The sequence below is a fragment of the Streptomyces sp. HM190 genome (assembly GCF_009857135.1).
Classification (GTDB): domain Bacteria; phylum Actinomycetota; class Actinomycetes; order Streptomycetales; family Streptomycetaceae; genus Streptomyces; species Streptomyces heilongjiangensis.
This window is the reverse complement of sequence record NZ_CP047318.1, coordinates 5,676,513-6,137,885: the sequence shown is the minus strand read 5'-3', so window position 1 is coordinate 6,137,885 and position 461,373 is coordinate 5,676,513. Positions and strand designations below refer to the sequence as shown.

The window sequence follows — 461,373 nt, the reverse complement described above, 5'->3', positions numbered from 1 at the left end:
CAGGTCCGCGTTCGAGGACCCGGTGGCGTACCGCTTCCATCTCGGCGATGCCGGCGTCCATGTCGCCCGCGTCGACCATCAGACCGCCGAGCGTGAGGCGGGCGTTGAGTTCGATGTCCTCGGCGCCGACCATGCGGGCGTACTCCACGGCGCGCTGGGCGTCGGAGAGGGCATCGGGGCGGGTGAGGGGCACCGGGTCCGTCGTAAGGATCCCCACGACGGGCCCGCGGCCCCTTCGGATGGCGCCCTCCTCGGGCGGGTACGTCAGGTGTTCGGCAGACCCAGCAGGATGTCGGAGTACTTCAGGGCGGCGAGCACCAGTCCGATGAAGCCGACCGAGACACCGGCCCACGCGACCGACTTGATCCAGGGCGCCTGCACCTGGTCGGGGTCGCCGAAGGCGGGCCGGACCAGGACGGCGACGCCGACCAGCATCGCGACCAGGGCGAAGATCCCGGACACGAGGGCGTTGGCGTTCCACGAGTCGCCGTAGTACTGCTGGAGCATCGTGGCGACACCGGCGTCCTGCGCGGTCTCCAGCTGCCCGAACACCTGGTTGCGGGCCTGGGCCACGGTGCCGACCCAGCTGCCGGTCAGCGAGACGAGGCCGAGCACCACGGCGACGATGCCCGCGGCGCCCTGACCGACACCCGGTTGCGCCTTGGCGGCGGCCGGCGCGAGCTCCTCGTCGGCCGCATCGGACTCGCTGCTCTCGCCGGTCCCGTCCGTCCCGTCGACGTCGGCGTCCCGCGCTCCGGCGTCCGTCGCGGGGTCCCGCTCGGTCGCGTCCACCGGCTCGTCGCCGGTCTTCGTCTCGGCGCCGGTCCCGGCTGCGGCGTCGTCCACTGTCTTGGTTCCCATACCCCGCACCGTACGAATGTTGTCTGAGAGGTCTCTTAACGATCCCTGTGCACGGCACGCGCGCGTGCCGTACGCCACTCGGGCGCCAGGACGGACCATATCTCCAGGTCGTGCCGGACCCCCCGATGGGGATGGCGCTCGCGCTGCACGCCGTCCCGCGACATCCCCAGCCGCCGGGCCACGTTCAGGCTGGGTTCGTTCCCGGAGGCGGCGATCCACTCCACGCGGTGGATGCCGCGGACGTCGACCGCCCAGTCGATGAGGACGCGCATGGCGCGGGTGACGAGTCCGCGCCCCGTCCCGGCGGGTTCGAGCCAGCAGCCGACCTCGCAGTTGGCGTTGGCGGCGTCGAAGTTGAGGAAGAGGACCCCGCCGACGAGCTTCCCCTCCAGCCAGATGCCGTGCAGGGAGCCGGTGTCGGCGGCGCGCATGTCGGCGTACCGCTGGAGGACGGCACGTGCGGAGGAGACGTCCGTGGCGGTCGACCCGAAGGGGATGTACTGGTTGATGAACTCCCGCCCCCGCTCCAGATGCGCGAGGTACTCCTCGGCGTGCCAGGGGTCCAGCGGGCGCAGTTCGGCCCCGTCGTCACCCAGGGATATCGCGTACATCCTGCGGTCGCTCCTTCACCCGTACGTCCGTCGCGTCGGCGGTCCGAGGCCTCGTTACCTCTCCGGCGTCCCCCGCCAGTACGTCCGCCGCCTCGGCGTCCGTCGCGGCGGCCAGCCTCTCATGGGCGGCGCGGCACTCGGGCGGCTCGATGCTGATGCGGGGCAGGCGGCGGTCGAGCCAGCGGGGCAGCCACCAGTTGGCTCCGCCGAGCAGGTGCATCAGGGCGGGGACGAGGAGCGTGCGCAGGACGAACGCGTCGAGGGCGACGGCGGCGGCGAGCGCGATGCCGAACATGGCGATCACCCGGTCGCCGCTCAGCACGAAGGCGAGGAAGACGGAGATCATGATGACCGCCGCGGAGTTGATCACCCGGCTGGTCTCGGCGAGGCCGACACGGACCGCGCGCCGGTTGTCGCCGGTCTCCAGCCATTCCTCGTACATCCGGCTGACCAGGAAGACCTGGTAGTCCATGGAGAGCCCGAAGAGGACCGAGACCATGATCACCGGGAGGAACGGCTCGATCGGGCCCGCCCGGCCGAGGCCGAGCAGCTCGCTCCCCCAGCCCCACTGGAAGATCGCGACGACCACGCCGAACGCGGCGGCGACGGCGGCCACGTTCATCGCGGCGGCCTTCAGCGGGATGCCGATCGACCGGAAGGCGAGCAGGAGCAGCAGGCAGCCGAGGCCGATCACGGCCCCCACGAACAGCGGCAGCTTGCCGACGATGACGTCGGCGAAGTCGTCGTAACCGGCGGTCACCCCTCCGACGTGCACATCGAGCGAGGTACCGCTCTCGGCCCGCGGCAGCACCTCGTCGCGCAGCCGTTCGACCAGGTCGCTGGTCCTCTCCGACTGCGGGGAGGAGTCGGGGACGACGGTGAGGTACGCGGTGTCACCGCCGGTGTTGAAGGTGACCGGGGTGACCGCGGAGACGCCCTCGGTGGTGCGCAGGGTTGCGTCGAGGTTGTCGAGGGCGAGCTTGTCGGCGGCGCCGTCGACGTGGGTGACCAGGGTGAGCGGCCCGTTCACGCCGGGGCCGAAGCCGTCGGCGAGGAGGTCGTACGCCTGGCGGGTGGTGCTCGCCCTCGGGTCGTTGCCCTGGTCGGAGGTGCCCAGGCGCAGGCCCAGGGTGGGCAGCGCGAGCAGGGTCATGACGACGAGGGCGATCGCGCCGAGCTTCTTGGGGTGCCGTTCGACGAACGCCGACCAGCGGGCGGCGAAGCCCGTGGGCACTTCCGGCTCGGGCCCGTGCTCCGCCAGACGGCGGCGTTCGCGGCGGCTGAGCGCCCGCATGCCGATGAAGGACAGCAGCGCGGGCAGCAGTGTCACGGAGGCGGCGACAGTGAGGACCACGGTCAGCGAGGCGGCGATCGCGACCCCGTTGAGGAAGCCGAGCCGCAGGATCAGCATGCCCAGGAGGGCTATGCACACGGTCGCGCCCGCGAACACCACGGCCCGCCCGGTGGTGGCGACGGCGTTGCGCGCGGCCTCCTCGACGGGCAGTCCGCGTTTCAGTCCGCGCCGGTGCCGGGTGACGATGAACAGCGCGTAGTCGATGCCGACGCCGAGGCCGATGAGGGTGCCCAGCATGGGGGCGAAGTCGGCGACGGTCATGACGTGGCCGAGCAGGGTGATACCCGCGTAGGCGGTGCCGACGCCGACCAGGGCGGTCGCGATCGGCAGCACGCTGGCGGCGAGCGAGCCGAAGGCGAGGAAGAGGACCACGGCGGCGACGAGCACGCCGACGATCTCGGCGAGGTGTCCCCCGGAGGTCTCGGTGAGGCCGATCGCCTCGCCGCCCAGCTCCACCTGCAGGTCGTGGGACCCGGCGGCCTTCGCGGTGTCGACGACGGCCTCGGCCTGCGCCTTGTCCACGTCGCCGGCCGGACGGTCGAAGGTCACGCTCGCGTAGGCGGTGTGCCCGTCACGGCTGATCCGGTCGGCGCCGGCACCGTCGTACGGGTCGGTCACGGCGGCGACACCGGGCAGGCCGGCGATCTCGTCGAGGGTCCGGGTCATCGTCTGTTCGACGGCGGCGGCCCGCACGGAGCCGTGCTCGGTGTGCCAGACGACGGTGGCGTTGTCGCCGCTCACGCCGGGGAAGCCCGTGCTCAGGAGCTCGGTGGCACGGCTGGACTCGGTTCCGGGCGTCTTGTAGTCGTTCGAGTACGCGGCGCCCGCCGCCACCGCGCCGGCGGCGGTGCCGGCGAAGGCGAGGAGCCACAGCAGAACGGCGACGAGACGGTGCCGGACGCACCAGCGTGCTAGGGCTGCCACGGAACGTGCTCCTGGGGATGGGGGGCTCTTTGACCGCGTACAGCCCATTCGGGGCTGAACGGCAGGCAAAGAACACATGAGCGATCCCTGGCAACTGTTGCACCCGAAACTGATCGTTTGGGCCCTTTGAGGGTCTCCTCACATCAGATGCGAGGCAGCTCACAGGACAGATGACGTCACTCTGTCGCCCTGCGTCACACCCGAGCACACAGCGAAGGGCGGTGCGCGCCCCGACGCACCGCCCTTCGGGGTGTGCTCAGCCCTCGCCGACGCCCAGCTTCTCCAGGATCAGTTCCTTGACGCGGGCCGCGTCCGCCTGGCCGCGCGTGGCCTTCATGACCGCGCCGACCAGCGCACCGGCCGCGGCCACCTTGCCGCCGCGGATCTTGTCCGCGATGGCCGGGTTGCCGGCGATGGCCTCCTCGACCGCGGTGGTCAGGGCGCCCTCGTCGGAGACGACCTTCAGACCGCGCTGGTCGACGACCTCGTCCGGGGTGCCCTCGCCCGCGAGGACGCCCTCGATGACCTGGCGCGCCAGCTTGTCGTTCAGGTCACCCTTCGCGACCAGCTCGGTGACCCGGGCGACCTGCGCCGGCGTGATCGCCAGCTCGTCGAGCGCCTTGCCCGACTCGTTGGCGCTGCGGGCCAGCTCACCCATCCACCATTTGCGGGCGGAGGCGGCGTCCGCCCCGGCCTCGATGGTGGCGACGATCGGCTCCAGCGCGCCCGCGTTGAGGATCGCCTGCATGTCGGTGCCGCTGACGGCCCACTCCTCGCGGAGCCGGTTGCGGCGGACCAGCGGCAGCTCGGGCAGCGCGGACCGGATCTCCTCGACCCACGCGCGCGAGGGCGCCACCGGCACCAGGTCGGGCTCGGGGAAGTAGCGGTAGTCCTCGGCCTCCTCCTTCACCCGGCCCGAGGTCGTCGACCCCGTGTCCTCGTGGAAGTGCCGGGTCTCCTGGATGATCGTCCCGCCACTGCTCAGGACGGCCGCGTGCCGCTGGATCTCGAAGCGGGCCGCGCGCTCCACGGACCGCAGCGAGTTCACGTTCTTCGTCTCCGAACGGGTGCCGAACTTCTCGGTGCCGTGCGGGCGCAGCGACAGGTTCACGTCGCAGCGCATCTGGCCCATCTCCATGCGGGCCTCGGAGACGCCGAGCGCCTTGATGACCTCGCGCAGCTCCCGGACGTACGCCTTGGCGACCTCCGGCGCGCGCTCCCCGGCACCGACGATCGGCTTGGTGACGATCTCGATGAGCGGGATGCCCGCGCGGTTGTAGTCGAGGAGGGAGTGCGAGGCGCCGTGGATACGGCCGGTGGCACCACCGACGTGGGTCGACTTGCCGGTGTCCTCCTCCATGTGGGCGCGCTCGATCTCCACACGGAAGACCTCGCCGTCCTCCAGCTGCACGTCGAGGTAGCCGTCGAAGGCGATCGGCTCGTCGTACTGGGAGGTCTGGAAGTTCTTCGGCATGTCCGGATAGAAGTAGTTCTTCCGGGCGAAACGGCACCACTCGGCGATCTCGCAGTTCAGCGCGAGACCGATCTTGATGGCGGACTCCACACCGGTCGCGTTGACGACGGGGAGCGCGCCGGGCAGGCCGAGGCAGACAGGGCAGGTCTGCGTGTTGGCGTCCTGACCGAGTTCGGTCGAACAGCCGCAGAACATCTTCGTCTTGGTGCCGAGTTCGACATGGACCTCAAGGCCCATGACGGGGTCGTACGACGCGAGTGCGTCCTCGTACGACACCAGGTCGGTCGTGGTGGTCACGGTGAAACTTCCCTCTCAGCCCAGCAGGACGTCGTCGTCGCCCAGCCGCTTCAGCTCGCGGTAGAGGATGGCGAGGCCGGTGACGATGGCGACGGCGGACACGGTGGCGTCGATCAGGACCAGGGTGTCCTTCTCGGCGCGGGCGGTCTTGAGGCGCTTGGCGACACCGATCGCGCCGAACGCCGTGGCGGCCATGGACAGATACGTGCCGGACTTGGACTTCTTGAAGCCCTTGGCCTTGGTCAGTGCACTCACAGCGACGGAGCCTCCTCGAGCAGCGGGTGCCCCCACCTTTCCACGAAGGCGGCCTCGACAGCGGCGCCGACCTTGTAGAGACGGTCGTCCTTCAGGGCCGGGGCGATGATCTGGAGCCCGACCGGCAACCCGTCCTCCGGCGCGAGACCGCAGGGCAGGGACATCGCGGCGTTGCCCGCGAGGTTGGTCGGGATGGTGCACAGGTCGGCGAGGTACATCGCCATCGGGTCGTCGGCGCGCTCACCGATCGGGAAGGCGGTGGTCGGCGTCGTCGGGGAGACGATGACGTCCACCTTCTCGAACGACTTCTCGAAGTCGCGGGTGATGAGCGTCCGGACCTTCTGGGCGCTGCCGTAGTACGCGTCGTAGTAGCCGGAGCTGAGGGCGTACGTGCCGAGCATGATGCGGCGCTTCACCTCGGCGCCGAAGCCCGCCTCACGGGTGAGGGAGGTGACCTCCTCGGCGGAGTGCGAGCCGTCGTCGCCGGTCCGCAGGCCGTAGCGGAGGCCGTCGAAGCGGGCGAGGTTCGAGGAGCACTCGCTCGGCGCGATCAGGTAGTACGCGGCCAGCGCCAGGTCGAACGACGGGCAGTCCAGCTCGACGATCTCGGCGCCCAGTTCCCGCAGCAGCTCGACGGACTCGTCGAACCGCTGGACCACACCGGCCTGGTAGCCCTCGCCGCGGAACTGCTTGACGACGCCCACGCGCATCCCGGCGACCGAGCCGTTGCGGGCGGCCTCGACGACCGGCGGGACCGGCGCGTCGATGGACGTGGAGTCCATCGGGTCGTGACCGGCGATGACCTCGTGCAGGAGCGCCGCGTCCAGGACCGTACGGGCGCAGGGCCCGCCCTGGTCGAGGGAGGACGAGAAGGCGACCATGCCGTACCGGGAGACGGCCCCGTACGTCGGCTTCACGCCGACCGTGCCGGTGACGGCGGCCGGCTGGCGGATCGAGCCGCCGGTGTCGGTGCCGATGGCGAGGGGCGCCTGGAAGGAGGCGAGGGAGGCGGAGGAGCCGCCGCCGGATCCGCCGGGGATCCGGGTGAGGTCCCAGGGGTTGCCGGTCGGGCCGTAGGCGCTGTTCTCGGTGCTGGACCCCATGGCGAACTCGTCCATGTTGGTCTTGCCGAGGATGACGACGTCCGCGTCCTTCAGCCGCTTGGTGAGGGTGGCGTCGTAGGGCGGGATCCACCCTTCGAGCATCTTCGAGCCCACGGTGGTCGGGACGCCGACCGTGGTGAAGATGTCCTTGAGCGCGAGCGGGACACCGGCGAGGGGACCGAGCTTCTCGCCCCGCGCCCGCTTCTCGTCCACGGCACGGGCCTGGGCGAGGGCGCCCTCGCGGTCGACGTGGAGGAAGGCGTGCACCTTCTCGTCGACGGCCTCGATCCGGGCCAGGTGGGCCTCGGTGACCTGCACGGCGGTGAGTTCGCCGGAGGCGATCCTCGCGGCGATCTGAGCCGCGGTGAGCTTGATGATGGCGTCGGTCATGACGTGATCAGTCCTCCCCCAGGATCTGCGGCACCTTGAAACGCTGCTGCTCCTGGGCCGGGGCGCCGGAGAGCGCCTGCTCGGGGGTGAGCGACGGACGGACCTCGTCCGCGCGCATGACGTTCGTCAGCGGCAGCGGGTGCGAGGTCGGCGGGACGTCTTGGTCGGCGACCTCGCTGACGCGGGCGACCGCGCCGATGATGTCGTCCAGCTGGCCTGCGAAGTGGTCGAGCTCTTCGGGCTTCAGCTCCAGACGCGCCAGCCGGGCGAGGTGGGCGACCTCCTCGCGCGTGATGCCAGGCATGCAGCGATCCTCTGGGGTGAGTGCGATGTGGTTTGGCGCCAATCCTATGGGGCGGGCCGGTGTGACCGTGCACGGGTTTGCTGCGCGGGCTCGGCCGGGCGCCTACGGGGTGGGGGCACGGATGCGTTGGCGGGTGCGGGTGGTGTGTGGTTTCCCGCGCAGTTCCCCGCGCCCCCGATAAGCGACCGGGGCTGCGCCCCGCGCTTTTCAGCTGGAGGGCGGGTCGCAGGCCCGTTCCCTGTCAGGGGCGCGGGGAACTGCGCGAACGGCCCCCACGGACCCGCACCCGCCGAACGGACAGCGCACCCCCGAGCTGTGAGGCGCCCCGGTCCCTCCCTCGTGCGCGCCCGGTGGCTACTCGTCCGCCGTCGCTGCCGGCAGGGCCGCCGCCGGGCGCTGCCAGCCTCGCGACCCCCGGGCCCGGAGCCACGCCGTGGTCTCGTCCGGCGGCATCGCCGCGGCGACCAGCCACCCCTGGACGGCGTCGCAGCCCAGATCGCGCAACCGCTCCCACGTCTCGTCGTCCTCGACGCCCTCCGCGACGACCAGCAGGCCCAGGGAGTGCGCGAGGTCGACGGTGCAGCGCACGATCTCCGCGTCCTCCGTGTCGACGGCGAGCCGCGCCACGAACGAACGGTCGATCTTCAGCTCGCTCACGGGCAGGCGCCGCAGGTGGACCAGCGAGGAGTACCCGGTCCCGAAGTCGTCGAGCGACATCTTCACCCCGTGCCCGGTCAGCCCGGCCAGGGTGTCCGCGGCCCGCTGCGGGTCCTCCAGTAGCACGTGTTCCGTGATCTCCAGTTGGAGCGCTCCCGCGGGAACTCCGTGCCGGGCCAGCCGCGCGGCGACCGCGCCCGCGAAGCCGGGGGTGTGGACGTCACGGGGCGACACGTTCACGGCGACCGGTACGTGCAGTCCCTGGGCGCGCCAGCGGGCCACCTGTCCGAGGGCCGTCTCCAGGACGTACTCGGTGAGGTGCGGCATCAGCCCGGAGGACTCGGCGATCGCTATGAACTCGTCCGGCGGCACCTTCCCCCGCTCGGGGTGCACCCAGCGCACGAGCGCCTCCAGTCCGGCCACCTGTCCGTCGAAGCGGACCTTCGGCTGGTAGTGCAGTTCGACCTCCTGCGCGTCGAGCGCGCGCCGCAGGTCGCCGAGGAGGCCGAGCCGGTCCGGGGTGTTCGAGTCCCGCTTGGACTCGTAGACCTCGACGCCGGTGCGGTCCCGCTTCGCCTGGTACATCGCCACGTCCGCCCGTCTGAGGAGCCCTTCCGCGTCGAGCGCGTGGTCGGGGAAGACGGCGAGCCCGGCGCTGGCCTCCAGGACGAGGGTGAGCCCGTCGAGGTCGAGCGGGGAGCCGAGCGCGGCGACGAGGTTGCGGGCGACACGGGAGGCGGAGGTCGTCGAGTCGGCGACGGGCAGCAGGACGGCGAACTCGTCGCCGCCGAGCCGTGCGGCCTCCGCCCCGCGCGGCAGCGCGACCCGCAGCCGCTCGGCGATCTGCAGCAGCAGCCGGTCGCCCGCGAGGTGCCCGAGGGTGTCGTTGACGGACCGGAAGCGGTCGAGGTCGATCAGCATCAGGGCGGAGCGCGCGCCGATGCGTTCGGCGTCGTCCAGGGCGGTCCAGGTCCGTTCCAGCAGCCACTGGCGGTTGGGCAGGCCGGTGAGCGGGTCGCGGAGCTGTTCCTCCGCCCGGGCACGCGCGATCCACAGGGTGGAGTCGAGCGCGATGAGCGGGATGGCGAACAGCGGCAGCAGCAGGGGCTGGGCCGCGGCGACGACGCAGATCAGGGGGGCGATGCCGAACAGCGCGACGGCGACGAGGCCCTGCCGGACCAGGGCGGTGCGGGCGACCGTGGGGAGACCGCCGCGCGGTGCCGCCAGATACCACAGCAGGGCGCGGGTGACGGTGAGGTAGGCGACGGCGACGAGCGCCACCTGGGGCGCCGCGTACAGGTTCCAGCTCTCCGGGTCCCAGGGCTGCTCGACCGAGGGGACGCGGCCGAAGAGGCGGAGGATCAGGGCTCCGGCGCCGATGCCGAGGATGTCGACCGCGCCGTGCAGCACGCCCTGGCGCCAGCGGCCCCGGCGGGCGATGCCGACGAGGACGACGACGGTGAGGCTGACCATGCCGGCCGGCAGCCAGCCGTAGAGGATCAGGACGGCGAGGGTGAGGGCGGCGCCGGAACCGGTGCCGCCCCACCAGCGGGCGCGGCCCATGGCGACGAGGTGGCCGACGATGACGCCGGCGAGCAGGGCGAGGGCCCAGCCGACCGCGCCGGACGGGAAGAGCGCGTGCTGGCCGGCGAACGCCCGGTAGAACCCGGCGCCCAGGATCGCGCCGGCGAGGCCCACGACAGCGGCGGGCAGGGCGGGCCAGGACAGTGGGCGTTCGGTGTCGTGGCCGGGCAGGCCGTGGCCACGGCCGTCACCGAGCGTGCCCGTGGCGCGTGGGGCGGTGCCGGTGCCGACGGTGAGCTGCGCCGGGGCGGGGACGAGAAGGCCGGGGCCGGCGGCGACCGCGCGGCCCGGCGACTGCTCCGATCGGGGGTGCGCCGTCGGCTCCCGGTCACCGACGCGCTCTCGGGTTCCCTCGAACGGGCGTCCCCCCATGAGCAGGGAGCGCCCCCATCGCCAGGCCCCGGACACACGGCGCGGACGCAGCCGTGAGCCCGGGGCGACGCTCTCGGTCGGTTCCATTCCCGTCCCTCTCACAGCCGGCGGTGCCCACGCCACGCGGCCCGTCGCTCCCGACAACCCTGGGGCGGCACCGCGTCCGAGAACCCGCCACGCGACCGGGCACGGCAGGCGCACACCTCAACAGTAGGCCGCACAAGGCTTTCACGGGCAACGGTCTACGTCGGTTGCCCGAATGCGACCGGCCACCCATATGCATCTGGTATGCGCCGAACGGGTGGCCTTCAACCCCTACTCCTCGGTCGGAAGCGCCACTTCCGACGCCGCTTCCGGTCCTTGTTCGAGCAGCACCGCGAATCCGTCCTCGTTCAGGACCGGAACCTTGAGCTGCATCGCCTTGTCGTACTTGGACCCCGGGTTGTCGCCGACCACGACGAACGAGGTCTTCTTCGAAACGGAGCCGGTCACTTTCGCTCCCCGGCTCTGCAGGGCCTCCTTCGCGCCGTCGCGCGTGTGGTGTTCGAGGGTGCCGGTGACGACGACGGTGAGCCCTTCGAGGGGGCGGGGTCCCTGCTCCTCGCCGGCGCCCTCGTCCTCCATACGGACGCCTGCGGCCTTCCACTTGCGCAGGATCTCCTGGTGCCACTCCACCGCGAACCACTCCTTCAGGGAAGCGGCGATGATGGCGCCGACGCCCTCGGTGGCGGCGAGCTGCTCCTCGCTCGCCTCCCTGATGGCGTCGATGGAGCGGAACTCGCGCGCGAGCGCCTCGGCGGCCACCGGGCCGACGTGCCGGATCGACAGACCGGTGAGGATGCGGGCGAGCGGCCGGTTCTTGGCGGCCTGGATGTTCTCCAGCATCGCGAGCGCGTTCTTGCGGGGCCCGCCCTCCTTGTTGGCGAAGACCAGGGCCTGCTTCTCCTCGCCGGTCTTCGGGTCCCGCTTGGGCAGACCGCTGTCCTGGTCGAGGACGTACGCCTTGATGGGCAGCAACTGCTCGATGGTGAGGTCGAACAGGTCGCCCTCGTCGAGGAGCGGCGGCTCGGACGGCTCCAGGGGCTTGGTGAGCGCGGCGGCGGCCACGTAGCCGAAGTGCTCGATGTCGAGGCACTTGCGGCCGGCGAGGTAGAAGAGACGCTCACGCAACTGGGCCGGACAACTGCGGGAGTTGAGGCACCGCACGTCGATGTCGCCCTCCTTGGCGGGCGCCAGGGGCTCACCGCACTCCGGGCACTCGGTGGGCATCACGAACGGGCGGGTCTCGTTCTCGTCGCGCAGCGACACGACCGGCCCGAGGATCTCGGGGATGACGTCACCGGCCTTGCGGATGACGACCGTGTCGCCGATGAGGACGTTCTTGGCCTTCACGACCTCCTGGTTGTGCAGGGTCGCGAACTCGACCTCCGAACCGGCCACGGTGACGGGCTCGACCTGTGCGTACGGGGTGACCCGGCCGGTACGGCCGACACCCACCTTGATGTCGATGAGCTTGGTGTTGACCTCCTCCGGCGCGTACTTGTACGCGATCGCCCAGCGGGGTGCGCGGGCCGTGGATCCGAGACGTCCCTGGAGCCGGATCTCGTCGAGCTTGACGACCACGCCGTCGATCTCGTGCGCCACGGAGTGGCGGTGCTCGCCGTAGTGGGCGATGAACTCCCGTACGCCGTCGAGGTCGTCGACCACCCTGTTGTGCTCGGCGGTGGGCAGGCCCCATGACTTGAGGAGGTCGTACGCCTCGGAGAGGCGGGTGAAGCCGCCGTCGAAACCCTCCAGGGCGCCGATGCCGTGGACGACCATGTGCAGCGGCAGGGTGGCGGTGACCTTGGGATCCTTCTGGCGCAGTGAACCCGAGGCGGAGTTACGGGGGTTGGCGTACGGCTTCTCGCCGGCCGCCACCCGGCGTTCGTTGAGGCCCTGGAAGGCCTCCATCGGGAAGTAGACCTCGCCCCGGATCTCGACGAGCCGGGGGACGCGGTCGCCCTTCAGCCGGTGCGGGATCTCGGCGATGGTCATGACGTTGGGCGTGATGTCCTCGCCGGTCCGCCCGGTACCCCGGGTGGCGGCCCGGGTGAGCCTGCCGTCCTCGTACGTGAGGTTGACCGCGAGGCCGTCGATCTTGAGCTCGCACAGCAGGTGGTAGTCGGAGGTGCCGACGTCCTTGGCGACGCGCTCGGCCCAGGCGGCGAGGCCCTCGTCGTCGAAGACGTTGTCGAGGGAGAGCATGCGCTCGCGGTGCTCCACCTCGGCGAGGTCGGTCTCGTACTCGACGGCCACCTTCTGCGTCGGCGAGTCCGGCGTGCGCAGCTCGCTGTACTCGTCCTCCAACGCCTCCAGCGTGCGCAGGAGTTCGTCGAACTCCGCGTCGCTGACGATGGGGTCGTCCTTCACGTAGTACCGGAAGCGGTGCTCCTCGATCTGTTCGGCGAGCCGCGCGTGCTTCTCGCGGGCCTCGGCGGGCACCGCTGCCTCGGCGGGTACCGATGTGGGCTGTGCGTCCTTGTCGCCGGCCACCGTGTTGTCCTCCCATTACTCTGGGTTGTCCGCGAGGGATCTCGCCGCCTGGACGCAATGGGCCAGCGCCCGGCGCGCGTACGCCGGGGAGACCCCGGCGAGGCCGCACGACGGAGTGACCGTGACGGCGTCCGCGAGAAGCCCCGGATGCAGCCCCAGCCTGCGCCACAACGTCCTGACCCCCATGACGCTACCGGCAGGGTCCGACAATGGGCCCTCCGTGGTGGGCACGACACCGGCCAGCAGTCTGGTGCCGCCCTCCACGGCTTCCCCGATCGCGTCGTCGTCACGCTCGGTGAGCAGCGCGAAGTCGAAGGAGACGGCGGCGGCGCCGGCCCTGCGGAGGAGCGCGAACGGCACGTCGGGGGCGCAGGAGTGCACGACGACCGCCCCGGGGTCGGTGTGGACGCCGATGACGTCACGGAGGGTGGCCTCGATGTGCTGGCGGTCCACGGCGCGGTGGGTGCGGTAGCCGCTGGCGGTCTTCACCTGGCCGCGCAGGACGGCGATCAGGGAGGGTTCGTCGAGCTGGAGGACGACGCGGGCGCCGGGGACGCGGCGCCGTACCTCCGCGAGGTGCAGACGCAGGCCCTCGGCGAGCGAGCCGGCGAGGTCCCGGCAGGCACCGGGGTCGGAGAGCGCCGCCTCGCCGTTCTTCAGCTCCAGCGCGGCGGCGAGGGTCCACGGGCCGACGGCCTGCACCTTGAGCGGGCCTTCGTAGCCCTGTGTGAACTCCTCCAGCGCGTCCAGGTCCTCGCCGAGCCAGGAGACCGCGCGGCGGGTGTCCCGGCCGGGCCGGTCGCCGAGCCGCCAGCCGCTGGGCTCCACGCGCGCGTACAGCTCGACCAGCAGGCCGGCGGTGCGTCCGATCATGTCGGCGCCGGGGCCGCGGGCGGGGAGTTCCGGCAGGTACGGCATGCCCGTGTCCGGCCACTCGAAGGTGCCGGTGACGGTCTTGGCGGCCTCTCTGGCGTCGCCGCCGGGCATGGAGCCGATGCCGGTGGCGGGGCCGAAGTCGAAGAGTTCGTTCACACGTCGAAGCGTAGGTGTTCGGGGGCCGGGGTTTTCCGGGGGCTGCCGTCCCCGGACCCCCGCGGTGGTCCGGGGGCTGGTTCGGCTGTGTGGGTTCGTGCGGGTGGGTGGGGGCTTGTCGCGCAGTTCCCCGCGCCCCTGAAGCTTGGGCCCGCGGCCCGGCCTTCGGCTGAGGAGCACGGGGCGCAGCCCCGGTCGCTTCTCAGGGGCGCGGAGCGGTGACACATGCGGCTCCGCCGCGTGGGCGCGAACAACCCCCACCCACCCGCACAGCCAACGCACCCCCGGCCCCGAGCCACGGGGCGTCCCGCAGCGGCCTCAGCGACCGGGCCGGACCGTCAGGTCGTTGACCTCGGCGTCCCGGGGGAGGTCCAGGGCCATGAGGATCGTCGTGGCGACGGACTCGGGGGCGATCCACCGGGAGGGGTCGTACTCCTTGCCCTCCTGCTGGTGGACCTTCGCCTGCATGGGGCTGGCCGTGCGGCCGGGGTAGACCGTGGTGACGCGGACCCCGTTGCCGTGCTCCTCGTGGCGGAGGGAGTCGGCGAGGGCCTTCAGGCCGTGCTTGGAGGCGGCGTAGGCGGCCCAGTCGGCGTAGGCGTGCAGTCCCGAGCCGGAGTTGACGAACACGACGTGGCCGCGGGCGGCGCGCAGTTGGGGCAGGAAGTGCCGGGTCAGTTCGGCGGGGGCGATGAGGTTGACGTTGAGCTGGTGGCGCCAGGTCTTGGGGGTGAGGTCGCCGACCCGGCCGAGGTCGATCACCCCGGCGATGTGCAGCAGGGAGTCCACGCGGTCGGGCAGGGTCTGGTGGGAGAACGCCCAGGAGAGCTTGTCCGGGTCCGCGAGATCGCCGACCAGGGTCTTCGCCCCGGGGAACCGCGACGCCAGTTCCTTCGCGCGACCGGCGTCGCGCGCGTGCAGCACGAGGTCGTCGCCGCGCTCGTGCAGACGGCGGGCCACGGCCTCGCCGATGCCGGAACCCGCTCCGGTGATCACATGAGTAGCCATGCGGTCATGCTCGCATCACCCCGGGGCGGCCCGGGTCCGCGCCCCGTTCACTCCATGCCCTGGCACTCCTCCAGGTACGCCATCGCCCCCACCGGCTCCTGCGCGAAGAAGACCAGCTCGGTGAGGGGGCGGGGCAGGAAGCCCTCGCTCTCCATGCGGTGGAACTGCTCCTTGAGGCCGTCGTAGAAGCCCGCCGTGTTGAGGAGCACCACGGGCTTGTCGGTGTGGCCGTGCTTCTTCAGTTCCAGGATCTCGGTCGCCTCGTCGAGCGTGCCGGTCCCACCGACCATGATCACGACCGCGTCGGCCTTCTCCAGGAGGATGCGCTTGCGTTCGGCGAGGTCGCGGGCGACGACCATCTCGTCGGTGCCGGTCCGGGCCTTGGCCGCCAGGAACTGAACGGAGACGCCGAGGAGCCGGCCGCCCGCCTCCTGCACACCGTCCGCGACCACCTTCATCAGCCCGACGTCCGAGCCGCCCCACACGAGGGTGTGGCCGCCCTTGCCGATGAGTTCGGCGAACTCCCGCGCGGGGCGGGTGTAGCGGTCGTCGAGGTCGGCGGCGGAGAGGAAGACGCAGATGTTCATGGGTCCACGTTAGGACGTGCCCCCGGTGTCCGGGTCCGGTGCGTCAGCGGTCGCCGGGGCACGGGTCAGGCGGATCTTCGACTGGCGGTGCGGGAGCTCCTCCCAGTCGTCCATGAAGCGGGCGGTCAGGCCGTACTGCGCGGCGAGTTCCACCAGGGTGTCGGTGCGGTAGTAGAAGTCCTCGTGCAGCACCTGGTGCTCCTTGCCCTCGGTGCGGCCGTAGGTGAAGTCGAAGAAGCCGCCGGGGGCGAGGAGGCGGCCGACGTGGGCGAAGCACTGTTCGATGACGTGCGCCGGTGAGTGCGAGAACACGCTGTGCGCGTGCACGACGTCGAAGTGGGCCTCGGGCAGGAACTCGAAGGTCAGGTCGGCGACGAGCACGAGGTAGGGCAGTTTCGACTGCAGCCCCTGCCGGACGAGGGTGCGCTGGGCCTCCAGGAGGATCGCCGGGGAGATGTCGATGCCGTAGTAGTTCCCGGCGTCCAGGTGGTCGATGAACAGACGTCCGGCGCGCAGGTTCCCGCAGCCGATCTCCAGCATGCGGTGCCGGGGTTCCAGGCCGTGCCGCAGGAGGTAGTCGAACTGCATCCGGCCCACTCGCTCCCACTTCTCGACCGAGGGGTTGTGCCCGACGGCGGCCTCGGGGCTGCGGGCGGTGTCGGCGGCCATCACGGCCCGGTAGTACGCGATGTGGTCGCGGTGCTTGAGCCGAAGCCAGGTGTCACGTGCCACCCGGCGGGCGTGCGCCGGCACGCGCTCGGGGTGGCGCAGGGCGTAGCGGACCCGGTGGGTGAGGCTGCGGCGGTTCCTCGACGCGTCGGCCGGGTCCGACGGATCCGCCGTCGGCTTCCCGGACGGCCTTCCGGCCGGGTCTGTGGCTGTCACGACGACCTCCTGGGCCTCCTGCGGCCCCTGGGCCGTGTCTGAGGGAGCACTCACCAGCAGCCTGCGCCGTCCTCGGGCGGATGGCTACTCGGAGGGAGGCGTTCGGGACGGGGAGCCGCGATGGCCGGGGCGCGCGCCCCTCAGACGGCGCCCGCCCTCGCGCGCGTGGTAGACGCGATCGTCGCCGAGCCGACCACACGCGTGCCGTCGTAGAGGACGATCGCCTGGCCGGGGGCGACGCCGCGGACGGGCTCGGTGAAGCGGACGTGGAGGTCGCCGTCGACCAGCTCGGCGGTCACCTCGGTCTCGCCGCCGTGGGCGCGGAGCTGGGCGGTGTAGGTGCCGGGGCCGGTGGGCGCGGCGCCGCACCAGCGGGGCCTGATCGCCGTGAGGCCGTCGACGTCGAGGGCCGCGGCGGGGCCGACGGTGACGGTGTTGTCCACCGGGGAGATGTCGAGGACGTAGCGCGGCTTGCCGTCGGGCGCCGGGGTGCCGATGCGCAGGCCCTTGCGCTGGCCGATGGTGTAGCCGTACGCGCCCTCGTGGGTGCCGAGGACGGTGCCGGACTCGTCGACGATGTCGCCCTCCGCCTTGCCGAGGCGGCTCGCGAGGAAGCCCTGGGTGTCGCCGTCGGCGATGAAGCAGATGTCGTGCGAGTCGGGCTTCTTGGCGACCGACAGGCCCCGGCGCTCGGCCTCCGCGCGGATCTCGTCCTTGGTCGTCACGGTGTCGCCCAGCGGGAACAGGGCGTGGGCGAGCTGCCTCTCGTCGAGCACGCCGAGGACGTACGACTGGTCCTTGGCCATGTCGGAGGCGCGGTGCAGCTCGCGTGTGCCGTCGTCGTGGACGATCACCTTGGCGTAGTGGCCGGTGCAGACGGCGTCGAAGCCGAGGGCGAGCGCCTTGTCGAGGAGGGCCGCGAACTTGATCTTCTCGTTGCAGCGCAGGCAGGGGTTGGGGGTGCGGCCGGCCTCGTACTCGGCGATGAAGTCCTCGACGACGTCCTCACGGAAGCGGTCGGCGAGGTCCCAGACGTAGAACGGGATGCCGATGACGTCGGCGGCGCGGCGGGCGTCGCGGGAGTCCTCGATGGTGCAGCAGCCCCGGGCGCCCGTGCGGAACGACTGCGGGTTCGCGGAGAGCGCCAGGTGGACGCCCGTCACGTCGTGCCCGGCTTCCGCGGCGCGGGCGGCGGCCACGGCGGAGTCGACCCCGCCGGACATGGCGGCGAGGACACGGAGGGGGCGGGGGCGCTGCGAGGTGTCAGTCATAACCCCTCCAGGGTACGGGGCGCCGGGAACCGGAGCCCGCGCGTATCCGTTGACGGCTCGTGGGCACCAGAAGGGCGTCCGGGGACGGTGCTTCCCGGAGCAGGGGCAAGGACGGGGACCGGCGCGTGGGCCGCCGGGCCCTGCTGATCGGCACGGCCGTGGCCGCCGTGGGTACGGCCGTCGTGGCACGCGACGAGCTGACGCGCGCGTGGTGGCGGGTGCCGGGCGTCACCAAGCCGCGCAAGGAGGGTGAGGTCGACTACGCGGGCGCGAGGTGGGTGGCGGCCTCGGACGCGAACTGGCGGCTGGCGGACCGGCCGGACGACTTCGGCATAGACATGGTGGTCATCCATGTCACCCAGGGCAGCTTCGCCAGCGCGGTGCGGGTCTTCCAGGATCCGAAGCACGGGGCGGCGTCGCACTACATCGTCCGCAAGGACGGCCATGTCACCCAGATGATCCGCGAGCTGGACGTGGCGTACCACGCGGGCAACCGCGACTACAACGAGCGCAGCGTGGGCATCGAGCACGAGGGCTTCGTCGACCGCCCGCAGGACTTCACGGACGAGATGTACGAGGCGTCCGCCCGTCTCACGGCCCGGATCTGCGCGCGCTACGACATCCCGCTCGACCGCGAGCACATCATCGGCCATGTCGAGGTGCCGGGCACCGACCACACCGACCCGGGCGAGCACTGGGACTGGGACCGCTACATGAAGCTGGTGCGCGCCGCGGCGGCGAAGGGTTCGGGCGCGGCGACGACCTGAGCCGTCCGGGCGGGCGGCGGCGGGCAGTCGGCGCGCCCGGCGGACTCCCGGAGCAGGCCGTGGGCGGCGTCGTGGGGCCGCGGGCCGGGCCCGGCCGGACATCCACCGCGCCTCCCGGCGGCGGGCGGCGCGGGCCTCAGGTCAGGCCCGCGGTGCGGGCGCGTTCGACCGCGGGGCCGATCGCCTTGGCGACCGCTTCGACGTCGGCCTCCGTGGAGGTGTGGCCGAGGGAGAAGCGGAGGGTGCCGCGGGCGAGGTCCGGGTCGGCTCCGGTGGCGAGGAGGACATGGCTGGGCTGGGCGACGCCGGCGGTGCAGGCCGAACCGGTGGAGCACTCGATGCCCTGGGCGTCGAGGAGCAGCAGCAGGGAGTCGCCCTCGCAGCCGGGGAAGGTGAAGTGCGCGTTGGCGGGCAGCCGGTCCACCGGGTCACCGCCGAGGAGCGCGTCCGGTACGGCCGTGCGGATCGCGTCGACCAGACCGTCGCGCAGGGCACCGATCTCGCGGGCGAACCACTGCTGTTGCTCGGCGGCGAGACGGCCGGCGACGGCGAAGGACGCGATGGCGGGGACGTCGAGGGTGCCGGAGCGCACGTGGCGTTCCTGGCCGCCGCCGTGCAGTACCGGCACGGGGCTGTACTCGCGGCCCAGGAGGAGCGCGCCGATGCCGTAGGGGCCGCCGATCTTGTGGCCGGAGACGGTCATGGCGGCGAGGCCGGAGTCCGCGAAGCCGACGGGTACCTGGCCGAAGGCCTGGACGGCGTCGGCGTGCAGCGGGACACCGAACTCGGCGGCGACGTCGGCGAGTTCACGGACCGGCATGAGGGTGCCGATCTCGTTGTTGGCCCACATCACGGTGGCGAGCGCCACGTCGTCGGGGTCGCGGGCGATGGCCTCGCGCAGAGCCTCGGGGTGGACGCGGCCGTAGGTGTCGACGGGGAGGTACTCGACAGTGGCGCCCTCGTGCTCGCCGAGCCAGTGGACGGCGTCGAGCACGGCGTGGTGTTCGACGGGGCTCGCGAGGACCCGGGTGCGGGCCGGGTCGGCGTCGCGGCGGGACCAGTACAGCCCCTTCACGGCGAGGTTGTCGGCCTCGGTACCGCCGGAGGTGAACACGACCTCGCTGGGGCGGGCTCCGAGGGCCTCCGCGAGGGTCTCGCGGGCCTCCTCGACGGTACGGCGGGCTCTGCGGCCGGATGCGTGCAGCGAGGAGGCGTTGCCGGTGACGCTCAGCTGGGCGGTCAGCGCCTCCGCCGCCTCCGGGAGCATCGGGGTCGTCGCCGCGTGGTCGAGGTAAGCCATGGTGTGCCCGATTCTACGGGGGCGCCGGGCGCCGGCCTCGGCCGCTACGGCGGTGGGGGCGCCCCCCGGCCATGACGGCGACCACGGCGACGGTGGCGCGGCGGTAAGGGTGCGGGGTGTCCTCCCGTCCGGCCGGTCCTGTGCGGTGCGCGCGGTCCGGGCCGGTGCGGTGCGCAAGCTCCCGCCTGTGCGGTGCGCGAGCTCGCGGCCGGTGCAGCTCAGAAGCTCCAGGAGACCGTGTTCGTCGTCTGGGTCAGAACGGCCAGGATCACCAGGTCGGCCACGCCCAGACCGAGGCCGAGGAACGCCCGGCCCCGCCTCGTGGTGCCCCGCTTCAGGGCGAGGGCGGCCAGCACGATGGCGATCGGGCCGAGGAAGAGGTTGAGCACGAGGAGGCCGAGAAGCCCGAGGACGAAGGACGCGACGGCCATGCCGTCGGCGTCACGGCCCCGGTGGCGGGCGGCGGGGCGGGTGTGCGGTGCTGCGGTCAGCTGCATGGTGCGGTCAGCTCCCTGGGGGTGGACGGGGTCCGACGGATGTCCGGAACAGGTCAGTTGGTGGTCCGGCCACGGCGGGCGTGGCGCTCGCGGTAGGCGAAGACCGCCAGCCAGGCGCCGATGACGGCGGCGGCGGCCAGGGAGACGGAGAGCGGAACGTGGGCCACGGTGCCCAGGACGATCCCCAGCAGCAGGAGCGCGGCGACGAGGAACAACATGGCGTGAGCGCCTCTCGTTTCGGGTCGGTCTCAGGTCGGCGGTTCGTCGGGGCGTTTCGGTGAACGGTTGTAGTTACACTTGTTCACTGACTTTGAAGTCTAACGCGTGACTCGGCTTTGCAATGACAGAGAACAGTTGTTAACTGCATGGCATGAGTCACACGTTCGGCGTCCGGCAGGCGCAGAAGCAGCGGACCCGGCAGGCGCTCATGGACGCCGCGCTCGCCCTGCTGGAGGAACAGAGCCTCAGCAGCCTGGGCCTTCGCGAGGTCACCCGGGCCGTGGGGGTGGCGCCGACCGCGTTCTACCGGCACTTCCGTTCGACCGCGGACCTCGGTGTCGCGCTGGTCGAGGAGGCGCTGGGGAGCCTGCACCCCGTCCTCGGGGATCTGATGTCGGCGGTCGGCGACAATGACGAACTGATCCAGCGCGCCGTCGAGCTGATCGCCCGCCATGTGGACGCGTACCCCGCTCACGTCCGCTTCATCGCGCGCGAGCGGCACGGCGGCGTCCAGTCGGTGCGGGAGGCGATCCAGGGCCAACTGGCCCGGTTCACCGAGGAGGTCCGCACCGAACTGGGAAAGCGGCCCGAGACCGCCGGCTGGAGCGACGACGACCGGTCGATGCTCGCCGGTCTGTACGTCGACCAGATGCTGGCGACGGCCTCCCTGTTCCTGGAGGCCCACGACGGTCCCGAGGCGGAGCGCGACCGCGTGACGCGCCTCGCGGGCAGCCGGATGCGGCTGATCAGCATCGGCTGCCGCCACTGGCTCGACTGAGCGGCGGGTCAGTCGTCCTCGGACGCCGTCGCCGACGCCTCCTGGCCCGGCGCCCCGCTCGGCCCCTGTGCGCCGACCCCGCCCGGCTGTCCGCCGCCGGGACCGCCGCAGCCGCCACCCCCGCCGGGGCCACCTCCCTGGCCGCCACCACCGGGCGCCCCGGACAGGGCACCGGAGGGCACGCCCGACGGGGCCCCCGAGGGAGCCTGCCCGTTCGCGGACGGCGCACCGGAAGGAGCACCGGACGGCGCTCCGGAGGGGGCGTCGGAAGGAACGCCGGAGGGGGCTCCCGACGGGGCCTGGCAGTTCTGCTGCCCGGAGGTGCCGCTGTTCGGGGTGGACGAGGAGTCACCGGAACCGCACGCCCCCAGGAAGAGGGGGGCGACCGCCAGCAGGGCGGCGGCGGGGACGAGACGCGCACGCTTCATGGGAACCAGCTCCAGGAGAGACGAGGGTGCGGGGCGCGGGCATCGAACCAACGCGCCTTGGGCCTCTCCTGGGTGAGCGCTGTGCCCGCCCTGTGCGGGTGGCAAAGCACACCCCAACACCCGTGCCCGACCTGCACGTTCACCCCTCGGGCGGGTACGGCGGCCGGTACAGGGCCGTGACAGAGCGGGCGGCCCCGGGGGCGGGCCGGGGCCCGCTCAGCCCGCGAGCCGGGCGCGGGCCAGTTGCCGCGACTGGGCGACCAGGCGGTCGGCGCTGTCCCAGACCTCGGCGTCCTCCTCCAGGAAACCGCCGGCGAGGTTGCGGGTGGTGATGGAGACCCGCAGCGGTCCGGGCGCCGGCCGGCACCGGACGTGCACGGTCAGCTCGACCGTCGGGACCCAGCCGGAGATGCCCAGCTCGAAGGCGGTCGGCGGCAGCGCGTCCACCGCGAGGAGCAGCGAGAGGGGGTCGGGGTCCCGGCCGTCGGCGAGTCCGAACCAGGCGCGCATCTCGCCGTTCCCCGACGGTGCGCCGAGGGCCCAGCCGAGGGTCGACGGGTCCAGCTTGAGGAACAGCCGGTCGGCGATGGCGGAGCTGCCGGGCACCGGGGCGGGGGCGTCCTGGGGGCCGAAGCACTGCTCGATCGGCGGCATCGCGGGCGGTTTCGCCGTCGTACGGACGTCGTCGGGGAGGGAGCCGAGGTCGCCGTAGGAGGCGAGGACGCGGATCCGCTCGGTCTCGCGGCCCTCCTCGTCGTACTGGAAGAGGGACGCCTGGCCGGTCGACAGGGTCCGGCCGGTGCGGACGACGTCCGTGCGGATGACGGCGGGGCCCGGCTGGGAGGCGGTCAGGTAGTACGCGGAGACCGTGAACGGGTCGGCGTGCGGGAGGGTGTCCGCGAGGGCGCGGCCCAGCACGGCCAGGAGGTAGCCGCCGTTGACGGCGCTGATGATCGTCCAGCCGGCGGAGAGGTCCACGTCGTAGACGCCGGGTTCCCGCCGGGTGACCGCGGTGTCCCGGTCGAACTCGCTGTCGCCGACGGTGGCCTGTACGGAAGCTGCTTCGGGCATGGATGAACCGTACAACACTGCATTACTAAGCGGTAGCTTTTACGAAAGGCGCGGATGGCCCCGCCCGGTGCTCAGCCCTCCTCCACCGCGGCCGAGCGCCGGTTCCAGGCCCGCGGCGCCCGCCAGTGGTACCGCATCGCCAGCAGCCTCAGCGCGAAGGCGACAGCCGCCGCGAAGGCCGAGGTGAAGGGGTTGAGCGCGTCGTACCGGATACAGAGGACGACCAGGCAGGCGCCCACCATCGCGGGCACCGCGTACAGGTCGCGGTCCCAGCGCAGCAGGGAGGGCACCTCGTTGGCGAGCACGTCCCGCAGCACACCGCCGCCGACGGCCGTGGCGAGGCCGAGGGCCGCCGAGGCCGTGAGCCCCAGCCCGTACTCGTACGCCTTCGTCGTGCCGGTCACGCAGAACAGGCCGAGACCGGCCGCGTCGAAGACGTTCACGCCGTTCTGGATGCGCTCGACCTCCGGATGGAGGAAGAACACCAGCAGGGCGGCGAACAGCGGGGTGATGAAGTAGCCGAGGTCGGTGAAGGCGGCCGGCGGCACGGCTCCGATGACCAGGTCCCGGAAGAGGCCGCCGCCGAGCGCGGTGACCTCGGCGAGGACGGCGATGCCGAAGACGTCGAAGTTCTTGCGCACGGCCAGCAGCGCGCCGGAGATCGCGAAGACGAAGATGCCGATCAGATCGAGCGCGTGCTGGACGGACGGCGTGAACAGTTGCTGGAGCACCCTCACATTGTGACGCAACAACGAGCCCCCGCCTTTCATTGCAAGGCAGGGGCTCGCTCTGGTCTTACTTGTTACTTGTCGCCGGTCTCCTTGGCGACCTCGGTCTCCTTGGCGACCTCGGCGACCTCGGTTTCCCCGGTACCCGCGGTCCCCGTGGTGTCCGCGGCCGCGGCCTCCGCCGCCGCGACCGCCGCGGACGTCTCCGCCGACTGGGCCAGCACCTCGTCCGGCACCAGCTCGCCGGCCTCCTTGGCGGCGGCCAGCAGGACGACGTCCTGGGGCTGCTGGTCCTCGAAGTTCTCCGGGTGGTGGCAGGCGACCCGCTGGCCCGGCTTCAGCTCGGCCAGCGGCGGCTCGGTGGTCCGGCAGACCTCCGTGGCCTTCCAGCACCGGGTGTGGAAGCGGCAGCCGCTCGGCGGCGCGATCGGCGAGGGGACGTCGCCCTTGAGGAGGATGCGCTCGCTCTTGGCGCCGCGCCGCCTCGGGTCCGGGATCGGCACCGCCGACAGCAGGGCCTTGGTGTACGGGTGCATCGGCGCCTCGTACAGCGCGTCCCGGTCGGCGAGCTCGACGATCTTGCCGAGGTACATCACCGCGATGCGGTCCGAGACGTGGCGGACGACGGAGAGGTCGTGCGCGATGATCACGTACGTCAGGCCCAGCTCGTCCTGGAGGTCGTCCATGAGGTTGACGACCTGCGCCTGGATGGACACGTCCAGCGCGGAGACCGGCTCGTCGGCCACGACCATGCGGGGCTTGAGGGCGAGCGCGCGGGCGATGCCGATGCGCTGGCGCTGACCGCCGGAGAACTCGTGCGGGTAGCGGTTGTAGTGCTCGGGGCTGAGACCCACCAGCTCCAGGAGGCGCTGGACCTCCTTCTTCACACCGCCCTCGGGCTCGACGCCCTGGAGCTTGAACGGCGCCGAGACGATCGTGCCGATGGTGTGCCGGGGGTTCAGCGAGCCGTACGGGTCCTGGAAGATCATCTGCACGTCGCGGCGCAGCGGACGCATGCCCGCCGTGCTGAGGTGCGTGATGTCCTGGCCGTCGAACTCGATGCGCCCGCCGGAGGGCTCCAGGAGCCGGGTGATGAGCCGGCCCATGGTCGACTTGCCGCAGCCGGACTCGCCGACGACTCCGAGGGTCTCGCCCCGGCGCACCTCGAAGTCGATGCCGTCGACGGCCTTGACCGCCCCGACCTGCCGCTGGAGCAGGCCCTTCTTGAGGGGGAAGTGCTTGACCAGGCCCTCGACCTTGAGCAGCGGCTTCTCTTCGGCGCGCGGGGCCGGCACGGCGGCCCGGGTCTCAGTCTCGCTCACAGCTTCGGCGCAATCTCTTCGTTCCAGATCCGCGTGCGGTCCTCCTGCGACAGGTGGCAGGCGGTGAAGTGCCTGCCGCCGACCTCACGCAGTTCGGGGCGCTCGGTGCGGGTGACGTTGTCCTTGGGGACGTCCGCGTAGGGGCAGCGCGGGTTGAAGGCGCAGCCCGAGGGGACATTGATGAGGCTGGGCGGCTGGCCCTTGACCGGGATGAGGCGGTCGGTCTGCTCGCGGTCGATACGGGGCATCGAGCCGAGCAGGCCCCAGGTGTAGGGATGCTGCGGCTGGTAGAAGATGTCGTCGACCGGTCCGCGCTCCACGCAGCGGCCGCCGTACATCACGAGGATGTCGTCGGCGATCTCGGCGACCACGCCGAGATCGTGCGTGATGATGATGACCGCGGAGCCGAACTCCTTCTGCAGGTCGCGGATGAGGTCCAGGATCTGCGCCTGGACGGTCACGTCCAGGGCGGTGGTCGGCTCGTCGGCGATCAGCAGTTCGGGGTTGTTGACCAGGGCCATGGCGATCATGGCGCGCTGGCGCATACCGCCGGAGAACTCGTGCGGGTAGCTGTTGACCCGCTTGTCCGGCTCCGGGATGCCGACGCGGTCGAGGAGTTCGACGGCGCGCCTGCGGGCGGTCTTCTTGTCGACGTCGTTGTGGACGCGGTACGCCTCCACGATCTGGCTGCCGACCGTGTAGTACGGGTGCATCGCCGACAGCGGGTCCTGGAAGATCATCGCCATCTCGCGGCCGCGCAGCCGGCGGACCTCGTCGGGTGAGGCGGAGACCAGTTCCTTGCCGTCGAGCCAGATCTCGCCGGACATCCGCACGTTCTTGCCGCGCGCCCCGAGCCGGTGCAGCCCCATGATGGCCAGCGAGGTCACCGACTTGCCGGAGCCGGACTCGCCCACGATGCCGAGGGTGTTGCCCTTCTCCAACTGGAAGGAGAGGCCGTCGACGGACTTGACCAGGCCGTCGTCGGTCGGGAAGTGGACCTTGAGGTCACGCACCTCGAGGAACGCGTCGGGGGCGGCCCCGCTGCGTACGGGCTCGCCGACGGCGGCCCCGGTCTTGGACAGTTCGGTCACGAGAGCCTCACCCGCGGGTCGATCGTGGCGTACAGCAGGTCCACCACAAGGTTCATGAAGACGACGAAGAACGCCGCGAGCAGGGTCACCCCGAGGATCGGGGGCAGGTCGTTGGCGGTGATCGACTGGACCGCGTACTCGCCGATGCCGTGCAGGGAGAACACGGTCTCGGTGATGACGGCACCGCCGAGCAGCAGGCCGATGTCCATGCCGAAGACCGTCACCAGCGGGGTCAGCGCGGCCCGCAGACCGTGCCGGACGACCACCTTGCGCTCACGCAGGCCCTTGGCCCGCGCGGTGCGGATGAAGTCCTCGTTCATCGTCTCCAGCATGCCCGAGCGGGTGAGCCGGGCGTAGATGGCGGAGTAGAGGAGGGCCAGCGAACACCAGGGGAGGAAGAGGGTGTTGGCCCACTGCGAGGGGTTCTCCGTGAAGGGGACGTACGTCCTGCCGAAGATCTCCAGCTTGTAGCTGAACAGCAGCAGCGCCAGCTGACCGGTGAAGAACATGGGCAGGGACACGCCCGCGAGCGCCACGCCCATGGCGGAGCGGTCGAACAGCGAGCCCGGCTTGAGCGCGGAGATCACACCGGCGGCGATACCGCCCAGCAGCCACAGCACGGCGGCGCCGACGGCCAGCGACAGGGTGATGGGCAGCCGCTCGGTCAGCTGGGGCCAGACCTCCAGGTGGTCCTTGAAGGAGTAGCCGAAGCAGGGGGCGTTGCACTGGACCGTGGTGGGACCGAGGTCGTAGGTGGCGCCGGAGACGATCCCCTTGATGAACTCCCAGTACTGGACGTACACCGGCTGGTCCAGGCCGAGGTTCGCCTTGACGGCGGCGATGTCCGCGGGCGTGGGGTTCTTGCCGATGTACTGCTGCGCCAGCTGGTCGGCGGTCTGCCCTGCGAGCTTCGGCAGGATGAAGAAGATGCCGAAGGTGACCGCGGTGACGACGAGCAGCAGGATCACCGCTGCGATCGTCCGGCGGATGATGTACGAGATCACGAGGACCGGCGCCGGCGCCCGCGGGTGACGAACCCGCGGGCGCCAATGCCTTCACCTGCCTTCCGGGGCTACTGCTTGGTCGTACCGATGTTGAGGTAGTCGTACTGACCGCTGAAGGCGGACGACGACACCACGTTGGTGGCGTACGGCGAGCGGTACAGCAGGACCTTGAAGTAGGTCAGCGGCACGATGGCGGCCTGCTCCATGACCTTCTTGTCGACCTGGGTGTACGCGGCGGTGCGGGCGGCCTCGTCGGTGTTGCCGATCGCGTCGTCGAGCAGCTTGTTGATCTCGGGGTCGTTCAGCTCCGACAGGTTGGTGTTGCCGGACTGGCCGATGGCCTTGCCGTGCACGATCTGCTGCAGGAAGCCGTAGCCGGTCGGCCAGTCGGAGCCCCACTGCATCATGATCAGGCCGATGTTCTGCTTCTTGTTGAACTTCGGCACGCCCGCGTAGTCGGAGAAGTACTTGCCCGACGGGAACTGCTTGATCTCGGCGTCGATGCCGATCTTCTTCAGCGCGCCGACGATCGCGGTGGCCGCGTCGACCTCGCCCTGGCGGTCGGTACGGGCGGAGATGGCGGTCTTGAAGCCCTTCTCCTGGCCGCAGGCCTTCAGGTGCTCCTTGGCCTTGGCCTCGTCGCCCTTGTTGCCCTCGGTGGCGTAGAGGTCGTACTTCTCGTAGCCCGGGATGTCGGTCGGCAGGACGGTGGAGGCGATGTCACCGCGGATCGGGCCGCCCATGGCGGTCTGCACGGCGACCTTGTTGATCGCGTACTGCACGGCCTTGCGGCACTCGACGTTGTCGAACGGCTTCAGCTCGGTGTTGATCGCCGTGTAGATGAGGCGGCCGCCGAGGGCGTTGTCCGTGTTGGCGAGCTTGTCCTTGTCGTTGACGAGCTCCGCCTGGGTCTGGGCGTCGACACCCGTGCCCTGGATGTCGATCATCGTGTCGCCGGCCATCACGTCCTTGTCGATGGTGGCCTTGTTGACCTTCAGGTTCACGACGATCTTGTCCGGGTACTGCTTGCGCAGCGGGTCCGTCTTCGCGTCCCACTCGGGGTTGCGGGTCAGGACGATCTGCTTGCCCTCGTCGTACTTCTCGAACTTGTACGAGCCGGTCGACACGACCTTCTTGGTGTAGTCGACGCCCGTGTCCTTGGCGCGCGGCACCGGGGCGGTCTGGGGCTGGCTCGCCAGGAAGTCGAAGTCGGCGAAGGGCTTGTTGAGCTTGAAGACGATGGTGTTGTCGTCCGGCGTCTCGATGGACGCGATGCCCTTCTCGCTCTTGTCCTTGTACGGGCCCTTGTACTTGTCCCCGCCCTCCAGCAGCTGCTGGAAGTAGTTGGGGCCGGAGGAGAGCACGTCACGGGCGAAGTTGGAGCGCTCGACCGCGTACTTGACGTCCTTCGAGGTGACGACCGTGCCGTCCTCGAACTTCACGCCCTGGCGGATCTTGTACGTCCAGGTCTTGCCGCCGTCGCTGGGCACGCCCGCGGCCTCGGCGAGGTCCGGGACGAGCTCGTTGCCCTTCTCGCCGGGGCCGGGCTTGAAGGTCATCAGCGGACGCGCGTAGAGGCGGCTGAAGTTGAACCCGTACGCGTAGTACATGTTGCCCGGGTCGAGGGACTCGGGTGCGTCGGAGCTCGCGTAGGTGACCGTGCCACCCTTCTTGGTGGACGCGTTCACGACGCCCTTGGTCGCGGCGTTGGCGCCCGCGGCCTTGGTGCCGTCGTCCGGGCTGTCATCGGCCTTGCTGCAGGCCGACAGGAGCAAGCCGGCACTGCTGACGGCCGCGATCGCGGCCATTGCTGACCTTCGCATGATGGTCTGTTTCCCCTTCGTAGTTGGGCAGTTGAGCAGGACGCGACGGGTGCCCGCGACCGCAGACGTCAGCGGCTGCGGGGGTCGAGGGCGTCCCGGAGGCCGTCACCGAGGAGGTTGAAGGCCAGCACCGTGATGAAGATCGCGAGGCCGGGAACGATCATGTACTGCGGGTCGACCTGGAAGAAGTCGACCGCGTCGTTGAGCATGCCGCCCCAGGAGGCCTGCGGCGGGCGGATACCGACACCGAGGAAGCTCAGGGAAGCCTCGAAGATGATGTTGGTCGGGATCAGCAGCGTCGAGTAGACGATGATCGGCGCGACGAGGTTCGGCAGCAGCTCCCGGAACAGGATGTACGGCCCGGCGGCCCCCATCCCGCGGGAGGCGTCGATGAACTCCCGTTCCCGCAGGGCCATGGTCTGGGCGCGCACGATGCGTCCCATGTAAGGCCAGTTGAAGAACCCGATCACGAAGATGAGCACCGAGATGTGCAGGGGAAGCCCTTCGAGGCCGAAGGCCCCGCCCTGCAGCGTGGCGGAGATGGCGATGGCGAACAGAAGCAGCGGGAACGCCAGGAAGGTGTCCATCAGCCGGCTGATGATCGAGTCGACCCGGCCGCCGTAGTAGCCGGCGAGGAGGCCGAGCACGGTGCCGATGGCGTTGGAGAGGAGGGTCGCACCGAAGGCGACGACCAGGGAGACCCAGGAGCCCTCCAGGATGCGCGCGAGGATGTCGCGGCCGAACTTCGGCTCCACACCGAGCGGGTGGTCCCAGCTCATGCCGCCGAAGTCACCCTTCGGCAGGGAGGTGTTGGGGTCGATCAGGTCCTGGTTGAAGGCGTTGGGGTCGAGTCCGAGCAGCGACTGCAGCGGCCGGGAGAGGGCCGCGATCAGGATCAGCAGGACCACCACGACACCGCCGGCCACCGCCACCCTGTCGCGCTTGAAGCGGGTCCAGGCGATCTGGCCGAGTGAACGGCCCTCGATCTTCTTGGCCTCGACACCATCCAGCACGGCCTCGGGCTGTGCCTCGGCCTGCGATCCGGTCGTCTCCATGGGTGCGGTCATCGTCCCTCGTGCTTGCCCGTGCCGGTGGTTGCCGACTGTGCTTGGCGGCCGCCCGGGTCTGCGGTGCGGTCCGTTGCCACTACTGCCGTCGTTCTCTCACGTCGTTCCTGCCCATGCCCCGGTGTCGACGTCGCTGTCTCGCCGGGCCGTTCGGGGAGAGGTGTGTACGGCGCTGAACACCGCCGCATGAACAGCACGTTCGGCCGACCCCCCACCGCTCTGGGGGAGTCTTCAACGGTGGCGCGATCAGGCACCAGACCCGGCGGCGAATGTATGCGTAACCGTGATGTGGCCAGCAGGGTTCCGGAATCCGAACACCGCATGCGGGTGAGCGGCACCGGGCGGGCTGTTACAAGTGACCCAGGTCACAGAAGGAGGACGCCATGCCCGAATCACCCCAACCACCCCCTTCGGGTACGCGGCAATTCGGGCGAAGAACACATGCCGTCGGCCTCTCGCCCGGTCATTCCGCGGGTATTTGAGGTTCGCCTGAGCATTGTTTCGTAACAGAGTCCCCTGCCCGTTGCGAGCCGTCTCGACGGCCCACTAACTTCTTTCCCGCCGGGGCAGTCAGACCCACTCCCCCGGGCACGGGAATGAATGGACAGGGTCAACGGGGAAAACGGGGATACAAATGAATCTGCGCAACAGGCGTGCTCTTTCCGCGACGTTCGCGACGACCGCGCTCGTCACCGGTGCGTTCACGGCCCTGCCGGCCACGGCGAGCGCCGCCGACCAGGCCCCCATGCGCTGCGAGGGCTACACCTACTCCAAGGTGATCAAGCTCGGCAAGCCGTGGTACGCCTCCCGCGGACCGGTCGTCAGCAAGCGCAACAGCAGCTCCAGCAAGTCCACCCTGGTCTACTCGATCAAGACCACCAAGACCCGCACGACGACCTGGGGCGGCGAGGCCAGCGCCAGCGTGGGCTGGGGCATCGCCCAGGTCGAGGCCAAGACCAAGTACGAGGTGGCCAAGTCCGTCGCCAAGGGCCGCACCGTCACCAACCGCATGACGGTCGACCCGGGGAAGCGGGGCTACACCCAGCCGATGGTCGAGTACCAGAAGTTCCAGGTCGAGCGCTGGCGCGAACTCGGCAACTGCAAGCACGACCGGATCGAGATCGTCGGAATTCTGAAGGGAATCACTTCTTCCCTGCACTTCGCGGAATGCCAGACACGAAAGGCCTCCTGCACACCGAAGCCGTAATTCCAGGCCGGTTCCGAAAAGGAGGAAATGAGCCGCGTTCACCGGCACGGGGGCAGGTGAGCGCATGAGGGAGCCCCCGGCTCCGGGAAGGTTCGTCGTCGAACCGGACCGGAGCCGGGGGCTTTCGCCGTGCCGGGTCAGTAGCCGCCCGGGTAGCCGTACCCCCCGGCGGCCGGCGCCTGGGCGGGGGCGCCGTGTGCCTCGCGGTCGTAGAAGGGGCGGGCGGCGGCCCGCAGCCACATCGCGACCGGGTCGTACTCGTCGGACATGGCGACCGTGGAGACGGGCAGCCCGTCCGGGACGGCACCGACGGACTGCTGCATCATCGCGCGCACCGAGTCGACGGCGGGCGGCGAGGTGTCGTACACGTCGAGGCCGATCGCCAGGTAGGGCGCGCCGAGCGCGGGCTGCACCCAGGCCCGGCGCAGCGAGCGCACGGCCGGGGTGCGGTGGGCGTTCTGCGTGAGCAGGGCGTAGAACTGCGGGATCTCGATGGCCGGTTCGGACAGCCGCAGCGGACCCGCGGGCTGCCGCTCCAGGCCCGTGGCGATCCGGCGCAGGTCCAGCCAGGGAATCCCGACGCCGCCGCCCTGGGCGTGCGGGTTGAGCCAGAGCCCGTAGTGGTCGGGGTAGAGCGTGCGGGCCACGTCGAGGCCGTCGACGACCTCGTAACTGCGGCTCCAGCCACTGGCGGAGAGCTCCTGGGCGGAGGTGACGCAGGGCGCGTAGTTGAACCCGCCCACCTCCATGTTCCCGTACTGGGCGTCCGGGGAGCCGGCCTGGCCGTGCCACAGCAGCATCCAGACCTGGCCGGTGGCGGGGGTCGCGAGGGCACGCAGCAACGCCTCGTAGGCGTCGTAACGCCCCGGCGTCACCTGGCGCAGCATGTGCTCGACCTGTCCGGTCGCCGTGCCGCTCGCGCTCACGTCAGCCGCCCTTCGGTTTGGAGCTGGTGGTGTCGGACCCTGGTATGTGGAGAACCAGCTTAGGTGGTGTGCGGGTCGAGCCGGTCAGGGCTCGGGGCTTGCCGTGCGTCGCGGACCCCGCTGTCGTCGTGGCTGGTCGCGCCCGGTCGGGGCCTGGTGTCACCGGCCGGGGTCCGGTGTCAGTAGCCCTGCTGGTAGAAGGGGCGGGCCTTCTCGCGGAGCCAGTCGCCCACCGGGTCCTGGGCCACGTCGAGGAAGACCAGGTTGACCGGCCAGGCCACCGGTTGCCTGCCGAGGGCGCGGCCGAGGGCGTCCAACGGGAGGGTGCGGTCGGCCTCCCAGGAGACCAGGTCCACGCCGATGAACATCACGGGGTCGGCGGTCTCGATCGCGGCGAGGCAGCGGCGGGCGGTGAGGACGACACCGGTCGCGGCGAACTCGACGGAGGCCGCGGCGAGGAAGTCCACCGGGTCGTCCTGCCAGTCCGGTTCGAACAGGCGGACCCGGGCGCCGGTCACCGACCCGTCCAGCGAGGTCCGGGCGGCCCGGCACAGCTCGGCCACGGCGGGCGGCGGCAGCGGGATGCCCACGACACCGTCCGGGTTGAGGGCGAGGCCGACCTGCGGGGGCAGTCCGCGGGCGAACTCGACGGCCGGGGCGATCGTGTACGACATGTGGTTGCCGACGACCTGGCGGAACTGCTCCTCGGAGCTGAACACCGGCACGTACGCCTGGCCGCCCAGCTCCATCGTCGGCAGGTCCAGCTCGCGGCTGTGCGCTCCTCCGCCCTCGGGCAGCGGCACCCACACGAAGCTGCGGGCCAGCACCTCCACGATGCGCGGGCCGGCACCCGGCACCCCGAGGGAGGCGGAAAGCACCTCCTCCAGCTCGTTGCCGGGCCATCCGCCGTGTCCGTGGGGGTGTGCCTGTGCCGGGAAGTCCGCCGGGAAGTCCATCTGCCGCCTACCGCTTTACTCCGTGATGCTGTTGTCCCTGCACCTTAATGCCCCCCGCCGACGAAGGGGACGGCCCGGCGGCCCCCTTCCACGGCGCCCGGCCCCTGCTCGTGACAGCGCCCCGGCCCGGTGCTCAGCCGTGGAAGCAGATCCGGTCCAGCGCGTCCGCCGCGGCCCGGTCGATCAGCACCACCGACCCGCAGCCCTCCGGCAGGCGCCCCTGCTCCACGGCCCGCAGCAGCCGGGTCATCGCCCCGCGGTGCCGGGCGAAGGCGTACCGGGACACCCCGCGGCCCCGCTCCCGCTGTCCGTCCCGCGCCTCGCCGGGGGTGACGTCGAGCAGCAGCAGATGGAGGGTGCCGCCCCGCCGGACGGCCTCCCGGGCGAGCCAACGCCGCACCCAGGCCTGGGTTCCGCAGTCATGGACGACGACGCCCTCGCCGGAGCGCAACGCGCGCCGCAGCCCGGCGTAGTGCGCGAGGCGCACGAACGGCCGGTACACGGCGTACGGCAGGGCGCGCGCCAGACGCGCGTCGAAGCGGTCTCGCGTGTCCTGCGAGTCGATCCGGAGCCCCGGGACCGCGCGCCGCATCAGGGTCGACTTGCCGCTGCCGGGCAGCCCGGTGACGACCACGAGGTCGGCCGCCGCGAACGACAGCACGCGCGGGCTCCGCCCGGAGCGCTCCCTGAGGTCGCGGACGACCGCCCTCGGGAAGGGGCCGCAGGCCGCGGCGGCCGGGCCGGCGGGCTGCTCGGGCAGGGCGATGCCCGAGGTCGTCGCGTACGCCGTGGTCCTGTTCACCGTGATCGTCCTCCCCAGGGGTCGGGAGACCCATCCCCACAGACTGTAAAGAGAAGGTAATGCCCGATCCCTCCTGATTCAGTCCTCGTATGGCCACAAGAGTGCTACGGACCGCGGTGTCTGTCCCTCGAATTCACGCGGTCCCGGGGGCCGGGGCGTCCGGACCGACGCCTCCCCCACCCGGGAACCTCCCCCTGCCGTGCCGCGCCGATGCGTGCAATGATGTGCGCGCCAACTGCATACCGGCCGCTTGAATCCGCGCGGGAGAGCTCCCAGCAGTCCTCGCTGGGGCGCCGAAGGAGCAAGTCCCTCCCTTGAATCTCTCAGGCCCAGATACCGCGCGGGCGAGGCACATCTGAAAAGCGAGCCGCTGCGCCAGTGGCTCCACCCAAGGTGCAAACCGCGACCACCGGTGCGTCATCAGGACGTACGGTCGAGGTGAACCTCTCAGGTTCCGATGACAGATGGGGAGGAACGTCCTCGCCTTCCCCCACGCTCGGCTTCGCTCGCGTGGGAGGGATCCCCGTCGCCCTGGGAGCAGAACCGATGAGCAGTAGCCCCACCGCCGGACCGCGCCGTACCGCGCTCGATGCCCTGCATCGCTCGCTCGGCGCGACGATGACCGACTTCGCGGGCTGGGACATGCCCCTGCGCTACGGCTCCGAGCGCGACGAGCACCACGCCGTCCGCACCCGGGCCGGGCTGTTCGACCTCTCCCACATGGGCGAGATCACCGTCACCGGCCCCGAGGCGGCGGCGCTCCTCGACTACGCCCTCGTCGGGAACATCGGCGGTGTGGGCACGGGCCGCGCCCGCTACACCATGATCTGCCGGGAGGACGGCGGCATCCTCGACGACCTGATCGTGTACCGCCTCGCGGACACCGAGTACCTGGTCGTCGCGAACGCCTCCAACGCCCAGGTGGTGCTGGACGCCCTGGTGGAGCGCGCGGCCGGGTTCGACGCCGAGGTCCGCGACGACCGGGACGCGTACGCGCTGCTCGCGGTCCAGGGCCCCGAGTCGCCCGGCATCGTCAAGGCGCTCACCGACGCCGACCTCGACGGTCTGAAGTACTACGCGGGCCTGCCCGGCACGGTCGCCGGCGTCCCGGCGCTGATCGCGCGCACCGGGTACACCGGCGAGGACGGCTTCGAGCTGTTCGTGAAGCCGGAGCACGCCGTCGAGCTGTGGCAGGCGCTGACCAAGGCGGGCGAGGGCGTCGGCCTGGTGCCGTGCGGGCTGTCCTGCCGGGACACGCTGCGCCTGGAGGCGGGCATGCCGCTGTACGGGCACGAGCTGACCACGGAGCTGACGCCGTTCGACGCCGGACTCGGCCGGGTGGTGAAGTTCGAGAAGGAGGGCGACTTCGTGGGCCGCGCGGCCCTGCGCGAGGCCGCCGAGAACACCCACCACGAGCCGCCGGTCCTCGTCGGCCTGATCGCCGAGGGCCGACGGGTCCCCCGCGCCGGGTACCCCGTCGTCGCCGACGGCAAGGTGATCGGCGAGGTCACCTCCGGCGCCCCCTCCCCCACACTGGGCAAGCCGATCGCGATGGCGTACGTCGACGCCGTGTACGCCGCCCCGGGCACCGCCGGGGTCGCGGTGGACATCCGCGGCAGCCACGAGCCGTACGAGGTCGTGGCCCTGCCGTTCTACAAGCGGTCGAAGTGACACCGTAGGAGTCGGCTCACCGTCGTTCAGAAGCGGCATGGCGTGGTCGTGCACTACGGCACGGCAGCGCACCCGAGCGTGACAAAGGGCACATCCGCCCTGCTCAACAGCGGTTTCAGTAGTCCCTCATTCACCACCACTCCCCCGCGTACAGGAGAATTCAGGCCATGAGCAACCCCCAGCAGCTGCGTTACAGCAAGGAGCACGAGTGGCTGTCGGCCGCCGAGGACGGCGTCTCGACGGTGGGCATCACGGAGCACGCGGCCAACGCGCTCGGCGATGTCGTCTACACCCAGCTCCCCGAGGTGGGCTCCACGGTGACCGCGGGCGAGTCCTGCGGCGAGCTGGAGTCGACGAAGTCCGTCAGCGACCTGTACTCCCCGGTGAGCGGTGAGATCACGGAGGTCAACGAGGACGTGGTGAACGACCCGTCGCTGGTGAACACCGCGCCCTTCGAGGGCGGCTGGCTGTTCAAGGTACGGATCGCGGAGGAGCCGGGCGACCTGCTCTCCGCCGACGAGTACACCGCCTTCATCGCCGGCTGAGAGGTCCCCGCACCATGTCGCTTCTGAACACGCCCCTGCACGAGCTGGACCCGGAGGTCGCGGCCGCCGTCGACGCCGAGCTGCACCGCCAGCAGTCCACCCTGGAGATGATCGCCTCGGAGAACTTCGCTCCGCTCGCCGTCATCGAGGCCCAGGGCTCCGTCCTCACCAACAAGTACGCCGAGGGCTATCCCGGCCGCCGCTACTACGGCGGCTGCGAACACGTCGACGTCACCGAACAGATCGCCATCGACCGCGTCAAGGCCCTCTTCGGCGCCGAGTACGCCAACGTCCAGCCCCACTCCGGCGCCTCCGCCAACCAGGCCGCCCTCTTCGCCCTCGCCCAGCCCGGCGACACCATCCTCGGCCTCGACCTCGCCCACGGCGGCCACCTCACCCACGGCATGCGCCTGAACTTCTCCGGCAAGCAGTTCACCGTGGTCCCCTACCACGTCGACACCGCGACCGGACTGGTCGACATGGCCGAGGTCGAACACCTCGCCAAGGAGCACCGCCCCAAGGTGATCATCGCGGGCTGGTCGGCCTACCCGCGGCAGCTGGACTTCGCGGAGTTCCGGCGGATCGCCGACGAGGTCGGCGCGTACCTGTGGGTGGACATGGCGCACTTCGCGGGCCTGGTCGCCGCGGGCCTGCACCCCAACCCCGTCGAGCACGCGGACGTGGTCACCTCCACCACCCACAAGACCCTCGGCGGCCCCCGCGGCGGCATCATCCTCGCCAAGCAGGCCTTCGCCAAGAAACTGAACTCCTCCGTCTTCCCCGGCTTCCAGGGCGGCCCCCTGGAGCACGTGATCGCCGCCAAGGCCGTCTCCTTCAAGGTCGCCGCCGGTGAGGAGTTCAAGGACCGCCAGCGCCGCACCGTCGAGGGCGCGCGGATCCTCGCCGAACGCCTCACCGCCCCCGACGCCCGCGAAGCCGGCGTCAACGTCCTGTCCGGCGGCACCGACGTCCACCTCATCCTGGTCGACCTGCGCGCCTCCGAACTCGACGGGCAGCAGGCCGAGGACCGGCTCCACGAGGTCGGCATCACCGTCAACCGCAACGCCGTCCCCGACGACCCCCGGCCCCCGATGGTCACGTCCGGCCTGCGCATCGGCACCCCCGCCCTCGCCACCCGCGGCTTCACCGCCGCCGACTTCACCGAGGTCGCCGACATCATCGCCGAGACCCTCAAGCCGGCCCCCGACACCGAAGCCCTCAAGGCCCGGGTCAAGGCCCTCACCACCAAGCACCCGCTGTACCCCACCCTGGGCACGTGATCCGCGGCGGCGGCCGGGACCGACCGAACCCCGGCCGCCGCTCCGGGACGTGACCCGGGTTCACCGGCACCACCGTGCCGTCCCTTCTTCCGGGGCAGCGCGCACACTGGCAGTGAGCGCGGTGCCCCGCTCCCCCCTCGCACCAGCCCCGTTCTGAGGAGTCACCGTGGCCATCTCGGTCTTCGACCTGTTCTCGATCGGCATCGGCCCGTCCAGCTCCCACACGGTCGGCCCGATGCGGGCCGCCCGGATGTTCGCGCGCCGACTGCGCAAGGAGGAGCTGCTGGCGGCCACGGCCTCCATACGGGTGGAGCTGTACGGCTCCCTGGGCGCGACCGGGCACGGCCACGGCACCCCCAAGGCGGTCCTGCTGGGCCTGGAGGGAGCCTCGCCGCGCACGGTGGACGTGGAGTCGGCCGACGACCGCGTGGAGTCCATCAGGGAGTCGGGCCGGATCCGGCTGCTCGGCGACCACGAGATCCCCTTCGACTTCGACAAGGACCTGGTCCTCCACCGCCGCAAGACACTGCCGTACCACGCCAACGGCATGACCGTGTGGGCGTACGACGCGTCGGGCGCGGAGCTGCTGTCCAAGACGTACTACTCGGTCGGCGGCGGCTTCGTCGTGGACGAGGAGGCGGTCGGCGCGGACCGCATCAAGCTGGACGACACGGCCCTGAAGTACCCCTTCCGGACGGGCGACGAACTGCTGCGCCTCACGAAGGAGACGGGCCTGTCGATCTCCGCGCTGATGCTGGAGAACGAGCGGGCCTGGCGCACGGAGGAGGAGATCCGCGAGGGGCTGCTGGAGATCTGGCGGGTGATGCAGACATGCGTCGCGCGCGGCATGTCCCGCGAGGGCATCCTCCCCGGCGGTCTGCGGGTGCGCCGCCGCGCCGCCGTCTCGGCACGGCAACTGCGCGCCGAGGGCGACCCGTTGGCCCACTCCATGGAGTGGATCACGCTGTACGCGATGGCCGTGAACGAGGAGAACGCCGCCGGCGGCCGTGTGGTGACGGCCCCGACGAACGGCGCGGCCGGCATCATCCCCGCCGTCCTGCACTACTACATCAACTTCGTCCCCGGGGCCGACGAGGACGGTGTCGTCCGCTTCCTGCTGGCCGCCGGGGCCATCGGCATGCTCTTCAAGGAGAACGCGTCGATCTCCGGCGCGGAGGTCGGCTGCCAGGGCGAGGTCGGCTCGGCCTGCTCGATGGCGGCCGGCGCGCTCGCCGAGGTCCTCGGGGGCAGCCCCGAACAGGTCGAGAACGCGGCCGAGATCGGCATGGAGCACAACCTCGGCCTGACCTGCGACCCGGTCGGCGGCCTCGTCCAGATCCCCTGCATCGAACGCAACGGCATGGCCGCGGTCAAGGCCGTGACCGCCGCCCGCATGGCGATGCGCGGCGACGGCTCCCACAAGGTGTCCCTCGACAAGGTCATCAAGACGATGAAGGACACGGGCGCCGACATGAGCGTCAAGTACAAGGAGACGGCCCGCGGCGGGCTGGCGGTGAACATCATCGAGTGCTGAGGGGCGCCTCCCCTCGGTTCGCTCGCCCGGTCACCTCCGCCGCGCGGAGGACCGGCCCGGGCGGGTCGTCCGGTGGGGCGTCCGGTGGCAGGGCACCGGTTCGGGGGGCGGGGGGTGGCGTGAGGGCCGCCGTCAGTTCGGCTCTGCGGCGGATGCCGAGTTTGCGGTAGGTGCTGGTCGGGTGGGTCTCGACGGTGCGTCGGGCCAGATGGAGCAGCTCCGCGATCTCCGTGTTCGTGCGGTTCTGCGCGCCGCATCGCCTCGGCGGCCCGCCGGTGGGCGCGTTGGCGTGCGGCGCTGCTCCAGCCACCGAGCACCGCGTCCGGCAGCAGCGGATGGGCGTAGCGGGGTCGGCCCTCGGCGTCCGGGCGGAGCAGCCCGAGGCGGGTCACGACGGTGAGCCGGCCCGGGACGCGGCCGGGGTCGTTGCCCGCCGTACGGGCGGGCAGGTCGGCGTCGGCCGTGGCGGGGCCGTCCTCGTCCAGCGCGGCGAGCGCGCGGGCGACCCCGGTGGTGGCGGGGCCGGCGCTGTCCAGCCACCAGGTCACGGCGGCGGCGTACGAGCCGGGGTACAGGGCGGCGCAGGTGTCGGGCAGGGTGTCCTGGTCGGAGGACTGGAGGTCGTCGAGGGGGGCGCTCAGCAGCAGGGGGTTGCCCGCGCCCGCCCGTACGCAGGCGGCGCCCCACTCGGCGCGCTGTCGCCGGCCCGCGCCGAACGGACCAGCTCCGCGGCGGAGTCGGGGCTTCGGCCGGATCCTCTCCTGGGTCGTCGGCGCCCTCGTGCTCGCCCTGATGGTGACGCTCGCGTTCCACGCCGACGACGCCGTCCAGACGACCCGGGACCACTTCGCCAAGCGCGCCCCGATCGGCCCGGACCGGGTGAAGGCGTCCCGCTCGTACCCGGGCCACGGCGCCCGGCTCGCCTTCGACCCGTTGAACAACACCTGGTGGGGGCCGGGTGTCACCCAGAGCGGCGAAGGGGAGTGGTTGGAGGCCCGGTTCGACCCTCCCACACGGCTGCTGGACGTGATCATCACGCCCGGTGTCTCGACCAAGGTGGACCAGCTGTCGCAGTCGGCCCGCCCGCACCGCATCGAGGCCGTGACCACCGCCGCTGCGCCGCGCCGACGGCTCGAAGAGCACGAGGATCATCAACCTCGACCAGGGGGCCGGCGGCCGGCGCCGCACGTTCCGCGTCGGCGAGGTCACCGCCGTCCGCTTCGTCCTGCGCTCCGCCTACGGTGCCGACGGCAAGAAGACAGGTGTCGATCGCCGAGATCGAGTTCTTCGGCCGCTCCAACAGCAACACCTGACCCACCCTCCGGGCGGCTCCGCTCCCGTCGCGGGTGCCGCCCGGCGCGACGCGGCGGGAGCTCCTGACCGCGAACGGCGAAGGGGGCGCCCGCCGCGGTGTGCGGCGGGCGCCCCCTTCGCCGGGGCACGTCACTTGTTGAGGTACGTCCAGAACTCGTCGAACGACAGGAGCTTGTCGCCGTTGAGGTCGCGGCTCTTGATGATGGCCTCGGCCACCGCCTCGGTGACGTTCCAGTCGCCCTCCTGGGCCAGGGCGGTCTTGAACTCGGCGGAGGTGATGAAACCGTCACCGTTCGTGTCGATCCGCTGGAACTGCTTGCGTGCTTCCTCGATGTCCGCCACCGGTCCGCCCCTTCGTCGTGCTCTTCATGCGTGTACCGCCATCGTTGGCGCGCCCAGATTAACCGGCGCGCCGTTGACGCGGTGCGGCGCCCACCCAGGCGGCATCACCGGTGCCCGCCCGGTCGGCGGGAGGACCAGGACCGAGACGACGGGCTCCCGGACGGGGGCGGCGCCGGCAGGTCACCGGAAGATGCCGGTGTGCCCGAGGGAGTAGCGGCCGGGCTGCGGGTAGACGGCGAGGCCGTGCGGGCCGCTGCCGACGGGGATGCGGGCGAGCTGCTTCCCGGTGCGGGTGTCGATGGCGTACACCTCGGAGTCGTAGCGGCCGGAGAGCCACAGGACCTTGCCGTCGGCGGAGACGCCGCCCATGTCGGGGCTGCCGCCGTCGGGGAGGTGCCACTTCTTGGTGAGTTCGTTCCTGGTGAAGTCGAAGACGGAGACGGTGCCCTCGCCGCGGTTGGAGACGTACATCTCGCGGGAGTCGCGGCCGACGTACAGGCCGTGGGTTCCCTTGCCGGTGGGCAGCAGCTTCGGCTCGGCGAAGGTGTCGCCGTCCAGGACCCACATGCCGTCGGCCATCATGTCGGCGATGTAGAACCGCTTGCCGTCCGGTGAGATCTTCACGTCCTGCGGCATGGCCCCCTCGAAGGGCAGTTTCTGCTGGCCGACCACCTTCATCTTCTCGGTGTCGACCTTGAGCAGTTCGCCGCTGAACTCGCAGGACACGATGAAGTACCTGCCGTCGAGCGAGAAGTCGGCGTGGTTGACGCCGTAGCAGCTGACCGGTTCGGTCTTGACCCGCTTCATGGTGTGCGGGTCGCGGAAGACGAGTTCGCGGTCGAGGGAGGCCATGACGACGGCGTACTTGCCGTTCGGGGTGAAGTACAGGTTGTACGGGTCGTGGACCTCGACGGGCTTGCCCGCCTTGCCCGTCCTGGGGTCGATGGGAGTGAGGGTGTGGCCCCGGTTGTTGTTGACCCACAGGGTCTTCAGGTCCCAGGACGGCACGACGTGCTGGGGCTGGCGGCCCACCGGGATCGTCTCGATGATCTCGTACGTCTTCGGGTCGATGACGGAGACGGTGTCGGACTCGCTGTTGGGGACGTACACCCGCGACGGGAAGTCCTTGACGACCGGGGAGAGCCGGCCCGGGCGGTCGGCGGCGTAGACGTCCTTGGGGTCGAGGACGGGTGGCATGCCGTGCAGGCCCTGTGCCTCCGACCGCTGTTTCTTCTTCCGCTCGGCGGCTTCGGCCGCGGCCCGGTCGGCACGGTCGGCCCGGATCCGCCGTTCCTGCTCGTCGGTCCCGGTCCCGCTGCCGCAGGCGGCCACGGCGGCGAGGACGGCCGCCGCGAGGAGGGCACGCTGGACGAGAGGGCGCTGCATGAGGGAGGTGCGGGGCGTGGTCACGCGCACCTTTATAGGGAGGTCGGGCTGGATTTCCGGCGATTGGCCCGTTCGGCGGAGATCCGCGCCGCGGGACGGCGGACGGGGGCCCGGCCCGCGGCCCGGGGGTCAGTACGGCTGTCCGGCCCGGGGGTCAGTACGGCCGACCGGCCCGCGGGGCGGTACGGCTGTCCGGTCCGCGGGTCAGTACGGCCGACCGGCCCGCGGGGCAGTACGGCCGACCGGCCCGCGGGGCAGTACGGCTAGCGGTCCGCGGGGCAGTACGGCTAGCGGTCCGCGACGCGCATCTCGAACCAGGTGGTCTTGCCGCGTGGCAGCAGATCCACGCCCCACCGGTCCGCCAGTTTGTCGACGAGGAAGAGTCCGCGTCCGCTGATGTCCATCTCCTGCACCGGCATCAGACAGGGCAGGCCCCGCGAGGGGTCGCGGACCTCGACGCGGATCCATCCGCGCCGCCGTCTCATCCGCAGTCCGAAGACCCTGGCCCCGGTGTGCCGTACGGCGTTGCCGACCAGTTCGGAGACGAGCAGGACGGCGTCCTCGGTCATCTTGGGCGAGAGCCGCCATTCACGCAGGACGACGACCTGGACGAGCCGACGGGCGGTGGCGGCGGACTCGGGGCGGGACGGCAGCGGAACCTCCGCCTCCGTGGGGTCGCCGAACAACTCCAGTGCCTTCAGCGCCCGTTCGTCCTCGATCGCAGGCGACCAACGCGCCGCGGTCGCACTCCCGTGCCGCCGCGGCTGTTCGATACCCTCCAGCCCCGCCATGCCCCCATCATGGCCGCCCGGAGCGCCCTTCGTGGCCGTTCCGGAGGAATACAACCCCCGGAACCAACCATTCCGGGGGTTCCGGATGTCATATGCCAAAGGCATCCAAGGCCCCTAGGAACCCCTCCCGACCTGCGCGGATTCCCTGAACTTCGGTCAGTGGACGCGGACTTGGCCGGACTGTCCTTACGACTGCCTTAAGGCTCCGCTCATCCGCCCCATCGGGGGACGCGGGTAAGACATCGCGTCAACTGCAAGGGGATCGACGGAAGTCACGGACCGGATTACGGGCCGTCAGACGAACTTCGCCTTGCCCGGACCCTCCTCCACGAAGCTGCGCATGCCGCGCTCCCGGTCCTCGGTGGCGAACAGACCGGCGAACCAGTTCCGCTCGATCGCGAGCCCCGTCTCCAGGTCGGTCTCCAGGCCCGCGTCGATCGACTCCTTGGCCGCCCGCAGCGCGATCGCCGGCCCCCGGGCGAGCCTCGCGGCCCACTCGTGCGCGGCCCGGTACACCTCGCCGGCCGGGACGACCCGGTCCACGAGGCCGAGCGCGAGGGCCTCGTCGGCCTTGACCATGCGGCCGGTGAAGATGAGGTCCTTGGCCCGGGAGGGGCCGATGAGCCGGGACAGACGCTGGGTGCCGCCCGCGCCCGGGATCACCCCGAGCAGGATCTCCGGCTGGCCGAGCTTCGCGTTCTCCCCGGCGATGCGGTAGTCCGCGCACAGCGCGAGCTCGCAACCGCCGCCCAGGGCGTAGCCGGTGACGGCCGCGACGACCGGCTTGGGGATGCGGGCCACCGCGCTGAAGGAGTCCTGCAGGGCGCGGGAGCGGACGACCATCGCCGCGTGGTCCATCGCCTGCATCTCCTTGATGTCCGCGCCCGCCGCGAACACCTTCTCCCCGCCGTAGAGGATGACGGCGCGTACGTCGTCCCGGCCCGCCGCCTCCTCGGCGATTTCCTTGAGGCGGTCCTGGGTGGCGACGTCCAGGGCGTTCATCGGGGGGCGGTCGAGGCGGATGGTGCCGACGCCTTCGGCGACTTCGAGATGCACAGTCATGCAGGCAGGTTAACGGGGACTAACGACAGCGGCTCCGGTGTGCTGCGTCACAGCACACCGGAGCCGCGCGTCCGACCGGAAGGGCTACGCCTTCCACTTGTCCCAGGACATGTTCCAGCCGTTGTAGCCGTTGTCCGGGGCGACGACGCGGTCGTTGGAGTTCTTCACGACGACGACGTCACCGACCATCGAGTGGTCGAAGAACCATGCGCCCGGGGCCTTGCGGTCGTAGCCGCCGCGGGTGTCGCGCAGACCGATGCAGCCGTGGCTGGCGTTGTAGTTGCCGAAGGCGTCGCCGCCCCAGTAGTTGCCGTGGATGAAGGTGCCGGAGTTCGTCAGGCGCATGGCGTCCGGCACGTCCTTGATGTCGTACTCGCCGCCGTAGCCGACGGTCTCGCCGTTCATCCGGGTCACGCGCAGGCGCTCGCTGATGACCATCTGGCCGTTCCAGGTCTCCATGCCGGGCTTGCCGGTGGTGACGGGGATGGTCTTGATGAGCTTGCCGTCCCGCTTCACCTTCATCGTGAGCTTCTTGACGTCCACGACGGAGACCTGGCTGCGGCCGATGGTGAAGGAGACCTTCTTGTTCTGCTCGCCGTAGACGCCGTCGCGCCCCTCGACACCGTCGAGGTTGAGGTCGACGGTGACCTTCGTGCCGGCCGCCCAGTACTTCTCCGGACGGAAGTCGAGGCGGTCGTTGCCGAACCAGTGGCCGGCCACCTCGACGGGCGGCTCGGTCTTGATGGTGATGGCCTTCTCGACGTCCTCGGGGGCGGTGATGCCGCGGGTGAAGCGGATCGAGAACGGCATGCCGACGCCGACCTTCGAACCGTCCTCCGGGGTGAAGATGCCGACGAAGGTGTTCTTCGGGGTCAGCGTGGTGAAGGACGACTCCTCGGCCGCCTCACGCCCCTCGGCGTCCTTCGCGATGGCGTGCACCTTGTACTCGGTGGCCGAGTTGAGGTGGATGGACGGCGTCCAGGTGGCGCCGCCGTCGGTGATCTCGCCGGCGATCTTCCTGCCCTTGCCGTCCTCGACGGTGACCTCGGACAGCTTGCCCTTGGTGGCGGTGACCTTGAGGGCCCCGCTGGTGGCCACGTCCTTGGCCTTGTTCTTGGGGGCGATGGAGACCACCGCTTCCGACGGCGCCGTGGCCGCCTTGCCGGAAGCACTCTTGTCCGAGCCCTTGGCCTTGTCGCCGTCGGAGCCGGAATCGGACCCCCCGCCGCCGCCCCCGCACGCGGTGACGGCCAGCATCAGCAGGCCCAGCAGCAGCGCCAGGACCCCCGTACTCCCCCGTGTCCGCGCGCCAACCGACGCCCCCGATATCGGTCGCCCGTTCACCTTGCTGTTCTCCCCTCGCACGGCCTTGAGCAGGCCCGCACCCCTACGCGCCGCACGCGCGTCCGGACGTACATTAACCAGATGATCGGATGGGATTGACCCCGACGAATGTCACCGTTCAGTCCCAACTTGAACGATTCCGATCACCGGCCGCCGGTCCGGCCCCACCCCAGGTCGCCCGCCCCGCGCGTACGGCTATGTCGGTTACCTCACCGCGGCACCCGCTTTCCACGCCTTCCACCCCATGTTCCACCCGCCGAGCCCGTTGTCGGGAGCGACCTTTTTGTCGTTGCTGTTGACGACCTCGACGACGTCCCCGACGAGGCTGCGGTCGAAGAACCAGCCCGCGGGAGTGCTGGAGCTGCCGCCCTTCACGTCGCGCAGACCGATGCAGCCGTGACTGACGTTGGCCCGGCCGAAAACGCCCGGTGCCCAGTAGTTGCCGTGCAGGAAGGTGCCGGAGGTGGTCAGGCGCATGGCGTGCGGGACGTCGGGGATGTCGTACTCGCCCCTGCCGTCCGCCTTCTTGAAACCGACGGTGGCGCCGTTCATCCGGGTCACCTCCAGCATCTCGGTGACCACCATCTTCCCGTTGTACGTCGTCGTGCCGGGTGCCCCGGCCGTGACGGGCAGGGTGGCGAGCACACCGTCGCCGCGCTCGACCCGCATGGTGTGCAGGGCCGCGTCGACGACGCTGGCCTGGTGGCGGCCGATGGTGAACGAGAACGTCCGCTGCTGCGCTCCGTACACGCCGGGCGCCCCCTCGACGTCGCGCAGCCGCAGGGCGACGGTGACCTTCGTCCCGGGCCTCCAGTACGTCTCGGGGCGGAAGTCGAGGCGGCCCCGCCCGAACCAGTGCGGACGGATCTCGACGGCAGGCTCCGCGGTGACGCGGACGGCGCGTTCGACGGCCGCGCGGTTCTGGATCTCCCGGTTGAACTCCAGGGAGACGATCATCCCGGTGCCGACGGTGGACCGGTGCTCCGGGGCGACGTACGCGACGAACCGCTTGCCGGGAACGTACGTGCGGAACGTGACGTGCCGGGCGGAGCGGCGGCCGTGGGCGTCCAGCGCGACCGCGTCGACGGTGTACTTCGCGGCCAGCGCGAGCTTCCGTGAGCCGGTGGGGCGCCAGGTCAGCCCGTCGGCGGACACCCGCCCCGGAACGGGTGACTCCTGGGCGTCCTGCGACTTCACCACCTTGACGGACTCCAGGCGCCCACTGGGCACCCGTACTTCGAAGCGCTGCTCCGGGCGCACGCCCTTGCTGCCGTCCTCAGGGGTGACCCGGATCGTGTCGTGGGGAGCTTTCTCACTGGTCAGTGGGGGTGGGGAGGTGCATCCGGCGACGGCGGCCAGCAGACCGGCCGCGACCAGGACGGCGGCCGGCGAGGCACCCGGGCGGCGCGCGTGCGTCTGTGCGTGGTTCACGTGCGGCCCAACGACGGCGCACGCCCCCGGGAAACGTGAGTGCGAGGCGCGCTCTGGGCAGAACCATGGAAGACCCGACGGGGAGCAGGGACCTGCCCGTCAGCACGAGGGGGGGCGTTGTGCGGGGCTGTCACAGCACCCCCTGGGGCGGCGGGTCCCGGGGCCGGGCCACCCGGCCCCGTTTTCGCGTCGGCCCACCGAGTCGCGGGAGGCCGTGGTGTCGAGCGCAGCCGAGCAGGAGGCAGTGGAGGACAGGCGCGGGGTGCCGCCCGCGCGTCGAGCCGTCGTGCTCGACGGCAGGCCGGTCGGGGCGGGGCAGCCGCCGCCCGTGTGGCCCGGTGCCCCGACACCGCTCGGGGCGCGCTTCCGGGTGGGACCGGACGGGGTCGCCGGGACGAACTTCGCGCTGTGGGCGGGCGGGGCGGAGGCCGTCGAGCTGTGCCTGTTCTCCCCGGACGGCGAGGAGACACGGCTGCGGCTGACCGAACTCACGCACGAGATCTGGCACGGCTTCGTGCCCGGTGTGCTGCCGGGCCGGCGGTACGGCTACCGGGTGCACGGCCGCTGGGACCCGTGGACCGGCGCCCGCTGGAACCCTGCGAAGCTGCTCCTCGACCCGTACGCACGGGCCGTGGACGGCGAGTTCAGCCTGCCGCCGGAGGTGTACGGGCACGTACGGGACTGGCCCGAGCAGCATGTCGCGGACACCGTGCGCGACGAGCGGGACTCGGCGCCGTTCGTGCCCAAGGGCGTGGTCGTGCACGACGACAGCCCCGACGACGAGTGGATGGACGACCGGCGCCCCAAGACCCCGTGGGCGGACTCGGTCATCTACGAGCTGCACGTCAAGGGGTTCACCAGGCTCCACCCCGGCATCCCGGAGGAGCTGCGCGGCACCTACGCGGGGCTCGCGCACCCGGCGGCGATCGAGCACCTGGTGAGGCTGGGCGTGACGGCGGTGGAGCTGCTGCCGGTGCACCAGTTCGCCCACGAGGACCATCTGCTGCGGCGGGGCCTGCGGAACTACTGGGGCTACAACTCCATCGGCTACTTCGCGCCGCACGCGGCGTACGCGGCGTCGGGGACCGCCGGGCAGCAGGTCGGGGAGTTCAGGCGGATGGTGCGGGCGCTGCACGCCGCCGGGATCGAGGTGATCCTCGACGTGGTCTACAACCACACGGCGGAGGCGGACCAGCGCGGCCCGAGCCTGTCGCTGCGCGGGATCGACAACCGCGGCTACTACCGCCTCCAGGGCGACGCCCGCCACTACGCGGACTACACGGGCTGCGGGAACACGCTGCACGTGGTCCAGCCGCACGTGCTGCGGCTGATCACCGACTCGCTGCGGTACTGGGTGACGGAGATGGGGGTGGACGGCTTCCGTTTCGACCTCGCGGCGGCGCTGGCCCGTTCGATGCACGACGTCGACATGCTCTCCCCGTTCCTCGCCGTCATCGCCCAGGACCCCGTGCTGCGGCGGGTGAAGCTGATCGCCGAACCGTGGGACGTGGGCTCGGGCGGCTACCAGGTGGGCGCCTTCCCACCCCTGTGGACCGAGTGGAACGACCGCTACCGGGGCGCCGTGCGGGACTTCTGGCGGGGGGCGCTGCCGGACGTGCGGGACCTCGGCTACCGGCTGTCGGGCTCCAGCGACCTGTACGCGTGGGGCGGACGGCGGCCGTACGCGTCGGTCAACTTCATCACCGCGCACGACGGTTTCACCCTGCGGGACCTGGTGTCCTACGAACGCAAGCACAACGAGGCGAACGGGGAGGGCAACCGGGACGGCTCCGACGACAACCGGTCCTGGAACTGCGGCGTCGAGGGCGAGACCGACGACGAGCGGGTGCGGGCGCTGCGGCGCCGGCAGCTGCGGAACCTGCTGACGACGCTGCTGCTGTCCACGGGTGTGCCGATGCTGGTCGCCGGGGACGAGATGGGGCGGACCCAGGGGGGCAACAACAACGCGTACTGCCAGGACAACGAGATCGGCTGGCTCGACTGGGGGCTGCTGGAGGACCCCGGCTGGAAGGCGCTGTCCGACCTGACGGCCCGGCTGATCGCCCTGCGCCACGAGCACCCGGTGCTGCGCCGGGGGGCGTTCTTCTCGGGGCGGGCGCACTCGGCGGACGGACTGCGCGACCTGGCGTGGTTCACCGCACGGGGCGAGGAGATGACCGAAGGGGACTGGTACGCGCCGGCCGCGACCCTCGGCATGTACCTCTCGGGCCGCGACATCCCCGGCCGGGACGCGCGCGGCGCGCCCGTCCTCGACGACAGCTTCCTCGCGGTGCTGCACGCGGGCGACCGGCCCGTGGACTTCGTGCTGCCGGGGGTGCCGTGGGCCGAACGGTACGAGGTCGTCGTCGACACGTCGCGGGAGGAGCAGGCGCGGGAGCCCGGGGTGGTGCACCGGGCGGGGGCGGCGGTCGCGGTGCCGGCCCGGACCGTGCTGCTGCTGCGCGTGGCGGGACGGGGCGGCCGGGCGGCAGCACCGAGGAGGGAAGAGGGAGGAGGCGGAGTGGTGGACGGTCTTAGGACCGATGACCGACGGCGGTCCGGCCAAAACTCGGTGGGCGATGTCAGTGGCGATCCGTAGGCTCGCTGCTGATGGCCACGACACGTGCAACCGCCGAGGAACCCGACCAGAACCAGGACCCCGAGCAGCCCCCGGAACCCGCGCCGCGGACCGCCCGGCAGGCCGAGGGGCGGTCCGCCGTACGCAGCCTGCTGCGGCTGTGGCCGTACGTCCGGCCGGTGCGGGCGCGGCTGTCCGTGGCCGCGGCCGTCGCGATAGTCGCCTCCTGCGTGGGCCTGGTCATCCCGCTCGTCCTGAAGTGGATGGTGGACGGGCCGGTCGCGGACCGCGACCCGGCGGGTGTCTGGCTCGGCGCGCTGTACCTGCTGCTGCTCGGGCTCGCCGAGGCGCTGTTGTTCGGCCTGCGGCGCTGGCTCGTGGCGCGGCCGCTCGCAGGGGTCGAGGCGTCGATGCGGGCCGACCTCTACCGCCATCTCCAGCGGCTTCCGGTCGCCTTCCACGACCGGTGGGCCTCCGGGCAGCTGCTGTCGCGGGGCACGACCGATCTGATGCTGCTGCGGATGTTCCTCGCCTTCCCGCTGACGTTCCTTCTGGTCAACGGGGTGACGATCCTCGTCGGTGTGATCATCATGCTGTTGCAGGACTGGACGCTCGGCCTGGTGATCCTCGGGCCCGCCGTGCCCGTCATCGTCACCTGTGTCGCCTTCGAGCGCAGGTACGCGGCGGTCGCGCGGCTCGCCCAGGACCAGGTGGGCGATCTGACGACGGTCGTGGAGGAGAGCGTCCTCGGCATCCGGATCATCAAGGGGTTCGGGCGGCACCGCAGCCAGGCGCGGGCGTTCCGCGAGCTGTCCCGGACCCTGCGGGGCACGGAGCTGCGCAAGGCCCGGCTGCTCTCCGCGATCTGGGGCGTCATCATCACCCTGCCCGAACTCGCCATCGGGGCGGCACTCGTCGTGGGCGTGGTGCAGGTGGCGGACGGCACGCTCTCCGCGGGGACGCTGGTGGCCTTCCTGTCGACGGCCCTCGCGCTGCGGTGGCCGGTGGACTCCATCGGCTTCCTGCTGGCGATGAGCCAGGAGGCGGCCACCGCGACCGAGCGGTACTTCGAGGTGATGGACGCCGAACCGGAGGGCGCCGACGACACCGCGGGCGCCCGGGGGCCCGCGGCGCGGACGGTGCGGGGCGGCCTGGAGTTCCACGGCGTACGGTTCCGCTACCCCGACGCGCCCGCCGACGCGCCCCCCGTCCTCGACCGCGTCGACCTGCACATCCGCCCCGGCGAGTCGATGGCGCTCGTCGGCGCGACCGGCTCGGGCAAGACGACGCTCACCGCGCTCGTGCCCCGGCTGCACGAGGTGACCGAAGGCCGGATCACCCTGGACGGCGAGGACATCGCCACGATGCCGCGGGAGGAGCTGCGGGCGAAGGTCTCCGTGGCCTTCGAGGAGCCGACGCTGTTCTCCGCGACCGTCGGGGAGAACGTCCTGATGGGCGCCGGCCCGGACGCCGGACGGCCCGAGCTGGACCGCGCCCTCGCCATCGCGCAGGCCGACTTCGCGCACGCCCTGCCCGACGGCACCGCCACCCAGGTGGGCGAACAGGGCCTCAGCCTCTCCGGCGGACAGCGGCAGCGGCTGGCACTCGCGCGGGCCGTCGTCGGACGGCCCCGCTTCCTGGTGCTGGACGACCCGCTGTCGGCGCTGGACGTGCACACGGAGGCCGCGGTGGAGGCGGCGCTGCGCCGGGTGCTCGCGGAGACGACCGCCCTCATCGTGGCGCACCGCCCGTCGACGGTGCTGCTCGCCGACCGGGTGGCACTGCTGTCCGGCGGCCGTGTCGCCGCCGTCGGCACCCATCAGGAACTGCTGCGGACGAACGCCGAGTACGCCCATCTGATGTCGGGCACCGAGGACACCGAGGGGGACGCGCGATGACGGCGCCGACGACCACCGCGCCGAACAGGGACCCGGACGACGACGAACGCCCCGTCGAGCAGGGGGTGACGGACCCCTTCGACCACGACGACCTGCCCACCCCGCCGGGAGCCACCCTCGCGCTGCTGCGGTCGCTGCTCGCGCCGATGAAGGCGCGGGTCGCGTTCACGAGCGTGCTGCTCCTGCTCCAGCAGGCGGCGGTGCAGGCCGGTCCGCTGCTGGTGGCCTACGCCATCGACCGTGCCGTACCGGCGTTCCGGGACGGCCGGCACGGCCCGCTGGTCACCGTGGGCGTCGCCTACCTGGTGTGCGCGCTCGCGGCCGGCGGGCTGCAGTTCGCGTTCATCGGGGCGTCCGCGCGGGTCAACCAGGACGTGCTGCTCGATCTGCGCGGCCGGATCTTCCGGCACGCGCAGGCGCTGAGCATCGACTTCCACGAGCGGTACACCTCGGGCCGGCTGATCTCGCGTTCCACCACGGACGTCGAGTCGCTGCGGGAACTGCTCGACGAGGGCCTGCAGGAACTCATCACCGTGCTCCTCGCCTTCGTCTACATCTCGGCGATGCTGCTCTGGCTGGACCTCGGCCTCGGGGCGGCGGCGCTGGCGTCGTTCGTGCCGCTGTACGGGCTGGTGCGGCTGTACCAGCGGCGGGCGGCCGGGGTGTACGCGGCCCGGTCCACCGCGATCGCCGCGGTGATCGTGAAGTTCGCGGAGACCATGAACGGCATCCGCCCGGTGCGCGCGTTCCGCCGCGAGAACGCGAACGACGCCGAGTTCCGGCGCCTGAACAGCCACCACGAGCGCACGAACGGCGACGCCATCCTGGAGATGGCCCGGTATGTCGTCGGCTCCCGGGTGGTCGCCAACATCACGGTCGCCGCGATCGTGCTGTGGGGCGCCTACCGGGTGGCGTCCGAGTCCCTCGCGCTGGGTGTGCTGGCGGCGGCGGTGCTGTACCTGCGGCGGCTGTACGACCCCATCGACCGGCTCGGCATGTTCCTCAACTCCTACCAGTCGGCGGCCGCCTCGCTGGAGAAGATCGCGGGGCTGCTGGCCCAGCGGCCGTCGGTGCCCGAGCCGAGGGAGGCGAGAGAACTGCCCGCCCGGGTCCGCGACATGCCGGGCCGCGAGGTCGTCTTCGACGGCGTACGGTTCGCCTACCGCACCGGCGGCGAGGTCCTGCCGCGTTTCGACCTCACCCTCGCGGCGGGCAGCACGGTCGCCGTGGTCGGCTCCACCGGCGCGGGCAAGTCGACGCTCGCCAAGCTGCTGGCCCGCTTCTACGACCCGTCGTCCGGGCGGATCCTCCTCGACGGGGTCGACCTGCGCGACCTCGCGATGCCCGAACTACGGCGCGGGGTGGTGATGGTCACCCAGGAGGCGTTCCTGTTCTCCGGCACGGTCGCCGAGAACATCGCCATCGGCCGCCCCGACGCCACCCGCGAGGAGATCGAACGCGCCGCGAAGGCCATCGGCGCCCACGATTTCATCAGCGCGCTCCCCGACGGCTACGACACCGACGTACGCAAGCGGGGCGGGCGCATCTCCGCCGGGCAGCGCCAGCTCGTGGCGTTCGCCCGCGCGCTGCTCGCCGACCCGGCCGTCCTCATCCTCGACGAGGCCACAAGCTCCCTCGACATCCCCGGTGAACGGGCCGTGCAGCGCGCCATGTCCACGGTCCTGCAGGGCCGTACGGCCGTGGTGATCGCCCACCGGCTGTCGACGGTGGAGATCGCCGACCGCGTCCTGGTCATGGAGCACGGCCGGATCGTCGAGGACGGCACCCCCGCGGAACTCGTCGACGGCAAGGGCCGCTTCGCCGACCTCCATCAGGCGTGGCGGGACAGCCTGGCGTAGTGCGCTCACGGCACCCGGCGGCCACGCGCGCGGGGTGACGACAACCACGGAGCAGAGCACGTCCGGAGGACGACACGTCGCGCGACACCTCGTGCGCACGTCCGGCCGGCGGGAGGATCGGGGGCCGATGATCGACGCGTACGAGGACCCGGGTGTCCCCGACCGCAGGAGCGGGGCCCGCTACCTCTGGTGGCTGGTCCGGCAGCAGGCGGGCCGCTCCGCGCTCGGCTCGCTGATCTCCTGTGTGTGGATGGTGCTGCTCGCGGCGACGCCGTACATGCTGTCGCGCGCCATCGACGAGGGCCTCCAGCCCGGCGACCACCGCGCGCTGGTCGGCTGGTCGGCCGGCCTGTTCGGGGTGGGCGCGTTCAACGCCTGGCTGAGCATCATGCGGCACCGCACCATGACCCGCGTGCGGATGGACGCCAACTTCCGCACCGTGAAAGTGGTGATGGGGCACGCCGTCCGGCTGGGCGCGGCGCTGCCGCGGCGGGTCGGCGCCGGTGAGGTCGTCACCATCGGCGTGGGCGACGTCAACACGATCTCCTCGTCGCTGACGGTCATCGGGCCGGGAGCGGGCGCGCTCGCCGCGTATCTGGTGGTCGCGGGGCTGCTGTTCGCCGTGTCCGTACCCATCGCGACGGTCGTGCTGCTCGGGATGCCGCTGATGGCCGTGCTGGTGGGGCCGTTGCTGCGGCGGCTGCAGGGCACGGAGGCGGAGTACCGGGAACGGCAGGGGGTGCTGACCGCGCGGATCGCGGACCTCGCGAGCGGGCTGCGCGTCCTCAACGGCCTCGGCGGCAAGGGCCTCGTCGCCGACGCGTTCCACCGCGACTCGCAGCGGCTGCGGGCGCAGGGCTACCGGGTCGGCTCGGTGACCAGCTGGCTCCAGGCGCTCGGGGTGGGGCTGCCGACCCTGTTCCTCGCGGTGGTGACCTGGCTGGCGGCGCGGCTGGCCGCCCAGGGTGCCATCACCGTGGGCGAGTTGGTGTCGGTGTACGGGTACGTGACCGTGCTGGTGCGGCCGGTGTCGTACTTCGTCGACTGGGGGTACGAGGTGAGCCGCGGGGTGGTGGCGGCGCGGCGCGTCATCCGGTTCCTGGACCTGGAGCCGCTGCCCGACCACGGGACGCGGGACGCGCCCGCCGAGCCGTCGGCGCTGCACGACCCCGAGTCGGGCGTCCGGGTGCTGCCGGGCCGGCTGACCGCGCTGGCCGGCGACCGGCCCGCCGACACGGCGCTGGTCGTGGACCGGCTCGGACGGTACATGCCGACGGCCGCGACCTGGGGCGGCATCCCCCTCGACGAGATCCCGCTGGCGCGGGTCCGGGAGCGGATCCTGGTCGCCGACCACGAGGCGGACCTGTTCGCGGGGCGGCTGCGGGACCTGCTCGGCGGCCCTGCGGAGCCGTCCGACGCTCAGATCGCGGCGGCCGTGCGCGCGGCGGTCGCCGACGACATCGTGCAGGGCCTGCCGGACGGGCTCGACTCGGCGGTCGACGCCCAGGGACGCAACCTCTCCGGGGGCCAGCGGCAGCGGGTGCGGCTGGCGCGGGCGCTGCTGGCCGACGCGGAGATCCTGCTGGCGGTCGAGCCGACGTCGGCGCTGGACGCGCACACGGAGGCGCGCGTGGCCCAGCGCCTGCGGGAGGCCCGCGAGGGCCGCACCACGCTGGTCACCACCACGTCCCCCCTGGTCCTGGACCACGCCGACACGGTCATCCACCTCGTCGACGGCAAGGTCAACGCCACCGGCACCCACCGCGACCTCCTGGCCGCGGAGCCGGGCTACCGCGCGCTGGTGGCGCGGGACGCGGGTGAGGACGGGGACGAGGCAGGGGAGGCGAGGGCCGGGGCCTCTGCGGAGGGGGCGAAGACGAAGACGGAGAAGCAAGCGGAGCGGCGCGTGGAAGCGAGCGCGGGCACGGACGAGGTGGCCGCAGAGGAGGCCGTACGGTGACGACGCGCTCCCCCGAGGACCCGAAGCGCCCAGCGCCCACGGCCTCCGCCGAGGACTCCCCCACGCACACGGCCTCCGCCGAGGGTTCCGCCCGCGCGGACACCTCGCCCACCGGCGCGGCCGTGGCGGGCTGCGCCGTCGGCGGCCCCTCCCCCCGTCTCCCGGTCGCCCGGCCCGTCGATGTGCGGCGGGCCGCGGTACGGCTGGTGAAGGGGGACGGGCGGGCGTTCCTCGCCGTGCTGGCGTTGAACGGGGCCGCGGCCGGAACGGGGCTCGCCGGGCCCTGGCTGCTGGGGCGGATCATCGACGTGGTCCGCGGCGGGGGCGGCGTCGGCGCGGTGGACCGGCTGGCCCTGGCGATCCTGCTGTGCGCGGTGGCGCAGCTGCTGCTGGCCCGCTGGGCCCGTTACGTGGGGCACCGGTTCGGGGAGCGGATCCTGGCGCGGGTCCGGGAGGAGTTCGTGGACCGCGCCCTCGCCCTGCCCGCGTCGGTCGTGGAGCGGGCCGGCACCGGCGACCTGACGGCACGCGGTACCGCCGACGTGGACATCGTGGGCAAGACCCTGCGCGACTCGGGCCCCGAGCTGCTCATCAACAGCGTGCAGGCGCTGTTCCTGATCGGCGCGGTCTTCGCCCTGGACCCGCTGCTCGGCGTGTGCGGGCTGGGCGGCCTCACCGGCATCTGGTTCGTGCTGCGCTGGTACCTGCGCCGGGCGCGAGCCGGGTATCTGGCGGAGGGCGCGGCCGGCTCCGAGGTCGCGGAGATCGTCGCGGCCACCGCGTCCGGCGCCCGGACGGTGGAGGCGCTGCGGCTGGAGCGGCGGCGGATCGCCGCGAGCCGGGACGCGCTGGAGGTCTCCCGGCGCCGGCGGTTGCACACCCTGTTCCTGCGGACGGTGTTCTTCCCGGGCGTCGAGGTCTCCTACCTCGTGCCGGTGGTGACGGTGCTGCTGGTCGGCGGGATGCTGCACGACCGCGGTGCGATGAGCCTGGGCGCGGTGGTCGCCGCGGCCCTGTACCTGCAGCAGCTGAGCGGGCCGCTCGACGAGATCCTCATGCGGATCGAGCAGTTGCAGTCCGGCGGCGCCTCGTTCGCCCGTGTCGAGGGGCTGGCCCGCGCGCCGCGGGCGGTGCCGTCCCGGTCACCGGAGCCGGCGGACGACCGGATCGACGTGACCGGGGTGCGGTACGCGTACGAGCGGGGCGGCGAGGTGCTGTGCGGGGTCGACCTGACCGTACGGCCGGGTGAGCGGCTGGCCGTGGTCGGCCCGTCCGGCGCGGGGAAGACCACGCTGAGCAGGCTGCTGGCCGGGATCGACGCGCCCACCGAGGGCTCGGTGACGGTGGGCGGGGTTCCCGTCGTCGGCCTGGGCCCGGAACGGCTGCGCCGTCAGGTCGTCCTGGTCACCCAGGAGCACCATGTGTTCCTGGGGACGGTCCGCGACAACCTCCTCATCGCCGAACCCTCCGCCATGGACGAGGAGTTGTGGGCCGCGCTGACGGCCGTGGGCGCCGACGGCTGGGTCCGCGACCTGCCCGAGGGGCTGGGTACCCGCCTCGGTACGGGCGGTCACCGTGCGGACGGGTCCCAGGCCCAGCAGCTGGCCCTCGCCCGGGTGGTCCTCGCGGACCCGCACACGCTCATCCTCGACGAGGCGACCGCTCTGCTCGACCCCGCCACCGCCCGCCACACCGAACGCGCCCTCGCCGCGGTCCTGGAGGGCCGCACGGTCATCGCGATCGCCCACCGCCTGCACACCGCGCACGACGCGGACCGGGTCGCCGTGATGGAGGACGGGCGGCTCGCCGAACTGGGTACCCACGACGAGCTGGTGGGCGCGGGCGGAGCGTACGCGGCGCTCTGGGAGAGGTGGCACGGCGAGCGCACCGGCTGACGGAGCCCGGCCGCCCTGCTCCGGCGGGCCGGTCCGGGGCCCCGTCAGGCGGGCCGGTCCGGCACCCTCTTGGTCGACGGTCCAGCCAACGACCCGTATATCGAACATGACCCTCCGGTCAACGAACGATTTCCGGCCAACTTCTTGACGCGCTCCTGACAGGTGGCGCGATCTCCTGCCACGCTGCCCACATCCGCGTCACAGCAACCTCACAAGCTCCCCCTCCGTGCCGCGGAGCACCTCCCACGCATGTGGTTTCGCGTTCCACCCCTTGTTCTGCCCGGGCGGTCACCAACCGCCCGGTCTCCCCTGGCCGCGCGAACCGCGGCCATGCAGAAGGAGTCAGTGTTGAGACGCCAGTCCCACAGACGCACCTCCCACAGCGACATCCGCTCCCGCTCCACCCAGCGACGCGCCGCCGCGGGCGCGCTCGTCGCCGTCAGCGCCCTGCTGGCCGCGGCCGTCCAGTCGGGCGCCGCCACCGCCGCCCCGGAGAAGGCACCGTCGGCCGCGGGCAAGGCCAACCCGGGCGCGGTCTCCGTCAAGCTCAGCCCCTCCCAGCGGGCCGAGCTGATACGTGAGGCCAACTCCGGCAAGGCGGAGACGGCGCGGGAGCTGAACCTCGGGGCCAAGGAGAAGCTCGTCGTCCGCGACGTGGTCAAGGACCGCGACGGCACCGTGCACACCCGGTACGAGCGGACCTACGACGGCCTTCCCGTCCTCGGCGGCGACCTGGTCGTCGCGACCTCGAAGGCGGGCGGGACCGAGGGCATCGTCAAGGCCACCAAGGCCACGATCAAGGTCGCCTCGCTGAAGCCGGCCCTCGCCGCCGCGAAGGCAGAGAAGCAGGCGCTCGGCGTGGCGAAGGCCGAGCACGCCAAGGGCGCCGAGGTCAACCGCGCCCCGCGCAAGGTGATCTGGGCCGCGAGCGGCAAGCCCGCCCTGGCCTACGAGACGGTCGTCGGCGGCTTCCAGCACGACGGCACCCCGCAGGAGCTGCACGTCGTCACGGACGCCCGGACCGGCGAGAAGCTGTTCGAGTGGGAGGCGATCGAGACCGGCACCGGCAACACGGTGTACTCCGGCACGGTCGACCTCACCACCACGCAGTCGGGGTCGACGTACAACCTCACCGACGGCGCGCGCGGCGGCCACAAGACGTACAACCTGAACCGCGGCACGTCCGGCACCGGCACCCTGTTCTCCGGCCCGGACGACGTGTGGGGCAACGGCAGCCCGTCGAACCTGGAGTCGGCAGGCGCCGACGCCCACTACGGCGCGGCGCTGACCTGGGACTACTACAAGAACGTGCACGGCCGCAGCGGCATCCGGGGCGACGGCGTCGGCGCCTACTCCCGCGTGCACTACGGCAACAACTACGTCAACGCGTTCTGGTCCGACAGCTGCTTCTGCATGACGTACGGCGACGGCTCGGGCAACTCCAACCCGCTGACGTCGATCGACGTGGCCGCGCACGAGATGACCCACGGCCTCACGTCGAACACGGCCGGCCTCAACTACTCGGGCGAGTCCGGCGGTCTGAACGAGGCCACCTCCGACATCTTCGGTTCGACGGTCGAGTTCTACGCCAACAACACCTCCGACGTCGGTGACTACCTCATCGGCGAGGAGATCAACATCAACGGCGACGGCACGCCGCTGCGCTACATGGACAAGCCGAGCAAGGACGGCTCGTCCAAGGACGCGTGGTACTCGGGCATCGGCTCGATCGACGTGCACTACTCGTCGGGCCCGGCGAACCACTTCTTCTACCTCCTGTCGGAGGGCAGCGGCCCCAAGACCATCAACGGCGTCAGCTACAACTCGCCCACCTCGGACAACCTGCCGGTCACCGGCATCGGCCGGGACAAGGCGGAGAAGATCTGGTTCCGCGCGCTGACCACGAAGTTCACGTCCACCACCAACTACGCGGCGGCCCGTACCGGCACCCTCGCGGCGACGGGTGAGCTGTACGGCACCACGTCCGCCGAGTACACGGCGGTGCAGAACGCGTGGGCGGCCATCAACGTGGGCACCCGGCCCGGTGGCGGCGGGGGCGGCGGTACGTCGTTCGAGAACACGGCCGACGTATCGATTCCGGACAACGGCGCGGCGGTCACCTCGCCGATCACCGTCTCCGGCCGGACGGGCAACGCGCCCTCGAACCTCGCGGTGGCGGTCGACATCGTCCACACCTACATCGGTGACCTCCAGGTGCAGTTGGTCGCCCCCGACGGCACGGCGTACACGCTGAAGGGGTACGGCACGGGCGGCAGCTCGGACAACATCAACACCACCTACACGGTGGACGCGTCGTCCGAAGTCGCGAACGGTGTGTGGCAGTTGAGGGTCCAGGACAACGCGGCCCGCGACACCGGCTACATCAACAGCTGGAAGCTGACCTTCCCGTAGGCAGCGAGGCGGCCCGTCGCGCACGGGACGTGAACCGACAGGGCGCCGCCCCGAGGGGATCCACCCCCTCGGGGCGGCGCTCCGCTTTGCCGATCTCCGGGGCCCGCTTGATCAGCTCTTTGCCTTGTCCGCAGCGGATTTACAAGGCGGCAATATTTCTGGACAGCTGACTTTCAGCCAACATCACGTGAACCTCCTGACATGTACGCGTCCGGGTGTCACTCTTCACTCAACCGCCGCACTCGTAACTTCAGTTCACCGGCCGGCGACCCCACGCCGGACCGGTCTCCCCCACCAAGGAGCATGAGTGACTCCGTTCTACGCGCGTCATAAGCGGACCACGCTGGCCATCGCGACCGCCGTCGCCGCCGGTGCCCTGCTGACGACCGGTCTGACCACCGGTGCCTCCGCCCAGCCCGCGCCGGCCGCCGACACGGCGCGTCCGGCCGGTGCCCCGGTCCTGCTGACGCCGGCCGCCCGCACGGCCCTGATCAAGAAGGCGGACGCGGCCACCGCCGAGACCGCCGACGAGATAGGTCTCGGCGCCAAGGAGGAGCTGGTCGTCCGTGACGTCCTCAAGGACGCCGACGGCACGGTCCACACCCGCTACGAGCGCACCTACGGCGGCCTCCCGGTCCTCGGCGGCGACCTGGTCGTCCACGAGACCAAGGCCGGCGTCGTCAAGAGCGTGACCAGAGCGACGAAGGCCACCGTGAAGGTCGCCGACCTCACCGCGGACGTGACGAAGGCCGCCGCCGAGAAGCAGGCGCTGAAGGCCGCCCAGGCCGAGGGCTCCAGCAAGACCGCGGCCGACAAGGCCCCGCGCAAGGTCGTCTGGGCCGCGAGCGGCAAGCCCGTCCTCGCCTACGAGACGGTCGTCGGCGGCTTCCAGCACGACGGCACCCCGCAGGAGCTCCACGTCATCACCGACGCGGAGACCGGCAAGAAGCTGTACGAGTGGGAGGCAGTCCAGACCGGTACCGGCAACAGCCAGTACAACGGCCAGGTCACCCTCGGCACCACCCTGTCGGGCTCGACGTACAACCTGACCGACGCCGGGCGGGGCGGCCACAAGACGTACAACAAGGCCCGCGCCACGTCGTCCTCCGCCGGCACGCTCTTCACCGACGCGGACGACATCTGGGGCACCGGCAGCGTCTCCAGCTCCTCCACCGACCAGAACGCCGCGGTGGACGCCCACTACGGCGCGCAGGTCACCTGGGACTTCTACAAGAACGTCCTCGGCCGCAACGGCATCAAGAACAACGGCGTGGCCGCGTACTCCCGCGTCCACTACGGCAACGCGTACGTCAACGCCTTCTGGTCCGACAGCTGCTTCTGCATGACGTACGGCGACGGCGCGGGCAACGTCAAGCCGCTGACCTCGCTGGACGTCGCGGGCCACGAGATGTCCCACGGTCTGACCTCCAACACCGCGGGCCTGAACTACTCCGGCGAGTCGGGCGGCCTGAACGAGGCCACCTCCGACATCTTCGGCACGGCCGTCGAGTTCTACGCGGCCAACACCAAGGACCCGGGCGACTACCTCATCGGCGAGAAGGTAGACATCCGCGGCAACGGCACCCCGCTGCGGTACATGGACCAGCCCAGCAAGGACGGCTCGTCGGCCAACTACTGGTCGTCGTCCCTGGGCGGCCTCGACGTGCACTACTCGTCGGGCCCGGCGAACCACTTCTTCTACCTGCTGTCGGAGGGCAGCGGCGCCAAGACCATCAACGGCGTCAGCTACAACTCCCCGACCTCCAACGGCGCCACGATCACCGGCATCGGCCGCGCCAAGGCCGTCCAGATCTGGTACAAGGCGCTGACCACGTACATGACCTCGACGACCAACTACAAGGGCGCCCGCACGGCGACCCTGAACGCGGCGCGTGACCTGTACGGCGCGAGCAGCGCCGAGTACAACGCGGTGAACGCGACGTGGGCGGCGGTCAACGTGACCGCGTAGCACACCAGGCAGCACACCAGGCGGCCCTGAGGGCGGTACCCGGAGAGAAGGCGACTCCGGGTACCGCCTTAGGCTTTGGCCCCATGTCCCACTCCGACGGCTCACACCCCCTCCCGGACGGCTTCACCTACGAGGCCGTCGGCGCGACCCGCGAGGGCCGCTGCCCGCCCGGCTTCCACGAGATGCAGGTCCGCACCCGCCTCGGCGAGGGCACGGCCCTGTTCGAACGGGCGGCGCACGCGGTCCTCACGTGGGGGATGCACCGCGCACTGGGCGTGGGCCTCCACACGGACGCGCCCGAGGCCGCGCCGGGCGTCGACGTCACGGTCACCCTGGGCGGCGTCATCAAGGCCCCGTGCCGCGTCGTCTGGACGGTGGACGAACCCCGCCGCAAGGGCTGGGCCTACGGCACGCTCCCCGGCCACCCCGAGACGGGCGAGGAGTCCTTCGTGGTCGCCCGCACCGGCGACGGCACGGTCTGGCTGACGGTGACGGCGTACAGCCGCCCGGCGAAGTGGTACGCGAAGGCGGGCGGCGCGGCGACACGGGGCCTGCAACACGCGTACGCGCGGCGGTGCGGGGTGGTGCTGCGGAGGCTGGCGGGGGATGCGAAGGAGTGACCGCGCGGGCACCCCGCCCGAGCAGTGGTCCCGCCGTACCCGCGCGACGGGGACGAGAGGACGCCACGCGGCACGTACGTGCGCAGCACCGCGCCCCGCACAGACGGTGTCCGTGCGGGGCGGGCACGGACACGACGAACAGGCCGGGGCACCCCCGGCAGGGCGCGCCTACCGCATCAACACCCCCGCCCCCTCCCCCGTCTCCTCCGACGGCACCGCCAGCAGGCCCAGTTCGGCCGGGGAGGCGAGCAGGCGGTGGGCCGGGAGGATGCGGACCGTGTAGCCGAAGGGGCCCGTGCGGTCCAGGGCCAGCGGGCCCTCGTAGATCCAGCGGCCCTCGTCGTCGGGCCCGCTGGTCGGCTTCAGCGGGACGCTCGACGCGTCCGTGATCCGGTCCTCGGAGTCGACGCGGCCCGACACCGCCTGGACCTCCACGTCGTCGGGGGCGAGTTCGCCGAGGTCCACGCGGACGCGCAGCATCAGTGTGGCGCCCAGTTCGGCGGTGCTCGTCGGCAGCGCGGACGCCTCCACGTGGTCGACCTTGACGCGGTGCCAGGCACCCCGGACGCGTGCCTTCCACCCCGCCGACTCCCGCGCCGTGTCCGGGTTGAGCGCGCGGTGGGCGCGGGCCGCGGGCGCGTACAGGCGGTCCACGTACTCGCGGACCATCCGGCCGGCCAGCACCTTCGGGCCGAGATGGGTGAGGGTCTGGCGGACCATCTCGATCCAGCGGTCGGGCAGTCCGCCCTGGCCGCGCTCGTAGAAGCGGGGCGCCACCCGCTGCTCCAGCAGGTCGTACAGGGCGGCGGCCTCCAGGTCGTCCCGGCGGTCGTCGTCCGTCGCGGTGCCGTCGGCGGTGGGGATCGCCCAGCCGAAGTCGGGCCGGAACCATTCGTCCCACCAGCCGTCCAGCACCGACAGGTTGAGGCATCCGTTCAGCGCGGCCTTCATCCCGCTGGTGCCGCACGCCTCCAGTGGCCGCAGCGGGTTGTTGAGCCACACGTCGCAGCCGGGGTACAGCTTCTGCGCCATCGCCATGCCGTAGTCCGGCAGGAACACGATCCGGTGCCGCACCCGCGGGTCGTCGGCGAACCTGACCAGCTCCTGGATGAGGCGCTTGCCGCCGTCGTCCGCCGGGTGGGCCTTGCCGGCGACGACGATCTGGATCGGCCGCTCGGGGTGCAGCAGCAGCTCCATGAGGCGGTCCTGGTCGCGCAGCATCAGCGTCAGCCGCTTGTAGGAGGGGACGCGGCGCGCGAAGCCGATGGTCAGGACGTCCGGGTCGAGGACCCCGTCGATCCAGCCGAGTTCGGCGGTGCCCGCGCCGCGCTGGCGCCAGGAGGCGGCGAGGCGTTCCCGCACCTCCAGCACCAGTTGCTCGCGCAGGCTCCGGCGCAGTTCCCAGATGTCGCCGTCGGGGATGTCGGCCACGGCGTCCCAGCGGTCCGAGCCGCCGACCGTCATGGCGTCCTCGGTGCGTTCGGCACCGACCTGCCGGGAGCCGAGGCGGAACACCTCGGGCGCCACCCAGGTCGGGGCGTGGACGCCGTTGGTGACGGAGGTGATGGGGACCTCGTCCGCGTCGAAGCCCGGCCACAGGCCCGAGAACATCTCCCGGCTGACCTGGCCGTGCAGCAGGGACACCCCGTTGGCGCGCTGGGCGAGCCGCAGCCCCATCACCGCCATGTTGAAGACGTTCGGGTCGCCGCCCGAGTACGTCTCCATGCCGAGTCCGAGCACGCGTTCGACGTCGATGCGGGGCAGTTCGGCGTCGGGGCCGAAGTGCTGGGCCACGAGTTCCCGGTCGAAGCGGTCGATGCCGGCCGGGACCGGGGTGTGGGTGGTGAAGACGGTGCCGGCGCGGGCCGCCTCCAGAGCGGCGTCGAAGTCGAGCCCCCGGTCGCACAGCTCGGCGATGCGTTCGAGACCGAGGAAGCCGGCGTGGCCCTCGTTGGTGTGGAAGACCTCGGGTTGGGCGTGGCCGGTGAGGCGGCAGTACGTGCGGACCGCCCGGACACCTCCTATGCCGAGCAGCATCTCCTGCAGCAGCCGGTGTTCGCTGCCGCCGCCGTAGAGCCGGTCGGTGACACCCCGCTCACCGAGGTCGTTCTCCTCGACGTCGGAGTCCAGCAGGAGCAGGGGGACGCGGCCGACCTGGGCCTGCCAGACGCGGGCGTGCAGTCGGCGGCCGCCGGGCAGCGCGAGGTCGACGCGGGCCTGGGAGCCGTCGGTCTCCTGCAGCGGCACCAGGGGCAGCTCGTTCGGGTCGAGCACGGGGTAGTGCTCCTGCTGCCAGCCGTCCCGGGACAGCGACTGCCGGAAGTAGCCGTGCCGATAGAGCAGGCCGACGCCGATCAGTGGCACACCCAGGTCGCTGGCGGCCTTCAGATGGTCGCCGGCGAGGATGCCGAGGCCTCCGGAGTACTGCGGCAGCGCGGCGGTGATGCCGAACTCGGGCGAGAAGTAGGCGATGGCGGCCGGCGGCTCCGAGGTCTGCGTCTGGTACCAGCGGTCGCCGGTGACGTAGTCGCGCAGTTCGTCGGCGACCACGGTGAGCCGGCGCAGGAAGCGCCGGTCCTCGGCGAGTTCGGCGAGGCGCCGGGCGGGGACGGAGCCGAGAAGGCGTACGGGGTCGCCGCCGGACGCGGCCCAGCAGTCGGGGTCGACCGACTGGAACAGGTCACGGGTCTCCGCGTGCCAGGACCAGCGCAGATTGCGCGCCAGCTCGCTGAGGGGCTGAAGGGCTACGGGCAGGACGGGTCGGACGGTGAATCTGCGGATGGCCTTCACAGAGGATTCCACCTTCACGCCAGGACGTACGGGCCAAGGGGACGCACCTGTTGCGTGCGACCGGTCGTCACCACGACGGTAGCGGCGCGGGCGGGCGGGTCGGCAAGAACGGCGCGTCCCTCGGTATGCAATTACGGCGCATCCGTACCCCGGCCCCCCGGCCGCGCAGTCCGGTCCTGCGGGTTCAGTCCTGAATTCGTCGCGGCCCGCCCCTGTCCCCGCACGGGCGGTATGGCCGATTCCACACCTCTGTGCGGCCTTGTGGCGCTTCACCCCGCACGAGAGCCAGCCGAGTGGCGTACCGGCCGACGAGGCGGGGATCCCTGTCCATGCACTGTCGGGCGGGGGCGGGAAACAGGCGTCCGCGCCGGACCGGGGGCCTCACGGCGGTCGCGCCGCGATGCTCCCGGTCGGCCTCGCACCGGCGCACGCCGCCCCGGAGGGACGTGTCCTCGGAGCCGGGGCCACGGGTCCGTCGGCGGCAGCCACCTCGTGGCCCTCAGGCCGGGGACGCCGGCCCCACCGGAGGAGGGGAAGGACGTCGCCCGTCCGTACGAGGCGAAAACACGCCACGTGGACAGCCGGATCGTCAACGGCCACGCCGCGAGCCCCGGTGGGAATCAGGCCAGACGACTCGCGGCGGACCCGCGGGGGCCTCCGGTCGCGTCCGGGGTGACGTATACGGTCGCCGCGGGCGATGACGCCGTCGCCGCGTCCCTCTCCTCACCCGCCCGGGTGAAACAGGCGATCGCGGTCGGCGCCACCGGAAAGAAGGACATCCACGTCACCTTCTCCAACTGGGGCACCCGGCTGGACCTGTTCGCGCCTGGGGTGTCCGCCACCTCCGCGTCCCACCGGAGCCGCACCGGGGCCGCGACCTCGCCGGGTACGACCGCGGCGGCGGCGCACGCCACGGGCACAGCCGCCCCGCACCTCGCCGACCACCCCCCGGCGACACCGGCGCAGGTGGCCGAAACACCGGCGAAGGGTGCGGTTTCGGGCAAGGTCAAGGACAGATTTCCGGGCTCTGAGGGCCGGATCCTCCTGGTCGGCGTCCCGTAGTCTCCGGTAACACCACAGGTGAACGTCCCTTTACCCAAAGCGACTAGAGTGACCGGCCTCGACCCCCTCGGACGAGGCCGGTCTTGTGTGTAGACATACGCGTGAGTAGTTAACAAAGTGCCGGAATGCTCACCCGCACTGTGTGGGAAGGCTCCACCGGTACATCCCGCTGGCCCCACCTCCCCACACCCTCATCCGCCCACCCACGTTGACGCGGACAGGAGCGGTCATGCCCGCCACGCACCACTCGTCAGCACCCCCGACGACCAGTACCACCCCAGCGCACACCAGCACCCCCGCCGCGGCCACCCCGAGCGCCGCACGCACCGCACGCCGGGCGCACACGGGTCCGCCCGCGCCGTCGGCCTCACCCCCGGACACGGCGACCGTCGGCCGGATACCGGTTCTGGACGTACGGCCCACCGTCCACCACGGCCGCCGGCCCGCGAAGGCCGTGGTGGGCGAGGAGTTCGAGATCTCGGCGGTCGTCTTCCGCGAGGGCCACGACGCGGTCGCCGCCAACGTCGTCCTGACGGACCCGGAGGGCCGTCCGGGTCCGTGGACGCCGATGCGGGAACTGGCCCCCGGCACGGACCGCTGGGGCGCCACCGTCTCCGCGCCGAGCGAGGGCCGGTGGACGTACGCGGTGGAGGCGTGGGGCGACCCGGTCACCACCTGGCGCCACCACGCACGGATCAAGGTCCCGGCCGGCATCGACACGGAGCTGGTCCTGGAGGAGGGCGCCCGGTTGTACGAGCGTGCCGCCGCCGGGGTCCCGGAGGCCGGCCGCGCCCGTGGTGCCGTCCTCACCGCCGTGGACGCGCTGCGGGACACCGCCCGGCCGGCGTCGTCCCGGCTGGCTGCGGCGTTGACGCCGGAGGTGGACGAGGTGCTGGCCCGGCATCCGCTGCGGGAGTTGGTCACCTCCTCCGACCCGCTGCCCCTGCTGGTCGAGCGCGAACGCGCCCTGTTCGGCTCCTGGTACGAGTTCTTCCCCCGCTCCGAGGGCACCGCCGAACAGCCCCACGGCACCTTCCGCACCGCCGCCCGACGCCTGCCCGCCATCGCCGCCATGGGCTTCGACGTCGTCTACCTCCCCCCGATCCACCCCATCGGCACCACCCACCGCAAAGGCCGCAACAACACCCTCTCCCCCACCCCCGACGACGTCGGCGTCCCCTGGGCCATCGGCTCCCCCGAGGGCGGCCACGACACCGTCCACCCCGACCTGGGCACCCTGGAGGACTTCGACCGCTTCGTCGCCCGGACCCGCGAGCTGGGCATGGAGGTGGCCCTGGACTTCGCGCTGCAGTGCTCCCCCGACCACCCCTGGGTCGACAAGCACCCCGAGTGGTTCCACCACCGCCCCGACGGCACCATCGCGTACGCGGAGAACCCGCCGAAGAAGTACCAGGACATCTACCCCATCGCCTTCGACGCCGACATGCCCGGCCTGATCGCGGAGACGTGCCGCATCCTGCGGCACTGGATGGACCACGGCGTGCGGATCTTCCGCGTCGACAACCCCCACACCAAACCCGTGCTGTTCTGGGAACAGGTCATCGCGGACATCAACCGCACCGACCCCGACGTGATCTTCCTCGCCGAGGCCTTCACCCGCCCCGCGATGATGCACACCCTCGCCGCGGCCGGCTTCCAGCAGTCCTACACCTACTTCACCTGGCGCACCACCAAGACCGAACTCACCGAGTACGCCACCGAACTCGCCGGCGACGCCGCGAGCTACATGCGCCCCAACTTCTTCGTCAACACCCCCGACATCCTCCACGCCTTCCTCCAGCACGGCGGCCGCCCCGCCTTCGAACTCCGCGCCGTCCTCGCCGCGACCCTCTCCCCCACCTGGGGCGTCTACTCCGGCTACGAACTGTGCGAGAACACCCCCCTCAAACCCGGCAGCGAGGAATACCTCGACTCCGAGAAGTACCAACTCCGCCCCCGCGACTGGGACACCGCCGAACGCGAAGGACGCACCATCGCCCCGCTGCTCGGCAAGCTGAACGAGATCCGGCGGCGGAGCCCCGCGCTGCGGCAACTGCGCGACCTGCACTTCCACCACGCCGACCAGGAAGCGGTGATCATCTATTCGAAGCGGGCGGGTTCGAACACGGTTCTGGTGATCGTGAACCTCGACCCCCACCACACCCAGGAGGCCACGGTCTCGTTGGACATGCCGCGGCTCGGCCTCGACTGGCACGAGTCGGTGCTGGTGCGCGACGAGCTCACCGGCGAGGTCTACACCTGGGGCAGGAGCAACTACGTACGTCTCGAACCGGGCCGCACGCCCGCCCACGTACTGACCGTCCTGCGACCGTCCAACCCGCAGACCGGGGGGTCACCCACACGATGATCGTCAACGAGCCCGTTCCCGACACCTTCGAGGACACGCCGCAGAAGGACCGGGACCCGGAGTGGTTCAAACGCGCCGTCTTCTACGAGGTCCTCGTCCGTTCCTTCCAGGACAGCAACGGCGACGGCATCGGCGACCTCAGGGGCCTGACCGCGAAACTCGACTACCTGCAGTGGCTGGGCATCGACTGCATCTGGCTCCCGCCCTTCTTCAAGTCCCCCCTCAGGGACGGCGGCTACGACGTCTCCGACTACACCGCCGTCCTGCCCGAGTTCGGCGACCTCGCCGACTTCGTGGAGTTCGTCGACGCCGCCCACCAGCGCGGCATGCGCGTCATCATCGACTTCGTCATGAACCACACCAGCGACCAGCACCCGTGGTTCCAGGAGTCCCGCAAGGACCCCGACGGCCCCTACGGCGACTACTACGTCTGGGCCGACGACGACAAGCAGTACCAGGACGCCCGCATCATCTTCGTCGACACCGAGGTCTCCAACTGGACCTTCGACCCCGTCCGCAAGCAGTACTTCTGGCACCGCTTCTTCGCCCACCAACCGGACCTCAACTACGAGAACCCCGCCGTGCAGGAGGAGATGATCTCGGCGCTGCGGTTCTGGCTGGACCTGGGCATCGACGGGTTCCGGCTGGACGCCGTGCCGTACCTGTACCAGCAGGAGGGCACCAACTGCGAAAACCTTCCGGCGACGCATGACTTCCTGAAGCGGGTCCGCAAGGAGATCGACGCCCACTACCCCGACACGGTGCTGCTGGCCGAGGCGAACCAGTGGCCGGAGGACGTGGTCGACTACTTCGGCGACTACACCAGCGGCGGCGACGAGTGCCACATGGCGTTCCACTTCCCCGTCATGCCCCGGATCTTCATGGCGGTCCGCAGGGAGTCGCGCCACCCCGTCTCCGAGATCCTCGCCAAGACCCCCGCGATCCCCTCCCACTGCCAGTGGGGCATCTTCCTGCGCAACCACGACGAGCTGACCCTCGAAATGGTCACCGACGAGGAGCGCGACTACATGTACGCGGAGTACGCCAAGGACCCGCGCATGCGCGCCAACATCGGCATCCGCCGACGCCTCGCCCCCCTGCTGGACAACGACCGCAACCAGATCGAACTGTTCACCGCCCTGCTGCTGTCCCTGCCCGGCTCGCCGATCCTCTACTACGGCGACGAGATCGGCATGGGCGACAACATCTGGCTCGGCGACCGGGACTCGGTCCGTACGCCGATGCAGTGGACCCCGGACCGCAACGCGGGCTTCTCGTCCAGCGATCCGGGGCGGCTGTTCCTCCCCACGATCATGGACCCGGTCTACGGCTACCAGGTCACCAACGTCGAGGCGTCGATGTCCTCGCCCGCGTCGCTGCTGCACTGGACCCGCCGCATGATCGAGATCCGCAAGCAGAACCCGGCCTTCGGGCTCGGCACCTACACGGAGTTGCCGTCGTCCAACCCGGCCGTGCTGGCGTATCTGCGGGAGGCCCCCTCGACCGGGGACGGCGGGGACGACCTGGTGCTGTGCGTGAACAACTTCTCCCGGTTCGCGCAGCCCACCGAACTCGACCTGAGCGCCTACGTGGGACGCCACCCCGTCGAACTCATCGGCGGAGTGCGTTTCCCCGCCATCGGGGAACTCCCCTATCTGCTCACCCTCGCGGGACACGGCTTCTACTGGTTCCGCCTGCGGAAGGACGCCGTGTAACCGACCGGAACCCCGGGCGGGCCGGTTTCCCCCGGCCCGCCCGGGGCACGCACACAGGAACACCCCGCCCCCGGGGAAAGGACGCGACGCCATGTCGGAAGCCGCCACGCACTCCACCGCGACAAGTCCTGGTCCGCAGCCCGCCGCCCCACCGATGCCCGGGCTGCTCACCTCGCTGGAGCCACTGCTGAGGGAGTGGCTGCCACGGCAGCGGTGGTTCGCGGGGAAGGGGCGGCCGGTGGCCGGGTTCGGGCTGGTGGCGGCCACCGAACTGCTCCCGGTGGGCGGGCGGTCCGACGACTCCCGGTCCGGCGGCGCCAAGGCCGGGCTGCTGCACCTCCTGGTCCGCGCCCATCAACCGCTGGTGCCGTCGCAGGGCGCTCCCGTGCAGCCCGGCGACTGCTACCAACTGCTCATCGGGATCCGCGAGACCCTGCCGCCCCGTCTGGCGCCCGCGCTGATCGGGCACGTCACCGACGGGCCGCTGACCGGACGGACGGTGTACGAGGCGCTGCACGACCCGCGTCTGGCCGACGTCCTCCTCGAAGCGCTCCGGACGCAGGCCCGCATAGGGGACCTGCGCTGCGCGCGGGACGCCCGGCTCGCCGTACCGGAGGGACTCGTGCCCCGTCTGGTGACGTCGGAGCAGTCCAACTCCTCGGTCGTCTACGGGGATACGTTCATTCTGAAGCTGTTCCGCCGGGTCGTGCCCGGCGCCAACCCCGACCTCGAACTCCCGCTGGCGCTGTCGCGCGCGGGGTGCCCCCGCGTGCCGGCGCCGGCTGCCTGGATGACCGCCGACCTGGGCCCGGCCGCCGCCCAGGAGACCCATGTCCTCGGGGTGCTCCAGCCGTACCTCAAGGGCGCGGCCGACGGGTGGGAACTGGCGCTGAGCATGCTCGCCAAGGGCGAGGACTTCACGGGCGAGGCGCGGGCACTGGGCCGGGCCACCGCCGAGGTCCACGCGGCTCTGGCCGAGGCGCTCCCCACGGTCACCCTGGGCCGGCCCCAGGTGGAGTCGCTGGTCGCCGGGATGACGGAGCGTCTGGAGGCCGCGGCGCAGGCGGTACCGGCGCTGCGTCCGTACGCCTCCGGTCTGCGCACCGCCTTCGACGCCCTCGCCGCCCTGGCCGCCGAGGGTCACACCTGGACGGCGCAGCGCATCCACGGCGACCTGCACCTGGGCCAGTGCCTGAGGTCACCCGTCGAGACCGGCGCGCGGCACGGCGGCGGGGGCGAGTGGTCCCTCATAGATTTCGAGGGCGAGCCGTCGAAGCCGCTGGCCGAGCGCCGCATGCCGCAGCCCGTCGCCCGCGACGTCGCCGGCATGCTCCGCTCCTTCGACTACGCCGCCCACTCCCTGCGGCCCCCGGCCGCCGACTGGGCGTCCGTCTGCCGGGCCGCGTACTGCTCCGGGTACGCGGACGTCTCCGGGACGGACCCGCGGACCGACCCCGTGCTGCTGCGCGCGTACGAGACGGACAAGGCGGTGTACGAGGTCGTCTACGAGGCACGGCACCGCCCCGACTGGCTCTCGGTGCCGCTGGCGGCGATCCACCGCCTGGCCACCGACACCGGCCCCGCCGCGACCGTGACCTGACCCGAGCTGACCCGTTTGCCCTGTCCGAGGGCCGAGCAGCCGCTCCGCCCACCCGTCACCACCCTGCACGACCCGCCGAGGAGGCCGTCCCTGTGACTCCCCGCCCGCCGTCCGACGACAGTACGCAGAACACCGGCAGCGACGCCGCTCAGGCGCCGGCCCCGGTGAAGAAGACGGCTGCCCGGAAGACGGCCACGAAGAAGACCTCGGCCACGAAGACGACGGCGAAGAAGACTGCGAAGAAGACGACGGCGACGCCCTCGGCGAAGACCGCGAAGAAGGTCCCGGCCCAGAGGACGACGGTCCCCCCCACGCCGGCGGAGCCGGACGCCCCGGCCCCGGCCGAGGAGACCACGGCGCCCGGGACACCGGCGAGGAGGACGGCAGCGAAGAAGGCCCAGGCCAGGAAGAGCGCGGCGACGAAGAACCCGCCGAGGGAAACGCCGGGCATCAGGACCGACGCCGGCGCCGGCACCGCCGAGACAGCGGCGCCGACGAAGACCACCGCCAGAAAGACCCCGGCGAGGAAGGTCCCGGCGAGGAAGAGCACGACAGCGAAGAGCACGGCTCCCGAGACCCCGACCGCCGAGACCTCGGCCCCGAAGCCTCCGGCCGCCGAGTCTCCGGCTTCGGAGGCCATGGCTTCCAAGGCGACGGCTTCCAAGACGACCACTTCGAAGACCACGGCCAAGAAGACCACCGCCGCGAAGACCACCGCCAAGAAGGCCGCGGCAAAAAAGACCGCCGCGAAGAAGGCGGTCGCGAAGAAGGCGGTCGCGAAGAAGGCCATGGCAAAGACGACCGCGGCGGAGACAACCGCGGCCAAGAAGGCCGTAGCCACGAAGGCCGTACCCAAGACGACCGCGGCGAAGACGACCGCGGCCAAGAAGGCCGTAGCCACGAAGGCCGCGGCGAAGAACGCCGTGGCAGAGACGACCGTGGCGAAGAAGGCCGTGACCGAGACGACTGCGGCCGAACCCGCCGCGGCGAAGAAGGCCGTGACGAAGAAGGCCGCGGCGAAGAAGGCCGCGGCAGACAAACCCGTGGCGAAGAAGGCCGTGACCACGTCGGCCGGGGCCAAGAAGGCGGCGGTCAAGAAGTCCGCCGCGAAGAAGGTCGTCGCGGGTGACCAGCCTGCCGTTCCCTCGCAGTCGGGTGCCCCGACCCGGTCGGCCGTTCCCCCGCAGCCGGTGGCCGAGCCGGTTCCGTCGGCCTCGCCCGACGAGCCCTCCGTCTCCGCGCAGCCGGCCGTGCCGGCACAGGCGCAGGCGATCGCCGGGCCGGGCTCCCACGCCGAGAAGGCCGAGAAGGCCGAGAGGTCCGAGAGGTCCGAGAGGTCCGAACCCACCGGGCGGGCGGAGCCCATCGAGCCGGCCGCCGCCGTCCGGACGGCCTTCTCCCCCGCCGTGGACGGGGCCGACCGGGAGCGGTTGCTGGCCGGTACCCACCATGAGCCGCACGCCGTGCTGGGCGCGCATCCGGTCGCCGAGGGCGTGGTGTTCCGCGCGTTCCGGCCGTTCGCTCGGGGGGTGACCGTCGTGGCGGGCTCGCTGCGGGCCGAACTGCACGACGACGGCGAGGGGTTCTTCTCGGGGCTGCTGCCGCTGCGGGACGTACCGGAGGCGTACCGGCTGCTGATCGCGTACGAGGGGAGCACCCAGGAGACCGAGGACGCGTACCGCTTCCTGCCGGCCGTCGGGGAACTGGATCTGCACCTGGTCAACGAGGGCCGCCACGAGGAGCTGTGGCAGGCGCTCGGGGCCCGCCCGATGACCCACCAGGGCGTGACCGGCACCCGCTTCACGGTGTGGGCGCCGAACGCGCGGGGCGTACGGCTGGCCGGGACCTTCAACTACTGGGACGGCACCGGCTACCCGATGCGCGCGCTGGGCTCCTCCGGGGTGTGGGAGCTGTTCGTGCCGGAGATCGGCGAGGGCGAACTGTACAAGTTCGAGATCACCCGCCCGGACGGTACGCGGACGCTGCGCGCCGACCCGCTGGCCCGCCGTACGGAGATCCCGCCGAACACCTCGTCCGTGGTGCACGCGTCGCACTACGAGTGGGGCGACGCCGAGTGGATGGCGCGGCGGGCCGAGACGCCCGTGCACGAGGCGCCGTTCTCCGTGTACGAGGTCCACCTGCCGTCGTGGCGCCCCGGCCTCACGTACCGCCAACTCGCCGAGCAGCTCCCGGCGTACGTGAAGGACCTCGGGTTCACCCATGTCGAGCTGCTGCCCGTCGCCGAGCACCCCTTCGGCGGCTCCTGGGGATACCAGGTCACCGGGTTCTACGCGCCCACGGCCCGCCTCGGTGACCCGGACGACTTCAAGTACCTGGTCGACTCGCTGCACCGGGCGGGGATCGGGGTGCTGATGGACTGGGTGCCGGCGCACTTCCCGCGGGACGACTGGGCCCTGGCCGAGTTCGACGGGCGTCCGCTGTACGAGCACCAGGACCCGGCGCGGGCCGCGCACCCCGACTGGGGGACGCTGGAGTTCGACTACGGCCGCCGCGAGGTGCGCAACTTCCTGGTGGCGAACGCCGTGTTCTGGTGCGAGGAATACCACATCGACGGGCTGCGCGTGGACGCCGTCGCCTCCATGCTCTACCTCGACTACTCGCGTGAGCCGGGCCAGTGGACGCCGAACGAGCACGGGGGCCGGGAGAACCTCGACGCGGTGTCCTTCCTCCAGGAGATGAACGCGACCGTGTACCGGAGGGTGCCCGGGGTCGTGACGATCGCGGAGGAGTCCACCGCGTGGGACGGCGTCACCCGCGCCACCCACCACGTCGGCCCCGGCGGCTTCGGCGGCCTCGGCTTCGGTCTGAAGTGGAACATGGGCTGGATGCACGACTCGCTCGGCTACATGGCGAAGGAGCCGGTGCACCGCAAGCACCACCACCACGAGATGACGTTCTCGATGGTGTACGCGTACAGCGAGAACTACGTCCTGCCGATCTCCCACGACGAGGTCGTGCACGGGAAGCGTTCCCTGGTGTCGAAGATGCCGGGCGACTGGTGGCAGCAGCGGGCCGACCACCGCGCGTACCTGGGTTTCATGTGGGCGCACCCCGGCAAGCAGCTCCTGTTCATGGGGCAGGAGTTCGCCCAGGGCGCGGAGTGGTCGGAGGCGCACGGCCCGGACTGGTGGCTGCTCGACCCGGCGTACGGCGCCGAGGCGGACCACCGGGGGGTGCGCGACCTCGTCCGCGACCTCAACGGCGTGTACCGCGCCACCCCCGCGCTCTGGCAGCGCGACACCGACCCGGCCGGTTTCTCCTGGATCGCGGGTGACGCGGCCGACGACAACGTCCTGGCCTTCCTGCGTCTCGACGCGGACGGCACGCCCCTGCTGGCCGTCTCCCACTTCAGCCCGGTGGTCCGCCGGGACTACCGGCTGGGTGTGCCGGAGGACGTCCCTGCGTGGCGGGAGGTCCTGAACACGGACGCGGAGTCGTACGGGGGGAGCGGTGTCAGGACACCGCACCCGGTGAAGGCGGAGCCGACACCGTGGCACGGCCGCGCGGCGAGCGTCCGTCTCACCCTGCCGCCCCTGGCGACGGTCTGGCTGCGCCCGGCGTAGGGGCTCGCCACGGCTCGGGGGTGCGGGTGGCTGTGCGACCGCGCTCCCGAGCCGTACCGCGCTCACCCCCCGCCCCTCCGCCCGCCGAACATCATCCGCCGCAACGCCCCCAGCAGCCCGCTCCCGCCCCGCCCGGACGGCTCCGCCGCCACACCGGCGAGCGCGGCCCCGTCGTCCCCCGCACCCGCAGCCACGCCCGCGCTCGCGCCCGGCCCCCCGGCCCGGCCCGCGACCGGCGCCCCCGCGCTCAGTTCGTACCGGACCGGCAGCAGCCGCAGCCCTCGCACGACCGGCCCGGTGCGCCACGGCAGCTGGTCCGGCGGCAGCGTGAGTTCCGCGCGGGCGAAGTGCTCGAAGATCCGGCCCACCGCCGTGGTGACGATCATCCCGGCCAGCTCGCGCGCGGCGCTGGGGCACTGGTGCGGCCCCGCTCCCCATGCGAGGTGCGCCCGTGTGCTGACCGTGGAGTCGACGAGGTGGGAGGTGCCGATGGCGAGCAGGTCCCGGTGCGCGGCGGCGACGGACGGGGACACGATGTCGCCGGCCCGGATCCAGAAGTTCCCGAGCCGTACGTCCCGCCCGGCGAACCGGAAGCACAGGTTGGCGGTCGGCGGGTTCACCAGCGCGGCCCGGTTGACGGTCTCCCCGAGCTGCCCGGTCGCCACGCTCCGCCGGACCGTCGCGTTGCCGCGCAGCACCTCCAGCAGGGTGTTGCAGACCATGTTGCCGGTGATGTCGTTGAGGTAGACCGCGTTCATGAACAGCTCACGGCCGAGCTGTTCGTCGGAGAGCGACGGGTCGGACAGCAGCATGTACGACGTCAGGTCCTCCCCCGGCCGCGACCGGCGGTGCGCCGCGAGCCGGGTCATCGCGCCCAGCGCGCGCTCGGTGGCGGGTCCGGCGTCCGGCCCGCCGTCGAGCATCCGCCACAGGTCCATGACCATCTCGTCGCCGAGTTCGACGGGGCAGCCGAACAGCTTGGTGGTGACCATGAGGAGCAGGGGCCGTGTGTACTGCGCCGCGAGGTCGGCGAAGCCGCTCGTGCCGGACTCCGCGGCGAGCAGGGCGATGAGGTCGTCGGCGTACTTGGCGACGGCGGCCCGCAGTTCCCATCCCTCGGGGCTGTGTCCGTCCTGGAAGGGCCGCATGGCCGAGTGGTGGGTCAGCCGGGCGGCCCGGTGCTCCTCGTCGTCGAGGAACATGGTCTGCCGCACCTCGTACCCGGCGAGCAGCGGCCAGTCCCTGGGCAGTCGGCGTTCCGCCCGCGCCCGCCAGTGCCGTACGTCGCGCCGCCAGACGGTGTCGTTGCGGAGGACTTCGAGCACCTCGCGGTAGTCGAGGACCAGCCACACCGGAACGCCCATCAGCCCGACCGGAGCGACGGGACCGTATGTACTCCGCAGTCGCTCGTAGACGCTGCCCGGGTCCGTGTCGAACTCCGAGGTCAGCAACGGCTCCACGGGCAGCGAGTCGAGCGTGGGACTGCCGGCCGGAGCGGCCGCGAACGGATGAGTTTCCATGAGCGACACGCATACCGCATGGCACCTGCACGAGCAGTGACGATGGAGCGAACTGTTACGGCTTGGTGATCCCCGATGTACATGTGGTGACGGTGGCCTCCACCTGGTCTTACCGGTAGCACCCCCTTGGGTGCGGGCGGGCCCGGTCGAGTGCGCCCCCCGATTTTTCGGGGGCCCCGGCCCGGCTGCCGCGGGGCCCCGCCTCGCGCGGTGCCGGCGGCGCACCGGCGGGGCCCCGCGCCCGTCGTCCCCCGGTTCGTCCGGTCAGGCCGCCGCCAGTGTTTCCCGCAGGGCCCCCGGCAGGGCTTCCGTGTGGACGACGCCGAGTGCCTGGGTCGCCCGGGTCAGCGCCACGTACAGGTCGCTGGTGTCGAACCACCCGGGTTCCACGACGAGGACCGAGTCGAACTCCAGCCCCTTGGCCTGCCGGGGGTCGAGGAGGACGACGGCCCGGGTGAGGTCCGGTTCCGCGCCGGCGGTGACGCCGTCGAGGCGGGCCGCGAGCGACCGGTGCAGGGCGCGCGGCGCGATCACCGCGAGCCGGCCCTCGGCGGGGGTGAGTTCGGCGGCGGCCTTGGCGACCTCGGCGGGCAGGTCCCGGGTTGCGGCGCGGCGCGCCCAGGGCCGTACGCCCGTGGACCGCACGGAGCTGGGCGGCTCGAAGTCAGGCCGCTCGGCGCGGACGACGCCGGCCGCGACGTCCATGATCTCGGCGGGGGTGCGGTAGTTGACGCCGAGCCGGGTGTGCTTCCAGCGGTCCTCGACGTACGGCGCGAGGATGTCGGCCCAGGAGCCGACGCCCGCGGCCTCCGCCGTCTGGGCGGGGTCGCCGACGAGGGTCATCGAGCGGGTCGGGGAGCGGCGCATCAGCAGCCGCCAGGCCATCGGCGACAGTTCCTGCGCCTCGTCGACGATGATGTGCCCGAACGCCCAGGTCCGGTCGGCGGCCGCCCGTTCGGCGGCGCTGCGGTGGTCCTCCTCCTCGTGCCGCTCGGCGAACCGCTCGGCGTCGATGATGTCGTGCGCGGACAGCACCTCGGAGCCCTCGGGGTCACTGTCCTCCTTGTCCTCGAACTCGTAGGTGCGGGACGCGTACGACACGTCGAGCACGCCCTGCGCGTACGCGATCCGGGTCTCCCGCTCGCGTTCGGCTCGGACCCGCGTGAAGCGGTCGTCCTCGCCGAGCAGTTCGGCGGCCTCGTCGAGGAGGGGCACGTCGGCGACGGTCCAGGCGCGGGTGACCGGGCGGCGGACGGCGTCGGCGTCGTCCTCGGGGAGGAAGCGCTCGGGCTCGGCGAGGAAGTCGGCGATCAGACGGCGGGGGGTGATCCGTGGCCACAGCCGGTCGATGGCGGCCCACACCTCGGGGTTCTCCGCGAGTTCGTCGCGGATCTGGGTGATGTCGCTGGCGTCGAGGAGGTTGGAGCCGTCGTAGGGGTCGGTGCCGATGCGCTCGGCGACCATGTCGGTGAGGGTGTTGAGGATGTGGCCCTCGAAGTGCTCGCGGGCCGCGTTGTGGGGCAGCTTCGCCTCGCGGGTGCGTGCGCGGGCGACCCGGACGAGGTCGTCGTCGAGCATGAGGACCTCCCGGTCGTGCTCGATGGCGATCACCGGGTCGGGCAGCGCCTGCCGGTCCCGTACGACGGCCGCGAGCACCTCGGCCATGTCGGCGCGGCCCTTGACCCGGGCGGCGTCCGGGGTGTCTGTCGCGGTGGCCCGTACACCGGGGAACAGCTCGCCGACCGTCGACAGCAGGACGCCCGTCTCGCCGAGGGAGGGCAGCACCTCGCCGATGTAGCCGAGGAAGGCCGGGTTGGGGCCGACGATGAGGACGGCACGCCTGGCGAGGAGGTCCCGCTGCTCGTACAGCAGGTACGCGGCGCGGTGCAGGGCGACGGCGGTCTTGCCGGTGCCGGGGCCGCCCTCGACGACCAGGACGCCCTGGTGCGGGGCTCGGATGATGCGGTCCTGCTCGGCCTGGATGGTCTGCACGATGTCGCCCATGCGGCCGGTGCGGGCCGAGTTGAGGGCGGCGAGCAGGACGGCGTCGCCGGTGGGGTCCTCGTACCCGGTGCGGGTCTCGTCACCGAGGTCGAGGATCTCGTCGTGCAGGGCGGTGACCCGGCGGCCCTCGGTGGTGATGTGCCGGCGGCGGCGCAGCCCCATCGGGGTGTGGCCGGTGGCGAGGTAGAAGGGGCGGGCGACGTCGGCCCGCCAGTCGATGAGGATCGGGGTGCGCTCGGTGTCGTCCTCCCGCAGACCGATCCGGCCGATGTGGTGGAGGCCGCCGTCGGCGAGGTCGAGCCGTCCGAAGCAGAGGGAGCCGTCGACGGCGTTCAGGGCGGCCAGCAGGCCCGAGCGTTCGGCGACCAGGATGTCCCGCTCCAGGCGGGCCTGCCTGGGCGTGCTGCTCTGCGCCAGCGCGTCGGTGACGGAAGCCTCGGTCTCACCGCGCAGCGCGTCGACCCGCCGGTACAGCGCGTCGATGAATTCCTGCTCACGCCGCAATTCATCGTGCGAAAAGCCGGTGTTTGACAATTCCACTCCCGCCCGCATATACTGTGCTCACTGAACTTCTTTGCGACTCCTCATTCTTGAAGTCGCGAATTGCTCAATATACGCAAGAAAAGCCCCCGAGCACAATTGCTCGGGGGCTTTTCCGTGCGGTCTCCCCGGTCTCCCGGTCTCGCCGGTGTCAGAGTACGTCGGCGAGTTCTTCGAGCAGCCGCCGCTTCGGCCGGGCCCCGACCATCGCCTTCACCGGCTCACCGCCCTTGAACACCATGAAGGTCGGCATGGACAGCACCCGGTAGTGGTTGGTGGTCTCCGGGCTCGTGTCCACGTCCAGCTGCACCACCTTCAGCCGCTCCCCCTCCTCCGCCGCGAGGGCGCTCAGCACCGGCCCCATCTGCCGGCACGGCGGGCACCAGTCGGCGGTGAACTCCACCAGTACCGGCAGCTCCGCCCCGATCACCTCCGCCGCGAAATCCGCGTCCGTCACCTCGGCCACTCCGGCAGCCCTGATCACAGTCCGCCTCCTCCCAGTTCGCACTCCGGCTCCGGACCGCCCGGAACCTCCGCCTCGGCCGCCAGCCGCTCCCGCGCCCACTCCGCCCTCGCCAACTGCTCGCCGACCTTGGCCCGTACGGCCGCCAGCTCGCCGATCAGCGCGTCCAGCTCGTCCAGCTTCCGCCGGTAGACCGCGAGCGACGCCGGGCACGAGTCGCCCTCCGGGTGCCCGGCCCGCAGGCACTCCACGAACGGCCGCGTCTCCTCCAGGTCGAACCCGAAGTCCTGCAGCGTGCGGATCTGCCGCAGCAGCCGCAGATCGCCCTCGTCGTACGACCGGTACCCGTTGCCGCTCCGTCGCGCGGGCAGCAGCCCGCGCGCCTCGTAGTACCGCAAGGTCCGTGTCGTGGTCCCGGCCCGTGCCGCCAGCTCACCGATGCGCATGACCCGACGCTAATCCTTGACCCCGGCGTCAAGGAAAGAGAGGAAAGAGAGGAACGAGAAGAGCCGAGCGGCCAGGTCCACAGGGGGAGGACCTGGCCGCTCGGTGCAGGGGGCCTGCTTGTGCGGTGGTGGTGCCCGTACGGCCGGGTCTACGGGGGGAGGGCCCGGCCGTACGGGGTTCACAGGGGGCTGCGGTTGGGGCCGCGGGCCCCCCGGGGGCGCGGGGCACTCACTGCGCAACCAGCCGCACTCGACCTGCGGTCGGGAGCCGGCCTCACAGCACCGCGGCGTTCCCGTCCGGCGCCCCGCGGGAGCGCTCACGCCTTGGCGAGCTGCTTCTCCCCCTCGGGCTCCGCCTCAGCCGGCGCGGCCACCCCGTGGTCGTCCAGCAGCGTCGCCTCGTCGAACGGCGCGCGTCCGGCGAGCACCTCGTCGACCCGGGCCTTGTCGATCTCCTTGGTCCAGGTGCCGATCAGGACCGTGGCGACCGCGTTGCCCGCGAAGTTCGTGAGGGCGCGGGCCTCGCTCATGAAGCGGTCGATGCCGACGATGAGGCCGACGCCGTCCACCAGCGCGGGCTTGTGGGACTGCAGACCGCCCGCGAGGGTGGCGAGACCGGCACCGGTGACACCCGCCGCGCCCTTGGAGGCGACCAGCAGGAAGAGCAGCAGCGCGACCTGCTCGCCGATGGCCATCGGCGTGCCCATGGCGTCGGCGATGAACAGGGACGCCATGGTCATGTAGATCATGGTGCCGTCGAGGTTGAAGGAGTAGCCGGTCGGGACGGTGATGCCGACGACGGGCTTGCTGACACCCAGGTGCTCCATCTTCGCGATGAGGCGCGGCAGCGCGGACTCGGAGGAGGAGGTGGACAGGATCAGCAGGAACTCACGGCCCAGGTACTTGAGGAACGTGAAGATGTTCAGCCCCGCGACGATCTTCAGCAGCGCGCCGAGCACGATGAAGACGAACAGGAAGCAGGTGATGTAGAAGCCGATCATCAGCACGGCGAGGCTCTTGAGGGCGTCCAGGCCGGCCGAGCCGGTCACGGCCGCGATCGCGCCGAACGCGCCGATCGGGGCGGCCCACATCACCATCGCGAGGATGCGGAAGACGAGGCGCTGGATGTGCTCGATGCCGCGCAGGATCGGCTGGCCGGCGTTGCCCATGGCCTGGAGCGCGAAGCCCGCGAGGAGCGCGACGAGCAGGGTCTGCAGGACCTCGCCGCCGGTGAACGCGGAGACGATGGTCGTCGGGATGATGCCGAGCAGGAACTCGGTGGTGTCCTTGGCCTCCGGCGAGACCTGCGCCTGGCCGGTCTCCTTGATCGCGTCGGTGACCGCGAGGCCCGTGCCGGGCTCGACGATGTTGCCGACGACCAGACCGATGCCGAGGGCGACCAGCGACATGATCAGGAAGTAGACCAGTGCGATGCCGCCGACCGCACCGACCTTGGCGGCCTTCCGTACGGAACCGATACCGAGCACGATCGTGCAGAAGATGATCGGCGAGATCATCATCTTGATCAGGTTCACGAAGCCGGTGCCGATGGGCTTCAGCTCGACCGCGAAGTCGGGGGCGATCAGGCCCACGGCGATGCCGAGGGCCACGGCCACGATCACGGCGATGTACAGGTAGTGCGTGCGGTCCCGCTTGGCGGGTGCGGTAGGTGCCGTATGGGTGGTGCTGGCCACGGCTGCCCTCCTCGTCGACGACGTCGTCGGCTGGTCGTCCGGCGTGCGGCTCACGTCCGGGGGTGTGCGGGAGACGGTCTCCCAGGGGCGGGAGTGGGGGCTCCCTGGCGGGGAACTCGGCGAGTTCCCCGGCAGAAGGGGAACCCTGCGGGTTCCCTGACGGCGGGAGTCGGGGCTCCCGGTGGGAGCGGCTCCCGGGGGGTGGGGGAACCGGTCTCCCGGCGGCTCGGGTGTGGGGTCCCGGACGGGAGTCGTGCTCCCCGTGTCGTTCATGTGCTGGACATGTCCGACGGGGTGACTATCTCCCGCTCTGTGAGGGCGGTCACCCTTCCGTTCATTTAGTTCACGCTGACGCGTCCGTGCAGACTGTTGCCATGCGCGTCGCGTCCCTCCTCAGACCCCGCAGCCTGGCCGGTCAGCTGTTCGCCGTACAGGCCGTGCTGATCGCGGTCGTCGTCGCGGGATGCGCGCTGTTCACGTACGTCAGCGACCGGAGCCAGGCGGAGGACGCGGCGGGCCGCCAGGCCCTGGCCGTCGCCGCCGCGGTCGCCGACGCGCCCTCGGTGCGGGCCGCGATCCACACCGACGATCCGACCGCGCTGCTCCAGCCGTACGCCACCGAGGTGCAGCGGCACGCGGGCGTCGACTTCGTGACGATCATGACCCCGGACGGCATCCGCTGGACGCACCCCGTCCCCGAGCGGATCGGCCGGCGCTTCGTCGGCCACATCGAGCAGGCGCGGCAGGGCGGCACCATCACCGAGACCTACACCGGCACCCTCGGCCCGTCCGTGCGCGCGGTCACCCCGATAAAGGAGGACGGGCGGGTCATCGGCCTGGTCAGCGCCGGGATCAAGGTGCAGGCGATCAGCGACCGGGTCCAGGGGCAGGTGACGGCCCTGCTCGGGGTGGCGGCCGGGGCGCTCGCCCTCGGCGGTGTCGGCACGTACGTCGTCAACGCCCGGCTGCGCCGCCACACGCACAACATGAACGCCGCCGAGCTGAGCAACATGCACGACTACCACCAGGCCGCGCTGCACGCCGTGCGTGAGGGGCTGCTCATGCTGGACGGCCAGTACCGGGTGGCGCTCATCAACGACGGCGCGCGGGAACTGCTGGGGGTGACGCAGGACGTGATCGGCCGCTCGGTGGCGGACCTGGGCCTGCCGGCGCCGCTGACGGGTGTCCTGCTGTCGTCCGAGCCGCGGGTGGACGAGGTCCTGCTGACCGCCGAGCGGGTCCTGGTCGTCAACACCTCGCCCGTGTCGGGCGGGCAGCGCCGGGGCACCGTGGTCACCCTGCGGGACGTGACCGAACTGCAGTCCGTCATGGGTGAGTTGAACTCCGAACGCGGCTTCACGCAGGCCCTGCGCTCCCAGGCCCACGAGGCGGCCAACCGCCTCCACACGGTCGTCTCCCTCATCGAACTGGGCCGCTCCGACGAGGCGATCGACTTCGCGACCGCCGAGCTGGAGCTGGCGCAGGCGCTGACCGACCAGGTGGTGGCCGCTGTGACGGAGCCGGTCCTCGCGGCGCTGTTGCTGGGGAAGACGGCACAGGCGAACGAGCGGGGCGTGGAACTGGTGGTGTCGCAGGACAGCCGCATCGACGACGGTCTGCTCCCGCGGTCCCTCCCGGCGCGGGACCTGGTGACGGTGCTGGGCAATCTCATCGACAACGCGGTGGACGCCGCGCAGGGGACGACGGGGGCACGGGTGACGGTGACGGCGTACACGGACGGGGCACGGGGGCCGGCCGGCGGGCCGGACGACCCGGCGCGGGGCCCGGTGCTGGTGCTGCGGGTCAGCGACACGGGCGCGGGCGTGGACCCGGCGTACCGGGACTCCGTCTTCGAGCGCGGCTTCTCCACGAAACCGTCCGGTCCCGGCGGCCGGGGCCTCGGGCTGGCCCTCGTCCGCCAGACGGCGCGCCGCCACGGGGGCACCCTGACCGTGGCGGAGGCGCCCGGGGGCGGGGCGGAGTTCGAGGTCCGGCTGCCGCTGGGCGCGACCGAGGCCGAGGCCGGCCGGGCGGACGCGGCCGACCCCGCCGCGGTCACCCGGCCCCTCCAGGTCCGGACCGACCAGAGCCACCGGGACCGGGGCCCCCGGGCCGCCGTGACCGATGCCGTGCCGGGAGGCGACGACGTATGACCGGTGCGGATCCCATCAGAGTCCTCGTCGTCGAGGACGACCCAGTCGCCGCCGACGCCCACATGATGTACGTCGGCCGCGTCCCCGGCTTCACGGCGGTCGGCAAGGCCCACACGGGCGCGGAGGCCCGCCGTGCCCTGGAGCGCATGCCGGTGGACCTGCTGCTCCTGGACCTGCACCTGCCCGACGTGCACGGTCTGCAGCTGGCGCGCTCGCTGCGCGCCGCCGGACATCACGCCGACGTCATAGCGGTGACCTCGGCACGGGACCTGACGGTCGTCAGGGAGGGCGTCTCCCTGGGGGTCGTCCAGTACGTCCTCAAGCCCTTCACCTTCGCGACGCTCCGCGACCGGCTGGTGCGCTACGCCGAGTTCCACGCGGCGGCGGGCGAGGCCAGCGGCCAGGACGAGGTGGACCGGGCACTGGCCACCCTCCGCGCGCCGGGCCCGGCAGCCCTGCCGAAGGGCCTGAGCGCGCCCACCCTGGAACGGGTCACCGTAGCCCTCCGGGACGCCTCGGAGGGTCTGACGGCCGCCGGCGTCGCCGAGGCCGTGGGCATCTCCCGGATCACGGCCCGCCGCTATCTCGAACACCTGGTGGACGCGGGCCGGGCACGCCGCGAACCGCAGTACGGGCAGGTGGGGCGCCCGGAGTTGGTGTACCGCTGGGTGCGCAAGGAGTAGGACGCCCCGGCCGGGGCCGCTGCACACACATGGACCTGACTGGACCACTGCTCGTACCGTCACCGGGCACCCATCCTGGGCACAACTCGTAGGGTCCGTCGTTCGGATCACGCCGACCGCGCGCCACGGCAGCACCCTGGCGACCGCGGCCCGGGGGTGATCAGAACGGCAGGCGCCTGCCGGCAGGAGGGTCGTGCCCGTGCGCCCCACCGCACCCCCCTCCGCCGTTCCCCTCCGCCTCTCCGGGGCCCTCGCGGTCACCGCGCCCGGTGCTCTCGCCTGCGTGGCCCGCCGGTCGGGCGGTGGCTTCGCCCTGGGCGGCGCGGTCAAGGGCTGACCCGGTCGGGGGAGCGGGCGGTACGGCCGTGCCCCACACCAGTCACTCGAACCACAGGGATCACAGAACCCGGAGGTTCGCACCATCCGTGATTGTGGCCGAACAGCCCGTAGTCACCGCAGCCCCGCGCCCCTACGGTGTGCGCGTGCACCGACGCTCAGCCCGTGAACGGCAGCCCCAGCTCCCGCACCGTCGCCCCACACGTCCGAGCCCCGATCCCCTACCGGGCCCGGCCCCCGGCCCCGACCCGTACGGGACCCCGGAACACCAGGCCCCCACCCCACCGTTCGACGCCGCCGCCGCCCGCAGACTCCGCGCCGCCCTCGGCATGGGACCCGAGCACGTCGCCTACGGCATGCGGTCCGCGTACGGCCTCCCCTATGTCACCCCGGACCTCGTGCACGCCTGGGAACGCGGCACGGTGGCCCCGACGAGCCCCGAACTCACCGCACTCGCGGGCGTGTTGTGGTGCTCACCGAGTGAACTCATAGCAGCGCCGCGGACCTTGCGCGAGCACCGCATGGCCCAGGGAACCGCTCCCGAGGACGTGGCCCGCGCGCTCGGCATGGACCTGAACGCCTACCTCCACATGGAGGAGACCGGTGAGTGGCGCGGCAGCGAACGGCAGGCCACCGCCCTCGCCGAGCTGCTCGACCTCTCGCTCCCCGAGCTGGTCGTCGTCACCGGACGGCAGGCACGCCTCACCGAGCTGCTCCACGACGCGGTAGGCACCCGCTGGCAGGCGTACGTCCGGCCTACCGCCAAGCTGCTGTCCCTCGACCGGCGCCTCCTGGAGGACGTCCTCCAGGAGATGCACCTCGACTACCAGGGAAGGATGAGCGCCAGTCCCACCTGGGCCAACGGCACCGCGGCGACCGACGCGGGCGCCGCCGGCCGCGACTACCTCGAACGGATCACCGATCACTTCTGGTCACTGGTCCGCCGGGCGGCGGCCTACTAGACCGCGCGTCCCCGACCCGTGCGTGGGGGACGCGCGCCCCCGGCCACGCGTCGCACGGCGGACCGGACGCCGCCCCGCGCGCCCCGCCGGGCCGGGCGGCTAGAAGACCGACTCCGCCTCGTCCATCCGGTCCTTCGGGACCGTCTTCAGCTCGGTCACGGCCTCCGCGAGCGGCACCATCACCACGTCGGTGCCGCGCAGCGCGGTCATCCGGCCGTACTCGGCGCGGTGCGCGGCCTCCACCGCGTGCCAGCCGAAGCGGGTGGCGAGCACCCTGTCGTACGCGGTCGGGGTGCCGCCCCGCTGCACATGCCCGAGGATGACCGGCTTGGCCTCCTTGCCGAGGCGGCGCTCCAGCTCGTACGCGAGGGCGGTGCCGATGCCCTGGAAGCGCTCGTGGCCGAACTGGTCGATCTCGCCGTGGCCGTAGTCCATCGAGCCCTCGGCGGGATGGGCGCCCTCGGCGACGCAGATGACGGCGAACTTCTTGCCGCGCGCGAAGCGCTCCTCGACCATCTTGACCAGGTCGGCCGGGTCGAACGCGCGCTCGGGCAGACAGATGCCGTGCGCACCGGCGGCCATCCCGGACTCCAGGGCGATCCAGCCCGCGTGCCGGCCCATGACCTCGACGACCATCACCCGCTGGTGGGACTCGGCGGTCGTCTTCAGGCGGTCCATCGCCTCCGTGGCGACCCCGACCGCCGTGTCGAAGCCGAAGGTGCGGTCCGTCGACGAGATGTCGTTGTCGATCGTCTTCGGCACGCCCACGACCGGCAGGCCGGCGTCACTGAGCATCCGCGCCGCGGTGAGGGTGCCCTCGCCGCCGATCGGGATGAGGACGTCGATACCGAACCGGTGGGCCATGTCCTGCGCGTTCTCGCACGCCTCGCGGAGGCGGTCGCGCTGCAGGCGGGAGGAGCCCAGGATCGTCCCTCCGCGGGCCAGGATGCCGCCGACGTCCTCCAGGTCGAGGGTGCGGTAGCGGCCGTCGAGCAGGCCGGCGTAGCCGTCCTCGAAGCCGATGACCTCGTCGCCGTAGTGGGCGACCGCTCGGTGCACGACCGACCGGATCACTGCGTTCAGGCCAGGACAGTCGCCGCCTGCGGTCAGAACTCCGATGCGCATCGTGCTGTGTCTCCTGCTCGTCCTGCTGGGTGCTGGTACTGGTGAGCCGATCCGATTGTTTCACGCCTCGCAGGGGGTGACGCGCCCGCGAAACCCGCCGCCGGTCGCCCGGGAGCCCCTCCCCCACCCTGCCGACCTGATGGGCGCCTTATCCACCCCCGGAGGTATTGTCAAGAGGGTTTCCGTCCGCCGCGGCGGTGCTTTCTGCACCCCCGTCCCACCCAACGGAGACACTGCCCGACGGCGCTGAAGAACCCCTTGAGCGACACTCGCGGCACCACCGAACCACCCGCCGAGCCCGACATGCAACCGAACCCGACATGAAACGGAGAGCCCACGTGACGCGCAGCGTGTACGTGACCGGGATCGACCGCGGCGACGGCCGCCAGGTCGTCGAGCTGGGGATCATGGAGCTCCTGACCCGCCAGACCGACCGGGTGGGGGTGTTCCGGCCGCTGCTGCACCACGGCCCGGACCGGCTCTTCGACCTGCTGCGCGCCCGGTACCGGCTCTCGCAGGACCCGGCCGGCGTGTACGGCATGGACTACCACGAGGCGTCCGCCCTCCAGGCCGAGCGCGGCACGGCCGAGCTGGTCGCGGCGCTCGTCGACCGGTTCCACGCGGTGGCGCGGGACTACGACGTCGTGCTCGTCCTCGGCACCGACTTCGCGGACACCCAGTTCCCGGACGAGCTGTCCCTCAACGCCCGTCTCGCGAACGAGTTCGGGGCGTCGGTGATCTCCGTGGTCGGGGGCCGCAAGCAGACCGCCGAGTCGGTGGTCGCCGAGACGCACAACGCGTACCGCGCGTACGAGGGCCTCGGCTGCGACGTGCTCGCGATGGTCGTCAACCGGGTCGAGCCCGCCGACCGGGACCTGATAGCCGAACGGCTCACGGACGCCCGGCACCCGCTGCCCGTGCCGTGCTACGTCGTCCCGGACGAGCCCGCGCTGTCCGCGCCGACGGTCGCGCAGATCACCCACGCGCTCGGCGGCAAGGTCCTCCTCGGCGACGACTCGGGGCTCGCCCGTGACGCCCTGAACTTCGTCTTCGGCGGGGCGATGCTGCCGAACTTCCTGAACGCGCTCACCCCCGGCTGCCTGGTCGTCACCCCCGGGGACCGCGCCGACCTGGTCGTGGGCGCCCTGGCCGCCCACAGCGCGGGCACCCCGCCGATCGCGGGGGTGCTGCTGACCCTCAACGAGCGGCCCAGCGACGAGGTACTCACACTGGCGGCGCGGCTCGCGCCCGGCACCCCGGTGGTCGCCGTGGAGGGCGGCTCCTTCCTCACCGCCTCCGAACTGTTCTCCATGGAGGGCAAGTTGAGCGCGGTCACCCCGCGCAAGGCGGAGACCGCGCTCGGCCTCTTCGAGCGGTACGTCGACACGGCCGAGCTGCGCACCCGAGTCTCGGCGCCCAGCAGCGACCGGATCACCCCGATGATGTTCGAGCACAAGCTGCTGGAGCAGGCCCGTGCCGAGCGGCGCCGGGTCGTCCTCCCCGAGGGCACCGAGGAGCGGGTGCTGCACGCGGCGGAGGTGCTGCTGCGGCGCGGGGTCTGCGACCTCACCCTCCTCGGCCCCGTCGACCTGATCCGCAAGAAGGCCGCCGACCTGGGCATCGACCTCGGCGACAGCATGCTGGTGGACCCGGCGACCTCCGCGTGGCGGGACTCCTTCGCGGAGAAGTACGCGCAGTTGCGCGCCCACAAGAACGTCAGTGTCGAGCTGGCGTACGACGTGGTGTCCGATGTGAACTACTTCGGCACGCTGATGGTCGAGGAGGGGCTCGCCGACGGCATGGTGTCGGGGTCGGTGCACTCCACGGCCGCGACCATCCGGCCCGCCTTCGAGATCATCAAGACCAGGCCGGACGCGGGCATCGTCTCGTCGGTGTTCTTCATGTGCCTCGCCGACAGGGTGCTGGTCTACGGCGACTGCGCGGTGAACCCGGACCCGAACGCCGAGCAGTTGGCCGACATCGCCGTCCAGTCCGCCGCGACGGCACAGCGGTTCGGGGTGGAGCCGCGGATCGCGATGCTGTCGTACTCCACGGGGACCTCCGGTTCGGGCGCCGACGTCGACAAGGTGCGCGAGGCCACCGAGATCGTCCGCGCCCGGCGGCCGGACCTGCTGATCGAGGGGCCGATCCAGTACGACGCCGCCGTGGAGCCGAGCGTCGCGGCGACCAAGCTGCCGGGCTCCGAGGTCGCCGGGCAGGCCACCGTGCTGATCTTCCCGGACCTCAACACCGGCAACAACACCTACAAGGCGGTGCAGCGTTCGGCCGGCGCCCTCGCGGTCGGGCCGGTGCTGCAGGGCCTGCGCAAGCCGGTCAACGACCTGTCCCGGGGCGCCCTCGTCCAGGACATCGTCACGACCGTCGCCATCACCGCCATCCAGGCCCAGACCCCCGCGGCCCCGTGACCCGCACCGACGACAGAAGGCACACCACCACCGTGACCGCCACCCGCGTCCTCGTCCTCAACTCCGGTTCCTCCTCGGTGAAGTACCAGCTCCTCGACATGCGGGACAGCACCCGGCTGGCCGTGGGCCTGGTGGAGCGCATCGGCGAGCAGGGCTCCCGGCTGAAGCACACCCCGCTGACCGACGGGGGCGGGAGCCGGGAGCGCTCCGTTGCGATCGCCGACCACGCGGCGGCCCTGAAGGCCGTCGCCGAGGAGCTGGCCAGGGACGGGCTCGGCCTCGACTCCCCGGAACTGGCGGCCATCGGGCACCGCGTGGTGCACGGCGGGCAGAGCTTCACCGAGCCGACGGTCATCGACGACGCCGTGCTCGCCGAGATCGAGCGGCTGATCCCGGTGGCGCCGCTGCACAACCCGGCCAACCTGATGGGCATCCGCACGGCCCGCGCGCTGCGCCCGGACCTGCCGCAGGTCGCCGTGTTCGACACGGCGTTCCACACGACGATGCCGGAGTCGGCGGCGCGCTACGCGATCGACGTGGCGACCGCCGACGCCTACCGGGTGCGCCGCTACGGCTTCCACGGCACCTCGCACGCGTACGTCTCGCGGGCCACCGCGGCGCTGCTGGGCAAGGCGCCCGAAGAGGTGAACGTGATCGTGCTGCACCTCGGCAACGGGGCGTCCGCGTCGGCCGTGCGCGCGGGGCGGTGCGTGGACACCTCCATGGGGCTGACGCCTTTGGAGGGGCTCGTGATGGGTACGCGCTCCGGAGACATCGACCCGGCCGTCATCTTTCATTTGATGCGCGTTGGCGGAATGTCCACGGATGAGATCGACACTCTCCTCAACAAGAAGAGCGGTCTGATCGGGCTGTGCGGCGACAACGACATGCGGGAAATAAGCCGGCGTATCGACGAGGGCGACGAGCGGGCCGAGCTCGCCTTCGACATCTACATTCACCGGCTGAAGAAGTACATCGGCGCCTACTGCGCGGTGCTCGGCCGGGTGGACGCGATCGCGTTCACCGCGGGCGTCGGGGAGAACGCGGCGCGGGTGCGTCAGGCCGCTCTCGCGGGCCTGGAACCGCTGGGACCGGCGGTGGACGCCGACCTCAACGCGGTGCGGAGCGACGAGGCGCGGCTGATCTCGCCGGCCGGTGCCCGGGTCGCCGTCGCGGTGGTGCCGACGGACGAGGAACTGGAGATCGCGGCACAGACGTACGCCCTGGTCGACAGATGAGCAAAGCAGTCGGGAAATACACGCCGGTAACACGATTGAGCGCATAGCCGCCCATGTGCATTCCGCCAGACGGAATATTCCGCAGCGAAACAAACCGATAGGATCGTCCCATGCGCCGTTCGAAAATCGTCTGTACTCTCGGCCCCGCGGTCGACTCCCACGAGCAGCTTGTCGCCCTGATCGAAGCCGGCATGAATGTGGCCCGCTTCAATTTCAGCCACGGCAGCCACGCCGAGCACCAGGGCCGGTACGACCGGCTCCGGGCCGCGTGCGCCGAGACCGGCAAGGCCATCGGTGTCCTCGCCGACCTCCAGGGCCCCAAGATCCGTCTGGAGACCTTCGCCGAGGGACCGGTGGAGCTGGTGCGCGGTGACGAGTTCACCATCACCACCGAGGACGTGCCGGGCGACAAGCACATCTGCGGTACGACGTACAAGGGCCTGCCCGGCGATGTCTCGGCCGGCGACCAGGTCCTCATCAACGACGGCAACGTCGAGCTGCGGGTCATCGAGGTGGACGGCCCGCGGGTGCGCACGGAGGTCGTCGAGGGCGGTGTCATCTCGGACCACAAGGGCATCAACCTGCCCGGCGCCGCGGTGAACGTGCCGGCGCTGTCCGAGAAGGACGTCGAGGACCTCCGGTTCGCGCTGCGGATGGGCTGCGACCTGGTGGCGCTCTCCTTCGTGCGGGACGCCGACGACGTGCAGGACGTCCACAAGGTGATGGACGAGGTGGGCCGCCGGGTCCCCGTGATCGCCAAGGTGGAGAAGCCGCAGGCGGTCGAGAACATGGAGGACGTCGTGATGGCGTTCGACGGCGTGATGGTCGCCCGTGGCGACCTGGCCGTCGAGTACCCGCTCGAGAAGGTCCCCATGGTGCAGAAGCGGCTCATCGAGCTGTGCCGCCGCAACGCCAAGCCGGTGATCGTGGCGACCCAGATGATGGAGTCGATGATCACCAACTCCCGTCCGACCCGCGCCGAGGCGTCCGACGTCGCCAACGCGATCCTGGACGGCGCGGACGCGGTCATGCTGTCGGCGGAGTCCAGCGTGGGCGCGTACCCGCTGGAGACGGTCCGCACGATGTCGAAGATCGTCTCGGCGGCCGAGGACGAGCTGCTCGCCAAGGGCCTCCAGCCGCTGGTGCCGGGCAAGAAGCCGCGCACGCAGGGTGGTTCGATCGCCCGTGCGGCCTGCGAGATCGCCGACTTCCTCGGCGGCCGGGCGCTGGTGGCCTTCACCCAGTCCGGTGACACCGCCCGCCGGCTCTCCCGCTACCGCGCGTCGCAGCCGATCATCGCGTACACCACCGACGAGTCGACCCGGAACCAGCTGGCGCTCAGCTGGGGCGTGGAGTCGCACGTGGTGCCGTTCGTGAACAGCACCGACGAGATGGTGGACCTGGTCGACCACGAGATGCTCAAGCTGAACCGCTTCACCGAGGGCGACATCGCCGTCATCACGGCCGGCTCGCCCCCCGGCGTGCCGGGCACCACGAACATGGTCCGGGTGCACCACCTGGGCGGCGGCGCCCGCGACTGACGCCGCCGACGCCGTACGACAGCACCGAGGGCGCCCCTGCGAACAGGGGGCGCCCTCGGTGTGCTGCGGCTCCCGGACGGGTCCTGTGCGGCGCCGGCGCGGCGCCGGCGGGCTCAGTCGGTGGTGAACTGGTGCAGCCCGGGCACGGTGAGCGTCCCGCCGAACTGGCCCGCCTGGACCACCTTCACCTTGGTGAAGTAGATCAGCGGGATGTTCAGCGGCGGCGGGTGCTTCGGGTCGAAGGTCACCGGGATCAGACCGAGCAGGTTGCCGGAGATGCTCTCCGTGTACATGATCGTCTTGCCGTCGCGGATCGTGGACGTGCTGCCCTTTCGGGCCTGCACGTGGTAGGTGACGCCGGCCTGCTTGTCCTCGACCGTCTGGTGGAGGTCGCCGATGTCGGTGCCGTCGGAGATGACGTACTTCAGCACCTCCTTGACCGAGCCGTCGGCGGTCCGGACCTTGACGATGCCCTTGTAGTCGGCGCCCTTCAGCAGCAGGGAGCTGGCGTTGAGGTACCAGGGGTCGTTCGGCAGGGCGGGTATGCCCTTCTCGACCCCGCTCTCGTCCTCGGTGGCGACCGGGCAGTCGTCGGCGTTCACCTGGTCGCCCGGCGACGGGGTGGGGCTCGGGGTCGCGGTGGCGTCGGCGGCCGTGTCCTCGGCGTCGTCCTTCGCGTCCTTCGCCGCGTCCGTGACGTCCTTGGCCTTGTCGGTCACCGTGTCGGTGGCGTCGTCGGCGGTGTCCTTGGCGTCCTTGCCGGCCTTCCCGGCGTCGGATCCGGTGTCACCTGCGGTGTCGCCGTCGGTGTCCGCGGAGGCGGAGGGGGACGGGGTGGCGGACGGCTCGGGCGTGGTGTCCTCGGTGTCCTTCTCGGGCACGAAGATGTCCTCGAGCGCGTCGCCGATGTCCTCCAGGACGTTGCCGCCACCCGCTTCCTCGGCGGAGGGCGTGGGCGACGGGGTGGCGTCGGAGGCGGACGTGTCGGCGGGGTCCGTGGTGGACTCGTCCGCGTCGCCCTTGTCGTCGGAACCTGAATCCGACGAAGAGGAGTCGCCGTCCGCGGACTCGCCGCCGGACGCCGGGTCACCGCCGCCGGTGGAGGTGTCCTCGTCCTTCGCGCCGTCGTCCGTGGACGTGTCGTCGCCCTCCGGGGCGGAGGCGGACGGGGTGGGGGTCGGTGAGGCGGACGAGTCGGTGTCCTCGTCGGCGGCTTCCAGGGCCGCGACGCAGTCCTTGTACTCGTCGGCCGTCAGGCTCTGCTTCGTCGGGTCCTCGGCGCGGGCCAGGGTGGGCGTGAAGCCCATGCCCATGAGGACCGCCGTCGGCATCGCCGCCAGGGCTATCGCCTTGCCCGCCGGCATGTTCAGCCGGGTGAGAAGGGGCTTCTTGGGCGCCGCGTGCCGCGGTCCGGTTCTCGCACGGGACTCTCCCACCGAAGTCCCGTGGGTCACCTTGTCAGCCGGCACTGTGCCTCCCGTTCGTCCCGTTCGTGGGGGTGGTACCTGACAGGTCGTCGTCCTCGCCGCGCGCCGCCCCGTGCGTCGAGTCCGCCGTCGCGGGCCCGGGGGCGTCGCCCTTGACCAGGGGCACCGCACCTTGTTGTGCCGTGTGCTCCGGGGCCGTGCCCTGGGGAGCCGTGTCCGGCGCGGCCGCGGCGCGCGTCGGGGTCTTGTACGTGGACGACACCCGCTCCTCCTCCTGGCCGGGCGCCCAGGCGATGGCCAGCGCACCGCCGATCAGGGAGAGCAGGAAGCCGAAGCCGAAGCCGCCGAGGTTGGAGACCGGGATGGACACGAGCGCCAGGAGGATCGCCGCCGTACCGGCGAAGGTGCGTACGTGCCGCTGGAACCACAGACTGATCCCGAGCACCACCAGCAGCACGCCGATGATGAGGGAACCCGCGCCGCCCGTCGTCGACATGGCGAGCGTGAGGTGACCGATCTGCAGGTTCGCGTACGGCAGGTACATGATCGGGAAACCGCCGAGCAGTACCAGCAGGCCCGCCCAGAAGGGACGCGAGCCCCTCCAGTCGCGGAAGCGCCGCCGAAAGGCGCGGAGATAGTCTTCGTTCTGCCCCGTTGACTCGGCGCTCATGGACAACAGCTCCCTGGAACGGTGTTGCTGTGAGAGGTTCGCGTACGGCACGTGGTTCGAGGCGCGCGTACGGCCACTCACGTACGGAGGTCGCGCGCGGGGTGCCCCGCGCCGCGAGAGGGACGGGCGGGCGAAGAAGCGCAGGCCCCCTCACCCGCCCAGGGAGTGCTCAGTAGCACTCCACGGTGCCCTTGTGGAGCGACATCTTGAGGTTGCTCAGCTTGAAGGTTCCGGCGGTGGTCGCCCACGCCGTCTGCTTCACGTCGCTCAGCGTGGCCGAGTCGGCCTGCTGGGCGAACCCGTAGGGGTTGGCCTGCTCCGAGCCGCCCTTCATGCCCGGACCCTTGTTGGCGTCCTTGGCCGCCACACCGATGTCGATGCCCTTGAAGACGGCATCGGCCGAGAGGTCCTCGACGTCGATGTAGAGGTTCTCGGCCTCGACCTTCTTGCCACCGGTACCGGCGGTCAGCTTGAGGCTGACGCTACCGAGCAACGGGACACCGGGGGTCACGACCGACTGGCACATGTTGGTGATCGTCGCGCTCTTGAACGCCGAGACGGCGACGGGGTGAACCGTCTTCTCGCCCTTGAGGGTGTAGCCCTCGTCGAGCGCCCCGTACTGCGAGAAGCCCTGACCTTCGAGCTGACCCGCCGTCACCTTGAACGACTGTCCCGACACACTGAACGACGCGGCGAGAGCACCCTGCGCGAGGGCGACACCTATCGCTGCCGTGGCGGCGACGCTGGGCACCATGACCACAGCGAACCGCTTCCATCTGGTCCCGCCACGCACCTGGGACTCCATATTTCCTCCTTCTCGGACGTACATCTCCTGCCACCGGCTCGCCCCTTGACGGCGGCTCGGCCGGACAGGGATGGGAGAAGTGCTACGTCCTCGGGAATGGGGAGCGCCCGCGCTCGGTGGCACCGAAGCGCCCGAACTCACCGGCGATCACCCCCGAGCGACAACCACTGGTCGCGCCTGACACGCATCACGCACAACCTGCTGGACAGGCTCCACCGTTGAGGCGGAGACCCCCCTGCCCAAGAGACGGCGCCACTGTCACCGGCTCTACTCGGTGGGGACCCAGAAAACCCGTTGACCCGACTGGCTGGCGGGGTACGGGACAGGACCGAGCGTCGCCGATCGTGGTGCATTCTGGCCGCCCCCGCAAGGGGGTTCGTTACTCGCTAGTAACGGACGGATAACCGAACAACGACCCAATGGCATCGGCAAGCGACCCTGGGTCGCCCCGCGTGAGGCGACAGACTGGTTGACAGCCGGACAGAGTCCGACACATCGGCGCGGTTCTCTTACTGCCAGTAACAGCGGCCTGGATTACCAAGATTTGGCAAAGGGCGGCCGGGATGTCGCCGTGTCGCCAAATCTCCCGGTCCGGCGACGCGCGTTACGGCACCTCACAGCCGTGCGCCCACGCCGAGGCGTGGGCGCGGAGGGCGAACCGGGGCGGGCCGGTTGCGGCGCGCCCCGGAACCCGGCTCAGAACAACGCCCGCGCCAGCGCCCGGCGGGCCGCGGCCACCCGCGGGTCGTCGGACCCGACGACCTCGAACAGCTCGATCAGCCGCAGCCGCGCGGTCTCCCGGTCGTCACCCGCCGACCGCCGGACCGTCTCGACGAGCCGCCCGAAGGCGTCCTCCACATGGCCGCCCACGAGGTCGAGGTCGGCCGCGGCGATCTGCGCCTGCACGTCGGCGGGCTTCTCCGCGGCGGCCTTGCGCACCTCATGCGGGTCCATGCCCTGCACCCGCTGCAGCAACTCGGCCTGCGCGAGGCCCAACTTGGCCTCGATGTTGCCCGGGTCGTCGCTCAGCACGTTCTTGTACGCCTGCACCGCGCCGCCGAAGTCGCCCGCGTCCAGGGCCTGTACGGCGGCGGCGAGCAGATGGTCGTGGGGGCCGGCCGGGACCTGCGGGACGGACTCGGCGGCACCGGGCTCGGCGTCGGGGTCGACCACGAGGCCGGTGAGGCCGAAGCGCTGCTCGGCGACCTGGACGAGCTGGTCGAGGGTGGCGCGGATCTGCTGCTCGGGGGCGGCACCCTGGAAGAGGGGGAGGGCCTGCCCGGCGACGACGGCGAACACCGCCGGGATCCCCTGGATCCCGAACTGCTGCATCAGCATCTGGTTCGCGTCGACATCGATCTTGGCGAGGACGAACTTGCCGTTGTAGTCGACGGCCAGCCGCTCCAGCACGGGGCTGAGCTGCTTGCAGGGCTGGCACCACTCGGCCCAGAAGTCGATGACGACGGGCACCTCGGTGGAGCGCTGGAGGACCTCCGCCTCGAACCCGGCCTCATCGACGTCGATGACCAGGTCGGCCGGGGAGACGGCTCCTCGACCGCCCTGCCGGGCCGCTTCGGCCCGCGCCTGCTCCGCCTTCGCCTTGGCCTCCTGGGCCGCCTTCACCGCGGCGAGGTCGACGACTCCGCTCATGGACATGTTCCGTGGCTGCATGAGTACATCCTCCCCCCTCCGGGCGCACGCGTGAAAAGCGTCGCGGAACCGACCGTCCTCCTCGGGCTCCGGCTTTCGCTACGACCCGTAGCGTAACTGCGCCCGCGAGTCGTATGTACCCACTCCCCGGTGATCTGCCTCACGGCACCGGGCGCGACATGCCTGGGCGCCGAAGAACGGCCGGATATGGTCGGCGGCATGCAGAGCCGCACCCCTGCCTCCCGCGCCACGGGGCGCCCGCGCAGCGCCGCGGCGGACGCCGCGATCCTGGCGGCCACCCGGGAGGCCCTCGTGGAGCTGGGCTGGTCGAAGCTGACGCTGGGCGACGTGGCGACGCGCGCCGGGGTGGCCAAGACGACCCTCTACCGCCGCTGGGCGGGCAAGAACGAGCTGGTGGTCGACGCGGTGGCCGAACTCTTCGACGAGCTGGAGATCCCCAACCGGGGCAGCCTCGCGGCGGACATCGAGGGCGTGGTGCTGCAGTTCGCCGCGATCCTGGCCCGCCCCGAGGCACGCAGCGGCCTGATGGCCGTCATCGCCGAGTCGACCCGTGACGACGCGCTGCGCGAGCGCATCCGCACGTCCATCGTCGAACGTCAGAAGCGGCTGGTCCTGGAGGGCCGCACCCGCGCCCAGGCCCGCGGTGAACTCCCGCCGGAGTCCGATCCCACGACCGTCGACCTCATCTTCGACGTCGTGGCGGGCGCGGTGGTGCACCGCACCCTGGTGAGCGCGGAACCGGCCGACGAACGGTGGGTCCGCGCCTTCACCAGGCTCCTGCTGGTGGGCCTGGGCGGGGCTGCGGGCTGAGGGGGATGCGCGCGACCGGGCCGGCGGGCCCACCCACGCGCATCCCCGTGCGCGAACACCCCCTAGCGCCGCGGCCGGCAACGTTTGCCCGTCAGGGAGCGGCGTCCGGTGCGTGCTCCCGGCGTGCCGGGCGCACGTCCTCGTACGGGATGTACTCGAGCTTGCGCCCGGTGCGGCGAGAGCACGCACCGGACGTCGCGACGGGGCGAACGTTGCCTGCCGCGGCACTAGAATCCCGCGGGCTCCGTGTAGACCCCCCACTCGTCCCGCAGGACCCCGCAGATCTCGCCCAGCGTGGCCTCCGCGCGGACCGCGTCCAGCATCGGGCCGATCATGTTCGACCCGTCCCGCGCGGCGGCGAGCATGGCGTCCAGCGCACGTCGCACCGCCGCGTCGTCACGGGCGGCCTTCCGGCCGGCCAGCACCCGCACCTGCTCGCGCTCGACCTCGTGGCTGACCCGCAGGATCTCCAGGTCGCCGGTCACGGAGCCGTGGTGGACGTTGACGCCCACGACGCGCTTCTCGCCCTTCTCCAGGGCCTGCTGGTAACGGAAGGCCGACTCGGCGATCTCTCCGGTGAACCACCCGTCCTCGATGCCCCGCAGGATCCCGGAGGTCATCGGCCCGATCGGGTGCCGTCCGTCGGGGTGGGCCCGCAGCCCGCGCTCCTTGATCTGTTCGAAGATCTTCTCCGCGTCGGCCTCGATACGGTCCGTCAGCTGCTCGACGTACCACGAACCGCCCAGCGGGTCGGCGACGTTGGCGACGCCCGTCTCCTCCATCAGCACCTGCTGCGTGCGCAGGGCGATCTCGGCGGCCTGCTCGGAGGGGAGCGCGAGGGTCTCGTCCAGGGCGTTGGTGTGCAGGGAGTTGGTCCCGCCGAGGACCGCGGAGAGCGCCTCCACCGCCGTGCGCACCACGTTGTTGTACGGCTGCTGCGCGGTCAGCGAGACACCGGCGGTCTGGGTGTGGAACCGCAGCCACTGGGCCTTGTCGGTCCGCGCCCCGTACACGTCGCGCATCCAGCGGGCCCAGATCCTGCGCGCCGCGCGGAACTTGGCGATCTCCTCGAAGAAGTCGACGTGCGCGTCGAAGAAGAAGGACAGTCCGGGCGCGAACACGTCGACGTCCAGCCCGCGGCTGAGCCCCAGCTCCACGTACCCGAAGCCGTCGGCCAGGGTGTACGCCAGCTCCTGCGCGGCCGTGGCCCCGGCCTCACGGATGTGGTAGCCGGAGACGGACAGCGGCTTGTACGCGGGGATCCGGTCCGCGCAGTGCTCCATGAGGTCGCCGATGAGCCTGAGGTGCGGCTCGGGCTGGAACAGCCACTCCTTCTGTGCGATGTACTCCTTGAAGATGTCGGTCTGCAGGGTGCCGTTCAGCACGCCCGGGTCGACGCCCTGCCGTTCGGCGGCGACGAGGTACATGCAGAAGACGGGCACGGCGGGCCCGCTGATGGTCATGGACGTCGTGACGTCCCCGAGCGGGATGTCCTGGAACAGGACCTCCATGTCGGCGGCGGAGTCGATGGCGACGCCGCAGTGCCCGACCTCGCCCAGCGACCGGGGGTCGTCGGAGTCCCGCCCCATGAGGGTGGGCATGTCGAAGGCCACCGACAGCCCCCCGCCGCCGTTGGCGAGGATCATCTTGTACCGCTCGTTCGTCTGCTCGGCGTTGCCGAACCCGGCGAACTGCCGGATCGTCCAGGTCCGTCCCCGGTAGCCGGTCGGGTGCAGCCCTCGCGTGAACGGGAACTCCCCCGGCCACCCGATCCGGTCGAACCCGTCGTACACGTCCCCGGGCCGGGGGCCGTACACGGGCTCCACCGGATCGCCGGACAGCGTGGTGAAGTCGGCCTCGCGCTTGCGCGCGGCGTCAAACCGGGCCTGCCAACGACGGCGACCCTCCTCGATGGCGTCAGCGTCCATGGGAACCAATTTACTAGGACGTCCTAGTAAATGATAGTGACGCAGGTCAGGACGCGCCCGCGGGGCGCGCGGAAGCACCCGTTACGCTCAACGGCATGAAGAAGAGCGTCTTGACCCGCTACCGAGTGCTGGCCCTCGTCACGGCCGTGCTGCTGATCCTGCTCACGGCGGGCGTGATCGGCAAGCGCGTGCTGGGCCTGGACGGCTTCGACACCTTCGTCACCGTGGTGGGCTTCGCCCACGGCTGGCTGTACGTGCTGTACCTGGTCTTCGCCTTCGACCTCGGCAACAAGATGAAGCTGCCGGTCGGGCGCCTGCTGTGGGTCCTGCTCGCGGGCACGGTCCCGACCGCCGCCTTCTTCGTCGAGCGCCGGATCACCCGCGAGGCCGAGCCGCTCGTCATCGGGGACCCGGCGACCGAGACCGCCGCCGCCTGACCCGGCGGCCACCGCTCAGTCCTCCTCGAAGTCCCCCGCCGCCACCCGCAGCGGGCGGAGCATCGCGAAGATCTCCGCGCACTCCTCGGCGTCATAGGCGCCGAGGCCGAAGTCCATGGCCATGAGGTCGCGGGTGGCGGCGTCACAGACCTCGCGGCCCTTGTCGGTGATCGAGGCGAGGGTGCCGCGGCCGTCGTTGGGGTTGGGGCGCTTGTCCACGAGACCCGATCTCACCAGGCGGTCCACCGTGTTCGTCACGGACGTGGGGTGGACCATGAGGCGCTCACCGATCTTGGACATCGGCAGCTCGCCCTTCTGCGAGAAGGTGAGCAGCACCAGCGCCTCGTAGCGCGCGAAGGTCAGCCCGTACGGCTTGACGACCGCGTCGACCTCCGCCAGCAGGATCTGCTGGGCGCGCATGATCGAGGTGATCGCGGCCATGGACGGGACGTTCCCCCAGCGCTGCTTCCAGTGCTCGTCGGCGCGCGAGATGGGGTCGAAGGAGAGGCTGAGCGGCTTCGGCACGGCATCGACCTTACCGGCCGGTCACATGCTGGTCAGCCCCGTCTCGCGTTTCGGTCGCCCGGCGGGACCGGCGGCCCTCCGCGGGCGGTGTCGCAACCGGGCCGACCCATCACCCTGTGTGACCATGGGCGGCGGATCATCACGACACGTCACCGCCCTGGGAGCAGAGGGAGCGCCATGTCCCGGCCGACCCGTACGTCGCTCGCCGTCCTCTCGGCCCTCACCGCGCTCGCTCTCGCGGCGGGCTGCTCGTCGACGGGGGCCCCGGCCGGGAGCGACACCGGCGACCCCTCCGCCGACGACGCCACCGAGAGGGCCGGTGACGCCGTACGGGCCGCCGCCGGGTCCCCCTTCTGGGTGGACCCGGCGAGCCCCGCGGCCCGGCAGATCGAGCGCTGGGAGGACGAGGGCCGGGCGCGGGACGCCGCGCTGCTGCGCCGGATCGCCGACCGGCCGATCGCCCTGTGGCCGGCCGGCGACGACCCGGTGCCGGTGATCGCGAAGGCGGTGCGGGCGGCGGGACGGGAGCACCGCGCGGCGGTCTTCGTCGCGTACAACATCCCGCACCGCGACTGCGGCCGGCACTCGGCGGGCGGCGCCGAGGACTCGGGGGCCTATCTGCGGTGGATCGACGCCTTCGCCGGCGCCCTCGGGGGGAGCGACGCCCTGGTCGTCCTGGAACCCGACGCGGTCGCCCACATCGTGGACGGCTGCACCCCCGGCGCCTACCACGCCGAGCGCGAGGGGCTGCTGGCCGAGGCCGTCGACCGGCTGAAGGAGCGGCCCCGCACCAAGGTGTACCTCGACGCCGGGAACCCGGCGTGGATCGCCGACCCCCGCGACCTCGTGGCGCCGCTGCGCCGCTCCGGCGTCGGCCGGGCCGACGGCTTCGCCCTCAACGTCTCCAACTTCCAGACCGACGCCACCACCAAGGCGTACGGCCTCCGGCTGTCCGCGGCCCTCGGCGGCAAGCACTTCGTCGTCGACACCAGCCGCAACGGCAACGGCCCCCTCGACGGCGAGCGCGGCACCGCCTGGTGCAACCCGCCCGGCCGGGCCCTCGGCACGGCGCCCACCACGGACACCGGCGAGCCGGCCCTCGACGCGTACCTGTGGATCAAGCGCCCCGGTGAGTCGGACGGCCAGTGCCGGGGCGGCCCGGCGGCGGGCACCTGGTGGCCGGACTACGCCCTCGGTCTGGCCCGCAACACGAAGGCGTAGCCTCCGCCACGCCACCCGCCGCCCATCACCCCGCCACCGCGCCACCGCGCCACCCGTCAGCGTGCCCCCCGCCGCAGCGCCACCCGTCACCGCACCTGGACCCACTTGGCCACCGACGGTGTGCCCCTCGCGTCCGTCACGAACAGCATGTACCAGCCCGGCGGGACGAGGGTCCGGTCCTCCGGGACGTCGACGGTGATCGAGTCGGGCGTCCGGGTGACCTCCAGCGCGATGGACCGCTGTTCGACGTCGGTGGAGTGGGTGACCGCGCTGGGCCGCATCAGCCGGGCCGCGACGATCCGCTCGGGGTGGGCGGTGGCGAAGGTGGCACGGCCCTTGGCGTCGGTCTCCTGGGGGCCGTCGCCGAGGACGGGACGGTCCTTGCCGTACTTGTGCAGTTGCGGCGGGGTGTAGACCTCCATGCGCTGCTCGAAGTGGCCCAGCTTGGTGTTCTGCTGGTCGTCGAAGAGCGGGTCGGAGCCGAAGGTGGCGACGCGGCCGTCCGGCAGGAGCAGTGCCTCGGAGTGGTAGTTGCGGCCGACGCGAGGGGCGGCGGCGCCGCGGAAGGCATTGGTCCGGGGGTCGTAGAACTGCGCCTTGAGGATGTTGCTGGCGCTGCGGCCCCGGTAGTCGCGGGAGCCGTTGGAGGTGAGGACGGTGTCGTCGGGCATGATCACGCTGTTCAGGTAGCGGGTGCCCTGGGGGAGGTCGGGGCCGTCCCGGAAGGCCGGGTCGTCCTTCGTCAGGTCGACGACCGCCGTGCGCGAGGTCGACTTCCGTGACTCGCCGACGCCTCCGCCGCCGAGGATCATCACCTTCTGGTCCTGCGCGGGCGGCAGCAGCACGGAGGCCGAGGTCTCCGTCCGGTCGGCGTCCGTCAGGCCCGGCACCTGCTCGAACGTGTTGGTCCTCGGGTCCCACAGGCCCGGCACCCGGCCCGCGTCGGCGGGGCCGTACCCGGCGTTGGAGGCCGGGTAGAACAGCTTGCCGCCCTTGGTGAGGAAGAGGGCCGGGTAGGTGGGGAAGTACCGCTTGGGTCCCGGCGTCCACTTCCTCGTCGCCGGGTCGTAGATCTCGTTGTCGCCGGGGTCGACCACCCCCACGTCGTCGAGGCCGGACACGGCGAGCACCCTCCCGTCCTGCAGACCCACCAGCGTCGGGTACCAGCGGGCCTTCGCCATGGGGGCGACGGGCACGTACCGCTCCGCCACCGGGTCGAACTCGTAGGCCGCCCTGATCCCCTGGAAGTCCTGCTTGTCCAGGGTGATCTTCTCGGAGAGGCCGTACGTGTCGGCGGCGGCCCGGCCCTTCAGCCCGACGATCTCGTACTGGGCCTGCCGGTCGGTGACGAACCGCGGGCCCTTGCCGACGGCCTCGACGAAGACCCGGGCCTCGCTCGCGGTGACCTTCGTCCGCCACGGCCGCATCACGCCGGCCGCGTCGTAGGTGATGTCGAAGGAGCGTTTCGCCTTGGGGACGGTGACGTCGAAGCGGCTGACGTACTCGGTGCCGGCGGGCGAGCGGAAACGGGTGCCCTTCGCCAGGAACACGTCCTGGTCGGGGTTCTCGTTCTTGACCCGCATGCCGCCGCCGGCCCGTTCGACCTCGCCGTCCAGCAGTTCGTAGCGGGCGGTTCCGCCGGCCACCAGGAGCCGGCCGGAGGGCAGTTGGGCGTGGCCGGCGCAGAAGAAGTCGACGGGGGTCGGGATCTTCTTGAAGGTGTTCCTCACCGGGTCCCACAGGACGGTGTCGAAGGACCCCGCGTCGAATTTCTTCTGCTCGTTGCCCGAGCCGGCGACGATCAGCACCTTGCCGGTGTGCAGCAGTGCCGCGTGGATGGCGTTGGTACGGAACTCCCGCGGGATGTCTACCTGGGACCAGGAGCCGTACCGGGCCCGGTAGCCGGGCTGGGCGATCTTCCACTCGTGGTACCGCTGCTCGGCGAAGCCGATCACCGCCGGGGCGTTCAGCGCGGCGAGGAGGGTGACGCCTGCGATGCCGAGGGCGGTCCTCTTGGTCTTCTTCGAGAGGGGGTGCGCCATCGCCTAGCTGCCTCCTGTCGTGGTGCCGGAGACCGAGGGGGCCGGGGTGGGTGCGGGGGCGGGAACGGGCTCGGTGCCGTCGCCGGTCCTGGCCGTGGCCACCGGGTCCACGGCGGTCACGGTGTCCAGGGCGTCCGCGGCGTCCACGGCGTCCACCGGGTGGGCCGTCCGCCGCGTCCCACGCCCGGTGTCCGCCCGGCGCTCCCTGTACCGGGTGACGGCCCAGACCCCGACGGGCGCCAGCGAGACGGCCGTGGCGAGGACCGCCCAGGTGCGCATGGCCACATGGCTGTGGTCGAGCAGGAGCGAGGCGGTCAGCGACGCGGAGAGCACGGCCGCCCAGAACAGGTGGATACGGAAGGTCAGCAGCCGGTCGGGGCTGGCGTCGTGGCCCTTCGGGGTGACGACGAAGCGGCAGGGCAGTCTGAGCAGCGCGGCGCCGAGGGACTTCAGGTAGATGGGCGCGCAGAGCGCCGACATGGCCATGCCGGCGAGCCCGCCCGACCCCTCCGGCTCGTGCGGCGAGACGTTGTGCCTGCGGTTCCACAGGTAGAGCCCGACCTGGAGGGCGGCCGCGTCGCTGTAGAGCATCAGCCACACGGAGGCGGTGACCTGGGTGCCGGACGCCCCGAAGCACAGGAACAGCACGCAGCTGAGGATGCCGAGCAGCCAGTTGACGGCCGTCATCGGGTAGTAGACGAGCATCAGCGTGTACGAGAAGAGGCGGCCCCACGGCATCGTGAACGGCGCCTTCCAGTACTGCTTGAGCAGCGTCTCGTACGTGCCCCGCGACCAGCGCATCTGCTGGGAGAAGAAGTCCGTCCAGGAGGCGGGCCCCTCGCCGACGGCCAGCACGTCCGGCGTGTACACGGACCTCCAGTACGCGCCCGTGGCGGGGTTGCGGCGGCGGTGCAGCTCGAAGCCGGTGGCCATGTCCTCGGTGATCGAGTCGCGCAGTCCGCCGATCTGCCGCAGCGCGGCGACGCGTACGACGTTGTTGGTGCCGACGAACATGGGGGCGCGGTAGCGGTTGCCGGCGCGCTGGATGAGGGCGTGGAAGAGGAACTGCTGCGACTCGGCGGCCTTGGTGACGGGGGCGGTGTAGTTGCCGTACACCTGGGGGCCGACGACGAACGCGACGTCCGGGTCGCGGAAGTACCCCATCATCCGTTCGAGGAAGTTCGGCAGCGGTACGTGGTCGGTGTCCACGGAGGCGAAGAACGCGTACGCCTCGCCGTGCGCGGCGATCCAGGCGTTGTAGTTCCCGTGCTTGGTGCGGGCCTTGTGGGGGCCCTTGGGGCGGTTCCACTCGGCCCTGCCCCTGCGGGTGAAGTGGCGGACGCCGAGTTCCGCGCAGAGCGCCCTGGCCCGGTCGTCGTCGCCCTCGTCGAGGAGCCACACGTCGAGGTGGCCGTCGTGCCGTATTCGGGTCGCGCCCTCCAGGGTGGCCCGGACCATGGAGAGGGGTTCCTTGCCGGGGACGTAGGTGGTGAGGAAGGCCACGCGGGTGCCGGGTTCGGGGACCACGGGGACGGGGTCGCGGGCGACCATCGTCGCGTGGGCGATCGAGACGACGTTGACGACCATAAAGAGTTCGATCAGCCCGATCGCCGCGAGCATCGCGATGTCGAGGCCCACCAGCCAGGCGGCCGCGCCCTCGCGCTCCACCCGGTGCGTCGGCCAGACGAGGTAGACCAGCAGGGCGCCCGTGAGGAGCGGCGCGAGCGTCATCAGCAGGACGGCGCGTATGCGGTGCGGTTCCTTCGCGAGGAGCTTGGTGTACCGCACCCGGTGGACCGGCCCCGACGGCTCCGTGAGCGGTCCCGCCAGACGGCTGTGGGTGTCGTAGTCGTAGCCCTCCGGTCCCACAGGGCCCTCCCGCGATCGAACGAGGCGATACCTCTACGAAAGGGGGCATGTGTCAGGGCGTCGATCCGGAGGGGGCCGAACGGAGGACGTCACCGCGGGTGCCGCGGCGCATCGCCCCCGGGCACGGGAGAACCCCGGCCCGCGGGACCGGGGTTCAGGGGCCGGCGTTCAGGCGCCGGGGATCAGGGGCGGGCGGAGGTGGCTCCGGCGTGCGGAGGCGGTCTACTCGGCGAGGTGCCGCTCGATCGTCTCCACCTTGGAGGTGAGGCCGTCGGTCACGCCGGGGCGGATGTCCGCCTTCAGGACCAGCGAGACCCGCGGGGCGCGCTCCTCGACGGCGGCGACGGCGCGACGGACGACATCCATGACCTCGTCCCAGTCGCCCTCGACGGAGGTGAACATGGCGTCGGTGCGGTGCGGCAGACCCGATGCGCGGACGACCCGGACGGCCTCGGCGACGTACTCCCCCACGTCCTCGCCGACGCCGAGCGGCGTCACGGAGAAGGCGACGATCACGCGTTCACGATCCCTTCCTTGCGGGCGCGGGAGGCGATCACCGCGTCCTCGGCCTCACGGCGCAGCCTGCGCTCGGCGTAGAAGCCGCCGCCGGGCACCACGGAGAGGGCGAAGTACAGCGCGGCGGTCGTCAGCGGCCACTTCGCGCGGTTCCAGGCGTCGGCCCAGAAGAGCAGGTACAGCAGGAACAGGATGGCGTGGACCCAGCCCATGACGGGCACCGCGTTGAACTCCGTGGTCCGCTTCAGCACCGAGCAGACCAGCAGCAGCAGGAAGGAGACGGCCTCGGGGGCGGAGACGAGGCGCAGTCGGCGGAGGGCGGAGGCGGTCTTTATGTCCACGGGTCACCTTCGGGTGGGGTGGCGGGCGGTCGTCGGGCTTTGTGAACGCATGCACAAGCGCTGTCCATTCTGGCATCCGTCAACCTGCCGCCTGCCCCAGGGGTCCCCTCAGGGTCGAGATCACCCTCTGGACCCTGTCCTGTCCGGCCATCGGCCGGTTACCGTCACCCCGTGGCAATGTTCCGACTTCAAGGCAGCAAGGTGCTCGCCGTCGACATGACCGGGGACGCCGTGAAGGCGAAGAACGGCTCGATGGTCGCGTACGACGGTCAGATGTCGTTCAAGAAGCTGAGCGGCGGTGGTGAGGGTCTGCGCGGGATGGTGACGCGGCGCCTCACGGGTGAACAGATGACGTTGATGGAGGTCACCGGGCAGGGAACCTGCTGGTTCGCGGACCGGGCCTCCGAGATCAACCTCGTGAATCTTCAGGGGGACAAGCTGTACGTGGAGTCGAGCAATCTGCTCGCGACGGACTCCGGGCTGCGGACGGGCACGAGCTTCACGGGGCTGCGTGGCGCCTCGCAGGGCAACGGCCTGTTCACCACGACGATAGAGGGCCACGGCCAGGCGGCGATCATGTCCGACGGCCCGGCCGTGGTGCTGCGCGTGAGTCATCAGTACCCGCTGACGGTGGACCCGGGGGCGTACATCGCCCACCAGGGCAACCTCCAGCAGTCGTTCCAGTCCGGTGTGACGTTCCGCACGCTCCTCGGGGAGGGCGGCGGCGAGGCGTTCCAGATGCGCTTCGAGGGCGACGGCCTCGTCTATGTCCAGCCGAGCGAGCGCAACACGATCGCGGGAGACGTGTGACATGCCCTTCCGTGAGATCAACTCGAAGATGATCGAGGCGACCGTCCTGCCCGGCCAGCGGCTGTTCAGCCAGCGTGGGGCGATGCTCGCCTACAAGGGCGAGGTGTCCTTCACGCCCAACATCCAGGGCGGCCAGGGCGGTATCGCGTCGATGATCGGCCGCCGCGTCGCGGGCGAGGCGACCCCGCTGATGACCGTCGAGGGCAGCGGCACCGTGCTGTTCGGGCACGGCGGCCACCACATCCAGGTGATCAACCTGACCGGTGACACGCTGTACGTGGAGGCCGACCGGCTGCTGGCCTTCGACGGCACCCTCCAGCAGGGCACGATGTTCATGGGCTCGCAGGGCGGCGTCATGGGCATGGTCCGCGGCCAGGTGACCGGGCAGGGCCTGTTCACCACCACCCTCCAGGGCCACGGCGCGGTCGCCGTGATGGCGCACGGCGGCGTCATCGAGGTCCCGATCACCCCCCACCGTCCGGTCCACGTGGACCCCCAGGCGTACGTCGCCCACCACGGCGACGTGCGCAACAAGCTGTCCACCGCGCTCGGCTGGCGCGACATGGTGGGCCGCGGCTCCGGCGAGGCGTTCCAGCTGGAGCTGAGCGGAAACGGCGTGGTGTACGTCCAGGCCTCGGAGGAGAAGCTGTGAGCATGTACGGGGCCCCTGTCGCCGGCCCGACCGTCTTCGACCCGATGACGCTGCCGAGCGACGACAACGTCAACAACTACACCTTCTGCGTGGAGCTCAAGGGGAGCCAGTGGTTCCTGCAGAAGGGGAAGATGATCGCCTACTACGGGCAGATGGAGTTCAACGGTGTCGGGCACGGCCGCCTGGACCGTCTCGTCCGTACGTCCTTCCATTCGCCTCTGCACGCGAGCGACTGGGTGGTCGCCGAGGGCTCCGGGAAGATGCTCCTGGCCGACCGGGCCTTCGACGTCAACTCGTACGACCTGGACGAGGGCAACCTGACCATTCGCTCCGGCAACCTCCTCGCTTTTCAGCCAAGTCTCGCGCTGAAGCAGTCCATCGTTCCGGGGTTCCTGACGCTCATCGGGACCGGCAAGTTCGTGGCCGCCTCGAACGGGCCCGTGGTGTTCATGGAACCCCCCATCCGGGTCGACCCGCAGGCGCTGGTCGGGTGGGCCGACTGCCCCTCCCCCTGCCACCACTACGACCACGGGTACATGACGGGCGTGATGGGCGGTCTACGTGCACTGACGGGCATCGGCGGCGCCTCCGGCGAGGAGCACCAGTTCGAGTTCGTCGGGGCGGGCACGGTGCTGCTCCAGTCGTCCGAGACGCTGATGGCCGAGCAGGCGATGGGCACGGTTCCACACGAGCCGGGCGTACCCGGCGGCGGAGGGGTACCCGGGCACCACGGACAGCAGGGCGCCGCACCGCGCCTTCCCGGACAGCTGGGTGATCTCCAGCGTCGCTTCGGGCTGTGAGCGGTAGTCTGCGGAGTGTGACATCGAACGTGTGCGCGCTGTCATGTTCCGACCCGCACCACCACAACCCTCGCTAGTTCATCTTTCAACCTTTTAGGTAGACTTCATTCATGGAGACCGAGACGGCCACGCGCTGGCTGACCGATGCGGAGCAGTGCGCCTGGCGCACCCATCTGGACGTCAACCGACTATTGACGCACCAGCTCGAAAGGGATCTGCAGCCGTTCGGCCTGACAATGAACGACTACGAGATCCTGGTGAACCTGTCCGAGTCGGAGGGCCTGCGGATGCGGATGAGCGACCTCGCCTCCGCGACCCTCCAGTCCAAGAGCCGCCTGTCGCACCAGATCACCCGCATGGAGAACGCGGACCTGGTGCGCCGGGAGAACTGCGAGTCCGACCGGCGCGGGCTGTTCGCCGTGCTCACCGAGCACGGACTGGAGACCATGCAGCGGGTCGCGCCGCACCATGTGGCGTCCGTGCGGCGGCACTTCATCGATCTGCTGCCGGAGGACGCGCTGCAGGAGCTGCACAAGGCGCTCACACCGGTCGCGGAGCACCTGCGCAGCCATCGCGGCAAGCCGTAGCGCTCCGCCGGAGGGCCGGAAGACCACGGGCGCTGGGGCTGCGGGTGGGTCGGCCGCGGGGTGCGTCGTGGCCGGTCGCGCGGTTCCCCGTGGTTGCGTGGGGGCGCAGTGTCCCGAAGAGGGTGCCCTCAGGTCGCCCTGGGGAGCCGTAGCTCGAACAGGGCGCCGCCTCCGGGGGCGTCGCCGACCGTCAGGGTGCCTCCGTGGCGGTGGGCGATGTCCCTGGCGATGGCCAGGCCCAGACCGGCGCCGCCGTCGTCGCGGGCCCGGGACTCGTCCAGGCGGACGAAGCGTTCGAAGATCCGGTCGCGGTCGGCGAGGGGGACGCCCGAGCCGTCGTCGACGACCTGGAGGACGGCCTCGCCGGCCTCGGCGCGCAGGGTGACGGCGACCCGGTCGCGGGCATGGCGGGCGGCGTTGTCCAGCAGGTTGCCGAGGACCCGGCAGATCTGGCCGCGGGAGCCGCCGACCTCCAGCGACGCCACGCTGTCGAGGGCCACCCCCGGACGGGAGTCCACCTCCTCGCGGACGACCCGCGCGAGGTCGAACCGCGCGTCCTGCGGCGGCCGCTCCCCCGCGTCGAGGCGGGCGAGGAGCAGCAGGTCGGCAGCGAGGCTCTGCAGCCGCACGGTGTCCTCCAGGGCCCCGTCCAGGTCCAGCAGCTCCGGGTGCGCGGCGCCCACTTCCAGCTGGGTGCGCAGGGAGGCGATGGGGCTGCGCAGTTCGTGCGAGGCGTCGGCGACGAAGGCCCGCTGGCGTTCGACGGAACTCTCCAGCGCCGCCAGGGTCTCGTTCGTCGTACGGGCCAGACGGGCGACCTCGTCGTGGGTGTCCGGCTCGGGGACGCGCCGCGAGAGGTCCTCGGACGCCGTGATCGCGGCCATCTCGGCGCGGATGCCCTCGACGGGCCGCAGCGCCCGCCGGGTCACCAGGTACGTCACCCCGCTGACCGTCAGCAGCAGCAGCGGCAGCCCGATCAGCATCGTCGTGAGGGCGGTGTCCACGGCGTCCTGCTCGACGGCGAGCGGCGCGCCCGCGTAGACGGTGAGCGGGACCCCGCCCTTGGTGATCACGTCGACGGCGGCGAACCGGTAGTCGGCCGTCTCCCCCTCCACGGTCGCGGTGCCCTCGCCGTACCAGGTCTCGTCCGCGACCTCACCGGACTTCAGGCGGTCCTCGTCCTCCGCCTCGTGGTCGCCCTCCGCCCGGTCGTCGGCGTCGTCGTTGGTCTCGGAGTTGAGCCGCTCGGAGGCGACGGCGCTCACGCTGATGCCCTCGACGTCCTCGCCGGCCACGACCGGCTTCTGGTCGCGGTCGAGGATCTCCACGGGGTTCTCGTCGCCGTCCGGCAGGTTCAGCTTGTCGTACGCGAAGCCGTGGGCGAGCGCCGAGGCGGCGCTGCGGGCCACGGAGTCGGCCTCGGCGTCCGCCTTGTCGACGAGGGTGAACCGCAGCGAGAGCAGCACCGCGGCGCCCGCGGCGACCAGGGCGACGGCCACGACCATGGTCGCGGCGAGCGTGGCACGGGCCCGCACGGAGCCCAGTCGGCGCCTCACGGGCGGACCTCCAGTCTGTATCCGGCGCCGCGGACGGTCTTGATGAGCGTCGGGCCCAGCTTGCGGCGCAGGGTGCTGACGTAGACCTCGACGATGTTCGGGTCGCCCTCGTAGGCGAAGTCCCAGACGTGCTCCAGGATGTCGGCCTTCGACACGACCTCACCGGCTCTGAGCACGAGCTGTTCGAGGACGGAGAACTCCTTGGCGGTCAGGGTGACCTCGTCGCCGGCGAGGAACACGCGCCGGGCGGCGGTGTCGACCCTCAGATCGCCGACCGTGTGCACGGGCGAGGCCCCGCCGGCCGGGCCGCGCCGCCTGAGCAGCGCCTTCACCCGGGCGACGAGGACCACGTAGGAGAACGGCTTGGTGAGGTAGTCGTCGGCGCCCGTGTCGAGCCCCTCGGCCTCGTCGTACTCGCCGTCCTTGGCGGTGAGCATCAGGATCGGCACGTCGTGGCCGGCGGCGCGCAGGGCGGCGCACACGCGGTAGCCGTTCATGCCGGGCAGCATGATGTCGAGGATGACGAGGTCGTACACGTCCTCGCTCGCCCGGTGCAGGCCCTCCACGCCGTCGTGGACGACGTCCACCGCGTAGCCCTCGGCCGTCAGCCCCTTGGCCAGGGACACCGCGAGCCGCTTCTCATCTTCCACGATCAACAGACGCATGCGTTCAGCTTGGCAAAACGAACCTGAAGCGGTCTTCAGGGGGTTTCAGGTGCGCTTCAGCGTCGCTCGGCCAGATTGGTCGACGTCGAAAGCAGACGAGGCACCCGAGCCAGCCGCGACCGGCGACACCACCGTCACCGGTTGCCACCCGTCGCATTCCGGAGGAATCCCATGAAGCGCAACATCGTCATCGCCACCGTAGCGGCCGCCGCCCTGATCGGCGGAGGCACCGCGACCGCCATCGCGGTCGCGGGTGACGACGAGGCGCCGGCGAAGAAGACCGTGACGGTGTCGAACGACGGCGACGACCGCGACGACGCCCAGGACACCGACGACACCGCGCGGGACAGGGCCGAGGACAAGGCGGAGGACAAGGCGGAGGACGCGGCCGAGGACAGGGCCGCCCGCGACACGGACGAGGACGCCGAGGACAAGGCCGAGAACGCGGCCGAGGCAAAGGCCGCGCAGATCACGGCCGCCGACGCGATCAGGGCGGCGCTGAAGCACACCTCCGGCACGGCGGTCTCCGCCGACCTGGACGACGAGGGCACGACCCATGTGTGGGACGTCGACGTGCTGACGAACGGCGGCGCCTGGCACAGCGTCCGGATCGACCCGGCCACCGGGAAGGTCCTCGGCTCGCACACCGAGCAGGACGACGACGGTGACGACGCCGCCGAGACCGCGCAGATCCGGGGCGCGCTCAAGGGCGGCTCCGTGACCGCCGCGCAGGCCGCGGAGGCCGCCGCAGCCAAGGGCACGGTCACCTCCGTCGACCTCGACGAGGAGAGCCGGGACAGGGCCTGGGAGGTCGACACCACCGCCGCGAACGGCACGGGCAGCGACTGGCGCGTGGCGCTGGACACGGGGAAGGTCACGGCCGACCGCACGAACGACTGACCGCCGGATGCCTTCCGGGCCGTGGTTCGACTGCGGCCCGGTGAGGGGTGGTCGCGCCCAGGCGGCGGAGCCGCGTGGGTCACCGCCCCGCGCCCCTGAAAAGCAACCGGGGCCACGCCCCGTGCTTCTCAGCTGCATTTCAGCATGAAGGGCGGGCCGCAGGCCCGTCCCCCTTCACGGGCGCGGGGAACCGCGCGAGAACCCGCGACGCACCCGCACCCGCCGACGCACCCCCGGCCCCGACCCAGGAGGCGCCCTCATCCCTCCGTCAGGCCGGCGACCAGCTCGTCGGCCGCCCGGTAGGGGTCCAGCGTCCCCTCCACGATCCGCTCCGCGAGCGCGCTGAGGCGGCGGTCGCCGTGGAGGTCCCCGATCCGCTCCCGCAGCGCGGTCACCGCGATCGTCTCGACCTCCCGCGCCGCCCGCGCGAGCCGCCGCTCGGCGAGCACCCCGCGCTCCTCCATCCACGCCCGGTGCTTCTCCAGCGCCTCGACGACCTCGTCGACGCCCTCGCTCCGCGCCGCGACCGTCTTCACGATCGGCGGCCGCCAGTCGCCGGGGCCCCGCGAGTCCCCGAGCCCGAGCATGTGGTTCAGCTCGCGCGCGGTGGCGTCGGCGCCGTCCCGGTCGGCCTTGTTGACGACGTAGACGTCACCGATCTCCAGGATCCCGGCCTTGGCCGCCTGGATGCCGTCGCCCATGCCGGGCGCCAGCAGCACCACGGAGGTGTCGGCCTGGGAGGCGATCTCCACCTCCGACTGGCCGACCCCGACCGTCTCCACCAGCACCACGTCGCAGCCCGCCGCGTCGAGGACGCGGATCGCCTGCGGCGCCGCCCAGGCCAGGCCGCCGAGGTGGCCGCGGGTCGCCATGGAGCGGATGTAGACGCCGGGGTCGGAGGCGTGCTCCGACATCCGGACGCGGTCGCCGAGCAGCGCGCCCCCGGAGAACGGCGAGGACGGGTCCACCGCCAGCACGCCGACCCGCTTGCCGGCCTTCCGGTACGCGGTGACCAGCGCCGACGTGGACGTGGACTTGCCCACGCCGGGCGAGCCGGTCAGTCCGACGACGTACGCCCCGCCGGTCAGCGGGGCCAGCGCCGCCATCACCTCGCGCAGCTGGGGGGACGCCCCCTCCACCAGGGAGATCAGCCGGGCGACGGCACGCGGCCGCCCTTCCCTGGCCTGGGCCACCAGCGTGGGCACGTCCTGCATCACAGCTCCGTTCCGAACAGCCACGTACACCTGGGAGGAGAAGGCCTCAGGCCTTGGGTACCCGCACGATCAGCGCGTCACCCTGACCGCCGCCGCCGCACAGCGCGGCCGCGCCGACACCGCCGCCGCGCCGCCTCAGCTCCAGCGCGAGGTGGAGGACGAGACGGGCACCCGACATACCGATCGGGTGACCGAGGGCGATGGCGCCGCCGTTGACATTCACCTTTTCCGGGGACACCCCGAGGTCCTTCATTGACTGTACGGCGACCGCCGCGAAGGCCTCGTTGATCTCGATGAGGTCGAGGTCCGCCACGTCCAGGCCGTCCTTCTTCAGGGCGTGCCGGATCGCGTTCGACGGCTGCGACTGCAAAGAGTTGTCCGGTCCCGCGACGTTCCCGTGGGCGCCGATCTCGGCGAGCCACTGAAGGCCCAGCTCCTCGGCCTTCTCCTTGCTCATCACGACCACGGCCGCGGCACCGTCGGAGATCTGCGAGGCCGAGCCCGCGGTGATCGTGCCGTCCTTGGCGAACGCCGGGCGCAGCCTGCCCAGCGACTCCGCGGTGGTCTCGCCGCGGATGCCCTCGTCCTGGCTGAAGACCACCGGCTCGCCCTTGCGCTGCGGGATCTCCACGGGGGTGATCTCCGCGTCGAAGATCCCGTTCTTCTGCGCGGCGGCCGCCCGCTGGTGGGACAGGGCGGAGAACTCGTCCTGCTCCGGACGGAGGATGCCGAGGCGGGTGTTGTGCTTCTCCGTGGACTCGCCCATGGCGATGCCCTCGAAGGAGTCCGTCAGCCCGTCGTGCGCCATCGCGTCGAGCATCTGGATCGCACCGTACTTGTGGCCCTCGCGGGACTTCGGCAGCAGGTGCGGGGCGTTGGTCATGGACTCCTGGCCGCCGGCGACGACCACGTCGAACTCGCCGGCGCGGATCAGCTGGTCGGCGAGCGCGATGGCGTCCAGACCCGACAGGCACACCTTGTTGACGGTGAGGGCGGGCACGTTCATCGGGATGCCCGCCTTGACGGCGGCCTGGCGCGCCGGGATCTGCCCCGCCCCGGCCTGGAGCACCTGGCCCATGATCACGTACTGCACCTGGTCGCCGCCGATCCCCGCACGGTCGAGGGCGGCCTTGATCGCGAAGCCGCCGAGGTCGGCTCCGGAGAAGGACTTCAGCGAACCGAGCAACCGCCCCATGGGCGTACGCGCGCCCGCGACGATCACCGAGGTCCTGCCGTTCGTTCCAGTCATGAGGTGCGATCCCCTTCCAGCCTGCACGGCCGAGGAGTGAACGAGGGTTTACTTCGAATGTACTGAGTGGCACTCCGTGCCGTCACCGGGCGGTGAGTGTGATCGCTGGCACGTTGCGTAACGGCGCGAGGAGCGCTGCACTGACACCATGCTGACGCGAATCGACCACATCGGGATCGCCTGCTTCGACCTCGACAAGACCGTCGAGTTCTACCGGGCGACGTACGGCTTCGAAGTGTTCCACTCCGAGGTCAACGAGGAGCAGGGCGTGCGCGAGGCCATGCTCAAGATCAACAGCACGGACGACGGGGGCGCCTCCTACCTGCAGCTCCTGGAGCCGACCCGCGAGGACTCCACCGTCGCCAAGTGGCTCGCGAAGAACGGCGAGGGGGTGCACCACATCGCCTTCGGTACGGCGGATGTGGACGCCGACGCGGCCGCGATCAAGGACAAGGGCGTACGCGTCCTGTACGAGGAGCCCCGACGCGGTTCCATGGGGTCACGGATCACGTTCCTGCACCCGAAGGATTGTCATGGAGTACTGACAGAACTGGTCACTTCGGCGGCAGTTGAGTCACCTGAGCACTGACCCCCGTACATATGGGCCGGTAGGGTTGGGGGCGGCCGTCCCCTTCACCGGGCGACGGCCCGGGTCCTGCCGCCTTCCGGCGACGGGACTCATGGGCCGGGGTCCAGGTTTCGGGGGACGAGGGTGAGGGCGGCAGCCCGTGCTCCGCCGTTGATCTGACACCATTCCCCGGGGGCCCCGTTCGCCGGTTGGACGGAGCTCGTTTGCCAGAGGTTGCGACCAGGGGACGGATGGGACCGCGCAGTGCGGGGCTACGAACGCCAGGAGCGAGAGCCGGCGGCTGACGTCGACCACCTCTCTCGGTTCGAGGCCGAGATGGAGCGGCTGAAGACCGAGCGGGAAAAGGCGATCCAGCACGCCGAGGACCTCGGCTACCAGGTCGAGGTGCTGCGCGCCAAGCTGCACGAGGCGCGCCGCACCCTCATGTCCCGGCCCGCCTACGACGGCGGCGACCTCGGGTACCAGGCGGAGCAGATGCTCCGCCAGGCCCAGATGCAGGCCGACCAGATCCGCGCCGACGCCGAGCGCGAACTGAGCCAGGCCCGGGCGCAGACCCAGCGGATCCTCCAGGAGCACGCCGAACAGGCCGCGCGTCTCCAGGCGGAGCTGCACCAGGAGGCGGTCACCCGCCGCCAGCAGCTCGACCAGGAGCTGTCCGAGCGCCGCCAGACCGTCGAGTCCCACGTCAACGAGAACGTGGCGTGGGCCGAGCAGCTGCGGGCCCGCTCCGAGCAGCAGGCCCGCCGGCTGGTCGACGAGTCCCGCGCCGAGGCCGAGCAGGCGCTGGCCGCCGCCCGCGCCGAGGCAGAGCGGCTCACCAACGAGGCCCGCCAGCGCCTCCAGAGCGACGCCGAGGCCGCCCGCGCGGAGGCCGACCAGATCCTGCGCCGCGCCCGCGCCGAGGCGGAGCGGCTGCTGAACGCGGCGTCCACCCAGGCCCAGGAGGCCACCGAGCACGCCGAGCAGCTGCGCTCCTCCTCCGCCACCGAGTCCGACAGCGCCCGCCGCCGGGCCGCCGAGCTGAGCCGGGCCGCCGAGCAGCGCATGTCGGAGGCCGAGACGGCGCTGCGCGAGGCGCGGGCCGAGGCGGAGAAGCTGGTCACCGAGGCGAAGGAGAACGCGGCCAAGGCCCTCTCCACCGCCGAGGCGACCAACGAGCAGCGCACCCGTACGGCCAAGGAGCAGGTCGCCCGGTTGGTCGAGGAGGCCACGAAGGACGCCGAGGCGACCAAGGCGGCCGCCGAGGAGGTCGTCGCGGACGCCAGGGCCGAGGCGGAGAAGCTGCTCGCCGAGGCGGCCGAGAAGGCACGCTCGATCACCGCGGAGGAGTCCGCCTCCCAGCTCGCCAAGACGGCCAAGACCGCCGAGGACGTGCTGAACAAGGCGTCCGAGGACGCCCGCAGGACCACCAAGGCCGCCGCCGAGGAGGCCGAGCGGATCCGCCGGGAGGCCGAGGCCGAGGCGGACCGGCTGCGGGCCGAGGCGCACGACCTCGCCGAGGAGCTCAAGGGGGCGGCGAAGGACGACACCAAGGAGTACCGCGCCAAGACCGTCGAGCTGCAGGAGGAGGCGCGCCGGCTGCGGGGCGAGGCCGAGCATCTGCGCGCCGACGCGGTCGCGGAGGGCGAGCGGATCCGCTCCGAGGCCCGCCGTGAGGCCGTCCAGCAGATCGAGGAGGCGGCGAAGACCGCCGAGGAGCTGCTCGCGAAGGCGAAGGCGGACGCGGACGAGCTGCGGCAGACGGCCACGGCGGACAGCGAGAAGGTCCGCACCGAGGCCATCGAGCGCGCCTCGGCGCTGCGCCGCCAGGCCGAGGAGACGCTGGAGCGCACCCGCAAGGAGGCCGAGCGGCTCCGCGCGGAGGCCGAGGAGCAGTCCGAGGAGCTGAAGGCCGAGGCCGAGCGCGCCGTCCGGGAGCTGCGCGAGGAGGCCGAGCGCGGTATCGCGACCCGTGAGGCGGAGGCCGCCGAAGGGCTGGCCCGGCTGCACACGGACGCCGAGCAGCGGCTCACCTCCGCGGAGGAGGCGCTCACCGACGCCCGCGCCCAGGCCGAGCGGATCCGCCGCGAGGCAGCCGAGGAGGCCGACCGGCTGCGCACCGAGGCAGCCGAGCGCATCCGCACGCTCCGGACGCAGGCCGAGGCCGAGGCCGAGCGGCTGCGGGACGAGGCCGCGTCGGACGCGTCCGCGTCGCGGGCCGAGGGCGAGGCCGTCGCCGTACGGCTGCGGTCGGAGGCCGCGGCCGAGGCGGAGCGGCTGAAGTCGGAGGCGCAGGACACCGCGGACCGGGTGCGTGCGGAGGCACAGGCCGCCGCCGAGCGGCTCGCCACGGAGGCCACGGAGACCCTGGCCGCCGCGCAGGAGGAGGCCGCCCGGCGCCGCCGCGAGGCCGACGAACTGCTCGGCGCGGCCCGCCAGGAGGCGGACCAGGAGCGCCGGCGGGCCCGCGAGCAGAGCGAGGAACTTCTGGCCTCGGCGCGCAAGCGCGTGGAGGAGGCCGAGACCGAGGCCGTACGGCTGGTCGAGGAGGCCGAGCGGCGGGCCACGGAGATGGTGTCGGCCGCCGAGCAGCACGCCCAGCAGGTACGGGACTCCGTCGCCGGGCTGCACGAGCAGGCCCAGGAGGAGATCGCCGGGCTGCGCAACGCGGCGGAGCACGCGGCGGACCGTACGCGCCGGGAGGCCGAGGAGGAGGCGGACCGGGTCCGCGCCGACGCCTACGCGGAGCGGGAGCGGGCCACCGACGACGCCAACCGGGTGCGCCGTGAGGCCCGTGAGGAGACGGACGCGGCGAAGGCGCTCGCGGAACGCACCGTCGCGGAGGCGATCGCCGAGGCGGAGCGGGTGCGTTCGGAGGCGTCCGAGCACGCCCAGCGGGTCCGTACGGAGGCCTCGGACACGATCGCGCGGGCCGACCAGGACGCCACGCGCACCCGTGCCGAGGCGCGCGAGGACGCCAACCGCATCCGGTCGGACGCGGCGGCGCAGGCCGACACCCTCATCACCGAGGTGACCGCCGAGGCGGAGCGGCTGACGCGGGAGACCAACGAGGAGGCCGAGCGGGTCCGGGCGGAGTCCGTCGCCCAGGCGGAGCAGCTGATCGCCGAGGCGACCGACGACGCGGAGCGGCTGCGGGCCGAGGCCGCCGAGACCGTCGGGTCCGCGCAGCAGCACGCGGAGCGTCTGCGGCACGAGGCCGAGCGGGTCAGGTCCGAGGCGGAGGCGGAGGCGGAGCGCCTCACGTCGGCCGCCCGCGAGGAGGCCGACCGTACGCTCGACGAGGCCCGCAAGGACGCCAACAAGCGGCGCTCGGAGGCCGCCGAGCAGGTCGACACGCTCATCACGGAGACCGCGGCGGAGGCCGACAAGCTGCTCGCGGAGGCGCAGAAGCAGGCGCTGAAGACGACCGCGGAGGCCGAGGCGCAGGCCGACTCCATGGTGGGCGCGGCCCGCACGGAGGCCGACCGGCTGATCTCGACGGCGACCGTGGAGGGCAACACCACGGTGGAGAAGGCCCGGCAGGACGCCGACGAGCTGCTGGTCGGCGCGCGCCGGGACGCGACCGCCATAAGGGAGCGGGCGGAGGAGCTGCGCGAGCGGATCACGTCGGAGATCGAGGCTCTGCACCAGCGGGCCCGCCGTGAGTCCGCCGAGACGATGAGGTCCGCCGGGGACCGCTGCGACGCCCTGATCAAGGCCGCCGAGGAGCAGTTGGAGAAGGCTCAGGCGAAGGCCAAGGAGATCGTTTCCGAGGCCAACTCCGAGGCGGGCAAGGTGCGTATCGCCGCCGTGAAGAAGGCCGAGGGTCTTCTGAAGGAGGCGGAGCAGAAGAAGTCCACGCTCATTCGTGAGGCCGAGGAGCTGAAGGCCGAGGCGATCCGGGAGGCCCGCCGTACGGTCGAGGAGGGCAAGCGGGAACTCGAGGTGCTGGTCCGGCGCCGCGAGGACATCAATGCGGAGATCTCCCGTGTCCAGGACGTGCTGGAGGCGTTGGAGTCTTTTGAGGCCCCGTCGGGTGGCAAGGACGGTGGAGTCAAGGCGGGTGCCGCGGCGGGTGCTACCCGATCGGGTGGCAAGTCGTCAGACGGCTAGCGGAGACGGGCTGTTGCGGGTATGGTCCGGCGCCGCCCGACCCAAAAGAAACCCATTTGTGTTCTTCCTGTGCTCGCCAAGGGCTTGATGCAAAGTTTCTGGCAAGCCTTCCGAGGGTCGGCCACTCAAAAGGGGTGTCATTCTCCAGATCAAACGTGCATCTGCTCGATGACACGCCGCTTCGCCCCCTAGGATTCCATCTATCACCTCACCGGTCTCATTCGACAGGAACCCCATGAGCGACACTTCCCCCTACGGCTTCGAGCTTGTGCGGCGTGGGTACGACCGCGCTCAGGTGGACGAACGTATCTCCAAGCTCGTCTCCGACCGTGACTCCGCTCTCGCCCGCATCACCGCGCTGGAGAAGCGCATCGAGGAACTCCACCTCGAGACGCAGAACGCCCAGGCGGCGGTCACCGACGCGGAGCCCTCCTACGCCGGTCTCGGCGCCCGCGTCGAGAAGATCCTCCGCCTCGCCGAGGAGGAGGCGAAGGACCTGCGCGAGGAGGCCCGCCGCGCCGCCGAGCAGCACCGCGAGCTCGCCGAGTCGGCGGCCCAGCAGGTGCGCAACGACGCCGAGTCGTTCGCGGCGGAGCGCAAGGCCAAGGCCGAGGACGAGGGCGTCCGGATCGTCGAGAAGGCCAAGAGCGACGCTTCGCAGCTGCGTGCCGAGGCGCAGAAGGACGCGCAGTCGAAGCGCGAGGAGGCGGACGCCCTCTTCGAGGAGACCCGCGCCAAGGCCGCGCAGGCCGCCGCGGACTTCGAGACGAACCTCGCCAAGCGGCGTGAGCAGTCCGAGCGTGACCTGGCCTCGCGTCAGCAGAAGGCCGAGAAGCGCCTCGCGGAGATCGAGCACCGCGCGGAGCAGCTCCGTCTGGAGGCGGAGAAGCTGCGCACCGACGCCGAGCGCCGCGCCCGCCAGACGGTGGAGACCGCGCAGCGTCAGGCCGAGGACATCGTCGCGGACGCGAACGCCAAGGCCGACCGGATCCGTTCGGAATCGGAGCGCGAGCTGGCGGCTCTCACCAACCGCCGCGACTCCATCAACGCCCAGCTGACGAACGTGCGCGAGATGCTCGCGACGCTCACGGGTGCGGCCGTCGCCGCGGCGGGCACGCCGGCGACCGACGACGAGCCGATCTCCCGTGGCGTCCCGGCGCAGCAGACCCGGTAACACCGCTGTGTGACGGCGCCGTCCGTGGGTTCTTGAGGGCCCGCATCCTCTTCGGGGGGTGCGGGCCCTTCGGTGTGCGAGGGAGGCGAGGGCCGCCGGGTGGCCCGGTGGCGGGTGCGGAAGGACCGGTGACGGCCGCGGGTGACCCGGTGGCGGGAGCCCGGTGGCAGGGCCACGGGTCCGTTCCCGCGTGGCCGCATGAGCGAGGTCGAGGGGCTGACCAAGCGGTGCGGGGAGAAGGTGGCGGTCGACCCCTCTCCCTCGCGGTCCGGCCCGGCATGGTGACGGGCTTTCCCGGGCCGAACGGCGCGGGGAAGTCGACGAACGAGCATGCGGATGCCCCTGGGGCTCGACCGGCCGACCGCGGGCGACGTGCGGATCGACGGCAGACAGGGCGCCGTGGGTGCCGGCCGCGCTGCTCGGCGTCCTTCTGTCACCGAAGGGACGCGACGCGTGACCGAAGGGCTGACCTGGCGAAACGTACATGCCAAGTCGGCGACTGCGTGACCTGCGTGGTTTTACTTGCTCTTGAGCGGAACCGTCAAGGCCCGGATAAGCTCCTAACCCTTACGGGGGCGTGCGCCCCGACGTCCTGAGACGAGACGTCCTGAACCGTTCGATGGGTGCGGAGCATGATCGAGGCAGTCGGCCTGACTAAGCGCTACGGCGCGAAGACAGCCGTGTACAACCTTTCCTTCCAGGTGCGGCCGGGGGCCGTCACCGGCTTCCTGGGGCCCAACGGCTCCGGCAAGTCGACGACGATGCGCATGATCCTCGGCCTGGACAACCCCACCTCCGGGCAGGTGACGATCGGCGGCTACCCGTACCGCAAGCTGCCGAACGCCGCCCGCCAGGTCGGTGCCCTGCTCGACGCCAAGGCGGTGCACGGCGGCCGGTCCGCCCGCAACCACCTGCTGTCCCTGGCCCAGCTGTCGGGCATCCCGGCCCGCCGGGTGGACGAGGTGCTCGGCGTGGTCGGCCTCCAGGACGTGGCCAGGAAGCGCTCCAAGGGCTTCTCGCTCGGCATGGGCCAGCGGCTCGGCATCGCCGCCGCCCTCCTCGGCGACCCCCAGGTGCTGCTCTTCGACGAGCCGGTCAACGGCCTCGACCCCGAGGGCATCCTCTGGGTGCGCAACCTGATGAAGGCGCTCGCCGCGGAGGGCCGGACGGTCTTCGTGTCCTCGCACCTGATGAGCGAGATGGCGCTGACCGCCGACCACCTGATCGTGATCGGGCGCGGCCAGCTGCTCTCCGACATGAGCGTCAAGGACTTCATCTCGGCGAACTCGGCCGACTTCGCGCGGGTGCGGACCCCGGACACCGAGCCGCAGCTGCGCGAGAAGCTGTCGTCCGCGCTGACCGAGGCGGGCGGCCAGGTGCTGCCCGAGCAGGACGGCGCGCTGCGCGTCATGGGCCTGCCGCTGCCCCGCATCAGCGACCTCGCGCACGAGGCCGACGTACGCCTGTGGGAGCTGTCGCCGCACCAGGCGTCGCTGGAGGAGGCGTACATGCGGATGACGCAGGGCGCCGTCGACTACCGCTCGACGATCGACCAGAAGGCCGGGCTCCAGCAGCCGCTGCCGCCCGGCGTACAGCCGCCGATGCCGGTTCCGGGCGCGGGCCAGCCCGGCTGGTACGCGCCGCCGGCGCCGCAGGCGGGCGGTCAGCACTTCGCGCCGCCGCAGGCCGGCCCGTACGGGGCTCCGGTGCCCGGTGCCGCGCCCGCCCCGGCGCCGGGCGCGGCACAGCCGAACCCGTACGCCCAGGCCGCGCCCCAGGCCCCCGCGGCCCAGGCCCCGGCCCAGCCGGCCGCCGCGCCCGCCGCACCGGCTCCCGCACAGCCGGCCGCCACCCCCGCCGCGCCGGCCGCCGCCCCCGCGCCCGCCGCCGATGTCGACCTGACCAAGTCCGAGGACGCCCGATGAGCACGCCCCAGCCGCAACTCGCCCCGCAGCAGCCACCCGCCGGCCCCTGGCAGGGCGCGCCGGGCACGTCGTACACCTCGCCGATCCCGGTGGTGCGCACGCACCTCGGACACGCGATCGTCTCCGAGTGGACGAAGATCAAGTCCGTGCGCTCGACGATGTGGACACTGGGTGTCTTCGTCTTCCTGCTGCTCGGCCTCGGTCTGCTGTTCGCCGTGATCGCCGCGTCCGCGGACATGAACCTGGAGGGTGAGTCCCCCCTGGGGCTCGGCCTGTTCGGGGTGATGATCGGCAGCGTCTGCATGATCACGCTCGGCGTGCTGACCACCGCCTCCGAGTACGGCACCGGCATGATCCGGACCACGCTGACCGCGTGCCCGAGCCGCAGCCGGGTGCTGGCCGCCAAGGCCATCGTGTTCTTCGGACTCGCGTTCACGATCACCCTCGCGGGCACCTCGCTGGTCGCCTTCCTCCAGGTGGCGATCCTGGAGGGCAGCAACGCGGGGGACCCGAGCGGTGAGGAGTGGCTGAAGGCGACCGTCGGCGTGAGTCTGTTCCTCGCGCTGTTCGGCCTGCTGTCGCTGCTCGTCGGCTCGCTGATCCGCCACTCGGCGGGCGCGATCACCATCATGCTGGGCGTGTTCCTCGCGCCGCTGGTCATCGCGATCTTCATGTTCGCGGAGTCGCTGCGGGACGTGCAGGAGTTCCTGCTCAACTACTCGATCCCGAGCCAGCTCGGCGTCTTCTACGGTGCCGAGCTGGGCGCCTCCGCCCCGTCCGGGTGGGACCCGCTGTGGATCATGCTGGGTCTGGTGGCCGCCGCGTTCGCCGGGGCGTTCGTCCTGTTGGAGAAGCGCGACGTGTAACCGCCGGGCGGGCGCCCGGAGTCGGCGCTCAGAACCTCGGCGCGTTACGGGACCGCTGCACCCGCGTGGTGCGGCGGTCCTTCGCGTTCCAGCAGGCCTTGTGCCAGTGGCGCCGTTCGTCGACGCCCGAGTGCTCGGGCCAGGCCACGACGTGCGGGACCCCGGAGGGGATCATCTGGTCGCAGCCGGGGCACCGGTAGGTCTTGCCCGCCGCGCTCGCGCCCGCCACATGGCGCACGCTCCACTCCTCGCCCTGCCAGGGTTCGCTGGACTGCCAGCCGCCGTACCGGCCCGAACGGTCGTCGTCGGCGCTCCGAGCCGACGGACCCGACCGGCCATCGCCCTTGGGACGGTTGCGACGCGGGGACACGGGACACCTCACGGGGCTATACAGGGAGCAGGGTTCGCATCCAGCCTACGCGGGCCCGACGGGGGCACGCGTACGGCACCAATCACCTCAGAACGCGCCTCCGCTCCCAGCATTCTGCAGACAATCGGCAAATCTCGCCGCCAGGCCGTGTCTTCGTCACGTGTCAGAGGGTTATGCCGGGTGGGGGAGCTCCCGAGCAGGAGCCGAGGAAGCAGGAAGTGCCATGCGTGTAGGAACATTTGTACTGGGAGCCCAGTTCCCCGGCCAGGGGCAGGGAGAGGCTCTCCACCGGGCGGTACGGACCGCGGACGTGGCCGAGGAGGCCGGACTCGACTCGGTCTGGCTGGCCGAGCACCACTTCGTGCCGTACGGGACGTGCCCGTCGGCGATCACCCTCGCCGCGTTGCTGCTGGGGCGCACCCGGCGGATCCGCGTCGGCACCGCCGTCAGCGTGCTGCCCACCGTCCACCCCGTCGCCCTGGGCGAGCAGGCCGCCCTGCTGCACGTGACGTCAGGGGGACGCTTCTCGCTGGGCGTCGGACGCGGCGGCCCCTGGGTGGACCTGGAGGTCTTCGGCGCCGGACTGGGGGCGTACGAGGAGGGGTTCCCGGAATCTCTCGATCTGCTGCTGCGCTGGCTGCGGGAACCCTCGGTCTCGGCCTCGGGGGAACGATTCAGCTTCCGCGAGGTCCCCGTGGTCCCGAGGCCCTCGCAGGACCTGGACGAGTCGCCCGGCCCCGAGGTGGTGGTCGCCTGCACCTCACCGGCGAGCGTACGGCTGGCGGCCGAGCGGGGGCTGTCGATGCTCCTCGGGATGCACGTCGGGGACGAGGAGAAGGCGGAGATGGTGGCGATGTGGCGCACCTATGCCCGGGCCGCGGGCCGGTCGGCGGAGGAGATCGCCGGCGCGGCCCATGTGTCGGCGGGCGTCTGCCAGATCGCGGACCGGCGCACGGACGCCGTGGAGGCGCTCACCAAGGCGATGCCGGGCTGGCTCAAGCAGGGGCTGGAGGCCCATGTGACCGTCGACGGCCGCGCCCGCGCCATGCGGGACCCGGTGGCGTACACCGAACTGCTCTGCGGGCTGCACCCGGTGGGGACGCCGCGGCTGTGCGTGGACCGGCTCGCGGCGACGAGCGAGCGTACGGGCATCTCGCGCTTCGCCCTGCTCGTCGAGGGCTCCGGCGATCTGACGGCGACGGAGGAGAACGTACGGCGACTCGGTGCCGAGGTGCTGCCTCACCTCGGCTGAGCCGTTCCGTGCCGTGCCAAGTGGAGCTGTGCCGTGCCGTGCCAAGTGGTGCCGTGCTGTTGTGCAAGGTGGTGCCGTGCCATGTCGTGCGGTGCCATGTCGTGCCGGGTGACCTGCCGCCCCGCTCTACTGATGCACCTCCCCCAGTCGGAGCGGCAAGCCGTGCTGCCTCACCGCCTCAGCAGTCCCGGAGTTCCGGGGACTGGTTGAGGAGCTGGCCCCGGATCGAGGTGAAGCGGGCGAGCCTGTCGTCCACGGACGGGTCCAGCGGGAACACCGCCACCCGGTGGCAGTTCTGGAAGGCCAGCCGTACACCGAAGTGCCGCTGCAGGGCGCCGCGTATCGCGTCGCTGGCGAGCGCGCGCAGCAGTTGTCCGCGCGCCTGCTCGTCCGGCGGGGGCGTCTGGTTGTCGGCGAACTCTCCGCCTTCGACCTTCAGCTGGACCACCAGGGAGCTGATCATCTCCCACGCGTAGGGCAGGGAGGTCCGGACGCAGTCGACGAAGGCGGCTTCGTCGACCTCGCCTCGCTCGGCCTGTTCGAGTAGGGCCGGTGAGACGTCGAGCGACATGGGTACTCCTCTCGCACCCCCACAACAACAGGGGTTGACGGACAGGGTCGGGGTTCGCGTTACCGAACACGCAGAGTGCACGGTTCGCGACCTCCCGTTTCTACGGTAAGCAACCGAACGTGACCGCACCAGGAGATTGCGCGCACCGACCACACACGAGACGCCCACAATCAGCCAATGCCGAAAGGGAGTTGACCGCGGCACATGCCACGGGACGCGGACGGCCCCCTGCGCGCACCAGGTGGGGTGACGCAGGGCGACGGGCGTCGACGAGGTCGTCACGGCAGTCGAATCGCGCGCACCCGCCACCGTCGAGTAGCGTTGCCGACCATGCGTCTCGTCATTGCCCGCTGCTCCGTCGACTACGCGGGCCGGCTCACCGCCCACCTCCCCTCGGCCCCCCGTCTGATCCTGGTGAAGGCGGACGGCAGCGTCTCGATCCACGCGGACGACCGGGCCTACAAGCCCCTCAACTGGATGTCGCCGCCGTGCACCTTGAAGGAGGACGCCGCGTCCTCCGACGGCACGCCCGGCCTGTGGACCGTCATCAACAAGGCGGGCGAGAAGCTCATCATCACCATGGAGGAGGTCCTCCACGACTCCTCGCACGAGTTGGGTGTCGACCCCGGTCTGATCAAGGACGGGGTGGAGGCGCATCTCCAGGAGCTGCTCGCCGACCGCATCGAGACCCTGGGCGAGGGCTACACCCTCATCCGCCGTGAGTACATGACGGCCATCGGCCCGGTGGACATCCTGTGCCGGGACGCGGCGGGCGCGACCGTCGCGGTGGAGATCAAGCGGCGCGGCGAGATCGACGGCGTCGAGCAGCTCACCCGCTACCTGGAGCTGCTGAACCGCGACCCGCATCTCGCGCCGGTCCGCGGCGTCTTCGCCGCGCAGGAGATCAAGCCCCAGGCCCGGGTGCTGGCGACCGACCGGGGCATCGACTGCCACGTCCTGGACTACGACGCCCTGCGCGGTATCGAGGACGACAAGCTGCGGCTGTTCTGAGCCAATTCACGCAGAAGGGGCCGGATCCGTGGAACGGACCGCCCCCTTCTGCGTGACCTGGCGGGTGACCTGGTGGTCGGAACCTCAGGAGGTGGAGCCGCCGGACGTCTCGGCGCCGCTCTCCGACGCGCTCGCGGAGACGCTGCTGGACGGCGAGGTGCCGCTCGTCGTCGCGGCTGTCGTCCCGCCCTCGGCACCGCCCGTCGTCCCGCCGGTGGTCGTCCCGCCCTCCGTGGTGCCCCCGGTGGTGCCGCCGTCGGCCGTACCGCCGTCCGCGGCGCCACCGGTGGTCGTCCCGTCGGTGGTCGTCCCGCCGTCCGTGGTGCCCCCGGTGGAACCGTCCGTGGTGCCGCCGGTGGGGCCGTCCGTGGTCCCACCGTCGGCCGTACCGCCGTCCGCGGCGCCACCGCCCGTCGTCCCTCCGCTGCTCCCGCCGCCGGTCGTCCCGCCGCCGGAACCGCTGCCGGAACCGCCCGTGGAGCCACCGTCGCTCGTGCCGCCGTCCGACGAACCGGACGACTCGGAGGGCGACGGCTCGTCGTCCTCGGACGGCTTCGCCGACTCGCTGGGTGTCGGGTCGTCCGCCGTGCCGAAGGCTCCGTCCGGGCCGGGGTCGCTGGGCTCCGGGAGTACTCCGGGACCGTCGTCGCCCTCGCCCTGCTTGGCCCGGTCCGCGTCGAGGCCGCCGTCGTCGGCACCCTCGCTGGCGGAGGGGTTGACGCCGATCCGCTCGGCCGGGGTGGCGTTCCGGTCGGAGGTCGCGCCGAGGGTCACCACGGTGCCGAGCACGGCGGCGAGCAGGGCGCCCGCGCCCGCGGCCACCAGGTTGCGCCGGGCGCCGCCGACGAACCCCTTGAGCACACCGGCCCGGTGCGCGGCGGAGCCGGTGCCCTGGCGGTCGGTGACGAGGGTGGACTCGCCCGTGGACGGGGCGGGGCCGGCGACCGCGCCGAAGGCGGCCGGGACGTACCCGGAGGGCACACCGCCGTGCGGGGCGGCCGGCTCCTCGTGCCGGGCGCCGGGCACCTCCTCCCCCGCCGCCGTGCGCCCGCCGGGCGGGGTCGCCCCGGAGCGGTCGGCGACCAGGGCGAGGGCCCTGCGGCCGGCGACGGTGCCGCGCTTGTCGGCGAGAACGCCGCGCAGCCCGATGGACGCCTCCAGTTCGGCGTGGGCCTCGTCCAGCCGGCCACGGCACAGCGCGAGGACACCCAGCTCGTGGCGGAAGTACGCCTGCTCGCCGGTCTCCTCGGCGAGGCGGGCCGCCTCGACGCCCGCCCGGAGCGCCCGCTCCCAGGCGTGCCAGTTCAGGGCCGCCGCGAACGCGGGCGCCGCCTGCCGGGCGAGCCGCACCGCGGCGCTGCCCTCCTCGTCCCCGGAGGGCTCGGTGCGCGGCCCGAGGGTGGCGAGCGCGGCGAGCAGGGCGTCCGCCTCGGCGGAGACCCGCTCGGGGGTGACCGAGGGATGCCCGGCCCACCAGGCGTAGTGCTGGGCGGCCGTACGGGCCCTGTCCTCGGCGCCGTCGCCGTATCCGGCGGTCTCCAGCTGGGTCCGCACGCCCGCCGCGAGCCGGTAGCGCGCGCCGACCGGGGTGACCAGGGCGCAGCCGACCAGCTCGCCGAGGGCGGCGTCGGCGTGGGTGTCGCCCACGAGGGCGGGCAGATGCGCCTGGTGCGGGACCTCGCCACCGAGGGCGACGGCGAAGCGCAGGGTCTCGCGCGCGGAGGCGCTCAGCCGGGAGGCGAGCAGCGCGGCGGGCGCGGCGCCCTCGGCGAGCGAGGGCAGCGGTGCGTCGTGCCCGTCCTCGGCCGGTGCGCGGGGCACGTCGGTGGGCGGTATCTCCTGGAAGACCCCGAACTCGTCGACGGCGTCCTCGCCGGCCCGCTGCCGGTCCCGTTGCCGCAGCAACGCCCCGGCCTGGACGAACCGCAGGGGCAGCCCTTCCGACTCGAACCAGAGGTCGCCCGCCCAGTTCGACTCGTCCTCGGTGAGGTCGCGTCCGACGGCGCGCTCCAGCAGGTCCTCGCTGCCCGCCCGGTCGAAGCCGCCGAGGACGATCTCCTCCAGGGGGGCGTCGGGCGACGGCAGGGGCGTGTCGGGGGTGGTCGCGATCAGGAAGGCGCACTCAGGGGTCGCGTCGAGCAGGTCGTCCAGCTCGGCGCCGCCGAACTCCAGGTCGTCCAGGACCACGACCGCGCCGATCTCCCGTACGAGCGCGAGGAACTGGTCTCGGCCGGGCCGGTACGCGGGCGCGCTGTGCACGGTCGCGAACAGGTCGTGGAGCAGGTCGTCCGCGGTGCGCCGGAATCCGGAGAGCCGGACGACGCCGTCGGGCGCGAGGTCGGCGCAGTCGGCGGCGACCGCGTCGAGGAGCGTGGTGCGACCCGAGCCGGGGGCGCCGGTGAGGCGGACGGAGCGGCCCCGTGCGAGCAGCCGCACCAGCCGTCCCCGCTCGTCGTCCCGGTGGAGCAGGGGCAGCTTCGGCAGGGTGGGGCCCGGGGGCGCCGGGGGCCGGGCGGCGCGGTCGATCTCGGCGCGGTCGGCCGGGGCGTGCTTCCCGGGCCGGTCGGGCAGCTCGCCGGGCGGGCAGTTCTCTATCTCGCTGCCGTCCACGGGGTTGACGGTGAGCAGGAAGTCGCCCGAGACCACCTGGACGGTGCGGGCGAGCGCCGGGGCGTGCCGGTCGAAGTCCTGGGACAGTGCCTCGCGGGGCGGGCGCCTGCCGGGTGTCTGTGCGTCGTCGTGGCCGTGCTCGTCGGATGCCCGGTTCGTCGGGTCCATAGGTTCTAGCCCCCCAAAAGCGTCTCGTGTGCTGGAGCCCCTCCCGGCCTTGCCGCACACCGCGCTGTCGCTTCTGGTCCGGAACCCGCTCGAGGGTTGCTGGCAGCGGGCAGCCGAACCCTAAACCTTCGCACAGTATCTCCGACAGTCCGGGGTACCGCGCCGCCCGAGACATCACGGTCTCGTGAGAATTGGGCGTGTGGTGCGTTTCGCCCCCATGGTCCGCAGGGCCCCCGGGAGCAGGCATGACGACCGGGTGTCCCGTGTACACGGAGCCATACGTACGAAACCGCACGCCTGTTCACACCCGGGGCAGTGACTCCAGTCCGATGCCGCCCTCGATCGCCAGGATGCGGTGCAGTCGCGTGGCCACGAGCAGCCGCTGCATCTGCGGCGGCACACCGCGCAGCACCAGCCGCCTTCCGCACCGTCCCGCCCGCCGGTGGGCTCCCATGATCACGCCGAGTCCGGTGGCGTCCCAGGAGTCCAGCTCTGACAGGTCGAGCACCAGGTCGCCGGCTCCGTCGTCGACGGCCGAGTGCAGGACCGTACGGGCGTCCGCCGCGCTGCGTACGTCGAGGCGGCCCCCGACGACCAGCTCGGCGTGGTCGCCCCTGATGTACATAAGCGCTCCCGTGAGTGCGTCTCGTACTCCGTGATCTGGGTGATGCAACGTCTGACGGTGTTCGACACCGTCAGGTTGCCGTCCGTGAGCGAACCGATACCGAATTCACCTCAAGGGGTGACGCCCTGGAGGCCCTTGCGTTCACCCGGGCGGCGTGGGCCGCCCGGGACGCGGGTGTCGGCGTCAGTGCTTGTAGAACCCCTGCCCGCTCTTGCGGCCGATGTCACCGGCGTCCACCATCCGGCGCATCAGCTCCGGCGGGGCGAACTTCTCGTCCTGGGACTCGGTGTAGATGTTGCTGGTGGCGTGCAGCAGGATGTCGACGCCCGTCAGGTCGGCGGTGGCCAGCGGCCCCATCGCGTGACCGAAGCCGAGCTTGCAGGCGAGGTCGATGTCCTCGGCGGTGGCGACACCCGACTCGTACAGCTTGGCGGCCTCGACGACCAGCGCGGAGATCAGACGGGTCGTCACGAAGCCGGCGACGTCGCGGTTGACGACGATGCAGGTCTTGCCGACCGACTCGGCGAACTCCCGCGCGGTGGCGAGCGTCTCGTCGCTCGTCTTGTAGCCGCGGACGAGTTCGCAGAGCTGCATCATCGGGACGGGTGAGAAGAAGTGGGTGCCGACGACGCGCTCCGGGCGCTCCGTCACCGCCGCGATCTTGGTGATCGGGATGGCGGAGGTGTTGGAGGCGAGCACGGCGTCCTCGCGGACGATCTTGTCGAGCGTCCGGAAGATCTCGTGCTTCACCTCGAGCTTCTCGAAGACGGCCTCGACGACGATGTCCGCGTCGGCCGCCGCGTCGAGGTCGGTGGTGGCGGTGATCCGCCCCAGCGCCGCCTCGGCGTCCTCGGCCGTCAACTTGCCCTTGGTCACGAACTTGTCGTACGAGGCGTTGATGCCGCCGATGCCACGGTCCAGCGCCTCGTCGGTGACGTCGCGCAGGACGACGTCCCAGCCCGCCTGCGCGGACACCTGGGCGATACCGGACCCCATGAGTCCGGCTCCGATGACGGCGAGCTTCCGTGCCACTGTGCGACTCCCCTGGTACGCGCTGTTGATGTGTTGCCTCTCGGCGGACACTAGCGGTCGTGAGGGCCTGTGTGACCGCTTAGTAACGCGAGTCACGTCTCAATGGACGGACATCACACCGGCAGCGCTCACACGGAGGGGCGGACGGCGTAGTTGAGCACCTTCTCGCTCAACAGGCCCTCCATCTCGTCCAGGAGGAGCAGCACTTCCCGGGAGACCTCGCCGGGATCGCGCCCGGCGAGCATCCGGCGGCCGACGACGGCCATCGTCGTCTGGTGGACCCAGTTGATCTGACCGGCGATCAGGGTCGGCGCGGGGTCGTCGGGCTCGGCGCCGGTCTCCTCGCGGAGGACCCTCTCCAGATTGTCCTGGATCTCCTGCTGGATGCTCCACAGCCGTGAGCGCAGCGCGGGCGCCTCGTGGATGACGGCCATGAAGCGGTCGTACCCCGTCATCAGACCGACGTTCGGCGAGACGGCCTCGACCTCGGCGCGCAGCTCCCGCAGCACGGCGGCGACGGCCGACTCGCCCGGGTCGCGGCCGCGCACCCAGCGGCCGAGGCGCTCGACGATGCCCGCGCTGCGGTCGAAGAAGAGGTCCTCCTTGGAGGGGAAGTAGTTGTAGACGGTGTTCACCGAGACGTCGGCCGCGTCGGCGACGTCCGCCACCGTCACCGTCACGAAGCCGTGCTCCAGGAACAGGCCGGTGGCGATGTCCGAGATCCGCTGCCGCGTCTCGCGCTTCTTGCGCTCCCTGAGCCCCTCCGTCATGCGTCCATCCTAGGCACCCTCTTGATCATTGGGATGTCTGAAACTTTGGGGCCATTGCAAAATTTGAGGGACTCTGTTTTTCTGGGGCCATGCCCATCATCAGTACGGCCGGTCTGGCCCGTACCTTCCAGACGAAGCGCGGCCCCGTTGAGGCCGTGCGCGGAATCGACCTCACCGTCCGCCCCGGCGAGATCCTCGGCTTCCTCGGCCCGAACGGCGCCGGGAAGACCACCACCCTGCGGATGCTCACGACCCTGCTGCCCCCGACCGGCGGCGCCGCCACGGTCGCGGGCCACGACCTGGCGGACGACCCGGCAGGGGTCCGCCGGGCCTGCGGCTACGTGGCGCAGTCCGGCGGGGTGGACCCGCAGATCACCGTGCGGGAGGAACTCGTCACCCAGGGGCGGCTCTACCGGCTGACCAAGGCCCAGGCCGCCCGGCGGGCCGAGGAGTTGGCCCACGACCTCGACCTGGCGGAACTGCTCGACCGCAAGTGCGCCGCGCTCTCGGGCGGGCAGCGCCGCCGCCTCGACATCGCCATGGCGCTCACCCACCGGCCGCGGGTGCTGTTCCTCGACGAGCCGACGACGGGACTCGACCCCGGCAGCCGCGCCGACCTGTGGGACCTGGTCCGCCGGCTGCGCGACGAGCACGGCACCACGGTCTTCCTGACGACGCACTACCTCGACGAGGCGGACGCCCTCTCCGACCGGCTCGTCGTGGTCGACGACGGGCGGATCGTGGCCGAGGGCACCCCGAGCGCGCTCAAGCTCCAGTACGCCGGGTCGATCGACGCCTCGCTCCAGGACGCCTTCCTCGCCATCACCGGCCGCGGCCCCGCCCCGGCCGACCCCGCCCCCGTAGCCGTTTAGGACCCCCCGATGCTTCTGCACGACACGGCACTGATCTTCGGGCGCTACGCCCGCCAGACCCTGCGCTCCCGCTTCGCGATGCTCTTCGGCGTGCTCATGCCGCTGCTGTACCTGCTGTTCTTCGGCCCGCTGCTCACCGGCCTCCCGCTCGGTTCGCGCGGCAGTTCCTGGCAGGTGCTCGTACCGGGCCTGCTGCTCCAGCTCAGCCTCTTCGGGGCCTCCTTCTCCGGCTTCATGATCATCCTGGAGAAGCAGTCCGGCGTGCTCGAACGGATGCGGGTCACCCCGGTGAGCCGGCTGGCGCTGCTGCTGGGCCGGGTGCTGCGGGACGCCGCGGTCTTCGTGTGCCAGGCGGTGCTGCTGGTCGTCGCGGCCCTGTTCATGGGGTTGCGCGCCCCGCTCGCCGGCGTCCTGCTCGGCTTCGTCTTCGTGGCCCTGCTGACGGTCTCGCTCGCCTCGCTGTCGTACGCGCTCGCCATGAAGGCCCGCTCACCGCACGAGTTCGGTCCCACGGTGAACGCCCTGACGATGCCGTCGATGCTCCTGTCGGGCCTGATGCTGCCGATGTCCCTGGCCCCCGGCTGGCTCGACCTCCTGTCGCACCTCGTCCCCTTCCGCTACCTGGTGGACGCGATGCGGGACGCCTACGTCGGCCTCTACACGACCTCGTCCATGCTGTACGGCGTCCTCGCCGCGGTCGGTCTCTCGACGCTGGCCGTGACGGTGGGCACACGGGTCTTCCGGACGGCCGGTGCCTAACTACGCTGGCCACATGGTCAATCTGACGCGCATCTACACCAGGACCGGCGACAAGGGCACCACCAACCTCGGCGACATGAGCCGGGTGCCCAAGACCGACCTGCGGATCTCGGCGTACGCGGACGCCAACGAGGCGAACGCGGCGATCGGGACGGCGATCGCCCTGGGCGGTCTGGACGGGGAGATCGTGGAGGTCCTCACCCGCGTGCAGAACGACCTCTTCGACGTCGGCGCCGACCTGTCCACGCCCGTGGTCGAGAACCCGCAGTTCCCGCCCCTGCGCGTCGAGCAGTTCTACGTCGACAAGCTGGAGGCCGACTGCGACCGCTTCAACGAGCGGCTGGAGAAGCTCCGCTCCTTCATCCTGCCGGGCGGCACCCCCGGCGCGGCCCTCCTCCACCAGGCCTGCACGGTCACCCGCCGCGCCGAACGCTCGACCTGGGCCGCGCTGGAGGTCCACGGCGACACCATGAACCCCCTCACCGCGACCTACCTCAACCGGCTCTCCGACCTGCTGTTCATCCTGGCCAGGGCCGCCAACCAGGAGGTCGGGGACGTCCTGTGGGTGCCGGGCGGCGAACGCTGAGCCCCTGACACCGGCGCAAGGACGGCAAGAGACGCCAAAGGACGTCAAGGGGCGCGGGGAAGCGTGCGCACCACCACGCACGACCCCGCGCCCCGCGCTATCGCAGCCCCGCCCGCTCCTTCTCCCCCGCGGTGTCCCTCACGCCCTCCGGCGCCTTCTTCGGCCAGATCGTGTAGGCGAGGGCGACCAGCCCGTGGATCCCGGCCGCGCGAAGCGCCGTCCACTGGAACGACCTCAGCGAGGCGGCGTTCCCGTCGTCGCCGACGTACCAGACGGCCGCCTGGAGCAGTGCCAGCGCGACACCGGCCGCCACCACGGTCCGCAGCCAGAGGGCACCCTCGTGCCGGGCCCTCGCCGCGCCGTACTTCGGCGGCCCCGCCGGCTTCGGCCCGCCCGCGAACCGATGTGCGGCATGGCCGTCCAGCCAGCGGATCATGTAGTGGCCGTAGCCCACGGTGAACCCGATGTAGAGCGCCGCCAGCCCGTGTTCCCAGCTCGGTTCCGCGCCGTTCTTCAGGTCGATCGCGGTCACCACGAAGAGCACCAGTTCCAGCACGGGCTCGCACAGCAGCAGCACCACACTCGTCCGGCGCCACCTCAGCAGATAGCGGACGGCCAGGGCGAGCGCCAGCAACGCCCAGAACCCGACCTCGCAGGCGATGATCAACGCGACGATCACGACTCGCTCCTTTCGTTCACCCTTCCAGGCTCCCGACAGGGGCGCCCGGAATCGTCGTCGGCGATGACGAACCCGCGGTACATCGAAAGATGCAGTCCAGGACCGTCCCCGGGCATCAGGCGGCGAGCAGCCGCTCCGTGTTGGATGGGGACATGGCCGTACGACCGCCCCGCCCGCACCCCTTCGACGTGCGCGCCGCCCTCGCCGGACTGCTCGGCGGTCTGCTGCTGTGGGGGATGCAGCTCGCTCCCCGTCCCGCCGACGGCGACCTCGTGCTCCTCGAAGGCCGCTGGTGGATCCTGCTCCCCCTGGTCGTGACGGCGGCCTGCGAGGCGGTGCGCCGCACCCTGCCCCGCACCGCCCTGCTGGTCGGATGGGCCGCGCTGACGGTGGACACGATCACCCAGGGCAATCTGGTCACGGTGGTGATGTTCACCGACCTGGTGTACGCGGCCGTGGTCTACAGCCCGCCCGGCACCGCCCGCCGCGTCCTGTGGATCTCCGGGGCGCTCACCGTGGTCGGCACGGTGGTGCCGGTGGCGGTGTGGCGGGTGCCGGAGGCGGTGCTCGTCGGCGCGGTCGTCGGCCTGGTCGCCTTCATGCCGGCCGCGACCGGCTCGATCGTCCGCAACCACCGCGACGCCGCCGACGCGGCCCGGCTGCGTGCCGAACAGACCGCACTGCTGGCCGAGATGGACCGGGCCCAGGCCGTCGCGTCCGAACGCGCCCGGATGGCACGGGAGTTGCACGACATGGTCGCCAACCACCTGTCCGCGATCGCCATCCACTCCACGGCCGCGCTCTCCCTCGACGACCCGGACACCTCCCGGCAGGCCCTCGGGGTCATCCGCGAGAACAGCGTCGAGGGTCTCGCCGAGATGCGCCGACTGATCGGCATCCTCCGCGACAGCGGCGACGACGACGCGCCGGCCGCCGCCCCCACCCTCGACGGACTCGGCGCGCTGGTCGAGGGCGCCCGCACCAACGGCCTGGACGTCACCCTCGACGTCGACCACGAGGACACCCTGCCCGCACCCGTGGGTCTCGCGGCCTACCGCATCGTCCAGGAGTCCCTCACCAACGCCCTCAAACACGCCTGCCCCGGCCGCGTCACAGTGACCCTGCGGCAACCGGACCGCTCCCTGCACATCGAGGTGACCAGCCCGTACGGCGACCGGCACGACCCGAGCGCCCCCGGATCGGGCGCCGGCCTGGTCGGCATGCGGGAGCGGGTCGCGCTGCTCGACGGCACCTTCGACGCGGGCCCCGAGAGCGCGGAGCACGGCAAGATCTGGGCCGTACGCGCCACCCTCCCGGTCACCGAAGGAGAACCCGCATGATCCGCGTCCTCGTCGCCGAGGACCAGTCCGCCGTACGCGCCGGGCTGGTCCTCATCCTGCGCAGCGCGCCCGACATCGAGGTCGTCGGCGAGGCGGCCGACGGCGAGCAGGCCGTGGCGCTCGCCCGGGAGCTGCGCCCCGACCTGGTGCTGATGGACGTTCAGATGCCGCGCCTCGACGGGGTGTCGGCGACCCGCCAGGTCGTCGCCGAGGGCCTGGCCGACGTCCTCGTCCTGACCACCTTCGACCTCGACGAGTACGTGTTCGGGGCGCTGCGGGCGGGCGCCGCCGGGTTCCTGCTGAAGAACGCCGAGGCGAAGGACCTCGTCGCGGCCGTGCGGACGGTGGGGCGCGGCGAGGGACTGATCGCCCCGGCCGTCACCCGGCGGCTGATCGCCGAGTTCGCCGCCGGGTCGTCCGGTGAGCCGTCGGCCGACCTGTCGGTGCTCGACTCGCTGACCCGACGGGAGCGCGAGGTGCTGTCCTGTCTCGGTCAGGGACTGCCCAACGCGGAGATCGCGGTGCGGCTCGACATGGCGGAGGCCACGGTGAAGACCCATGTGAGCCGACTGCTCGGCAAGCTCGACCTGCGCAGCCGCGTCCAAGCGGCCGTACTGGCCCAGGAACTGGGGATCTGACCCCCGCAGGGGTGTCGGGCGGGGCGCCCGGCGACATGTGCGGCGGTGCCCGGCGGGGTGTCCGGGGAGCTGTCCGAAGAGGCGCACTGGTCCAGACCCATTGACCTATGGTCCAGACCTTTCTATTCTCGCCGCACTGCGCCACGTCATGCTCATGCTCACGACACCCCACAAGGAGGCGCGTCATGCGCTTCAGGCACAGACTCGCGGCGGGCTTCGCCGCCCTGCTGCTTCCCCTGACCGGCCTGACCGGTCTCGCAACCACGGCCCACGCCGCGTCCGCTTCCACGACGGCCACCGCCACCTACACCAGGACCCAGGACTGGGGCAGCGGCTTCGAAGGAAAGTGGACCGTCAAGAACACCGGCACCACCACGCTCAGTTCCTGGACCGTCGAGTGGGACTTCCCCTCCGGAACGTCGGTCACCTCGGCCTGGGACGCCGACGTGACCTCCTCCGGCTCCCACTGGACCGCCAGGAACAAGTCCTGGAACGGCTCGCTCGCGCCCGGCGCCTCCGTCTCGTTCGGTTTCAACGGGAGCGGCTCAGGCTCCCCGGCGAACTGCAGGCTGAACGGCGGCAGCTGCGACGGCGGCCCCAGCGTCCCCGGTGACGCGGCGCCCTCCGCGCCCGGCACCCCGACCGCGTCCGGTGTCACCGAGACCTCGGTGAGGCTCAGCTGGAGCGCCGCCACCGACGACAAGGGCATCAAGAACTACGACGTCCTGCGCGGCGGCAGCAAGGTCGCCACCGTCACCGGCACCACCTACACCGACACCGGCCTGACCGCCGGCACCGACTACTCCTACACCGTCCAGGCCCGCGACACCGCCGACCAGACCGGCCCGCTCAGCGGCGCGGTCGCCGTCCGCACCAGCGGCGGGGTCGTCGACCCGCCGCCCGGCTCCAAGGTCAAGCTCGGCTACTTCACCGAGTGGGGCGTCTACGGCCGCAACTACCACGTCAAGAACCTGGTGACCTCGGGCTCCGCGTCCAAGATCACCCACATCAACTACGCCTTCGGCAACGTCAAGAACGGCCAGTGCGTCCTCGACGACTCCTACGCCGCCACCGACAAGGCGTACACCGCCGACCAGTCCGTCAGCGGCACCGCCGACACCTGGGACCAGCCGCTGCGCGGCAACTTCAACCAGCTGCGCCAGCTCAAGGCGAAGTACCCGCACATCAAGGTCCTGTACTCCTTCGGCGGCTGGACCTACTCCGGTGGCTTCGGCCAGGCCGCGCAGAACCCGGCCGCGTTCGCCAAGTCCTGCAAGGCCGTCGTGGAGGACCCGCGCTGGGCCGACGTCTTCGACGGCATCGACATCGACTGGGAGTACCCGAACGCCTGCGGCCTGACCTGCGACACCTCGGGTCCGGCGGCGTTCAGGAACCTGATGTCGGCACTGCGCGCCGAGTTCGGCCCGGACTACCTGGTCACCGCGGCCATCACCGCCGACGGTTCCTCCGGCGGCAAGATAGACGCGGCCGACTACGGCGGCGCCGCCCCGTACCTCGACTGGTACAACGTGATGACGTACGACTACTTCGGTGCCTTCGACAAGGACGGCCCGACCGCCCCGCACTCCCCGCTCACCTCGTACCCCGGCATCCCGCAGGCGGGCTTCAACTCCGCCGACGCCATAGCCAAGCTGAAGTCGAAGGGCGTCCCGTCCGCGAAGCTGCTGCTCGGCATAGGCTTCTACGGCCGCGGCTGGACCGGCGTCACCCAGTCCGCCCCCGGCGGAGCGGCGACCGGCGCGGCACCCGGCACCTACGAGGCGGGCATCGAGGACTACAAGGTCCTGAAGAACTCCTGCCCCGCCACCGGCACCGTCGCCGGCACGGCCTACGCGTACTGCGGCGGCAACTGGTGGAGCTACGACACACCCGCCACCATCGGCACCAAGATGACCTGGGCGAAGAACCAGAACCTGGGCGGCGCGTTCTTCTGGGAGTTCAGCGGCGACACGAGCAACGGAGAGCTGGTGACCGCGATCAACGACGGTCTGAAGTGACCGGCTGAGAAAGACCGGGCGGGTGGGTGTGGCGCTACGCCACATTCACCCGCTGTCCGGGTGGGGCCGCCTCCAGCCACGCGAGGAAACCGGTCAGCGCGTCCTCGCTCATCGCCAGTTCCAGCCGCGTGCCGCGGTGCAGGCAGACCAGGATGACGTCGTCGGGCAGGAGCACGAGTTCCTCGCCGTCCGGGGTGCGACGGCCGGCGACCTCGATCGCCGAGCGCTCCAGGACACGCCGCGGGCGGGGCGAGTACGAGAAGATCCGGAACCATTCGATGCGGTCCCCGTTGTAACGGGCGATGCCGTAGCCCCAGCCCTTGCCCTTCTCCTCGCCGCCCACGGGTTTCTCCGGGGCGTCCCACCGCAGGCTGCAGTTGAAGGTTCCACCGGAGCGCTGGATCAGCCGGCGGCGCAGTCCGAAGACGACGAGCCCCACCACCACGAGCGCGATCACCGACCCGCATACAGTCAGAGCGAGGACCATCGACACCGACCTCCTCGTCTCCTAGGTAATGGAACGTAAAAAACACCCGTATTCACCTCAGCCGCGGCCGGTTCAGGATGGAAACATCCTGAACCGGCCGCGGCTGAGACACAGCATCACACGGCGCACCCGTTCAGCGCGCCGACACCGTCCGCAGTCGGACGTCCGCGCGGCGCTCGGCGGCGGCGTCGCCCTCCGCCTTCGCCCGCTCCAGCTCGCGCTCCACGCGCTGGACGTCGATCTCGTCGGCGAGCTCGGCGACCTCGGCCAGCAGGGACAGCTTGTCGTCCGCGAACGAGATGAATCCACCGTGCACGGCGACGACGACGGTGCCGCCCTCACTCGTACGGATGGTCACCGGGCCCGACTCCAGCACACCGAGCAGCGGCTGGTGACCGGGCATGACGCCGATGTCGCCGGACGTGGTGCGCGCGACGACCAGGGTGGCCCGGCCCGACCAGACCTCTCGGTCGGCCGCGACCAGCGCGACGTGCAGCTCAGCAGCCAAGGTGGCTCCTCGGGTCACCACCCGGCGGTTCCGCCGGGTGTTGGGTTCAATTCTAGAGGGAGTACAGAGAGGGGCGGGACGCACCCCTAGAGGTGTGGTCTCGCCCCCCACTGTTCACGAGTTGCCGGGCGTCAGCTGACGCCGAGCTCCTTCGCGTTCTTCTTGAGGTCCTCAAGACCACCGCACATGAAGAACGCCTGCTCCGGGAAGTGGTCGTACTCGCCGTCGATGATCGCGTTGAACGCGGCGATCGACTCGTCCAGCGGCACGTCCGACCCGTCGACGCCGGTGAACTGCTTGGCGACGTGGGTGTTCTGGGACAGGAAGCGCTCCACGCGACGGGCACGGTGGACGACGAGCTTGTCCTCCTCGCCGAGCTCGTCGATACCGAGGATCGCGATGATGTCCTGCAGGTCCTTGTACTTCTGCAGGATGCTCTTCACGCGCATGGCGGCCGTGTAGTGGTCCGCCGCGATGTAGCGCGGGTCGAGGATGCGGGACGTCGAGTCCAGCGGGTCCACGGCCGGGTAGATGCCCTTCTCGGAGATCGGACGGGAGAGAACCGTCGTCGCGTCGAGGTGGGCGAAGGTGGTGGCCGGGGCCGGGTCGGTCAGGTCGTCCGCGGGGACGTAGATCGCCTGCATCGAGGTGATCGAGTGACCACGGGTCGAGGTGATGCGCTCCTGGAGGAGACCCATCTCGTCGGCCAGGTTCGGCTGGTAGCCCACCGCGGAGGGCATACGGCCGAGCAGGGTCGACACCTCGGAACCGGCCTGGGTGAAGCGGAAGATGTTGTCGATGAAGAACAGCACGTCCTGCTTCTGCACGTCGCGGAAGTACTCCGCCATGGTCAGACCGGCGAGGGCCACGCGCAGACGGGTGCCCGGGGGCTCGTCCATCTGACCGAAGACCAGCGCGGTCTTGTCGATGACGCCGGACTCCGACATCTCCTCGATGAGGTCGTTGCCCTCACGGGTGCGCTCACCGACACCGGCGAACACCGACACACCGTCGTGGTTGTTGGCGACGCGGTAGATCATCTCCTGGATGAGCACCGTCTTGCCGACGCCGGCGCCGCCGAACAGACCGATCTTTCCACCCTTGACGTACGGGGTGAGGAGGTCGATGACCTTGACGCCGGTCTCGAACATCTCGGTCTTCGACTCGAGCTCGTCGAAGTTCGGGGCCTTGCGGTGGATGCCCCAGCGCTCGCCCGTGTACTCCTCGTCGACGTTCAGCACCTCACCGAGGGTGTTGAACACCTTGCCCTTGGTGAAGTCGCCGACCGGCACGGTGATGGAGGCGCCGGTGTCGGTGACCGGGGCCTGGCGGACCAGACCGTCGGTGGGCTGCATGGAGATGGTGCGGACCAGGCCGTCACCCAGGTGCTGGGCGACCTCCAGGGTCAGCGTCTTCTTCTCACCCTCGTTCGCCGGGTCGGAGACCTCGACGTGCAGGGCGTTGTAGATGTCGGGCATCGCGTCGACGGGGAACTCCACGTCGACGACCGGGCCGATGACCCGGGCGACGCGGCCCGTGGCAACGGCCGTCTCAGAAGTCGTCGTCATTACTTGTCACTCCCCGCGGTCGCGTCGGCAAGGGCTGCGGAGCCACCGACGATCTCGCTGATTTCCTGGGTGATTTCGGCCTGGCGGGCCGCGTTGGCAAGGCGGGAGAGCGTGTTGATCAGCTCGCCCGCGTTGTCGGTCGCCGACTTCATCGCGCGGCGGGTGGCGGCGTGCTTGGAAGCAGCCGACTGCAGCAGCGCGTTGTAGATACGGCTCTCGACGTAGCGCGGCAGCAGGGCGTCGAGGACGTCCTCCGCCGACGGCTCGAAGTCGTACAGCGGCAGGATCTCGCCCTTCGGCCTCTCCTGCGCGACCTCGTCGAGGCTGAGCGGCAGCAGACGCGCGTCGAGCGCCTGCTGCGTCATCATCGACACGAACTCGGTGTACACGATGTGGAGCTCGTCCACGCCGCCGTCCGCCGTGTCCTTCTCGATGGCCTCGATCAGGGGCGCCGCGACCTTCTTCGCGTCCGCGTACGAGGGCTCGTCGGTGAAGCCCGTCCACTGGTCCGCGATCTTGCGCTCACGGAAGTTGTAGTGGGCGACACCTCGGCGGCCGACGATGTACGTGTCGACCTGCTTGCCCTCGGACTCCAGCCGTGCCGTCAACTGCTCCGCCGCCTTGATGGCGTTGGAGTTGAAGGCACCGGCCAGACCCCGGTCACTCGTCAGCAGCAGCACTGCGGAACGCGTGACCGTCTCGGCCTGCGTGGTCAGCGGGTGCTTGGTGTTCGAACCAGTCCCCACCGCCGTGACCGCGCGGGTGAGCTCGGTCGCGTACGGCGTGGAGGCCGCCACCTTGCGCTGCGCCTTGACGACGCGCGAGGCGGCGATCATCTCCATCGCCTTGGTGATCTTCTTGGTCGCGGTGACGGATCGGATGCGACGCTTGTAGACCCGGAGCTGAGCTCCCATGAGTCAGGTCCCTTCCTTACGTCACTTGGAGACGTTGACGGCCGCCGGAGCGTCCTCGCCGAGCAGCTTGCCGTCCGAGGTCTCGAACTGCTTCTTGAAGTCGGCGATCGCGTCGGCGACAGCGGTCAGCGTGTCGTCCGAGAGCTTGCCGCCCTCCTTGATGGAGGTCATGAGGCCCTGCTCCTTGCGGTGCAGGTACTCCAGCAGCTCCTTCTCGAAGCGGCGGATGTCGGCGACCGGGACGTCGTCCATCTTGCCGGTGGTGCCGGCCCACACGGAGACGACCTGGTCCTCGGTGGACATCGGCTCGTACTGGGCCTGCTTCAGCAGCTCGACCATGCGCTGGCCACGCTCCAGCTGGGCCTTCGACGCGGCGTCCAGGTCGGAACCGAAGGCGGCGAACGCCTCCAGCTCACGGAACTGGGCGAGGTCCACGCGAAGACGGCCGGAGACCTGCTTCATCGCCTTGTGCTGGGCGGAACCACCGACGCGGGAGACGGAGATACCGACGTTCAGCGCGGGACGCTGACCGGCGTTGAAGAGGTCCGACTCCAGGAAGCACTGGCCGTCGGTGATGGAGATGACGTTGGTCGGGATGAACGCCGAGACGTCGTTGGCCTTGGTCTCGACGATCGGCAGACCGGTCATCGAGCCCTTGCCCATGTCGTCGGAGAGCTTCGCGCAGCGCTCCAGCAGACGGGAGTGCAGGTAGAAGACGTCACCCGGGTAGGCCTCGCGGCCCGGCGGACGGCGCAGCAGCAGCGACACGGCACGGTAGGCGTCGGCCTGCTTCGAGAGGTCGTCGAAGATGATGAGGACGTGCTTGCCCTCGTACATCCACTGCTGACCGATGGCCGAACCGGTGTACGGCGCCAGGTACTTGAAGCCGGCCGGGTCGGACGCCGGGGCGGCGACGATGGTCGTGTACTCGAGCGCGCCGTTCTCCTCCAGCGCGCGACGGACCGACGCGATGGTCGAGCCCTTCTGGCCGATGGCGACGTAGATGCAGCGGACCTGCTTGTTCACGTCGCCCGAGCGCCAGTTGTCGCGCTGGTTGATGATCGTGTCGACGGCCAGGGCGGTCTTGCCGGTCTGGCGGTCACCGATGATCAGCTGACGCTGACCGCGGCCGATCGGGGTCATCGCGTCGACGGCCTTGTAGCCCGTCTCCATCGGCTCGTGCACCGACTTGCGCTGCATGACCGTGGGGGCCTGCAGCTCGAGGGCGCGGCGGCCGGACGTCTCGATCTCGCCGAGGCCGTCGATCGGGTTGCCGAGCGGGTCGACGACGCGGCCGAGGTAGCCCTCGCCCACGGCGACCGACAGGACCTCGCCGGTACGGGTGACCGGCTGACCCTCCTCGATACCGCTGAACTCACCGAGGACGATGGCGCCGATCTCGCGCTCTTCCAGGTTCAGCGCCAGGCCGAGGGTGCCGTCCTCGAACCTCAGCAGTTCGTTGGCCATGGCCGAGGGAAGACCCTCGACCTTCGCGATGCCGTCGCCGGCAAGGGTGACCGTACCGACCTCCTCGCGCGAGGCCGCGTCCGGCTTGTACGACTGGACGAAGTTCTCCAGCGCGTCCCGGATCTCCTCCGGCCGGATCGTGAGCTCCGCCATCTGGGTTCCCTGCTCTCCTTGTTGGGCCCGAAGTTTCAACTTGGGGGTCTGGGGGCGACCCCCAGGAATCCTCTGCACGGCCCAACCGGGCCGTAGGTACGTACTGCGTGTGAAGTTGCTCAGCTCGCCAGGCGGCGGCCGGCGTCCTCGAGTCGGTCCGCGATCGAACCGTTGATGACCTCGTCTCCGACCTGCACCCGGATCCCGCCGAGGACACCGGGGTCCACATCGAGGTTGAGGTGCATCGGACGGCCGTAGAGCTTCGCCAGGGCGGCGCCGAGACGCTGCTTCTGGGGGTCGCTCAGCGGGACCGCCGAGGTGACGACGGCGACCATGCGGTTCCGGCGCTCGGCGGCGAGCTTGGACAGGGACTCGAGTCCCGCTTCCAGGCTACGTCCCCGCGGCGCGATCACCAGACGCGTCACCAGACGCTCGGTGGTGACCTTGGCGCGGCCGCCGAGCAGGCTGCGGAGCAGTTCGCTCTTGGCCGACGCGCCCGCGGCGCGGTCGGTCAGCGCGGACCGCAGCCCGGTGTTGGAGGAGACGATCCGGCCGAACCGGAACAGCTCGTCCTCGACGTCGTCGAGCGTGCCCGACTTCTGCGCGGCGGTGAGGTCGGCCAGGGCGGCCAGCTCCTCCAGCGCGTCCACCAGGTCGCGCGACTGCGACCAGCGGGAACGCACCAGACCCGCAACCAGGTCGGCGGTGGTCCCGCTGACCTGGCCGCCGAGGATGCGCCCGGCCAGGCCGGCCTTGGCCTCGCCGGCCTGCGCCGGGTCGGTGAGGACCCGACGCAGCGACACCTCGCGGTCGAGCAGCGCGGTGACGGCGGCCAGCTCGTCGGCGAGCGCGGTCGCGTCCACGGACGTGGAGTCCGTCAGCGCGTCGAGACGCTCACGTGCGGCTGCCAGGGCCTCGCGGCTCGCTCCGTTCATCGCGTCGCCTCGGCCTTCTCCTCGAGGTCGTCGAGGAAGCGGTCGATCACGCGGCTCTGCCGGGCGTGGTCCTCCAGGGACTCACCGACGAGCTTGCCGGCCAGGTCGGTGGCGAGCTTGCCGACGTCCTGGCGCAGCGCGGAAGCGGCGGCCTTGCGGTCGGCCTCGATCTGGGCGTGACCGGCGGCGACGATCTCCTCACGCTGCCGCTGGCCCTCGGCGCGCATCTCGGCGATGAGCGCGGCGCCCTGCTCCTGCGCCTCCTGGCGCAGTCGCGCGGCCTCGTGCCGGGCCTCGGCGAGCTGAGCCTTGTACTGCTCGAGCACGCTCTGGGCCTCGGTCTGCGCGGCCTCAGCCTTCTCGATACCGCCCTCGATGGCCTCGCGGCGCTCTTCCAGAACCTTGTTGATGTTCGGGAGAAGCTTCTTGGCGAGGAAGCCGAAGACGATGACGAAGGCGAGCAAGCCGATGACGAGCTCAGGGATCGGCGGAATGAGAGGGTTCTCTGCTTCCCCCTCGGCCGCCAGGATGAGCAGCTGGCTCATGTCGTTGCCTTTCGTCTGGTTTGGTCGTCAGCCTGAAGAGATCAGGAGCCGTAGACGAACGGCATAACCAGACCGATGAGGGCGAGCGCCTCACAGAAGGCGAAGCCGAGGATCTGGTTGGCACGGATCAGGCCGGCGGCCTCGGGCTGGCGGGCCAGAGCCTGGGTGCCATTGCCGAAGATGATGCCGACGCCGACGCCGGGGCCGATGGCGGCGAGACCGTAGCCGATGGAGCCAAGGGCCTTGAGGTCACCGGTGACAGCGGCGAGAGTCGAGGACATGCCAGTTCTTCCTTCTCTTTCAAGGACCGGTGGGGGTTGGCCACCGGACGTCTTCGGGGGTTTTCGAGAGGTGGGCGCTCAGTGGTGCTCGGCGAGGGCGCCCTGAATGAAGGTGCAAGTCAGGAGCACGAAAACGTACGCCTGAAGGGCCTGGACGAAGAGCTCGAAGGCCGTCATCACGATGACCATGATGAAGGAGACACCCGCGTAGGCGATCCCGATGCCGTTGAGCAGGTACCAGCTGGCAATCGTGAAGAGGAGGAGCAGGGTGTGGCCGGCGAACATGTTCGCGAAGAGTCGCACCGCGTGGGTGAAGGGCCGGACCAGCAGGTTCGAGAAGAACTCGATGAGCATGGCCAGCGGAAGCACCGGGCCGAGTTCCTTGTTGTAGCCCGTGAAGTTCTTGAACGCTCCGACGAAGCCGTGCCGCTTGAAGGTCAGGGAGACCCACAGGATGTAGACGATCGCTGCGAGCACCGCCGGGTAGGCGATGATCGCGGTGACCGGGAACTGGGCGACCGGGATGATCGACCAGAGGTTCATCATCCAGATGAAGAAGAAGAGGGAGACGATCAGTGGAACGTACTTCTCGCCCTCCCTCTTTCCGATCGTCTCGTACACGATCCCGCGACGAATGAAGTCGTAGCCGGCTTCGGCGACCATCTGCAGCTTGCCCGGGACAACCTTCGGCTTACGGAAGGCTGCCCAGAAGAAGCCGACGACGACGATCGAGCCGAGCAGCGCCAGCAGCATCGTCTTGTTGAAGTAGATCGCGTCGTCCTGGTGCCCGATGATCGGCTCAAACAGGAACGAGTGCAGGCCGGGAGCCGGGAAGCCACAGCCGTCGAAGATGTGGCAGTCGGTCTCGAAGGCGAGCACCTGCGTCGGGTCAGCACTCACCGCGGGCTCCTTCAGCGTGGCGCATGGGTACGGCAACCTCGTTGTGTCGGCGCGGCGCGCAGCCGCGGGTCGGCACTGGACTGGTGTTACGGATGTGGGGGCGGCTGTGGGGCATCGAGCCTCGCACCAGGCCAGGCGTCAGCTCGATCGCCCGCGCCCGCGATGCCGCAGTTGGCACCGGACGATAGCAGGATCTCCTACGGTCACTTATCCCGGCCCTACCCCTCACGACGAATGCCCCGACTTTTCGGCCTTCGCGCCGGTCGAGGAGTCGGGTTCGACGTAGAGGATCTTGGCCTTCATGTGTGCACGAGTCTGAGCGACGATCCACACGAGGGTGGTGCCGACCAGCGTGAACGCGAAGGCGCGGGGGTGGAAGAGCGTGGTGTTCTTGAACGCGGCCAGGAAGATGAACAGCAGCAGAATCTGCGCCGCGTAGAGCATCAGGCCCATCGCCTGGAACAGGTGAGGAAGCGATTTGGCGGTGCGCTGCAGAACGTAGAGCCCGATTCCCATGAAGAGGATCGTGATCACCGCGGCGACGATGGCGCCGATCGCCCCCTTGCTCCCGACGACCGGACCGCTGATGACGGCGGCGATCACGCCGGCGGCAGCCGTGGGTACGGCAGCCTGAAGGAGGATCCGGGCGTCATTGGACGGCATGGCGGCAACTCCGCTTACTAAGGGGGCAGGTGTCGTCATGGACGAGCGTAGTCCCCGGGGGCGAGCGGAATTCTCACGCCGGTGGGCCGTCGCACTGCGACCCATCGGCTCCATCCGGGGTTCTCGTGAACCGTATCACAAACTATTTGATGAGGTCTTTACCTGAATGGCGTGCGCGGTGTCACACATGAGAGTGAACGCGCCCGTCCGTGCGGAAACAGTGCCGACTTGTCTGGTATAAGGATGGTTTGCCCTCCCAGTTTCTTGCATGCCATCGGCAAAGGCTTAGTCAGATTCTTACCTTGGCGTCAGCGGTGAACGGAGTCGCTCCCCGTACGACGGACGGCCGGGGGACGTGTGCGGTGCCACACGTCCCCCGGCCGTCAGGGCTCACTCCCCAAAGGGGCCTGGTCAGGCCTTCTTGATCTTGCCCTTGAGCTTGCCGTCGATGTAGCCGGCCCAGCTGCGGCCCGCCTGGATCTTGAAGCACTGGTTCTTCTTCAGGCTCTTGTCGAAGGTGTAGTAGTCGCCCTTCTTCTTCTTGAACTCCTTCCAGCCCGTCAGCGACTTCCAGTCCTTGCCGCAGGTGATGAGGCGAATGCCGATGCCGTGGTCGTAGGTCTTCTTCGTGATCGTGAACTGGACCTTGCCGGCCGCGGTGGTCTTGAACTTGGCGTCGTCCTCGACCTTCTGCGCCTCGTTGGTGTTGAAGTTGAACGGAAGCACCTTGGTGGCGGGAGCGGCCGACGCCTGCGTGGCCGTGAGGCCGAGCGAACCGCCGAGCGCCATGACGACGAGGGTGGTCGCGATGGACTTGCGCATGTGTCCCCCATGAGTGGTTGGTTCACGGGGGCTTCGGGCCCGCACGGCCATGTCTCCGGCGGTCGTCCCCCGCTGTCGGCCACGACCTTTCCAGGGGACCGGGGAGCGCTCAATTGTCCTTAGGTGACGTGCACTTGAGGACCCTGCCCTTCAGGGCGACGCACGGATGAGACGCCGAGCCGTCAGCGCCGCGCCCCCGCGGGGCTCGGCTCCTCCTGCTCCGTGCGCCCGCCGATCGCCGTCGCACCGTTGAGGGACGGCGTCCAGTCGGCGAGCGCGGCCGGCGGTTCCGCGGTGGGCTGCGCGGTGGGGCGACGGCGGCGGTAGCGCGGCGGTACGAACGCCTCGGCCCAGCGGGGCGCGCGCGGGGTGAAGCGGGGCAGCAGCAGCAGGAAGAGGCCGACGCCGCTGAGGGCGGCGATGCCGAGGACGATCCACATGGACGCCGCGTTCACCGTGTAGGCGAGGGCGCCGAAGGCGATGACCGCGGACCAGAAGTACATGATCAGCACCGCCCGGCTGTGCGAGTGGCCGATCTCCAGCAGCCGGTGGTGCAGATGCCCCCGGTCGGCGGCGAACGGCGACTGGCCGCGCCAGGTGCGGCGCACGATGGCGAGGATCAGATCGGCCGCCGGGATCGCGATGATGGTCAGCGGCATCAGCAGCGGGATGTAGACCGGCACCATCTGGAACACGGTGTCGCGTTCCGAGCCGAACAGCTGCATGGCGTCCGGGTCGACCTGCCCGGTGACGGAGATCGCGCCGGCGGCCAGCACCAGACCGATCAGCATCGAGCCGGAGTCACCCATGAAGATCCGCGCCGGGTGCATGTTGTGCGGCAGGAAGCCCAGGCACATGCCCATCAGTACGGCCGCGAAGAGGGTGGCGGGGGCCGCGGCCTCGATGCCGTAGCTGTACCAGAGGCGGTAGGCGTACATGAAGAACGCCGCCGAGGCGATGCACACCATGCCGGCCGCGAGACCGTCGAGCCCGTCGACGAAGTTCACCGCGTTGATCGTGATGACGACCAGGGCGACGGTCAGCAGGGTGCCCTGCCACTGGGTCAGCGCGACGATGCCGACGCCCGGAACGGGCAGCCACAGAATCGTCAGACCCTGCATGACCATCACGCCCGCGGCGATCATCTGCCCGCCGAGCTTGATCAGCGCGTCGATCTCGAACTTGTCGTCCAGCACGCCGATCAGCCAGATCAGCGCCGCCCCGGACAGCAGCGCGCGCGGTTCGTTGGAGTCGGCGAAGACCTCGCTGAGGTTGGTCAGGTGGTCGGCGACCAGCAGACCGGCGCACAGCCCGAAGAACATCGCGATGCCGCCGAGGCGCGGCGTGGGTTCACGGTGCACGTCGCGCGCACGGATCTCCGGCATGGCTCCGGCCACGATCGCGAACTTCCGCACCGGCCCTGTCAGCAGGTACGTCACCGCGGCCGTGATGCAGAGCGTCAGGAGGTATTCACGCACGGGCTTCCCCACAGGTCTCGCTGGCCATCTCAGCCCCACACCCTAGCGATGCACGCATATGGTTGAGGACTTCCGGGTAGCGACGATGGTTGCACGTGATGCTGTGTGCAGGGGTGCGTCTACCCCACCTCAGTGCGGATACGGCGGAAATCTTCCGGCCAGGTCCCGTACTTCTTCACGCGTCCGCCTGCCGTCGCCGCCGTCCCTGAGCACCCGTGCGAGGAGCCCGGCGAGATGCGTCATCTCCGCCTCGCCCATGCCCTGGGTGGTGAGCGCCGCCGTGCCGAGCCGCAGGCCACGGGCGTCGCCGTGCGGCAGCGCACAGCAGTCCAGCACGATCCCGGCCGCCGCGAGCCGGCCGCGGGCGGCACGGCCGTCGAGGCCGAACGGCGCGGGGTCGACCACGAGGAGATGGGTGTCGGTGCCGCCGGTGATGACGACGAGCCCCTCCCTGGCGAGCCCCTCGGCCAGGACGCGGGCGTTGGCGACCACCTGATGGGCGTACCCGGCGAACGCCGGAGTCGCCGCCTCCCCGAACGCGACGGCCTTCGCCGCGATGGAGTGCATCTGCGCCCCTCCCTGGGTGAAGGGGAACACCGCCCGGTCCACCCGCTCGGCCAGCTCGCTCCCGCACAGCAGCATCCCGCCGCGCGGCCCGCGCAGCACCTTGTGCGTGGTCGCGCAGACGATGTCCGCGTACGGCACCGGACTGGGCGCCGCTCCCCCGGCCACCAGCCCGATGGGGTGGGCGGCGTCGGCGATCAGGAAGGCCCCGACCTCGTCGGCGACCTCGCGGAAGAACGCGTAGTCGAGATGGCGGGGGTAGGAGATCGAACCGCACACGATGGCCTTGGGGCGGCGCGTACGCGCGAGGGTGCGCACCTGCTCGCGGTCGATGAGCCCCGACTCGGCCTCGACGCCGTAGCCGACGAAGTCGAACCAGCGGCCGGAGAAGTTCGCCGGCGACCCGTGGGTGAGGTGGCCGCCGAAGTGCAGGCCCATCGCCAGCACGGTGTCACCGGGGCGCAGCAGGGCCGCGTAGGCGGCCAGGACGGCCGAGGAGCCCGAGTGGGACTGGACGTTGGCGTGTTCGGCCCCGAAGAGTGCCTTGGCCCGCTCCACGGCGAGCCGCTCGGCGACGTCGACGATCTCGCAGCCGCCGTGGTAGCGGGCGCCCGGATAGCCCTCCGCGTACTTGTTGGCCAGCGGCGATCCGAGGGCCGCCAGCACCGCGGGCGAGGTGAAGTTCTCGGCGGCGACGAGCTGCAGCGTCGTCGACTGCCGGTCCAGCTCGCCGAGGAGGATGTCGGCCAGTTCGGGGTCCTGCCGTCGCAGGGCATCGGCCTCGAGGACAGGGGTGACCGACATGGTGGGCTCCGGGCGTCGACGGTGACGTACGACCAATGTAGGCCCCTGTGTCCCAGGACGCCCGGTGTCGTCCCGCTTCCTACGCCCGGGCGGGCACCCCGGTCAGCGCGGTCACCACCGGATCCAGCGCCTGGTGTATCTCGTCGCCCACGGAACGGAAGAACGGCAGCGGGGCGCCGTAGGGGTCGTGGACCTCGTCCGCGTCGGCCGTGGGGGCGAGGAGCCACCCGCGCAGCGCGGCGGCGGCACGCACCAGGGCACGGGCCCGTACGACCATGCCCTCCTCCAGCGGCGGCAGGGTGGCCGGGTCTATCGCCCGGACGAGGCGGGTGAACTCCTTCAGGGTGAAGGTGCGCAGCCCCGCCGAGTGGCCCATCGAGATGACCTGGGCCCGGTGGTCGCGGGTGGCGGTCAGCACGAGGTCGGCCATGATCACGTGCTCGTCCAGCAGCTCCCGCCCGGTGAAGCCGGAGGCGTCCGCGCCGAAGTCGGCGAGGACGGCCTCCGCGTTAGCCTCCATGGGCGCGCCCTCGTGCCCCCAGGTCCCGGCGCTCTCGACGACCAGTCCGCCGCCCAGCGGGTCCCCGAGCCGGTCCGCCAGGGCATGGCGGGTCAGCCGCTCGGTGATCGGCGAGCGGCACACGTTGCCGGTGCTGACGTGGAGGATGCGAAAGGTGTCACGCGGCAGCCCCGTGAAGGTCCGCGTCTCTTCCCCGTCCCATATGCCACGCCCCGCGTCAGGGGCCGTCAATTCGCCACCTCGAGGTCGGGTACGACCTTGCGCAGCTCCTCCGCCGACAGGGCACCCGCCCGCAGCAGCACCGGCACCTTGCCCGTGACGTCGACGATGGACGACGGCACGTTCCCGGGGGTGGGGCCGCCGTCGAGGTAGACGGAGACGGAGTCGCCCAGCATCGCCTCGGCGGCGTCGCAGTTCTCCGGCGCCGGGTGGCCGGTCAGGTTCGCCGAGGAGACCGCCATGGGGCCGACCTCGGTGAGCAGCTCGATGGCGACGGGGTGCAGCGGCATCCGGACGGCGACCGTGCCGCGGGTGTCGCCGAGGTCCCACTGGAGCGACGGCTGGTGCTTGGCGACGAGGGTGAGCGCGCCCGGCCAGAAGGCGTCGACGAGCTCCCAGGCCATCTCGGAGAAGTCGGTGACGAGGCCGTGCAGGGTGTTCGGGGAGCCGATGAGGACGGGGGTGGGCATGTTGCGGCCCCGGCCCTTGGCCTCCAGCAGGTCGGCGACGGCCTCCGAGGTGAAGGCGTCGGCGCCGATGCCGTAGACGGTGTCCGTGGGCAGCACCACGAGCTCGCCCCGGCGGACGGCGGATGCGGCCTCACGCAGACCGGTGGCGCGGTCGGTCGCGTCGTTGGTGTCGTATCGCCGTGCCATCTGGCGGGCCTCCTCGTACACGTAATGCTGGGCTTGGTGAGAAACAGCCGTGGGGGGCGTGCTCATCAGGGCAGCGCCTTGCGGGCGGTCGCGAACCGCGGCCGGTTGTTGAGGTCGGGGTGGTCGGCCGCGTCGGCCCAGCCCCGCTCCTCGGTGAAGATCCACGGCACCTGGCCGCCCTGGGTGTCGGCGTGCTCGACGACGACGACACCGCCGGGGCGCAGCAGCCGGTGCGCCGTGCGTTCGAGGCCGCGGATCAGATCCAGGCCGTCCTCGCCCGAGAACAGGGCGAGTTCGGGATCGTAGTCGCGGGCCTCCGGTGCCACGTACTCCCACTCCGTGAGCGGGATGTACGGCGGGTTGGAGATGACCAGGTCGACCTGGCCGTCGAGGTCGCGGAAGGCGTCGAGGGCGTTGCCCTGGCGCAGGTCGACCCTGGAGCCCGCCACGTTCTTGCGGGTCCACACCAGGGCGTCCTCGGACAGTTCCACGGCGTGCACGCGGGAGCGCGGCACCTCCTGGGCGAGGGCGAGCGCGATGGCGCCGGAGCCGGTGCACAGGTCGACGATGCAGGGCTCGACGACGTCCATCGCCCGGACGGCGTCTATGGCCCACCCGACGACGGACTCGGTCTCCGGGCGGGGCACGAACACCCCCGGCCCCACCTGCAGTTCGAGGTAGCGGAAGTACGCGCGTCCGGTGATGTGCTGGAGCGGCTCACGCTGCTCGCGCCGCGCGATGACCTCCCAGTACCGGGCGTCGAAGTCGGAGTCCTTCACGGAGTGCAGCTCGCCCCGCTTCACGCCGTGCACGAACGCGGCGAGCTCCTCCGCGTCGTTGCGCGGCGAGGGCACGCCGGCGTCGGCCAGGCGCTGGGTGGCCTGGGCCACCTCTGCGAGCAGCAGGTTCACGCAAGTCCTCCGGTACTAGGTACGTCGTACTGCCTTACGCGGCCGCCAGCTTCGCCGCCGAGTCCGCGTCGACGCAGGCCTGGATCACCGCGTCGAGGTCGCCGTCCAGGACCTGGTCCAGGTTGTACGCCTTGAAGCCGACGCGGTGGTCCGAGATGCGGTTCTCCGGGAAGTTGTACGTGCGGATCTTCTCGGAGCGGTCGACGGTGCGGACCTGGCTGCGGCGGGCGTCGGCGGCCTCCTTCTCCGCCTCCTCCTGCGCCGCGGCGAGCAGCCTGGAGCGCAGGATACGCATCGCCTGCTCCTTGTTCTGCAGCTGGCTCTTCTCGTTCTGGCAGGAGGCGACGACTCCGGTGGGAAGGTGCGTGATGCGCACGGCGGAGTCGGTGGTGTTGACGGACTGCCCGCCGGGCCCGGAGGACCGGTAGACGTCGATGCGGAGGTCGTTCGGGTTGATCTCGACGTCGATCTCCTCGGCCTCCGGGGTCACGAGGACACCGGCGGCGGAGGTGTGGATGCGGCCCTGGGACTCGGTGGCGGGGACGCGCTGGACGCGGTGCACACCGCCCTCGTACTTGAGCCTCGCCCACACGCCCTGGCCGGGCTCGGTGGCGCCCTGGCCGCCCTTGGTCTTCACGGCGACCTGGACGTCCTTGTAGCCGCCCAGCTCGGACTCGGTGGCGTCGATGATCTCGGTCTTCCAGCCGACGCGCTCGGCGTACCGCAGGTACATGCGCAGGAGGTCACCGGCGAACAGGGCGGACTCGTCGCCGCCGGCGCCGGCCTTGATCTCCAGGATGACGTCCTTGTCGTCGCTGGGGTCGCGCGGGACGAGCAGGAAGCGCAGCTTCTCCGTCAGTTCCTCGCGCTGCTTCTCCAGCTCCTTGACCTCGGCGGCGAAGTCCGGGTCGTCGGCGGCCAGTTCGCGGGCCGTCTCGATGTCGTCACCGGTCTGCTTCCAGGAGCGGTACGTGCCGACGATCGGGGTCAGCTCCGCGTACCGCTTGTTGAGCTTGCGCGCGTTGGCCTGGTCGGCGTGGACCGACGGGTCGGCGAGCTTCTTCTCCAGGTCGGCGTGTTCCCCGACCAGGTCCTGGACCGCCTCGAACATCTCCGGCTCCCTGTACGACGTGATGAATGGGCTGCACCGCAAAGCGCCGGTCCCGGAAGCCCCCGGACGGGGGCACCGAGGACCGGCGCTTGGGGCTCGCTACTTCTTGGCAGCGGCAGCCTTGCCGAAGCGGGCCTCGAAGCGGGCCACGCGGCCACCGGTGTCGAGGATCTTCTGCTTGCCCGTGTAGAACGGGTGGCACTCGGAGCAGACCTCGGCGCGGATGGTGCCGCTCTCGATCGTGCTACGGGTGGTGAACGACGCGCCACAGGTGCAGCTGACCTGCGTCTCGACGTACTCGGGGTGGATGTCGCGCTTCAAGGTGTCTCCTAGTTTCGGGAGGGCGCCGGGTCGCCGCCGCGGGATGCGGGAGCGTGAACCGGAGCCGACGTACCAGTCTGCCAGGACTGGCCGCATCTCCCAAAACCAGGGGGTGCCGCCAGGTATTCCCGGGGGGGGTGCCTCGGCCTTCGCGGCCCGCCCGAGTGCCGCGTGATCGCCGTGGGCCGCTACGGGGACGTGGGGGCCGGTCGCGCGCTTCCCCGCGTGCCTTCAGTTCCCGGCGGTGACGACGTCCCCGGCCGTTCCCGTAGCCGTGCCCTTCGTGGCCGACTTCGGGATGGGCCGGTCGGCCTTCAGGGCCGCCCACACCCGCTGCGACTTCGCCTCGTCGACCAGGACGCGGTTGGGGTCGGCGGGGTCGTACTGGACCGGCATGGTGACCATGGACATGTTCTTGGCGCCGATGCCCTTGAGGCCGCCCGCGAAGGAGGCGAGATCCTTGACCGTGTCGAGGTCGGAGTCGGTGGTGACGGCGTCCGTGGCGGTGTCGGCGAGGTCGTAGAGCTTCTTCGGGCTGCTGAAGACGCCGACCTCCTTGACCTGCTCCAGCAGCGCCTTGACGAACGCCTGCTGGAGCTGGATGCGGCCGAGGTCGGAGCCGTCGCCGACGCCGTGCCGGGTGCGGACCAGCCCGAGGGCCTGCTTGCCGGTGAGGGTGTGCTCGCCGGCCTTGAGGTTCAGATGGCTGTCGGGGTCCTTGATGTCCTTGGTCGTGGTGATGTCGACCCCGCCGAGGACGTTGATGAGCTTCTCGAAGCCGGCGAAGTCGACCTCGATGTAGTGGTCCATGCGGATGCCGGTCATGGACTCGACGGTCTTCACCGCGCACGCGGCGCCACCGGTGGAGTACGCCGAGTTGAACATCGCCAGACGTGCCGCCGGGTACGTCCTGCCGTGCGTGTCGGTGCACTCGGGCCGCGCCACCAGGGTGTCCCGGGGGATGGAGACCACGCTGGCCTTCCTGTGGCCCTCGTAGACGTGCACGATCATCGCGGTGTCGGAGCGGGCACTGCCGTCGTCGGCGCCACCGCCCAGCTTCTTGTTGCTGCCGGAGCGGGTGTCGGAGCCGAGGACGAGGATGTCCTGCGAGCCGTTGTCGACGTCGAGGGGCCGGTCGGTGCCGAGGGCGTGGTTGATGTCGACGCTCTTGATGTTGCCGTTGAGCTTGAAGTACAGGTAGCCGACCCCGGTGCCGCCCAGTACCAGGACGCCCGCGGCGGTCCACAGGACGGCGAGCGCCGCCCTGCTGTGTCCCTCGCGCGGCCTGCGGCGGCGGCCCCTGGGCGCGCGGTGGCGGCCGGCGGTGCCGGACGGGTCCTGTGCGGCGGGATCCAGTGTGCTCTCGGCGGACATGTGTTCCTCGGTCCTCTTTCCCGGTCGGTTACCCCCTGCGCTCAGGCCCAGGCCTGCTTGGGTCGGATGTGGCCGTACCGCTCATGGTCACTCCGATCGGTCAGACGGAGTATTCCGGGAAAGGGTTGCACGACGAACGGTGCCCGTCGCGCAAGGGGCGACGGACACCGTTCGTGCCGGACGAGCCCGGTGGGACCGGGCTCACCTGGTGTTTCAGCCGAGCAGGTCGTACTGGGCGTAGCTGGTTCCGACCGAGACCCGTGTGCTGAAGATCTCGCTCGTGGCCTTCGAGGTGCCCTTGTAGAGGTACATCGTGCCGGACGGCTTGCGGGCCAGGAGGTCCGCGCGGCCGTCGCCGTTCACGTCACCGGGGGTGACGAGCGTGTTGTAGGCGCTCCAGTCGGAGCGGACCTTGATCTTGGTGGCGAAGGCGCCCGTGCCGGCCTTGCCGGTGCCCTTGAACAGATAGATGTCCGAGCCGGTCTTGGTGCGCGCGATCAGGTCCGCCTTGCCGTCCCCGGTGAAGTCACCGTGACCGAGCACCGCGTTGTACGCGTTCCAGCCCGTGCTCACCTTGACGCGGGTCGAGAAGCTGCCGTCGCCCTTGCCCGGGTAGATCCACAGGGCACCCGCCGAGTCGACGGAGAGCAGGTCGGGCAGGGCGTCGCCGGTGACGTCGCCGGGGGTGACGATCCGGGTGCGGGTGGCCCAGTTGTCGAAGATCTGCGTGGTCGTCCAGGTGCTGGACGACGCCGTGCGCCGCCGCCAGAACACGTCACCGTCGGAGGCGCGGCGCAGGACGTAGTCCTGGTGGCCGTCCCGGTTCAGGTCGGTTTGCTGGACGAGGTTGTAGCCCTTCCAGCTGCCCTCGGCGGTCAGCGCCTTGCGGTCGCCGAGCGCGGAGCCCGTGGAGGCGCGGACGTAGCCCGTGCCGGTCTCCTTGTTGCGCAGGAGGACGTCGGCCTTGCCGTCCCGGCTGATGTCGGTGTCGTCGACGCGCGGGTAGGTGACGCCGACGTACTTGCTGACCTTCGCGAAGACCGGGTACGCGCCCTTCTCGACGCAGTCCACGACGCCCCACGAGACGACGCCGATGACCTTGCCGCCCACGACGAGCGGGCCACCGGAGTCGCCGTTACAGCTGGCGGTGGTGGTGGCGTCGGTGCCTCCGGCGGGCTTGCCCGCGCAGAACATGTTGCCCTTGACGAAGTAGCCGCCCCAGGTATTCCCGCAGGTCGTGTCGCCGACCACGGGCAGCGTCGCCGTCTTCAGCGTCTCCGAGATGTCGTCGCTGGTGGAGCTGGTACGGCCCCAGCCGTAGACCTTCGCGCTGGTGCCCGCCGCGTACGAGGACGTGTCGGTCGACGTCGTCATCCTGATCGGCGTGGCCTTGACCGGCTTGGCCAGCGTGAGGACGGCGACGTCGTTGTTGATCGTGTCCTCGTTGTACGAGGAGTGGTTCCACTGGCGGGACACCCTGGTGGGCTCACCGCCGTGGTAGTCCATGTGGTTCAGCGTGCCGTCGTCGTTGTAGACGCCGGTGGGCAGCCGGTCGGTGCCCGTGACGACGACACCCCACGTGGCCCAGTTGTAGTTGTTCTTGTCGACGCAGTGCGCGGCGGTGAGGATCTTCGTGGGCGAGACGACCGAGCCGCCGCAGAAGAAGCCGAGGCCGGTGGTCTCGTCGTAGTACCAGAGCTGCGCCATCCAGGGCGCCGCGCCGATGGTGGTCTCGGAACCACCGATGATCTTGGCGTCCGGCTTGAGGCCGTCCGCTTCGGTGCTCGTCGACGACTCGTTCGCCGACGGGGACGGCTTCGCCGCCGTGTCACCGACGGTGTCGTCCGCCGCCATCGCGTTCGCGATCCGTACGTCCAGCTCGCCGCTCCCCGACGAGCCGGCTCCGTTGGCCGCACCGGCCGATGACAGGAGCAGCGCCCCGGCTATCGCGGTGGCGACAGCTCCGGACAAAGGTCTGGCCACTCAAGTCCCCCCTGAGAGCTCAAGAATCAAAAAAGACAGACGAAGAACCGTGATCGTACATGCGTCTCATACGAAGAACCGGGGCCACCCTCCTTTGGGAGGGTGGCCCCGGTTCTTCGCTGTCGCGCGACCGGTGGTCCGCGGTCGGGCTAGTCGCCGTTGCCCGGTGCGGGCGTCGTCTTCTGAATCTGCATCAGGAACTCGATGTTCGACTTCGTCTGCTTCATCTTGTCCAGCAGCAGCTCGATCGCCTGCTGCTGGTCCAGTGCGTGCAGCACCCGGCGCAGCTTCCAGACGACCGCCAGCTCCTCGTTGCCGAGCAGGATCTCTTCCTTGCGGGTGCCGGACGCGTCCACGTCCACCGCGGGGAAGATGCGCTTGTCGGCGAGCTTCCGGTCGAGCTTGAGCTCCATGTTGCCGGTGCCCTTGAACTCCTCGAAGATCACCTCGTCCATGCGGGACCCGGTGTCCACCAGGGCGGTGGCGAGGATGGTCAGCGAGCCGCCGTCCTCGATGTTGCGGGCCGCGCCGAAGAAGCGCTTCGGGGGGTACAGGGCGGTCGAGTCGACACCACCGGACAGGATGCGGCCGGAGGCCGGGGCGGCGAGGTTGTACGCGCGGCCCAGACGGGTGATCGAGTCCAGCAGCACGACGACGTCGTGGCCCAGCTCCACCAGGCGCTTGGCCCGCTCGATGGCGAGTTCGGCGACCGTGGTGTGGTCCTCGGCCGGACGGTCGAAGGTCGAGGAGATGACCTCGCCCTTCACCGACCGCTGCATGTCGGTGACCTCTTCCGGACGCTCGTCGACGAGGACGACCATCAGGTGGCACTCGGGGTTGTTGTGCGTGATCGCGTTGGCGATCGCCTGCATGATCATGGTCTTGCCGGTCTTCGGCGGGGCCACGATCAGACCGCGCTGGCCCTTGCCGATCGGCGACACGAGGTCGATGATGCGGGTGGTCAGCACACCCGGGTCCGTCTCCAGACGGAGGCGGTCCTGCGGGTACAGCGGGGTCAGCTTGTTGAACTCCGGGCGGCCGCGGCCGTGTTCGGGCGCCATGCCGTTGACCGAGTCCAGGCGGACCAGCGCGTTGAACTTCTCGCGGCGCTCGCCCTCCTTGGGCTGGCGGACCGCGCCGGTGATGTGGTCGCCCTTGCGCAGGCCGTTCTTGCGGACCTGGGCGAGGGAGACGTACACGTCGTTCGGGCCCGGCAGGTAGCCGGAGGTGCGGATGAACGCGTAGTTGTCGAGGATGTCCAGGATGCCCGCGACGGGGATCAGGACGTCGTCCTCGGCGAGCTGCGGCTCGGCCGCGCCCATCTCGTCACGGCCGCGACGGCCACGGCGGTCGCGGTAGCGGCCGCGACGGCCACGGCGGCCGCCCTCGAAGTCGTCGTCGTCCTGCGGACCGTTGTCCCGCTGGCGGTCCTGGCGGCCGCCGCTCTGCTGCTGGCCCTGCTGCTGGCCGCGGTCGCGCTGCTGCTGACCGCCGCCCTGCTGCTCGTCGCCCTTGCCGCGGCGGTCGCCGCGGTCACGGTCGCGGCCACGCTCACGGCGGCCCTGGCGGCCCTGGCGGCCGTCGGCGTCGGCGGCGTCGCCCTTGGCCTCGGCCTGCGGCTGGGCCGGCGTCTCGGCCTTGGGCTCGGCCTTCGCCTCGGCGGTGACCGTCTCGGGGCTGCCCGCGTCGGCGGTGGCCCGGCGACGGCGGCGCTCGGTGGGCGCCTCGTCCCCGCCGGCCGGCTGGCCGGGGATCTCGATCTGCTGCTGGGCGGTGGCCTTCTCGGTCTTGTCGACCTTCTCGGCGGGCGCCTCGGCCTTCTTGGCGGCCTTGTCGGCCGGGGCGGCGTCCTCGCCCGTGCGTGCCTTCGAGGTGGTCCGGCGCTTGGGCTTGGTCTCGGTGGCGGCCTCGGCCTTGGGAGCCGGGGCACCCCCTCCCGCCTGCGCCTCCTTGATGACCTCGATCAGCTGGCTCTTGCGCATGCGCGCGGTGCCCCTGATGCCGAGGCCGGATGCGACCTGCTGCAGCTCGGCCAGCACCATGCCCTCGAGGCCGGTGCCGCGGCGCCGCCGGGAGCCGGCACCGCTGGCAGGCGCGGCGTCCGTGGCGGGCGCGGCAGCGGTCTCCTCGACACGTGCGCCCATCAGATCGGTGGTGTCGCTCACGAAGGGTCCTTCCCTGGAGCGGACGTCGGCCTTCTGGCTCGGCGACCGGTTGTGCTGTCCGGCTTCGGCCCTGTTCGGGTGGGCCGTGCCGGGGCGGTGGTCCGCCAAAGCGGCGGAGGAAAAACTTGCTGGTGATTCGGCGCTTACGGGGCCGTGGCACTCGGTCTCTGTGTCACGCGGCTCGGTCACGCCGGTTCCGTAGCCTGCTCGGCAGACCGCTCAGTGCCTGCGTACGGCGTACAGCTTGACGTACGAAGCACAGTGCGGCTGGGGAGACTCCCGGAAGAATGGTTGTCCCGGACGGGGACGACAAGCACCATGCCATGGCTGGGGCAGGTGCAGACTTGAGATTAACACTACCGGATCCAACAAACATTCCCCCTCTCGAAATCCGGCAACCGTACGCCCCCTATGCGTCGCCGCTGTCGGCGCCGCTGCCGGCGGCGGTGGTGGTGAGCGGCAGGACGCACGCCCCACGGGCGTCGAGGTCCAGCCGGTTGGCGGCCCAGTCGGCGCCCGCGAGGTGGGCCACCTTGTCGGCGCTGGCCTCGTCGGCCAGGGCCAGGACCGTGGGTCCGGCGCCGGAGATGACCGCCGGGACGCCGTCGGCCCGCAGTCGCTCGACCAGGGCCGCGCTCTCCGGCATGGCGGGCGCCCGGTATTCCTGGTGCAGCCGGTCCTCGGTGGCGGGCAGCAGCAGTTCGGGACGCCTGGTCAGGGCCTCCACGAGCAGGGCGGCCCGGCCGGCGTTGGTCGCCGCGTCGACGTGGGGGACGGTGCGCGGGAGCAGTCCGCGTGCCGTCTCGGTGAGCACGGGCTTCCCGGGGACGAAAACCACCGGAACGATGGAATCGGCGGGATCCATCCTGATGGCCCGCGCGGATCCGCCTTCCATCCAGGAGAGCGTGAAGCCGCCGAGGAGGCAGGCCGCGACGTTGTCGGGGTGTCCCTCGATCTCGGTGGCGAGTTCGAGCAGCGCGGCGTCGTCGAGGCGGTTCTCCCCGCCTATGGTCACGGCGCGGGCGGCGACGATGCCGGCGCAGATGGCGGCGGACGAGGAGCCGAGGCCGCGGCCGTGCGGGATGCGGTTGGCGCAGACGATCTCCAGGCCCCGCGGCTGGCCGCCCAGCAGGTCGAAGGCGGTGCGCAGGGAGCGGACGAGCAGATGCCGCTCGTCGCGCGGGAGGGTCTCGCTGCCCTCCCCCGCGATGTCGACGTGCAGGCCGGAGTCGGCCACCCGGACGACGACGTCGTCGTAGAGCCCCAGCGACAGACCGAGGGCGTCGAAGCCCGGGCCGAGGTTGGCGCTGGTGGCGGGGACGCGCACCCGTACGGCGGCGGCGCGGAACGCTGGACCGGCCATCGCTCGATGACTCTCCTTGAGCTGCGTGTTTGACGATTGTCGAATGACATTCGATGACGTACGCGGGAACCCGGCGGCCGTCTGAGGACGGCGCGGCGCCGCACCTTGCGGGGCATATGCAGCGGGCGGGTTCGGTACAGCCTATCGAAGGTGGGTTCTGTGGCGACATAGGGCGCACAGGAGGCGCACGATGCGTGTCGTAAGCCCCCTGTGCACCCCCTGTCGGGTCCTGTCAGGGTTATCCCCCGGGAAACGGCGTCTACGCGCGGCTCACTGGCCGTTTCGAACCGTTGCCGTGCGGTCAGGCGAGACCGAGGCGCTCGGCCGCCGTCGCCGCGTCGACGGGGACGGTGACGGGCTGCGGGGCGCCCGCGACGGCCCAGTCGGGGTCCTTCAGGCCGTTGCCGGTGACCGTGCAGACGATGGTCTGGCCCGGGTCGACCTTGCCGGCCTCGGCGGCCTTGAGCAGACCGGCCACGGACGCGGCGGAGGCGGGCTCCACGAAGACGCCCTCCTGTGCGGCCAACAGCCGGTAGGCGCGCAGGATCTCACGGTCCGTCACCTCGTCGATGGCGCCGCCCGACTCGTCCCGCGCGGCGAGGGCGTACTGCCAGGACGCGGGGTTGCCGATGCGGATGGCGGTGGCGATGGTCGACGGGTCCTTGACGACCTCGCCGCGCACGATCGGCGCGGAGCCGGAGGCCTGGAAGCCCCACATGCGGGGCGTCCGCGCGGCGACGCCGTCGGCGGCGTACTCCTTGTAGCCCTTCCAGTAGGCCGTGATGTTGCCCGCGTTGCCCACCGGCAGGACGTGGATGTCGGGCGCGTCGCCGAGCATGTCGACGATCTCGAAGGCGGCGGTCTTCTGGCCCTCGATACGCACCGGGTTGACGGAATTGACCAGCGCGACCGGGTAGTTGTCGCTCAGTTCCCGCGCGAGGGTGAGGCAGTCGTCAAAGTTGCCGTCGACCTGGAGGATCTTCGCGCCGTGAACCAGCGCCTGGCCCATCTTGCCGAGCGCGATCTTGCCCTGGGGCACCAGCACGGCGGAGACCATGCCCGCGCGGACGGCGTAGGCGGCCGCGGAGGCGGACGTGTTGCCCGTGGAGGCACAGATGACGGCCTTCGCGCCCTCCTCCTTCGCCCGGGTGATGGCCATAGTCATACCGCGGTCCTTGAAGGACCCGGTGGGATTGGCGCCCTCCACCTTGAGATGGACCTCGCACCCCGTGCGCTCGGAGAGCACCTGCGCGGGGACGAGGGGCGTGCCGCCCTCGCGGAGCGTCACGACCGGCGTGCTGTCGGAGACGGGCAGCCGGTCCCGGTACTCCTCGATGATTCCGCGCCACTGGTGGGTCATTGCTGGCTACTCTCCTTCAACCCGCATGATGCTGGCGACACCCCGCACGGTGTCGAGGCTGCGCAGCGCCTCGACGGTCCCGTTGAGGGAGGCGTCGGAGGCGCGGTGGGTGACGACGACGAGGGAGGCCTCGCCGTCCCCGTCCTGTCGTCCTTGCTGGCGCACGGTGTCGATCGACACGCCGTGCTCGGCGAACACGGTCGCCACCTGGGCGAGAACACCCGGTTTGTCCGCCACGTCGAGGCTGATGTGGTAGCGCGTGACGACCTCGCCCATGGGCGAGACCGGCAGGGCCGCGTAAGCGGACTCGCCGGGTCCGGTGGCGCCCGCGAGCCGGTTGCGGCAGACCGCCACGAGGTCGCCGAGGACGGCGGACGCGGTGGGCGAACCGCCCGCTCCGGGGCCGTAGAACATCAACTGGCCTGCGGCGTCCGACTCCACGAACACCGCGTTGTACGCACCGCGTACGGAGGCCAGCGGGTGGGTCAGCGGGATCATCGCCGGGTGCACCCGCGCCGTGACGGAGCCACCGTCCGCGGCCCGCTCGCAGATGGCGAGCAGCTTGATGGTGCAGCCCATGTTCTTGGCGGAGGCGAAGTCGGCGGCGGTGACCTCCGTCATGCCCTCACGGTGGACGTCGTCGAGCCGGACCCGCGAGTGGAAGGCGATCCCGGCGAGGATCGCGGCCTTCGCGGCGGCGTCGAAGCCCTCGACGTCGGCGGTCGGGTCGGCCTCCGCGTAGCCGAGCGCGGTGGCCTCGTCCAGGGCCTCCTGATAACCGGCGCCCGTGGAATCCATCTTGTCGAGGATGAAATTGGTGGTGCCGTTGACGATGCCCATCACCCGGTTGATCTTGTCCCCGGCGAGGGACTCGCGCAGCGGGCGGATCAGCGGAATGGCGCCGGCGACGGCGGCCTCGTAGTAGAGGTCCTTGCCCGCCTCCTCGGCGACCGCGTGCAGGGCGGCGCCGTCCTGGGCCAGGAGGGCCTTGTTCGCGGAGACGACGGAGGCGCCGTGCGCGATGGCGGTGGTGATGAGGGAGCGGGCGGGCTCGATACCGCCGATGACCTCGACGACGACGTCGATGTCCCCGCGTTTGACGAGGGCGGTGGCGTCGGTGGTGACGAGGGCCGGGTCGATGCCCTCACGGACCTTGGAGGGCCGGCGCACGGCCACGCCAGCGAGTTCGACGGGGGCCCCGATCCGGGCGGCGAGGTCGTCGGCGTGCGTCGTCATGATGCGCGCCACCTCTGAGCCGACAACCCCACAGCCCAGCAGCGCCACCTTCAGCGGACGCGTACGCATCATCCGACCTCGTTTCCTCATACCGAATACGGTGGAACCAGTCTCACTCACCGGACGGGGGTTTCTGCCCTTCGTCCGGATCGTGAGACATCTATTTCATTTTCACGGGGCCGTCGGACGGAGATCTTTCGGCACCGCAAGGCCCGGCATGCATTATCCGCCCCGCCACGGTCACGGCCGGTCCCGCGTCACCCGTCGTCGGGAGGGAGAAGGTCCTCCTACGCTCCCGACCCGTCGGTCGCGGCACGTCTTCCTCCGTCACCCGACATCGAGACGCAGCAGATCCTCCTCCGTCTCCCGGCGGACGATCACGCGGGCCTCCCCGTCCCTGACCGCGACGACGGGCGGGCGCAGCGCGTGGTTGTAGTTGCTCGCCATGGAACGGCAGTACGCGCCGGTCGCCGGCACCGCGATCAGGTCACCCGGTGCCAGGTCGGCCGGCAGGAACGCGTCCTTCACCACGATGTCACCGCTCTCGCAGTGCTTGCCGACCACCCGCGCCAGCATCGGCTCGGCGTCGGACGTGCGGGACACGAGCGCGACGCTGTACTCGGCGTCGTACAGCGCGGTCCGGATGTTGTCCGACATGCCCCCGTCGACCGAGACGTACGTCCGCAGTCCGTCCAGCGGCTTGATGGTGCCGACCTCGTAGAGCGTGAAGGCGGTCGGCCCGACGATGGCCCGCCCCGGCTCGACGGAGATCCGCGGCGTACGCAGCCGCGCGCCCTCGCACTCACGGGTGACGATCTCGGTGAGCGCCTTGGCGATCTCGTGCGGCTCACGGGGGTCGTCGGCGCTGGTGTAGGCGATGCCGAGACCGCCGCCGAGGTCGATCTCGGGCAGCTCGACGCCGTGCTCGTCGCGGATGTCCTTGAGCAGCCCGACGACGCGGTGGGCGGCGACCTCGAAGCCGGAGGTGTCGAAGATCTGGGACCCGATGTGCGAGTGGATCCCGATGAGCTCCAGCCCGTCCAGCTTCAGCGCCCGCCGGACGGCCTCGGCGGCCTGCCCGCCGGCGAGCGGGATGCCGAACTTCTGGTCCTCGTGCGCGGTGGCGATGAACTCATGGGTGTGTGCCTCGACGCCGACGGTCACCCGGATCTGCACGCGCTGCCGCTTGCCGAGTTCCTGGGCGATGTGCGCGACCCGCACGATCTCCTGGAAGGAGTCGAGGACGATACGGCCGACGCCGGCCTCGATCGCGCGGTGGATCTCCTCCGTGGACTTGTTGTTGCCGTGGAAGGCGATGCGGTCGGCGGGCATGCCGGCGGACAGGGCGGTGGCCAGCTCGCCGCCGGAGCAGACGTCGAGGTTGAGCCCCTCCTCGTGCAGCCAGCGCACGACGGCGCGCGACAGGAACGCCTTGCCGGCGTAGAACACGTCGGCGTCCTGCCCGAACGCGGTGCGCCAGGCGCGGGCGCGGGCGCGGAAGTCGGTCTCGTCGAGGAAGTAGGCGGGCGTGCCGAACTCCTCGGCGAGCGCCTTGACGTCGACCCCGCCGACGCGGACGACGCCGTCGTCCCCACGGTCGACGGTCTCGGCCCACACCTTGGGGTCGAGGGTGTTCAGATCGGCGGGCGGGGCGCTGTAATGCCCCTCCGGCAGCACATCGGCGTGACGGGGCCCGGCGGGGTGTGCGGAACGACTCATGACTGGTCTGACTCTCTCTGCCTATCTGGACTCTGTGCTCGCGGGGCCTGGGGCGGGGGCTTGGGGCCGGGGCCGAGGGCTTGGGGCCGGGGGCTTCGGGCCGGTGGGCTTGGGCTCGGGCTTTCGACTTGCGCCTTGGGCCCTGTGGACTTGTGGCCTTGAGCTTTTCGGCCGGCCTTCTGGCTCGGGGACGGTGGGCCTGAGATCCGGGCCTGTGGTCCGGAACCTGTGACCCACGCTTGTGATGCGGGTTCTTGGCCTGGGACGAGGGCTTGGGGACCGGGGCTTGGGGCCGTGGCTCGCTCAGAGGTATTCGGGTGCGTCGATGCCGAGCAGGGACAGGCCGCCGGCCAGCACCGTCCCGGCGGCTTCGGCAAGCGCCAGCCGGGCCCGGTGGGCGGCCGAGGGTTTCTCGTCGCCGCGCGGCAGCACCGTGTGCTGGAAGGCCAGCAGGGCGTCGGCGGTGACGACCAGGTGCCGGGCGAGACGATCGGGCGTTCGGTGGGTCGCGGCGCGGAGAAGGACGTGGGGGTACTCGGAGATCGCGGTGAGGAGGGGGGTGGCGGGGTCGGATACGGCTGCGACGTCGGGGGTGGTGAGCGCCGCGGCGTCGGGGGCGGTGAAGGGTGCGGCGACGACGCTGTGGTCGATGCGGTCGATGCGGTCGACATGGTCGCGGTCGCCGCGGTCCGCGACGACGCCGGTGATGTGGCCGAAGCCGTCCGACGCGGTGGCGTCGAGGCGGCCCGGGGCGCTGGTGAAGCCGAGGGCGGCGGCGTTACGGGTGAGCGCGCGGGCTCGGGCGTGGGCGTAGCGGACACGGAAGAGGGGGTTGCCGGCGCGCTGCACGAGAAGGTCGGCGGTGATCCGGGGCCGGTCGTGGGCGGCGGGGTGCAGCAGGGCCCAGCGAAGAGCGTCGGGGCCGAGGGGGGTGGGGTCCTCGGGGGCGGGGACGGGCCGGAGGTCGATCGGCTCGGGGGCGGAGATGGGCCGGACCGGGTGAGGGACGTCCAGGCCACGATCTTGTGGTGAGGGGAGGTCGGCGCTCTCCGGATGGCCGGCCAGGGCGGCACATACGTCAGACGCGTCGGACGGGACGAGGCCGGAGGACGCGCCGGACGCCTCAGACACCTCCGTCGCACCCGGCGGCTCGGCCGTATCCGTCGCACCCGGCGGCTCGGTCATACCCGCTGTGTCCGGTACCCCCACTGTGTCGGATGCACCCGGCGTACGCGCCGTACCCGGCGCATGAGGCTCCGCCCCCGGAGTCGTCATCCGGGCCCTGACGTGATGGACCTCGACACGACCTCCCTGGCTGGCGACGATCCGCCCCACCGCGTCGGCGACGACCTCCGCGCGGATGTCGTAGGGGATGCGCAACCGGAGAACCTGCCCGGCGAGGGCGTCGCTGTGACCGTAGGGGAGGTCGTCATCCCGCCGATCGAGAACCTCACGTACGAGGGAGGCGACGGCGTTCCGGTCTAGGTGGATGTTGAGGAACCCGGGCCCGGTGATCTCGACGGCGGCGACGCCCTCGGTCCGGCTGAGGTGGGGCCGCAGGATCTCGGCGACCTGCCGGGGCGGCCGCCCGGCGGGCCGGGCCAGTTGCAGGGCGATGTTGGTGGCGTAGTCGCCACTGCCGCCGGGCCCGGGCGGAGTGACCACCGCCCGTGCGGGCACGGCCACGCTCAGCTCCCCTTGATCCACGGCACGACGCACCGCGTGCAGCACGGTGCGGGAGAGCTCGACGGGGGTCACGGGGACAAGCGTATGGGAGGAGGGGGGTGGGTATGCGAGCAGGTTTCCGGTGTGGTCCGGGATGTGGACAGCCGTGGATGGATGGGCGGGCGAGGAGGCGGGACGGGGGGACGGGACCCGGGGTGGTCGGGGAGCCCGTCGGCGGGGGCGGGCCCGACAAGCGCGCCGGGCTCGAAGGGTACGAGGACGGGGCGACCAGGACGACGACCAGCACGACCTGACGGAACGAGCCGACGCCGGTCAGCTACCGGACCGCCCGGCGCACTCCGCACCCTCACCCCCACCGCCGCCACCGACAACGCCACTCGTGCCGCCGGAGGGGGCGGTGGCACTGGTGTCGGCGCCGGCACCGATCCCTAACTGCATGGAGGGATCAGACTCTCCGCGCTCGACCAACTGCCTGACGAGGGAGACGAGTTCGTCGGGCTCGAAGGGCTTGGCGAGGAAGGCGTCGACACCGACGTCGAGCCCGGCCTCGACCTCGTACTGGGTACAGGCACTGACGATGGCGAGGGGCAACCGCTTGGTGCGGGAGTCACTGCGGAGACGGGCGGCGGTACGCAGGCCGTCGAGCCGGGGCATCACCACGTCGAGAGTGATGACATCGGGGCGCACTTGATGAACGACATCCAGACACTCGGCACCGTCGGCCGCGGTCACCACCTCGAAGCCCTCCAGCTCGAGGTTGACCCTGATCAGCTGCCGGATGACCTTGTTGTCGTCCACAACAAGCACCCGACCGGACACGCCTGGCACAACTCGAGAGTAGGTCCGCACGCACCGCCGCGTCCGGGTTTTCCCCACTTCCGCCCCCTGCGGGCGACCTCCCCCTGCTCAACCCCACCCCCACACCCCGATAACCGTTCATGACCTGCCCCACGGAGCTGGTAGTGTTCTACCCGTCGCCGCCGAACAAGGCGCCCGACACGCCCCCGTAGCTCAGGGGATAGAGCAACGGCCTCCGGAGCCGTGTGCGCAGGTTCGAATCCTGCCGGGGGCACCTTGCATGAGGTGCCCAAAGACCCCGTCACCAGCGGAAACGCTGAGGCCGGGGTCTTCGTGTTTGTGCAGCCGTGTGCCGCTCGGAGCGGCTGTATGTCGGACGCTGTGGACTATGTGTGGACTGGCCGCAGGCCAGGAATCCGCAGGTCAGCCCCGGAAAACGCCGAGGCCCCCGGACGGGAGTCCAGGGGCCATCATGCCGCAGGTGTGCGTGAGGAGTGCGTGGATCAGAGCCCGGCGCCGGGCCGGTCCTCCTGGTCGTCATCCTCGCCGAGGAGTTCGGCGATCCGCCGATTGGCGACGTCCTGTCGACCGTCGAGGCACTTGGCGTACCGGCTCAGGAGCACTTCGACGCTGTTGCCCGCGCGCTCCGCGACCTCGGTGGGGTCCACGCCGGCGTTGAGCCAGGAGGAGAGCGCAGCGTGCCGCAGGTCGTACGGCCGAGCGGCCAACGGCGAGGCCACCTGCTCCGGCGTGAGCGCCAGGTGTCGAGCCTCGTCCCACACGCGCCAATAGGTGGTGGAGGCGACCACTCCCCCGCGCTCGTTGGCGAACATCCGCCCGTCCTTGGCAGTGCCGAACTCCTCGATGTGAGCGAGGAGCATACGGACGAGGCGAGGCGGGATTGGGACGATGCGGGTTTCGTTCGCGGGGCGGTTCTTGAGGCCACGGTTGTCGTGAACTTCCCCGGTTCCGGTCCAGCGCTTTCCAACGGTGGGGCGGGTCTTCTCCAGGATCAGAGAACCCCACCCCGTTTCCGGCAACGTGCAGTCGGGGCGGCGCAGGGCCACGGCTTCCGCCGGCCGGAGCCCACCGAAGTACATGCAGGCGAAGAGCGCGACGAGACGGCGCCCACGGGCCCGGCGATAGCCACCCACGTACGAAACAGCGGCGAGGAGGTCTCGGGCTTGCTGAGGGTTCACCACCACCCGGCGGTCTACTTCCTTGGTGACCTTGGGCAGCTTCCACTTCACCAGCGTGACGGGGTTCTCGGGCAGCTCCCCCAGTTCGACCGCGTAGGCGAGGGCGTTGAAGAGGACTGCTCGCTTGCGCCGCACCGTCTCGGCAGCCGCCGGTTCCCCGGAAAGCCTGAGCTTGAGCGAGTCGAGGACGCGACGGATGTCCGCCGGATTCTTGAGCGTGGCCAGCGGCAGCGAGGCTTTGGCCACCCACCGAAGAGCGTTCGCGATGTCTACCGGAGCCTCGTCCTCGTCCCCGGCCTGGACTACGAAGGCCCAGCCGCGCAGAGCACGCCGCAAGATGTCGTCGGCCGGGCGCCCAGGCCGATCCCCCAGAAGTTCCGTCGTGACGAGGGTCATGGTCTCGTTCAGACTGTCGCGGGAGTTCGGAGCGGCGTGCGGCCACTTCATGGCGACGTACGCCCGCGCGAAGTCGTACCAGGTGCGGGACTCTTTGGCAGGTGCCATGGAGTCCGGCAGCCCGGTTTCCGTGTCGAACGCCTCGCCCTTCTGAGCAGCCCGGAGGAGCTTTGCGCGGAAGTTGTCGGCGAGTGCCTTCGTTCGGAAGGTCTCCGAGAACGGCGGAGCATCAGCGACCTTCCACCGGACGTCGTAGGACGGCGTTTTGTACGGCCGCTTACGGATGCTCCACACCTTCACGTCATGCGACTTCACGCCGCCTCCCCGAGTCCGTGAAGCCACGCGGTGAAGTCGCTCCGCCACACGCGGAGTTCGCCGTTCGGAAGCTTGATCGCCTCCGGAGCCTGCCCCAGCTCACGCCAGCGGTAGAAGGTGCGGCGGGAGACTCCGCCCAGCTCGGAGAGGATCTGTGGGACGGTCATCAGTTCGTCTCGTCGGCGATCCATGCCGAGTCTCCTTCCGTGTCGGGGGTGGCGTCGGGCCGACGCGATGTCGCGAACCAGGTCTCAGCAGCAGTCAGGCCAGTGCCGGCGAACCGCCAGTGGGAGAGGACGAGGACGGTGTCCGGGTCGGGTAGCGGGTGGCCTGCTTCGGCGGCGCGGGCGCGGGTGAGGGCTTCGTTGTAGTCGGCGCGTTCCTGGCGGAGGGCTCCGAGGGTGACGGAGTAGGCGCGGGACTTGGTGGAAAAGTGGCCGCGGAAGCCGAGCATGTGGGCCCACTTGCGCAGGCGCAGGGCTTCGAGTTCGGGGAGGGCGCCGAGGTGCCAGCAGGTGAGGATCAGCTGTCGGGCGTGGTCGGTGACCTGGGCCCCGATGAGGTCGGTGATCGGGTTACGGATGGGGCGGTCGAGGGTGCCTGCGGTCTCGGCGCCCTTGGTGGCGTACTTCGCGATGTACGAGGCGACGGCGCGGCTCGACAGCTCTGAGGTGCCCGCGAAGTCCGCCGAGCGGATGGGGCGGATGTCGAGCTGTTTGCCGAAGCGGAAGGTGTAGGGGCGTCCGTCGAGGAGGGGGCCGGGGGTCTCTGTGAGGCGGGCCGCTGTGCGGATGGCGTCGGTGAGGAGTTCGGTGGTGGCCCAGGGCGGTGGGGTGTCCTCGGCGCCTTCCGGGCCGTCGAGGCGGATCACGGCGTGGAAGTGGACGGCGCCACGCCGCTGGTACTCGGCAACCTTGGCGTAGGAGACCTTGACGCTGTGGCGCAGCGCCGTGCGGGTGATGCCCGCTCGTGAGGCGAGTTGTTGGCGCAGGTAGGTGGTGAAGCGGGCCCAGAGTGCACCGGCGTGGGCGTTCCACAGGACGGCGGCGCGGTAGTCGTACCGGTCCGGGTCGAGTGGCGTGCCGAGTGCGGGGTCGTCGTCGGGGTGGGCCCGGCCGCAGCGGCATCGGCCGCCGGTGGGGCGGTTGTGGACGGGGCCGAAGGAGGGGGCGGTGAAGGTGGCGAAGACGCGGGGGTGTTGGGCGACGGCCGGGCCGATGCCCTTGCCGCCGCTCAGTCCGGCTGTGACGAGGTGGAAGGTGTCTTTGCGGTACACCTCGGCGCAGGCGGCGCATCTGGTGGCCCGGCGGTTGTTGCAGCGGATGAGGAGCTGTCCGGCCGGAAGGTCGTTGTCAGTGATCTCCCGGACGATCTCTCCCGTTGCGGCGTGGACGTCGAGCCGGTGGCCCTCCATCCGTACGGGCCGCTTGCAGCCGCCCAGGCGCTGGATCTGCCGGGCGTAGGCGCCGAGGTCGCCGTAGCGGGCGAGGGCGGCCAGGTGGCGGATGGCTCCGAGGGGAGCCGGGGGACGCATGTGCGGGTTCCTCCTTGCAGGGATCGCGGGTCTGGCGCGCCCGACCCATCTGTCGAGGGGGCTAGACAGTATGGGTAGGGCCGGGCGCGTGGAGTCGTCGCGTCAGCGGTCGCGGCGGGTGAGGAGAGAACGGATGACGACGGCGCACACGGCGGTCGAGGTGGCCGTGACGGCGACGGCGAGGAGCATGGAGACGAGGACGGCGCCGACGACCAGGACCACGGCGGTGCCGCCGCCGACGAGGGCGAGCGCGGTGCCGGGAGTGAGCTGGACGGCCGGACGGGACGGCGCGGGGGCGGCGGGTGCTGGCTGCGCGGTCAGGGCGGCCGGGGTGGCGACGGTCGACTCGATGACCGCAGGCGGTGTCACCAGGCCGGTGGGCTGAGGCATGGTCGGGATCTTGGGCCGGAGCATGAGCGGGTCTCCTTCTCGGTTACTTGACGAGGGAGTTGATGACGGGGGCCAGCAGGCTGTCGGCGATGAGGTAGCCGCCGAGGAGCAGCACGGTGATGAGCCACCAGGGCGGGCGGATGAGCTTGACGCCCAGGACCCCGATGCAGAGGAGGGCGAGCCAGAGCGGTACGTCCATGAGGGGTGGTCTCCTGTCAGGCCGAGCAGCGGTGGGTGCGGGCGGCGAGTTCGGCGGCGGCGCGTGAGTCGTACTCGGCGGAGAAGTCGCACCGGGGCGCGGTACAGGCGGCCAGGTGGCGGTGCTTGCCGCGTTCGAGGTAGGAGGCGACGTTCACGGGGCCGATACGGCGGACGTTGCGGAAGCGGCGATGCATGGCGGTCCCTTCTCAGAGGTGAGCGGCGACGGACGCGGTCATGGACGGGGGCAGGCCGAGCCGGGCGCGTACGGCGTCGGGGTCGGCGGGGTGGCCGGTGGCCGAGCGGTGTTCGTCGGCGAGCTCCCGGACGCGGTCGACGAGAGCGGGAGGGAGAGCGACGGCGGGAACGGCCGCCGGGACCCGAGCAGGGGTGGAGTCGATCACCGGGCCGGCGACGGTGGTTGGTTTGCTGGTGGTGGGTTCAGGGGCGGGGTCGGTGGCCGGGAGCGCGACCGGGTCGGGCATGTCGACGGTCGTCGGGGCGGAGCGTGATTCCTCGTGCGGGTCAGTCGTCGACGAGGCCGGGACCTCGGGCGCTTCCTGGGGGTGGTGTGGTGTGTGGGCGAGGAGCGTGCCGCCGAAGAAGGCGACGGCCGGCCAGCCCGCGACCAGGACGCGGAGCCAGGCGGGGACGTGGTCGAGGTCGAGGAGCCCGGCGGTGGCGACGTTGGCGCCGAGGGAGGCGGTCAGGGCCACCAGGAACCACAGCCGCGGCCCCCCGGCCCCCAGGCCCGCTCGCTGTGCCTGCCGCATCCGGCGCCAGGCGGCGACCAGCAGTAGGTCGACGCTGACGGGGTAGGCCCAGGCCTTCCAGCCGCCCTGTCCGGCCGCTTCGGCGAGGTCGTGCAGGTGGGAGAAGGACAGGGCACCGGCGATGACGGCCTGGACGATCACGGCGTCGACCCGCAGGCGCTTGACCATGGCGGTCATCGGGTTTCCTTCCGGTTATTGGCATGGGAGAGGTAGGGACGTGGCGCGAGACGGTCGCGCCGACCGGGTGAGGAAGGGGCTACTCGGTCACCGGCTGGGCGGTGGGAACGGCAGCGGTGGCAGAGGACGGGACGGCGGACTCCACGGCGACGGCGGGCCGGAAGGAGTCGAGCCGGGGCAGGTCCGGCATCAGTGCGGCGGTATCACGGCACACGGCCGCCGCTTCGGCGAGGGTGAAGTGTGGTGCGCGGACGCGGGACCAGCCGCCAGAGGAGTCACCGACGACGGCGACGCCGGGGCGTTCGGCCGGGATGGCGGTAGCAGCGAGGGCCGCTTCCGGGGAGATGTCGGCGAGTGCCATGTTCGCCGAGGCTTCATCGTTGACGCGGTGGCAGACGCGGCCGGTCAGCTGGGCACGGAGCATGGTGGCCCCCTTGCCGAGTTCGGATCCGAAACGCTGCCCGCACACCTCCAGGTAGATGCCGGCCGCACGCCCGAGCTGGGCGAGGCGAATCAGCTTGGTGACCATGGCGTCTCGTCGCTTCTCGTCGTCCCGGTTCGCGGCGAGGAACAGTTCCGCCACTTCGTCGACGACGACTACGACCGGCACCGGCCGTACGGCTTCCGGCAGCCCCCACACATCCGAGGTGAGCACGGCGTCCGGATCGGCCCCACTGCCCGCACCACTACGGAGCCCGATGAGCCGGAATCGTGCCTCCATCTCGTCCACCAGCGCGTCCAGGAGTTCGTCAGCCCGGTCGGGAGTGTCGGCGAGCGCGGACAACCGTGGTGCGAACGGGGCGAGTTCCACGCCCCACTTGCAGTCGATGCCGACGAGCACGACCGACTGCCGGGCCAGACCGCACAGCAGATTGCGCAGGTAGACGGATTTGCCGGACTGCGTGGCGCCGAGGATCAGTTCGTGCGGCACGGTGCGGAAGTCCCGTACGTGCCACTCACCGTCTTCCCGCAGCGCCAGCGGCAGGCGAAGCGGATCGGACCCCGGCCGACGCCGGGCCGGCTTGACCTCGGCGAGCACGTCCCAGCCGACGAGCCTCAGTTCGAGCCGCCCCGGCTTTGTGGTGCGGACGTACACGGCATGGACGCCCCAGGCGTGCCGCAGCCGGTCGGCGGAGGCCATGAAGTCCTCGGGAGCCTGACCCGCCGCCATACGCAGCCGCATCACGAGACCGGACCCGGTCGGCAGCGGGAACGACCGCCGAGGCGGTACCGGCGCGGCCTGGCGCCCGACCATCCGGGCGGTGGCCCGACGGACGGCCGAGGCCGGGACCGTCAGACCACACGCGTCCATCGTGTCCCGGTACGACACGAGCACCCTCAGCGCGGCGACCGGATAGCCGAGGAGCCACCAGAACACGACCGGCATACGACGGCGCACGACCAGTAGCGCGACCAGGACCAGCAGGACCGGCAGCAGAATCGATAGCGGAACCCGGAATCCCTCCGTCACGGCGATCAACCCTGAACCGGAGCCGGGGCGTTGACCATGACGGCGTCGGCCCGGTAGGCGATGCCGTGCCGGGCGCGCCCCCCGAACTCGCTCTCCCAGGGCCGAGCGACCAGACCGGACAGGATGACCGGGGCGCCCATGACCAGACCGTCACCGATGCCCTGCTCGGGAACGGTCACCTTGATCATGTCCGAGCCACCGGCCGCGATGAACACCAACTCCACGGTCATAAGCCGCTGGTTGGTCACCGGGTCAACGGCCACCTCACCGGTCTGCCGGTCCCTCACCTTGACCTCCGGCAGCTTGGTGATGAGCAGCGTCGCGGCCGAGGTGTCCACGGGGATGACACGCATTGTCTGTACCTCACAGGGTCGTTGATGCCCACTCGCTGAGCAGCACCATTCCAACTGGATACCCCCCTAGACAGCATGAAGGGAGGGTGACCGCCGCCTGAACTGTCTAGGGGGGTCTACAGCTAAGGTAAACGACCGTCGCTCGAACTGTCTAGGGGGGTATACGAGTTGGGTCGCGGCCTCACCGCTCGCGTGAGTTGCGTGCGTCAGTCCAAGGCCCAGTGGAGGGCGGTCGCGTCGTCGCGAGCCTTGCCCCGCGGCCAGCGCCGGCCCTCTGGGTCGCCAGCCTCGGCTTCCCGTACACGGCGGATCAGCTCATCCGGCCCCGACGAGTCGAGGAGAGACAACGTCTCGCTCCAGTCCGCGAGTTCGAACCGGTCGACGAGTCGCGTGGCACCGTCGCTCATCAGCGTCACGGACGCCAGCGAGTCCAGCGGCACCGTCCCGGTCAGAGCATGCTCGGCCGCCCGTGGATCGGGGCCGGCGATCCAGAAGCCGCCCGGCCGGTTGCGGAGCCCGGTAAGGGCATCCCGGTACTCGGCGAGCGCGGCAGTGTGTTCCGGCGATCCGGTGGGCAGTTGGTCGACGGCCCCGCGCAGCCGCTTGCCGACCTCGTCCAGGCGCCGGTCGGTGACGACGGTCGTACGGCCTTCCCTGTCTGCCAGCAGCAGGGAGGAGTCGCCGAGAACGAGGTACTCAAGAGCTCCCCCGCCGAGCCGCGCGGCGACGACCGTACTGGTGGGACTGGCCCGGTAGGCGAGGTCGCAACTGTCCTCGTGCAGCGACCGGACGAGACTGATCGAGTCGGCGAGGCAGTCGGCGAGCGGCCTGGCGGGATGCGCGGTCATGCTGCGCAGCAGCAGAGCGCCCAGGGTTGCGGAGAACCAGGCGACGCCGTGCGTGCAACCGGTCTCAGCCCCGCCCACACCGGCACCGTCGAGGACAACGGCCGCGCCGGGGGCGGCAGCGGCGAAGTCCTCGTTCTCGCGGTCGGGTTCGGCGGGCAGTGTGGTGAGGGCGAACCTCACCCCGCTGCCTCCGTCGCCTCTTCGTCATGCCGGTAGAGGGGGCAGAGCAGCTCGGCGGACTGCGGTTCGCTGGTCTCCGGGTCGTACTCGACGCCGACCAGCGTGGAGAACCGGCGGTCACCGACCTGGCCCCACAGCGTGTTCAGGTCGCTGGCGAGCAGCTGCACGACGCCGAGAGAACCCTGAGTGTGGATACCGGCGATGGCGAGCAACGAACCGTTGCCGTCCGGGCGCGGCAGCCGGCCGAGGTATCCGACGTCGTACGGCCGGGCCGGGTCGCTGTCCTGGCCCGACCGGTACACGGTGCCGGTGCGCCGGTCCACCACCGTCCAGGGCCCGTCTTCCGCGCGCTCCCAGCTCAGAACGGGATCTTGTGCGTACGTGTCCCACATCTCCTGGGACATACGCGGCCCACAGACGACGACCAGGCCGTCTCGATTGAGGTCGATCTCTCCACCGACCGACACATGCTCCGAGGCGACTTCGAGCCCGTATGTCCGCGCGAGGTCTTCCAGCCGCTTGCCGGAGCTGACGTCGTCCATGGCGACGACCGTCCGCCCGTGCTCGTCATCACGCCGCAGAGGCGTAGCGACGACGACGGAACCCCGGCCGAGGAAGGCCCCTTCCGGCGCCGGACCGGTGTGCCGGATCTGGTGAATGCGCCCGCGGCTCAGGCCCGCCTTCTCGGCGATCTGCGCATACGACAGCCCTTGCGCGTGCAGGTCCTGGACCACGCGTCGACGAAGGCGAGCCAGCTCGGTCACCTCCTGCTGTGCATCAGCCAACCGGGTCGTGACCTCGCGCAACAGCCGGTACGGATCATCAATCGCCATGATCCGCTGCAACTCGTCCGACATGACTTCACCTCCTAGCACTAACCAGGAGTCTAGGGCCCTAGACGGAATGGGCGGGAGACGGCGTCCCGTACTTACGCCGACCACGTAGAACCGCGACCGTCTGCCGGGCACCCCCCGAGGGCTCACCCGTCACCGCCCGCGAGGCGACCAGAGACGACCGTCGAGGCGGACGCGATCACACGCCCTCCCGCACCAGGTCCGCCCACACGGTCCGCCCGTCGGGCCAGCTCTTGATACCCCAGTCCTTGGCGCATGCGGCCACCAGCGCCAGACCGCGACCACCCTCATCCCGGTCCGTCACGTCACACAGGTGAGGCTCGCGTTCACCGCCCACATCGACTACCTCGATGCGCACAAGGTCACTGTCGTCGCCGAAGCTGACGACCACGACGAACCAGCCGCCGGCCGCGCCGCTCAACGAATGCCGCACAGCGTTTGTCGCAAGCTCACTGACGACCAGGACCGCGTCGTCGACCGGTCCTCGCTCCTCCAGCAGAGCAGCGACGAAGCGTCGAGCATGACCCACCTCCTCGGCCAGGCCGGGAAAGGCGCGGCACCACTTGGTACGCATGGGAGATCCCTCACTCTACGTCTAGGGGGCTAGACAGCGCAACGGCAGAGTATTCCCATGACGGAGCAGCAAGCTAGGCATCTAGAGGAATTATTCCTCTATCGAGTGAGGGTGTCTCCCAAGCTGCGGAAGTCCGCCATCGAACGCACCAACAGCTCCCGCACCTCGTCGCCGAAGACGGCCGCTTCCTTGAAGCGGGCGAACGTCTCCTCGTAAGCGGCCAGTTCAGCGGAGTCAGCCGACACACGCTCACGGTCGAAGGTCTCGACGACAACGGCCCTCTGATCGCACAGGGTGAATCCGTGCCGAGGCAGCACCGGCACCCGCCGACGCCACGGGATGACACCGAGCCGCACCGTGTCCAGGCTCTCGACAGCCAGCAGCCGGTCGAGCTGGGCGAGCATGAGCGCAGGAGTCCCCGGCCAGGTACGCAACACGGCTTCGGTCAGCACGAACACCGACTCCCGACCCGGCTCGTACAACACGCTCTGCCGCTCGATGCGGGCAGCCACCGCCCGACCGATGGCATCAGGCGTCGAGTTCGGCACACTCGCGAAGACATGCCGGGCGTACTCCGCGGTCTGAAGCAGGGCCGGCAACACAACGCACTGGAACGACCTCACCAGCTGCGCGGACCGCACTTCTTCGTCAACGGTGCTGGCGGCGCCCGCAGTTGTGCCCTCTGCCTGTTGGTCAGCACCCGGAGCGGCCATCACAGCATGCAGCAGCTCACGAACCTCACGAGCGGTCGACTCATCGAGACCGAGAGCGCCTGAGAGGCGGTCGAGCACATCAACGCTCGGAACCATGCGGCCGGTCTCGACCTTGGACACAGTCGGCTGTCCTACCCCGGCACGCTGCGCTAGGGTGTGTGTCGAAAGTGGATCTTGAACGTGAGATGATCTTGCTTCGTGGCACGTGGAGATCTGACGGACGCGCAATGGGCGGTGCTGGAACCGCTGTTGCCGAAGGGCAAGAAGCCCGGACGGCCGCCGACGTGGGCCAGGCGGCAGCTGATCGACGGCATACGGTTCCGGGTCCGTACTGGCGTTCCGTGGCGGGACCTGCCCGCCGAGTACGGGCCGTGGGGCCGGGCGTACGACTTGTTCCGGCGGTGGCAGCGGGACGGCACCTGGCATCGGATCTTCACCGCGCTCCAGGCCCGGGCCGACGCGAAAGAGCTGATCACCTGGGACATCAACGTCGACTCCACGGTGTGTCGGGCCCACCAGCACGCCGCCGGGGCAAGGAAAAAGGGGAGCTGCAGAAGGAGCCGCCCGGCGGCGTCGGCGTCGAGCCCGACGACCACGGCCTCGGCCGCTCGCGCGGTGGCCTGACCACCAAGCTGCACCTGGCCGTCGAACAAGGCCAGAAGCCCATGTCCATCGTGATCACGGCCGGCCAGCGGGGCGACTCCCCGCAGTTCGAGCCTGTCCTGAACAAGATCCGCGTCCCGCGTCTTGGCCCAGGCAGGCCGCGCACCCGGCCCGATCGTGTGCGCGCCGACAAGGCGTACGCCTCCCGGAAGAACCGCGCTTACCTGCGGCAGCGCAGGATCCGCTGCACCATCCCGGACAAGGCCGACCAGGCCCGCAACCGCAAGAAACGCGGCTCGCGCGGCGGCCGACCGCCGAAGTTCGACCCGCAGGACTACAAGGCTCGGCACGCGGTCGAGTGCGGCATCAACCGCCTCAAAAGGCACCGGGCCGTGGCCACGAGGTACGACAAGCTCGCGGTCCGCTACGAGGCGACCGTCCTCGTAGCGGCCATCAATGAATGGCTGTGACCAGCACATTCGATACACGCCCTAGCGCAGCACCCGTCAACCCGGCTTCTGCCCGAAGTTCCCGAAGACGCGCACCAAGCGCCCGCATCCGCTCCCGCCGCTCACTCCCCATGCTCAGGGTTCTACACCACGGGGCAGCCCGGCACAGAAAAGCCGATCACGGCCACCGTCAACCATCAGCTGGGATCGAACTGTCAAGCATCTACCGGGACCGGACACGGCCCCAGCCCTCTCCGTGATTCAAACTTTCTCTACTGGTTCAAGGCGGCTCGCTTCGCTCCCCGCGCGCGGCCCGCCCCCCGGCCGGGCCTGCGCTCCAGTCTCCGCCCCGCTCCAGCCCGGCCGGCGCCCGTGCCGCGCACTAAGCAATCAGCCGCCTGATGCCAGAGAAGAGGTGCGTCGTGGCTGGGGCGGTCGACTCCACGGCTTTACGGAGCCACTTTGGCGCGAGCCTCGAAGATCATGGCCCCAACGTCGTGCTTTACCGGGCAGGTCCACAGACTGCCCGACGCGCCGGAAGCTTACGGGGCCATGATCACTCGCGCCAAAGCAGCGCCACCCCAAAGCCGCTCCGCCGACCGCGCCTACAGGAGCCGGCCCTATGGCAGCATACGATTCACAATCGTTTCCGTGAGACCGATCGTGGAGCATCACGCTGCGATGTCGGTCCGTGGGGTTTCGGGTTCTAGCCCTCAGACTCATAGATCAGCGACTGGCCTGTGACGGCTTCAATCTGTTCCACGAGCAACGTCAAGCGCTCCTGAAGGAACAAATTGTAATCCAACCGTTCCAGGCCGCTTTCCTCGCCATCGTCCACGAGGTGAGAGCTCAAGACGTCGACATACTTGTGACGATCGAACTCTTCCTGCGCAGCAACAAATTCACCAAAAGGCCTATCCTTGATCAGGCGGCGAAGCGATTTATCGATCATAAGCCGGTTCAGGATCAGCTCCGAACTATGCCCCTCCGGGTTATTTCCCGACAGATCGAGCCATACCTTCGGGAAAATTCGGGCACCATCTAGAATGAAACCTGCAGGATCCAGATTTGTAATCGCCTGCGCTGTGAGGAAGTCCTTCGCCCCTGACTGGATGAGGAGCGTCACGAATCCCCTGAAGAGGGCCTTCCTGTTGGCTCGCGCGCTCAACAAATCAAAGTCGGTGAGATTAAATTCGCTGACAGCTTCGGGAGCCTCCTGAGAGTCCCCAACGACCCATCCACGCAGAAGCTTATAGTCAGCCCCAGCCTGACTATTCGCGCCTTGATCAAAATTCTCGGTGAATACTGTGCACCAATAGTATTGGCGAAGTCGTTCCCGAGCCAAAGCCCGGTACTGAGATCTTAGTTGGGCCACCTCGGGGTATACGGCAGCCATCGGAACCACAGTCATACTGTAGGGCAACCACTGTGCGGAAATAACGCCACACTCGCGCTTAAGCATATCGAGAACATCTGCGAAAGCAGCTACAGTCGCGTTCCAGTGCTCCCCTACGCTCGATGCATCGAGGCGGTTAAGAACATCGAAACGCTGGGCAGATCCGCGCGATCGAAGCGAAATCGCCTGGAGCACGCTATACGGGTCAACTGCGAAGTCTACGAGCAGTGGATATTGCTGGCATGCAGTATCCCACATATCCCTTAGGTGAACACCGGTAGGGTAGTACTTGGCAGTCAAGAGCTCAAATGGCCCAAGAACCTTTCCAGACTTGTTCAAAGTCTCGAAGATATTGCACACCGCTACGAGGGATGTGCTTGCTGGTAGATCGACAACTGGAAAAGCGTACGACTCCAAGGGTTGTAGATATGTATCTCTGAACTGATTCAGCACCTCTTCCAGCTGATCTGCAGCATCACGATCCTCTTCCACCGATCGCGCCAACTTCTTAAACCATGGGCGTAGTCGCTCATACGCCGCAACGGGAAATACACCCTTGGAAATCTGCCACTCTTCATCGAGCGGATTGAAGCGCATCCTGCCACTCAAGTCATATGCCAGGAGCGCACTATCTAGGTCAACGTCCTCCAGGTTCAGCAGGGTGCCTCGACTTCTATCAATAAAGGGCCAAACCTTCATGAAGAATTGATAGTCACCGGAACCAGTGAGCGCTTGATACAAAGCAGTCAAACGCTGCTGACCGTCAAGGACTAGACGCTTTGGCTCCTTTTGAGGATCCGGAGCTCCTTCGAACGGTCGGCTGCCGAACTTAACGCTTGTTGACTGCTCCCAGGTCAGCAGCGTGCCAGCCGGATAACGAGAAATAATTGACTTCAGAAGCTCCACTGTGCGCTTAGGGTCCCAAACAAAACTGCGCTGAAAATCAGGGATTGCGATCGTGCCTTTATGAATCGAAGCGACCAGCGATCCGATGGATTCCGGGGTCGCCTTGAATACTGGGTCCTCTTTGAACATAGACGACATGGGATCTCCTTTTGTACGGTCTTAGCAGTTGCGTGGCGCGATAGACAGCAGGGCCTCTCGCAAGGCACTCATGGACTGATATCTATCCTCCGGCTCCTCGGCTGCACAACGGACGATCACATCCTTATAGGGCTCCGGCACTCCCTTTAGCCGCAAATATGGCCCCGGAGGGTTTCCCGTAAGGCAGTACATCAAGATCTTTCCGACAGCATAGACATCAGCCGGCGGCCCCGCTTCGTGAGCATCATCGAACTGCTCTGGCGCTGCGTAAAACCAGGTACCAAGCAAAGCCTTAGCTTGGGTCATCTTGATGCTTTCGGAGTGAATATTTCGGCAATAACCAAAGTCGGACACGAGCCACGAGTTATTGATGTTAAGAACGTTTGACGGCTTGAGGTCGCGGTGAATAACACCCTGCTCGTGGGAGTATTCCATAGCATCAATAACCTGATGAATCACTTCAAGCGACCAGGAAGCATCTCGCTTGGGTCCTTTCAGGCAGTCCTCGAACGTTTCATCCGCAAGCGGCATCGCATACCACGGATGGTGCACCTTTCCTGAGTACGCAAGAACGGGAGTAATGTTCGGATGACTTAGTTCCTGCTGCGTCTTAACTTCCCTAATGAAACGAATCCGCTCCTCTTCGGCTTCCGCAGATTTTGGTCTTTTTTCGCCTCGCACCGTCAAGTATTTAAGTGCTACGTATTGGCCGGTGTCCATATCTCGACCCCGCCACACGGCCGCTTGCCCCCCTGACTTAATTTCCTTGACCTTCTTATATGCGGGCATCTGCATCCTGTTATCGAATTTTTCGACCCATAGAGAGTCGTTTCATGAGTGATGACGTACGTGCAATCGCCTGGTGTGGACCGACTCGTTGAACCCCCTTGCGCAGCGAGTCGCGATGAGCTTGCCAATCCCAGACTAGCGGCATATGGGCCAGAACACGGTCGAAGCGAGGAACGAGGCCGTAAGTGGCGCAATAGCTTGTACTGTACACCCCCTTTTGTTGCCTTATGATCTCTTACGTCCATTTACGGCACACTGTTCGTCTGGGCATCGCCATGGCTTCCAAGCCCGAGCCGGCGCGGTGCCATCAAGTCGCGAAACTCCTCCGAGGTCGCCACGAAACTATGTGGCGAAAGGCACCGCGTGCGAGCACCATGAGCGCATGACGGAAGAACAGCATTCGGATGACCTACCCGACCATGTACTGCACATGGGCCGCTTCCTGGACACCGCGCAAGCATGGCCCGAAACGACTTGGTTCGGACGGGCTATGGCCCTACTGGGGTTCGGCGCGTTCAGGGTCGAACGCTTCCCATTCGAGGATACGTTCGAGAATGAGCTTGCAGCCGCAGTGGCGCTAGCCAGGGGCTACAGACAGTTGCAAGCAGCATGGGTAGTCACAAGTCATGGATTCCTAGCAGAGGCACGCAACTTGCTGCGGTCTGTGTACGAGTCCGCAGGCCTAGCACGTGTATTGGCGAAAGACCCGAAGCTGGCTGATCAGTGGCTTCGAGATGGGAAATGGTTTCCTGACGTACGTGTACGTCAGTGGCTCAGTGATGTACGCCGAGATTCCGCCGAAGAGGTTGAAAAGTACCAACATTTCTATACCGAGGCGTCGGCTTGGGCGCACCCAACTGCTGAATCCTGCATGATGCAGATCTCAGTAGAAGAAGATCATTTTTACCTTGATCCACATATTATGTTCGACGAAGCCGCCTGCAAAGAGACTGTTGCCTTGCTTGCATCGACGACCCTGTTTGCATGTTTCGCCTTTCGAAACGCGGTTGTTGACGAACGCGCCATTGACCCAGCTTGGCGAAAGGACTTGTACGACCTCGCTCAGGAGATGTCGGACGAACCCATGCCCCACCTTGAGCGCGATTGGGGGGCCGAACAGGCCCATTACGACGCTGTCATGGCAAACCTACGTGATCGGCGCTACCTCAAAGGGCAGCTCCGCACACATCCGAGGGCATACGCCAACCTCAAGCCACCAGAGTCCGATTAGGTTGAAGTCTGAGGGCCGTCCACGATCGCCCGGCACCTGTGAATAAATTGCTGCAGCCACGTCGTGGGTAGATGGAGCAGCCGAAGTAGGGCCCCTCCCCCTCAGTCACGCAGTAAGTGCCTGTTTCCGGATGCAGACTCGCGTCTCCTATCGCACTCAGCTAACGAGGAGTTTGAGACGTTCATGCAGAAGCGGGTAGCTCTCGACGCGCGGGGGGACGACCGGCTGCTCAGGCGGCGGAAACGGGGGCACCCAGTTGATGGCAGTCGTCACATCATCGACCAGTCTTGCCATGTCGGTGTCGTCCAGCGCCACCACGAAGCCGCGGTGATCGAGAGCGGTATCACGGCACCGAGCGAGAAATCGGTCCTTTTCCGCGAAAGATCGGCAGGCAAGAATTCCGAACTTCCCGCGCAACGGAGAGAACCGGGACGACAGTTGGTCGAGTTCAGGATTGGCCACTTCGCGCCCATAGTTCTTGCACTCGACGAAGACATATTGAGCTGGAATCTTATGGCGAGTCAAGTAAGCAAAGAATCCATCCTTCGCATTGTTGGTATAGGTAATGTCAATCCTCTTCCTCCCTTCGTGGATCTCGTGCTCCATTTCCGGCATGATGAGTGACGGGTAGAACAAGGCAGTGAGAAGGGCCTCGACGCGCGCATGATAGTTGTTTGCTTCCGCGTTGCCAGTAGGGGTGTCGACCACAGCTTGCAGGAGTGCCGCATAGTCAGGCTTTGGGGTGCTGTTCGCCTCGCTCAACTCCGCGTGGGAAATCACCTCGGGAGCAACCTGCGCCTTGATTTCCTTGTAATGATGGTATACCGATGGACGTTGCAGGGTTTCTCGCGTCACGTCGGGCTTAGTGGACCCGTATTTTTCCTCCACGTCCTTCTTGTATACCTTCTTCTTTCCACCCTTTAGTACCCTCACCAACTTGCTGCGCGGATCCGCCTCCTCTTCCGACTGCAGCGTCGGAACCAGATGATTTCGATAATACTCCGACCGCGACAGGTGCAGGTCGCGGCGCACGATCGCCTTCGGGACAAGCAAGAGCTTGTGCCCGTCGGCAATAGGCAGTCTGGTTAGGCCATTTTCCCACTTGAGAGCCTGAGCGTTCCATACAGGCCCGCTATCGACGCCCTCCTCTAGCGGGATGCCAAAGGCCGTTGCCATTTGATGCGTGTATGTGATCAGCGGTCCGCGAATAATGTTCGTCGTAATGTCTGAAACAATATCCTTATCGACTTTATCGATAAAAAAGGCAGTGTCTTCCAGGTCTTCAATTAGCCCCGATTGAGCGGCCTGGCTTTTGGCCAGCTTCAAGGCGAACTCTTCTCGCATCCATTTACCAAAACCCCTACCAGCACTCTTGCCCTTCGAGATACCGAGATGGGTTTCGTTTGGTTCGCCCAGATTGCCAAGAAGATAGTCTGCTCGAACTTTGTCACCATGCCGCACCGCATCGAGAACGCTATCGAAGAACGTGGTCAGCATTTTGATGCATTCTTTCCCCCAGTCATCAGACAAGTGACGGATCGTACTCGGGTCGATGTAGACAGGGACATCCATGACCGTGTCTACATCAACGAAATCCAGCGTTCCCTGTCCGCGATTGAGGTTGTAGTACTCCGAAACTCGCATGCCGCCCCCCAAGGTCAACCTTGCGCTGATTCATGTGCTGTACCCAGTCGTTCACTCTGTGTAAACCATCACCGGGATGGGTTGCAGGACCCTGCCTACGGCAGGGTCCGAGCGGGACTACTGCGGAGCGTGGGAGGGTCGGAAAGCACGAGACGCGAGGATGGTGGTGCATCCGGCATGGACTGCAGTCCCTAGCCAGGAAGATTGATCTCGGATGAGCCTGTGGGGCTTGCGGTTGTCTCTGACCATGCTCCGTGCGGGCCGGCCAGCCACGGCAAGTCAGGGACCTACACCTTGTGGACTACCTGTGGACTGGTTCGCCCCCACGATGGGGGCACTAGGGCTGTGACAAGCTTCTTTTCCCGAAACCGACGGGCCCTCCGGAGCCGTGTGCGCAGGTTCGAATCCTGCCGGGGGCACCTTGTATGAGGTGCCCAAAGACCCCGTCACCAGCGGAAACGCTGAGGCCGGGGTCTTCGTGTTCGTGCAGGCGTGTGTCGCCCGGAGCGGCTGCATGTCGGGTGTTGTGGACGCCCTCGAAGTCGTGGTTGCCCCGCGCCGGTTCCTCTTCCTGCGTCGGCCGGAACGCCGCCGTCAGATCACGCTGGTACGGGGCGGTGTGGGTCCATGGGTTGTCGGCTATCGGCGTCCCCTCTTCCATCTGGCTCGTTCACTCAAGAGCGGATGTAAAGGACAGGGCTGGCAGGCCAGCCTGACGGCGGCGGTCAACCCTGGGTGGTTGTCGTGGTCTACTCGCATCGTCGACCGTCTGGCGAGCTCCGGCCTCGTTCGAGGACGTCATGAGCTGGGCTCGCCCCGTCCCGGGGTGACCGACGAAGGTCCTGCCTCGTAGAGCACGACGCATGGGATCTTCCGCCGGCGTCCTGGCCGATCGCCCGGGAGGGCAGTCGCAGCGCAGGACACCGTCTCGTTCGGTCAGACGAGGTCGCAGCCTTGGGGTCGTGGCGATCACTCCGAGTCGTGCCCGCCTCTTGGACCGCATTCGCCGGCCTCGTTGCGACGGATGAAGGCAGGGGTAGGCAACGAACCGAACCGTGGTTTGGCTCATGCATGGAACCGAGCCGGCGAAGCGAACGTTTCTGCTGGTCAGCGGCCCGCATTCCTGATCACTCAGGGCAGTGAACCGAGTGCGCCTGCCGGAACGGACCTGCACGGGGGCCGGTTGTTTCAGGTGCTCACCAGGAGATCATCAGAGGGAGACCGTCTTGGTCATGCACTACGTCACCCGGCTTGCCACGACTCTGGTCGCCGCGGGGACCCTCATCCTCACCAGCCCGACGGGCGCGCACGCCACCGCGATCGGGTCAACACCCGTGCGGACCTTCGAATACACCGTGGGTGGTCTGACGATGAAGGTACCGACCGGATGCATGTTCACCCACATCATCCGAGGCAGCGGAAGAAGGATCACGTACCAGAACGCCGGCGTCGACTGTGCCTTCGTCGGGGCCCTCAGCAGCGGTTTCTGTAACTGGCGCATCGATTTCACCTACGCCGATACGAACAACCGCACCTACCGCACTTCGCGCGGCCGGACGCACAGCGAATGCAAGATCGACCCCATGCGCAACAACTCTCGCCAGACTCTGCCTCGTTATGGCAAAGCGTGCGCCCACCTCCATGTCAACGGGGTGCGGCGCGTCAGCCAGTGCCATCACATCACGAAGTGAGTCGTTCATGACTGAGCAGCGACAGGGGCAGGACTCGGATCGGGTGTTGGGAACACAGCGCCGTCGTGCGGGGATCGTCGCGTTCCTCTTGGGTCTCGTCGTCACCTTGGCTTTCTTCGCCTTCTTTCCCGGGCTGCCTCATGTGATCGACTGGGGTGCCATTCTCGTGGCCCTCGCCGTGGGCGGCGTCGCTCGATGGGCCTGCCTCGCATGGGTGACCAAGGCGACGAAGAAGCCCGAACGCAGGTGAGCGTCTTGATGAGGGCCAGCCGCTCGCCGCGAAGCAGGTACCTCGTTACCTCATATCCAGCAAAGCCCGCCGGATATGAGGTTCCACTTGCAGCCAGGAGGGCCGAGGCCTCGCTTGTCGGCCCGGCGGACAGATGTTCATCCATCAGTGGCTGGGCGGTTACGGCCGCCCAGTTCGGTGACGATGCGGGCCCGGGCGGGTGCCAGGTGCGTTTGAAGTCGGCGGGCGCTCCGCACGGCAACGGAGGAACGCACATGCTAGCCCCAAGCGACTCATTCCTTGCCTGTGCGATGACCCAATGGGATATCGGCTGGCATGTGCGAGAGGATGGGTCGTGATGGGTGGCTGGGGCCGCGTGTTCTGAGGATCTCCGAGGCCGCGGCGTGAGTGCGGGAGGAGTGGGGGCATGGTGGCTCGTTCGTGGGGGGCGGGGTGGTTGCTTCGGTGCGGGGCTCTGGTCGGAGCGGTCGTGTTGGTGGGGGCTGCCGGGTGTTCCTCCGGGAAGGGCTCCGGGGCGGGTGGGGGGGCCTCGGACGGGGTCTCCGGGGAGGTCACCGTGTTCGCCGCCGCCTCGTTGAAGGAGAGCTTCACCGAGTTGGGGCAGCGGTTCGAGAAGGATCATCCCGGTGTGAAGGTGACCTTCAGCTTCGGGGGGAGTGACGCCCTGGCCGCGAGCATCAGAGGTGGGGCGCCTGCGGATGTGTTCGCTTCGGCCAGCGCCAGGACCATGAAGATCGTGACGGACGCGGGGGGTGCCGTCGGGGCGCCCGCGACGTTCGTGCGGAATGAGTTGGAGATCGCCACCCTGCCGGGCAATCCCGAGGGCATTTCCTCCCTGAAGGACCTCACCAAGAGCGGTCTCAAGGTCGTGCTGTGCGATGTGGAGGTGCCATGTGGCGCCGCCACACAGAAGGCTCTCGACGTGAGTGGGCTGCGGCTCACGCCCGTGTCCTACGAGCAGGACGTCAAGGCCGCCCTCACCAAGGTCGAGCTGAAGGAGGCCGACGCCGCGGTCGTCTACAAGACCGATGTGATCGCCGCGGGTGACAAGGTGGAGGGCGTGGAGTTCCCCGAAGCCGCAGACGCAGTCAACGACTACCCGATCGCCCTCCTCAAGGACGCCCCCAACGCGGACGCCGCGCAGGCGTTCATCGCGCTCGTACGGTCCGGTGCCGGGCAGGAGGTTCTGAGCGACGCCGGGTTCCTGAAGCCGTGAACTCCGACCCTCGCCACGGCCCCGATGCCGGTGCCGGCCCTGTCCTCGGCCCCGGTTCCGGTGCCGGTGCCGGTGCCGGTGCCGGTGCCGGCCCTGGTGCGGGCGGGGCCCGGGCTCGGCGGGGGCGTGGGGTGGTCTCGCCGCGGCGCGGTCCCGTGCCGGTGCCGTTGCTCGTGCCCGCGCTCGTCGGGCTGGCGTTCCTGGTGCTGCCGCTCGTCGCCCTGCTCGTACGGGCCCCCTGGTCGAACCTTCCCGACCAGCTGACCAGCCCCGAGGTGTGGCAGGCGCTCCGGTTGTCGCTGGTCTGTGCCACCGCGGCAACCGCCGTCAGTCTCGTGCTCGGGGTGCCCTTGGCGTGGCTGCTCGCGCGGGTCGAGTTTCCCGGGCGGGGGTTCGTACGGGCGCTCGTCACGCTTCCGCTGGTGCTTCCGCCGGTGGTGGGCGGTGTGGCGTTGCTGATGGCGCTCGGACGCAACGGCCTGGTCGGGCAGTGGCTGGAGTCGTGGTTCGGGATCAGTCTGCCCTTCACCACGGCGGGGGTCGTGGTGGCCGAGGCGTTCGTCGCCATGCCGTTCCTCGTCATCAGCGTCGAGGGGACGCTGCGGGCCGCCGATCCCCGGTACGAGGAGGCCGCCACCACGCTCGGGGCCTCCCGGTTCACCGCGTTCCGGCGGGTCACGCTGCCGTTGATCGCGCCCGGGATCGCGGCCGGAGCGGTTCTCGCGTGGGCGCGGGCGCTCGGTGAGTTCGGGGCGACGATCACCTTCGCCGGTAACTTCCCGGGGCGTACCCAGACCATGCCGCTCGCCGTCTACCTCGCCCTCCAGAGCGATCCCGAGGCCGCCATCGCCCTCAGCCTCGTCCTGCTGACCGTGTCCGTCGCGGTCCTCGCGGGGCTGCGCGACCGTTGGATGAGTGCCTCATGAGGGGCGGGAGGGAGAGGGGAGGGGCGGCTCCGCCGGTGGCGGGGAGCGGGCGGGGAGGAGGGGCGGCTCCGTCGGTCACCGGACGGTCGGTACGGGTTCGCGAGTGGCGGACGGCCACCTGTCATGCCTCGCAGGCCTCCCTTGCCTCGTATGCCTCGCATGCCTCGCATCGGCTGGGGCTGGGGCCGCCGGCGCGGCTCGTGAGCGGCCGTAAGGGCTCCGGAAGTCCGGGGCACGCGGCCGTGTGGGGAGCGGGGCGAGCCTCGGGAGCAGGGGTAGGAGCCGCGCCGGCGTGAGGCGAGGCTCCGGGATCGAACAGGGGGAAGGGTTCATGGCTGGCGGCGGTGGTTTCGGCGGGAGCGGGCGGGACGGGGGCGGGGCGGCTGCCCGTGGGGACGGCGAGAACGGGGACCGCGAGAACAGGGACCGCGAGAGCGGGTCGACCGCCGACAGCTTCGGTGCGCGGGGGAGGGACGAGCAGCAGGAGCTGGGCACCCCCGGCCCCAGCGACCGGGAGCCGCGCTCCAGCGGGGCGGCGAGTGTCCGCTCCCGTGACGGGCTGGATGCCCGGCTCGTCGTCCGGCGTGGGGCGTTTCGGCTCGATGTCGGGCTTCGGGGCGTGCCCGGGGAGGTCGTGGCGCTGCTCGGGCCCAACGGGGCCGGGAAGACCACCGCCCTGCGGGCGTTGGCGGGGCTCGTGCCGCTCACGGACGGGTATCTGCGGCTCGACGGGGCCGCCCTGGAGCGTACGCCGCCCGAGGCGCGTCCCGTCGGGGTCGTCTTCCAGGACTATCTGCTCTTTCCGCATCTGACCGCCCTCGACAACGTCGCCTTCGGGCCGCGTTGCCAGGGGTCCTCCAAGGCCGAGGCGCGGGCGCTCGCCGCCGAGTGGCTGGAGCGGATGGGGCTCGCCGAGCACGCCGGGGCCAAGCCCCGCCGGCTCTCCGGCGGCCAGGCCCAGCGCGTCGCCCTCGCCCGCGCCCTCGCCACCTCTCCCCGGCTGCTGCTCCTCGATGAGCCTCTCGCCGCGCTCGACGCCCGTACCCGCCTCGACGTACGCGCCCAGCTCCGGCGCCACCTGGCGGACTTCGAGGCCGTCGCCGTGCTCGTCACCCACGATCCGCTCGACGCGATGGTGCTCGCCGACCGGCTCGTCGTCATCGAGGACGGGCGCGTGGTGCAGGAGGGGACGCCGGGTGACATCGCCCGGCATCCGCGGACCGACTACATCGCCCATCTCGTCGGGCTGAACCTCTACCAGGGCGTCGCCGACCGGCACGTCGTCCGGCTCGACGGCGGGCCGGCGATCACCACCACCGAGGACCTCACCGGGCCGGTCTTCGTCACCTTTCCGCCGAGCGCCGTGACGCTCCACGGCGAGCGCCCCACCGGGGTCAGCGCACGCAACCTGTGGCGCTGCGAGGTCGCCGGCATGGAGACCCACGGCGACCAGATCCGCGCCGACCTCACCGGTGAACTCCCCCTCACCGCCGACCTCACCACGGTCGCAGCCGCCGAACTCGGCCTCCACACAGGTGCCGAGGTCTGGGCCGCGGTCAAGGCGACGCAGACACACGCCTATCCGGCCTGAGCCACAGACAGCCACGACAACGGCTACGGCTACGGCTACGGCTACGGCTACGGCTACGGCTACGGCTACGGCTACGGCTACGGCTACGGCTACGGCTACGGCTACAGCAACAGCAACAGCAACAGCAACAGCAACAGCAACAGCAACAGCAACGACGACGGCAACGACGACGGCAACGGCAACGGCATTGCTACCGCGGGACCCTGGGGCGTACGGCGCCCGGCGGGCGCCCGGTGCTACGCTCGCCACGCCTCTCGTGGGGGAAGCCGGTGGGAATCCGGCGCTGACCCGCAACGGTGTGCGTGCGGACCCGACGGTCCGTGCGCGAGCCCGATTGCCCGTGAGCGGTGCGACCCGTCGACTGCTCGCCGTGGACTGCGAGAGGGGACCGCGCGGCCGTCCGGTCGCACGGGCTGTCTCCTTGCGTGAGGTTCCGCAGGCGGCCCGGAGGACCGAGGACCGGCCCGATCGTGCGTCAGAGCCCCACGGACAGCCACAGCACCACGGGCAGCCCCAGCCCTCACCACCATGACGGCCCGAGCCGTCCCCGCGGCGGTTCCGGCCCTGGTTCCCGGCCGCGCCGGCTGCCGCTGCCCCCTCTCGTGCTCGGGCTGGCTCTCGTGCTGGCCGGGTCGGTGGTGTGCGGGGTGGGGCTCGGGGCGGCGGGGATCGCCTGGGCGGACGTGGTGCGGTTCCTGTGGGCCGGGGGGACCGGGGGGAGTGTCCGTGCCGCCGACGTCGCCGCGTACACGATCGTCTGGGAGATACGACTGCCGCGCGTGGTGCTCGGGGCCGTCGTCGGGGCAGGGCTCGCGGCGGTCGGGGTCGCCGTGCAGGCCATGGTGCGCAACGCGTTGGCCGATCCGTTCGTGCTGGGCATCTCCTCCGGGGCCGCCGTGGGCGCCAACGCGGTGATCCTGCTGGGGGCGTTCGCGGGGCTCGGGGTGTGGGCGCTGTCGGTGTCGGCGTTCGGGTCGGCGCTGCTGGCGATGGCGCTGGTGTACGGGGTGGCCAGGTCGGGGACCGGGCTCACGCCCCTGCGGCTGGTCCTCACGGGGACGGCGCTGGCGTACGGGTTCGAGGCCGTCACCACGGTCATGGTGTTCGGGGCCGCCCGCGGCGAGGCCGCCCGCGCGGCGATGATGTGGCTGCTGGGCAGCCTGGGCGGGGCGACCTGGGCGCAGGTGCCGATCGCCGCGGCCACGGTCGTCGCCGGGTGGATCTGGCTGCGCGCGCGGGCCGAGGCGCTCAACGCGCTCGCCATGGGTGACGAGACCTCCGCCGCGCTCGGGGTGCGGCCTGAGCGGCTGCGGCGGGAGCTGTTCGTGGTCACCGCCGCCGTGACGGGAACCGTGGTCGCGGTGAGCGGGGCCGTCGGGTTCGTCGGGCTGATGGTGCCGCACGTGGTGCGGATGGTGGTCGGGGCGGACCACCGGCGGGTCCTGGCCGTCGCGCCGCTCGTCGGGGCCGTGCTGCTCGTCTGGGCCGATGTGCTGTCCCGGCTGCTGCTTGCCCCCGCCGAACTGCCCGTGGGGGTGATCACCGCCGTGGTCGGGGTGCCGGTGTTCCTGCTGCTCATGCGGCGCGGCGGCTACGCGTTCGGGGGGCGGTGACCGTGCGGTACGACGATGGGCGGAGCGACGGCGGGCAGCACGACGCCGGGCCGGGCGACGCCGAGCGAAGGGACCTCGCACGAACCGACGGAACGCGAACCAACGAAGCGCGAACCGACGATGGGCAGCACGACGCCGGGCCGGGCGACGCCGAGCGAAGGGACCTCGCACGAACCGACGGAACGCGAACCGACGGAACGCGAACCAACGAAGCGCGAACCGACGGAGTGCGGACCGACGGGATGCGGACCGACGGAGTGCGGGGAGACGGTGTGAAGGAGAACGGTGTGCGGGGCATGGTGCCCGGTGGTCCGGAGGCGGGCGCCGATGGGCTCGGGGGCGGGGCGGGGGTGCCGCTCGGGATCGAGGGGGTGAGCGTCGAGGTCGCCGGGCGGCGGATCGTCGAGGACGTGCGGCTCGCGGTGGACGGCGGGACCCTCGTGGGGCTCGTCGGGCCGAACGGCAGCGGCAAGTCGACGTTGCTGCGGTGCGTGTACCGGGCGTTGCGGCCGGCCTCGGGGGTGGTGCGGATCGGCGGTGACGACGCGCACGCCCTGCCCGCCCGGGAGGCGGCGCGTCGGCTGGCCGCGCTGCCGCAGGAGTCGGCGTCGGAGTTCGACTTCACCGTGGCCGAGGTCGTGGGCATGGGGCGGCTGCCGCACCGGGAGCGGACGGCCGCCGGGGACCGCGAGATCTGCGCCGGGGCGATGGCGCGCACGGGGGTCGCGCATCTCGCCGACCGGGGGTTCCTCGGGCTGTCCGGTGGCGAGAAACAGCGGGTGCTGATCGCTCGGGCGCTCGCCCAGCGGCCCCGCGTGCTCGTTCTCGACGAACCGACCAACCACCTTGACGTCGCTCACCAGTTGGACGTCCTGTCCCTGGTACGGGACAGCGGGCTGACCGTGCTCGCGGCTCTGCACGATCTCAATCTGGCCGCCGCGTACTGCGATGTGCTGTACGTCCTCGACGGCGGCCGGGTGGTCGCCTCCGGCGCACCGCACGACGTCCTGCGGCCGGAACTGCTCGCCGAGGTGTTCGGGGTCCGTGCCCATCCCGTACGGCACCCCGGGACCGGCGCGGTGCAACTCCTCTTCGACCGGCTCCCCCGGTCCACCGACACCCGCACCACCAGCCGCCACCCCGCCGCGTTCCCCCGTCCCCACTCGCCCTCCCGTCCCTGAGGATCTTCATGCGCTCGTCGTTCGTCACCGCGCTCTGTCTCGTCACGACCGTCACCGTCGCCGCCACCGGGTGCGGGGCGGCCGTCGAGGCGGGCGGGGGCACCCCGGCCTCCTCCGTCACGCTCACCAACTGCGGGAAGAAGGTGACGTACGACAAGATCCCGGAGCGGGTGGTCACCAATGACGTGGGGATCACCGAGCTGATGTTCGCGCTGGGGCTGGAGGACCGCATGGCGGGCTTCGCCATGCCCGACGACAAGGGCGATCTGAGCGGCGTGCCCTGGAAGGAGGGCTACGACAAGGTCGCGTGGCTGTCGAAGGACCAGCTCACCAAGGAGAACGTCCTCGACGCGCGCGGCGACTTCGTCTTCGCCGGCTGGAACTACGGCTTCCGCGAGGAGGCCGGCTTCACTCCGCAGGCCCTGGAGAAGCTCGGCATACCCTCGTACGTCCTCACGGAGTCCTGCCGCAACGGCCGTACGGAGACCTCGCGGGGCATCATGCCGCCACTGGAGGCGCTGTACACCGACCTCACCAACCTCGGGAAGCTGTTCGGGGTGGAGAAGCGGGCGGCCTCGCTCGTCGCAGGGTTCAAGGAGGAGGTCGCCGCCGTGCGGGCCGAGGCGCCCGAGGGAGCGGCGCGGCCGAAGGTGTTCCTGTACGACAGCGGGGAGGAACAGCCCTTCACCTCCGGCCGGTACGCCGCGCCCGAGCAGATCATCAGCGAGGCGGGCGGGGTCAACGTCATGCACGACGTGGCGGACTCCTGGACCACGGTGGGCTGGGAGAGCGTCGTCGCGCGGGACCCCGACGTCATCGTCATCTGCGACTACGGGGACGTGAGCGCCGAGCGGAAGAAGAAGTTCCTGCTGTCGTACGGGCCGTTGCGGAACGTCTCGGCGGTCAAGAACCGACGCATCTACGTCCTCGACTACGTCGACCTGGTGGAGAGCCCGCGGAACCCTTCCGCCATCGCCCGGCTCGGGAAGTACCTGCGCGGGGTGAGCAAGGGAGCGGTGAGCGGCTGAGCGGGGGGGCAGGGGCCAGGGCGGGGGCGGGGAACGGCGGCGGGGAACGGCAGCCGCCCGCGCAGCAGTTCGGTCGGCTTCGGCCGGTTTCCCGTCAGACGGCTCCGCGCCGGTGGGGCGGGGTGAAGACGTACAGGTCGAGGATCGGGGGCATCGGGGCCACGCCCGGGCCGCCCGCCCGCACCCACGTGACGATGTCCTCGGTCGCGTCGGGGTCGTTGACGAGGCCCAGCCAGACGGGGCGGGCGCCGGCGGCGCGGCCCGCGGCGGAGGGCTGGACGACGACCACGTTGGCCTGGTCGCAGACGTCCAGGCAGGTGGAGACGCGGGTGGGGACGGTCTGCCGGAGCCGGGAGGTCTGGGCGTCGTGGTCGACACCGGGGAGTTTCGGGGTGCCGCAGCAGCAGTCGCGGCAGACGACGACCCGGCTGGGTGCGGGAGGCGACGGAGTGGTCACGGACCGACCCGGATGATCTTCACTTGGGCGAGTCTACTGGGCGCGCTCGGACGGGCGGGTCACGGCAGCGGCTGCTCCGCCCAGATGATCTTACCGTCGGGGGTGTAGCGGGTCCCCCAGCGTTCGGTGAGCTGGGCGACGAGGAAGAGGCCGCGGCCGCCCTCGTCCTCGGTGCAGGCCCGGCGCAGCCGGGGGGAGGTGCCGCTGCCGTCGAAGACCTCGCAGATCAGGGAGCGGTCGCGCAGCAGGCGGAGCTGGACGTGGCCGGCGGCGTGGCGGATCGCGTTGGTGACCAGTTCGCTGGCGATGAGTTCGGTGGTGAACGCCAGGTCGTCCAGGCCCCAGGCAGCCAGCTGCTCGGTGACGGCCACGCGGGCGTGGGAGACGACCGCCGGGTCGCCGGGCAGCTCCCACTGGGCGACCCGTTCCGCGCCCAGCGCGTTCGTGCGGGCGACGAGCAGGGCCACGTCGTCGCACGGCCGGGTCGGGAGCAGTGCGTCGAGGACGGCGTCGCAGGTGTCCTCCGGGGCCCGTTCGGCACCGGACAGGACGGCACGGAGGCGGTCCAGGCCGGTGTCGATGTCCCGGTGCCGGTCCTCGACCAGGCCGTCGGTGTAGAGGACCAGCCGGCTGCCCTCGGCCAGTTCCAGCTCGACCGTCTCGAACGGCATGCCGCCGAGGCCGAGCGGCGGCCCGGACGGCAGGTCGACGAAGTCCACGTGCCCGTCGGGGCCGACGATCGCCGGCTGGGGGTGCCCGGCGCGGGTGAGGGTGCAGTGCCGGGAGACCGGGTCGTAGACCGCGTAGAGACAGGTCGCGCCGATGATGCCGGAGTCCTCGTGGGTGTTCTCCACCGCCCAGCCCTCACCCCGGTCGAGTCGGGCGACCAGATCGTCGAGGTGGGTGAGGAGGTCGTCCGGGGGCAGGTCCAGGGAGCAGAAGTTGTGGACGGCGGTGCGCAGTCGGCCCATGGTCGCGGCGGCGTGCAGCCCGTGGCCGACGACGTCCCCGACGACCAGCGCGACGCGGGCGCCGGACAGCGGGATGACGTCGAACCAGTCGCCGCCGACGCCCGCCTGCGCGGGCAGATAGCGGTACGCGACCTCGACCGCGCTCTGCTCGGGGCGGCCCCGGGGCAGCAGGCTGCGCTGGAGGGCGAGGGCGGTGTTGTGCTCACGGGTGTAGCGGCGGGCGTTGTCGACGCAGATCGCCGCGCGGCAGGCCAGTTCCTGGGCGAGCGACAGATCGTCGTCCTCGAACGGGGCGGGCCGGCGCGAGCGGTAGAAGCTGACGACGCCGAGGGTCGTGCCGCGGGCCCGCAGCGGCACGGTGATCAGGGAGTGGATGCCCGCCGCGAGGGCCTGTTCGAGGCGGGTGGGGTCCTGGGCGAGCCAGCCGCCCGCCTCGGCCAGGACGGGTTCGAGCACCGACCGGCCGGTCTCCCAGCTGCGAGCCTGCGGGGTGGAGGCCACGTACTGGACGCGGTCGCCGGCCTCGTACAGATGGGAGTCGCGGTGGATGGCGCCCAGGGCGACCCGGCGCAGCGCCATCCCCTCCCCCAGCGGCTCGGGCTCGTCGCCCAGCAGGACGGAGTCGGGCAGGTCCACGGCGGCGAAGTCGGCGAACCTCGGCACCGCCACCTCCGTCAGCTCCTCGGCGGTACGGGTCACGTCGAGCGTCGTGCCGATCCGGGTCCCGGCGTCGTGCAGCAGTTCCAGTCGGCGGCGGGCGAGCACCGCCAGCCGGCCGACCCCGGGTTCGCCGACGAGGAGCGGCCAGGCGTCGGCGACCGGATCGGCACCGGGATCGGCGGGCGCCTCGTCGCCGGCTTCGGGCGACGGGGCGAGGTCGAGGGCCGGGCCGGGATCAGGATCGGGATCGGGGCCGGGCCGGGTCGCCGCCGCCGGGGGCTGCGGCACGTGCGGGGTGACCTCGCTCAGGGCGACGGCGGGGCGGCGCGCCGTCGCCGCCGACGAGGGGGACGGCGGGGCTGGGGGAAGCGGGGCGAAGGCAGGTGGGGAGGAGGCGGCCGAAGCGGTGGGCACGGCCGGGGTGGCGTCGGCGGTCGCGGCTGGTGACGCGGCCGGTGCGGCCTCCGCGGTCGGCGTGCTGAGGGTCGGTGCGGTGGGGGTCGGTGCGGTGGGGGTCGGCGGAACGAGGCCCGGCGGCATGGCCGGCACGGTCGTCGGCGGGGGCGGGCCCGGCTTCGGCCCCGGGGTCACGATCGGGTTCGGCCCCGCCGGTGTCACCGGCGCGACGGGCGGCGTCAGCCCGACCGGTGCCACCGACGCCCCCGGCGGCGGCGCCGGTGTCGGAGTCGCCGGCGACGCGACGGGCGATGTGAGGAACGAGGTCACCAACGGCACGGGCGGGGTCAACGCCCTCGCCTGCGCCGCTTCCGTCGGGCCCGGCGGCGCCGTCAACTCCGCCGCGCCCGCGGGCATCGTCCCTTCCACGTGCCGTAGGTGGGGACCGCCCAGGACCCGGGCCTCGACGACGACTCCGGTCTCGCCCGACGCGCCCCTGACCGGGCGGCGCAGGAGGGTGGCGACGCGGCCGTCGGGGAGGGTCACCTGGTCGAGGGTGAGGTGGGGGGAGGCGATGAGTTCCTCGGCCTTCTCCCGCAGGACGGCCAGGTCGACGCGGCCCAGGGCTTCGCCGCCGTGGCCGTTCGGCGCCCGCGTCCGGGCGGGGCCGCCTGGCTGGCGGGGCCACGGCTCGGTGGGTGGCGCGGCCCGGTGGTACGCGGCGAGCAGGGCCCGCTCCCGGTCGGTGGCCTGTTCCAGGAGGCGCGACTCGATGTCGTGGGCGGCCTCCCGGACGAGGCGCACCATGGCGGGGTCGCCGTCGTCGCGGAGGCAGGTGAGGTCGAGGATGGCCTCGATACGGCCGCTGAGCGGGTCGCGGACGGGAACGCCGGCGCAGGCGAACGGGGAGAGGCAGTCGGCGAAGTGCTCACGGCCGAGCACGTACACCGGCCCGCGCTCGGCGAGGGCGGTGCCGACGCCGTTGGTGCCCGCGGCGGCCTCCGAGGCGCAGAAACCGGGGGCGAAGTTCACCTCGTCGAGGCGGCTGAGGAGCCGGCGGTCGCCGCCGTGCCGCTGGACCACGTGGGCCTGGCCGTCGCAGAGCAAGATGGTCATGCTCACGTGGGAGAGGGAGGCGGCGAGCCGGGAGAGCACCGGTTCGGCCGCGCGCAGGAAGGGATCCTCAAGGGCGGGATCGGAGGCGTAGGGGATCAGCAGCCGGTGCGGTTCGAGCCCCGCGGAGCGGCAGCGTTTCCAGGAGTCGAGCACCGGGTCGCGCACGTCTGCGTCGACCCGCGCACCGGCGAGGAAGCGCTCGTGCGCGGCGACGAGCCCACCGATGTCGTCCCAGGCGACGGACAACGGGATCACTTCCCTCGCCTGGAGGTCTCCCCGTCGCTCGCCGCGACTCGGCGCACGCCCCGAGGGCCTGCCAAGCGATACCACCCTAGACCTCACGTGACGTGAATCACAACATCGTGGGCGCACGGGCACGGGAGAATGCGAAACGCCTGTACGGACGCCTGACGGTGGCTCCGGCGGCGGTGGGAATTCGGTTCCCCCACACGTGAGCGTCACATCCGAAGGGAACGCTCCTGTCATCCCCCTCGTTCTTGTCACGCCCTGCCTCCGCCGGTCCGGTCCCCGTCCGCCCGGCGGCGACACGGAAGGACGACGTGCCCTTTGTATCCGCTTCCGCTCGACGCGCCGCTCCCCGCGCGGCCCGCCGCCACTGACCCCGAGCCCGAGCCCCCCTGCTCCGCGCTCACCCTCCCCACGAACCTCAGGAGCCGCGTCCCCGGCGGACTCCGCAGACTCGTCCCCGCCCGGTCCGCCGCCACCGCCCGCCGGTTGCGGCTCACGCTCACCCTGCTGCCGCTGCTGCTGCTCGGGGTGTGGGCCGCGGTCGACTGGCGCACCGTGTACGACGGTGCCACCCGGCTGATCTCGGCCGACCCGCGCTGGCTGCTGGCCGGAGTCCTCTTCACCGCCCTGTGCTCGGTGGCCGCCGCGTTCGTCCGGCAGGGCGCGGTGCCCGAGCGGCTGCCGCCGGGGCAGTTGATCGCGACCCAGTTCGCGGCGGGCGCCGCGGGCCACGCGCTGCCGGGCAACATCGGCGCGCACGCGGTCGTCCTGCGCTTCCTGCGCGGCCGGGGCATACCCCTGCCGCGGGCCACGGCCTCCCTCGCCCTGTACTCGGCGGTGAAACCGGTCGCCAAGACGCTGGTGATCCTCGCGTTCCTGGTCGCCTTCCCCGGCACCCTGAAACTGACCGAGCTGCTCCCGAGGGGCGAGACGCTGGCGTTGGCCGGCGCGATCACCGGGGTCAGCCTGGCCGCCGTGGTCACCCTGATCACGACCGTACGGCCGCTGCGGCAGCCGCTCATCGGGGGGCTGCGGACCGCGCTGACGGACACGCGGGTCGTGCACAGCCGGCCCGTCAGGGCCCTCGCGCTGTGGGGCGGGGCCGCCGCGTTCCCGTTGTGCCAGGGCGCGGTCGTCGCCTCTGTGGGGACCTCCCTCGGGCTGCCGCTGTCCTGGCCCCAGATGGTCTTCGCCTACCTCGTCGCCAGCACCGCCGCCGGTGCGGTGCCCGCGCCGGGCGGCCTCGGCCCGGTGGACGCGGCCCTCGTCTTCACCCTGGTCGCGTTCGGCGCGCCCGCGGCGGTCGCGACGACCACGGTGATCGGCTACCGCGTGCTGACGGTGTGGCTGCCCCTGCTCCCCGGCGCGCTGGTGCTGTCGGCGCTGGTACGGGCGAAGGTGCTGTGAGGGCCTGACGAGCCCGAGGGTCCGGGCGGAGGACGGCCGGCCGCCGCGCGCCCCGTGCCGCCCGCCGGTGCCGCCCACCCGTGCCGCCCGCCGGTGCCCCCGGCCGGTCATCTCAGGCAGGGCATCTCAGGCATGCGTCTCAGGCCGGGCGCTTGCGGGGCGTCGTCTTCTTGGCCGGTGTCTTCTTCGCGGTGCTCCTGGCGGTCGCGGACTTCGCCGTCGCGGACTTCTTCGCCGTGGACTTCGCCGTGGACTTCTCGGCCGTCGTCTTCTTGGCGCCCTGGGCACTCCGTGCCCCCTGCGACGACTTCGCCGTGGACTTCTTGGCGGAGGCGGCCGACGGCGCCGACTTCTTCGCGGTGGCCGTCGACTTCTTGCCTGCGGGTTCCTTCGGGGTGCGCATGGGGGTCACCTCGGCGACGTCCTCGCCGCGGGACTCCTTGGCGGCGCGGACGCTGTTCTCCAGGGCCGCCATCAGGTCGAGCACCTTGCCACCCGTGTCCGGCGCGGGCGCGGTCGGCGGCTCCTCACCGGAGGCCTTCGCGGCGATGAGTTCCTCGACGGCCTCGCGGTAGTCGTCGTGCAGCTCGGTGAGGTCGACCTCGCCGAGCGTCTCCATGAGGGCGTCCGCGAGATCGAGTTCCTTGTCGCGGACGGTGACGCCGGCGTCGGGCGCGACCCCCTCCGTCGTACGGATCTCGTCGGGCCAGAGCAGCCCGTGCATGGCGAGGACGTCGTCCACCACACGGAGCATCCCGAGCCGCTCGCGCCCGCGCAGGGCGAACTTGCAGATGGCGACCTTCCCGCTGCGCTTGAGCGCCTCCCGCAGCAGGGTGTACGGCTTGGCGGCCGGCACGCCGTTCGGTGCCAGGTAGTACGCGGCGTCCACCTGGAGCGGGTCGACCTTCTCGGCCGGGACGAAGCCCTCGATCTCGATGGTCCTGGCGGTCGGGATCGGCAGCGACGCGAGGTCCTCGTCCGTGATCGGGATCATCGTCCCGTCCGCGTCCTCGTACGCCTTGCCGATCTCCCCCTGGGTCACCTCGCGCTCCTCCAGCTCGCACACCTTGCGGTAGCGGATGCGGCCGCCGTCCTCCGTGTGGATCTGCCGGAAGGAGACGGCGTGGCTCTCGGTGGCGTTCACGAGCTTGATCGGGATGCTGACCAGGCCGAAGGAGATGGCGCCGTTCCAGATGGATCGCACGAGCAGCACACCCCTTTCGAATGGTTTCCACCGAATCATCCACACCGTATCCCCGGCCGGTCACCCCCGCCCGCCGACCGTCACCCGCTCTCGGCCGGTGCACCTTGCACCCCTTTCACGCGGTTTCGCGCCATCCCGTGCGATTCTCGTTGCATGACGCCGATCACCGAGGTGGGGGGCCACCGGGTCGCCCTGTCGAATCTGGAGAAGGTCCTCCATCCGGCGACCGGCTTCACCAAGGGCGAACTGCTGCACTACTACGCCACCGCCGCGGACGCCCTCCTGCCCCATCTGCGGGACCGGCCGGTGTCGTTCCTCCGTTACCCTGACGGCCCCGGCGGCCAGCGGTTCTTCACCAAGAACGTGCCGCCGGGCACCCCCGAGTGGGTCACGACCGCCGAGGTGCGGCGGATGGAGGGGCCGTCCCGGATGGTGCTGGTGCAGGACCTGGCCAGCCTGATGTGGGCGGCGAACCTCGTCACCGAGTTCCACACCCCGCAGTGGACCGTCGACTCGCCCGACGAGGCCGACCGGATCGTGTTCGACCTGGATCCGGGGCCGCCCGCGAGCGTCGTGGAGTGCTGCGAGGTCGCCTGCTGGCTCCGGGAGCGGCTGGCGGCCGACGGGATCGACGTCCTCGCGAAGACGTCCGGGTCGAAGGGGCTGCATCTGCTGGGCGCGGTGCGCGGGTCGTCGTCCGGGCGGGTGACGGAGTACGCCAGGGAGCTGGCCGTGGAGGCGGAGCGGGCGATGCCACGCCGGGTCGTCCACCGGATGACGCGGAGTCTGCGTCCCGGGAAGGTGTTCGTGGACTGGAGCCAGAACGCCGCCCGCAAGACGACGGCCGCCCCCTACACCCTGCGGGCCCGCACCGAGCCCACGGTGTCGGCGCCGGTCACCTGGACCGAGGTGGAGGAGTGCTCCTCCCCCGGCCGGCTGGTCTTCCGGGCACCCGACATCGCGCCCCGCCTGGCGGACCACGGCGACCTGCTGGCCGCCCTGCTCGACCCGGCCGCCGCCCGCCCCCTGCCCTGAGGCCGACCACCCCCGCCCGCCCCCTGCCATCAGGCCGACCATCCCCGTCCCCGGCCAACAGCCACCAGCGGGCGGTTCCGGCGGTTCCGGCGGTCAGACCCTCGTCCAGGTGCCGCGGTCCCTGGCCGCCGCGTGCAGGGCCTCGATGTCGGCCGGTTTGAGCATGCCGCCGGCGCGGGCGAGGTCGGGGACGTCGGCGTCGGTCAGGACGCGGGCCTCGCGCGGGGGCGCGCCGACGCGCAGGTCGGCGGGTTCGACGAGGGCGAGGACGGGGCGGACCTCGGCGGTGAGGGCGTAGGAGGCCCGGTCGGCGTCGGCGCGGAGCCGGCGCAGCAGGGGGCGCGGCTCGTGGCGGCCGAGGGCGACGAGGGGGTCGGAGACGGTGACGCGCTGTCTGCGGGCGTAGAGGGAGTGCACGCAGTACAGGCCGCCGGGGCCGATCACCAGGTGGTGGATGCGGTCCCCGCCGGGCAGCGGCACCGAGTGCAGCGTGCGCCAGCCCGCCCCCTCCAGCCCGTCCAGCAGCGCCCCGATCGTCTGCTCGGCCGTGAGGGCCCGGCGGCGCGGGTCGGGGCGCAGCCGGTGCGGTGGTCCGGGGGCGCGGTCGAGGTCGACGAGCAGGGCCTCGCCGGGCCGGTTGGGGGCGAGATCGTCGTCGGGGTGCAGACTCAGCCGGGCCAGTTCGGCGGCGGTCGGCACGGGCGGCGGGCCCACCGTGACGGGGCCGGTGACGAAGGGGTGGAGGGCGGCGAGCACGTCCGCTCTCGACTCCTCGCTCAGGAGGTTCACCCGGCCCGTCCCACGGTCGTACCAGGCGACGTTGCTCCCGTCCGTCCGGCACACGTACAGGCGTTCCTGTCCGTGCCGCCGGGTCGGTACGACGCGCAGTCCGTTCATGCACCATCACCCCCGACCATGGGAACAGGCGGGTGCCCCGTCGGCAAGAAGCCGGATACCTTTGGGTGGGACGACCCGTCGTCAGGGGCTTGGGGAGGCCGCCGTTGCCGCCGCTCAGAAAGCAACCCGACGTGCCGGCTCCGCTCGAACCGTGGAGCGAGGTCGTGCCCGGCCTGTGGATGGGCGGGCACGAGTTCGCGGGACGGGCCGGCACCTCAGACGTCGCGCGCGCCGTCGTGGGGGACGAGTTCGATCTCGTGCTGTCGCTGCTGCGGCTCCCCGGACACGGACCGGCGGACGACGTCGAGCACCATGTGTGGCCGATCCCGGACGGACCGCTCGACGGTACGCAGCTGGCGGGCGTGATACGGCTGGCACAGGCCGCGTGCGACGCGCTGGAGGACGGCCGGAAGGTCCTCGTCCGCTGCTTCCACGGCTACAACAGGTCCGGTCTGGTCGTCGCGCACGCGCTGATCCGCGACGGGCACTCCGCCGAGGAGGCGATCCGGCTGATCCGCACCCGCCGTTCGCCGTGGGCGCTGCACAACGAGCTGTTCGTGGAGTACCTGCACACCGGCCTGCCGACCGTCCGCCTCCTGGAGGAGCTGGAGGAACTCTCCTAGGGGAAGCCGCCGGCGTCCGGATCGCGCCGGCTTCGGGGCCGGTGCCCGCGGGCCGCCGGTGAGCGTGCCGCCCGCGCCCCCGCGTGAGCCGAACGGCAGGCTGAGGGCGGATCGAGCCACGCATAAGGTGTACGGGACCGTAAGCCGCCCTTTCGTACCCAGGAGTCCCGTGTTCCGCAGCCGGACCGCGCGCGCGGCCGTCGGCGCCGCGTTCGCCGCGGCCGTCATGGTGCCGTTGACGGGCTGCAGCGACTCCGGAGGGCTGGTGAGCGCGGGCGCGACGTCCAGCGCGAACGGCCCGACCCGGCTGTGGCCCGGGCAGCCGCCCGCCTCCTCCCCCGCCTACGACTTCGGCGAGGCCGAGACCGAGGTGGTCAAGGGGGTCACCGCCCCCGGCGACGACATCCGGAAGGTGGACCCGGTGGCGGTCGTGCGCGCCGAGATCGCCGCGCACCCGGACGTGTACACGGACTCCACCGCGCTGTACCGCGGGACGGTCCGGCGGATGGCCGACTGCGCGCCGGGCGGTGACCGGGAGGAGTGCCCCGTCCTGGAGGCGTACTACCGGGACCTCACCGGCGACGGGCACGACGACATGGTGCTGGGTTTCCGGCTGCTGCCGGGCAACCAGACGGCCGTGCGGGTGTACACCCTCCGCACGGGCCGACTGGTGCAGGTGCTGGCCAGTGACGACGCGGTGGTCGCGGTGGAGCTGGCCGGCCGAACGGTGATCATCCGCTCGCCGGCGGCGATCGTCGGCTACGAGTACCGCACCCAGTGGAACTGGGACGACGAGCAACGGGCGATGCTACTGACCCGGGACGAGATCCTCCGGGTGGGGGGGCCGGGGGGACCGTCCGACGGACCCGCTCCGTCCCGCTCGCCGTCCCGGTCGTCGTCCGCGTCGTCCTCGCCGTCCGCGTCGTCCTCGCCGTCCGAACGACCGACGGAGAGCCCGTGACGTCCGCCGGAGGGCCCGTGACGTCCGCCGGAGAGCCCCTGGGGCGCGCGGCCGGGAGCCTGTCGCGCGCCGACGAGGCGCCGGGGAGCCGCGCAGGCGGGCCCGGTACGCGCGGAGGCGGGCCCGGTACGCGCGCTCCGGGGAGGCGTCCGGGGCTGCGCCGCCGGGCCGCCTCGCTCACCTGGAAGGCGCTGGCCTTCATCACCGTCATGTGCTGCGGTCTGGCCGCGCTGCTCGGTGCCCTCGTGCACGTCTCCGTGACCAACCAGACGGTCAGCGACGCCCGCTCGCGGGCCCTCGGGCGGCTGGAGAGCGCGACCCGGGCGTACGAGGCGGGGAACCGGCTCCCGCCGGACGCCGGGGTCGATCCGCCGGGGCTGCCGAACGCGCTGCGCGCGCTCGCGGAGAGCGGGCGGCGCGGCACGATGGTCGGCGTCGTCGACGGCCGGCCCACGATGTGGGCGGCCACGCCCGCCGACGGCCGCGCGCTCGCCGTACGGCTCGACTACGCGCAGAGCGCGGCCACGATCGAGGCGCTCGACCGGGCCATCCTGGGCTCGTCGGCCCTGGCGATCGGGGTGACGCTGACGCTGGGCGCGCTCGGCGTCACCCGTGTCACCCGGCGGCTGCGCACGACCTCCCAGGTGGCGCGGCGGATCAGCGCGGGCGACCTGGACGCCCGGGTCGGCGATCCCCGGACGACGGATCCGGCGCGGTACCGGGACGAGGTGGCCGCGGTGGCCGCGGCGCTCGACACGATGGCGTCGACGCTCCAGCGGAAGCTGCTCAGCGAACAGCGCTTCACGGCGGACGTGGCGCACGAGCTGCGGACGCCGCTGACGGGGCTGCACGCGGCGGCCGAACTGCTGCCGCCGGGGCGTCCGACGGAGCTGGTGCGGGACCGGGTGGCCGCGCTGCGGACGCTGACCGAGGACCTGCTGGAGATCTCCCGCCTGGAGACGGGCAGCGAGCGGCTGGACCTGGAGGACGTCCGGTTGGGCGTGCTGGCGGAGCGGGTGGCGGCGCACGCCGGGGCCGGCACAGAGGTGCGCGTGGTGGCGGACACCTGTGTCGAGACGGACCGGCGGCGGCTGGAGCGGGTGCTGGGGAACCTGGTGGCCAACGCGCACCGGCACGGGGCGCCTCCCGTGGTGCTCACCGTGGACGGGCCGGTGGTGACCGTACGGGACCACGGGGGCGGGTTCCCCGAGTACCTCGTCACCGACGGGCCGCAGCGGTTCCGCACGGAGGGCTCCGCCAAGGGGCACGGGCTGGGGCTGACGATCGCGGTGGGGCAGGCGGAGGTGCTGGGGGCGCGGCTGGAGTTCTCGAACGCCTCCGACGGGGGAGCGCGGGCCGTGTTGCGGCTGCCCGTGCGCGAGGGCTGACGGCTCGTCGGGGTGCGGCCCTGCTCCGATGGCCCAACGCAGAAGGCGCCCCGTTCCGCCTCCTCCTAACGTGGCGATTAGTCAGCTTCGCCCCCTTTTCTGGAGGAGCATCACATGTCCCTGCGGATCCTGCTCATGCGTTTCGGCATAGCCGCCGCCGGTGGCGCTCTCATGGCGCTCGCGGCCACCACCCCCGCCGCCGCCGGCGACGAACGGCCCGTCGGCCACGACAAGAAGACCGTCAAGGGGCAGGTGACGGCTCGCACCGGACTGATCCTGCGCAGCGCGCCGAACCGCGGTGGCGCGGTCATCCGGGTCGCGCCCTACGGCGAGGTCGTCAAGATCTTCTGCAGGACCACGGGCCAGACCGTCGACGGCAACCGCTACTGGTACCTGCTCACCGACGGCACCTGGGCCTGGGGTTCGGCCCGCTACATCGACACCTGGAAGACGCCACGCTGGTGCTGAGTTGAACGACACAACGCACAATACATCCCCTTTGGGTAAGTTCCGGACATGACCATCAAGGCCGGAACGACCCTGGCGGCGGGTCCGGCGGACCCGTCCCCGCCCGCTGTTCGCCTCCCCCGGCGCAGAGGCGTCGAGTTCAGCCTCGTCGTCGTGGCCGTCCTGCTGTCCGTGTACGGCTACTGCGCCGTCGGCCTCGCGAAGAACGGCACCGTCCCGCCCGGCGCCGCCGATTACGGCGCCGGGCTCGGCGTGCTCGCGCTGCTGGCCCATCTGGCGGTACGGCTGCGGGCGCCGTACGCCGATCCGCTGCTGCTGCCGATCGCGGTGCTGCTGAACGGGCTGGGGCTGGTGCTGATCCACCGGCTGGACCTGGAGACCCCGGCCGATCGGGCGGCGCCCGCCCAGTTGAACTGGTCGGCCCTGGGGATCGGGCTGTTCATCGTGGTCATGGTGCTGCTGCGGGACCACCGGGTGCTCCAGCGCTACGCGTACGTCTCGGTGGTGGGCGCGCTGGTGCTGCTGGCGCTGCCGATCCTCTTCCCGCCCGTGAACGGTGCCCGGATCTGGGTGCGGATCGCCGGATTCTCCCTCCAGCCCGGGGAGTTCGCGAAGGTGCTGCTGGCGGTGTTCTTCGCCGGGTATCTCGCCGCCAACCGCAACGCGCTCGCGTACGCGGGGCGCCGGATCTGGCGGTTCAAGCGCCTCCAGCTGCCGACGGGGCGGGTGCTCGGACCCATCGTCACCATCTGGCTGCTGAGCGTCGGGGTGCTGGTCCTGGAACGGGACCTGGGCACCTCGCTGCTGTTCTTCGGCCTGTTCGTCATCCTGCTGTACGTCGCCACGGGCCGCACCGGCTGGATCGCGGTGGGGATGCTGCTCGCGGGGGTGGGCGCGGTCGCCGTCGGCCGGCTGGAACCGCACGTCCACGTCCGGGTGGAGGACTGGCTGCACCCGTTCGCGTCCATCGAGGCCGGGCACGGCCCGAACCAACTCGCGCAGTCGCTCTTCGCGTTCGCGGCCGGGGGGCTGCTCGGCACCGGGCTCGGACTCGGCGACTCGATCCTCATCGGCTTCGCCGCCAAGTCGGACTTCATCCTGGCCACGGCCGGCGAGGAGCTGGGCCTGGTCGGGCTGTCGGCGATCTTCCTGCTCTACGCCCTGCTGGTGGAGCGCGGCTACCGTACCGGTCTCGCACTGCGCGACCCCTTCGGACGGCTGCTCGCCATCGGCCTGGCCTCGATCATCGCCCTGCAGGTCTTCGTGATCGCGGGCGGTGTGACCGGGCTGATCCCCCTGACCGGCATGGCGATGCCGTTCCTGGCCCAGGGGGGCTCCTCCGTCGTCACCAACTGGATCATCGTGGCCCTGCTGATGCGGCTGAGCGACTCGGCCCGCCGGCCGTACGACGACGCGAGGGAGACGGGCGCGTGACCACGTACATCCGCCGGGCCGCCGCGCTGTGCGCCCTGCTGCTCGTCGCCCTCCTCGTCAACGCCACCCGTGTGCAGGTCTTCCAGTCCGGCGCCTACGACGACCATCCCGCCAACCGTCGCCCCGAGATCGCCCGTTGGAGCCAGCCGCGCGGGAACATCCTGGTCGGCGGCCGGCCCGTCACCGGTTCCAGGGACACGGGAGAGCAGCTCCGCTACGAACGGACCTACCGGGACGGCCCGTTGTACGCGCCGGTCACCGGCTTCGCCTCGCAGGTGTACGGGACGACGCTGCTGGAGCACGCCGAGAACCCCCTCCTCGACGGCAGCGACCCGCTGCTGTCCTTCCTGCCCCTGTGGAACGACATCACCCGCGACCAGAACCCCGGCGGCGAGGTCGTCACCACCATCGACGCGGCGGCGCAACGGGCGGCCTACCGGGGGCTGGGCGCCCGCCGGGGCGCGGTCGTCGCCCTCGAACCGGCCAGCGGTCGCGTCCTGGCCCTGGTCTCCCGCCCCTCGTACGACCCCGGACTGCTGTCCGGGAACGGCCCCTCGGTGGCGCGGGCCTGGGCGCGGCTCAACGGGGCCGCGGGCAAGCCCATGCTCAACCGGGCGGTCCGGCAGACCTATCCGCCGGGTTCCACCTTCAAGGTGGTGACGGCCGCCGCCGCGCTGGACGCCGGGGTCGTCGAGGACGTCGACGCCCCCACCCGCTCCCCCGACCCCTACACCCTGCCGGGCACCACCACCTCCCTCTCGAACGAGGTCGACGGCTGCGAGAACGCCTCGCTGCGCTACGCCTTCGAGTGGTCCTGCAACACGGTGTTCGCGAAGCTCGGCGTGGACGTCGGCCTCGGCACCATGCGGGACACCGCCCGCGCCTTCGGGTTCAACGACCCCGGGGTGCGCATCCCGTTCTCCGTCGCGCCGAGCAGCTTCGACACCCGGATGGACCGGGCCCAGCTCGCGCTGTCCTCCATCGGGCAGTTCGACACCCGGGCCACGCCGCTGCAGATGGCCATGGTCACGGCGGCCGTCGCCAACGGGGGCGTCGTCAGGGCGCCGTACCTCGTCGAGCGCACCACCACGGCCGACGGCCGCACCGTCGCCACCGCCGGCAGCCCGGCGCTCCGCCAGGCCATGACCCCGACGACCGCGCGGCGGCTGCGCGAGCTGATGCTCGGCGTCGTCACCGACGGCACCGGCGGCAACGCCCGCTTCCGGGGCGCCGCCGTCGGCGGCAAGACCGGCACCGCCCAGCACGGCATCGGCAACTCCGGTACGCCGTACGCCTGGTTCGTCGGCTGGGCCCAGTCCCATGACGCGCGGGAGCCCGAGGTGGCGGTGGCGGTGGTCGTCGAGGACGCGGACGCGGTGCGGGGCGAGATCAGCGGGGGCGGCGACGCGGCCCCGGTCGCGCGGGACGTGATGAGGGCGGTGCTGAAGAGGGCCGGATGAGGCACGGGCGCGCGGGGCCGACGGGTGCGACCATCTCCCGCGCCCTCTCGGCTCGCCCGTGCCGAAGGACCCGGTACGCGGCGTCCGAGCGCTTCTTCACCGACCCTTCCGGTCATCCTTCGCACCGCCGTCGCCGCACCCGCCCGGCCGGGCCGACGGCGCCGTGCGCACCCCGCCGGTAGACATGTCGTCAACAAGTCGTGCGCAGGGGATTGACGCCCTTGCTGACAAGTAGTCTCATAAGCGGTGACCGCCGGTAACTGACCGAAAATCCCCGTACGACGAGGTGGGAACAGCCATGACGACGGTGACCTCGGTGTCCGAGGCGGAGGTGCTCCGTGACGCCCTCGGCCTGCTCAAGGACCGGGAGCAGGTGGCCGAGCGCCTGCTCGCCTCCTCGGCGAAGCACTCCTTCGACCCGGACAAGGAGCTGGACTGGGACGCGCCCTTCGAGCCGGGGAAATGGTTCTGGCCGCCGGAGCTGGTGTCGCTGTACGGGACGCCGATGTGGAAGCGCATGTCGCAGGAGCAGCAGATCGCCCTGTCCCAGCACGAGGCGGCCGCGCTGGCCTCGCTCGGCATCTGGTTCGAGATCATCCTGATGCAGCTGCTCGTACGGCACATCTACGACAAGGCGGCGACCAGCGCGCACGTGCGCTACGCGCTGACCGAGATCGAGGACGAGTGCCGGCACTCGAAGATGTTCGCCCGGCTGATCAGCAAGGGGGACACCCCGTACTACCCGGTGAGCCGGCTGCACCAGAACCTGGGGCGGGTCTTCAAGACGATCTCCACGACCCCCGGCTCGTTCACCGCGACCCTCCTCGGCGAGGAGATCCTCGACTGGATGCAGCGGCTGACGTTCCCGGACGAGCGCATCCAGCCCCTCATCCGCGGGGTGACCCGGATCCACGTGGTCGAGGAGGCACGGCACGTGCGGTACGCCCGCGAGGAGCTGCGCCGGCAGATGGTGACGGCGCCCCGGCTCTCCCGCAGCTTCACGCGGGTCACCTCCGGCGAGTTCGCCCGGGTCTTCTCCATCGCCTTCATCAACCCCGAGGTCTACACGAACGTCGGCCTCGACCGGCGCGAGGCGCTCGCGCAGGTGCGGGCGAGCGCGCACCGCAGGGACATCATGCAGACGGGGGCGCGCCGGCTGACGGACTTCCTGGACGACATCGGGGTGCTCCGGGGTGTGGGGCGGCGCATGTGGCGGTCCTCGGGGCTGCTGGGGTAGGAGGTGGGGCGCCCGAGCTCGAAGGCGCCCGACCCCCACCACGCGACTACGCTGCCGGTATGACGTCCGAGGCCCCCACCCGCGCGTACCGCCGCCTGAGCGTCGAGGAGCGGCGCAGCCAGCTGCTCGACGCGGCCCTGGAACTCTTCGCGCACAACGCCCCGGAGGACGTCTCCCTCGATGACGTCGCGGAGGCCGCCGGGGTCTCCCGCCCCCTCGTCTACCGCTACTTCCCCGGTGGCAAGCAACAGCTCTACGAGGCCGCCCTCCGCTCGGCCGCCGAGGAGCTGGAGCACTGCTTCGACGAGCCCGCCGAGGGCCCCCTGACCGCCCGGCTGTCCCGCGCGCTCGACCGGTACCTGACCTTCGTCGCCGGGCACGACGCCGGTTTCAGCGCCCTGCTCCAGGGCGGCAGCGTCGTGGAGACGTCACGGGCGACGGCCATCGTGGACGGGGTGCGGCGGGCCGCGGCGGAGCACATCCTGCGGCATCTGGAGGTCGCGGAGCCGGACCTCCGGCTGCGGATGACGGTCCGGATGTGGATCACCGCCGTGGAGGCCGCCTCCCTCATCTGGCTCGACGAGGGCAAGCAGCCGGACGTGGCGGACCTGCGGGACTGGCTCGTGGAGCAGTTCGTCGCCTGCGTCACCGTCACCGCCGGCCGGGACCCGCAGACCGCGGCCGCCGTGCGCGGCGCCCTCGCGACGGAGGTCGCGGACGGTGCCGTCGGCGCCCTGGCCCGCCGTGTCCTGCCCGTGGTCGGTGACGCCGCCCACCTGCTGTGACGCCGGTGCTGTGACACTGGTCGGGTGAAGACTCAGGACACCCCTTTCGTCGGCGGCCCCCTGGACGGGCGCGTCCTGCCGGTGCTGCTCGGCATCACCGGGCACCCCCCGAAGACGTACCGGGTCCCCCTGCCCGACCCCGCGGGGGGACCCGACACGGTGCTCGTGTACCGCAGGGTCGACGCCGGGCGGGGCGGGTTCATGCGGCAGCTGTGGACGTACGAGTACGACCCGGACGCGGACCCGGCCCGCGGCCCGAGATGGCCGTGGTCGACGCCGCGACGGCAATCCGCCACGCCGCCCGAGCGGCCGCCGTCCCCCGACGAGTGACCTCCGCGGGCCGGACGGCCCACCCGGCGCGCGCCCGCCCGCGGCTCCTCCCATCCTGCCGGTGCGAGATGGACGGCCCATCCGCGCACCGGAGGTGATGACGTGTCAGGAAAGGTCCTGCGTCTGGTCCGTACGGCGACGGCCACGGCGGTCGCGGCCGGCACACTCCTCACGACGGCGTCCGTCCAGGCCGCGGCGGCCCCGCCGCCGGCGCCGCCGGTCGACTCGGCCGGACCCGCTCCCGACGGCGACACCGCGGTGCCCCCCGCCGCCGGCGACACCGCGGCCGGCGAGGGACGCTCGGTGGCCGCGCTGCTGGCCGACCTCCGGCGGCTGTTCCAGGAGGCGGAGGAGGCCACCGAGGCGTACAACGCCACCGAGGAGGAACTGCGCGAGCAGCGGGCGGAGGTCGCGCGTCTCGACCGGCGGCTCAGCGCGGCCCGGCTCTCCCTGCACGACAGCCGGGGCGCCGCGGGACGGCTGGCCCGCCAGCAGTACCAGAACAGCACCACCGACCTCTCCCCGTACGTGCGGCTGCTCCTCGCACGCGACCCGCACCGCGCGCTGGAGCAGGGCCATGTGATCGGCCAGGTCGCCCAGGAGCGCGCGCAGACCGTGGAACGGATGACCGGCAGCGAGCGGACGACGGACACGCTCGCCCGCCGGGCCCGCGCCGCGCTGGACCGCCGGCTCAGCCTCACCGAGCGCCGCCAGAAGGAACGGGACGCGGTGCGTGGCCGTCTCGGTGAGGTCGAGCGGCTCCTCGCCTCCCTCACCACCGAGCAGCTCGCCGGGATCGAGCGCCTGGACCGGGACACGACGGCCGAGGCCCAACGCAAGCTCGTCGCCTCCGGCGCGCTGAGTTCCGTGCGGCCGCCGACCCGTACCGGGGCGAAGGCGCTGCGCTACGCGGTCGCCCAGATCGGCAAGCCGTACAAGTGGGGAGCCGAGGGCCCGAAGGCGTACGACTGCTCGGGGCTGACCTCGCGTGCCTGGTCGCACGCCGGGCACCGCATCCCCCGCACCAGCCAGGCCCAGTGGGCGGGTCTCCCCCGCATCCCCCTGACCGAGCTGCGCCCCGGCGACCTGGTGCTGTACTTCCCGAAGGCCACCCATGTGGCGCTCTACCTGGGCAAGGGCCTGGTCGTGCAGGCGCCGCGCCCCGGCACCACCGTCAAGGTCTCCCCGATCGCCGCCAACCCCCTGCTCGGCGCCGTACGCCCCGACCCCGGGGCCAAACCCCTGAAACGCTTCGCCCTCCCGAAACTCCCGGGGACGGCGAAGAAGGGCCCTGACACGGGCTACGACACGCCGTGAGGGGTGCTGCTAGCCGCCCGCGACCTCCGAGAGGTACGCCTCGGTCTTCTCCGCCTCGAAGAAGTAGTTCTCGAAGTCCGCCGGGTCGTCGAAGCCGTTCGCGAAGCGGTCGGCCACGCGGGGCAGGGCGCCCGCCGCGCCGATGAGGGTCAGCACGTGCTCCGGCGGCTCCCCGAGCATCACGTTCGTCCACTTCGTCGCCGGACCCGCCGTCTGCGCCCAGAACCGTTCGAACGTGCGCCGCATCCACGCCTCGTCGAACTCCGCGTCGCCGTGGTCCAGGATGGCCCGCAGATAGGCCGCCGCGCACTTGGACGCCGTGTTGGCGCCCTGACCGGTGAGCGGATCGTTGGTCACGACCACGTCGGCGACGCCGAAGGCCAGCCCGCCGCCGGGCAGATGGGCCACCGGCTGCCGCACGACGGGGGTGTACCGGCCGGCCAGCACCCCGCCCGCGTCGGTGAGTTCGACGCGGCTGGTCCGCGCGTGCTCCCACGGGACGAACCGCTCCATGAGGTCCAGGGTCAGCGCGAGGTGCTCGGCCGGGTCGGTGACGCCCTGGAAGACGTCCACGGGGCCGCCGGGCACCCCCTCCCAGAAGAGCAGGTCCGCCCGTCCGGACGTGGTCAGCGTGGAGGTGACGAGGAGTTCACCGACGCCGGGCACCAGGTTGCAGCGCGCCACCTCGGTGTCGGGATGCTCGGGGCGGGGCCCCAGACCGTGCACGTACGCCGCCGCGAGGGAACGCTGCGGCCGGGTGAACGGCGAACGGGCGGCGTCACGGGCGAACATGGAGACCAGCTCGCCCTTGCCCGCGGCGACCAGGACCAGGTCGTAGACGCGGGCGAAGTAGTCGAGGTCGGAGACGGCCGCGCCGTGGATGACCAGTTGGCCGCCCCGCTGGGCGAACGTGTCCAGCCAGCCGGCCATCTTCACCCGCTGGTCGACGGACTGGGCGTACCCGTCGAGCCGCCCGACCCAGTCGACGAGGCGCTCGGCGCCGGGGCCGGAGACGGAGACGCCGATGCCCTCCATCCGCGGCGCCTGCGACTCCCAGAAGTTGAGTCCGAGGTCCCGCTCGTGCTGGAGGGCGGTGTGGAACATGCACTGCGTCGACATGACCCGCCCGTAGCGGATCTCGTCCGCCGTACGGTTGGACATCAGCGTGACCTCGTACCCGTGCGCCTGGAGGCCGAGGGCGAGCTGGAGCCCGGACTGGCCGGCTCCGACGACGAGTATCTTCCGCATCCGGACTGGTCTCCTACGCCTCTGTGTGCCCCGCGCGCCCCGCCTGGGCTACTCGGGGCTGACGGATATCGCGTGACCGCAGAGCGCGAGCAGGGTCTCCAGCACCGAGGCCCGGTCCCGCGCGTCCATGATCATGACAGGTACGTGAGCGGGCACGGTCAGCGCGTCCCGTACGTCCTCCGGCTCGTAGCGGTCGCTGTCGTCGAACTCGTTGACGGCGACGATGTAGGGCAGGCCGCAGCTCTCGAAGTAGTCGAGCGCGGGGAAGCAGTCGGTGAGGCGGCGGGTGTCGGCGAGGACGATGGCGCCGATCGCGCCGCGCACCAGGTCGTCCCACATGAACCAGAACCGCTCCTGGCCGGGCGTGCCGAACAGGTAGAGAACCAGGTCGTCGTCGAGGGTGATGCGGCCGTAGTCCATGGCCACGGTGGTGGTGATCTTCTCCGGGGTCGCGGAGAGGTCGTCCGTGGCGGCGCTGGCCTCGGTCATCAGAGCCTCGGTGCGCAGCGGGGTGATCTCGGAGACCGCGCCGACGAGGGTGGTCTTGCCGACACCGAAGCCGCCCGCCACCACGATCTTGGTGGCGATGGGGGCGCGGGACAGGTCGGCCTGCCAGGGTTTCAGGTCCTCCTCGGGCTCCGGCTCGTACCGGGGCACGGGCACCCCGGCCAGGCGGTCGAGACCGCGGGAGGCGGCCCGGGCGAAGCCGCCGGGCCGGGGGGCGTCGACGGTGACGCCCGGGGTGACACCGGGCGAGGCGTCGGGGGTGACGCCAGGCGAGGCGGCGTCAGAGACGGCGGAGTCCACTCAGCACCCTTTCCAGCAGAGCGCGGTCCGGCTGTCCCGGGCCGTGACCTGTTCCGTACACACGGATCTTTCCCTGGTCCGCGAGATCGCTGAGGAGGACGCGGACCACGCCGAGCGGCATCTTGAGCAGCGCGGCGATCTCGGCCACCGTCCGCATACGGCGGCAGAGTTCGACGATGGCCCGCATCTCGGGCATCACCTTGCCGGTGAGGGATCCTCCCCCGCTCCCCGACGGGTGGGCGGTGGCCCCGTCCGGCTCCGGCCGGTCGGCCGGGGCTTCGAGGACGGCGACGAAGGTCTCGACGTGGAGCACATGCCCGAAGCGGGTGCGGCCGCCCGTCAGGGAGTAGGGGCGTACGCGGGCGGGTTTGCGGTCCCCGCCGCGTACCGGGAGCCTTTTGTGAGGGCTCCGCTGCGGGCCCGGCTTCCGCGCCGAGCCCGGCTTGGGGGCGCGCGCCCTCGTCTTCTTGGCGCCGCTCATCGCCTGCTCCCGGCCGCCTCGATCTCCTCGGCCTCCAGGGACTTGCGCAGTTCGCTGCGGAGTTCGGGCGTGAGGACGTGTCCGGCACGGCCGACGAAGAGGGCCATGTGGTAAGCCACCACGCTCATGTCGCAGTCCGGGGAGCCGTGGACGCCGAGCAGCGAGCCGTCGCTGATCGACATCACGAAGAGGCTGCCCTCGTCCATCGCGACCATCGTCTGCTTGACCCCGCCGAACTCCATCAGCTTGGCGGCGCCGATGGTGAGGCTGCCGATGCCGGAGACGATGGTGGCGAGGTCGGCGGCGGAGCCGCGGGGGCCCTGGGGCCGTTCTCCCTGGGCCTCGCGGGCCTCGGCGTTGCGGCCGGGGTCGGAGGAGAGCAGGAGCAGACCGTCGGAGGAGACCACCGCGACCGACAGCAGTCCCGGCACCTCCTCGACGAGGTTGGTCAGCAGCCAGTGCAGGTTGCGGGCTTCACTGCTCAAGCCGAAGGTACTGGGCGCGGTCAACTGCTTGCCTCCTCGGAAGTGCCCCCCGTGGTGTCAACTGCCTCTGTCCGGTACTCCTGTGGCTCGGGTGCCCGTGTCTCGCCCGACTGCTCGGCGATCTCCGCCTCGACGTCACGGCGTCCCTCCCTGGCCCCCTGGTGGAACCCGCCCAGGCGACGCCTGAGCTCCTCGGCGTTCACGCCCCCCGCACGCGGCTTGGGGGCCGTGGGCACGGGCGCGGTGATCCTGGGCGTGCGCTTGGGCAGGCCCTTGTCGGTGAGGCGCGGGGCCTTCGCCGAGGTGCGCGCCGCGTCCCCCTCGTCGGCGGCGCGCTCATGGGTGTCGGGGCCGACGCCGTACGGGTCGTCGGTGTCCTCGTCGGCGGCCGGCTCCGGGGCCACGGGAGCGAACAGCTCCATGGTGGTCTCGGAGACGGACTCCGTCGGGGCCGCCGGCGCGTCCTCCCGTACGTCGTCGTCCTCGTCGTCCCCGGCCGGGTCCGCGTTCCCCGCGCGGGCGGCCGTGTCCGTGTCCGTGGTCGCGTCCGTGGTCGCGTCCGTGTCCGTGGTCGCGTCCCCGTCCGGGGCGGGTGCGGTGTCCTCGTCGTCCGCCGCGTCGGCCCCGTTCCCCGCGTGGGTGGTGTCGGCGGCGTCCCGGGTGAGCAGCGCGCGTTCCGCGGCCTCGATCAGCGGGTCGCCGTCGCCCTCGGGCTCGCGGACGGTGACGGTGCGGGCGGGCAGGGCGCCGTCGTTGGTCTCGGCGGCGATGCCGGGCAGCGACAGCACGGGCCCCGCGGCGGGTGGCGGCCCGGCGGCGGGCGGGGCCGGTGTCGTGGCCAGCAGCGACGTGGGCAGGACGACGACCGCGGCGGTGCCGCCCGGCGTCTGCTCCTGCAGCCGGACGCGGGTGCCGAGCCGGTGGGCGAGGCGGGCCACGACGTAGAGGCCGAGGCCGAGGCCCTCGCCGTCCTCCTGGTCGTAGGGGGCCTCGGGGTCGAAGTCGGTGAGGCGGGCGTTGAGTTTGGCGAGCCGGTCGGCGGGGATGCCGATGCCGCCGTCCTGGACGGTGACGGTGACCTCGCCGTTCTCCATCAGCCAGCCGGAGACCTCGACGCTCGTCTCCGGCGGCGAGAACGTCGTGCCGTTCTCCAGGAGTTCGGCGAGGAGGTGGCTGAGGTCGTCGGCGGCGAACCCGGCGATGTGCGCGCTCGGCGGCAGCGCGGCGATGCGGACCCGCTCGTAGCGCTCGATCTCGCTGACCGCGGCGCGGACCACGTCGACGAGTGGGACGGCTCCGGCGTGGTGCTGGACGTGCTCGTGGCCGGCGAGGACCAGGAGGTTCTCGCTGTGACGGCGCATGACGGTCGCGAAGTGGTCGAGCTTGAAGAGGGTGGCGAGCCGGTCGGGGTCCTGCTCGCGCTCCTCCAGCGACTCGATGACGGCGAGCTGCCGTTCGACGAGGCCGAGGGTGCGCAACGCGAGGTTGACGAACGTGCCGTTGATGCTGTGCTGGATCCTGCCCAGGTGGGCTCCGGCCTCGGCGAGTTCGGCGCGCAGCCGGTCGCGTTCGTCGGCCATGGTCTGACGCTGGCCGATGAGGTGCTTGCGGTCGCCCTCCAGGGGCGCGAGCCGCTCGTGCAGGGCGAGGGCGTGCGCGTGGAGCGCGTTGACGGAGCGCACGACCTGGGCGAACTCGTCGTTGCGGCCGGTGAACTTGACGGGTTCCTCGGCCAGGGGGTCGCCGGCGACGCGGGCGGAGCCGATGCGCAGCACCGCGAGCGGGCGGGTCAGCGAGCGGGCCATGCCGGTGGCGACACCGACGGCGAGGAGCATCAGCGCGCCGAGGAGGGCGACCCGGATCTCCAGCGCGGTGACGTCGTCGTCGCGCAGTTGGGCGAGGTCCTTGGTGCGCCGGTCGTAGAGGGAGGACTCGGCGCCGCGCATCAGGTCGACGCGGGCGGAGAGCGCGGCGTCGACCTTGGCGGCGCTGGTGGTCTTCTCGTCGTCGGCGAGGGAGGGCTGGTCGGTGAGGCGCGCGAGGTACTTCTCGGCGGTGTCGGCCTCGGGGCCGGTGACCGTGGCGTCGTACGAGGAGCGGGCGGTGGTGGGCGCGGTCTCGCGGAAGTGGGCGAGGGCGGCGTCGGAGCGGACGCGGGCCTGCTGGGCGGCGGCGCCGAGGGCGTCGCGCATCTTGTCGTCGGCGGCGGTGGAGCCGGTCGTGGTGGTGGGCAGCCCGGTGGCCGGATCGATGACGGTCTGCGTGGTCCGCGGAACGCTCAGCGCGGCGACGAGGAGGCCACGGGCGGCGGCGGCCTGCTGGACGGCGGTGTCGAGTTCGGCGAGGGCGTACGCCCCGCGGCCCGCTCGGGGCGGAATCCGCTGGGCGAGCTCCTCGGCGAGGGAGTGGAGTTCGGTGACGACGGCGGTGTACGCCTGGTGCGCCTCGAGAGCGGTGCTCGTGCCGGACAGCGCCGCCTTCCGTACGGCGGCGATAGTGCGGATGTCCTGGCGCAGCGCGGCGGAGGTGTCGCTGTCGGCGCTCAGCTCCGCGACCTGGCGGTCGACGCGGTCGGTGGGCTGCTCGTCGGGGGCGGCCGACCCGGGCCGCCCGGCGGCGATGTACGCGGTGACCTCGTCGCGCTCGTCGGCCAGCGCGTGGGCGAGGGTGAGGGTCTCCTGGGTCTGCTCGGCGAGCGTGACCAGGGACTGGGTGTCGTGCAGTTGCGCCGAGGCGGCGAGCACCGAGGGCGATCCGGCGCCCGCGATGGCGGCGGCCACCACGGCCACGGCGATGATGAGCCGGTTGCGTACGTGCGCCTTGCGCCCGGTGCCGACGGTGGGGGCCTGCTGCGCCGTCCCCTGCTGGTTCGGGGAGGCCGCGGAGGCCTTCGAAGCTGCCTTCTTGCCTGCGCGCCGAGGCCGCGTCTTCTGCACCGGTGCTCGCATTCCTGACTCGTGTACCCATGGGCCCGGGTGACGTTCCGTCAACGTGTGAGCGTCCCCCCGGTACGGCTCCCGACCCTCCCAGTGCCGGTGGGTGGTGGGTCCGCATCATCAGTCCCGCCACCCGAAGGAGTGAACATCGCCGGGGAGTTGGCGGGCAAGTTCCACCGGCTCGTGCCGATGCCCCGGACGGTCGGCCGGTTGGACGTCGGCGACGGGCTTTGGCAGTATTCGCCGCCGCGCTTCCCCACATGCGATCATTCCATGCCAAACCCGGCGCCCGGCCTGGAGGGTGCGGGTCGCACGGCGACCATTGTCGGCCTTTCGCGGATCTTGTGGAGGGCTCGTGCAGACTGGCCGAATGCGTACGGAACTCGTCTCCGAGCCCGGCCATGCCGCCCGCCCCAACGAGGACTTCGCGTCGGTCGCGCTTCCCGCCGGGGGACAGGGCGGTGCCGTGGTCCTCCTCGACGGCGTGACGCCGCCGCCCCCCTCCTACGGCTGTCGACATTCGGTCGCATGGTTCACCTCCCGTCTCGGTGGCGCACTGACCGAACTGTCCCTTTCGGAACGGGATTCACCGCTGACCGCCGTCCTTTCACAGGCCATCACTCGTACCGCTCGGGCGCACGCTCAAACCTGTGACCTTTCTCACCCGAGGACCCCACAGGCCACAGTGGTTCTGGCGCGGTGGTCGGAGGAGACGCTGGAGTACCTGGTGCTCTCCGACTCCGCGCTGCTGTTCGAGGGGCAGGACGGCCTGGTGACCACGGTGCTGGACGACCGTCTGTCCCGGCTCCCGCGCGCCTTCCTCGCCACGGCCGCGATCGCCGACTCCACGGTCCGCAACAAGGAGGGCGGCTTCTGGACTGCGGCGGCCGATCCGGCCGTGGCGGCGCGGGCCGTGACGGGGGCCGTCCCGCGCGAACGGGTGCGGTCCCTGGCCGCCCTGACCGACGGGGCGACCCGCTGGGTGGACATGTTCCGCGAGGGCGGCTGGGAGGACTGCTTCACGTATCTGCGCAAGGAGGGCGCGGCCGCCCTGGTGGAGCGGGTACGGGACCTGGAGGACGCCGACACCGAACGCCGCTTCCTCGGCCGGGCGAAGACCCACGACGACGCGAGCGTGGTGTACGCGGAGCTGTGAGCGGGTCAGGCGCAGGCGTCCGGTCTCGGTCAGGGGTGCATTACGGTGGGGCACGAGGGCCTTTCGGTCAGGTGCAGACGTCGCAATCCACACCGAACCGGAAGGCCCTCACCTGTTCAAGATCCCTCAGCCGAGAACCTCACCCGCCCACAGCCTCCCGGGACAGAACACCTAGCCCTCGCCGCCCCGGTTCAGCTGGTGCAGGAGCCGCGCGAGTTGGGCGACCTCGTCCCGGTCCCAGTCGGCCAGCTGGCGTACGTACGCCACGCGCCGGGCGTCCCGCACCGCGCGGAACCGCGCCCGCCCCTCGTCCGTGAGGTGGACGAGCCAGGCACGACCGTCGGCGGGGTCGGGTTCGCGGGCGATGAGGCCGAGGTGTTCGAGGGCGCGCAGCTGCCGGGACATGGTGGCCTTGCCGACGCCGATGTACGCGGCGAGTTCCGTGGCGCGCAGCCGGCCCGTCTCGTCGAGCCGCGCAAGAAGGCCGTACGCGGCGGACTCCAGGTCCGGGTGGACCGCGCGGGCCATCTCGCCGGACGTGGCGCGGGCACGCCGCAGCAGGACCGTCAGTTCCCGCTCCAGCGCGAGGAACGCCTGGTCCATGCCGCTGGTCGGCATCCCGGGCCCGTCGTCGCCCCGGCCGCCGTTTCCGCCCTCGTCCTGCACGTCAGCGCTCCTGATCCCGGTTCCGCGTCGCCGAGGAGTCGGCGACGGTCCTTGCCGCTTGCGGACCGCCGTCGCGGGCGGCGCCGTCAGTATTCCGCAGGTGAGGGGTGAGGCGGACCGCCGGGAACGCGCGTGGCACGGGTGGCGCCCGCGGCCGGGCGCCGAAAAGGGAGAGGCCCGGGCCTCCCTCACGGGACCCGGGCCTTCCCTCGTCCGGCGGATGTCCGTCACGTCACCGCCGGAGTCTCGCGGGGCCGCCCGTGTGCCGGGCGGCCGTACCGCCGTGCGGCGTCAGGCGGCCGCCGGGACCGCCACCTCCGCGGGGGCGAGGGCCAGTTCCAGAACCTGGCGGACGTCGGTGACGGCGTGGACCTCCAGCTTGTCGAGGACCTCGGCGGGGACGTCGTCCAGGTCGGGCTCGTTGCGCTTGGGGATGATCACCGTGGTGACCCCGGCCCGGTGCGCGGCGAGCAGCTTCTGCTTGACGCCGCCGATGGGCAGGACCCGCCCGGTGAGCGAGACCTCACCGGTCATCGCGACGTCCGTGCGGACCAGCCGTCCGGACAGCAGCGAGGCCAGGGCCGTCGTCATGGTGACACCGGCGCTCGGTCCGTCCTTGGGCACCGCGCCCGCCGGGAAGTGGATGTGCACGCCCCGGTCCTTCAGGTCGGCGACGGGCAGTTCCAGTTCGGCACCGTGCGAGCGCAGGAAGGAGAGCGCGATCTGCGCGGACTCCTTCATCACGTCGCCCAGCTGCCCGGTGAGCGTCAGTCCCGCCGCGCCCGTCTCGGGGTCGGCGAGCGACGCCTCGACGTAGAGGACGTCGCCGCCGGCGCCGGTGACCGCGAGCCCCGTCGCCACGCCGGGAACGGCGGTGCGCCGCTCCGCCGGGTCCTGGGCGGACTCGGGCACGTGGTGCGGGCGCCCGATCAGGGCGCGCAGGTCGGCGTCGGTGACGGTGAACGGCAGCTCCCGCTCGCCCAGTTCGTGCTGGGCGGCCACCTTGCGCAGCAGCCGGGCGACCGACCGCTCCAGGTTCCGCACCCCCGCCTCGCGGGTGTACTCCCCGGCGAGCTTGCGCAGCGCGCTCTCGTCGAGGGTGACCTCGTCGGCGTCGAGGCCGGCCCGCTCCAGCTGCCGCGGCACCAGGTGGTCCCGGGCGATGACGACCTTCTCGTCCTCCGTGTAGCCGTCCAGCCGGACCAGTTCCATCCGGTCGAGCAGCGCCTCGGGGATGGCTTCGAGGACGTTCGCCGTGGCGAGGAAGACGACGTCGCTCAGGTCCAGCTCGACCTCCAGGTAGTGGTCCCGGAAGGTGTGGTTCTGCGCGGGGTCGAGCACTTCGAGCAGCGCCGCGGCCGGGTCGCCCCGGAAGTCGGAGCCGACCTTGTCGATCTCGTCGAGCAGGACGACGGGGTTCATCGAGCCCGCCTCCTTGATGGCGCGGACGATACGGCCGGGCAGCGCGCCCACGTAGGTGCGCCGGTGGCCGCGGATCTCCGCCTCGTCCCGTACGCCGCCGAGGGCGACCCGGACGAACTTGCGGCCCATGGCGTGCGCCACGGACTCGCCGAGGCTGGTCTTGCCGACGCCGGGCGGCCCGACGAGGGCGAGCACGGCACCGCCGCGCCGGCCGCCGACCACGCCGAGCCCGCGGTCGGAGCGCCGCTTGCGCACGGCGAGGTACTCGGTGATGCGTTCCTTCACGTCCTCCAGACCGGCGTGCTCGGCGTCCAGGACGCCCTTCGCGCCCTGGATGTCGTACGCGTCCTCGGTCCGTTCGTTCCAGGGCAGTTCGAGCACGGTGTCGAGCCAGGTGCGGATCCAGCTGCCCTCGGGGGACTGGTCGCTGGACCGCTCCAGCTTGTCGACCTCCTTGAGCGCGGCCTCCCGGACCTTCTCGGGCAGGTCGGCGGCCTCGACCCGGGCGCGGTAGTCGTCGGACTCCTCGCCCTCCTGTTCGCCGTTCAGCTCGCGCAGTTCCTTGCGGACGGCTTCGAGCTGGCGCCGCAGCAGGAACTCACGCTGCTGCTTGTCGACGCCCTCCTGGACGTCCTTGGCGATGGTCTCGGCGACGTCCTGCTCGGCGAGGTGGTCGCGGAGCTGCTGGGTGGCGAGCTTCAGCCGGGCGACCGGGTCGTCCGTCTCCAGCAGCCGCAGCTTCTGCTCGGTCGTCAGGAACGGCGAGTAGCCGGAGTTGTCGGCCAGCGCGGAGACGTCGTCGATCGCCTGCACCCGGTCCACGACCTGCCAGGCGCCGCGCTTGCGCAGCCAGCTGCTGGCCAGCGCCTTGTACTCGGTGACCAGTTCGGCGACATGGCCGGGCAGCGGCTCCGGCACGCTCTCCTCGATCCGGGTGCCCTCGACCCACAGCGCGGCCCCGGGCCCGGTGGTCCCGGCCCCGATCTTCACCCGGCCGCGCCCCCGGATCAGCGCGCCGGGGTCGCCGTCGGCCAGCCGGCCCACCTGCTCGACGGTGCCGAGCACACCCGTGCCCGCGTACGCGCCGTCGATCCGCGGCACCAGCAGCACCCTCGGCTTGCCGCGTTCCGCCCGCGCCGCCGCCTGCGCGGCCTCCACCGCGGCCCGTACATCCGTGTCACTGAGGTCCAGCGGCACCACCATGCCGGGCAGCACGACCTCGTCGTCGAGCGGCAGTACGGGCAGGGTGAGCGGTGCGGACATCGAAGCCATGATCTCTCCCTCGGCATTCAAGTTGAGCTATGCCGACTCAATGCACATGAGTCCCCGGATGTTCCCGGGAAGCCGGATCGTTCGCTGTGAGCGATCAGGGGCGGCCCGGCCGCGCGGGCCCGGGGCCCCGGAAGGCCTGGTCCGCGCGACGGGCCCGTGCCGGACGGCTCGGGCCGTCCGCGGCCGGATCGGCCCGCAAACAGTCAGACAGCGGCCTTCGCCGGAGACGCCGGGGGCGGGGCCGGGGGCGCAACCGCCTCACGGGCCGCCGCGTGCCGCCACCGCCGCGCCCACGGCCACGTGGCCACCCCGATCCCGAGGGCGATCAGATGCCCCCAGTTCGTCATCGGGTCCGTGAACGCCATCAGGTCGTCCAGGAGCATCCAGCCGAAGGCGAGCAGCAGCGGCAGGCGGGACCACCAGGGCAGCAGGCCGGCCAGCGCGCCCACGCTCGCCGCCACGCCGAAGCTGATCCCGTGGTCGAGGCGGTGCAGGGAGCTGCCGGGCAGCTCGCCGGCCAGCACGGCGAGACCGACCGGGACCTCGGTGGCGAGGGTGGCCAGGACGTGCCCCAGCAGGAAGACGGCGGCCGTCCGGCGGCCGCCGATCCGGCGTTCCAGCGCGGTCAGCACCAGCACGAGGCCCAGCACGTACGGCGACGCCACCCCGCCGGCGATCCACAGCGCGCTCCCCACGAGCACCGGCACGCGGGCGCTCGCGAGGTGCGCCACGTCCGTGCTGAAGCCCTGGTGGAGGGCGTGGACGACGGTCGGGTCCGCGTACTCGGTGACGAGCGAGGTCACCACCAGGACGGCCAGGTACCAGAAGGTGAAGGGCGTGCCGGTGGGGGTGGGGAACAGCCGCCACGGGCGCGGGAGGGAGCCGGGGGCGGCGGTGCGGGCGGGGCGCGCCCGGCGTTCGGGGACGGCCGGGCCACGGGGACTCCGGGACGCCGGGGGCCGGACCTGTTCGCGACCGGACCCTGACCGGCCGTCCCCTCCCCCGCCCCGTTCCGGCGTCGCCGCGCCCGGCTGGCGCGGGATTCCGTCCAGGAACGGCCCGGCGGCCGGCGGTTTCCCGTCGGTCCGGTCCGGCCCTGCCCCGGTCTCCACGCCGTCCACGATGAAGCGCCACCTCCGTTTCGCTCCACTTTCGACATCCCGGCACGCGCTGTCTGTGACCTGCGCCACCTTCACGGGGACTCGGGCGCCGACCGGTTCGGCGGCGAGGGGTGCCCCGACGTCGTCGTGGAGCTGGTGGGTTCCGGCCGGATCGCGGAGGAGCGGATCGATGCCTCCGTACGCCGGTTGCTGCGCGAGAAGTTCCGGCTCGGCCTCTTCGACAGGCGCTACGTCGACCCGGACCGGTCGAATGGCGCTACGTCGACCCGGACCGGGCCGAGGAGACCGTGGGCGCGTCCGGGTTCACCGCCCTCGGCGCCGCCGTGCAGCGCCCCTCCCTCACGATCCTCACCAACCGCTCCCTGCTGCCCCTCACCGACCGCCCGGACCTCTCCGTCGACGGCGTCGGCGTGCAGACGGCGTCCCCGTACGGCGACGTCGTCGCCGATCCGGCCCACGCCGATGTCCCCGTAAAGCGGTTGCGGGCACCGCACGGCGAACAGCCCGGCCAGGCCGAGCCGTTCCTCCCCCCGGCACGCGGCGAGAAACGGCTGCGGGAGGTCCTCGCACTACCGGACGGCGTGCCCAACGTCGTCTGCGTGAACCTGGAACGACCCGCCGTACTCCCGGAGATCGCGGCGAGGGCCGCCGCGCTCGTCGCCGGCCACGGGGCGTCCGACACGGCGTTGCCCGACGTGGCCTTCGGCCGGGCACGAGCCGAAGGGCGCCTCCCCTTCGAACTCCGGTACCCCACGGTCCCGGTGGAGGCGTCCCCGCCGGACGTACCGAACGGCGCCGAAGCCACCCTCTTCCCGTGCGGGCACGGCCTGGAGATCTGAACGACGCCCCGTCGCGACGGGCCGACGCTCCGCACACGCCGAGCCCCGGTGGGGCCGTCGTCATTCAGCCGCCGTCGCGCGCGGGACGGGTGAAGATGGGGGGATGACCACCATCGACGTCCCCGAAGTCATCGACCGGCGCGAGGGCCCCTACGGCGAGGTAGTCCTGCGGCGGCACGGGGAGCTGTTGCAGATCATCGCCAACGGGTGCTTCCTGATGGACACTTCCGACGGGCGCTCGGAGCGGCTGCTGGTCGACGCCGCCCTCGACGCCCTGACCGGACGCTTTCAGCCGAGCGTGCTCATCGGCGGCCTGGGAGTCGGCTTCTCGCTCGCACACGCCGCCGCGAACCCGGACTGGGGCGCGATCACCGTCGTGGAACGCGAACCGGCCGTCATCGACTGGCACCGTGCGGGACCCCTCGCCGCACTGTCCGCGGAGGCGCTCGCCGACCCGCGGACCCAGATCGTGGAAGCCGACCTCGTCGCGTACCTCGACGAGACGTGCGCCACGTTCGACGCGCTCTGCCTGGACATCGACAACGGGCCCGACTGGACCGTCTCCGACAGCAACGAAAACCTGTACTCACCGGCCGGATTGGCAAGCTGCGCAAGGGTGTTGAACCCAGGCGGCGTTCTGGCCGTGTGGTCGGCGCGGCCGTCACCGGAATTCGAGGAAACCTTGGGGAATGCCGGGTTCCATCAGGTGCGTACCGAAGAGATCCCCGTTGCCCGAGGCGTTCCGGACGTGGTGCACCTCGCGGTCCGACCTGGATAGCCCTGGCGTGGTGACTGCCCGTACCCTGCTTGCCTGGCGCCGATCATTCAAGCGTCAATCGCAGTCATGCGCAGTCAAGGGATCACCCCACGGATTCCGGAAAGCAACTCAGGGGCGGGCGATGGAGCAGACACACACCTCCCACAACGGCACGACGGCGACCCCGGGCGCGCAGCGCCGGGTGCTCGTGGTCGAGGACGACCCGACGATCGTCGACGCCATCGCGGCCCGCCTGCGCGCCGAGGGTTTCGTCGTACAGACCGCGTCCGACGGCCCGGCGGCCGTGGACACGGCGGAGGCGTGGCAGCCCGACCTGCTGATCCTCGACATCATGCTGCCCGGCTTCGACGGCCTGGAGGTGTGCAGGCGCGTCCAGGCCCAGCGGCCGGTCCCCGTGCTGATGCTCACCGCGCGGGACGACGAGACGGACATGCTGGTCGGGCTCGGCGTCGGCGCCGACGACTACATGACCAAGCCGTTCTCCATGCGTGAACTGGCCGCGCGCGTCCACGTGCTGCTGCGCCGGGTGGAGCGGGCGGCGCTCGCCGCCACCACCCCGCGCTCGGGCATCCTGCGCCTCGGCGAGCTGGAGATCGACCACGCGCAGCGCCGCGTCCGGGTGCGCAGCGAGGACGTCCACCTCACTCCCACCGAGTTCGACCTGCTCGTGTGTCTCGCGAACACGCCGCGTGCCGTACTCTCGCGCGAACAGCTGCTCGCCGAGGTCTGGGACTGGGCGGACGCGTCCGGGACGCGCACCGTCGACAGCCACATCAAGGCGCTGCGGCGGAAGATCGGCGCGGAGCGGATCCGCACGGTGCACGGCGTCGGGTACGCCCTGGAGACCCCGACCCCCTGAGCCGCGCCCGCATCGCGCGCTTCGTTACTCGCGTAGGCACAGGGGACTGGTGGCGATATGAGCGGAGTCGGCGACCCACGGCCGGGGAGCCTCGGTGACGCGCAGTCACGGAAGGTCGCGGGACCGCTGGGCGGTCTGCGTCCCTTCTCGATCAAGACGAAACTGGGCACGCTCGTCGTCGTCTCCGTCCTGATCACCACGGGTCTGTCGATGATCGCCGTGCACACCAAGACGGAGCTGCGCTTCATCACGGTGTTCTCGATGATCGCCACACTGCTGATTACGCAGTTCGTGGCGCATTCGCTCACCGCTCCGCTCGACGAGATGAACGCGGTCGCCCGGTCCATCTCGCGCGGCGACTACACCCGGCGGGTCAGCGAGAACCGCCGGGACGAACTCGGCGACCTCGCCCACACGATCAACCTGATGGCCGACGAGCTGGAGGCCCAGGACCGGCAGCGCAAGGAGCTCGTGGCGAACGTCTCCCACGAGCTCCGCACGCCGATCGCGGGCCTGAGGGCGGTGCTGGAGAACATCGTGGACGGCATCGCGACCGCCGACCCCGAGACGATGCGGACGGCGCTGAAGCAGACGGAGCGGCTGGGCCGGCTGGTCGAGACGCTGCTGGACCTCTCCCGCCTCGACCACGGCGTGGTCCCGCTGCGCAAGCGCCGTTTCGAGGTGTGGCCGTACCTCTCCGGGGTCCTCAAGGAGACCCAGATGGTCGCCAGCGCGCGCGGGGGCATGACCTCCGGGTCCGGCAGCCACACCCGCAAGGACGTCCACCTCCACCTCGACGTCCACCCTCCGGAGCTGACCGCGCACGCCGACCCCGAGCGCATCCACCAGGTGGTCGCCAACCTCATCGACAACGCGGTCAAGCACAGCCCCCCGCACGGCCGTGTCACCGTCAAGGCCCGCCGCGGGTCCACGCCAGAGTCCCTGACCCTCGAAGTGCAGGACGAGGGCCCCGGCATCCCGGAGTCCGAGTGGCACCGCGTCTTCGAACGCTTCAACCGCGGCGCGGTGAGCCGTCCGCACGGCCCCGGCAGCGACGGTGGCACCGGTCTCGGCCTGGCCATCGCCCGTTGGGCGGTCGACCTGCACGGGGGCCGCATCGGGGTCGCCGAGTCCCCCAAGGGCTGCCGCATCCAGGTGGCCCTGCCGGGAGCGCCGCCGCCCGCACGCTCACCCCAGGCGTAGGGCTCCGCCGCGGAAGGGTTCGGGGCCCCGAGAGGTGGTCGGCCGGCCGCGTCGCCTTCGTGGTCGTTCGCCACCGCGCGACCGCGGACGCCCCCGTACCGGCCGCCTCCGGATCACGGGGTCCGGGCGACGGCCCCGATGCCCGCTACCCACCGAGCCATGGCTGAATCCCCTTCCCCCTTGCCAGATTTCGCTCACCCTCCCAGGGCTTACTTCTCTGCCAAGTTGACGTAAAGTTCGAACCGGAGCCACAAGATCCACGCTCGATCCGCGTCGACGGACACGTGTGATCAGGTGCGTTCAGCCGGTCGGCCGCGCGTTCATCGCCGCAGGCCCCGCCCGACGCATGTCCGATCTGTGCTCACCGCCCCCATTCCGGACCGGAACCCCGCTTGTTTCCCGCCATTTCCAGCCCCGAAACGCGCTTTCCGATGTGACTTACGCGACGATGAAGGGGCTCGACCTGACCTTCCCGGCCACGGGGGCGTAGCCTTTATTCCCGCTGTCCATCACCTTGTGAAGCGGAAGAGGGCGGTTGCCGCCGTGTCGCCACAGTCCCCCAGTAACTCGAGCATCTCGACCGACGCAGACCAAGCGGGTAAGAACCCCGCCGCGGCCTTCGGTCCCAACGAATGGCTCGTCGACGAGATCTATCAGCAGTACCTCCAGGACCCGAATTCGGTAGACCGAGCCTGGTGGGACTTCTTCGCCGACTACAAGCCGGGGGCTGCCGCCGCCCCGGCTCCGGCGGGTAGTGCGGCCCCGGGGGCCCCAGCGGCCACCACACCCGCGGCACCCGCCGCTCCGGCCCAGGCCGCCCCCGCGGCTCCGGCCGCCCCCGCCGCGGCCGCGCCGAAGCCCGCCGCCGCCCCGGCCCCGGCGAAGCCCGCGGCCGCCGCGCCCGCCAAGCCGGCCGCCGCCCCCGCGAAGCAGGCCGCGCCGGCCGCTCCCGCCGACGGCCCGGAGCTGATCACGCTGCGCGGCCCCGCCGCCGCCGTCGCGAAGAACATGAACGCGTCGCTGGAGCTGCCCACGGCCACGTCCGTGCGCGCCGTGCCGGTGAAGCTGCTCTTCGACAACCGCATCGTCATCAACAACCACCTGAAGCGCGCCCGGGGCGGGAAGATCTCCTTCACGCACCTGATCGGCTACGCGATGGTGCAGGCCATCAAGGCGATGCCGTCGATGAACTGGTCCTTCGGCGAGAAGGACGGCAAGCCGACGCTCGTCAAGCCGCCGCACGTCAACCTCGGTCTCGCCATCGACCTGGTCAAGCCGAACGGCGACCGCCAGCTCGTCGTCGCGGCGATCAAGAAGGCCGAGACGCTGAACTTCTTCGAGTTCTGGCAGGCATACGAGGACATCGTCCGCCGCGCCCGCGACGGCAAGCTGACGATGGACGACTTCACCGGTGTCACGGTCTCCCTGACCAACCCCGGCGGCCTCGGCACCGTCCACTCCGTGCCGCGTCTGATGCCCGGCCAGTCCGTGATCATGGGCGTCGGCTCCATGGACTACCCGGCCGAGTTCCAGGGCACGAGCCAGGACACCCTGAACAAGCTCGGCATCTCGAAGGTCATGACGCTCACGTCGACCTACGACCACCGGGTGATCCAGGGCGCCGCCTCCGGCGAGTTCCTCCGCCAGGTCGCGAACCTGCTGCTCGGCGAGAACGGCTTCTACGACGACATCTTCGAGGCCCTGCGCATCCCCTACGAGCCGGTCCGCTGGCTCAAGGACATCGACGCCAGCCACGACGACGACGTCACCAAGGCCGCCCGCGTCTTCGAGCTGATCCACTCCTACCGGGTCCGCGGCCACGTCATGGCCGACACCGACCCGCTGGAGTACCGCCAGCGCAAGCACCCCGACCTCGACATCACCGAGCACGGGCTCACCCTGTGGGACCTGGAGCGCGAGTTCGCGGTCGGCGGCTTCGCCGGCAAGTCCCTGATGAAGCTCCGCGACATCCTCGGCGTCCTGCGTGACTCGTACTGCCGTACGACCGGCATCGAGTTCATGCACATCCAGGACCCGAAGCAGCGCAAGTGGATCCAGGACCGCATCGAGCGCCCGCACACCAAGCCGGAGCGCGAGGAGCAGCTGCGCATCCTGCGCCGCCTGAACGCGGCGGAGGCCTTCGAGACCTTCCTGCAGACGAAGTACGTCGGCCAGAAGCGCTTCTCCCTGGAGGGCGGCGAGTCCGTCATCCCGCTGCTCGACGCGGTCATCGACAGCGCGGCCGAGTCGCGCCTGGACGAGGTCGTCATCGGCATGGCCCACCGCGGCCGCCTCAACGTCCTCGCGAACATCGTCGGCAAGTCGTACGCGCAGATCTTCCGCGAGTTCGAGGGCAACCTCGACCCGAAGTCGATGCACGGCTCCGGCGACGTGAAGTACCACCTGGGCGCCGAGGGCACCTTCACCGGCCTCGACGGCGAGCAGATCAAGGTCTCCCTGGTCGCGAACCCCTCGCACCTGGAGGCGGTGGACCCGGTCCTGGAGGGCGTCGCCCGCGCCAAGCAGGACATCATCAACAAGGGCGGCACGGACTTCACCGTCCTGCCGGTCGCCCTCCACGGCGACGCGGCCTTCGCGGGCCAGGGCGTGGTGGCCGAGACCCTGAACATGTCGCAGCTGCGCGGCTACCGCACCGGCGGCACGGTCCACATCGTCATCAACAACCAGGTCGGCTTCACCGCGGCCCCCGAGTCCTCCCGCTCGTCGATGTACGCGACGGACGTGGCGAGGATGATCGAGGCCCCGATCTTCCACGTGAACGGCGACGACCCGGAGGCCGTGGTCCGCGTCGCGCGGCTCGCCTTCGAGTTCCGCCAGGCGTTCAACAAGGACGTGGTGATCGACCTCATCTGCTACCGCCGCCGCGGTCACAACGAGTCGGACAACCCGGCCTTCACCCAGCCGCTGATGTACGACCTCATCGACAAGAAGCGCTCGGTGCGCAAGCTCTACACCGAGTCCCTCATCGGTCGCGGCGACATCACCCTGGAAGAGGCCGAGCAGGCGCTGCAGGACTACCAGGGCCAGCTGGAGAAGGTCTTCACCGAGGTCCGCGAGGCGACGTCGCAGCCGGCGTCCGCCCCGTCCCACGACCCGCAGGACGGCTTCCCCGTCGCGGTGAACACCGCGATCACGGCCGAGGTCGTCAAGCGCATCGCCGAGTCCCAGGTCAACGTCCCGGACCACATCACCGCCCACCCGCGTCTGCTGCCGCAGCTCCAGCGCCGGGCGTCGATGGTCGAGGACGGCACGATCGACTGGGGCATGGGCGAGACCCTCGCGGTCGGCTCCCTCCTGCTGGAGGGCACCCCGGTCCGCCTCGCCGGCCAGGACTCGCAGCGCGGCACCTTCGGCCAGCGTCACGCGGTGATCATCGACCGTGAGACGGGCGAGGAGTTCACGCCGCTGATGTACCTCTCCGAGGACCAGGCGCGCCTGAACGTCTACAACTCGCTCCTGTCCGAGTACGCGGCGATGGGCTTCGAGTACGGCTACTCGCTGGCCCGTCCCGACGCGCTCGTGATGTGGGAGGCGCAGTTCGGCGACTTCGTCAACGGCGCCCAGACGGTCGTGGACGAGTTCATCTCCTCCGCCGAGCAGAAGTGGGCGCAGACCTCCGGCGTCGTCCTGCTCCTCCCGCACGGCTACGAGGGCCAGGGCCCGGACCACTCCTCGGCCCGTCCCGAGCGGTTCCTGCAGCTCTGCGCGCAGAACAACATGACGGTCGCCATGCCGACCCTCCCGTCGAACTACTTCCACCTCCTGCGGTGGCAGGTGCACAACCCGCACCACAAGCCGCTGGTGGTCTTCACCCCGAAGTCGATGCTGCGCCTGAAGGCCGCCGCGTCGAAGGCGGAGGAGTTCACGACGGGCGGGTTCCGTCCGGTCATCGGAGACGACTCGGTCGACCCGGCCGCCGTCAAGAAGGTCGTGTTCTGCGCCGGCAAGGTCTACTACGACCTGGAGGCCGAGCGGCAGAAGCGCGGCGCCACGGACCCCGCGGCCGCCGAGACGGCGATCATCCGCCTGGAGCGCCTCTACCCGCTGCCGGGTGCCGAGGTCCAGGCGGAGATCAAGAAGTACCCGAACGCCGAGAAGTACCTGTGGGCCCAGGAGGAGCCGGCGAACCAGGGCGCGTGGCCCTTCATCGCCCTCAACCTGATCGACCACCTGGACCTGGCGGTCGGCGCCGACGTCCCGCACGGCGAGCGTCTGCGCCGCATCTCCCGCCCGCACAGCTCGTCCCCCGCCGTGGGGTCGGCCAAGCGGCACCAGGCGGAGCAGGAGCAGCTCGTGCGTGAGGTGTTCGAGGCGTAGGCACCCTCGACGGCATCCGTACGCGGCCGGGCCGCACCCCTTCCGAGGGGTGCGGCCCGGCCGTTTTCCCGCACTTATCCTTGACCCATGTACTTCACGGACCGTGGCATCGAGGAACTGGAGAAGCGGCGCGGCGAGGAGGAGGTCACCTTCGAGTGGCTCGCCGAGCAGCTGCGGACCTTCGTCGACCTGAACCCGGACTTCGAGGTGCCGGTGGAGCGGCTGGCGACCTGGCTGGCGCGACTGGACGACGAGGACGACGAGTAGGTCGCGTCGCGGGCGGGGGCGATCGCTGGGGCCCGTCAGCCGGCTGGGCCCCTGCGGGGCCGGAGACGGTCACGGAGCGCGTGGGCTGACGCGGGGCGCGCGGGCTGACGCGGGGCGCGCGGCGTCACTCGCGGGGCACGGGGTCGGTCACGGGCGTGGGGTCAGTCGCGACGCGTGGGGTCAGTCGCGGGGGCGGGAGAGGTCGTACATCAGGCCGAGGGCGCCGTGGGCGACCAGGAGGGCGCCCGCCGCCGTCCAGCCGCCGCTGCGGCGGCGCAGGCCCCAGGCCGTCAGGGGCAGGCCCGCGAGGAGCTGCGCGGTGGCGAGCGCGCGGGCCCGTGACGTGCCCGCCCAGGGCAGCCAGGGGCCGAGACGGCCGCGTTCGAGCGCGTCGAGTTCCATGCGGACGGCTCCGCGCCAGCCGGTCCATTCGATGCGCTGGGCGTCGGGCTGGACGCGGGCGACCTCCCGGAGGCGGTCCGCGGGTTCACCCGGCGTGAGACCGGGCGGGAGGGCCAGACCGGCCCGGGCGAGGACCCCGAGCAGGCCCAGCAGACGGGCGCGCGCGTCCGCCGCGGGGTCGGTCTTCGTGAGGTCGTACAGGGGCTGCGCGTCGAGGACCGGGTCGAGGCCCAGCCGCGCGGCGAACGTGCGCATCGCCTCGTCCTCGCCGACCGGGGTGCCGTTGGCGAGCCATACGTAGCCGACGGTGCGGCGGAAGCCCGCGGCCAGGGTGTAGCCGCTGCGGTCCGCGTCCCACCACAGGGCCAGGACGGGCCAGGGAGCGCCGACCGCGAGCGCGGTGGCCCAGCCGGTCAGGACCCGGTCGACCGGCTCCAGTCCCTGCAGCCAGGGCTTCCCCTCGGGCACGAGGGCGCTCCACTCGGGGCCGGCCGAGGTGAGCAGCATGCGCTCCCCGAGCAGCTGCGCCACGGGGGCGACGGATTCCCGGTCCGCGCGGCAGAGCAGCAGCGCGCCGGCCGCGGGCGCGGGTCGGGGGCGCGGGGATCCCGGTGTGCTTTCCGTCGGCATGACCCCACGCTAGGGCGATTTGCCCAGGTTCATCCTGCGGGATCGCCAGAACGGGTGTCTTGACTTCCACCGGGCGCGATATATCGTGAATGACGTGAGACGCGATATGGCGCGTTGCACTGTCCGGTTCGGTCCGCCTCTGCCATGGGCTTCGCCTGTCGTGCGATCCGGCCGCCGCGAGGGTTCTTCTCCCGCGAGGCCGGTCCGCGACGAGGTCGCTCCGTCGCGAGGTGGACCGAGGTGGTCCGTCATGAGGTGGGCTTGTCATTGGGGGTCAGCACATGTCCAAGTGGTCCGTCGCCGAGCCACGCAAGCTCACGTTCGACGAGCCGGTGAGGGCGCTCCAGGTGCGCGTCGTCAACGGAACGGTGAACGTCGTGGGCACCGACGAGAGTTCCGCCCGTCTGGAGGTGTCGGACCTGCAGGGTCCGCCCCTGACGGTGACGCAGAAGGACGGCACGCTGACCGTGGCGTACGACGACCTGCCGTGGAAGGGCTTCCTGAAATGGCTCGACCGCAAGGGCTGGCGCCGTACCGCGCTGGTCTCCCTCGCCGTTCCGGCGGGCACCCGTGTCGAGGTGGGCGCGGTCGGCGCCACGGCCGTCATCTCGGGGGTGGCCGGGCGGACGGAGGTGAAGGGCGTCTCCGGCGACACCACTCTGGTGGGCCTGTCGGGACCGGTCCGGGCGACGACGGTCTCGGGGAACGTGGAGGCGCAGGCCCTCACCGGGGAGCTCCGCCTCAGCTCCGTCTCCGGTGACCTGACCGTCATCGAGGGGTCCTGCCCCACCCTCAAGGCCGACTCGGTGAGCGGCTCGATCATCCTCGACCTCGACCCGGTGGGCGGCCCGACCGAGGTCGGTCTCACCAGCGTCTCCGGTGAGATCGCCATCCGCCTCCCCCACCCCGCCGACGCCGAGATCGAGGCCAACACGGCCAGCGGCACCATCTCCAACGCCTTCGACGACCTCCGCGTCAGCGGTCCCTGGGGCGCCCACAAGATCACCGGCCGCCTCGGCAAGGGGAACGGGCGGCTGAAGGCCACGACCGTCTCCGGTTCCATCGCGCTCCTGAGCAGACCACCGGCGGAGGACGAGCCCTGGGACGAGGCCGAGAACACCGACGAGGGGGGCGGCCCCTCCGGGACGGCCGGCACCGATTGCAGGGCCGACGGATCGGTGAGCGCGGACGCCGGCGCGGGCGTATCGACGGGCGCCGGTACGGGCGTACCGGCGGACGGTGGCGCGGACGCGGACGTGGCTGAGGCCGTGCCGGACACCCCGCCGACCGACCCGTCCGACGCCGTGCCCGACAATGCGACTGCCGATACCGCCGCCGGACCGTCCGCGACCTCAGCGGGCCACCAGGTCCCCGACGGCGACGGCACCACCGGCTCCCCGTCCGGCTCCCCCTCCGGCGGCCCGGCCGATGGCACGCGCCCCAGCACGACCGACAAGAAGGTGCTCTGACATGCCTCCCGTCTTCGCCCACGGACGCCTGCGGTTGTATCTGCTGAAGCTGCTGGACGAGGCCCCGCGCCACGGTTACGAGGTGATCCGGCTGCTGGAGGAACGCTTCCAGGGCCTGTACGCGCCCTCCGCCGGCACCGTCTACCCCCGCCTCGCCAAGCTGGAGGCGGAGGGCCTGGTCACCCACACCACCGAGGGCGGCCGGAAGGTGTACGCGATCACCGACGCGGGCCGGGCCGAACTCGCCGACCGCAGCGGGGAGCTGGCCGACCTGGAGCTGGAGATCCGCGAGTCGGTGGCGGAGCTGGCCGCCGAGATCCGGGCCGACGTACGGGGCGCGGCGGGCGACCTGCGCCGCGAGATGCGGGCGGCGGCCTCCGCGGCACGCCGGGCGCCGGGCGCCGGCACCGGGGAGCACGGACCGCTCGGGGAGTTCGGCGCCCCTGCCGACAACGAGGCGTGGCGCGCGGCGAAGGAGGAGATGCGCCGCGTCAAGCAGGAGTGGAAGGAGCAGGCCCGGCGCGCCAAGGACGAGAGCCGCCGCGCCCGCGAGGAGGCCCAGCGGGCCCGCCGCCAGGCAAGGGAGGCCCAGGAGCGGGCGCGCACCCAGGCCCAGGAGGAGCTCCAGCGCATCGCCAAGCGGGTCCAGGACCACGTCCAGGACCACTTCTCCCGCGGTGACTGGCCGACCGGGGTCCGCGAGGGACTGACGGAACTGGCCAAGGAGTTCGGCGAGTTCGGGAAGGACTTCGGAAAGGAGTTCGGCAAGGACCTGGGCTTCGGACGCACGGGCACGGAGTCCTGCCCGGACGCGGCGGGCGCGACGGGCCCCCGCGCGGGAGCCGGTACGGCGCCGGGCGGGCCCGGGAGGGCGACGGAGGCGGAGACGGCCGGTACGGGCACGCGGTCCGGCCCGGGCGACGACGTGAGCGCGGGTGCGGCGAGAGGCGGCTCCGGCGTAGGGGAGCCGGACTACTCGACCACACCCGAGGACTTCCCGGGCGCCTATGAACCCTCCTGGGTGCACGAGGCGCCCACGGGCGACCCGGCCCGCGATCTCGACCGGCTCCTGGACCGCTTCCGCGACGACATCCGCGACGCGGCCCGCGACCACGGGGTGACGGAGGACCAGCTCCGTGACGCCCGCCGCCACCTGTCGACGGCGGCGGCCCGCATCGGAGCGGCGCTGCGGGCGGTCAAGGGGTAGCGGCCAAGGGGAGAACGGGAGGCCCTCGCCCGCGCGGCGGGGCCCCTCCCCCGCGTCAGCTCGCCCTGGCCTCCCCCGCCCCGTCCAGCACGCGTTCCAGGGACGCGTAGGTCACTCCGTGGTCGGCGAGGACCTCCGCGGCGACACCGGGGCGGGTGGTGAGGGCGAGCAGCAGGTGCTCGTCGCCGATGTGGCGGTCGCGGTGGGACTGGGCGACGCGGAGGGAGCGGGTGAGCACGTCCTTGGCGTCGCGGGTGAGGGGCCGGTGACCCGAGCGTCGAGCCCGCGCGCTCCTGCCGCCTCGCCCACCGCCTCCGCCACGCTCGGCACCGCTCTCGATACCGCTGTCGGCGCCACGGGCTGCGCCGTCGTCGTCCCGGCGCAGCCCCGGCTCCAACGCGCCCCTCCCATGGGCCTCCTCGACGCGGGAGACGATCTGCGCGAGGTCGATACCGAGGTCGGACAGGGCGTCGGCGCGGGTGAGGCCGCCCCTACGGCGGGCGTCGGCGAGGGCCTGTACGACGGGGCCACGGTCGTCGGCCAGGCCCAGCGAGGCGAGGGCGAACGCGGCACGGCTGGCCCGGCGGTCCGGCAGGGCGAGCAGCAGGTGCTCCTCGGTCACCTTGTCGGCGCTGGAGCGTTCCGCGTGGCCGCCCGCGCCGAGGACCACGGCACGGGCATCCTTCGTGAACCGTTCGAACATCAATGCCTCCCGTACTTCTTGTGCACGGCCTGTCTGCTCACACCGAGTTCCTTGGCGATCTCCTGCCACGACCAGCCCTGCCGGCGCGCGCTGCGCACCTGCACCGACTCCAGTTGCTCCAGCAGCCGGCGCAGCGCGGCGACGGCCCGCAACCCGATCCGGGGGTCGCGGTCGCCGGCCCGCTCGGCGAGATCCGTTGCTTCGGTCATGCCGTCAACTTAAGTTGACACAGGGCGGCTGTGAACGTTGATTGACATGACGACGGCCGGCCCGGGGAACCGGGCCGGCCGTGGTGACGCTCGTTCAGCAGGAGCGAGACCGTCAGGAGTTGGTGAGCACGATCTTGCCGAAGAGGTCGCCGGACTCCAGGCGCTCGAAGCCCTCTCGGGCGCGGTCGAGGGGCAGCACCTCGTCGATGACGGGGCGGACACCGGTCGCGGCGCAGAAGGAGAGGAGGTCCTCCAGCTCGTCCTTGGTGCCCATGGTGGAGCCGACGACCTTGAGTTCGAGGAAGAAGATGCGGGTGAGTTCGGCGTGGGAGGGGCGGTCACCACTGGTGGCACCGGAGATGACGAGCGTGCCGCCGGGGCGGAGCGACTTCACCGAGTGGGACCAGGTGGCGGCGCCGACGGTCTCGATGACCGCGTCGACGCGCTGCGGCAGTCGCGCACCCGACTCCAGCGCCTCGACCGCGCCGAGTTCCAGGGCCCGCTTGCGCTTGGCCTCGTCGCGGCTGGTGGCGAAGACACGCAGGCCGGCCGCCTTGCCGAGCACGATCGCGGCGGTGGCGACACCACCGCCCGCACCCTGGACGAGCACGGAGTCGCCCGGACGGACGCCGGCGTTGGTGAACAGCATGCGGTAGGCGGTCAGCCAGGCGGTGGGCAGACAGGCGGCCTCCGCGAAGGAGAGTTCCGCGGGCTTGGGGAGGACGTTCCAGGTGGGGACGGTGACCAGCTCGGCGAAGGTGCCCTGGTAGCGCTCGGTGAGGATCGAGCGGGGCTCCTCGGGGCCGACACCGTGGCCGCTCTGTCCGATCACCGAGTGCAGGACGACCTCGTTGCCGTCCTCGTCGACACCGGCGGCGTCACAGCCGAGGATCATGGGCAGCTTGTCCTCGGCCAGACCGACGCCGCGCAGGGACCACAGGTCGTGGTGGTTCAGCGAGGCGGCCTTCACCTTGACGGTCGTCCAGCCGGGCCTGGACTCAGGGGCCGGGCGGTCGCCCAACTCCAGTCCGTTGAGCGGGTTGTCACGGTCGATACGGGCGGCGTAGGCAGCGAACATGGGCCCGACCATAGGTGTACGCAGCACCCGAGGGAACCGCACAAGGCTGTGACACGCGTCCCGCGGAGGTCTGCGCCCAGCGAACCCCCGGGAGATCCGCGGGCTGGTGAGGGCTGGTCGCATGGTTCCCCGTGCCCCTGAACAGCGCGCGGGGCGGTACGGACGCGGCTCCGTCGCGTGGGCGCGCCCTTCGACCCGCACCCGCACCCGCACCCGCACCCGCCGACGAACCCGCACCCCGAGCCACCAGGTGCCCAAGTCCGCCCCGGCAATGGGGCGGCCCCGCCCCCCGCACACGATGCTGCACGCGGGGACGGGGCCGCCGGACTCACTCGGCACTCGCCTCAGCGGCGAGCGACTCCCTCCGCCCGCGCGGCCGCGGCCACGGCGGCCGTCACCGCGGGAGCGACCCGCTCGTCGAACGGGGACGGGATGACGTAGTCGGCGGCGAGGTCGTCGCCCACGACCGCGGCCAGCGCCTCCGCCGCCGCGATCTTCATCCCCTCGGTGATCCGCGACGCCCGCACCTGGAGCGCCCCGGCGAAGATGCCGGGGAAGGCGAGGACGTTGTTGATCTGGTTGGGGTAGTCGGAGCGCCCGGTCGCGACGACCGCCGCGTACTTGTGGGCCACGTCCGGGTGCACCTCGGGGTTGGGGTTGGCCATGGCGAAGACGAACGCGCCCTCGGCCATCGAGGCCACCGCCTCCTCCGCGACCGTACCGCCGGAGACGCCGATGAAGACGTCGGCGCCGGCGAGCGCGTCCTCCAGGGAGCCGGTGATCCCCGCCTTGTTGGTGAACCCGGCCACCTCGCGCTTGACGTCGGTGAGGTCCGCGCGGTCCGCGGAGATCACGCCCTTGCGGTCGGCCAGGGCGACGTCGCCGATGCCCGCCTCGATCAGCATCTTGGCGATGGCCACACCGGCCGCGCCGGCACCCGAGATGACCGCCCGCAGCTGACCGATCTCCCGCCCGCTGAGCCGCGCCGCGTTCCGCAGGGCCGCCAGCGTGACGACCGCCGTACCGTGCTGGTCGTCGTGGAAGACCGGGATGTCCAGACGCTCCTGGAGCCGCTTCTCGATCTCGAAGCAGCGGGGCGCCGAGATGTCCTCCAGGTTCACGCCGCCGAAGGAGGGGGCGAGCCGGACGACGGTCTCGACGATCTCGTCGACGCCCGTGCAGGCGAGCGCGATCGGCACCGCGTCGACCCCGCCGAACTGCTTGAACAGGATCGCCTTGCCCTCCATCACGGGCAGGGACGCCTCGGGGCCGATGTCGCCGAGGCCGAGGACCGCCGTACCGTCGGTCACGACGGCGACGACGGAGGACTTCCAGGTGTAGTCGTCGACCAGCTCGGGACGCTCGGCGATGGCGGTGCACACCCGCGCGACGCCCGGCGTGTAAGCGAGGGACAGGTCGTCCTTGTCACGGATCGGCACCGTGCTCTGCACGGCCATCTTGCCGCCGCGGTGCAGCGCGAAGGCGGGGTCGAAGGAGTCGGGGGCGCCGAGGGAACTGAGGGGCTCCCCGTTGCCTTCCTGGTCCGTACTGCCGTCGCCGCTGTCGGTGCGAGGATTGACGATCTCCGCTGCCACTTTTGTTTACCCCTTAAGTCTTCAAGGTTTGAGGGTGACCGCTCCCGGTTCGGGAGTGGGCGGGCACCGCGTAAGGCCCAGGCCAACCGGTACGTACGGCGACGCGTATGGGCTCAGACGCGACGGGCGCGCCGCACACGCGCCCTGGGCCCCGGATGAGGGGTGTAAGGAACCTTCTTACCGGACGGACGGTGCCGACGACGAGTTCAGACCCGTTCATACCGTGAAGGTCACAACTCGAAGGTCATTTGCGGCCCGATGGGGGCGCCATGACTCGTCGACGAATGACCGGACAAGTCCGATCAATCCCCGACAGGCCCCCTACAGCCAGGTGTACGGGGGTTCATGGCCGACCGCATCCTGAGATGCACCGAAGATCTTCCGGCCGGAAGAGAAAATCTCCGCACAAGATCCGGCGCGATCGCACGGTCTGCAGCGGTTCGTAGGCCATTCGGGGATCACCCGTTATCCGATTTTGACATAGCAGGTCATCTGAATGCACATACCCGAATGGCAAGATGCCGTAATCACACGAGGTCGCGACACTCGAGGGCGTGTGTCATCCGTCGACCCATCGGCAACTCCACCCATCCCGCCGGAGGAACCCACCATGACCGCAAGCACCACCAGTCGTACGACCGGCCTGCGCTCCCGGACAGCCGCGGTCGGCGCGATCGCGGTCGCGGGCGCTCTGCTGCTCACCGGCTGCGGTGACCAGACCAAGGACGACAAGGGCAACGGCTCGGGCAGCACCAAGGCCGGTTCGGCCCCGCTGGCCGACAAGCTTCCCTCGGAGATCCGCAGCAAGGGCGTCATCCGTGTCGGCTCGGACATCGCGTACGCGCCGGTGGAGTACAAGGACGACGCGGGCAAGGTCGTCGGCATCGACCCCGACATCGCCGCCGCGCTGGGCAAGCAGCTCGGCGTCGAGTTCAAGTTCGAGAACGGCACCTTCGACACCCTCATAGGCGGCCTGGCGGCCAAGCGGTACGACGTCGCCATGTCGGCCATGACCGACACCAAGGACCGCCAGGAGGGCGTCGACTCCGAGACCGGCAAGAAGGTCGGCGCCGGCGTGGACTTCGTCGACTACTTCACCGCCGGTGTCTCGCTGTACACCAACAAGGGCGACGACCAGGGCATCAAGACCTGGGACGACCTCTGCGGCAAGACGATCGCCGTGCAGCGCAACACGTTCTCGCACGACCTCGCCAAGGACCAGGCGAAGAAGTGCAAGGACGACGGCAAGGGCACCCTCAAGATCGAGGACTTCGCCACCAACCCCGAGGCCGAGACCCGTATGCGCGCCAAGGGCGCGGACGTCGTCTCCGCCGACTACCCGGTCGCCGCCTACTCGGTGAAGACCTCGGGCGGCGGCAAGTACTTCGAGATCGTCGGCGACCAGGTCGAGGCCGGCCCGTACGGCATCGCCGTCGCCAAGGACAACACCGAGCTGCGGGACGCGCTGCAGGCCGCGGTCCAGGCGATCATCGACAACGGCGAGTACGAGAAGATCATCAGCAAGTGGGGCGTCGAGGACGGCGCCGTCACCGAGGCCAAGGTCAACGGCGGCTCCTGATCCTCCGTCTCGGTACTGAAAGGCTCCACCCGTGACTGTTGACGTCAACAAGACGGACGGTCCCGCCGACACACCCCCCGCCGGCCCGGAGGCCATCAAGGCCATCCCGGTCCGGCACCCGGGGCGCTACGTGTCCGCGGCCATCGCGCTCGGCCTCCTCGGCTCGATCGTCTACGCCTTCGCGCAGGGCAACATCAACTGGGGCGCGGTCCCCGAGTACTTCTTCAACGACCGTGTCATCGAAGGCCTGCTGAACACGCTCCTGCTCACGGTCGTGTCCATGCTGATCGGCATCGTGGGCGGCATCCTGCTCGCGGTGATGCGCCTGTCGAAGAACCCGGTGACGTCGTCGATCGCCTGGTTCTACATCTGGTTCTTCCGTGGCACGCCGGTCCTGGTCCAGCTGTTCGTCTGGTTCAACCTGGGCATCGTCTTCACGTACATCAACCTCGGACCGATCTACAAGGACTACTGGTCGGTCTTCATGACGCCGCTGCTGACGGCGCTGCTCGGCCTCGGCCTCAACGAGGCCGCGTACATGGCGGAGATCTGCCGTGCCGGTCTGCTGTCGGTCGACGAGGGCCAGACGGAGGCGTCGCACGCCCTCGGCATGAGCCACGCGAAGACGCTGCGCCGGATCGTCATCCCGCAGGCGATGCGCGTGATCGTGCCGCCCACGGGCAACGAGGTCATCAACATGCTCAAGACGACCTCGCTGGTCTCGGCGGTGGGGTACATGGATCTGTTCAAGGTGGCCCAGGACATCGGGCAGCGGGCCGGTTCCGTCGTGGAGATGTTCTTCCTGGCCTCCGCCTGGTACCTGATCCTGACCAGCGTCTTCAGCGTCGGCCAGTACTACCTGGAGCGGTACTACGCGAAGGGCTCGACCCGGTCCCTTCCGCCGACGCCGGTCCAGCGCTTCAAGGCGGCCGTGCTGCCCGCGCGCCGCCCGAAGGGAGTCTCGGCATGACCGCCATGGTGAAGGCCGAGGGCATCCACAAGTCCTTCGGCGCCGTGCAGGTCCTCAAGGGCATCGATCTGGAGGTGCAGACGGGCGAGGTGTTCTGCCTCATCGGCCCGTCCGGCTCCGGCAAGTCGACGTTCCTGAGGTGCATCAACCACCTCGAGAAGATCAACGCCGGCCGGCTGTACGTCGACGGCGAGCTGGTCGGCTACCGCCAGAAGGGCGACAAGCTGTACGAGCTCAAGGACAGCGAGGTCGCGCTGAAGCGCCGGGACATCGGCATGGTGTTCCAGCGGTTCAACCTGTTCCCGCACATGACCGCCGCCGAGAACGTCATGGAGGCGCCGGTCCAGGTCAAGGGCGTCAGCAGGGCCCAGGCCCGCGAGCGGGCCCGGGAACTGCTGGAGAAGGTCGGCCTCGGCGACAAGGCCGGCAACTACCCCTCGCAGCTCTCCGGCGGCCAGCAGCAGCGCGTGGCGATCGCCCGGGCGCTGGCGATGGAGCCGAAGCTGATGCTGTTCGACGAGCCGACCTCGGCGCTCGACCCGGAGCTGGTCGGTGACGTCCTCGACGTCATGCGCGACCTCGCCGAGTCCGGCATGACCATGGTCGTCGTCACCCACGAGATGGGCTTCGCCCGCGAGGTCGGCGACAGCCTGGTCTTCATGGACGGCGGTGTGGTGGTCGAGTCCGGCAACCCGCGTGACGTGCTCACGAACCCGCAGGAGGAGCGCACCCAGTCGTTCCTGTCCAAGGTGCTGTAGCACGGAGCGGACCGCGCCGGAGACAGTCGCGGGGAAGGGGCGGTACGGGGTCTGCCGTACCGCCCCTTCCCCGTGCGTGGGGCCGACCCGGGGGCTACTTCACGGCGAGCAGCAGGGTGTCGGAGGGCGAGCACCACACGGGGCGGGCCTCCGCGAAGCCCTTCTCGCGCAGGACGCGGGCGTGCCAGGCAGGGGAGGGCATGTCGCCGTCGGCGTGCTCGCCGTAGATCTCGAAGCGGCGGGCCGTCGGCGCGGCGAGGACCGGGTCCTGGGCGGCGAGCTGCCACCATTCGGCCCAGTCGACGGCGCCGTTCGCCTTGGCTTGTTCCATACCCGCGTGGCGGTGGGCGCGCTCCGCCGCGTTGATCCGGGGAGTGGTCTCGTCGACCATGTGGTCCGCGTTCATGAAGACTCCGCCGTCGCGGACCAGCTCCGCGACCTGACCGTAGAGGGCGGCGAGGGGTTCGCTGTGCAGCCAGTGCAGGGCTGTGGCCGTCAGCACGGCGTCGTACGAGTCGTACGGCAGTTGGGTGGGCCAGTCGGGGTCGGCGAGGTCGGCGGTGACGAAGGTGACGCGGCGGTCGCCCTCGAAGGTGCCCTCGGCGATGGTGAGCAGCGCGGGGTCGAGGTCGACGCCGGTGCTGACGGCCTTCGGGAACCGCGCGAACAGTCTGGACGTGATGGATCCCGTACCGCAGGCGAGGTCGAGGACGCGGGGTTCGGGGCCGACCAGGGCCTCGACCATGTCGAGCATGACCCGGAACCGCTCCTCGCGGTCGGGCATGTACCACTCCTGCTGCCGGTCCCAGCTGCGCTGCCAGCCCTGCCAGTCGGTGCCGTACGAGGTTCCGCTTCCGGTGCCGGTGGTCGTCGTCATGGGAGCCCCTTCTCGCGGTACGTCGTAATACCCTGAAAGCACGATCAGTTGTTACCTGACCTGCACCACGACGATAGAGTGCCCCCCGTAAGGACTACAAGTGGAACTGGCCTATTACTCGGATTACGCCGTGCGCCTCGTGAACAGCGAGGAACCGCTCCGGGGCAAGGACACGCTCACCTCGGTGGAGGCCGTCCGCGACCTCTTCGGGGTCAACCAGTCGGCGGCCAGGCGGGCGACGGACGCCGACGTCACCCGGTTCCGGTCGGTGCGGGCGCGGCTGCGCTCGGTCTTCGAGGCGGCGGACGGCGGCGACGAGACGCTCGCCGTGGACCTGTTGAACTCGCTGCTGCTGGAGTTCCCCGTGAGTCCGCAGATCTCCGGCCATGACTTCCGGGACGACGACGGCCGCCCGCTGTGGCACATGCACCTGGCGGACCATCCCTCGAACGCGACGGCCGGCTACGCCGCCATCGCCGCGATGGGGCTCGCCTTCCACCTCACCGAGTACGGCGTGGACCGGCTCGGGCTGTGCGAGGCGGCGCCGTGCCGCAACGCCTACCTCGACACCTCCACCAACCGTTCCCGGCGCTACTGCTCCGACCGCTGCGCGACCCGCGCCAACGTGGCGGCCTACCGCGCCCGCAAACGCCTGGAGGCGGACCGGTCGCAGAACACCGGCCGGGCCGCCGAGAACGCCCAGCGGGCCACCGCGAACGGCGAGCGCTGACCGCCGGGCCGGGGCCGGTAGCGGAACCGGACCTTGCCGAGCACGAGTTCGTCGGGGACGGTCCCGTAGTCCGTGCTGTCCCCGCCGGCGTACGCGTTGTCCCCGAGGACCCACCAGCCGCCGTCGCGCCGCTCGGCGACCCGCTTGACGACGAGGAGGTCCTGCTGGAAGGGGTGGCGCAGCACCACCACGTCACCGATCCTCAGCCGCGCCCCGTAGTGGACGAGCAGCAGGTCACCGTGGTGCAGCGTCGGCACCATCGACGGTCCCGTCACCTCGGCCACCCCCAAGGGCAGAACGGCCCTCGCCCGCTCGCTCTCCTGCGCCGGCTCCGGCATCCCTCGGCACCTCCCCGGTTCGATCCTCCACCAGTCCCAGTCTGACCCCGGACTTTTGTCCTAAGCCCATGGGGGCACTCGCGAAAACCTCTCTCGCAGGGAGTAATGTCCCACCTGAGAAGACGATCACGAGGAAGGAATGCTCCATGCTTTCCCGCCTGTTTGCCCCCAAGGTCAAGGTCAGCGCGCACTGCGACCTGCCCTGCGGCGTGTACGACCCGGCCCAGGCCCGCATCGAGGCGGAGTCGGTGAAGGCCGTGCAGGAGAAGATGGCCGCCAACGACGACCCGCACTTCCAGGCTCGCGCGACCGTCATCAAGGAGCAGCGCGCCGAGCTCGCCAAGCACCATGTGTCGGTCCTGTGGAGCGACTACTTCAAGCCCCCGCACTTCGAGAAGTACCCGGAGCTGCACCAGCTGGTCAACGACGCCCTGAAGGCCCTCTCGGCCGCCAAGGCCTCCACCGACCCGGCGACGGGCCAGAAGGCGCTCGACTACATCGCCCAGATCGACAAGATCTTCTGGGAGACCAAGAAGGCTTGATCTTTGATCACGCCATGTGACCTGCGATTTCCTTGGTCGCCAGGTCAACCGGTCCGCACCCGGTCCGCATGCCGCCGAGCACGGCGTCCATGACGGTCCGGGTGCGGTCTTCTTCGCCCGGCCACAGGTGTGCGTAGATCCGCAGCGTGATGACGGCGGACGCGTGGCCGAGGACCAGCTGGACCTGCTTGACGCTCGCTCCGCCGGCGATGAGGGCGGAGGCGTAGAAGTGGCGCAGGTCGTGGGTCACCATGTGCGGGAGTTCGACAGGCTTACGGCCCTCGCGCTCGGCCGCCTCGTTCTCCGCTGCTTGGAGCGTCCTGCGGGCGCAGTTCCACTCCGTCTTCCAGCGGCGGTAGTTGAGCGGCTCTCCTTCCTCCATCGTGAACAGCCACTCCTTGGAGGGGCGTGCGGCAAGGTGCGCGAGGAGGGCGTCGGTGACCACCTCGCCGACCGGGACGGTGCGTCGGGACTTGGCGGTCTTCGGTGGGCCGATCTTCCCGGACTGGAGGCGCTGTCGCTCGACGCGGATCGTGCCGGCCTTGAAGTCGACATCCGAGACCTTGAGGCCGAGCAACTCGCCTATTCGCAAGCCTGATCCGGCGAGCGTGACGATCGCCGCGCGGATGTACGGCGGCATCACGCGGGCCATGGCCTCGACCTGCGCGACCGTGGGCGGGGTGACCTCCTCGTCCTGCATGGGCGGAAGGGTGATCCGGCGGCAGGGGCTGGACGCGATGACCTTGTCCTCCACGGCCGCTGTCATGAGGCGTACGAGGACGTCGTAGACGTTTCGCACACTGCCGGGGCCGAGCAGCTCGGACAGGCTCTTAAAGAGCACCTGGAGGTCGTTGCGGCGTATCGCCGCCATCGCGCGGGAGCCGAGCGCCGGGACGAGGTGGAGCCGGAGCGCGTTGTCGGTGATCCGCTCGCCCGCCTCGCTTGCGATGAGCGACTCCTCCCACTTCTTCGCGTACTTCTCGAACGTGATTCGTCCGGCCTGCGGGTCGACGTACTGGCCGGTCACGATGCTGGCCGTGACCTCGTCGATCCAGCGCTGGGCGTCGAGTTTGCGGTCGAAGTGGCGGGCGTGCTCCTTGCCGTCGAGGTCGCGGTAGCGGGCCCGCCATTTGCCATTGGGGCGCTTCTGAATGTTCGCCAAGTGGCTTCTCCCTTGGGTTGGTTATCGGTGGTAGCCGCCGCCCTCGATGTGCTCGGTGAGGGTGCGGGCGTCGCGCTCATCACCCATGAGGCGAAGGCACTGCTCATGGATGGCCCGTGAGCTGTCGGGGTGGGCCTGGATGTACTCGGCGATGCCGACTACGGCGTGGTGCAGGTGATCCTCAGCGTCGCGTGTCTCGTAGTACGCCTCGACGGCTTCCTGGACGAGCCGTCTGCTATCGAGGTCCAGCCCTTCCAACGGCGGAGACATCAGCTCTTCGAGGGGCAGTTCGAAGACGCGGGCGAAGGCGAGGGCTTCGTCGACGTTGATACGTCGGCGTGGGGTGCCGTTCTCGATGCGCCAGACCGCGGTCTGGTTCATCTTGACGCCGGCCTTGGACACCCGATCTGCCAACTCGGTCGTGCTCCACCCCCTGACCTCGCGCTCCAGCGCCACCCGCGCGGCGATGTTGCCTTCGCTGTAGAGCAGCGGCACCTCACCGCCGTCGACCTTGTCGCCTGTCATCGGACCTCCATCACGACCATCACTTTCCCAATTGAAACATACGCTTGCCGATTTGGTTAACCGGCGATCGTCGAGTACAAATTATGCAGACCGGATTGCTAGCTAGTCGATTGGGAATGCATGCGATACCTGACCACCGCCGAGGTCGCCGAGCGCTACCGCACAGCGGAGAGCACCGTCCGCTACTGGCGCCAGATCGAGAAGGGCCCGCGCGGCATCAAGATCGGCAAGCGGGTGCTGTACCCCGAGGCCGAGCTGCTGCGCTACGAGCGGACTCTCATCGAAGGCCGAGACGAGTGGGGTCTGGCCTCCTGAGCCGTCGGAGGCTCCGGATACAGCAACGGCCCTCGGCGCGCCAACGCCAAGGGCCGGAGATTCCTCTGCCGATCACCCATCCCTGAACGAACGAGTTGGTGAGGGGCGGGACCTTGCCCGTCCTACCCCTCACCGGAGAGGAACGTCTATGGAGGACTTTATGTCCCCCACCACGACGAACACATCCCCCGCTGCCTGGCCCACGACAGCGGTCCCTGGCGGTGGCACCCCCTGGCGCCTCCGGGACCAGGACTCCGCTGATGCGGTGTCGGGGGACCGTCCCCGCGACGCACCCGGTCCTCTGTCACCGCAAGTCGCGGTCCCCGTATCCACATCTGCTGGAAACGTGCAGGCCAGCAGCGTGACAACGGGGACCGGTCCCCGAGACACGGGAGTTACACCAGGGGACCGCAATGGGGACCGGGGCGTCGGTCCTCGTCTCTCACCGGGGACCGACAATCCCGTGGAGGCCGAACAGCACGAGATCGCACCCGTCGATGGCAAGGTAGGCAACGGAGTCCATGAAGGCGCGCGGGCGCAGGTAACCGCTGACGGGGTCGCGCTGCTGGACGAATTGCTGGCAGCGATCGGCAAGTACGTGGTGCTGCCCAGCGAGGAGGCTCTGACCGCGGTCACCCTGTGGGTGGCGGCCACGCACATCCAGACGGCTCTACAACACGCGCCGCGTCTGGCGGTGGTGAGCCCGACGAAGGGGTGCGGCAAGTCCCGGGTTCTGGACGTGCTCCACGAGACCGTGCACCAGCCGATGATGACGGTGAACACCTCCCCGGCGGTCATCTTCCGGATCATCGGCAAGAACCCGCCCACCATGTTGGTGGACGAGGCGGACACCATCTTCGGCCCCAAGGCGAGCGGTGACAGTGAGATCCTGCGCGGCCTGCTGAATGCCGGCCACCAGCGCAACCGGCCCGCCTGGCGGATCTCAGGTCCGGATCACAAACCGACCCCGTTCCCCACCTTCGCCATGGCCGCCATCGCGGGGATCGGCGACCTGCCGGACACGGTCATGGACCGGGCGGTCGTTCTGCGGATGCAGAAGCGCAAGCCGGGCGAAAGGGTCACCCCTTTCCGCTCCCGGTATTCGGTGCCAGAACTCAACGCGCTACGTGACCGGCTGACCGCATGGCTGGGTCCGCTGCGCGGGCAGGCAGCCCGCATGGTGCCGCACATGCCGGTGGAGGACCGGGCCGCAGACACCTGGGAGCCGCTGGTCATCATCGCCGACCTGGCCGGCGGCCAGTGGCCCGCCCAGGCTCGTGCCGCCTGCCTGGCCATAACCCGCCACGAGGCGGCCCAGGACGAGCAGAGCAGCCTGAAGACGCGGCTCCTGCGCGACATCCACCGCATCTTCGCGCAGGCGGAGAACCCCGAGGCCCTGTCCACCCAGGATCTGGTCGCCGCGCTGCTCCAGGATGCCGAGGCCCCGTGGGCGGAGCACGGCACCAAAGGGCTGAACGCCTACCACCTGAGCAACCTGCTGCGGGACTTCAACATCAGCCCGGCCAACTACCGGTTCGACAAGGGCAGGCAGGCCAAGGCGTACATGCGTAACCGCTTCCTGGACGCCTGGGCCCGCAACTGCCCCGACCTCGTCGAGGCGGCACCCGAGCCCGAACGCGGCGCTGCCCCTGCCCGCATGGCCCAGAGCAGGCCGCCCGCCGCCCCGGCGGGGACGCTGCCTGTCGGCCCGCCTGGTGGCCCCGCCGGGCTCAAGCGCGCCCTCTGATCCCACCGGGGTCCGTATCACTGCGTCGCATCCGTCCCCGCGCAGGTCAGCGCGGGGACGGACTCTCTCGCCGGGACGGAGTTCTCCGTACCTGCCCGCGTGTCCGTACCTGTGCTGACCAGGCATGCGACGGATGCGACGGACGTGACACAGCCCCATCCCTCGCTGCACCGGAGCACCAACATGGACACTGCGAACGACACGAACCCCTCTTCTCCCCGCCGCTGGGGTTGGTTCAACCGGGACCGACGAACAGCAGCAAGCTGGAGCGAACGAGCCCCTAACGGGGCTTCGTCCGCGCTTGCCTCCGCCCCTGGGGTGGCGGAGGGAAAGGGGGCCGGGCGCCAGCGGGCGCCCGAGCCTGAGGAGGGGGTGAACGACCCCCGCACCGCGTCTGCCGCCGACAGCGCCGAGCAGCCCGTCACCGACTCCGTCACGCCACATGCCGAGCCGTCTGCCCGTCAACCGCCCGCCGCCGTCGAGCAGCCCTCGTGGCGTGAGTCCGACGCCCCGGCACTGCCCGCGCGGATGAACCGCAAGCGCACCACCGAGAAGCGTGACCAGGAGAAGAAGATCCGCTTCACCCCGACCGCGGTCCGCCTCATCGATGCCGAGGCCAGGCGGCGCCACCAGAAGTTCGCCAGCTTCGTCGGCGACGCCGCCCTCGCCGTCGCGCTCGACAAGGCGGGCATGGTCGGCAGCCCGGAGGACGACCCCATCCGCCCGCTGGTGGAAGCCATCGAAGCGCACACCAAAGCGCTGAATCGGATCGGCACCAACCTCAACCAGGTCGCGGCAGCCATCCATTCCGGCGCGATACCCGAGCGCGCCGAGGCTGTCCTCGAACGCATTGAGCAGGCCGCCCAGGCCAGTTACGCACTGATGGACCGGCTCCTGGCGGAAGGGGTTGGTCATGGTTCCTGACGTCTCCACCGGCGCCAGCACGCTCGGCCTGATCAACTACCTCTTCGGCAAGGGGCGACGCGACGAACACACCGACCCCCACATCGTGGCCGCCTGGGACTTGGCCGGCGCCCCCGACCCCGGCCGCGACCCCTCCGCCACCTACACCCAGCTCGCCCGACGCCTGGACCATCACGTCGACCTGCGCACCCGGGAACTCGGCGGAAAGCAGCCACCGCAGCATGTGTGGCACTGCCCGGTGCGCACCGCGCCCGGCGACCGCTACCTCACCGACGCTGAGTGGGCCGAGGTTGCCCGCCGCGTCGTAGCCGCCACGGGCATCGCCCCCGAGGGAGACGACAAGGCGTGCCGCTGGATCGCGGTCCGGCACGCCGACGACCACATCCACATCATGGCCACCAGCGTCCGAGCCGACGGCCGCCGCCCCCGTACGAACCGGGACGGCTGGCGGGCACAGCGCGAATGCCGAAAGATCGAGGCCGAGTTCGGACTGCGCCGCCTGAAGTCCGGCGACCTCACCGCCCCGCGTACCCCGACCGGCGCCGAGCGGGCGAAGGCGGAACGCCAGGGCCGGGATGAGACCGCGCGGGAGTGGCTGCGCGAGCAGGCGTACGCGGTCGCCGCCGCCGTACGCAGCATCGACGAGTACTTCACCGTGCTGCGCTCCCTCGGCATCCAGGTCAGGCCGCGCATAGGCCCCGAGACCGGCGAGGTGACCGGCTACAGCCTGGCCGCTCCCAGCGACACCACCCAAGGTGAGCCGGTCTGGTACGGCGGCTCACGGCTCGCTCCCGACCTGTCCTACAACCGCCTCTGCGAACGCCTTCCCACCCAGGATCTGGCCGACCGCCCCGAGCAGGCGGTAGACCCAGCCGAACCGTGGCACCGCGCCGAGACCGCCGTCCGCGACGCCCACACCGCCCTCGACTCGGGCGACGACGCCGCGGCCCAGGGACATCTGGATGCCTTCGGCGACGCCCTCCACAACCTGGCCCTCACCGCCAACGGCGGGCACCGAGCCGAACTGCAAGCCGCGGCAAGGGCGTTCAACCGTGCCCGCCGCTCGGCGATCCGAGCCGATCACCAGGCCGCCACCGCCCTACGGGAAGCCGCCAAGGAACTCGCCTACGCCACGCACGATCCGGGCGGACTCGCCATCGCCCTGATCTTCGCCGCTCTCCACGTGGCGCGCGCGGCCGCCAAGTGGCATGAGCAGCGCGGCCACGAGCAGCAGGCCGCAGCGGCCGAAGAAGCCTTCCGCCATCTGCAGGCCGGTTACCAGCAGGCCGCCCAGCCGGTCTTGGCGGATCTCGCCCGTCGCGCACCGCGCGCCACAACCGCCAGCCGCTTCGAGCAGGATCTGCGTGCAGTCCTCCCCGACCACGCCGACCGCGTCCTCGCCGATCCCGCCTGGCCGGCCCTGACCACGACCCTCGCCCGCGCCGAGACCGCCGGCCACAACCCCCGACGGCTCTTGGCCGAAGTCGCCGCGCGGCGAGAACTCGACACCGCCGATCGCCCCGCCGAGGTCCTCAATTGGCGCATCGCCGTGCAGCCGAACAGGCGTGCTCAGGCGGCTCGCAGGCTGAGCACCCGCATGACCGAACCCGTGACGCCCACACCACAGACCACGCCCACGCCGGTGAGCGAACGGCTTACGCAACGCGGCCCACGGCGATAGCCAAGTCGGCTGTCAGCGACGGCAGACGAGGATGCCGCCCAGGCACGTGACCTCGAAGGCCCCATGCCGGGCAATGTGATCGACGAGGATCTCGCGGGCCCGCTCGATCGTGGCCTCGAAAGGCACGTCGTGCTGGTCCGCCCAAGCCCGGTAAGAGGCCATGTGCGCGATGACCGGCTCGGGGTCCTGGACCGTGATGATGCCGGGCAGTTCGATCGTCTCCACGCGGCCGAACTCCTCGCCCAGGAAGGCCGGGGCCTTCTGCAGAGAAAAGCGGGCGCTGAGCGAGATGCGGGCCGGGCCGCGTCCGGTACCGAGGACGTCGCCCGCCGCCCGCTGCCACAAGTCGTCGAGTTCGGCCTTGTCCCGGTCGCTGTTGGTGGAGACGATCACCGCCCCGTCACGAGCCACGACGCGGGACAACTCCCTGACCGCCTGCGGGATGCCCGGGACGTGGTACAGCATGTGCAGCGCCAGGGCCGCGTCGACGCTCGCCGTGGCCAACGGCAGGCGGGTGGCATCCGCCACGGCGACCGGGCCGGGCACGCTGGCGAGGATGCCGGGGGCGATGTCCAGTCCGAGCAGGGCCAGCTCGGGCCGATCGTGACGAAGCCGCTGGATGAATTTACCGTTGCCGCAGCCGATATCGACCACACGCCCGCGTACGCCGCTCAGCTGTTCGGCGACGATGCCAGGCAGGTCGTATCGGGGTACCTGCCACTGGTAGAGCGACTGGCGGGCAGCCAGGTCCCGGTCGCCGTTATAGGCGCTTCCGGCAAGGCGGCTCCGGTCGGTGACAGCGGCGTCGTGTGCGGCAGACCGTTCGGTCACGTCGGCAGCTCCGGTGGGTGGGCGGCGGGTGAGGCCGCGAGGACGGCCGTGTGCTGGAGTCGTTCGCTTAGGTGCGCGGCGTGCGCGGCTCCACCGTACTGCGGCCCTCCCAGCTCCCGGCCCAGAGCGGTGAGCCGACGCACGATGCTGGCCGACATGCGCTCGGGCGGGGAGTCGAGGACGAATCCGAGCATCGCTTCGGTGCCGTCCAGGTCGCCCAGGAGCAGGTGACCGCGGGCAAGATCGACATGGGCGGCGAGCAGGTCGCCGACCGACTGATCATCGTCCTCGGCACTGCGGTAGAGCCTGATCGCACTGTCCGCGCTGACGATGGCCTGCTGGACATGCTCCCTCCCGCCCACGGCCAAGTGGCTCGTGCCCGCGTACGCGAACTGCTTGGCGGCCGGGAAGGCGAAGATGCCCGGCACCTCGTCATGGCCGGGCATCGCCTCGCGGGAGCGCTCGGCATCCGCGAGGGCGGCCACCGCGCCCACCCGGTCTCCGGCTATGGCCAGCGCACGCGCCTCCAGGCTCGCCAACCGGGCTCCGATGCTGCCGGGAGCCCGGTGGTGGCGGCCGGCCTGCGCCAGCCTCGCCGCCTGCTCGTACCGCCCGGTCCAGTAGGCGATCAGGGACTCCACGGCCCGTACCCAGGCCAGCATCCCCTCGTGCCCGGCTGCCTCTGCACACGCCCGAGCGGTACGAGCGTGAGTGGCAGCGGAGTCGTAGTCGCCCAGGTCCAAGCAGACGTGCGCGGACAGCCCGCACAACCGTGAGGCCGCGACGTACAGGTCAGCAGTCTGCCGGGGATGCTGGCGCCCGCGCAGTAGCTCGAACGCCCCGTCCCGCAGCCGCTTGATCTCGATGTACAGCTCCATCAGCGGATGGCTGACGTAGGCGCGAGCGAGCCGAGCGACATCGGCCTCCAACTGCTCGACGACGAACTCATCTGCGTTGCGCTGCGCGATGAACCGGGCGAAGTCCGCCGACATCGCCGCGTCCGCCGCCGACATAGCGCCTGATCGCGAAGGCACCACAGTCCGCGCCGGAACGGTCTCCGCAGCCTTGTCTCCACCATGGCGGCCCTTGCTGACCGCCACAGCACGGTCGAGCACTCCGATGTCGACGCCGAACACCTGCGCCAGATACCTGCGGGTGTATGGGACCGGGATGCGCGCCTCGCGCTCGTAACGCCCAATCTCCTTACCGGTCTTGGCGGCCCGCCCCTCCAGGGCGTTGTATTCGTCGGCCACCCGCTGCTGGGTCCAACCACGCCCAGTGCGCAGCCGGATGAGCAATGCGCCAATCCCCGTGTCGCCCATCCCATCTCCCAGGAGCATGCGAACTCTGGCCCCCATAGTGGCCCCCCGCATGGCCCCCACGCTGGCTCCCGACCCAAACGAGCGACGGCGGTTGGCTGTTGACCATGCCCAGCAGACTGCCCGGCGAGCCGGACACCCTCGCACCGGAACAAGCCCTCGACGGCGCCGTCGAGCACGCATCGATGCTCTTCGACCGACGCCGGACCACCCCAGGCGCCGCCCGCTCCTTCGTCGCCGAGACCCTTACCCAATGGGGCCGGACCGAACGCCTCGACGACATCTGGCTGTGCACCTCCGAACTCGCCACCAACGCCGTCCTGCACGGAGCTCCTGCAGGCGGTCAGGTCCTCGTACGAGTCGAACTGCACACCACCGTGCTGCGCATCGAGGTGCACGACGGCGGCAACGGCACACCCACCAAGCAGGAGCCACGGAGCACCACCGACGACGGCCGCGGCCTCCTGCTGGTCTCTGCCATCGCCGACCACTGGGGTGTTGCGAAGCGCCAGGGCCCCGGCAAGTGCGTCTGGGCCGCCTTCCACCACAGCGCGGTGCCCACATGCTGACGCCTGCCCGCACCGAGTCCTTCGCGCCTCCCGCCGGTCTGATCGCCTCCCTGGCCACCACCACGTGGTTGGACACCACTCCGACCGGCGCCACTGTGTGCTGCCTCCTTCTGGTGCCCCAACCGCCCCGCAGCTGCTACGAGACGCCGGCCGTCATCGAGCAACGCATGCGCGCCGTTGCCGAAGCTCTACGCCTCGGCCCCGCCACCACACCCCCGCCGGACATCGGGCCACGCCTACGTCTGATCGCCCCGGCTGAAGTGGCCCTGCGCTTCGACGGCACCCCCTACCGCAAACGCATCCCCACCGGCCGCCCCTGGACTCTGCTGCTTGGCCAAGGAACCCCGGCGGCCATCGTCCTCGGCCTCGACCCACTCTCCCGCAGCGCCACCCCTGCGGAGATCGACACCCACCTGGACAGCGCCACGCTCCGCCAGCGCCTCCTCTTCGGTCACACCCGAACCGAATGAACCCCAACCCACCCCAGGGGGACATCCCGTGACGACCCACCCCGTCTCACCGAACACCGTCCTGGCCAACGCCCTCCACCATGCCGAGGACGTCCTGACCCCACGCATCCTGGCCACCCCACCGGAGCGGATCGTGCTGGTCGTCGGCACTCAGATCAACGGCGCCCCGCACATCGGCACCTCCCTCGTGCAGTCCCTGGCCTTCGCCATGGCCGCCCGCCTGCGCGACCGCTTCGGCATCCCCACCGAGGTTCTGTTCAGCGCTCTCGACAACGCCCCCTACGAACTGACCACCGACCCGGTCAGCGGCCACCGATACCAACGCGCCTACGCCCAGGCGCTCGGTGACCAAGCCCTGACCGACCTCGTCACCGCCCTCTACCAACCCCTGTTCACCGCGCTCTCTCGGTGCCTGGGTATCCCTCACCGGATCGAGACCTACAGCCAGCAGCAGGCCGGCGAGCACTTCCGCCGCACATGGCTCCGCCTCCTGCCCCGCCTCGACGCCGCCCGCTGGTGGCTCGCCCCCTCCACCGGCACACCGCACCTGCGCGTCCCCTGCCCGCACCCCGACTGCGGCTGGGCCGAGAAACACGCCGAACGCACCCGAGTCCACCTCACCGACCGCGAGACCGCGCAAGTCGCTGCCGTATGCCTCCACCACGGCCCCTACCAGGCAAACATCACCCCAACCGGAGGCGCCTACCTCGACCTGGCCACCCTGTACCGCAATGCGGTCAAGGAACTCTCCGTGTCCAACCCCCACGGCACGCTGCACGTCATGGTCAAGGGCGGCGACTGGGTCTTCGGCTCCCACCTGGTCGACGAAGCCCTCCAAGCGGTCGGCCTCACCCGCGCCCAGCTGCCTGCCCGCCTGTTCTGCCCGCAGGTCGTCACCGACACCGGTGCCAAGCTGTCCAAGTCGCTGATCCGCAAGGGCCGCGCTCCTCTGCCCGAGGGTGCCACCGACTGGATGCTCGACACCCGTCAGTGGCCCGGCACCATCGCGGAGTACGCCGAGCAACTGCTGGCCATGACCGATACCTTGCTGTCCGACCCCCGCCACTTCTTCCGTGCGTACTCGGCCGCCGAGATCGGCCGCATGATGACCGCACCAGCCACCAGGAGCGTTACCGCCCCATGACCGACACCACCGCCCGCGTCTACGAACTCAACCTCTACCGCCAGTACTTCGACCTCGTCGCAGCAGGCACCAAGACCATCGAGGTGCGGGTGAAATACCCGCACCTCACCGATCTCGGTGCAGGCGACATCATCCGCTTCCGTATCAAGGGCACGGACGAAACCTGCAAGGTGAACGTCAAGCGGGTGACCGAATACGCCAATTTCGAAGCCCTGCTCGACGGCGAAGGACCGGCCAACATCAATCCAACCGCTACTCGCGAACAGCAGCTCAACAACATCCGATCCATCTACCCACCCAAGAAGGAAGCCCTGGGAGCTCTGGCCATCGAAATCGAATATACCGCTGTTCACTAGCCTCGAACTTTCGTGATGGGCCGTCGACGAAGTCGGCGGCCCATTTCGTTGTCGGTGGTGGAGGGCGGCCAGGCTGAGGGCCCGGGTGTCGTCTCGGGTGGACGCCGGGTTCCACTGCTCCGGGCTGGATCCACTTCTCGCAGGGACGGGTGAGTCCGTTGGTCATCCGGGGTTCGGCAGGAGTGCGAGCCGTTCGAGGGCGTCGGTGATGTCACGGGCCCAGGGCCAGTGGTGGGCGAGGCGGAGGATGCGGCGCCGGCCGGTGGTGACGAGCTGTCCGGCCGCGGAGAACAGGCGGAGCCGCAGGCGACGGGGTTCCCAGAGTCGGGCTTTGCCGGTCAGAGCGAGCATGGGCATCCAGGCCAGCAGGTCGAGTGCGATCTGGACGATCTCCAGCCAGACTTTGTTCTGCGCGGTGTGGTGGAGGGGCAGGTTGCGCAGGCCGGTGGACCGGGCGGCCCGGATCCGGTCCTCCGCCCGGGCCCGCAGACGGTGACGCAGCTCGAGCTCGGCGATCGGCCGACCGGTCGTATTGGTGGCGAAGCAGGTGATCCGCATGCCGTCCGCGTCCGTGATTCTCAACTGGGCGCCGGGGTGGGGTCGTTCCTTGCGGACGATCAGCCGCATGCCGCTGGGCCAGCCGTCCAGCAGCTTGCCCGTGAGCTCGGCGACCCAGGCTCCGTCGCGGACCTGGCCGCCGGCCTCCACGGCCGGTGTCCAGGCCGGGCCGGGGATCTTCAGCACGTGCTGGTGGATCGCCTCGGTGATCACCATGCCGACCGAGTAGGACAGCCATCGGCCTCGTTTCGCGAGCCAGGACACGAAGTCATGGGTGCCGCCAGCGGAGTCCGTGCGGATCAGCGTCCGCCGTCCTCGCCGGTACTTCTTCGGCAGTTGAGCCAGGGCCCGTTGGGCGGTGGTGATGTGGTCGGCGGCCGTGTTCGAGCCCGCGTTTCCCGGTCTGAGGAGAGCGGCGACCGGCTCTCCGGTTCCGCCCGGGCCGTGGTCGACGAAGGCCGTCAGGGGGTGATGGCCGTAGGTCTTCTTCCAGGTCGCGGCCGCATCCTCTTTGTCGGAGTGCGCGATCACGAGAACGCCGTCGAGATCGACCGTGACCTGTCCATCGGCGTCGGGGGCGTTCTTGCCCGCCAACGACCAGACCCGGCTGCGGACTTCGGCCCGTGCGGACCGGATGGCCTGCAGGGCTTTCTCGTCGGAGCCGGCGAGGGTGTCGATCAGGCGGGAGACCGTCGGGTCGGAAGCGACCGGCCCGAAGACAGCCGGCTCACACCTCAGCATCGCGACGTCCGCGAGGCAGTCCCCGCCCAGCGCGACCGCCAAAGCAAGGTCCAGGAGGATCTTCCCAGGATCGTGGACGGCCCGCGGCTTGCGCCAGGACGCCAGGGCTGTGGATATCGCCTGGTCAAGGCCGATCTTGCGGACCGTCTCCAGCAGCAGGACCGCACCGGCCTGCGAAGCCACCCGCCGACCGTCTGCCTGGACACGGACACGCGGGTACGACGAGATAGGCTCTCTCACCTGGAAAGTGCTCTTTTCCTTGCAGCCAACAGGACCCTCAGCAAGTCCCATCGTTGCAGGTCAAGGGCACTTTCCGCGTTTCTGATCAACTCCTGGACAGCTCACCTCGTGAAAGCGCGAGGCTAGCCTCGGGCGGTGCGGCGGGAGTTTGCACCGCCGACCACCCTCACTGGTGACGATGAGCATAGTGCCCACCTGACCAAGCCGTGTGGCAGGTCGAGTGCGGCTGAATATGAAACCAACAGGGCTCCTGTGCTGCGGAGTTGAGACGTCGAACACGTTCCTCAACAGCACGGGACCCTATCCGTTGCGCACCCCGACCTCACACCACCCCTGCCACCCGATCAGTGGCCACACTGGAAACGCTCACTGACGGCGCCAGGCCAGGACTCATCCCGCTCGCTGGCGTTTGGGCGACCCCTTCCACGGCGTGTGATCAGCTTTCTGTCTCTGGCTGTACCGGTCAGCCGCAGGCCGGGAGCGCTTCACCATTCCAGCATCGACTTGACCAGTATCGGTGGCGTGAACCGCTTCAGCTCTCCTCCCGCCGACGCCGCGCGGCCCGGTAGACCAGCATGCGCGCGACGATACTCGTGGCGTACTCGACGTCCTCGGCCTTCGGCATCTCCTTGCTCTTCCCATGCACAACGTCGTTGCGCAGTTTGCGAAGCTGCCAGAGCATTTTTATTTCGTCAGGCGTGTAAGTGACGCCGTCCACGTCTAGCGCCTTCATCAACTGTCGCCGCAGCGGTGGACTATTGAGATTGGCAACGAAGTCGTTGATTCGACCCTTCTGCTCCGGCTTCAGAGTGGCCGGAATGTTCGCCTTGATCGCATCGAGTTCCACCTGTGCGAACATGCGCTCGACTGCTGTTCCACTGGCATAGAACTCGATCGCTTCGAACAAGGCGAGCACACGGGCGAGCAGATCGGATTCATTTGCGGCACGAGCGAGGGCGAGAAACGCAAGACGCTCCTGCAGTGTCAGCCTTGGAACATCGGCATGGAATCTTCTGCCATCAGGCGCTAGAGAAATAGAGTGCGGCTGCGGAAGTAGTCCCGGACGGCGAAGCCAGAACCGGCCGGTTTGCATGCCTCGTATGGCCACCCAGTCCTGCCTGGTCAAGCGGGCGAGCGAATCCTTCCTGCTGAAGTGGAGCGTCTCACCTGACGGCAGTGCGGCGTGGCCGTAGCGGAGGTAGGTGGTCAGCCAGGCAAGCGCAAAATCGATGGTCGCGACACCTCGTTCCTCTGCGGTCAAGGCGAGCGTCGTCGTGACGAGCGCGAGCGCATATGCCTGTGCATCAAAGCCTTCGTATTTACCGTCTGAAGTGTCGAGGCCCGCGAGGATTCGCGATGCTGTGTCTGGCGGAATGAAATGTACCCCCGCGAAGCCTGTGGGCTTCTCCGCGACGATTCCGCTGACCGGCACGATCACTTCGAAGGTTTCTCGCGGCAAGGCGTCGAGTCCTTCGATGCTGAGTTGGTCGTCGCGCATCCCTCCGGATCGAGCCAGAGTATATATAAGCTCGGGGCCATTGAATCCACGATATGTAAACGTGTTTAGGACTGCCTCGGACAGCGAAAGCATTCCAAGCGCCTTCACGGAGACTCCGTCGGCATCCGGCTCGGCGGCCGCCACAGTTCCCGTGAATCGCGGAATAACTGTACCCTCCTGCTCTACCGCTACACCGAGACCGGCAAAGTAGTCCGGAGTTGCTGCGCTACGCTCAAGGTCGAGGTTTACCCGGGCGTCATTTCCGGTGTTTATTGCAGCGTTGACTTGCCCGTCAGTGAACGCCGTAGACACATCCACCGGCCCAAATCGGATCGCCCAGCGTCTCTGTGCCTTGAGAAGTCCGAATGCGTCCAGGTCAGGCTTCTTTGCCATCTTCGCTCCCTCTTGCCGACAGGGCATCCGCAAAGACCTGCGGTGCATGCAGAAGCTCACCGAGAACAGAAAGCGCGAGAGGTGCGACGAGGGCCGTCACAGCGACCTCCGGAAGCACGCCCTTGGCTGTTCGTTGAGCGGCGACTTCAACGAGACGAAGCGCATTCGCGTGATCTGCACGTGGCACGTACCGCGCCAGCCGCTCCAGAAGGTCGTCCGGTACGTCATCCCGCTCAGCTGCGGCACGGTGGAAAAGGGCCAGCCGCACGTGCATCACGGAGGCTTCCATATCGCCTCGACCATATGCGATGGTCGCCAACCTCATCTGATCGAATGCCGTCGCCATCGATCGCGAGCGGGCCTCTGGGGCACCATCTAGGAGTTCAGCTGTGTTCCTGCTAACGCGTAGGAGATGGGCGGCCCGCTCGCGCACGAGGGAGAAGGCTCCAGCTTCCCACCACGTTTCGGTTTCGGCAGCGCGTCCCCTGGAGAAGGTCCGCCGTGCTGACGGCTCGCGCATGGCGACAACGGCACCAAGCAGCAGGGTAACCGCCTCGATCTCTGCAAGGCGTGCCTGCAGCACGCGCTGGTCCCGATCACTGTTGTAGCTGTAGCGCGCCGCCTCGTGAGGTGGAGTCGGGAAGGCGGGAAGGCCGGGATCGACTCCGGCCTCTTGAACGGCTCGGTCATAGGAACTCGCGCGCCTCTGGACTGCTGACAGGAGGCTTGCGTAGCGTGCCTGGGTCTCTTGCTGAGCTTCCGTCAGAAGGGCCCGGTCCATCGCCGTCGACCACGCTCTTTCTAGCTCATCGGAGAACTCCGTGGCGTGCTTTGCGAGTGCATCGAGGTCCTGGGCTTGGTCGTCAAACTCCTTGGCCTCCTGAGCAGGTGGGGACGAGCCCTCATCGCCAACGCCCACCGGATCGACAACTTGCGCCGCTTGAGGCGGTCGGGGGTCCGACGCAGGCGGAGGAGCTGAGCGAATTTGTGAGCCCGAGGTCGATTTCAGAAACTGTTGGGTGAACGACAGTGCGCGATGTAGAAGGACACCTTTGTCTAGAGGCAATGCCACGACATCCATGGTCATCTTTCGCTTGCTGCCAGCTTCCCCTTCCATAGGTCTCCACCGGAACAGGCACGCGCGACCGTCAGGGACCTCTGCGGCAAGCTGGCGCAGGCGGAGGGAGTGGTTGTTGATGAGTGATGCGTATGTCTGAAGCTGGCGACCGATGAGCCGCTGTGCGACGACGACACCGCTGAAGAGTGATGCCATCAGGTCCAATCCGGGGCCAACTCCGTCTACTGCGGTGGCAAGCTGGCTGAGTGCTTCGGATTCGATGCCGATGCCCCCGCCCAACGCAATGAACGGGCCGGTATTGAGCGAACCGACGGCTACCAGGAGCCGAAAGGGCGGACGAGCGGTTTCCTCGGAGATCGCAGCCTCGATCTGGGCGAGCTGCTCGCTTGCCTCTCCGAAGTCCTGCTCGGCTGATCGCCTCAGCCCGTCCGAAAAGTCTGCAGCGATAGCGCCGAGGGCCCGTGCAGCCGAATTCATCTCGATCGCACGTCGCTCGGGAGTCGACTGACGCTTGAGAGCTTTGTCAAGCTGCTGATATGCATCGACGAGCTGGGCGTATCCGGTCGCAGCCGCGAGTCGCTCGAGAAACCTGCTCGACTCCTGTGCCTGCTCGGCATCCTCGCGACTCAATTCGCGTAGAGCCGCGAAGCTGACCTTTGCCCCTGGGTTGGTGGGCGAAACTTGTGCGCCCAACTGCCACGGGATATCACCTGCGTCCATCCGCCCAGTCTGCCACGCGCTCGCCAGGGCCCGGCTCAGATTATCCGGATAATCAAGCGGTGGTTGGCCCGCCACGTAGGAACCTTCGTCGAGAGCTCCTCCCAACGTCCGCTGCCAGCTACGTCCAGCGCTCGCACGCGGCCATTTTCGGCTTCGAGTACTCAAGCTGTAGGTCGTGATCATGGTTGTCTCGCCCGGGCGAGTGTTCGAAGTCCCAACTCAGCAGCCCGGGAGCCTTGTCGGGGGTTGAGGAACATCCGTGTCAGATCGTGCGCTAGGCCCTGGTGGGCGGCTGACGGGGCGTCGACTCCCGGACCCGTCTGAAGTCGTCCCGCGGATAACGCCCTATTATCTGCGGCATCACTGATCGCGACCTGCGGCGACGTCCGCGGGGCCGTGCGCGAAGCGACCCCGATATCTGCGGCAAGGAGGAGACCGTGCCCGCAGTCGTGCAGCTGCCCGCCGGGAAGACGTTGACCGTCCGCACCGCGGCGGACGCGTTCCTCGACTCGCTCGACAACCCGAACACCCTGCGCTCGTACGGCATCGGTGTCGGCAAGACCGCCGAACGCCTCGGCGTGACCCGGCCGCTTGCCTCGGTCGCGGACGACGAGATCGGCGAGACTCTCGAACTGCTGTGGGGCACCTCCGCGGTGAACACGTGGAACGCCCGTCGGGCCTCCGTGCTGTCGTGGCTGGGCTGGTGCGCCGAGCGCGGGTACGACGGCCCGGCGGTGCCGGCCTGGGTGAAGCGGCTCACCCCGCCGGACTCCGAGACCCCGGCCCGTTCGAAGTTGGCGGTCGACCGACTGATCGCCCGCCGTGACGTGCACCTGCGGGAAAAGACGCTGTGGCGGATGCTCTTCGAGACGGTCGCGCGGGCGGAGGAGATCCTCGGCGTCAACATTGAGGAGCTGGACCTGGCCGGGCGCCGGGCCCCGGTGAAGGCCAAGGGGGCTCGGCCGCGTACCCGGCGCCGGGGTGCCCCGCGCGCGGAGTTCGTGCTGGAGCCCGTGTACTGGGACGCCGGCACCGCCCGCCTGCTGCCCCGGCTGATCAAGGGCCGCACGCGCGGACCGGTGTTCGTCACCCACCGCAGGCCGGGCCCCGACAAGGTTCTCAGCTCCCGCGACGTCTGCCCGGACACCGGGCTGGTGCGGCTGTCGTACGGCCAGGCCCGCGCCCTGCTGGACGCGCACACGGCCATCGGCGGTGTGCCGGGAACGGGCTGGGACCTGCACGAATACCGGCACTCTGGCCTCACCCACCTCGGCGAGGCCGGGGCCAGCCTGCCCATGCTCATGGCGAAGTCGCGGCACAAGAAGCCGGAGAACGTCCGCCGCTACTTCCACCCCTCGGTAGAGGCGATCGCAGAAGTCACCAGCCTGCTCGCACCCGGCGACAGTCGACGCTGAGCCTGGCTCGGCGGCTGGGTTTTGACGACACCTGCTGATTCAATCGAGCCCGCCAGATGGCCGCTCTTGTGCTCACTCTGCGCTCCGTTCATCGGGCGAGAGGCGGCCTGAGGCCCGCCACCCCGGTGGCGGGCCTCAGGGGGAGAGGAATGGCGGAACGGCGACGAGCGAGCTGAGCGGCTATTGGACCGTCGGCTCGACGTAGGTGTTGTCGAACCAGTCGATGAACTCGCGGACGGTGCCGATCTTGGCGACTCGGGCATGCAGGGCCTTCTGGTCGTGTCCGGCCAGGAACCAGCCACCGGCGACCGGTTCACCACAGCCGCAGCCGCACAGGCGGCTGTCATGCGAGGAGTCGAAGTAGGTGATCGGGTTACGGGTCGCTTCTACGGGAGGCTTCCCGCCGACGTAGGCGTCGTAGACCGCGTCGCCCGGCTTGAGGAACCTGCCCTCCATGGCCTTGCGTCCTCCGGCGACCGGAACCAGCCTGTCGATTTCGATGGCCATACGTACCTCACCTTCGCAGGAGAGCAGCGCGTACTGTTCCTTCTCCGCTCGCTCGCCGAGGACCCAGCAGCCTCGGTTGGCACGGAAGAGGGCTTCGTCACCCATGTTCGGGTCCCAGCCGACGTGTTCGCGGCCCAGCTGGTCTTCCTGTGGGTTGACGTAGCGCATCCGGCCGAGCGTGATGTGAATCATGATCCGCCCCCAATAGGTGGATACCCAGGGCCCCTTGCCCTGTCGACTATTGGCCATCCTGGCAGATCACCGAGATACCTTCAACCCCAAGGATGCAAGGGCTTCGGTTATGTTGGGCGAGGGCCTGTCGGTACGTCGCGAGTACACGATCCCTGCCCGAGCGACTGTTCTGGCAGGGATCACGACCTCATTCCCCCTACGAACTGACCAGGTCGCGGATGGGATCGAGCTTCTATTACGGCGTCAGCACTTCACCGTGACCCGCCCGGACGTCGCGCTGGTCCGGGTGCAGAACGGCGTTGATGATTCGGGCGCGGGCGCCACCGTCGTTCTCGTACGGGTGAGCCGCGGCCGAGGGCCGGTGCGCCCCCCACTGCGCGGCGAGGGGGGTTACTGGGGGTCGGTGACGGTCACGTTGTAGGTGAGCGTCCACGGCTGGTGCCCCTCGCGGCGGCAGCGCACCCACAGCCGCACCGGGGCACCGGCGTACCGTTCCCGCCAGTACGAGGGATCGTTCCAGGACGGGGCGAAGGACTCCTCCAGGGCGTACTTGAGCCAGCCACCCAGCTCCAAGGGGACGGCGGGCACCATGCGGCCGTTGGGAGAGGCGTCGTTGATGCCCGGCTTGAACCGGTACGGACCCCAGATGGTCTCGTCGATCTGCTCCTGAGTGAGTTCGCCGGCCAAGTTCGCGGTGTGGGTGTACCCGTCGTCACGGATCTCGACCTCGACCGCGTCCAGGCGTTCCAGAGCAGGCGGCCCCTCGAAGGTCAGCAGCAGGCTGGCCTGGTTGGTGCTTGGCCCGAGCCGGGTGATCGTGACATCGAAGCGTGGCGTCATCTCGTGGTGCCACCGCTCCCGCTCGACCTGCGCCACCGAATCGGCAGTCGCATTCGCCCGGTCCGCGGCCCGGTTGGACGCGTGGGCCGCCTGGTTCGCGGTACGGCCGATCCGCAGCGCGATGACCGCTGTACCGAGTCCGGCCAAAGCGGATACCGCGCTGAGGCCGTCGGCCCAGGACACATCTGCCATGACCAGGCAGGTTATCCCCCGTCAGCCGGAGCTGTTGCGCTTATGCGCGACTTCCCTCACAGGCTCAGGCAGGCCGTGAGCCAGTGCCTCTCACTTGGCTATGACGTCCTTCACGCAGAGTGTCCGGATCTCGGCATCGCTCACATCGACGCCGTCGGCGCCCCCTACCTTCAGGACGGACTTGTACTGAAGGGCTCCGGTCGCTTCGGGGACGAGCGCACACTCCGACGCGCTGTCTCCGTCGATGACCTGGACAACCTGGACGGTGGCACCGGGATCGTCGCAGGGAACGGTGATCGGCTCGGCCCGGTCGGCGGCGATGCAGTCGCCCGCCGCTGGCACCGGCTGGTCGTTCGGGTCACTGCCCTCGTCAGTGTCCGCGAAGAACGCTCCATAGACAAAGCCGGCCGCCAGCAGGAGGAACACGGCGCCTGCCACGAACAGCTTGCCCCCGTGCCATACGAGGCGGACCAGCCGTCTGAGTCGTCGTCTTCGGGAAGGTATCTCGGTAGATGATGAGTCCATAGCGACGGATTCTGGCACCACGAGGTCTTGGTTGCGTAGCAGGTCGGACGCACGATCGCGGGGCCTTGCGCGAAAGCCCGGTTGCGGGCTGTGCCCTGGTGGTTCCGCCGAGCACGCGCAGGGCGGTGTCCGCGATTCGCGGACACCGCCCCCTCGGACTCAGTGGTTCGCCGAGGCATCCGGCACGAGGTAGCCCAGCACCCCCACGCCGAGGCCGGCTATGCCCAGGAAGGCGCAGCCTCCGGTGCCGACGGCTGCGAGCGGCGTCGCGCCGAGTGCGAAGACGGAGACTCCGCTCCCCAGGGCCAGCACGGCGGCCAGCAGTAGGACGACGGTCACGCCCATGATCTTGACGTTCAACGAATTCCCCTCCGGGTACGAAGGGGTGGCCAGTCCGATGCCCTCGCGGCAGCCGAGCCCGACCACCCCTGTTGGCAACGTGATGACAGGTGTGATCAACACGAGCACGGCCGACTCGCACCCGAAAGGCGCTGGCTGCCTGCTGTCGTCGCTCCGCACGGACCTGTACGGCTGCCTTCGGACCCACAGGAAAACCTCTTGGCGCACTCCCCTTAATGTCGGCGGGGAACACTGCCAATTCTACGTGCCAGCACCGACATTGAGGGGGCTGGTACGCGGGCTGACGGGGGCACAGCTTCCGGAGTCCGCGTGATTGCAGCCGTTCCGGTCCTGGCTGTACGTGAGGATCCAGAGGTCTGGTAGCTGGCCGGTGCACCGAGGGGGTCCGTGAAACCGTCGACGCCCCGGGCAGCGAGACGGCCCACGGAGCCCCATGGGTCACTCAGCGTCCGCGACGTCCGGGTCGCGCAAGAGCCGCAGACCGCCGGGCAGCTCGGGGAGCTGGAACGAGTACCGGCCGTGCATGTTGATGTGGTGCCGCACGAACGGGGAGAGGCGGGCGACGTCCTCGTCGCGGACGTCGAAGCCGTCCGCGCGCAGCTGGTTGACCGCGGCGTCCATGTACCTCGTGGTGAAGAGTACGAGGGCGTTGAGGACCAAGCCGAGGGCGCCGATCTGATCCTCCATTCCGTCCTGGTAGCGCTGGTACAACTGCCCGTGCCTGCCGTGGAAGATCTTCCGGGCCAGGGAGTGGCGGCCCTCCTGGAGGTTGGCCTGGCTCTTGATCTGCCTGCGGTAGCCGGGCTCGTCCGCGAGCCGCAGAATGTGCAGGGTCTTGGAGATCCGCCCGTAGTGCGCGATCGCGTCGCCGAGCGGAGTAGGCCGCCCGTCCCGCGACAGCATCCGGATCACGTCGTACGCGCGCACGGCACCGGTGTGGATGGAACCGACGATCCGCAGAATATCCTCCCAATGGCGTTCGATCCGGGCGAGATCTACCCGGCCGCGAGCCGCGTCCTGGAAGGCGCCGTAGTCGGCCGCGCGGTCGATGCGCCACATCTTCTGGTCCGGCAGGTCGGCAAGCTGCGGCGCGTACGCGAACCCGGTCAGGGTCAGCAGTCCGAACACGATGTCGGAGTACGAGGCGGTGTCGGTGACGATCATCTCGGGGCGCTTGCCGCCGTCGCGGTCGTAGAGGACGTCCAGCACGTACAGCGAGTCGCGCGGGGTGCTGGCCACCACCTTCCCGCCCAGCCCCGCCGCCTGATCATTTATCATGTTCAGCCAGGTGGCGCCGCCCCGGCGGCCGAAGTACTTCGGGTTGGGCCGGGCGTACACGCTGGGGACGGGGACGACGAACCGCATGCCGTCCACGGAAGCGACCAGGCCACCGCCCCAGACTTGCGCGAGTGGGATCGACGCCTGGTAGTCGATCAGCGTGGCGTTCGCCGCCCGGTACGTCGCGAGGCGGAGATAGGTCTGGTCGATGTGGGACAGACGGCCGTACTTCAGCGGGTCGGCGGCGCCGATGACGGGGGTGTAGCCGACGTTGCAGCTGTGCGCGACCAGCAGCGCGGCGATCGTCACGTGTAGGTCCTTCAGCCTCGCCTCGCTGCCGGTGACCGAGGTGAACGCCTGGCCGGCGCCTGTCCACGAGAACACCTCCAGCAGGGCTTCCGGCAGGTCGACGCGGGGCAGCATCGCCTCCACCGCCTCCCGCAGGTCCCGGAGGGAAGCGGGTTCGGCCTCCGGCTCCAGTGCGGCGAAGTGCAGCCGCCCGTCGTCGTCGAACACGATCTGGGCGTTCGTCGGCACCCGGGCGGCAACCTCCCGGTAGGTGCCGTCCAGCATCGCGGCCCGCGCGGCCAGGTGCTCCCCGGCCGTGGCGGGCAGGTTGAGCGAGGCGAGCACGGTGGGCTTGGTCTGCTGCCACGCCTCACCGTCGAGGAGCTTGGCCCGCGGGTCGCCCCACTTGGAGGAGTTCTTCGCGAACACCTGCTTGCTCCGCAGCATCCGGTGCAGCTGCTCCAGCACGCAGAATGCGTACGCCTTCCAGTCCACGGTGCCCGGCTCCAGGTGCGGCGCGGACAGCACCAGCCGCCGCCACGACCCGGCCAGAAGACCGGTGTCGATCTCGGCGGGGCCGACCTTCTTGCGGCCCATCAGGTCCGGCAGCGACTTCAGCGCGTTCAGGACCGGCAGGCCCTCTGGGGTGGCGTCGAAGTCGACCACGTCCACCAGCAGTTTCAGGAACGGCCGTACGACGGCGAACCGGATGACCAGCTGGGTCCGCCATGCCTCGTCCGCGTCCGAGTCGAGCGGCGGGGTCAGCTCGAACAGCGCAGCGATCGCCGCCGCCAGCTCGTGCCGCGGCACCACCTGCTCGATCCGCGCCCACATCGCCTCCAGCGTCTCCACCTCGGGCGGGCTGACCTCCCCGGTGTCCGTGTCGACCTGCTCGGACGTGGTGTCGAACACGATCTGGAACGCGGTGGCCAGCTTCGCCGAGGCTCGCTCCACCCGCGGCAGGGTCTTCAGCTTCTCCTTCATCGTCTCCCGCTCGGCCCTGGCCAGCAGCTTCGTGGCGATGAGCACTTCGAGCAGGTCCAGGGCGTCATCGACCGCACGGGACGTCAGGTAGACGGCGGTGGCCAGCAGCGTGGCCAGGCGCCGGGAGTCGCCGTGCCTCCTGAGCAGCGACGCCTTGCCATCGATCCCGTACCGCGACAGCTCCGCGAGGCGCCGCGGCGGTATCGCGGACACGTCCACCTCACCCATCCCGAAGGCTGTGATCTCCTCCGCCCTCTGGAGCGCCCACTTCATCTGCGGCCCGGAGATCCGCACCGGGCCCCGCCGCAGCCGGTCCAGCTCCGACACCCGGGCGCCCGGCGGCACGCTCAACAGGGAGTCGAGCACCGCCCGCTGACCGGTGCTCAGCAGGCCGTACAGGGTGTCCCACAGCCGGTTGTTCGCCGCCTCCCTCACCGTGCCCACCAGCCGGGCCAGGCGGCTCGCCCCGGGCAGCAGCACCCGGCGCTCGCCCAGCCACCCGCCCGCCGCGTCGAACAGCGACTTCGGCCCGTCGCCTGTCGTCCAGGCCCGCGCGTCCAGCCACTCGCTCAGTTCGTCCCGCACCTCGGTGAAGTCCCGCCAGCCCCCGGCCTCCTGGATCTCCCCGGCGTGCGTACGCGCCGTCCCGTCCCGCTCGCCGTACTCCTTCAGACACGACGCATCGACGATCCCCAGCTGCTCGGCCAGGTACTCGGCAACCTCCGTCGGCACCTGCCGCGGGTCCGGCATGAACCGGCCCAGGTACCGCACACTCGTCAGCTGGACCGCGAACCCGAGCCGGTTGTGCGCACGCCGCTTGGCCTGCACCTTCTCCAGATCCGAGTCATCCAGGAAGAAGTACCGCTCCAGCTCCGCACGAGACGGCGCTCCGTTGAACGCCGCGTACTGGGCTGCCTGTTGATCTGACAAGAACTCGACCGCCACCAGGACCTCCGAAGATCGACAACATCGACCCGCGAAGGCTCCGCCGTACGATCAGCTCAGGTCAAAGCGCCGAACAGGACCCCGAGGGCTTAGCGCACGATCTGACACGGATGTTCCTCAACCCCCTTGTCCGTTGCGCACCCCGACCTCACATCGCCCCCGTCACCCGATCAGTAGCCGCAATGAAAACGCTCAGTGATATCGCATCAGTCCCGGCCCAGTCCGCACACAGTCCGCAGAACACCCGATCAGGACCGTCAGCACCCATCGCAGCCCAACACCAAAAGGCCAGGTCAGTACCCCACAGGAAAGATCCCCGCAGGTCACCGACCCGGCCCATTACTAGGAGACCAAGAAGGCCTGATCTCAGCCTAGTAGGCCGTCTGACCTGCACTTTTCGCCGGTCTGACTGTCTACCTGTCCGCACCCGGCCCGCAGGCCGCCGAGCACGGCGTCCACGGCGGACCGGGTGCGGTCGTGTTCGGCGGGCCCAGGCCGCGGGCCGCCGACCGTGACGCGGTGGCGGGTCGGCCCCCGGCCCCCGCCGGGGGTGTCACTCCGGGAACACCGGGCGTCTCCGGGGTCACCGCACGCGCCCCGGCTACGCGACTCCGCGCCCCGGCCAGATCGCCGACGCGTCGTCGCGGGTCGGGTCCGGGAGTCGTACGGGGCGGGTCGGAACCGGGTGGGGGACGCCGTCGGTGGTGGCCGCCCAGGGTGCGGGGTGCCCCGAGTAGCACAGGGTCGTCAGGGCGAAGACGTCGTCGGCGTAGACCTCCACGTACTCACCGACCGTCAGGATCCGCAGGCGGGACGGGAGTTCGGACAGCACGGTCTCGTCCAGGGTCGTGCCGTCGGGGCCCGTCACCCGGAGGTTCTTGCCGTCGCAGCCGACGGTGAGGGCGGGGCGGGCGGAGCCGGGGGCGTCGGTGCGCAGGGTGATCTCGACCGGGCGGCCGGACAGGACGATGTCGCCGACGGCGTGCGGGTGGGCGCCGTCCGTCTCCGCGCCCAGCCAGCCGTCGAGGCCCGGCCACCACTCCAGGCGCGGCGCCGCGTCCTCCGGCACGACCAGGGACTTGGGCTGGGCCAGCATGCCCCGGCAGCGGTCGCCCGTGTCGGTGAGGCCGACCCGGCGGGGGGTGGTGTGGAGGACGACGCGGGTGCCGTCGGGGGCGGGGACGACGCGGGGCGCGTAGGCGCCGGTGGGGCCGAGGGGGCCCCGGCGGGTCCACGGGCCACGGAGGGTGGGGGCCGTCCAGGACTCGAAGCCGCGGGTGGCGCCGATGGAGCCGAGGAGCAGCCAGCCGCCGTCGTCGAGACGTTCCAGGACGGGGCATTCGAGTTCGTCGACGTCTCCGGGTGAGATCAGCGGCGGGTGGACGGTCCAGTGCTCCAGGTCGGGCGAGGTGGCGAGGGCCACGCAGCCGCTGACCTCGACCGGGAGCGAGGCGTCGCTCGCGCAGACCACCATCGCCCAGCCGTCGCCCTCGTCGTCCCGCACCACGAACGGGTCGCGCCAGCCCATGCGGTCGGCGGTGCGGTACCAGCGGGGGTCCGCCTCGACGACGGGCCCGGTGCCGTGGCGGCGCCAGCCGGTGCCGTCGGTGCGGTCGGAGTACGCGAGGCCGACGGACTGCAACGGCCAGCCCTCGGGGGTCAGTCCGCTCACTCCCGTGTAGAACATCGCCATCCCGGAGCCGTGCCGGAAGGGATGCATCGTCCACACGGCCTGCTGGTCGAAGCGGCCCGGCAGCCCGTTGCCGAAGGCGGTGCCCCGGGTCCGCCAATCGACCAGGTCGGTCGAGGTGGCCCTGCCGTAGGAGGTCTCCATCCTCAGGTGGTCGAACTCGGCGGTCCACGGCCCCTGGAGATGCAGCACCGCGTAGGTCCCGTCGTCGTCGCGGAGCAGGGCGAAGTCGTTCACACAGAGGCCGGGCGGGGCGTATCGCATGCACAGTTCCTGTCGACTCGCAGCGCCCAAACGCGTGCGCTGACCATGGACCATCTAGGTCTCGCTTGAGAATCGGCCCAAGTAAAACTGAACGCAAACGCTTGCGCAACAACGAGGTCGGGTTTACGGTCACGTCACCCACAGCTCACACCGCCGTGAAGACGTGCAACCGACGGGAGAAGTCCGCCGTGACCGTCAGCATCACCGATGTCGCCCGCGCCGCCGGGGTCTCGGCGTCCACCGTGTCCCGCGCCCTGCGCGGCCGGCCGGGCGTGTCGGACGAGGTCCGGGCGCAGATCACGGCCGTCGCCACCCAACTCGGTTACACGGCCTCCCGCTCGGCGTCCAGCCTGGCCAGCGGACGCACCTACACCATCGGGGTCGTCGCCCCGTACATCGGCCGGTGGTTCTTCGGCACGGTCCTCGACGCGGCGGAGCAGGTGTTCAGCGCCGCCGGGTACGACGTGCTGCTCTACAACCTGGGGTCGGCGGAGGCACGCAAGCGTTTCTTCACCAGGATGCCGGTCCGCAAGCGGGTCGACGCGGTGCTGTCGCTGTTGATACCGGACGAGGAGGAGTCGGCCGCGCTGCGTTCGCTCGGTGTGCCGCTGGCCTCGACGGTGGGCGGTGCCCGGCCCGGTTTCACGGTGGTCGGCATCGACGACCGGGCGGGCGCCGAGAGCGCCGTACGGCATCTGGTGAACCTCGGCCACCGCCGGATCGGCATGATCTCCGGGGCCAGCGGGCCCCTGCACTGGACCACTCCCGTCGACCGTCGCGCCGCCTACCTGCACGTCCTCGCCGAGGCCGGGATCGAGCCCGACCCGGCGCTGGAGGCGGACGGCGACTACACGGTGGAGGGCGGTGAGCGGGCGATGACCGAGCTGCTGGCCGCCAGCCGGCCGCCGACCGCGGTGTTCGCGCAGTCCGACGAGATGGCGATGGGCGCGTTGCGCGCGCTGCGGCGGCACCGGCTGCGGGTGCCGGACGACGTGTCCGTCGTCGGCTTCGACGACCACGAACTCGCCGACGTGGTCGGGCTGACGACCGTGGCCCAGCCGGTCGCCGGGCAGGGCGCCGAGGCCGCGCGGCTGCTGCTGCGGCAGCTCGACGAGCCGGATGCCGCACCGCGGGGCCGGGTGGAGATGCCCATCCGCCTCGTCCTCCGGGAGACCACGGCACCGCCGCGCCCGCGCGGACCGCAGTGACCGACTCCCGGCCCCGCTCCTCTCTGTACTCGCCACTCCTCTCTCCCCTCTCCGTACTCGCCACTCCCCACCTCCCCTTCCAGAACCCACCCCCGCACCCCGCACCCTCGTCCCGCACGGAGGCACAGTCCATGAGTTCCAGCAACCGCTCGACCAGCAGAAGGATCCGCCGTACGGCCTCCACGGGCCTGGCGCTCGTGCTTCCCCTCGCGGCCCTGGCCGCGTGCGGCGGGGGCGGCGGTTCGGACGCCTCCGCCGAGGCCGGCAGCGGCGAGGGCACGATCAGCGTCTGGGCGCACCAGGGCCAGAAGAGCGAGGCCGCTGCGCTGCAGAACGCCGTGAAGTCCTTCAACTCCTCGCAGGACAAGGTCAAGGTCGAGCTGAAGCTGATACCGGAGACCGACTACACCAAGACGATCACCGCGACCGACGCGTCGGAGCTGCCGGACGTCCTGGAGTTCGACGGCCCGACCATGGCGAACTTCGTCTACAACAAGAAGCTCGCCCCGATCGACGACTTCGTCTCCGCGAAGACCCTGTCCAACGCCACCGACGCCAGCAAGGCGCAGGGCGAGATAGCGGGCAAGCACTACGGGCTCGGCATGTTCGACTCGGGCCTCGGCATGTACGGCAGCAAGAAGCTGCTCGACGCGGCCGGGGTGACGTACCCGAAGGGCGTCGACGACGCGTGGACGGCGGACGAGTTCGACGCCGCGCTGAAGGCACTGAAGGCCAAGGACTCCGACGGCAAGGTCCTCGACATCCAGGAGGGCAACGGGCTCGCCAACGAGTGGGGCACCTACGGCTTCGCCCCGATCGTCTGGTCGGCGGGCGGCGCCCTCCTCAAGGACGGCAAGGCGGAGGGAGCCCTCGACTCCCCGGCCGCGGTGTCGGCACTGAAGACCTTCCAGTCGTGGAAGAGCACCATCGACCCCAACACCGACGGCAACGCCTTCGCCAAGGGCCGGGTCGCGCTCAGCTGGGTCGGCCACTGGATGTACCCCGCGTACAGCGAGGCCCTCGGCGACGACCTGGTCGTGCTGCCGCTGCCCGACTTCGGTGACGGCCCCAAGACCGGGCAGGGCTCGTGGTCCTGGGGCATCGGGGCCGACTCCAAGAACGCCAAGGCCGCAGGAGCGTTCATGGACTTCCTCCTCGACGACGCCAACGTCACCGCGATGACCAAGGCCAACGGCGCGCCCCCGGCCACGAAGTCCGCGCTCGCCGCGAGCGAGCTGTACAAGCCGGGCGGCCCGCTCCAGCTCTTCGCCGACCAGCTCGCCAAGCCGTGCGGCGACAGCGACATCAGCAAGTCCTGTGTCGCCGTGACCCGCCCGGTGACCGCCGGATACCCGGTGGTGACGGAGAAGTTCAGCCAGGCCCTGAACGCGGTCTACGGCGGCAGCGACCCGAAGGACGCCCTGGCCAAGGCCGCTCGCGCCATCGACCGGGACTTCTCGGACAACGCCGGCTACGAGATCCCGTAAGCACGCGCCCCGTCGGACCCATCGAACGGGGCGGGCGCGCCCCCGCGGCCGCCCGCCCCGCCGGGAAGAGGACCCCGTGACAACCGTGGAACCCGCGCACACCGCGCCGTCCGGCCGGGACCAGGCGCCCCACCCGACCACCGCCCCCGCCCCACCGGCCCGCCGCCCCGCCCGCAGCGGCCGGGAGTGGCTGCACGGACTGCTGATGTCCGCGCCCGCCGTCGCCGGACTGGTCGCCTTCGTCGGCGTGCCCTTCTGCTACGCCGTGGTGCTCTCCTTCTACAACGTGCGCCTCGGCTCACCGCTGGAGCCCACCTTCTTCGGCGTCGAGCAGTACCGGCGGCTGTTCACCGACCCCGATCTGTCCGGCCCGTTCCTGCGGGCCCTGCTGAACAACCTGACCTTCGCCGTCGTCGTCGTACCGCTCCAGACGGGCCTGGCGCTCGGCCTCGCGATCCTGCTCAACCGCAAACTGAAGGCGATCGGTCTGTTCCGGTCCTTCTTCTTCATGCCGGTCGTCTTCCCGATGGCGCTGGTCGCGGTGATCTGGCGGCTGATCCTCGCCCGCAGCGAGCAGGGCATGCTCAACTCCGCCCTGGACGCGGTGAGTCTCGGCAACTGGGGCGCGTTCGACTGGCTGGGCGACGGCCTCACCGCGATGGCGTCGGTCATCGTGCTGTCGGTGTGGCAGGGCGTCGGCTTCCAGATGGTGATCCTGCTCGCCGGGCTCCAGCAGATACCGGACGAGCGCTACGAGGCCGCCCAGCTCGACCGGGCCTCCCGCTGGCAGCAGTTCCGGCACGTCACGCTGCCCGGCATCCGGGGCACCCTCGTGTTCGTCGCGCTGCTCACGTCGGTGCTGTCGTTCCGCGTGTTCGACCAGGTCTACGTGCTGGTCAAGGGCGGCGGGCTCGACGAGGACGCGGCCCGCACGGTGATGTACCAGGCCGTGACGACCGCCTTCGACCAGAACAACATCGGCCAGGCGTCCGCGATCACCGTCGTGTTCTTCCTGATCGTCGTCGTCCTGACCCTGATCCAGCGCCGCATCGTCCGGCCCGACAACGAGGACTGACTCAGCCATGAGTACGAGCACCGCCACCGGTCTCTCCCGCGGGCCCCTGCGCCGTTTCCTCGACTACGCCGTCCTCTCCGTCCTGGCGTTCGTCTTCGCGCTGCCCGTCCTGTACCTCCTCCTCGGCAGCCTCAAGCCGTCCGAGGAGGTGCTGAACGGCCTGTCCGGCTTCCTCCCGACCCATCTGTCCTTCGACAACTACGCCGCCGTCCTGGACAACCTGAACTCCGACAGCACCGGCTACTTCTGGCAGTTCATGGGTGTCTCGCTGCTGCTGGCGTTCGTGGTCGTCACGGGCGGCCTGTTCGTCAACTCGATGGCGGCGTACGGGCTCTCCCGGCTCAGGTGGCGCGGCAGGGAGGCCGTGTTCACCCTGGTCCTGCTGCTGATGCTGGTGCCGTTCGAGTCAGTGGCCGTACCGCTGTTCTACCTGTTCAACGACCAGCGGAACACGCTCTTCATCCAGGCGCTGCCGTTCCTCGCGAACGCCTTCTCGATCTACCAGTTCCACACGTTCTTCCGCACGATCCCACCGAGCATCGAGGAGGCGGCCCGGCTCGACGGGGCCGGCCCGTGGCGCACGTTCTTCGCGATCATCGTCCCGATGTCGAAGCCGGCGTTCGCCTCGGTCGCGATCCTGACCTTCCTCACCCAGTGGGGTTCGTTCCTGTGGCCGGTGCTGATGGTCTCCGATCCGTCGGTGCGGCCGCTGCCGCTGGAGATGAGCGTCTTCCAGGGCCAGCAGCCGCCCGACTGGGGCCAGATCCTCGCCTTCGGCGTCCTCCTCGTCCTGCCCGTCCTGATCGTCTTCGCGTTCTTCCAGCGCTGGTTCGTCCAGGGCGTGGCCAGCTCCGCCGTGAAGGGGTGAGCGCCGGAGCGGTGATCGCGCAGCCGCCCGGCCGGACGGCGGACAGGTCGCGTGAGCGCCCGCGTGTCAGTGGCGGGTGTCATCCTGGGGACATGAACCGGGATGATCTGGTGCGGCTGCGGCGGGCGCGGGACCGCATGGACCGCGAGTACGCGGAACCCCTCGACATCGACGCCCTCGCGCGCACCGCGCTGATGTCCCCCGGCCACTTCCAGCGCAGCTTCCGCGCGGCCTACGGGGAGACGCCGTACGCGTATCTGATGACCCGCCGCATCGAGCGCGCGAAGGCGTTGCTGCGCCGCGGGGACCTCACCGTGACCGAGGTGTGCCTGGCGGTGGGCTGCACCTCGCTCGGCTCGTTCAGCGCCCGCTTCACGGAGCTGGTGGGCGAGACCCCGAGCGCCTACCGGGCCCGCCCGCACGAGTCGGGGGCCGCGATCCCGGCATGTGTGGCGAAGCGCCTGACACGCCCCTCCCGACAGCGCGTACGCACGGCCGAACCGGACGAGGCGCCCTAGCGTGGGCACATGGATACGAACAGAGCGCACGGCCCGTACATCAAGCTCTCCCAGTGTTTCCTCGCGGTCGACGACCACGACAAGGCGCTCGCCTTCTACCGGGACGTCCTCGGCATGGAGGTCCGCGGCGACGTCGGCTTCGAGGGCATGCGCTGGGTGACCGTCGGCTCCCCGCTCCAGCCCGACGTCGAGATCGTCCTGGAGCCACCGGGCGCCGACCCCGACATCTCCCCCGCCGACCGCGAGACCATCGCCCAGCTCCTCGCCAAGGGCGTCCTCCGTGGCGTCAACTTCACCACCGACGACTGCGACGCCCTCTACTCCCGTGTGGAGGCCTCCGGCGCGGACGTCCTCCAGGAGCCCATGGACCAGCCCTACGGGGTTCGGGACTGCGCGTTCCGCGACCCCGCGGGGAACATGCTGCGCTTCATGGAGCCGCGGAAGTCGGGGCAAGCGGGGACGTCCTCGAAGTACGGGGCTCAGGGGGGCTGAGGCTCCCGGCAGCTCACGGCGAAGCTGGGGAGCCGGGGCTGAGGGCGCTGCGGTGGGCGGCAGGGAAGAGGGCGGCGCGCCGTGGCAGCGGGAGAGGGAGAGCGAGAGCGAAAGGCGTGGGGGCAGGAGTGGCGTGGGTGACGAGAGAGGCATGGGCGGCGTGACGGGTGGGGCGATCCGGTGGACGTACGCCTTCATCGACCGGCCGGAGTCCGGGTTCGAGCAGGCGTGCGCGTTCTGGAGGACGGTGACGGCGACGGAGCCGTCCACGCCGCGGGGTGAGCGGGGCGAGTTCGTGACGCTGCTCCCCGCACGGGGCGACGCGTGTGTGAAGGCCCAGGCGGTGGACGCGGGCGACGGCGGCGCCCATCTCGACTTCTCCGTGGCGGACGTGCCCGCGTTCGTCGACCGGGCCGTCGACCTCGGTGCAGGGGTCGTCGCCGGGCACACCGGCTGGGCGGTGCTCCGCTCCCCCGCCGGACAACCCTTCTGCGCGGTGCCGTGGCACGGGGAGAGCGTCCGGCCGCCGGTGGTCGAAGGGAGCCGTCTGGACCAGGTGTGCCTGGACATCGCACCGGACGTGTTCGCCGCGGAGGTCGCGTTCTGGGCCGCCCTGACCGGCTGGGAGTCGTACGCCGGTTCGCTCCCGGAGTTCCACGTCCTGCGCCCGCCCGCGGGTCTCCCCCTGCGCATCCTCCTCCAGCGCCTGGCCGGCTCCGCCCCCGCGTCGGCTCACCTCGACCTTGCCTGCGCCGACCGGAACACCACCCGCGCCCGCCACGAGCACCTGGGCGCCACGTTCGTGGCCGAACACCCCCACTGGACGGTGATGCGGGACCCGGCGGGCGGCACGTACTGCCTCACCGCCCGCGACCCGGATTCCGGGGGCCTGCCGGCCGGCTGAGCGGCCGGGTGGCTGGCGGCCGGGTGGCGGGGTACCCGAGCGGGCCCGGGCCAAAGCGCCCGCGAGCCGGTCTCGGTGCACCGGGGTCGGGCGTCAGTGGCTCTCGGGCCCGTCCGTCACGGGCCGGATCACCACGGGGTACTCCTCGGCCCCGGCGGGCTGGGGGCACTGGGCGACGCGGGCCGCGATCTCCGTGACGCGGTCCAGGCTCGCGCAGTCCAGGAGCCAGTACCCGGCGAGCACCTCCTCGGTCTCCGCGTACGGCCCGTCCACGACGGCGGGCTCGCCGTCGGCGCCGAGCGTGACGAGGCGGGTCCGGGTGGGTTCGGCCAGCCCCTGCCCGTCGATCGCCCCGGCGCTCGCGGTGAGGTCCTCGTTGACGGCGGTCATGCGGGCGTACATCCCCTGCACGTCACTCCTGCGTCCAGGACGGGGTGCGTCCAGGACGGAGCGCCGCCGATGCATTGCCGCCGATGGCCGCGTGGTCCGCCTGCGTGCCCTGGACCATCATCAGGTACTCGATGAGGCCGCTCCTCGTCTTCCTCGGTTCGGACCGCCCTCGGCGGGCGGCTCTCCCGGAGGAGACCTCGGAGCCGTGCGAAACTCGTCAGCACACCCGCGCGAGGTCCTTCCGCCGCAGCGAAGTCACCCGGTTCCCGGTTCCTGTACGGCCGCGACGCCCGAGGCGCAGGGGCCCGTCACCCGTCGGTGAGGTCCTCGACCTGCTCCGCGTCCTCCGGGGCGGCGGCATTCGCCGGGCGCACGCCCTGCGTACCGGTCGGGCCGTGCGCCCCCTGGGCCCGAGGGTCGACGGCCCGCGCACTCCGCGCGGTGGCCTCGTCGGGCTCGACGTTGCTGTCGGCATACGCGTCACACTTCGGGTTCCTGCACGGCCCCGGACCCCACACGGGGACGAACGCGCCGAGCGTCTTGTGCCGCCGCACGATCGTGGCCACTGGCTGTCCGCAGTCCGGGCAGACATGCTCGTCGGTGCCCATCTCCTCAGCGTAGGGCCGACGGCCGCCGTGCGCTCCCCGCCGTGCTCCGCCGAACCCCCGGATCGCCGCTTCCTGGGGTACGTCCGCAGCACGGCCCCGTTGCCGAAGGCACGCACCCCGGTCAGCGTGCACTCGGTGACGTCGAAGCCGGAGCCGAACATCGGCATCCCCCGTCCCTGGCACGACGGGGTACGTCTTGATGATCAGCTCGTCGATGTCGTCGAGCACCACCCTCGCGAGGACGGAGCTCGCGCAGCCAGATCACGAGGGGGCCGTCCTCCGCCTTGAGCTTCCCGACCTTGCCGACCGGGTCCGTCCAGGACATGAGCGGGCCCCGCACACCGTGGGGATGTGCGGGACCCGCGTCCGACCGGAGGCACCGACACCGTGCGGGGTCAGGTCGGCGCGGTGCCGATGCCTCCGGAGCCTGTTCTCAGCTGCTGCGACGTGTCACGAACTCGGCCAGCGCGAGCAGACCTCCCGCCGCCTCCGGGTCCGGGACCGCCCGGGACAGCTCGTGCATGGCCCTGGCCATACGGTCGGCCGCCTGGGCCTGGGCCCAGTCGCGCCCGCCCGCACGCTCGACGACGAGCGCCGTCCGCTCCAGCTCGCCCTCCTCGTACGGCTCCCCGTACAGCGCGGCGAGTTCGTCCGCCTCCGGAGTGCCCGAGGCGAGCGCCGCGACCACCGGCAGGGACTTCTTGCGGGCGACGAGGTCCGCGCCGGCCGGCTTGCCGGTACGGCTCGGGTCGCCCCAGATGCCGATCACGTCGTCGATGAGCTGGAAGGCGAGACCGGCCTCCCGCCCGAACGCGTCGAGAGCCTCGACCTCCTCCTCACCGGCCCCCGCGTAGAGCGCCCCGAGCGCACAGGCACAGCCGAGCAGCGCGCCCGTCTTCGCCTCGGCCATGGCGAGCACCTCGGGGAGGGTGACCTCCTCCGGCCGCCGCTCCTCCATCGCCGTGTCCGTGTGCTGACCCGCGCACAGCTCGACGACACAGGAGGCGAGCCGGGCAACCGCCGCGGCCGACGCCGGATGCGGGTCCTCCGCGAGCAGCCGCAGGGCCAGGGCCTGCAGCGCGTCCCCGGCGAGGATCGCGTCGGGCACCCCGAACACGGTCCACGCGGTGGGCCGGTGCCTGCGGGTGGCGTCCCGGTCCATCACGTCGTCGTGCAGCAGGGTGAAGTTGTGCACCAGCTCCACCGCCGCGGCGGCCCGGACGGCGGCGGACTCGCGTCCGCCGAGCGCCTCGACCGCCGCCAGTACCAGCGCAGGCCGGATCGCCTTGCCCGCGTTGCCTGCCGCCGGGGTGCCGTCCGCCTGCTCCCAGCCGAAGTGGTAGCGCGCGACCCGGCGCATCGAGCTGGGCAACGACTGCACGGCCCGGCGCAGTACGGGGTCGACCGACAGCCGTGTCCGTTCCAGGATCTCGGCCGCCTCCTGCCCGTCCGGCGGGCTGGCGGCGCCCGGTCGTGCGGGCCCGCTCCCGCGGCCGGCGGGAGTCACCGCTCCCGTGGGATCCGGGGCTCCCGTCGGGTCCGGAGGGATAGTGATGTGGCTCCGCCTTTCCAGGATGTCGATGTCCCGGGCGCCGCCCTCCAGGGTCTCGACCGGGCTCTGCTGTGTCTGCGTCATGCGCTCACCCATGGCATCGCCTCGAAGGAGGCCGCGGACGGCGGCGGTTCGGATGAGGTCACCGCCAGCGGCCGATCTCGACGTTCTCCAGAACGCCGAGCGCGTCGGGGACGAGGACCGCGGCCGAGTAGTAGGCCGTCACGAGGTACTTGATGATCGCCTGTTCGTTGATGCCCATGAAGCGCACCGACAGGCTGGGCTCGATCTCGTCGGGGATGCTCGCGGCGCGCAGGCCGATGACGCCCTGGTCCTCCTCCCCGGTACGCATGGCGATGATCGAGGTGGTCCTGGCCTCGGTCACCGGGATCTTGTTGCAGGGGTAGATAGGCACACCGCGCCAGGTGGGGATGCGGTTGCCGGCGATGTCGACGGTCTCCGGGACGAGTCCGCGCTTGTTGAGCTCACGGCCGAACGCGGAGATCGCGCGCGGGTGGGCGAGCAGCAGCCTGGTACCCCGGCGGCGGCTGAGCAGCTCGTCCAGGTCGTCCGGGCTGGGCACGCCGTCGTGCGGCTGGAGCCGCTGGTCGTACTCGCAGTTGTGGAGGAGACCGAAGTCCCGGTTGTTGATGAGCTCGTGCTCCTGACGCTCCTTCAACGCCTCCACGGTGAGCCGGACCTGCTGCTCGGTCTGGTTCATGGGCTGGTTGTAGAGGTCCGCCACGCGTGTGTGGATGCGCAGGACGGTCTGGGCGACGCTCAGTTCGTACTCACGGGGCGCGGCCTCGTAGTCGACGAAGGTGTGCGGGATGTCGGGCTCACCGCTGTGGCCGGCGGCGAGTTCGATCGCCTTCTCGCCGTACTTGTTGGTGCGCTGCTCCGGGATGGAGCGCAGCTGCTGCAGGTGCTCACCGAGGCTCTCGGAGCGCTCCGCGACCTGGTCGACGGCCTGGCGCGGCAGGACGAGCACCGTGCACGCGGTGACCGCGCGGGCCGTGTACTCCCAGATCGCGTCGGCGTCGAGCAGCGCCTGCTCGCCGAAGTACGCCCCGTCGGCCAGCACTCCGAGCACCGCGTCGTCGCCGTAGGGGCCCGTGCCGATCTTCTCGACCTTGCCGTGCGCGAGGAGGAACACCTCCTCCGCCTGGCTGCCGAACTCGGCGAGCACCGCGCCCGCCGCGAACTCCCGCTGCTCGCACCGCTGGGCCAGCTCGCCCAGCACGTCCACGTCCTCGTAATCACGCAGGGCCGGCAGTTCACCGAGCTCCGCGGGGATGACGGCGACCTGGTCGCCCGTCTTCACAAAGGTGATGCGGCCGTCCCCGACCGCGTAGGTGAGCCGCCGGTTCACCCGGTACGTGCCACCCTGCACGTTCACCCAGGGCAACATGCGCAGCAGCCAGCGGGAGCTGATCTCCTGCATCTGGGGCGCGGACTTGGTGGTGGTGGCCAGGTTCCGGGCAGCGGCCGTGCCGAGACTCTGCTGCGGCCGGTCCTGCTGCGTACGGACCTCTTCGCCTACCGACATACGGATTTTCCCCTCCGGGTGTGCACTGATCGCGGTCACCGATCTCGCCACCAGCCTGACATCACGGAGCGTGCCGATGCTATTACCCGAAAGAGCGGGAATGGATCTTACGAAGAGTGGGCATATCGGAGGACTTTGTCTACCCGCGCCGGCTGTTTCGGGAGATGACCGGATCGGCTCGCACGCAATACCGACACCTGACCTCCGCACGCAGACCTGGGTACAAGCCTGCGTACGAGGCGGCCGTACAAGCGGCCGTCGCACCGTACGAAGGAGTCGGTCATGGCCCCACCCATGTCCGCTGCCAGATTTCTCAGCATCCTCAAGAACGAGGGCGTCACGGTCGTCGAGGTCGGTGACTGGGAGCATCACAACCGCAATCACAAGGGGCCGTGGGGCCCTGTCCACGGCGTGATGATCCACCACACGGTCACCTCCGGCAGTGAACGCACCGTCCGCATCTGCCGCGACGGCTACTCGGGGCTCCCCGGCCCGCTGTGCCACGGCGTGATCACCAAGGACGGCCGCGTCCATCTCGTCGGTTACGGCCGCGCCAACCACGCCGGCAGCGGCGACGACGACGTCCTGCGGGCCGTGATCGCCGAGACCGCGCTCCCCCGGGACAACGAGGCGAACACCGACGGAAACCGCCACTTCTACGGCTTCGAGTGCGAGAACCTCGGCGACGGTCTCGACCCGTGGCCCGAGCGCCAGCTCGAAGCGATCGCGCGGGTGTCCGCCGCCGTCTGCCGCCATCACGGCTGGACGGAACGTTCCGTCATCGGCCATCTCGAATGGCAGCCCGGGAAGGTCGACCCCCGCGGATTCACCATGGCCTCCATGAGGAGCCGCATCCGCGACCGCCTCCAGTAGCCCCTCACCCCGCGCCCGTGCGCGTCCCTCGACGACGGGCGCGCGCGGGCATCGAGGCTGAGCGGGCACGCACGCGGGCGTCGGGGCCGGGCGGCCGATCACGGACAGATGTCCGACAATGGCCGCGTGAGCAGCCCCGACCCCACCTCCGCCCTGCACCCCCGGCTGCCGTCCCCCCTCCAGGAGATCGTGGACGACCGCTTCGCCCAGCACGGCGTCCGGCTGCTCCTGAAGCGCGACGACCTGATCCACCCGCGGCTCGTCGGGAACAAGTGGCGCAAGCTCGTGCCCAATCTGACCGCGGCGGCAGGCAGTTCGCTCCTCACCTTCGGGGGCGCGTACTCGAACCATCTCCGCGCCACCGCCGCCGCCGGCCGCCTCCTCGGCCTGTCCACCGTCGGCGTGGTCCGCGGCCAGGAACTGGCGGACCGCCCCCTCAACCCCTCCCTGGCCCGCTGCGCCGCGGACGGCATGCGCCTGCACTTCGTCGACAGATCGACGTACCGCCACAAGTCCGACCCGGCCACGCTGGCCGCCGTCCTCCGCGCCGCCGACGCCGAGGGGGCCTACGTCGTCCCCGAGGGCGGCAGCAACGCCCTCGCCGTTCGGGGCTGCCGCGAACTGGGCGCGGAACTGCGCGGTCGCGCCGACGTCGTGGCCGTCGCCTGCGGTACCGGCGGCACCCTCGCTGGCCTGGCCGCCGGTCTGGGCCCCGACCAGCGCGCTCTCGGGATACCCGTTCTCAAGGGCGGCTTCCTGGAGGAGGAGATACGGCGGCTGCAGGAGAGCGCCTTCGGCTGCCGCCGCGGCCACTGGGACCTCGACGACCGCTTCCACTTCGGCGGCTACGCCCGCACCACACCCGTCCTGGACGCCTTCGCCGTCGACTTCGAGTCCCGCCACGGACTGCGCGTGGAGCGTCTCTATGTCGCCAAGATGCTCTACGGACTTGTCTCCCTGACGGAGGAGGGCGCCTTCCCGCGCGGGACGACGCTCGCCGCGGTGATCACGGGCAGCCCGCTCCCCGTGTGAGCGCCGGGGAGCCCTCCTGGCAGGGGGACCTTCCAGGCGCCTTCAAGCCGCACGTCCCGGCAGCTGGTGCCGCGGCAGGCAACGTTTGCCCGTCGAGGAGCGGCGTCCGCTGCGTGCTCTCGGCGTACCGGGCGCACGTCCTCATACGGGATGTACTCGGGCCTGTGCCCGGTGCGGCGAGAGTGCGGGCCGGGCGTCGCGACGGGGCTAACGTTGCCCGTCGCGGCACTAGGAGACTTCGCGGTAGGCCGCGGCCTCCTCCAGGTCCAGTCTGCGCAGCAGTGTCCGCAGCATCTCGTCGTCGATGTAGCGGCCGTCCCGCAGCGTGACGAACACCTCACGTTCGGCGCCGATCATCTCGCGGGAGAGCCGGCTGTAGGTGTCGTCGCTGGTCTCCCCGGTCACCGGGTTGACGGCGCCGAGACGTTCCCACACGGCGTTGCGGCGCCGCTCCAGGACGGTGCGCAGCCGGTCGACCAGCGGCGGCGGCAGGGCGTTGTGCTCGTCCGCCAGGAGTTCGTCGAGCCGCGCCTCGGCGATCCGGGAGGCCTGGGCCTGGGCGTTGGCCTCGGCGAGGGTCTCGGCCTGCACGTCACGCCCCGGCAGCCGCAGGATCCGGATGAGCGGCGGCAGTGTCAGCCCCTGGATGACGAGCGTCCCGATCACCGTCGTGAAGGTCAGGAACAGGATCAGGTTCCGCTCGGGGAAGTCCTCCCCGCCGTGCACGGTGAGCGGGATGGAGAACGCGATGGCCAGCGAGACGACGCCGCGCATACCGGCCCACGCGATGATGAAGGGCCCCTTCCAGGTCGGGTTCTCCTCGCGGGCACGGATCCGCGCGGACAGCATCCGGGGCAGGAAGGTCGCCGGGTAGACCCAGACGAACCGGGTCACGACCACGATCAGGAAGACGGCCACGGCGTACCAGGTCGCGCGCAGCCCTTCGTTCTCGCCGAGCCCTTCCAGCACGACCGGCAACTGGAGCCCGATGAGCGCGAAGACCGCCGATTCGAGCAGGAAGGCGACCATCTTCCACACGGCCTCCTCCTGGAGGCGGGTCGCGAAGTCGACCTGCCAGTTGCGATAGCCGAGGTAGAGGCCGACCACGACCACGGCGAGCACTCCGGAGGCGTGCACCCACTCGGCCAGCCCGTACGCGACGAAGGGGATCAGCAGGGAGAGCGTGTTCTGGAGCAGCGCCTCCTTCAGGTGGGTGCGCAGCCAGTGGATCGGCATCATCAGCAACAGGCCCACCGCGACGCCGCCGACCGCCGCCACCAGGAACTCGACGATCCCGCCGGCCCAGCTCGCGCCCTCCCCGATCGTTGCGGCGAGGGCGACCCGGTACGCGGTGATCGCGGTGGCGTCGTTCACCAGGGACTCGCCCTGGAGGATGGTGGTGATCCGCGACGGCAGCCCGACCCGCCGGGCGACCGCCGTCGCCGCGACCGCGTCCGGGGGCGCCACCACCGCGCCGAGCACCAGGGCGGCCGTCAGTGGCAGCCCGGGCACGATCAGATAGGCAGCCCATCCGACCGCGAGGGTCGCGAACAGGACATAACCGACCGACAACAGCGCTACCGGACGCAGTTGGGCCCGCAGGTCGAGATACGAGCTCTCGGTGGCGGCCGTGTACAGCAGCGGGGGCAGGACCAGAGGCAGGACGATCTCGGGGTCGAGTTCGTAGTTCGGCACGCCGGGCACGTACGACACGGCGAGCCCGGCGGCGACCAGCAGCAACGGGGCCGGCACCGGCGTGCGCCGGGCGGCGCCGGCGACCGTCGCACTACCGGCGATCAGCAACAGCAAGGGCAGGAAATGCATCGCTTTGCGCCGCCTTCGTTTTCCGCGCGAGCTTCCGCGCACCCGTCGTAACCTGGCCATCATGAAACAGTGCACGCACGCGGACGCACTGCCGCAGCCCGAGCCGGCCCCGCTGACCGAGACCTGTCCCGAGTGCGAGGCCGCCGGGACACACCCGGTGCAGTTGCGGAAGTGCCTGGAGTGCGGGCACGTGGGGTGCTGCGACTCCTCGCCGATGCGACACGCGACCGCGCACCACAAGGAGACCGGCCATCCCGTGATGCGCACCTTCGAGCCGGGGGAGACCTGGCGCTGGTGCTTCGTCGACCACGTGCTCGTATGAGGGCGGGAAAACGAACAGGGCCCCGGTGAACACGCCGACGACGTCGCACGACGGAACCATGTCACGCCGTGACACGTCGACGTACTCGTGTGACACGGTTCGGCGGTCGGACGCCTGGGTACGTCAAAGCGGCGCGCGCTCTTCCTATTTGAGGTCCACAGACCCCTAGCCACCGAGCGTGTTCATGTGCTTACTATGAGTGACGGCGTGGGGCTGGGTCGCCGGGACCCCAAGGACACGGCGCTCGGGAGCGCGATAGCGTCACCGCTGAACCACATAGCGCGTTACCCCGGGGGGCGACCCTCGGCCCCTGAAAGAGCTTGTACCACCTTGGAGGTGAGGGTGTCCCAGATCGCAGGCGAGCCCGGGACCCAGGACTTCGTGGAAGTCCGGCTGCCGGCCGCGGGTGCCTACCTGTCGGTGCTGCGTACGGCGACGGCCGGCCTCGCGGCCCGTTTGGACTTCACCCTCGACGAGATCGAGGATTTGCGCATCGCGGTCGACGAGGCCTGCGCGATCCTGCTCCAGCAGGCCGTGCCCGGCTCGGTTCTCAGCTGTGTCTTCCGCCTCGTCGACGATTCACTGGAGGTCACGGTCTCGGCCCCGACCACGGACGGTCACGCGCCCTCGCGCGACACCTTCGCCTGGACCGTGCTGTCGGCCCTCGCGGGCAAGGTCTCCTCCGCGGTCGCCGACGACAAAACCGTTTCGATCAGCCTCTACAAACAGCGCGGCGCCGGACCCGGGCCGGCGTGAGGAACGGGGACGGGCCGGTGCGGGACGAAGAACGCGGCACACGGGGACTTCCCGCGAAGGAGGTCGGCCCCGTCGGGCCGGCACACCTGACGGACGGCGTCGACGGCATTCCCGAGCAGGCCCGGCCGCACCCGGAGGACGACTCCTCGACGGCGGCCGGACCCTCGCGGTGGACGGAGCCGGCCGAGGAAGAGGACGAGGCGCCCTCCGACGTGCGACGGGAGCCGGAGGACGTCGCACGGAGCACCACGTCCTCACGAGGGCGGACTGGGGCCTCCCCCGCTCGAGCACAGTCGAGCGCTGGGGGAACGGTGACGGCGGGCGGGACTATGAGCGAGCACGAGCGACACGACGAGCTGGACGCGCGGATCGCGCGCAGCGCGCAGCACGATCCTCAGGACCGCAGCGGGGCGCGCGCCCTGTTCGTCCAGCTGCGCTCCCTGCGGGAGGGCAGTGCGGAGTACGCGGAGCTGCGCAATCAGCTGGTCCGGATGCATCTGCCGCTCGTGGAGCACCTCGCGCGCCGGTTCCGCAACCGCGGTGAGCCGCTGGACGACCTGACGCAGGTCGCGACCATCGGTCTGATCAAGTCGGTCGACCGTTTCGACCCGGACCGCGGGGTGGAGTTCTCCACGTACGCGACTCCGACGGTCGTCGGCGAGATCAAGCGCCACTTCCGCGACAAGGGCTGGGCAGTGCGGGTGCCACGTCGGCTGCAGGAGCTGCGCCTGGCGCTGACCACGGCCACGGCCGAGCTGTCCCAGCAGCACGGCCGTTCCCCGACGGTGCACGAGCTGGCCCAGAAGCTGGCCATCTCGGAGGAGGAGGTCCTGGAGGGCCTGGAGTCCGCCAACGCGTACTCCACGCTGTCACTGGACGTGCCCGACACCGACGACGAGTCGCCGGCCGTCGCCGACACCCTGGGCGCCGAGGACGAGGCGCTGGAGGGGGTCGAGTACCGGGAGTCCCTGAAGCCTCTCCTGGAGGACCTCCCGCCGCGCGAGAAGCGGATCCTGCTGCTGCGGTTCTTCGGCAACATGACCCAGTCGCAGATCGCCCAGGAGGTCGGCATCTCCCAGATGCACGTCTCGCGTCTGCTGGCCCGGACGCTGGCCCAGCTGCGGGAGAAGCTGCTCGTGGAGGAGTGACAGCCCTCTCCCGCGGAGCCACGGGCGGCACCGCGATCCCGCCCTCGGTCCGGCACCGCGGGGCGGTGGGACGCGGTGGACGTCCCCCTAGTGCTTGTTCTCCTCCGCCCGGCCGGGCCCTTGGATGCCGAGGGCCTGGGTCGTCGCCGGGTTGATCAGCAGCACCAGCGCCGTGATCGCGACGACGGCCAGGACGATTCCCGCGGGGATCGCGACACTGTCCGCCCGGAGCAGGTTGTACGCCACCGGCAGCGCCATGATCTGCGTGATGACGGCGGGCCCCCGGCTCCAGCTGCGCCGCAGCAGCAGTCCGCGCGCGGCGATCAGCGGCAGCAGGGCCAGCGCGATCAGGGTGAGGCCCCCGGTGACGCCGGTGCTGAGGTCACCGGAGTCACCGGTGAAGCCCACGACGAGCATGGCACCGCCGCCGACCAGCAGGGCGATCCCCTCCAGCCCGGCCAGTGCCGCCGCGGCGGTCAGCCGCCCGGGGCGGGGCGCGGCGTCGGAGGTGTCCGGCGTGGGGTTCTGCTGAGGGCTCACCCCTGAAGGGTAGCCCCGGCGCCCGGACGCACACCGGCGCCCCGCACGCCCCCACGTGCTCATCGTCACTACACGATCTCCCCCTTGATCCGCACCTCGGTATGGGACGAGTACCGCTCAGTAGGTACGCTGCAACGCATGCGTGCACTTCTCGTGGTCAACCCGGCGGCAACCACCACAAGCGCACGTACGCGCGATGTCCTGATCCACGCGCTGGCGAGCGAGATGAAGCTCGAGGCGGTCACCACCGAGTACCGCGGCCACGCCAGGGACCTCGCCCGCCAGGCGGCCGAGGGCAAGGACGACATCGAACTGGTCGTCGCGCTCGGCGGTGACGGCACGGTCAACGAGGTCGTCAACGGCCTGCTGCACCAGGGCCCCGACCCGGACCGTCTCCCCCGCCTCGCCGTGGTCCCCGGCGGCTCCACCAACGTCTTCGCCCGCGCTCTGGGCCTGCCCAACGATGCCGTGGAGGCCACCGGCGCCCTGCTGGACGCCCTCCGGGAGAACCGCGAGCGCACGGTCGGGCTGGGCATGGCCTCGGGCACCCCGGGCACGGAGGACGAGGCGGTCCCGTCACGCTGGTTCACGTTCTGCGCCGGCCTCGGTTTCGACGCCGGTGTGATCGGCCGGGTCGAGCAACAGCGCGAGCGTGGAAGGAAATCCACACACGCTCTTTACCTTCGTCAGGCATTCCGGCAGTTCCTGGAGGAGCCTCACCGCAGGAACGGCACGATCACCCTGGAGCGGGCCGGCGAGGAGCCGATTTCCGATCTTGTGCTGTCCATAGTCTGCAACACGTCCCCGTGGACGTTTCTCGGCAATCGCCCGGTGTACGCGTCACCTAAGGCTTCGTTCGATAAAGGCCTCGACGTGCTCGGTCTCAGCCGCATGTCGACGGCCGCACTTGCCCGATATGCCACGCAGTTGCTCACTTCGTCCCCCGAGCGTGGACCCCATGGCAAGCACGCCACCACTGTGCACGACCTGACCGACTTCACCTTGCATTCGAAGGCGCCCCTCCCCCTCCAGATGGACGGCGACCACCTCGGACTGCGTACGAGCGTGACGTTCACAGGCGTACGCCGTGCACTGCGTGTGATTGTGTGAGCGGAACGGGCAAAAGTCCTTCCACTCGAACGTTTAGGCCAGGATCCACCCCATGGAAGTACGGCTGTGACACAGTCGACACCGAGGAATCAAAAAAAACTTTCCGGAAGGGGTTGTATCCGCCGCTGAGGTTTGCGAGTCTCTACGTGGCGCTCGGGACAGCCCGCAACACCGGCTCAAGCAAGCGCCAGAACCCCTCCTCACATCACAGGACCACACCAGTCCGTCTGGTGATCGGCCCTTCACTTGTTGAGGGATTCGTGAAAGCGTTCACATTCACAAGCAACGTGCATGTAAGACCAAGGAGAGGTAGCAGCCATGGACTGGCGTCACAACGCCGTTTGCCGCGAGGAAGACCCCGAGCTCTTCTTCCCCATCGGCAACACCGGTCCTGCGCTGCTGCAGATCGAGGAAGCCAAGGCTGTCTGCCGTCGCTGCCCGGTGATCGAGCAGTGTCTGCAGTGGGCGCTTGAGTCCGGCCAGGACTCCGGCGTCTGGGGTGGTCTCAGCGAGGACGAGCGCCGCGCCATGAAGCGCCGCGCCGCCCGCAACCGGGCCCGTCAGGCCTCCGCCTGACAATCCCACCCAGCAATAGCCTGAGCTTGGCGGCGCGTACAGCGAGTACGCATCTCCCGCTCCCGAGCCGCAGCGCGCAGTGCCCCCGGTGCGCCTAATCAGCGACGAGCCCGAGCCCCGGACCACAGGATGGTCCGGGGCTCAGTGCTGTCCGCCGCGGACCAGCAGCCGGGGCGGGCTACTCAGGTGGCGCTCGTACGGCACCGCCCCCGGCGCGCCCCTACTTCTGGGCGCGGACCGGGATGTCGAGGATGACCTGCGTCCCCTGCTCGGGTGCCGGGACCATGTCGAAGGTGCCGCCCAACTCGCCCTCCACCAACGTCCGGACGATCTGCAGGCCGAGGTTGCCGGAACGGTGCGGGTCGAAGCCCTCGGGCAGGCCCACGCCGTCGTCCTGGACGGTGACGAGGAGGCGGCTCTCCTTGGTGGTTCCGCCGCGCACGGCCGACACCTCCACGGTGCCGGTCTCGCCCTCGCGAAAGCCGTGTTCGAGGGCGTTCTGCAGGATCTCGGTGAGGACCATGGACAGCGGGGTGGCCACCTCCGCGTCGAGGATGCCGAAACGTCCGGTGCGCCGGCCGGTGACCTTGCCCGGTGAGATCTCGGCGACCATGGCCAGCACCCGGTCGGCGATCTCGTCGAACTCCACCCGCTCGTCCAGATTCTGGGACAGCGTCTCATGCACGATCGCGATCGACCCGACCCGCCGCACGGCCTCCTCCAGGGCTTCGCGGCCACGCTCCGACTCGATGCGCCGGGCCTGGAGCCGCAGCAGCGCGGCGACCGTCTGGAGGTTGTTCTTCACCCGGTGGTGGATCTCCCGGATGGTCGCGTCCTTGGTGATCAACTCGCGTTCGCGACGGCGCAGTTCGGTGACGTCCCGCAAGAGCACGAGCGAACCGATGCGCGGCCCCTTGGGCTTGAGGGGGATCGCCCGGAACTGGATCACGCCTTCGTTCGACTCGATCTCGAACTCGCGCGGCGCCCAGCCGCTCGCCACCTTCGCCAGCGCCTCGTCCACCGGCCCGCGGGACGGGGCGAGTTCGGCGGTAGTACGCCCGAGGTGGCAGCCCACGAGGTCGGCGGCGAGACCCAGTCGGTGGTAAGCGGACAGGGCGTTCGGGGAGGCGTACTGGACGATGCCGTCCGCGTCGAGCCTGATCAGACCGTCACCGACCCGCGGTGAGGCGTCCATGTCGACCTGCTGGTCGGGGAACGGGAACGCGCCGACGGCGATCATCTGGGCCAGGTCGGACGCGCTCTGGAGGTAGGTGAGCTCCAACCGGCTGGGGGTCCGCACGGTCAGCAGGTTGGTGTTGCGCGCGATGACGCCGAGGACCCGGCCCTCCCGGCGGACGGGGATGGACTCGACCCGTACGGGCACCTCCTCACGCCACTCCGGGTCGCCCTCCCGCACGATCCGGCCCTCGTCGAGCGCGACGTCCAGGAGAGGGCGGCGGCCACGTGGGACCAGGTGGCCGACCATGTCGTCCTGGTACGAGGTGGGCCCGGTGTTGGGGCGCATCTGGGCGACGGAGACATAGCGCGTGCCGTCGCGGGTGGGGACCCAGAGGACGAGGTCGGCGAAGGAGAGGTCGGAGAGGAGCTGCCACTCCGACACCAGCAGATGCAGCCACTCCAGGTCGGAGTCGCTGAGGGCGGTGTGCTGGCGGACGAGTTCGTTCATGGAGGGCACGTGTGCGAGCGTACCTGGCGGTACGGACATGCCTGGAAACGGCGGGCTGCGCCCCGCTGGACGCCGGCCCGACGACTACCGCCCGGGCCCCGGAAGCACCCGCGGGCCGCGGCGCCTGAGAGGGACCCTCAACCCTCCCGGCACCGCAGCCCGGAGCAACATCGGCCGTGGGGTGTGCGGTCCCGCGACCGAAGGATGAGGAGCCGGAGCAGTCAGGGCAGAGAGCGCCGGTTCCTCGGTCCGTCTTCCTGTGCGGGGAAGACGGAGGTCTGTGACGGTGGTGCTCACAACTGATCGTCTACGCGGGAGCGCTGATCGATCAGATGCCTATCACGCCATTCTTGACTAGACCACTGCGTGTGTCCATGCGTTGGCGGATGTTTGTTGGTGTTCCCTGGCCGGCCGTATGTCGAGGGCGGGGCAAGGTTCCACAGGTAGCGTAGCCCGGTTCCAGGGGGTGCCGGACCGGAATGCCGTTGGCCGCCGAGCGGAATTCCATGGTCAGGCGAAGTTCGCGCACCGCTTCTCCTGGGCGAGCGGGCCTCGGGGCGGGGTGAGCACGGGTCTGGGCGAGTGGCTTTGCGGCTGGCAGGCAGGGGGCGGGCGCCTCCGGCCGGGCGGCCGGGCCTCACGACGGGGCGGTGTCACGGAGGCGACGTCGCGAGGGGGCCGAGGTGCGTCACGCCTCACGCGTCGGACATGGGCCGGGGCGTCGATGTGGCGGCGCGGGTGGAGCGTGCGGGGCGGGGCCAGACCGCCATCGCCAGTTCGGCGACCGCCTCCAGTTCCTGCCTGGTCGCGCCGTCCCGCGCCTGCTGCGACATGCCCTGGATGATCACGCCGGTATGGCGGGCGAGCGCGGAGACATCCGTGTCGGCGGGCAGTTCACCTGTCGCGATGTCCGCTCTTATGCGGCTCTCGAAGACGGTGATCCACGCGTTGCGCTTGGCGCGGAGGGAGTCCTCCACCTCACGGCTGGTGCAGTTGGTGGCGGCGTGGACCACCAGACAGCCGTGGGGATGGGCGGGGTCCGTGTACGCGACGGCGGCCTCGCGCAGTATCCGCTCCACGGCGGCCCGCGCGGTGGGCTCCTCCTCCAGGGCCCGGTCGGTGAACGAGCCATACCGGCTGTCGTACTCGCGGACCACCTCTTCGAAGAGGGACCGCTTGTCGCCGAATGCCGAGTACAGGCTCGGGGCACCGATGCCCATGACACGGGTCAGGTCGGCGACCGAGGTGGCCTCGTAACCGTTCTCCCAGAACGCCAGGACCGCTTTCTCCAGGGCGGTCGCACGGTCGAAGGAGCGAGGGCGGCCGCGCTGCTTGCTCTCCTTGGTCACCATGGGGCCGATTTTATAGCGGACACTAGACAAACGTCAGCGGCCGGGCCTACGGTGATTTCTGTAGCGACCGCTAGGAATTACGAGGAGGGGGCCGACATGAGTGCACCCACAGACGGGACACTGCTCGCCACCGGGGACGACAGGGGTATCGGGCGAGGCGTCGCCGCGCGACCGGGACGTGGCGGCGCACGAGCAGCGGCACACCGCGACAGGGGTGACGGCGACCACACCACCACCGCCTCGCCGGATCCGGTAGGGACGACAGGGTCGCGACCTGGAAGGACGGCCGCACCCACGTGACGCGGGACACATCCGTCAATCGCCCGCTCTGCTGATAGATTGGTCTAAACCACACACTATCTCCCCACTCCCAGTGGAGTTCCCCTCTTAAGATCGGCAGGGCCAGCGTGGAAGTTGTCATCGTTCCGGATGCCAAGGCGGGTGGCGAACTCATAGCCGAGGCGATGGCGCAGTTGCTCCGACGGAAGCCCGACGCGCTGCTCGGCGTCGCCACGGGGTCGACCCCGCTGCCCGTCTACCAGGCACTCACGGCGAAGGCACGGTCCGGTGCCGTGGACGTCTCCAGGGCTCGGATCGCCCAGCTCGACGAGTACGTGGGGCTGCCGGCCGACCACCCCGAGTCGTACCGCTCGGTGCTGAGCCGGGAGGTGCTGGAGCCGCTGGGACTCGGCATGGAGGCGTTCATGGGGCCGGACGGCACCGCCGTGGACATACCGGGGGCCTGCGCGGCGTACGACAGGGCCCTGGCCGAGGCGGGCGGCGTGGATCTGCAGCTGCTCGGGATCGGGACCGACGGCCACATCGGGTTCAACGAGCCGTGCTCGTCCCTGGCCTCCCGGACCCGCATCAAGACGCTCACGGAGCAGACCCGCATCGACAACGCGCGGTTCTTCGGCGGGGAGATCGAGCAGGTGCCGCACCACGTCATCACCCAGGGCATAGGCACGATCCTGGAAGCACGCCACCTGGTGCTGCTCGCCACCGGCGAGGGCAAGGCGGACGCGGTCGCGGCCACCGTGGAGGGACCGGTGGCGGCGGTGTGCCCGGCCTCGGCGCTGCATCTGCACCCGCACGCCACGGTGGTGGTGGACGAGTCAGCCGCGTCGAAGCTCAAGCACGCGGACTACTTCCGGCACACCTACGACAACAAGCCCGACTGGCAGGGCATCTGACGCGGCCGGTACGCGCGAAGGCGCCATGGCCCGGGAAGGAGGGGCCGTGGCGCCTTCGTGTTGTGCGGCTGGGGCCCGCCCGCCTCACCGCCGGCAGCGGGGGACCTCTCCCCCGGCGGCCGCTCCGGGCACGTCGGACGGCGGGGCGCGCTACCGGGCGCTCATGATGACCTCGGCCGCCGCCCGTCCGCAGACGCGCGCCGCTCCGTGGGTGGCGATGTGGAGGGCGCCGCGGGGCGGTGACTGGGGGACGCCCATCTCGACGACGATGGTGTCGGTGCGGGTGGCGAGGAGGACGTCGAGGGCATCGCCCATCCAGGGATGGCGGTGCTCGTCGCGGACCACGGCGACGATACGCCGGGTGCCGGCCGCCGCGAGGGCGGAGGCGCCGGCGCTGTCGCCCGCGAAGGTGCCGGTCTCGGTGCCGGGGAGGAGACGCGCGAGTTCCGCGCCCACACCCCAGGGGGTCTCGTCGCCGACGGCGATGTTCGCCACCGGGGTGAAGGCCGCGACGTACAAAGGCTGGGCGGGGGGCTCGTACGGCTGCCGGGCGAAGGTCGCCCTCAGTGCGCGCCGGGCGGCGACGAGCCCGATCTCGCCCAGATCCGGGCGCCCCGCGTCCGCTTCCCTCGCCTCCGCTTCCCCGGCCGCCCGCCGGGTCCACTCGGCCAGGGCCCGGACGCGGCTCGCCGCGTCCGCGAGACGCTCCTCGGGAAGGGTGCCCGACCGCACGGCGGCGACCAGGGCGTCGGCCAGGCGCCGCACGGTGTCGTCGTCGGCGAGGCCGCCGCCCACGCAGATGGCGTCGGCACCGGCGGCCAGGGCGAGGACGCTGCCGTGCTCGATGCCGTACGTACCGGCGATGGCCCGCATCTCCATGCCGTCGGTGACGATGAGGCCCTCATGGCCCAGCTCGGCCCGGAGCAGGTCGGTGAGGATGCCGTGGGACAGGGTCGCCGGGCGGTCGGGGTCGAGGGCCGGGACGAGGATGTGGGCGCTCATGACGGCGCGGGTGCCGGCGGTGATGGCGGCGTGGAAGGGCGTCAGTTCGCGGGACTTGATCAGAGGGCGGTCCGCGTCGATGCGGGGCAGGGCCAGATGGGAGTCGACAGCGGTGTCACCGTGTCCCGGGAAGTGCTTGGTGCATGCGGCGACCCCGGCGGCCTGGAGACCGGTGACATAGGCGGCCGTGTGACGGGCGACCAGATCGGGATCGGCGCCGAAGGAGCGGACGCCGATGACGGGGTTCGCCGGGTTGGAGTTGACGTCGGCGGAGGGAGCCCAGTTGAAGTTGACGCCGCATTCGGCGAGGCGGCGGCCGAGGGCGAAGGCGACGTCCCGGGTGAGGTCGGGGTCGTCGACGGCGCCCAGGGCGTGGTTGCCGGGGACGGAGGAACCGGTGCGGACCTCCAGGCGGGTGACGTCGCCGCCCTCCTCGTCGATCGCGACCAGGACGTCCTCGTGCTCGGCGCGCAACTGGGCAGTGAGGGAGGAGAGTTGTTCGGGAGAGGTGATGTTGCGGCCGAAGAGGCCGACGGAGGCGAGGCCCTCACCGAGGCGGCGCAGCAGCCAGTCGGGGGCGGTGGTGCCCGTGAAGCCGGGCTGGAGGACGGTCAGCGCGTCCCGGGTGAGGCCGTCCTGCCCCGAGTGGGAGCCGGTCGAGCCGGTGGCGAATGTCGTCATCGGGTGGTTATCCCTTCACGGCGCCCGCGGTGAGGCCCGCGGCCATCTTGCGCTGGACGAGGAGGAAGAGGACGACGATCGGCACGGCCATCATCGTGGAGCCGGCCATCATCGGGGCGTATTCGGTGCCGTGTTTGGTGGTGAAGTTGCCGAGCCAGACGGTGGCGGTCTGGTTCTGCTGGCTCATCAGCATCAGGGCGTACAGGTACTCGTTCCATGCCTGGATGAAGGCGTAGACCGAGGTCGCCACCATGCCGGGCGCGAGCAGGGGGAAGACCACGCGGAGGAAGGCGGTGGTGCGGGAGCAGCCGTCGACCATGGCGGCCTCCTCCAGCTCACGCGGGATGTTGACGATGAAGCCGCGCAGGGTCCACACCGTGAACGGGAGGATGAACGTCAGATAGGTGATGACGAGGCCGGTGAGGCGGTCGTACTGGCCCAGGTCGTTCAGGAGCAGGAAGACCGGGATGATCATCGCGACCAGCGGGACCATCTGGACGGCCAGGATGCCGACGATCACCACCTTGCGGCCACGGAAGGCGAAGCGGGAGATGGCGAGGGCCGCCAGCATGCCGACGACGATACCGATCACGACGACCGTCAGGGACACCACGAGGCTGCGGCCCACGGGGCCCCAGAAGTCGGCGATGTCCAGCGCGCGGCTGAAGTTGGAGAGGGTGACGGACGTCGGCAGGAGGCTGGGGTCCGGGTCGATGGCGTCCTCGGCCGGTTTGAACGCGGTGTTCAGCATCCAGTAGACCGGGAAGCCTGCGGTGACGAAGACGAGGAGGCCGAGGAGGTTCCAGCCGAGCCTGGACCCGCGGCGACCGCGGGCGGTGGCTGTGCTCATTCGACCTCTCCGATCTTCAGCATCTGGCGCATGTAGACGCCGATCACGCCGAGCAGCAACAGCACGGTGAGAAGCGCGATCGCGGAGCCCTGCGCGTAGTCGTTGACCACGAAGGCCCTGTCGTACGAGTAGGTGGTGAGCAGTTGGAACTCGGCCTCCGGGTGGCCGTTGCGCATCACGAAGACCTGCGGGAAGACCCCCATGTCCCAGATGACGGAGAGCGTCGTGAGCATCACGACGATCGGCTTCAGGATGGGGAGGGTGACATAGCGGTAGACGCCCCACGCGCCGGCGCCGTCCAGGCGGGCGGCCTCCTCCAACTCCTTCGGCACCTGGGTGAGTCCGGCGCTGAGGGTGATGACCACGAACGGCACGGCGCCCCACACCACGAGCAGGGTGATGACGGCGAGGCCCTCGGGGCCGCTCGCGAACCAGTTGTGGCCGATCATGTCGACGCCGGGGAGCTTGCTGAGGAGTGCGTTGAAGATGCCGTAGTCGGAGTCGAACAGCCACTTGAAGACGGTGGTGGCCACGATGATCGGCATGCCCCAGCTCGCCACGAGCGCGATGTTGATGAGGGTCTTCACCCAGCCCGAGACCCGCTGGAGCAGGAGGGCGATCAGCATGCCGATGACCATGGTGAACACGACGCAGGCGGCGGCGAAGACGACGGTCCGTACGACGACCGTCCAGAACTCGCCGTCCCCCAGCACCTTGGCGAAGTTGTCGAAGCCGACCGACTCCGCCGGCTGGAAGCCCCACAGCTGGGACTGGCCGAACTTCTGGAAGGAGAGCGTGACCAGACGGACCAGGGGGTAGCCGAGGACGACGGCGAGGACCAGCAGGCAGGGGGCGAGGAGCGCCCAAGGGACCGCTGCTCCGCCGGAACGCTTCGGGCCGGGGGCCGAGCTCGCCGCGGCGGGTGGTCCTGGCGGCGCCTGCCGCGGTGGCGGCACCTTGGTCGGAGTGGTCGTGTCTGCGGCACTCATCGCGCGCTCCTAAAGCAAATGAAGAGGGAGCCGATCAACGCCCCGCCGGCCTCGCCCCGTCCGGAGCCGGACGGTGAGGCACCCGAGCAGGGGTGCGGGGAGCCGCGCGACGAGCCACGACGCACGGGCGGCGCCCCCACGGCCCTTCGCGGCACCGGCGTGGGATCCGCCGGTCGGCTGAGGGCGCCCACGGACCGAATCCGTGGCACCCCCGGTCGGGCCCGGCGTCCGTGGACCCGGCCCGAGCGGGGGTCGACCATCACTTGGTGTTGATGACCTTGTCGATCGCGGCGTCCGCCTCCTTGGCGGCCTGCTCGACCGTCTTCTTGCCGGTGCCGATGTTCTGGAGCATGGTCTGGAGGATCTGGGCCTTCTCGACCTGGCCCCAGCCGGGCGCCATCGGGACGAACCAGTTGGACTCGGCCGCGGTGGCGGGGACCGCCGTCGCGGGGTCGTCCTTGAGGGTGGCGAGGTCGGTCTTGTTGTTGGGCAGGTTGCCCTTCTCCATCAGCCCCTTCTGGCCGGCGGGGCCGGTGAAGGCGTTGATCCACTCGGCGGCGACGTCCTGTGCGTCGGACTTCACGGGGACGGCGAGGTCGGAGCCGCCGAGGAAGACGGGCAGGTTCTTGCCGGACGGGCCGGGCATCACGAAGTTCTCGACATGGCCGGCGAGCTTGCCGGTCTTGTCGTTCTCCTTGGCCGCGGCGGTCGCGCCCTCCCACGCGGGGGAGAAGATCATGCCGGACTTGCCCTGGCCGTAGACGATGTACCGGTCGGACTCGTCCTTGGTCTTGTCGCCGTGCATGTAGCTGTCGACGACGTTCTCGAACTCCTTGAGGCCCTTGACGGACTCCGGGGAGGAGAGGTTGGCCTTCCACTGGCCGCCCGACTCGACGGCTATGGAGCCGCCGGCGTCGTAGACGAAGGACATGGCCGCGTACCAGTCACGGGTGGGCTGGTACCAGGCACTGAACTTGTCGCCCTGCTTCTTCTGGAGCTTGTCGAGCGCGGCGGTCAGCTCGTCGTACGTCTTCGGCGGGGACTTGACGCCGACCGCGGCGAAGACGTCCTTGCGCCAGTTGGCGACGCGGCCGCCGGCGTAGTACGGGACACCGTAGGTCTTGCCCTCGTAGGTCACGGAGGCCTTGAGGCCGTCGAGCCAGGCGCCGGAGTTGTCGAACTTCGCCGGATCCACGGGGGCGAAGGCACCCTTGACCATGTAGGCGAGCATCTCGGTGTTGCCCATCTCGACGACATCGGGGGCCTTGTCGGTGGCGAGGACGGCGTCCAGCTTGGCGTTCTTGTCGGGCCAGCCGTAGTACTCGTGCCTGATCTTGATGCCGGGGTGCTTCTTCTTGACCGCCGCGTCCGCGGCCTTGACCAGATCCGGCCAGTTGTTCTGCGCGTCGACGGTGAGCCAGACGGTCAGTTCCTTGGTGTCGGCCGCCTTGTCCGAGCCCCCGCTCTCGCCCCCGCACGCCGCGACGGAGACCATCAGGCCCGCCACACAGATCGCGGTTGTCAGCTTGCGCTTCACGCCACCCTCCTCAGGGATGCCATTCCTCAGGGATGCCACAAACCCCCCTGCTCCCCGCGGTGACAGACGTACCGCCCATGGGGCCGGGACCTGGACCAATGGTGTAGACCAGTACGCCGGAGCTTGGCTCAGACCAATCGACGTGTCAAGGGTGCGCGAACCAGCCCCCACCAGCCGTTATGCGACCTACATATGCAAGAACCTTTATGTAAGAAGCCAGCGAAAACCGAGCGCTTGAGTCACACTCTTCGGGTAGACCACTGCACCTTCTCGGAAGAGATCCGCGGAGCCCTCTCCGTGGACTAGACCAGCGAGGGCTCTGCGGGTATACAGAAGGATCACGCCACTAGGAGCCGGGAAGGCGGAGCATGAGCACCGACGTCAGCAGTGCGGAGAACGAGAACGGGGCGAACGTCCGTACCGCGCGTGTGCCCAAGTACTACCGCCTGAAGAAGCACCTGCTGGACATGACCGAAACCCTGCCGCCCGGCACGCCGGTCCCCCCGGAGCGGACACTCGCCGCCGAGTTCGACACCTCGCGCACGACCGTGCGGCAGGCGCTGCAGGAACTGGTGGTCGAGGGTCGCCTGGAGCGCATCCAGGGCAAGGGCACGTTCGTCGCCAAGCCGAAGGTCTCCCAGGCCCTGCAACTCACCTCGTACACGGAGGACATGCGCGCCCAGGGCCTGGAACCGACGTCCCAGCTGCTGGACATCGGCTACGTCACCGCCGACGACACCCTCGCCGGGCTGCTCGACATCACGGCGGGCGGACGGGTCCTGCGGATCGAGCGGCTCCGCATGGCCAACGGCGAGCCGATGGCCATCGAGACAACCCATCTGTCCGCCAAGCGGTTCCCGGCCCTGCGCAGGTCACTGGTCAAGTACACGTCCCTGTACACCGCGCTCGCCGAGGTGTACGACGTCCATCTGGCCGAGGCCGAGGAGACCATCGAGACCTCGCTGGCCACCCCGCGCGAGGCCGGACTGCTCGGCACGGACGTGGGCCTGCCGATGCTGATGCTCTCCCGCCACTCCGTGGACAAGGAGGGCCAGCCGGTGGAGTGGGTGCGGTCCGTCTACCGGGGCGACCGCTACAAGTTCGTGGCGCGCCTCAAGCGCCCGCAGGACTGACCGGTCCGCGGCGCCCGGCCCCCCGCGGCGGCAGCCGATCCCCCGCACCAGCCGCCGTCCCGTGCGCCGGAATGGACGCACGGGACGCAATACCTCCGCAACTCCGTTATGCGAACAGGGGTTACGCGCAGCGGAGCAGTCCCTTAGATTTCCTGCGCATTGCTCAGGTGATCAGTGAGGGGACGGAGCCCTGGTATGTCCAATGCGCCCGACGTGAAATCACCGGAGACACCGGCGGTGACACCTGTCAGAGTAGTCATCGCCCTGTTCCTGTTCGCCCCGTTCGTGGCGATGCTCTGGGTCGGTTCGTACGCCAAGACGGATCCCGCGTTCATCGGTATCCCGTTCTTCTACTGGTACCAGATGGCCTGGGTGCTGATCTCCACCGCGCTCACGGCCGCCGCCTACGCCCTGTGGCAGCGTGACCAGCGCGCCCGCAGGTCCGCGCGGTCCGAGGACGGGGGTGTCGCGCGGTGAAGGACGGCGTGAACGGCGTGGCACTCGCCGTCTTCATCTTCTTCTTCCTGGCCGTCACGGTCATGGGTTTCATGGCCGCCCGGTGGCGCAAGGCCGAGAACGAGCACAGCCTCGACGAATGGGGGCTGGGCGGAAGGTCGTTCGGCACCTGGATCACCTGGTTCCTGCTCGGCGGCGACCTCTACACCGCGTACACCTTCGTCGCAGTACCGGCGGCGATCTACGCGGCGGGCGCGGCCGGCTTCTTCGCGGTGCCCTACACGATCCTCGTGTACCCGCTCATCTTCACGTTCCTGCCGCGCCTGTGGTCGGTGTCGCACCGGCACGGGTACGTGACCACGTCGGACTTCGTCCGCGGCCGCTTCGGGTCGAAGGGCCTGTCGCTCGCGGTGGCCCTGACCGGCATTCTGGCGACGATGCCCTACATCGCGCTCCAGCTCGTCGGCATCCAGGCCGTGCTGGACGTGATGGGTGTCGGCGGCGGTGAGAACACCAACTGGTTCATCAAGGACCTGCCGCTGCTGATCGCCTTCGGCGTCCTGGCCGCGTACACCTACTCCTCCGGCCTCCGCGCCCCCGCGCTGATCGCGTTCGTGAAGGACACGCTGATCTACATCGTCATCGCGGTGGCGATCATCTACATCCCGATCAAGCTGGGCGGCTTCGACGACATCTTCGCCAAGGCGAGCGAGGCGTACGGCCAGACCAACCCGGCGACGGGCGCGCCGCGCGGGGCCCTGGTCCCAGGCGACGCCAATCAGTGGACGTACGCGACCCTGGCGCTCGGCTCGGCGCTCGCGCTCTTCATGTACCCGCACTCGATCACCGCGACGCTGTCCTCGAAGAGCCGCGAGGTCATCCGGCGCAACACCACGATCCTGCCGCTGTACTCGCTGATGCTGGGCCTGCTGGCGCTGCTGGGCTTCATGGCGATCGCGGCCGGGATCAAGGTGCAGAACGGGCAGCTGGCGATCCCGCAGTTGTTCGAGACCATGTTCCCGGACTGGTTCGCGGGTGTGGCCTTCGCGGCGATCGGCATCGGCGCGCTGGTACCGGCGGCGATCATGTCCATCGCCGCGGCGAACCTCTTCACGCGCAACATCTACAAGGACTTCATCAAGCCGGACGCCACCCCCGCGCAGGAGACGAAGGTCTCCAAGCTGGTGTCGCTGCTGGTGAAGGTCGGCGCGCTGGTCTTCGTGCTGACGATGGACAAGACGGTCGCCATCAACTTCCAGCTCCTCGGCGGCATCTGGATCCTCCAGACCTTCCCGGCCCTGGTCGGTGGCCTCTTCACCCGCTGGTGCCACCGCTGGGCCCTGCTCGCCGGCTGGGCGGTCGGCATGATCTACGGGACGGTCGCCGCGTGGAACGTGTCGTCGCCGACCCAGAAGCACTTCGGCGGCTCCTCCGCGGAGATCCCCGGCATCGGCGAGATCGGCTACATCGGCCTCACGGCGTTCGTCCTCAACGCCGTCGTCACCGTGGTCCTCACCTTCGTCCTCCGGGCGGCCAAGGCCCCCGACGGCATCGACGAGACCAAGCCGAGCGACTACACGGCCGACGCGGGCGACGCGGGCGTCCAGGTGGAACTGCCGCCGGCGACGGCCGGTTCGAGTCACTGACGCTCTGACGCGCAGACCCCGCGCCCCCGGGCAAGGGCCTGGTCCTTTCCCGCGGGCCGAAGGCCCGGAGGGGGCGCGGGGAACTGCGCGAGCGACCATGACGAACCCGCACACGCCGGGCAACCGGACTCCCGTGTGCGGAGGCGACCGTGGGACCTGAAGGGGACCCGAGGGGCACAGCTCTCGACGACGAGGACAGCGGCGGCAGGCGCGCCCCCGGCTACCCTTGCCCCGTGACCGTCCGCTCACCGATCGTCCTGGACAGCGACCCCGGTATCGACGACGCCGTAGCCCTGCAGTACCTCCTCGGGACGGGCCTGTGGGACCTGAAGGCCTACACCTCGGTCGGCGGCAACCTCCCCGCCGACGCCACCTACCGCAACGCCCGCTCCCTGGCCCGAGCCCTCCGCATCGACGCCGACGTCCCCGTTCACCGGGGCGCGGGCCGCGCCCTCTCCCGCCTTCCCTACCGCGAGGCGACCGCCTTCCACGGCCGGGCGGGCCTCGGCGAGGAGTCCCTGCCCGACTCCACCGCCCCGCACCCCACGGAGTCCTCCGCGCAGGCCCTGCTGCGCCTGTCCCGCGAGCACGAGGGCGAATTGACGGTGTGCGCCACCGGCCCGCTCACGAACGTCGCGATCGCCCTGCTGGAGGATCCCGGGTTCGCCCGTCGCGTCGCGAAGTTCGTGTTCATGGGCGGCGCCGCGCAGGTACCGGGGAACGTCACCCCGGTTGCCGAGTTCAACATCTGGTCCGACCCGGACGCCGCCGAGATCGTGCTCTCCTCCGGCATCCCCTTCACGATGGTCGACCTGGACGCCTCCCACCGCTGGCTGTTCCGCCCCGCGGACCTCGCGGCGCTGGAGGCGGCGGGCCCGGGCACGGCGCTCGCCGCCCGGCTGATGCGGACGTACACGAAGGCCTACACCCGCCACGGCGGGGACGGCACGTGTCCACTGCACGATCCGCTGGCGGTGGGAGTGTGCGGGGACGAGGCGTTCGTGGCAACCGCCGAGGGGGCCGTGATCGTGGAGTGCGCGAGCGAACTCACGCGCGGCCAGACCGTGTTCGTACCGGTCGGCGCCCGGCGCGTCCACTACTCCGAATCCCCCTCCTTGACGGCTCGCCTCCGCGTCACCGGCCGCGTCGCCCTCGGCCCGGGGCCCCGCGACTTCAGCGACCACTTCGTGACGACGCTGCCGCACTGGCCGGCTCTGCCCTGACCGACCCGCCGCCGCTGCCGCCACTGCGCCCACCCGACTCGGCCTCAGCCGCTGCCCCGCCCACAGCCGCCAGCCGCCAGCCGCCAGCCGCCAGCCGCCAGCCGCACGGACTATCACATGATCAACCGTCCCTGTGGACAACCGCGGACCTGCCCCCCGCCTCCTCGTGCAGACTGCGTTCCATGGACATCACGATCAGGCCCCTCTCCCCCGACGAGTACACCGACCTCGGCGACATCACCGCGCAGGCCTACCTGACGGACGGACTGCTCGACTTCGGCGAGAGCGACGCCTACCTCGGCGAACTGCGGGACGTGGCGAAGCGGGCCGTCGCGGCCGAGGTGCTCGTCGCCGTGGCGGAGGGGCGGGTGGTCGGCGGGGTGACCTTCGTCCCGGACGGAGGCGCCATGGCCGATATCGCCACCACCGGGGAGGCCGAGATCCGGATGCTGGCGGTCGATCACGCCGCCCGCGGCCGCGGCATCGGCGAGGCCCTCGTACGTGACTGCGTCGAGCGCGCCAGAGCCGTCGAGGGCTGCGTACGGGTCGTGCTCTCGACCCAGCGGGCCATGCACTCCGCCCACCGCATCTACGAACGCCTGGGCTTCGTTCGCACGCCGGCCCGCGACTGGAGCCCCGTCCCGCACCTCCCGGACCTGACGCTGCTCACCTATGAGTTGACGCTATGACACGCTCCGAAGTCGCCGCGACACAACATCTGGTGGTGGACCGGCGGCCCAACACAAGATGTATGCTCATGCTCGCTGTCGCCGCAGGGGAATCCGGTGCGAATCCGGAACTGTCCCGCAACGGTGTACTTGCGTGTCTTCGCACGCGAGTCCAGTCCGAGGACCTGCCGACAGTGCGCCCGGCCGTCCGGTCCGGGTGCCCTGACGTCCGGGCCTCGTGGAATGGGCCGGTGGACGCGACGCCCCCGTGCGCTCGTGTGCTGCTGCCTGCCTTCCGCGCGGCCCCGTGCCGAGCGAGGGAGAGCCCCCACGTGACCATCGCGCCAGCCGACCCGGTTTCAGCCACCCCGGCCACCGCCGGACCGGCTTCCGCCACCCCGGCGACGGAGACCGACGGTCCCGGTGCCGCGTTGCTGCGGACCCTGACCGAGCTGACCGCCGACCTCCCCGACGCCGACCCCGGCCGGGTCGCCGCCGCCGCGCTGCGCGGCCGGTCCACGCGGGCGGACGAGACGGAGCTGCGCGAGCTGGCCACGGAGGCGGCCGCCGGCCTCATCTCCGAGGACCCCGCCTACTCGAAGCTGGCCGCCCGCCTGCTGACGATCTCCATCCGCGCCGAGGCCACCTCCCAGGGCGTCACGACGTTCACGGAGTCCGTCGCCGTGGGCCACCGGGAAGGGCTCGTCGCCGACCGCACGGCGGAGTTCGTGCGCCTGCACGGCGAACGGCTCGACGCGCTCGTCGACCCGGCCGCCGACGACCGGTTCGGCTACTTCGGGCTGCGCACGCTCCACAGCCGCTACCTCCTCAGGCACCCGATCACCCGCAAGGTCGTGGAGACCCCGCAGCACTTCATGCTGCGGGTGGCCAGTGGTCTCGCCGAGGACGACACGGCGCGGTCCGTGGACGAGGTCGCCGCACTGTACGGGCTCATGAGCCGCCTCGACTACCTGCCCTCCTCCCCCACCCTCTTCAACTCCGGTACGCGGCACCCCCAGATGTCGTCCTGCTACCTCCTCGACTCCCCGCTGGACGAGCTGGACTCCATCTACGACCGCTACCACCAGGTGGCCCGCCTCTCGAAACACGCCGGCGGCATCGGCCTGTCGTACTCCCGCATCCGTTCACGGGGTTCGCTGATCCGGGGCACCAACGGGCACTCCAACGGCATCGTGCCGTTCCTGAAGACGCTGGACGCCTCGGTCGCCGCCGTGAACCAGGGCGGCCGGCGCAAGGGCGCGGCAGCGGTCTACCTGGAGACCTGGCACTCCGACATCGAGGAGTTCCTGGAGCTGCGGGACAACACCGGTGAGGACGCCCGCCGTACCCACAACCTGAACCTGGCGCACTGGGTCCCGGACGAGTTCATGCGCCGGGTCAACGCGGACGAGCAGTGGTCGCTGTTCTCCCCGGCGGACGTGCCCGAGCTGGTCGACCTGTGGGGCGCGGAGTTCGACGCCGCGTACCGCAAGGCGGAGGCGGACGGGCTGGCACGGAAGACCATCCCGGCCCGTGACCTGTACGGCCGCATGATGCGGACGCTCGCGCAGACCGGCAACGGCTGGATGACGTTCAAGGACGCCGCCAACCGCACCGCCAACCAGACCGCCGAGCCGGGCCACGTCGTCCACTCCTCCAACCTGTGCACGGAGATCCTGGAGGTCACCGACGACGGTGAGACGGCGGTCTGCAACCTGGGCTCGGTGAACCTGGGCGCCTTCGTCGACGTCACGACCGGGGACCTGGACTGGCGGCGGCTGGACGAGACCGTCCGCACGGCCGTGACCTTCCTGGACCGGGTCGTCGACATCAACTTCTACCCGACCGAGCAGGCGGGCCGGTCCAACGCCAAGTGGCGCCCCGTGGGCCTCGGCGCGATGGGCCTGCAGGACGTCTTCTTCAAGCTGCGGCTACCGTTCGACTCGGCCGAGGCGAAGGCCCTGTCCACCCGTATCGCCGAGCGCATCATGCTCGCCGCGTACGAGGCGTCCACCGACCTCGCCGAGCGCAACGGCCCGCTGCCGGCCTGGGAGAAGACCCGGACGGCCCGCGGTGTGCTGCATCCCGACCACTACGGCGTGGAGTTCACCTGGCCGGAGCGCTGGGCGGCCCTGCGCGAGCGCGTCGCCGCCGTCGGCATGCGTAACTCGCTGCTCCTCGCCATCGCGCCCACGGCGACCATCGCCTCCATCGCCGGTGTGTACGAGTGCATCGAGCCGCAGGTGTCCAACCTGTTCAAGCGGGAGACTCTCTCCGGTGAGTTCCTCCAGGTCAACTCCTACCTGGTGAAGGACCTCAAGGAGCTGGGCGTCTGGGACGCCCGCACCCGTGAGGCGCTGCGCGACTCGAACGGCTCGGTGCAGGACTTCGCGTGGATCCCCGCCGACGTCCGGGCCTTGTACCGCACCGCCTGGGAGATCCCCCAGCGCGGACTGATCGACATGGCCGCCGCCCGCACGCCGTATCTCGACCAGGCCCAGTCGCTGAACCTGTTCCTGGAGACGCCGACCATCGGCAAGCTCTCCTCGATGTACGCGTACGTCTGGAAGTCGGGGCTGAAGACGACGTACTACCTGCGCTCGCGCCCGGCGACCCGTATCGCCCGCGCCGCCCAGGGCCAGGGCCAGGCGCGGACGCAGCTCCCCACCCAGTCCGGGAAGACCATCCCCGTCCAGCAGGCCGCCGACCCGGATGCCGTCGCCTGCTCCCTTGAGAACCCCGAGTCCTGCGAGGCCTGCCAGTGATGTCCAGCACCCAGAACCTTCTCGACCCCGGCTTCGAGCTGACTCTGCGCCCCATGCGCTACCCGGACTTCTACGAGCGCTACCGGGACGCCATCAAGAACACCTGGACCGTGGAGGAGGTCGACCTCCACTCGGACGTCGCCGACCTCGCGAAGCTCAGCCCCGCCGAGCAGCACCTGATCGGCCGTCTGGTCGCCTTCTTCGCGACGGGCGACTCGATCGTCGCGAACAACCTGGTGCTGACGCTCTACAAGCACATCAACTCGCCCGAGGCGCGGCTGTATCTGTCGCGGCAGCTGTTCGAGGAGGCCGTCCACGTCCAGTTCTACCTGACGCTGCTGGACACCTACCTGCCCGACCCGGAGGACAGGGCGGCGGCGTTCGCGGCGGTGGAGAACATCCCGTCCATCCGGGAGAAGGCCGAGTTCTGCTTCCGGTGGATGGACTCGGTGGAGAAGCTGGACCGTCTGGAGTCCCGGGCGGACCGCCGCCGCTTCCTGCTCAACCTCATCTGCTTCGCGGCGTGCATCGAAGGGCTGTTCTTCTACGGTGCCTTCGCGTACGTCTACTGGTTCCGCAGCCGGGGTCTGCTGCACGGTCTGGCGACCGGCACCAACTGGGTCTTCCGCGACGAGACGATGCACATGAGCTTCGCGTTCGACGTGGTCGACACCGTCCGCAAGGAGGAGCCGGACCTCTTCGACGACGAGCTGCAGCAGCAGGTGACGGACATGCTGCGGGAGGCCGTGGAGGCCGAGCTGCAGTTCGCCCGCGACCTGTGCGGTGACGGCCTGCCGGGCATGAACACCGACTCCATGCGGCAGTACCTGGAGTGCGTCGCCGACCAGCGGCTGACGCGGCTGGGCTTCGCGCCGGTGTACGGCTCGGAGAACCCCTTCTCCTTCATGGAGCTGCAGGGCGTCCAGGAGCTGACCAACTTCTTCGAGCGGCGCCCGTCCGCGTACCAGGTCGCGGTGGAGGGCACCGTCGACCTGGACGAGGACTTCTAGAACCCGCGAGCCGGCTCCGCCTCGGGGGGAGGGGCCGGCTCGCCCCGGTCCGCCGGGGTCACGTGAGCGTCGGGCAGCGCCATCCCCTTCTGCTCCCGCTTCTGCTTCCAGGCGGCGCCGGTCCAGTCGGCGAAGGCACCGCTCGGGGGCACTGCAGGCGGAGAAGGTACTGCTGCGAGTGACGCCGTGCGCGGGACAAGGGACGCGGGACGCGTGTCGCACGCCTGTGAGATCAAACCGTGCGGGCGAAGCGTCGCGAGGCGGAAGCGGAGGCGGGGCGCTCGGATCGCGCCCCGTCGATCGCGGCCTGGCGTTCCGTCGCCTCCCTGAGCTGCCGGTCCACGCGCCGGTCATGGGCGACGCCGACGAGGGCGGGCAGCACGACCAGGGCGAGCATGGCGACGACGACCAGTGTTCCGATGAGCGCTTGCAGCTGTGTGGTGTTCATGGACACCACTGTCGCGCGGAACACTCCTGACAAACAGTGGCAGTACTGCCGCGCACCCTTCAATTACTGCCACTTCCGGGGCACACTGGAGGCATGCTGACCAACGTGGCGGCCGTCCTCATGGACGGCGTGCACCCCTTCGAACTCGGTGTCGTCTGCGAGGTCTTCGGTCTGGACCGCAGCGACGAGGGTCTGCCCGTGTACGACTTCGCTGTCGCCTCCGCGGAGGGTCCGACCCTGCGGACGCACGCCGGGTTCACGATCTCGACGCCGTACGGTCTGGACCGGCTCGACGAGGCCGACCTGATCGTCGTCCCGGCGGGCGAGAGCTATGTGCGCCGCATCTATCCGGCGGACCTGCTGGACGCGCTGCGTCGCGCCACCGACCGGGGCGCCCGGGTGCTGAGCGTGTGCTCGGGGGTGTTCGTGCTCGGTGCGGCCGGTCTGCTGGACGGCCGGCGCTGCGCGGTGCACTGGCGGCACTCGGACGAGCTGTCCCGCCAGTATCCGCGCGCGGTGGTGGAGCCGGACGTGCTGTACGTGGACGAGGACCCGGTGATCACCTCGGCGGGCACGGCGGCCGGCATCGACGCGTGTCTGCACATCGTGCGCAAGGAGCAGGGGCCGGAGGTCGCCAACAAGATCGCCCGGCGGATGGTGGTGCCACCGCACCGGGACGGGGGCCAGGCCCAGTACATCGACCGGCCGCTGCCACGCTCGCAATGCGACACGGTCGGCGAGGTGCTCACGTGGATGGAGCGCCATCTCGACGAGGAGGTCACCGTCGAGCAGCTCGCGGCACGCGCCCACATGTCGCCGCGAACGTTCGCCCGCCGCTTCCAGCAGGAGACGGGGACCACGCCGTACCGCTGGATCCTGCGCCAACGGGTGCTGCTGGCACAGCGGTTGCTGGAAGCGACGGACGAGACGATGGACGCGATCGCCTGGCGCACCGGTTTCGGCACGGCGTCCACCCTGCGCCATCAGTTCGTCCGGGCCCTGGGCACGACACCGCAGGCCTACCGCCGTACCTTCCGGGGTCCGGAAGCCGCCGCCTGAGACGGCGCCGGGCACGCCTCCGGGCGGTCGGCTGCCGCCCGGAACGCGCGCCCGGGATGTGTCCGTGCGGTGGTTCAGTCGTTCGCGACGACGGGGTAGCGGGGCTCGTTCTCGGCCATCTGCCGCAGTGCGTCCTTGCGGTCGCGCTTGGACAGCCGGTCGATGTACAGGTAGCCGTACAGGTGGTCGGTCTCGTGCTGGAGGCAGCGCGCGAAGTACCCGGTGCCGCGGACCTTGATCGGGTTGCCCTTCTCGTCCTGGCCGGTGACCTCGGCGTAGTCGGGCCGGGCGAGCGGCATGTACGCGGTAGGCACCGACAGGCAGCCCTCGTTGCTGTCGTCCAACCGGCGCTTTTCGGCAGGCAGTTCGACGAGCTTGGGGTTGCAGACCACGCCGACGTGGCGGTTGCCCTCGTCGTCGGGGCAGTCGTACACGAACACCTTCAGGTCGACGCCGATCTGGTTGGCGGCGAGGCCCACGCCCTCGGCGGTGCGCTGGCTGGCGAACATGTCGTCGACCAGCTTGGCGAGTTCGTCGCCGAACTCCGTGACGTCCTTGCACTCCTTGTGCAGGACGGGGTTCCCGACGACGGTGATGGGCAGCGAGGTGCCGCGCTCACGGTACGCCTGCTCGCGCTCCTCGCAGTCCTCCGTGTCGACGACGAACCCGTCGTCGTCGACGGGGAGCACGCCCACGTGCTGCTGTTCGGTCTCCTGCTGAGCCATGACAGACGTACGCCTTCCTCACAAAACAAGGGCTGAGTTGCTGATACAGGGTACGGGCAGCGGCGGAGCGAAGCGTCGGCAACCGCGTGACCGGCCGGATGCGGCCCGTGCCCCGGCGTACGACTGCTCGGGCTTCTAACAGACCTCTTCGAGATCCCGCCAGTCCCTGGAATCAGGGCTGTCGGCGACCCATCCGTCGAGCAGCCCCCGGACCAGCGACGCCGGGGCGGCGATGCCGCACTCCCGCTCGGGCACCCACAACTGCCCGTCCGTGACGTGCCCGAGCGGCCCGGGGTGCCCCGGCTCGCTGTGGTCGTGCGGGTCCATGTGGTCCCCGTCACCCTCGTCGGACGGCATCCGGGACTCCGAGCAGAGCCGGCACAGTAGCCGTACCGACGACGACCAGTCCTCGGCAGCGAAGCCCGCGTCGGCCGCGAGCCGTTCCAACGCGTCCCGGTCGGCCTCCGTGGCGGCCTCCAGCAGCACCACCCAGGTCGGCACCGGCGACGGCGCCCACAGTTCGATCTCGTCGAAAACCGGGTAGGCGTGTCCGGCGGCCGTGGTGCGCTCGCCGTGCGGGACCCCGTCGTGGAGGACGACCTCGCCCCAGCGCCGCCCGGACGACGGCAGCGGAATGGAGAGCACCTCCATGCGCGCCGGGTCGAGCCTGCGCCCCCACACGACCTCGGCCTCGCCCTCCGGCGACAGCCGCACGGCGGCGCTGCCCAGGTCCATGCCGACCGGCTCCCCGGTGTCCGCGACGCCGCCCCCGGGCTTCGGCCGGGCCGCGCCGCCGGGCACCCGCAGCCCGTACGCCTGCCAGGCCCGGCGCGCCAGCGGCCAGTCCTGCAGGGCGGTGGCGGCGATGCCCACGTTCCACCAGTCGGGCGCCCCGGTCTCCCGGTCGAGCAGCGCGACGGCCCTCAGGCCGGCCGCCCTGGCCTGCTCCCAGTCGTGCCGGAACTTGTGCAGCAGGGCGAGGTTGAACCAGGACTCGGACAGCCACGGTTCCAGGTCCGCGGCACGTGTCAGCAGTGCGCCCGCGTCCTCGTAGCGACCGTCGCCGATGAGCGTGAACGCCCGGTCGGTGGCCTGCCGCCACGAGGCGGAGGGCCGATGCCGTCCCTTGCCGAAGATCCTCACGATTCCCGCCTGCCAGTTACGGTTCCCGCCTGCCGTTTCCGTGGAGTGGGCCGGCCGTCGCCCCCGGTTCACCCTCTCCCTCGCATCCAACCACGGACGGAAGGAGAGCCGCTCATTACCCATGGGTTACCCCACCACGGGCAAGGTCAGACCGTCTCGTGCCACCACCCTGGCAAGCGATTCGACCACCTCTGACTGATAGTCGTGTGCTGTCGCGAGCCGCAGGTCCTCCAGTGCCCTGAGCGGCCCCGAGGGGCCTGCTTCCCGGGTCTTCTCGTCGTATGCGTTCACCGCCCGGACGATTCGTGCGCCGAGCGGCTGGTCACGGTACGGATCGGCCTGACGCTCCACCACCACGGCGACCTCGGTGGCCACCCCGGTCTGCCGGACGACCGCCCCGCCCATCCGCGCGATCCGGCGCTGTTCGGCCGTAGGCAGACCGGCGGTGGCGCCGGCCGGCACCGGGTCGACCAGGCTGAGCTGCCCGATGTCGTGCATGAGGGCCGCGTACTCCAGCACGGTCAGCTCCCGCTCGCCGAGCCCCAGCTCCCGCCCCACCTCACGACTGAGCTCGGCGACCCTGCGGGCATGCCCCGGCGGGGTGTACCCGGCGATCTCGGTGGCCCGGGCCAGGGAGGCGATGGTCTGCCGGTACGTGGTCCGCACGGCCGCGTAGCGCCGGAACGACAACTGGGTGAGCAGCAGCGGAAGCGAGAACACGGGCAGCGCCCACAGCCCGGCCACCCCGACCGCCACGGCCATCACGACCCCGGTCGCGCACACCGCCGAACCGATCCCGAGGAGCCCTCGCAGTTCGTCCCGGAGCAACGGCCCGTACGGCCATCGCGTCCGGGCCCGCGCCAGGGCCGCCGCCAGGACCGCGTCGCACAGGGCGGTCACCACGAGCAGCCCGACGAGCAGCAGCACGCGCGCGTGCCCGCTCCAGCCCGAAAGCAGCCCGCTGCCGTGCAGGGGCTGGAAGCAGACGGCGGCGAAGGCGACGGTGAGCACGCGCCGGGTGAGGTGGTCGGCGGTGGTGACGCGCCACCATGCCCCGTGGGGCAGGCGCCCGAGCAGCGCGCCGACGGCGACGACGGCCACGACCTGCGGCACCCCGTGCTCGGTCGAACGCCCCGCGCACTCCCCCAGCAGCGCGTACGCGAGCCCTCCGGCCGCGCCCAGCGGCGCCTGCTCCCTGCCCTCCGCCCCGCGGTGGCGGAACAGTTCCCCCGCCGCCACGAGCGCCCCGAACGCAAGAGCGACTCCGGGCTCGTCGAGGCCGTACCAGAGGGTGTGCCCGAGGCCGGCGAGCACGAGCAGGGCGGACAGGCAACGGAGGAGGACGGGAAGGAGCGGGGCCGGGAGCACCCTCGGAGAACTCACCTGCCACGCCTCCCTGCGGCATCCCGCCCGACGGCGCCCCGATCGGCCGTGCCCCCTGCGCGCTCGCCAGCGGGTGCCGCCGGCGCCGGTACGTTCCGGCGGGGCTCGGTGGTCACCAGGGGCTCCCAGCCGCAGCGGGACAGCGCCCGGCCCAGCGCTCCCACCATCACGGGGTCGAACTGTGTGCCGGCGCAGCGCTCCAGTTCCTGCAGCGCGGCGGCGACCGGGCGGCCCCTGCGATAGGAGCGGGTCGAGGTCATCGCGTCGAACGCGTCGGCCACCGCCACCAGTCGCGCGAACTCCGGGATGTCGTCCCCGGCCAGCCCGTAGGGGTATCCGCTCCCGTCCATCCGCTCGTGATGGTGCAGGACCGCCGCGCGCGCCTCCCCGAGGAAGGAGATCCCACGCACCATCTCGTGCCCGTACTCGGGATGCAGTTCGACGATCCGGCGCTCCTCCGGGGTGAGCGGCCCGTCCTTGCGCAGCAGCCGCGTCGGCACCCCCAGTTTCCCCACGTCGTGGAGGATCCCGGCGAAGCGCAGCGTCTCGGCGCGCTCGTCGCCCATGCCCAGCTCACGGGCGATCATCAGGGAGGCCTGCCCTACCCGTTCGCTGTGGCCGCGCGTGTAGGCGTCCTTGATGTCGACGGCCTGCACGAGCGCCCGGATGGTCGCCTGGTGCGCCGCCCGCTCGCGGTGGTACTGCGCGAAGACCCAGCACGACACGTACATCGGCAGCAGGACGAGCAGCGCGGCGACGGGCCCGTACGGGCTGCGCCAGAGCACGGCCATCATCAGCCCGACGAGCCCGTGCGCGGTGACGGGTGCCAGGGCACGGAGGAGCAGGCCCCGCCAGGCGGCGCGCCACGGCACACGCTCGGCGAGCACCAGGATGCCGCCGTCGAGGAGGGCGAGCACGGCGCAGAACGTCAGCACGGCCGCCCCGGCGGGCAGCAGCGCGTCGGGGAAGTCGGGACCGACGACCGCGTCCGGGCCGCCGAGCGCCCCGTACGTCCAGGAGGCGGCCCAGACGGCGAGGACCAGCTGCGCCGCGCGCCAGACCCGCCGCAGTGCGCGCGGCCGCTGTTCGACGCGGGACACCAGCGCGCCCGGCACAGCGACGAGTGCGGCGACGGGGGGCGGCAGCAGGAAGGCGCCCGCGAGGAGCACCGGGAAGAAGGTGCCCATGCCCCGGGGAGCGAGGTGGCCGACGAATCGGCATCGGGTGATCTGCTCGCACCCGGCGTACAGGGCGGCGAGCAGGGCCACCGCCCACCAGGGGGTCCTGGGGCCGGGGAGGCCGGTGAGACAGACGAGGGCCGCGAGCACGGTACAGGCGACGTACACATGTGCCCATGCCGGAACCGATCTCATGGCGCCCCTCCCGAGATTCAGCTTCCGGAGCGTAGGGGCGAGTCGGCCCGGCCGGGGGTGACTACGGGCGAATCCCCTGGGCCACGAGGGCTTGATTAACTCATTCGAGTGAAATGGGTTCTTGGAGGGAGGGGAGAGGGCGGGAGCGTGCGGGGAGGCGTGTGGGGTCCGCCTCGGCCCGCCCCGTCCGCCTACGCCACCTCAGCCGGAGACGTCCGCCGCGAGGGCCTTGGTGAGTTGTTCCACGGTCGCCGGGGACTCGCGCTGGAACGCGGCGATGTCCAGGCAGTCGTCACCCATGACGGTCAGCAGGGTCCTTTCGCCGACCGCCACGACGATGACATGGCCGGCTCAGCAGCGGATGACCACCTCGCGGAGCGCGCCGGAGCCGGACTGGTCGGCGGCACTGAGGAATGGGGGCAGCAGGATGGACACCGAGACCGCACTCAAGGAAGCCATGACGGTCGACGGTGCGATCGGCGTGGCGCTGGTCGACTACGAGAGCGGTATGGCGCTCGGCACCCTCGGCGGGGGACAGCACCTCGACCTCGAACTCGCGGCCGCCGGGAGCACCGAGGTCGTGCGGTCCAAGATGCGCACGCCGGCCTCGCTCGACATGGACGACGTGATCGAGGACATCCTCATCACGCTCGGCGAGCAGTACGATCTGATCCGCCCGCTGAGCAGCAGCAAGGGCGCACTCTTCCTCCACCTGGCGCTCGACCGTCCCGCGGCAGTCTCGCCCTGGCCCGCCACAGTCTGAAGCGCGTGGAGACCGGCCCGGAGGTCTGATCTCCCGGCAGCGCACATGACCGAGCCCGTTCCGGGGCGGGCCTGACGGCCGCGCCCCGGAACGGGCTCGGTTCACGCGTGATCGCTTCGCACAGACCGCTTCACACGACCTTCGGGCGTACCCGCTGATGCGTGGGCGGCGCTCAGCTCTCCTGCGGTGTCGCAGGCGACGCCGTCACCTCCTGGTCGGGGACCGCCTGCCCGGAGCGGATCAGATCGATCCGCCCCATGACCTTGGCACGCAGGTCGGTCGGCACGTCGTCCTGCCCGCAGCACCGCTTGACGAGCTTCTTGACGGCCTGTTCGAGACCGTACTTCTCCAGGCACGGCGAGCACTCCTCGAAGTGGTGCTCGAACTTGGTGCAGTCGGCGTCGGGCATCTCACGGTCGAGGAACTCGTAGAGATGATCGAGGATCTCGCTGCAATCCGTCTCGTGCGGCTCTCCGCAGCTCATGAGCCCGAGCCTTTCGCTTCGTTCGACTCTCCGGCGCCGGCCGGGACCAGCCCGCGGTCACGGGCGTAGTCCTCGAGCATGCCGCGCAGTTGACGGCGGCCCCGGTGCAGCCGGGACATCACCGTACCGATGGGTGTCCCCATGATGTCGGCGATCTCCTTGTACGCAAAGCCCTCGACATCGGCGAGGTACACGGCGATGCGGAATTCCTCGGGGATCGCCTGCAACGCTTCCTTCACGTCCGAGTCGGGCAGGTGATCGAGCGCCTGCGACTCGGCCGAGCGCAGACCCGTCGACATGTGCGACTCGGCGCGCGCCAGCTGCCAGTCCTCGATCTCCTCGGCCGCGCTGCGCTGGGGCTCGCGCTGCTTCTTGCGGTACGAGTTGATGAAGGTGTTCGTGAGGATGCGGTACAGCCAGGCCTTCAGGTTGGTGCCCTCGCGGAACTGGTGGAAGGACGCGTACGCCTTGGCGTACGTCTCCTGTACCAGGTCCTCGGCGTCGGCCGGGTTGCGCGTCATGCGCAGCGCGGCCGAGTACATCTGGTCGAGGAATTCCAGCGCGTCCCGCTCGAAACGAGCGTTGCGGTCCGCGGCGGTCTCCGTGCCCTCGGGGTGCTCCGCCTGGCCCCGTTCGGTCCCTGCGTCGGTCCCAGTGACCGGACCCACCTCCTCCAGTGTCTGTGCGGTACCGAAACCGGTACCACCAGATTCGGAGGATAGACGACGATCCGCACCCGCCGCCGCCCGAACAGGGGCGCCCTTGGCCGCGTGCAACACCGTCCAGTCAAGGTCAGCGCGGCTGCTGCGGGTCGGGCAGATGGTCGAACCCATGCGGCGGACTTCCTCTCCTACGACGGTCAGCACGGTCTGTCGCACTGTCTGATGCGCACAACAGGGGACCGCCGCGCGGCATTCCCGCCTTCGCACCGACTCCTTACCGAGTGACCCGTTCCACTCGCTCCGGGGTGACCTCAGCGGGTGCGGGACAACGACGCGATCCACTCCACGACACCGTCGGTGATCACCTTCAGCGCCGCCTCCTGACCGAGGGGGGCCCGCTTCGGTACGGCGAACCCGTGGTCGCCGTGCGGTACCTCGACGAGCGTGTGGGGGCCCTCGGGGAACCCCTCCGGCCTCCCGAACGTGTCGGTCCCGCCCTGCACGACCAGTGTCGGCACCCCGGCGCCGAGCAGTTCGCCGGCGCGGGACTTCTCCGGCTTGCCCGGCGGATGCAGCGGGAAGCTCAGCGCGAGCACGGCCGCCGCGTCGAGTTCCTTCGCGGTACGGCAGGCCACCCGGGCCCCGGCGCTGCGCCCGCCCGCGATCACGGGCAGCCCCGGCCCGACGAGCGCGGGCCACACGCCCCGCCAGCCGACGTCCAGGGTCTTCGGCGCGGGCGCCAGCTTCTTGCCGGCCACCCGCCAGGGCTGCTCGACGAGCGCGACGGTCACCCCGTGCGCCGGGAGGACGGCGGCGAGGGCCTGCAGATCACGCGCCTCGACGCCGCCGCCCGCGCCGTGGCCGAGGGCGAGGACCCATCGGGCGTCGCTCGCCTCGTACCAGGTGACCCGGGCCGTTCCCGCGTCGGTGTCGATCTCTTCTCTGATGCCGTTCACGTCAGAAGAGTGTGCCCTCCTCGGGGCCCTCCAGCTCCTTCAGCAGCTCCGGAGCGTTGTTGCGGACGTTGCTGACGGCCGTGGAGACGGGGTAGGCGCGCATCAGTCCGGGGGGCGGCGGCTCCAGCAGTCCGCGCAGATCGTCGGGATCCGTGCGGACCGGGTCCAGCCAGCTGTCCCAGCGGTCGGGCGTCAGCATCAACGGCATCCGGGGGTGGATCTCGGCCAACGTGAACGGGCCGTCGGCGGGCGCCACGGCCAGCGGCGTCGTCTCGGCCTCCGTGGTGATCACCGAACAGGTGACCCACCAGGCCTGGGGGTGGTCGTCCGGCAGGGTCCTGTCCCGCCAGAACTCGTACAGCCCGGCCATGGCGAACACGGATCCGTCGGCCGGGAGCACGAAGTACGGCTGCTTGCGCGGCCGCTTCTTCTTCCCCTCGACCTCCAGGTCCCGCTCGTGCTTGCCGGTGACCCACTCGTAGTAGCCGTCGGCGGGCAGGATGCAGCGCCGGGACGCGAAGGCGCGACGGTACGAGGGCTTCTCGTGGACGGTCTCCGCGCGGGCGTTGATCATCCGGGCGGCGCCCTCGGGGCTCTTGGACCAGGAAGGAACGAGCCCCCACTTCAGCTTGCGCAACTGGCGGACCGGCCGCTTGTCGTCGGAATCCTTGAGGGGGCGGTCGAGAACCGCGTAGACCTCCTTGGTGGGGGCCACGTTGTAGTCGGGCTCCAGGGTCTCCTCCGGCTCCCACTTCTCGATCTCGAAGATTCCCGCGAGATCCTCCGGCCTGCGACTCGACGCATACCGCCCGCACATCTCGAACCACCCCTCCGACCCGCGCAACCACCGGATCCTCCACCCGGACACGTCCAAGGGTGGCAGACCCCCGCCGGGGCACGGCGCGCACAGGCGTCCACCAGGCGTCCACAGGTTCCCCTGTCAGAGTCCCTGTCGATGCCCCTGCCAGTGCCCTGCCAGTGACCAGGTCAGCGGTCGTACGCCGACCAGGGCAGCGCCCGGCACGGACCGCGCCCCGCCTCCACCACCACCGCTCCGACCAGCCGTTTTCCCCGCAGGAACGATCCCCGGCACGCGGGCGTCTCTCCTACCGTCCACCGCCGAGTGCCACACTTCCAGATCCGACGCGACCCGGAGGAGATACCGCCGACCATGGAAAGCACCGCAGCCACCTCGCTGGCCAGCCTGTGGGACGAGGTCTTCGGCACCCAGCCCGACCCCGACACCTGGGTCGTCATCGCCACCGCGGTGGCCGCGCTCGCCGTGGTCGTCCCGCACGGCGTCTGGCGGCTCTCGCGCAACGCGATCACCATCGCGCACGAGGGCGGCCACGGCCTGGTCGCCCTGCTCACCGGCCGCACCCTGACCGGCATACGCCTGCACTCCGACACCAGCGGCCTCACCGTCAGCCGCGGCAAGCCCACGGGCCTCGGCATGATCCTCACCGCGGCCGCCGGCTACACCGCTCCCCCGCTGCTCGGTCTCGGCGGCGCCGCCCTCCTCGGCTCCGGGCGCATCACGCTGCTGCTGTGGCTGGCCACGGTCCTCCTGGTGGCCATGCTGATCATGATCCGCAACGCGTACGGCGCCCTCACCGTCCTCCTCACCGGCGGCACCTTCGTCGTCGTCTCCTGGCTCGCCGGCCCCCAGGTCCAGGCGGCCTTCGCGTACGCCGTGGTGTGGTTCCTCCTCCTGGGCGGTGTGCGCCCCGCCTTCGAACTCCAGGCAAAGCGCCGCCGGGGCGGAGCCGGCGACTCCGACGCGGACCAGCTCTCCCGTCTGACCCATGTGCCGGCGACGGTGTGGCTGCTGATGTTCCACGTGGTGTCCGTGTGTGCGCTGCTGGGCGGCGGAAGGTGGCTCCTGAGGCTGTGACCGTCGTACGACACGGCTCAGCCCGGTCGGCCGCGCTCGCCCTCGAACCTGCGCCGAACGCACGCGCACGCGAGGAGTGACGCACGTCAACCGGCTGAGCCCGGCAGCGCGCACCCCCACTAAAGTGGGGCCCATGACCCTGAACGCACAGCCCGCCCTCTGGCCCGCCCCGCACGCGAGCGGAGCCGTCGACGCGACGGTCCACGTGCCCGGGTCCAAGTCCGTCACCAACCGCGCCCTCGTCCTGGCCGCCCTCGCCAGCGAGCCGGGCTGGCTCCGCCGCCCCCTGCGCTCCCGTGACACCCTCCTGATGGCTGCCGCCCTGCGTGCGATGGGCGTCGGCATCGAGGAGACGGTGTCGTCCAGTTCCTCGGCCACGAGCGGCTCCGCGGTCTCCGGGGAGGCGTGGCGCGTCCTGCCCGCGGGGCTGCGCGGCCCGGCCACCGTGGACGTCGGCAACGCCGGCACGGTCATGCGTTTCCTGCCCCCGGTGGCCGCCCTCGCCGACGGCCCCATCCGCTTCGACGGTGACCCGAGATCGTACGAGCGCCCCCTGAACGGTGTGATCGACGGCCTGCGCGCGCTCGGCGCCCGGATCGACGACGACGGCCGCGGCGCCCTGCCGCTGACGGTGCACGGCAGCGGCGCCCTGGACGGCGGCCCGGTGGAGATCGACGCCTCGTCGTCCTCGCAGTTCGTGAGCGCGTTGCTGCTGTCCGCGCCGCGCTTCAACCAGGGCGTGGAGGTCCGGCACATCGGCTCGACCCTGCCCTCCATGCCGCACATCCGGATGACCGTCGACATGCTGCGCTCGGTCGGGGCCCAGGTGGACACCCCGGAGTCGGGCGGCGAGCCCAACGTCTGGCGGGTCACGCCGGGCGCGCTGCTCGGCCGTGATCTGACGATCGAGCCGGACCTGTCCAACGCCCAGCCGTTCCTGGCGGCCGCCCTGGTCACCGGCGGCAAGGTCGTCGTCCCCGACTGGCCCACGCGCACCACCCAGCCCGGCGACCAGCTCCGGGAGATCTTCACCGAGATGGGCGGCTCCTGCGAACTCACCGAGTACGGGCTGGTGTTCACCGGCTCCGGCGCGATCCACGGCATCGACGTGGACCTCGGCGAGGTGGGCGAACTGACTCCCGGTATCGCGGCGGTCGCCGCCCTCGCCGACTCCCCGTCGACGCTGCGCGGCGTGGCCCACCTCCGGCTCCACGAGACGGACCGGCTGGCCGCGCTCACCAAGGAGATCAACGAACTCGGCGGCGACGTCACCGAGACCGCAGACGGCCTCCACATCCGCCCGCGCGCCCTGCACGGCGGTGTCTTCCACACCTACGACGACCACCGCATGGCCACCGCCGGTGCGATCATCGGCCTGGCAGTGAAGGACGTCCGGATCGAGAACGTGGCGACGACGGCCAAGACCATGCCCGACTTCCCCGAACTGTGGGCCGGGATGCTCGGGAACTGACGGGCGGACGACGATCATGCGCCGCTACGGCAAGCACACCGACGAGGACGACATCCGGACCCGTCCCAACCGCAAGGGCAACCGCCCCCGCACGAACATCCGTCCGAAGCACGAGGACGCCGCCGACGGCATGGTCCTCACCGTCGACCGGGGCCGGCTGACCTGCCTCGTCGAGGACCGGATCGTGATCGCGATGAAGGCCCGCGAACTGGGCCGCAAGGCCGCGGTCGTCGGCGACACCGTCGCACTCGTCGGGGACCTCTCCGGCAAGAAGGACAGCCTCGCCCGCATCGTCCGCATCGCCGACCGCTCCTCGGTGCTGCGCCGCACGGCCGACGACGACGATCCGTACGAGCGCGTCGTCGTCGCCAACGCCGACCAGCTCGCCATCGTCACCGCCCTCGCCGACCCCGAGCCCCGCCCCCGCCTGATCGACCGCTGTCTGGTCGCGGCGTACGACGGCGGCCTCGAACCCCTCCTGGTCCTGACCAAGTCGGACCTCGCCTCACCCGACAAGCTCCTGGAGCTGTACGGAGCGCTCGACATCCCCTTCGTGGTCACGAGCCGTGCGGAGCTGGAGCAGGGCGCCGCGGCCGACCAGGTACGCGCACACCTCGACGGCAAGATCACGGCGTTCGTGGGCCACTCGGGCGTGGGCAAGACGACCCTGGTCAACGCGCTCGTCCCCGAGGACCGGCGCCGGACGACCGGCCGTGTCAACGCGGTGACGGGACGAGGGCGGCACACCACCACCTCGGCGCTGGCCCTGCCCCTCGCGGACTCCGACGGCGGCTGGGTGGTGGACACCCCCGGCGTCCGCTCCTTCGGCCTCGCCCACATCGACCCGACGCGGGTCATCCACGCCTTCCCTGACCTGGAGGCGGGCACCGAGGGCTGTCCGCGCGCGTGCAGCCACGACGAGCAGGACTGCGCGCTGGACCAGTGGGTCGCCGACGGGCACGCGGACCCGGCGCGGCTGTACTCCCTGCGCAGGCTGCTCTCGACTCGCGAACGGCGGGAAGGCGACTGACCACCGCGTTGTTTGCGTTCCCCTCCACCCGGTAAGTGCATAATCGCACCAAGTCCGATCGAGACCGGACGACACCTGAAGAGATCAGGCGATATCGAACGAAGCGGTCACGGGACACGGGGACACGGGAGGACGAGACATGGCGTGGCTGCTGGTGGTCGTGGCGGGCCTGCTCGAAACCGGCTTCGCCGTCTGTCTGAAGCTCTCGCACGGTTTCACCAGACTCTGGCCCACGATCGCCTTCTGCGTCTTCGCCCTCGGCAGCTTCGGCCTGCTGACCCTCTCCCTGAAGAAGCTCGACGTGGGCCCGGCCTACGCGGTCTGGACCGGCATCGGCGCGGCCGGCACGGCGATCTACGGGATGATCTTCCTCGGTGACGTGGTGTCCACCCTGAAGATCGTCTCGATCAGCCTGGTCATCGCGGGCGTCATCGGCCTCCAGCTCTCGGGCTCGGCGCACTAGCCGTACTGACCCGCGCGTCGGGACAGGGGCGCGTGGACACCCGCGGGCGGGGCTCGTGGGCAGATGGCCCGTGGACACATCGGTGCGCGGGCGCAACGAGCCTGGCGTCGGTTGGTCGGCTAGCCGAGAGGCCTGCTCAGTTCGCGCGGCAGTGCGGTCCGTACCAGAGCGGTGACCCCGCCCTCGCCCGGCGGTGCCGCCACACAGGACAGGGCCAGCCGGACGGCGAGTTCGCAGGAACGGGCCAGCTCCACCGTGTCCGCCCCCGCGGCGCCGGGCGGCGACAGCGCGGCGACCGCACGGTCGCGGACGAGCGCCACGAAGTCCGACGGCGCGGGCAGCGGCCCGTCGGCGCGGCGCTGCGCGGGCACCACGGAGGACGAGGGCACCGCCGAGAGCGTCGGCGCCGGCAGACGCTCGCTCCAGCAGCCGGTGAGCATGGCCCGTACGAGCAGGTTGCTCCGGGAGGCCGCCACGGTCCACTCAGCGGTCACGGCGAGCCGCTCCCGGCTGTCCACGGGGGTGGCCAACGCCCGTTCGACGCCCGCGAGATAGCCGTCCGCCTCCCGGCGGACCAGGGCCCGGGCGAGCCCTTCCTTGCTGCCGAACTCGTTGTACAGCGTCTGCCGTGACACTCCGGCCACCGCCGCCACGTCCACCATCCGCACGGTGGACCACGGACGGCGCACCAGCGCCGTGAAAGCGGCGTCCAACAAGGATTCCCGCGCTGCAGGCATCATCGCCTCCCTGATACGAGCGGGCGGCTCCGGCCCTCAGATTTGACGCGCATCAAGCCACTGTCAAGGGTTCGCGAGAGCGCCCACCGGCGCACTCCGGCCAACATGCGCGGGCCGATGGGACACCCGGAGGATCCGTCGCGTCGGCACCGGGCGGCGAGATCGCGTCGACGCCGTACCACGACCGGCGCCAGGGACCGCACGGCGGCACTCCGCATCGCCCGTGGCGCCGGAGCCCTCCGGGCACCCCCGCCCCGGGCCCCCTGTGGCCCCGCACCGACCTCGGCGGATACCGTTCGCACCATGGCCGACTACCTCGACGACCTCCGCTTCGCCCACGTCCTCGCGGACGCCGCCGACGCGAGCACCATGTCCCGCTTCAAGGCCCTCGACCTCAAGGTGGAGACGAAGCCCGACATGACTCCGGTGAGTGAGGCCGACAAGGCCGCCGAGGAACTCATCCGCGGCCATCTCCAGCGCTCGCGCCCCCGCGACGCGATCCTCGGCGAGGAGTACGGCGTCGAGGGCACCGGCCCCCGCCGCTGGGTCGTCGACCCCATCGACGGCACCAAGAACTACGTGCGCGGTGTGCCCGTATGGGCCACCCTGATCTCCCTGATGGAAGCGGGCGAGGGCGGCTACCAGCCCGTGGTCGGCGTGGTCTCCGCGCCCGCCCTCGGCCGCCGCTGGTGGGCGGCGAAGGGCCACGGCGCGTTCACCGGACGCAGCCTCAGCTCGTCCTCCCGCCTCCATGTCTCCCGTGTCTCGAAGCTGTCGGACGCCTCCTTCGCGTACTCCTCGCTCAGCGGCTGGGAGGACCGCGGCAGCCTGAACGGCTTCCTCGACCTGACCCGCGAGGTGTGGCGCACACGCGCGTACGGCGACTTCTGGCCGTACATGCTGGTGGCCGAGGGCGCGATCGACCTCTGCGCCGAGCCCGAGCTGTCGCTGTGGGACATGGCCGCCAACGCGATCATCGTCACCGAGGCCGGCGGCACCTTCACCGGACTCGACGGCCGCCCCGGCCCGCACAGCGGCAACGCGGCCGCCTCCAACGGCCTGCTCCACGACGAACTGCTGGCATACCTGAACCAACGCTACTGAATCGCTGGTTCGCTTGCGGCTGCGGAGCGATCCCGAGGCGCCCCTGAACTGACCACGCGCGCCCCCTTGTTGACCCTCTCTTTGCCTGGGAAGCTGACAGTCCCCCCACTTGTGAACTTGTGCAGTACTCAACAGGCGCGCCGGTGCGCCGTCATGACGACTGCCATGGTTCTCCAGGAGGTGACCGCACTCCATGCTCGTCCGCGACGCCATGAGCACGGTGGTACTCACCCTCGGCCCCGACCACACGCTCCGCCAGGCCGCCGCCCTGATGTCCGCACGCCGGGTGGGCGCGGCCGTGGTCCTCGACCCCGACGCCGGCGGACTCGGCATCCTCACCGAACGCGACGTCCTCAACTCCGTCGGTCTGGGCCAGAGCCCGGACATCGAGCGGGCGCACGCCCACACCACCAACAACGTCGTGTTCGCCGCGCCGTCCTGGACGCTGGAGGAGGCCGCCCGTGCCATGGCGCACGGCGGCTTCCGGCATCTGATCGTGCTCGACGAGGCGGCGCCCGTCGGCATCGTCTCGGTCCGCGACATCGTCCGCTGCTGGGCGCCGGCGCGACAGCACGCGCCGGCCTGACCCCGACCGGGCCGGGACCCGAAAGAGTCCCGGCCCGTCCCGACGACAAGCGGTCCAACCCTGGTCGGCCACTCGGAGCCTGAACAGCGACCACCAGGCGCATGCCGAGGTCCGGGGGCTGTACACCGCCTCTCCGGCTGAAATCCAGCACCATCCCTCACACCAGATCCTACCTTGGACAAAATCCAAGTCAGTATGTGTTCCAAAGTCACACCTGTTCGGAATCTGTCCCACCTGCTGTTACGCTGACCTGTATGAGTGACCTTCTGGAGCGGCTGCGCGGACGCGGATGGCGTATGACCGCGCAGCGTCGTGTCGTGGCCGAGGTCCTCGACGGTGAGCACGTCCACCTGACGGCCGACGAGGTACACGCGCGCGCTGTGGCCAAGCTGCCGGAGATCTCCCGGGCGACGGTCTACAACACCCTGGGCGAGCTGGTCTCCCTGGGCGAGGTGCTCGAGGTGGCCACGGACAAGCGCGCCAAGCGCTACGACCCGAACGCACACCGTCCGCACCACCACCTGGTCTGCGCCCGGTGCGGCACGATCCGCGACGTCCACCCGACCGGCGACCCTCTCGCGGACCTGCCGTCCTCGGAGCGCTTCGGCTTCACCGTCTCCGACGTCGAGGTGACCTACCGAGGCGTCTGCCCGAACTGCGTGACGGCGTAGCCCCGCCACCGGCATCACTGCGTTTCAGACGACGCCGCACCAACGCTTCTTCGGTCGCGGCCTCTCGCGCGCCGTCGTGGCCACACACAGCCACACACCGAAGGCCCGGAACCTGATCGGTTCCGGGCCTTCGGCCTTCAGTAGCGGGGACAGGATTTGAACCTGCGACCTCTGGGTTATGAGCCCAGCGAGCTACCGAGCTGCTCCACCCCGCGTCGGTGAATGCAACCTTACGTGGCCCCGTCGACCAGCGCAAATCGCTTGAGCGTCAGGGGACGGGACGCGCGGACGTCACGCCTTCCCGCCCTCACGCCCGCGCCCCGCCGACGCCAGCCGCTCCTGCTCCTGCTCCTGCTCCTGCTCCTGCTCTACTGTCACGAAGAGCCACCAGAAGGGCCCTGGCTAGGCCGACAGCTCCTGCCGCAGAGCGTCCCGCAGCCGCGCCGCCCGCTCGGTGACCTCGGCCGGCCCGAGCGCCACCGCGCGGTCGGCCCACCGCTTCCCCTCGACCAGCTCACCCCGACGCGCGTAGACGAGGGCGAGCCGCAACGCGGCCCGCCCGTGCCCCGCGTCGGCGGCACGGGCCCACCACACGGCGGCCTCCGGCTCACTCCCCTCACGCGCCAGCAGCAGCCCCAGGTTGAACGCGCCGTTGCGCGAACCGGCCTCTGCGGCGAGGCGGTACCACCGCGCCGCCTCGACGACGTCGCCCCGCCCCGCGGCCAGCATCCCGACGCGCACCTGCGCCCGCCGGTGCCCCTGCGACGCGGCCCGCTCGTACCATTCCTCGCACTCGTTCTTCTCGCGCAGGGGCTCCCCCAGCTCATGCGCGGGCGCGGGCGGACGGCGCGCGTCGAGCACGGCGGCGAGCCGGTAGGCGGCCTCCGCGCTGCCTCCGCCCGCGGCACACCGCAGATGGCGCTCGGCGGCCCGCTCGTCCCCCTCCCGCAGGCGCGCGATGGCGACCTGGAGCGCCGCCTCGGTGTGTCCGGCGGCGGCCGCCCGCTCGTACCAGACGAGCGCGGTCGCGTCGTCGCCCCGCCCGGCGTGCAGGATCCCGAGGTTGAACGCGGCGTCCACGCTGCCGGCCTCCGCGGCCTTGGAGAACCACGGCTCGGCACCGGCCGCGTCGCCGACCTGGAGCAGCAGGATCGCCAGCGCGTTGGCCGCCTCCCGATGCCCGGTGTAGGCGGCCTGCCGGTACCACTGCTCGGCCTGCGCGGTCCGCCCCTGCTCGGCGCAGAGCAGCCCCAGGTTGTACGCGCCGTTCACGTCGCCCGCGTCCATCGCGGCCCGGTACCAGCGCTCGGCGGTCTGGGGCTCGCCACGCTCGGCGTGCAGCGCCCCGAGGGCGTTCGCGGCGTTGCCGTCGCCGTCCTGGGCGGCCCGCAGCCACCACACGGCGGCGCTCTCGGTGTCGCCCGCGTCGCGCAGCAGGAACCCGAGCGCGCAGGCGGCCCTCGGCTCGCCGTCCTTGGCGGAGGTCAGGTACCAGCGGCCGGCCTCCTTGAGCTCGCCGCGCCGCTCCAGGATCGCGCCGAGGTGCAGCGCGGCCCGCCGGTGGCCGCGTGCGGCGGCCTGGCGGTACCACTGCTCGGCCTCCTCGGCGGCGGTCGGCGCGACACCGTTGTCAGCCGCCGGCTCCCCCGCCCGCATGGCGGAACGCCCTTCGCGTGCGCCGTTCCGCCCGTCCCGGTCGGGGCCGCCCCGGCCGTTGCGTGCGCCGTCGCGACCGTCCCGCACGGCCTCCCTGGTGTCCCGAGCGGGCCGCCCCGCCCGCGCGTCCCGGACGGCCTCGCGGCTCCCGCCGCCGAGGTCGAGCGCGGCACGGGAGATTCGTCGCCCCTCACGGACCGCGGCACGCTCCTCGCGCTCTGCCCGGTGGTCGAGCGTCCTGGCGAGGCGGTACGCGGCCTCACGGTGGCCGCGTTCGGCGGCGAGCCGCATCCACTTCTCGGAGGCGGCGTCGCTGCGGTGTTCGAGCAGGTCGGCGAGGGCGTACGCGCCGAGCGCGTGCCCCTGCTCGGCGGACTGGCGCAGCCAGTACTCGGCGGCCGGCTCGTCGCCGCGCTCGCGGTGGTGCCGTCCGAGCGCGTGAGCGGCGGCCGCGGAACCGGCGACGGCGGCGATCCGCCACCATCCGGCGGCCTCGTCGGGGTATCCCCGCTGGTGGAGCAGCACGCCCAGGTTGTTGGCGGCCGCGCGGTCCCCCGCGGCGGTGGCGGCACGCAGGTACGGCTCGGCCCCGTCGAGGTCGCCACGGCGCAGCAGCATGGCCCCGAGGACGCTCATGGCCTCGGGGTCGCCCGCTTCGGCGGCGAGCCGCTGACGCGCCTCCTCGACGGCTTCCCCGGCCTCGTCCACATCCACGGCCGGCGCGGAGTCACCCGCGGGGCGTGGACGGCCGATGGTCATCTCGGACTCGGTGGTCAGGACGGACTCCCCCGACGGCTCGGACTCCGTGGGCAGCACGAGGTCGGCAGACAGCGCAACGTCGACAGACTGCGCAAACCGCCCTGTCTCCAACAGAGTTGCCTTGTCCCCCATAACGTCCATCGTCGCACCACCTGCAACCTGGGTACACCTGGTATACCGCAGCCATTGAGGTCACTACAGCGTTTTGTCGACATGCCCACAGAGCGACAAGTCAAACACAGATCTCCTCATGTCCCCAGGCAACACGTCGAAGGCCCGGATCCTTTGGAGGATCCGGGCCTTCAACTTCAGTAGCGGGGACAGGATTTGAACCTGCGACCTCTGGGTTATGAGCCCAGCGAGCTACCGAGCTGCTCCACCCCGCGCCGTTGCTCTGCAACCGTATCACGGCGCGGGATGGAGCCTTCCATCACCCGCTGCCTGAGCCGTCGTCGGCGTTCTTGTCGCCCTTGTCGGTCTGGTCGCCCTTGTCGGTCTGGTCGCCCTTGTCGTTGCTCGCGCTGCCTCCGGTGCCGCCGGCCGCGTCGGCCTTGGACTGCGCGTCCTCGGCCCGCTTCAGCGCGTCCTCGAGGTCCTGCTGGGCGCGGCCGTACGCCTCCCAGTCGCCGTCCTTGAGGGCCTTCTGCCCCTCGTCGAACGCCTTCTGAGCGTCCTGCAGCGCCTGTTGGACCGTCGGGTCGCCCGACGTCGGCGGCTCGTCGGTGCCCCCGCCACCGTCCTCCGTCGGCGGCTCGGGGGTCGTCGAACCCTCTGTCTCGAACACCTTGTTGAGCGCGGCGTCGAGGGTGTCCTCGAAGGCCGTGTTGCCTCCGTAGGTGACGAGAACCTTGCGCAGCAGCGGGTACTTGAGGCCGCCACCCCGCACGTAGACGGGTTCCACGTAGAGCAGTCCGCCGTCGAGCGGGACCGTCAGGAGGTTGCCGTACTCGACCTCCGAGTCACCGCGCTTGAGGAGGCTGATGGTCTCGGCGATGTCCTGTTGGGAGTTGAACTGGCTCTGGACCTGCTTGGGGCCGTCGATCGCCTCGCTCGTCGGCACCTTCAGGATTCTGATCTTGCCGTAGTCCTTGGTGCCCGCCTCGGCGTTGACCGCCATGAAGCCGCTCAGGTTGTCCCGGCCGTTCGGCGTGAACGTCGTGGTCAGCGAGAAGGCCTGTTCCTGCTGCCCCGGCATCTTCATGCTCAGGTAGTACGGCGGTACCGCGCTGCCCGAGGTGTTGGTCGGGTCGTCCGGCACCTGCCACACCTCGCTACCGCTGAGGAACGTGTCGGCGTCCTTGACGTGATAGCGGGTCAGCAGCTCGCGCTGGACCTTGAACAGGTCCTGCGGATACCGCAGATGGGCCTCCAGCGCCTTGGAGATCTCCGTCTTCGGCTCCACCGTGTCCGGGAACGCCTTCATCCAGGTCTTCAGGACCGGGTCCTGGGTGTCCCACTGGTAGAGCTTGACCTCACCCGTGTAGGCGTCGACGGTCGCCTTCACCGAGTTGCGGATGTAGTTGACCTGGTTCTGCTGGGCCACCACCGCGCGCTGGCTGTTGTCGGCGGTCAGCGAGTCGGCAGTCGTGTCCCCCAGCGTGGTGCGGGAGGCGTACGGATAGCCGTTCGTCGTCGTGTACGCGTCGACGATCCACTGGATCTTCCCGTCGATGACGGCCGGATAGGCGTCACCGTCGATGGTCAGCCAGGGGGCGACCGCCTCGACGCGCTCCTTGGGCGTGCGGTTGTACAGGATCCGCGACCCCTCACCGATAGCGCCGGAGTAGAGGATCTGCGGCTCGCTGAACGCCGCCGCGTAGGCCGCCCGGTTGATCGGGTTGGAGAGGTTGACCCCGCTGTCGCCCTTGTACCTGGTGGTCTTCTCACCGTTGTCGTCGGAGTAGTCGATCTCCGCCTGGGGGCCGCCGACGATGGAGTACTGGGTGGTCTTCTCGCCGTAGTAGATCCGCTGCTGGTAGTCGCCGAGGTCGCCCTTGGACGGCAGGTCGGACTCCGTGAAGACCGGACGGCCGCCGGAGGTGGCCTCGGTGCCCTTGGCCGCGACCACGCCGAAGCCATGGGTGTAGCGGAAGTGGTCGTTGATCCAGTTGTTCTTGGGGATGCCCGCGAGGTTCAGCTCACGCAGACCGATGACCGTGTCCTGCTCCGCGCCGTCCTTGCCGCTGTACCGGTCGACGTCCAGATTCGCGGGGAACGCGTAGTAGTTCCTCATCTGCTGGAGCTGCTGGAACGTCGGCGAGACGATGTTCGGGTCGAGCAGGCGGATGCTGGCCGTGTTCTCGGCGTCCTCACGGAGCTTGTTCTTGTCCGAGGTGGTGCCGGTGCCCGCGTACTCCTGGACGTCGGTTCCGTCGATGCCGTAGGCCCGACGGGTCGCCTCCAGGTTCTTCTCGACGTACGGCGCTTCCTTGGCCTGCTCGTTCGGCTGGACCTGGAACTTCTGCACGATCGCCGGGTACAGCCCGCCGATGAGGATCGCGGAGAGCACCATCAGGCCGAAGCCGATGACGGGCAGCTGCCAGGTGCGCCGCCAGATCGTGGCGAAGAAGAGCAGGGCGCAGATGACGGCGATGCAGAACAGGATGGTCTTGGCCGGCAGATAGGCGTTCGCGTCGACGTACCGCAGACCCGTCCAGTTGCCCGTCGCCTTGAAGTCGCTGGACTTCACCGCGAGGCCGTACCGGTCGAGCCAGTAGGCGACCGCCTTCAGCGCGACGAAGACACCGAGGAGCACCGAGAGGTGTCCGGTGGCCGCGGCCGTCGCACGCGCGCCCGGGGAGGTGACCCTGAGGCCGCCGTACAGGTAGTGGGTGAGCGCGGCGGCGATCACCGAGAGCACGGCGGCGGCGAAGCCGAAGCCGAGCAGGAACCGGTACCAGGGCAGGTCGAAGGCGTAGAAGGAGACGTCCAGGCCGAACTGGGGGTCCTTCTGACCGAAGGGCACTCCGTTGACCCACATCAGCCATGTGCGCCACTGCCCGGCGGCGGAGGCGCCGGCGATGAGGCCGACCAGGGAGGTGATCCCGAGGAGCAGCCACTTCTTGTAGGGCGCGATGCCCATGCGGTACCGGTCGAGGCTCTGCTGCTCCATCGACATGGCGCTCAGCGGCGGGCGCAGCCGGTGCGCCAGCCAGATGTTGAAGCCGACCGCGGCCGCCATCAACAGGCCGAAGACGAAGAAGAGTCCGATCTTCGTCCACAGCGTGGTCGTGAAGACGGACGAGTAGTTCACCGACCGGTACCAGAGCCAGTCCGTCCAGAACCCCGCGAACATGACGAACGCCATGCCGAGCGCGGCAAGGACGCCCAGCGTCATGAGCAGGGTCCGGACACGCCGGGACGGTCGGCCGACTCTGATCCGCGGCCCCGTCGGGCCTCCGCCGCGGTCCGGCATCTGGAAAGCCAAGGTGCGCACCTCGAAAATCGCTGTCGATGACGTCGGGACCGCGTCTACGGCCCCTTCAGCGAGCCCCCTGGTCGTAGGAGCCTCACCTATTGCAACTTACTCACGCTTTACTCGGTTCCCGCTTCGGGTAACGAACGAGGCAGGATTGTGACCATGTCCAACACTCCCATGGCAGCGAACCCGCTCACCCGGGCCGTACTCGAGATCGACGAGTACGCCTCGGGCCTCGGCTGGGACCAGCCCGCTCGCCTCTTCGCCCTCGTAGACACCGCGCGCCTCAAGGCACAGGAGCCCGCGCTCGCGGCACAGCTCGGCCTGGAGGACGAGTCCGAGAGCAGTGGCTTCACCCCGATCGAGCAGGACGAGATCCCCACCGGCAAGGCGCTGGACGAGTTCCTCGGCACGATCGCCTGGCCAGACGCGGTGGTCGGCTGCGCGCTGACCGTGGAGCGGCTGATGCTGCCGCCGTCCGTCGAGGCGTCCGTGCCGGACCATCTCGACGGGGCCCGGCTCACCGAGTGGGTCGCCTCCCACCCGGAGCGCCAGGAGGTCCGCATGACGGTGGCGGTCCTGCGGGACGGCTCCCGCGACTCCGCGCTGCGGCTGCGCGAGAAGGACTCCCCGACCGAGGTCCTCACCGGCCCTGAGCTGGTGCCGGGACTGGCCGAGGCGCTGACGGCGACGTTCGCGGACTGACCGCGTTCGCGGACCGGTCAGGGCTGGTGAGGGCCGAGATCGGCCAGTGCGGATGAGGGCTGGCCGGTCCTGCCAGGGCCGATCGCGGTCCTGATCCACTGGGCGGCCGCGCGGCGGCCGCGCGCGGCGGCTACGAGGCGCGCGGTCGTCAGCCCTGGGTGGTGCACTTCGGCAGGTCGCCGGTGTTGCCGGAGCGGATGTCCTTCAGGGCGCCGAGGGCGTCCTTGATGGTGTCGACCTTGACGAGGGTGAGTCCGTCGGGGGTGTCCTTGGCGGCCGCGGTGCAGTTGTCCTTGGGCGTCAGGAAGTACTGGGCGCCCTTGCCGCGCGCGCCGACCGTCTTCATCTCGATGCCGCCGATGGGGCCGACCTTGCCGTTGTCGTCGATGGTGCCGGTGCCGGCGACGAACTTGCCGCCGGTCAGATTGCCCGGCGTCAGCTTGTCGTAGATACCGAGGGCGAACATCAGACCGGCGCTCGGGCCGCCCACGTCGGCGAGCTTGATGTCGATGGTGAACGGGAAGGTGTGGTCGGTCCCGGCGGAGATCCCGACGATCGCCCGTTCCTCGCCCGAGTCGTCGGACTTGGCGGTCGTGATCGTGATCTTCCGGGTCTCCGTCGCCGTGGTGTTCTTCTTCTCGGCGGCTGCCTGCGCCTTGGCGGGCACGATGACGAAGTCGACGTTCTCGCCCGGCTTGTGCTTGGTGACCTGTTGCGCGACGTCCTCGGGTGCCTTGATCGCCGTGCCGTCGACGGACTTGATCACGTCACCGGCGTGCAGCTTGCCCTCGGCCGGGGAGCCCTTGACGACGGTGGAGACGATCACCCAGGACTTCACGGGAATGCCCAGTTGCTTCAGGGCGGCGACCTTGGCGCTCTCCTGGGACTGGCTGAACTCCTCGGCGTTCTCCTGGGTGGACTGCTCCTCGGTCTTGCCGTCCGGGTACAGCGTGTCGTGCGGGACGACCTTGTTGTCGTGTGCCAGCCAGCCGTAGACGGCCTCGACGAGGTTCATCTTGTAGTCGGCACTCGTGACCCGGACCGTGGTCATGTTCAGGTGCCCGGTCGTCGGATACGTCTTGTGCCCCGAGATCTGCAGCACCGGCTCACCGTCGTGCTTGCCCAGCGTGTTCACCGTCGGCCCCGGCGACATCTCCGAGTAGGGCACGGGAATGAGCACTCCCGCGCACAGGATCGCGATCAGCATCAGGGTGGAGGCGAGCATCGTCGCGGTGCGGCGTGGCATGGAACGACAGTACGGGACAGGCCCGTAAGTGCACTGTCGGGGCCGCCGTCCGGGTCGGCGGCGAGCGGGAGGCGACGGCCGGGGTGATCAGGCGCGCGGGAGGGTCCCGATGCGCAGGGCGGGCGGAGGTCAACCGCCGGTGTGGGACCTCTCCATGGCCTCACGGAAGCGTGTGTAGCCGGCGAGCTCGGTGCCGTCCTCGATGCTCTTGCGATTCCGACTGGCCCAGCCGCCCCACAGTCCGGCGCCGATCGCAGCCACAAGTGGAATCAGCAACCAGGCGAGCGCCGCCATGCCGACCTCCCAACCCCATTCACCTGACCGCAACTGACTGATCAGCAGATTATCCGTCCGCACCGTCAACGCTCACGCTGGGGGGCGGGTTACGCAACCGGAACGCGAATGGCCCCCTCGCGGTCACGCCACACGGGTGTTCTCGAGCCCCCGACCCGGGTTCTCCGAGGCTGTCGGAAGCGGCTCAGCAGGCGCCGACCCACTCCTCCGTGCCGTCGGAGAACTTCTGGTGCTTCCAGATCGGCACCTCGTGCTTCAGGTCGTCGATGAGCCTGCGGCACGCCTCGAACGCCTCACCGCGGTGCGGGCACGACACGGCCACGACCACCGCGAGATCCCCGACCTTCAGACTCCCCACCCGGTGCACGGCCGCGAGCGCCCGCACCGGGTAGTCGGCGACCACCTTCTCCGCGACGCGCCGCATCTCCGCCTCGGCGGTGGGATGACACGAATAGCCCAGCTCCTCGACATCGGCTCCCCCGTCGTGGTTCCGCACCGTCCCCACGAACAGTGCGGTCCCGCCGGCGGCGTCGTCCCCGACGGCCCGGAAGACCTCGTCCACGGAGAGCGCGGTCTCCCGGACACCGATCAGCTTGACGGGCGCCTCGGCCCTCTGCTCACCGGGATGATCGTTCATCGATGTCATACCTCCATCGTGCCCCACCCGCCACCGGCCCGACATGGTCGGATCGGCAGGCACGCACGCGTACGTGATGGTCACGTCCTACAGGGCGCACACCTTCGTGTCGGGTCGCACCCTCGTCCCGGCCGTCCCACGGACAACAACACCGCCGTTCACAGCCGGCGTCGAGCCTTCCGCGCCCGCCGTACCAGCGCCGCCGTTCCCAGCAGCGCGACCGTCGCGCCCGCGGCGCCCGCAGCCGTCGCGTCCTTCCGGCCGAGCCGGCGTCCCGCCAGGGTGTGCCGCCCGGACACCTCCTCCAGCAGTTCGGCGAGCACTTCCTCGTTCGTCCACCGCGGCCGCCACCCGGCCTCGTGCAGCCGGCTCCCGCTGACGACCCACGGGTACATGGTGTACGCCAGGTCCCCGGCCGGCGACGGGGTGAGCCCGATCCGGTGCAGCCGGGCCGCGGCCCCCAGGGCCACCGCCGACGGCAGCTCCATGCGCCGGATCCCGCTGAGCTCCTCGACCTCCTCCTGCTCCAGCCAGCCCTCGCACCCGACGGCCAGCTCCCCGTCGACCTTCTCCAGGACGGCGTACTCCAGCGCCCCGCACAGGTCCTCGACATGGCAGAACTGCCAGGCGGGCCGCGATCCGGCCACCACCAGCAGCCGAGGCGACTCGAAGTACCTGGTCAGCGCGGTGTCCGTACCGCCGACGAGGACGGCGGGCCGGACGACGGTGACGTTGAGGCCCGGGTGGGCGCGTGGCGCCCGGCGTGCGAGACGCTCGATCTCCAGCAGGTCGCCGACCCCGGTGGCCTCCGCGGTCGCCCGCAGCTCGGCGTCCTCGGAGAGCGGCAGCTCGTTGTCGGGCAGCGCCCCGTAGACCATGGCCGACGTGCACAGCACGACCCGGTGCACCCCGGCGGCGGCGGCCGCCGTGAGGACGGTCTGCGTGCCCCGCACGTTGTACGCGCTGCGTGCCGCCGGATCGGTGCCCAGGTCGAGGTCGACCGCGAGGTGCACCACCACGTCCGCGCCGCGCAGCTTGTCGGCGATCGCCGGGTCCCGCACGTCCAGGATGTGCCACTGGGCGGCCGCGCACTCCCCCCGCCGCTCGTCGATCGCGATGATCTGCCGGACGCCGTCGGACGCGGCGAGCCGCTCGGTGAGCAGCGCGCCCACCCCGGACGCGGCGCCGGTGACCGCGACGACGGGTCCGCGCGGGGCGGAACTGGTTGAGTGGTTTCGCGCTGCGCGAACCTGCGGATCTGGGGAACTCACCGGGCGTCTCCAGCGGTTGTCTTCAGTACGAACGCGGGTGACGCGTCCGTACCAGGTGGCATCCATCCTGCCGCAGGCCATCGGTCGGCGGAGCACCGAGGCCCGAACCCGCCACGGTGTCTAGGCTGGGTGGTGTTCGGGCAGCCGTGCCGTCGGTGGAGCCGACGGCCCTATCAGCCGAGGAATCCCGTGAGTGACACCCCATTCGGATTCGGCCTTCCGCCGGAGGAGCCGGACGACGGCGACGAGGGCAAGAAGAAGGACCAGCAGAGCGGTGGTGGTCAGGGGCCTGCCAACCCGTTCGGCTTCGGCTTCCCCGGTGCCGGCGGCGCCGGTGCCGACAATCCGTTCGCCGCGATGTTCGGTTCCATGAACCCCACCGACCTGGGCGCCGCCTTCCAGCAGCTGGGCCAGATGCTCTCCTACGAGGGCGGCCCGGTGAACTGGGACATGGCCAAGCAGATCGCCCGCCAGACGGTCGCCCAGGGCACCGCCGACGGCACCAAGGACTCCAGCGTCGGCCCCGCCGAGCGCACCGCCGTCCAGGAGGCCGTCCGCCTGGCCGACCTGTGGCTCGACGACGCGACGTCCCTGCCGTCCGGTGCCGGCACCGCCGTGGCGTGGAGCCGCGCGGAGTGGGTGGAGGCGACCCTGCCGGCCTGGAAGGAGCTCGTGGACCCGGTGGCCGAGCGCGTCGGCGGCGCCATGGGGGACATCCTGCCGGAGGAGATGCAGGCCATGGCGGGCCCGCTGATCGGCATGATGAAGTCGATGGGCGGCGCCATGTTCGGCCAGCAGATCGGGCAGGCCGTGGGCGTGCTCGCGGGCGAGGTCGTCGGCTCGACGGACGTCGGCCTGCCGCTCGGGCCCGCCGGCAAGGCCGCGCTGCTGCCGGTCAACGTGGAGGCGTTCGGCAGGGACCTGGGCATCGGCCAGGACGAGGTGCGGCTCTACCTGGCGCTGCGCGAGGCCGCCCACCAGCGGCTCTTCGCACATGTGCCGTGGCTGCGCTCGCACCTGTTCGGCGCCGTCGAGGGCTACGCGCGCGGGATCAAGGTCGACACGGCGAAGCTGGAGGACGTGGTCGGCCAGTTCGACCCGCAGAACCCCGAGGAGCTGCAGCAGGCACTCCAGCAGGGCATGTTCCAGCCGGAGGACACCCCGGAGCAGAAGGCCGCCCTGGCCCGTCTGGAGACGGCGCTGGCGCTGGTGGAGGGCTGGGTCGACGCGGTGGTGCACGCGGCCGCGAAGCCCCGCCTGTCGTCAGCGGACGCGCTCCGTGAGACGCTGCGCCGCCGCCGTGCCACGGGTGGCCCGGCCGAGCAGACGTTCGCCACGCTGATCGGGCTGGAGCTGCGTCCCCGCCGGCTGCGCGACGCGTCCCGGCTGTGGGCCTCCCTGACCGACGCACGCGGCGTCGACGGCCGGGACGCGCTGTGGGCCCACCCGGACATGCTGCCCAACGCCTCCGACCTGGACGACCCCGACGGCTTCGTCCACCGCGAGCAGATGGACTTCTCGGAACTGGACAAGATGCTCGGCGAGGCGGCGTCCGGGTCCGGCGAGAAGCCGGACCTGAAGAAGAAGGACGACGACACCGAGTGAGCCTGCACGACGACGTGGTCCTCGTCCTGAAGAGGTACGGGGACCAGCCGGAGCTGCGCCAGGTCTATCTCGACCATCTGGCCGAGCACCCGGACGGCATCTGGAAGGCCTGCGCGGCCGGGCACATCACGGCGAGCGGGCTGGTGATCGACCCCGAGGGCGGGCGGGTGCTGCTGACGCTCCACCGGAAGCTGCGCATGTGGCTCCAGATGGGGGGCCACTGCGAGCCCGAGGACACGACCCTCGCGGCCGCCGCCCTGCGCGAGGCGACGGAGGAGTCCGGCGTCACCGGGCTGACCCTGCTGCCGGGCGGGCCGGTGCGCCTGGACCGCCACCCGATCCCGGCGCCCTGCCACTGGCACTACGACGTCCAGTACGCGGTGCTGGCTCCGTCGGACGCCGAGCACCAGGTCAGCGACGAGTCGCTCGACGTGCGCTGGTTCCCGTACGCCGAGGTGGCGGACGTGGCGGACGAGTCGGTCGTACGGCTGCTGGAGGCGGCGCGGGCGCGGGTGTGACGGCGCGGACCCCTCACCGGGACAAGAACGCCGTAAGGGGGCGTCCGCCGTGGCGTACGCCCCCTTACGTATGGCTCAGGTCCGCGCCATGCCCCCGGGGGTCAGTTACCGCTGCCCCCGAGGTTGTTCCCGCTCAGTCCGCCCGCGCCCATGCCGAACTGCCCGAGGACGCCGGACGCGCGGACGTGCTGCGGCGGCAGCAGCTCGCTCGGCTGCACCAGGACGTGTCCGCTGCCGGAGAAGTGCATCTCCCAGCCCTCACCGGTGGAGCCCCGGCGGCGCCACACGGCGGACGTCGAGGTCGGCGCCTGGAGCTGGGTGCGCAGCGAGGTGGACCAGGCGATGACGGCGTCCGAGTCGACGCAGATGTTCTTCTCGGGCGTCACTTCGAGCGCCAGCGGCTCGCCGGAGGTCATCAGGACGACCTTGCCGCCGCCGGACAGCTCCAGGTTGTACGCCCCCGCCGAGGCGACCTCGACGGCGCTGTCGACGGCGACGATGCCCACGTTCAGCGAACCGTCGAAGGCCAGGACGGCGGAGGAGTCCACGGTGATGCCGTGGCCGACGTCCATGATGTGCAGGTACTGCGCGAAGTTGGCGAGATACACGATCCCGTTGCCCTTGCAGCGCATGAGTTCCAGGCGTTCACCGGTCATCCGCTCCGCGTTGCGCCAGCTGCGGTTGCGGTACTGGCTGTCGAAGTCGACCTGGCCCTCGAAGGCGACCATGGCGCCCTGGCGTGCCAGGACGGGGCTGCTGCCGATGGTGACGTCCGTCTTGAGCAGCTGCGGGTTCTGCAGCGTGTAGCGCTCGGTGTGCTCCACCGGGATGTGCGCGAAGAGTGTGCTGTGCATGGTGTGCTGTTCTCCTCTCGGCCCCGGTCAGCCGCGGACCTTGAAACGGTCACCGGTGTCCTCGCTGGGCTGGACGACCACGAAGCCCTGTCCCTTGAACCCGATCTGGAAGGCCTCACCGCTGCCCCGGCCGATGAGTGCTCCGGCCTTGATGGTGCGGCGGGCCTTCATGTCGAGGCCGTCGGTCCAGGCGATCAGCGCGTCCGGGTCGACGTACGTCTCCCGTTCGGCGCAGTCGAGGGAGATCGGCACGCCCCGGCTGACCAGGGCGACCCACCCGGTGCCCCGGACGACCAGGTTGGTCAGGCCGGAGCCGGAGAGCTTGGCGAGGCCCTTGACCGGTTCGATGGTGAGCTGGAGGGAGGCGTCGCAGGCCAGCAGGGTGGGGCCGTTGACGGACAGCGCCTCGTTGTTCAGGTGGACGACGAGGACGTCGCCGCCGTAGTCGGCGAGGTAGAGGTCGCCGTCGCCGCGGCAGAGCATCAGCCTGCCGCCCTCTCCGGTGACCATCTCCTCGGCGCCGCGGCGCAGCGAGGCGGGCGCGGCGTCGAACTGCACGAAACCGTCGTAGGCGATCATCGAGCCGGCCTTGGCCAGCAGGTCCTGGCCGGTGACCATGGTGACCTTGAGCGTCTTGGAGCTGTGCACGCTCATCCGGACGCCGGTGGCCGCGGAGCGGTGCGCGTGGAGTGTCTGGAGGTCCATGCTCTGCCTCACACCTCGAAGGGCTGGACGACGACGAAGTTGCCGGGGGCACCGCGGAACTGGAGGTTGATCGCCTCCTGGGTCTGCCGGGCGTACCCGGAGCGGCGCAGCCTCAGCGAGGTCGTGGTGACGGCCTGCGCACCGGCGGACCAGGCGATGACGGCGTTGCCGTCGACGTAGGTGGCGGGGCCGACGGGCAGGACGACGGGGACGCCGCGCGTCTTGACGACGACCGCTCCGGTGCCGGAGAAGAGCATGCTGAACAGGCCGCCGCCGGGCAGACCGGCGCCCTCGATGCGGCGGATCTCGGTGTCGAGTGCCTCGTCGAAGGCGAGGACTCCGCGCGCGCTGGTGTAGAGCTGCTCGTTCTGGAGGCGGATGACGAAGAGCCTGCTGCCTTCGTCGGCGAGGAACACCTCGCCGTCGCCGGAACACCGCATGAGGGCCATGCCCTGCCCGGTGAGCTGACCCGTCAACTTGCCGAGCAGGCCGGAACCCTTGTGGGCGAAGTCGAGGTCGCCCTGGTAGGCGACCATGCTGCCCTGCTTGGCGAGGATGTTGGCGCCCTTGGTGAGGGTGGCCCGCACCATCTGCGGGTTCTGCTCGGTCCAGCGGTCACCGACGGGTGCCTCGGAGTACTTCGTCAGCACCGCGCGCAGTCCGGCCTCCGGCGGAACGGGGGCGAGCTGCGTCCCGCCGCCGAACGGCTGTCCCTGTCCCGGGAAGGCCGCCGGGGCGCCCGGAGGCGTGAACGGGCCGCCCTGCGGTGCCGCGCCGGGCGGCGGCGTGAACGGGCCGCCCTGCGGCGGGGCGCCCGGAGGGGTGAAGGGTCCGCCCTGCGGGGCGCCGGGCGGCGTGAAAGGGCCGGCCGGCGGTGCGGCCGGGGGCGGGACGGTGCCGCCGGGCGGTGTGTACAGCGGCGCGGCGATGGTCGGAGCGGCGTGCACGGACGGGGAGGACGGCGGGGGCGCGTAGCCCTGGGACGGGGCAGGTGCCGGTGCGGCGGGGGCGCCGAACGCGGGCGGGGCGAAGCCGGGAGCCGCGTCCGCCTGCGGCTGCTGGGGCGGGGCGGCCGGCTCCTCCTCGGCGACCTCGCCGCCGAAGTTCTTCAGCAGCGCGTCCAGGCCGCCGTCGAAACCCTGGCCGACGGCCGCGAACCGCCAGACGTCCTTCAGGTAGAAGTCGCCGAGCATCACGGCGCGCTCGGTGGAGAACTCAGAGCCGTCGAACGGGTACCGGGCCACCTCCTCGCCGCCCGCGACGATACGGAGGTATCCGGGGGAGATCTGCGACATCTGGCCATGGCCGTCGATCGTCGCCGTGAACGACAGCTTCTGGATCTGTGGCGGGATCTTGTCGAGCGTGACCCGGAAGGATTCCGTGTCGCCCGCCTGGGAACCCAGGAGCTGGATGGATTCCTCAGGGGTCTTCGGCTGGTTGAAGAAGACGAAGTAGCGGTCGTCCGAGAGACGTTCGTCGGCGTCCAGCCCGAAGCAGCTGATGTCGAAGGTCAGCCCGGGGGCGGAGATCTGTACGCCTACGTACAGATCCGTACCCGCGGTGAGGTCACTGATCTTGGCCTTGTGGCCGCGTTGGAATTCCCTGGCCATGCGTAACGACCGTCCCCCATCCCGAAAGTGAGTGCGCCTGCGAGTGCGTCGCGCCAGGCTAACCGCAAAGTCCGAGACCGTACGAGGCTGGTACAGACCCGGTACAAAAGCGCACCTTCGAGCCACCTGCCGGGAAACGCCCACGCAGGCGTGAAGTGTCGTTCATGTCACGTGCGGGCGCCCCGTGCCCGGCGTCACTCGTCGTCGGCGGCGGAGAGATGCGGCAGCCGGTCGGCGGCGACCACCCCTTCGAGGTATCCGCGAGCCCGTTCCGTGCGCGGGTACGCCTCCAGGAGTCGCCAGAAGCGCGGCCCGTGACCAGGCACGAGAAGGTGGGCGAGCTCATGGAGGAGGACGTAGTCGACGACGTACTCGGGCATGCCCTGCAGCCGGTGCGACAGCCGAATGCTGCCCTCGGCGGGGGTGCACGAGCCCCAGCGAGTGTTCTGGTTGGTGACCCAGCGGACGGAGGAGGGCCGGGCGCGCCCGCCGAAGTACTGGTCCGACAGGCGGGCGGCGCGTTCGGCCAGCTCGCTGTCGCCGAGGCACCGTTTGCTCTCCTGCGCCGCCAGCTTGTCGAGCATGACGGTCACCCAGCGTTGCTCCTCCGCCTCGGACATCCGGGCAGGGATCAGTACGACGGTGCGATCGCCCTCTCGGTACGCGGAGACCGTTCTGCGCCGTCGCGCGCTCCTGCGGACCTCGATCGCGCTCGCCCCCGAGCCGCTTGGCGGCTGGCTCGTCGTGCTGCGCTGTGGCTTTCCGGCGCGGTGCAGTGGGTCGGCGGGCACGCCCCGACGTTACCCGCTGCACAGGGGGGAAGTCCCGCCTCCGGGACGGTTGGATGTCGATCCGCACTCCGAGCGCCTGATTTGTACGACGAACGCCGCCGCCTGTGGACAACTCTCGACACGCATCGTCGCGGTCCGTGCATGCTGGCACTCGTCGGCGGACCGGGCACTCGCCCCGCCGACTCATGGGGATCCACTTCTGACTACGGGGGGCCGATCATGCATCCGATGGTGAAGCCCGCGCTCCGGCGCGGTTGGCGGGATCTCAACACCGTGCAGTTCGGTCTCGCACCGGCGCACGCCATGGTCCTGGGGCCGATGGACACGACGACGGGCAGTTTCCTCGACCTCCTCGACGGAACGCGCGGGCTGCCGCTCCTGCGCGAGGAGGGGCGTTCCATGGGGCTGCCCGACGGTCACGTGGACAAGATGGTGGACCGGCTGGCCGCTTCCGGCCTGCTGGACGACGCCACCGGCGGCGGCCCGGCCGCGGACGCCCTGCGGCGCAGGCCCGAGGTCCTGGACCGGCTGCGACCCGATGCCGCCACGCTCTCCCTGGTCACCCCCGCCCCGGGCGATGCCATGCGGCACCTGGCCGCCCGTCGCTCACAGAGAGTGCAGGTTCGGGGTGCGGGCAGGGTCGGCGCGGTGCTCGCCTCCCTGCTGTCGGGAGCGGGGGTCGGCGAGGTCGACGTCCGAGACGTCGGGCGGGTCGAGCCGTGGGACGTGGCACCGGGCGGTCTGCCCGTCGAGTCGATCGGCGAACGCAGGGACGTCGCGGCACGCCGGGCCGCCCGCCACGCGGCCCCCGACCGACCGCCTCGGCGCCGCGGCGGAACCCGGCCTCCCGCGGACCCGGCCGAGGACAGGCCGGCGGACCGCCTTCACGACGAGCCCGGCTTCTCCCTGGTGGTCCTCGCCCCACGCGACCCCGTCGACGTCCAGGCCCCCCGTACCACCGCCGCCGAGCCGCTCATCGCGTCCGGGACACCCCACCTCTACGCCGGCGTCGTGGAGGGCACGGCTGTCGTGGGCCCCCTGGTCCTGCCCGGAGAGACGGGCTGCGCGGGCTGCCTGGAGCAGGGGCGCGCGGACCGCGACGAGAGCTGGCCGCGGCTGGTCGCGCAGTGGCGCTCCGGCCGCCCCCGCCGGGTGGAGGCATGCGACATGACGCTCGCCGCGACGGTCGCGGCGCTGGCCGCAGGGCACGCCCTGTCCTTTCTCGACGGGCACACACCGTCCAGTGCGGGTGCCCGCTGGGAGGCCTCTCTACCGGGGCTCGACTGGCACGCGCGCCCGGTCTGGTCGCATCTCGATTGTCCCTGCGGGGCGGCGCAGAATGGATCGAGCGAGAAAGGTAACGGGGAACACACCCCGATGGACGGGGAACAGCGCGAGACAATGGCGAGGCATCAGCGGTCAACGAGGTTGTCCCGCAAGGCGTACGCGGCACGGCCTGCTGGGACTTGGAGGGCGCATGTCTGATCTTCCCCGGAAGGCGGTCACCCGGACCGCCAAGCTCGCCGCGCTCCCGCTCGGCTTCGCGGGTCGGGCCACCTGGGGCCTCGGCAAGCGGATCGTCGGAGAGTCGGCGGAACTCGTCGGCCGTGAGCTCCAGCAGCGCACCGCGGAGCAGCTGTTCAAGGTCCTGGGCGAGCTCAAGGGCGGCGCCATGAAGTTCGGGCAGGCCCTGTCCGTCTTCGAGTCGGCGCTCCCCGAGGAGGTAGCGGGTCCCTACCGCGCCGCTCTCACGAAACTCCAGGACGCCGCTCCGCCGATGCCGACCCGTACGGTGCACTCGGTGCTGCGGGAGCGGATCGGCGAGGACTGGCAGGAGCTGTTCCTCGAGTTCGAGGACAAGCCGGCCGCGGCCGCCTCGATCGGGCAGGTCCACCGGGCGGTGTGGCACGACGGCCGTGCGGTCGCGGTCAAGGTGCAGTATCCGGGCGCGGGCGAGGCCCTCCTGTCCGACCTGGGGCAGCTCAGCCGGTTCGCCCGCCTGCTGGGCCCGCTGGTTCCGGGGATGGACATCAAGCCCCTCATCGCGGAGCTGCGGGACCGGGTCTCCGAGGAGCTCGACTACGGTCTGGAGGCGCAGGCCCAGCAGGCGCACGCGGAGGAGTTCGCCGACGACCCGGATGTCGTGGTCCCGGCCGTGGTGCACCAGTGCGACCAGGTCCTCGTGACCGAGTGGATGGACGGCACGCCCCTGTCGGAAGTGATCAACGACGGCTCGCAGGAGCAGCGGGACCGAGCGGGCCAGCTGCTGACGCGTTTCCTCTTCTCGGGCCCGGCCCGCACCGGTCTTCTGCACGCCGACCCCCACCCCGGGAACTTCCGTCTCCTGCCGGACGAGAAGGTCGGCTGGCGCCTCGGCGTCCTCGACTTCGGCACGGTGGACCGGCTGCCGGGCGGCCTTCCCACCCCGATCGGCGACGCCCTGCGTCTGACCATCGAGGGCGAGGCCGAGGCCGTCTACGAGATGCTGTGCGCGGAGGGCTTCGTCAAGGAGTCGATCGAACTGGATCCCGACGCGGTCCTCGACTATCTGCTGCCCATCATCGAGCCGGCCCGGGCCGACGAGTTCTCCTTCGCCCGAGGCTGGATGCGCAGCCAGGCCGCCCGCATAGCCGACCCGCGCTCCCCCGCGCACCAGCTGGGCAAGCAGCTGAACCTTCCCCCGTCCTACCTGCTCATCCACCGGGTGACCCTGAGCACCATCGGTGTGCTGTGTCAGCTGGGTGCGACGGTCCGTATGCGCGACGAGCTGGAGGAATGGCTGCCGGGCTTCACTAAGGACGAGGAGCCGGAGCCGGAGTCGGCTGCGGGAGCGTGAGCGGGCGCCGAGCCACCGCCACGGGCCGGGCGGGGGCGCTCAGGAGCACGCCGGGACGCAGCCTCGCCGGAACTGCGGGGCTCTCCGCACGAGAGTGAATCGGCGCCCTGGGCTCGACCCGCTCCGCCGCCCCCGGCGGCTCACCACCATGCCGAGTCCAGGCGACCCTCGATCGCGCGGAGGTGCTCCCGGGCGCAGGTCTCGCAGAAGTAGTGGCGTCGGCCGTTCTCCACGGAACAGGTCCACAAGGGCTGGGGAGCCTCGGTGGCGGCCCCGCAGCGGGCACACACGAGGATCTGGGGTGTCGCGGCGGCGCCGCTGTCGTCGTTGCCCCCGGAAAGACTCGTCACCGGGCGACGATACCTCCGTGCCCGGCGGATCCGCGCTCGCGACGCAGCGCGGGGGCCGGTCTGTTCGGACCTGCCCCCGCGAGGAACCACCGTCAGAGGTGGTGATGATGTGCCTGTTCCGGCCGGTTCACGCCGATGGTCGCGCAGCGGCTACTGCATGACCGCCATGGCGAGCGCACGGCGGGCACGCATCGAGGCGCGCTCGGCCCGGCGCTGCATCCGGCGGGCGACCGCCAGGCGCATGGCTCGGCGGTCCTGCTCGGCCTGGTGCAGGCGGTCGTGCATATGCGCACGCGCCAGGGCTTCTGGCATGAGATGCATTTCTCGGGTCCTGTTCTGACGCGAGGCGTTCGCGCCGGTGGTGGTGAAGTCTGGGATCGGGGAGCCTGCGGGCTCGCTCGTGGACGGCTTCATCGGGGCCTGCTTCTTGGGGTCGTGCGTGAGGGGGCGGTCGATCGTTCCGGTGATGTTCATGCCGTGACCGGGTTCTTGCGCGGGCGACCACGAGGCCGCTTGCGGGCAACGACGACCCCCTGGACGAAGAGCTCGCCACCCCAGACGCCCCAGGGCTCACGCCGCTCCTTGGCGCCGGCGAGGCAGGCCTCCATCAGCGGGCAGGTGCGGCAGAGGGACTTGGCGTACTCGACGTCGGCCGGCGACTCGGCGAAGAAGACCTCCGGGTCGTAGGAGCGGCAGGGGACGGGTACGCCCAGGTTCTCGATGGCGTCGTCGAGCGCGGTGAGCGCGGTGAGCGGGGTCAAGGTGGAGTCCTCCGTGAGGCGGGGCGGGGGGATCGTTTCGGAAGGCGGTACGGACGGGGCGTGCGCTTCGAGTTGCACGGTTCGTCTTCCTCGTCTGGTCGTTCCGGCCGGGTGGGCCGGGTGCGGCTGGTACCGGGTTCTTTTCTTGTCCCGAGGCCCCTTCGCTCTGTTGTCCCCGGTCGGGGACAAACAGAAGGGCCGCGGATCCCGGATGGGGTTCCGCGGCCCTGAAGGCGCCGGCCTGATCGTCGATCAGGCTGGATCACTCCAGGGTTCAGGCCCACGGAAGGCCCACATCAGGTGGTGCTGCGTCGTCTGCTTCCGGATTCCGGCACCGGCCGCCGCAAAGGCATAGGCCTGCGCCTGTGCCTCTACTGCTGCTTCCAGTGCCTTGGTCGGTCGCTCGTTGCGCTCACGGACGGGAAGGCCCGCAGGGGACACGGAGGACGCCGGACGACCGCCACGGAAGGCGGACAGACCGGTGCCCAGGTTCGAGACGCCGAGCATGCACGTGGAGACGGCCGAGCGATCGGTCATTTTGACCGCGCTGCTGAAGCTGGTGTTGATGCTGATCACTGGACTCGCCTCCTCTCGGCGTCTACGGGATCGGTGTGAGCCGATCCGACGGATATGAAGTACACCACGAAAGCAGGGCCTCGGAGAAGGCCGCTGTTCCCGTGCCTAAGAACCTATGGGGATTACTGGGGCATGCGCAAACCATTTTTTCGACGAGTTCGTATCAGTCACTCCCGTCCTCGCCCTGGGGCTCCCGACCTGCACAGATGTCCAGAATGTCGGTGCCGTAGCGCTGGAGCTTACGGGCGATGACGCCGGGGATGCGCCCCAGTTCCACCGGAGTGCTCGGCCCCGCTTCCGCGATCGCCATCAGGGTCCGGTCGGTGAAGACGCAGAAGTCGGGCTGCCCGCTGCGCCGTGCCTGGACGGCCCGCCACTCCCGGAGCCGCTCGTACAGCCCCTCGTCCATGTCGGAGGGGCAGTCCTCGCAGCGCATCAGCTTCATCTCGCCCGCCTCGCGCAGGGTGCGGCCGCAGACCCGGCAGCGGGCCGGGGTCCGGCTGACGCGGCGGGCGACCGGTCCGCTGCCACCGACGACAGCGAGGCCGCCCGTTCGGTGGCCCGCCGAGCCCTGCTCGACCCCGCCGGAGGCGGTCGCCCCGGCTCGAGCGCCCCCGGGGGCGCTCGAGCCGGGGCGCAGACCGTCGAGGAACCGGCTGGGGCGCCGGTTCGGGCGGCTGCCGGGGGAACGGGACAGGGCCCAGGAGACGGAGAGCTGCTGCCGGGCGCGGGTGACGCCCACGTAAAGAAGTCGTCTCTCCTCCTCGATCTGCTCGTCCGTTCTGGCGTAGGTGATCGGCATCATGCCCTCGGCGACACCGACCAGGAAGACGACGTCCCACTCCAGGCCCTTCGCGGAGTGCAGGGAGGCGAGGGTGACGCCCTGGACGGTCGGGGCGTGCTGGGCGTTGGCCCGTTCCTCCAGTTCCGCCACGAGGTCGCCGAGGGTGGCGTCGGGCTTGGCCGCGGCGAAGTCCTGCGCCAGGTTCACCAGGGCGGCCAGTGATTCCCAGCGTTCCCTGACCGCTCCGGAGCCGGCCGGTGGTTCGCCGGTCCAGCCTTCGCCGGACAGTACGGCCCTCACCTGCGAGGGGAGGTCGACGGCGTCCTCCAGGAGGCTGTCGTTGCCCCCGAAGCGCGCCGCGGCTCGCAGCGCGGATCCGGCCCTGCGCACCTCGGGCCGGTCGAAGAAGCGCTCGGCGCCCCGCAGCTGGTAGGGCACCCCCGCGTCCGCGAGGGCCTGCTCGTAGGTCTCGGACTGGGAGTTCGTGCGGAACAGGACGGCGATCTCGCTCGCCGGGACCCCGGAGCCGATGAGGTCGCGGATGCGGCGGGCGGCGCCCTCCGCCTCGGCCGGCTCGTCCGCGTATTCGGTGTAGCGGGGTTCGGGTCCGGGGGGACGTTGGGAGATCAGTTCCAGCCGGTGGTCGGCGGCTCGGCCGCGGGCCTGGGCGAGGAGGCCGTTGGCGAGGTGGACGACCTGGGGGGTGGAGCGGTAGTCGCGGACGAGCTTGACGACGGTGGCCCCGGGGTGGCGGAGGCGGAAGTCGAGCAGATGGTCGGGGGTTGCGCCCGTGAACGAATAGATCGTCTGGCTGGCGTCGCCGACGACGCACAGGTCGTCCCGGTCGCCGAGCCACAGTTCCAGCAGGCGTTGCTGGAGAGGGCTGACGTCCTGGTACTCGTCGACCACGAAGTGCTGGTACTGGGAGCGGACCTGCTCGGCGATGTCGTGCCGGTCCTGGAGGATGCCGACGGTGAGCAGGAGGACGTCCTCGAAGTCGATGACGGCGCGTTCGCGCTTGAGGTCCTCGTAGGTGGAGTAGATCTGGGCGATCTCGGCCGGGTCGCGGGGGGTCTCCCGTCCGTGCTCGGCGGTCGCGGCGGCGTAGTCGGCGGGGACGGTCTGGGTGACCTTGGACCACTCGATCTCTGCGGCGGCGTCCCGTAGTTCGTTGCGATCGAGACGGATGCGGCAGGCGGCGGCCGCGTCCGCGACGAGGGGGATCTTGCGGTCGACGATCCGGGGCATGCCGCCGCCGACGGCCTTGGGCCAGAAGTACTGGAGCTGGCGCAGGGCCGCGGAGTGGAAGGTGCGGGCCTGGACACCGGCGGCGCCGAGCTGGCGGAGGCGGCCGCGCATCTCCCCGGCGGCGCGGGCGGTGAAGGTGACGGCGAGCACGCTGGCGGGCTGCAGTATCCCCGCCCGCACCCCGTAGGCGATGCGGTGGGTGATGGCGCGGGTCTTGCCGGTGCCGGCTCCCGCGAGGACGCACACCGGCCCGTGCAGGGCGGTGGCCACCGCGCGCTGCTCGGGGTCGAGCCCTTCGAGCACCGCGTCGGCCGAGTCGGGGACCCGCGGGAAGAGGGTGGAGTACGTTGCTGCTGTCACACGGCCATGCTGCCAGGTCGCCGGAGACGGCCGAGCCGGTTGTCCACAGGCGGGCCCCCGCAGTCGTACTAATGCGGCACGTTTCCCGTGTGTCCCGGGGGACTTGCGTGGGGCGTGGTGGTGGACGCCACCCTCCTGCGGGGAATGACGGACCCGTCGCGTACGTTCCACCCACTGCTACGAGCACCCCTCATACCGTGAAGGAGCGCCAGGGACATGGCGGGCACTGTGACGATGTACAGCACCACGTGGTGCGGCTACTGCCGTCGACTGAAGAGCCAGATGGACCGCGAGGGCATCACGTACACCGAGATCAACATCGAGCAGGACCCGGAGTCCGCGGCGTTCGTCGAGAAGGCGAACGGCGGGAACCAGACCGTTCCCACCGTCCTCTTCCCGGACGGTTCGACCCTCACCAACCCCTCGCTGGCGCAGGTCAGGCAGAAGATAGGGGCGTAGTCGCGGGAGCCCCCGTCCGGTCGCGCCCCTAGCCGGTGTGCCCCCGGGTCGGCAGGGTCTTGCCGTACCAGCGTTCGATCAGCCGGGCCGCGATCGAGATGCCTGAGGGAGCCAGCACCTCCCCGGACTCGAACGCGGCCCGCAGCTCTTCCCGGGAGAACCAGCGGGCCTCGTGGATCTCGTCGCCGTCCACGTCGATGTCGGTGGAGGTGGCGCGGGCCATGAAGCCGAGCATGAGGCTGGAGGGGAAGGGCCACGGCTGGCTGGCGATGTACTCGACCTGGCCGACGGTGATGCCGACCTCCTCGTGGACCTCCCGGCGCACGGCCTGCTCGATGGACTCACCGGGCTCCACGAAGCCCGCGAGGGTCGAGAAGCGGCCCTCGGGCCAGTGCAGCTGACGGCCGAGGAGGAGGCGGTCGGCGTCGTCCGTGACACCCATGATCACCGCGGGGTCGGTCCGCGGGTAGTGCTCGCCGCCGCAGGCCGGGCAGCGGCGGATGTGACCGGCCGCCGCGATGACCGTGCGCTCGCCGCAGCGGGAGCAGAAGCGGTGGGTGCGCTGCCAGTTCTCCAGACCGACCGCGTGCACCATGAGTCCGGTGTCGCGCGGCGACAGCAGCATGCCCGCCTCACGCAGGCCGGCCGGGCGGGCCGACTGGTCCATGCGTCCGGGGAGCGAGTCCTTCTGCAGTGCGAAGTACCTCACACCGTCGGCGTCGGTGCCCAGGAAGTAGCGGTGCGCCTCGGTGAGGGGTGCCTCGAAGGACGGGGTCATGACGAGTTCGGTGGTGCCGTCCGGCGTCTCGTCGATGAGGACCTGACCGCCGGAGACCACGAAGCAGCGGGTGGTGGGGTGGCTCCAGGCCGCCGCGAGCCAGGCCTCGTCGAGGCGGTGGTGGGCCGCCCGGTCGATGCCGCTCGGGGCGGTGAGCGCGATGGGTCGATCGGCGGTGTGGTCGGTCCAGGTCGTCACGGGTGCTTCCAACTCCCCCGGTGAAACGGTCGGGTTCGGGCGGGTGTTCGGGCAGGGCGTACGGCGGGCGGGTGCGCCGGGGTGCGGGGCGGTGTGGGGCTTCTTCAGTGTGCCTCGCGGGAGCTCGCAGCCAGCTCGCTCCAGAGGTAGGCGCTGGTCTCGACGCCTTTGAGGAGCAGGTCCAGTTCGACCTTCTCGTCGGGGGCGTGCCAGCCGTCGGAGGGGACGGAGATGCCCAGGAAGAGCACCGGGGCGTCGAGGACCTCCTGGAGGTCGGCGGCGGGGCCGGAACCGCCCTCGCGGGTGTAGCGGATCGGCTGCTGGAAGGCCCGGCCCATGGCGCGCACCAGGGATCGCAGGGCCGGGTGGTCCAGCGGGGTCAGACAGGGGCGGGTGGCGCCGCTGAAGGTGATCTCGTGGCGGATGCCCGCGGGCAGTCGTTCGGCGGCCCAGGCAGTGACGGCCTTGGCGATGTGGTCCGGGTCCTGGCCCGCGACCAGCCGGAAGGACAGCTTCACCATCGCCGAGGCGGGGATGATCGTCTTGCTGCCGGCGCCCTGGTAGCCGCCGCCGATGCCGTTGACCTCGGCGGTCGGGCGGGCCCAGACGCGTTCCAGGGTGGTGTGTCCGGCTTCTCCGTGGGCGGCCGTCGACCGGGCCGTGCGCAGCCACCGCTCCTCGTCGAAGGGCAGTTCGGCGAAGAGTTCGCGTTCGTGGTCGCTGAGTTCGACGATGCCGTCGTAGAAGCCGGGGATCGCCACGCGCGCGTGCTCGTCGTGCAGGGCGGCGACCAGGCGGGCGACCTCGGTGGCCGGGTTGGGGACGGCGCCGCCGAAGGAGCCGGAGTGGATGTCCTGGTCGGGGCCGTACAGCCGGATCTCGCACTCGGCGAGGCCGCGCATGCCGGTGCACACGGTGGGGGTGTCCTCGGACCACATGCCGGTGTCGGAGACGACCACCGCGTCGGCGGCGAGCCGCTCGGCGTTCTCCTCGACGAGGGCCCGGAAGTGCGGGGAGCCGGACTCCTCCTCGCCCTCGACGAGCATCTTGAGGTGGACGGCGGGGGCACTGCGGCCGGTGGTGGCGAGGTGGGCGCGGACGCCGAGTGTGTGGAAGAACACCTGCCCCTTGTCGTCGGCCGCCCCGCGCGCGTGGAGGCGGTTGCCCCGGACGACGGGCTCGAACGGCTCGGTGTGCCAGCCGTCCTCACGGGCGGCGGGCTGCACGTCGTGGTGGCCGTAGACCAGGACGGTGGGGGCGTCGGGGTCCTCGGAGGGCCACTCGGCGAAGACGGCGGGGGCGCCCGGTGTCTCCCAGACCTCGGCGACGGGGAAGCCGGTCTCCCGGAGTTTGGCGGCCAGCCAGTCGGCGCTGCGGCGTACGTCCGTGGCGTGCTCGGGCTGCGCCGACACCGACGGGATGCGCAGCCATTCCACGAGGTCGTCGAGGAAGGCGGCACGGTGGTTCTCGATGTACGTACGGACGGCGCTGTCCGGGGTCTCGCTCATGCTCACGAGACTATCGGCCCGCACCGGCGTACTCGTCCGGCGGTTCGTCCCCGGACGCCCTGAGCGCCTCCTCCGGCCGGGCGGGGGCGTCCGGGTCCGGCTCGTCGAGGAGCAGCCGTTCCAGCGCCCGCCGGTCGGGCAGGTTCTCCGGCCGGACGACGTCTCCCGTTCGTACGTACAGGAAAGCGGCCCCCACTGACTCCAGGGGCACGCCCCGCTGCTCGGCCCAGGCGAGGCGGTACAGCGCGAGCTGGAGGGGGTCGGCGGTGCGGGCGCGGCTGGTCTTCCAGTCGACGATCTCGTACGTCGTCGTCCCGTCGCCGTCGGTGTCCCGGTACACGGCGTCGATGCGGCCCCGTACGACGCGTCCGGCGATCGCGAGTTGGAAGGGCGTCTCGACGCGGTACGGGGTGCGGTGGGCGTAAGGGGTGCGCTCGAAGGCTTCCTTCAGTGCCTCCAGGTCCCGTTCGTCGGCGATCTCGGCCTCGCTGCCGGGCAGGTCCTCCGGCTCCAGCATGGGCAGCCGGAGTTCCTCGAAGCGGGCCTCGACCCAGGCGTGGAAGCGGGTGCCGCGGCGCGCGGCGGGCTGGGGCGGGCGCGGCATGGGGCGGGCGAGTTCCTGGGCGAAACCGTCGGGGTCGGCGGCCAGGCGCACCAGCTGCGACGCGGTCAGCGACGTCGGCAGGGGCACGTCGGTGACCTTGGCGCGGGCCCGCAGGAGCTCTCCGGTGAGGGCGTCGAGGTCGCGGTCCCAGGAGGCTACGGTGCGGGCCTCCTCGGGCGTCAGGTCGTCCTCGGCGGGGTGTCTGCGGGCGTGGGGCACCGAGGGCGTGCGGGCGCCGTGGGCGGGGGGTCGGGTCGGGGTCCCGGCGGTGCGGTTCGTGGTCCAGGAGTCCCAGTCGGCGGCGTCCTCCTCGGGAAGGTCCTCCTCCGGGATGTCCTCGGGGACGCGGTCGGGGTGGCCGCCGTCCAGGTACTCGTCGTCCGGCGGGGGCGGCCAGTCCGGGTCCTCGTGGGCGTACGGGTCGTCCGGGTGGGTGTCGTCGGAGGCGGAGGAGCGCTCCAGGTGGGCGAGTACGGTCTCGGCGGCCGCGCGTCGGCGGGCCAGGGCCGTGCCGTCCAGCGGCAGGGGCCAGGCGTGGTCGGCGGACGCCTCGTGCAGGGCGGGGTTCTCCGCGCCCTCCTCGGGTGCGTCGGCCCAGACCTCGATCTCGCCGAACCCGGCGGCGCAGTGGTCGTACAGGGCGGTCAGGAAGTCGGAGGGGCCTCGGGGGCGCTTCTGGGTGGGGCCCCACCAGTGGCCGGAGCCGAGGAGCAGGGAGCGGGGCCGGGTGAACGTCACGTAGCCGAGGCGGAGTTCCTCGGTGTGCTGGTGGTCCTTCATGGCCTCGTGGAAGGCCTTCAGGCCGCGCGAGTCCCAGGCCTCCACGTCGGGGAGGGTGTCGGCGTCGCCGCGCAGTTCGTGCGGCAGGACCCTGCCCTGGGCGGTCCACTTCTCGCGGCCCTGGGTGCTGGGGAAGGTCCCGGTGACCAGGCCGGGAACGGCGACGACGTCCCACTCCAGCCCTTTGGACTTGTGGGCGGTGAGCACCTTGACGGTGTTCTCGCCGCCCGGGAGGGCGTTGTCGAGGCCCTTCTCGTACTGGGCGGCCGTGCGCAGGAAGCCGAGGAAGGCGAGCAGGGTGGCCTCGCCGTCGCTGTTGGCGGCGAAGGAGGCGGCGATGTCGAGGAAGTTGGAGAGCGTCTCGCGGCGACGGGCGGCGAGCGCGTGCGGTGAGGCGGAGAGTTCGACTTCGAGGCCGGTGACGGCGAGCACCCGGTGGAGGACGTCCATGAGCGGGTCGGCGAGGGAGCGGCGCAGGTCGCGCAGTTCGGCGGCGAGGCGGGCGAACCGTATGCGCGCGTCCGGCGAGAAGGGCAGCCCGTCGTCCTCGCCCTCGGCTTCGAGGGGCAGTTCGAGGAACGTGTCGAGCGCGTCGGCCAGCGAGATCACCTCGGCCGGGTCGACGCCTTCGACGGCGGCGGCGAGCCGGCGGTCCGGGTCGTCGTCGGCGCCCACGCGCGCGTGCGACACGAGAAGCCGGGCCCGGCGTCCCAGGAGGGCGAGGTCGCGGGGGCCGATGCGCCAGCGCGGGCCGGTGAGCAGACGGACCAGGGAGGCGTTGGCGCCCGGGTCCTGGAGGACCTCGCAGACGGCGACGAGGTCGGCCACCTCGGGGAGGTGGAGCAGTCCGGAGAGGCCGACGACCTCGACCGGGATGTCACGGGCGACGAGTGCGCCCTGGATGTCGGCGAAGTCGGTGGCGGTACGGCACAGGACCGCGATCTCGCCCGGTTCCTTGCCGGTGCGGACGAGGTGGGCGATCGAGTCGGCGATCCAGTCGAGTTCCTCGGCGTGGGTCGGCAGCAGGGCGCAGCGGACCATGCCGTCGCGCTCGGCTCCGGGGGCGGGCCTGAGGGCCTCCACGCCCGCGTGCATCGCGCGCAGGGGTTCGGCGAGACCGTTGGCGAGGTCGAGGAGGCGGCCGCCGCTGCGGCGGTTCTCGCTGAGGGCCTGGCGGGTCGCGGGGCGGCCGTCGGAGTGGGCGAAGTGCTCGGGGAAGTCGTCGAGGTTGGCGACGGAGGCACCGCGCCAGCCGTAGATGGCCTGGCAGGGGTCGCCGACGGCGGTCACGGGGTGGCCGGTGCCGCCTCCGAACAGGCCCGCGAGCAGGACGCGTTGGGCCACGGAGGTGTCCTGGTACTCGTCGAGGAGGACCACCCGGAACTCGTCCCGCAGCAGGCGGCCGACCTCGGGCAGTCGACCGAGACCGGCCGACAGGGCGATCTGGTCCCCGAAGTCGAGGAGGTCCCGTTCGCGCTTGGCGGCCCGGTAGCGGCCGACCAGCTCCGCGAGTTCCCGGCGGGCGGCGGCCGCCTCGGGGACCTTGCGGAGGTCCGCGTTGGAGAGCTTGGCGCTCTCCAGGTCGCGCAGCAGCTCCGCGTCGTAGGCACGCAGTTCCTCGGGGCGTACGAGGTGCTCGGCGAGTTCGGAGTCGAGTGCGAGGAGGTCGCTGACGAGGTCGGGGAAGGAGCGGGTGAGCGCCGGGTAGGGACCGGGGGACTCGCGGAGCACGCGCGCGGCGAGCTGGTAGCGGGTGGCGTCGGCGAGGAGACGGGAGGTGGGCTCCAGGCCGATGCGCAGCCCGTGGTCGGTGAGGAGGCGGCCCGCGAAGGCGTGGTACGTGGAGATGACGGGCTCGCCCGGCGGGTTGTCGGGGTCGATCACGTCGGGGTCGGTGATGCCGGCCTTGACCAGGGCCTTGCGCACCCGCTCGGCGAGTTCGCCGGCCGCCTTGTTGGTGAAAGTCAGGCCGAGCACCTGTTCGGGTGCGACTTGTCCGGTGCCGACCAGCCAGACCACGCGCGCGGCCATCACCGTGGTCTTGCCCGAGCCGGCTCCGGCCACGATCACCTGCGGGGCGGGCGGCGCGATGATGCAGGCCGTCTGCTCCGGGGTGAAGGGGATGCCCAGGAGCTCCTTGAGCTGCTCGGGATCAGTGATACGGGCTGACACCCCAGAGAGGCTAGCGGCGACCACTGACAGCGGACGCCGGATCACTGTCCGGGCGGGGAGAAGCGCTGGTCAGCACAGGTGGTGCTGTGGGTCACGCCGGTCACTCGACCACGTGGCGGCCCTCCGGGCGGGCACTGCAGGACGCCCGGAAGGCGCAGTGTGCGCAGTGTTGTCCGGCGGTCGGGGAGAAGCGTTCGTCCAGGACCTTGCCGGCGGCGTTGGCGAGGAGTCCGCCGACCCAGTCGCCCTCCAGGGGGGCCTGGGCCTGCACCCTGGGAAGCGTCTCACCGCCGTTCTTCTTGGCCGCGCCCTGCCGCAGCTGGACGAGTTCGGCGCCGCCCGGTTCGGGCCGTGTTCCGCCGAAGGGCTCGTCGACGGCCCCCTCGCGGACCGCGAGCTGGTAGACGGCGAGCTGCGGGTGCCGTTCGACCTCGGCGGCGGTCGGCGCCTGCTTGCCGGTCTTGAAGTCGACCACGTAGGCGCGGCCCTCGGCGTCGGTCTCCACGCGGTCCATGGATCCCCGGATGCGCACCTCGTAGTCGCCCGCCTCCAGGGTCACGTCGAAGTCCTGCTCGCTGGCCACCGGGGTGCGTCCGGCCCGCATCCCGTTCGAGTCGACGTGCCAGGCCAGGAAGCGTTCGAGCGCCACGCGCGCGTGCTGCTTCTCCTGGTCCGACTTCCAGGGGGCGTCGAAGGCGAGCGCGTTCCACACGGAGTCGAGGCGCTCCATGAGGACGTCGAGGTCGGCGGGGGTGCGTCCGGAGGCGACCTCGTCCGCCAGCACGTGCACGACGTTGCCGAAGCCCTGGGCGGCGGTCGCGGGAGCGTCGGCCTTCACCTCTCGGCCCAGGAACCACTGCAGGGCGCACGTGTTGGCGAGCTGGTCGAGGGCGCTGCCGGACAGCACGACGGGCTGGTCGCGGTTCCTGAGCGGCACCTTGCTCTCGGTGGGCTCGAACATGCCCCACCAGCGGTACGGGTGCGCCGACGGCACCAGCGGGCGACCGTCCTCGTCGCTCAGTGCGGCGAGCCTGGCCAGTCGCAGGGCCGCGGCCTCGCGCAGCGCGTCCGACACCCGCGGGTCGACCGTCGTGGCGCGCAGTTCGGCCACGAGGGCGGCCACGGAGAGCGGACGGCGGGGACGGCCGGTGACGTCCTTGGGTTCCACGCCGAGCTCGGCGAGGAAGCGGGAGGGCTGGTCGCCGTCGTCGGCGGGGGCCTTCACGGCGGTGACGACGAGGCGCTCACGCGCACGTGTGGCGGCCACGTAGAACAGACGCCGCTCCTCGGCGAGCAGCGCTCCCGGCGTGAGCGGTTCGGCGAGGCCGTCGCGGCCGATGCGGTCGGCCTCCAGGAGCGAGCCACGGCGGCGCTGGTCCGGCCAGAGCCCTTCCTGGACGCCCGCCACCACGACCATGCGCCACTGGAGACCCTTGGAGCGGTGCGCGGTCATCAGGCGTACTGCGTCGGGGCGCACAGCCCGTCCGGTGAGCGTGTCGGCGGCGATGTCCTCGGCCTCGATCTCCGCGAGGAAGTTGAGGGCGCCGAGTCCTCCGGTGCGTTCCTCCGCGCGGGCCGCGGTGGCGAACAGCGCGCACACGGCGTCGAGGTCCCGGTCCGCGTTGCGTCCGGCCGCGCCGCCGCGCCGGGCGGCCCGCTCCAGACGCCTGGGCCACGGCGTGCCGTCCCACAGGTCCCACAGGGCCTCCTCGGCCGTGCCGCCGCCAGCGAGACGCTCCCGCGCCTTGCGCAGCAGCGCGCCGAGGCGTTGCGCGCCCCGCGCGTACACGGGGTCGTGGGCGACCAGGCGCTCCGGTTCGGCCAGGGCGCGGGCCAGCAGCTCGTCCGAGGGAGGCGGTACGGGGTTGCCCCCGGCCCGCTCCTCCTCGCGCAGGGCGCGGCCCAGTCGCCTCAGGTCGGCGGTGTCCATACCGGCGAGAGGGGAGGCGAGGAGGGTGAGCGCGGTCTCGGTGTCCAGCCAGCACGGGTCCGGCCCGGGGGCGCCGGACGGCTCGCCAGACTCCGCCGCCGAACCGGTGTCGAACTCGTCGTCCGCCTGCGGCTGCCCACTCGTCGCGGTCTCCCCGACCCTCTCCTCTTCCTCGGCCCGCTCGGCCTCCCGGGCGTCCGCCGGCCCCTGTGCGGACGTCGAGCCGGGCTCTGCCAGCTCCGCCCGGGCGACCGCTCGCAGGGCCGTCAGGAGGGGCTGTACGGCTGGTTCGTGGCGGAGCGGCAGGTCGTCGCCGTCGATCTCCAGGGGGACGCCCGCTGCCGTGAGGGCGCGCCGCATCGACGGGATCGTGCGGGCACCCGCGCGTACCAGGACAGCCATCTCGCCCCAGGGGACACCGTCCTCCAGGTGGGCCCGGCGCAGGATGTCCGCGATGTTGTCCAGTTCCGTGCCCGGCGTGGGGTACGTGTAGACGTCGACGCGGCCGCCGTCCCGTACCGGTCGGAGTTCGCGGTGGGCCCGTGCCTTCTCCGCCGGGAGGCGGGTGAGCGGCATGCGCTGGGTGAGCAGGCGGGTGGCCGCGAGCAGGTCGGCACCCGAGCGGCGGGCGGTCCGGAGGACGGCGACCGGCGCGGGGCGGCCGTCCGCGCGGGGGAAGGCGACCGGGAACTCCAGGATGCCGTTCACGTCGGCGCCCCGGAACGTGTAGATCGACTGGTCGGGGTCGCCGAGGGCGACCAGGGTGCGGCCGCCGCCCGCCAGGGCCCTCAGCAGCCGTACCTGCGCCGGATCGGTGTCCTGGTACTCGTCGACGTAGACCGCGTCGTACTGCCCGGCCAGGTGCTCGGCGACGCCGGGCCGGCCCGCGAGGAGCACCGCGCGGTGGACGAGTTCCGCGTAGTCGAGGACTCCTTGCAGGTCGAGGACGTCGAGGTACTCGGCGAGGAAGGCGGAGGCCGCACGCCAGTCGGGACGGCCGATGCGGTCGGCGAAGGCCCGCAGGTCGGCGGGGGCCAGGCCCAGCTCACGGCTGCGGGCGAGGACCGCGCGGACCTCGTCGGCGAAGCCGCGCGTGGTGAGGCAGGCGCGCAGTTCGTCCGGCCAGCGCACGTGCGCGAGGCCGAGGCGTTCGAGGGCGGGCTGGCCCGCGAGAAGCTCACGGACGGCTACGTCCTGCTCGGGGCCGGACAGCAGGCGCAGGGGCTCGACGAACAGGTCGCTGTCCTGGTGGGCACGGACCAGGGCGTAGGAGAACGAGTGGAACGTGGTGGCCCGCGGGGCGCGCGCGGCGCCCATGCGCAGCGCCATGCGGTCGCGCAACTCGACGGCCGCCTTGCGGCTGAAGGTCAGTACGAGGACGCGCTCGGGGTCGGTTCCGCGGTTGACGCGGGCCGCCACGGACTCGACGAGGGTGGTCGTCTTTCCGGTGCCCGGACCTGCGAGAACGAGCAAGGGGCCGGTCTCGTGGTCAACCACGGCGGCCTGTTCGGCGTCCAGACGAGGGGGACTCGATCGGACCGGTGGGGTACGCACCAGTCGGTAAGCGCCACGGCTCCCCTGTCGCACCTGGGTGTGCGACAGGCGCCTGGTGGAGGAAGAGGAGCTCACGTGGTTCGCCGGTCCTGGTGGGTGTGCTGGTTGCCCTGCCCCTGCTCGTGGAGAGCGGTGGCCGCGGGGTGAGGGGGACACGTGCAGCCGACGCTACGCCGACGAGTGGTGCGGAAGCGCTGCTTCCTCTTGCCCCCTCGCGACTCACGCGGCTCGCGCGTCCCTCGCCCCACGAACGTACGGCATGCCACCGACGTGCCCCGCTTCCCCCGTACGAGGGCGCCTCGGGGGCCGTCCGGCGCGGAATGCCGTCGGGTGTGATGACCCGCGCGCTCGCCGCCCTCTCAGCGCATGCGTTCGACGCCGTCCCAGCGTGCCCGTTTCATATTGATGTGCGGCACATGCCCCTCGGCGGCCCGACTCGCCTGGCGCAGGGGCGTGCCCTCCGTCCGGTAGTGACCCAGCGCTCTCAGCTCGTGGCCGGGCAGCAGATGACCGTCCGCGCGGACCACCCGCCACCACGGCACGGCACCCCCGTAGAGGGCCATCACGCGGCCCACCTGACGCGGGCCGCCCTCCCCCAGCCACTCGGCGACGTCCCCGTACGTCATCACCCGCCCGGGCGGGATCAGCTCGGCGACCTCGAGGACCCGCTCCGCGTACTCCGGCAGGGCGTCCACCGGAAGGCTCTCCTCGCTCATTCGGCCCATACTGCCCCACCACACCGACAATGGGACGTGGTGGCCGACGCGTGCGTCCCTCGCTCCGAGGACGGTCTTCGGGCAGACTGTGCGCCCCCGCATTGCACCCTGATGCCCCTGTGTGCCCACCCGGCATGCCACCATCGTGCGGGCGGTGACTGGTGATACGAGACCAAGAAGAGACGATGAAGCAGCAGAGCGTGCACCCCGATGACGCGGCGGGCACCTCTGACGCCTCGTCGCGCCCGAACACCGCCGGCGGGGACGACAAGAGCGCCGGAGCCGCCGCCCCGAAGGACCCGGCGAACACCGCGCCCGAGGAGACATCGCGCTCCCCCAGGACGCGCGAGGACCGGCCCGACGACCGACACGACGACCGGCACGACGGCACGACGTCGCCGGCAGGACCGGACTCCGACGTCCCGGACGAAGGGCACGACGGCCCGGACGAGGGCCACGACGGTCCGGACGAGGGCCACGACGGTCCGGACGAGGGGCACTCGGACGCGGTCGAGGGCGACGAACCACTGCTCCCCGCGCGCGTGCACCGCCCCTCGGACCTCATGCGGCTGTCGGTCGGCATCCTCGGGATCGTCGTCCTGCTGGCGATCGCCGCGTTCGCGCACGGCACCACGGCCGGCCTCGAACAGGACATCAACAAGGGCACCGGCCAGGCACCCGATCTGGTGATCAAACTCGCGGGGCTGGGGTCGAGCATCGCGATCCTGCTGGTCCCGGTCGCCTTCGCGATCGAACGTCTGATCAAGCGGGACGGACTGCGCATCGCGGACGGTGTGCTCGCGGCGGTCCTGGCGCACGGGGTGACCCTGGCGACGGACCTGTGGGTGGCCCGCACCGCCCCGGACTCGATCCAGGAGGCGCTCACCCAGCCCTCCCCCGGCGACATCCACGCCCTCACGGACCCCGTCCACGGCTACCTGGCGCCGGTCATCGCCTACATGACCGCCGTGGGCATGTCCCGCAGACCCCGCTGGCGCGCGGTGCTGTGGATCGTGCTGCTGCTGGACACGTTCTCCATGCTGGTCGCCGGCTACACGACGCCGTTCTCGATCGTCCTGACGGTGCTGATCGGCTGGACGGTCGCCTACGGGACGCTCTACGCCGTCGGCTCGCCGAACGTACGTCCTACCGGCCGGACCCTGATGGCGGGCCTCAGGCGGGTCGGCTTCAAGCCGGTGAGCGCCGCCCGCGAGGACGCCTCGGACACCACGGAAGGCGGCGACCGGGGCCGGCGGTACTTCGTGACGCTGGAGGACGGCCCACCCCTCGACGTCACCGTCGTCGACCGGGAGCAGCAGGCACAGGGCTTCTTCTACCGCGTCTGGCGGCGGCTGACCCTGCGTGGCATCACCACGCGCCGCAGCCTGCAGTCCCTGCGCCAGGCCCTGGAGCAGGAGGCACTGCTCGCGTACGCGGCCATCGCGGCCGGCGCCAACGCCCCCAAGCTGATCGCGACCTCCGAGCTGGGGCCGGACGCGGTGATGCTCGTCTACGAGCACACCGGCGGGCGCACCCTGGACTCACTGTCGGACGACGAGGTCACCGACGAACTGCTGCACGAAACCTGGGCCCAGGTGAAGGCCCTGCAGTCACGCCGTATCGCGCACCGCAGGCTCGTGGGCGACGCGATCGTGGTGGATCGTTCCGGCACGGTGATCCTCACCGATCTGCGCGTCGGTGAGATCGCGGCCGGTGACCTTGTGCTCCGCATGGACGTGTCCCAGCTCCTGACCACGCTCGGGCTCCGGGTGGGCGCCGAGCGCGCGGTGGCGTCGGCGGTGAGCGTCCTCGGCCCCGACGCGGTGGCCGACTGCCTGCCGATGCTGCAACCCATCGCGTTGTCACGCTCCACGCGGGCGACGCTGCGCAGACTGGCCCGCGAGCGGGCGGAGCGCGAGCGCGAGGCCGTCCTGGAGGCCTCCCAGCTGGCCAAGCAGGCCCGCGCGGAGGAGCACAAGGAGGCCGAGGCGGGCAAGACCGCCAAGAAGACCGTGCGAGCCGAGCAGCGGGCGGAGAAGCGGGCGATCGACGAGGCCGTGGAAGAGGCCCGCGAGGAGGATCTGCTCACCCAGATCCGCCACCAGGTGCTGCTCATCAGGCCGCAGGCGCCCGTCGAACCGGCCCGCCTGGAACGGGTCCGGCCGCGCACGCTGATCAGTTTCATCGCCGGTGCCATCGGCGCGTACTTCCTGCTGACCCAGCTGACCCACATCGAGTTCGGGCCGCTCATCCGGAACGCCGAATGGGGCTGGGTCGCCGCGGCGGTGTTCTTCTCCGCGCTGAGCTACGTGGCCGCGGCGATGAGCCTGCTGGGGTTCGTACCGGAGCGGGTGCCGTTCCCGCGGACGGTGGCGGCGCAGGTCGCCGGGTCCTTCGTGAAGATCGTCGCCCCGGCGGCGGTGGGCGGTGTGGCGCTCAACACGCGCTTCCTGCAGCGGGCGGGGGTCCGGCCGGGCCTCGCGGTGGCGAGTGTGGGCGCCTCGCAGCTGTTCGGGCTGGGCTGCCACATCCTCATGCTGCTCGCCTTCGGCTACCTCACCGGAACCGAGAAGACACCGTCGCTGTCCCCGTCCCGCACGGTCATCGCGGGCCTGTTGACGGTCGCGGTGCTCGTCCTGGTGGTGACGTCGATCCCGTTCCTGCGGAAGTTCGTCGTCACGCGCGTGCGCTCACTCTTCGCCGGTGTCGTCCCGCGCATGCTCGACGTGCTGCAGCGGCCGCAGAAGCTGGTCACCGGCATCGGCGGCATGCTGCTCCTCACCGGCTGCTTCGTGATGTGCCTGGACGCCTCGATCCGCGCCTTCGGTGACGAGAGCGCCTCGATCAGCATCGCCAGCGTCGCGGTCGTCTTCCTCGCCGGCAACGCGCTGGGCTCGGCGGCACCGACCCCCGGCGGTGTGGGCGCGGTCGAGGCCACGCTGACGGTCGGTCTCATCGCCGTCGGCCTCCCCAAGGAGGTCGCGGCCCCCGCGGTCCTGCTGTTCCGGCTCCTGACGCTGTGGCTGCCCGTGCTGCCGGGGTGGCTGGCCTTCAACCAGCTCACACGCAAGGGAGCCCTCTAGTGCCGCGGCAGGCAACGTTTGCCCGTCGAGGAGCGGCGCCCGGTGCGTGCTCTCGGCATGCCGGGCGCACGTCCCCGTACTGGATGTACTCGGGCTCGTGCCCGGTGCGCCGAGAGTGCGTGCCGGGCATCGCGACGGGGCAAACGCTGCCTGCCGCGGCACTAGGAGGGCGGTGCGCCGCGTCCGCGCGCGCGTGGACGCGGATCGGGCCCTTTCACCCGCTCGGCCCACGCCCCGAGCGCACTGCTCAGGACGGCTTCAGGATGACTGCATGCCCATGTCGCTCCGGCTGCGCGCCGTCACCCTGACCGCCGTGGCAGTCGTGCTGTCCTGGTCGGCGGCGGGCTGCGGCAGCGAGGCCAGGGGCAAGGACGAGGATCTGACGAAGCAGGAACTGGACTGGAAGGACTGCCCGGCACCGTCGGCGTCCGAGGGCGGCGGCCCCGCCCCCTCGCCCCTGCCGAACGGCACCCCCTGGCAGTGCGCGACCATGAAGGCCCCACTCGACTGGGACGACCCCAAGGGCGACACGATCGGCATCGCGCTGATCCGGGCGCGGTCGAGCGGCGGCCGGGACCGGCGGATCGGCTCGCTCGTCCTCAACTTCGGCGGTCCCGGCGGATCGGGCGTCAAGGCGCTGCCCGCCTTCGCCGACGACTTCGCCACGCTGCGCACACGCTACGACCTGGTCAGCTTCGATCCACGGGGAGTGGGTCGCAGCGCGGGCGTCGAGTGCGAGGACGACGACGAACTCGACAAGTTCTTCCAGAAGGACCAGACGCCGGACGACGCGTCCGAGCGGAAGGAACTCGTGGACAGCACGAAGACCTTCAACACAGCCTGCGAGGACCACTCCGGCAAGACCCTCCCGCACGTCGGCACCCCGGACGCCGCACGCGACCTGGACCTGATGCGCAAGGTCCTCGGCGACGACAAGCTGCACTACTTCGGCATCTCCTACGGCACCGAACTCGGCGGGGTCTACGCCCACCTGTTCCCCGGGAACGTGGGCCGGGCCGTGTTCGACGCGGTCGTCGACCCGACGCAGACACCGGAGCAGAGCAGCCTCGGGCAGGCCAAGGGTTTCCAGCTCGCACTCGACAACTACGCGGAGGACTGCGTCTCGAAGACGGAGGAGTGCCCGGTGGGCGACTCCGCGCAGGACGTCGAGAACCGCATCAGGGCGCTCCTGGACGACCTCGACCGCAAGCCGATCCCCGGCGTCTTCCCCCGCGACCTGACCGAGTCCGCCGCCACCACCGGGATCGCGCAGGCCCTGTACTCCCAGGACCTCTGGCCCTACCTGACCGAGGGACTCCAGCAGGCGTACGACGGTGACGGCCGACTGCTGATGCTGCTGGCCGACTCGATGAACGGACGCAGCGAGAACGGCGAGTACAGCAATCTGGCCGCGGCGAACGTCGCCATCAGCTGCGCCGACGACGAAGAGCGGTACACCACCAAGGACGTGGAGGCGAAGCAGGGCGCGTTCCGGGCCGCCTCCCCCGTCTTCGGTGACTGGCTCGCCTGGTCCCTGCTCACCTGCACCGACTGGGCCGTCGCCGGCGCGGCCGGCCATCCCGAAGTCAGCGCGCCGGGCTCGGCGCCGATCCTGGTGATCGGCAACACGGGCGATCCGGCCACGCCGTACGAGGGCGCGCGGAAGATGGTGGGGGCGCTCGGGGCGGGAGTCGGTGTCGAGCTGACGTACCAGGGGCAGGGGCACGGGGCGTACGGCAGCGGGAACGGCTGTGTGAAGGCGGCCGTGGATGGCTACCTACTCACGGGCAAGGTCCCGAAGTCCGGCACAGTCTGCGCCTGAAACCGCAGGTCAGAACGTTATCCACAGGCTCCGACGGAAGCGTGGCCGTCCGCATACCATGGCATGACCGCCATGCACGACACCGGGCGTTTGGTGCCACAAGGGGGGATTTGCTCATGACTCGATGGCTAGGGGGAGCGGCGCTGACCGCGACCGCGGTGCTGGTCGCCGGCTGCAGCGGAGGCATGAGCGGCGGGAAGGACGAGAGCTCCGCGTCCGCCACCCCCTCGCTTTCCGCGGTCCCCGCACAGAAGCTCGACTGGGGCCGTTGCGAGGCGACGTCGGAGGGGCCGGCACCGGGCGGTGACTGGCGGTGCGCGACGCTCAGGGTTCCGCTGGACTGGTCGAAGCCGGACGGCGAGACGATCGGGCTGGCGCTGATCCGCAGCGAGGCGACCGGCGAGAGAAGCGAACGGCTCGGCTCACTCCTGTTCAACTTCGGCGGACCAGGCGGCTCTGGCGTCTCCACGTTGCCCTCGTACGCCGGCCTCACGAGCGAGCTGCACAAACGGTACGACCTGGTGAGTTGGGACCCCCGGGGCGTCGGCGGGAGTGAGGGGGTGCGCTGCCGCAGCGACAAGGAGATCCAGGCGGCCGAGTCGGTGGACGCCACTCCGGACGACGCCGCCGAGGAGAAGGCCTTCTTCGACGACGCGGCCGCTTTCGGTGCCGGCTGTGAGCGGGCCGCGGGCAAGCTCCTGTCCCACGTGTCGACCGCCGACACGGCGCGCGACATGGACCTCATCCGCCGAGCGGTCGGCGACCGGAAGATGCACTACTTCGGTATCTCCTACGGCACGGAGCTGGGCGGCGTCTACGCCCACCTGTTCCCCGGGAACGTCGGGCGTCTCGTGCTCGACGCGGTCGTCGACCCGACCGCCGACGCGGTGGGCCACGCGAAGAACCAGACCCTGGGCTTCCAGCGCGCCCTCGACAACTACCTCGCGTCGACGGGTCAGGATCCGAAGCAGGGCACCCGGAAGATCGCGGACCTGCTGGAACGGATCGACGCCGATCCTCTGCCGACGACGTCCGGACGGAAGCTCACGCAGACACTGGCGATCACCGGTATCGTCCTGCCGCTCTACAGCGAGCAGAGCTGGCCCGGCCTGACGAGCGCGCTCGACGCGGCGGAGGACGGCGACGGCACCGAACTGCTGGCGCTGGCCGACGGTTACAACGAGCGGGACCCCTCGGGCCGCTACGGCACGACGACCCACTCGCAACGCGTCATATCGTGCCTGGACCAGAAGCAGCGGCCGACACCGCAGGAGACGAAGACGCTGCTGCCCGAGTTCCGGAAACTCTCGCCCGTCTTCGGCGAGTTCCTGGGCTGGGACACTGCGGGCTGGTGCCACGACTGGCCGGTGCCCGGACTGACGGACTCACCGGAGGTGAGCGCGCCGCAGGCCGATCCCGTTCTCGTGGTGGGCAACACCGGGGACCCGGCGACGCCGTACGAGGGCGCCGAGAAGATGGCGCGGGAGCTGGGCGAGGACGTCGGTGTGATGCTCACCTGGAAGGGCGAGGGCCATGGGGCGTACGGCAGCGGCAGCAGGTGTGTCGACTCGACGGTGAACTCGTATCTGCTGGCCGGGAAAGTGCCGGAGGACGGCAAGGTCTGTGCGTAGTCTCGGCCACGGCGGAAAGGGGCCCAGCACGCGCGGTGCCGAGCCCCTCCGAGGAAAGCGTCCCCCCGCCGACGGCGGGTCCGGGACTAGTAGACAGGCTTGTCGGGCTCGATCTGGTTGACCCAGCCGATCACGCCGCCGCCCACGTGGACGGCGTCGGAGAAGCCGGCCGACTTGAGGACCGCGAGGACTTCCGCACTGCGGACACCCGTCTTGCAGTGCAGGACGATCTTCTTGTCCTGCGGGAGGCTCTCCAGGGCGGAGCCCATGAGGAACTCGTTCTTCGGGATCAGCCGGGCACCGGGGATCGACACGATCTCGTACTCGTTGATCTCGCGGACGTCGATGATGTCGATGTTCTCGCCGTCGTCGATCCACTCCTTGAGCTGCTTGGGAGTGATCGTCGAGCCCGCGGCCGCCTCCTGGGCCTCCTCGGAGACGACGCCGCAGAAGGCCTCGTAGTCGATGAGCTCGGTGACGGTGGGGTTCTCACCGCAGACCGCGCAGTTCGGGTCCTTGCGGACCTTGACCTGGCGGTACTGCATCTCGAGGGCGTCGTAGATCATCAGTCGGCCGACGAGGGGCTCACCGGTGCCGGTGAGGACCTTGATGGCCTCGGTCACCTGGATGGAGCCGATGGACGCGCACAGCACACCGAGGACGCCGCCCTCGGCGCAGGAGGGGACCATGCCCGGCGGCGGGGGCTCCGGGTACAGGCAGCGGTAGCAGGGCCCGTGCTCGGACCAGAAGACGGAGGCCTGGCCGTCGAAGCGGTAGATGGAGCCCCACACGTACGGCTTGTTCAGCAGCACGCAGGCATCGTTGACCAGGTAACGGGTCGCGAAGTTGTCCGTGCCGTCGACGATCAGGTCGTACTGGCTGAAGATGTCCATCACGTTGTCGGCCTCGAGCCGCTCCTCGTGAAGGATCACGTTCACGTACGGGTTGATGCCGAGGACGGAGTCGCGGGCGGACTCGGCCTTGGAGCGGCCGATGTCGGCCTGGCTGTGGATGATCTGACGCTGCAGGTTCGACTCGTCGACCTCGTCGAACTCCACGATGCCGAGCGTCCCGACGCCCGCCGCGGCCAGGTACATCAGCGCCGGCGAGCCCAGGCCGCCGGCGCCCACACAGAGCACCTTGGCGTTCTTCAGCCGCTTCTGCCCGTCCATCCCGACGTCGGGGATGATCAGGTGGCGGGAGTACCTGCGGACCTCATCTACGGTGAGCTCGGAAGCGGGCTCGACCAGGGGTGGCAGCGACACGGGGACTCCGTTGATCGGTCAATCACTACAATTGTTCTCCCGGTAACACTGCCACGCCCTTTTTCATTCCGAGACACCCGTTCCAACCAGCGAGACAATGTCGTCCCAGTAGCCGGGCAGTGCCGCCCAGGGGTCGACTCGGCCGCCCCGGTCCGTGCGGTCGGTGAAGTAGATCGTGGCCGCGCCCTGCCAGCGGGCGACGCGCAGCGCCTCGTCGAGGTGGACGCGGGGCACACCGTGGACGAAGTGGCAGAAGCGCTCGGGAGGGTGGTCGGCGGTCCATTCGGCGACCTGGGACCAGCGGTAGTCGCTCCACGGCCCGGAGAAGGTCACGAGTTGGTCGGCACTCTCGGCGTATCCGGGGTGCGGATGGGTGCCGTGGCCGAGGACCATGTGGCCGCCACCGAGGAGTGCCCGGAGGGCGAGGACGGTGCGACTGGTTTTGGGGAGTGCGCTGCGTTCGCTGGGGCAGCGGTCCAGGAGGTAGCCGTCGACCTGGTACCAGTCGAGGTGGCGGTGGGCGTCGGCGGCGATGTCGCCGAAGGCGCGCGCGCCATGGGCGACATCGAGGTGCCCGAGGACCCGGACGCCGGCGTTGCGGAGCCGTCCCGCGGCTTCCAGGCAGAGCGGGTCGGGGCAGGTGCCCGGTCCGTCGGCGACGTTCAGGACGACCCAGTGCAGAGGGGTCCTGGGGCGGGTGAGTTCGGCCCACTCCAGCCGGGCGACAAGGGGGTGCGCATAGCCGGGGATGCCGAGGCCGGCGCTCAGGCCGGTGCTGGCGGTGCCGGACGGGGTGGAGGTCAGATACGGCACGCGGCCTCCATCCAGATGTCGGCGAGGGACTCCTCCAGATTGATGCGGGGCCGCCAGCCGAGCCGGTCGCGGGCGGTGCGGACGTCGGCCTGCTGCCAGCTGCCGCAGCCGTCCGGGTACGGGTAGGCGACCGGAGGGGTGTGGTCAGGTTCGGGCCGGGGGTGGCCGATGGTAGGCCTCAGGGGCCCGGCCGGGGCGTCGAGTTCGTGGAGGGCACCGCCGTAGCCGGCGACGCGGGCGAGGACGGCGGCAGCGTCGCGGAGGCGCACGGCCCGCCCGGACCCGATGTTGATCACACCCTGGGCCGCGGAGAGCGAGGCGGCGTGGACGGCGCGGGCGACGTCCCGTACGTCGACGAAGTCGCGCTGGACGCCGAGGCCGCCGAGTTTGAGTTCACCGTCGCCGGACTGCATGGCGCGCCGCATGGCCTCGGCGAGTCGGCCGAGCGGCGAGCCCGCGGGGGTTCCGGGTCCGGCGGGTGAGAAGACCCGCAGGACGACGGCGTCCAGGCCGGAGCCGAGGACGAGTTCGGTGGCGGCGAGCTTGCTGACGCCGTACGGGCCGCCGGGGCGGGGCACTGCGTCCTCGGCGGTGGAGGAGCCGGGCTGGCTGGGGCCGTACTCGGCGCCGCAGCCGATCTGCACCAGACGGGCCCCGCAGCCGCTGCGGCGGAGAGCCTCGCAGACGGTGGCGACGGCGACGGTGTTGTGTCGGGTGAGTTCGCGGGCGCCGCCGCGGGTGGCTCCGGCGCAGTTGATGACGACGCCGGGGTGGACCGCGTCCAGGAAGCGGGTGAGCGCGCCGGGGCTGCCGGTGGCGAGGTCGAACCGTACGTCGGCGTCGTCGCCGCGACCGAGCGCGGTGAGCTGGACGGCCGGGTCGGCGAGCAGGCGTTCGGCGACGAAACGGCCGAGGTATCCGTTGGCTCCGATCAGCAGGACCCTCATCGGGCGGCTCCCGGGGCGGACTCTCCGGTTCGGGAGGTGATCATCTGGCGTTCTCCTTCTGGGGTGGTGCCGTGGGTGATGAGGTGGTCCCGCGGTGTCGGCCCCGCGGGAGATGGTGCGCGCGACGGGTGTCCCGCGCATCGGTGGGACGCGGTCCGGGGCTGCGGCCTCGTGGCGACCGCGCCGTGGACCGGTCGAGCTGGGGTCAGGTCACCCCCGGCGGGCGGGCGTGTGCCGAGGCCCGGGTGAGGGTGCGGGTGGCGTGGACGAGGAGGAGGAGTGCGCCGATGCCGCAGACCAGGGTGGGGACGGCGCCCGGTCCCCAGGTGTCGGTGACGGTCCGGACGGGGACGGCCAGGAGGGAGCAGCCGGGCAGACGGCTCGCGAAGACGGAGGCGAGGGCGCCGGTCTCGGTCAGCGCCGCCGCGCCCAGGACGACGGCGGGGGCGTGCGGGAAGCCGTGAGCGGTGAGGAGGCGGGCCAGCAGGAGCAGCGCGCCGAGGGCGACAGCCCCCGCGGGAACGGCCGACTCGTCCAGGACCGTGCCGCACAGGGCGAGCAGGGCGACCAAGGCGCACAGATACAGGGCGAGCACGCCGAGGAGAAGGGGCTTCACGGAGTCGGCGAAGTCGGCGAGGCCACGGCTCGCGACGATCTTGCGACGGGCGCGTACGGAGAGGAGGTGGGCGCACCACAGGGCGGGAGCGCAGCTGAGGGCGAGCGCCAGGACGGGTGCGGTGGCCAGGGACCAGAGGCCGTCGGGGTCGTCGGTGAGACCGGCGACGAGCAGTCCGTCGCCGAGGAGGGCGTACGCGATCAACCAGCAGGTCCAGGTGCCGCCGCGACCGGTGGTGCCGAGCGGCACCCGGAGCGGGCCGCGGCGGAGAGCGACGCGCAGTCCGAGGGCGACGGCGAGAGCACCGGCCGCGGCGACGACGAGGCGGGGTTGGCCGTGGGTGAGCCGTACCCCGGACACCGCTGCCGCGCAGAGGGCGCCCGGGAGCAGGGCGAGGACCGCCCAGCCGCCGCTCGGCGCGGACGCGGGGGGCATCGGCCGACGCTCCGGGGGTGTCTCCGGGTCGCGTGGTACGCGCGCGTACATCTCCTCGGCGAGCGAGAAGACGTCCCGGTGGCGGAAGCGGGCGGCCGTGCGGTCGGTGACCCCGTGGGCCTCCAGCCCGGCGGCGATCTCCAGCGGGTCCACGGCGCGTTCGCACAGCACCCGGTGCCGGTGCATCAGAGCTTTCACGGGGTCCACGGCCCCGCCCCCGGAGGCGGGGGCCGGTTCAGGTTCGGGGGAGGTGCGGACACTGCCCTCGGGCCGACTGGAGCCGTGGTCGAGCCTGCTGAGACCGCACTCGGGCCCGCCGGACATCTCCGGGCCGTCCCATCGCAGCTCGCTCATCGCGCTCCCTCCCCCGCGGGCACGGGTTCACCGGTGGCGGCGGGGTGCGTTCCCGTGGAGCGGACGGGGGTGTCGACGGCCCAGCGGGGACGCCCGGAGACCACCCCGCCGAGGCCCGCGCCGCCAGCCACACTGGCCCCACTCGCCACACCAGCCCCATCCGCCACATCCGTCACACCGAGACCGCCCGCCGCACCGAGACCGCCCGCCGCCGGCCGGGGCTCGGTCCAGCGGCCGGGGACGTGGGCTTCGGCGGGCGCGCCGAACGGCAGGGGCTCACCGGCCTGGTCGAGGACGACCTTCCGTACCGGGGTGCGGGAGACGATCTCCAGGTAGAGGTCGCGGAACGCGGCGACGTTCTGCTCGACCGTGAAGAGTTCGAGGGCGCGTGCGCGGGCGGCCGCGCCGAGGCGCGCACGGCGCTCAGGTGCGCGCAGCAGCGCCACGCACGCCTCCGCGAGCGCCTTCGGATTGCGCGGCGGGACGACGAGCCCCGTCCCGCCGATGACCTCGACGACCGCGCCGGCATCCGTGGACACCGTGGGCCGTCCGCAGAACATGGCTTCGACGAGGCTGGTGGGGAACCCCTCGACGACACTCGACAGGACGACGACGGCACCGGACGCGTACGCCACCGCCAGGTCGGGGACGGCGGGGTCGCCGATCTCCTCGAAGGAGACCGGGTTGTCACCGGCGGCGGGCACACGGTCGGCCTCGTGGGGGAAGAGCTGGGCGGCCAGGGCTCTGCAGTGGCCGAGGTAGGCGGCCCCCTCGTCGCCCGCGGCCGCTCCGACGATCCTGAGCCGGGCCTTCGGCTCCGCCCCGCGGACCTCGGCGAAGGCATGGAGCAGCGAGATCAGGTCCTTGGCCGGTTCGACGCGGCCGACCCACACCAGGGTGTGGGGGTCCGCGCTCTCCGGGGCCTCCCCGACCTCGGCGAAGCGGGACACCTCCATGCCGGGATAGACCGTGCGGATCTTCGCCCGGTCGGCGCCGCAGCGCTCCTGCCAGCGTCGGGCGTGGGTGTTTCCGGGGGTGAGGCGGGCAGCGCGCCGGTACACCTCGACGGTCAGGCGCCGGTGGAAGGCCGCGAGCAGGGCGCGCACCGGCGCGTCACCGCAGGTCCCGAGATAGTGCGCGCGCAGCGGGACGCCGTACTCGGTGACCAGGAGCGGCACCCCGTGGAAGTGGGCGGCCAGCAGGCCGGGGAGCGCGGCCACGCCGCCGGCGGCGGCGTGGCACAGGTCGACCGAGCCGAGCCCGCCGTTCTCGTACCAGTCGAGCGAGAGGGGGCGCAGGGCGCGTTCGAGATGGCCGGCGACGGTCAGCAGATCCGCTACGCGGGCCTCGCGCGCCGCTCCGAGTGCGCCCGGCGCACGACAGGCGCGTTCCAGCGTGTGGACGGCGGCTTCCGAGCGTAGGGCGCCCACCAGTCCGCCCTCCTCGCGGGCCAGTTCGGCGAGGCTGTACAGCGCGTTGCTGAAACGGTCCGCCTCAAGGCCGGCGGCCGCCTTGAGGGCTTCCCGCGACTCCGGTGTCCCGGCGGAGCAGAGCACCGACGCCAGTTCGCCGTACGCCTCCGCGAAGCGGCGTCGCGCCCGGCGGCCGTGAACCACACCGTCGTCCTCGGCGGTCCACAGCGGTGCGGTCCGAACGCGGCTGACCTGCGGCGGAAGCGGGACCCAGCCCTCGTCCTCCTGCTGCTCGCTGCGGCTGAGCGCGTAGACGTCGAACTCGTGTCGCTCCAGCCCCCGCACGAGTCGGTCGCACCAGAGCCTGGCATCACCGCTCACATACGGATAGCCACCCTCCGTAAGCAGTCCGATGCGCACGTGTGCACCCCCGATCTCCTGTTTGGGGAGCCGCCGTTCACCCGGCGGCTCGCAGCGGGACGAACGTATGCGGACATGACCGTGGCGCGACGGACGGTTGTCCGTCGCGCCACCAAAAGGGGTGAACGGTCGTAACTTTCCCTAGCGGGGCGCGTTTTGTCGCGCTAGGGGATTGGTCGACTACGCGGCGTCAGCAAATCAGCCTCCGGGGAAGGCCCACGGGTTCGCTTTGCACGTGATCCCGTCGAAGGAGAGGAACTTGCTCTGCTGCTGCATGACGGGGGCGAGGTCGCCGTCCTTGTCGCAGGTCACATGGCTGTAGCCGAGGCGGTGCCCGATCTCGTGGTTGATCAGCATCTGCCGGTACGCATGGATGCGGTCGCCGTAGGTCTTCGAACCCCGGGCCCAGCGATAGGCGTTGATCATCACGCGTTCGGTGGCGGCCGAGTCGCACGACACGTTGTCCACCGTCGTGTCCAGCCCTGACTTCTCGCACCACACGGCGGTGGTGCCCGGACTGGCCAGCGTGATCACGAAGTCGGGCTTCCCGGAGGAGATCCGTTCGAAGGTGCGTCCGCCGTTGTGTGCCCAACTCCGTTCGTCGTTCAGCGTTTTCTGGACGGCTTGGGCGAACAGTTCCGCGTCGAGGCCGAGCCCTTCCTCGACATCGACCCGATACCGGTACTTCCGTCCTGTCCCGGGCGCCTTGTCGAAGCCCTTGACGGTCTGGAACTTGCCGTTGCCTTCGAGGTCCGCGGCGAGTTCGTACTTCCTGTCCATCTTCTCGTCGTACGAGAGCGGGGTCGCGCTCACACGCGGCGGGTTGGACGGCGTTGGCCGGTCGTCGCTGCGCGAGGCGCCCCGTACGTCGCGGTCCGCCGCGTCGGCGGCCTGCGCACGGGCGGCGGTGTCCTCCTGGCCACTGGTGACCTGCCCGCCGACGATGACCGCGAGCACGGTGGTGACGGCCGCGGCCGCGATCCCCGCGAACGCCAGCCCCTTGCCGCCCCTCGCGGTGTCCTGGCTCTCGTCGGGGGCACCGATGTGCGGCTCCTCCTCGTCGAAGGCGTCCAGGTAGGCCTGCCGCGGCCCGCCGGGCGGCGGGGGCACGACCTCCTGCCGCTGCCGGGGAATGGGGACCCGCCGCTCCTGCGCCTGCGCGGGTGCGGCGGAGGACGGCACCCCGGTGTCGTCGGACGGGGCGCCGTACGAAGGGTCGCCGGACGCGCCGTACGGGGCCCCCGCAGAAGCCCCGTACGCACTCTGCCCAGCATCTGGGCGTGGTCGCGTCTCATCGCCCAACCGACCCCAGCCGCCGCCTGCTTCACGCTGTTCGGGATGTCCGCCGCGGCTCTGCGGGAAGCCGCGGCCGGGTGCGCCGTCGGGGAGACGGGGGAAACCGTGCGCCGGCGTGCCGTCCGGGAAACGAGGCGCTCCCGGCCCCGGACCGCCGTCCGCCAGACGCGGAAACCCATGGGCGGGCGTACCGTCCGGCAGGCGCGGAAACCCGTGCGCCGGCGTGCCGTCGGGGAATCGCGGGGCACCGCGCCCGGCCGGGCCCTCGGTGGAACGGGGCAAACCATGCGCGGGCGGGCCGTCGGAAAGGCGTCGCGCTCCCGGCCCTGAGACACCGTCGTATCCCCGCGGGATCCCACGCCCCGGCGCACCCGAGGAGCCGGACGGATCCGGTGACCGCGAAGAACCGGGCGGACCCGGTGAACGCGATGAGCCGGATGGGCTCGCTGAACGCGAAGAACCGTACGGGCCAGGCGGGTTGGGCGGCCCGGACGGGCGCGGCCCGCCGAGCACCGCCCCGCGGTCCTCCCCTGCCGACGGGCCCCCTGGGGCCGCCGCCGGCTTCTCGCTCGTGTCGCCTTTCGGCGCCCGCCCCTTGCGGCTGTGTCGTCCCACGCCGCGCCTCAGCTCCCCACTGCGGGTGCGTCGGGGACGGCACCGTCCCCGACGGAATCGTCAGGCTCGCCCTGCGCCGGCTTGCCGTTCACGGACTCCCCGTTCACCCGCTCCGTGTCCGCCCCGTCCCGGGCCGACGTCGCCGCGCCCCGTACGCCCGATCGCCGCGCCCCGGAGCCATGTCCCTCAGAGCCTCCCACACCGTTCGACGCCCTCCTGACCGTATCGGCCAGCAGGTCGCCGAAGGCTGCGGCCACCGCCTCCGGGTACTCCATCATGGCGACGTGCCCGGCGTCCGGCAGGGAGACGAGGCGCGAGTCGCGGAAGGCGCGGGCGGCGCGCTGGGCCATGCGGTAGCCGACGAGCCGGTCGCGGCGGCCGTAGACGAGGAGCGTCGGGGCGAGGACGCGCTCGGCCTGGCGCCACAGCGAGTGCTGCCCGCCCAGGGTGTACGCGTCGACGATGCCGCGCGCGGACCGCGTCATCGCGTCCCACATATAGGGGAGCTGGAGGCGCCGCTCCATCTCCTCCACCGCGTTGCGGAAGCCCTCCTCGGTGACGCGGCCGGGGTCGCCGTAGCAGAGCGCCATGACACCCCGGACGCGCTGCTCGGCCGTCCACCCCCTGGTGAAGCGGGTGAAGAGCGCGGCGACACCGGGGACCGCGAGCATGCCGGTCGGCACCGCGGTGCGCTGCACACGCAGTTCGGGCAGGGCGGGCGACACCAGCGTCAGCGTCCGGACGAGGTCGGGGCGCAGGGCCGCGACGCGGGTGCTGACCGCGCCGCCGAGGGAGTTGCCGAAGAGGTGCACCGGGCCGCGCCCGGACGCGTCGAGATAGCGGATGACGGCACGCGCGTGTGCCGTGACCGAGTAGTTGCCGTCGTCCGGCGGCGGCGAGTCGCCGAAACCGGGCAGGTCGACGGCCTCGCTGGCCACCGAACCGTCGAGCAGCGGCATCAGCGCCGACCAGTTCTGCGAGGAGCCGCCCAGGCCGTGTACGTACAGGGCGGGCGGCAGATCGTCGCGGGCCGGTGTTCTCGACCGGACGGCCAGAGTGATCCCCGGCAGTCTCACCGACCTGAGCCGCTCCCCGGGCGCCACGCGCACGGAACTCGCCTTCGGCGACGCGGTGGCGGTCATCAGGGACGGCAGCTCGGTCGAAGACATGCGGCAATGTTACGAGACGATCACGTAGTGGTTCACGTGTTCGCCGTCACAGATCCAGCCGCGCCAGGCGGGGTACCGGACCACGGCGTGGTCACCGCGACCACGCCGGAACCCGAAGTCCCGTCACCACCGGACCGCATAGCGCCACCTTGGGCTGTCTCCTAGGCTCGTAGGCGACAAGGCACGCCCGTACGTGGCCCCTGCCGCTCCACAGCGTTCCGGCAGCACCGAGGCAGGCGGGAACAGGAACAGGAAGGGGAGACCAAGATGGCCGTTGACCCCACCGATCCCGAGACGTTCGCGGAGACGGAGGCCGATTCCGTGAAGATCGACGACGTCGAGGCCCCCGAGGCCGATATCGCCGAGCAGCACACCTACGTCACCCCGGGCCGGGACGACCCGCTGACCGACGTCGACCCGGGCGCCGCCAACCCGGCCGACCTCGCCGAACAGGCCCGCGTGGTCGACCTCGACGAGGACGACTACCGCTAGGACGGCCCCAGCCGGGACGTCCGGCGACCTGGCCACGGCCGCGCACCCGCAGCCGCCCCACCTCCCGAGGACGACCGCCGGTGACGCGGAGGACGACGATCGGTGACGGGCAAGGACTTCTCCCTGTCCGCCCTGCCCGTGTTTGACGTGGTCCGCGGCACTTTCCCCGGCGTCCGGTCCGTGAAATTCTGCGCTCGCACCGCGCGCACCAGGGTTACCGAAAAGTACGATGGCGGCGCGGCGCACACCGCACATGGACGATTTTGGGAGGCGGCGTGACAGCCATCGAGCAGACAGAGGCGGCACGCCCGCGGGGCACACGCCTTCCGCGCCGAGCCCGACGGAACCAGCTGCTGGGCGCCGCCCAGGAAGTCTTCGTGGCCCAGGGTTATCACGCGGCCGCGATGGACGACATCGCCGAGCGCGCCGGCGTCAGCAAGCCGGTTCTCTACCAGCACTTCCCGGGCAAGCTCGACCTCTACCTGGCTCTGCTGGACCAGCACTGCGAGTCCCTCATCCAGGCCGTGCGCGGGGCTCTCGCCTCGACGACCGACAACAAGCAGCGCGTACGGGCCACGATGGACGCGTACTTCGCCTACGTCGAGGACGAGGGCGGCGCCTTCCGGCTGGTCTTCGAGTCGGACCTGACGAACGAGCCCGCCGTGCGCGAGCGCGTCGACAAGGTCACGAACGAGTGCGCGGAGGCCATCTGCGACGTCATCGCCGAGGACACCGGTCTGTCGCGCGCGGAGTCGATGCTCCTCGCCTCCGGGCTGGGCGGTCTCGCCCAGGTCGTGGCGCGGTCCTGGCTGCACAGCGACCGCAGCGTCCCGCGCGAGCAGGCGGTCCAGCTCCTGGCCTCGCTGGCGTGGCGCGGCATCGCCGGCTTCCCGCTGCACGGCATCGAGCACCACTGAGCGTCACCCCACGGCCCCGGACCGGTGTTCGGTACACCCCTGGTCCGGGGTTTTGTTCCCGCACCCTGTTCGCTCCTGGCGTTGCCGAGCGGAGGGTGGACGTCCCCTCACCGGGCTAATGTGTGCTGGGTACGGCGCGGACGCCCGCGCACTTCACTGACCGTCGGAGGGACATAGCCGTGGAGGTCAAGATCGGCGTGCAGCACGCGCCCCGCGAGATCGTTCTGGAGAGCGGTCAGAGTGCCGAGGAGGTCGAGCGTGCTGTGTCCGAGGCGCTGACCGGCAAGTCGGCGCTGCTGAGCCTCACGGACGAGCACGGTCGCAAGGTGCTGATCCCGGCCGACCGTCTCGCCTACATCGACATCGGCGAGCCGACCGTCCGCAAGGTCGGTTTCAGCGCGCTGTAGCCGAGAGGCGCACGAGGCATACGGAGGGGCCCGGTGGTGTGAGACCACCGGGCCCCTCCGCGCATGCATCCCGTGCGCCCCGGTGCGCTCGCAGGCGCCCCGGACCGTACGCACCGGCCTCTCCGCCCGCGCGCTCCCGCAGGTTCCCCGTGTCCCCCGAATGCCTCGGCTCCCGCGCATGCCCGCTGGTTCCCCGATGCCCGGATCCCTCGGCTCCCGCGCCCCGAAACGCACAGCGCAGCCACAACTCGTCCGTGGAGGAGGATTGCGTTCCGTGACTCGCGGGTAGTACCGGCTACGACCGATTTGCCCAGGCCAGGCCGTGCGGGAGGGAACCCGATCATGTTCTTGGAAGCGCTCGGATCCGCACTCGTCGGACTCGCCCTCGCCTGGGCCGCCGTCTACCGCCTGCCGCACCGTCTGCCGGCTCGCACGCTCGTCCTGCCGACCGGCGTGGCGGGCGCCCTCTTCGGCGCGTTCCTCACCCACAGCGCCCTGGGCTCCACCCATGTCCTGGTGCTCCTCAGCGGCGGCGCGATCGTCGCCGCGGCGTCCTTGTCGCTCCTGCTGCGGCCGACGGAGCGTTTTCGACGCAGCTCGGCCCCCGCGTAAGGGCGAGCCTCCCGACGAGCCCTCAGAAGAGACACCGGGCCGCGGCGCCACCGAGCGGACGCGACCGCCCACGAAAGCCCCGCGGCCTCCCACGGACGCCAAGGGCGCAGCGCCCCACGACGACTGAGGGCTCACGGCGCCGGCAGCCGACGGCGGCGCCGCCGTCGACGCCCACAGCGGTCAGCGGTTCACGCGGCCAGGCCGAGCGCCGCCATCCGCTTCGTGTGGGCCTCGGTGATGCGGGAGAACATCCGGCCCACCTCGGCCAGGTCGAACCCGTCGGCCACGCCGCCCACGAGCATCGTGGACAGGGCGTCCCGGTCGGCCACGACCCGCTGCGACTGCGACAGCGCCTCGCCCATCAGCCGCCGCGCCCACAGCGCGAGCCGCCCGCCGACCCGCGGGTCCTCGTCGATCGCGGCCCGCACCTTCTCCACCGCGAACTCGGCGTGCCCGGTGTCGTCGAGGACCGCGAGCACCAACCCGCGTGTGTCGGAGTCGAGGTGCGCCGCGACCTCCCGGTAGAAGTCACTGGCGATCGAGTCGCCGACGTACGCCTTGACCAGGCCCTCCAGCCAGTCCGAGGGCGCCGTCTGCTTGTGGAAGCCGTCGAGCGCGTCCACGAACGGCTCCATGGCGTGCGTCGGCTCCTCGCCGATCTCCGTGAGCCGGTCCCGCAGCCTCTCGAAGTGGTGGAACTCGGCGGCGGCCATCTTCGCCAGCTCCGCCTTGTCGACGAGCGTCGGCGCCAGCTTCGCGTCCTCCGCGAGCCGTTCGAACGCCGCCAGTTCCCCGTACGCCAGCGCTCCGAGCAGATCCACGACGGCGGCGCGATACTGCGGGTCGGCCGCGGCTTGGGCCCAGTCCTGGGCGGCGATGCCGGTGACCTCGGCGGTCTCGGCCGTCCCAGCGGTACCGGCGGCGTTCTCAGGCTTGTCAGACGTGGTCATGAAGCGCACAATAGCCCGCTCTGCGCACGGCGGAAGGGCCCGGTCGATCGGTGTGACAACGACTACGTGACCAAATCGGCCATCGCATGTGCGCGTTTCCGGGGTATGGTGGTAATGCGCCTGCCGAGTACGTCGACGCACCACCACGGTATCTCGACCGTCTTCGACAGGCCGCACGCATGAGGATGCCCGGTCGGTGGCCCGATCGGCTCCGACCCGACAGCCCTCCTGTTCCGTACGGCACTCTGCGTACGGCGTCCGGAGGGAACCCCTCAGCGGTATGAGCGCTAGAGCGTCGGCAGTGGTCCCGTGCCACACGGCCAGCCCGTGAGGGCGGCCGATGTCCTACAGGCACGGTCGGACGACACGACCCCCGCGCTCGCGCCACACCGCGTACACAGAAGAGGCAGCACCCTGACTACGACTTTTCGAGATCTCGGAATCCTTCCCGAGACGGCCGAGGCCCTGGAAGCCGTCGGCATCGTCACTCCCTTCCCCATCCAGGAGATGACGCTCCCGGTCGCCCTCTCCGGCACGGACGTCATCGGCCAGGCCAAGACCGGCACCGGCAAGACGCTCGGCTTCGGTCTCCCGCTCCTTGAGCGGGTCACCGTCCCCGCCGACGTCGAGGCGGGCCGGGCCAGGCCCGAGGACCTCACCGACGCCCCGCAGGCGCTCGTCGTCGTCCCCACCCGCGAGCTGTGCACCCAGGTCACCAACGACCTGCTGACGGCCGGCAAGGTGCGTAACGTCCGCGTCACCGCGATCTACGGCGGTCGCGCCTACGAGCCGCAGGTCGAGGCCCTGAAGAAGGGCGTCGACGTCGTCATCGGCACGCCTGGACGGCTCCTCGACCTGGCCGGCCAGAAGAAGCTGAACCTGAAGCACGTCAAGTGCCTCGTCCTCGACGAGGCCGACGAGATGCTCGACCTGGGCTTCCTGCCCGACGTCGAGAAGATCATCGACATGCTGCCGCCGAAGCGGCAGACGATGCTGTTCTCGGCGACCATGCCGGGCGCGGTCATCGGGCTGGCCCGCCGCTACATGTCCCAGCCGACGCACATCCGCGCCACGTCCCCGGACGACGAGGGCGCGACGGTCCGCAACACCTCGCAGCACATCTACCGCGCGCACAACATGGACAAGCCGGAGATGGTCGCGCGCATACTGCAGGCCGAGGGCCGGGGACTGGCCATGGTCTTCTGCCGCACCAAGCGCACGGCCGCCGACCTCGCCGACCAGCTCAAGCAGCGCGGCTTCGCCGCCGGCGCGGTCCACGGCGACCTCGGCCAGGGCGCCCGTGAGCAGGCGCTGCGCGCCTTCCGCAACGGCAAGGTCGACGTCCTCGTCTGCACCGACGTCGCCGCGCGCGGCATCGACGTCGAGGGCGTCACCCACGTCATCAACTACCAGTCCCCCGAGGACGAGAAGACGTACCTGCACCGCATCGGCCGTACGGGCCGCGCGGGCGCCAAGGGCATCGCGATCACGCTCGTCGACTGGGACGACATCCCGCGCTGGCAGCTGATCAACAAGGCGCTGGAGCTGAACTTCAACGACCCGCCGGAGACGTACTCCACGTCCCCGCACCTCTTCGAGGAACTGAGCATTCCGGCAGGCACCAAGGGTGTCCTGCCGCGCTCGGAGCGCACTCGGGCCGGTCTCGACGCCGAGGAGCTGGAAGACCTCGGTGAGCCGGGTGGTCGCGGTGCCCGCGGGCGCGGCGGCCGTTCCTCCGGCCCGGCAGCGTCCACCGAGCGTGAGCGCCCGGCGCGTACGCCGCGTCGGCGCCGCCGGACGCGCGGTGGCGCGGCCGTGGACGCGACGGCCCCCGAGGCGACGGCGGTGACCGAGCCGACGCGGCCCACGGAGACGTCGGGCACGGCCACCGAGCCCGACGCCGGCCCCCGCACGCCGCGCCGCCGTCGCCGCACCCGCAGCGGCGCGACGCCGACGGCCCAGCCGGTGACGTCGACGGTGGAGACGGAGGGGGCCCAGAAGGCCCTGGACGCCACCCCTGTCGCCGCGGACGCCACGGCGGCCACGGATGCCGTGAGGGCTTCGGCCGTGAGCACGGTCGAGGGCGTCGCGGACACCGCGGGCGCGCTGCCCGCTGGCGAGGAGGCGAAGCCGCGCCGCCGCCGCACCCGCAAGACCGCGTCGGCGGAACCGGTGGAGGCTCCGGCCGCCGAGGTGACGCTCGACACGGTCGAGAGCACGGTCACCGAGGAAGCCGCCCCGAAGACGCGTCGGCGCACCCGGAAGGCCGCGGAGGCCCCCGCCCCCGCGACCACCGAGACGGCGCCCGCCGCCGAGGCCGCGCTCGACACGGCCGAAGGCACGCCCGCCGCCGAGGAGGCCGCCAAGCCCCGCCGCCGGACCCGCAAGACCGCGGTGACGGCCGAGGTCACGGTCGAGGGAACAGCCACCGCCGAGGAGGCCGCGCCCAAGACCCGCCGCCGGACCACCCGCAAGGCCGTGGAGGCACCGGTCGACGCGTCCGAGGCCCTGGCCGAGGAAGCCGCGCCCCGCCGCCGTACGCGGAAGGTCGCCGAGGCGCCGGTCGACGCGGTCGACACGGTCGAGGGCACGGTCACCGAGGAAGCCGCCCCGAAGACGCGTCGGCGCACCCGGAAGGCCGCGGAGGCCCCCGCCCCCGCGACCACCGAGACGGCGCCCGCCGCCGAGGCCGCGCTCGACACGGCCGAAGGCACGCCCGCCGCCGAGGAGGCCGCCAAGCCCCGCCGCCGGACCCGCAAGACCGCGGTGACGGTCGAGGGAACAGCCACCGCCGAGGAGGCCGCGCCCAAGACCCGCCGCCGGACCACCCGCAAGGCCGTGGAGGCACCGGTCGACGCGTCCGAGGCCCTGGCCGAGGAAGCCGCGCCCAAGACCCGCCGCCGTACGCGGAAGGTCGCCGAGGCGCCGGTCGAGGCGTCGGTTCCGGCCCAGCCGACGGAGGAGCAGGCCACCAAGCCGCGTCGCACGCGCAAGGCCGCCGCTCCGGCTGCGGCCGCCGCCGAGGACGCGGCTGCGGCCGAGACGCCGGCGCCGCGTCGGCGGGCACGGAAGGCGGCAGCGGCTGTTGAGCCGACGGACGGCTGAGGTCGGGTGACTGGCTGTGCGAAGGCCCGGTTCCCTCTCTGGGAGCCGGGCCTTCGGCGCTGGTTCCCCGCACGCCCTGGCCTCCCAGCCCTCTCGTCCCACGGTGGCCACCCGAACCACCCGCCAGGGTGATCCCGCTCCCCGGTCTCCGGTTACCCTCGCCCCATGAGCCGTCCTCCCACGTTCGCCCTTCCCCCCGGTGCCCGCGCCCACCGGCTTCGCACCTCGCGCGGTGAGTTCGCCGTCATCGAGGCGGGCACCCCGGTGAAGGGCACCGTGCTCCTCGTACCGGGGTTCACGGGCAGCAAGGAGGACTTCATCGCGCTGCACGAACCGTTGGCCAAGGCCGGCTACCGCTCCGTCGCCGTGGACGGACGGGGCCAGTACGAGAGCGAGGGCCCCAAGGACGACGAGTCGCCGTACGCGCAGGACGAGCTGGCGAGGGACCTGCTCGCCCAGGCGCGGGTCGTCGGAGACGGCGCCACCCTGCATCTCGTCGGCCACTCCCTCGGCGGCCAGATCTGCCGTGCCGCCGTCCTGCTGGCCCCCTCCTCCTTCGCCTCCCTCACCCTGATGGCCTCGGGCCCCGCCCAGATCTCGGAGAGCCAGCAGCAGCGCGTGAAACTGTTGCGGGACGCCCTGGCCGTGATGGGCATGGAGCAGGTGTGGGACGCCATCCAGGCGATGGAACCGCCGGAGGAGACCGACACCGGCGGCCTCGACGAGGGACTGGACGACAGCGCCGACCTGCGCCGCCGCTGGCTCGCCCACAGCCCGGCGCAGCTCATCGCCACCGGCCGGCAACTCTGCTCGGAACCCGACCGAGTCGCGGAGCTGGCCGCCCTCGGCCTGCCCACGCACGTCCTGTCCGGCGAGCGCGACGACACCTGGCCGATCCCGCTCCTCGACGACATGGCCGCACGCCTCCGCGCGCACCGCACCGTCATCGCCGCCGCCGAGCACTCCCCCAACACGGACCAGCCGAAGGCCACAGCCGCCGCCCTGATCGGCTTCTGGGACCAGCTGACCGGCTGAAGCGACCGGAACAGGCCCCCACCGGCCACGAACACCGTCGAAGCCCCAGCCCCACTCCGTACACGCACGCCCTCTGCCGGTACGGGCTGGTACTGGTTACTGCCTAGTACTGCGCCCGCAGGTGCTCCCAGAACCCGTCCCGCAGCGCCCGTCTCAGGTCCGCCTGACCCCTCAGCGAGTACTGGAGCAGCCCCTCCGCCTCGACGAGGAGGTCCTGGTCCACCGAGCCGGGCAGGTACGGGTGGCCGTGCAGGAGTTCCTTGAGCGGCTCGCGGCCCCGGGACGCAAGCCACTTCGCGGCGACCTGGGCGCCGACGAAGCGGACGTCCTCACGGGTGGGCCGGGCCCCGGCGGTGGACTCGTACGGGACGGCGGCGCGCCGGGAGACGTACGGCTTGAAGAAGTCGAGGTCGAAGGTGCGCTGGCTGTCGACCTCCCAGAGCAGCGGCTCGGCCTGGTTGCGGCCCTCCGGCGCCTCGATGCCCCACAGATGGACGCGCGCCCCGTACCCCTGCGCGGCCTCGACCGCCGAGACCAGGTCCTCGTCGCCGCCGAGCAGTGCCGCGTCGCTGATGGCGCGGTGCCGGGCCAGGGACTCCAGGTCGGTGCGGATGAGGGAGTCGACGCCCTTCTGCTGGTTGTTCGCGTTGAGGTTGCCGAGCCGCACCTTGACGTCCGGCAGTTCGGCGATGGACTGCTGCTCGGCCGTGTGGATGCGGCGCCGCGCCCCGTCGTACCAGTAGACCCGGAGCAGCCGGCTGTCGGCGAAGATCGTGCGGGCCCGGTCGATCAGGGCGTCGATGAGACCTTCCGCGTCGAGGTCGAAGGACCGCCGGTCCTCCGTTCCGGCGACGAGCCGCCCCACGGCCGCGTACAGATACCCGGCGTCGACGAAGATCGCATGGGTCGAGGGCGTCTTCGCCACCTCGGCGAGCATGCGCTGGAGCAGTTCGTTCGTACGGTCGATGCGGGCGCCGAGCGCTGTCAGGTCGTCGTCGTTCATATGCATCCATCATCCCGGCGGTCACTGTGCGAACACAACCGGTCCCAATCAGTCTTACAGGTTCCTGCAGCTTCCAGGTAGACGCACCCACAACGTCGCTTACCAGCCAGTAATTAGCTTCTCGAAAAATTTCCTTAGCGTAGGGAATGTTTGTAACACGCATACCGTTGAATCCTCATGGAACACGGGCACCGACGACCCGCGCACCACCAGTAGTTCTCCCCAGCGGGAGGACGACCAGACGAAGGGAGAAGCCATGCGCTTCGAAATCCTGCGACTCGACGACGTCAACGGCACGCCCGTGGACAGCACCGTCGTGGACGCCGCCTCCGTCAACAGGATCGTGCAGCAGGCCGCCGCCATCGGGCAGCGCCTCTGGATCCGCCCCGCCGACGTGACCGCTTCGTAGTACCGGCCGACGCGACCGCCTCACGGGAGGCGGATCCGTACAGACTTCAGAGCCCCGTACGGGCCGCACCGAGGTGCGCCGTACGGGGCTCTGCCATGTCCGGCACCTGCGCCGGTGACCGAGGCATCAGCCGCCCTGGACGACCTGCGTGACGCCGTTGATGATCTGCTGCACCGCGATCGCGGACAGCATCATGCCCGCGAGGCGGGTCACCAGCACCACACCGCCGTCCTTGATGACGCGGATGATCAGCAGCGAGTACCGCATCGTCAGCCACAGCACGACATGGATCGCCAGGATCGCGGCCCAGACCGATACCTGGGCGGCCACACCGTCCGCCTTCTGCACCGCGAGGATCACCGACACGATGGCCCCGGGCCCGGCGAGCAGCGGCATGCCGAGCGGTACCAGGGCGACGTTCACGTCCTTCGTCTGCTTGGGCTCGTCCGTCTTCCCGGTGAGCAGGTCGAGCGCGATCAGCAGGAGCAGCAGTCCACCCGCGATCATCAGCGCGGGCACGGAGACATGCAGGTAGTCGAGGATCTGGTGCCCCAGCAGACCGAAGACGGCGATCACGCCACCGGCCACGCAGACGGCCTGCAGCGCCATCCGCTTCTGCGTCCGGGCGGGGCGCCCGGCGGTGAGGCCCAGGAAGATCGGGGTGATCCCGGGGGGATCCATGATCACGAACAGGGTGAGGAAGAGGGAACCGAAGACGGCGAGATCGAACACGGGGGTGCCTTGCGAGAGTGTGCGGAAGGGGGAGAAGGGTGAGGGGCCGACCGCCCGTATCGCCGAGCGGGACGGTGCGAGCGGCGCGGAGCGAGCCAGGCGTGGCCGGGCGGAAGCCCCGCGCCGACCAGGACCAGGCGGAGGAAACGAGGCGCGGGACGGCGCGAGGACGGGCAGGGAGGGACTCAGGGCAGGGTGGCGATACCGCCGCCCCGCCGGGTCGTCCCTGGATCGGCCCGTCAGGTACTCCCGCCCGACCCGCCGCATGCGCCCCGGGCCGAACCGCCGGGAGCCCTACGGCCGGGGAACCGACTGGTTCCCGCCGGTGCCGGGGACGGGGAAGGCCCCGGTGGCCCGGCGCGTGATCTCCCCGTACACCTCGGGGTCGGTCGTGTACTCGCCGAGTACACAGGTCTTGCGGCTGCCGTGGTAGTCCGAGGATCCGGTGGTGAGCAGCCCCAGTTCCTTCGCGAGGCCGCGCAGGCGCGCCCGGGTCGCCGGGTCGTGGTCCATGTGGTCGACCTCGATGCCGTCGAGCCCGGCCGCGGCGAGGTCGGCGATCGCGGACTCGGGGACGGTGCGGCCCCGTTTGGCGGCGGCGGGGTGCGCGAACACCGCGACCCCGCCGGCACCCTTGATCAGCCGGATCGCCTCGAACGGGTCGGTCTCGTGCTTCTCGATGTGGGCACGCCCTCCGTCGGCGAGCCACTGCGGGGTGAACGCGTCGTTCACCGTCGGTACGACGCCGAGTTCGACGAGGGCGGTGGCCACGTGGGGCCGGCCCACGGAGCCGTCCCCGGCGATCCGCGCGACCTGCTCCCAGGTGACCGGTACGCCCAGCTCGTTGAGCTTGGCGACCATGCCGCGGGCGCGCGGCACCCTGTCGTCCCGGACCAGTTCGCGCTCGGCGAGCAGCCGGGGCTCGTCCGGGTCGAACAGGTAGGCCAGCATGTGCATGCTGACGCCGCCCAGGCGGCACGACAGTTCGGCGCCGGTGACGAGCGTGAGCCCCTGCGGCAGCGCGGCGATCGCCTCCGCGTACCCGCGGGTGGTGTCGTGGTCGGTCAGCGCGACCACGTCCAGGCCCGCGGCGTGGGCGTTCCGCACCAGCTCGGCTGGGGTGTCCGTGCCGTCGGAGGCCGTGGAGTGGCAGTGCAGATCGATGCGCACGACGCGGACTCCAGGCACAGACGAAGCGGAAGGGGACACTCAAGAATAGCGCCCTTCCGAAGCCCTCCGGTCACACCCGAAACCAGGAAGCGCCCCCTACACACGGAGGAGACGCGGCCGCTGCCGTCCAGGCCCCCACCCAGTGCGGCAGGCGTCGCGACAGGGCCAGGGGCCTCCAGGCGGGCCGCCGGGGAAGAAAGGCTCGGGGGCCCTACGGCTCCAGGATGCGTGGGGAGAGCGCGCCGCACGGCAGCAGTTCCACCTCGGCACCCGCGTCCCGCAGGTCGGTCAGGACCAGTTCGTCGTACATGAGCAGGCCCGTCTGTTCGGGCCAGACGACCGCCCACAGCCAGAGGCCGAGCGCCTCGCCGGCGAAGACCGCGCGGTCGTCGGGGGTGCCGGGGACATGCCACAGGGGCGTGGGGCGTCCTGCGGCGAGCACCTTCGCCTGGGGTGGTTTCTCCACGCTGAGGTACGGCCCGGGGTCGGGTCCGTCGACGCCGGCGTACCGGGCGCCGAGGCCCACGCCGAGCTCCTCGGCGATGAGCACCATCTCACCCATGCCGCCGAGCGGCCCCGGACCGGAGCAGGCCACGGCGGTGGCGCGCCCTCCGCTGCGGTCGTCGCCGGCGAAGGCCGCGCCGGTGAACAGCCACCCCACCGGCAGCGGCCACGGCATCCACACCGGCACCTGGGCGCGGTGCACCACGACGCTGAGGGCCTCGACGCTGGGCGGGATCACGGGCTGCAGCGGATGCACCGTCCCGTGTACAGCGCACTGCCAGGAGTCGGCAAAGAGGCCGGGAGCCCTGACCCGGCCACCACACTTCGGGCAACTGGGTTCGCCCCTCATAGGGCTCAACGGTCCTCCCCGTGCTTCCTCGCGTCAAGGACGATCACCCGTCCGGCGTGTGCGCGTCACATTCCGCGCACGGCCGGCGGACGCCGGAGGGCGGCCCGGTCCCTCCGGGGCCGGTGGACCCGCCATCGGAATCACCTACCCGCACCACGGAGGGAAACGCCGACTTTCGGCCACCTGCCGGGCGTCCGCCGGTCACCTGCGGCGTGCCGTCCGTCACACGGGGGAGTCATGGGGGGAGCCTGGGGGCGGCCGACCTAGTCCAGCGCGACCGACGTACGGAGGGGGTCGCGCAGGTCCGTCCCCCGGGTGAGCCAGCGCTCCTGGAGGGCCTGGGAGCCGTGGACCCGCTTCCAGGCCGCCTCGTTGGGGGTCATGGGAAGGAGGGGGAGGAAACGGACGGGTTCGGCGGGGGCGTCCAGTTCGAGGTCCTCCACCAGGCCACCGGACTCGGCGACGAGGACGGAGGTGAAGGGGGCGCCCGGCCACAGCGGGTCGCCCACGTCGAGGGAGGCACCGGGCACCACGACGACACCCTCCACCTGGGGTGACGCGGCGAGGACGGCGAGCGGGCGGAGCACCTTGTCGGTGTCGGCGATGCCGTGCCGTACGGACAGGACGAGTTCGGCGCGGGGGCCCTTGACGGGGTCGGCGAGGACCGCGGTGGGATCGGCCATCGGCTGGGCGGACATGCCGAGCGTGGCGTAGCGGACGACGTCGCCGTCGGTGAAACGGAGCACCTCGATGCGGTCCGTGCCGAGGAAGGTGACCGCTGCGCGCGCGTCCGGCTCACCCAGCGCGGAACACAAACGGGCTTCCACCAACGGAAGAACATCAACCATGAACCGAGCATAGAACTCGTCAGGAACAGGCAAACGGGCGCCTTGACACTTCAGTCGACTGTTAGTCTTGGGCGCCGGTCGGAACAGCACGCGGGCAGCACGCAGAAGCGTCGCTCTCAAGCCCTCTTGTCCCGGCCGGAGAGAACTGACTCCCCTACGGGGAACCCCGGACGGGGTATGGAACGTCCCTTACGAGGGACCGGCCGGAGGAGGTGGGGCTGCGATGGACCGAAGTCGACCGTGCAGTACCACCCGCTCTTCCGACCGCTGAGTCACGTAGCTCTCGCGTCAGCTCTCTGCTTGGCTGCCACCCTCACTCGCGTCGTGCCGCTCGTCGGTCGTCGCGCAACGGAAGAGCACTTCTTTACCGCCTTGATCACCTCATCGATCAGCCGTCGCCGATCAGACCTCATCGATCCGACGCCGCCGATCTGAATCAAGCGAAGCTGTCACCGCGACGGTGCGGTGCTCCCCGCTTTGTGGACGTGCCAAACATCGGAAGTCAAAACGTCCTCATTCCGGGTGGTTCCAACCGTCGTCGGCGGCCTTTCGTTGCGAAGGAGTCTGCCCATGTCGATGATCAACAACCTGCGCGCCGCGGTCCGCCCCTCCCGGCCGTCCCGGCTGTCGCTGCGCAAGGACGGGGCCGCGTACGACGCCACCCGCCCGGCGGAGGCGACCACGGCCGTCGTCGACTGCGCGGTCTACCGTGACGGCGCGCGCGTCACGTTCGAGCGCTCCCTCGCCCCGCACGAGGCGATCCGTCAGGTGCGCCGGGACGGCGGATTCGTGTGGATCGGTCTGCACGAGCCGTCCGAGGCCGAATTCGCCGGTATCGCGGCCGAGTTCGGGCTGCACCCGCTGGCCGTGGAGGACGCGGTGCACGCGCACCAGCGGCCGAAGCTGGAGCGCTACGACGACACCCTGTTCACCGTCTTCAAGACCATCCACTACGTCGAGCACGACGAACTCACCGCCACCAGCGAGGTGGTGGAGTCCGGCGAGGTGATGTGCTTCACCGGGCGGGACTTCTTCATCACCGTCCGGCACGGCGGCCAGGGCTCGCTGCGGGCGCTCCGTCACCGGCTGCAGGACGAGCCGGAGTTGCTCGCGAAGGGCCCGTCGGCCGTGCTGCACGCCATCGCCGACCATGTCGTCGACGGGTACGTGGCGGTCGCCGACGCCGTGCAGGACGACATCGACGAGGTGGAGACGGAGGTGTTCTCCCCCGGGCGCAAGGGCACGCCCCGGGGCACCGACGCCGGCCGGATCTACCAACTCAAGCGCGAGGTCATGGAGTTCAAGCGCGCGGTGCTGCCCCTGGTGCGGCCCATGCAGTTGCTGAGCGAGCGTCCGATGCGGCTGGTCGACCCGGACATCCAGAAGTACTTCCGTGACGTGGCCGACCACCTCGCGCGGGTGCAGGAGCAGGTCGTCGGCTTCGACGAGCTGCTCAACTCGATCCTCCAGGCGAACCTGGCGCAGGCCTCGGTCGCCCAGAACGAGGACATGCGCAAGATCACCTCCTGGGCGGCGATCATCGCCGTGCCGACGATGGTGTGCGGGGTGTACGGCATGAACTTCGACTACATGCCGGAGACGCACTGGAAGTTCGGCTACCCGGTGGTCCTCGGCGTCACGGTCGCGCTCTGCCTGGGCATCCACCGCACGCTCAAGCGGAACGGCTGGCTGTAGCCCCGCCGCTCCCCCGCGGGGCCAGGCCCTAGGCTGACGGCATGACGGAACAGCTGCTCGACCGGGCCCTCGTCGAGGAGGCCACCAAGAAGTCCGGGCTCATCTGGGTGAGCGGCGGCGGCACGCCGACGGCGCACGCCCAGGGGCCCGAGGTACCGTCGCGGGCCCTGTGGCACGTCTGGCACGAGGGCGCGGTGTGCCTGGTCGGCGACGGGCCGGACGAGCAGCCTCTGCCAGGCCTCGTCGACGGCGGCCCGGCCGTGGTGACCGTCCGCAGCAAGGACAAGGGCGGGCGGCTCGTGACCTGGGGCGCCACCGTGGTGGAGCTGGCACCCCGGTCGCCCGAGTGGGACGCGGCCGTGGCCGAACTGAAGGGGAAGCGGCTCAACGCCCCCGACGGCGAGGCCATGCCGGAGCGGTGGGCACGGGAGTGCCGGGTGCTCCGTCTGGAGCCGACGGGCACGACCGCGCCGTTGCCCGACGGCGATCTGGCGCGGGCTCCCCTGCCGACACCGGCGACGACGCGCCGGCCGGTGCCGGCCGGGTTGCCCCGGTTGCTGTTCAAACGCCGGAAGAAGCAGGGCTGAAGGGCTCCGGCCGCCCACCGAGCGCGGACGTGCGCCGAGCACGGTCGTACGCCGAGCGCGGTCGTACGCCGGGCGGGGCACGCGTCCGGCGAGACGTGCGGCGGGCGACGCGTGCGCCGGGCGGTGGCCGCGGCCCGCTGTGGCAGTCACGGGCCGTCCCCGGCGCCCCTTCATGGCGCCGCCTCAGGCGCGCGCCGACCCGCTAGGACGTGGGGAGCTGTTTGCCGTAGTCGACCACCGACTTCTCGTCCGGTTCCTCCAGGGGGAAGTCCTTCCCCCAGTCGGTGAGGAGGATGGTGCCCGCGTCGCCGCCGCGGACCAGGCGGAGGGGGTAGGGGGTGCCTTCGAGGGAGACGTCGAGGGTGCCGCCGGAGCCCTTGTCGCCGGTGATGCGGATGGTGCGGGTGCCGGACTGCTCGTGGTGGCCGTCGGTGGAGAGGGTGCCGTGCAGGGTGAGGAGGCTGTTGAGCAGGACGTCCTTGTCGGTGAAGCCGCTGAACCGCTGGTAGGCGGGGTCGCCGGTGGGGACCTTGACGTACATGCCGTCCAGCTTGTCCGCGGCGGCCGCGTCCGAGTCGTCGTCGTTCTTGCCCCCGGCGTCCTCGTGGTCCCAGAACTCGGCGTCGGCCTTCAGGAAAAGGTGCTCGCCGACCTTCAGCAGCCGGAACGTGGTGTCGCCCGACGTCACCGAGCCCGTGCCGCCGCCCTCCTTCAGGCGCACGTCCAGCTTGTAGGTCTTGCCGTTGCTGACGACGGACCCGGACAGCCGGACGGTGTCCGCCGCCGTGGCGGCCGCCTTCGTCCTGGTCTGGATCTTCTCGGGGGTCAGTCTGCCGACTCCGTTGGTGCCCTCGTTCGGATCCTCACTGCACCCGGTGAGCCCCAGCCCGCTCGCCACGAGGGTGCAGACGGCGCCCACCAGTGCGGCCCTTCGGGTACGGGGAGTCGGAGTCACAGACGATGCACCTCTTCGTGGGGAGTCCAGGCCTACCGCAGAGTACCGGGGCTCGCGGGGCACCACTGAGGCAGTCCGTCCGCACCGCTCACCAGGGCATATCCGATCGGGACGGGCTAGCCTGAAGCCCTCCTCGTCCGACAAATCCGTATGGCTCGCCCGATGGTCGCGAAAGACCCGCGCCGTCCGGGACGCACCCGGAGAGCACACGGATCTCGCACCCGACGCGCAGGAAAGGGGCGGCTCATGGCGGCGGTGGCGCCCCGGATCTTCGTCTCCCACCTCTCCGGGATCGCGGTCTTCGACCCCAACGGCGACCAGGTGGGCCGCGTCCGCGATCTCGTGGCCATCCTGCGGGTCGGGCGGAAGCCGCCGCGGCTGCTCGGCCTGGTCGTCGAACTGCACACGCGACGCCGCATCTTCCTGCCGATGACGCGGGTCACCGGAATCGAGTCCGGCCAGGTCATCACCACCGGCGTGGTGAACGTGCGCCGCTTCGAGCAGCGGCCCACCGAGCGGCTCGTCCTCGGCGAGCTGCTGGACCGTCGCGTACGGCTCGTGGAGACGGGCGAGGAGGTCACGGTCCTCGACGTCTCGGTGCAGCAGCTGCCGGCCCGCCGGGACTGGGAGATCGACCGGGTGTTCGTACGCAAGGGGAAGGGCAGCGCGTTCCGGCGGCACAAGGGCGAGACCCTGACCGTGGAGTGGTCGGCGGTCACCGGGTTCTCGCTGGAGGAGCACGGGCAGGGCGCCGAGAACCTCCTCGCGACCTTCGAGCAGCTCCGTCCCGCCGACCTCGCCAACGTGCTGCACCACCTCTCCGCCAAGCGCCGGGCCGAGGTCGCCGCCGCCCTCGACGACGACCGTCTCGCGGACGTGCTGGAGGAACTGCCTGAGGACGACCAGATCGAGATCCTCGGCAAGCTCAAGGAGGAGCGGGCCGCCGACGTCCTGGAGGCCATGGACCCGGACGACGCGGCCGACCTGCTGGCCGAGCTGCCGGAGGCCGAGCAGGAGCGGCTGCTGACGCTGATGCAGCCGGACGAGGCGGCGGACGTACGGCGGCTCATGGCGTACGAGGAGAAGACCGCCGGCGGGCTGATGACGACCGAGCCGATCGTGCTGCGTCCGGACGCCACCGTCGCCGACGCGCTGGCCCGGGTCCGCAACCCCGATCTGTCCCCGGCCCTCGCGGCCCAGGTGTACGTGTGCCGGCCGCCCGACGAGACGCCGACGGGGAAGTACCTCGGCACGGTCCACTTCCAGCGGCTGCTGCGGGACCCGCCGTACACCCTGGTCAGCTCGATCCTGGACGACGACCTCCAGCCGCTCGCACCGGACGCCGCGCTCCCCGAGGTGGCCGGGTTCTTCGCGACGTACGACATGGTGGCGGCGCCCGTGGTGGACGAGAGCGGCTCGCTGCTGGGCGCGGTGACCGTGGACGACGTGCTGGACCACATGCTGCCGGAGGACTGGCGGGAGACGGAGTTCCAGCTGGACGACGACGAGGTGGAGGGGGCCGCCCATGGTTCCTGAGCGTGCCGAGCGCCAGGGGCGTGACGGGCGGGCCGGCGGGCGCGAGCGGGCACACGCCGGGGCGGTGATCCGCGAGCGCACACCGTCCTCCGGAACGCCCGCGCGGGAGCGCGTGCCCGTCGGGGCCGGCGCGCGCCCGCGGATCCGTCTCGACCAGCCCCTGCCGCGCCGGGCGCGGTTCCTGCCCGAATGGGACCCGGAGGCGTTCGGGCGGCTCTCGGAGCGGATCGCGCGGTTCCTGGGCACCGGGCGGTTCATCGTCTGGATGACCGTCGTGATCATCCTGTGGGTGGTGTGGAACGTCTCGGCCCCGCGGGACCTGCGCTTCGACAACTACCCCTTCATCTTCCTGACCCTGATGCTGTCCCTGCAGGCGTCCTACGCGGCCCCGCTGATCCTCCTCGCGCAGAACCGCCAGGACGACCGCGACCGGGTCAACCTCGAACAGGACCGCAAGCAGAACGAGCGGTCGATCGCCGACACCGAGTATCTGACCAGGGAGATCGCGGCCCTGCGGATCGGTCTCGGTGAGGTCGCCACCCGGGACTGGCTGCGCTCCGAGCTCCAGGACCTGGTCAGGGAACTGCACGAGCACGACGGCGACGGACATCGCGGGACCAGGACGGTATTCCCGCCGGAGCACCCCGGCGGGCGTGACATGGACGACCGCTGACCGGGCTCCCAGGGGCCCCGCGCGTCGCCGTACCATCGTCCCTATGGCTACGGAAGACGCGGTGCGCGAGGCACTGTCGACGGTGAACGACCCCGAGATCAACCGCCCCATCACCGAACTCGGGATGGTCAAGTCGGTGGAGATCGGCGCGGACGGAGCGGTCGCAGTCGCCGTGTACCTGACGGTCTCCGGCTGCCCCATGCGCGACACCATCACGCAGCGCGTGACGGAGGCGGTCGCACGGGTCGAGGGCGTCACCCGCGTCGACGTCGAACTGGACGTGATGAGCGATGAGCAGCGCCGTGAGCTGGCGTCCGCCCTGCGCGGCGGCCAGACCGAGCGCGAGGTGCCCTTCGCGAAGCCGGGCTCGCTCACCCGCGTGTACGCCGTCGCGTCCGGCAAGGGCGGCGTCGGCAAGTCCTCGGTGACGGTGAACCTGGCGGCAGCGATGGCCGCGGACGGTCTGAAGGTCGGCGTGGTCGACGCCGACATCTACGGTCACTCGGTGCCGCGCATGCTGGGCGCCGACGGCCGCCCCACCCAGGTCGAGAACATGATCATGCCGCCGTCCGCGAACGGGGTGAAGGTCATCTCGATCGGCATGTTCATCCAGGGCAACGCGCCGGTCGTCTGGCGCGGCCCGATGCTCCACCGCGCCCTCCAGCAGTTCCTCGCGGACGTCTACTGGGGCGACCTGGACGTCCTGCTCCTGGACCTCCCGCCGGGCACCGGCGACATCGCCATCTCGGTGGCGCAGCTGGTCCCGAACGCGGAGATCGTCGTCGTCACGACCCCGCAGCAGGCGGCGGCCGAGGTCGCCGAGCGCGCCGGATCCATCGCGGTCCAGACCCACCAGAAGATCGTCGGCGTGGTCGAGAACATGTCGGGCCTGCCCTGCCCGCACTGCGACGAGATGGTGGACGTCTTCGGCACCGGTGGCGGCCAGGTCGTCGCCGACGGTCTCACCCGGACCACCGGCGCCACGGTGCCCGTCCTCGGCAGCATCCCGATCGACGTCCGGCTCCGGGAGGGCGGCGACGAGGGCAGGCCGGTCGTGCTCTCCGATCCCGACTCCCCGGCGGGCGCGGCCCTGCGAGCCATCGCCGGCAAGCTGGGCGGCCGTCAGCGGGGCCTGTCGGGCATGAGCCTGGGGATCACCCCGAGGAACAAGTTCTAGGGCTCCTGCCGAGGCGGCAGACCGCTTCTCGGGGGTATCGGACGGGGCACCGCGGGTCACACGACGCGGTGCCCCTTCTCATTGGGCGCGGGCGGCACCGCTAGGGCGGGTTTCGAAAGTCCCGTCCGCCCGGCGGCGTCCGGCACACACGCTCGCCGCGTTGTCGGGATCGCCCCGAAACCACCGGTACCGGGGCGACCCTCCGCCGTGCGATCGCACGCACCGGACGCCGCCGGGCCTGCCCTTCGGGCAGACGACGCTCCTTTCGAAACCCGCCCTGGTACTGCAACGGTGCTTAGGCGTACGTCGCGATGTCCTTGATCATGGCGAACCCGAGGCCGTACGCGCTCATCCCGCGCCCGTACGCCCCCACGTGCACCCCTTCCGGGGTCGAGCCGGCGAGCACCCATCCGAACTCGGACTCGCGGTAGTGGAACGGCGTGGGGACGCCGTCCACCGGCAGCGACAGCGTCGACCAGTCGGGGCCGGCGAGGTCGTCCGCGAGGACCCACGCCGTCTCCGTCTGCTGGTCCAGCCAGTCGTCTCTCAGGGTGTGGTCCAGTTGTCCGGGCCAGGTGAAGGACAGCAGCCCCACACCGGCCAGCCAGGCGGCGGAGGAGACCGTGGTGGCCTCCAGGACGCCCGTGCCGTCGGCGCTGCGCCGTACGTCGTTGGCGGCGACGGTCACGACGACCGCGAACCGCTCCTTGGGCTCGTCGTCCGTGACCGCCGTGAACTCGTTGCGGACCGAGGGCTCGTCGCCGTGTCCGACCGAACCGTGCTCGACGGCGCCTTCCGCCGAGGTACCGACCTGCATCAGCCAGCGCGGTCCCGTGAAGGCCTCGTCGAGGCCGTACCAGGGGAAGGGCGCCAGCAGGTAGCCGTCGACCGTGCGCCGGGCGGAGGGCAGCTGTTGTCCGCCCTCCGCGGCCGACGCCTGCGCGCCTACCCGACTCGTCGTCTCCATGTGCCCGGACGCCTCCTCGCTCTCGACGGACCGGAGCGGCCCGCCCCCCTCTCGGGCGTCGCGCTCGCTTTCCTTACGGTCCGCACAACAACTGGGCAGCATAGCCACAGCGCTGCGAGCAGCAGGGAAAGCGCCCGGCGCGTGGGACGGCGTACGGGCGGCTTCGGGCCGTACGAGGACGTGCGACGGTATGAATCGCGTCACGTGCCGGGGGTGTGGCAGCAGGCGGGGGTACGGCGCACAAGCGCAGGCGGGAGGCCGTGCGGACGGCGCCCGGGGGCACATGGGGCGGGCCCGGTTTCGGGCGGCGGCCACGCGGTCGGCTCAGGTGGCGTCCAGGTCGTACGGCGGGCGCTCTTCCAGTCCGAGCTTCTCGCGCTTCTTGGTCATGTCGACCGCTCCACCGGACCCGGTGGAGGAGCCGGAGGTGGCGGAGGACGACGACTCGGACTCCCGGCCGTGGACCGCGTCCGTCAGCTCGGCCATCTCCTTCTTCAGGTCGAAGCCGTTGCGGATCTCCTTCAGCCCCAGTTCGTCGTTGTCCAGCTGCTTACGGATGAACGTCTTGGGATTGAGGTCCTCGAACTCGAAGTCCTTGAACTCGGGACCGAGTTCGTTGCGGATGTCCTGCTTGGCGCTGTCCGAGAACTCGCGGATCTTCCGGATGGTCCGCGTGACGTCCTGGATCACCTTCGGGAGCTTGTCCGGACCGAAGACGAGCACGGCGAGGACGACGAGCGTCACCACCTCGAGCGCACCTATGTCATTGAACACCTGAAGCTCCTTGCGATGTCCTCGGTCCCGATCCGCGGGCCTCGGCAGGTCTTCCGTGGTCCGGGCCGGGTCCACGGTACCCGGCGATGCTGTCGAACCGGTACTGTCGGGCGGCCCCGGACCACGGTCACGCCACGGGTTTTCCCCGCTGTTTGCCTGGCAGGAGGGGGTACGGCCGCCCCTCCTGTGAAGTTGCTGTCATGTGCGCCGGTGTCAGCCCCCGTCGGAGGAGCCCAGGGTCAGGGTGACCTTCCGCTCCCCGCCGTCCCGTTGGAGGGTGAGTTCGAGGCGGTCACCGGGCCGGTGGGCGCGCACCTTGACGATCAGTTCGTCGCCGGAGTGGACGCGCCGGCCGTCGACCTCGGTGATCACGTCGCCCGCGCGGATGCCCGCCCGGTCGGCGGGTCCGCCCTGCTTGACGGTGCCGTCGCTGTCGTCGCCGACACGGGCTCCGTCACCCGAGTAGTCCATGTCGAGTGTCACGCCGATCACCGGGTGCGTCGCCTTGCCCGTGTTGATCAGTTCCTCGGCGATACGCTTGCCCTGGTTGATCGGTATCGCGAAGCCGAGCCCGATGGAACCGGCCTGGCCGCCGTCCGCCTCGGAGCCGCTGCCCGCGGAGCGGATGGCGCTGTTGATGCCGATCACGCGGGCGTTGACGTCGACGAGGGGGCCGCCGGAGTTGCCGGGGTTTATCGGTGCGTCGGTCTGCAACGCGTCGACGTAGGACACGTCGCTGCGGTCGCCGCCGTCCCCGCCGGCCGTGATGGGCCGCTCCTTGGCGCTGATGATGCCGGACGTGACGGTGTTGGCGAGGTCGAAGGGCGCGCCGATCGCGACGACCGGGTCACCGACCCGCACGTCGTCGGAGTTGCCGAGCGGCAGCGGCTTGAGTCCGCCGACCTCCGACACCTTGACGACGGCGAGGTCGTACCCGCTGTCCCGGCCGACCAGGCTGGCCTCCGCGGTCTCGCCGCCGCTGAAGGTGACCGTGATCTCGCCGTCGTCCCCGGCGGGCTCCACGACGTGGTTGTTGGTGAGGATGTGACCCCGCCTGTCGAGCACGAAGCCGGTGCCGGTGCCCTGCGCGTCCGAGCCGCTCACATGGAGGGTCACGACGCTGGGCAGGGCACTGGCGGCGATCCCGGCGACGCTGTCCGGGGCGCGCCCGCTCGTCCCTCCGCCGGACTGCGGCAGCTCGACCTCGCCGACCCCGCCGTTCCGCTCCAGATACGCGCCCACGGCCCCGCCGACACCGCCGGACACGAGCGCGATCAGTACGGCCCCCACCACGAGGATCTTCTTCCCGCGCCTCCGCCGCCGCGCCATGTCGTCGACGCCGGCGCCGTTCTGCTGCAACGACCCCGACGCGGACCACGGGTCGTAGTTCCGCCAGGGGTCCCGAGGCTCCGGGGCAGCCCCTTGGAGGACGTCCGCGTAGGGGGGTGGAGTGGTGGGCGGGGAGGTGTCCGGGTAGACCGGCGACGGGGGTGCAGTGGCGTCCTGGTACGGGGGCGCCGCGGGCGTGGTGGGCCGGGAGCCACCCGCGTGCGGGGGCGCTGCGTGGTGGGAGCCGCCCGCGTGCGGCGGCACCACGGGGTGTGGTCCGTCCGTGGGGGACGGGGCCATGGGCTGGGAGCCGTCCCTGTACGTCGGCGGGGCGGGCTCGGCGGTCTGGGGTGCCGCCACGGTGGTCGTCGTGCCGGGCGCCGGGTCACCCGTCGGGGTCGGCCCACCGTGGCCCGGTGCCACCGGCTGAACGGTCGTGCCGTGCGCGGGGGTTGTCGCCGGGTGCTGGAACGGGGGCGCGGGCGCCCAGGGGCCGGGCTCGCCGTACGGCGGGGTGCTGTAGGGATCCGGGTCGTGCAGCGGCTTGGGGCGCTCCACGGCCGCTGCCGGGCCTCCTGCGGGGGCCGGGGCACCCATCGGGTGCGCAGCGGCGGTCACGGCGGTCTCGGCGGGGGTGGACGCGATCGCAGCGGCGGCCGGTGCGCTCGGCGCCTCGTGACGCGGGAGCGGAGTCGTTTCGCCAGTCGGGGGCGCGGTCGCCTCCGCGCGCTTCTCCGCGCTCTTCTCCAGCACGAGGCGTGTGGTCGTCTCGTCCTGCTCGACGTGCGCGCTGCCCTCAGCCGCCGACACCGTCCTGCCCGCGTCGCCGCTCGGAGTCGTCGCCGCGTCGGCGCCCGTGCCCGCGGAGAACGGCCGCTCCAGCTCGAAGTCACCGCTGTCCGTGTCACCGCGGTCGGCGCTCCGCGGCGAACCGGGCCGTGGCGCGGTGTCCTCCGCCGGCCCGCTCTGTCGGGACCGGGACGGTGGTACCGGGTCGGCCAGAGCGAAGTCGCCGTCGGGGGCTGGGTGGCCGGGAGCCGGTGTCGTCGCGGGTCGCTCCAACTCGAAATCGCCCCCGTGGCTCACCGTGCCGCCCCCGCCGCTCGACCGGCCGCCGCTCTCGTCGCCCGCTCCGCCGTCGGCGTCGCGGATCATGTCCACGGGCGGCCCGTCGGCCCCCGAAGGCCCGCTGTGGTCCCCCGTCGTCCCGGCCCCCGCGCCGTGCGCTCGGGGTCGGCTCCACCACTTCCCCTTCGTGGGCTTCCCCTCGTTCATGTTCTCCCCACACCTGGGGCCCGTCCCGAGGACCGGCCCGACGCCCACCGTTGGCCGCGTGCCGCCGGCCGGAACCGGCCGGAGCGGACACGGCCCACTCCGGATTCAACCAGGTTCGCGGGCCGGCGCGCAGAACTCGGGGTCAGCGGAGGGCAGGGGAGGTGGGTGTGGGGGACGAGGCGGGGTCGGGGGCCGTCAGCAGACCCGGAGCGGTCAGCTCGGGTGTCCGGGACCACGTCGTCAACTGGAGCGGCGGGGGCGCCGTGAGCGGACGTATGAGCGGGGACATGATCTCCACGCCCGCGAGGACGGGCGTGGTGAGCGGGTTCGCGGACGGACGGAGGTGACCGGCCGGCGCGGGGATCCCGGGCAGCAGTGGCGCGGAGACCTCCGTCGGCGCCACCGGCACCTCGGCCCGCTGGCCCTGCCCGAGGAGGGGGGCGACGCTACCGCGGCGGCGCAGCGCGTCGGGGCTCGTGGCCGCTCCGGTGGTCTGGGTGCGCAGAGGCGTGACGTTGCTGCCGGAGCCGGCGCCGCCCCGCGCGTCCACCGTCTCGGCGGGCATGCCGGAGGTCATTCCGCCGAGCGCGATCGCGGCCAGCGACACCGCGCCGGCCGCCACGAACGCGAACCGCATCCCGCGCGAGGCCGAACGCTCGGCCTCGTGCCGGTTCACGTGGTGGATCCGAAAGCCGCGGTCACCCGTGGCTCCGCGCTCGTCGGGGGCCGTGTCCGGCCGGCCCTCGCCGCTGTCCCCGTCGTCGGGGAGCGCGCTGCGCCCGCCGGGGAGGCCTCGGTCACCGGAGGGGGAACGCCCGTCGAGCGCGCCCCGGTCGCCGAGGAGGGCCCGCGCGGCGAGGAAGCCCCGGTCACCGAGGAAACCGCGTCCCCCCGTCAGCCCCCGGCCGCCGAGCAGCCCACGGCCTTCCGACGGTGAGAGCGCGCCGCTGTGCGGACCCGAGGGGACGTAGCCGAAGGAGTCCCCGGTGGTGCCGAAGACGCCGAAGTCGGCCAGGTCCCCGGTGGCGGAGGAGTCGAGCGGGAGCCCGGCGCCGCCGGGCGTCCCCCGGAGTCTTCCTCCGAAGCCTCCGCCGTCCAGCGGGGAGGCGCCGTCGAGGTCGCCGCCCGCCGGGAGCATCTGGAGCCGGGCCAGGAAGCTCTCGGAGGGGGGCGGCGGAGCGGCCTCCGCGAAGACGTTCTTCAGTCGGCGCTGGGCGTCCGCCTCCGCCTTGCACTTCGGGCATGTGGCCAGATGCGCCAGGACGCGTTCGCGCGCCTCATGACCGAGCTCTCCGTCGACCAGCGCGGAGAGTCGGTCTCCCAGATGCTGCTCAGCAGGGGTGGGCCGGGATCCACTCACGCGGTCGCGCCCCCTCCTCCCAGCGCGGGCACCCGAGGCACCGTGAAGCCGCGGCGCTGCTCGGCCCGGGCTTCCGGGGAGCGGTGCGCGAGGGCCTTGCGGAGCTGGGAGCGGCCGCGGTGGATCCGCGAGCGGACCGTACCGAGCTTGACGCCGAGGGTCGCGGCGATCTCCTCGTACGACAGTCCCTCGATGTCGCAGAGGACGACGGCGGCGCGGAACTCCGGCGCGAGGGTGTCGAGAGCCTGCTGGACGTCGGCGTCGAAGTGCGCGTCGTTGAAGATCTGCTGCGGGGTGGGCTCGCGGCTGGGCAGGCGCTCGGCCGCGTCCTCCCCGAGGGCGTCGAAGCGGATGCGCTGCTTGCGCCGGACCATGTCGAGGAAGAGGTTCGTGGTGATGCGGTGCAGCCAGCCCTCGAAGGTGCCGGGCGTGTACGTCGACAAGGAGCGGAAGACGCGGACGAAGACCTCCTGGGTGAGGTCCTCGGCGTCGTGCTGGTTGCCGGTCAGACGGTAGGCGAGGCGGTAGACCCGGCCGCTGTGGGTGCTGACGATCTCCTCCCAGGTGGGCGGAGTCCACGCCGGCGCGTGCGCGTCCGTGGTGAAGGTCGCGGTCTGCGCTCCGGTTGCGGCGGCAGCGTCGGCGTGGGCGTGGTCAGCGGTGTCGTTCACGGATTTCGGCCTACCCGCCGATCCGAGAAAGCGCCGCAGCACTCCTCCCCGATCCACAGGCGCAGCCGCACCTCCCCTATCGGCTCTGGTGGTGTCCAGTGGAGCCCCTACCATAGCCACCTCGCCCGTTAGCTCCGGATAAGCGGTTTTACGAGAATTTGATGTGCGCCGATGTGCCTCATACGGCTGATCACGCCGATCCGGCTCATATGGCTTTGTCGGCACCAGCACCTGCACCGGTGCCTGTTCGCCGTACCGATCCATCACTTGACCCCCGTCGCGGCCCCCGTCACTCACTCATCCCTTTAAACGACCGGTCCCATCAGCAGGTTCCCGGCGGCAACGGATACAGTCACGCCCAGGTGTCCATGGGTGCATAAGGAGAGGGTCATTACCGGCAACCGGCTGACGAGCTGGGCGTTCGCCGACGCCTTTGTCGCCGAGGACGACGCGCTGCGCTGGGCTCGCGACCGGGCTCGGGAAGCAGGGCTGCGCTCGGTGTCGCCCGGCACAGGCGCCGCGTTGAGCCTGCTCGCGGCCTCCGTGGACGCGAAGGCGGTCGCGGAGATCGGTACCGGGACCGGCGTCTCCGGCATGCATCTGCTGTACGGCATGCGGCCGGACGGTGTGCTGACCACCGTCGATCCGGAGCCGGAGCACCAGCAGTTCGCCCGGCAGGCGTTCCGCGCGGCCGGCTTCGCCAGCAACCGCGCGCGCTTCATCCCGGGCCACGCCCTCGACGTGCTGCCCCGGCTCGCGGACTCCGGGTACGACCTCGTCTTCTGCGACGGCGACCGGCTGGAGAGCCTCGACTACCTCGCGGAATCGTTGCGTCTGCTCAGGCCCGGCGGGCTGGTCGCCTTCGAGGGGGTCTTCGCCAGCGGCCGCACCGTCGACTCGGGCCCTCAGCCCACCGAGGTCATACGCCTGCGGGAGCTGTTGCGCACGGTCCGTGAGAGCGCCGAGCTGGTGCCCTCCCTGCTCCCGGTGGGCGACGGACTGCTCTGCGCGGTCAAGCGCTGAGGCTCCCGCCCTCCTCCGCCACCCCCCGACACAAAGCTGCCCCGGCACCACCGAGGGGTGGCACCGGGGCAGCCGAAGAGCTACGGGTCGCTACGCGCGTCAGCCGACGACCTTCTTGAGGGCGTCGCCAAGGGCGTCGGCCTCGTCAGGGGTCAGCTCGACGACGAGCCGACCGCCGCCTTCGAGCGGAACGCGCATGACGATGCCCCGCCCCTCCTTGGTCACCTCGAGCGGGCCGTCGCCCGTCCGCGGCTTCATGGCCGCCATGCTCGTTCCCCTTCCTGAAACCAGCTCATCGCCAAAGCCGACGGCCCTGGAGGGCAGGCGCGGGCCCACCTGGGGACACGCGACACCGGCATCGAACACATTGCTTCCAGGCCATTATCCCGCATCTCATGACCCGATGACCAACATCAGCAGGCATCGCTTGGGCAACGCGCGCGAGCAAAACCACCCAATTCGGCGATGTGGCTGCGATACTGCGCCACCACACCGACTTCGGTCGCCGCTGGGCCGATCGTGATTCTTTGACACAGGTCACATGCCGGGCCCGCGCCACCGCCGGTGATCTCCGACATGCTGTGCTGTGACGCAGGGCGTACCGACCAGTACGTCACCAGCCGCGACACCGGAGGGGTAACCGCCATGGCCGACACCGTGCTCTACGAGGTGCGCGACGGACTCGCGACGATCACGCTGAACCGCCCCGAGGCGATGAACGCGCTGAACATCGCGACCAAGGTCGCGCTGCGGGAGGCCGTGGAGTCCGCCGCGGGGGACGACGCGGTGCGGGCCGTGCTGCTGACCGCCGCCGGGGACCGGGCCTTCTGCGTGGGGCAGGACCTCAAGGAGCACATCGGGCTGCTCGTCGAGGACGCGACGCAGGTCATGAGCACGGTCAAGGAGCACTACAACCCGATCGTGAAGGCCATCGCGGGAATGCCGAAGCCGGTGGTGGCGGGTGTGAACGGGGTCGCCGCCGGTGCCGGGCTGGGCTTCGCGCTGGCCGCGGACTACCGGGTCGTCGCCGAGACCGCCGCGTTCAACACGTCGTTCGCCGGGGTCGCGCTCACCGCCGACTCCGGGGTCTCGTGGACGCTGCCGCGCGTCATCGGGCCTGGCCGCGCCGCCGATCTGCTGATGTTCCCGCGCAGCATCAAGGCGCAGGAGGCGCACGAGCTGGGGATCGCCAACCGGATCGTGCCGTCGGCCGCCCTGCCCGAGGCGGCCGAGCAGGTGGCGCGGATGCTGGCCGAGGGGCCGACGGTGGCGTACGCGGCGATCAAGGAGGCCATGGCGTACGGGTTGTCGCACTCGCTGGCGGAGACGCTGGACAAGGAGGACGAGTTGCAGACCCGGGCGGGAGCCTCGGAGGACCACGCGATCGCCGTGCGGGCGTTCGTGAACAAGGAGACGCCGAAGTACCTGGGCCGCTGAGACCCGGCCCGGCGGCCGCCGCCGCTCGACAGGGCGCGCAGCTCAACCGAGGGCGCGCCCTTCTCGTGCCCCCTCGACGCTCGTGCTCCTCCGGCACTCGTCCTCAGGAGGTTCGTGTCGTCGCCGAGGACGCCCCCGGGAGCGGCCTCCTCCTCGCCACACAGCTCTCCAGGTGGTCGTCGACCAGGCCGCACGCCTGCATCAGGGCGTATGCCGTGGTGGGACCGACGAAGCGGATGCCCTGCTTCTTCAGCGCCTTCGACAGGGCCGTGGACTCGGGGGTGACCGCGGGGACGTCGGCGAGGGTCTTCGGGACCGGGCGGCCGGCGGCGTCGGGTGCGTGGGACCAGATCAGGGTGTCCAGGTCACCGGGGGCCCAGTCGGCGAGGACCCGGGCGTTGGCGACCGTGGCCTCGATCTTGGCGCGGTTGCGGATGATGCCGGGGTCGGCGAGGAGCCGTTCCTTGTCGGCGTCGGTGAAGGCGGCCACGTCGGCGATCCGGAAGCCGGAGAAGGCGGCGCGGAAACCCTCGCGGCGGCGGAGGATGGTGATCCAGGACAGGCCGGACTGGAACGCCTCCAGGCAGAGCCGCTCGTACAGCGCGTCGTCGCCGTGGACCGGGCGGCCCCACTCCTCGTCGTGGTACGCCACGTAGTCCTCGGTGGACAGGGCCCAGGGGCAGCGCGGGGCGCCGTCCGGGCCGGCGAGGGCCGTGCCGTCGCTCACCGGTGCTCGCCCTCCTCCGGCTTGCGCAGGGACGTCGTGGTGGCCGCGCGGGCGCCGGCGAGCGCGGACTCCAGGTCGGCGATGCGGGCGTCCCGCTCGGCGATCTCGGCGCTGAGGCGGCTGAGGGCGTCGTCGACGTCCACCATGCGGTAGCCGCGGACGGCGACGGGGAAGCGCAGGGCCTCCACGTCCGCGCGGTCGACCGGGCGGTCGGCCGGCAGCGGGTCCTGGAGCCGCTCGACCGGCGCCTCGGGCAGGGCTGCGCTCTCGCCGCCGCCCACCACGGCGAGCGTCACCGCGGCCACCACGACCGCGAGCGCGACGACCAGGAACAAGAACATGAACATCGCTGGGGTCCCCTCGAGTGTGTCCGCTCCGATCGTGCCATGCGAGTCTGACAGTTAAGGTCGCAGGCTGTTGGGCAGGGCCGTCGATCGACGGGACGTTCGGGGAGAGGGCACGGCGGATGCTGAGGCTGGGCAAGCGGGAATTCGGCACGCACGAGCCGGTGATCATGGCGATCGTGAACCGGACGCCCGACTCCTTCTACGACCAGGGAGCGACCTTCCAGGACGAGCCGGCGCTGGCTCGGGTGGAGCAGGCGGTCGCCGAGGGGGCCGCGATCATCGACATCGGCGGGGTGAAGGCCGGGCCCGGCGAGGAGGTCACCGCCGAGGAGGAGGCACGCCGGACGGTGGGGTTCGTGGCCGAGGTGCGGCGGCGGTTCCCCGAGGTGGTCATCAGCGTCGACACCTGGCGGCACGAGGTCGGGGAGGCCGTCTGCGAAGCGGGGGCGGACCTCCTGAACGACGCCTGGGGCGGGGTCGACCCACGGCTGGCCGAGGTGGCGGCCCGGTACCGGGTGGGGCTGGTGTGCACGCACGCGGGGGGCGCCGAGCCCCGTACGCGGCCGCACCGGGTCACGTACGACGACGTGATGGCGGACATCCTGCGGGTGACCGTGGGGCTGGCCGAGCGGGCCGTGGCGCTGGGGGTGCCGCGGGAGTCCGTGCTGATCGATCCCGGTCACGACTTCGGGAAGAACACGCGGCACAGCCTTGAGGCGACACGGCGGCTGGGGGAGATGGTGGCGACGGGCTGGCCGGTGCTGGTGTCGCTGTCCAACAAGGACTTCGTCGGGGAGACGCTGGACAGGCCGGTGAAGGAGCGGGTGGTGGGAACGCTGGCGACGACCGCGGTGTCGGCGTGGCTGGGGGCGCAGGTGTACCGGGTGCACGAGGTGGCGGAGACCAGGCAGGTGCTGGACATGGTGGGGGCGATCGCCGGGCACCGGGACCCGGCGGTGGCCCGGCGGGGGCTGGCGTAGCCCGGGGCCCCGCGCCCGTCGCGAAGCAGGAGGCCGCGCCCCCTGCTTCGCGGTCACGGACGGACCGGCACGGTCAGCGGCCCGCCTCCTTCGAGACCAGGGCCACCGCCTCGTCCACGTCGTCGGTGACGTGGAACAGGGTCAGGTCCTTCTCCCCGGCCTTGCCCTGGGCCACGAGGGTGTGGGTGAGCCAGTCGACCAGGCCGCTCCAGTAGGACTCGCCGAAGAGGACGATCGGGAAGCGGGTCACCTTCTGGGTCTGGACGAGAGTGAGCGCCTCGAAGAGTTCATCGAGGGTGCCGAGGCCGCCGGGCAGAACGACGAAGCCCTGCGCGTACTTGACGAACATCATCTTCCGGACGAAGAAGTAGCGGAAGTTGAGGCCGATGTCGACGTAGGGGTTGAGGCCCTGTTCGAAGGGCAGTTCGATGCCGAGGCCGACGGAGGTGCCGCCGGCTTCGAGGGCCCCCTTGTTGGCCGCCTCCATGGCGCCGGGGCCGCCGCCGGTGATGACGGCGAAGCCCGCCTCGACGAGGCCGCGGCCGAGCCGGACGCCCGCCTCGTACTCGGGTGAGCCGGCCGGCGTCCGGGCGGAGCCGAAGACGCTGATGGCGGCCGGGAGTTCGGCGAGGGTGCCGAACCCCTCGATGAACTCGGACTGGATGCGCAGGACCCGCCAGGGGTCGGTGTGGACCCAGTCCGAGGGGCCGCCCGCGTCCAGCAGCCGTTGGTCGGTCGTGCTCGCCTGCACCTGGGTGCGTCTGCGCAACACCGGCCCCAGCCGCTGCTCCTCCGGTGGCTGGTTCCTGTCCTCGGGGTTGCCGGTCGCCATGTCCGCTCCCTCCGCCGTGCTGGTGGTTCGGTTCAGCGTAGATCCACGCGGGTTACGGACGGGGGAAGCGGGCGTGTCCGCCGCGATCCACCGGCCGACGCGTTCCGATGCCCGCCGATATGCGGTGATTCATCTCCAGCGGATCACCGGCCGAATCCCGACGGTGCCTCACGCGGTGAGCCAGGCCCGCAGGCGCTCCTCCCCCGCGAGGATCTTCGCGGTGTCCACGCGCTCGTCCCGCTTGTGCGCCAAGTGCGGGTTGCCCGGCCCGTAGTTGACCGCGGGGACGCCGAGGGAGCTGAAGCGGGAGACGTCCGTCCAGCCGTACTTGGGCGAGGGCGTGCCGCCGACCGCCTCGATGAACGCGGCCGCGGCGGGGTGGGAGAGGCCGGGCAGCGCGCCGGGGCTGTGGTCGTCGACGGTGAACTCCTCGACGCCGCAGTCGGCGAACACCTCGCGGACGTGGGCGACGGCCTCCTCCTCCGTACGGTCGGGCGCGTAGCGGAAGTTGACCGTGACGACGCACTCGTCGGGGATGACGTTGCCGGCGACGCCGCCGGAGATGCCGACCGCGTTGAGGCCCTCGCGGTACTCCAGGCCGTCGATGACCGGGTACCGGGGCTGGTACTCGGCGAGGCGGGCGAGGATGGGGGCGGCCGCGTGGACGGCGTTGGAGCCCATCCAGCCGCGGGCGGAGTGGGCTCGCTCGCCCTTCGTCCGCAGCAGGACCCGCAGGGTGCCCTGGCAGCCGCCCTCGACCTGGCCGTCGGAGGGCTCCAGGAGGACCGCGAAGTCGCCCTCCAGCCACTCGGGGTGGGCCTCGGAGACGTGCTTCAGTCCGTTCAGGTCGGCCGCGACCTCCTCGTTGTCGTAGAACACGAAGGTCAGGTCGCGGTTGGGGGACGGCACCGTGGCCGCGATGCGCAGCTGGACCGCGACGCCGGACTTCATGTCGCAGGTGCCGCAGCCCCACAGGACGCCGTCCTCGTCGAGGCGGGAGGGGACGTTGTCCGCGATGGGCACGGTGTCGATGTGACCGGCCAGGATCACCCGCTCCGCCCGCCCCAGGTGGGTGCGGGCGACGACGTTGTTGCCGTGGCGCTCGACGGTGAGGTGGGGCAGGTCCCGCAGCGCCGTCTCGATCGCGTCCGCGAGGGGCTTCTCTGTGCCGCTCTCGGAGGGGAGGTCCACGAGCTGCGCGGTCAGCCGCGCGGCGTCCAGCGTGAGGTCAATCGGGGTGTCGGCCATGCCCTCGACCCTAGCGCGCGGCCCTCGCGGTCCCGGCCGCCGACCGGTTCCGGCCGCCCGCCAGGAGGTTGTCCACAACCCGGGGCGCGCTCCCATTACCCTCCAGTACCTTGTACGGCGTGCCAGAGTCGTACACCGTTTCTCCTCATCCCCGCCCCCGTCGCCGTGGGGGCTGCTTCCTGCGTTTCGCGGCGGCCCTCGTCGTGCTGCTCGCACTGGGGGCGTATCTGACCATGCAGTACCTGACCGGGGGCAACGGCACACCGAAGTGCAAGGTGGTGTCGGCCGACGACGACAAGACGTCGTACGAGTTCACTCCCGAGCAGGCGGCGAACGCGGCGACGATCTCGGCCGTCGGCACCTCCCGCGACCTGCCCGAGCGGGCCGTGACGATCGCGCTGGCGACCGCACTGCAGGAGTCGGGGCTGCGGAACATCGCGCACGGCGACCGGGATTCGCTGGGGCTGTTCCAGCAGCGGCCGTCGCAGGGCTGGGGCACCGAGCAGCAGATCCAGGACCCCGTCTACGCGGCGGGCGAGTTCTACGAGCACCTGGTGAAGGTCGCGGACTACGAGGAGCTGCCGCTGACCGTGGCCGCCCAGAAGGTGCAGCGCAGCGGCTTCCCGGACGCGTACGCCAAGCACGAGCCGGACGCCACGCTGCTGGCCGCCGCGCTGACGGGCCGGGCGGCGGCCACGCTGACCTGCGAGGGGCGCCTGGAGGCCTCGGCCGCCGAGTACGGCGGCGGCCCCGAGGCCGTGCGCAGCGCCCTCGCGCGGGACTTCGGCGACAAGATGTTCGAGACGGCCGGGGCGGTGGTGACGTCCTCGCCCTCCGCCGGCTCGACGGCCGGTGCGGGGGCGTCCGGTGCGCCGCCGGCGAGCGGGGCGAGCCCGAGCCCGGCCGTGTCCGCGCTGACGATCCCGGTGTCGGACGCCGGGGGCGCCGACGCCATGCGGCGGCGCGGCTGGGAGCTGGCGCACTGGGCCGTGGCGAACTCCTCGCGGCTGGGGGTCGAGCGGGTCTCGTACGCCGGGCGGGAGTGGGTCGCCGAGGGCCGGGCCGGCGCCTGGCGCAAGGCCGCGGCGGCGGACGGCTCCACGGCGACCGAGGTCCGCATCGTCACGGGACGGTAGGGGCCACGCCGGTCCGGGACGCGGGGGGCGTCGGGGTCCGAATCGTCTCTGGACAGCGGGGATCGGGGCTCACCCGTCGAAGGTAAGCGCGGCGCGTCGGGTCGACGGGGGCGCGGGTTGTCGCCCGCGCCTCCTCCTCCCGGCGGATTCCTTGGGAGCACGGGGCAATAGGGATTCGGCGGACGAGAGAACCACGCGCCGTTCATTGCTTTTTGTCCGCATTCGATAATGCGACGCATTGCCAACTCTTTACGTCGGGCCGCCGCAACCTTCGCGGACTTCGAGCGGTAGTCACTGCGTCCGAGCCCGGAACGATCACGCCGACAGCCATCCGGCGGTCAACTCCCGGGCACGGCCGGACACTTCACCGTTCTCTTCCGTCAAAGGAGCACCATGTCCCTCCCCCTGACCCGCCGGATCGCCCATGTCGCGCTGCTGACCGCAGCGGGAGCGGCCTCCGTGGTCGGTGCGGCCGGCTCCGCGAGCGCGGCGCCCGAACTCCCGGCCGCCCCGGACCTGGGCGGTCTGTCCGCCGTGGACGGGGCGAACGCCGGCAGCACCGTGGACGGCGCGACGCAGAGCGTCACCGGCGTCGCGAGCGACATCGGCGGCAAGGCGGCCAAGGAGACCCTGCCGACCGTGAGCAAGACCGGCGGGAAGACCGTCAAGAAGACGACGCCCGTCGTGCAGAAGGCCGCCGGGGACGCCGCGGGCACCGCCGGGGCGGCCGTGGGCGACGCGGCCAAGGGCGCGACGAAGGGCGGCCTGCCGACGGACTCCGTCGCGAAGGGCGGCCTGCCCACGGGCACGCTGCCGGTCAAGAGCCCGCTCGGCTGACCCGGCCGACACCCGCTCCAGCAGCCGAAGGGGCCCGGGATCTCCCCCGGGCCCCTTCGGCCGTCTGCCGGAGTCACCGCCGGGCGCCGCCGGAGCCACCCCGGGCGCCGCCGGAGCTACGCCCGGGTCAGCCGGGCCACCGCCGCCGCGACCCGCTCGTCCGTGGCGGTGAAGGCCACGCGGACGTGGTGCTCGCCGGCGGAGCCGTAGAAGTCACCGGGGGCCACGAGGATGCCCAGGTCGGCGAGGTGGGCGACCGTGGTCCAGCAGGACTCGTCGCGGGTGGCCCAGAGGTAGAGGCTGGCCTCGCTGTGCTCGATGCGGAACCCGTGGCGCTCCAGGGCGCCGCGGAGGGCGGCGCGACGGGCGGCGTAGCGGTCGCGCTGCTCGCGGACGTGGGCGTCGTCACCGAGGGCGGCGACCACGGCGGCCTGGGTGGGGGCCGAGGTCATCATGCCGCCGTGCTTGCGGATCTGCAGGAGCGGGCTCAGCACCGCCGGGTCGCCCAGCAGGAAGGCCGCGCGGTACCCGGCCAGGTTGGAGCGCTTGGAGAGGGAGTGGACGGCGACGATGCCGTCGTACGAGCCGCCGTTGACGTCCGGGTGCAGGACCGAGACGGGGTCCGCCTCCCAGCCCAGCTCCAGGTAGCACTCGTCGGAGAAGAGCAGGACGCCGTGCTCACGGGCCCAGGCCACGATCCGGGTCAGCTCCTCCTGGGAGAGGACCTTGCCGGTGGGGTTGGACGGCGAGTTCAGCCAGAGGAGCTCCAGGCCCTCGGGGTCGAGCCGCGTCGGGTCGTCGTAGACCTCGTACGCGGCGCGGGCGAGGCGGGCGCCCACCTCGTACGTCGGGTACGCGAGGCGCGGGTACGCGACCCGGTCGCCGGGGCCGAGGCCGAGCTGGGTGGGGAGCCAGGCGACCAGTTCCTTGGAGCCGACGATCGGCAGCACGTGATGGTGGGTGATCCCGCGGGCGCCGAGGCGGCGCTCGGCCCAGCCGGTGATCGCGTCCCGCAGTTCGGGGGTGCCCCACACGGTCGGGTAGCCCGGCGAGTCGGCGGCGGCCACCAGGGCCTTCTGGACAAGCTCGGGGACCGGGTCGACCGGGGTGCCCACGGAGAGGTCGACGATGCCGCCGGGGTGGGCGGCGGCCGTCGCCTTGTACGGCTCCAGCCTGTCCCAGGGGAAGGTGGGGAGACGATCGCTGACTGCGGACACGGGATCTGGCTCACTTTCTCGCACGAACGCCCCGTACGCGCCCGGGGGACGGGACGCGGGCCTCCGTACTGCTCGGACGGCGAACGCCTCGGCCCCGTACGGCGATCGGACCGTACGGGACCGAGGCGGCGCCTGCCGCGGGCCACCGGCCTGGCGGGCCCGCGGCGTCGCTTCCTCAGGCCTGCGGCGGCAGGGCGGCGATGAAGGGGTGGTCACGCTCGATCAGGCCGAGCTTGCTCGCACCGCCGGGAGAGCCGAGCTCGTCGAAGAACTCGACGTTCGCCTTGTAGTAGTCCTTCCACTCCTCCGGAGTGTCGTCCTCGTAGAAGATCGCCTCGACCGGGCACACCGGCTCACAGGCACCGCAGTCGACGCATTCATCCGGGTGGATGTAGAGGGACCGCTGGCCCTCGTAGATGCAGTCGACCGGGCACTCCTCGATGCACGCCTTGTCCTTCACGTCGACACAAGGCTGCGCGATGACGTAGGTCACGCTGTCGTTCCTCCTCGATAGGGCGCTGGCGGGCCTCCTCAGGCTCCGCCGCCTGGCGCGCGGGAGCGCGGCGTCGTCGATGCCCGCACCTAGTATCTCCGTTCCTGGGCATGATCCGAACAGGAGGGGTGAACTGACCTGTGGAAATCTCTGCCGGTGGACGTCTCGAGATCCGTGTTTCCGCCGCTGACGTGGGAAAACGCGTCTCCGTGCGGCGCGTTGACGAGGATGCCGTCGCGGGTCGGAAATTCACCGACACGGTCGGTGTTCTCACATCATGGGATGCCGGCGTGCTGCTGATCACCCGCAGGGACGGGGAGCGCGTACGGATCGAGGAGTCGTCACTGGTGGCGGGAAAGGTGGTGCCCGCCGCGCCCGCCCGCCGCCGGGGACCCGCGGCCTCGTACGGGGAACTGGCGCGGGTCTGCGCGCGGGCCTGGCAGCCCGTCGAGCGGGAGGCGCTCGGCGACTGGGAGCTGCGGGCCGCCTCCGGCTTCACCCGGCGCGCCAACTCGGTGCTGCCCCTCGGCGACCCAGGCATACCCCTGGACGAGGCCCTGACGGCCGTACGCGGCTGGTACGCGGCCCGGGGGCTGCCCGCGTACCTGCAGCTGGCCACGGGCGCCGAGGGCACCCAGGAGCTGCTCTGCGCGGAGGTGGAGGACCGCGGGTGGACCCGTGAGGTCACCGCGGAGCTGTGGATCGGGGCGCTCGCGCCCGTCGCGGACCGGGAGGCCCCCGGGGTGCGGCTGTCCCGGACGGCGGACGCGGCATGGCTCGGCCGCTACCGGCGCAAGGGGGTCGGCGAGGTCGCGCTGAAGGTGCTCGGCCGCGGGCCCTCGGTGTGGTTCGCGACGGTGCCGGGGGCCGAGGGGGCCGCGCCGGCGGCGATCGGTCGGTGCGTCGTGGACGGGAGGTGGGCCGGTTTCGCGGCCGTGGAGGTCGACCCGGCGCGCCGCCGGGAGGGGCTCGCGACGACCGTGATGGCCGCGCTGGCCCAGCGGGCGCTGGAGGAGGGGGCCTCGGCGGGCTGGCTCCAGGTCGAGGCGGACAACGCGGCCGCGCGGACGCTGTACGCGGGCATGGGCTTCGCCGCGCACCACGCGTACCACCACTACCGGGCGCCCGAGGGCGGGGCGATCGAGGACCGCGCGTCCGAGGAGGCCGGGGCGACGGCTTTCGAGGGGTCCGCGGGCCGTTCCGAGTCGTCCGGGCCGTCATGAGCGGGCGGCACCCCGACATGCGTGCGCCCCTGCCGCCGGAGCCGGTGCGGGCCGCCGAGGTGCGGCGGCGGTTCGTCGCGGAGGCGCGGGCCGAGCGGCCCGACCTCGCCGCGCTGTGCCTGCTCGTGGGCGCCGCGGGCGACGGGGCGCTGGACGACGCCGGCCTCGACGCCGCCCAGATCGAACTGGACCGGCTCGCCGGGCAACTGCCCTACCGTCCCGGCGGGCCCCGCGCGTGGGCGCTCGCGCTGGCGGGGCTGCTCGGGGACCGGTGCGGGTTCCGCGGCTCCGCCGCGGACTACCAGCGGCTGGAGTCGTCGCTGCTGCACCGGGTGCTGGAGCGGCGGCGGGGGCTGCCGATCCTGTTGTCGGTGGTGTGGATGGAGGTGGCCCGGCGGGCGGGGGCGCCGGTGTACGGGGTCGCGCTGCCCGGGCACTTCGTCGTGGGGTTCGGGCCCGCGGAGGAGCAGGTGCTGGCCGATCCGTTCGACGGGGGGCGGGTGCTCAGCGGGAGCGACGCGGAGACCCTGGTCGCGGGGGCGACGGGCGGTCCGCTGGAGCCGGGGATGCTGCGGCCGGCCGATCCGCTGGACGTCGTGCTGCGGGTCCTGAACAACGTGCGGGCGTGGGCCGCGGCCCGGCCCGAGCGGTCGGACGTGGCGCTGTGGGCGATCGAGCTGTCGCTGGCCCTGCCCTCGCACCCGGCGCGGCTGCGCTACGAGTGGGCGCAGTTGCTGGTGCGGCGGGGGGAGTTCCTGCGCGGGGCCGCGGAGCTGGAGGCGTACGCGCAGGTGGTGGCGGAGGTGGACGAGAGCGCGGCGGAACGGGTGCGGCGGCAGGCGGGGGCGGCTCGGGCGCGGTTGAACTGAGGGGCGGGGTGGGCCGCGTGTTCCGGCCGTGGGGGTGCGGTTGCGCAGGGCCCGGGTGGGTTCCCGTTTGATCAGGCCCCACGAGGCGAGGGTGGTCAGCACGTCGGCTCAGCCATCTCGGCGGTGATCGTCATGCATGCCTGTTCGAGGCCGAGTCCGGCCACTTCGAGGGTGCGGGGGTGAGGGCCGAGGCCGTGGCGGGCGTGGACGGTCGCGTCGGCGTCGGTGGACCGGAGGCGGACGGTACGGCCGGACACGTCGAGGGGGGCGAGGGAGAGCAGGCTCCGCAGGCGGTCCTCGTCGACCGGGGCGTCGGGCAGGTCGAAGGTGATCCTGCGGGCCCCGGCCCTCGCCTTGATCTCGGCGGCGGTGCCGTCGGCCGGCAGCCGGCCGCGGTGCGGGACGAGGACGCGGCCCGCGACGACGGCCTCGCGAGGGGTGGTGCCGAGGACGCGGGCCGTGCCGGTGTCGGGCTGCTTCAGGCCGAGACCCGACCACCGGGGTGGTCGGGACCGCTTGTGTCGTCATGGGAAGCAGGGTGTCCGCGCGGGCCCCTCGGCGGCCGTGTCGGTGGTCCTGTGTGCCACATGGCAGAAGTCGTACCGCGGGGGTGACACACGGGCAGGGGGCACCCGGTGTGCCACCGGGTGCCCCCTGCCTCGCGTGCTCCGTCAGGTCGGGTTCGTGTCGATCACGGCGACCCGTTCGGTCCTGCTCTTCAGGGCCAGGCGGAGGGCGCCGTAGACGTCCTTGGCGTTGACCGGGGTCTTCTCGCCGTTGGCGCGGGTGATCAGCACGCCGTCGAAGGTGCCGCCGTAGAGCTCCTGGAGAGCCTTCTCGTCGTAGGAGTCGACGAGCTTGCCGTCGACGGCCTTGACGGTGAGGAACTTCCACAGGGAGTTCTCGGGGCTGAGCTTCACCGAGTGCGCGGCGTCCGTCTGCACGGTGACGATGGCGGACATCGCCGGCTGCGCGAACTCCCTCATGAACCGGTCGACCTCGGCCTTGTCGACCGACGGCTCCTTGGCGGTGGTCGGCAGGCTCACGGCGGGCGTCGTGCCGGTCTCGACCTGGGTGCGGTAGGCCTTCTCGACGGCGTCGGAGGACTGGTCGACGGCGATGCCCTTGCCGCTCTTGCCGTAGACGGGGACGGCCTTGCCGGGCTCGTACTTCACGGTGCCGTCGCTCGCGGAGCCTGAGCCGCCCGCGGCGCGCTCCAGCGCGGCCCGGAGCTTCTCCTCGTCGACCGGCATGACGGGCTCGACGACGCGCTTCTGCCCGAAGAGGGAGCCGATCACGGAGACCGGGTTGTAGTCGCTGACGGCGGCGACGCGGACCGTGTCCTGCATGTCGAACTGGAGTCCGACCTGGTCCGGCCGGAGCGTGACCGTCCCACCGTCGACCGTAAGCTTCAGCTCCTTGTTCGTGCGGTCGGCGAAGGCCTTGTCCAGCTTGTTGACGGCCTCGTCGCGGGTGCCGCCGCCGATGTCGACGCCGAGGACGGTGGTGCCCTTGGGGACGTCGGAGTGGTTCATGAGGAGACCGGCGCCGTAGACACCGCCGGCGAGGACGACGATGCCGCCGCCGAGGAGGGCCAGCTTGCTGCGGCCCTTCTTCTTGGCGGGCTTCGCGGCCTTCGGGGCCTTGCCCCCGGCGGGCTTCTGCTGCTGCGCACCGGGGTCGGGCAGCTTCGGCGGGGTGTGCCGGGTCGTGCCGTCGCCGGGGCCGAAGGGGGCGCCCTGCGTGCCCGGGGGCACCACGGGGATGCCGCTGGTCAGGGTGTGCCCGGACGGGTTGTCCAGGGGGCCGGGGCCGCCGTAGCCGGGGGCTGCGGACCCGTCGGCGGGACGCTGCGGGGTGAGGACCGCGGTGTCGTCGCTGAGTCCGCCGCCGGGCTGGGCGTAGTCCGCATCGACCGGGGAGGTGAAGTCGGCGGCCGGGCCGAAGGGGTCGCGGGGGGTCGGGGGCGGGCCGAGGGGGCTGTCACCGGTGACGGGGCCGCCGGTGGGGCCGGAGGGGCCGCCCGCGGCGCCGTTGCCCGAGAAGTAGGGCAGGTCCTCGCGGTCGGACGTGGCGGCGGCGAGCGCGGCCGACACGTCGAAGGAGCCGGTGCCGCCGCCGTGGCCGGGAGCCACCGGTCCGGCGCCGGTGGCACCGGGGAGCCCGGCACCGTTCGTACCGCCGGGGCGGGGGGCGCCGCCCGTGCCGGGGCGGGGGGCGCCGGGCTGGGCGGAGGGGGCGCCGGGCGGCCTGCCTGCGCCGTTGCCGCCGCCGGGGCGGGGGGCCGGGCCGCCGGCCGCGGCCGCCGCACCGGCGGAGAACCCGGCGCCGTTGCTGTGACCGCCGCTCGGGCCCTTGCCCGCGGGAGCGCTCTTGCGTGGCGCGAACCAGTCGCTGGTCGGCTTGTCGTCGGCCGCCGGGGACGGCTCCGGCACGGGCGCCGGGGTGTCCGTGAGCACGGGCATGGCCGTGGTGCCGGTGGTCTCCGACTCGGAGCCGACGTCGTCCGCCGGGCTCTCGCCGTCACCGACCGGCTTGCGCACGACGACCGGCGGGATCGGCCGGGACCCGGGGATGTTGATCCGGACCCGTGTCGTCAGCGTGGTCTCGGTCTTGGGGCCGTCCGGCCGCTCGCCTGCGGCCGACCGGGCCGCGTCGGCACCGGCCTCGGTGGCCATGGGTGTGCCGTACGGCGGTGTCCCCGACGGGTACGCGGTGCTGCCGCGCCCATTGGCCCCGGAGGACGAAGTGTCAGTTTCACGACTCAAGGCAGGTTCTCCCGGTTTGCTCCGCCGCCCGTCACGACCTCAACTCAGCGGGCAGCTCGGCGGCGCGCACCACCATACTGGCCACTTCCGGCGCGTATCCCACGACCGCGTGGGAAACCCACACGGGACCCGCACCCCCCGACTGCGGCGAAGTGGTACGTCACTTCCCAAGTCGGGCGCCGGACCCGGCCGGTTGCCGCCCCCACCCAAGGGTGGCGCACATCACAGCAACAGCCATGCCACCGAGCAGGAAGAGATACGAGCCGATTCCCGCGGCGAAGAGGAAGTCGCCCTCCGGCCGGGTGGAGGTCAGCAGCAGCACGGAGATCATCCAGCCGGCGGCCGGCGCAACGGCCCCCGCCCTGCCGCCCGTCGTCCGGGCGCCGCCCAGGAAGAGCCCGGCCGCGGCGGTCAGCGCCAGCAGCAATCCGAGCGGGAACCAGGCCGCTTGGGCGAGCCCGCCGGCCACGCCGACCACGGCTCCCAGCAGCAGGAGCCCCAGGTATGCGGCGATCCGCGGGAGCGAGGGCAGGCTCAACGGCTGGGCGAGCGCGCTGCCTTGTCCGCCCGTGGGCGGCTGGGTCGGCTTCATCGCGCGACCGCCTCTCGGCCGTCGCGCCGACGTGCCACTCGTTCGTCATACACAGTCGTACGCATCACAGGGCCGTTCCGTTCTGGACTTCCTCGAAAGAGCTGCCAGGAATTCCCTCGAACAAGTCGTTCTCCCGGCCGCCGCCTTCGCGTCTGCCGCGCACCAACTCGTAGTACTCGGTGGTGAGGAGGGGCTGGGCCAGCTCGTTGGAGAGGACGAAATAGGGTTCGACGACCTCGATCTGGGTGGCGTGGGCGCGCATCGCGGCGGCCTTCGCGGCCGCGAAGCCGGTGCCGTCGATCTCGGTGGTGACGATGTGGTCGTCGACCACGCCGGGCACGTCGGTGACGGCGGCGGCCCGCTCGAAGGGCAGCCGGCCGGGTTCGGCGAGGTCGCGGCGGAGCCGGGCGAAACCCTCGACGATCACACCGCGCGGCACCCGGTTCCAGTAGACCTTGGCGATCGCCCAGGGGGCGCCCAGGTCGGGGCGGAAGCCGGGGTCGGCGGTGAGGTCGGCGGCGCGCATGGCGACGCGGTGGGCCTGGATGTGGTCGGGGTGGCCGTAGCCGCCGTTCGGGTCGTAGGTCACGAGGACCTGGGGGCGCACCTCGCGGACGACCGCCACGAGGTGGGCGGCGGCCTCGTCGACGTCGGCGGACCAGAAGGCGCCGGGCCGCTCGTTCTGCTCGACGCCCATCATCCCGGAGTCGCGGTAGCGGCCGGGGCCGCCGAGGAAGCGGTGGTCGGTGACGCCCAGCTCCTTCATGGCCTCGGCCAGCTCGCCCACCCGGTGGGGGCCCAGGGCGTCGTCGCGGTCGGGCGCGAGATGCGCGAGGTGGGGCGGGATGACCTCGCCCTCCTCACCGAGGGTGCAGGTCACCAGCGTCACCCGCGCCCCCTCGGCCGCGTACTTGGCCATGGTGGCGCCGTTGTTGATCGACTCGTCGTCCGGGTGCGCGTGCACCAGGAGCAGTCGGCGAGCGGGCAGATCCGTCATGGGCCCACCCTACGAGGCGCCCGGTGGCGCCCGTGCGGGGCACGGGCATGCACAGGGACGGGCGCGAGGGCGGGCCCGGGGGCGGTCGGAGGTCTCAGAACTTGATGCTGCCGATCATGCCCGCGATGTTGGTGGTCAGCTCGCTGATCGTCGGCGCGATGGTCGAGGAGGCGAGGTAGAACCCGAGCAGGATGCAGATGATCGCGTGTGGTGCCTTCAACCCTGACTTCTTGATCAGGATGAAGACGATGATCGCCAGCAGCACCACCGCCGAAATCGAGAGTGCCACGGCGGCTCACCTCCAAAAGTTCCCTGGGACCTGGGGAGCGAAGCAGTTGTCGAACGGCGACGGTGAGAAACGTCGTCGGTCGATGACGCGGGTGACGCAGTTGTGAATCCGTACAGCGGCCAGCAGGTTCATACCCACTCAGCGGTAGTGATCATAACTATCCAAACGCGCGCATCGATCGGCGCACGGCCGCACAAGGGGGCGCATGGCCAATATGGTCGGGGCATGACGACCGAGCCCGAGTCCTTCCCCCGTCGGCACGCCAGGACACAGCGTTTCAGCCTCGGCGCGCCGCGCGCGTTCTCCGTCGCTCCCGACGGTTCCCGTGTCGTGTTCCTGCGTTCCTCGTCCGGTACCGACCGGGCCAACAAGCTGTGGGTACTGGACCTGCCCGAGGGTGCCGAGCGCGTGGCGGCCGATCCACTGGCACTGTTGGGCGGTTCCTCCGAGGAGTTGTCCGCCGAGGAGCGGGCGCGTCGTGAGCGCAGCCGCGAGGGCGGCGCCGGGATCGTCGGCTACGCCACCGACGCGGCCGTGGAGTTGGCCTCTTTCGCCTTGTCGGGGCGGCTTTTCGTGGCGGAGCTGCGGGCCGGTACGGCGCGTGGACTGGACGTCCCCGGACCGGTGATCGACCCGCGCCCCTCCCCCGACGGCCGGCACGTCGCGTACGTCACCGGCGGCACGCTGCGGGTGGTGGAGGCGGAGGGCGGCGGAGACCGGGCGCTCACCGAGGAGGGCACCGAGAACGTCAGTCATGGTCTGGCGGAGTTCATCGCCGCCGAGGAGATGGGCCGTTCCCGTGGTTTCTGGTGGTCGCCGGAGTCGGACCGGCTGCTCGTGGCGCGCGTGGACGACACGCCGGTGCGCCGCTGGTGGATCTCGGACCCCGCGCAGCCGGAAAGGGACCCGCAGCGGGTGGCGTATCCGGCGGCCGGCACCGCCAACGCGGAGGTGCGGCTCTTCGTGATCGATCTGGCCGGGACGCGCACGGAGGTCGTGTGGGACCGGGCCCGCTATCCGTACCTGGCGCATGTGCACTGGTCAGGGGCGGGTGCGCCGCTGCTGCTGGTGCAGGCGCGGGACCAGCGCAGCCAGCTGTTCCTGGCGGTGGACCCGGACACCGGGGCGACGCGGATGGTGCACGCCGACGAAGATCCACATTGGCTTGATCTTTTCCCCGGGGTGCCCGCGTGGAGTCCGTCGGGGCAGCTCGTGCGTGTCGCGGACGAGGGCGGCGCGCGGGTGCTGGCGGTGGGCGAACGCCCGCTGACGGGTTCGCAGTTGCACGTCCGGGCGGTGCTGGACGTGTCCGACGACGATGTCCTGGTCGCGGCGTCGGCCGGCGAGTCGGCCGCCGAGCCGGAGATCGGCCAGGTGCACGTCTACCGGGTGAACGAGCTGGGGGTGGAGCGGGTCTCCGAGGAGCCCGGCGTGCACTCGGCGGTGCGTTCCGGGGGCGTGACGGTCCTGGTGTCCGCCGTGCCGGACCGGGCGGGGTCCCGAGTGCGGGTGGTGCGGGAGGGCAAGCAGGTGGCCACCGTGGCGACTTGCGCGGAAGAACCCGGTATGTCGCCGCGCGTGCGGTTCACACAGGGGGGCGCACGCCGCGTACCGTGCGCCCTGCTCATGCCGAGCGACTACGACGGCGTCACCCCCCTGCCGGTCCTCATGGACCCCTACGGCGGCCCGCACGGCGCCCGGGTACTGGCGGCGCACAACGCGCACCTCACCTCGCAGTGGTTCGCCGACCAGGGGTTCGCGGTGGTGGTCGCCGACGGGCGGGGTACGCCGGGCCGCTCCCCCGCGTGGGAGAAGGCGATCGACGGCGACTTCACGCTCTCCCTGGACGACCAGGTGGACGCGCTGCGGGACCTCGCGCGGTCGCATCCCCTCGACCTGTCACGGGTGGCGATCCGCGGCTGGTCGTTCGGCGGCTGGCTGGCCGCCCTCGCCGTCCTGCGCCGCCCGGACGTCTTCCACGCCGGGATCGCGGGCGCCCCGGTCACCGACTGGCGGCTGTACGACACCCACTACACGGAGCGGTACCTCGGCGACCCGGCCGCGCACCCGGAGGCCTACGCGGGCAGTTCGCTGGTGACGGACGGCGGGCTCTCCTCGCCCGCGCGACCGCACCGGCCGCTGATGATCGTGCACGGCACGGCCGACGACAACGTGGTCTTCGCCCACGCCCTGCGGCTGTCCTCCGCGCTCCTCGCGGACGGCCGCCCGCACGAGGTGCTGCCGCTCTCCGGGGTCACGCACATGACGCCGCAGGAGCAGGTGGCGGAGAACCTGCTGCTGCTCCAGGTGGACTTCCTGAAGCGGTCGCTGGGTCTGGAGTAGCCCTCCCGAGGAACGGGCAGGCAACGGGCCGGGGCGATATGGCGCGCCCCGGCCCGTTTACGGCACCCGCACGGCCGTACGCTGTTCAGCTTCGCGCGTCCGTATATCGGAACGGCGTCGGTCAAGTTGCCTGCGTGTTAACGCGGTTGGTGTGCTTTTGTACGCCTACACGGCCCCCTCGGCCTGATCGTCCAGCGACTCCTCCGGCGGGACGACCTGCTTCTCCTCCGCGAAGTGGCAGGCGGAGGCGTGGGCGGCCGGGCCCGCCCCGTGCCGGAACTCCGCCGGTACCGCGAGCGCGGGCACCTCCCGCTCGCACTTCTCGCGGGCCTTCCAGCAGCGGGTGCGGAAGCGGCACCCGGACGGGATGTTCGTCGGTGAGGGCACGTCGCCGACGAGGATGATCCGTTCGCGGTGCTCGCGTGCCTCGGGGTCGGGCACGGGCACGGCGGAGAGCAGGGCCTGGGTGTACGGGTGGGTGGGGTGGTCGTAGATCTCGGCGTCGCGGCCGATCTCGACGATCCGGCCGAGGTACATCACGCCCACCCGGTCGGAGATGTGCCGCACGATCGACAGGTCGTGCGCGATGAAGACGTAACTCAGCCCGAACTCCCCCTGGAGCCGCTCCAGCAGGTTGATCACCTGGGCCTGGACGGACACGTCGAGCGCGGAGACCGGTTCGTCGGCCACGATGATCTCCGGGCGGAGCGCCAGCCCGCGGGCGATGCCGATGCGTTGGCGCTGGCCGCCGGAGAACTGGTGGGGATAGCGGTTGACGTACTCGGGGTTGAGGCCGACCACGTCGAGGAGTTCCTGCACCCGGCGCCGCCGGTCGCCCTTGGGGGCGACCTCGGGGTGGATGTCGTACGGCTCGCCGATGATGTCGCCGACCGTCATCCGGGGGTTGAGGGAGGTGTACGGGTCCTGGAAGACCATCTGGATGTTGCGGCGCACCGCCTTCAGGGCCCTGCCGGAGAGCTTGGTGATGTCCTCGCCCTTGTACTTGATCGACCCGGCGGTGGGCCGCTCCAGGTTGACCAGCATCTTGGCCACGGTCGACTTGCCGCAGCCGGACTCGCCGACGATGCCGAGGGTCTCGCCCGGGGCGAGCGTGAAGTCCACCCCGTCCACGGCCCTGACCGCGCCGACGTGCTTCTTGAACAGGATGCCCTGGGTCAACGGGAAGTGCTTGACCAGTCCGGTGACCTCCAGGATCGGCTCAACCGTTGACGTGGCCGTCGACTCGGTCATCGAGGCACTCCCTCCAGAAGTGGCAGGCGCTCACCCGGGTGCCGTCGGACGGGGTCACCTCGTACAGCGGGGGCACGTCCGTGCGGCACACGTCGCGGGCCATGGGGCAGCGCGGGTGGAAGGCGCAGCCGGGCGGGATCTTCATGAGGTTGGGCGGGAGGCCCTTGATGGCGTAGAGCTCCTGGCCCTTCTGGTCCAGGCGCGGGATGGAGTCGAGCAGGCCACGGGTGTAGGGGTGGGCCGGGGCCTTGTAGATGTCGTGGACGGGGGCGGACTCCACGATGCGGCCGGCGTACATGACGGCGATGCGGTCGGCGACGTCCGCGACGACGCCGAGGTCGTGGGTGATCAGGATGAGGCCCATGTCCAGTTCGCGGCGCAGCTCAGCGAGGAGGTCCATGACCTGGGCCTGGACGGTGACGTCGAGCGCGGTCGTCGGCTCGTCGGCGATGATGAGGGAGGGCTCCAGGGCCAGCGCCATCGCGATCATGATGCGCTGGCGCATACCGCCGGAGAACTGGTGGGGGTAGTCCCGTACGCGTTCCTTCGCGGCCGGGATGCGGACGCGGTCCATCAGCTCGACGGCCTTGGCGCGGGCGTCCTTCCCGGACATGCCCCGGTGCACGACGAACATCTCGCCGAGCTGGTCGCCGACGGTCAGGACGGGGTTCAGGGCGGAGAGCGCGTCCTGGAAGATCATCGCCATCTCGGCGCCGCGGATCTTCCGGCGTTCGTCCTCCTTGAGCTTCAGCAGGTCACGGCCCTTGAAGAGGATCTCGCCGCCGGTGATCCGCCCCGGCGGCATGTCGAGGATCCCCATGATCGCCTGCGCGGTGACCGACTTGCCCGACCCGGACTCCCCCAGCACCGCGAGCGTCTGTCCGGCGTCGACCGCGTACTCGACCCCGTTGACCGCCTGGGCGATCCCGTCCCGCGTCCTGAACTCCACCCGGAGATCACGCACTTCGAGCAGCATGACGACGGCTCACCTCAGCTTCGGGTCGAGGGCGTCGCGGACCGCGTCGCCGAGCATGATGAACGCCAGGACGGTGATCGCGAGGGCGCCGGAGGGCCACAGCAGGGCGTGCGGGGCGTTGCGGATGTACGGCGAGGCGGCGGAGATGTCGATGCCCCAGGAGACGCTGGGCGGCTTCAGACCGACTCCGAGGTAGGACAGGGTGGCCTCCAGGGCGATGTAGGTGCCGAGCGCGATGGTGGCGACGACGATGACCGGGGCCACGGCGTTCGGGGTGATGTGCCGCAGCAGCATGCGGGAGTTGGAGGCGCCGAGGGCTCGGGCGGCCTGGACGTAGTCGTTCTGCTTGGCGGTGATGACGGAGCCGCGGGCGATGCGGGAGATCTGCGGCCAGCCCAGCAGCACCATGAACCCGATGACCGGCCAGACGCTGTTGCTGGTGACCACCGACAGCAGCACCAGACCGCCGAGCACCACGGGGATGGCGAAGAAGACGTCGGTGATCCGGGACAGGAACGAGTCGGAGATCCCGCCGAAGAAGCCGGCGAGCCCGCCGAGCAGCGACCCGAGGAGCGCGACGCCGAGCGTGGCACAGACACCGACGGAGATCGAGATTCGCGCCCCGTACACGGTCCGCGTGTACACGTCGCAGCCCTGCCCGTCGAAGCCGAAGGGGTGGCCGGGCTGCGACCCCTGCTGGGCCTTGGCGAGGTCGCACGTGAGGGGGTTGCCGGAGGCGATCAGCGACGGCCACAGGGAGATGACGACGAGGAAGAGGATCACGAGCGCCGAGATGATGAAGACGGGGTTGCGGCGCAGGTCGCGCCAGGCGTCGGACCACAGACTGCGGGCCTTGTCCGCCGGACCGCCCGCGTCGGCGTTGCCGAGCCCCTTCTCCAGGGTCTCCCCCTCGGTGGTGGCCAGGTCCATGGTGCCGTCCAGTCCCGTCGAGGCGATCGCCCCGTCCTCGGCGGAGCGTTGGCCGCCCGAGACGTGCGGCTCCTCCGGCTGCGGCTCAGGCATAGCGGATCCTCGGGTCGAGTACGGCGTAGAGGAGGTCGACGAGCAGGTTGGCGACGAGGAACACCAGCACGAGGACGGTCACGAAGCCGACGACGGTCTGGGTGTTCTGGCGGAGGATGCCCTGGTAGAGCTGGTAGCCGACGCCGTGGATGTTGAAGATCCGCTCGGTGACGATGGCTCCGCCCATCAGGGCCCCGATGTCGGTGCCGATGAAGGTGACCACCGGGATCAGGGAGTTGCGCAGCAGGTGCTTGCGGATCACCCGGTGCCGGGGCAGGCCCTTGGCGACGGCGGTGCGGACGTAGTCGCCGCGGGCGTTCTCGGCGATCGACGTACGGGTCAGCCGGGTGACGTACGCGAGGGAGACGGAGGCGAGGACGAGTCCGGGGACGATCAGCTCGCCGAAGGGGGCGTCGGAGGAGACCGACGGGCTGATCCAGCCCCATTCCACGCCGAGCAGCAGCTGGAGCAGCAGACCGGTGACGAAGGTGGGGACCGAGATGACGACCAAGGTGGTCAGCAGGACCCCGGTGTCCACGGGCCGGCCGCGCCGCAGCCCGGTGACGACGCCGAACGTGATGCCGATGACGATCTCGAAGAGGATGGCGACGATCGTCAGCCGGATCGTGACCGGGAAGGCGGAGGCCATCAGCTCGGTGACCTCCTGCCCGTTGAAGGCGGTGCCGAAGTCGCCGGTGAAGACGTTGCCCATGTAGGTCAGGTATTGCTGCCACACCGGCTTGTCGAGGCCGAACTCCCTGCGCAGCTGGGCGGCGGTCGCCGGGTCGCACTTCCGGTCGCCGCACAGACCCGCGATGGGGTCGCCCATCACGTTCACCATCAGGAAGATCAGGAGGGTGGCGCCCACGAAGACCGGGATCATCTGCAGCAGGCGCCGGATCACATACCGTCCCATACGGACTCCGGAGGTAGTGGGCGGGCGCCGGGGCGCCCGCCCGGACGGCTCAGCTGACCTTGATCTGGTCGTACACCGGCACGCTGAACGGGTTCAGGGACACGTTGGAGAGCCGCTGGGAGTAGCCCGCGCTGCCGTTCTGGTACCAGAGCGGGATGGCGGCCATGTTGTCCCGGACGACTTCCTCGGCCTGCTGGAACTTCTGCACGGCCTTCGCGGTGTCCTCCTCGGCGTTGGCCTCGTTGACGAGCTTGTCGAAGTCGGCGTTGGACCACTTGCCGTCGTTGGAGGAGGCATTGGTGTAGTACAGCGGCTGGAGGAAGTTCTGGATCAGCGGGTAGTCCATCTGCCAGCCGGCGCGGAACGGGCCGCTCATCTTCCGCTCGGTGATCTGGTTGCGGTAGTCGGCGAAGGTGCCGACCGGGTTGCCGACGCACGCCTGGTCGTTGTCGAGGGCGTTGTTGATGGAGTTGCAGACGGCGTCGACCCACTGCTTGTGGGAGCCGGTGTCCGCGTTGTACGTGATCTTGACCTGGCCGCCGGGGAGGCCGCCGCCCTCCTTGACCAGCTTCTTGGCGGCGTCCGCGTCGTACTCGCAGGCGTCACCGCACAGGCCCTCCTTGTAACCGCCGTCCTCGCCCAGCACCGGTGAGGTCCAGTCGGTGGCGGGGGTGCGGGTCTTCTGGAAGATGGTGTCGGTGATCTGGTCGCGGTCGATCGCCCTCGACAGGCCCTCGCGGACCTTCTCCGAGCCGGGCTTGTTCCACGCCTTGTCGTAGAACGGGAAGGACAGCGTCTGGATGATGCCGGCCGGGGTGTTGATGTACCGGTCGCCGAGGTCGGCCTGGACGTTCTTCAGCTGGGCGGCGGGCACGTCGTCCACGAGGTCGAGGTTGCCGGCCAACAGGTCGGTGTAGGCGGTGTTGTTGTCCGTGTAGACCTTGAGGTCCACGCCGCCGTTCTGGGCCTTGTCCTCGCCCGGGTAGCCGTCCCACTTCCGGACGGAGAGCTGGGAGCCCTTGGTGTAGGAGTCCACGGCGTAGGGGCCGTTGCCGACGGGCTTGGCCAGCCAGGCCTTGTGGTCGGTGAAGAACGACTGGGGCAGCGGGACGTAGGCGTTGTAGCCGAGGGTGTCGGGGAACGTCGAGAACTTCTGCGTCAGCGCGACGGTGAACGTCCGGTCGTCGACGACCTTCAGGCCGGAGAGGGTGTCGGCGGTCTGCTTGCTGCCGTCGCTCGGGTGGACCTTGTCGTAACCCTGGATGTACTCGAAGAAGTACGCGTTCTTCTGGTTGTTCTTCAGGCTGGCCCCGTAGTTCCACGCGTCCACGAAGGACTTGGCGGTGACCTTCTCGCCGTTGCTGAAGGTCCAGCCGTCCTTGACGGTGATCGTGAAGTTCTGCGAGTCCGTCGTCTCGATCTTCTCGGCGAGCATGTCCTCGGCCGCGCCGGTCTTGGCGTTGTACCGCTTCAGCCCGCGGAAGATCATGTCCAGCACCTTGCCGCCCTGCACCTCGTTGGTGTTGGCCGGCTCCAGCGGGTTCTGCGGGTCACCCCAGGAGGAGCTGAGCACCGCGCCGCTGTCACCGCCGCCACTGCTGCCGCCGCTGTCCCCGCCGCCGCATCCGGTCGCGGCGAGCGCCACCGCGACCGCGCCGGCGGCCCATCTGGCATGCGTGGCTCCGCGCATCGAGTGCCTCCTCATCAGTGATCCCGTTATCGGACAATATCGGCACATCTCTCGCATACCGCATGTCTGAGGGGTCCGTACGAGGAGGAACGCCGGGCGGGGGCAGCCGTGGAAGGGCATCGGGGAGGGCCACCGGGAGGGCCCTCCCCGGCGGCCGAAGCGGCGGGACGCCTCGCCGGGGCGTGGCGTCGGGGCGGGTCCGGCTTCGGCCCGGCAAGAGCGGGGTTCGAGGGGGTGAGGGGGGCGCGTGGGGCGGTCCTCGGGCCGGTCATGGCGGGGCCGACGGGCGTCATCCGGTGGGCCGGCCACGGGTCGAGGAACGAAGGTCCGGCTCAGGCCGTGGAGGGCACATCGACGCGGCGCGGGGCGAGTTGAGGGGCATGCCGGGGAACGCCCGCCACCCGGGCGCCACGCACCGCACGCCCGTCCCTGACAGCTGCGGGCCGGGAGCGCAATGGCCGCGGCGGCGGCACCCGCTCGGCCGGCCGGATCGCCTGGCGCGGCCCCGCTCGGCCGGCGATGACGGAACCCGGTGGCGCACGTCGCAGCCGGTCGTCACCGCCCGTACGCACGACACCGGCCCGGGGGCGGAGTCGTGCGACTCCGCCCCCGGGCCGGTGGGTGACCTGGTCTCAGTCCTTGGCGGGCTTCGCCCCGGTGTCGTCGGCCGCGTCCTTCTCCAGCGCCTTCAGCGCGGGGTCCAGGATGACGTCCTCGGCGCGGGCCTCCGTGGTGGGGTCCTCCGGGAAGTGGCAGGCCGTCAGGTGGCCGTCACGGTTGCCGGAGATCTGCAGCAGCGGGGGCTCCTCGCTGGCGCACTTGTCCTGCGCCTTCCAGCAGCGGGTGCGGAAGCGGCAGCCGGACGGCGGGGAGATCGGGGAGGGGACGTCGCCGTAGAGACGGATCCGCTCCTTCGCCTCGGTCTCGTCGTCGATCGCGACCTCGGGGACCGCGGAGAGCAGGGCGTGGGTGTACGGGTGGCGGGGCCGGTTGTAGATGGCGTCACGGTCGCCGACCTCGACCACCTTGCCGAGGTACATGACCGCGACGCGCTGCGAGAAGTGCCGCACGATCGCGAGGTCGTGGGCGATGAACAGGAAGGCGATGCCCAGCTCCTGCTGCACCTCCTGCAGCAGGTTCACCACCTGCGCCTGGATCGACACGTCCAGCGCGGAGACCGGCTCGTCCGCCACGATCAGCTTCGGGTTGAGGGCCAGGGCACGGGCGACGCCGATGCGCTGGCGCTGACCGCCGGAGAACTCGTGCGGGAAGCGGTTGTAGTGCTCCGGGTTGAGACCGACGAGCTCCAGGAGCTCGCGGACCTTCTTCTCCCGGCCACCCTCCGGCTCGATCCCGTTGACCTCCATCGGCGACTTGATGATGGTGCCGACGGTCTGGCGCGGGTTCAGCGAGGAGTACGGGTCCTGGAAGATCATCTGAATGTCGGACCGCACCGGCGCCAGCTGCTTGCGCGAGGCGTGGGTGATGTCCTGGCCCAGGTAGCTGATCGTGCCCGCGGTGGGCTCCAGCAGCCGGGTGATCAGCCGGCCGGTGGTCGACTTGCCGCAGCCCGACTCGCCCACCAGGCCGACGCTCTCGCCGACGCCGACGGTCAGATCGACGCCGTCGACGGCCTGCACGGCGCCGACCTTGCGCTTGATCGGGAAGCCGCCGTAGATGGGGAAGTGCTTGGTGAGCCCCCGCACCTCGAGGAGGGGCTCCGTCGAGGTGCCGGTGGAGCCCTGCTGTGCGGGGAGGGTGAGGTTGTCGCTCATGATCTCGGTTCTCCCTAGCGCAGCCGGGGCTGGATCTTGTCGATGAAGATGGACTGCTTCTGCTGCGCGGTCAGGTGGCACGCGGCGGCGCGGCCGTCGGCGAGCGGCGGACGGGTGTCGCTGCACAGCGTGCCGGTGACCTCGCCGGTGAACGCGCACCGGGGGTGGAAGCGGCAGCCGGTGGGCGGGTTGAGCAGCGAGGGCGGCGAGCCGGGTATCGGCGACAGCGTCTCGTGGATGTCGCCGTCGAGGCGCGGCATCGAGCTGAGCAGGCCCCAGGTGTAGGGGTGCTGGGGGGTGCGCAGCACCTCCTTGACGCTGCCGCGCTCCACGGCGCGGCCCGCGTACATCACCAGCAGGTCGTCGGCCATGTTGGAGATGACGCCGAGGTCGTGGGTGATGAAGATGATCGCGGAGCCGAACTCCTGCTGGAGGTCCTTGAGCAGGTCGAGGATCTGGGCCTGCACGGTCACGTCGAGCGCGGTCGTGGGCTCGTCCGCGATCAGCAGGTCGGGGTCGCACATCAGCGCCATGGCGATCATCGCGCGCTGGCGCATACCGCCGGAGAACTGGTGCGGGTAGTCGTCGAAGCGCACCTTGGGCTGCGGGATGCCGACCTTCTCCAGCATCTGGATGGCCCGGTCCTTGGCCTCCTTCTTGGAGGCGCCGCGGTGCTTCATGAACGGCTCGGACAGCTGCCGGCCCACCGTGTAGTACGGCGACAGGGCCGTCAGCGGGTCCTGGAAGATCATCGCCATCTTGTTGCCGCGGAGCTGCTCCAGCTCCTTCTCCGGGGCGGTGACGAGTTCCTTGCCGTCGAGCAGGATCTCGCCGTCGATGTGGCTGGTCCGAGGGTTGTGCAGGCCCAGGATCGTCAGGTTGGTGACGGACTTGCCGGAGCCGGACTCCCCCACGATGCCGAGGGTCTTGCCGCGCTCGACGTCGAAGGAGAGCCCGTCGACGGCCTTGACGATGCCGTCCTCGGTGGAGAACTGCACCCGCAGGTCACGGACCGAGAGGAAGCTCTCGGGCCCGGTCGGGGCCGGGGCGTCCTCGGTCTTGGTCAGTGTGGTCACGGTGGTTCGTTCTTCCTAGGAGAGCCGGACGCGCGGGTCGATCCAGGCGTACACGATGTCGACGAGGATGTTCAGGAGCAGGATGAAGAAGGCTCCGAACAGCATCACACCCATGGTCAGCGGGAGGTCCTTGTTGATCGCTCCGTCCACGGCCAGGCGGCCGATGCCCTGGAGGGAGAAGGTCAGCTCGGTGACCACGCCGCCGCCCAGCAGTGCGCTGATGTCGATGCCGAGGACGGTGACGATCGGGATGAGCGAACCGCGCCAGGCGTAGCGGAAGAAGACGAACTTCTTCGACATGCCCTTGGCCCGCGCCGTGCGCACGTGCTCCTCCGCGAGCTGCTCGATCATCGAGGCGCGCGCCATACGCGTGTACTGCGCGGTGAAGATCGTGGCCATCACCACCATGGGGATGGACAGTCCGACGAGCCAGCCGACGGGGTCTTCGGTGAAGGGCACGTACTTGGGGTCCTCCATCCAGCCCGTGCTGTACACGAGGATGGTGAGCACGATGGGGCCGAGGAAGTAGATCTGGAACGAGCTGAGGACCATGGACGAGCCGGTGGCGATCTTGTCCACCAGGGAGCCTCGCCGGTAGGCGGCCAGCATGCCCGCGCCGATGCCGACGATCAGGAAGACGGTCATGGCACCGACCGTCAGCGACAGGGTCAGCGGGAACCGGTCCATGATCGTGTCCCAGACGAAGTCGCCGGAGTAGAACGACTGGCCGAGACACGGAGCGGCGCAGTGGCCGTCGGGGAAGTCACGGCCGACCACGATGCCGGACATGAACTCCCAGAACTGCTTGAAGATCGGTTCGTTGAGACCGAGCGCGTGGCGGATGGCATCCAGTCTCTCGGGGGAGCAGTCCCTGCCACAGGCCAGGGAGGCGTAGTCGGAAGGTGCGGCGACGAAGAGGAAGAACGTGACTGCGCCGATCAGGAACAGGGTGACGACGGCGCCGGCCAATCGCCGGATGATGAACTGAAGCATGGCGGCAAGGCTGCTCTCTGCGGAGACGGTGGAGGGGGTTCACGGAACCGCGGGAGTGCGCTCCGCCTGGTGCGCACTCCCGCGTTCAGCCGTAGAGAGTTACGACTTCAGGAACAGTCGGGTGACGTCGATGTAGCTGGACTCGGTGCTGTAGCGGGCACCGCCGATGTTCGAGCCGTAGAGCTGGAACTGCTTCGTGTACCACAGCGGAGCGGCCGGGTTGACCTTCTCCAGGATGTAGTGGTGGGCGTCGCGCCAGGTCTTGGCGGCCTCGGTCGGCTCCTGGGTCAGGGCCTTCTTGATGAGCTCCTGGACCTTCGGGTCGTTGATGTGCGAGTAGTTCGACGAGCCCTTGGCGACCTGGTCACCGTCGTAGATCGGTGTGACGACCGTACCCGGGGACGGCCAGTCCTGGCCCCAGCCCGTGATGTACATGTCGTACGGGTTGTCCAGCTCACCGATCTGCTGGTAGTAGCTGGCGGAGTCGATCTCCTTGGAGACGACGTCGATGCCGACCTTGCCCAGGGCGTCCTCGATGGCCACCTTGCGCTTCTGGCCCTGCTCGGTGTTGCCGTAGGCGAAGACGAGCTTCTTCTCCGCGGCCGGAACGTCCTTCAGGAGCTCCTTGGCCTTCTCGATGTTGCCCTGCGGCGTCTTCAGACGGCCGTAGGGGTCGTAGTCCTTCTCGTAGCCCGGCAGGGTCGGGGCGAACAGGTTCGGGGCCACGTCGCCGCCGTACGCGCCACCCTCACCGGCGATCAGCGACTTGGAGTTCACCGCGTAGGTGACGGCGTCACGGACCGTCTTGTTCTTGACGCGGTCCAGGTTGAACGTCAGCTGCATGACGTAGGGCTGGAAGCCCTTGATCGTGCGCTTGTTGACGGACGGGTCGCTGATGACGTCCTGGATCTGCGTGGCGTCGACGCTGCCCGTGAACTGGATGGCGTTCTTGGAGTCGCCCTGGTCCGAGATCAGACGCTTGGTCTGCGTGGACTCGGTGACGCCGAACTGGAAGTCCCATCCGTCCACGTACTGGTGGCGCACGGAGTCGGTCTTGGGGTCCCACTGGTCGTTCTTGACGAGCTTGAGGGACTTGCCGACCTTGTACTCGGAGATCTTGTACGGGCCGAGGGCGACCGGGGCCTTGTCGTACTTCTCCTTCGTGTCGGTCTTCTCCGGAACGATGGAGTAGCCCGGCATCGCGAGCGTCTGCGGCAGGTCCGGACGCGCGGTGTCGAAGTGGAAGATGACGGTCTTGTCGTCCGGCGTCTCGAGGACGCTGTCCGGCAGGTGCTTCTTGCCGAAGCCACCGTCCGGCAGGGCCTCCCGGTACTTCGGGCCGCTCAGCCAGTTCTGCAGGTACGTCGGGCCGTCGAAGATGAACTCGGCGTAGGTGCGCTCGACGGTGTGGCGGACGTCGGCCGAGGTGATCTCGTTGCCGTTCTGGTCCTTGATCCCGTCCTTCAGCGTGAAGGTCCAGGTCTTGCCGCCGTCGGAGGACTTGCCGGCGTCGGTGGCGATGTCACCCACGACCGAGACGTTGCCCTTGCCGTCCTCGGAGAAGTTGGTCAGACCGCGGAAGATCAGGTTGGAGAGCTGGCCGGCGTCCGAGACGTAGATCTGACCCGGGTCGACGTGCGTGAGGCCCGCCTCCTGGTAGACCGTGACGGTGCCACCGCTCTTGGCGCCGGGAACCTCGGGGGCCGGACCGGCGGAGGCCTTCGCGTCGGCGTAGGACACAGCCTTCGACTGCTCAGCGGCCTTCTTCTGGTCTTCCTTGGAGTTGGCGCTGGAGTTCGTGCCCTTGTTCTCCGAGCAGCCGGTCAGCGCGAGGGAGCCGGCCGCGAGGGCGACGACTATGGCGCGGGCTCTGCGCGAGGTGAGCGACTTCATGACGGTGTATGCACCTACCTGTCGGTTGTTATCCATGAGTACTGCCTGACGCGGCTGGTAGGCCGACGCGGGGGCGGCAGTCACCCCCCACCAATGGACGGTTCAGCGCCCGGACTTGGGGTCAAACGCATCCCGTACGGAGTCTCCGAGGAGGTTGAAGCACAGGATGAAGATCACCAGGGCCACGCCCGGGAAGAACATGAACGCGGGGTCCTGTTCTGCGTACTTGGCGCCTGCTGCGAAAAGCTTTCCCCAGTCCGGGGTGGGTTCGACGAAGCCGACACCCGCGAAGGAGAGGAACGCGATGGTGAGGATCGTGCTGGGCAGCTGATACGTGAACTGCACCAGGATCGGCGAGACGACGTTCGGCAGGATCTCCTTGCGGACGATCCGCCACGGCGAGGCGCCGGAGACCTTGGCCGCCTCCACGAACTCCCGCTCACGCAGCGACAGCACCGTGGACCGGACGAGCCGGGCCATTCCCATCCAGCCCAGCAGCCAGAGCACGATCAGGATCGCCACCGCTCGGAAGTAGGTGGGCGTCTCCTCCCGGGGGTCCACGAAGAACGCGGTGACCACGGGCATGAAGGCGATGAAGAACAGCTGCTGCGGGAAGGACAGGAAGAAGTCGGTGACGCGACCGATCCAGTAGTCGGTACGACCACCGAAGTAGCCGCCGATCAGACCGATGATCACGCCGGTGGCCATCAGCAGCACCGTGACACCGAGCGCCATGTACAGCGAGGTCCGCATGCCGTACATCAGCATGGCGAACAGGTCACGCCCGTACTGCGGCTCGACCCCGAACCAGTGGTCCCCCGAGACACCGCCGAGGTAGCCGAGCGGCAGACCGAAGTCGTCGAGGACGGGGCTGTCCGCGTAGGTCGGGTCCTGACCGTACAGCGTGTACGGGTTGGTGCCGCTGATCGCGGTGAGCAGCGGCGCGCACAGCGAGATGACGAAGAAGAAAATCACTACCCCGGCGCAGATCATGCCGGTACGGTCACGCCTGAAGCGCTGCCACATGAGCTGGCCGGGGGAACGGCCCTCAAGGGTCTTGGGCTTGTCGACCTCGGAGGTCGCCGCCAGTTCGGGGTCCAAGGCGACCGCGGGCCCGGAGCCCTCGGCCTTGGTTGGACTGGTCATGTGTGTTCTTCCCCCGGGGGGTTGGAGAGTTGAGCGCAGCACAGATCCGGCTACCGGCGGGTTCTGCGTTTTGGGGGAACTTTCGCCAAGTGAGTCAACGCGCGTCAAGGGCGGAAGACATAGGGATCTCCCTACCGTCCATATTTTGAGCAAAAATTGCAAAGATTGACATCTGGTCGCGCTTGACAGGCGAGATCAGATTCCGGCGAATCGGACATTCAGTGAAGGATTTTTGTTTACATGTCCGAAACTTGATCGCCGGAACACCGATATGCGAACAGTGCCGCACAGCACACCGACAGCTCGTGGAGAGGTTCGGGACGTGGGACCGGCCGTCCCCCACCACTCCTTCACGAGCGGTCCGGGAGCCCCGGTCCCCGCAGCGGTTCCCCCCCGTGTGCGGGCACGCCGCGGGCCCGGCCCGCCGCTGGGCGGTGGGCCGGGTCCCCGGGGGCCGCGGATGACTGCTGTGTCAGCCGTGCTTGGCGCGGCTGGCGGCGCGGGCGCGCTCGCGGGCGTCCAGGTTGACCTTGCGGATGCGCACGGCCTCCGGGGTCACCTCGACGCACTCGTCGTCCCGGCAGAACTCCAGCGACTGCTCAAGCGACAGCTTGCGGGGCGGGACGATGGACTCGGCGACGTCAGCGGTCGAGGACCGCATGTTCGTGAGCTTCTTCTCCTTGGTGATGTTGACGTCCATGTCGTCGGCGCGGGAGTTCTCGCCGACGATCATGCCCTCGTACACCTCGGTGCCGGGCTCCACGAACAGCACACCGCGCTCCTGCAGGTTCGTCATCGCGAACGCGGTGACGGCGCCGGAGCGGTCGGCGACGAGCGAGCCGTTGTTACGGGTCTGCAGGGTGCCGAACCAGGGCTCGAAGCCCTCGTGGATGGAGTGCCCGATACCCGTGCCGCGGGTCTGCGTGAGGAACTCGGTACGGAAGCCGATGAGGCCGCGCGAGGGCACCACGAACTCCATGCGGACCCAGCCCGAGCCGTGGTTGGACATGTTGTCCATCCGGCCCTTGCGGACACCCATGAGCTGCGTGACGGCGCCCATGTGCTCCTCGGGCACGTCGATCGTCATGCGCTCGACCGGCTCGTACGTCTTGCCGTCGATCTCCTTGGTGACGACCTGCGGCTTGCCGATGGTCAGCTCGAAGCCCTCGCGGCGCATCTGCTCGACGAGGATGGCCAGCGCCAGCTCACCACGGCCCTGCACCTCCCAGGCGTCGGGGCGCTCGGTGTCCAGCACGCGCAGCGAGACGTTGCCGATCAGCTCGCGGTCGAGGCGGTCCTTGACCTGGCGGGCGGTGACCTTGCGGTCCTTCACGGCCGCCTTGGCGTCCGCGCCCTTGCCGGTGCCGCCGCGGCCGACCAGCGGGGAGGTGTTCGTACCGATGACCATGGAGATCGCCGGCTCGTCCACCGTGATGAGCGGCAGCGCGATCGGGTTCTCCACGTCGGCGAGGGTCTCGCCGATCATGATGTCGGGGATGCCGGCGACGGCGCAGATGTCACCGGGACCCGCCTTCTCGGCCGGCTTGCGGGTGAGCGCCTCGGTCATCATCAGCTCGGAGATGCGCACGTTGGTGACGGAGCCGTCGCGCTTCATCCAGGCGACGGTCTGCCCCTTCTTCAGCTCGCCCTGGTGGACGCGGAGCAGGGCGATACGGCCGAGGAAGTTGTCGGCGTCGAGGTTGGTGACGTGGGCCTGCAGCGGCGCGGCCTCGTCGTACGTCGGCGCGGGGATGTGCTGCAGGATCGTCGAGAAGAACGGCTCCAGGCTGGTGGAGTCGGTCGGGACGGTGCCGTCGGCGGGCTTGGTCAGCGAGGCGACGCCGTCCCGGCCGCAGGCGTAGACGATCGGGAACTCGATCTGGTCCTCGTCGGCGTCGAGGTCCAGGAACAGGTCGTAGGTCTCGTTGACGACCTCGTCGATCCGGGAGTCCGGGCGGTCCGTCTTGTTGATGCACAGGATGATCGGCAGCCGCTGCTGGAGCGCCTTGCGCAGGACGAAGCGGGTCTGCGGCAGCGGGCCCTCGGAGGCGTCGACGAGCAGCACGACACCGTCGACCATCGACAGACCGCGCTCGACCTCGCCGCCGAAGTCGGCGTGGCCGGGGGTGTCGATGATGTTGATGGTGATGGGCTCCCCGCCGTCCTTCGGGTGGTACTTCACCGCGGTGTTCTTGGCGAGGATCGTGATGCCCTTCTCACGCTCCAGGTCGTTCGAGTCCATCATGCGGTCGTCGACGGAGTCGAGCTGGTGCGCGGCGAAGGCACCGGCCTGCTTCAGCATGCCGTCGACGATGGTCGTCTTGCCGTGGTCGACGTGGGCGACGATGGCGACATTGCGGATGTCGTGACGGACTGTGGTCACAGCCATATTGCGGCGTTCTCCCGGAGTGTGAGGACGGCCCTTGTGCGTACGTCTGTGTGACGCGGGCCCTGCCGGGCTGGACACGCCACGGCCTCACCCCATGGTACGGGCCCGCGACAGCGGGGACTCCCCGGCCCGCACGGCCCCTGCTCCGCCGCAGCTCAGGCTCCCTCGACGGCCGGCGAACCGGGCCGGACACCGCTCCGGCCGCCGCCCGCGTCGTGCGGGGCGGCGGCCGGAGCGCGCAGGGCGGGTGATCACGTGCCGGCGGGGCTCTGCAACGCCGTCGCGCCCTTCTTCAGGAAGCCCATGTCCTCGTAGACGGGGGTCTGGAAACCGAAGGCGCCGACGTTCGCCAGCTGGGGGCGGACGGCGTAGAGCTGGGGGCGCTGGTAGAGGGGGATGGAGCCGGCCGCGGCCCAGATGCGGGCGTCGGCCTTGCGGATCAGGGAGCGCGTCTCGGACTCGTCGAGGGTGGAGATCGCCTGCTCGAAGAGCTGGTCGACCTGGTTGGTGCCGACGCGGGTGTAGTTCTGCTCGACGCTCAGCGAACCGTCGGCCGCGGGGACCGGCTTGGCGTAGATCGGGCGGGCGTCGGTGGCGGGGAACGCGGAGGTGGGCCACGAGTACAGGGCGAGGTCGTACTGCCCGTTGGCGATGTGGTCCTTGAAGTAGCTGTCGTCGGCGACCTTGGAGATCTCGGTGCGGATACCGACCCGCTCCAGCATCACCGCGATCCGTTCGCCGACGGTCCGCAGGGACTCGGTGCCCGGACCGGACGGCAGGACGAAGCGGAGCGAGAGCGGCTTGCCGTTCTTGGCGAGCGGCGCCCGCGCGGCGTCGGCGGGCGCCCGGGTGCCGCGCGGGGCGTAGGCGCCGGGGGCGTTCTGCCTGCCGTCCCGGGCGAGGGGGCTGTCGTCGTCGGTCGCGTACGGCTTGTTGTCGTCGCCGACGACGTACGTGTCCTCGTCCTCGGCCTTCTTCGCGGCCCCGTCCCCGGTCTTCTTCTCCGCCTTCTCGTCCGCCTCGCCGTCCGGCTTCGTCCCCGACTTCTTCTCGGACTTCTCGGACTTCTCGCCCTCCGCCCCGGCCGCCTTCCCGGGCTCCCGCAGCGGGCCGCCCTCCTCCCAGCCGGCGTCGGCCAGCAGGGCGCGGGCCTCGTCGGTGTCCTGGCCGCCGAGGGCACCGCTGCTGTCGGCGTAGGCGGCCTGGCCGGAGAGGGCGAGGTGGCTGCCGACGGGGTCGGCGGGCAGGCCGAGCGGCTTCAGTACGAGGCCGGCGAGCTCCGCACGGTCGAGGGCGCGGGCCACCGCTCGGCGGACGCGCTCGTCGGCGAGGGGGCCGTCGGCGCCGTTGAGGGCGAGCTGGGTGTAGGCCGGTTCGAGGGAGCGGCGCACCTCGAAGCCGCGCAGCGCGGACTGCTGCGCGCGGTACGCGGCGAGCGCCGCGCGCCGCTTCTTCCGGGCGCGGGTCTCCTTGCCTGCGGCCTTCTCGTCGGAGCCGTGGGCGATCGCCCAGGACCGCAGTGCCTGTGCGGGCGTCAGCGCGGTGCCGGGCCCCTGGGCGAGGGTGCCGCCGGACCGGGCGAGGGGACCGCTGAGGCCCCGCGCCGCGCCGCGGGCGTCCGGGGAGCCCGTCGGGGCGGCGGAGCCGCGGGGGCTCGCGGACCCCCCGGGGCCCCGGGCCTCCCCGCCGGCCGGCATGATCCGCTGCGCCTGGGACGAGTCGATCTCGGCGATGTCCACCTCGCCCTTGGCGAGCGCCGCGGTCCGCTTGTCGCGGGGGACGGCACGCAGCACCAGTTTCGACAGCTTGGCCTGGCGGCCCCACCAGCGGGGGTTGCGCGTGAGGGTGACCTCGCCGCCCTTGCGGTCGACCTCGTCGACCGCGAAGGGGCCGGCGGTGACCTTGAGCTTCTTGCGGGCGCCGTCGTTGAAGGAGTCGGAGGTGCCCGTCACCTGCTTGGGGTAGAGCGGGGAGAACAGCGACTTCCAGTCGGCGTAGGGGCGGGCGAAGGTGACGCGGACCTCGAGGTCGCTGTCGCCGCGCTCGACCTTCTCGATGCGCTCGTACCCGGCGTTCCTGGCGGTCCAGTACGCGGAGTCCTTGCCGGACAGGGCCCGCCACTGGGCGACGAAGTCGGCGGCGCCGATCTCGCGGCCGTCGCTCCACACCGCCTCCTGGTGGAGCTTGTAGAGCACGACCTGCCGGGGTTCACGTTCGACGATCTTCGCGGACTCCAGGTAGTCGGTGTCGACCTGGGGCCGCCCGGCCGCGTCGAGGCGGTACATCGACGGCAGGACGGCGTCGGCGACGCGCGCGCTGGTGGGGTCGGCGTCCGCCTGGAACGTGTTGAACGTGTCCGGGACGGCGTCCACGGCCCAGCGCAGGGTGCCGCCGTCGGCGATCCGGTCACGGGCGGCCGGCGCGATGTCGGGGCCGGCCGCGGGTCTGCCCGCGGGGTCCTCCTCGCCGCAGGCCGTGAGGAGGGGCGCCGCGAGCACACCCGCGGTCAGGAAGGCGACCGAGCGCATCACCGCACGCGGTCCTACGCCGTGGTGGGACATCACTGCTACCTCCGGGGGACCGCACCCTCACCAGGAGGGCGTTATGATCACTTTTGGGTGCATATGGAGCTGATCTGATCTATGGCCACACACTGAAGAGGAAGGGGTTCACCGACCGACGGAGGCACGGCGACGGGGAGCGAAAAGCCACTCGTGCGGCGCAACGCGCCGCATGTGATCCCCGGCGCACACCGAGCGGGCGTGGGCGTGCGCAGGAGGCGTGCAATCCGCCAATCGATGCACATCCCTTCCCAGCGCAACGTGTGACGCGCAACACTCGCAGGCGCATGAACGTTGCCGCCCCGGTCCCCGACGATCCGCGGAAGTGAGGGCAAGTCATGTCCGTGCACGAGGAACTCACAACGGTCCAGCGCTGCCTCGACGACCTCTACCGGTCGGTGGGACGCCTGGAACAGCAGATCGGCAGCGGCGGGCTCGACATGCGCCGTGTCCGCGCCGACGCCGATCACCTGCGCGAGAGCGTCGCACTGCTGCGCGAGGGGGCCGTCACCCGCTCGTCGGTCAAGCACCCCGAACTCGTCCCCATCCCCGACACCCCGTACGACGACTCGCTGTGGACGGACTCGGACGACGAGGGACTCGGCGCCCGCGACCGTCGCGCACCCTGACCCCGGGCGCCCGGCACGCCGAGCGCCCGACAACCGAAAAGACCCGACCGGGAGTCCCCGTTGGCCACTGGTACGGAACCTCCAGGCACAGAACCCCTTCCCCAGCGCGGCGGTGTGCGCAGCGGCACACGCGCCGCGATCACCGCACCGCATCTGCGGACCGACCGCTGGTGGCTGGCCCCGGCCGGCACGGCGGCCGGTCTGCTCGCCTTCATCGTGTACTCGACATGGCGGGCCTTCTCGGACGCGCACTACTACGCGGCGCCCTACGTCTCGCCGTTCTACTCCCCGTGCCTGGCGGAACGCTGCGAGCCGATGCGCGGGGGACCCAACTGGGAGATCTTCGGCAGCTGGTGGGGCGTCTCACCGGCGATCATCATCCTGATCTTCCCGTTGGGCTTCCGCCTGACCTGCTACTACTACCGCAAGGCGTACTACCGCGGCTTCTGGGCGTCCCCACCCGCCTGCGCGGTGGCCGAGCCGCACCGGAAGTACACCGGTGAGACCCGCTTCCCGCTGATCCTGCAGAACATCCACCGGTACTTCTTCTACGCCGCGATCCTCGTCGCCGGGATCCTGACGTACGACACCGTCCTGGCCTTCCGCGACGAGAACTACGAGTGGGGCCACATGGGTCTCGGCACGCTCGTCTTCCTGGTCAACATCGTGCTGATCTGGGCGTACACCATCTCCTGCCACTCGTGCCGGCACATCGTCGGCGGCAAGCTCAAGCACTTCTCCAGGCATCCCGTGCGCTACCGGATGTGGCAGTGGGTCGGCAGGCTCAACGCGCGCCACATGCAGCTGGCCTGGGCGTCGCTGGTGAGCGTGGCGCTCGCCGACTTCTACGTGTACCTGCTCGCGTCCGGCGCGTTCGACGACCCGACCCTCTTCTGACCGACCCTCCTCCGACGACAAAAGGTGCTTGTGATGTCCGTGGTCGAACGACAGGAGTGGGACGTCGTCGTGGTCGGCGCCGGCGGGGCCGGGCTGCGCGCCGCGATCGAGGCCCGTGAGCGGGGCGCCCGTACGGCGGTGATCTGCAAGTCCCTCTTCGGCAAGGCCCACACGGTGATGGCCGAGGGCGGGATCGCCGCCGCCATGGCCAACGTCAACTCCGGTGACAACTGGCAGGTCCACTTCCGCGACACCATGCGCGGCGGGAAGTTCCTCAACCAGTGGCGCATGGCCGAGCTGCACGCCCGCGAGGCCCCCGACCGCGTGTGGGAACTGGAGACGTGGGGCGCGCTCTTCGACCGGACGAAGGACGGCCGGATCTCGCAGCGCAACTTCGGCGGCCACGAGTATCCGCGGCTCGCGCACGTCGGCGACCGCACGGGACTGGAGCTGATCCGCACGCTCCAGCAGAAGATCGTGGCGCTCCAGCAGGAGGACCACAAGGAGACCGGCGACTACGAGTCCGGGCTGAAGGTCTTCCAGGAGTGCACGGTCACCCGCGTCCTCAAGGACGGCGAGCGGGTGTCCGGGGTGTTCGGCTACGAGCGCGAGTCGGGCCGCTTCCTCGTCCTCGAAGCGCCTGCCGTCGTCATCGCCACGGGTGGCATCGGCAAGTCCTTCAAGGTGACGTCGAACTCGTGGGAGTACACGGGCGACGGGCACGCGCTCGCGCTGCTCGCGGGGGCGCCGCTGCTGAACATGGAGTTCGTGCAGTTCCATCCGACGGGCATGGTCTGGCCGCCGTCGGTGAAGGGCATCCTCGTCACCGAGTCGGTGCGCGGCGACGGCGGGGTCCTCAGGAACTCCGAGGGCAAGCGGTTCATGTTCGACTACGTCCCGGACGTCTTCAAGGAGAAGTACGCCCAGTCCGAGGAGGAGGGCGACCGCTGGTACGAGGACCCCGACCACAACCGGCGGCCCCCCGAGCTGCTCCCGCGTGACGAGGTGGCCCGCGCCATCAACGCGGAGGTGAAGGCGGGCCGGGGCTCCCCGCACGGCGGCGTCTTCCTGGACGTGTCCACCCGCATGCCGGCCGAGGTGATCCGCCGCCGGCTGCCCTCGATGTACCACCAGTTCAAGGAGCTGGCCGACGTCGACATCACCGCGGAGGCCATGGAGGTCGGCCCCACCTGCCACTACGTGATGGGCGGCATCGCCGTCGACTCGGACACGGCGGCGGCGCGCGGGGTGCCGGGGCTGTTCGCGGCCGGCGAGGTGGCCGGCGGGATGCACGGCTCCAACCGGCTGGGCGGCAACTCCCTGTCCGACCTGCTGGTGTTCGGCCGCCGCGCCGGACTGCACGCCGCCGAGTACGCGACCGGCCTCGCCGGGGCGCGGCCCCCGGTGGACGGCGAGCAGATCGACGCGGCCGCCGCCGAGGCGCTGCGCCCGTTCTCCGCCGAGGGGGAGGGCCGGGCCGACGGGCAGCCGCCGGAGAACCCTTACACCCTGCACCAGGAGCTCCAGCAGGCCATGAACGACCTGGTCGGCATCATCCGCCGCGAGGGAGAGATGGAGCAGGCCCTGGAGAAGCTCGCCGACCTGCGGGTGCGGGCGCGCCGGGCCGGGGTCGAGGGGCACCGGCAGTTCAACCCGGGCTGGCACCTCTCCCTGGACCTGCGGAACATGCTGCTGGTCAGCGAGTGCGTGGCGCGGGCCGCGCTGGAGCGCACCGAGTCGCGCGGCGGCCACACCCGCGAGGACCACCCGACGATGGACCGCGACTGGCGCCGGATCAACCTGCTGTGCCGGCTCACGGACCCGACGGGCGGGCTCGCGGCCACCGACCCCGTCGCGGGCCAGATCTCCCTGACGCGGGAGACCACCGACCCCGTCCGCCCGGACCTGCTCGCCCTCTTCGACAAGGAGGAGCTGGTCAAGTACCTCGCCGAAGAGGAGCTGTACGAGTGAGCAGCCACGAGGAGCCACGGTCATGAGCGGTTACACGGCCCACTTCAGGGTGTGGCGGGGCGACGTGGGGGGCGGCGGCCTGGAGGACTTCGAGGTCGAGGTCAACGACGGCGAGGTGGTGCTGGACATCATCCACCGCCTCCAGGCGACCCAGGCCCCGGATCTCGCCGTCCGCTGGAACTGCAAGGCCGGCAAGTGCGGTTCGTGCTCGGCGGAGATCAACGGCCGTCCCCGGCTGATGTGCATGACCCGGATGTCGGTGTTCCAGCGGGACGAGACGATCACGGTCACCCCGCTGCGGGCCTTCCCCGTCGTCCGGGACCTGGTGACCGACGTCGGCTTCAACTACCAGAAGGCGAGGGAGGTTCCGGCGTTCGTCCCGCCGGAGGGGCTCGGTCCCGGCGAGTACCGGATGATGCAGGAGGACGTGGACCGTCCGCAGGAGTTCCGCAAGTGCATCGAGTGCTTCCTGTGCCAGGACACCTGCCATGTGGTCCGCGACCACGAGGAGAACAAGCCCGCCTTCGCCGGGCCCCGCTTCCTGATGCGCGTGGCCGAACTGGACATGCACCCGCTGGACGCGGCGGAGGAGACCGGCCTCGACCGCAAGCGCACCGCGCAGGACGAACACGGCCTCGGCTACTGCAACATCACCAAGTGCTGCACGGAGGTCTGCCCCGAGGGCATCCGGATCACGGACAACGCGCTCATCCCGTTGAAGGAACGGGCCGTCGACCGCAAGTACGACCCGCTGGTCTGGCTCGGCTCGAAGATCAGGAGGCGCTCCGCAGCGGACTGACCGCCCGCGGCGGGGGCGCCGACGCACCGTGACACGGAGCGGCCGGGCCTCGCCCGGGACGTCTTTGCCTCCTCCCGGTCGCGACCTGACCGGTCCGGCCATACGCTCCCAAATGTGACGTCGCGTTCGAGGAGACACCGGTCGCGCGGCGCCACGTCGCACATAGGTGTGCGGGTGGCGCACGCCGCGTTCGGCGGGATGACCGCCTTGGTCTGGCTGCTGCTGGTCCCGTTGACGGATGCGCCGGACGCGGGGCACCGGACGCCCGCGGTGGCGGCCGCCTCCCCGGCGGTCGCCGAGTGGTCCGCGGGGCCCGCCGGGCCCTCGGGTGCCGGCCCGTCACCGTTCCCGGCCGGCGCAGGGCGGGCTGTGGCTGTCCAGGTGGGCGACGCGGCGACCGGCGACGACGGCAGTTCGGCGGCGGACGGGAGTTCGGCGACGGATCTGATCCTGCCGGTCGCGGTCGCCGCGGTGGTCGCCGGGTTCGCCGCGTACTCACTCGTCCGGCGCAAGCGGCGCGCGGTGCTGCGGACGACACCGGCCGGGACCTTCGAGGAGCATCTGCCCCCGCTGCCGGACCTGCACCGACGGGGCCGCCGCCTGCTGGTGGAGACAGACGACTGCGTCCGTACCGCCGCCGAGGAACTCCGCTTCGCCGTCGCCCGGTCGGGCCCCGCCGCGGCCCGACCGTTCACCGACGCCCTGGCGGACGCGCGCCGCGAGGTCGAGGCGGCCTTCCTGCTCCGGCAGCGGCTCGACGACGCCGGCACGCTCCCGCCCGACGAGGAACGGGACCTGCTGGAGGAGATCCTCGCCCGCTGCACGATGGCCCAGCGACGCCTCGACATCGCCGCCCCCGCCTTCGACCAGCTCCGCGCCCTGGAACGCGACGCGGTCCCGGCCCTGCAGAGCGCGGAGGCCCGCTTCCGTGAGCTGACCGGCCGTACGGCGACGGCGGCGGCCACCCTCGCCGGGCTCCGCGAGCGCTACGCCCCCGACGTCGTCCTCCCGGTCACCGGCCACGCCGAACTCGCCGAGGACCGGCTCGTGTTCGCGACGGCCGAGCTGAACCGGGCCCGACAGTTCACCGACGCGGGCGACCCGCTGACGGCCGCGGTGCACCTGCGGGCCGCCGAGGGCGCCGTCGACCAGGCGGACGTCCTCGTGACGGGGGTGGAACGGCTCACCGCGGAGGTGGCGCGCGCCGCCGGCGCGGCGCAGCAGGGGGCGCCCCGTGCGGGCACGCTCGCCGACCCCTTCGACGCCCTCTGCCGCGAGGACCGCTGGCTGCTCCCGGCCCGCAGCGCGGTGGCCACCACGGCGGACTACGTCACGACGCACCGCGCGGCGGTGGGGGTGACGGCGAGAACCCGCCTCGCGGAAGCGGAACGCTGCGCGGGCCTCGCCGAGGCGGCCGCGTTCCGGGCCGGGCCCACCGGAGCGGATGACGGTGACGGGGCCGAGGAGCCCGGGGCCGGTGGGGGCGGGGCCGGTGGGGATGGGGCCGGTGGGGCCGACGAGGCGGCTTTCCCGGGCGACGAGAGTGCCGAGGTGGACACGGCCGGGGAAACGGAACCCTCGCCGGACCAGACCGCCGAGGAGGACACGGCCGACCAGGCGGCACCCTTGGGAGAAGAGGCCGCAGCGGTGGAGACGGCTGATGTCGAGAGTGCCCGGCGTGCCCACGCCCTCGCCCGGGAAGCACGGCGGCTGGCCGAGCAGGACGTGCGGGACTACGGCGAGCCGTACGAGGGGCCGGTCGGCGACGGGATGGCCGGGGCGCTGCTCGGCGGCATCATCCTCGGGGACACCGGCGACGGCGGCCGGATCACTCCACAGGGCCCGGCCTGCTTCGGCGGCACGGCAACCCGCGGCCGCAGGACGACGAGCCCCGCGTAGGCCGCGGGCAGGAAGCCGTACGTGCCCGCCGGGCCGCGAGCCGCGCGTGGGCCCGGCACGGATGGCCGCATGACCGCATGGCCCGCATGGCCACCGGACAGGAAGCCGTACGGAGCAGCCGGGCCGCGAGCCGCACGTGGCCCGGCACAGATGGCCGCATGACCGCCGGGCGGGAAGCCGTACGGGGCAGCCGGGGGCCGTACGTGGCTGCCGGGCGGGAAGCCGTGCGCAGGGCGGTGTTCTCGCTGATCCGTGCCGGTCGCGGCGCTCCTCGGCCCGCCGGCGGCCGGTGGGCCGGGGAGCGCCGGGCCGCGAGCCGCGCGTGGCCGCCGGGCCGTATGGCCGCCGGGCGGGAAGCCGTACGGGCCGCCGGGGGCCGTACGCGCTGCCGGCCCGCCGGCGGCCGGTGGCGACGGCGTGGCCCTCCTCTCAGAAGAGGCTCAGCAGCGCCTCCGCCGGGTCCGTGAGGCCGCCCTCTTCGCCGGGGAGCGGCAGTTCGAACCACACGGTCTTCCCGCGGGGCGTACGGCGGGAGCCCCACGCGGCGGAGAGCAGGCCGACGAGTTGGAGGCCGCGGCCGCCCTCGTCCGTGTCGCGGGCGCGGCGGCGGCGGGGCTGGACGAGGCCGGCGTCCCAGACCTCGCAGACGAGGGTCCTGTCGAGGAGCAGCCGGAGGCGTATCTCGCCCTCGCCGTAGCGCAGCGCGTTGGTGACCAGTTCGCTGACGAGCAACTCGGCCGTGTCGACCAGCGGTTCCAGGTCCCAGGCGAGCAACTGGCCCCGGGCGTACTCGCGGGCGCGTCCCACGCTGCGCGGTTCACGGGGCAGGGTCCAGTCGCCGACGGAGTCGGCCGGCAGCCCCTGGACACGTGCCATCAGGAGGGCGATGTCGTCCTCGCCGTGATGCGTGTCGAGGGTGTTGAGAACGTGGTCGCAGACGTCCTCCAGCGACCGGGCGCTGCCCAGCCGCGCCGGGGCGGGAGGCTGGGCGGGGTCGGTGAGGGCGCCGACGAACGCCTGGAGGCCCTCGTCGAGGGGGTGGTCGCGTGATTCGACCAGTCCATCCGTGTAGAGCGCCAGCAGCGCCCCTTCGGGCAGCTCGACCTCGACCTCCTCGAACGGCTCGCCGCCGACGCCGAGCGGCATGCCGGGCGGCACGTCGAGCATCAGCGCGCTCTCGCCGGGTTCGACCAGTACAGGGGGCAGATGGCCCGCGTTGGCGAAGGTGCAGCGCCGGGTGACCGAGTCGTAGACGGCGTACACGCAGGTGGCGAGGTACACCTCGGAGAGGTCCTTGTCGCGGGGGCGGCTGGCGGCCGTGCGGGAGGCGGACTGGACGCCGCCGGGGTTGCCGAGGCCGCGGGCGATCTCGTCGAGGGCGGAGAGGACCTCGGCGGGTTCGAGGTCGAGCAGGGCCAGGGTGCGTACGGCCGTGCGGAGTTCGCCCATGGCGACCGCGGCGCGCAGGCCCCGGCCCATGACGTCGCCGACGACGAGTGCTGTGCGGTGGCCCGGGAGTTCGATGACGTCGAACCAGTCGCCGCCGACCTCGGTGGCCGCGTTGCCCGGCAGATAGCGGCAGGCGATGTCGAGGCCGGAGGCCTCGGGGTCGCCGGGGGGCAGCAGGGAGCGTTGCAGGATGAGGGCGCGTTCGTGTTCGCGCCGGTAGAGGCGGGCGTTGTCGATGCAGACGGCGGCGCGGGCGGCCAGTTCCACGGCGAGGGCCCGGTCGCGTTCCCCGAAGGGTTCGCTGCCCTTGGTGCGGGAGAACTGCACGAGTCCGACGACGGTGTCGTGGGCGACCATCGGCACGGCGAGCGTCGTCTGGATGAGGTTGCCCTCTTCGGGGACCTGCTGGGGGCGGGCGGTGCGCAGGGCGTCCGCGCAGGGCGAGTTGAACGGGTAGTGGTGGACCGCGCCGACGCGCACCGGGGCGGGCCCGCCGACGAAGGGCGCGTCGGAGACGGCGCTGGCGAAGGCGACGCGGCGCAGTTCGGCGCTGCCGTCGGCGAGTCCGGGCGGGGTCTCGTCGCCGACGAGGAGGCCCTGGTACAGGTCGACGGTGGCGAGGTCGCAGAAGTTGGGGACGACCACGTCGAGGAGTTCGCGGGCGGTGGTCTCCAGGTCGAGGGAGTTGCCGATGCGGGAACCGGCCTCGTTCAGGAGGGCGAGATTGCGCCGCGCCGCGGCGGCCTCGCGTGCGGCGGCGCGGCGGGCCGTCACATCGATGCCGAGCCAGGCGATGCCGATGGGGCGGCCGGTGCCGCTGTGCACCCGGTAGAGGTTGACGGACCAGTGGCGGCGTTCCTCGGAGCCGGGCACGAATCCGGAGACGTGCATGTCCGTGATGGAGTCACCGGTCTCCAGGACCCGGCGCAGGGTCGCCTCGACCCGCTCGGCCTCCGGGGACTGGAGGTAGTCGTGGACGCCCCGGCCGCGGTGGTCGTCGACGTGGCCGCCGTAGATGGAGGCGAACCGCTGGTTGGCGCGCCGCACCCGGAGGTCGGTGTCGATCAGCAGGAAGCCGAAGGGAGATTGGCCGAATATCGCCTGCGAGGCGGCGAGGTCGGTCTCGATGCGGCGCAGCGTGCGCACGTCCACCACGATGCACACGGCGGCCCGTTCGCCGCCCTCGACCGTGGTGGGCATCACATAGACCTCGGCGAGCCCCTCGATCCCTTCGGGACCCGGCACCCGGAAGGGGACCACCCCGGTCCACTCCCGGCCGTCGAGGACCTCGGCCATCTTCCGCTGGCCCTCTTCGCGCCGGTCGGGGTCGACGAACGCCTCGATGGGGTCCATGCCCACGGCCCGCGTGGCCGGGATACCGAACAGTTGCTCGGCGCGCAGGCTCCACTGGTCGACGAGACCGTCGGAGCCGATGGAGAACGAGGCCACCTTGATGTAGTCGTACATCGAGCCGGGCGGGCTGGTCTGCCACATCGGATGACGGGGCCCCTGACCGGCCAGGACACCCGCGGCCGCGACGGCGTCGGCGGCCTCGCCCCCGGCCGTCGCCGGACGGCCGGCCGGTGGGTGACTTCCGGACGCGGACCCCGGGGCGTCGCCGCCCGCCGCGGCGGAAGCGCTTCCGCCCTCGTGCGTGACGTCATCGCGTGCGGCGCGGCCCAGGCCGGAATCGTCTGCGGCCTCGGGCCTCGCGCGGTCCGTCGGGCCGTTCGGCTCCGAGGACTCCGTGGCCTTCGCTGGTATCTCGCTCACGCGAACCGTCCCCTCCAGCTCACCGCGTCCGGCTCCGGTCACCAGGGGCGGCTGCCCGCAGTATCCAGCACTACGGCGCCGCGCAACACGGTGTTCACGATCACAGCACGGTCCCGATCGTTTTTGGACCGGCTGGGACATACTCCCAAGTCTTCTAACCAGGCGTTGCCCGCTCGAACCAAAGACTCCAGCCAGCCCTACTGGCTTGAACCGATCGGTCGCACGCGCGCCCCGGGGAGCCGCCCCCTGCCCGGTCCGTACGCCGTGGACGCCGATCGTGCACCAGGCCCCTCACCTCGTACGCCCACCGCTCCGGTCAGTCGGGAACCGTCAACTCGAACCAGACCGTCTTGCCGGAGTCACCGAGCCGGGTACCCCAGGCCCGCGCGGAGCAGGCCACGAGCCGTAGCCCTCGGCCCCCTTCGTCGTCCGGGTCGGCGGTCCGTTCGCGCGGCGGGTCGGGCAGCGGGTCGGAGACCTCGACACGCAAGGTGCCCGGGGGGCCTTCGGAGCGGACGAGGCGCACCCCGATGGGGCCGGTGGCGTGCCGCAGGGCGTTGGTGACCAACTCGCTCACCAGCAGGATCACGATGTCCCCGAGGGAGTCGAGCCCCCACGCGCGCAGCCGGTCGCGGACCACGGCCCGTGCGGTCCGCACGGCGCCGGGCTCCGCGGGGAAGGTCCACTCGGCGCAGTCGTCTCCGTTGTCGATCACGCCGATCACTTCCCAGTCAGAAGCGGAACCTGTCCGGTTTCATGGGGTTAATGGGCACATACCCGATATCGAACCCCGAGTACCGCGCATGAGGGCGCACTGTGGCACAAACAGCGCGGCGAGCGCATCCCCCCGCACGCGGCGCATCAGAAAGGGGCGCACGGAACCGTGCGACGGGCACGGCGGGACGACCCGGCGGGCGGAGCGGGACGACCCGCACGGCGCGTCTGGACGACCCGGCGGGCCGCGGCGAAACGGCGCGGCGAGCCCCGGCCGCCCAGGAGTGCGGGGCGGCACGGCGGGCCCCGGCGGGCAGGTTGGGGGAATCGGTCGAATCCGGGGCGCTCAGCCGCCCCCGGAGCCCCAGGCCAGTCGCACGGTCTCCATCACGGCCGGAACGTCCTGGTCGAGCCAGTCGACGTCCCACACCTCGTCGACGCTGAGCCAGCGCAGCTCGTCGTGGTCCTCCAGCGGCCGGGGTTCCCCGGAGAGAAGATGCGCGATCCAGACGCGCAGGACGTACCCGGAGCCCACCGGCCACTCCCCCGGCACCCGCTCGGCCGACTTCGCCTCGACGCCGAGCTCCTCGCGCAGTTCCCGCACGAGGGCCTGTTCAGGGGGCTCACCGGGTTCCACCTTGCCGCCGGGCAACTCCCAGCGTCCGGCGAGTTCGGGGGGCGCGCTGCGACGGGCGGCGAGCAGCCGGCCGTCCTTCAGCAGGGCGGCACCCACCACCACGATCGGTTCGGTCATGCGCGGGAGCCTACGGGAGCGGACACAGGCGCCGGACCCGCTGAATCACTTGCTCCCACTCTGGGCATTCTGGCCGTTCTGCCCTATGCGCTCGACCCAGTAGAGCTGCTTGTGCCCGCGACGGTCGAGGCTGTCGGCTATCTTCTGCGCCTCGGCGCGGGTCGCGTACCGGCCGACGCGGTAGCGGTTGCCGTTGTCGTCCTGCCTGATGACGAGCCAGGGAAGAGTGATCGTGCCGTCGTTCATCGCCCCCCACCGCTCCTTCCCACCCCGGCCGGCCCGAGTCCCGTCCCCGGATTCCGCCGCACCCCGCCGCCTAAGGAAACCGCAATCCGCATATGCCCGAGCGTACGCCCAACCTTTACGCAGCGAATCCGTCTTTTCACAAAGAGGTACGCAACAAGCCAAGATGAGAGGGCTGCACTCCGTCGAACGCGCCGCCGCTCACCACCCGCGCGCCGCCACGTCCCCCGACGAGCAGCCGCCCAGCACCTTCAGGGCACCCGGGCGCCCCCTCCGGGCACACGATCCCCGCACGTCGAGAACGACCGGATTCGAACGGCGTTCGGATGCCCCCGAAAGCCCGCACCGCCGCCGACTCCCCTCCGGAAAGGGCCACTTGACCCACGCCCCGCCATCGTCCGATAAGCACGGGATCTACGGATTGCCGGACGGGCGCGCAGACCACGGCGAACGGACGGGCATCGAAGGGCGGACCGGCACCGGCGAACGAACGAGGGCCGGTGGACGAACGAGGGCCGGTGGAGGGACAGGCCCCGACGGGCCGTCGGCGTCGCTCACTTGACCGGCAGGTGGTAGGACACCCGGTACCGGTCGGCCGGCACCACCACGTCCGCCGTCTCCACCGGGCGGCCCGAGGCGAAGTACGTCCGCTGTACGACCAGGACGACATGGCCGGGGACGCCGCCGAGAGCGAGGAGTTCCTCCGCGAGGCCGGGGCGCGCGCCGACCTCCTCCGTGACGTTGTCCACGATCACGTCGATGGCGGCCATGCGCTCGACGACCCCCATGCCGCCGAGCGGACCCTCCTCCGGCAGCATCACCGGGGTGCGCCCGGTGAGGGCGAGGGGCTCCCAGGAGGTGGAGAGCATCATCACCTCGCCCGCGTCCCGGAAGGTGTACTTCGTGCACATCACGCGGTCACCGGGCTGGATGGCCAGCCGCTCCGCGATCGCGCCGCTCGCCTCGGCCTGTTCGCTGCGCGACTCCCAGGTGCCGCGGGCGGCTGCGTCGGCCTGCTCCTGCCGGAACGGCGTGGCGCCGCCGGCGGGGCGGAAACCGGAACGGGCCACTCTGCGTGGCACCGGCCGCTCCCGCACATACGTGCCCGATCCCGACCGGCCCTCGACCAGCCCCTCGGCCATGAGCACCTTGCGCGCCTCCAGCGCGACCGTGTCGGAGACGCCGTACTCCTCGCGGATCCGCGCCTGGGAGGGGAGGCGGGTGTGCGGCGGCAGCGATCCGTTCACGATCTTCTTGCGGAGATCACCCGCGACACGCAGGTACGCCGGCTGCTCACCGAAAGTCACTGGCCGCTCCCATCAGGTTGTACAGACAGCAACAGCCTGGCAACCGTGGGTTGTGTCATGCAAGCAAAGGCCAAGGAATCACTCGATGTGATGACATGCCCCCCAGGAAGCCTTTACGCAGGCACTTTCTCCCCGCTATGGACGCCGTCACACCTGTGCGCGGGGCTCACTCCCGCCGTCGCCCTCGCCCGTGCCGTCCTCGTCGGTGACCTCCGGAGCGGTGGCCAGCCCCAGAGCCTCGCGCGCCGTGACCGCCTTGGGGCCGTCGGTCAGCCGGTGCGCCCGGTCCCAGTGGTCACCGAACTCGTCGGCGTCGTCCGCGTCGGCGGCGCCCTGCCACTCCTCGCGGGCCCGGTCCAGGGCCTTGGCGTAGTCGGTCACCGCCTTCTCGGCGCCGGGCTCCCAGTCGTGCGCCCGCAGGGCCGCGGCCTGCCGCTCCAGGGCGTCGACCACGTCGGGCGCCCACGCCTTGTGGGCGGGCAGGTCGTCGCCGACGTAGTCCGTGTCGGGCAGGCCTTCGAACGCCTCGTTGAGGAGGGCGTCGGCCTGGAGGAACGCGAACTGGTCGGCGTCGAGCGTGGTCCCGTCCCGGCGCAGCGAGCCGGTCAGGCCGGCCTCCGCGTCCTCGTTGCCGTACACACAGGCCACCTGGCGGTCGCCGTACCGCCAGCTCTGCCGGGTGGGCGTGTAGTAGTACACGTCGACGTCGGCCGGCATCGCCCAGGTGTCCATGACGTACGCGGCGGAGAGGTCGTAGCACCGGCTGCCGGCGGTGTCCTCGACCTCGTCGTCGCCCGGGTACTCCCCGTCCGGCAGCCGGAACTCGGCGAACACCTCGGCGTCGTGCCTGCCCTCGCACGGCACCACGTCGACGTCGTACGCGTAGCCCTCCAGAGAGCCGTTCGGCGTGTCGAAGCACTCGCCCTTCTGGACCGTGAAGGTGGTTCCCGCGCCGCTCGCCGCGTCCCGGAAGCCGTCCCACGCGTCGCGCGCGCCGCCCGTGGTGAGCGCGAGCGCCATCAGCAGCGCGCCGGTCGTCGACAGCGCGATTCCGGCCACCGCCATGCCCGTGCCGCGCTCCCCCTTCCGCCTGATCTGCACCAGGGCGAGGACGCCGAGGACCAGACCCGCGCCCGGCAGCAGGCACATGAGGCCGAGGACGAGCGCGGCGATCGCGAGCCCGTTGACCGGCGGGGACAGCGGCGCCGGGTAGGCCCTCCCCCATGCCTGCCCCCAGGGCTGGGGGGCCATCGGGTACGGCTGCCCCGGCACGGACTGCGGCTGTCCCGGCGCGGGCTGCGGCTGTCCCGGAGGCGGGAACGGGCCGCCCTGGGGCGGCTGGGCCCCGGAGGGCGGGGGTGTGGCCACGGGTCGCGTGCTCCTTGCGCCGAAGTGAAGGGGAACTGGCGTACGACTTTCATACGGCTTGGCGATGGTAAGCGCGGGCCGGGCGGAGCGGCACGCGGGGCGCGGGGCGCGGCCCCGGAGCGCCCGGTACCGGCGGACCCGGCACCGGCGGTGTCGCTCCCGCCCGCTCGCGGCCGGCCCGGCCCCGGGGGCCGGGCGGTCGGGCAGTCGGGAGGTCGGGATCCGGAATCTCCGCCCCGGGACGAGGAACCCGAGGCGGAGGAACCCGGGGCGGAGGAGGCCGGAAGCCAGGTGCGGGATCAGAACCGGAGGGCCCACACGTCGATGCGGCCCGTGTCCTGCGCCGCGTTGTCGCTCACCCGGAGCTTCCCCCTGCCGTGACACACCGTCATACGTCACCGTCCTCGGCACGCCCACTTACCCTGCGTGCATGACACCTCTGCCGGATCGCTTCTGCCCGACGGACGGCACGCGCGTCCCCTCCGCCTCCCTCGCCTGGTGCTGCCCGGCCTGCCGCGGCCCCCTGGACCTCGACTTCGCACCCACCCCCGCGCCCCTCAAGTCCCTGGCCGGCCGGGTGAACTCGCTCTGGCGGTACGCCGAATGCCTTCCCCTCGCCACACCGTCGGTGTCCCTCGGCGAGGGCCGCACCCCGCTGGTCGAGCTGACGGACAGCATCTCCGCGAAGCTCGACTACCTGATGCCGACGCTGTCCTTCAAGGACCGGGGCGCGGTGCTCCTCGCCGAACTGGCGCTGCGGCTGGGGCCGCGCGGGGTCGTCGCCGACAGCAGCGGCAACGCGGGCACGGCGATCGCCGCGTACTGCGCGCGCGCCGCGCTGCCCTGCACGGTGTACGTCCCCTTCGGCACCTCGGCCAAGAAGCTGGAGCAGATCGACGTCCACGGCGCGCGGCTCCGGATCGTCGAGGGGGACCGCGAGGCGGCGGCGGCCGCGGCCCGCGAAGCGGCGGACGAGGAGGGCGTCTTCTACGCCTCGCACGTCTACAACCCCTACTTCCTGCACGGTACGAAGACCTACGTCCACGAACTCTGGGAGGACCTCGGCGGCCGCCTCCCGGACGTCCTGGTCGTCCCGGTCGGCAACGGCACGCTGCTGCTCGGCGCCGCTCTCGCCGTCGCCGAACTCCACTCGGCGGGCCTGATCGACCGCCGCCCGGCCCTGTACGCCGTCCAGTCGGCCGCGGTCGCCCCCCTGGCCCACGCGTGGGCCGAGGGCGCGGACGATCTCGTCGGGTCCACCCCCATGGCGCCGACCCTCGCCGAGGGCATCGCCATCCCGCGCCCGCCCCGGGCCCGTCAGATCCTGCGGGCCGTGCGGGACTCGGGCGGCAGGTTCCTCACGGTCACCGAGGACCAGCTCCGCCACGCCCAGCGCGACCTCGCCTCCCGCGGCCTGTTCGTCGAGGCGACGGGGGTGGCCTGCTGGGCCGCCGTACGGGAGGGGGCACTCGGAGGCCGCTCGGCGGTGGTGCCGTTGTGCGGGGCGGGGTTGAAGTCGGGGGTCGCGGGGGCTGACGGGGCGTCTTGGTAGCCAAAGAACAAGCTGGGCCACGGTGTCAGCGGGGCGGCCTGACCTCGCGGCGGCGGACGGCTGCGGCGCCGCCGAGGTCGTCGAGGAGGTCGGCGAGCAGGGCACGGGCGGCATCGAGGGCGGGGGCGCCGAAACGCTGCCGGAGGCGCTCCTCCAGCGCCGCCCGCGCACGGCGGGCGGTGGCCACGGCTTCCCCGCCGCGGGGCGTGAGCGTGACGCGCCGGACGCGGGCGTCCTGGGGGTCGGGCAGCCGTTCGGCGTAGCCGAGGCGCTCCAGTTCGGCGACCGCCTTGGAGGCGCCCTGCTGGGTCATGTCGAGCTTCTCGGCGAGTTCGCCGATGGTGGGCCGGGCGTGCAGGAGGTGCTGGAAGACATAGCCGTGCGACATGCGCAGGTCGGGGAAGCCGGCGGCGGCGAGTCCGTCCTGGACGGTGGAGGCGGCGGCGAGGCCGGCGAAGAGGGCGAGGGTGCCGGTGTCGAGGTCGCGCGGGTCGAGTGGCTGCTGCATGGGCCCACTCTCCCATTGGACAACCCCGATTGGGCAACCTTGATTGTGCAACCACACATGTGCAACTAAGGTTGTGGACATGCCGGAGTTCTCTGAGCACCCCGATGTCCGTACCGCCGTCCGCTACCACCAGGCGGTGTCCCGCTTCGCCCCGGACGAGGAACTCGCCGCCTACTTCCACCCGGACGCCGTCCACACACAGTTGCCGAACGCCCTCTTCCCCGACGGCACCGTCCGCCGGCTGCCGGACCTGATCGCCGCGTCGCGGCAGGGTCGGTCCGTGCTCGCCGACCAGCACTTCGAAGTGATCAACGCGGTGGCCTCCGGGACCCAGGTCGCCCTGGAGGTCACCTGGTCCGGCACCCTGGCCGTACCCGTCGGCGACCTGGCCGCGGGACGGGTGCTGCGCGCCCACATCGCGACGTTCCTCGAGTTCCGCGACGGAAAGATCACCGCCCAGCGCAACTACGACTGCTACGAGCGGCTGCGCCCCGCGACCGGCTGAGGCTCCCACGCCCGCCCACGCCCACGCTCACGCGTCGAACGCCGTAGCCCGCGCCCGCTTCTCCCAGGCGAGGACCTCCTCGCGCACCCCCTCCAGGTGCTCCAGGATCGTGGGGACGCTGTCGTCACCGCGAGGCACCGGCCCAGAAGTGGGGCCGACGCCTGACACACCGCGGCGCCCCGGACCGGGTGGGGTCCGGGGCGTCGTCGGAAGCGGCGCGGGGGCAGATCCGCTCCTCTGCCGTGGGAAGCCCCGCCGCATTCGGGCGGGGGGCATCCCTTTGTGTGCTTGTTCCTACCTGGCGAGCCAGGCCAGCGTGTCCTCGTTCTCGGCGGCTGATCGGTAGGGCTTGCCGACGCTCAGACGGGCGACCTCCCGGAGAGACCGCACACGGTCAGGCCTGGGGAGAGCCGCAGTGCCGATGCTGTCCTGCCACACCGTTCCCTGCACGAAGACCGATCCGTCGAGAGCGGACATGACGAACGCGGGAAAGCCGTATCGGCTCCCGGTGACACCGGCCGCACAACCCGCGCCCATGATGTCCCAGTCGTCCAGGAGCTCGACCAGCCCCCAGACGCCCTCGACATCCGTCTCGTCGACCGCGTCGGGGCGAGGCATGCTGACGGAGAGCAGGAACTGGCGGTCGGCGGAGAACAAGCCACACTTCGTCGCCAGTTCGAACCAGCCGGCGTTCGCCTTCGGAACCCGGGCGTGGTCGTCGAGCGCGGCGGTCCGGTCCCGGCGGCCGTCGTCGGGGTGGCATGACGTGACCATCCCGGCGATGTACGGAGGGATGCCCGTTCCACGCCTCAGGCCCAGGAATCGCAGACCGGCGTCCTTCATCGCCTGCGTCAGCATCTCGGTATTCACGACCATGTACCTCCTCACACCTCAGTTGCAGCCCGGGATGTTCATGAGCTTTCCGTAGAAATGCCCTGCGCCCTTGACGTTCCCCTTCGGGCCCACCCACCTGTACTGGCCGTTTTTCTCGAGGATGCGGTAGTCATCGTTCCCAGGATCCGGTGCGTAGATCTTTGCGCCCACCCACCAGTTGTTCCTTCTGTTTTTCTCGTAGTTGTTGAAGAAGTCCAAGGAGCCGTCGGGGTTTCTCCGCTGCTGCAGCGTTCCATCCTTGATCTGCTGCACACCGCGCAGAATGATGTTCGGCGTCGGCGGATTGTTGCCGGCATTGTGCACCAGGACCGGCGTCTCACCCGCCAGCACATAGTAGGTGTGCATGTCGGCCACGGTGAGGTTGTGCACGGTGGCCGACTCGGTCCAGTGGCGGATGCCGGTGATCCGGACCACGGCTCCGGACGGGGCGGCGAGTTCCTCGCCGGCCGTCAGGTCCGTGGCGTCCACCCAGGTCCCGATCTCCGGAACCCAGAAGGGGTGTTCGGCTGTCGCGGTGACCGAGGTGGTCCGCCTCCCGCCGTCGGTTTCCACCGACAGCGTCAGCCGGACCAGGTGCTTTTGGCCTTGGCCGAGGATCTCGGCGGTGACCGTCTTGACCTCGGTGCGGCCGGTCTTCGGGTCCCTGGCGAGGACCTTGTCCCCGGTCCTCACGTCCTCGATGGGCTTGGTGGTGCCGTCGGCCATGAGGACCTGGGTGCCCGGGACGAAGCTGTTGCAGGGCACTGCGCCCCGGCGCCCCGCGCCGGCCGCGCCGCCCAGGTAGGCCAGCAGCCCCGTGGCGACGACGTCCTTGATGACGTTGCCCCGGGCGACGGCCGCGGCCTTCTCGTTGCACTCCTCGGCGTTGTAGACGCAGTAGGTGGCCGCGATCTCCTTGGCCTTCTCGACGTCCTTGCCGCCGTGCAGCACGTACAGGTAGGCCTGCCGGCATCCCTCGCGCCCGAAGCAGGCGGTGCCCTCCCGGCCCTTCTGGGACGACTCGTAGACCGGGTTGTACCAGAAGTCGTCCGTGAACTCCCCGTTCATCCTGGGGGACCAGTAGTCGTCCGCCAGGTGATCGAGGTCGTTCGACACCGGGGTGTTCGCCGCCACCCAGTGCTTCTTCGCCGCCTGGGAGCGCTTGTAGATGTTGCCCCGGCGGTAGTCGGTCGTGCCCGACTTCGCGTCGTAGCCGACCTCTTTCTGGGTGTGCTTGCTGCAGTACTTGAGGTCGTACTGGCAGGAGTTGGGCCTGGACCCGATCTCCGTGCCCGCCGGGTCGGAGTGGGTGAGCGGGTTGTTGTTGGCGTAGGTGTAGCCGTGCATCTGCTGCGGGTCGCTGTCGGTGAAGACGGGGTCGACCGACAGGAAGCGGCCCAGGGTGGGGTCGTACTCGCGTGCGCCCAGGTGGGTGAGGCCGGTGGCCTTGTCGATGGTGCCGCCGACGAAGCCCTTGGTGCCGGTCCAGGACGTCGGCTCGGTGCCGCGCGGCCCGCCGAACGGCAGGGTGCGGCGCTGGGTCAGGGCCTGGGTGGTGGCGTCCACGGACAGCTGCGCCGTGCCGTGGTGGTCGGCCAGGGTGAAGGAGATCTTCCCGTCGTTGGCCTGGACGGCGGTGTGACCGCCGCCGAGGTCGAAGTACCGGGTGGCCTTGGGGGCTGTGGACCCCTTGGCCAGGGTGATCTCCGTGGGGCCGAGGTACAGCGTCGTCTCGGTCGGGGTCCGGCCGATCAGCCGGTTGCCCTCCGAGTCGTACAGGTACTCGGTGATCTTGTCGCTGCCGCCCTCCACGGGTTCGGTGACCTTGGTCAGATGGCCCTCGGTGTCCCAGTCCAGGGTCTGGGAGGTGCCGTCGCTCAGCAGTCGGGTGCGCGTGTTGCCCACGTCGTCGTAGGTGAAGCTGTCGCGGGACTTGACGGTCCCGGCGGTGTTGTCCACCGAGGTCACCGCGTGCGGGCGCTCGGCACCCGGGTCCGGGTAGTGGTACTCCCGCTTGGTGTCGGAGCCGCCGGCCGCGGTGGCGTGCTGGGTCTCGGTGAGCCGGTTGCCGACCTTGTCGTAGGTGTAGGACGTCCAGTACGGGGCCGGTCCGCCCACCGCGTCCGTGGTGGGAGTGGCGACACAGCCGGTGGTCGACTGGGCCCATGCCTCCTTCACCCGGCCGAGGTGGTCGTAGCTGAAGCACTGGTTGTCGGTGCCGGAGCGGGAGGTGTCCGAGACGGACAGGACATTGCCCGCCTCGTCGTAGGTGTAGGTGTTGAGCTGGTCCACACCCGCGATGTCCTGGCGGTCCACCCGCGAGGTGGCCAGCCGCTGGGTGCCGAATTCGTAGGTGTTGGTCTCGTACGTCGCCTTGCCGCCGTTCGCGGCCATGGAGTACTGCAGCGGCTTGCCGGTGAGGCTGTACTTGGTGCTCGCGGTCAGGTTCAGTGGGCCGCTGATCCCGACGGGCCGCAGCGTGCCGTCCTCGTAGGTGTAGGTGACCGTGTTGGCGGCCAGGTCACCGGCCTTGGGGTAACCGATGCCCTGCACCGTGCCCGACGCGTTGTAGCTGGTCGCCGAGAGGTAGGTGCCCTGGAGGTCGCCCTCGGAGGACGGGATGGTGACGGAGGTGCGCAGCGGGCGGTACAGCCGGTCGTAGGCGACCACGCTCGACTTGTACTCCTGGCCGCCGCTGAAGCGGGAGCTGGAGGCGAGCTGGCCCTTGGCGCCGCTGATGGTGTCGTAGACCCACTTGGCGCGCAGCGTCCCGGACGAGGAGTTGTCCCGCATCTCGGTCTTGCGGCCGAGGCCGTCGTAGACGTGGGCCAGGACACCCTTGGCGTTCCTGGAGAGGGTCATCAGGGACCTGTCGTCGTACTCCAGGTGACCGGCGCCCTTGTCCGGGTCGGTGGTGTCGGTGAGCCGGCCCATCAGGTCGTACGTCCACGTCCAGGAGTTGCCCGCCGGGTCGGTGACCTTGGTCAGCTCACCGCGCGGCGAGTAGTCGTACGACGTGGTGTCGTAGGCGGCGTCCGCGGAACGGGAGTGCAGCAGGCGCAGTTCGGTGGTGCGGCCGCGGGCGTCGGTGACGGCGGTCTGCGCGGTGCCGCCGACGGGCGGGATGACCGTGGTGCGGTCGCCGCCGTAGAGGGTCTTCGTGACGCCGAGGACCTTTCCGCCGTCGCCGTTGCCGGCGATCGCCTTCAGCTCGGTCACCCGGCCGAGGCCGTCGTAGGTGTACCGGTTCTGGGTCTCCACGCTCAGCGCGTCGGCGGGCTTGAAGAGCGTCGTCGACGGCGCGGTGGTGATGTAGTAGGTGGCGAACTCCTTGGTCTTCAGGCCGCGTTCGTCATAAAAGGTGTCCGCGAGGAGCGTTCCGCCGTCCGGGCCGGGCGACTGCGTCTGGCGGGGGCGGAGGAGGCCGTCGTAGAGGGTGTAGGAGGTGTCCTGCGCACCCGAGTTGCCGATGGTCTTCGTCCCCACCGCCACCGGCTTGCCGTCGGTGATGGTGTAGGTGAACTCGCTGCTCGGGGTCTGGCCCGTCGTCCGGTCCGGCAGCCACACCTTGGTGACGCGGCCCAGCGCGTCGTACGCGTAGGAGGTGACCTTGCCGTTGGTGTCGGTCTCGGTGAGCGGCAGCCCGCGCAGTGCCTCGTAGGTCGTGGTCGAGGTCTGGGTGGTGGCGCTGTCCCCGGCCGTGGCCGGCGGGGTGGTCACCGTGCTGCTCGTCGGGAAGCCCGTGGTGGGGTTGTACGCGGTGGTGGTGGTCCGTCCGCCGCTGCGGGCGGTCCTGGTGAGCACGCCGGAGGAGGTGACCGTGACGTCGGCGGTGAGGTCGGTGGTGGTCAGCGCCCGGCCGTAGCCGTCGAAGGTGGAGCTGGACTCCAGATAGACCGCGGTGGTGCCGTTGTACGTCTTGAGTTTCGCCGTCCTGGTGGGGTCGCCCTTGGTCGCCGCGACGCCGTAGGCCCCGCCGTCGTAGGCGGTGCGGACGTCGGAGATGACGTCGGCCGGACGGCTGGTGGTGGCGTCGCACGCCGTGGCGACCGTCTCGACCCGGGCCGGGGTGGCCAGCGGCACGCTGCCCTCGACATAGGTGGTGCGGGTGCACTGGTTGTCGGAGGCGGTCGTCGTGTCGCCCAGGTCCTCGCTCTGCACGACGAGACCCGTGGCGGGGTCGTGGGCCTCGGAAACCGAGGTGATCCGCCACTTGGCGCCCGCGCCGTCGTCCAGCGAGGTCCACGACCTGGTGGAAGCGGTGCCGGTGAAGTTGGCGGTGACGGTGCCCCAGTCACGGACCTTCTTCGCCGTCTCCTTGTGCCAGGGCCGGCTCACCGTCTTCCCGAGGACCTTGCCGCCCGGCCCGGAGTAGGTGACGGTCCTGTACGCGAAACCGGCCTGCGACTCGTGGTCGGTGATCGGGTCGCCCTCGCCGTCGCCCAGGGTGACGCTGACGGACTTGGTGCCGCCGGAGGGGTCCTTGCGGTCGCCGTCCATGCCGCGCAGGAAGTACGAGTCGGTCTGCGTCTTCATGGCCGAGGCGCCGCCCTGGCCTCCCGTGCGCACCCGTACGTGGCCGTATCCGCGCCACTGCGACCAGGTCCGCAGCTTCGCCTTGGACATGCCGTCGTCATCGTCGTAGTGCCAGGCGGCGCCGTCCAGGTAGTCGTACTGGGTGACCTGGTCGGGCGAGCCGCCCGTGCGGTCGGTCGAGGTGACCGAGTCGACGACATACTTGTTGAACCACTGCAGCTCGGGGTCGTCGCTCGAACTGCCGCCGATGTACTGCGGGAAGCAGCGGGTGGTGTTGGTCTGCGGGGTCGGCAGCGCGTCGAAGTCGCAGACGGGGGCCGAGTAGTTGACGTCGATCTGGCCGCCGGAGTCGTCGGCGATCGTGGACAGCCGGGACTTGATGAAGGGGGCGTAGCCGTCGCCGGTCCTGTCGAGCCGGTTGGCGAGCTGCTTGTAGGCGAAGGTGGTCTTCGGCAGGGTGATCGAGGACGTGCCGTCATGGCCGGTGCGCTGGACGGAGTCGAGCAGCAGCTGGTAGTCGGTGTCGGCCATGCCCCAGCGGTGGGTCAGCTTCCAGGAGTCGACGTTCTTGTAGCCGCTGCCGTCGTACACCTGGGTGGCGACCTCGGTGAGGCGCTTGCGGGTGAAGAACGCCGGGGAGTACCGGCCGTTGTCGCAGTCCTTACCCTCCTCGCAGTTCAGGTCCCAGGGGGTGTCGTACCAGTACGGGGAGTCCGTGGAGATGGACGAGCAGGTGGTGGAGCTGTCGGGTATGCAGCGCTCGCTGCTGGTGAAGTCGGCCTTGGCCAGCGCCTTCGCCGAGTACATGGCGTTGGACTTCAGCCCGTACTCGACGCGGTCCAGGGTGCCGCCGCGTTCGTACGGGGTGTCGTCGGCGGCCTTGAGGTTGCGGCCGTAGGAGTTGGTCTCCTTGTCGTAGTAGTACGCGACCGCGTTGCCGCGCCGGTCCACGACGTAGTCCAGGTTCCAGCGCCAGCCCTGCTGGCACCAGGACGCGGCGAACGTGGAGGCGTGGCAGGGCTCGTCGGCGTTGTTGCCGAAGACCGGCACCGTCCACGTCGAGTCCGTGGTCTCGTTGCCGCCGGCCCAGCCGGGCAACCGGTTGTAGCCGAAGTAGTAGCGGGTGCCGTCGGGGGTGGTGACCCGCCAGTACTCGTCGTCGCGGGCTCCGTTGGACCGCACGTTGTCGGTGGAACCGTAGAGCCGGTCGACCTTCGTGCCGTCGTCGTTCTGCAGCTTCCAGGAGTTGGTGCCGTTCGGCACCAGCTCACCGCCGGAGCCGTTCAGCGACAGGGTGGCGTTGTCGTACGCCCAGCACAGGTCGCCCGGCTCCTTCCCGTCGGCGTTGGTCGCCCCGTCCTTCTCGCAGCTCTTGTAGCTGCGCTCGATGAAGCCGGGCGCCAGGTCGAAGCCGTCGCCGACCCAGGATGCCTGGTTGTTGCTGTTGCCGGTCCGGCCGTCGACACCGCCGGACGAGTACGACAACCCGACCTGCGGCGTCAGCCCGCCGGGCACCTTGGGCACCGCCATGTCGTACGCCCAGGCGAACGAGCCGCTGCTCAGGTCCGTGTTCCAGGTCGAGGAGGGCGACAGGGACGTGGCTTTGTAGTCGCCCTTGTCGCTGCTCGCCGAGGTGGTGGCCGCCAGCACGGTCGCCGAGCCGGAGCTGAGGGAGACCGACTTCGCGGTCAGGGTCTGCTTGTCGGCGTTGTTGACGGTCGTCACCGGACGCGCGGCACGGCACTGCTTCTTCTGCGGTGTCGTCAGGGCGCAGGCGGGCAGCTGGACGAGGGTGAGGCGGGAGGCGTAGTTGCCGCCGTAGAGGCCGGCGAAGGAGGAGTAGTCGAGCCCGGCACGAACCTTGCCCGCGCGAGGGGTGCCGGCCTCACCGGGTGTCACGGTGAAGACGGGCCCGTCCACGCCGGTCTTGCGCGCGGCCTTCCTGGAGAGGACACGGA

394 protein-coding genes, 3 tRNA genes, 7 pseudogenes and 4 riboswitches (2 of these 408 running past the window's edge) are annotated in these 461,373 nt (G+C 71.0%); of the genes and pseudogenes, 165 read left to right on the top strand and 239 right to left on the bottom strand.

The genetic code is table 11. The features are described from left to right. From GSY65_RS34550 to mnmA, 15 genes and pseudogenes are all read right to left on the bottom strand, one after another. Positions 1-178: pseudogene (locus tag GSY65_RS34550) on the bottom strand (LuxR C-terminal-related transcriptional regulator) (its annotated part extends 1,184 nt beyond the left edge of the window); the annotation flags it as partial. A gap of 86 nt (positions 179-264) precedes the next feature. Continuing rightward, positions 265-861: a hypothetical protein gene (locus tag GSY65_RS26345; RefSeq protein ID WP_159773303.1), complete on the bottom strand. Its 597-nt coding sequence runs from the start codon at positions 859-861 to the stop codon at positions 265-267. 35 nt (positions 862-896) lie between these two features. Beyond that, positions 897-1,472 carry a GNAT family N-acetyltransferase gene (locus GSY65_RS26340; RefSeq protein WP_159773301.1) on the bottom strand — a complete coding sequence of 192 codons (576 nt, stop codon included), beginning with the start codon at positions 1,470-1,472 and terminating at the stop codon, positions 897-899. Beyond that, positions 1,450-3,750, bottom strand: a complete 2,301-nt coding sequence (locus GSY65_RS26335; RefSeq protein ID WP_159773299.1) for an MMPL family transporter — start codon at positions 3,748-3,750, stop codon at positions 1,450-1,452. Before GSY65_RS26335 ends, GSY65_RS26340 begins: the two co-directional genes overlap by 23 nt. Positions 3,751-4,006: 256 nt before the next feature. Further along, positions 4,007-5,521 carry an Asp-tRNA(Asn)/Glu-tRNA(Gln) amidotransferase subunit GatB gene (gene gatB, locus GSY65_RS26330; protein WP_159773297.1) on the bottom strand — a complete coding sequence of 505 codons (1,515 nt, stop codon included), beginning with the start codon at positions 5,519-5,521 and terminating at the stop codon, positions 4,007-4,009. A gap of 15 nt (positions 5,522-5,536) precedes the next feature. Continuing rightward, positions 5,537-5,776, bottom strand: coding sequence for a hypothetical protein (locus GSY65_RS26325; protein ID WP_159773295.1), 240 nt, complete (start codon positions 5,774-5,776; stop codon positions 5,537-5,539). Beyond that, positions 5,773-7,269, bottom strand: coding sequence for an Asp-tRNA(Asn)/Glu-tRNA(Gln) amidotransferase subunit GatA (gatA, locus tag GSY65_RS26320; RefSeq protein WP_159773293.1), 1,497 nt, complete (start codon positions 7,267-7,269; stop codon positions 5,773-5,775). The genes GSY65_RS26325 and gatA overlap by 4 nt, the downstream gene beginning before the upstream one ends. 7 nt (positions 7,270-7,276) lie before the next feature. After that, positions 7,277-7,573: an Asp-tRNA(Asn)/Glu-tRNA(Gln) amidotransferase subunit GatC gene (gatC, locus tag GSY65_RS26315; protein WP_018531282.1), complete on the bottom strand. Its 297-nt coding sequence runs from the start codon at positions 7,571-7,573 to the stop codon at positions 7,277-7,279. 354 nt (positions 7,574-7,927) lie between these two features. Further along, on the bottom strand, positions 7,928-10,273 hold the full coding sequence (locus GSY65_RS26310; protein WP_159773291.1) for a putative bifunctional diguanylate cyclase/phosphodiesterase: 2,346 nt from the start codon (positions 10,271-10,273) through the stop codon (positions 7,928-7,930). Between the two features lie 228 nt (positions 10,274-10,501). Next, entirely contained in the window at positions 10,502-12,721 is a 2,220-nt protein-coding gene (ligA, locus tag GSY65_RS26305; RefSeq protein WP_159773289.1) for an NAD-dependent DNA ligase LigA, read from the bottom strand. 15 nt (positions 12,722-12,736) lie between these two features. Then, positions 12,737-13,753 (bottom strand): methionine synthase, encoded by a 1,017-nt coding sequence (locus GSY65_RS26300; protein WP_159773287.1) that lies wholly within the window; start codon positions 13,751-13,753, stop codon positions 12,737-12,739. Positions 13,754-14,071: 318 nt separating this feature from the next. Beyond that, positions 14,072-14,761 (bottom strand): SDR family oxidoreductase, encoded by a 690-nt coding sequence (locus GSY65_RS26295; RefSeq protein ID WP_159773285.1) that lies wholly within the window; start codon positions 14,759-14,761, stop codon positions 14,072-14,074. A gap of 47 nt (positions 14,762-14,808) precedes the next feature. Then, positions 14,809-15,348, bottom strand: coding sequence for a TIGR00730 family Rossman fold protein (locus GSY65_RS26290; RefSeq protein WP_159773283.1), 540 nt, complete (start codon positions 15,346-15,348; stop codon positions 14,809-14,811). A gap of 9 nt (positions 15,349-15,357) precedes the next feature. Beyond that, complete coding sequence (locus GSY65_RS26285) at positions 15,358-16,233, bottom strand: class I SAM-dependent DNA methyltransferase (protein ID WP_443043253.1); 876 nt, start codon at positions 16,231-16,233, stop codon at positions 15,358-15,360. 140 nt (positions 16,234-16,373) lie between these two features. After that, entirely contained in the window at positions 16,374-17,504 is a 1,131-nt protein-coding gene (mnmA, locus tag GSY65_RS26280) for a tRNA 2-thiouridine(34) synthase MnmA (RefSeq protein ID WP_159773281.1), read from the bottom strand. Positions 17,505-17,563: 59 nt separating this feature from the next. Between mnmA and GSY65_RS26275 the strand changes: the two genes are divergently transcribed. Beyond that, on the top strand, positions 17,564-18,271 hold the full coding sequence (locus tag GSY65_RS26275) for an N-acetylmuramoyl-L-alanine amidase (RefSeq protein ID WP_159773279.1): 708 nt from the start codon (positions 17,564-17,566) through the stop codon (positions 18,269-18,271). Positions 18,272-18,407: 136 nt separating this feature from the next. Here the strand turns inward: GSY65_RS26275 and GSY65_RS26270 are convergent, their stop codons facing one another. From GSY65_RS26270 to GSY65_RS33385, 3 genes are all read right to left on the bottom strand, one after another. Next, positions 18,408-19,571 (bottom strand): cysteine desulfurase family protein, encoded by a 1,164-nt coding sequence (locus GSY65_RS26270; RefSeq protein WP_159773277.1) that lies wholly within the window; start codon positions 19,569-19,571, stop codon positions 18,408-18,410. 218 nt (positions 19,572-19,789) lie between these two features. Next, positions 19,790-20,068 (bottom strand): DUF4190 domain-containing protein, encoded by a 279-nt coding sequence (locus tag GSY65_RS26265; protein WP_159773275.1) that lies wholly within the window; start codon positions 20,066-20,068, stop codon positions 19,790-19,792. Between the two features lie 53 nt (positions 20,069-20,121). Beyond that, entirely contained in the window at positions 20,122-20,286 is a 165-nt protein-coding gene (locus GSY65_RS33385; protein ID WP_099970812.1) for a hypothetical protein, read from the bottom strand. 152 nt (positions 20,287-20,438) lie between these two features. Between GSY65_RS33385 and GSY65_RS26260 the strand changes: the two genes are divergently transcribed. Beyond that, on the top strand, positions 20,439-21,065 hold the full coding sequence (locus GSY65_RS26260) for a TetR family transcriptional regulator (RefSeq protein WP_159773273.1): 627 nt from the start codon (positions 20,439-20,441) through the stop codon (positions 21,063-21,065). Between the two features lie 8 nt (positions 21,066-21,073). Here GSY65_RS26260 and GSY65_RS26255 read toward each other — a convergent pair whose 3' ends face one another. From GSY65_RS26255 to GSY65_RS26220, 8 genes are all read right to left on the bottom strand, one after another. Next, the gene (locus GSY65_RS26255; RefSeq protein ID WP_159773271.1) at positions 21,074-21,493 is read right to left on the bottom strand and encodes a hypothetical protein; all 420 of its coding nucleotides are present in this window, start codon (positions 21,491-21,493) and stop codon (positions 21,074-21,076) included. A 216-nt stretch (positions 21,494-21,709) separates the two neighbouring features. Then, positions 21,710-22,564 (bottom strand): thioesterase family protein, encoded by an 855-nt coding sequence (locus tag GSY65_RS26250; RefSeq protein WP_159773269.1) that lies wholly within the window; start codon positions 22,562-22,564, stop codon positions 21,710-21,712. Between the two features lie 71 nt (positions 22,565-22,635). Continuing rightward, a complete protein-coding gene (locus GSY65_RS26245) occupies positions 22,636-23,295 on the bottom strand; it encodes a trimeric intracellular cation channel family protein (RefSeq protein ID WP_107464685.1) in 660 nt (219 codons plus the stop codon). Positions 23,296-23,366: 71 nt separating this feature from the next. Continuing rightward, the gene (locus GSY65_RS26240; protein WP_159773267.1) at positions 23,367-24,614 is read right to left on the bottom strand and encodes an ABC transporter ATP-binding protein; all 1,248 of its coding nucleotides are present in this window, start codon (positions 24,612-24,614) and stop codon (positions 23,367-23,369) included. Further along, on the bottom strand, positions 24,611-25,705 hold the full coding sequence (locus GSY65_RS26235; RefSeq protein WP_159773265.1) for an ABC transporter ATP-binding protein: 1,095 nt from the start codon (positions 25,703-25,705) through the stop codon (positions 24,611-24,613). The genes GSY65_RS26240 and GSY65_RS26235 overlap by 4 nt, the downstream gene beginning before the upstream one ends. Further along, a complete protein-coding gene (locus GSY65_RS26230) occupies positions 25,702-26,709 on the bottom strand; it encodes an ABC transporter permease (RefSeq protein WP_159773263.1) in 1,008 nt (335 codons plus the stop codon). Before GSY65_RS26230 ends, GSY65_RS26235 begins: the two co-directional genes overlap by 4 nt. Before the next feature lie 68 nt (positions 26,710-26,777). After that, positions 26,778-28,532, bottom strand: coding sequence for an ABC transporter substrate-binding protein (locus GSY65_RS26225; protein ID WP_236580061.1), 1,755 nt, complete (start codon positions 28,530-28,532; stop codon positions 26,778-26,780). Between the two features lie 68 nt (positions 28,533-28,600). Further along, positions 28,601-29,599, bottom strand: coding sequence for an ABC transporter permease (locus GSY65_RS26220; protein ID WP_159773261.1), 999 nt, complete (start codon positions 29,597-29,599; stop codon positions 28,601-28,603). A 634-nt stretch (positions 29,600-30,233) separates the two neighbouring features. Here GSY65_RS26220 and GSY65_RS26215 point away from each other — a divergent pair. Then, the gene (locus GSY65_RS26215) at positions 30,234-30,806 is read left to right on the top strand and encodes a hypothetical protein (protein WP_159773259.1); all 573 of its coding nucleotides are present in this window, start codon (positions 30,234-30,236) and stop codon (positions 30,804-30,806) included. A 137-nt stretch (positions 30,807-30,943) separates the two neighbouring features. On the opposite strand, the gene GSY65_RS26210 is transcribed toward GSY65_RS26215, so the two are convergent. The 3 genes from GSY65_RS26210 to GSY65_RS26200 all read right to left on the bottom strand — a co-directional run bounded on the left by GSY65_RS26210 (position 30,944) and on the right by GSY65_RS26200 (position 33,490). Next, positions 30,944-31,732 (bottom strand): enhanced serine sensitivity protein SseB C-terminal domain-containing protein, encoded by a 789-nt coding sequence (locus GSY65_RS26210; protein ID WP_159773257.1) that lies wholly within the window; start codon positions 31,730-31,732, stop codon positions 30,944-30,946. 179 nt (positions 31,733-31,911) lie between these two features. Continuing rightward, a complete protein-coding gene (locus tag GSY65_RS26205) occupies positions 31,912-32,688 on the bottom strand; it encodes an enhanced serine sensitivity protein SseB (RefSeq protein ID WP_159773255.1) in 777 nt (258 codons plus the stop codon). A gap of 133 nt (positions 32,689-32,821) precedes the next feature. Then, positions 32,822-33,490 (bottom strand): AAA family ATPase, encoded by a 669-nt coding sequence (locus GSY65_RS26200; RefSeq protein WP_159773253.1) that lies wholly within the window; start codon positions 33,488-33,490, stop codon positions 32,822-32,824. Between the two features lie 251 nt (positions 33,491-33,741). Beyond that, positions 33,742-33,839, top strand: a riboswitch (glycine riboswitch). Next, positions 33,840-33,964: riboswitch (glycine riboswitch) on the top strand. A 72-nt stretch (positions 33,965-34,036) separates the two neighbouring features. On the opposite strand from GSY65_RS26200, the gene gcvT reads away from it, so the two are divergent. The 4 genes from gcvT to GSY65_RS26180 all read left to right on the top strand — a co-directional run bounded on the left by gcvT (position 34,037) and on the right by GSY65_RS26180 (position 38,520). After that, positions 34,037-35,161 carry a glycine cleavage system aminomethyltransferase GcvT gene (gene gcvT / locus GSY65_RS26195; protein ID WP_159773251.1) on the top strand — a complete coding sequence of 375 codons (1,125 nt, stop codon included), beginning with the start codon at positions 34,037-34,039 and terminating at the stop codon, positions 35,159-35,161. 167 nt (positions 35,162-35,328) lie between these two features. Continuing rightward, on the top strand, positions 35,329-35,706 hold the full coding sequence (gene gcvH, locus GSY65_RS26190; RefSeq protein ID WP_159773249.1) for a glycine cleavage system protein GcvH: 378 nt from the start codon (positions 35,329-35,331) through the stop codon (positions 35,704-35,706). Positions 35,707-35,720: 14 nt separating this feature from the next. Further along, on the top strand, positions 35,721-36,986 hold the full coding sequence (gene glyA, locus GSY65_RS26185) for a serine hydroxymethyltransferase (RefSeq protein ID WP_159773247.1): 1,266 nt from the start codon (positions 35,721-35,723) through the stop codon (positions 36,984-36,986). Between the two features lie 166 nt (positions 36,987-37,152). Beyond that, positions 37,153-38,520, top strand: a complete 1,368-nt coding sequence (locus tag GSY65_RS26180) for an L-serine ammonia-lyase (RefSeq protein ID WP_159773245.1) — start codon at positions 37,153-37,155, stop codon at positions 38,518-38,520. Here GSY65_RS26180 and GSY65_RS34060 read toward each other — a convergent pair. After that, positions 38,507-38,830 (bottom strand): response regulator transcription factor, encoded by a 324-nt coding sequence (locus GSY65_RS34060; RefSeq protein WP_236580059.1) that lies wholly within the window; start codon positions 38,828-38,830, stop codon positions 38,507-38,509. The two genes, GSY65_RS26180 and GSY65_RS34060, sit on opposite strands and share 14 nt — an antisense overlap. Continuing rightward, positions 38,721-39,265 (bottom strand): annotated as a pseudogene (locus GSY65_RS34055) (helix-turn-helix transcriptional regulator); the annotation flags it as partial. The gene GSY65_RS34060 and the pseudogene GSY65_RS34055, both read right to left, overlap by 110 nt. On the opposite strand from GSY65_RS34055, the pseudogene GSY65_RS34050 reads away from it, so the two are divergent. Further along, positions 39,238-39,833, top strand: a pseudogene (locus GSY65_RS34050) (NADase-type glycan-binding domain-containing protein); the annotation flags it as partial. The pseudogenes GSY65_RS34055 and GSY65_RS34050 overlap by 28 nt on opposite strands. 130 nt (positions 39,834-39,963) lie before the next feature. Here the strand turns inward: GSY65_RS34050 and GSY65_RS26170 are convergent. The 6 genes from GSY65_RS26170 to GSY65_RS26145 all read right to left on the bottom strand — a co-directional run bounded on the left by GSY65_RS26170 (position 39,964) and on the right by GSY65_RS26145 (position 46,190). Continuing rightward, complete coding sequence (locus GSY65_RS26170) at positions 39,964-40,176, bottom strand: EF-hand domain-containing protein (RefSeq protein WP_159773243.1); 213 nt, start codon at positions 40,174-40,176, stop codon at positions 39,964-39,966. Between the two features lie 180 nt (positions 40,177-40,356). Then, positions 40,357-41,562 (bottom strand): YncE family protein, encoded by a 1,206-nt coding sequence (locus GSY65_RS26165; RefSeq protein WP_159776418.1) that lies wholly within the window; start codon positions 41,560-41,562, stop codon positions 40,357-40,359. A gap of 287 nt (positions 41,563-41,849) precedes the next feature. Continuing rightward, positions 41,850-42,353 (bottom strand): ATP-binding protein, encoded by a 504-nt coding sequence (locus tag GSY65_RS26160; protein ID WP_159773241.1) that lies wholly within the window; start codon positions 42,351-42,353, stop codon positions 41,850-41,852. A gap of 294 nt (positions 42,354-42,647) precedes the next feature. Next, positions 42,648-43,415: an enoyl-CoA hydratase/isomerase family protein gene (locus tag GSY65_RS26155; protein WP_159773239.1), complete on the bottom strand. Its 768-nt coding sequence runs from the start codon at positions 43,413-43,415 to the stop codon at positions 42,648-42,650. An 84-nt stretch (positions 43,416-43,499) separates the two neighbouring features. After that, a complete protein-coding gene (locus GSY65_RS26150; protein ID WP_201452676.1) occupies positions 43,500-44,759 on the bottom strand; it encodes a L,D-transpeptidase in 1,260 nt (419 codons plus the stop codon). Between the two features lie 204 nt (positions 44,760-44,963). Continuing rightward, a complete protein-coding gene (locus GSY65_RS26145; RefSeq protein WP_159773237.1) occupies positions 44,964-46,190 on the bottom strand; it encodes a L,D-transpeptidase in 1,227 nt (408 codons plus the stop codon). A gap of 217 nt (positions 46,191-46,407) precedes the next feature. Here GSY65_RS26145 and glgX point away from each other — a divergent pair, with 217 nt between their 5' ends. The 8 genes from glgX (at position 46,408) to GSY65_RS26105 (ending at position 61,381) form a co-directional block, all read left to right on the top strand. Beyond that, positions 46,408-48,789, top strand: coding sequence for a glycogen debranching protein GlgX (glgX, locus tag GSY65_RS26140; RefSeq protein ID WP_236580057.1), 2,382 nt, complete (start codon positions 46,408-46,410; stop codon positions 48,787-48,789). 11 nt (positions 48,790-48,800) lie between these two features. Beyond that, on the top strand, positions 48,801-50,666 hold the full coding sequence (locus GSY65_RS26135; RefSeq protein ID WP_236580055.1) for an ABC transporter ATP-binding protein: 1,866 nt from the start codon (positions 48,801-48,803) through the stop codon (positions 50,664-50,666). Next, positions 50,663-52,525 carry an ABC transporter ATP-binding protein gene (locus GSY65_RS26130; protein WP_159773235.1) on the top strand — a complete coding sequence of 621 codons (1,863 nt, stop codon included), beginning with the start codon at positions 50,663-50,665 and terminating at the stop codon, positions 52,523-52,525. Before GSY65_RS26135 ends, GSY65_RS26130 begins: the two co-directional genes overlap by 4 nt. 127 nt (positions 52,526-52,652) lie before the next feature. Beyond that, positions 52,653-54,485, top strand: coding sequence for an ABC transporter transmembrane domain-containing protein (locus GSY65_RS26125; protein ID WP_159773233.1), 1,833 nt, complete (start codon positions 52,653-52,655; stop codon positions 54,483-54,485). A gap of 122 nt (positions 54,486-54,607) precedes the next feature. Continuing rightward, the gene (locus GSY65_RS26120) at positions 54,608-56,380 is read left to right on the top strand and encodes an ABC transporter ATP-binding protein (RefSeq protein ID WP_159776412.1); all 1,773 of its coding nucleotides are present in this window, start codon (positions 54,608-54,610) and stop codon (positions 56,378-56,380) included. 330 nt (positions 56,381-56,710) lie between these two features. Continuing rightward, on the top strand, positions 56,711-58,792 hold the full coding sequence (locus tag GSY65_RS26115; RefSeq protein ID WP_236580054.1) for a M4 family metallopeptidase: 2,082 nt from the start codon (positions 56,711-56,713) through the stop codon (positions 58,790-58,792). 307 nt (positions 58,793-59,099) lie between these two features. Next, positions 59,100-60,761, top strand: a complete 1,662-nt coding sequence (locus GSY65_RS26110) for a M4 family metallopeptidase (RefSeq protein WP_159773231.1) — start codon at positions 59,100-59,102, stop codon at positions 60,759-60,761. Positions 60,762-60,844: 83 nt separating this feature from the next. Further along, the gene (locus GSY65_RS26105) at positions 60,845-61,381 is read left to right on the top strand and encodes a DUF1990 family protein (protein WP_159773229.1); all 537 of its coding nucleotides are present in this window, start codon (positions 60,845-60,847) and stop codon (positions 61,379-61,381) included. Positions 61,382-61,549: 168 nt separating this feature from the next. Here GSY65_RS26105 and GSY65_RS26100 read toward each other — a convergent pair whose 3' ends face one another. Continuing rightward, positions 61,550-64,171 (bottom strand): glycosyltransferase family 1 protein, encoded by a 2,622-nt coding sequence (locus GSY65_RS26100; RefSeq protein ID WP_159773227.1) that lies wholly within the window; start codon positions 64,169-64,171, stop codon positions 61,550-61,552. A gap of 672 nt (positions 64,172-64,843) precedes the next feature. Between GSY65_RS26100 and GSY65_RS34045 the strand changes: the two genes are divergently transcribed. The 5 genes from GSY65_RS34045 to glgB all read left to right on the top strand — a co-directional run bounded on the left by GSY65_RS34045 (position 64,844) and on the right by glgB (position 74,500). After that, a complete protein-coding gene (locus tag GSY65_RS34045) occupies positions 64,844-65,233 on the top strand; it encodes a S8 family serine peptidase (RefSeq protein ID WP_236580052.1) in 390 nt (129 codons plus the stop codon). A gap of 229 nt (positions 65,234-65,462) precedes the next feature. Beyond that, complete coding sequence (locus GSY65_RS26090) at positions 65,463-67,601, top strand: alpha-1,4-glucan--maltose-1-phosphate maltosyltransferase (RefSeq protein ID WP_159773223.1); 2,139 nt, start codon at positions 65,463-65,465, stop codon at positions 67,599-67,601. Then, positions 67,598-69,316, top strand: a complete 1,719-nt coding sequence (gene treS, locus GSY65_RS26085; RefSeq protein ID WP_159773221.1) for a maltose alpha-D-glucosyltransferase — start codon at positions 67,598-67,600, stop codon at positions 69,314-69,316. Before GSY65_RS26090 ends, treS begins: the two co-directional genes overlap by 4 nt. 91 nt (positions 69,317-69,407) lie before the next feature. Continuing rightward, positions 69,408-70,916, top strand: coding sequence for a maltokinase N-terminal cap-like domain-containing protein (locus GSY65_RS26080; protein WP_159773219.1), 1,509 nt, complete (start codon positions 69,408-69,410; stop codon positions 70,914-70,916). Between the two features lie 164 nt (positions 70,917-71,080). Next, positions 71,081-74,500, top strand: a complete 3,420-nt coding sequence (gene glgB, locus GSY65_RS26075; protein WP_159776408.1) for a 1,4-alpha-glucan branching enzyme — start codon at positions 71,081-71,083, stop codon at positions 74,498-74,500. A gap of 62 nt (positions 74,501-74,562) precedes the next feature. Here the strand turns inward: glgB and GSY65_RS26070 are convergent, their stop codons facing one another. From GSY65_RS26070 to GSY65_RS26050, 5 genes are all read right to left on the bottom strand, one after another. Next, a complete protein-coding gene (locus GSY65_RS26070; RefSeq protein WP_159773217.1) occupies positions 74,563-76,020 on the bottom strand; it encodes a cytochrome in 1,458 nt (485 codons plus the stop codon). 264 nt (positions 76,021-76,284) lie between these two features. Then, positions 76,285-78,576 carry a HelD family protein gene (locus tag GSY65_RS26065; protein WP_201452674.1) on the bottom strand — a complete coding sequence of 764 codons (2,292 nt, stop codon included), beginning with the start codon at positions 78,574-78,576 and terminating at the stop codon, positions 76,285-76,287. A gap of 139 nt (positions 78,577-78,715) precedes the next feature. Next, positions 78,716-79,048 (bottom strand): thioredoxin family protein, encoded by a 333-nt coding sequence (locus GSY65_RS26060; protein WP_272172083.1) that lies wholly within the window; start codon positions 79,046-79,048, stop codon positions 78,716-78,718. Further along, positions 79,045-79,473 carry a MerR family transcriptional regulator gene (locus GSY65_RS26055; RefSeq protein WP_159773213.1) on the bottom strand — a complete coding sequence of 143 codons (429 nt, stop codon included), beginning with the start codon at positions 79,471-79,473 and terminating at the stop codon, positions 79,045-79,047. The genes GSY65_RS26060 and GSY65_RS26055 overlap by 4 nt, the downstream gene beginning before the upstream one ends. A 317-nt stretch (positions 79,474-79,790) precedes the next feature. Next, on the bottom strand, positions 79,791-81,167 hold the full coding sequence (locus tag GSY65_RS26050) for a cation:dicarboxylate symporter family transporter (protein WP_159773211.1): 1,377 nt from the start codon (positions 81,165-81,167) through the stop codon (positions 79,791-79,793). Here GSY65_RS26050 and GSY65_RS26045 point away from each other — a divergent pair. The 5 genes from GSY65_RS26045 to GSY65_RS26025 all read left to right on the top strand — a co-directional run bounded on the left by GSY65_RS26045 (position 81,154) and on the right by GSY65_RS26025 (position 85,301). Then, complete coding sequence (locus GSY65_RS26045) at positions 81,154-81,327, top strand: hypothetical protein (RefSeq protein WP_159773209.1); 174 nt, start codon at positions 81,154-81,156, stop codon at positions 81,325-81,327. The two genes, GSY65_RS26050 and GSY65_RS26045, sit on opposite strands and share 14 nt — an antisense overlap. 214 nt (positions 81,328-81,541) lie before the next feature. Continuing rightward, on the top strand, positions 81,542-83,320 hold the full coding sequence (locus GSY65_RS26040; protein WP_159773207.1) for a sensor histidine kinase: 1,779 nt from the start codon (positions 81,542-81,544) through the stop codon (positions 83,318-83,320). Further along, positions 83,317-84,003 (top strand): response regulator, encoded by a 687-nt coding sequence (locus tag GSY65_RS26035; protein ID WP_159773205.1) that lies wholly within the window; start codon positions 83,317-83,319, stop codon positions 84,001-84,003. The genes GSY65_RS26040 and GSY65_RS26035 overlap by 4 nt, the downstream gene beginning before the upstream one ends. 199 nt (positions 84,004-84,202) lie before the next feature. After that, positions 84,203-84,340: a hypothetical protein gene (locus GSY65_RS26030; protein ID WP_159773203.1), complete on the top strand. Its 138-nt coding sequence runs from the start codon at positions 84,203-84,205 to the stop codon at positions 84,338-84,340. Positions 84,341-84,485: 145 nt separating this feature from the next. Further along, positions 84,486-85,301, top strand: a complete 816-nt coding sequence (locus tag GSY65_RS26025; protein ID WP_236580051.1) for a helix-turn-helix domain-containing protein — start codon at positions 84,486-84,488, stop codon at positions 85,299-85,301. Between the two features lie 99 nt (positions 85,302-85,400). On the opposite strand, the gene GSY65_RS26020 is transcribed toward GSY65_RS26025, so the two are convergent. Continuing rightward, positions 85,401-86,426, bottom strand: a complete 1,026-nt coding sequence (locus GSY65_RS26020) for an ATP-dependent 6-phosphofructokinase (RefSeq protein WP_159773199.1) — start codon at positions 86,424-86,426, stop codon at positions 85,401-85,403. 338 nt (positions 86,427-86,764) lie between these two features. On the opposite strand from GSY65_RS26020, the gene pta reads away from it, so the two are divergent. The 3 genes from pta (at position 86,765) to pyk (ending at position 91,631) form a co-directional block, all read left to right on the top strand. Then, a complete protein-coding gene (gene pta / locus GSY65_RS26015; protein WP_159773197.1) occupies positions 86,765-88,852 on the top strand; it encodes a phosphate acetyltransferase in 2,088 nt (695 codons plus the stop codon). Between the two features lie 32 nt (positions 88,853-88,884). Next, positions 88,885-90,090 (top strand): acetate kinase, encoded by a 1,206-nt coding sequence (locus GSY65_RS26010; RefSeq protein WP_159773195.1) that lies wholly within the window; start codon positions 88,885-88,887, stop codon positions 90,088-90,090. 110 nt (positions 90,091-90,200) lie between these two features. Beyond that, positions 90,201-91,631, top strand: a complete 1,431-nt coding sequence (pyk, locus tag GSY65_RS26005; RefSeq protein ID WP_159773193.1) for a pyruvate kinase — start codon at positions 90,201-90,203, stop codon at positions 91,629-91,631. A 113-nt stretch (positions 91,632-91,744) separates the two neighbouring features. Here the strand turns inward: pyk and GSY65_RS26000 are convergent, their stop codons facing one another. The 4 genes from GSY65_RS26000 to GSY65_RS25985 all read right to left on the bottom strand — a co-directional run bounded on the left by GSY65_RS26000 (position 91,745) and on the right by GSY65_RS25985 (position 96,204). Then, the gene (locus GSY65_RS26000; RefSeq protein WP_201452673.1) at positions 91,745-93,100 is read right to left on the bottom strand and encodes a hypothetical protein; all 1,356 of its coding nucleotides are present in this window, start codon (positions 93,098-93,100) and stop codon (positions 91,745-91,747) included. Beyond that, a complete protein-coding gene (locus tag GSY65_RS25995; protein ID WP_159773190.1) occupies positions 93,090-93,728 on the bottom strand; it encodes a DUF6114 domain-containing protein in 639 nt (212 codons plus the stop codon). Before GSY65_RS25995 ends, GSY65_RS26000 begins: the two co-directional genes overlap by 11 nt. Positions 93,729-93,897: 169 nt before the next feature. Next, entirely contained in the window at positions 93,898-94,533 is a 636-nt protein-coding gene (locus GSY65_RS25990; protein ID WP_055713506.1) for a DUF6230 family protein, read from the bottom strand. 696 nt (positions 94,534-95,229) lie between these two features. After that, complete coding sequence (locus GSY65_RS25985; RefSeq protein WP_159773188.1) at positions 95,230-96,204, bottom strand: tetratricopeptide repeat protein; 975 nt, start codon at positions 96,202-96,204, stop codon at positions 95,230-95,232. Between the two features lie 198 nt (positions 96,205-96,402). Between GSY65_RS25985 and GSY65_RS25980 the strand changes: the two genes are divergently transcribed. Continuing rightward, complete coding sequence (locus GSY65_RS25980) at positions 96,403-97,014, top strand: TetR/AcrR family transcriptional regulator (protein ID WP_159773186.1); 612 nt, start codon at positions 96,403-96,405, stop codon at positions 97,012-97,014. A gap of 227 nt (positions 97,015-97,241) precedes the next feature. On the opposite strand, the gene GSY65_RS25975 is transcribed toward GSY65_RS25980, so the two are convergent. Then, positions 97,242-98,942, bottom strand: coding sequence for an acyl-CoA mutase large subunit family protein (locus tag GSY65_RS25975; RefSeq protein ID WP_159773184.1), 1,701 nt, complete (start codon positions 98,940-98,942; stop codon positions 97,242-97,244). 95 nt (positions 98,943-99,037) lie between these two features. Between GSY65_RS25975 and GSY65_RS25970 the strand changes: the two genes are divergently transcribed. Then, entirely contained in the window at positions 99,038-99,379 is a 342-nt protein-coding gene (locus tag GSY65_RS25970) for a DUF3817 domain-containing protein (protein WP_159773182.1), read from the top strand. A 15-nt stretch (positions 99,380-99,394) separates the two neighbouring features. Here GSY65_RS25970 and GSY65_RS25965 read toward each other — a convergent pair whose 3' ends face one another. Continuing rightward, positions 99,395-99,904: a MarR family winged helix-turn-helix transcriptional regulator gene (locus GSY65_RS25965; RefSeq protein ID WP_086803864.1), complete on the bottom strand. Its 510-nt coding sequence runs from the start codon at positions 99,902-99,904 to the stop codon at positions 99,395-99,397. A 177-nt stretch (positions 99,905-100,081) separates the two neighbouring features. Between GSY65_RS25965 and GSY65_RS25960 the strand changes: the two genes are divergently transcribed. After that, positions 100,082-101,125: a glycoside hydrolase family 6 protein gene (locus tag GSY65_RS25960; RefSeq protein ID WP_159773181.1), complete on the top strand. Its 1,044-nt coding sequence runs from the start codon at positions 100,082-100,084 to the stop codon at positions 101,123-101,125. A gap of 86 nt (positions 101,126-101,211) precedes the next feature. On the opposite strand, the gene GSY65_RS25955 is transcribed toward GSY65_RS25960, so the two are convergent. The 4 genes from GSY65_RS25955 to GSY65_RS25940 all read right to left on the bottom strand — a co-directional run bounded on the left by GSY65_RS25955 (position 101,212) and on the right by GSY65_RS25940 (position 105,893). Further along, the gene (locus GSY65_RS25955; RefSeq protein WP_159773179.1) at positions 101,212-103,167 is read right to left on the bottom strand and encodes a kelch motif-containing protein; all 1,956 of its coding nucleotides are present in this window, start codon (positions 103,165-103,167) and stop codon (positions 101,212-101,214) included. 3 nt (positions 103,168-103,170) lie between these two features. After that, entirely contained in the window at positions 103,171-105,036 is a 1,866-nt protein-coding gene (locus GSY65_RS25950) for a glycosyltransferase family 2 protein (RefSeq protein WP_159773177.1), read from the bottom strand. Positions 105,037-105,258: 222 nt separating this feature from the next. After that, the gene (locus tag GSY65_RS25945) at positions 105,259-105,552 is read right to left on the bottom strand and encodes an MTH1187 family thiamine-binding protein (protein WP_159773175.1); all 294 of its coding nucleotides are present in this window, start codon (positions 105,550-105,552) and stop codon (positions 105,259-105,261) included. Beyond that, entirely contained in the window at positions 105,549-105,893 is a 345-nt protein-coding gene (locus GSY65_RS25940; protein ID WP_159773173.1) for a DUF3817 domain-containing protein, read from the bottom strand. The genes GSY65_RS25945 and GSY65_RS25940 overlap by 4 nt, the downstream gene beginning before the upstream one ends. 177 nt (positions 105,894-106,070) lie before the next feature. On the opposite strand from GSY65_RS25940, the gene GSY65_RS25935 reads away from it, so the two are divergent. The 4 genes from GSY65_RS25935 (at position 106,071) to GSY65_RS25920 (ending at position 108,742) form a co-directional block, all read left to right on the top strand. Continuing rightward, positions 106,071-106,703 (top strand): AIM24 family protein, encoded by a 633-nt coding sequence (locus tag GSY65_RS25935; RefSeq protein WP_159776404.1) that lies wholly within the window; start codon positions 106,071-106,073, stop codon positions 106,701-106,703. A gap of 1 nt (position 106,704) precedes the next feature. Next, positions 106,705-107,355 carry an AIM24 family protein gene (locus GSY65_RS25930; protein WP_159773171.1) on the top strand — a complete coding sequence of 217 codons (651 nt, stop codon included), beginning with the start codon at positions 106,705-106,707 and terminating at the stop codon, positions 107,353-107,355. Positions 107,356-107,357: 2 nt separating this feature from the next. Further along, complete coding sequence (locus tag GSY65_RS25925) at positions 107,358-108,155, top strand: AIM24 family protein (RefSeq protein ID WP_159776402.1); 798 nt, start codon at positions 107,358-107,360, stop codon at positions 108,153-108,155. A gap of 110 nt (positions 108,156-108,265) precedes the next feature. Then, positions 108,266-108,742: a MarR family winged helix-turn-helix transcriptional regulator gene (locus GSY65_RS25920; RefSeq protein WP_159773169.1), complete on the top strand. Its 477-nt coding sequence runs from the start codon at positions 108,266-108,268 to the stop codon at positions 108,740-108,742. A gap of 128 nt (positions 108,743-108,870) precedes the next feature. Here GSY65_RS25920 and GSY65_RS25915 read toward each other — a convergent pair whose 3' ends face one another. Both GSY65_RS25915 and GSY65_RS25910 read right to left on the bottom strand, forming a co-directional pair. Next, positions 108,871-110,298, bottom strand: a complete 1,428-nt coding sequence (locus GSY65_RS25915) for a sensor histidine kinase (protein ID WP_159773167.1) — start codon at positions 110,296-110,298, stop codon at positions 108,871-108,873. Continuing rightward, positions 110,295-110,963 carry a response regulator transcription factor gene (locus GSY65_RS25910; protein WP_159773165.1) on the bottom strand — a complete coding sequence of 223 codons (669 nt, stop codon included), beginning with the start codon at positions 110,961-110,963 and terminating at the stop codon, positions 110,295-110,297. The genes GSY65_RS25915 and GSY65_RS25910 overlap by 4 nt, the downstream gene beginning before the upstream one ends. 171 nt (positions 110,964-111,134) lie before the next feature. Between GSY65_RS25910 and GSY65_RS25905 the strand changes: the two genes are divergently transcribed. Further along, the gene (locus GSY65_RS25905) at positions 111,135-111,863 is read left to right on the top strand and encodes a PepSY domain-containing protein (protein WP_159773163.1); all 729 of its coding nucleotides are present in this window, start codon (positions 111,135-111,137) and stop codon (positions 111,861-111,863) included. A gap of 257 nt (positions 111,864-112,120) precedes the next feature. Here the strand turns inward: GSY65_RS25905 and meaB are convergent, their stop codons facing one another. Beyond that, complete coding sequence (gene meaB / locus GSY65_RS25900; protein ID WP_159773161.1) at positions 112,121-113,077, bottom strand: methylmalonyl Co-A mutase-associated GTPase MeaB; 957 nt, start codon at positions 113,075-113,077, stop codon at positions 112,121-112,123. A gap of 46 nt (positions 113,078-113,123) precedes the next feature. Then, complete coding sequence (locus GSY65_RS25895) at positions 113,124-114,326, bottom strand: acetyl-CoA C-acetyltransferase (RefSeq protein ID WP_159773159.1); 1,203 nt, start codon at positions 114,324-114,326, stop codon at positions 113,124-113,126. Positions 114,327-114,474: 148 nt separating this feature from the next. Here GSY65_RS25895 and mce point away from each other — a divergent pair, with 148 nt between their 5' ends. The 6 genes and pseudogenes from mce to GSY65_RS25865 all read left to right on the top strand — a co-directional run bounded on the left by mce (position 114,475) and on the right by GSY65_RS25865 (position 122,972). Beyond that, a complete protein-coding gene (gene mce, locus GSY65_RS25890; protein WP_159773157.1) occupies positions 114,475-114,915 on the top strand; it encodes a methylmalonyl-CoA epimerase in 441 nt (146 codons plus the stop codon). A 243-nt stretch (positions 114,916-115,158) separates the two neighbouring features. Next, positions 115,159-119,007: a polarized growth protein Scy gene (gene scy / locus GSY65_RS25885; RefSeq protein ID WP_159773155.1), complete on the top strand. Its 3,849-nt coding sequence runs from the start codon at positions 115,159-115,161 to the stop codon at positions 119,005-119,007. 235 nt (positions 119,008-119,242) lie between these two features. After that, positions 119,243-120,181: a cellulose-binding protein gene (locus GSY65_RS25880; RefSeq protein WP_159773153.1), complete on the top strand. Its 939-nt coding sequence runs from the start codon at positions 119,243-119,245 to the stop codon at positions 120,179-120,181. 198 nt (positions 120,182-120,379) lie between these two features. Continuing rightward, positions 120,380-120,571, top strand: a pseudogene (locus GSY65_RS34040) (ATP-binding cassette domain-containing protein); the annotation flags it as partial. 242 nt (positions 120,572-120,813) lie between these two features. Then, entirely contained in the window at positions 120,814-122,106 is a 1,293-nt protein-coding gene (locus GSY65_RS25870; protein WP_159773151.1) for an ABC transporter ATP-binding protein, read from the top strand. Next, positions 122,103-122,972 carry an ABC transporter permease subunit gene (locus GSY65_RS25865; RefSeq protein ID WP_159773149.1) on the top strand — a complete coding sequence of 290 codons (870 nt, stop codon included), beginning with the start codon at positions 122,103-122,105 and terminating at the stop codon, positions 122,970-122,972. The genes GSY65_RS25870 and GSY65_RS25865 overlap by 4 nt, the downstream gene beginning before the upstream one ends. Positions 122,973-123,000: 28 nt before the next feature. Here the strand turns inward: GSY65_RS25865 and GSY65_RS25860 are convergent, their stop codons facing one another. Further along, positions 123,001-123,342, bottom strand: a complete 342-nt coding sequence (locus GSY65_RS25860) for an ATP/GTP-binding protein (protein WP_159773147.1) — start codon at positions 123,340-123,342, stop codon at positions 123,001-123,003. Positions 123,343-123,565: 223 nt separating this feature from the next. Here GSY65_RS25860 and GSY65_RS25855 point away from each other — a divergent pair, with 223 nt between their 5' ends. After that, the gene (locus GSY65_RS25855) at positions 123,566-124,594 is read left to right on the top strand and encodes an LLM class flavin-dependent oxidoreductase (RefSeq protein ID WP_159773145.1); all 1,029 of its coding nucleotides are present in this window, start codon (positions 123,566-123,568) and stop codon (positions 124,592-124,594) included. Positions 124,595-124,772: 178 nt separating this feature from the next. On the opposite strand, the gene GSY65_RS25850 is transcribed toward GSY65_RS25855, so the two are convergent. Then, positions 124,773-125,165: an SCO5389 family protein gene (locus tag GSY65_RS25850; RefSeq protein WP_149828745.1), complete on the bottom strand. Its 393-nt coding sequence runs from the start codon at positions 125,163-125,165 to the stop codon at positions 124,773-124,775. 330 nt (positions 125,166-125,495) lie between these two features. On the opposite strand from GSY65_RS25850, the gene nucS reads away from it, so the two are divergent. Next, complete coding sequence (gene nucS / locus GSY65_RS25845) at positions 125,496-126,176, top strand: endonuclease NucS (protein ID WP_201452672.1); 681 nt, start codon at positions 125,496-125,498, stop codon at positions 126,174-126,176. An 84-nt stretch (positions 126,177-126,260) separates the two neighbouring features. Here nucS and GSY65_RS25840 read toward each other — a convergent pair whose 3' ends face one another. From GSY65_RS25840 to GSY65_RS25825, 4 genes are all read right to left on the bottom strand, one after another. Next, positions 126,261-128,954 carry an ATP-binding protein gene (locus tag GSY65_RS25840; protein ID WP_159773141.1) on the bottom strand — a complete coding sequence of 898 codons (2,694 nt, stop codon included), beginning with the start codon at positions 128,952-128,954 and terminating at the stop codon, positions 126,261-126,263. 301 nt (positions 128,955-129,255) lie between these two features. Continuing rightward, positions 129,256-129,579, bottom strand: coding sequence for an STAS domain-containing protein (locus GSY65_RS25835; RefSeq protein WP_009297239.1), 324 nt, complete (start codon positions 129,577-129,579; stop codon positions 129,256-129,258). Between the two features lie 183 nt (positions 129,580-129,762). Continuing rightward, positions 129,763-130,611 carry a 3-hydroxyacyl-CoA dehydrogenase family protein gene (locus GSY65_RS25830; RefSeq protein WP_159773139.1) on the bottom strand — a complete coding sequence of 283 codons (849 nt, stop codon included), beginning with the start codon at positions 130,609-130,611 and terminating at the stop codon, positions 129,763-129,765. Positions 130,612-130,739: 128 nt separating this feature from the next. Next, positions 130,740-131,381, bottom strand: coding sequence for a TetR/AcrR family transcriptional regulator (locus GSY65_RS25825; protein ID WP_159773137.1), 642 nt, complete (start codon positions 131,379-131,381; stop codon positions 130,740-130,742). An 89-nt stretch (positions 131,382-131,470) separates the two neighbouring features. Between GSY65_RS25825 and GSY65_RS25820 the strand changes: the two genes are divergently transcribed. The 3 genes from GSY65_RS25820 to GSY65_RS25810 are packed head-to-tail and all read left to right on the top strand — an operon-like array spanning position 131,471 to position 133,598. Continuing rightward, positions 131,471-132,253: an ABC transporter ATP-binding protein gene (locus tag GSY65_RS25820; RefSeq protein ID WP_159773135.1), complete on the top strand. Its 783-nt coding sequence runs from the start codon at positions 131,471-131,473 to the stop codon at positions 132,251-132,253. Positions 132,254-132,262: 9 nt separating this feature from the next. After that, positions 132,263-133,012 (top strand): ABC transporter permease, encoded by a 750-nt coding sequence (locus GSY65_RS25815; protein WP_159773133.1) that lies wholly within the window; start codon positions 132,263-132,265, stop codon positions 133,010-133,012. Between the two features lie 13 nt (positions 133,013-133,025). Further along, complete coding sequence (locus tag GSY65_RS25810; protein WP_159773131.1) at positions 133,026-133,598, top strand: cob(I)yrinic acid a,c-diamide adenosyltransferase; 573 nt, start codon at positions 133,026-133,028, stop codon at positions 133,596-133,598. Positions 133,599-133,695: 97 nt separating this feature from the next. Here GSY65_RS25810 and GSY65_RS25805 read toward each other — a convergent pair whose 3' ends face one another. Then, on the bottom strand, positions 133,696-134,277 hold the full coding sequence (locus tag GSY65_RS25805; RefSeq protein ID WP_159773129.1) for a hypothetical protein: 582 nt from the start codon (positions 134,275-134,277) through the stop codon (positions 133,696-133,698). A gap of 152 nt (positions 134,278-134,429) precedes the next feature. Between GSY65_RS25805 and GSY65_RS25800 the strand changes: the two genes are divergently transcribed. From GSY65_RS25800 to GSY65_RS25790, 3 genes are all read left to right on the top strand, one after another. After that, positions 134,430-135,617, top strand: coding sequence for a sensor histidine kinase (locus GSY65_RS25800; protein WP_201452671.1), 1,188 nt, complete (start codon positions 134,430-134,432; stop codon positions 135,615-135,617). Further along, positions 135,614-136,255 carry a response regulator gene (locus GSY65_RS25795; RefSeq protein WP_159773126.1) on the top strand — a complete coding sequence of 214 codons (642 nt, stop codon included), beginning with the start codon at positions 135,614-135,616 and terminating at the stop codon, positions 136,253-136,255. Before GSY65_RS25800 ends, GSY65_RS25795 begins: the two co-directional genes overlap by 4 nt. 185 nt (positions 136,256-136,440) lie before the next feature. Beyond that, positions 136,441-138,273 (top strand): glycoside hydrolase family 18 chitinase, encoded by a 1,833-nt coding sequence (locus tag GSY65_RS25790; protein ID WP_159773125.1) that lies wholly within the window; start codon positions 136,441-136,443, stop codon positions 138,271-138,273. 34 nt (positions 138,274-138,307) lie between these two features. Here GSY65_RS25790 and GSY65_RS25785 read toward each other — a convergent pair whose 3' ends face one another. The 27 genes from GSY65_RS25785 to GSY65_RS25655 all read right to left on the bottom strand — a co-directional run bounded on the left by GSY65_RS25785 (position 138,308) and on the right by GSY65_RS25655 (position 167,793). Beyond that, entirely contained in the window at positions 138,308-138,760 is a 453-nt protein-coding gene (locus GSY65_RS25785; RefSeq protein WP_159773124.1) for a DUF2550 domain-containing protein, read from the bottom strand. 133 nt (positions 138,761-138,893) lie between these two features. Further along, positions 138,894-139,268: a F0F1 ATP synthase subunit epsilon gene (locus GSY65_RS25780; RefSeq protein WP_159773123.1), complete on the bottom strand. Its 375-nt coding sequence runs from the start codon at positions 139,266-139,268 to the stop codon at positions 138,894-138,896. A 131-nt stretch (positions 139,269-139,399) separates the two neighbouring features. Further along, positions 139,400-140,836: a F0F1 ATP synthase subunit beta gene (gene atpD / locus GSY65_RS25775; protein WP_159773122.1), complete on the bottom strand. Its 1,437-nt coding sequence runs from the start codon at positions 140,834-140,836 to the stop codon at positions 139,400-139,402. Next, complete coding sequence (locus GSY65_RS25770) at positions 140,836-141,750, bottom strand: F0F1 ATP synthase subunit gamma (protein WP_159773121.1); 915 nt, start codon at positions 141,748-141,750, stop codon at positions 140,836-140,838. The genes atpD and GSY65_RS25770 overlap by 1 nt, the downstream gene beginning before the upstream one ends. Before the next feature lie 21 nt (positions 141,751-141,771). Further along, positions 141,772-143,370, bottom strand: a complete 1,599-nt coding sequence (atpA, locus tag GSY65_RS25765; protein ID WP_159773120.1) for a F0F1 ATP synthase subunit alpha — start codon at positions 143,368-143,370, stop codon at positions 141,772-141,774. 119 nt (positions 143,371-143,489) lie between these two features. Then, positions 143,490-144,305 carry a F0F1 ATP synthase subunit delta gene (locus tag GSY65_RS25760; protein ID WP_159773119.1) on the bottom strand — a complete coding sequence of 272 codons (816 nt, stop codon included), beginning with the start codon at positions 144,303-144,305 and terminating at the stop codon, positions 143,490-143,492. Next, a complete protein-coding gene (locus GSY65_RS25755; protein ID WP_159773118.1) occupies positions 144,302-144,850 on the bottom strand; it encodes a F0F1 ATP synthase subunit B in 549 nt (182 codons plus the stop codon). Before GSY65_RS25755 ends, GSY65_RS25760 begins: the two co-directional genes overlap by 4 nt. A gap of 41 nt (positions 144,851-144,891) precedes the next feature. Next, a complete protein-coding gene (locus tag GSY65_RS25750) occupies positions 144,892-145,131 on the bottom strand; it encodes an ATP synthase subunit C (protein ID WP_055538220.1) in 240 nt (79 codons plus the stop codon). A 78-nt stretch (positions 145,132-145,209) separates the two neighbouring features. Then, entirely contained in the window at positions 145,210-146,046 is an 837-nt protein-coding gene (gene atpB, locus GSY65_RS25745) for a F0F1 ATP synthase subunit A (protein WP_201452837.1), read from the bottom strand. Positions 146,047-146,256: 210 nt separating this feature from the next. Continuing rightward, on the bottom strand, positions 146,257-146,694 hold the full coding sequence (locus GSY65_RS25740; RefSeq protein ID WP_159773115.1) for a hypothetical protein: 438 nt from the start codon (positions 146,692-146,694) through the stop codon (positions 146,257-146,259). A gap of 411 nt (positions 146,695-147,105) precedes the next feature. Further along, positions 147,106-147,516, bottom strand: coding sequence for a hypothetical protein (locus tag GSY65_RS25735; RefSeq protein ID WP_159773112.1), 411 nt, complete (start codon positions 147,514-147,516; stop codon positions 147,106-147,108). 182 nt (positions 147,517-147,698) lie between these two features. Continuing rightward, the gene (locus tag GSY65_RS25730) at positions 147,699-148,994 is read right to left on the bottom strand and encodes an MraY family glycosyltransferase (protein ID WP_159773109.1); all 1,296 of its coding nucleotides are present in this window, start codon (positions 148,992-148,994) and stop codon (positions 147,699-147,701) included. 129 nt (positions 148,995-149,123) lie between these two features. Then, positions 149,124-150,362, bottom strand: a complete 1,239-nt coding sequence (glyA, locus tag GSY65_RS25725; RefSeq protein WP_159773106.1) for a serine hydroxymethyltransferase — start codon at positions 150,360-150,362, stop codon at positions 149,124-149,126. Positions 150,363-150,441: 79 nt separating this feature from the next. Further along, on the bottom strand, positions 150,442-151,113 hold the full coding sequence (locus GSY65_RS25720; protein ID WP_159773103.1) for an arsenate reductase/protein-tyrosine-phosphatase family protein: 672 nt from the start codon (positions 151,111-151,113) through the stop codon (positions 150,442-150,444). Beyond that, on the bottom strand, positions 151,110-151,757 hold the full coding sequence (locus GSY65_RS25715) for an L-threonylcarbamoyladenylate synthase (protein ID WP_055514844.1): 648 nt from the start codon (positions 151,755-151,757) through the stop codon (positions 151,110-151,112). Before GSY65_RS25715 ends, GSY65_RS25720 begins: the two co-directional genes overlap by 4 nt. Positions 151,758-151,822: 65 nt before the next feature. Next, the gene (prmC, locus tag GSY65_RS25710; RefSeq protein WP_159773100.1) at positions 151,823-152,668 is read right to left on the bottom strand and encodes a peptide chain release factor N(5)-glutamine methyltransferase; all 846 of its coding nucleotides are present in this window, start codon (positions 152,666-152,668) and stop codon (positions 151,823-151,825) included. Positions 152,669-152,702: 34 nt separating this feature from the next. Next, positions 152,703-153,779, bottom strand: coding sequence for a peptide chain release factor 1 (prfA, locus tag GSY65_RS25705; RefSeq protein WP_159773097.1), 1,077 nt, complete (start codon positions 153,777-153,779; stop codon positions 152,703-152,705). 99 nt (positions 153,780-153,878) lie between these two features. Continuing rightward, positions 153,879-154,100, bottom strand: coding sequence for a 50S ribosomal protein L31 (gene rpmE / locus GSY65_RS25700; protein ID WP_028804216.1), 222 nt, complete (start codon positions 154,098-154,100; stop codon positions 153,879-153,881). 231 nt (positions 154,101-154,331) lie between these two features. Then, the gene (locus GSY65_RS25695) at positions 154,332-155,474 is read right to left on the bottom strand and encodes an LCP family protein (protein ID WP_159773094.1); all 1,143 of its coding nucleotides are present in this window, start codon (positions 155,472-155,474) and stop codon (positions 154,332-154,334) included. 213 nt (positions 155,475-155,687) lie between these two features. Continuing rightward, positions 155,688-157,457, bottom strand: coding sequence for a trypsin-like serine protease (locus GSY65_RS25690; protein ID WP_236580048.1), 1,770 nt, complete (start codon positions 157,455-157,457; stop codon positions 155,688-155,690). A gap of 149 nt (positions 157,458-157,606) precedes the next feature. After that, the gene (gene rho, locus GSY65_RS25685; RefSeq protein WP_159773091.1) at positions 157,607-159,622 is read right to left on the bottom strand and encodes a transcription termination factor Rho; all 2,016 of its coding nucleotides are present in this window, start codon (positions 159,620-159,622) and stop codon (positions 157,607-157,609) included. A 409-nt stretch (positions 159,623-160,031) separates the two neighbouring features. Continuing rightward, a complete protein-coding gene (gene thrB, locus GSY65_RS25680) occupies positions 160,032-160,985 on the bottom strand; it encodes a homoserine kinase (protein WP_159773088.1) in 954 nt (317 codons plus the stop codon). Between the two features lie 301 nt (positions 160,986-161,286). Beyond that, positions 161,287-162,345, bottom strand: a complete 1,059-nt coding sequence (gene thrC, locus GSY65_RS25675) for a threonine synthase (RefSeq protein WP_159773085.1) — start codon at positions 162,343-162,345, stop codon at positions 161,287-161,289. Between the two features lie 6 nt (positions 162,346-162,351). Continuing rightward, positions 162,352-163,650 carry a homoserine dehydrogenase gene (locus tag GSY65_RS25670; RefSeq protein ID WP_159776398.1) on the bottom strand — a complete coding sequence of 433 codons (1,299 nt, stop codon included), beginning with the start codon at positions 163,648-163,650 and terminating at the stop codon, positions 162,352-162,354. Between the two features lie 258 nt (positions 163,651-163,908). Further along, positions 163,909-165,300 carry a diaminopimelate decarboxylase gene (gene lysA / locus GSY65_RS25665; RefSeq protein ID WP_159773082.1) on the bottom strand — a complete coding sequence of 464 codons (1,392 nt, stop codon included), beginning with the start codon at positions 165,298-165,300 and terminating at the stop codon, positions 163,909-163,911. A 303-nt stretch (positions 165,301-165,603) separates the two neighbouring features. After that, positions 165,604-167,058, bottom strand: coding sequence for an ArgS-related anticodon-binding protein NrtL (nrtL, locus tag GSY65_RS25660; RefSeq protein ID WP_159773079.1), 1,455 nt, complete (start codon positions 167,056-167,058; stop codon positions 165,604-165,606). A 240-nt stretch (positions 167,059-167,298) separates the two neighbouring features. Next, the gene (locus GSY65_RS25655; RefSeq protein ID WP_236580255.1) at positions 167,299-167,793 is read right to left on the bottom strand and encodes a response regulator; all 495 of its coding nucleotides are present in this window, start codon (positions 167,791-167,793) and stop codon (positions 167,299-167,301) included. 193 nt (positions 167,794-167,986) lie between these two features. On the opposite strand from GSY65_RS25655, the gene GSY65_RS25650 reads away from it, so the two are divergent. Continuing rightward, a tRNA-Arg gene (locus tag GSY65_RS25650) sits at positions 167,987-168,058 on the top strand. Between the two features lie 229 nt (positions 168,059-168,287). On the opposite strand, the gene GSY65_RS25645 is transcribed toward GSY65_RS25650, so the two are convergent. The 13 genes from GSY65_RS25645 to GSY65_RS25585 all read right to left on the bottom strand — a co-directional run bounded on the left by GSY65_RS25645 (position 168,288) and on the right by GSY65_RS25585 (position 177,879). Then, entirely contained in the window at positions 168,288-169,694 is a 1,407-nt protein-coding gene (locus tag GSY65_RS25645) for a tyrosine-type recombinase/integrase (RefSeq protein ID WP_159773073.1), read from the bottom strand. Beyond that, on the bottom strand, positions 169,691-169,885 hold the full coding sequence (locus GSY65_RS25640; RefSeq protein WP_055541015.1) for a helix-turn-helix transcriptional regulator: 195 nt from the start codon (positions 169,883-169,885) through the stop codon (positions 169,691-169,693). The genes GSY65_RS25645 and GSY65_RS25640 overlap by 4 nt, the downstream gene beginning before the upstream one ends. Then, positions 169,861-171,228, bottom strand: a complete 1,368-nt coding sequence (locus GSY65_RS25635) for a replication initiator (RefSeq protein WP_159773070.1) — start codon at positions 171,226-171,228, stop codon at positions 169,861-169,863. Before GSY65_RS25635 ends, GSY65_RS25640 begins: the two co-directional genes overlap by 25 nt. Positions 171,229-171,330: 102 nt before the next feature. Continuing rightward, positions 171,331-171,642: a SpdD-like protein gene (locus GSY65_RS25630; protein WP_159773068.1), complete on the bottom strand. Its 312-nt coding sequence runs from the start codon at positions 171,640-171,642 to the stop codon at positions 171,331-171,333. Positions 171,643-171,661: 19 nt separating this feature from the next. Then, positions 171,662-171,817, bottom strand: coding sequence for a hypothetical protein (locus GSY65_RS25625; RefSeq protein WP_123541968.1), 156 nt, complete (start codon positions 171,815-171,817; stop codon positions 171,662-171,664). Positions 171,818-171,833: 16 nt separating this feature from the next. Next, positions 171,834-172,013 carry a mobile element transfer protein gene (locus tag GSY65_RS25620; protein WP_159773066.1) on the bottom strand — a complete coding sequence of 60 codons (180 nt, stop codon included), beginning with the start codon at positions 172,011-172,013 and terminating at the stop codon, positions 171,834-171,836. A 12-nt stretch (positions 172,014-172,025) separates the two neighbouring features. Continuing rightward, positions 172,026-172,757, bottom strand: a complete 732-nt coding sequence (locus GSY65_RS25615) for a DUF2637 domain-containing protein (protein ID WP_443043305.1) — start codon at positions 172,755-172,757, stop codon at positions 172,026-172,028. Positions 172,758-172,845: 88 nt separating this feature from the next. Continuing rightward, complete coding sequence (locus GSY65_RS25610) at positions 172,846-174,153, bottom strand: FtsK/SpoIIIE domain-containing protein (RefSeq protein WP_236580254.1); 1,308 nt, start codon at positions 174,151-174,153, stop codon at positions 172,846-172,848. Between the two features lie 89 nt (positions 174,154-174,242). Continuing rightward, positions 174,243-174,590, bottom strand: a complete 348-nt coding sequence (locus GSY65_RS25605) for an SCO3933 family regulatory protein (RefSeq protein WP_055517769.1) — start codon at positions 174,588-174,590, stop codon at positions 174,243-174,245. A gap of 206 nt (positions 174,591-174,796) precedes the next feature. Continuing rightward, a complete protein-coding gene (locus GSY65_RS25600; RefSeq protein ID WP_159773062.1) occupies positions 174,797-175,618 on the bottom strand; it encodes a protein phosphatase 2C domain-containing protein in 822 nt (273 codons plus the stop codon). Continuing rightward, the gene (locus tag GSY65_RS25595; RefSeq protein ID WP_159773060.1) at positions 175,615-176,475 is read right to left on the bottom strand and encodes a sigma factor-like helix-turn-helix DNA-binding protein; all 861 of its coding nucleotides are present in this window, start codon (positions 176,473-176,475) and stop codon (positions 175,615-175,617) included. Before GSY65_RS25595 ends, GSY65_RS25600 begins: the two co-directional genes overlap by 4 nt. 175 nt (positions 176,476-176,650) lie before the next feature. Further along, positions 176,651-177,046 (bottom strand): ATP-binding protein, encoded by a 396-nt coding sequence (locus GSY65_RS25590; protein WP_123541982.1) that lies wholly within the window; start codon positions 177,044-177,046, stop codon positions 176,651-176,653. Between the two features lie 98 nt (positions 177,047-177,144). Continuing rightward, positions 177,145-177,879, bottom strand: coding sequence for a DUF5753 domain-containing protein (locus tag GSY65_RS25585; protein WP_328707515.1), 735 nt, complete (start codon positions 177,877-177,879; stop codon positions 177,145-177,147). A gap of 78 nt (positions 177,880-177,957) precedes the next feature. Between GSY65_RS25585 and GSY65_RS25580 the strand changes: the two genes are divergently transcribed. Beyond that, positions 177,958-178,832, top strand: a protein-coding gene (locus tag GSY65_RS25580; RefSeq protein ID WP_443043178.1) for an IS5 family transposase whose coding sequence is annotated in 2 segments (ribosomal slippage) — positions 177,958-178,347 and positions 178,350-178,832 — 873 coding nt in all. Because the reading frame shifts where the segments join, the coding sequence is not laid out codon by codon here. A gap of 685 nt (positions 178,833-179,517) precedes the next feature. Here the strand turns inward: GSY65_RS25580 and GSY65_RS25575 are convergent. Both GSY65_RS25575 and GSY65_RS25570 read right to left on the bottom strand, forming a co-directional pair. Continuing rightward, positions 179,518-181,251 (bottom strand): DUF262 domain-containing protein, encoded by a 1,734-nt coding sequence (locus GSY65_RS25575; RefSeq protein WP_159773056.1) that lies wholly within the window; start codon positions 181,249-181,251, stop codon positions 179,518-179,520. A gap of 21 nt (positions 181,252-181,272) precedes the next feature. Further along, a complete protein-coding gene (locus tag GSY65_RS25570; RefSeq protein ID WP_159773054.1) occupies positions 181,273-182,046 on the bottom strand; it encodes a serine/threonine-protein kinase in 774 nt (257 codons plus the stop codon). Between the two features lie 376 nt (positions 182,047-182,422). Between GSY65_RS25570 and GSY65_RS25565 the strand changes: the two genes are divergently transcribed. After that, positions 182,423-183,271 carry a hypothetical protein gene (locus tag GSY65_RS25565; RefSeq protein WP_159773052.1) on the top strand — a complete coding sequence of 283 codons (849 nt, stop codon included), beginning with the start codon at positions 182,423-182,425 and terminating at the stop codon, positions 183,269-183,271. Positions 183,272-183,427: 156 nt separating this feature from the next. Here the strand turns inward: GSY65_RS25565 and GSY65_RS25560 are convergent, their stop codons facing one another. Further along, positions 183,428-184,915, bottom strand: coding sequence for a hypothetical protein (locus tag GSY65_RS25560; protein WP_159773049.1), 1,488 nt, complete (start codon positions 184,913-184,915; stop codon positions 183,428-183,430). 1,232 nt (positions 184,916-186,147) lie between these two features. On the opposite strand from GSY65_RS25560, the gene GSY65_RS25555 reads away from it, so the two are divergent. The 8 genes from GSY65_RS25555 to GSY65_RS25520 all read left to right on the top strand — a co-directional run bounded on the left by GSY65_RS25555 (position 186,148) and on the right by GSY65_RS25520 (position 194,411). After that, positions 186,148-186,606, top strand: a complete 459-nt coding sequence (locus tag GSY65_RS25555; RefSeq protein ID WP_201452670.1) for a hypothetical protein — start codon at positions 186,148-186,150, stop codon at positions 186,604-186,606. A 7-nt stretch (positions 186,607-186,613) separates the two neighbouring features. Next, positions 186,614-186,856 (top strand): hypothetical protein, encoded by a 243-nt coding sequence (locus GSY65_RS25550; protein ID WP_159773046.1) that lies wholly within the window; start codon positions 186,614-186,616, stop codon positions 186,854-186,856. Positions 186,857-187,262: 406 nt separating this feature from the next. Next, positions 187,263-188,072: a molybdate ABC transporter substrate-binding protein gene (modA, locus tag GSY65_RS25545; RefSeq protein WP_159773043.1), complete on the top strand. Its 810-nt coding sequence runs from the start codon at positions 187,263-187,265 to the stop codon at positions 188,070-188,072. Further along, complete coding sequence (locus tag GSY65_RS25540) at positions 188,069-188,998, top strand: ABC transporter permease (protein ID WP_159773040.1); 930 nt, start codon at positions 188,069-188,071, stop codon at positions 188,996-188,998. Before modA ends, GSY65_RS25540 begins: the two co-directional genes overlap by 4 nt. A gap of 331 nt (positions 188,999-189,329) precedes the next feature. Further along, a complete protein-coding gene (locus GSY65_RS25535) occupies positions 189,330-190,589 on the top strand; it encodes an ABC transporter ATP-binding protein (RefSeq protein ID WP_236580046.1) in 1,260 nt (419 codons plus the stop codon). A gap of 259 nt (positions 190,590-190,848) precedes the next feature. Continuing rightward, a riboswitch (cobalamin riboswitch) is annotated at positions 190,849-190,945 on the top strand. Between the two features lie 234 nt (positions 190,946-191,179). Further along, positions 191,180-192,202 carry a FecCD family ABC transporter permease gene (locus GSY65_RS25530; protein ID WP_201452833.1) on the top strand — a complete coding sequence of 341 codons (1,023 nt, stop codon included), beginning with the start codon at positions 191,180-191,182 and terminating at the stop codon, positions 192,200-192,202. A 350-nt stretch (positions 192,203-192,552) separates the two neighbouring features. Next, a complete protein-coding gene (locus tag GSY65_RS25525; protein ID WP_159776388.1) occupies positions 192,553-193,383 on the top strand; it encodes an ABC transporter ATP-binding protein in 831 nt (276 codons plus the stop codon). Positions 193,384-193,391: 8 nt separating this feature from the next. Then, complete coding sequence (locus tag GSY65_RS25520) at positions 193,392-194,411, top strand: ABC transporter substrate-binding protein (protein WP_159773037.1); 1,020 nt, start codon at positions 193,392-193,394, stop codon at positions 194,409-194,411. Positions 194,412-194,505: 94 nt separating this feature from the next. Here the strand turns inward: GSY65_RS25520 and GSY65_RS25515 are convergent, their stop codons facing one another. Together GSY65_RS25515 and GSY65_RS34035 are read right to left on the bottom strand one after the other, a co-directional pair. Next, positions 194,506-194,868 carry a (2Fe-2S) ferredoxin domain-containing protein gene (locus tag GSY65_RS25515; protein WP_159773034.1) on the bottom strand — a complete coding sequence of 121 codons (363 nt, stop codon included), beginning with the start codon at positions 194,866-194,868 and terminating at the stop codon, positions 194,506-194,508. 59 nt (positions 194,869-194,927) lie between these two features. After that, positions 194,928-198,266, bottom strand: a complete 3,339-nt coding sequence (locus GSY65_RS34035) for a SpoIIE family protein phosphatase (protein ID WP_236580045.1) — start codon at positions 198,264-198,266, stop codon at positions 194,928-194,930. A 312-nt stretch (positions 198,267-198,578) separates the two neighbouring features. Between GSY65_RS34035 and GSY65_RS25500 the strand changes: the two genes are divergently transcribed. Then, positions 198,579-199,667 (top strand): lysylphosphatidylglycerol synthase transmembrane domain-containing protein, encoded by a 1,089-nt coding sequence (locus tag GSY65_RS25500; RefSeq protein WP_159773031.1) that lies wholly within the window; start codon positions 198,579-198,581, stop codon positions 199,665-199,667. 139 nt (positions 199,668-199,806) lie between these two features. Here GSY65_RS25500 and ku read toward each other — a convergent pair whose 3' ends face one another. Continuing rightward, positions 199,807-200,871, bottom strand: coding sequence for a non-homologous end joining protein Ku (gene ku, locus GSY65_RS25495; RefSeq protein ID WP_443043252.1), 1,065 nt, complete (start codon positions 200,869-200,871; stop codon positions 199,807-199,809). A gap of 153 nt (positions 200,872-201,024) precedes the next feature. Here ku and ligD point away from each other — a divergent pair, with 153 nt between their 5' ends. After that, the gene (gene ligD / locus GSY65_RS25490; protein ID WP_159773025.1) at positions 201,025-201,906 is read left to right on the top strand and encodes a non-homologous end-joining DNA ligase; all 882 of its coding nucleotides are present in this window, start codon (positions 201,025-201,027) and stop codon (positions 201,904-201,906) included. A gap of 93 nt (positions 201,907-201,999) precedes the next feature. Here ligD and GSY65_RS25485 read toward each other — a convergent pair whose 3' ends face one another. Beyond that, the gene (locus tag GSY65_RS25485) at positions 202,000-202,803 is read right to left on the bottom strand and encodes a nuclease-related domain-containing protein (RefSeq protein ID WP_159773022.1); all 804 of its coding nucleotides are present in this window, start codon (positions 202,801-202,803) and stop codon (positions 202,000-202,002) included. A 131-nt stretch (positions 202,804-202,934) separates the two neighbouring features. On the opposite strand from GSY65_RS25485, the gene GSY65_RS25480 reads away from it, so the two are divergent. From GSY65_RS25480 to GSY65_RS25435, 10 genes are all read left to right on the top strand, one after another. Further along, positions 202,935-203,426: a protein-tyrosine phosphatase family protein gene (locus GSY65_RS25480; RefSeq protein WP_159773019.1), complete on the top strand. Its 492-nt coding sequence runs from the start codon at positions 202,935-202,937 to the stop codon at positions 203,424-203,426. A gap of 226 nt (positions 203,427-203,652) precedes the next feature. After that, positions 203,653-204,387: a hypothetical protein gene (locus tag GSY65_RS25475; RefSeq protein WP_236580253.1), complete on the top strand. Its 735-nt coding sequence runs from the start codon at positions 203,653-203,655 to the stop codon at positions 204,385-204,387. A 155-nt stretch (positions 204,388-204,542) separates the two neighbouring features. Beyond that, complete coding sequence (locus GSY65_RS25470; RefSeq protein WP_236580252.1) at positions 204,543-205,775, top strand: sensor histidine kinase; 1,233 nt, start codon at positions 204,543-204,545, stop codon at positions 205,773-205,775. Positions 205,776-205,889: 114 nt separating this feature from the next. Beyond that, positions 205,890-206,243, top strand: coding sequence for an SH3 domain-containing protein (locus GSY65_RS25465; protein ID WP_159773013.1), 354 nt, complete (start codon positions 205,890-205,892; stop codon positions 206,241-206,243). Between the two features lie 48 nt (positions 206,244-206,291). Then, positions 206,292-207,677 (top strand): FtsW/RodA/SpoVE family cell cycle protein, encoded by a 1,386-nt coding sequence (locus GSY65_RS25460; RefSeq protein WP_159773010.1) that lies wholly within the window; start codon positions 206,292-206,294, stop codon positions 207,675-207,677. Beyond that, positions 207,674-209,137 carry a peptidoglycan D,D-transpeptidase FtsI family protein gene (locus GSY65_RS25455; protein ID WP_159773007.1) on the top strand — a complete coding sequence of 488 codons (1,464 nt, stop codon included), beginning with the start codon at positions 207,674-207,676 and terminating at the stop codon, positions 209,135-209,137. Before GSY65_RS25460 ends, GSY65_RS25455 begins: the two co-directional genes overlap by 4 nt. Positions 209,138-209,435: 298 nt before the next feature. Next, positions 209,436-210,374 (top strand): AurF N-oxygenase family protein, encoded by a 939-nt coding sequence (locus GSY65_RS25450; protein WP_159773004.1) that lies wholly within the window; start codon positions 209,436-209,438, stop codon positions 210,372-210,374. A 59-nt stretch (positions 210,375-210,433) separates the two neighbouring features. Continuing rightward, positions 210,434-211,159 (top strand): TetR/AcrR family transcriptional regulator, encoded by a 726-nt coding sequence (locus GSY65_RS25445; protein WP_159773001.1) that lies wholly within the window; start codon positions 210,434-210,436, stop codon positions 211,157-211,159. A 24-nt stretch (positions 211,160-211,183) separates the two neighbouring features. Next, entirely contained in the window at positions 211,184-211,489 is a 306-nt protein-coding gene (locus GSY65_RS25440) for a hypothetical protein (protein WP_159772998.1), read from the top strand. Positions 211,490-211,591: 102 nt separating this feature from the next. Continuing rightward, entirely contained in the window at positions 211,592-212,806 is a 1,215-nt protein-coding gene (locus tag GSY65_RS25435; RefSeq protein WP_159772995.1) for a C40 family peptidase, read from the top strand. A 9-nt stretch (positions 212,807-212,815) separates the two neighbouring features. Here the strand turns inward: GSY65_RS25435 and GSY65_RS25430 are convergent, their stop codons facing one another. The 5 genes from GSY65_RS25430 to GSY65_RS25410 all read right to left on the bottom strand — a co-directional run bounded on the left by GSY65_RS25430 (position 212,816) and on the right by GSY65_RS25410 (position 218,775). Further along, entirely contained in the window at positions 212,816-214,054 is a 1,239-nt protein-coding gene (locus tag GSY65_RS25430; RefSeq protein WP_159772992.1) for a styrene monooxygenase/indole monooxygenase family protein, read from the bottom strand. Positions 214,055-214,102: 48 nt separating this feature from the next. Next, a complete protein-coding gene (locus tag GSY65_RS25425) occupies positions 214,103-214,726 on the bottom strand; it encodes a GTP-binding protein (RefSeq protein WP_236580251.1) in 624 nt (207 codons plus the stop codon). 115 nt (positions 214,727-214,841) lie between these two features. Beyond that, positions 214,842-215,342 carry a DUF742 domain-containing protein gene (locus GSY65_RS25420; protein WP_159772986.1) on the bottom strand — a complete coding sequence of 167 codons (501 nt, stop codon included), beginning with the start codon at positions 215,340-215,342 and terminating at the stop codon, positions 214,842-214,844. After that, positions 215,339-215,851, bottom strand: a complete 513-nt coding sequence (locus GSY65_RS25415; protein ID WP_055518822.1) for a roadblock/LC7 domain-containing protein — start codon at positions 215,849-215,851, stop codon at positions 215,339-215,341. Before GSY65_RS25415 ends, GSY65_RS25420 begins: the two co-directional genes overlap by 4 nt. After that, on the bottom strand, positions 215,848-218,775 hold the full coding sequence (locus tag GSY65_RS25410) for a nitrate- and nitrite sensing domain-containing protein (RefSeq protein ID WP_201452669.1): 2,928 nt from the start codon (positions 218,773-218,775) through the stop codon (positions 215,848-215,850). Before GSY65_RS25410 ends, GSY65_RS25415 begins: the two co-directional genes overlap by 4 nt. A gap of 358 nt (positions 218,776-219,133) precedes the next feature. On the opposite strand from GSY65_RS25410, the gene GSY65_RS25405 reads away from it, so the two are divergent. After that, positions 219,134-219,919 (top strand): protein phosphatase 2C domain-containing protein, encoded by a 786-nt coding sequence (locus GSY65_RS25405; protein WP_159772980.1) that lies wholly within the window; start codon positions 219,134-219,136, stop codon positions 219,917-219,919. Between the two features lie 171 nt (positions 219,920-220,090). Here the strand turns inward: GSY65_RS25405 and GSY65_RS25400 are convergent, their stop codons facing one another. The 3 genes from GSY65_RS25400 to GSY65_RS25390 form a co-directional block, all read right to left on the bottom strand. Further along, entirely contained in the window at positions 220,091-220,585 is a 495-nt protein-coding gene (locus GSY65_RS25400; protein ID WP_159772977.1) for a MarR family winged helix-turn-helix transcriptional regulator, read from the bottom strand. Positions 220,586-220,876: 291 nt separating this feature from the next. Beyond that, positions 220,877-223,279 (bottom strand): endopeptidase La, encoded by a 2,403-nt coding sequence (lon, locus tag GSY65_RS25395; RefSeq protein ID WP_159772974.1) that lies wholly within the window; start codon positions 223,277-223,279, stop codon positions 220,877-220,879. 203 nt (positions 223,280-223,482) lie between these two features. Further along, the gene (locus GSY65_RS25390) at positions 223,483-224,391 is read right to left on the bottom strand and encodes a rhomboid-like protein (protein WP_236580043.1); all 909 of its coding nucleotides are present in this window, start codon (positions 224,389-224,391) and stop codon (positions 223,483-223,485) included. Between the two features lie 296 nt (positions 224,392-224,687). Between GSY65_RS25390 and GSY65_RS25385 the strand changes: the two genes are divergently transcribed. From GSY65_RS25385 to GSY65_RS25360, 6 genes are all read left to right on the top strand, one after another. Continuing rightward, entirely contained in the window at positions 224,688-225,239 is a 552-nt protein-coding gene (locus GSY65_RS25385; protein ID WP_201452668.1) for a hypothetical protein, read from the top strand. Between the two features lie 103 nt (positions 225,240-225,342). Continuing rightward, a complete protein-coding gene (locus GSY65_RS25380; RefSeq protein WP_159772971.1) occupies positions 225,343-226,017 on the top strand; it encodes a spermidine synthase in 675 nt (224 codons plus the stop codon). A gap of 121 nt (positions 226,018-226,138) precedes the next feature. Then, complete coding sequence (locus tag GSY65_RS25375) at positions 226,139-226,876, top strand: response regulator transcription factor (RefSeq protein ID WP_055513578.1); 738 nt, start codon at positions 226,139-226,141, stop codon at positions 226,874-226,876. A 57-nt stretch (positions 226,877-226,933) separates the two neighbouring features. Next, positions 226,934-228,079, top strand: coding sequence for a HAMP domain-containing sensor histidine kinase (locus tag GSY65_RS25370; RefSeq protein WP_159772968.1), 1,146 nt, complete (start codon positions 226,934-226,936; stop codon positions 228,077-228,079). A gap of 543 nt (positions 228,080-228,622) precedes the next feature. Then, entirely contained in the window at positions 228,623-232,417 is a 3,795-nt protein-coding gene (locus GSY65_RS25365) for a multifunctional oxoglutarate decarboxylase/oxoglutarate dehydrogenase thiamine pyrophosphate-binding subunit/dihydrolipoyllysine-residue succinyltransferase subunit (protein ID WP_159772965.1), read from the top strand. A gap of 87 nt (positions 232,418-232,504) precedes the next feature. Next, a complete protein-coding gene (locus GSY65_RS25360; protein WP_003992906.1) occupies positions 232,505-232,684 on the top strand; it encodes a DUF6104 family protein in 180 nt (59 codons plus the stop codon). A gap of 180 nt (positions 232,685-232,864) precedes the next feature. Here the strand turns inward: GSY65_RS25360 and GSY65_RS25355 are convergent, their stop codons facing one another. Beyond that, on the bottom strand, positions 232,865-233,716 hold the full coding sequence (locus tag GSY65_RS25355) for a hypothetical protein (RefSeq protein ID WP_159772962.1): 852 nt from the start codon (positions 233,714-233,716) through the stop codon (positions 232,865-232,867). A gap of 281 nt (positions 233,717-233,997) precedes the next feature. On the opposite strand from GSY65_RS25355, the gene GSY65_RS25350 reads away from it, so the two are divergent. Together GSY65_RS25350 and GSY65_RS25345 are read left to right on the top strand one after the other, a co-directional pair. Beyond that, positions 233,998-235,185 carry a DUF4097 family beta strand repeat-containing protein gene (locus tag GSY65_RS25350; RefSeq protein ID WP_159772959.1) on the top strand — a complete coding sequence of 396 codons (1,188 nt, stop codon included), beginning with the start codon at positions 233,998-234,000 and terminating at the stop codon, positions 235,183-235,185. A 1-nt stretch (position 235,186) separates the two neighbouring features. Then, positions 235,187-236,392 (top strand): PadR family transcriptional regulator, encoded by a 1,206-nt coding sequence (locus GSY65_RS25345; RefSeq protein ID WP_159772956.1) that lies wholly within the window; start codon positions 235,187-235,189, stop codon positions 236,390-236,392. A 55-nt stretch (positions 236,393-236,447) separates the two neighbouring features. Here the strand turns inward: GSY65_RS25345 and GSY65_RS25340 are convergent, their stop codons facing one another. The 4 genes from GSY65_RS25340 to GSY65_RS25325 form a co-directional block, all read right to left on the bottom strand. Further along, positions 236,448-237,095 (bottom strand): Clp protease N-terminal domain-containing protein, encoded by a 648-nt coding sequence (locus GSY65_RS25340; RefSeq protein WP_159772953.1) that lies wholly within the window; start codon positions 237,093-237,095, stop codon positions 236,448-236,450. After that, positions 237,095-237,304 (bottom strand): HTH domain-containing protein, encoded by a 210-nt coding sequence (locus GSY65_RS25335; RefSeq protein WP_159772950.1) that lies wholly within the window; start codon positions 237,302-237,304, stop codon positions 237,095-237,097. Before GSY65_RS25335 ends, GSY65_RS25340 begins: the two co-directional genes overlap by 1 nt. Positions 237,305-237,416: 112 nt before the next feature. Further along, the gene (locus GSY65_RS25330; RefSeq protein ID WP_159772947.1) at positions 237,417-238,382 is read right to left on the bottom strand and encodes a zinc-binding dehydrogenase; all 966 of its coding nucleotides are present in this window, start codon (positions 238,380-238,382) and stop codon (positions 237,417-237,419) included. Positions 238,383-238,726: 344 nt separating this feature from the next. Further along, entirely contained in the window at positions 238,727-239,977 is a 1,251-nt protein-coding gene (locus tag GSY65_RS25325) for an NAD(P)-dependent malic enzyme (RefSeq protein WP_159772944.1), read from the bottom strand. 610 nt (positions 239,978-240,587) lie between these two features. Between GSY65_RS25325 and GSY65_RS25320 the strand changes: the two genes are divergently transcribed. Genes GSY65_RS25320 through GSY65_RS25310 form a run of 3 tightly spaced genes read left to right on the top strand, consistent with a single transcriptional unit; the run spans position 240,588 to position 243,284 of the window. Continuing rightward, on the top strand, positions 240,588-241,556 hold the full coding sequence (locus GSY65_RS25320) for an ABC transporter substrate-binding protein (protein WP_159772941.1): 969 nt from the start codon (positions 240,588-240,590) through the stop codon (positions 241,554-241,556). A gap of 31 nt (positions 241,557-241,587) precedes the next feature. Then, positions 241,588-242,526, top strand: coding sequence for an amino acid ABC transporter permease (locus tag GSY65_RS25315; protein ID WP_159772938.1), 939 nt, complete (start codon positions 241,588-241,590; stop codon positions 242,524-242,526). Then, on the top strand, positions 242,523-243,284 hold the full coding sequence (locus GSY65_RS25310) for an amino acid ABC transporter ATP-binding protein (protein WP_159772935.1): 762 nt from the start codon (positions 242,523-242,525) through the stop codon (positions 243,282-243,284). Before GSY65_RS25315 ends, GSY65_RS25310 begins: the two co-directional genes overlap by 4 nt. A gap of 94 nt (positions 243,285-243,378) precedes the next feature. Here GSY65_RS25310 and GSY65_RS25305 read toward each other — a convergent pair whose 3' ends face one another. After that, the gene (locus GSY65_RS25305) at positions 243,379-244,161 is read right to left on the bottom strand and encodes a class I SAM-dependent methyltransferase (RefSeq protein ID WP_159772932.1); all 783 of its coding nucleotides are present in this window, start codon (positions 244,159-244,161) and stop codon (positions 243,379-243,381) included. Between the two features lie 100 nt (positions 244,162-244,261). Here GSY65_RS25305 and GSY65_RS25300 point away from each other — a divergent pair, with 100 nt between their 5' ends. After that, positions 244,262-244,891, top strand: coding sequence for a CGNR zinc finger domain-containing protein (locus tag GSY65_RS25300; protein WP_159772929.1), 630 nt, complete (start codon positions 244,262-244,264; stop codon positions 244,889-244,891). Here GSY65_RS25300 and sodX read toward each other — a convergent pair. Beyond that, on the bottom strand, positions 244,795-245,229 hold the full coding sequence (sodX, locus tag GSY65_RS25295) for a nickel-type superoxide dismutase maturation protease (RefSeq protein ID WP_159772926.1): 435 nt from the start codon (positions 245,227-245,229) through the stop codon (positions 244,795-244,797). The genes GSY65_RS25300 and sodX overlap by 97 nt on opposite strands. Before the next feature lie 146 nt (positions 245,230-245,375). On the opposite strand from sodX, the gene sodN reads away from it, so the two are divergent. Continuing rightward, on the top strand, positions 245,376-245,771 hold the full coding sequence (sodN, locus tag GSY65_RS25290) for a superoxide dismutase, Ni (protein WP_020123534.1): 396 nt from the start codon (positions 245,376-245,378) through the stop codon (positions 245,769-245,771). Between the two features lie 7 nt (positions 245,772-245,778). On the opposite strand, the gene GSY65_RS25285 is transcribed toward sodN, so the two are convergent. Both GSY65_RS25285 and GSY65_RS25280 read right to left on the bottom strand, forming a co-directional pair. Beyond that, on the bottom strand, positions 245,779-246,933 hold the full coding sequence (locus GSY65_RS25285; RefSeq protein WP_159772923.1) for a tyrosine-type recombinase/integrase: 1,155 nt from the start codon (positions 246,931-246,933) through the stop codon (positions 245,779-245,781). Between the two features lie 21 nt (positions 246,934-246,954). Further along, the gene (locus GSY65_RS25280; RefSeq protein WP_159772921.1) at positions 246,955-247,458 is read right to left on the bottom strand and encodes a helix-turn-helix transcriptional regulator; all 504 of its coding nucleotides are present in this window, start codon (positions 247,456-247,458) and stop codon (positions 246,955-246,957) included. 120 nt (positions 247,459-247,578) lie between these two features. Here GSY65_RS25280 and GSY65_RS25275 point away from each other — a divergent pair, with 120 nt between their 5' ends. Continuing rightward, positions 247,579-247,773, top strand: a complete 195-nt coding sequence (locus tag GSY65_RS25275) for a helix-turn-helix transcriptional regulator (RefSeq protein ID WP_061334472.1) — start codon at positions 247,579-247,581, stop codon at positions 247,771-247,773. A 954-nt stretch (positions 247,774-248,727) separates the two neighbouring features. Here GSY65_RS25275 and GSY65_RS34765 read toward each other — a convergent pair. Then, positions 248,728-249,132, bottom strand: coding sequence for a DUF2378 family protein (locus GSY65_RS34765; RefSeq protein ID WP_443043304.1), 405 nt, complete (start codon positions 249,130-249,132; stop codon positions 248,728-248,730). 706 nt (positions 249,133-249,838) lie between these two features. On the opposite strand from GSY65_RS34765, the gene GSY65_RS25265 reads away from it, so the two are divergent. Together GSY65_RS25265 and GSY65_RS25260 are read left to right on the top strand one after the other, a co-directional pair. After that, entirely contained in the window at positions 249,839-250,444 is a 606-nt protein-coding gene (locus tag GSY65_RS25265) for a hypothetical protein (RefSeq protein WP_159772918.1), read from the top strand. Next, positions 250,434-252,125: a relaxase/mobilization nuclease domain-containing protein gene (locus GSY65_RS25260; protein ID WP_159772915.1), complete on the top strand. Its 1,692-nt coding sequence runs from the start codon at positions 250,434-250,436 to the stop codon at positions 252,123-252,125. Before GSY65_RS25265 ends, GSY65_RS25260 begins: the two co-directional genes overlap by 11 nt. 12 nt (positions 252,126-252,137) lie before the next feature. Here the strand turns inward: GSY65_RS25260 and GSY65_RS25255 are convergent, their stop codons facing one another. Together GSY65_RS25255 and GSY65_RS25250 are read right to left on the bottom strand one after the other, a co-directional pair. Next, positions 252,138-252,956: a class I SAM-dependent methyltransferase gene (locus GSY65_RS25255; RefSeq protein WP_159772912.1), complete on the bottom strand. Its 819-nt coding sequence runs from the start codon at positions 252,954-252,956 to the stop codon at positions 252,138-252,140. Beyond that, positions 252,953-254,209: an XRE family transcriptional regulator gene (locus GSY65_RS25250; protein WP_236580041.1), complete on the bottom strand. Its 1,257-nt coding sequence runs from the start codon at positions 254,207-254,209 to the stop codon at positions 252,953-252,955. The genes GSY65_RS25255 and GSY65_RS25250 overlap by 4 nt, the downstream gene beginning before the upstream one ends. 173 nt (positions 254,210-254,382) lie before the next feature. Between GSY65_RS25250 and GSY65_RS25245 the strand changes: the two genes are divergently transcribed. From GSY65_RS25245 to GSY65_RS25230, 4 genes are read left to right on the top strand one after another with little or no spacing between them, the layout of a single operon-like run. Then, entirely contained in the window at positions 254,383-254,844 is a 462-nt protein-coding gene (locus tag GSY65_RS25245; RefSeq protein ID WP_159772908.1) for an ATP-binding protein, read from the top strand. Next, positions 254,838-255,314, top strand: a complete 477-nt coding sequence (locus GSY65_RS25240) for a hypothetical protein (RefSeq protein ID WP_159772905.1) — start codon at positions 254,838-254,840, stop codon at positions 255,312-255,314. The genes GSY65_RS25245 and GSY65_RS25240 overlap by 7 nt, the downstream gene beginning before the upstream one ends. Positions 255,315-255,342: 28 nt before the next feature. Further along, a complete protein-coding gene (locus GSY65_RS25235; protein WP_159772902.1) occupies positions 255,343-256,458 on the top strand; it encodes a hypothetical protein in 1,116 nt (371 codons plus the stop codon). Continuing rightward, positions 256,455-256,814, top strand: coding sequence for an ASCH domain-containing protein (locus GSY65_RS25230; RefSeq protein WP_159772899.1), 360 nt, complete (start codon positions 256,455-256,457; stop codon positions 256,812-256,814). The genes GSY65_RS25235 and GSY65_RS25230 overlap by 4 nt, the downstream gene beginning before the upstream one ends. A gap of 162 nt (positions 256,815-256,976) precedes the next feature. Here GSY65_RS25230 and GSY65_RS25225 read toward each other — a convergent pair whose 3' ends face one another. From GSY65_RS25225 to GSY65_RS25210, 3 genes are all read right to left on the bottom strand, one after another. Beyond that, positions 256,977-258,353: an IS1380 family transposase gene (locus GSY65_RS25225; protein ID WP_159766068.1), complete on the bottom strand. Its 1,377-nt coding sequence runs from the start codon at positions 258,351-258,353 to the stop codon at positions 256,977-256,979. Positions 258,354-258,885: 532 nt separating this feature from the next. Next, positions 258,886-260,244 carry a hypothetical protein gene (locus tag GSY65_RS25215; protein ID WP_159772896.1) on the bottom strand — a complete coding sequence of 453 codons (1,359 nt, stop codon included), beginning with the start codon at positions 260,242-260,244 and terminating at the stop codon, positions 258,886-258,888. Beyond that, positions 260,228-262,042, bottom strand: a complete 1,815-nt coding sequence (locus GSY65_RS25210; RefSeq protein WP_159772893.1) for a hypothetical protein — start codon at positions 262,040-262,042, stop codon at positions 260,228-260,230. Before GSY65_RS25210 ends, GSY65_RS25215 begins: the two co-directional genes overlap by 17 nt. Before the next feature lie 437 nt (positions 262,043-262,479). Between GSY65_RS25210 and GSY65_RS25205 the strand changes: the two genes are divergently transcribed. Continuing rightward, positions 262,480-263,457, top strand: coding sequence for a site-specific integrase (locus GSY65_RS25205; RefSeq protein WP_159772890.1), 978 nt, complete (start codon positions 262,480-262,482; stop codon positions 263,455-263,457). Positions 263,458-263,637: 180 nt separating this feature from the next. On the opposite strand, the gene GSY65_RS25200 is transcribed toward GSY65_RS25205, so the two are convergent. The 6 genes from GSY65_RS25200 to GSY65_RS25175 all read right to left on the bottom strand — a co-directional run bounded on the left by GSY65_RS25200 (position 263,638) and on the right by GSY65_RS25175 (position 271,522). Further along, positions 263,638-264,156 carry a hypothetical protein gene (locus GSY65_RS25200; protein ID WP_159772887.1) on the bottom strand — a complete coding sequence of 173 codons (519 nt, stop codon included), beginning with the start codon at positions 264,154-264,156 and terminating at the stop codon, positions 263,638-263,640. A 390-nt stretch (positions 264,157-264,546) separates the two neighbouring features. Then, positions 264,547-265,188 (bottom strand): hypothetical protein, encoded by a 642-nt coding sequence (locus GSY65_RS25195; protein ID WP_159772884.1) that lies wholly within the window; start codon positions 265,186-265,188, stop codon positions 264,547-264,549. A gap of 90 nt (positions 265,189-265,278) precedes the next feature. After that, positions 265,279-265,614, bottom strand: coding sequence for an LppU/SCO3897 family protein (locus tag GSY65_RS25190; RefSeq protein WP_236580040.1), 336 nt, complete (start codon positions 265,612-265,614; stop codon positions 265,279-265,281). A gap of 258 nt (positions 265,615-265,872) precedes the next feature. After that, on the bottom strand, positions 265,873-266,073 hold the full coding sequence (locus GSY65_RS25185; RefSeq protein WP_159772880.1) for a hypothetical protein: 201 nt from the start codon (positions 266,071-266,073) through the stop codon (positions 265,873-265,875). A gap of 438 nt (positions 266,074-266,511) precedes the next feature. Next, complete coding sequence (locus GSY65_RS25180; RefSeq protein ID WP_159772877.1) at positions 266,512-269,568, bottom strand: Tn3 family transposase; 3,057 nt, start codon at positions 269,566-269,568, stop codon at positions 266,512-266,514. Positions 269,569-270,169: 601 nt separating this feature from the next. Further along, positions 270,170-271,522: a mucin-1 gene (locus GSY65_RS25175; RefSeq protein ID WP_159772874.1), complete on the bottom strand. Its 1,353-nt coding sequence runs from the start codon at positions 271,520-271,522 to the stop codon at positions 270,170-270,172. Between the two features lie 188 nt (positions 271,523-271,710). Between GSY65_RS25175 and GSY65_RS25170 the strand changes: the two genes are divergently transcribed. The 7 genes from GSY65_RS25170 (at position 271,711) to GSY65_RS25140 (ending at position 278,074) form a co-directional block, all read left to right on the top strand. Beyond that, complete coding sequence (locus GSY65_RS25170) at positions 271,711-272,730, top strand: LacI family DNA-binding transcriptional regulator (protein WP_159772871.1); 1,020 nt, start codon at positions 271,711-271,713, stop codon at positions 272,728-272,730. A 131-nt stretch (positions 272,731-272,861) separates the two neighbouring features. After that, entirely contained in the window at positions 272,862-274,217 is a 1,356-nt protein-coding gene (locus tag GSY65_RS25165; RefSeq protein WP_159772868.1) for an ABC transporter substrate-binding protein, read from the top strand. Between the two features lie 76 nt (positions 274,218-274,293). Further along, positions 274,294-275,292 carry a carbohydrate ABC transporter permease gene (locus tag GSY65_RS25160; protein WP_159772865.1) on the top strand — a complete coding sequence of 333 codons (999 nt, stop codon included), beginning with the start codon at positions 274,294-274,296 and terminating at the stop codon, positions 275,290-275,292. Between the two features lie 7 nt (positions 275,293-275,299). Next, entirely contained in the window at positions 275,300-276,160 is an 861-nt protein-coding gene (locus GSY65_RS25155) for a carbohydrate ABC transporter permease (protein ID WP_159772862.1), read from the top strand. Positions 276,161-276,252: 92 nt separating this feature from the next. Then, positions 276,253-276,678 carry a helix-turn-helix transcriptional regulator gene (locus tag GSY65_RS25150; protein ID WP_159772859.1) on the top strand — a complete coding sequence of 142 codons (426 nt, stop codon included), beginning with the start codon at positions 276,253-276,255 and terminating at the stop codon, positions 276,676-276,678. Between the two features lie 9 nt (positions 276,679-276,687). After that, entirely contained in the window at positions 276,688-277,170 is a 483-nt protein-coding gene (locus tag GSY65_RS25145; protein WP_159772856.1) for a VOC family protein, read from the top strand. A gap of 151 nt (positions 277,171-277,321) precedes the next feature. After that, positions 277,322-278,074, top strand: a complete 753-nt coding sequence (locus tag GSY65_RS25140; RefSeq protein ID WP_159776381.1) for a VOC family protein — start codon at positions 277,322-277,324, stop codon at positions 278,072-278,074. A 93-nt stretch (positions 278,075-278,167) separates the two neighbouring features. Here GSY65_RS25140 and GSY65_RS25135 read toward each other — a convergent pair. The 5 genes and pseudogenes from GSY65_RS25135 to GSY65_RS25120 form a co-directional block, all read right to left on the bottom strand. Continuing rightward, a pseudogene (locus tag GSY65_RS25135) lies at positions 278,168-278,597 on the bottom strand (YciI family protein). A 175-nt stretch (positions 278,598-278,772) separates the two neighbouring features. Further along, complete coding sequence (locus tag GSY65_RS25130) at positions 278,773-279,072, bottom strand: hypothetical protein (protein ID WP_159772853.1); 300 nt, start codon at positions 279,070-279,072, stop codon at positions 278,773-278,775. A gap of 65 nt (positions 279,073-279,137) precedes the next feature. Next, a pseudogene (locus GSY65_RS34025) lies at positions 279,138-279,385 on the bottom strand (dihydrofolate reductase family protein); the annotation flags it as partial. Between the two features lie 120 nt (positions 279,386-279,505). After that, entirely contained in the window at positions 279,506-280,720 is a 1,215-nt protein-coding gene (locus GSY65_RS25125; RefSeq protein ID WP_159772850.1) for a family 2 encapsulin nanocompartment cargo protein polyprenyl transferase, read from the bottom strand. 46 nt (positions 280,721-280,766) lie between these two features. After that, entirely contained in the window at positions 280,767-282,173 is a 1,407-nt protein-coding gene (locus tag GSY65_RS25120) for a family 2B encapsulin nanocompartment shell protein (RefSeq protein ID WP_159772847.1), read from the bottom strand. Between the two features lie 282 nt (positions 282,174-282,455). On the opposite strand from GSY65_RS25120, the gene GSY65_RS25115 reads away from it, so the two are divergent. Beyond that, complete coding sequence (locus tag GSY65_RS25115; protein ID WP_159772844.1) at positions 282,456-283,046, top strand: N-acetylmuramoyl-L-alanine amidase; 591 nt, start codon at positions 282,456-282,458, stop codon at positions 283,044-283,046. Between the two features lie 108 nt (positions 283,047-283,154). Continuing rightward, complete coding sequence (locus GSY65_RS25110; RefSeq protein WP_159772842.1) at positions 283,155-284,078, top strand: 1-aminocyclopropane-1-carboxylate deaminase/D-cysteine desulfhydrase; 924 nt, start codon at positions 283,155-283,157, stop codon at positions 284,076-284,078. 228 nt (positions 284,079-284,306) lie between these two features. Here the strand turns inward: GSY65_RS25110 and GSY65_RS25105 are convergent, their stop codons facing one another. Further along, complete coding sequence (locus tag GSY65_RS25105) at positions 284,307-285,902, bottom strand: Na+/H+ antiporter (protein ID WP_159772840.1); 1,596 nt, start codon at positions 285,900-285,902, stop codon at positions 284,307-284,309. Positions 285,903-285,963: 61 nt separating this feature from the next. Here GSY65_RS25105 and GSY65_RS25100 point away from each other — a divergent pair, with 61 nt between their 5' ends. The 3 genes from GSY65_RS25100 to GSY65_RS25090 all read left to right on the top strand — a co-directional run bounded on the left by GSY65_RS25100 (position 285,964) and on the right by GSY65_RS25090 (position 288,128). Then, positions 285,964-286,224 carry a UBP-type zinc finger domain-containing protein gene (locus tag GSY65_RS25100; protein WP_159772838.1) on the top strand — a complete coding sequence of 87 codons (261 nt, stop codon included), beginning with the start codon at positions 285,964-285,966 and terminating at the stop codon, positions 286,222-286,224. Positions 286,225-286,566: 342 nt separating this feature from the next. Continuing rightward, entirely contained in the window at positions 286,567-286,980 is a 414-nt protein-coding gene (locus GSY65_RS25095) for an anti-sigma regulatory factor (protein ID WP_033525425.1), read from the top strand. Between the two features lie 17 nt (positions 286,981-286,997). After that, positions 286,998-288,128, top strand: coding sequence for an RNA polymerase sigma factor SigF (locus tag GSY65_RS25090; RefSeq protein WP_380965520.1), 1,131 nt, complete (start codon positions 286,998-287,000; stop codon positions 288,126-288,128). Positions 288,129-288,215: 87 nt separating this feature from the next. Here GSY65_RS25090 and GSY65_RS25085 read toward each other — a convergent pair whose 3' ends face one another. After that, positions 288,216-288,668: a hypothetical protein gene (locus tag GSY65_RS25085; RefSeq protein ID WP_159772834.1), complete on the bottom strand. Its 453-nt coding sequence runs from the start codon at positions 288,666-288,668 to the stop codon at positions 288,216-288,218. Positions 288,669-288,806: 138 nt separating this feature from the next. On the opposite strand from GSY65_RS25085, the gene GSY65_RS25080 reads away from it, so the two are divergent. Together GSY65_RS25080 and GSY65_RS25075 are read left to right on the top strand one after the other, a co-directional pair. Further along, a complete protein-coding gene (locus GSY65_RS25080; protein WP_159776379.1) occupies positions 288,807-289,778 on the top strand; it encodes a diacylglycerol/lipid kinase family protein in 972 nt (323 codons plus the stop codon). A gap of 318 nt (positions 289,779-290,096) precedes the next feature. Then, positions 290,097-290,354, top strand: coding sequence for a WhiB family transcriptional regulator (locus GSY65_RS25075; protein WP_003992873.1), 258 nt, complete (start codon positions 290,097-290,099; stop codon positions 290,352-290,354). A 220-nt stretch (positions 290,355-290,574) separates the two neighbouring features. Here the strand turns inward: GSY65_RS25075 and GSY65_RS25070 are convergent, their stop codons facing one another. Both GSY65_RS25070 and GSY65_RS25065 read right to left on the bottom strand, forming a co-directional pair. Beyond that, positions 290,575-292,050 (bottom strand): sensor histidine kinase, encoded by a 1,476-nt coding sequence (locus GSY65_RS25070; protein ID WP_201452667.1) that lies wholly within the window; start codon positions 292,048-292,050, stop codon positions 290,575-290,577. 686 nt (positions 292,051-292,736) lie between these two features. Beyond that, a complete protein-coding gene (locus tag GSY65_RS25065) occupies positions 292,737-293,393 on the bottom strand; it encodes a TetR/AcrR family transcriptional regulator (protein ID WP_159772832.1) in 657 nt (218 codons plus the stop codon). A gap of 407 nt (positions 293,394-293,800) precedes the next feature. On the opposite strand from GSY65_RS25065, the gene nagB reads away from it, so the two are divergent. Then, positions 293,801-294,586, top strand: coding sequence for a glucosamine-6-phosphate deaminase (gene nagB, locus GSY65_RS25060; protein WP_159772830.1), 786 nt, complete (start codon positions 293,801-293,803; stop codon positions 294,584-294,586). Between the two features lie 150 nt (positions 294,587-294,736). On the opposite strand, the gene GSY65_RS25055 is transcribed toward nagB, so the two are convergent. The 4 genes from GSY65_RS25055 to GSY65_RS25040 all read right to left on the bottom strand — a co-directional run bounded on the left by GSY65_RS25055 (position 294,737) and on the right by GSY65_RS25040 (position 299,645). Then, positions 294,737-296,269, bottom strand: coding sequence for a glycoside hydrolase family 3 protein (locus GSY65_RS25055; RefSeq protein WP_159772827.1), 1,533 nt, complete (start codon positions 296,267-296,269; stop codon positions 294,737-294,739). A 7-nt stretch (positions 296,270-296,276) separates the two neighbouring features. Then, entirely contained in the window at positions 296,277-297,119 is an 843-nt protein-coding gene (locus GSY65_RS25050) for a carbohydrate ABC transporter permease (RefSeq protein WP_159772824.1), read from the bottom strand. Further along, a complete protein-coding gene (locus GSY65_RS25045; RefSeq protein WP_159772821.1) occupies positions 297,116-298,108 on the bottom strand; it encodes a carbohydrate ABC transporter permease in 993 nt (330 codons plus the stop codon). Before GSY65_RS25045 ends, GSY65_RS25050 begins: the two co-directional genes overlap by 4 nt. A 259-nt stretch (positions 298,109-298,367) precedes the next feature. Continuing rightward, a complete protein-coding gene (locus GSY65_RS25040; protein ID WP_159772818.1) occupies positions 298,368-299,645 on the bottom strand; it encodes an extracellular solute-binding protein in 1,278 nt (425 codons plus the stop codon). Between the two features lie 368 nt (positions 299,646-300,013). Here GSY65_RS25040 and GSY65_RS25035 point away from each other — a divergent pair, with 368 nt between their 5' ends. The 7 genes from GSY65_RS25035 (at position 300,014) to GSY65_RS25005 (ending at position 308,546) form a co-directional block, all read left to right on the top strand. Beyond that, the gene (locus GSY65_RS25035; RefSeq protein WP_055518975.1) at positions 300,014-300,778 is read left to right on the top strand and encodes a GntR family transcriptional regulator; all 765 of its coding nucleotides are present in this window, start codon (positions 300,014-300,016) and stop codon (positions 300,776-300,778) included. A 195-nt stretch (positions 300,779-300,973) separates the two neighbouring features. After that, the gene (locus GSY65_RS25030; RefSeq protein ID WP_159772815.1) at positions 300,974-301,255 is read left to right on the top strand and encodes a DUF3311 domain-containing protein; all 282 of its coding nucleotides are present in this window, start codon (positions 300,974-300,976) and stop codon (positions 301,253-301,255) included. Beyond that, on the top strand, positions 301,252-302,880 hold the full coding sequence (mctP, locus tag GSY65_RS25025; protein WP_159772812.1) for a monocarboxylate uptake permease MctP: 1,629 nt from the start codon (positions 301,252-301,254) through the stop codon (positions 302,878-302,880). The genes GSY65_RS25030 and mctP overlap by 4 nt, the downstream gene beginning before the upstream one ends. A 233-nt stretch (positions 302,881-303,113) precedes the next feature. Further along, entirely contained in the window at positions 303,114-304,103 is a 990-nt protein-coding gene (locus GSY65_RS25020) for a nucleoside hydrolase (RefSeq protein WP_159772809.1), read from the top strand. Between the two features lie 182 nt (positions 304,104-304,285). After that, complete coding sequence (locus GSY65_RS25015; protein WP_159772806.1) at positions 304,286-304,792, top strand: GNAT family N-acetyltransferase; 507 nt, start codon at positions 304,286-304,288, stop codon at positions 304,790-304,792. Positions 304,793-304,854: 62 nt separating this feature from the next. After that, positions 304,855-304,978: riboswitch (cobalamin riboswitch) on the top strand. A 125-nt stretch (positions 304,979-305,103) separates the two neighbouring features. Further along, the gene (locus GSY65_RS25010; RefSeq protein ID WP_159772803.1) at positions 305,104-307,536 is read left to right on the top strand and encodes a ribonucleoside-diphosphate reductase subunit alpha; all 2,433 of its coding nucleotides are present in this window, start codon (positions 305,104-305,106) and stop codon (positions 307,534-307,536) included. Then, positions 307,536-308,546, top strand: coding sequence for a ribonucleotide-diphosphate reductase subunit beta (locus GSY65_RS25005; protein WP_159772800.1), 1,011 nt, complete (start codon positions 307,536-307,538; stop codon positions 308,544-308,546). The genes GSY65_RS25010 and GSY65_RS25005 overlap by 1 nt, the downstream gene beginning before the upstream one ends. Positions 308,547-308,778: 232 nt before the next feature. Here the strand turns inward: GSY65_RS25005 and GSY65_RS25000 are convergent, their stop codons facing one another. Next, the gene (locus tag GSY65_RS25000; RefSeq protein WP_159772797.1) at positions 308,779-308,994 is read right to left on the bottom strand and encodes a hypothetical protein; all 216 of its coding nucleotides are present in this window, start codon (positions 308,992-308,994) and stop codon (positions 308,779-308,781) included. Between the two features lie 93 nt (positions 308,995-309,087). Here GSY65_RS25000 and GSY65_RS24995 point away from each other — a divergent pair, with 93 nt between their 5' ends. Beyond that, positions 309,088-310,053: a GlxA family transcriptional regulator gene (locus GSY65_RS24995; protein ID WP_159772794.1), complete on the top strand. Its 966-nt coding sequence runs from the start codon at positions 309,088-309,090 to the stop codon at positions 310,051-310,053. A 74-nt stretch (positions 310,054-310,127) separates the two neighbouring features. On the opposite strand, the gene def is transcribed toward GSY65_RS24995, so the two are convergent. The 5 genes from def to GSY65_RS34365 all read right to left on the bottom strand — a co-directional run bounded on the left by def (position 310,128) and on the right by GSY65_RS34365 (position 315,010). Beyond that, entirely contained in the window at positions 310,128-310,778 is a 651-nt protein-coding gene (gene def, locus GSY65_RS24990; RefSeq protein ID WP_159772791.1) for a peptide deformylase, read from the bottom strand. Positions 310,779-310,913: 135 nt separating this feature from the next. Next, positions 310,914-311,921 carry a tetratricopeptide repeat protein gene (locus GSY65_RS24985; RefSeq protein ID WP_159772788.1) on the bottom strand — a complete coding sequence of 336 codons (1,008 nt, stop codon included), beginning with the start codon at positions 311,919-311,921 and terminating at the stop codon, positions 310,914-310,916. Between the two features lie 126 nt (positions 311,922-312,047). Next, positions 312,048-313,304 carry an HD-GYP domain-containing protein gene (locus GSY65_RS24980; RefSeq protein WP_159772785.1) on the bottom strand — a complete coding sequence of 419 codons (1,257 nt, stop codon included), beginning with the start codon at positions 313,302-313,304 and terminating at the stop codon, positions 312,048-312,050. Further along, positions 313,301-314,677 carry an HD-GYP domain-containing protein gene (locus GSY65_RS24975; RefSeq protein WP_159772782.1) on the bottom strand — a complete coding sequence of 459 codons (1,377 nt, stop codon included), beginning with the start codon at positions 314,675-314,677 and terminating at the stop codon, positions 313,301-313,303. Before GSY65_RS24975 ends, GSY65_RS24980 begins: the two co-directional genes overlap by 4 nt. 201 nt (positions 314,678-314,878) lie before the next feature. Beyond that, positions 314,879-315,010 carry a hypothetical protein gene (locus GSY65_RS34365; RefSeq protein ID WP_268978228.1) on the bottom strand — a complete coding sequence of 44 codons (132 nt, stop codon included), beginning with the start codon at positions 315,008-315,010 and terminating at the stop codon, positions 314,879-314,881. A gap of 94 nt (positions 315,011-315,104) precedes the next feature. Here GSY65_RS34365 and GSY65_RS24965 point away from each other — a divergent pair. Beyond that, a pseudogene (locus GSY65_RS24965) lies at positions 315,105-315,469 on the top strand (hypothetical protein). Positions 315,470-315,612: 143 nt separating this feature from the next. On the opposite strand, the gene rsrA reads toward GSY65_RS24965, so the two are convergent. From rsrA to GSY65_RS24945, 4 genes are all read right to left on the bottom strand, one after another. Further along, the gene (gene rsrA, locus GSY65_RS24960) at positions 315,613-315,924 is read right to left on the bottom strand and encodes a mycothiol system anti-sigma-R factor (RefSeq protein WP_159772779.1); all 312 of its coding nucleotides are present in this window, start codon (positions 315,922-315,924) and stop codon (positions 315,613-315,615) included. Further along, a complete protein-coding gene (gene sigR, locus GSY65_RS24955; protein WP_201452831.1) occupies positions 315,921-316,592 on the bottom strand; it encodes an RNA polymerase sigma factor SigR in 672 nt (223 codons plus the stop codon). The genes rsrA and sigR overlap by 4 nt, the downstream gene beginning before the upstream one ends. A gap of 305 nt (positions 316,593-316,897) precedes the next feature. Next, positions 316,898-317,533 (bottom strand): alpha/beta hydrolase family protein, encoded by a 636-nt coding sequence (locus GSY65_RS24950; protein WP_201452830.1) that lies wholly within the window; start codon positions 317,531-317,533, stop codon positions 316,898-316,900. 10 nt (positions 317,534-317,543) lie between these two features. Next, the gene (locus GSY65_RS24945) at positions 317,544-318,359 is read right to left on the bottom strand and encodes an SOS response-associated peptidase (protein WP_159772770.1); all 816 of its coding nucleotides are present in this window, start codon (positions 318,357-318,359) and stop codon (positions 317,544-317,546) included. 354 nt (positions 318,360-318,713) lie between these two features. Between GSY65_RS24945 and GSY65_RS24940 the strand changes: the two genes are divergently transcribed. From GSY65_RS24940 to GSY65_RS24925, 4 genes are all read left to right on the top strand, one after another. Beyond that, complete coding sequence (locus tag GSY65_RS24940) at positions 318,714-319,436, top strand: M50 family metallopeptidase (RefSeq protein ID WP_159772767.1); 723 nt, start codon at positions 318,714-318,716, stop codon at positions 319,434-319,436. 133 nt (positions 319,437-319,569) lie between these two features. Next, complete coding sequence (gene aroA / locus GSY65_RS24935; RefSeq protein ID WP_159772764.1) at positions 319,570-320,907, top strand: 3-phosphoshikimate 1-carboxyvinyltransferase; 1,338 nt, start codon at positions 319,570-319,572, stop codon at positions 320,905-320,907. A 16-nt stretch (positions 320,908-320,923) separates the two neighbouring features. Next, positions 320,924-321,937: a ribosome small subunit-dependent GTPase A gene (gene rsgA, locus GSY65_RS24930; protein WP_159772761.1), complete on the top strand. Its 1,014-nt coding sequence runs from the start codon at positions 320,924-320,926 to the stop codon at positions 321,935-321,937. 139 nt (positions 321,938-322,076) lie between these two features. Beyond that, positions 322,077-322,400 (top strand): DMT family transporter, encoded by a 324-nt coding sequence (locus tag GSY65_RS24925; protein ID WP_159772758.1) that lies wholly within the window; start codon positions 322,077-322,079, stop codon positions 322,398-322,400. A 119-nt stretch (positions 322,401-322,519) separates the two neighbouring features. Here the strand turns inward: GSY65_RS24925 and GSY65_RS24920 are convergent, their stop codons facing one another. Beyond that, positions 322,520-323,140, bottom strand: a complete 621-nt coding sequence (locus GSY65_RS24920) for a TetR/AcrR family transcriptional regulator (protein ID WP_159772755.1) — start codon at positions 323,138-323,140, stop codon at positions 322,520-322,522. A 300-nt stretch (positions 323,141-323,440) separates the two neighbouring features. On the opposite strand from GSY65_RS24920, the gene hisN reads away from it, so the two are divergent. The 3 genes from hisN to GSY65_RS24905 all read left to right on the top strand — a co-directional run bounded on the left by hisN (position 323,441) and on the right by GSY65_RS24905 (position 325,498). Further along, positions 323,441-324,241: a histidinol-phosphatase gene (gene hisN / locus GSY65_RS24915; protein WP_159772752.1), complete on the top strand. Its 801-nt coding sequence runs from the start codon at positions 323,441-323,443 to the stop codon at positions 324,239-324,241. A gap of 193 nt (positions 324,242-324,434) precedes the next feature. Next, the gene (locus tag GSY65_RS24910; RefSeq protein ID WP_159772749.1) at positions 324,435-324,827 is read left to right on the top strand and encodes a CBS domain-containing protein; all 393 of its coding nucleotides are present in this window, start codon (positions 324,435-324,437) and stop codon (positions 324,825-324,827) included. Between the two features lie 254 nt (positions 324,828-325,081). Then, positions 325,082-325,498: a Fur family transcriptional regulator gene (locus GSY65_RS24905; protein WP_159772746.1), complete on the top strand. Its 417-nt coding sequence runs from the start codon at positions 325,082-325,084 to the stop codon at positions 325,496-325,498. A 141-nt stretch (positions 325,499-325,639) separates the two neighbouring features. On the opposite strand, the gene GSY65_RS24900 is transcribed toward GSY65_RS24905, so the two are convergent. The 4 genes from GSY65_RS24900 to GSY65_RS24885 all read right to left on the bottom strand — a co-directional run bounded on the left by GSY65_RS24900 (position 325,640) and on the right by GSY65_RS24885 (position 331,328). After that, positions 325,640-325,713: transfer RNA gene (locus tag GSY65_RS24900), tRNA-Met, on the bottom strand. 187 nt (positions 325,714-325,900) lie between these two features. Beyond that, complete coding sequence (locus GSY65_RS24895; protein ID WP_201452666.1) at positions 325,901-328,054, bottom strand: tetratricopeptide repeat protein; 2,154 nt, start codon at positions 328,052-328,054, stop codon at positions 325,901-325,903. Positions 328,055-328,225: 171 nt separating this feature from the next. Beyond that, a tRNA-Met gene (locus GSY65_RS24890) sits at positions 328,226-328,299 on the bottom strand. A gap of 44 nt (positions 328,300-328,343) precedes the next feature. Beyond that, complete coding sequence (locus tag GSY65_RS24885; protein ID WP_159776374.1) at positions 328,344-331,328, bottom strand: UPF0182 family membrane protein; 2,985 nt, start codon at positions 331,326-331,328, stop codon at positions 328,344-328,346. Between the two features lie 165 nt (positions 331,329-331,493). Between GSY65_RS24885 and GSY65_RS24880 the strand changes: the two genes are divergently transcribed. Continuing rightward, a complete protein-coding gene (locus tag GSY65_RS24880; RefSeq protein ID WP_236580038.1) occupies positions 331,494-332,036 on the top strand; it encodes a PPA1309 family protein in 543 nt (180 codons plus the stop codon). 148 nt (positions 332,037-332,184) lie between these two features. Here GSY65_RS24880 and GSY65_RS24875 read toward each other — a convergent pair whose 3' ends face one another. From GSY65_RS24875 to GSY65_RS24865, 4 genes are all read right to left on the bottom strand, one after another. Next, a complete protein-coding gene (locus tag GSY65_RS24875) occupies positions 332,185-333,282 on the bottom strand; it encodes a YlbL family protein (RefSeq protein WP_159772740.1) in 1,098 nt (365 codons plus the stop codon). A 129-nt stretch (positions 333,283-333,411) separates the two neighbouring features. Further along, on the bottom strand, positions 333,412-333,576 hold the full coding sequence (locus tag GSY65_RS33380; RefSeq protein ID WP_201452665.1) for a hypothetical protein: 165 nt from the start codon (positions 333,574-333,576) through the stop codon (positions 333,412-333,414). Positions 333,577-333,760: 184 nt separating this feature from the next. Further along, complete coding sequence (locus GSY65_RS24870) at positions 333,761-334,222, bottom strand: molybdenum cofactor biosynthesis protein MoaE (protein WP_159772737.1); 462 nt, start codon at positions 334,220-334,222, stop codon at positions 333,761-333,763. 149 nt (positions 334,223-334,371) lie between these two features. Beyond that, positions 334,372-335,484, bottom strand: coding sequence for an SDR family oxidoreductase (locus GSY65_RS24865; protein WP_159772734.1), 1,113 nt, complete (start codon positions 335,482-335,484; stop codon positions 334,372-334,374). Positions 335,485-335,673: 189 nt separating this feature from the next. Between GSY65_RS24865 and GSY65_RS24860 the strand changes: the two genes are divergently transcribed. Both GSY65_RS24860 and GSY65_RS24855 read left to right on the top strand, forming a co-directional pair. After that, entirely contained in the window at positions 335,674-337,089 is a 1,416-nt protein-coding gene (locus GSY65_RS24860; RefSeq protein ID WP_159772731.1) for a zinc-dependent metalloprotease, read from the top strand. After that, complete coding sequence (locus GSY65_RS24855) at positions 337,086-337,607, top strand: NUDIX hydrolase (RefSeq protein WP_159772728.1); 522 nt, start codon at positions 337,086-337,088, stop codon at positions 337,605-337,607. Before GSY65_RS24860 ends, GSY65_RS24855 begins: the two co-directional genes overlap by 4 nt. Before the next feature lie 101 nt (positions 337,608-337,708). Here GSY65_RS24855 and GSY65_RS24850 read toward each other — a convergent pair whose 3' ends face one another. The 4 genes from GSY65_RS24850 to GSY65_RS24835 all read right to left on the bottom strand — a co-directional run bounded on the left by GSY65_RS24850 (position 337,709) and on the right by GSY65_RS24835 (position 341,567). Further along, positions 337,709-338,461 carry an AIM24 family protein gene (locus GSY65_RS24850; protein WP_159772725.1) on the bottom strand — a complete coding sequence of 251 codons (753 nt, stop codon included), beginning with the start codon at positions 338,459-338,461 and terminating at the stop codon, positions 337,709-337,711. Positions 338,462-338,488: 27 nt separating this feature from the next. Further along, positions 338,489-339,166, bottom strand: coding sequence for an AIM24 family protein (locus GSY65_RS24845; protein WP_159772722.1), 678 nt, complete (start codon positions 339,164-339,166; stop codon positions 338,489-338,491). An 8-nt stretch (positions 339,167-339,174) separates the two neighbouring features. Beyond that, positions 339,175-340,776: a TerD family protein gene (locus tag GSY65_RS24840; RefSeq protein WP_159772719.1), complete on the bottom strand. Its 1,602-nt coding sequence runs from the start codon at positions 340,774-340,776 to the stop codon at positions 339,175-339,177. A 194-nt stretch (positions 340,777-340,970) separates the two neighbouring features. Further along, on the bottom strand, positions 340,971-341,567 hold the full coding sequence (locus GSY65_RS24835; protein WP_159772716.1) for a M48 metallopeptidase family protein: 597 nt from the start codon (positions 341,565-341,567) through the stop codon (positions 340,971-340,973). Between the two features lie 219 nt (positions 341,568-341,786). Here GSY65_RS24835 and GSY65_RS24830 point away from each other — a divergent pair, with 219 nt between their 5' ends. Both GSY65_RS24830 and GSY65_RS24825 read left to right on the top strand, forming a co-directional pair. Beyond that, positions 341,787-343,052 carry a TOMM precursor leader peptide-binding protein gene (locus tag GSY65_RS24830; RefSeq protein WP_159772713.1) on the top strand — a complete coding sequence of 422 codons (1,266 nt, stop codon included), beginning with the start codon at positions 341,787-341,789 and terminating at the stop codon, positions 343,050-343,052. After that, positions 343,045-344,403 (top strand): ABC1 kinase family protein, encoded by a 1,359-nt coding sequence (locus tag GSY65_RS24825; RefSeq protein ID WP_159772710.1) that lies wholly within the window; start codon positions 343,045-343,047, stop codon positions 344,401-344,403. Before GSY65_RS24830 ends, GSY65_RS24825 begins: the two co-directional genes overlap by 8 nt. Positions 344,404-344,543: 140 nt before the next feature. On the opposite strand, the gene GSY65_RS24820 is transcribed toward GSY65_RS24825, so the two are convergent. From GSY65_RS24820 to GSY65_RS24800, 5 genes are all read right to left on the bottom strand, one after another. Next, complete coding sequence (locus GSY65_RS24820) at positions 344,544-344,753, bottom strand: hypothetical protein (RefSeq protein ID WP_159772707.1); 210 nt, start codon at positions 344,751-344,753, stop codon at positions 344,544-344,546. Positions 344,754-344,903: 150 nt separating this feature from the next. After that, positions 344,904-345,227 (bottom strand): hypothetical protein, encoded by a 324-nt coding sequence (locus GSY65_RS24815; RefSeq protein WP_159772704.1) that lies wholly within the window; start codon positions 345,225-345,227, stop codon positions 344,904-344,906. Continuing rightward, positions 345,224-345,592: a WhiB family transcriptional regulator gene (locus GSY65_RS24810; protein WP_055538974.1), complete on the bottom strand. Its 369-nt coding sequence runs from the start codon at positions 345,590-345,592 to the stop codon at positions 345,224-345,226. Before GSY65_RS24810 ends, GSY65_RS24815 begins: the two co-directional genes overlap by 4 nt. A gap of 174 nt (positions 345,593-345,766) precedes the next feature. Further along, entirely contained in the window at positions 345,767-346,090 is a 324-nt protein-coding gene (locus GSY65_RS24805) for a hypothetical protein (RefSeq protein ID WP_159772701.1), read from the bottom strand. 163 nt (positions 346,091-346,253) lie between these two features. Then, positions 346,254-348,482, bottom strand: a complete 2,229-nt coding sequence (locus GSY65_RS24800) for an ATP-dependent DNA helicase UvrD2 (RefSeq protein ID WP_159772698.1) — start codon at positions 348,480-348,482, stop codon at positions 346,254-346,256. A gap of 216 nt (positions 348,483-348,698) precedes the next feature. On the opposite strand from GSY65_RS24800, the gene GSY65_RS24795 reads away from it, so the two are divergent. Continuing rightward, positions 348,699-348,941 carry a mycoredoxin gene (locus GSY65_RS24795; protein WP_159772695.1) on the top strand — a complete coding sequence of 81 codons (243 nt, stop codon included), beginning with the start codon at positions 348,699-348,701 and terminating at the stop codon, positions 348,939-348,941. Positions 348,942-348,969: 28 nt separating this feature from the next. Here GSY65_RS24795 and nudC read toward each other — a convergent pair whose 3' ends face one another. The 5 genes from nudC to GSY65_RS24770 all read right to left on the bottom strand — a co-directional run bounded on the left by nudC (position 348,970) and on the right by GSY65_RS24770 (position 359,181). Further along, positions 348,970-349,917 carry an NAD(+) diphosphatase gene (gene nudC / locus GSY65_RS24790; RefSeq protein WP_201452664.1) on the bottom strand — a complete coding sequence of 316 codons (948 nt, stop codon included), beginning with the start codon at positions 349,915-349,917 and terminating at the stop codon, positions 348,970-348,972. Between the two features lie 104 nt (positions 349,918-350,021). Then, positions 350,022-351,425: a dipeptidase gene (locus GSY65_RS24785; protein ID WP_159772692.1), complete on the bottom strand. Its 1,404-nt coding sequence runs from the start codon at positions 351,423-351,425 to the stop codon at positions 350,022-350,024. A gap of 10 nt (positions 351,426-351,435) precedes the next feature. Next, a complete protein-coding gene (locus tag GSY65_RS24780) occupies positions 351,436-354,981 on the bottom strand; it encodes an ATP-dependent helicase (RefSeq protein ID WP_159772689.1) in 3,546 nt (1,181 codons plus the stop codon). Positions 354,982-355,081: 100 nt separating this feature from the next. Continuing rightward, the gene (locus tag GSY65_RS24775) at positions 355,082-358,540 is read right to left on the bottom strand and encodes an ATP-dependent helicase (RefSeq protein WP_159772686.1); all 3,459 of its coding nucleotides are present in this window, start codon (positions 358,538-358,540) and stop codon (positions 355,082-355,084) included. A 284-nt stretch (positions 358,541-358,824) separates the two neighbouring features. Next, on the bottom strand, positions 358,825-359,181 hold the full coding sequence (locus tag GSY65_RS24770; RefSeq protein ID WP_328707514.1) for an MGMT family protein: 357 nt from the start codon (positions 359,179-359,181) through the stop codon (positions 358,825-358,827). A gap of 185 nt (positions 359,182-359,366) precedes the next feature. Between GSY65_RS24770 and GSY65_RS24765 the strand changes: the two genes are divergently transcribed. From GSY65_RS24765 to GSY65_RS24755, 3 genes are all read left to right on the top strand, one after another. Continuing rightward, on the top strand, positions 359,367-362,264 hold the full coding sequence (locus tag GSY65_RS24765; RefSeq protein WP_159772680.1) for a lysylphosphatidylglycerol synthase transmembrane domain-containing protein: 2,898 nt from the start codon (positions 359,367-359,369) through the stop codon (positions 362,262-362,264). A 271-nt stretch (positions 362,265-362,535) separates the two neighbouring features. Then, positions 362,536-364,086, top strand: a complete 1,551-nt coding sequence (locus tag GSY65_RS24760) for an alpha/beta hydrolase (RefSeq protein ID WP_159772677.1) — start codon at positions 362,536-362,538, stop codon at positions 364,084-364,086. A gap of 116 nt (positions 364,087-364,202) precedes the next feature. Continuing rightward, complete coding sequence (locus GSY65_RS24755; protein ID WP_159772674.1) at positions 364,203-365,717, top strand: alpha/beta hydrolase; 1,515 nt, start codon at positions 364,203-364,205, stop codon at positions 365,715-365,717. An 86-nt stretch (positions 365,718-365,803) separates the two neighbouring features. On the opposite strand, the gene moeZ is transcribed toward GSY65_RS24755, so the two are convergent. From moeZ to GSY65_RS24720, 7 genes are all read right to left on the bottom strand, one after another. After that, complete coding sequence (gene moeZ / locus GSY65_RS24750) at positions 365,804-366,982, bottom strand: adenylyltransferase/sulfurtransferase MoeZ (protein WP_055514434.1); 1,179 nt, start codon at positions 366,980-366,982, stop codon at positions 365,804-365,806. Positions 366,983-367,045: 63 nt separating this feature from the next. Further along, a complete protein-coding gene (locus tag GSY65_RS24745; RefSeq protein WP_159772671.1) occupies positions 367,046-367,795 on the bottom strand; it encodes a spherulation-specific family 4 protein in 750 nt (249 codons plus the stop codon). Beyond that, entirely contained in the window at positions 367,783-368,742 is a 960-nt protein-coding gene (locus tag GSY65_RS24740) for an NAD-dependent epimerase/dehydratase family protein (RefSeq protein ID WP_159772668.1), read from the bottom strand. Before GSY65_RS24740 ends, GSY65_RS24745 begins: the two co-directional genes overlap by 13 nt. 205 nt (positions 368,743-368,947) lie before the next feature. Continuing rightward, positions 368,948-370,147 carry a hypothetical protein gene (locus tag GSY65_RS24735; RefSeq protein ID WP_236580037.1) on the bottom strand — a complete coding sequence of 400 codons (1,200 nt, stop codon included), beginning with the start codon at positions 370,145-370,147 and terminating at the stop codon, positions 368,948-368,950. Beyond that, positions 370,144-371,940: a glycosyltransferase gene (locus GSY65_RS24730; RefSeq protein WP_443043251.1), complete on the bottom strand. Its 1,797-nt coding sequence runs from the start codon at positions 371,938-371,940 to the stop codon at positions 370,144-370,146. Before GSY65_RS24730 ends, GSY65_RS24735 begins: the two co-directional genes overlap by 4 nt. Before the next feature lie 237 nt (positions 371,941-372,177). Beyond that, entirely contained in the window at positions 372,178-373,161 is a 984-nt protein-coding gene (locus tag GSY65_RS34545) for a DUF3152 domain-containing protein (protein ID WP_328707513.1), read from the bottom strand. Positions 373,162-373,898: 737 nt separating this feature from the next. Beyond that, positions 373,899-375,059 carry an alpha/beta fold hydrolase gene (locus GSY65_RS24720; RefSeq protein ID WP_236580035.1) on the bottom strand — a complete coding sequence of 387 codons (1,161 nt, stop codon included), beginning with the start codon at positions 375,057-375,059 and terminating at the stop codon, positions 373,899-373,901. Between the two features lie 267 nt (positions 375,060-375,326). Between GSY65_RS24720 and GSY65_RS24715 the strand changes: the two genes are divergently transcribed. The 5 genes from GSY65_RS24715 (at position 375,327) to GSY65_RS24695 (ending at position 377,487) form a co-directional block, all read left to right on the top strand. Beyond that, positions 375,327-375,551, top strand: coding sequence for a hypothetical protein (locus GSY65_RS24715; RefSeq protein ID WP_159772665.1), 225 nt, complete (start codon positions 375,327-375,329; stop codon positions 375,549-375,551). 102 nt (positions 375,552-375,653) lie between these two features. Continuing rightward, positions 375,654-375,830 (top strand): hypothetical protein, encoded by a 177-nt coding sequence (locus tag GSY65_RS24710; protein ID WP_159772662.1) that lies wholly within the window; start codon positions 375,654-375,656, stop codon positions 375,828-375,830. After that, positions 375,827-376,468, top strand: a complete 642-nt coding sequence (locus GSY65_RS24705; protein ID WP_055514444.1) for a TetR/AcrR family transcriptional regulator — start codon at positions 375,827-375,829, stop codon at positions 376,466-376,468. The genes GSY65_RS24710 and GSY65_RS24705 overlap by 4 nt, the downstream gene beginning before the upstream one ends. Positions 376,469-376,647: 179 nt before the next feature. Beyond that, positions 376,648-376,875, top strand: coding sequence for a DUF3107 domain-containing protein (locus GSY65_RS24700; protein WP_201452661.1), 228 nt, complete (start codon positions 376,648-376,650; stop codon positions 376,873-376,875). Between the two features lie 342 nt (positions 376,876-377,217). Continuing rightward, positions 377,218-377,487: a hypothetical protein gene (locus GSY65_RS24695; RefSeq protein WP_159772656.1), complete on the top strand. Its 270-nt coding sequence runs from the start codon at positions 377,218-377,220 to the stop codon at positions 377,485-377,487. A gap of 188 nt (positions 377,488-377,675) precedes the next feature. Here the strand turns inward: GSY65_RS24695 and GSY65_RS24690 are convergent, their stop codons facing one another. Further along, on the bottom strand, positions 377,676-378,446 hold the full coding sequence (locus tag GSY65_RS24690; protein ID WP_201452660.1) for a ferritin-like fold-containing protein: 771 nt from the start codon (positions 378,444-378,446) through the stop codon (positions 377,676-377,678). 498 nt (positions 378,447-378,944) lie between these two features. On the opposite strand from GSY65_RS24690, the gene GSY65_RS24685 reads away from it, so the two are divergent. After that, positions 378,945-381,542, top strand: a complete 2,598-nt coding sequence (locus GSY65_RS24685) for a DEAD/DEAH box helicase (RefSeq protein ID WP_201452659.1) — start codon at positions 378,945-378,947, stop codon at positions 381,540-381,542. A gap of 165 nt (positions 381,543-381,707) precedes the next feature. Then, positions 381,708-382,577, top strand: a complete 870-nt coding sequence (locus GSY65_RS24680) for an alpha/beta fold hydrolase (protein ID WP_159772647.1) — start codon at positions 381,708-381,710, stop codon at positions 382,575-382,577. Positions 382,578-382,680: 103 nt separating this feature from the next. On the opposite strand, the gene GSY65_RS24675 is transcribed toward GSY65_RS24680, so the two are convergent. After that, positions 382,681-383,586: an NYN domain-containing protein gene (locus GSY65_RS24675; protein WP_159772644.1), complete on the bottom strand. Its 906-nt coding sequence runs from the start codon at positions 383,584-383,586 to the stop codon at positions 382,681-382,683. Between the two features lie 250 nt (positions 383,587-383,836). Between GSY65_RS24675 and GSY65_RS24670 the strand changes: the two genes are divergently transcribed. Further along, the gene (locus tag GSY65_RS24670; protein ID WP_099967352.1) at positions 383,837-383,989 is read left to right on the top strand and encodes a hypothetical protein; all 153 of its coding nucleotides are present in this window, start codon (positions 383,837-383,839) and stop codon (positions 383,987-383,989) included. Between the two features lie 126 nt (positions 383,990-384,115). On the opposite strand, the gene GSY65_RS24665 is transcribed toward GSY65_RS24670, so the two are convergent. The 4 genes from GSY65_RS24665 to GSY65_RS24650 form a co-directional block, all read right to left on the bottom strand. Further along, the gene (locus GSY65_RS24665; protein ID WP_159772641.1) at positions 384,116-384,721 is read right to left on the bottom strand and encodes a MarC family protein; all 606 of its coding nucleotides are present in this window, start codon (positions 384,719-384,721) and stop codon (positions 384,116-384,118) included. 294 nt (positions 384,722-385,015) lie between these two features. Then, entirely contained in the window at positions 385,016-385,891 is an 876-nt protein-coding gene (locus GSY65_RS24660; protein ID WP_159772638.1) for a PHP domain-containing protein, read from the bottom strand. A 211-nt stretch (positions 385,892-386,102) separates the two neighbouring features. Beyond that, on the bottom strand, positions 386,103-386,744 hold the full coding sequence (locus tag GSY65_RS24655) for a DUF6758 family protein (protein ID WP_159772635.1): 642 nt from the start codon (positions 386,742-386,744) through the stop codon (positions 386,103-386,105). Between the two features lie 263 nt (positions 386,745-387,007). Then, positions 387,008-387,592 carry a suppressor of fused domain protein gene (locus GSY65_RS24650; RefSeq protein ID WP_159772632.1) on the bottom strand — a complete coding sequence of 195 codons (585 nt, stop codon included), beginning with the start codon at positions 387,590-387,592 and terminating at the stop codon, positions 387,008-387,010. Positions 387,593-387,892: 300 nt separating this feature from the next. Here GSY65_RS24650 and GSY65_RS34360 point away from each other — a divergent pair, with 300 nt between their 5' ends. The 3 genes from GSY65_RS34360 to GSY65_RS24640 all read left to right on the top strand — a co-directional run bounded on the left by GSY65_RS34360 (position 387,893) and on the right by GSY65_RS24640 (position 389,874). Further along, positions 387,893-388,027, top strand: coding sequence for a hypothetical protein (locus GSY65_RS34360; RefSeq protein WP_268978227.1), 135 nt, complete (start codon positions 387,893-387,895; stop codon positions 388,025-388,027). A gap of 135 nt (positions 388,028-388,162) precedes the next feature. Beyond that, positions 388,163-389,287: a magnesium and cobalt transport protein CorA gene (locus GSY65_RS24645; RefSeq protein WP_159772629.1), complete on the top strand. Its 1,125-nt coding sequence runs from the start codon at positions 388,163-388,165 to the stop codon at positions 389,285-389,287. A gap of 41 nt (positions 389,288-389,328) precedes the next feature. Then, the gene (locus GSY65_RS24640) at positions 389,329-389,874 is read left to right on the top strand and encodes a hypothetical protein (protein WP_159772626.1); all 546 of its coding nucleotides are present in this window, start codon (positions 389,329-389,331) and stop codon (positions 389,872-389,874) included. A gap of 202 nt (positions 389,875-390,076) precedes the next feature. Here the strand turns inward: GSY65_RS24640 and GSY65_RS24635 are convergent, their stop codons facing one another. Then, positions 390,077-390,829 (bottom strand): hypothetical protein, encoded by a 753-nt coding sequence (locus GSY65_RS24635; RefSeq protein WP_159772623.1) that lies wholly within the window; start codon positions 390,827-390,829, stop codon positions 390,077-390,079. 246 nt (positions 390,830-391,075) lie between these two features. On the opposite strand from GSY65_RS24635, the gene GSY65_RS24630 reads away from it, so the two are divergent. From GSY65_RS24630 to GSY65_RS24620, 3 genes are read left to right on the top strand one after another with little or no spacing between them, the layout of a single operon-like run. Continuing rightward, positions 391,076-392,365 carry a magnesium transporter MgtE N-terminal domain-containing protein gene (locus GSY65_RS24630; RefSeq protein ID WP_159772620.1) on the top strand — a complete coding sequence of 430 codons (1,290 nt, stop codon included), beginning with the start codon at positions 391,076-391,078 and terminating at the stop codon, positions 392,363-392,365. Further along, positions 392,355-393,038 carry a DUF1003 domain-containing protein gene (locus tag GSY65_RS24625; protein ID WP_236580033.1) on the top strand — a complete coding sequence of 228 codons (684 nt, stop codon included), beginning with the start codon at positions 392,355-392,357 and terminating at the stop codon, positions 393,036-393,038. Before GSY65_RS24630 ends, GSY65_RS24625 begins: the two co-directional genes overlap by 11 nt. Positions 393,039-393,081: 43 nt before the next feature. Further along, positions 393,082-394,215 carry an Mrp/NBP35 family ATP-binding protein gene (locus GSY65_RS24620; protein WP_159772617.1) on the top strand — a complete coding sequence of 378 codons (1,134 nt, stop codon included), beginning with the start codon at positions 393,082-393,084 and terminating at the stop codon, positions 394,213-394,215. Between the two features lie 295 nt (positions 394,216-394,510). Here the strand turns inward: GSY65_RS24620 and GSY65_RS24615 are convergent, their stop codons facing one another. The 5 genes from GSY65_RS24615 to sigE form a co-directional block, all read right to left on the bottom strand. After that, positions 394,511-395,182, bottom strand: a complete 672-nt coding sequence (locus tag GSY65_RS24615) for a hypothetical protein (protein ID WP_201452657.1) — start codon at positions 395,180-395,182, stop codon at positions 394,511-394,513. 324 nt (positions 395,183-395,506) lie between these two features. Then, on the bottom strand, positions 395,507-395,956 hold the full coding sequence (locus GSY65_RS24610) for a sec-independent translocase (protein ID WP_159772611.1): 450 nt from the start codon (positions 395,954-395,956) through the stop codon (positions 395,507-395,509). Between the two features lie 213 nt (positions 395,957-396,169). Next, on the bottom strand, positions 396,170-397,882 hold the full coding sequence (locus tag GSY65_RS24605; protein WP_236580249.1) for a trypsin-like peptidase domain-containing protein: 1,713 nt from the start codon (positions 397,880-397,882) through the stop codon (positions 396,170-396,172). A gap of 820 nt (positions 397,883-398,702) precedes the next feature. After that, positions 398,703-399,920, bottom strand: a complete 1,218-nt coding sequence (locus GSY65_RS24600; protein WP_159772605.1) for an anti-sigma factor family protein — start codon at positions 399,918-399,920, stop codon at positions 398,703-398,705. After that, positions 399,917-400,633 (bottom strand): RNA polymerase sigma factor SigE, encoded by a 717-nt coding sequence (gene sigE, locus GSY65_RS24595; protein ID WP_159776362.1) that lies wholly within the window; start codon positions 400,631-400,633, stop codon positions 399,917-399,919. The genes GSY65_RS24600 and sigE overlap by 4 nt, the downstream gene beginning before the upstream one ends. 330 nt (positions 400,634-400,963) lie before the next feature. Between sigE and GSY65_RS24590 the strand changes: the two genes are divergently transcribed. Next, a complete protein-coding gene (locus GSY65_RS24590) occupies positions 400,964-401,614 on the top strand; it encodes an O-methyltransferase (protein WP_201452656.1) in 651 nt (216 codons plus the stop codon). 99 nt (positions 401,615-401,713) lie between these two features. Here the strand turns inward: GSY65_RS24590 and GSY65_RS24585 are convergent, their stop codons facing one another. Beyond that, complete coding sequence (locus GSY65_RS24585) at positions 401,714-401,881, bottom strand: DUF3117 domain-containing protein (protein WP_003966491.1); 168 nt, start codon at positions 401,879-401,881, stop codon at positions 401,714-401,716. Positions 401,882-402,259: 378 nt separating this feature from the next. On the opposite strand from GSY65_RS24585, the gene GSY65_RS24580 reads away from it, so the two are divergent. Then, positions 402,260-403,051, top strand: coding sequence for an enoyl-CoA hydratase/isomerase family protein (locus GSY65_RS24580; protein ID WP_159772602.1), 792 nt, complete (start codon positions 402,260-402,262; stop codon positions 403,049-403,051). A 103-nt stretch (positions 403,052-403,154) separates the two neighbouring features. Here GSY65_RS24580 and GSY65_RS24575 read toward each other — a convergent pair whose 3' ends face one another. Both GSY65_RS24575 and GSY65_RS24570 read right to left on the bottom strand, forming a co-directional pair. Further along, positions 403,155-403,778, bottom strand: coding sequence for a DNA-3-methyladenine glycosylase I (locus GSY65_RS24575; RefSeq protein ID WP_159772599.1), 624 nt, complete (start codon positions 403,776-403,778; stop codon positions 403,155-403,157). Next, complete coding sequence (locus GSY65_RS24570; protein WP_159772596.1) at positions 403,775-404,125, bottom strand: DivIVA domain-containing protein; 351 nt, start codon at positions 404,123-404,125, stop codon at positions 403,775-403,777. The genes GSY65_RS24575 and GSY65_RS24570 overlap by 4 nt, the downstream gene beginning before the upstream one ends. Positions 404,126-404,244: 119 nt before the next feature. On the opposite strand from GSY65_RS24570, the gene folP reads away from it, so the two are divergent. Further along, positions 404,245-405,105, top strand: a complete 861-nt coding sequence (folP, locus tag GSY65_RS24565) for a dihydropteroate synthase (protein ID WP_159772593.1) — start codon at positions 404,245-404,247, stop codon at positions 405,103-405,105. A gap of 73 nt (positions 405,106-405,178) precedes the next feature. Here folP and GSY65_RS24560 read toward each other — a convergent pair whose 3' ends face one another. Both GSY65_RS24560 and dapE read right to left on the bottom strand, forming a co-directional pair. Next, positions 405,179-405,937 carry a TIGR00730 family Rossman fold protein gene (locus GSY65_RS24560; protein ID WP_159772590.1) on the bottom strand — a complete coding sequence of 253 codons (759 nt, stop codon included), beginning with the start codon at positions 405,935-405,937 and terminating at the stop codon, positions 405,179-405,181. A 168-nt stretch (positions 405,938-406,105) separates the two neighbouring features. Then, positions 406,106-407,185 (bottom strand): succinyl-diaminopimelate desuccinylase, encoded by a 1,080-nt coding sequence (gene dapE, locus GSY65_RS24555; RefSeq protein ID WP_159772587.1) that lies wholly within the window; start codon positions 407,183-407,185, stop codon positions 406,106-406,108. 119 nt (positions 407,186-407,304) lie between these two features. On the opposite strand from dapE, the gene GSY65_RS24550 reads away from it, so the two are divergent. Together GSY65_RS24550 and GSY65_RS24545 are read left to right on the top strand one after the other, a co-directional pair. Further along, positions 407,305-408,321: a heavy metal transporter gene (locus GSY65_RS24550; RefSeq protein WP_201452655.1), complete on the top strand. Its 1,017-nt coding sequence runs from the start codon at positions 407,305-407,307 to the stop codon at positions 408,319-408,321. A gap of 393 nt (positions 408,322-408,714) precedes the next feature. Next, positions 408,715-409,158, top strand: coding sequence for an ATP-binding protein (locus GSY65_RS24545; RefSeq protein ID WP_159772584.1), 444 nt, complete (start codon positions 408,715-408,717; stop codon positions 409,156-409,158). A gap of 116 nt (positions 409,159-409,274) precedes the next feature. On the opposite strand, the gene GSY65_RS24540 is transcribed toward GSY65_RS24545, so the two are convergent. Beyond that, positions 409,275-410,375, bottom strand: a complete 1,101-nt coding sequence (locus tag GSY65_RS24540) for a bifunctional succinyldiaminopimelate transaminase/glutamate-prephenate aminotransferase (protein WP_159772581.1) — start codon at positions 410,373-410,375, stop codon at positions 409,275-409,277. A 175-nt stretch (positions 410,376-410,550) separates the two neighbouring features. Then, complete coding sequence (fdxA, locus tag GSY65_RS24535) at positions 410,551-410,868, bottom strand: ferredoxin (protein ID WP_004926152.1); 318 nt, start codon at positions 410,866-410,868, stop codon at positions 410,551-410,553. Positions 410,869-411,008: 140 nt separating this feature from the next. Here fdxA and GSY65_RS24530 point away from each other — a divergent pair, with 140 nt between their 5' ends. Next, a complete protein-coding gene (locus GSY65_RS24530; RefSeq protein ID WP_201452654.1) occupies positions 411,009-412,091 on the top strand; it encodes a GNAT family N-acetyltransferase in 1,083 nt (360 codons plus the stop codon). Positions 412,092-412,108: 17 nt separating this feature from the next. After that, positions 412,109-412,960, top strand: coding sequence for a transglutaminase-like domain-containing protein (locus GSY65_RS24525; RefSeq protein ID WP_159772578.1), 852 nt, complete (start codon positions 412,109-412,111; stop codon positions 412,958-412,960). Between the two features lie 95 nt (positions 412,961-413,055). On the opposite strand, the gene GSY65_RS34760 is transcribed toward GSY65_RS24525, so the two are convergent. The 5 genes from GSY65_RS34760 to GSY65_RS24500 form a co-directional block, all read right to left on the bottom strand. After that, positions 413,056-413,217, bottom strand: a complete 162-nt coding sequence (locus tag GSY65_RS34760; protein WP_443043250.1) for a hypothetical protein — start codon at positions 413,215-413,217, stop codon at positions 413,056-413,058. Positions 413,218-413,631: 414 nt separating this feature from the next. Continuing rightward, the gene (locus GSY65_RS24515) at positions 413,632-415,728 is read right to left on the bottom strand and encodes a hypothetical protein (RefSeq protein WP_201452653.1); all 2,097 of its coding nucleotides are present in this window, start codon (positions 415,726-415,728) and stop codon (positions 413,632-413,634) included. 160 nt (positions 415,729-415,888) lie between these two features. Next, positions 415,889-416,320, bottom strand: a complete 432-nt coding sequence (locus GSY65_RS24510) for a DUF6113 family protein (RefSeq protein WP_159772572.1) — start codon at positions 416,318-416,320, stop codon at positions 415,889-415,891. 64 nt (positions 416,321-416,384) lie between these two features. After that, positions 416,385-417,317: an N-acetyl-1-D-myo-inositol-2-amino-2-deoxy-alpha-D-glucopyranoside deacetylase gene (gene mshB, locus GSY65_RS24505; protein WP_159772569.1), complete on the bottom strand. Its 933-nt coding sequence runs from the start codon at positions 417,315-417,317 to the stop codon at positions 416,385-416,387. A 94-nt stretch (positions 417,318-417,411) separates the two neighbouring features. After that, positions 417,412-417,606 carry a hypothetical protein gene (locus GSY65_RS24500; RefSeq protein WP_005480627.1) on the bottom strand — a complete coding sequence of 65 codons (195 nt, stop codon included), beginning with the start codon at positions 417,604-417,606 and terminating at the stop codon, positions 417,412-417,414. Positions 417,607-417,831: 225 nt separating this feature from the next. On the opposite strand from GSY65_RS24500, the gene GSY65_RS24495 reads away from it, so the two are divergent. Beyond that, the gene (locus tag GSY65_RS24495; protein WP_159772566.1) at positions 417,832-419,949 is read left to right on the top strand and encodes a prolyl oligopeptidase family serine peptidase; all 2,118 of its coding nucleotides are present in this window, start codon (positions 417,832-417,834) and stop codon (positions 419,947-419,949) included. A 165-nt stretch (positions 419,950-420,114) separates the two neighbouring features. On the opposite strand, the gene GSY65_RS24490 is transcribed toward GSY65_RS24495, so the two are convergent. The 12 genes from GSY65_RS24490 to GSY65_RS24435 form a co-directional block, all read right to left on the bottom strand. Continuing rightward, positions 420,115-421,200, bottom strand: coding sequence for an ABC transporter ATP-binding protein (locus GSY65_RS24490; protein ID WP_159772563.1), 1,086 nt, complete (start codon positions 421,198-421,200; stop codon positions 420,115-420,117). Next, positions 421,169-422,176: an ABC transporter ATP-binding protein gene (locus tag GSY65_RS24485; RefSeq protein ID WP_159772560.1), complete on the bottom strand. Its 1,008-nt coding sequence runs from the start codon at positions 422,174-422,176 to the stop codon at positions 421,169-421,171. Before GSY65_RS24485 ends, GSY65_RS24490 begins: the two co-directional genes overlap by 32 nt. Before the next feature lie 9 nt (positions 422,177-422,185). After that, positions 422,186-423,199 carry an ABC transporter permease gene (locus GSY65_RS24480; RefSeq protein WP_159772557.1) on the bottom strand — a complete coding sequence of 338 codons (1,014 nt, stop codon included), beginning with the start codon at positions 423,197-423,199 and terminating at the stop codon, positions 422,186-422,188. Then, positions 423,192-424,115, bottom strand: coding sequence for an ABC transporter permease (locus GSY65_RS24475; protein ID WP_159772554.1), 924 nt, complete (start codon positions 424,113-424,115; stop codon positions 423,192-423,194). Before GSY65_RS24475 ends, GSY65_RS24480 begins: the two co-directional genes overlap by 8 nt. A gap of 49 nt (positions 424,116-424,164) precedes the next feature. After that, entirely contained in the window at positions 424,165-425,805 is a 1,641-nt protein-coding gene (locus tag GSY65_RS24470) for a peptide ABC transporter substrate-binding protein (protein ID WP_159772551.1), read from the bottom strand. Positions 425,806-426,437: 632 nt separating this feature from the next. Continuing rightward, a complete protein-coding gene (locus GSY65_RS24465) occupies positions 426,438-427,580 on the bottom strand; it encodes an ABC transporter ATP-binding protein (protein WP_159772548.1) in 1,143 nt (380 codons plus the stop codon). A 14-nt stretch (positions 427,581-427,594) separates the two neighbouring features. Further along, positions 427,595-428,656 carry an ABC transporter ATP-binding protein gene (locus GSY65_RS24460; RefSeq protein ID WP_159772546.1) on the bottom strand — a complete coding sequence of 354 codons (1,062 nt, stop codon included), beginning with the start codon at positions 428,654-428,656 and terminating at the stop codon, positions 427,595-427,597. A gap of 15 nt (positions 428,657-428,671) precedes the next feature. Continuing rightward, positions 428,672-429,649 carry an ABC transporter permease gene (locus GSY65_RS24455; RefSeq protein WP_159772543.1) on the bottom strand — a complete coding sequence of 326 codons (978 nt, stop codon included), beginning with the start codon at positions 429,647-429,649 and terminating at the stop codon, positions 428,672-428,674. Between the two features lie 99 nt (positions 429,650-429,748). After that, a complete protein-coding gene (locus GSY65_RS24450) occupies positions 429,749-431,542 on the bottom strand; it encodes an ABC transporter substrate-binding protein (RefSeq protein WP_159772540.1) in 1,794 nt (597 codons plus the stop codon). 102 nt (positions 431,543-431,644) lie between these two features. Further along, positions 431,645-432,688 (bottom strand): ABC transporter permease, encoded by a 1,044-nt coding sequence (locus tag GSY65_RS24445; protein ID WP_159772537.1) that lies wholly within the window; start codon positions 432,686-432,688, stop codon positions 431,645-431,647. Between the two features lie 472 nt (positions 432,689-433,160). Next, complete coding sequence (typA, locus tag GSY65_RS24440) at positions 433,161-435,077, bottom strand: translational GTPase TypA (RefSeq protein ID WP_159772534.1); 1,917 nt, start codon at positions 435,075-435,077, stop codon at positions 433,161-433,163. A 251-nt stretch (positions 435,078-435,328) separates the two neighbouring features. Further along, the gene (locus GSY65_RS24435; RefSeq protein ID WP_159772531.1) at positions 435,329-437,638 is read right to left on the bottom strand and encodes an ABC transporter family substrate-binding protein; all 2,310 of its coding nucleotides are present in this window, start codon (positions 437,636-437,638) and stop codon (positions 435,329-435,331) included. Between the two features lie 338 nt (positions 437,639-437,976). Between GSY65_RS24435 and GSY65_RS24430 the strand changes: the two genes are divergently transcribed. From GSY65_RS24430 to GSY65_RS34020, 5 genes are all read left to right on the top strand, one after another. Continuing rightward, on the top strand, positions 437,977-438,267 hold the full coding sequence (locus GSY65_RS24430) for a hypothetical protein (protein WP_159772528.1): 291 nt from the start codon (positions 437,977-437,979) through the stop codon (positions 438,265-438,267). Positions 438,268-438,327: 60 nt separating this feature from the next. Further along, complete coding sequence (locus GSY65_RS24425; protein ID WP_159772525.1) at positions 438,328-439,164, top strand: hypothetical protein; 837 nt, start codon at positions 438,328-438,330, stop codon at positions 439,162-439,164. A 33-nt stretch (positions 439,165-439,197) separates the two neighbouring features. Further along, on the top strand, positions 439,198-441,135 hold the full coding sequence (locus tag GSY65_RS24420) for a fumarate reductase/succinate dehydrogenase flavoprotein subunit (protein WP_159772523.1): 1,938 nt from the start codon (positions 439,198-439,200) through the stop codon (positions 441,133-441,135). A gap of 22 nt (positions 441,136-441,157) precedes the next feature. Then, a complete protein-coding gene (locus GSY65_RS24415; protein ID WP_159772520.1) occupies positions 441,158-441,934 on the top strand; it encodes a succinate dehydrogenase/fumarate reductase iron-sulfur subunit in 777 nt (258 codons plus the stop codon). A gap of 174 nt (positions 441,935-442,108) precedes the next feature. Continuing rightward, complete coding sequence (locus tag GSY65_RS34020) at positions 442,109-443,833, top strand: TPM domain-containing protein (RefSeq protein WP_236580031.1); 1,725 nt, start codon at positions 442,109-442,111, stop codon at positions 443,831-443,833. Positions 443,834-444,262: 429 nt separating this feature from the next. On the opposite strand, the gene GSY65_RS24405 is transcribed toward GSY65_RS34020, so the two are convergent. The 6 genes from GSY65_RS24405 to GSY65_RS24380 all read right to left on the bottom strand — a co-directional run bounded on the left by GSY65_RS24405 (position 444,263) and on the right by GSY65_RS24380 (position 451,441). Next, on the bottom strand, positions 444,263-447,097 hold the full coding sequence (locus GSY65_RS24405; protein WP_443043249.1) for a SpoIIE family protein phosphatase: 2,835 nt from the start codon (positions 447,095-447,097) through the stop codon (positions 444,263-444,265). Between the two features lie 274 nt (positions 447,098-447,371). Continuing rightward, positions 447,372-447,779 carry an ATP-binding protein gene (locus GSY65_RS24400; protein ID WP_159772518.1) on the bottom strand — a complete coding sequence of 136 codons (408 nt, stop codon included), beginning with the start codon at positions 447,777-447,779 and terminating at the stop codon, positions 447,372-447,374. Positions 447,780-448,115: 336 nt separating this feature from the next. Continuing rightward, entirely contained in the window at positions 448,116-448,523 is a 408-nt protein-coding gene (locus GSY65_RS24395) for a (deoxy)nucleoside triphosphate pyrophosphohydrolase (RefSeq protein ID WP_159772515.1), read from the bottom strand. A gap of 45 nt (positions 448,524-448,568) precedes the next feature. Next, positions 448,569-448,769, bottom strand: a complete 201-nt coding sequence (locus tag GSY65_RS24390) for an SPOR domain-containing protein (RefSeq protein WP_159772512.1) — start codon at positions 448,767-448,769, stop codon at positions 448,569-448,571. A gap of 551 nt (positions 448,770-449,320) precedes the next feature. Continuing rightward, positions 449,321-450,073 carry a GntR family transcriptional regulator gene (locus tag GSY65_RS24385; RefSeq protein WP_159772509.1) on the bottom strand — a complete coding sequence of 251 codons (753 nt, stop codon included), beginning with the start codon at positions 450,071-450,073 and terminating at the stop codon, positions 449,321-449,323. Positions 450,074-450,220: 147 nt separating this feature from the next. Further along, positions 450,221-451,441 (bottom strand): DUF4190 domain-containing protein, encoded by a 1,221-nt coding sequence (locus GSY65_RS24380; RefSeq protein WP_201452651.1) that lies wholly within the window; start codon positions 451,439-451,441, stop codon positions 450,221-450,223. A 430-nt stretch (positions 451,442-451,871) separates the two neighbouring features. Here GSY65_RS24380 and GSY65_RS24375 point away from each other — a divergent pair, with 430 nt between their 5' ends. Then, positions 451,872-452,993, top strand: coding sequence for a pyridoxal-phosphate dependent enzyme (locus GSY65_RS24375; RefSeq protein WP_159772506.1), 1,122 nt, complete (start codon positions 451,872-451,874; stop codon positions 452,991-452,993). A 25-nt stretch (positions 452,994-453,018) separates the two neighbouring features. On the opposite strand, the gene GSY65_RS24370 is transcribed toward GSY65_RS24375, so the two are convergent. Further along, on the bottom strand, positions 453,019-453,501 hold the full coding sequence (locus GSY65_RS24370; RefSeq protein ID WP_159772503.1) for a MarR family winged helix-turn-helix transcriptional regulator: 483 nt from the start codon (positions 453,499-453,501) through the stop codon (positions 453,019-453,021). Positions 453,502-453,580: 79 nt separating this feature from the next. Between GSY65_RS24370 and GSY65_RS24365 the strand changes: the two genes are divergently transcribed. Next, the gene (locus tag GSY65_RS24365) at positions 453,581-454,006 is read left to right on the top strand and encodes a nuclear transport factor 2 family protein (RefSeq protein WP_159772500.1); all 426 of its coding nucleotides are present in this window, start codon (positions 453,581-453,583) and stop codon (positions 454,004-454,006) included. A gap of 294 nt (positions 454,007-454,300) precedes the next feature. On the opposite strand, the gene GSY65_RS24360 is transcribed toward GSY65_RS24365, so the two are convergent. Further along, positions 454,301-454,882 (bottom strand): hypothetical protein, encoded by a 582-nt coding sequence (locus tag GSY65_RS24360; protein WP_159772497.1) that lies wholly within the window; start codon positions 454,880-454,882, stop codon positions 454,301-454,303. Between the two features lie 15 nt (positions 454,883-454,897). Continuing rightward, positions 454,898-461,373, bottom strand: the 3' portion of a protein-coding gene (locus GSY65_RS24355; RefSeq protein ID WP_159772494.1) for a polymorphic toxin-type HINT domain-containing protein. It continues 364 nt past the right edge of the window; 6,476 of the gene's 6,840 nt are visible here — the last part of the coding sequence; its start codon lies off the right edge, out of view — the gene reads right to left on this strand; its stop codon occupies positions 454,898-454,900.

Excerpts from the sequence above, each read along its gene's own strand:
- GSY65_RS25240 (WP_159772905.1), top strand. The coding sequence starts at position 254,838 with ATGCTGACGCCTGCCCGCACCGAGTCCTTCGCGCCTCCCGCCGGTCTG.
- GSY65_RS24395 (WP_159772515.1), bottom strand. The coding sequence starts at position 448,523 with ATGACCGAACCGATCGTGGTGGTGGGTGCCGCCCTGCTGAAGGACGGC.
- GSY65_RS24475 (WP_159772554.1), bottom strand. The coding sequence starts at position 424,115 with ATGGGACGGTATGTGATCCGGCGCCTGCTGCAGATGATCCCGGTCTTC.
- GSY65_RS25045 (WP_159772821.1), bottom strand. The coding sequence starts at position 298,108 with ATGAGTGCCGCAGACACGACCACTCCGACCAAGGTGCCGCCACCGCGG.
- GSY65_RS24465 (WP_159772548.1), bottom strand. The coding sequence starts at position 427,580 with ATGAGCGACAACCTCACCCTCCCCGCACAGCAGGGCTCCACCGGCACC.
- GSY65_RS24480 (WP_159772557.1), bottom strand. The coding sequence starts at position 423,199 with ATGCCTGAGCCGCAGCCGGAGGAGCCGCACGTCTCGGGCGGCCAACGC.
- GSY65_RS25910 (WP_159773165.1), bottom strand. The coding sequence starts at position 110,963 with ATGCGTCTGTTGATCGTGGAAGATGAGAAGCGGCTCGCGGTGTCCCTG.
- GSY65_RS25350 (WP_159772959.1), top strand. The coding sequence starts at position 233,998 with ATGTCCAAGTGGTCCGTCGCCGAGCCACGCAAGCTCACGTTCGACGAG.
- GSY65_RS26115 (WP_236580054.1), top strand. The coding sequence starts at position 56,711 with ATGCAGAAGGAGTCAGTGTTGAGACGCCAGTCCCACAGACGCACCTCC.
- GSY65_RS24655 (WP_159772635.1), bottom strand. The coding sequence starts at position 386,744 with ATGAGGGGCGAACCCAGTTGCCCGAAGTGTGGTGGCCGGGTCAGGGCT.
- GSY65_RS25895 (WP_159773159.1), bottom strand. The coding sequence starts at position 114,326 with ATGACTGGAACGAACGGCAGGACCTCGGTGATCGTCGCGGGCGCGCGT.
- GSY65_RS25800 (WP_201452671.1), top strand. The coding sequence starts at position 134,430 with ATGGCCGTACGACCGCCCCGCCCGCACCCCTTCGACGTGCGCGCCGCC.
- def (WP_159772791.1), bottom strand. The coding sequence starts at position 310,778 with ATGGCTCAGCAGGAGACCGAACAGCAGCACGTGGGCGTGCTCCCCGTC.
- GSY65_RS24645 (WP_159772629.1), top strand. The coding sequence starts at position 388,163 with ATGTCGATGATCAACAACCTGCGCGCCGCGGTCCGCCCCTCCCGGCCG.
- GSY65_RS24375 (WP_159772506.1), top strand. The coding sequence starts at position 451,872 with ATGACACCTCTGCCGGATCGCTTCTGCCCGACGGACGGCACGCGCGTC.
- GSY65_RS25105 (WP_159772840.1), bottom strand. The coding sequence starts at position 285,902 with ATGCATTTCCTGCCCTTGCTGTTGCTGATCGCCGGTAGTGCGACGGTC.
- GSY65_RS25485 (WP_159773022.1), bottom strand. The coding sequence starts at position 202,803 with ATGAACGGACTGCGCGTCGTACCGACCCGGCGGCACGGACAGGAACGC.
- GSY65_RS25565 (WP_159773052.1), top strand. The coding sequence starts at position 182,423 with ATGACGGAAGAACAGCATTCGGATGACCTACCCGACCATGTACTGCAC.
- GSY65_RS24785 (WP_159772692.1), bottom strand. The coding sequence starts at position 351,425 with ATGAGCGAGACCCCGGACAGCGCCGTCCGTACGTACATCGAGAACCAC.
- GSY65_RS25165 (WP_159772868.1), top strand. The coding sequence starts at position 272,862 with ATGAGTTCCAGCAACCGCTCGACCAGCAGAAGGATCCGCCGTACGGCC.
- GSY65_RS24670 (WP_099967352.1), top strand. The coding sequence starts at position 383,837 with ATGCGCTTCGAAATCCTGCGACTCGACGACGTCAACGGCACGCCCGTG.
- modA (WP_159773043.1), top strand. The coding sequence starts at position 187,263 with ATGGTGGCTCGTTCGTGGGGGGCGGGGTGGTTGCTTCGGTGCGGGGCT.
- aroA (WP_159772764.1), top strand. The coding sequence starts at position 319,570 with ATGACCCTGAACGCACAGCCCGCCCTCTGGCCCGCCCCGCACGCGAGC.
- GSY65_RS25375 (WP_055513578.1), top strand. The coding sequence starts at position 226,139 with ATGGAGCAGACACACACCTCCCACAACGGCACGACGGCGACCCCGGGC.
- hisN (WP_159772752.1), top strand. The coding sequence starts at position 323,441 with ATGGCCGACTACCTCGACGACCTCCGCTTCGCCCACGTCCTCGCGGAC.
- GSY65_RS25960 (WP_159773181.1), top strand. The coding sequence starts at position 100,082 with ATGTCCCGGCCGACCCGTACGTCGCTCGCCGTCCTCTCGGCCCTCACC.
- GSY65_RS26265 (WP_159773275.1), bottom strand. The coding sequence starts at position 20,068 with ATGCAGCTGACCGCAGCACCGCACACCCGCCCCGCCGCCCGCCACCGG.
- GSY65_RS24815 (WP_159772704.1), bottom strand. The coding sequence starts at position 345,227 with ATGAACATCACCGGAACGATCGACCGCCCCCTCACGCACGACCCCAAG.
- GSY65_RS24995 (WP_159772794.1), top strand. The coding sequence starts at position 309,088 with ATGCTGACCAACGTGGCGGCCGTCCTCATGGACGGCGTGCACCCCTTC.
- GSY65_RS25370 (WP_159772968.1), top strand. The coding sequence starts at position 226,934 with ATGAGCGGAGTCGGCGACCCACGGCCGGGGAGCCTCGGTGACGCGCAG.
- GSY65_RS24510 (WP_159772572.1), bottom strand. The coding sequence starts at position 416,320 with ATGAAGCCGACCCAGCCGCCCACGGGCGGACAAGGCAGCGCGCTCGCC.
- GSY65_RS25035 (WP_055518975.1), top strand. The coding sequence starts at position 300,014 with ATGAGCACCGACGTCAGCAGTGCGGAGAACGAGAACGGGGCGAACGTC.
- GSY65_RS25215 (WP_159772896.1), bottom strand. The coding sequence starts at position 260,244 with ATGGCAAAGAAGCCTGACCTGGACGCATTCGGACTTCTCAAGGCACAG.
- GSY65_RS25640 (WP_055541015.1), bottom strand. The coding sequence starts at position 169,885 with ATGGATCGCCGACGAGACGAACTGATGACCGTCCCACAGATCCTCTCC.
- GSY65_RS24370 (WP_159772503.1), bottom strand. The coding sequence starts at position 453,501 with ATGCAGCAGCCACTCGACCCGCGCGACCTCGACACCGGCACCCTCGCC.
- GSY65_RS25560 (WP_159773049.1), bottom strand. The coding sequence starts at position 184,915 with ATGCGAGTTTCGGAGTACTACAACCTCAATCGCGGACAGGGAACGCTG.
- GSY65_RS25140 (WP_159776381.1), top strand. The coding sequence starts at position 277,322 with ATGGGCGGCGTGACGGGTGGGGCGATCCGGTGGACGTACGCCTTCATC.
- thrB (WP_159773088.1), bottom strand. The coding sequence starts at position 160,985 with ATGGCCGGTCCAGCGTTCCGCGCCGCCGCCGTACGGGTGCGCGTCCCC.
- GSY65_RS25175 (WP_159772874.1), bottom strand. The coding sequence starts at position 271,522 with ATGCGATACGCCCCGCCCGGCCTCTGTGTGAACGACTTCGCCCTGCTC.
- GSY65_RS34765 (WP_443043304.1), bottom strand. The coding sequence starts at position 249,132 with ATGTCGCGCAGGAGCCGCGTCTTCAGGCTGCTCTGCTCGTCCTGGGCC.
- GSY65_RS24795 (WP_159772695.1), top strand. The coding sequence starts at position 348,699 with ATGGCGGGCACTGTGACGATGTACAGCACCACGTGGTGCGGCTACTGC.
- GSY65_RS25210 (WP_159772893.1), bottom strand. The coding sequence starts at position 262,042 with ATGGACGCAGGTGATATCCCGTGGCAGTTGGGCGCACAAGTTTCGCCC.
- GSY65_RS25110 (WP_159772842.1), top strand. The coding sequence starts at position 283,155 with ATGTCCGACAATGGCCGCGTGAGCAGCCCCGACCCCACCTCCGCCCTG.
- GSY65_RS24975 (WP_159772782.1), bottom strand. The coding sequence starts at position 314,677 with ATGAGATCGGTTCCGGCATGGGCACATGTGTACGTCGCCTGTACCGTG.
- GSY65_RS25280 (WP_159772921.1), bottom strand. The coding sequence starts at position 247,458 with ATGACAGGCGACAAGGTCGACGGCGGTGAGGTGCCGCTGCTCTACAGC.
- GSY65_RS25975 (WP_159773184.1), bottom strand. The coding sequence starts at position 98,942 with ATGGACGCTGACGCCATCGAGGAGGGTCGCCGTCGTTGGCAGGCCCGG.
- GSY65_RS24620 (WP_159772617.1), top strand. The coding sequence starts at position 393,082 with ATGGCTACGGAAGACGCGGTGCGCGAGGCACTGTCGACGGTGAACGAC.
- GSY65_RS26255 (WP_159773271.1), bottom strand. The coding sequence starts at position 21,493 with ATGAAGCGTGCGCGTCTCGTCCCCGCCGCCGCCCTGCTGGCGGTCGCC.
- GSY65_RS25130 (WP_159772853.1), bottom strand. The coding sequence starts at position 279,072 with ATGGGCACCGACGAGCATGTCTGCCCGGACTGCGGACAGCCAGTGGCC.
- GSY65_RS25360 (WP_003992906.1), top strand. The coding sequence starts at position 232,505 with ATGTACTTCACGGACCGTGGCATCGAGGAACTGGAGAAGCGGCGCGGC.
- GSY65_RS24525 (WP_159772578.1), top strand. The coding sequence starts at position 412,109 with ATGCGTGCGCCCCTGCCGCCGGAGCCGGTGCGGGCCGCCGAGGTGCGG.
- GSY65_RS25570 (WP_159773054.1), bottom strand. The coding sequence starts at position 182,046 with ATGCAGATGCCCGCATATAAGAAGGTCAAGGAAATTAAGTCAGGGGGG.
- GSY65_RS25410 (WP_201452669.1), bottom strand. The coding sequence starts at position 218,775 with ATGCGAGCACCGGTGCAGAAGACGCGGCCTCGGCGCGCAGGCAAGAAG.
- folP (WP_159772593.1), top strand. The coding sequence starts at position 404,245 with ATGCTGAGGCTGGGCAAGCGGGAATTCGGCACGCACGAGCCGGTGATC.
- GSY65_RS24695 (WP_159772656.1), top strand. The coding sequence starts at position 377,218 with ATGTTCTTGGAAGCGCTCGGATCCGCACTCGTCGGACTCGCCCTCGCC.
- GSY65_RS25595 (WP_159773060.1), bottom strand. The coding sequence starts at position 176,475 with ATGTCGGACGAGTTGCAGCGGATCATGGCGATTGATGATCCGTACCGG.
- GSY65_RS24720 (WP_236580035.1), bottom strand. The coding sequence starts at position 375,059 with ATGTCTTCGACCGAGCTGCCGTCCCTGATGACCGCCACCGCGTCGCCG.
- GSY65_RS25125 (WP_159772850.1), bottom strand. The coding sequence starts at position 280,720 with ATGGGTGAGCGCATGACGCAGACACAGCAGAGCCCGGTCGAGACCCTG.
- glyA (WP_159773106.1), bottom strand. The coding sequence starts at position 150,362 with ATGTCGGTCACCCCTGTCCTCGAGGCCGATGCCCTGCGACGGCAGGAC.
- GSY65_RS26310 (WP_159773291.1), bottom strand. The coding sequence starts at position 10,273 with ATGGAACCGACCGAGAGCGTCGCCCCGGGCTCACGGCTGCGTCCGCGC.
- GSY65_RS33380 (WP_201452665.1), bottom strand. The coding sequence starts at position 333,576 with ATGGCGGCGCTCGCCTGGTTGCTGATTCCACTTGTGGCTGCGATCGGC.
- GSY65_RS26295 (WP_159773285.1), bottom strand. The coding sequence starts at position 14,761 with ATGGCTACTCATGTGATCACCGGAGCGGGTTCCGGCATCGGCGAGGCC.
- GSY65_RS24885 (WP_159776374.1), bottom strand. The coding sequence starts at position 331,328 with ATGCCGGACCGCGGCGGAGGCCCGACGGGGCCGCGGATCAGAGTCGGC.
- GSY65_RS26125 (WP_159773233.1), top strand. The coding sequence starts at position 52,653 with ATGATCGACGCGTACGAGGACCCGGGTGTCCCCGACCGCAGGAGCGGG.
- mnmA (WP_159773281.1), bottom strand. The coding sequence starts at position 17,504 with ATGACTGACACCTCGCAGCGCCCCCGCCCCCTCCGTGTCCTCGCCGCC.
- GSY65_RS26055 (WP_159773213.1), bottom strand. The coding sequence starts at position 79,473 with ATGCGCATCGGTGAGCTGGCGGCACGGGCCGGGACCACGACACGGACC.
- typA (WP_159772534.1), bottom strand. The coding sequence starts at position 435,077 with ATGGCTGTGACCACAGTCCGTCACGACATCCGCAATGTCGCCATCGTC.
- GSY65_RS25000 (WP_159772797.1), bottom strand. The coding sequence starts at position 308,994 with ATGAACACCACACAGCTGCAAGCGCTCATCGGAACACTGGTCGTCGTC.
- GSY65_RS26340 (WP_159773301.1), bottom strand. The coding sequence starts at position 1,472 with ATGTACGCGATATCCCTGGGTGACGACGGGGCCGAACTGCGCCCGCTG.
- GSY65_RS25430 (WP_159772992.1), bottom strand. The coding sequence starts at position 214,054 with ATGCGGAAGATACTCGTCGTCGGAGCCGGCCAGTCCGGGCTCCAGCTC.
- GSY65_RS25005 (WP_159772800.1), top strand. The coding sequence starts at position 307,536 with ATGTCCAGCACCCAGAACCTTCTCGACCCCGGCTTCGAGCTGACTCTG.
- atpD (WP_159773122.1), bottom strand. The coding sequence starts at position 140,836 with ATGACGACGACTTCTGAGACGGCCGTTGCCACGGGCCGCGTCGCCCGG.
- GSY65_RS25855 (WP_159773145.1), top strand. The coding sequence starts at position 123,566 with ATGCGTGTAGGAACATTTGTACTGGGAGCCCAGTTCCCCGGCCAGGGG.
- pyk (WP_159773193.1), top strand. The coding sequence starts at position 90,201 with ATGCGCCGTTCGAAAATCGTCTGTACTCTCGGCCCCGCGGTCGACTCC.
- GSY65_RS25550 (WP_159773046.1), top strand. The coding sequence starts at position 186,614 with ATGACTGAGCAGCGACAGGGGCAGGACTCGGATCGGGTGTTGGGAACA.
- sodN (WP_020123534.1), top strand. The coding sequence starts at position 245,376 with ATGCTTTCCCGCCTGTTTGCCCCCAAGGTCAAGGTCAGCGCGCACTGC.
- rsrA (WP_159772779.1), bottom strand. The coding sequence starts at position 315,924 with ATGAGCTGCGGAGAGCCGCACGAGACGGATTGCAGCGAGATCCTCGAT.
- GSY65_RS26205 (WP_159773255.1), bottom strand. The coding sequence starts at position 32,688 with ATGGACTTCCCGGCGGACTTCCCGGCACAGGCACACCCCCACGGACAC.
- gcvH (WP_159773249.1), top strand. The coding sequence starts at position 35,329 with ATGAGCAACCCCCAGCAGCTGCGTTACAGCAAGGAGCACGAGTGGCTG.
- GSY65_RS24605 (WP_236580249.1), bottom strand. The coding sequence starts at position 397,882 with ATGGGTGCCCCGGCCCCCGCAGGAGGCCCGGCAGCGGCCGTGGAGCGC.
- sodX (WP_159772926.1), bottom strand. The coding sequence starts at position 245,229 with ATGCCGGAGCCGGCGCAGGAGAGCGAGCGGGCGAGGGCCGTTCTGCCC.
- treS (WP_159773221.1), top strand. The coding sequence starts at position 67,598 with ATGATCGTCAACGAGCCCGTTCCCGACACCTTCGAGGACACGCCGCAG.
- GSY65_RS25030 (WP_159772815.1), top strand. The coding sequence starts at position 300,974 with ATGTCCAATGCGCCCGACGTGAAATCACCGGAGACACCGGCGGTGACA.
- mce (WP_159773157.1), top strand. The coding sequence starts at position 114,475 with ATGCTGACGCGAATCGACCACATCGGGATCGCCTGCTTCGACCTCGAC.
- GSY65_RS24470 (WP_159772551.1), bottom strand. The coding sequence starts at position 425,805 with ATGCGCGGAGCCACGCATGCCAGATGGGCCGCCGGCGCGGTCGCGGTG.
- GSY65_RS25575 (WP_159773056.1), bottom strand. The coding sequence starts at position 181,251 with ATGTCGTCTATGTTCAAAGAGGACCCAGTATTCAAGGCGACCCCGGAA.
- GSY65_RS24870 (WP_159772737.1), bottom strand. The coding sequence starts at position 334,222 with ATGACATCGATGAACGATCATCCCGGTGAGCAGAGGGCCGAGGCGCCC.
- GSY65_RS26105 (WP_159773229.1), top strand. The coding sequence starts at position 60,845 with ATGTCCCACTCCGACGGCTCACACCCCCTCCCGGACGGCTTCACCTAC.
- GSY65_RS24905 (WP_159772746.1), top strand. The coding sequence starts at position 325,082 with ATGAGTGACCTTCTGGAGCGGCTGCGCGGACGCGGATGGCGTATGACC.
- GSY65_RS25520 (WP_159773037.1), top strand. The coding sequence starts at position 193,392 with ATGCGCTCGTCGTTCGTCACCGCGCTCTGTCTCGTCACGACCGTCACC.
- GSY65_RS24615 (WP_201452657.1), bottom strand. The coding sequence starts at position 395,182 with ATGGAGACGACGAGTCGGGTAGGCGCGCAGGCGTCGGCCGCGGAGGGC.
- GSY65_RS25050 (WP_159772824.1), bottom strand. The coding sequence starts at position 297,119 with ATGAGCACAGCCACCGCCCGCGGTCGCCGCGGGTCCAGGCTCGGCTGG.
- GSY65_RS26035 (WP_159773205.1), top strand. The coding sequence starts at position 83,317 with ATGACCGGTGCGGATCCCATCAGAGTCCTCGTCGTCGAGGACGACCCA.
- GSY65_RS24650 (WP_159772632.1), bottom strand. The coding sequence starts at position 387,592 with ATGGTTGATGTTCTTCCGTTGGTGGAAGCCCGTTTGTGTTCCGCGCTG.
- GSY65_RS25610 (WP_236580254.1), bottom strand. The coding sequence starts at position 174,153 with ATGCCGGTCGTGTTCTGGTGGCTCCTCGGCTATCCGGTCGCCGCGCTG.
- GSY65_RS24390 (WP_159772512.1), bottom strand. The coding sequence starts at position 448,769 with ATGAACGACGGCACGATCACTCTTCCCTGGCTCGTCATCAGGCAGGAC.
- GSY65_RS26290 (WP_159773283.1), bottom strand. The coding sequence starts at position 15,348 with ATGAACATCTGCGTCTTCCTCTCCGCCGCCGACCTCGACGACCGCTAC.
- GSY65_RS24580 (WP_159772602.1), top strand. The coding sequence starts at position 402,260 with ATGGCCGACACCGTGCTCTACGAGGTGCGCGACGGACTCGCGACGATC.
- GSY65_RS24945 (WP_159772770.1), bottom strand. The coding sequence starts at position 318,359 with ATGTGCGGGCGGTATGCGTCGAGTCGCAGGCCGGAGGATCTCGCGGGA.
- GSY65_RS25100 (WP_159772838.1), top strand. The coding sequence starts at position 285,964 with ATGAAACAGTGCACGCACGCGGACGCACTGCCGCAGCCCGAGCCGGCC.
- GSY65_RS25920 (WP_159773169.1), top strand. The coding sequence starts at position 108,266 with ATGGAGACCGAGACGGCCACGCGCTGGCTGACCGATGCGGAGCAGTGC.
- GSY65_RS25990 (WP_055713506.1), bottom strand. The coding sequence starts at position 94,533 with ATGGAGTCCCAGGTGCGTGGCGGGACCAGATGGAAGCGGTTCGCTGTG.
- GSY65_RS26090 (WP_159773223.1), top strand. The coding sequence starts at position 65,463 with ATGCCCGCCACGCACCACTCGTCAGCACCCCCGACGACCAGTACCACC.
- GSY65_RS24490 (WP_159772563.1), bottom strand. The coding sequence starts at position 421,200 with ATGACCGAGTCGACGGCCACGTCAACGGTTGAGCCGATCCTGGAGGTC.
- GSY65_RS24560 (WP_159772590.1), bottom strand. The coding sequence starts at position 405,937 with ATGGCGACCGGCAACCCCGAGGACAGGAACCAGCCACCGGAGGAGCAG.
- GSY65_RS25340 (WP_159772953.1), bottom strand. The coding sequence starts at position 237,095 with ATGTTCGAACGGTTCACGAAGGATGCCCGTGCCGTGGTCCTCGGCGCG.
- meaB (WP_159773161.1), bottom strand. The coding sequence starts at position 113,077 with ATGCAGGACGTGCCCACGCTGGTGGCCCAGGCCAGGGAAGGGCGGCCG.
- GSY65_RS25355 (WP_159772962.1), bottom strand. The coding sequence starts at position 233,716 with ATGCCGACGGAAAGCACACCGGGATCCCCGCGCCCCCGACCCGCGCCC.
- GSY65_RS25995 (WP_159773190.1), bottom strand. The coding sequence starts at position 93,728 with ATGAGCGCCGAGTCAACGGGGCAGAACGAAGACTATCTCCGCGCCTTT.
- GSY65_RS25755 (WP_159773118.1), bottom strand. The coding sequence starts at position 144,850 with ATGAGCCAGCTGCTCATCCTGGCGGCCGAGGGGGAAGCAGAGAACCCT.
- GSY65_RS25760 (WP_159773119.1), bottom strand. The coding sequence starts at position 144,305 with ATGAACGGAGCGAGCCGCGAGGCCCTGGCAGCCGCACGTGAGCGTCTC.
- GSY65_RS25635 (WP_159773070.1), bottom strand. The coding sequence starts at position 171,228 with ATGCGTCCCCCGGCTCCCCTCGGAGCCATCCGCCACCTGGCCGCCCTC.
- GSY65_RS25735 (WP_159773112.1), bottom strand. The coding sequence starts at position 147,516 with ATGCGCAAGTCCATCGCGACCACCCTCGTCGTCATGGCGCTCGGCGGT.
- GSY65_RS25535 (WP_236580046.1), top strand. The coding sequence starts at position 189,330 with ATGGCTGGCGGCGGTGGTTTCGGCGGGAGCGGGCGGGACGGGGGCGGG.
- GSY65_RS25850 (WP_149828745.1), bottom strand. The coding sequence starts at position 125,165 with ATGTCGCTCGACGTCTCACCGGCCCTACTCGAACAGGCCGAGCGAGGC.
- prfA (WP_159773097.1), bottom strand. The coding sequence starts at position 153,779 with ATGTTCGAGGCGGTCCAGGACCTGGTCGGGGAACACGCCGACCTGGAG.
- GSY65_RS25230 (WP_159772899.1), top strand. The coding sequence starts at position 256,455 with ATGACCGACACCACCGCCCGCGTCTACGAACTCAACCTCTACCGCCAG.
- GSY65_RS25905 (WP_159773163.1), top strand. The coding sequence starts at position 111,135 with ATGAAGCGCAACATCGTCATCGCCACCGTAGCGGCCGCCGCCCTGATC.
- GSY65_RS25015 (WP_159772806.1), top strand. The coding sequence starts at position 304,286 with ATGGACATCACGATCAGGCCCCTCTCCCCCGACGAGTACACCGACCTC.
- GSY65_RS24925 (WP_159772758.1), top strand. The coding sequence starts at position 322,077 with ATGGCGTGGCTGCTGGTGGTCGTGGCGGGCCTGCTCGAAACCGGCTTC.
- GSY65_RS24850 (WP_159772725.1), bottom strand. The coding sequence starts at position 338,461 with ATGCACAGCACACTCTTCGCGCACATCCCGGTGGAGCACACCGAGCGC.
- GSY65_RS25080 (WP_159776379.1), top strand. The coding sequence starts at position 288,807 with ATGCGTGCACTTCTCGTGGTCAACCCGGCGGCAACCACCACAAGCGCA.
- GSY65_RS25555 (WP_201452670.1), top strand. The coding sequence starts at position 186,148 with ATGCACTACGTCACCCGGCTTGCCACGACTCTGGTCGCCGCGGGGACC.
- GSY65_RS26020 (WP_159773199.1), bottom strand. The coding sequence starts at position 86,426 with ATGCGCATCGGAGTTCTGACCGCAGGCGGCGACTGTCCTGGCCTGAAC.
- GSY65_RS24585 (WP_003966491.1), bottom strand. The coding sequence starts at position 401,881 with ATGGCGGCCATGAAGCCGCGGACGGGCGACGGCCCGCTCGAGGTGACC.
- GSY65_RS24765 (WP_159772680.1), top strand. The coding sequence starts at position 359,367 with ATGAAGCAGCAGAGCGTGCACCCCGATGACGCGGCGGGCACCTCTGAC.
- GSY65_RS24910 (WP_159772749.1), top strand. The coding sequence starts at position 324,435 with ATGCTCGTCCGCGACGCCATGAGCACGGTGGTACTCACCCTCGGCCCC.
- GSY65_RS24570 (WP_159772596.1), bottom strand. The coding sequence starts at position 404,125 with ATGTTCATGTTCTTGTTCCTGGTCGTCGCGCTCGCGGTCGTGGTGGCC.
- lon (WP_159772974.1), bottom strand. The coding sequence starts at position 223,279 with ATGGCTTCGATGTCCGCACCGCTCACCCTGCCCGTACTGCCGCTCGAC.
- GSY65_RS25055 (WP_159772827.1), bottom strand. The coding sequence starts at position 296,269 with ATGACGACATTCGCCACCGGCTCGACCGGCTCCCACTCGGGGCAGGAC.
- GSY65_RS25590 (WP_123541982.1), bottom strand. The coding sequence starts at position 177,046 with ATGCGTACCAAGTGGTGCCGCGCCTTTCCCGGCCTGGCCGAGGAGGTG.
- GSY65_RS24760 (WP_159772677.1), top strand. The coding sequence starts at position 362,536 with ATGCCCATGTCGCTCCGGCTGCGCGCCGTCACCCTGACCGCCGTGGCA.
- GSY65_RS24715 (WP_159772665.1), top strand. The coding sequence starts at position 375,327 with ATGGCCGTTGACCCCACCGATCCCGAGACGTTCGCGGAGACGGAGGCC.
- GSY65_RS25260 (WP_159772915.1), top strand. The coding sequence starts at position 250,434 with ATGGTTCCTGACGTCTCCACCGGCGCCAGCACGCTCGGCCTGATCAAC.
- GSY65_RS25935 (WP_159776404.1), top strand. The coding sequence starts at position 106,071 with ATGTTCCGACTTCAAGGCAGCAAGGTGCTCGCCGTCGACATGACCGGG.
- GSY65_RS25970 (WP_159773182.1), top strand. The coding sequence starts at position 99,038 with ATGAAGAAGAGCGTCTTGACCCGCTACCGAGTGCTGGCCCTCGTCACG.
- GSY65_RS25785 (WP_159773124.1), bottom strand. The coding sequence starts at position 138,760 with ATGGTCCTCGCTCTGACTGTATGCGGGTCGGTGATCGCGCTCGTGGTG.
- GSY65_RS25275 (WP_061334472.1), top strand. The coding sequence starts at position 247,579 with ATGCGATACCTGACCACCGCCGAGGTCGCCGAGCGCTACCGCACAGCG.
- GSY65_RS25320 (WP_159772941.1), top strand. The coding sequence starts at position 240,588 with ATGACCGCAAGCACCACCAGTCGTACGACCGGCCTGCGCTCCCGGACA.
- GSY65_RS24830 (WP_159772713.1), top strand. The coding sequence starts at position 341,787 with ATGCATCCGATGGTGAAGCCCGCGCTCCGGCGCGGTTGGCGGGATCTC.
- GSY65_RS24740 (WP_159772668.1), bottom strand. The coding sequence starts at position 368,742 with ATGAGGGTCCTGCTGATCGGAGCCAACGGATACCTCGGCCGTTTCGTC.
- thrC (WP_159773085.1), bottom strand. The coding sequence starts at position 162,345 with ATGACCCACCAGTGGCGCGGAATCATCGAGGAGTACCGGGACCGGCTG.
- GSY65_RS25420 (WP_159772986.1), bottom strand. The coding sequence starts at position 215,342 with ATGAGCGGCGCCAAGAAGACGAGGGCGCGCGCCCCCAAGCCGGGCTCG.
- GSY65_RS25625 (WP_123541968.1), bottom strand. The coding sequence starts at position 171,817 with ATGGACGTACCGCTCTGGCTCGCCCTCCTCTGCATCGGGGTCCTGGGC.
- GSY65_RS25820 (WP_159773135.1), top strand. The coding sequence starts at position 131,471 with ATGCCCATCATCAGTACGGCCGGTCTGGCCCGTACCTTCCAGACGAAG.
- GSY65_RS26070 (WP_159773217.1), bottom strand. The coding sequence starts at position 76,020 with ATGGAAACTCATCCGTTCGCGGCCGCTCCGGCCGGCAGTCCCACGCTC.
- GSY65_RS25460 (WP_159773010.1), top strand. The coding sequence starts at position 206,292 with ATGACCATCAAGGCCGGAACGACCCTGGCGGCGGGTCCGGCGGACCCG.
- GSY65_RS26345 (WP_159773303.1), bottom strand. The coding sequence starts at position 861 with ATGGGAACCAAGACAGTGGACGACGCCGCAGCCGGGACCGGCGCCGAG.
- GSY65_RS26080 (WP_159773219.1), top strand. The coding sequence starts at position 69,408 with ATGTCGGAAGCCGCCACGCACTCCACCGCGACAAGTCCTGGTCCGCAG.
- GSY65_RS24450 (WP_159772540.1), bottom strand. The coding sequence starts at position 431,542 with ATGAAGTCGCTCACCTCGCGCAGAGCCCGCGCCATAGTCGTCGCCCTC.
- GSY65_RS24770 (WP_328707514.1), bottom strand. The coding sequence starts at position 359,181 with ATGAGCGAGGAGAGCCTTCCGGTGGACGCCCTGCCGGAGTACGCGGAG.
- GSY65_RS26215 (WP_159773259.1), top strand. The coding sequence starts at position 30,234 with ATGAATCTGCGCAACAGGCGTGCTCTTTCCGCGACGTTCGCGACGACC.
- GSY65_RS25195 (WP_159772884.1), bottom strand. The coding sequence starts at position 265,188 with ATGGCAGATGTGTCCTGGGCCGACGGCCTCAGCGCGGTATCCGCTTTG.
- GSY65_RS26155 (WP_159773239.1), bottom strand. The coding sequence starts at position 43,415 with ATGACTGTGCATCTCGAAGTCGCCGAAGGCGTCGGCACCATCCGCCTC.
- GSY65_RS24640 (WP_159772626.1), top strand. The coding sequence starts at position 389,329 with ATGACGGAACAGCTGCTCGACCGGGCCCTCGTCGAGGAGGCCACCAAG.
- GSY65_RS24685 (WP_201452659.1), top strand. The coding sequence starts at position 378,945 with ATGACGCTCCCGGTCGCCCTCTCCGGCACGGACGTCATCGGCCAGGCC.
- GSY65_RS25605 (WP_055517769.1), bottom strand. The coding sequence starts at position 174,590 with ATGCGTGTCATCCCCGTGGACACCTCGGCCGCGACGCTGCTCATCACC.
- GSY65_RS26135 (WP_236580055.1), top strand. The coding sequence starts at position 48,801 with ATGGCCACGACACGTGCAACCGCCGAGGAACCCGACCAGAACCAGGAC.
- GSY65_RS25840 (WP_159773141.1), bottom strand. The coding sequence starts at position 128,954 with ATGGACCCGACGAACCGGGCATCCGACGAGCACGGCCACGACGACGCA.
- GSY65_RS25750 (WP_055538220.1), bottom strand. The coding sequence starts at position 145,131 with ATGTCCTCGACTCTCGCCGCTGTCACCGGTGACCTCAAGGCCCTTGGC.
- GSY65_RS24825 (WP_159772710.1), top strand. The coding sequence starts at position 343,045 with ATGTCTGATCTTCCCCGGAAGGCGGTCACCCGGACCGCCAAGCTCGCC.
- GSY65_RS25835 (WP_009297239.1), bottom strand. The coding sequence starts at position 129,579 with ATGTACATCAGGGGCGACCACGCCGAGCTGGTCGTCGGGGGCCGCCTC.
- GSY65_RS24485 (WP_159772560.1), bottom strand. The coding sequence starts at position 422,176 with ATGCTGCTCGAAGTGCGTGATCTCCGGGTGGAGTTCAGGACGCGGGAC.
- GSY65_RS24365 (WP_159772500.1), top strand. The coding sequence starts at position 453,581 with ATGCCGGAGTTCTCTGAGCACCCCGATGTCCGTACCGCCGTCCGCTAC.
- GSY65_RS24875 (WP_159772740.1), bottom strand. The coding sequence starts at position 333,282 with ATGCCACGCCGCACCGCGACGATGCTCGCCTCCACCCTGATGCTGATC.
- GSY65_RS25630 (WP_159773068.1), bottom strand. The coding sequence starts at position 171,642 with ATGCTCCGGCCCAAGATCCCGACCATGCCTCAGCCCACCGGCCTGGTG.
- GSY65_RS25345 (WP_159772956.1), top strand. The coding sequence starts at position 235,187 with ATGCCTCCCGTCTTCGCCCACGGACGCCTGCGGTTGTATCTGCTGAAG.
- gatC (WP_018531282.1), bottom strand. The coding sequence starts at position 7,573 with ATGCCTGGCATCACGCGCGAGGAGGTCGCCCACCTCGCCCGGCTGGCG.
- GSY65_RS26130 (WP_159773235.1), top strand. The coding sequence starts at position 50,663 with ATGACGGCGCCGACGACCACCGCGCCGAACAGGGACCCGGACGACGAC.
- GSY65_RS24940 (WP_159772767.1), top strand. The coding sequence starts at position 318,714 with ATGGAAAGCACCGCAGCCACCTCGCTGGCCAGCCTGTGGGACGAGGTC.
- glyA (WP_159773247.1), top strand. The coding sequence starts at position 35,721 with ATGTCGCTTCTGAACACGCCCCTGCACGAGCTGGACCCGGAGGTCGCG.
- GSY65_RS25870 (WP_159773151.1), top strand. The coding sequence starts at position 120,814 with ATGATCGAGGCAGTCGGCCTGACTAAGCGCTACGGCGCGAAGACAGCC.
- GSY65_RS26160 (WP_159773241.1), bottom strand. The coding sequence starts at position 42,353 with ATGGCGGGGCTGGAGGGTATCGAACAGCCGCGGCGGCACGGGAGTGCG.
- GSY65_RS25955 (WP_159773179.1), bottom strand. The coding sequence starts at position 103,167 with ATGGCGCACCCCCTCTCGAAGAAGACCAAGAGGACCGCCCTCGGCATC.
- GSY65_RS24845 (WP_159772722.1), bottom strand. The coding sequence starts at position 339,166 with ATGGACCTCCAGACACTCCACGCGCACCGCTCCGCGGCCACCGGCGTC.
- GSY65_RS24895 (WP_201452666.1), bottom strand. The coding sequence starts at position 328,054 with ATGGACGTTATGGGGGACAAGGCAACTCTGTTGGAGACAGGGCGGTTT.
- GSY65_RS24545 (WP_159772584.1), top strand. The coding sequence starts at position 408,715 with ATGTCCCTCCCCCTGACCCGCCGGATCGCCCATGTCGCGCTGCTGACC.
- GSY65_RS25925 (WP_159776402.1), top strand. The coding sequence starts at position 107,358 with ATGTACGGGGCCCCTGTCGCCGGCCCGACCGTCTTCGACCCGATGACG.
- GSY65_RS24735 (WP_236580037.1), bottom strand. The coding sequence starts at position 370,147 with ATGAGCGAGCTGCGATGGGACGGCCCGGAGATGTCCGGCGGGCCCGAG.
- GSY65_RS25245 (WP_159772908.1), top strand. The coding sequence starts at position 254,383 with ATGCCCAGCAGACTGCCCGGCGAGCCGGACACCCTCGCACCGGAACAA.
- GSY65_RS26270 (WP_159773277.1), bottom strand. The coding sequence starts at position 19,571 with ATGGCTTACCTCGACCACGCGGCGACGACCCCGATGCTCCCGGAGGCG.
- GSY65_RS25450 (WP_159773004.1), top strand. The coding sequence starts at position 209,436 with ATGACGACGGTGACCTCGGTGTCCGAGGCGGAGGTGCTCCGTGACGCC.
- GSY65_RS25380 (WP_159772971.1), top strand. The coding sequence starts at position 225,343 with ATGACCACCATCGACGTCCCCGAAGTCATCGACCGGCGCGAGGGCCCC.
- GSY65_RS25795 (WP_159773126.1), top strand. The coding sequence starts at position 135,614 with ATGATCCGCGTCCTCGTCGCCGAGGACCAGTCCGCCGTACGCGCCGGG.
- GSY65_RS25980 (WP_159773186.1), top strand. The coding sequence starts at position 96,403 with ATGCAGAGCCGCACCCCTGCCTCCCGCGCCACGGGGCGCCCGCGCAGC.
- GSY65_RS24435 (WP_159772531.1), bottom strand. The coding sequence starts at position 437,638 with ATGTCCCACCACGGCGTAGGACCGCGTGCGGTGATGCGCTCGGTCGCC.
- GSY65_RS25740 (WP_159773115.1), bottom strand. The coding sequence starts at position 146,694 with ATGCCGTCCAATGACGCCCGGATCCTCCTTCAGGCTGCCGTACCCACG.
- GSY65_RS25335 (WP_159772950.1), bottom strand. The coding sequence starts at position 237,304 with ATGACCGAAGCAACGGATCTCGCCGAGCGGGCCGGCGACCGCGACCCC.
- dapE (WP_159772587.1), bottom strand. The coding sequence starts at position 407,185 with ATGGCCGACACCCCGATTGACCTCACGCTGGACGCCGCGCGGCTGACC.
- GSY65_RS26065 (WP_201452674.1), bottom strand. The coding sequence starts at position 78,576 with ATGCGGGCGGGAGTGGAATTGTCAAACACCGGCTTTTCGCACGATGAA.
- GSY65_RS24755 (WP_159772674.1), top strand. The coding sequence starts at position 364,203 with ATGACTCGATGGCTAGGGGGAGCGGCGCTGACCGCGACCGCGGTGCTG.
- GSY65_RS25475 (WP_236580253.1), top strand. The coding sequence starts at position 203,653 with ATGGTGCCGTTGACGGGCTGCAGCGACTCCGGAGGGCTGGTGAGCGCG.
- GSY65_RS26260 (WP_159773273.1), top strand. The coding sequence starts at position 20,439 with ATGAGTCACACGTTCGGCGTCCGGCAGGCGCAGAAGCAGCGGACCCGG.
- GSY65_RS26250 (WP_159773269.1), bottom strand. The coding sequence starts at position 22,564 with ATGCCCGAAGCAGCTTCCGTACAGGCCACCGTCGGCGACAGCGAGTTC.
- GSY65_RS24420 (WP_159772523.1), top strand. The coding sequence starts at position 439,198 with ATGTCCGTGGTCGAACGACAGGAGTGGGACGTCGTCGTGGTCGGCGCC.
- GSY65_RS25770 (WP_159773121.1), bottom strand. The coding sequence starts at position 141,750 with ATGGGAGCTCAGCTCCGGGTCTACAAGCGTCGCATCCGATCCGTCACC.
- GSY65_RS25115 (WP_159772844.1), top strand. The coding sequence starts at position 282,456 with ATGGCCCCACCCATGTCCGCTGCCAGATTTCTCAGCATCCTCAAGAAC.
- gcvT (WP_159773251.1), top strand. The coding sequence starts at position 34,037 with ATGAGCAGTAGCCCCACCGCCGGACCGCGCCGTACCGCGCTCGATGCC.
- GSY65_RS25065 (WP_159772832.1), bottom strand. The coding sequence starts at position 293,393 with ATGGTGACCAAGGAGAGCAAGCAGCGCGGCCGCCCTCGCTCCTTCGAC.
- GSY65_RS25790 (WP_159773125.1), top strand. The coding sequence starts at position 136,441 with ATGCGCTTCAGGCACAGACTCGCGGCGGGCTTCGCCGCCCTGCTGCTT.
- mshB (WP_159772569.1), bottom strand. The coding sequence starts at position 417,317 with ATGACGGATCTGCCCGCTCGCCGACTGCTCCTGGTGCACGCGCACCCG.
- GSY65_RS24360 (WP_159772497.1), bottom strand. The coding sequence starts at position 454,882 with ATGGTCGTGAATACCGAGATGCTGACGCAGGCGATGAAGGACGCCGGT.
- GSY65_RS25670 (WP_159776398.1), bottom strand. The coding sequence starts at position 163,650 with ATGCGTACGCGTCCGCTGAAGGTGGCGCTGCTGGGCTGTGGGGTTGTC.
- GSY65_RS25075 (WP_003992873.1), top strand. The coding sequence starts at position 290,097 with ATGGACTGGCGTCACAACGCCGTTTGCCGCGAGGAAGACCCCGAGCTC.
- GSY65_RS25815 (WP_159773133.1), top strand. The coding sequence starts at position 132,263 with ATGCTTCTGCACGACACGGCACTGATCTTCGGGCGCTACGCCCGCCAG.
- GSY65_RS24675 (WP_159772644.1), bottom strand. The coding sequence starts at position 383,586 with ATGCATATGAACGACGACGACCTGACAGCGCTCGGCGCCCGCATCGAC.
- GSY65_RS26040 (WP_159773207.1), top strand. The coding sequence starts at position 81,542 with ATGCGCGTCGCGTCCCTCCTCAGACCCCGCAGCCTGGCCGGTCAGCTG.
- GSY65_RS25330 (WP_159772947.1), bottom strand. The coding sequence starts at position 238,382 with ATGTTCGCTGCCTACGCCGCCCGTATCGACCGTGACAACCCGCTCAAC.
- GSY65_RS25715 (WP_055514844.1), bottom strand. The coding sequence starts at position 151,757 with ATGGCACGGCGATACGACACCAACGACGCGACCGACCGCGCCACCGGT.
- ligD (WP_159773025.1), top strand. The coding sequence starts at position 201,025 with ATGACGCCGATCACCGAGGTGGGGGGCCACCGGGTCGCCCTGTCGAAT.
- GSY65_RS25695 (WP_159773094.1), bottom strand. The coding sequence starts at position 155,474 with ATGTCCGCCGAGAGCACACTGGATCCCGCCGCACAGGACCCGTCCGGC.
- GSY65_RS25120 (WP_159772847.1), bottom strand. The coding sequence starts at position 282,173 with ATGTCGGTAGGCGAAGAGGTCCGTACGCAGCAGGACCGGCCGCAGCAG.
- GSY65_RS24625 (WP_236580033.1), top strand. The coding sequence starts at position 392,355 with ATGGTTCCTGAGCGTGCCGAGCGCCAGGGGCGTGACGGGCGGGCCGGC.
- GSY65_RS24840 (WP_159772719.1), bottom strand. The coding sequence starts at position 340,776 with ATGGCCAGGGAATTCCAACGCGGCCACAAGGCCAAGATCAGTGACCTC.
- GSY65_RS25615 (WP_443043305.1), bottom strand. The coding sequence starts at position 172,757 with ATGGTCAAGCGCCTGCGGGTCGACGCCGTGATCGTCCAGGCCGTCATC.
- GSY65_RS25465 (WP_159773013.1), top strand. The coding sequence starts at position 205,890 with ATGTCCCTGCGGATCCTGCTCATGCGTTTCGGCATAGCCGCCGCCGGT.
- rsgA (WP_159772761.1), top strand. The coding sequence starts at position 320,924 with ATGCGCCGCTACGGCAAGCACACCGACGAGGACGACATCCGGACCCGT.
- lysA (WP_159773082.1), bottom strand. The coding sequence starts at position 165,300 with ATGAGTCGTTCCGCACACCCCGCCGGGCCCCGTCACGCCGATGTGCTG.
- GSY65_RS25305 (WP_159772932.1), bottom strand. The coding sequence starts at position 244,161 with ATGACGACGACCACCGGCACCGGAAGCGGAACCTCGTACGGCACCGAC.
- nucS (WP_201452672.1), top strand. The coding sequence starts at position 125,496 with ATGCGTCTCGTCATTGCCCGCTGCTCCGTCGACTACGCGGGCCGGCTC.
- GSY65_RS24495 (WP_159772566.1), top strand. The coding sequence starts at position 417,832 with ATGACGACCGAGCCCGAGTCCTTCCCCCGTCGGCACGCCAGGACACAG.
- GSY65_RS33385 (WP_099970812.1), bottom strand. The coding sequence starts at position 20,286 with ATGTTGTTCCTCGTCGCCGCGCTCCTGCTGCTGGGGATCGTCCTGGGC.
- GSY65_RS25155 (WP_159772862.1), top strand. The coding sequence starts at position 275,300 with ATGAGTACGAGCACCGCCACCGGTCTCTCCCGCGGGCCCCTGCGCCGT.
- atpA (WP_159773120.1), bottom strand. The coding sequence starts at position 143,370 with ATGGCGGAGCTCACGATCCGGCCGGAGGAGATCCGGGACGCGCTGGAG.
- GSY65_RS25405 (WP_159772980.1), top strand. The coding sequence starts at position 219,134 with ATGCGTACGGAACTCGTCTCCGAGCCCGGCCATGCCGCCCGCCCCAAC.
- GSY65_RS24920 (WP_159772755.1), bottom strand. The coding sequence starts at position 323,140 with ATGATGCCTGCAGCGCGGGAATCCTTGTTGGACGCCGCTTTCACGGCG.
- GSY65_RS25880 (WP_159773153.1), top strand. The coding sequence starts at position 119,243 with ATGAGCGACACTTCCCCCTACGGCTTCGAGCTTGTGCGGCGTGGGTAC.
- GSY65_RS24415 (WP_159772520.1), top strand. The coding sequence starts at position 441,158 with ATGAGCGGTTACACGGCCCACTTCAGGGTGTGGCGGGGCGACGTGGGG.
- GSY65_RS26225 (WP_236580061.1), bottom strand. The coding sequence starts at position 28,532 with ATGCGAAGGTCAGCAATGGCCGCGATCGCGGCCGTCAGCAGTGCCGGC.
- GSY65_RS25865 (WP_159773149.1), top strand. The coding sequence starts at position 122,103 with ATGAGCACGCCCCAGCCGCAACTCGCCCCGCAGCAGCCACCCGCCGGC.
- GSY65_RS25810 (WP_159773131.1), top strand. The coding sequence starts at position 133,026 with ATGGTCAATCTGACGCGCATCTACACCAGGACCGGCGACAAGGGCACC.
- GSY65_RS25620 (WP_159773066.1), bottom strand. The coding sequence starts at position 172,013 with ATGCATCGCCGCTTCCGCAACGTCCGCCGTATCGGCCCCGTGAACGTC.
- GSY65_RS24445 (WP_159772537.1), bottom strand. The coding sequence starts at position 432,688 with ATGACCAGTCCAACCAAGGCCGAGGGCTCCGGGCCCGCGGTCGCCTTG.
- GSY65_RS25145 (WP_159772856.1), top strand. The coding sequence starts at position 276,688 with ATGGATACGAACAGAGCGCACGGCCCGTACATCAAGCTCTCCCAGTGT.
- gatA (WP_159773293.1), bottom strand. The coding sequence starts at position 7,269 with ATGACCGACGCCATCATCAAGCTCACCGCGGCTCAGATCGCCGCGAGG.
- GSY65_RS24455 (WP_159772543.1), bottom strand. The coding sequence starts at position 429,649 with ATGCTTCAGTTCATCATCCGGCGATTGGCCGGCGCCGTCGTCACCCTG.
- GSY65_RS26220 (WP_159773261.1), bottom strand. The coding sequence starts at position 29,599 with ATGACCGCACCCATGGAGACGACCGGATCGCAGGCCGAGGCACAGCCC.
- GSY65_RS24680 (WP_159772647.1), top strand. The coding sequence starts at position 381,708 with ATGAGCCGTCCTCCCACGTTCGCCCTTCCCCCCGGTGCCCGCGCCCAC.
- GSY65_RS25445 (WP_159773001.1), top strand. The coding sequence starts at position 210,434 with ATGACGTCCGAGGCCCCCACCCGCGCGTACCGCCGCCTGAGCGTCGAG.
- GSY65_RS25930 (WP_159773171.1), top strand. The coding sequence starts at position 106,705 with ATGCCCTTCCGTGAGATCAACTCGAAGATGATCGAGGCGACCGTCCTG.
- GSY65_RS24430 (WP_159772528.1), top strand. The coding sequence starts at position 437,977 with ATGTCCGTGCACGAGGAACTCACAACGGTCCAGCGCTGCCTCGACGAC.
- GSY65_RS26165 (WP_159776418.1), bottom strand. The coding sequence starts at position 41,562 with ATGCAGCGCCCTCTCGTCCAGCGTGCCCTCCTCGCGGCGGCCGTCCTC.
- GSY65_RS25825 (WP_159773137.1), bottom strand. The coding sequence starts at position 131,381 with ATGACGGAGGGGCTCAGGGAGCGCAAGAAGCGCGAGACGCGGCAGCGG.
- GSY65_RS25150 (WP_159772859.1), top strand. The coding sequence starts at position 276,253 with ATGAACCGGGATGATCTGGTGCGGCTGCGGCGGGCGCGGGACCGCATG.
- GSY65_RS25310 (WP_159772935.1), top strand. The coding sequence starts at position 242,523 with ATGACCGCCATGGTGAAGGCCGAGGGCATCCACAAGTCCTTCGGCGCC.
- GSY65_RS25200 (WP_159772887.1), bottom strand. The coding sequence starts at position 264,156 with ATGATTCACATCACGCTCGGCCGGATGCGCTACGTCAACCCACAGGAA.
- GSY65_RS24880 (WP_236580038.1), top strand. The coding sequence starts at position 331,494 with ATGTCCAACACTCCCATGGCAGCGAACCCGCTCACCCGGGCCGTACTC.
- GSY65_RS25985 (WP_159773188.1), bottom strand. The coding sequence starts at position 96,204 with ATGCAGCCACGGAACATGTCCATGAGCGGAGTCGTCGACCTCGCCGCG.
- GSY65_RS24630 (WP_159772620.1), top strand. The coding sequence starts at position 391,076 with ATGGCGGCGGTGGCGCCCCGGATCTTCGTCTCCCACCTCTCCGGGATC.